The following is a 456,162-nucleotide window of genomic DNA, read 5'->3' as shown; positions in this document are numbered from 1 at the left end:
CGCAACGTCGTTCTCCGTCAGGTGGGCGGGACTGGGGAGAGATACCCACAGCGCTGGCCCCGCGCGCGGATACTCACAGGATGCGACGACCCGCACCGCTGCCCACCGCCCTGGCCGCGGACGGCTTCACCATCGCCTCGGCGCGGGCAGCTGGCGTGGGCGAAGGACGACTCCGGTCGTCGGATCTGGCCAGCCCCTTCTACGGTGTGAGGAGCCTTGGCGAGCCCACCACGGTTGTTGCGCGCTCCCGAGCGCTGCAGTCACGGATGACTCCAGATCAGTTCTTCAGCCATTCGACCGCCGCGATGCTTCTCGGGCTCCGTCTGCCGGAGGGATTCCGGGCATCCACAGTGCACGTAACATCCGTCAGGCCGCACCGCGCTCCGCGGCTGACGGGAGTGTCGGGACACGAGTCAGGAGTGTCCGCGCTCGTCTCGGTGGGTGGGCTGCGGGTCCTCAACCCGATCGACACGTGGCTCCAGCTGGGGGCAACTCTCCCGCTCGATGACCTCGTGGCCATGGGCGACGGGCTCGTCAGCAGAAAACAACCCGTGACAACAATGGAACAGCTCGGCACGCTCGTGCGCGGCTATCGAGGGCGCGGTAGCCGCAAGCTCCATGAGGCACTCTTACTCATGAGGTCAGGAACGGATTCGGCTCGCGAGACGGCGCTACGGCTCGTCGTGATGCGAGCCGGTTTTCCGGAACCTGAGGTCAACGGGGTGATCCATAACATCCACAGTGCTCAGGTGGCTCGCGGCGACCTCGTGTTCAGGGCCTACCGGGTCGTCTTGGAGTACGAAGGTCGGCACCATGGCGAGAGCGAGCGGCAGTTCGCCATCGACATCGCGCGCCTGGACGAACTCATGGATGAGGACTGGCGCGTGATCCGAGTTGACAAGGCCCTGCTCGCCCGCCGGTCGGCGCTGGTGGGCACAATCGACCGCGCGCTTCGAAAAGGCGGCTGGACCCCTTCGACCTGACGAAGACTGTCGGTGCGGGCGCTTCAGAACGACGTTCTCCGTCAGATGGACGTCAGTTCGAGGTGACGACGAGCGGCTCGCCGACCGCCCCCGGGGGCATCTCGGCAGCGAGGCGGTTGGCCTCCTCGATGAGGGTCGCGACGATGTCTGCTTCGGGCACCGTCTTGATGACCTCGCCCTTGACGAAGATCTGGCCCTTGCCGTTACCGCTGGCCACGCCGAGGTCGGCCTCACGCGCCTCGCCGGGGCCGTTCACGACGCATCCCATGACAGCCACTCGCAGTGGGACCGTCATTCCTTCCAGACCAGCAGTCACGTCGTTGGCGAGCGTGTAGACGTCAACCTGGGCGCGGCCACAGCTCGGGCAGGACACGATCTCGAGCTTGCGCTCGCGCAGGTTGAGCGACTGGAGGATCTGCAGCCCGACCTTGACCTCCTGCGCCGGCGGCGCGGAGAGCGAGACTCGAATGGTGTCGCCGATTCCCTCGGAGAGCAGGATGCCGAAGGCCGTCGCCGACTTGATGGTGCCCTGGAACTCGGGGCCCGCCTCCGTCACGCCGAGGTGCAGCGGCCAGTCGCCGCGCTCGGCGAGGAGGCGGTAGGCCTTGACCATGACAACGGGGTCGTTGTGCTTGACCGAGATCTTGAAGTCGTGGAAATCGTGCTCCTCGAAGAGGCTCGCCTCCCAGACCGCGCTCTCGACGAGAGCCTCGGGGGTCGCCTTACCGTACTTCTGGAGTAGGCTCGGCTCGAGCGAACCGGCGTTCACGCCGATACGGATGCTCACGCCGGCATCCTTCGCCGCCTTGGCGATCGCACCGACCTGGTCGTCGAACTTCTTGATGTTGCCGGGATTCACGCGTACGGCACCCACGCCGGCGTCGATCGCCGCGAAGACGTACCGGGGCTGGAAGTGGATGTCCGCAATCACTGGGATCTGGCTCTTCATCGCGATGATCTTGAGCGCATCAGCGTCATCCTGATGCGGCACCGCCACCCGAACGATGTCGCAGCCGGAGGCCGTGAGCTCCGCGATCTGCTGCAACGTGGCGTTGATGTTTGTCGTCTGCGTCGTCGTCATCGACTGCACGCTGACCGGGAAGTCGCTTCCCACACCGACCTTGCCGACATGGATCTGACGGGTCTTGCGACGAGGGGCGAGGGTTTCAGGGACCTTCGGGAGACCGAGATTGACTGCTGGCACGAGACAAGCCTACGACTTACAGGATGGAGATCGGCTTGACGATGTCCGCATAGACGAGCAGGAGTGTCATCGCCGCGAGCAGCGCCGAGACAACGAGAGTGATCGGGATGAATCGCGCGGTATCCACCGGGCCGGGGTCCGGCTTGCCGCGGAGCTTCGCGAACCCTCTTCGCACGGCCTCCCACAGTGCTCCCGCAACATGGCCACCGTCGAGGGGCAGGAGCGGGATGAGGTTGAACACGAAGAGGGCGACGTTGAGCGAGGCGAGGAGCTGGATGAGGCTTGCTGCCCGATCGGCGACCGGAATCGTGTTGAGGCTCGTGATCTCGCCCGCTATACGACCTATCCCGACCACTCCGATCGGTCCGTTGGGGTCCCGCTCCTCCGGACCGAAGGCGGCGACCGCGATATCCACGATGCGTTGGGGCAGGGTCACGATGATCTGGGCGACGCGGGCGATGTTCTCCCCCACGGCAGGAAGCACGGCTGTGACGGGCTGGCGCACCGTCTCCGTCGCGGGGCCGATGCCGAGGAAGCCGACGTCCTCCGTGACCGGCTGGCCCTCTGCATCCTCCTGCACCGAACCTGTCTCCGTCAGCACGTATCGTTCCGACAGGAGTGGGATGGCGGTCAGCGAGACCTCGCTGCCGTCGCGCTCCACCACGAAGTCCAGTTCCTCACCCGGCGACGAGCGGATGAACTCGGTGGCCTGGCTCCACTCGGTGATGGGTTCGCCGTTGATGCTCACGATGCGATCGCCCGGCTGGAATCCCGCGGTGAGCGCAGGGGATGCCGCATCCCCCGGGGCACATTCCTGGCTCGTGCTCGTCGCCGGGATGACGCACTCGTTGACGCTCGCCACAGTCGTGCTCGCTTGGGGAAGACCGAAGCCACAGAGCACGATCGCATAGAAGAGCACACCCAGGAGCAGGTTCATGACGGGCCCGCCCAGCATGATGACGATGCGCTTGGGCACGGGGAGGCGGTAGAACGCCCGCTTCTCCTCCACGTCGACCAGGGTGTCGGCGCTGGCCTGACGAGCGTCCTGCACGAGCGTGTCGAAGACGCTCGTGGTGGCCGTTCGAGCAGCTTCGCCGGGCTTCTTCGGCGGGAACATCCCGGCCATCGAGATATAGCCGCCCAGGGGAAGCGCCTTGATGCCGTACTCGGTCTCACCCCGGCGCCAGGAGATGATCGTCGGCCCGAAACCGATCATGTACTTACTGACCCGCACGCCGAATTTCTTCGCGGGGACCAGGTGGCCGACCTCGTGGAGACCGATGGAGATCGCGAGACCGACGAGAACGATCAGGATGCCCAGGATGTACAGCAGCACGGTTTCCACGGCGTCAGAGTACCCATCTCATGCTGGTAGCAGGCTGTCTGCCGTGGCCCGCGCCCAGGTTTCGGCCTCGAGCACTCCATCCAGTGTGAGTTCGCCGCCACTCGTGTGAGCGTCCACAACCTTCTCGATGGTCGGCACGATGTCGAGATAGCCGATGCGGCCCGCGTGGAAGGCGATCACGGCCTGCTCGTTCGCGGCGTTGAAGACCGCGGGATAGGTTCCGCCGGACGACCCGACCTGTTTGGCGAGGTCGACGGCCGGGAACGCCGCACTATCGAGGGGCTCGAACGTCCATTGGCTCGCCGTGGTCCAATCGAGGGGCACCCCGACACCCGCAACGCGGTGCGGCCAATCGAGCCCCAGGGAGATCGGGAGCCGCATATCCGGCGGCGAGGCCTGGGCGATGGTCGACCCGTCCACGAACTCCACCATGGAGTGGACGATCGACTGTGGATGCACGGTGACCTCGATCTGGTCATAGGGAACACCGAACAGCAGGTGCGCCTCGATGACCTCGAGCCCCTTGTTGACGAGGGTCGACGAATTCGTCGTGACGACGAGGCCCATGTCCCAGGTGGGGTGCGCGAGCGCCTCGCGCGGAGTGACGTTCGCGAGGGACTCCCTGCTGCGCCCACGGAAGGGGCCGCCCGATGCAGTGAGCACGAGCCGTCGCACTTCTCGCGGCTCGCCGGAGCGGAGCGCCTGTGCGATCGCCGAGTGCTCGGAGTCGACGGGCACGATCTGCCCGGGCGCGGCCCTCGAGGTGACGAGTTCGCCACCCACGATGAGGCTCTCCTTGTTCGCGAGGGCGAGGGTCGCTCCCGCCTCGAGTGCTGCCAGCGTCGGCTCGAGACCCACGGAGCCCGTGATTCCGTTGAGCACGACGTCGGCGGGCACGTCGCGAACGAGGGATGCGGCATCCGCAGCCCCGAGTGCGGTGTGCTCGACTCCGAACTCGCGAGCCTGCTCGGCCATCGCCTCGGCATTCGAGCCGGCAGCGAGCCCCACGACCCGGAAGCGATCGCGATTGCTCGCGATCACCTCCAGGGCCTGGGTACCGATCGAACCGGTCGAGCCGAGGACGATGACGGTGCGCATGGGAGGCTAGGCGATTCCCAGGATCTCGACGACGAACACCAGGGTCTGGCCTCCGAGCTCGTGAGCCTCGGGGTCAGTTCCATAGGCGTACTCCGGCGGGATGCCGACGACCAGCTTGGTGCCGACCTTCTGACCCACGAGCGCAGCGCCGAAGCCCTCGATGACACCGGTCGTCGCGAAGGACGCGGGCGCGCTGCCGTAGCTCTGGTCAAAGATCTCGCCGGTGTCCCAGCTCACGCCCTGGTAGTTGACCTCGACGGTCGCGCCGGACTCGACCACATCGCCGTCGCCCTCCTCAAGGATGTCGACCACGACCGAGGTCGGCGGGTCGGCGTCGGGGATCGTGACGACGGGGGTGCCGCTCGAGAGGTCGACCGTCGGGACGTTCTCGGTCCACTCGTCGGGCACGAGAGCCTCGGGCGCCTGCTTCAGCTCAACCAGGTCGACGACGAAGACGAGGGTGTCGTCCGCGGTCACACCGAGCGTCTCCTGGCCGGCGTCGCCGAAAGCATCGACCGCGGGAAGGACGCCGACGAGGCGCGAACCAATCGTGGAGCACGTGAGCGTCTTGACGATGCCCGGGAGGAGCTGGGCCTCGTCGAGGGTGAACTCGGCTGTCGGCTCGCCGTCGTACTGGGACGCGTCGAGCTGGTCGCCCGTCGTGCCGTTGAAGACGGTGTACTCGACGATGACCGTCTCACCGGTCTTGACGGCCTCGCCGTCACCGGCAATCACGACGGAGCGCTGCGTCTCCGCTGCCTCGGTGGGGGTGGGGATGTCGACCTCAGGGGCCTCGCCGAACTCTCCGCTGACCTTGACTGCATCAGAGGCCGAGCCGGAGGGCGTCACTGCACAGTCCGGATCGGTAGCGGTGGTGGCCGGTGAGCACGCCGCAAGCGAGATCACGAGCCCTGCCGTGAGAAGAAGGGGGATAGCAGTGCGCACGAAAGCACCTTTCAGGAACGTGGTGGAGCGGAATGTTCCACCCATCATTCCGTACTCCGGCTGTGGCTGTGATGTGGATTACCGATGGATGACCTGTATCCGAGGTTCATGGGTCAGCGGGAAGTTCACGGAAGCGGCGATGAAACACAGTTCGCTCGCGTCCTTGTGAAGGGATGCAGCGAGCTCTGGATCGCCCTTCGAGATGGTCACATCCGGTCGCAATGTCGCCGAGACGAAGCTGCCACCGCCGTTCGCCGTGGTCCGCAGGACCCCGCTGATCGAGTCCGAATACGACTCCACGACAATGTCGTTCTTTAGCGCCACGTAGAGATAACTCAGCAGGTGGCACTGGCTGAGAGCCGCAAGGAGCAGGAGTTCGGGATTCCAGCGCTCAGCTGAACCGTGGAACGGGACATCCGCCGACGCCAGGATGGCCGGCATCCCCTCGGCGGTGATCTCGGTGTCGCGCGTGTACTCGCGGTAACCCGAGGTTCCCGTGCCGAGGTTGCCCTGCCACTGGACGCGCACGAGGTAGTCGTGGTCGCTGCGCATGGTGGTGCCTCATTCCTCCGGAGGGGCGAATAAACTGGGGTCATTATGACTGACACCCTCAGCGTCTCATCCTCCCCTGTCACCCAGGAACGACGGGTGGTCACGGCCATTCCCGGCCCCAAGTCACAGGCTCTCCACGAGCGACGACTCGCCGTGGTGCCGGTGGGTGTCACCGCAGCACTGCCCGTGTACATCGAGCGCGCGCACGGCGCGATCGTCGTGGATGTCGACGGCAACCAGTTCATCGACCTCGGTGCCGGCATCGGCGTGACCACGATCGGGCACACAGATGACGCGGTGGTCGCTGCCGCGACGGCCCAGCTCGAGAGCCTCACCCACACGCTCTTCACCATTACCCCCTACGAGAGCTACGTTCGGGTCGCGGAGCTGCTCGCCGAGCACACCCCGGGCACCTTCGCGAAGAAGACCGTTCTCGTGAACTCGGGCGCGGAGGCCGTCGAGAACGGTGTCAAGATCGCTCGCAAGTTCACGGGCCGCAACGGCGTCGCCGTGCTCGATCACGCCTATCACGGCCGCACCAACCTGACGATGGCCATGAACTTCAAGGCCGCCCCGTACGCAACTGGCTTCGGCCCGCTCGCGGGGGACGTCTACCGTGCGCCGAACTCCTACCCCTTCCATGACGGCCTGTCGGGCACCGAAGCGGCCAAGCGCACGATCTCGTACCTCGAGAAGACCGTCGGCGCTGCCGACCTCGCCTGCCTCGTCGTCGAGCCCATCCAGGGCGAGGGTGGCTTCGTGGTTCCCGCGGATGGCTTCCTTCCCGCCCTCCAGGAGTGGTGCACCGCGAACGGCGTCGTCATGATCGCGGACGAGATCCAGAGCGGAATGGCTCGCACCGGCGCGTACTTCGCCAGCGAGCACTTCGGCTGGGTGCCCGACATGGTTCTGAGCGCGAAGGGCATCGCTGGCGGACTCCCTCTGGCGGGCGTGACCGGTCGGGCCGACATCATGGACTCCGCGCAGCCCGGCGGACTCGGTGGGACCTTCGGCGGCAACCCCGTCGCCGCAGCCGCAGCCGTCGCCGTCTTCGACCAGATCGAGTCAGAAGGCCTCCTGGCCGAAGCGGGACGCATCGAGCGTGTGCTCAAGCCCGGACTGGTCGCCCTGCAGGAGAAGTACCCGGTGATCGGCGACGTCCGTGGGATCGGCGCGATGATCGCCATCGAGCTCGTCTCGCCGGACACGCACGAGCCGGATGCGGCCGCCGTGACCGCCGTCGCCGCCTACGCGGCACAGAAGGGTGTGCTGCTGCTCACGGCCGGAACCTACGGCAATGTGCTGCGCTTCCTGCCGAGCCTCGTCATCAGCGACGACCTCATCACCGAGGCGCTCGCGATCATCGACGAGGCGTTCGCCTCACTGTGATCCTGGGTGCGGTCGGTGGGTGGATGCGCGACGCGTTCGATAGCTCTGCGGTCGGTCGGCTGATTCACTCAGACGACGTCCTGGGCGAGCTGCGGCCATCGAACGCGGCGGAGCTCGCCGTCGTCGTGCGGTCGGGGTTGCGCGAATCGAGCCACATCGGCGCGGCAGTCGTTCTCGATCCCTCAGGTGCCACCCTCGCGGAGCACGGCGACGCCGATGCTCTCCTCTACCCCCGATCGACGATGAAGTTCTTCCAGGCCATGGCAGTCCGACGGGCTGGCGTGAGCCTCGAGGGCGAGGAGCTGGTGCTCTCGGCAGCGAGCCACATCGGCACTCCCGAGCATGTACGGGTGGTGCGCAGCATCCTGACCCGGGCCGGCCTCGACGAGGACGCCCTGCAGTGCCCAGCCGACTGGCCGATGGATGCGACGTCCCGTCGTGCCGCGACCGAACCTCGACGCATCACCATGGGCTGCTCGGGAAAGCACGCCGCCTTCCTGCTCGCGTGCGTCGAGAACGGCTGGCCGGTCGAGTCCTATCTCGACCCCTCCCACCCGCTGCAGCGCCTGATCCTGAGCACGGTCGAGGACTACGTCGGAGAGACGATCTCGCACAGTGGGATCGATGGCTGCGGAGCTCCCGTGCACGCCATGACCCTTCGCGCCCTCGCGAGGGGCGTCGGTCGCGTGGGGGCGAAGAGTGAGGATGACGGCGGACGACTCGCCGCCGCCATCCGCAGGTTCCCCTGGGCGCTCGACAACGCATCCGTCCGCACTGTCATCACGGAGACCGGCCTGGTCGCCAAGAGCGGCGCGGAGGGTGTCTTCGTGGCCGCGGAGGACGATGGAACCGCGGTCGCAATCCGCGTTCTCGACGGGTCACAGCGCGCGCTGGCACCCGTCGCGCTCTCGCTCCTGATGCAGCACGGGGCGCTGGGACTCGAGGTCGGCGAGCGCGTGACTGCGGCAGTCACCGAGAAGGTGTTCGGCGGCGACGCGATCGTCGGCGAGCTCTACTCCGTCGTCTAGTGGGCCTCCGCCGCTAGTGAGCCTGGCTCTCCGCCTGCATCCCGTCGATGTACTCCCTGATGGTGGGCATCTCCATCAACCGCTCCTGGAAGAACGTGTTGATGAGGTTGACGACCTTGGTCTGCGCGGCCTCGACCGCCGCGGTCGTGGCTTCACCGGTCTCCTGGCCGTCCAGCGTCCTGCGGAGGGCCAGGAGCGCCGACACGATCTCGACCTCCTCATCACCCTCGAGAGTCGTGACGACGTCGAGGACGAGCGAGTCGGCCTGTGCCTGTACCTCCTCGATGGGGATCGAGGAACCCGGGACCGTGGCGTTCTGGAGCGTCGTGATCAGTGACCAGACCTGGTAGAGGATTGTGGCCGGCTCGTCGAAGAGCTCACGCACGAAGGCCGCGTCCATGTGGCGTCCCGAGAGCCGGAACACGTTGTACATGCGCTTGGCGGCCTTGCCGTAGTTGAGATTCTTGGTGAGGTACTTACGCACTTCGCCCTCGAGCTTCTCGACGTAGTCATCGAGCGCGTCATCCGAGACGAAGCTCGCGACCTTGGCGAACACAGGAACGGCATCCGCATCCAGGTACACCTCCTGGAAGTACGCGTCGAGGTACCCGTCCAGGGCGACGATCTCGCCATCCGGCGCCTCCCAGGTCACGTCGATGACGTTGCTCGCGTTCGAGAGCTGGTGACGCTCCGGGTCGGCGACGACCCAGTCGAGCTTGCACCATCCCGGGTCGTGCGCTGCCTCGCGGAAGCTGATGGTGACGGTCGTGCCATCCGGCTTCTCCACCAGCATCTCCCCCACCGCGATCTCCGGCGCTGACCACGAGATGGGGCTGCCCTTGCGCACCGGGGAACCGTTGACGGTGCCATCCGTCTCATGCGTGCCGAGTTTGGCCTCGAGGAACTGGTAGGTCGGCCCCTGGAGGGTCGAGAGCACCTTCTCGCGCAGGACCTCCGCGAGGATGTCACTCGCCTCCGCCCGCGTGGGCGCGATGATGTTGAGGCGCTGGAAGAAGTCCGCGTCGCCGGGGAAGCTCTGGATCTTGGACTGCGCGGCGGAGCCGGAGAGCGCGAGCGCGCCCTCGACTACGCCCTCCGGGCCGGTCACCTCGACGATCGACCCGATCTGCCGGAAGCGGGCGAGATCGTGCGGGCTGAAGTCGAGCATCGACACCTTGTGACCGAAGATGCCGTTCTCCACGTCGATCTGGAGCGGGTCGTCATCCGATTGCGCAGCTGCGATCGCGGTGAGCCACTGCAGCGTGGCTTCCTCATCGAGCTCGACACCGAGGCGCTGGGCGGACTCGACGATGCGCTGGATCTCTTCGCTTGGGGTGCTCTCGGTCGTCATCGTGTCGCTTTCAACTCACGTCGTCGGAAGACCCCGGGTCTGCGATGATCGACCGGAACAGAGTTGCCTGGTCCCGCGCATCACCGAGGGCGTTGTGGGAGAGATGTGTCCCGCCGAGGTACTGCGGGGAGAGGTGCTTCATGCTCGTGCGGCCGAAAGTCGTGCCGAACTTGCCCATATAGTACGACTTGATATCGACGGCCGAGTGACCGAAGGGGTTCCGGCCGAGGTGGCGCTCGAAGTAGTCCGCGACGAACATCCAGTCGAACGGGGTGTTGAATCCGACGAAGACAGGCACGCTGCCGTCCGGTGTGACCTCTGCGACCCACGCCTCGAACTGTTCCATCGCGAGGGCCGGGTGCACGCCGTCCTGGGCGAGCTCCTCCATGGACAGCCCCGACACCTCAAGGGCTCCCGGGGCGGCGGCATCGTGTTCGGGAGCGAGCTCGACATAGAAGCCACGCTCCGGGTGGTCGACGGCGCAGGCACCCACCGACAACAGCGAGTAGATGCTCGGCACCGGACCCGCTGTCTCGACGTCGACGGAGATGTAGAACTCGGGTTGTTCGTCAGGCATGCCCCAACGCTAGCTGCATCGGGCTAGCCGTAGAGACTGACAACCGCCTCACGGAACGTGACCGTGTGACGTTCGACGTCCGCCGCCGTGGTCGCCGGCGACATGAGGGCCATGTTGTGGAACGGAGTCATGAGGATGCCACGGTTGAGGGCGTGCAGGTGCAGGTACTGCTGGAGCTCGAAGTCGTCGGCCTCTGCCGCCTCGTGGCCGTCGCGCGGCGGTGTCGGACGGAAGCTGTACTCGGCCCTCGCCCCCAGTTGCGTCACCTGCCACGGGACATCGAACTCGTCGATCGCCTGTTGCACTCCCGCGGTCCACTCCGTACTGCGTGCAATCATGCCGACGAAGGCTTCGGGGGTGAGTACCTCGGTGAGCGTCGCCCGGATACCGGCGAGTGAGAGGGCGTTGCCCGCGAGCGTTCCGCCCACTCCCCCGACGTCGATGTCCTCGAGGTCGAGCGAATCCCGCACAGCGTTCGCGAACTCGCGTGTCATCCCCCACGCGCCAGCTGGGATGCCGCCACCGATGCTCTTGCCCAGTACGACCGCGTCGGGATGAAGATCAAGCTCGGCGATGAGGCCACCGGGACCAGCGCTGAACGTGTGGGTCTCGTCGATGATCAGAAGGGTGCCGTAGCGGGTGCAGAGTTCGCGCACGGCTTCGAGGTATCCGGGCGCCGGGAGCACGATGCCGATGTTGGTGAGCGCTGGTTCGATGAGCATGGCCGCGATGTCACGTGTGGCGAGCACTCTCTCGAGTCCCTCGACATCGTTGAACTGCACGACCGCCGTCGTCTCTGCCAGAGGAACGGGCGCGCCAATGTTGCCTCGACGGGACACCACCTCGCCTCGGTCGTTGAGGGTCGCGTAGGCCTCATCAACGGTGCCGTGATAGCTGTAGTCGTGCACGACTATCCGGGGGCGACCCGTCGCCTGGCGCGCGTAGCGGATGAGGCTGCGGTTCGCGTCCGTCGCGGAGAGCGAGAACTGCCACACGGGCACGCGGAAGCGCTCGCTCAGGAGTTCGGCCACGACCGAGGCATCCTCGGTGGGCAGCATGAAGGTGGACCCGCGCTGGAGCTGCGCCTGGATCGCCGCGACGGATGCCGCCGGTGCATGACCGCACATGGCGCCCGTGTCGCCCAGGCACAGGTCGACATGATCGATCCCGTCGATACACGTGAAGTGCGCGCCGGACGCCGACTCGACGTACACGGGCCAGGGCCCTGGCCACTTCGACATCCAGAGCATGGGCACGCCGTCGGGCATGTGCTGGATGGCACGTTCCCACTCCTCCTCCGACCTGGGCCGACCGGCGCGGAACACCTCCAACTCCGATTCCCACAACGCTGCGAGACGAGCACGGTCCTGGTACATGGGTGCCTCACTGGGTACTGGGCGCGGTTACTGCTTGGCGAGCCGCTTGCGCCGGGCCGAGCCCGTGACTTGCGCCACGATCACGAGCACCAGCGCGAAGATGAACACCGCGGACGCGATGACGTTGGCCTCGGCAGGTACGCCCCTCGCCGCGGCCGTGTAGATGTAGATCGGGAACGTCGTGACGGCGCCGTTGTTGAACCGCGTGATGATGAAGTCATCGAAGCTCAGCGCGAACGACAGGAGCGCCGCGGCGGTGATGCCAGGAAGCAGCAGGGGGAAGGTGATCCGCCAGAACACCTGGCCGGCCGAGCCGTAGAGATCGCGACCGGCCTCCTCCAGGGCGGGATCCAGGCTCGAGATACGCGCCTTGACCGTGACCACAACGAAGCTCAGGCAGAACAGCGCGTGGGCCGCGATGATCGTGCCGAGGCCCTTCGGGATGCCAGCGGAGAGGAACTGGGCTGCGAGACCGGCGCCGAGCACGATCTCCGGGGTGGCCATCGGCAGGAAGAGCAGCAGGCTCACGGCAGAGCGGGCGCGGAACCGGTAGCGCGACAGGGCGAGCGCCATGAGCGTACCGAGTGCGGTCGCGATCACCGTAGCGACGACGCCGACAAGGATGCTCGTGCCGAACGCGTTGCACACCGAGGGGTCGGCGCAGATATTGAGCCAGTTGTCGAGGGTGAAGCCCACCCAGACGATGTTCGACTTCACCGACGCGTTGAAGGAGAACACGAAGGTGTAGACGATCGGGATGAGCAGGAAGACGAGCGCCAGCACCGCATAGACGGGCAGCAGCCACCTGCCGAGCGAGAACCTGCTCACAGCAACTCCTCCGTCCCCGCGCGCTTCACGTAGATACCGACGATCAACAGAATGACCGCCATGAGGATCACCGAGAGGGCCGCCGCCGCCGGGTAGTTCAGGAGCTCGAGGAAGTTCGTCTCAATGACGTTTCCGATCATCTGTGTGGAGGACGAACCGAGGAAGCTCGAACTCGCGTTGATGAAGTCACCGGATGCCGGGATGAAGGTCAGCAGCGTGCCGGAGACGATCCCGGGGAGCGACAGCGGCAGCGTGATCTTCCAGAACGTGGTCGCCGGGGTCGCGTACAGGTCTGATCCCGCCTCGAGATAGCGGGTGTCGAGGCGCTCCAGGGTCGTGTAGATCGGGAGGGTCATGAACGGGATGAAGTTGTAGGTGAGACCGAAGATGACCGAGAAGGCGGTACCCGTGAGGTGGCCGTCGGGGGGCAGGATCGTGAGGGCCTTGAGCGCGTGGACGAGGGGTGTGTCATCCGACATCAACTGCTTCCATGCGAGCGTGCGCAGCAGGAACGAGATGAAGAACGGCGCGATCACAAGCGTGAGCGCGAGTGCCTGGATGAGGGGCCACTTCCGCGCCGTCACACCGATGAAGTATGCGAGAGGGTAGCTGATGATGAGTGCGAAGAAGGTCGCGGCGATCGCGTAGCCGAATGCCCTGAGGAAGTGCGGCCAGTACTGCGACACCACCATGGCGTAGTTCTCGATCTTGAACGCCGCCTGGTACTGCCCGACATCGCCGAAGTCCACGGGCGCCTGAAGCGACGTGAGGATGAGGGAGATGAAGGGCGTGAGGAAGAACAGCGCGAGGTAAGCGAGTCCGGGGGCGAGCAGCACCCACGCGATCCAGCTGCGCTTGCGCGGCGCCTGTTCTACGGCGGGGCCCTGTGACCCGAACGCGGCGAAGGCCATCCCTACGCCTCCTCGATCTCCGTGAGCAGATCTTTCCTCGTCTGCGCCGCGATCGCAGCCGTGTCGGTGTCCGACGCGAAGCGTGGCGTTGGCTCCGGCTCGTCCACGAGACCGAAGCCATGGTCCACCGTCCACGACACCCAGACCTCGGCGCCCTCCTGGACCACAGGACCGAACACCATGTTCTGGGCGAACACCGTAACGGGACCGATACCCGGGATCGCGATCTGGTACTGCGTGCTCACGCCGCTGAACGAGACATCCACGACCCGGCCGGGGCCGAGGACGTTCGTGCCGGCCTTCGGCGCCGGCGCCTCGGTGGCAAGCATGAGCTTCTCGGGGCGCACCCCGATCGTGACGTTGCCCGTGTGACGCTGCGCGCGCTCCTTGGGTACCTCGACCTTGACACCGGCCACGTCGACGACGATCGAGTTGCCGGAACTCGACGTCACCGCTCCCGTGAAGAGGTTGGACTGCCCGAGGAAGTTCGCCACGAACGCGGTCTTCGGGAGCTCGTACAGCTCCTCGGGGGCGCCCATCTGCTCGATCTCACCCTTGTTCATGACGGCGACGGTGTCGGCCATCGTCATGGCCTCCTCCTGGTCGTGCGTGACGTGAAGGAAGGTGAGACCCACCTCGTCCTGGATGGTCTTGAGTTCGCTCTGCATCTGGCGGCGCAGCTTGAGGTCGAGAGCACCGAGGGGCTCGTCGAGGAGGAGCAGTGCTGGCCGGTTCACGATCGCGCGGGCAAGCGCCACGCGCTGCTGCTGGCCGCCAGAGAGCTGCTGCGGACGACGGGATGCCAGGTGATCCAGCTCCACGAGGCGCAAGGCCTCGTGCGCCTTCCCCAGCGGGTTCTCGATCCTGCGGCGCCGCAGGCCGAACGCGACGTTCTCCAGCACGGTCATGTGCGGGAAGAGCGCATAACTCTGGAACACCGTGTTGACCGGACGCTTGAAGGACTTCACGTTCGTGACATCCTTGCCGCCGATGAGGATGCGACCAGCTGTCGGTTGCTCGAGGCCAGCCACCAGGCGGAGCGTTGTTGTCTTGCCACACCCCGACGGGCCGAGCAGAGCGAAGAACGACCCGGCGGGGATCACGAGATCGAGATCCTCGATGGCCGTGAAGCCGGGGAAACGCTTGTGGATCCCGATCAGCTCGAGGTCAGCGCCGGCCTCTGCGAACGTACCGTCGGCCATCAGGCACCGAGGCTGACTCGCTGGAACTCGTTGTTGAACGCCTGGTCGTCCGCGGCGTTCAACGTCCGGAAGATGTGCGACTGCGCGAGAGTCGCCTCGTCCGGGAAGATGAGCTGGTTCTCGGCGACCTCGGGGAAGAGCTCGGCTGCGGCCTCCGCCGCACCGGCGACCGGCGTGATGTAGTTGACCCAGGCGGCGACCTCGGCGGCGACCTCGGGCTCGTAGTAGTAGTTCATGAGCGCCTCGGCGTTGGCCTTGCGCGTCGAACCCATGGGCACGACGAAGGTGTCGCCCCAGAGCGTGCCGCCCGTGTCCGGCAGGGCGAACTTGAACCGCTCGTAGCCGACCTCGGCGTTCAGCACCGTGATGTCACCGGACCAGCAGATTCCCGCGATGGCATCGCCCGCGATGAAGTCCTGCATGTACTCGTTGCCCTTGATCCCGAAGATCTGGCCGCTCGTGACGTGCTCCTCGAGCACGGCGATAGCCTCGCCGTACTCCTCGGTGCCCCAGTCCGAGGACGAGATGTCGACACCGTTCGCGAGGAGCAGGATGCCCATGGTGTCGCGGAGCTCGCTCAGCACAGTCACCTTGCCCTTGAGCTCTGGCTGCCAGAGGTCCTCGACGGACTCGAGACCCTTCGGGAAGGCCTCGGTGTCCCAGGCGAGTCCGGCGAAGCCGTTCTGCCAGGGAAGCGACAGCTTGCGCCCGGGGTCGAAGTCGGGGTTGAGGAGTGCCGGCGCGAGGTTCGCCTTGTTCGGGATGTTCGCCTCGTCGAGCTCCTGCACGTATCCGAACCGGATGAGACGAGCGATCATCCACTCGGTCAGGCAGAAGGTGTCGTAGCCCGGGTACTGGCCGAGTGCGAGCTGATCCTTGATCGTGCCGTAGAAGGTGTTGTTGTCGTCAACGTCGACCCGGTACTCGACAGCGATACCGGTCTCCTCCTCGAAGCGCATGAGCGTGGGAGATGCGCCGGCGTCGTCCTCGTCGAGATAGGCCGGCCAGTTTCCCCAGACGAGAGTCGGGTCGTTGGCCGAGTTGTCCTCTGCCGGAGTCGGAGCGGTGCTGCCACTCGGTGCACAGGCCGCGAGCGCGAGCGCACCGGCGCCGATGCCCATTCCCTGCAGGACGTTCCTGCGGCTGAACCGCGTCTGTCGAGCCTGACTGACCAACTGCCGGATCATCGGGTCCTGGGGAAGTTCTCTGGGCATTGAGTCGACTCCTTTGGTTCGCGCGTTCATCGAATACTGACATACCGCCGTGCGCGGGAACACCCTCCAAGGAGCAGAAGGCGCACTTTGTAACATGAATTTCACCGAATCAGTGCCCAGCAGCGTGAATTTGTGCGGAATCCATCGTCATCCGCCGTCCGCGCGAGTACGCTGTGCGCATGAGAGTGGCGGTTCCGAAAGAGATCAAGAACAACGAGTTCCGTGTCGCGATCACTCCGGCCGGCGTGCACGATCTGGTTGCGCACGGCCACGAGGTGCTCATCGAGACGGGTGCGGGCATCGGGTCATCCATCCCTGATGCCGCCTACGTCGATGCGGGCGCGGTCATCGCGCAGGATGCCGCGACCACCTGGAACTCGGCGGAGCTCCTGCTCAAGGTCAAGGAGCCGATTCACTCCGAGTACGCGTACTTCCGGGACGACCTGGTGCTGTTCACCTACCTGCACCTCGCCGCGGAGCCGGACCTCACCCGCGCCCTCCTCGACGCGAAGGTCACATCGATCGCCTACGAGACGGTGCAGCTCCCCTCCCGCGCTCTTCCGCTTCTCGCGCCGATGAGCGAGGTGGCCGGTCGCATCGCCCCGATCGTGGGAGCGAACGTGATGATGAAGCCCTCGGGCGGCCCCGGCTTGCTCGTTCCGGGCGTTCCGGGGACGCACGCAGCGCGCGTGGTCGTCCTCGGCGGCGGGGTCGCGGGCACGAACGCGGTCTCGGTGGCTGTCGGGCTCGGTGCCGAGGTGACCGTTCTCGACACCAACATCCAGCGCCTGCGCGAACTCGACGCCCTCTACGCCGGGCGCGTGCACACGATCGCCTCCAACGGTTTCGAGATCGAGAAGGCGCTTCTCACCGCAGACCTCGTGATCGGCTCGGTGCTCGTCCCGGGCGCGAAGGCGCCGAAGCTCGTGAGCAACGAGCTCGTCTCCCGCATGAAGCCGGGAAGTGTGCTCGTCGATATTGCGGTGGACCAGGGCGGATGCTTCGCCGACACCCACCCGACGACCCATGCCGACCCGACCTACCCGGTGCACGGTTCGCTCTTCTACTGCGTCGCCAACATGCCGGGCGCGGTTCCGAATACCTCGACCTACGCCCTCACGAACGCGACACTCCCCTATGTTCGCGCGATCGCCGGTGCGGGTTGGCGGGACGCGCTGCGCCGTGATCCCGCGCTCGGTCTCGGGCTCAACACCCACGCGGGCAGCGTCGTGAACGCCCAGGTCGCGGAGGCCCACGGTCTGGCGTCGATCGAGCTCGCGAGTGCACTCGCCTAGTCCGGTCACAATCGCGCCCTGCCGAGGGTGCCGTCTGCGCGGTAGTGCCACACGATCCTCTGGTCGGGCGGCAACGGGGGTGGGAGCTGCCGTGATCGGGTGAGCACGCGGATATCGGCGAGCGTGCATCCATCGAACACGACGTTGCACGTGTCGCGGAGCGAGCCGAGAAGGCCCCACCTCGCCTGCCACTCGTCGACGTCGCCCATCACCGCGGTGCCGGGCGCGATCGCACCGGGCGACGCCTGGTCGGGAGGCGTGACCGCCCAGCCAGCACTGCGGAGCCGGGGACCGAGAGTCGCCCCACGCGGGGTGACCACGGCGAGTGGCCGCTTCGGGTCGAGGGACGACATCGTCGGAGCAGGTGACTCGGCCGCGGTCGGCGCAAACTCCGCCACCTGCGCCCGATGACCCCTCCACAACGCCGCCCCGGGTGGCACGTCCCCGAGGAAGCCAGCGCCGTCACCGCCAGCGAGCACCCAGTCCTGCCGCGAGCCGTGACGGAGCATCATGCGCGCGGGAAGCAGTGCACCGACCTGCTGCAGCTCACCGTGGAGACGCTGGGCGCTCACGGCGACATGGATGCCACGTGCCGGCCCGTCCCGCAGCACCCTGGAGAGCATCTCGAGCCACTCCACCCTGTGTTCCGCGGTGAAGCGCGGAACGAGCGCGTCGATGTCGTCGATGGTGAGCACTCCGGGCTGGATACCGCCTCCGGGCGAAGCGTCGAGCAGGGAAACGACGCCAGCGAGCGCGTCCCATGCCGCGGGTGGATCGCCGGGCATCCGCCGGCCCGCTATTCCCGCGAGAACCGTCGATCTGCCGCTCCGATGCGCGCCGATGATCATCAGGCCGCCGTCCCCCTCGGGGTCCCAGAGGAAGGTCTCCTGGCGCTGTTGCTCCGGCAGGTCAACCAGGCCGAGAGGAAATCCTCGCCCGACCGGCGCGAGGTCGCGCGGGTCGATGTGGAGCGGGAGTGGATCGCGCCACGGTCTCCTGGGAGGAGGTGACTGCGGCCAGCGGCGCGACACCTGCGCGATGTCCTCGCTCCCGGCCAATGCGACCTGGGCGTGGACGACATCGGAGCCCGCGAGCCGCACCACGGCCCGCCCGCGGACCGACACATCGAGCTCCGCGGCATCCGCAGCGCCGACGACGGCGTCGCTGTCGGCCCGATTGTTGACCCGCAGCGAGATGCGCAGGTCGGCATTGGCGAGCACCGAGTCGCGCACGACTCCAGCGGGCCGCTGGGTGCACAGGATGAGGTGCACACCGAGCGATCTGCCCCGGGCCGCGAGATCGGTGAACAGGGCGTGCAGGTCCGGGAACTCCGCGAGCATGGCCGCGAACTCGTCCACGACGATCACGAGGCGCGGCATCTCGCATCCCTCGATGCTCCTGACCCCGGCCTCGGCGAGCGTCCGCTCGCGAAGACGGAGCTCGGCCCGCAAGCTCGCGAGAGCGCGCGAGGCCTCGTGCTCGTCGAGATCGGTGATCGTGCCGACAGTGTGGCGAAGGCCTGCGAGGGGCGCGAACGCCGAGCCGCCCTTGAAATCCACGAGCAGGAAGTTCACACGTTCGGGCGGATGGGATGCCGCCATCGCAAGGATCCACGACACGAGCAGCTCGCTCTTGCCGCTGCCCGTTGTGCCCCCGACCACGGAGTGCGGCCCGTCCGCGACGAGATCGAGTGTGATCGGCCCGGTGGGCCCAACGAGCGGATGGCAGGCGAGGTCACGGCCCTCCGGGTCCGGGGGGCCCAGGAGCGGAGCCAACGGAGCGACGGCGGGGAGCCCATGGGGATCCGCCGCATCCCGCGCCCGGGGATCGTCGCGCAGGCTGTCCGCCCAGGCGCGCGCCTCCACGCTGGAGACGAACGCAGGTCGCAGCGGTACCCGCGCCGCGGGATCCGGATGCTGTGCAACCCGCATCGCCCCCGCACACGAGACGACGATCCGGCAGGCGGGCGGGATGTCGCCCTCCGCGGGAGCCACAGCAATCGTGACGGACGACTGCTGCTCCCCCGCCTCGCCGAACTCCACCACAAGCGCTGCACTGGTCTCCCTGCCCTGCCTGTCGGCCTCGGTGTGCGGGTGCGGTAGCGCATGAATCCACTCCTCTGCCCCGAGCGATCCTTCGGCACCCTGGGACACTCGCATCCAGAAGCGACCGGGAGGAAGTGCTCGCGCGACCTGCACCAGGATGCTGCGGGCGCACGCCATGGCGAACGATGCGGGCCCCACGATGCCGATGCCGAGCACGGGATCCACGACGAGTGGTGCCTCGAGGGAGCGCGCCCGCTCGGCGAGACGCACAAGTTCAGGGTGCTGCTCCGACGGCGGACCGGCAAGCGGCGAGACCTCGAGCCCGCTGGGAATCGTCGCCGAACCCAGGACGACCCTGATCGACCGCGGATCGCCGTGCCACCGGCCGCGGTCGTGGCGACGCCGCACGAGCGTGGGACCGTCGGGGGTGGCATCCCGCAGCGCCTCACGCTCGGCCGCGTGGAAGCGCTCGAGATCGCGCTCGGCCGAGGCGACCGCGTCGGCGAATCGTGCGGCCTGCCTGCGACCTGCCCTGCGACCGCCCCACCACTGGTCGCCGACGCTCGCGATCGCGGTCACCGGGCCCAGCGCTGCGAAGACGAGGGCGAAGACCGATCCCGTGATGAGCCACAGCGCGACGGACACGACAACCGGTGCGGCCACCGCCAGAACCGGGAATCTCCAGGGCGGTGGAGGCGGAGCTGGCGCGGGGAGGACGAGTCGATGGTCGGTCACCGCTCCAGAGTGCGGCAGCCGTGGACGCGTCACCCGCGACGGTCGACGAACTGGGGATGGGAGCGTGTGCCCCGGGGAATCGCGGAGGGGTCAGCTGACGATGAAGAACTGCTCGCCGATCTCGACGCGGGTTCCCCGTGCGATGCGGTAGCGCTTACCCGGGTCGCAGCGGCGAGCGGGGCGCTCTGGCTCCCGCACGACGGTGCCGTTGCCGGAGTGCCGATCGCTCACCCAGAAGGCACCGCCATCCTGGCCGAACTCGAGGTGGGTCTTCGACACGGACTTGCCGGGATCGGAGATCGTCACGAGCGCGTCGAAGTACTCGCCGGGTTCGGCAAGGGGGTTGCGCCCGAGCAGGCCCGAACCCGTGACACTGACGCTCTCGCCCGTGCTGAACTGCAGGATGAATCGGTCCCCACCTGCACCCGGTGCAACGATGCGCGTCTGCTCGACGTCCTCCTCGAGCCCATCGGACGCGCCAAGCGGCTCGGGGGCTCGGCGCCTCGGTGTGCCCGGGAAGGCGGGGACCGGACCGGAACCGGGCATCGGGGGCAGCGGAGCCACGGGGGGCGGTGGCGCTGCCTCCCGAACTGCCTCGGGAAAGACCTCGGGGGTCGAAGGCGGTGCGGACGGCTCCGCGGGGAGGGCTTCCTGGGGAAGGTCGGGCTCGGCGATGCGTTCGGGAAGCTCGTCGGGCTCGACAACAGGATCCGCAAAGGGCTCCGGATCCGGCTCGGCTTCGCCGCGCGACTCGGCTTCGGTGTGCGACTCGGGTACGGCGGGTGGCATGGCGGCGACCGGAGTGTCGCTCCCCCAGGGGAACGGGTCCAGGATCGCCGTATCGCGCGGTCGGGACGAGGGGGTGCGAACGAACCCGCACTCCCCGCAGAAGATATCGGAGTCGGAGAGCAGAGCGCCGCACTGGGCGCACCAGCTGCCCTGCAGTGACTCCTCCGGCTCAGGATCCGCGGCCTGCGCAGGGGGCGGGGCGGCCGCGGGCGTCTCATGCTGTTCGGCGAGCGCCGAGAACGGGTTGGAGAGGGTCTCCGGCGATGGCAGGGACTCCTCGAATGCCGCGAGATCGTCGTAGTTGCCGACATCCATCATGAACGTGTCGGGGATCGTGTGGGAGCTCGGTGCCGGGATGACCAGTTCTTCCACGGCGGGGCTCAGGATCGCATCGGCGTCGGGATCGACGGGCGAGATGATGAGGTCGTGCGGGTCCTGGACCTGGGCCCCGGCGTCCTGCGAATTCGCGGCATTGTCGGCCGGAGCAGCGAGAGTGGAACGAGCGGCGACGGGCCGACCGCACTCCCCGCAGAACATGGCTCCGGAGGGTAACTGGGTCCCGCAGTGGGAACAGATCACGATGGTCCTTCACTCGGGCACGTAGCCCTCTTGGATGCTGACGCCCTATCGGGTGAACAACTTTGAGACACTATAGCCACCGAGCGAGCGCAGCGAGATGCGCGCCTTCACCCTCTCCCACCGCGTGAGTCCATCGTCGAGTGAGGCACGCAGGTCGTCGACCGCCCGCCACACCGTCTCGGCATCGGTCACAGGCGCTTCGTCCGGCGAAAAGACCGCCCGGTCAGCCACGGCCGCGAGTACCTGGGCCTGAACCGCGCCGGTCACCGCGGCGATCTCGCTGCGTGTCGCTGCGGCGCCGGTTCCCAGGCCGTGGTCGATGACGGCGTCCTCGAACTCCCGCCATCCGCCGGTGATCCGATCCACCGGCGTGCCCGTGCGTCGCCGCAGGCTGCGCCTGCGCACCTTCGCCGCGATCACGAGCAGGAAGGGCGACACGAGGATGCCGAGTGCCAGAAGCACCCAGCCGACAACCCGCAGCACGGCGAGAACGATCTCCAGCACCGGGTCGAGATCGGGCGGCAGTTCCCGTTCGCTGTCGGGCGTCGCGAGCCTGTCGGTCGGCTCCGTCTCGACCACCGGCGGCGGCACGATGGTGGGCGGTCGTGCCACCTGGGCGTTCTCCTCCGGAAGCTCCTCGGGGATGTCGCGGAATGGGGGTGTCGCGTCGATGGCCACCCATCCGTACTGGGCCGTGTTGACCTCGAGCCACGCGACGACGTCTCCGCCCCGCACCACACCGCCGTCGGGGACGAAGCCCATGACGACACGAGACGGGAAGCCGATCTGGCGCGCCATGATCGCGGCGGCCACCGAATACTGCTCGGCGTCCCCGATCATGCGCGGGGCGGTGAAGAGCTCGACGATCCGGTCGGTCGCGTGTCCGGACCTGCTGGGCGGCTCGTCCTCCCCCGTACCGTGGCTGATGTAGCCCTCGGACGCGAGCCCGTCGAGCATGGCCACCAGTTGGGGCCCGGCACCGTCGACCCCCTCGGTGTAGCGCTCCAGCGCCTCCGTGACCTCCTCGGGTGGAGCAGGGGCACCCGGGACCGTCGCGGAGCCCGGGTCGAGGTCACTGAGCTCGGACTCCGCTGGCTGCTGCGGGGCCACGGCGGTGAGGGCGTACCGGTCACCCTGCGTGATGCCCCCGACGACTGCGGCGGCGCCCGAGGTGTCGTTGTAGAAGAATGCGTCACGACGGCTCGCGGCATCCGCCCCGGAGAAGTCGATCGACTCGAACTTGCCGACGGTGGGCACCCACACACCCGAGTAGTCGGCGACCTCAACGTCGATGCTCACCTGGTCACCCGTCACGGTGGACTGGTCGAACGTCGAAGGAACCCGCACGAAGGATCCGGATTCGCTCGTGACCCGGTCACTGCCGACCGAGTAGACCACGCCGTCGTAGGTGTCGAGCGTGGCGAGACGCAGCAGCCGGCCGTCGAGACCGTCGACCCGGAAGAGCACGGAGTCGACGGTGCCCTCCTGCCAATAGCCGCGGAAACCGGCGAGCGGACTCACATAGTCGCGCGGATCGAAGGGCTGCACGATGGTGGTCCTGAGCACGGTGCGCGACTCGCTCGGCGGAACGGCGACTGCGGCAGTCACGCCGGCACCCGCGGCGATCGCGAGGATCACGAGCGCGCCGATGGTGGATCGCACGCCAGCTGAACCGACGTCGCGCGTCGACGCGGTGCCCCCGGAGGTCGTGACGAGGGCGGCGATCGCCTCGCGCCGGCGGTACCAGCGGAACCAGGCGAGCCAGAGGAGGATGACCCCGAACAGGGCCAGCGGGGTCACGATGCTTCGCGTGGGGAGATCCGGACCGAAGGCGAGTGCCACCACGTAGAGCACTGCGGGCGCGAGCACCGCAAGCTCGCGGTGTCGCGCGCGAAGGGCGATCGAGAGTCCGATCGTCACGGTGCCGAGCACAAGAACGAGTGCGGGAACGAGCAGAGCCTCGTAGTCACCCACGGGAAGGGTGATCGTCAGCAACTGCTTCCATCCGAGTGCGACCCCCGACACGAGGTCGATGAGTCCCTCGATGCTCGGGAGCACGACGTTGTTCGCCTTGCTCGGGACGGCGGTCGGCACGCCGACAGCGAGGAACGCGACGGCAGTGACCGCCATGACGAGCCACGCGGGCCAGGCGAACCGAGAGCCGAGAACGGCGATGGCGGTGCCCACGACGGTTGCCACCGCGACGACGATGAGGATGCCACGCCCCTCGTAGATCGGCCAGAGGGCGGTCGCGGCGATCGCCGTCGCTGCCCAGAGGAACACGACGTTAACGAGGACCGCTCCCCCGCTCGCTCGCTTCACCGTGCGCTGCGTCATACCGACACCGTCCGCGAGAGCGCCTTCTGGAGATCCTCGAGGAAGCCGATCGTGAGCACGCTCAGGCCAGCGACCCGGCGGAGGCCAGGCTGCGTCTCGGGATCGCACACGACGGCAACGACCTCGACACCGATCGGGAACTTGGTCGAGGCTGCTCTCAACTCCTGCGCCGTCACGCCGGAGCCACACACCAGGAATGCGACGGAAACACCGGCGGACTGCTCTCCCGTCACCCGCGCGACATCCGTCATGGCGAGGGCCGATTCGGAGGTCTCCACGACGGCGAGATCGTCGAGCAGTCGTGACCGGGAGAGCGTCGAGAGGCTGCGGACAGCATAGAGCTTGCGCTTGGCGAACTGCGGGGTGACCTCGCTCGTGACGACCGTCAGGGTACGGGCATCCCGGATCGCGCGCGTTCCGAGCGAACCGGCGACACTCACCGCGAGCTCGAACTCGTCCTCGCTGCCGTAGTCACTCGAGGCAAGGCTCAGGGCGATCACCAGGTGGCTGCGCCGCGTCTCCTCGAACTGGCGCACCATGAGTGTTCCCGTGCGCGCACTCGACTTCCAGTGGATGTAGCGTCGCTCGTCGCCCGGGACGTACTCGCGCAGGGCGTGGAACGACACATCGTTCGTGGCAAGGTCGCGGGTGGGGTTGCCCTCGAGGTCGCGGATGAGACCGGTACTCATGCTCGGGATGCCGATGGTCCGCGGATGCACGTAGAGCTCCGCGACATCCGCCCAGACCACCTCGCGCCGCACCAGCCCGATGGGGTCGGCCCGCACGGTCCTGACCGGACCAACGGGAACGATGCCCCGGCGAGTGCTGGGGATCTCGAACTCGCGGACCTGCTCGCCACGGGCGGGCAGCCCCGGCAGGGCGAGTTCGGCGAGACCCGCGCCGACGGGCACCTCGACCGTGATGCCGAAGGCCCTGCGACGCGTCGAGTTCGAGACCAGGATCTGGCCGATGGCACGTTCCCCGACGACAACCCTGGAGCGCGGGACGTCGAGTCCCACGCTCATCGACGATCTGCCGACGAGGTAGATCACCGCGACCGCGAGGAGGGCGAGGAGCGCCCATCCGATCACGACGAGCTCGAGGATTCCGAAGCCGTAGCCCGCACCCAAGGTGAGCGGGATCGCGACGATGATGAACCATCCGAGCGGGGTCACGACGGCAGCGACACGTCCGAGCACGCGCGCGAGGATGCTGCGAAGCCCGGCGGTCACGCGGACTGCGGCGATCACGACATCGGCGAGGAAACCCGTGCGGTCGCCCACGATCCTCGTGCGGGCGTTGGTCAGGCCGCGACTCCCGGTCGTGAACTGGCTGTCGAATCGTGACTGCGAATCGTGGGTACGGGTCGACTGGCGCGTCGAGGATGACTGGGTCCTCGACGACGCCGGAGAGCCGCCCGTGCGCGCCATTACTGTGCCGCTTGCCTGTCGCTCGGCGGAGGGGTCTCGATGAGGATCTGGGCCATGACGCTCGAGGAGGTCACGCCGTCGAACTCGGCCTCGGGGTCGATCACGAGACGGTGAGCGAGCACCGGCTCGGCGAGCGCCTTCACGTCGTCCGGGATCACGTAGTGGCGTCCGCTGGCGGCCGCCAGGGTCTTCGACGCGCGCAGGAGGGCAAGCGCTCCGCGGACGCTCGCGCCGAGCCGCACCTCGGTGGTGCTGCGGGTGGCCTCCACGAGGCGACCGACGTAGTCGTTGATCGTGGGGTCGACGTGCACCGTCCTGGCGAGCTGTGCCATCTCGACGACGACCTCGGCGGTGACGATGGGCGGGAGCACGTGCTCGTGCGACCGCACCTGGGAGCCCTCGAGGATGCGCATGGTCGAGGCGTGATCCGGGTACCCGATGGAGGCCTTCATGAGGAAGCGGTCGAGCTGGGCCTCGGGCAGGCGGTAGGTGCCGGCCTGCTCGATCGGGTTCTGCGTGGCGATCACCATGAAGGGGGCGCTGACCGGATGAGTGACACCGTCGACCGTGACGTGCTGCTCCTCCATGACCTCGAGGAGCGCTGACTGGGTCTTGGGGCTCGCGCGGTTGATCTCGTCCGCGAGCACGATGTTCGCGAAGACCGGACCCTGGTGGTACTCGAACTCGCCGCGACCCTGGTCGTAGATGCTCACACCCGTGATGTCGCCGGGCAGCAGGTCGGGAGTGAACTGGATCCGGCTCGAGGTCCCCGCGACCGACTGGGCCATCGCCCGTGCGAACGAGGTCTTGCCCGTTCCGGGGAAGTCCTCGAGCAGCAGGTGTCCCTCGCTCAGCAGGGCGGTGAAGCCGAGGCGTATGACAAACGTCTTGCCCAGGAGCACCTGGTCGACGTTGGCCACGAGGCGTCCGAAGATGTCGGAGAACCAGGTGGCCTGCTCCGGGGTCATGGTCATGGTGTTCCCTTGGTGGTTGATGGCTGCTCAGTCATAGTCGAATCCGTTGTAGCTCACGTCGTACTCCTGGCCGCCGTTGGCGAGGACGCGGATGGTCAGGTACGGGGTGTCGGTCTCCGCGGCATCCACGTGACAGGTCGGACCCGAACTCGAAACACTCGTAAACGTACCGGCGCCGGGCGTGAGGCCACAGGCGACCTGCACGTCTTCGTAGCTTCCGCTCGGCGGAGTGAAGGTGAACGTGCCGGAGACCGCGGGGTCTGTGGGGTCATCCTGCGTGTAGAGGATGCCCGAGGCCCGCGGATCGACGGGAACCCCGAGCTCGAATCCTGCCGACGGTGTGTCCTGGCACAGCTCCTGGCCGGAGTACACGCGACAGGCGATCGCTGTCATCGTGACCACGGTCCCGTACTGGAGAGGCTCGGCCTGGATGAAGGAACCGATCGAGATGGGGCCCTGCTGGGTGCCGCCGTTCAGTCGGTAGTAGATGCGGAACTCGTTCGTGATCGGCGTGCTGCCCATCTCGCCGCCCGTGAACACGAAGTCGTACACCTGGCCGTTGAGTGCCGGCTGGTCCCACGTGATGCTCGTGATGATGCCGGGTTTGGTGAGGGCCGCGACAGACGGGCTGGTCGAGCATCCCTGGCTGTTGAGCGCGAACACCACGAACGAATAGGCCACGTTGGCCGAGAGCCCCGTAAACGACGTCGACGTGCTCGTGCCGTTGGACTGGACGGTCGCCCCATTGGCCTCGACGGTGCCATTCGGGGAGCAGGTCGGCACGGCACCCGTGTAGGCGGCAGCCTGATAGCTCGTGATGGGGCGGCCGTTGTCGGCGAAGACCCCGGACCACGACAGCGAGATCTCGCTGTCACTCACCGTGGACGCCAATGGCGTTCCGGTGACGGCCGGCGCTCCCGCGGGAGTCCCCTGACCCGTCGCCGTGTTCCAGGGCGCGAGGGCACCGTACGCCTCGTTCCTCGCGCTGACGCTCACGTTCACCGCGACGCCGTTGCTGAGGGAACCGTCGTACACGTCCACGGAACACGTCGCCGACGAGCAGGAGGCCGTGGTCGACACCGCTCCAGCGGTGACCAGGTACCCGGTGACGGCGGAGCCGCCTGGCGGGTTGGGGACCCGTGCCCAAGAGATGCGGAGGCCACGGTCGAGCGGTGCAGCATTCAGTCCGTTCGGTGCAGCGGGGATGACATCCGACCAGATCGCGTCGGGGAACGTGACGGGGGTCGAATCGCCGATCGAGTTGATCGCGGACACGCTCACACGCACGGCACTGGCCGGTCCGTTGCCCGGCGTGGGGATCGCGCACGTGGTTCCCGGGCAGGTGATCGTGGCGACGGCCGCCCCGGCCGGTGTCGTCGTGGTCACGCGATAGCCCGTGATGGGCGAGTTGTTGAACTGTCCGGCGTTCCAGCGCATCGTGATCTGGCGATCGCCGAAGCCCGTTGGCGCGAGGTTGCTCACCGGGTCCGGGCGATCCTGCACGGAGACGGTGATCGAGCCCCAGGTGTATCGCGACGGGTCGTTGGTGGCGTCGGCGACCTGGTACTGGAAGCTCACGTCGCCCGGGGATGCCGTGCCCGCCACAGTGACGACGAGGCGGGGGTTGTCGGCGCTGGGCTTCGCCTGCACGCCGGGTGGGAGGCCGGCCCCGTCGAGCCCGCGGATCTGGACGACGCGCAGGGGCACGCCGGGGAACGGGTTGGCGGCCTGGTCGTTGGTGAGCACGTCGATCGTTGTCGACTCGCCGCGACGAACGACCGCGGAGTCGGGAGCCGGGCGCACGAGGGGCCTCGTGGATGCCACGACCCTGAGCTCTATACGCCCCGACTTGCCCTCGGCAGTCGCATCCCGTACCCCGAGCGTGAGCGACGACGTTGAGCCCTTGACCGCGGTCGCATTGGCGCGCACCGTGAGCTGGCTCCCGTTGAGCGCGTAGGAGAAGCCGGTGGGCTGGGGAGGGAGCGCCGTGTAGACGAGCTCGTCGAGGTCGTCCGGATAGGGATAATTGGTGAGCCTCAGCAGGTCGATGACGCGCTCCTGGCCGGGCTCGAACTCGAGTGACGCGCCGCTGAAGACGGGTGGCTGGTTCTCCCGCGGCAGCACGGTGATCGGCAGCACGATGGTCGCCGTGTGCCCATCCGGGTCGTCCGCGGAGACGCCGTCGGTGACCTCGAAGGAGATGGAGGCCGGACCGAAGTACTTCTCGGCCGACGTGAAGACGAGGGTGTCGGCATCCACGACGAGGCTCTCCCCGTTCGCGTGGGTGGCCTCGACCGTGCTCGAGTCCGTGAGCCGAACCTGCTTGCCCCCGACCGCGATGACGTAGTCGTTGATGTCGATCCGGAGCGAGTCCTCGCTGGTGACCCGCAGTGCTGGCGCGCGGCGATCGACCTGCGGGAGGGCATCCTCGAAGCCCGGAACGCGAATGAAGGCGTAGCTGAACACCGAGTCGTCCTCGGGGTGGGTCACGCGGAAGGGAATGATCTGGCTACGCTCGGTCACGGTCACTTCGATGCGCTTGTTCGAGGTCACCGTCGCCGTCTCGGAGAAGCCCCGGTAGATCGAGAGTCCGAGCGATCGCGGGTCGCCGTCGGCGAAGAAGACGTTGGCGAGCACATCGACGACGACCGTGTCCCGGTCGAGCACGTCGGACAGTGTCAGCACCGAGTCCGACGCGATCGGATAGGCCAGGGGCGCATCCTCGCTCACGCGTACCCGGATGAAGTTCTGGCTCGACCCGCCGGACTCGTTCTCGATGCCGTAGATGACGCCGTAGGTTCCCGGCGTTCGTGGCGGGGTGACCTGGACCACATCACCGACCACCTCGGCCGTGGTCTCGTCATCGTTCGGTTGCGCCGACACGATCGTGAGGGGGCTGCCGTCGGGATCGGAGTCGTTCGCGAGCACCTGGACCGACACCGTGAAGCCCGGGCGCACCGTGACCTCGTCGACAACCGCGACGGGGTTGCGTGCCCCGTCGAGCCTCGGGCTGATGCCGACGCGAATGGTGCCCGTCGCGCGCGCGCCGAGGGCGTCGATCACGGTGTAGGTGAACGTGTCCGTGCCTGCCGAGTAGTCGCCGGCCTCGTACGTGATGGTGTCGGAGTCGGTCTCGACGACCGAGCCCTTCTGCGGGCTGCTCGATTGTCCGAGCAACTGCACCGAATCGCCGTCGGGGTCGATCTCCGAGAGAGGCACGCGGATGCGCACTGACTCACCGGCGAGCACTCGGGCAGTGATCGTCGTGGGGACCGGCGGGTTGTTGGTCGCGGCATCCTTCTCGCGCACCGCGATGCGCACGAGCGCGGTCGCTGCCTGGCCATCCGGTCCCGTGACCTCGTAGGACGCCGTGAAGTTGCCGGGGCTCTGCGGCGCCAGGTAGCGGAGGATGTCGCCGGACGCGAACAGGAGGCCCGCGTCATCCGGCACGTCCTGGGCGAGCTTCGGCTGGAGAGTCAGCGCCAGGCCGTCGGGATGCTCGTCGTTGGCCAGCACACGGATGTCGATGGCGTCGCCGACCCGAACGGTGACCGCATCGTCCTCCGCGATGGGCGGCTGGACCCTCGCGGGAGCGGGGATCTCGATCACGGTGATCACGCCCTCCGCCTCCGCGAGACCGTTGCTCACCCGGTAGTTGAAGGAGACAGGACCCGAATCGAGGGGTTTCTCGAGGCTCACCCGCACGAGTCGCTGTTCGAGGACCTCGGCGCGCACCCCCGACCCCTCTGGCACGTTCATGACTCCGGTGACGAGAAGCACTCCACCCGCGGGATCCACGTCGGTACCCGCGACGTCCACCCGCTCGTTGCGGAGGCTCTGCACGAACACGGTCTTGGGGATCGTGATGGGTTTCGTGTTCGCGTCCGGCGGCGCTGACACGTCGATCCGCACGACGCCCGTGGCCGTCTGTGTGCCGTCGGTCACGACGTACTCCACGTAGTGGCTGCGGATCTCGGTGCTCACGAACCGGAAGGTTCCTGCCTCGAAGCTAGGGGTCACTGTGAAGCCGCTGCGCGCCGGCACGCTGTTGAGACGGATCGTGCCCGACCCCCCTCTCACATGCTCGAGCGGGGAGACAGTCTCCTCCTGGCCAGCATAGGCGTGCACCACGAAGGGTTCCGGGAGGAGTGGCACCTCGCCGACTGGCCGCACCGAGACCAGGAGTGCTCCCGAGCTCTGGGCCGTGCCATCGGAGACGACGAGGGTCACGATCTTCTCCGCGCCACCGCCACCGGAGTCCGTGAAGACCACCGCTCCGCCGGGCTTGTACGCCACCGTGTCCGGGGCAGGCACCGTGGCATCGGTCAGGTAGAAGGGGTCGCCGTCGGGATCGACCCAGTCCCCCAGCACGTCGGTGGTCACCCGTCCACTGGTCTGCACTGTCGCCGTCGTGCGGCGCACCTGTTCGGGAGCACCGTTCTGGTCGGGAGTCCGCACGGACACCGTCACCGTTGCGGCCGCGGAGCCGCCACGCCCGTCCGTGATCGTGTAGCCGAAGGTGATCGTGCCGCTCGCCCCGGGCGCGAGGGTGATCTGCACCTGCTGCTGCTCGTTGATGAGGTCGATGCGGCCGATCGACTCCTCGATGGGCGTGAGCTCACTGATAACGAGCACGTCGCCATTCGGGTCGTAGTCGTTGAGGAGCACCGGGAGCACGGATGCTCGTCCCGGTCGCGCACCGAAGGCGTCGTCGATCGCGACCGGCGGCTCCTGCGCCTTCTCGATCTCGGTGGGAACGTCGTCGTCGTTCTGCTGCTCCTCCGGCTCCTCATCGTCCGGCACGATCAGGTCGTCCCAGTTGTTGATGAGCTGGCCTTCGCGCTGCACGGCCCACGTGCTGCCGGAGCGGCCATCGTTGAGAACCGCGCGGGTCCCGTTCGCGACGAAATCGAGGCTTGCCGTCGAGGGCATCGAGGCGAGGGTGGTGAGCGAGCCGTCCCGCTCCGTGCCGCACCGACGCCAGGACTGGCCGGAGGTCCATGCGGCGAACTCGCATCCCTCGAGCACGAGCGGGGCAGCGGAAAGACCGGACGTGCCGCTCGCGAGTTCCACGGCATCCGAGCCGTCCAGCGGCACGCCGACGAGCCCCGCGGAGTGGCTGATGAGAGCGTGGTCGCCGGTGACCGCTGCATCCTGCACGAGGGATCCCGCACCGGAGGGCACGAGCTCGGCGAGCACAACCGTGCCTCCGCGTTCCGTGGTCACTGCCCGCTCGACGGCATCCCAGAGGATCCAGTTACCGCCGACGGAGCTCAGCTGCAGGCCCGTGGTGTCCGTTCCGAGATCCAGGGCAGCCGTCGAGACGACGGCATCGGAGACGGACGTGTTGACGCGGTAGAGCATTCCCGCTGCGGGTGCCCACCCGAACAGGAGCCCGGAGGGATCGACACTCACGAGTGCGTCCGTTCCCAGGTCCAGGGAGGACGGGGCCTGCGAGTCGAAGGCGGGCAGCGCATCGAGCGCCATGATCCACGTGCGACCGGTGCCCCTCTCGAAGATGATCACGCGTCCGCCCGCGAGGTACACCTCGGGACCGTCCGGGGGCAGGGCGACAGTCTCGGTGACCTCCGACGTCGCGGGGTCGACGACCTCCACGCGGGCCTCCGTGAGGTCGACCAGGAGCACGGTGTCGCCGGACTGCAGAACCTCGAGGTCGCTTCCGCTCGTGGGCACAACCGTGTTCAGCTCCAGCACCTCGGTGTTGGCGCGGCCGATGGCCTGCTGCTGGTTGTTGGGCACCCACACCGATCCATCGCCGAGGTCGAGACGCTGCGCCGTGTAGCCGGTCGACACGATCGCGACGCTCGCCACGAGGGCAGCAATGATCGCGCCGCTCGCCACACTGGCAACGAGCGACCGGCGTGTGGCGAGCCACTGTCGGATCATCTGGTCACCATCACTCGGGAACGTCCACGCACTTCTCGGCGCTCGAGGCTCCGCTCTTGCCCTCGCGGTTGACGGCAACCGTGATGCAGACTCGGCCGCCCGGCTCGGAGTTCACGATGAAGCTCGTGTTGCGCTGGAGAATCGGAGCGCCACCGTCGTTCGTTGAGACCTGGTACGTGTCCTCCGCGTCGATACCCGGGTCGCTCCACGTGAATTCGACGGCGGAGTCCTGGGTGGTCGCCTCGATGTTCGCGACGGTCGGGATGTCACTCGAGCCCGAGCGCAGCAGCACGAAGGTGGCGACAGCCCCGAGCACCACCACGAGAGTCGCGGCGGCCACAACCGCCCAGGCGAGAGCGGTCATGGGGCCACCGCTGGAGGATCGGCGAGCGCCCGTGCTCCTCGGCAGCGGCGCGTCATCCTTCACGATCGTGCCCACCGAGTTGTAGGACTGGTCGATTCCCCGGCGACGTCGACGACGCTGGGACACGGAACCGCGCGGAGTGGCACCCCCGCGGATCACCGTGCGATCCTCCAGGTCGGCGACCGTCGACGATGCCCAATCGTCGACGGCGATCTCCACGGCAGTCTGGGGAACGCCGATCTCGGACTCGACCGCCTGGATCTCGTGGACGAGCTCCATGACGCTCGCCTGCCGGTTCTCGGGCTTGCGCGACATCGCACGCTGGAGCGCACGCTCCAGGCTCGCCGGCACGTCGCTGCGATTGATGGGCTGCACCCTGGCACGGTTGATCCGGCCGATGAGATCGGTGGACTTGTTCGATTCCCCGGGCACCTCGAACGGCGACCGTCCGGCCAGGAGCGAGTACACCGTCGCCGCGAAGGCCCACACCTCGCTTGCGATGGTGCCCGATGTCTCATCCATGAGCACCTCGGGCGCCGACCAGGGAATCGACATGCCCACTGCCTCGCGCTCGCTCGCCTCGCTGAGCGTCGCCGCGATGCCGAAATCGCTGAGGACCGGATGGCCGTATGCCGTCAGAAGGATGTTCGATGGCTTGATGTCGCGGTGGAGAACGCCCGCACGATGTGCGGTCTCGATCGCGCTCCCGATCTTGACCGCAATGCGCAGAACCTCGGGAACGGGAATGCGCTCATTCCGGTAGCGCTGACTGAGGGCCGAGGAGCACAGTTCCATGACGAGGTACGGTCGACCGTCTGCTGAGACGCTCGCCTGGTAGACCGTGAGGATCGAGGGATGCGCAGACAGCTGGGCCATCAGGTTGGCCTCGGCCTGGAACATCTGCCGCACCTGATCGTTGACGATCTCGGCCAGCATCACCTTGACCGCGACCTGCCGGCGAGGCATGTTCTGCTCGTACAGGAACACATCGGCGAAGCCGCCAGACCCCAGCACGTGGATGTGTGAGAATCCGGGCAGGATCGGAGGTTGGGACGGAAGCCTTCGCGCCACGAACACCCCCTGGACCTCTACCTCTGGACGTAGTGTCTAGTGTAAGCGGGGCATATCCCGACGGGGCCATGAGTCCCCCATAATGCGGACCTATCGTTACCCCAGTTGTGGGCAGGGCGACAAGGCCGGTCAGAGGGCCCGCGGCGGGCGTGGCGCGGTGTCCTCGATGTCGTAGCCGTCGTCCGAATCATCCGCTTCGCCGCCCGGGGCAGTGGGTGCGGCGATCACGTCGACGATGACCACGGTGACGTTGTCGCGCCCCCCTGCGGCGAGAGCCGCGTCGACGAGTGCACCCGCGGTCTCCTCGCTCGACAGGCCCGCCGCAAGGTGAAGGCGGATGCGCTCGTCATTGATCTCCTTGGTCAGTCCATCGGAGCAGACGAGGATGCGAAGGCCGGCGCGCACGGGAACCATCCAGTAGTCCGCTACCGGGGCGACACCGAATCCGACAGCACGAGTGATGACGTTGCTGTCCGGGTGGAACTCTGCGTCCTCCTTGCTGAGCGCCCCGGACTCGACGAGCTCCTGGACGACGGAGTGATCGATCGTGACCTGTGTGAGTTCGTTGCCCTCGAAGGCGTACACGCGACTGTCTCCGATGTTGAAGACGGCGAAGTAGGGATGCCCGTCGCGCAGTACGAGCACGGCGCCCGTCGCGGTGGTTCCGACACCGAGGGCGCTACCGTCGGCGATGACCGTGATGTCGTCGGTCGCCGACGCGAGCGCACGCTCCAGGTCGACGACAGTCGAGAAGTCACCGGTCAGCGCTTCGGCGAGGCGCTCGACGACGGCCGCACTCGCGAGGTCGCCCGCGGAGTGTCCACCCATCCCGTCGGCGACGACGAAGCCCGGCGAGCGGGCGAGGTAGCTGTCCTCGTTCGCCGCACGTCGGCGTCCGACATCCGTCACCGCGGCCCACGACAGGGTGAGGAGTTCGTCGCTCCCGGGAACCGTGATGCTGTGGACGATCGAACCATTGCCGATCTCGGTCATGACGCGACCCTCTCGCTGGAGGGGGGAACTGTCAGCGCGACGACCTGGAGAACATTGTCGTCCCCGAGGTCGAGCAGGGTGCCAGCGGGAACCACGATGGATTCACCCTGCCGCAGCGTTCTCGGGGAGGACCCCGGTGTGAGCACCGACGTGCCGTTGGTCGAACGGAGGTCTGTGACCACGACGGCGGTCCCCACCTCACGAACTTCGAGATGTGTCGAGGACACCTCCCGCGCAGGAGAGGGCACGCGTACGAGACGGGGCGCCGTCTCACGGGAGATCCGCGGTGGGTGGGGGTTGCGCCCGATGTAGCAGGGAACGTCGAGTGCCACGAGGTGTCCACCAAGTCCTATTCGGAGTGCGAAGTGCGCGGTCGAGGGTTCGGGATCCGGCGCGGATGCACCGTCCGGTTCGGCCACGGAAGGGGCCGGGGTCCTGATCTCCCGAAGGCCACGCTGGGAGATGATGGTGTCCTCGATCGCGTGCCCGCCCGGGCTTTCGTCCCGCCGCGACGGCACGATGATCGTGTCATCGAAATCATCGCCCATGGCCACCAGCATAGGGATGCCGGGTGTCCGGCGAGTTACCCGATGAACGACATCACGTGCTTCACGCGCGTGTAATCCTCGAACCCGTAGGACGAGAGGTCCTTGCCGTAGCCGGAGTGCTTGAAGCCACCGTGCGGCATCTCGGCCACGAGGGGGATGTGTGTGTTGATCCAGACACAGCCGAAGTCGAGGTGCTTGGCGAAGCGCATCGCGCGCGAGTGGTCCTTCGTCCAGACGCTCGACGAGAGACCGTAGCTCACGCCGTTCGCCCATTCGAGGGCCTGCTTCTCATCCGAGAACTTCTGCACCGTGATGACCGGGCCGAAGATCTCGTTCTGGATCGCGTCATCCGTCTGCTGGAGACCGGAGACGACCGTCGCCTCGTAGAAGTAGCCCGTGGAACCCTGGCGGTGACCACCGAGTTCGACGGTCGCGTTACTCGGCAGAGCATCGATGATTCCCGAGACGCGCTCGAGCTGGTTGGCGTTGTTCACCGGGCCGAAGAGGATGCCGTCGTCGCTCGGCGCTCCCGTCCTGGCGTTCTCCTTCGCCCAGGCGACCATCGCAGCCACGAACTCGTCGTGCACGTCCTGGTGGACGAGAACCCGCGTCGCCGCAGTGCAGTCCTGACCTGCGTTGAAGTAGCCTGCGATTCCGATGCCCTCCACGGCGGAGGCGATGTCCGCATCCTCGAACACGATCACGGGGGCCTTGCCGCCGAGCTCGAGGTGAACGCGCTTGAGATCGGATGCCGCGGCCTTGGCCACCTCCATACCGGCACGGACCGATCCCGTGATCGAGACCATCTGCGGTGTGCGGTGCTCGATCATCTTCGCCCCGGTGGTGCGGTCGCCGGTGATGACGTTGAGCACACCTGCCGGCAGGAACTCCGCGGCGACCTCGGCGAGCAGCAGGGTCGATGATGGCGTCGTGTCGCTCGGCTTGAGCACCGTCGTGTTCCCCGCAGCAATCGCGGGGGCGAACTTCCACACCGCCATGTTGAGCGGGTAGTTCCACGGGGTGACCTGGCCGATGACACCGATGGGCTCACGGCGGATGCTCGACGTGTGGTCCTTCATGTACTCACCCGTGGCCATGCCGCTCAGGTGGCGGGCTTCTCCGGCGAAGAAGCGGATCTGGTCGACGGAGAGCATGATCTCGTCCTCGACGAGCGAGGCACGGGGCTTTCCGGTGTCCTTCGACTCGAGGTCGGCGAACTCCTCGGCCCGCGCTTCCATGGCGTCCGCGATCCTGAAGAGTGCGAGCTGCCGTTCCGCCGGCGTGGTCTCGCCCCACTCCTCGAAAGCCGATGCCGCTGCCGCGAACGCGTCGTCGACGTCCGCCTGCCCGGACACGGGGGATGTCGCGTACGTCTCCTCTGTCGCGGGATCGATGACGGCGAAACTGTCGTCGCCCTTCGCACTCACGTAGCTGCCGCCGATGAAGTTCTTGATCTCCGATGCGCTCATGTCAATAACTTAGTCGGCGAGGCCGTGGCGCTCTACCTCTCGAGCTACGGATTTGCCCCGCATTCGAGCGCGTCTTGTGCGGATTCGCTTGTCTGGAGTCCAATCCACTGACAGAATCAAGCCATGAGCAGCGTGTCGCGGCCGACCCCGACCAAGCCAGTACAGCTGGATGGCGTCTCCAAGGCGATCATCGAGCAGCTCCAGAGCGACGGTAGACGCTCCTACGCCGAGATCGGCAAAGCCGTCGGGCTCAGCGAGGCGGCCGTTCGCCAGCGGGTGCAGAAACTGACCGAGGCCGGCGTTATGCAGGTGGTCGCCGTGACCGATCCGATGCAGCTCGGCTTCTACCGCCAGGCCATGGTCGGGATCTGCGTCACGGGAGACACGACCCATGTCGCCGAGGAGCTCGGTCGCCTTCCCGCGGTCGACTACGTGGTACTCACGGCTGGCAGCTTCGACATCCTCGCGGAGGTCGTCTGCGAGAACGACGACGACCTCATCGACCTGTTGAACAAGCAGATCCGCCAGATCGAGGGGGTGCAGTCGACGGAGACCTTCGTCTACCTGCGCCTCCACAAGCAGTTCTACAACTGGGGCACCCGCTAGACGGGCCCCGCCTACAACAGCAGAAGGAACGATAGCCATGGCCGAACTCAACGAGGCCGCACTGCAGCAGAAGGCCAAAGACCACCTCTGGATGCATTTCTCCCGTCAATCCGTCATGGAGGACGGCCACGGCGTGCCGATCATCGTCAAGGGCGAGGGTCACCACATCTGGGACTCGAAGGGCAAGAAGTACATCGACGGCCTGAGTGGCCTGTTCGTCGTTAATGCCGGGCACGGTCGCAAGCGCCTCGCAGAGGTTGCCGCCAAGCAGGCCGAGGAGCTCGCGTTCTTCCCGATCTGGTCGTACGCGCATCCGAACGCCATCGAACTCGCCGACCGGCTCGCCTCGTACGCGCCCGGCGACCTGAACCGGGTGTTCTTCTCCACCGGTGGTGGCGAGGCAGTCGAGACCGCCTTCAAACTCGCCAAGTACTACTGGAAGCTGCAGGGTCGCCCCACCAAGCACAAGGTCATCTCGCGGTCGATCGCGTACCACGGCACACCCCAGGGCGCCCTCGCGATCACGGGCATCCCCGCGATGAAGGAGATGTTCGAACCGGTGACGCCCGGCGGCTTCCGCGTCCCTAACACCAACTACTACCGCGCCGACGAGATGGGCTTCGTGCCCTCAGGAACGGGTGACGACGAGTACGAGTTCGGCCAGTGGGCTGCGAACCGGATCGAGGAGATGATCCACTTCGAGGGCCCGGAGACAGTTGCTGCGGTCTTCCTCGAGCCGGTCCAGAACTCGGGCGGCTGCTTCCCACCCCCGCGCGGCTACTTCGAGCGCGTCCGGGAGATCTGCGACAAGTACGACGTTCTCCTCGTGAGCGACGAGGTCATCTGCGCCTTCGGTCGGATCGGGCACATGTTCGCCTGCGACGCGTACGGCTACGTGCCGGACATGATCACGTGCGCCAAGGGCATGACGAGCGGCTACTCCCCCATCGGCGCGACGATCGTGTCCGACAAGGTGTACGAGCCCTTCAAGCACGGCAACACGTCGTTCTACCACGGCTACACGTTCGGCGGTCACCCCGTGTCATCCGCCGTGGCGCTCGCAAACCTCGACATCTTCGAGGAGGAGAAGCTCAACGACAACGTGCGCGAGAACTCGCCAGCCTTCCGGGCGACGCTCGAGAAGCTGAATGACCTGCCCATCGTCGGCAATGTGCGCGGCGACGGCTACTTCTTCGGCATCGAGCTCGTGAAGGACAAGGAGACGAAGGAGACCTTCAACGAGGATGAATCGGAGCGTCTGCTTCGCGGCTTCCTCTCCAAGGCGCTCTACGAGGCTGGCCTCTACTGCCGCGCGGACGACCGGGGCGACCCCGTCATCCAGCTCGCGCCGCCGCTGACGATCGGACAGCCCGAGTTCGACGAGATCGAGGGCATCCTGCGAGGCGTCCTGACTGAGGCATGGACGAGGCTGTAGCTTTGCGCGCCGCCGCCCCTGCGGCGCGCCGCAGTTGGCTATGAGGATGGATCGTTCGGCGGCGAGCAAGTCGCCGCCTTGTGGAGCGGGTAGCGAGGGACGATGACCGGCTATCGCGGGTTGTCGTACTGGCATGACTCTGTTCAGGACGACCTGACACCGCGCGCGCCGCTTCCCGGCGACAGGGACGCGGATGTTGCGATCGTCGGGGGCGGGCTTACGGGGCTGTGGACCGCGTGGTACCTGCTTCAGCGGGATCCGACGCTTCGTATTGTCGTGCTCGAGAAGGAGATCGCCGGATTCGGGGCCTCCGGCCGGAATGGCGGCTGGTGCAGCGCCCTGTTCCCGCGCTCCACGGCGTCGCTTGCCGCAGCCTACGGGCGGGAGGCCGCCGTGGCGATGCGCCGGGCGATGATCGCGACCGTCGACGAGGTAGGTTCCGTCGCGGCATCCCTCGGCCTCGACATCGACTACGTGAAAGGCGGCACGGTCAGCTTCGCGCGGTCACCGGTGCAGTGGACGGCAGCGCAGGAGGAAGCCGCGGATGCCGCGCGCTACGGCGTCGACACCGTCGAGCTCTGGGGTGCCGACCGCGTCAGGGCCGCTGGTTCCCTCGGCGCCACCTTCGATCCCGCCTGCGCCCGGCTGCACCCCGCGAAACTGGTGCGCGGCCTCGCCCACGCGGTCGAGGACCGTGGCGTTGTGATCCACGAGCTCACTGAGGTGGTGGACGTCGAGCCTGGCGTGGTCAGAACGAATCGGGGCACTGTTCGAGCCGACGCCATCATCGTGGCGCTCGAGGGCTACACGCCGACGCTCAACGGCCATCGACGCGATCTGCTCCCCCTCTACTCGCTCATGATCGCGACCGAGCCACTCCCCGAGTCGACCTGGGAGGAGATCGGGATCGAACACGGGCAGACGTTCACCGACTTCCGCCACCTCCTGATCTACGGCCAGCGAACCGCCGACAACCGATTCGCGTTCGGCGGTCGCGGCGCCCGCTACCACTGGGGAAGCACAGTGCGTGATCGCTTCGACAGGGTCCAGCCCGTGTTCGACCACTTGCGGCGGTCGCTCGGCGAGCTCTTCCCGGTCATCGGGGACGCGAAGGTCACCCATGGCTGGGGCGGACCGCTAGGGGTGCCCCGGGACTGGCACGCCTCCGTCCGATGGGATCGCGCAACGGGCATGGGAACGGCAGGCGGCTACGTCGGTGACGGCCTCAGCACCACGAACCTCGCGGGGCGCACGCTCGCGGATCTGATCACGGACACGGAATCCGAGGTCACGGGCCTACCCTGGGTCGGCCATCGGTCACCGCGGTGGGAACCCGAACCGCTGCGATTCGTCGGCGCCAACGCCGGCCTGGTCGCCATGACCGTTGCCGACACCGAGGAGCGGATGTTCGGCAGACCCTCGGTCGCTGCCAAGCTCATGGCGCCCCTCGTCGGCCACTGAGGGTTCCACCCGACTCACTCCGTGATCGCGGCGGCGAACTGCGACGTGTAGAGCTCGAAGTAGGCGCCGCGCGCCGCGAGCAGCTCCTCGTGGTTGCCCTGCTCCACGATCGCACCAGCCTCCATCACGAGGATCACGTCGGCATCGCGAATGGTGGAGAGCCGGTGGGCGATCACGAAGCTCGTGCGATCCGACCGCAGGGCCTTCATCGCCTCCTGCACCAACACCTCCGTGCGGGTGTCCACGGAACTCGTCGCCTCGTCGAGGATGAGCACGCTCGGTCGGGCGAGGAAGGCCCGTGCGATCGTCACGAGTTGTTTCTCACCTGCGCTGATGTTCGAACCCTCGTCGTCGAGAACGGTGTCGTAGCCATCGGGGAGCGAATGGACGAACCGGTCCACATAGGTTGCGCGGGCCGCATCCAGGATCTCCTCCTCCGTGGCATCCGGGCGCCCGTAGGCGATGTTGTCCCGGATGGTGCCCGCGAAGAGCCAGGTGTCCTGGAGCACCATGCCCATGCGGGAGCGGAGGTCGTCCCTCGTCATGGTCGCGATGTCGACTCCGTCTAGCGTGATGCGCCCGCCGTCAATCTCGTAGAACCGCATCATGAGGTTGACGAGGGTGGTCTTGCCTGCTCCCGTCGGCCCGACGATGGCGATCGTGTGCCCAGGTCGGGCAACCAGGGAGAGATCCTCGATGAGCGGCTTCTCGGCGTCGTAGCTGAACGAGACGTTCTCGAACGCGAGGCGGCCCTCCGGCTCCCGCGGGCTCTCCGGCTCCGATGGGTCGGGCGACTGCTCCTCGGCGTCGAGGAGCTCGAACACACGCTCGGCGGATGCCACGCCGGACTGCAGCAGGTTGGCCATCGAGCCCAACTGGCTGAGCGGCTGGGTGAACTGCCGGGAGTACTGGATGAACGCCTGAACGTCACCGAGGCTGAGTGACCCGTTCGAGACGAAGAGACCCCCGACGACGGCGATGGCGACGTAGACGAGGTTCCCGACGAACATCATCGCCGGCATGATGATGCCACTGACGAACTGGGCACCGAAGCTCGCGGTGTACAGCTCGTCGTTCTTCTCCGCGAACCGCTGCTCCACCTCCCGGTGCCTGCCGAACACCTTCACGAGCGCGTGGCCCGAGTACGCCTCCTCGATCTGCGCGTTGAGCGCGCCCGTGTGGGTCCACTGGGCGACGAAGAGCTTCTGCGACCGCTTGGCGATCTGGGCGGTGATGAAGAAGGTGAGGGGAATGGTCACGAACGCGATGAGCGCAAGGACGGGCGAGATCAGCACCATCATGGCGAGAACGCCGATAACCGTCAGCAACGAGGTCACGAGCTGGCTGAGCGTCTGCTGCATCGACTGACCGATGTTGTCGACGTCGTTCGTCACGCGACTGAGGAGTTCGCCGCGCTGCGTCTTGTCAACGTAGCTCAGCGGCAGGCGGTTGATCTTCGCTTCGACGTCGGCCCGGAGTTGGAAGACCGTTCTCTGGACGACGCCGTTGAGCACGTACCCCTGCAACCACGAGAAGACCGACGAGAGCACGTAGAGCAGGAGGGCGATTCCGAGAACGAGCTGCAGGGCGCTCACGTCGATGCCCTGCCCGGGCACGAGCGTCATCCCGCTCAAGAAGTCGGCGCGCTGGGTATCCCCCGACGCGCGAAGCTGCTCGATGAACTGCTCCTGTGTCACGCCCGCGGGTAGCTGCGCGGAGATCACGCCCTCGAAGATGAGGTTGGTCGCTGCACCCAGCAGACGCGGTCCGATCACGCTCAGGGTCACGCTGATGACCGAGAGGATCACAACCCACGCCACAGCCATGCGGTGCGGTCGGAGGCGACCCAGGAGCCGCTTCGCCGACGGCAGGAACGCCATCGATTTCTCGACGGGCATCCCCGCCTGGCCGAATGGTCCGCCGCCGCGCCCTGGCATACGGACGGCTGGTCGTTGCTGTGCGGATGTCACGCTGCGTCCTCCGCCTTCAGCTGGCTGGCCACGATCTCTGCGTAGGTCTCATTGGTGGCGAGCAACTCATCGTGAGTACCGCGGCCGACGATCTCCCCGTCGTCGATCACGAGGATCTGGTCGGCGTCGACGATGGTCGACACCCGTTGCGCGACGATGATCTTCGTGGTCGCGCGCTCTGCCCGGGTGAGTGCTCGACGGAGCCGGGCATCCGTTGCCGTGTCGAGCGCGGAGAACGAGTCATCGAAGACCAGGATCTCGCTGCGTTTGACGAGGGCCCGCGCGATCGCGAGCCGTTGGCGCTGACCACCCGAGACGTTGGTGCCGCCCTGCGAGATGGGTGAGTCCAGCCCCTCCGGCATCGCCCGCACGAAGTCCTCGGCCTGTGCGATCTCGAGCGCACGCCACAGTTCATCGTCCGTGGCATCCGGCTTGCCGTATCGCAGGTTGCTCGCCACCGTCCCCGAGAAGAGGTAGGCCTTCTGCGGCACGAGGCCGATTCGGCCCCACAGGACGTCCGGGTCGAGGTCCCTGACGTCCACGCCGTCCAGGACCACGGCACCGGCCGTCGCGTCGAAGAGTCTCGGCAGGAGATTGACGAGGGTGGTCTTGCCCGCGCCCGTGCTGCCGATGATCGCCGTGGTCTGTCCGGGCTGCGCCACGAAGCTGATGTCGCGGAGCACTGGCTGCTCGGCTCCGGGGTAGCTGAACTCGACGCCGCGGAGCTCGAGGGAGCCGCTCCTCGGGAGCTCGGACACCCCGTGCGTGGGCAGAACGACCGACGTGCTCGTGGCCAGCACCTCACCGATCCGGTCGGCCGACACCGATGCGCGCGGGATGAGGATCGCCATGAAGGTCGCCATCATCACGGCCATGAGGATCTGCATGAGGTACTGCAGGAAGGCCGTCAAGGCCCCGATCTGCATCGAGCCATCGTCGACGCGGAACGCACCGAACCAGAGAACGGCAACGCTCGAGACGTTCATGATGAGCATGACGACGGGAAACACGAGGGCGAAGAGCCTGCCTGCGCTGATCGCGGTCTGCGTGACATCCTCGTTGGCCTGCTCGAAGCGCCGGCTCTCGAGCCCCTCACGCACGAAGGCGCGGACGACACGGATGCCGGACAGCTGCTCGCGCAACACCCTGTTGACCGTGTCGATGCGCGACTGCATGAGCCGGAACATCGGCACCATCCTGCTGATGATGAGGCCGATGGACACCAGGAGAACGGGGATCGCCACGACCATGATCCAGGAGAGCTCCACGTCCTGTTGGAGTGCCATCACGATGCCTCCGATCGCGAGGATCGGGGCGGACACGAGGAGTGTGAAGGTCGTGAGGACAAGCACCTGGACCTGCTGAACGTCGTTGGTGGTCCTCGTGATGAGTGACGGAGCGCCGAAACGGGAGACCTCCCGCTCCGAGAACTCACCGACCCGCTGGAAGATCGCCGTGCGCAGGTCGCGCCCGACTGCCATCGCCGCCCGTGCACCGAAGTACACCGCGATGATCGCGGCGGCAACCTGCACGAGTGTGATGCCCAGCATGATCAGGCCGATCCAGAGGATGTGGGCCGTATCCCCCGTCGCAATTCCGTTGTCGATGATGTCCGCGTTGAGGCTCGGCAGATAGAGCGAGGCGATCGATTGGACGAGTTGGAACACGACCACGGCGGCAACAACGGGCCAGTGCGGCCGGAGGAATCGCAGCACGAGAGACAGAAGCATGGTCAGACTCCGCTCGTTGGGGGAAGGGTTAGCCCGTGGAGGAGGAATCCCACGATCTCGTCGGTGGAGAACTGTCGGGAGCCGATCGGTATGGTCGACGCGATGGCGATCATGCGGAGGTAGTCACCCAGCTCGTCCGGATCGATCCGGAGCTGAGCTCGATCGCCGTCGAAGACCGCCGAGATCATCGCATTGAACCTGAGGCGTTGCGCCTCGCCCGCGCCCGGTCCGCGGTGCCCTGCGACCGCAGCCATCCGCATCACGTCCCGAACGCGGTGTCGCATGCCCTCGACCAGGAGACGCAGCTTCTTCTCGAGGGGGAGCTGCGGGTCGATGTCCGGTTCCAGGTCGACGCGGTGCCGACCCTCCAGGAATGCGGTGGCGGCAGCCTCGATGAGCGTCTCCTTGTCGCCGAATGCACGGAAGACGGTGCCCTCAGCGACACCCGCGGCCTCGGCGATCTGCCTCGAGGTCACCTCTCGACCGTGCTCGAGGAGCAGTGGGATGACTCGCTCGATGATCATCGCCTGTCGGTCCTCCACCGACAACGCTGGCGCTCGTCCTGCGCTGGGCATGGGAGGATGCTACCTGAGTGAGCACTCACTCAGCAACTCCCAGCGAGCCTCGGGCAGGCCACGATGACGTGTTCGGAAATTTTTGATGACACGTCCACTAAATCGGGAATGAATCAGCCGTCCATGCGCTTGCATGGAGTCATGACCATTTCTACTGACATCCACCCTGACTACATCGCCGGCACGTGGAAGCTCGACCCCACCCACTCCGAGATTTCGTTCACCGTCAAGCACCTCATGATCAGCAAGGTGCGCGGCACGTTCGAGACCTTCGATGTGACGATCGTCACCGCTGAGGACCCGAAGGACTCCACCGTCGTGGCCACCATCGACGTGGCATCCGTCAACACCGGCGTCGAGGCGCGCGACCAGCACCTCCGCACGAGTGACTTCTTCCTGGTGGACGAGCACCCCGAGATGACGTTCACCTCGACCTCCGTCGAGGGCGGCCCCGATGACTTCACGGTCACGGGCGACCTGAGCCTGCGCGGTGTCACCAAGAGCGTCGTCCTCAAGGGCGAGTTCGGTGGAATCATCACTGACGGATACGGCCAGACCAAGGCGGGCGCGACCGCGACCACGAAGATCAACCGCCACGACTTCGGTGTGAGCTGGAACAACGCGCTCGAGGCCGGCGGAGTCACGCTGGGCGACGACGTCACCATCAATCTCGACCTCCAGGTCGTCCTGCAGCCGTAGCTCCCCACCACACCTCCTGCGACGGCGGGTTCCGGGCGACCGGCACCCGCCGTCGTTCGTCTATAGAGTCATCCTGTGACTGAGTTCGACGCCGCCACCCCGCCTGCACCGGAGAACCTCCCCGCCGAACCCGTTCTGGCTGCCTTCGCTCCACCTCCCCGGGCTCGCCTGGGAGTGGGCGGCGCGATACTGATCGCCCTCGCCGTGCTGCTGACAGTGGCGGCGACGGTAGCACTCATCCTCCTCGCGGCCAATCAGCAGCGGGTGCGCGACCAGATCACGATCTGGAACTTCACACCGAGCGCCGCGGTCGAGAGCCACGTGGAGCGCACGACCATGACCGACGAGGGCAGGTTCCTCTACTTCGCCTCCGAACCCGTCGTGATCCCCGAGGAGGAGTTCGACCCGATCTGCAGCCAGGTCGAGGGCGCCGGCATCCTCGGGTGCTACCTCACGGGCTATCAGCAGATCTTCCTGTACCAGGTGACCGATGAGCGTCTCGATGGCGCTGAGGAGGTCACGGCGGCCCACGAGATGCTCCATGCGGCGTGGGATCGGATGTCTCCCTCCGAGCGTTTGGCACTCGAGCCGCTCCTCGAGGCCGAGGTGACAAACCGAGCGGACGACGAGGAACTCGCCGCCACGCTCGAGTTCTACGCCGAGGTCGAACCCGGCGAGCGGGCCAACGAACTGCACTCGATCATCGGCACCCAGTTCGCGGATCTCAGCCCCGAGCTCGAGGCGCACTTCGCCCGGTACTTCGCGGACCGTTCGGCGGTCGTCGCACTGAACGAGAAGGCGCAGGCGGTCATTCGCGACCAGATCGCGCAGGGCGACGCCATCATCGCGAAGATGGAGGAGCTGGATGCCAGCATCACAGCCGACTACGACTACTACAACGCCGGCTACGACCAACTGAACATCGACATCGACAACTTCAATGCCCGAGCCGACTCCGGCGACTTCTCGTCGCAGGCCCAGTTCGACGCCGAACGCAATGCGCTTCTCGCTCGCGGTTCCGACCTCGACGCGCTGTACGTGTCGATCGATGCCCGAGCACAGGAATACGAATCTCTGCGGACCCAGCTCGAGGAGCTCAGCGCCGTCGTCGATGACCTGCAGGCCGCTCTGAACATCGATCCACCGCGCTCGACGAACGAGTAGTCTGCTCCTCCCCAGCGCTCGCGACACGGGAAGAATCCCGATGTCCGAAAAGAGCCAGAGCAGTGTCGCCGCGCCACATTAGGGTCGAAGCATGTTCTCCCGATCGTTGACCGATGTGACCCCCGAATACCTGATTCGCACCGATTCGCCTCTGGGGCGAATCGAGATCACGAGCGATGGCACCAGCATCACCTCGCTCGCAATCGAACGCGAGGGCCACCTCCCCTGGGAGGAACTCCCGGAGAATTCCACAGCTGTGCTCGAGACAGCGGTGGCACAGCTCGAGGAGTACTTCGGCGGCACTCGCCAGGAGTTCGATGTTCCGGTGACCCTGGGCGGCACGGAGTTCCAGCGGGCTGTGTGGGCCGAACTCGACGCGGTTCCCTTCGGGAACGTGGTCTCCTACGGATACCTCGGACAGGCGACGGGTCGGGCAACCGCGGGGAGGGCTGTCGGCGGCGCGGTCGGCGCCAATCCCGTCCCGATCATCGTTCCCTGCCACCGCGTGCTCGCGTCGGATGGCAGGATCACTGGCTACAGCGGTGGCAATGGCATCCCGACCAAAGTCTGGCTCCTCGACCACGAGGGGATCCCCCACCGATGAGCAACGTCATCGTCGGAGAAGACGGCATCGCACGGTGTTCGTGGGCCGGGAGTGATCCTGAGTACCAGAGGTATCACGACGAGGAATGGGGGTTTCCCCTTCACGGGCGTGACCGCCTCTTCGAGAAGATCAGCCTCGAGGGCTTTCAGGCCGGCCTCTCGTGGATCACGATCCTCAAGCGTCGACCGGGGTTCAGGGCCGCCTTCGCGGGATTCGATCCGGTCGTCGTCGCCGCCCTCGGCCCAGACGATGTCGAGCGTCTCATGCTGGACAGCGGCATCATCCGCAACCGCGCAAAGATCGAGGCCACAATCGGCAACGCGCGTGCAGTACTTGAACTGACGGCCGAGAACCCGGCTGCCCTCGATGACCTGGTGTGGTCATTCGCTCCCCCGCCGCGCGCCAGGCGCCCGCACTCGCCCTCAGAGCTCCCTGCGGAGACTCCAGAATCGAAGGCGCTCAGCAGGGAGCTCCGCGCCCGGGGCTTCCGCTTCGTCGGCGCGACGACCATGTACGCCCTCATGCAGTCGGCTGGGCTCGTGGACGACCACGTGGTCGGCTGCTACCGCGCCGAACCGTAGCCCGCCAAGGGGGGCGGATAGCCTGCTGCCGTGATGCGCTCTGGGTGGTAGACGGATTCCTCAGCTCCGAGCATGAATGCCCAAACGAAGGGGAGGAAGATGCCGAGCACCAGGAATCCCGCATCACGGCCGAACGCGATCCCCGTTCGATACATACCGATGTACAGGAACACCGACGTGACGATCGACCCGTAGGGGATCAGACAGAAGAGCACGAAGGCACCCTGCTGCCCACCGATCTCTAGCCACTTCCAGGTCGAATAGAACGGCACCCACGCTATCCACGGCTCAACCCCCACCTTCCGGAAGAAGGTCATCAGGGCGATCGCCATGACCACGTACCCGACGAGGACGAGCACGAGCGTTACCACGACGGAGATGGCCAGGACCAGGAGGACGGCGTTCAGCGCTGTCTCGTTGTAGTCGGTCACGTCAGAACCCTACAAGGAGCTGGCTCGGCCCGCGTTCTAGCCGACCACGAGATCGATCTCGCCCGGCGCACCCTGCTCGAGTCGGAGTCCGGAGCTCTCGGCCCACGCGAAGAGCGAAGCGACGTCCGGATGATCGATACCCGCCACGATGACGGCCCGGGTGAACTCACCCTTCGCCTTCTTGTTGAAGTGACTGAGCGCGACGCGACGACCGGCCGAGTTCTGCGTGACCACACGCAGGTACCACGATCCAGCTGGCGCGGGACCCAGCGTCGCGTACGCCTCCGAACGCAGATCCAGGATCAGTCCATCGTGCGAGCCGAGAACGGAGGAGATCGCAGGACGCCACAGCGTGCGCAGTGACAGCTCCGGGAGCCGCGAATCATGTGACAGGCGATACGCGGGGATCGCGTCATCCGCCGCCAGCATGCCGAAGAGTGCGGAGTGGATCGCGACGTGTTCGTGTGCGAATGCGCGCTGCTCCGGGGTCAGGCTGGTGACATCCAGGCCGTCGTAGAGCACACCCGTGTACCGCTCGAGGGCGGGCAGGAGCGGGGACGTGCCGATGGCGCGGTTGCGGGCGACCTCGAAACTCTGTGTTGGCCCGAGTCCCAACGCGCGCGTCGCGAGCGACGTGGTGCGAGACACCGTGCGAAGTGCTGCGAGGGCCTTGCGGCGCTGCGGCCCCAACTGACTGAACGACAACGCAGCGAGGTCGAGCGAGGTGCCGGCGACACCGCCGTCCCTCTTGGTCTCGGACGGTGGGAGAAGGAGCAGCACCTACGACTGGAGGAACGCGACCGCGCGCTCGACGTTGGTGCCCAGGGGCTCAACCGAGTCGAGCGTGATGCGAGCCACCGCGGCGCTGTCACCCGTCCACTCGGAGTAATCGTCCAGGCTCTGCTCGACCGCGTTCCACGTGAGCTGGATGTGCGGCATGCTTCGACGCCACGATTCGATGCGCTCACGGTGGAGGTCGGGGTCCGAGCACACGACCTCGATGAACTTGATCGGCTCACCCAGTCGTGTCGCAAGGTTGACCCACTGCTCACGCGCGGGTGCGACCGCATTGACGGCGTCCACGAGAACCCCGGTACCTGCCTCGAGAACGCGCTCGGCAAGAGTCTCGGCAACGAGGTAGGCAGCGAGCCCCGTGGGCTGATCGCTCGCGATACCCGCCTGGAGGATCGCCGTCTCGATCGGGTCGACCGGTACGACAGGGATGCCCAACCGACCAGCCACGACCTGTCCGATCGTGGACTTTCCGGTACCGGGCAACCCCGCCATCACGACAAGCATGACTAGGCCGTCGCGACCAGTTCGGCGTTACGAGCGACGACAGTGACGATGTCGTGCTCGACCGAGAGGAATCCGTCGTCCGCGTTGGCGCTGAGGACCGTACCGTCGGGCGTGGTCACACGAACCTCACCCTTGGCGAGGATCGCCAGGATCGGCTCGTGGCCAGGCAGGATTCCGATCTCACCCTCGGTCGTACGCGCGATGATCTGCTTCGCCGTGCCGGACCACACCTCGTGGTCGGCAGAGACGACGCTCACCGTGAGCTCGGCCATGGTTAGCCGTTCTCCTTCTGGATGCGAGCCCAAGCCTCTTCAACGTCGGAGATCGCACCGACGTTGAAGAACGCCTGCTCTGCGACGTGGTCGAAGTCGCCCTTGACGATCGCGTCGAACGACTCGATGGTCTCCTTGAGCGGAACGGTCGAACCCTCAACACCGGTGAACTTCTTGGCCATGTAGGTGTTCTGCGAGAGGAACTGCTGGATGCGGCGCGCACGCGACACCGTGATCTTGTCCTCCTCGGAGAGCTCGTCGACACCGAGGATGGCGATGATCTCCTGGAGTTCCTTGTTCTTCTGCAGGATCGCCTTGACGCTGGTGGCGACGCGGTAGTGGTCCTCGCCCAGGTAACGGGGGTCCATGATGCGGCTCGTCGAGGTCAGCGGGTCGACTGCGGGGTAGAGACCCTTGGACGCGATCTCACGGCTGAGTTCGGTCGTGGCATCCAGGTGGGCGAAGGTGGTCGCGGGAGCCGGGTCGGTGTAGTCGTCAGCGGGCACGTAGATCGCCTGGAGCGAGGTGATCGAGTGACCACGCGTCGAGGTGATGCGCTCCTGGAGGATACCCATCTCGTCGGCGAGGTTCGGCTGGTAACCCACGGCGGAGGGCATGCGGCCCAGAAGCGTGGAGACCTCGGAACCGGCCTGCGTGAAGCGGAAGATGTTGTCGATGAAGAGCAGAACGTCCTGCTTCTGCACGTCACGGAAGTACTCGGCCATCGTGAGTGCGGAGAGGGCGACGCGGAGACGCGTTCCCGGCGGCTCATCCATCTGGCCGAAGACGAGCGCGGTCTTGTCGAAGACGCCCGCCTCCTCCATCTCACCGATGAGGTCGTTGCCCTCACGGGTGCGCTCACCGACACCGGCGAACACCGAGACACCACCGTGGTCCTGGGCGACGCGCTGGATCATCTCCTGGATGAGAACGGTCTTACCAACACCGGCACCACCGAAGAGACCGATCTTTCCACCCTGCACGTAGGGGGTGAGGAGGTCGATGACCTTGATGCCGGTCTCGAAGAGCTCCGTCTTCGACTCGAGCTGGTCGAATGCCGGGGGCTTGCGGTGGATGGGCCAGCGCTCCGTGATCTCGATCTTCTCGCCGGGCTCACCGTTGAGGACCTCGCCGATGACGTTGAAGACCTTGCCCTTGGTGATGTCACCCACGGGAACCGTGATCGGCTCACCCGTGTCGCGAACCTCCTGGCCACGGACGAGACCGTCGGTCGGCTTGAGGGCAATGGCACGAACCAGGTCATCGCCGAGATGCTGTGCAACCTCGAGGGTGATCTCGGTCTGCTCACCGGCGACGGCAACGGTCGTCTTGAGCGCGTTGTAGATGCCCGGGATCGCGTCGTGCGGGAACTCGATGTCAACGACGGGGCCGGTGACGCGCGCGATGCGCCCGACGCCTGTTGCTGCCTTGGCCTCGGGGGCCTTCTTCGTAGCGGTAGCCATTGTGTTCTCTTCCTGTCGTTACTTCGCCGAGGAGAGGGCGTCTGCGCCGCCCACGATCTCGGAAATCTGCTGGGTGATCTCGGACTGGCGCGCGTTGTTGGCCAGCGTCGTATAAGTCTTGATGAGCTTGTCCGCGTTGTCGCTCGCCGCCTTCATCGCCTTCTGCGTGGCAGCGTGCTTGGCAGCGGCTGACTGCAGCATCGCGTTGAAGATGCGGCTCTCGATGTAGACAGGGAGGAGGGCATCCAGAACATCGCCGACCTCTGGCTCGAACTCGTACAGCGGCAGGATGTCGCTCTCCGCAGGTGCCTCGACACCCTCCACGACCTCGAGCGGGAGAAGGCGGACCACCTCGGGCTCCTGGACGAGCATGCTCACGAAGCGGTTGTAGACGATGTGGATCTCATCCACGCCACCCTCGCTTGCGGGCTGCAGGAACTTCGCGACGACCGCGTCGCCGATCTCCTTCGCCGTCGCGAACTCCGGAGAGTCCGTGCCGCCCGTCCAGATCTGCTCGGCGTCGCGCCGGCGGAACTGGAAGTACGCGGCGGCCTTGCGACCGACGAGGTAGTAGACGACGTCCTTGCCCTCAGCCGTCAGACGAGCGGCGAGCTCGCCTGCCTCGCGCAGGACGTTCGAGTTGAACGCACCCGCGAGACCGCGGTCGGACGAGAAGATCACGATCGCGGCGCGCTCGATGACCTCGGGCTCGGTGGTGAGAATGTGGTCGACATTCGAGAAGGTCGCCACGGCCGAGACCGCGCGCGTGACGGCACGGGAGTACGGGCCGGATGCCGCAACTCGCTGCTGCGCCTTCTGAATGCGCGACGCCGAGATGAGCTCCATGGCCCGAGTGATCTTCTTGGTCGTCTGGGCAGCACGAATTTTCTGCCGGTAGACCCGAAGTTGCGCTCCCATGTCTTACTTACTTTCCCTTGAGTGTGGTTGTCGAGTGATGAGCGTCAGCGCTTCTGCTTGACGATCTTCTCCTGCTCGATGTCCTCGGCCTCGATCTCCTCGAAGACCTCGGTACCGACGGAGTTGAGCGGCTTGCCCTCGCCCGTCTGGAACTCGAGCTTGAACTTGTCGACGCCCTCATCGAGAGCCTTCGTGGTGTCGTCGTCGAGGACGTTGGTCTCACGCAGCGTGTCGAGAACCTTGGTGTTGCGAGCCAGGTAGTCGTGCAGCTCGGACTCGAACCGCAGGATGTCCTCGACCGGGACCTCGTCGAGCTTGCCGTTGGTTCCGGCCCAGATCGAGACGACCTGCTTCTCGACCGCCATCGGCGAGTACTGCGGCTGGCGCAGGAGCTCGGTCAGGCGAGCACCGCGGGCGAGCTGGCGACGGGACGTGGCATCCAGGTCCGACGCGAACATCGCGAAGGCCTCGAGCGAACGGTACTGGGCGAGCTCGAGCTTGAGCGTTCCCGACACCTTCTTGATCGACTTGACCTGAGCGTCACCACCAACACGGGAGACCGAGATACCCACGTCGACCGCGGGACGCTGGTTGGCGTTGAAGAGGTCGGACTGGAGGAAGATCTGGCCGTCGGTGATCGAGATCACGTTGGTCGGGATGTACGCCGAGACGTCGTTGGCCTTGGTCTCGATGATCGGCAGGCCGGTCATCGAGCCGGCACCCAGCTCGTCGGAGAGCTTGGCACAACGCTCGAGCAGACGGGAGTGCAGGTAGAACACGTCACCGGGGTATGCCTCACGTCCCGGCGGGCGGCGCAGGAGGAGCGACACGGCACGGTAGGCCTCGGCCTGCTTCGAGAGGTCATCGAAGATGATCAGGACGTGCTTGCCGCCGTACATCCAGTGCTGGCCGATGGCCGAGCCGGTGTAGGGGGCGAGGTACTTGAAGCCTGCGGGGTCGGATGCCGGGGCCGCAACGATAGTCGTGTACTCCATGGCGCCGGCCTCCTCGAGCGCGCCCTTGACCGCGGCGATCGTGGAGCCCTTCTGGCCGATGGCGACGTAGATGCAGCGCACCTGCTTGGTGACGTCGCCGGAGTCCCAGTTAGCCTTCTGGTTGATGATCGTGTCGATCGCGATCGCCGTCTTACCGGTCTGGCGGTCGCCGATGATGAGCTGGCGCTGGCCGCGACCGATCGGGATCATGGCGTCGATCGCCTTGATACCGGTCTGCATGGGCTCGTGGACGCTCTTGCGCTGCATGACGCCGGGAGCCTGGAGCTCAAGGGCGCGACGCTCCTCCGACTTGATCTCGCCGAGACCGTCGATCGGGGCACCCAGCGGGTCGACGACGCGACCGAGGAAGCCGTCACCAACCGGAACGGAGAGCACGTCGCCGGTGCGGGTGACCTCCTGGCCCTCCACGATTCCGGTGAACTCACCGAGCACGATGGCGCCGATCTCGTTCTCGTCGAGGTTCAGCGCGAGGCCGGCGGTACCGTCGGCGAAGCGCAGGAGCTCGTTCGCCATGGCACCGGGGAGACCCTCGATGTGCGCGATGCCGTCACCGGCGTCGACGACGGTGCCCACCTCGGTGGCCGCAGCCTTGCCGGGCTCGTACGCCTTGACGAAGTCCTTGAGCGCATCGCGGATCTCATCCGGGCTGATGCTGAGTTCTGCCATTGTGATTGTGCCTTCCGTGGAAAGTGACGGCCGCTAGGAAGCGAGCCGAATCCTGAGGTCTGTGAGGCGGGTGGAGACGCTGCCGTCGATGACATCGTCACCGATCTGCACGCGAAGTCCGCCGATGATCGAGGGGTCGATGACCTGGTTGAGGAGCAGGTCGCGACCGTGCTGCTTCGCGAGGCCCGCGCGGAGGCGGTCCAGCTGCGCAGCGGTGAGGGGGGATGCGGAGACGACGGTGGCAACGGAGAGGCCTGCCTCGTCGGCAACGATGGCCGCGGCATCCCGGATCAGCTCGCCGATGCGGCGGTCCCGGGGCTGCTGGACCAGGTGGTTCACGATGGTCACCGTCTGCGGGCTCGCCTTGCTGAGAAGGGTACCGACGAGCTTCGACTTGGACTCGGGGGAACCGAGCTTGCTGCCGACGGCGAGCTCGAGCTCGGCGTCGGAAGACACGGCAGTACCGAAGGCGAACAGCTCCTCGTCGACGGAGACACCCTTGCCAGCGGAACGGGCGGCCGCGCGGATGGCGACCTCCTCGATCCCCGCCAGCAGGTCATCCTGCGTCGACCACCGCGATGCGGCGATCTCCGCGAGGAGAGTTCTGGTCGGCGCGTCGAACGAGGCGAAGAGGCTGCCGATCACGGCGCGCTTGTCGTCGGCGGCAGTAGCGGGGTCGGCCAGTGCAGCGCGCAGCTGCGCCGAGTTGCCGATGATGCGACCGGCCTCGAAGAGCTGGACGGCCGTGGCCAGCCCAGCGCTGGAGGGCACGGCGGCGAGCGCGTCGCGCGCCGACACCAGTGCTTCCCTCGTTGCGGAACCCATCTACTTCGCCTTGCTCTTCTCGTCGTTCTCGAGGTCGGCCAGGAACTGGTCGACCAGTGCCGAAGCCTTCTTGTCGTCAGCGAGGCTCTGCCCGATCACGCCGGACGCGAGATCGATGGCGAGCGAGCCCACCTCGGCGCGAAGCGAGGCAACAGCAGCCTGGCGCTCGGCCTCGATCTGGGCCTGAGCGGCAGCCGTCACACGAGCGGCCTCGACCGATGCCTGCTCCTTGAGCTCAGCAATGATCTTGTTGCCGTCGGCGCGAGCCTGCTCCCGGATCGCTGCAGCCTCGGAACGACCCTCTGCGAGCTTGGCGGTGTACTCCTCAAGCGCAGCGGCGGCCTCGGCCTGGGCGATCTCCGCCTTCTTGATGCCACCCTCGATCGCCTCGGCACGCTCATCGAGCGTCTTCTGGATCGCGGGAAGGAACTTCCACACGAAGAACACCGCGATGATCGCGAAGCAGACCGCCGACCAAATGATGTCGTAGGGCGCAGGCAGAAGCGGGTTCGGCGACTCCGCCGTCTCTTCTGCTACGGCAAGGATTGCGCTAAGCATTCCTGCCTCCTTTATCGATGCTGAGGCTTACGGGAAGGGGATGAACGCGACGGCGATCGCGATGAAGGCCAGCGCCTCGGTGAATGCAATACCGAGGAACATGAGGCCGGTGAGGCGACCCTGCAGCTCGGGCTGGCGAGCGACCGACTCAACGGTCTTGCCGACGACGATACCCACGCCGATGGCGGGGCCGATGGTGGCGATGCCGAAGGCGATCGGGGCAATGTGACCTGTCAGTTCAGCGAGGTTCACTGTGTTTCCTTCCGGTTTGTTGACTCCGGCGGGTGCCGGGGTCGGTCTAGTGCTCTTCAGCCAGCGCGAGCTGGATGTAGACGGCTGTGAGGTAGGTGAAGACGTAGGCCTGCAGTACTGCAACGAGCAGCTCGAAGACCGTGAAGACGAGTCCGAACGCGAGCGTTCCCGCTCCGAAGAGAGTGAACGGCAGGTCGGTGCTGAAGAAGAAGAACTGCGTAGCGGAGAAGCACAGGACGAGCAGCATGTGTCCGGCGACCATGTTCATCAGAAGACGAATGGAGAGCGTCACCGGCCGCAGGATGAAGGTCGAGAGGAACTCGATGGGCGTGATGATGAAATACAGCGGCCACGGTACGCCAGACGGGAACAGCGAGTTCTTGAAGAACGCGCCCGGGTGCTTCTTGATGCCCGCGTACAGGAATGCCACATACGAGATGATCGCGAGAACGATCGGCAGACCGAACACGGCACTGCCCGCGAGGTTGATGCCGGGGATGATGCCCGTGATGTTCATGCCAACGATGAAGAAGAACATCGTGACGAGGAGCGGAAGGAACCTCTTGCCGTCCTTCTCTCCGAGAGCACCGAAAACGATGTTGTTGCGAACGAATCCGTACGCAAACTCGAGTACGGACTGCCCTCGGCCAGGGATGAGCTTCATCCGTCGCGTACCCAGCCAGAAGAGCAGCAGGAGAACAGCCACGACGAAGAACCTGATGAGGATCACGCGGTTGATCTCGAAGGGCGTGCCTTCGAAGAAGATGACCGGCGGGAAGAAATCTTCCAGCGAGGGCCCGTGGAACTCTCCGCCGGATCCGTCATCAGTGGCGAACGGGGCGAGGAGAGTGAGAGCGTGGTGTAGCAGCGCTATCTCCGAAAATCGGGGCGTGTCACCACGCGGCGATGAGAAGGGGGGATGTTCGCCTCAAACACTACCAAGAGAAACCGTCCACACCCAATCGGGAGTTCTTCACACTATTACTTGGGGGTTCTGCGCTATCGAGCATCGGGATCGTCGCCAAGCGACACGTCACCGACGTAGGGCACACGAGCTCCGACGAAGGCAATCACATCCACCACGAGACTGCCGATCACAGCAGCCAGAATGGCGAAGAAGAAGACGAGCGGCTCGAGGAAGGGCTGCCCTCGGAGGAGCAGCAGGATAGCGATGAAAAGCACGAACTTCAGGAGCCAGCCACCCAGCACGATCCCGAAGAACAGCACGCTCGACGGCTCATTGCCCGTGACCTTGGCCGCCACCACGATCGTTCCCGCGGTGAGCGCCATGAAAAGTGCCGTAAGCCCTGCACCGAGCAGTCCACTCACGAGGCCGGGAACTCCCGCGACGAGGTAACCCACGATCGAACCGACCACCGCAATGGCCACGGTGAGGATCCCCCCGTAGACGAGGGCTCGCGCCAGGACTGTTGCGGACTTCATGGTGTTGCCTTTCGGGAGGGTGCTGGGGCGTGGGGACGAGCATCCTCGTCATCGGAGTCGTCCTCGAGCTCGGATGCCGCGTCGAGCCCGTCGAAACGGGCGACCTCGGGTGTCTCATCCAATGCCGTCTGCGCAGCGACCTCGAGGGCTTTGCGCTTGCTGAGAGGAGAGAGCGTGATCACCGCGCAGATCGCGAGGCCCACAACGATGAAGAGCGTCGGGAGGTACCACGGCAGGAACATGTAGCCGAGCGACCCGACGGCGACGACGAGCGTCCACCCGTAGAAGAGCAGCACGGCGTGGAGGTGGGAGTGGCCCATGTCGAGGAGGCGGTGGTGCAGGTGCTTGCGGTCGGCACTGAACGGGGACTTGCCGGCGCGCAGCCTCCGGAACACCGCGAGCCCGAAGTCGAGTAGCGGCACGATGAGCACCGCGAACGGCAGCAGGATCGGGATGTATGCCGCGAGGAAGTAGGCGTTGAAGACGTCAGGCTGGGCGATGAGTCCCGGGTCGACCGCTCCGGTGACGGAGATGGCGGACGCGGCCATGAGGAGGCCGACGAGGAGGGCACCGGCATCCCCCATGAAGAGCTTGGCCGGATGGAAGTTGAGCGGCAGGAACCCTATGCACGCACCGATGAGCACGGCGGTCGTCAACGAGGCGAGGTTGAAGTACTCCGTCTGGGCTCGGGCCTGCAGGATGTAGACGTAGACGAAGAACACGCCGTTGGCGATGAGCGCGACCCCAGCGACGAGTCCGTCGAGACCATCGATGAAGTTGATCGCGTTCATCACGAGCACGATGGCGAGCACGGTGATCGTGAGTGAGATGTAGGGCGAGACGATGACCTGGCCGCCGATGGGCAGCGTGGAGAGCTGGAAACCCTGCCACGCGAGGATGCCCGCCGCGATGATCTGGCCCGCGAGCTTGGTCAGCCAGTCGAGATCCCACAGGTCGTCGGCAACGCCGAGAAGCACGATGATGAGCGCGGCGCCGAGCAGGCCGAGCACGGGACCGGGGTCGGAGAAGACCAGGCTCAGTTGCGGAACGAACGACGCTACCGCGAAGGCAGTGAGGATGCCGAGGAACATCGCAATACCGCCGAGGCGGGGGGTCGGATTCGTGTGGACGTCGCGCTCACGGATGCCGGGGTAGAGCTTGTACTTCGTCGACAGCCGCCAGATCAGCCAGGCGAGCCCGAAGGTCACCGCGGCCGAGACACCGGTCACCGCGACATAGAGGACTATTCGCATCGATCCACTCCGACCACCTCGCGGATGTCCTCCGCGGAGATGGCTCCCTCACGGACGATGCGCAGTCGGCCCTGTGGAGTGGTGAGGGATGTGGCATCCACGATGGTCGAGGCGACCGTGCCGCCCGGTCCGCCGTCGAGGTAGATAGCGACGGAGTCGCCCAGCATGGCATCCGCTTCCTGGGCGGTCGTCGCCGCCGGCACGCCCGTGGTGTTGGCGCTCGAGACGGCAAGTGGTCCTGTCTCGGACAGCAGCTCGAGAGCGATCGGGTGCGACGGCATGCGCAGGGCCACCGTGCCCTTGGTCTCACCGAGGTTCCATGTGAGGGTGCTGCGCGCGTGGAGGATGACCGTGAGGCCCCCCGGCCAGAACTTCGCGACGAGCGCGCGCACCTCATCCGGCACGCTCTCCGCGAGGGCATCCAACGTCGGAATTCCCGGGATCAGCACGGGCGGAGGCGAGGCGAGAGTGCGACCCTTCGCGGTCACGAGCTTCTCGACGCCGCTCGGCGAGAAAGCATCGGCTGCGACCCCGTAGACGGTGTCCGTGGGCATGACGACGAGGTCGCCGCGGCCAATGGCGGCGCGCGCGAGTCGCATGCCGGTGAGAAGTTCAGCCTCTACCGAGCAGTCGTAGATGGGAGGCATGGTGCGTTCATCGTACCGGTCGAGGCTGCACCGGCACTGCGAGGCAGCCGTGCGCTGCGGCCGGATGGCAGACTTGACGGTAGTGGACACTTTCTTCTTCTTCGATCTCGACAAGACCCTCTACGCGTACGACTTCCGCAAGCGCCTGCCCGCGCTCGCGGAGTTGACGGGTTCGAGCCAGTACCACCTCGCCCGCGCCTGGTGGGCCGACGGCTATGAATCCCGTGCGGAGATCGGCGAATGGGGTACCGCGGACGAGTACCTCGACGCCTTCGCCGAGGTGACGGGGACCCGGCGCCTGTCACTCGAGGAATGGGCATCCGCCCGTGCACTCGCCATGACCAGGATCGAGGGCAGCGTCGCAGCGCTGCGGCGAGCCGCGTCGCTCGGCGGCGTGTCCCTGCTGTCCAACAACCCAGCGGCGACGGCCGCGGCGCTCCCGATCCTCGTGCCCGACGTCGTGGAGATCCTCGGCGGCAACCTCCTGGTGAGCTCCCAGCTCGGTGCACGCAAGCCGGATGAGGAGCTCTACCACCGCGCGCTCGACCACTACGGCGTGGCCGCGGAGAACGCATTCCTCGCGGACGATTCCGGATCGAACTGCGCGGGAGCTCGCGCGGTGGGCATGACGGCGCACCATTTCGTAGAGGTGGATGGAGTGTTCCAGACGGATGCGCTGCTCGCTGCAGTCGAGGAGTTCGCCGCGCGATGAGCCTGCTCTTCATCTTCGACATGGACGACGTGCTCTACGACTACGACTGGGGCGTGAGGATGGCCGGGCTCACCGAGCTCACCGGACACGACCTCGACGAACTGCGTCGGCGCTGGTGGAACGATACTGGGGAGTGGGCGGCCGAAGCCGGGCACTACCCCACGGCGGACGACTACCTCTCCGCGGTGCGCGAAGCACTCGACTTCGACATCGACGAGGACGAGTGGGTGCGGATCCGCGGAGGGGCGATGACGCCATTCGAGGGATCGCTCGCGGCCGTTCGTCGCGCCACGGAACTCGGCCAGGTCACGCTCCTGACCAACAACGGGCCGCTGGTCTCCAAGCACCTGCGCACCCTCGCACCCGAGCTCGTCGAGATCTTCGGCGATCATCTCTTCACCTCGAGCGACTACGGGGCCCGCAAGCCGAACCCCGAGGTGTTCGAGCGTGTCCTGGAGGCCTACGGCGTGCGGGCATCCGACGCGTTCTTCGCCGACGACCTGAGGATCAACGTCGAAGGTGCACGGAGTGTGGGCATCACGGCGCACCTGTTCCGTGAGCCGGAGGGCCTTCTGGCCGCGATCGAGGAGTTTGCGGCATCCCGTAGCACGGTCTGACGGATGCGACGCTGAGCGAGGTCCTGGGTTAGCGGAGGGCTGTAGTAGCCCTGTCGCGACCCGTGAGGTCGCGGTGGTGCGCGATCGCGCGCCACCCGTCCTGGGCAAGGAGGGCTGCGATCGGCGCGGCCTGCAGTTCGCCGTGCTCGAGTACGAGGGTGCCACCGGGGCGGAGCAGACGTAGCGCGGTTGTGGAGACCTGCCGCACGACATCCAGGCCGTCCTCGCCGCCGTACAGTGCGATCTCGGGGTCGTGGAGGCGAACCTCCGGGTCACGCGGGATTGCACGCAGCGGGATATAGGGCGGGTTCGAGATAACGACATCGACGCCGCCGTCGAGCTCCGGAAGCGCCTCTGCAAGGTCGTGGAAGATCGGGGTCGCGTTGTCGGCACCGACTGACCTGAAGTTCTGCCGCGTCCACACGTAGGCTCTCGGCGACACCTCGACACCGTAGACCCGAGCGTGGGGCACCTCGGTGGCCATCGCCAGCGCGATCGCTCCGCTGCCCGTGCCGAGATCGACACCGACCGGCTCGGCGGATGCCACGGACCGGAGCGCATCGATGGCGTACTGCGCCACGGACTCGGTCTCCGGTCGTGGCACGAACACGCCGGGCCCGACCGCGAGCTCGAGGGACCTGAAGTTGGCGACACCCGTGATGTGCTGCAGCGGCTCACGTGCAGCACGACGCTCGACGAAGTCGGACAGCGCGATCGCCTCGTCCGTGCCGATGTTCGAGTCAGTGGCGACGCGCGCCTGCACTCCCCCACGACTGATGCCGAGGATGTGACCGGCAAGCAACTCGGCATCGATGCGCGCGTTCGGTACGCGCGCCGAGTCGAGGATCGCGCTCGCGCGGTCGAGTGCTGCTGCGAGTTTCATCGGGTTATGGTGGGGTGAGAACTCAGGACTCGTTGCCGAGCTCGGCGAGTCTGGTCTCCTCGTCGGCCGTGATGCACGACTGGATGACGGGCTCGAGCGCCCCGTTCATGACCTGGTCGAGGTTGTACGCCTTGTAGCCGGTCCGGTGGTCCGCGATGCGGTTCTCCGGGAAGTTGTAGGTGCGGATGCGCTCAGAACGATCCATGGTGCGGATCTGGCCCTTGCGGAACTCGCTCGCCTCGGCGTCGGCGATCTCCTGGTGGTAGGCGAGGATGCGGGCTCGCAGCACGCGCATGCCGGCCTCGCGGTTCTGCAGCTGGCTCTTCTCGTTCTGCATCGCCACCACGATTCCCGTCGGAAGGTGGGTGATGCGCACGGCGGAGTCGGTCGTGTTGACGGACTGCCCCCCGGGGCCGCTCGACCGGTAGACGTCGATCTTGAGGTCGTTCTGGTTGATCTCGACCTCTTCAGGCTCGTCGACCTCGGGGAAGACGAGCACGCCGGCTGCGGAGGTGTGGATGCGACCCTGCGACTCCGTTGCGGGAACGCGCTGGACACGGTGCACTCCGCCCTCGTACTTGAGGTGGGCCCAGACGCCCTCCGCAGGATCGCTGGAGTTGCCCTTGAAGGCGACCTGCACATCCTTCACGCCACCGAGGTCGCTCGAGGTCTGCTCGATGATCTCGGTCTTCCACTTCTTGGACTCGGCGTAGTGCAGGTACATGCGAAGCAGGTCTCCCGCGAAGAGCGCGGACTCTGCGCCGCCCTCCCCCATCTTGATCTCCATGATCACGTCACGGGAATCGTTGGGGTCGCGCGGGATCAGCAGACGACGCAGCTTCTCCTGCGCTGCATCCAGCGCCTCGGTGATACCGGGGACCTCGGCCGCAAACGACTCGTCCTCGGCAGCCATCTCGGATGCCGCGGCGAGGTCGTCGGTCAGCTTCTGCCACTCACGGTACGCCGCGACGATGCGCGACAGCTCTGCGTAGCGGCGGTTGACCTTCTTGGCCCTGACCGGGTCTGAGTGGAGGTCGGGGTCAGCAAGCTGGCCCTCTAGCTCATCATGTTCGGCCAGCAGCGGTTGCACTGACTCGAACACGGCTAGTCCTCCTTGTGACCGTTGGTGCTCGGCATCGACTTCTGCACGAGCATCAGGAACTCAACGTTGGACTGTGTCTCCTTGAGCTTGCCCAGGACGATTTCGAGGGCCTGCTGCTGGTCGAGACCCGCGAGGGCGCGACGGAGCTTCCACGTGACCTTGACCTCCTCGGCGCCGAGGAGCATCTCCTCGCGACGGGTACCCGAGGCGTTGACGTCGACAGCCGGGAAGATGCGCTTGTCGGCCAGCTGGCGCGACAGGCGGAGCTCCATGTTGCCGGTGCCCTTGAACTCCTCGAAGATGACCTCGTCCATCTTGGAACCGGTCTCGACGAGCGCGGTCGCGATGATGGTGAGCGAGCCGCCCTCCTCGATGTTGCGTGCAGCACCGAAGAAGCGCTTCGGCGGGTAGAGCGCCGACGAGTCGACCCCACCGGAGAGCACGCGGCCGGAGGCCGGAGCGGAGAGGTTGTAGGCACGGCCGAGGCGCGTGATCGAGTCGAGAAGCACGACGACGTCGTGACCGAGCTCGACGAGACGCTTGGCGCGCTCGATGGCGAGCTCCGCGACGGTCGTGTGGTCCTCGGCCGGGCGGTCGAAGGTCGAAGCGATGACCTCACCCTTGACCGTGCGCTGCATGTCGGTGACCTCTTCGGGGCGCTCGTCGACGAGCACAACCATGAGGTGGACCTCGGGGTTGTTCTTCGAGATCGCGTTGGCGATGGCCTGCAGAACGAGTGTCTTTCCCGCCTTGGGGGGCGAGACGATGAGGCCGCGCTGGCCCTTACCGATCGGCGACACGAGGTCGATGATCCGGGTCGACAGCTTGCTCGGCTCGGTCTCGAGGCGCAGGCGCTCCTGCGGGTAGAGCGGCGTTAGCTTGCCGAACTCGACACGGTTGGCCGCCTCTTCGACCGGCAGGCCGTTGATCGAGTCGATACGCACGATCGCGTTGTACTTCTGGCGACCCTGGCCCTGCTCGCCCTCGCGGGGCTGGCGGATGGCACCGACAACGGCGTCACCCTTGCGCAGGTTGTACTTCTTGACCTGGCCGAGCGAGACGTAGACGTCGTTGTTGCCCGGCAGGTAGCCGGTGGTGCGCACGAAGGCGTAGTTGTCGAGGACATCGAGGATGCCAGCGACCGGGATGAGCACGTCATCCTCACTGATCTCGGGCTCGAAGTCGTCGCCGAGGGCTCCCCCGCGGCCGCGCTTGCGGTCACGGTAGCGGTTACGGCCGCTGCGCTCGCCCTGGTCACCGTCGGTGGTCTCGACGCGCTGCTGCTGGCCGTTCTGGCGGTTGCCGCCCTGGCGCTGCTCGCCCTGCTGACGGTCGGCCTGCTGGCGATCGCCGTTGCGGTCGCCGTTGCGCTCACCACGGTCACCATTGCGGTCGCCGTTGCGCTCGTTGCGGTTGCGGTTGCGGTTGCGGCTGCGGCCCTGGCCGCCCTCGTTCTGCTCGCCGTCGGCGTCGTTGCCGTCCTGCTCGGAGGGAGGGGTGTGGCCCGTGGGGCCCTCGGGGAGTTCGATGCCGAGGTCGGTTGTGGCCAGGTTCGCACTGGATGCACGACGGGGTGCTCGCGTGCGTGCCGGCAACTCCACGATCGGCTGGTCGGTGGGCTCGGGCGCGGTGGCGACCGCATCGGCGTCAACGACGGGTGCTCCTGCGAGCTCGGGGGCCGCAGCAATCGCCGCGGTGTCGGCGCTCGTCACGCGGCGCGAGGTGCGCTTGCGCACCGCTACCGGCTCGGTCTCGGGCGCGCTCGCGGGGGGTGTGGTGGCCTCAGCCGGCGCCTCAGTGGGGGTGGTCTCGACGGAAGGGGCGTCGGTGGCACCAGCGGCACCACCGTTCTCGTTGATGGCGTTCACGAGTTCTCCTTTACGAAGCTTGGATGCGCCGCTGATGCCCAGGGATACTGCGAGAGCCTGGAGCTCCGCGAGCTTGAGAGCGCTCAGGTTCGGCGTGTTGACGTCAGTCACGTGTGTGGGATTCCTTTCCCCGGCGGGAATGAGGTGCATCCCTGCGGAGAGCTGATCGCCTTCTCATCGGGTGCGGATGCACCGAAGTGAGTGGGAAAGCGAGGGTGATGGTGCTGATCGAGGGAGTGTCGGCTAGGCCGGTTCTGCTACCTCGTGCAGAAACACTGTAGCACCTTTGAAGTCGACGGCCAGCATGAGCGCTTCCCACGGGTTGGACGTGTTGCCCTCGACGAGGTCTGCCGCGAGCACCCGCTGGGAGGGGTCGCTGGACAGGACGAGTATCGATGGGCCGGCACCGGAGACGACCGCAGCGTGCCCGCTCGCGCGCAGTACCTGGATGAGTTCGCTCGTCTCGGGCATCGCGCTCGCGCGGTAGTCCTGGTGCAGGCGGTCCTCGGTGGCCTCGAGCAGGAGCTCGGGGCTCTGGATGAGAGCCGCGATGAGCAGGGCCGACCGCGAGAGGTTGAAGACGGCATCCGCGTGGGGCACGGATTCTGGCTGCAGGCTCCGCGCGAGCGCGGTCGACATGGTCGCCGCGGGAACGAGGACCACCGGCGAGACGCCGCGGTGGACGATGAGCTTCTTGGCACGCGGGCCCTCTGGCGTCATCCACGCGATCGTGAGCCCGCCGAAGATCGCGGGTGCAACGTTGTCCGGGTGACCCTCGAGCTCAGTGGCGAGCGTCAGAAGGTCGTCGGAGTCAAGCTCGACGACGCCCTCGAGCAGGCCCTTGGCGGCCATGATGCCGGAGACGATCGCGGCCCCAGAGGAACCGAGGCCGCGTCCGTGCGGGATCGAGTTCTTCGCCACCAGGTGCAGGCCGGGCATCGGGATCGAGTAGTGGTCGAACGCGTGCTTGATGGAACGCACGACGAGGTTGGTCTCGTCGGTCGGGACTTCGCCCTCGCCGACTCCGTGGACATCCACGTGAACGCCCGACTCGGTGGCCGTGACCTCGAGCTCGTCGTAGAGCGCGAGCGCGAGACCCAGCGTGTCGAAGCCGGGGCCGAGGTTGGCCGAGGTCGCGGGGACGCGGACGGTGACCGTGCGTCCGACGAGGTCGGTCATTGTGCGACCAGACCGAGGACCGAGGCAACCTCCGCCGTGTCGACCGGGACGATCGTCGGGGTGACGTCGTCGCCGCTCGCGGTACGAAGTGCCCACTGCGGATCCTTGAGGCCGTGGCCGGTGACCGTCAGCACGACGGTCGCCCCACGCGGGATCTGGCCGGCCTCGGCGCGCTCGAGGAGGCCCGCGACACTGATGGCGGAGGCCGGCTCCACGAAGATGCCGACCTCAGCGGAGAGGATGCGGTGCGCCTCGAGGATCTTCTCGTCGGTGATCGCGCCGAAGTAGCCGTCGCTGTTGTCCCGGGCTGCGAGCGCGAGCTCCCAGCTGGCCGGGTTGCCGATGCGGATGGCCGAGGCGATCGTGTCGGGATTCTTGACGATCTCGCCCGCGACGATGGGTGCGCTACCCGCGGCCTGGAAGCCGAACATCCGCGGCATCCGCGTCGTTGCGCCTACCGCGAGCTCCTCGGTGTACCCGCGGTGGTAGGCGGTGTAGTTGCCCGCGTTGCCGACGGGCACGAAGTGGAAGTCCGGAGCATCCCCGAGAACCTCGACAACCTCGAACGCTGCTGTCTTCTGGCCCTCGATGCGGTCGTTGTTGACCGAGTTGACGAGGTGGACCGGGTAGTGCTCGGCAAGCTCACGAGCGATCTCGAGACAGTCATCGAAGTTGCCCTGCAGCTGGATGAGCTGGCCGTTGTGGGCGATGGCCTGGCTGAGCTTGCCCATTGCGATCTTGCCCTCGGGAACGAGGACGGCCGCGGTGATGCCGGCGTGGGCCGCGTACGCGGCCGCGGAGGCCGACGTGTTGCCCGTCGAGGCGCAGATGATCGCCTTCGCGCCGTGCTCGACGGCCTTGGAGACAGCCATCGTCATGCCGCGGTCCTTGAAGGAGCCCGTGGGGTTCATCCCCTCGAACTTGACCCAGACGTTGGCACCGGTGCGGCGATTCAGGGCAGGAGCCGGGATGAGCGGCGTTCCGCCCTCGCCGAGCGTGATGATCGGGGTCGCATCGGAGATGTCGAGACGGTCGGCATATTCGCGGAGTACTCCGCGCCACTGGTGAGCCACGTTCTGGTTATCCTTCAACTCGCAGGACGGATACGACGCTGGAGACGACAGGACTCGCCGCAAGCGATGCCACGGTAGCGGCGAGCGAAGATTCGAGCGCCTCGTGCGTGACTATGACAAGGGTAGCGGTGGGCTGCTGGCCCTCCTGACCGCCGGCCACCGATTGGGACACCGCTTCGACGGAGACACTGCGCTCACTGAAGGCCTTCGCGATAGTCGCGAGGACGCCCGGTTCGTCCGCGACCTGCAGGGTCACCTGGTAGCGGGTGGTTGCGCTCGAGATCGGCAGGACGGGCAGGTTGGCGTGGGTCGACTCGGCAACACCCGGGCCTCCGGCGACGTGGCGGCGAGCCGCCGACACGACGTCGCCGAGCACCGCTGATGCAGTCTGCACTCCCCCGGCCCCCGCACCGTAGAACATGAGGCTGCCCGCTGCCTCGGCCTCCACGAATACGGCGTTGTTGGCCCCGTGGACGGCAGCGAGCGGGTGACTCAGCGGAACCAGCGCGGGGTGGACACGAGCGGAGACTCCCTCGACCCCGTCAGTGTCGACGCGCTCGCACACCGCGAGGAGCTTCACGACGTACCCGGCTTCGCGAGCCGAGATGACCTGCTCGCGAGTAACGGCCGTGATGCCCTCGCGGTAGACGGCATCGAGGGGAACGGTCGTGTGGAACGCGAGGCTCGAGAGGATGGCTGCCTTCGCGGCCGCGTCGAAACCCTCGATGTCGGCCGTCGGGTCGGCCTCCGCGTATCCGAGCGCGGTCGCCTCGGCGAGAGCCTCCTCGAGGGTGTCCCCCTCGGTGTCCATGCGGTCGAGGATGTAGTTGGTTGTTCCGTTGACGATGCCGAGAATGCGTTTGACCCGGTCACCGGCAAGGCTGTCGCGGAGCGGGCGGATGATCGGAATCGCGCCGCCCACCGCCGCTTCGTAGTACAGCTGAGCGCCGACCTGCTCCGCCGCCTCGAAGAGCTCTGGACCGTAGCTCGCGAGCACCGCCTTGTTGGCGGTGATCACGTCGGCGCCGGAGTTGAGGGCCTTCAGGATGTAGCTGCGTGCCGGCTCGATGCCCCCGATGAGCTCGACAACGATGTCGGCACCGAGGATGAGGGAGTCGGCGTCGGTGGTGATCAGCTCACGCGGGATGTTGGTGTCGCGCGCAGCATCCGGATTGCGGACTGCTACACCGACGAGCTCGAGGCCGGCACCGGCGCGCGCCGCGAGCTCCTCGCCGTGCTCGAGCAGCAGTGCTGCGACCTGGGATCCGACGGATCCACCGCCCAGTACGGCCACTCGGAGGTTGCGGTATTCGATCACAGTTCTTCTCCAGGTCGTAGTGCGACATCGCGCGACAACAGGTCAGCTTCGGTCTCGCCACGCACGATGAGTCGCGCGCGGCCGTCCAGGACGGCCACCACCGGCGGCCTCCCCAGGTAGTTGTAGTTGCTCGCCATCGCCCAGCCATAGGCGCCCGTCGCGGGAATCGCCAGCAGGTCGCCGGGCGAGACATCGCCGGGGAGGTACTCGGCGTGCACGAGGATGTCGCCAGACTCGCAGTGCTTTCCCGCGACTCGCACGAGCACGGGCTCCGCAGCGGAGGCCCGGTTCACGATGCGGGCGGAGTAGTCGGCGCCGTAGAGCGCAGGTCGGATGTTGTCGCTCATTCCGCCGTCGACCGAGACGTACTTGCGCACGGCGCTCGAGGGCTCCGCCTGCTCGGTGTCGCCTGAGAGCGTCACCTCGACGTCCTTGATGGTGCCGACCTCGTACAGCGTCGTCGTCGACGGGCCGATCACGGAACGCCCGGGCTCGATGGCCACGAGCGGAATCGGAACACCGAACTCGCGGGCCCCCTCAGCGACGATGTCGGCGAAGCGGCGAGCGATCTCCTCGACGTCAAGGGGCTCATCCACCGAGGTGTAGGCGATGCCGAAGCCCCCGCCGAGGTTCAGTTCGGGCACGTCACCACCCTCGAGCAGTTGCGAGTGGAGGGTGAAGAGGCGGTGCGCTGCCTCGGCGAAGCCGTCCGACTCGAAGATCTGCGACCCGATGTGGGAGTGGAGGCCGAGGAAGGAGAGTTCGGGGTGGGAGCGGATCTGGGCGACGACGGCCGCGGCATCCGCGAGCGGAATGCCGAACTTCTGGTCCTCGCGAGCGGTGGCGAGGTACTCGTGCGTCGAGGCGTGCACACCACTGTTGATGCGCAGGCGGACCGGCTGAACACGACCGTGGCGGGCTGCGGCGTCGGCAACCCTCTCGATCTCCAGAACGCTGTCGATGACGATGGCCCCGATACCCACCGAGACGGCCCGATCGATCTCGGCGCGGCTCTTGTTGTTGCCGTGGAGGCCCAGTCGCGACGGCTCGACACCGGCCGCGAGTGCGACAGCGAGTTCACCGCCGCTCGCGACGTCGATGTTGAGCCCCTCCTCCGTCACCCAGCGTGCGATCTCGACGGAGAGGAACGCCTTGCCCGCGTAGTAGACCTTGGCCGCTCCCCCGACGCGGGCGAACTCGCGATCGAACGACGAGCGGATGCGTGCGGCGCGGGAACGGGCATCCGCCTCGTCCACGACGTACACGGGTGTGCCGAACTCGGACACGATGGCGGATGCCGCAACCCCCGCGATCACGAGTTCGCCGGAGTCATCACGGCTCGCGTTCTGCGACCAGACTGCAGGCGGCAGCGCGTTGGCGTCGACGGGGGCGCGCAGCCATGACGGCGCAAGCGGGTTGCTGGACACGATGACCTCACGGTGTGGGCGATCTGGTGAGGCGAGCGGACCCGGATTGGTCCCTGAAGCCGACACCAGTGTACCGGGCGGGGAACGAGCGCTTGCGGGTGTTACGGGCAGGTGCCGGTCTCGAGGAGTGCCGGATCGCCGAGGGCGACGCCGTCGCCCGTGACCCGCACCACGAGATCCGAACCGACCACGGAGACCTCGGAGAGGGTGAGGGCTTTCGGCAGCGACTCCGCGACACAGAAGACCTGCGACCGCAGGAGCGACCCGGCGATCCCCGACACGAGCGGGTTCGACCGCAGGTCGTCGACCGAGATCTCCTGCTGCTCGAGGGTGATCGTCTCGGGCCGGAACGCGATCCCTCCCGCATCGGCGGAGGGCGCGAGATCGATGGAGATCGGAACGCTGAACAGCAGGAGGTCCACGGTCGTATCGACGGTGATCAGGCCGTTGCCGAGGGTGATGGAGTCTAGTTCGATGCCGCTCAGGTAGGTCGAGAGCCTCTGCACGCTCGACGCCGGGATCGTGAGCACGATGTCGAGGTTCTCGGTGGGCTGCGACTCGTCGAGGGGAACACCCGATGCGGTCACGGTCGCGGATCCCGAGATCTCGCCGATGGTGAGTTCCGGGATCCCCACGACGATCTCCGTCATGCGTCCGGAGATGGCCTGGAGCAGGACCGGGCCGCCCCCGACCTCGACGTCGAGCGGTGTTGCCGGATCGACGGGGAGCGCCTCGATGACGCGATCCCGGATGTAACCCTCGGCGTACTGGCGAGCGAGGGTCTCCCCCACGATCGCAGCCACCGCGAGCAGCGCGACCACGATGAACAAGCCGATCACCCAGCCCAGCCAGCGCCGCTTGCGTCGGGGTGGTTCCTCGACGAGGAGCACCTGCGTCGTCGCGGAGGCGGATCCTGTGGGCTGGAGGGGCTCTGTCACGTCACATCCGGTCCGGAGCGCTCACGCCGAGCAGGCCTAGCGCATTGTTGAGCACCTGCCCGACCGCATCGTTGAGCCAGAGCCTCGTGCGATGCACGTCGGTGATCGCCTCGTCGCCCTGCGGGGTCACCCGGCAGCTCGAATACCAGCTGTGGTAGGCCCCGGCGAGCTCCTCCGCATAGCGGGCGACGCGATGCGGCTCACGCAGCTCGGCGGCCTGTTTCACGACGCGCGGGAATTCGGCGAGGATGCCGAGCAGCACACTCTCCGACTCGTGGTCGAGGAGCCCCGCGTCGAAAGCGGAGCGGTCGACACCGTACTCCGCGGCGTTGCGGGCCACCGAGTGGGTGCGAGCGTGCGCGTACTGCACGTAGAACACGGGGTTGTCGGGCGTGTGCTTGCCCCACAGCTCGAGGTCGATGTCCACCTGCGAGTCGATCGAGCTGCGCACGAGTGCGTACCGACCCGCATCCACTCCCACTGCCTCGACGAGATCCTCAAGGGTGACGACCGTGCCTGCCCGCTTCGACATGCGCACCGGCTCACCATCACGCACGAGGTTGACGAGCTGGCCGATGAGGATCTCGAGGTTGACGTACGGCTCATCGCCGAACGCCTTCGTCATCGCCATGAGGCGCTGCACGTAGCCGTGGTGGTCGGCGCCGAGCATGATCAGGTTGCGCTCGAAGCCTCGCTCACGCTTGTTGAGGTAGTAGGCGAGGTCACCCGAGATGTACCCGGCCTCGCCGTCGGACTTGATGACGACGCGATCCTTGTCGTCGCCGTAGTCCGTCGACCGGAACCACGTGGCGCCATCGGCCTCGTAGATCGCGCCGAGGTCGCGCAGGCGATCGATCGCGCGCTCTACCGCACCGGATTCGTGCAATTCGTTCTCGTGGAAGTAGACGTCGAAATCGACACCGAACTCGTGGAGGCTCGCCTTGATGTCCCCGAACATGAGCTCGACGCCCACCGCGCGGAAGACCTCCTGCTGCTCATCACGCGGGATGTGGAACAGGTCCCCGGGGTAGTCGGCGATCACACGGGCGGCGATGTCCGAGATGTAGTCGCCGCCGTAACCGTCCTCGGGAGCAGGCTCGCCGAGCCAGCTCGCGAGCAGGCTGCGCGCGAAGCGGTCGATCTGCGCACCGTGGTCGTTGAAGTAGTACTCGCGCGTGACGAGGCCACCCTGGGCCTGGAAGATGCGGGCGAGGCTGTCGCCGACGGCTGCCCAGCGCACTCCCCCGATGTGGATCGGCCCCGTCGGGTTGGCCGAGACGAACTCGAGGTTGATCGTGACACCCTGGTAGAGGTCCCCGCGCCCGTACTCTGCGCCCGCCTCGACGATCGTGCGCGCGAGGGCGCCAGCAGCGGCCGCATCGAGGGTGATGTTGATGAAACCCGGGCCGGCGACATCCACCGCGGCGATCCCGGGGATGGCACGCGCCTGCACGGCGATCTCCTCGGCGAGCTCACGGGGGTTCACACCGAGCGGCTTGGCGAGCTTCATCGCGATGTTGCTCGCCCAGTCGCCGTGGTCGCGGTTGCGCGGGCGTTCGAGGACGACGTCCGCGACGGTCAGCTCGATGGACTGGCCTCGGCCCTCGACGACACCCTGGACGACGGACAACAGGGCGGACGACAGATCGGCGGGATTCACGATCCCCAAGAGTACCCGGGGTGGCATGGGAGTACCGGCACAGTCCGGCGCGGGCAACGGCCCTGCCGGTCTGCGCGGGGTCACAATGTGACCATGCGAACGCACCGCACAACTCTGGCCCTGGCGACGACACTTCTCAGCGTGATCGCGCTGGCCGCATGCGTGCAGGACCCCGGGATGCCCACCCCCACGCCGACCGCAACGCGGAGCTCGACTCCCTCCCCTGCTCCCACCGAGTCCTCTCCGACGCCGACGCCGAATCCGACCCCCGAGATCATCCCGTTCGCCGTGGACTGCTCGAGCCTGATCGACCCGGACACGATGTACGCATTCGATCCGAACTTCTCACCCTTGGGTGCGTTCACGCCGGATGCTGGCTCCCTCGCCGCCGACGCACAGGCCGCTGGCGGCACCGTCTGCAGATGGGTTCACGACACCAACGGCGTCACGATCGACGTGTCGGTGGCGGATCTCCCGTCGGATGTCGCCAGCTCACGCATCGCGACGCTCGACGCCGCGGGTTCCTCGGTCGGCGACTACGGTGCCCGCGGTTACTTCTCCGTCGCTGGCGGCCTCGGGCAGGCGCAGGCGTTCCCCTCGCACTACTGGGTGTCGATCGTGTCGCCGATCTTCGCCGCACCCGGCGACGCCGGTGCGCTCATGGGCGACGTCACTGCTGCACTGCCCTAGGGGCGTCAGCCCAGCTGCACCAGCTGGAGGCCGTCGTCGAACGGAAGGTCGTCGACGACGGCGAGCACCGACATCGACGTGAGCGTGAGATCAGCACCGTGATTGGTCAGGAACGCGATGTCCGCTGCGTCGCGGCCGGTCGAGATGCGCAACATGCTCTGGCGCGGCGCCAGGTGCGTGGCATCCACGAGCCACCACTGGCCGTCGACATGGGCCTCGACGACCGCGTGGAAGTCCATCGGCTCAAGGCCGGGAGCGTAGACGGCCACCATCCGGGCGGGCACGTCGAGCGCTCGAAGGAGGGCGATCACGAGGTGCGCGTAGTCACGGCAGACCCCTCGGCCTGCAGCGAGGGTCTGGACGGCGCCGTCCGTGGGCTCGCTCGATCCCGAGACGTAGCTGAGGCGTGCGCTGACCCAGCGCACCACGGCCGCCAGGAGGTTGTGACCCGTGAGGCCCCAGAACTCGGAACGCGCGACCGCGCTGAGGCTGTCGGACTGGCAGTAACGGCTCGGGCGGAGGTAGGTGATGAGCTCGAGCTCGTCGACGGGGGCGGGGGTCGCGCGACCCTCCACCTCCACGCGGTAGTCGACGGACATGGTGCCGGCGCCGCTCTCGAAACTGTGCAGGCGGCTGCCGTTCGGGTCGACGATCTCGGTAACATCGGGGGTCTGGTCGCCGATCGAGAAGTCGAGCGTCTCGTGGACGACGGATGCGCCACGCGCGACTCCGACATCGAACACGAGGTCGGTTCGGCCGGCCAGTTCGATGTCCAGATGGACGGAGACGCTGCGGATCATGGTTCGATCCTCGCATGCGGTCACTCGATCATTCGCGCTGGTACTGTTGAGGCGTCCCTTTGCCCCCATAGCTCAGGGGATAGAGCGTCTGCCTCCGGAGCAGAAGGCCGCAGGTTCAAATCCTGCTGGGGGCACTGAAATGAAAAGCGCTCCGCCACATGGCGGGGCGCTTTTCATTTCAGCACCCCAGTTCGGACGCGAACCTGCTCGTGGGCGCGCTGGAGCTGGGAGCGAAGGCCATTTCTGGCCTTCGCCGCGACGCCAGCGCCGACGGCCGTCTCGGCCGTCGGTCAAGTGGAGGCCCCCGCCTCCTACCGCTCTTCGTCGGTGAGGTTTCGATACGCCGGGCTTCGCCGCGGCTACTCAACCCACAGAGGGGGCCTTCCCGAACCGCGCACGCAGGAACGGCAGCAGCAGGATGACACCGCTCACGATCGCCGTGATACCGCCGATCTGACGGAACACGGTGAGCTCCAACAGGCTGAAGCCGCGCACGAACGCGTACACCGCCACGAAGATGAGGACAACGGAGATCAGTCTCGCCTGGCCCGGGGTCACCCCGCTCCACAGGTAGACCGCGAGCACCGCTGCGATCGATCCGACGAAGACCGCATCCGCGACGGGCGCACTTGCCGCCCCGAAGACGAGGAACAATCCGACGACGATGGCCGCGATGGACACGATGAGCTTGATGGTCGTGCCCACCGTCGAATCGGGCTTGCGCTCTGCCATCCCTAGGCCTTCGCTGCGGCCGCGAGCGTGCGCCCGACGGTGAACAGGAGCACGAGGTCGAGAATGCCGACCGCGATGAGCGTGATGCCGAAGAACACGGCGTACGCGATCGTGACGCCGTCAGCGAAGAGGATGACGAGCACGCCGGCGAGCGCGATGAGGATGCCGATCACGATCGAGAGGGCGCTGCCGTTGCCGCGCGCGGTGTCGATCAGGGTGGCTACTCCCTCGAAGATCCAGGAGATGCCCACGAGGATCACGATGAACACGGCAGTCTCGAAGGGATTGCGGATGACGATCACGCCCGCGGCGAGAATCACGGCGCCCAGGATGAAGTTGGCGACCTTGCCGCCCCCGTTCAGCTCCTTGTCGGTGAAGCCCTGGACGACGCGCACGATTCCGAGGATCACGAAGTAGATGCCGAGGATCACGGCGAGGATGTTGATCGTGGACTGCGGCCAGACGAGCACCAGCACGCCCAGGATGAGGGCGACGGCCGCACGGATTCCCCAGACGATCCGGGTCTGCCGGAAGAGGCTCGTGAGCTCACTCGTAGTCGATGACATTGCGTCCTGCTTTCCTCGATGACTCGGTCGTGCTGGGCTGCGGAGCCCGCTGCATCGCACAGGCTACTCCGAGAGGTGCCCCGAGAGCGGTTGTGACGCAACAAAGTTTCACTACAACGTTCCGTGGCCGGGCGTCGTCTTCTTCAGTGTGAGCACACTTACGGTTGACTCGTCGAGTTGCCCGACCGAGACCAGGAGCGTCAGCGTGGCCAGTCCCAGCCGGAGCCCAGAGTGGGAGCACGTCCTGACGCAGCTGGTACGGGAGCGGGGGGACGCTCTGACCACCTACGCGTACCTGATCTCGGGGAGCCGGGATGACGCATCCGATCTCGTGCAGGATGCCCTCGTGAAGACGTTCGGACGTCTCCGCAACGGCTTCACCGTCGCGAGTGCGGAGGCGTACGTCCGCCGAGCCATCCTGAACACGTATCTCGACGCCGGACGCCGCAGGACGCGCTGGCGCAAGATCGCGCACCTCCAGGTCACCCCCGAGATCGATGAGGCGCGCGATACCGAGGTGCAGTCGAGGGTGGACCTCCAGGCTCAACTCATGAGGCTCCGTCCCCGTGAGCGCGCGTGTGTTGTGCTGCGGTACTACGAGGACCTCAAGGTCGACGACATCGCGGAGTGGCTGGGGATCAGCGCGGGTGCGGTCAAGCGATACCTGAGCGATGGTCTCGCTCGACTGGCTGTCTCGCTGAGCGACGAGGAGGGCGATCGTGACTGAGAACGACGGCATGCGCGATGAGAACGACCTGCGGAGGCTGCTGGCCGAGACCGACGCCCCGCACACTGTCGACGCCGACGCGGTGATCGCCAGGGCCAGGCGCCGCCGCGTTCCCCAGCAGGTCGCCGCGGGCGCCCTCGGTGTGCTGGCACTGGTGGGTGTCGGCGTCCTGGCCGTGAACGTGTCCTCACTGACACAGTCCACGTCGACGGTCGCGGAGCAGGGCTCGCTGAGCGACGAGGCACCGCTGGAGAGCTCAGACGAAATGGCCCCGATGAAGCGCCTCGGCGCCGAGTCCCTCAACACGTGCGGTGAGGCGGCCGCCAGCCCTGAGCCGAGCGAGTACGGTCTGGAGCTCGCGGTGCAGTTCCCGCCGGCCGCTTCGTCGACGTCCGCCTTGATCGACGGAACCGTCACCATGACCAACACCTCTGACGAGGCCGTATCGGGTCTGACCGTGATCGGCCCGACCGTGACAGTGTCGCGGGGGGACCTCGTGGTCGCGCTCGGAGTACCCACGGAGTACGAGATGACGATGGTGGAGCTGCAACCGGGCGAGACGGTGGCGTACGCGGCATCCTTCGTTCCGGTGCTCTGCTCGACTGGGGAGGATGTCGCGACCGCTGCCGCGCTGCCCGCCGGCGACTACGACGTCTCGGCCGCAGTGGACTTCACCCCCGCAGTCGGGACCGTCGATCCGCCCCTCCCCGATCTCGTCACGGGACCCCGGTCACAGATAACCCTTCAGTAGCGCCCCTTAGGATCTCGGGTACTGCCGACGTCGAAGGAGCTATCGGATGTTCTCACGCTGGAGTGCCGCTGCCGCGCTTGCCGTCGGGGCTTTCGCGGGCATAGCCGGGGCAGTCGTCGCCCCTGTGGCCGCCTTCGCGGAGGATCCGCTCCTGTTGGAGGGCGCCTACGTCGTCGACACCGCAGGAGTGCTCGGCGGCGATGATGAACCCCGCATCACCGCCGCACTCGATTCGTTGTACGACAACACGGGGATGCAGCTCTATGTCGTCTACGTGCGGGGATTCACCGGTGCAGCGGACCCCGTCGTCTGGGCAGACACGACGGCCGTGAGCAACGGGCTCGGGGCCAACGACATCCTGCTGGCCGTCGGCACGGACACGCGCCAGTACGCGATCTCGGTCGACGAGGCGAACCCGCTCACCGACGAACAGCTCGACCAGCTCGAGGTCGACGTCGAGCGCGAGCTGCGCTACGACCGGTGGACGGAGGCCGCGATCGCGGCATCCGAGTCGATCACCCGCTCCATTCGGGGCACCATCCCGGCTCCCGGCTCCGGCACCGACGGCGTGCCGATCCTGCCGATCGTGGGCGGAGTGGCCGTTGTCGGAATCGGCGCCTTCGTGATCTACAGGTTGCGGCGGCGCGGACACGAGGATGCCACCACCACCGCTGCGCCTGAGTCGATGACCCAGAAACAGCTCGACACCCGCGCCGGAAGCCTCCTCGTCCAGCTGGACGATTCGCTCAAGACCAGCGAGCAGGAGCTCGGCTTCGCCGTTGCCCAGTTCGGGGATAAGGCCACGAAGGAGTTCACGGAGGCGTTCGCCACGGCGAGCAACAACGTGAAGGAGGCCTTCACGATCAAGCAGCGGCTGGATGACGCCGAGCCCGAGTCCGACACAGATCGCCGTTCGCTCACCCTCCGCATTATCGAGCTGTGCGAGCAGGCCGATGCGGAGCTCGACAGCCAGGCGGACGCTTTCGACGCCCTGCGCGAACTGGAGAAGAATGCTCCCGCCGCACTCGACGAGGTCGTCGCCTCGGCGTCCGCGACCCGGGAGAGGCTTGCCTCGGCGGGGGCGACGCTCGCGTCCCTCACGTCGACCTACGCCGGCTCCGCGGTCGGTCCTGTGGCCGGCAACGTGACACAGGCGGGCAAGCTCCTCGACTTCGCGGACACGACAGTTGCCTCGGCGCGAGGGTCGATCGCCGCGGGCAGGGCGAGCGATGCCGCCATCGCGCTGCGGTCCGCGCAATCCTCGGTCGGACAGGCATCACAGCTGCTGGAGGCCATCGACGCGCGTCGGGCCGACCTGGATGCCGCGAACTCCTCGCTCGACGCACTGTTGGCCGACACCGCGCAGGACATCGCCGCGGCCCGCGCGCTGCCAGCGGACGCGGCATCCGCCCGGCTCGAGCCCTCGCTGGCTGCGGCAGAGGCCGCGCTCGCCGCGGCCCAAGCGGGTCGGACGGACCCCGTCACCGCCGTTGCGCGACTGAGCGAGGCGAACCTGGCGCTCGAGACGGTGTTCACCGGCGTGCAGCAGGAGCAGGCGAGGATCGTCACGGCGGCAGCCCAGCTCGAGGCGGCTGTGGACGCCGCGCGAGCTCAACTCTCCTCCACAAACGAGTTCATCACCACGCGTCGCGGCGCGATCGGCGAATCCGCACGGACGCGGGCCAACGAGGCCGACCGCCACCTCCAGCAGGCCATAGCGCTGCGGACCTCGGACCCGATCGCAGCCCTCGCCGAGGCACAGCGGGCGAACGACCTCGCGAGTTCGGCGTTCGCGCTCGCCAACAGCGAGGTGAACCGACACTCCTCGGCCGTGAACTACGGCGGATCGTCGTGGGCGGGCGGTTCGGATGGCGCAGACCTGGGCGGCATCCTCGGTGGTCTCGTCGAGGGGATGCTGCGCTCCGGCAGTGTTCCCCGCAGGAGCAGCTCCTACCGCAGCTCGTCGCCGTCCCGCAGCTCACGCTCGACGTCGTTCGGCGGCAGCTCCCGCAGCTCGCGGAGCTCCAGCCGGAGCAGTGGTGGCCGCCGCAGTCGCGGCGGTAGGTTCTAAACAGGCTCTCGACCGACTCGATCACCGAAGTTCGACCCTCAACGAAAGGCACGGCTCATGGCCAAGCAATCCATCCTCGGACGCATCACCCAGCTGCTCAAGGCGAACATCAACTCGCTCATCGACCAGGCCGAGGACCCGCAGCTGCTGCTCGACCAGCTCGTGCGGGACTACACGAACTCGATCGCCGAGGCCGAGAGCGCCGTCGCGCAGACGATCGGCAACCTCCGCCTTATGGAGCAGGACCACGCCGAGGATGTCGCGGCCGCCGCCGATTGGGGCCGCAAGGCACTCGCCGCGAGCGCGAAGGCCGACGAGCTGCGCACCGCTGGGAACGCTGCGGACGCCGACAAGTTCGACAACCTGGCTCGCGTCGCGATCGGCAAGCAGGTGTCCGCGGAGAACGAGGCGAAGTCGGCCGAGCCGACCATCGCGTCCCAGACGACCGTCGTCGAGCAGCTCAAGAAGGGTCTCGACGGCATGCGGGCCAAGCTCTCGGAGCTCACGTCGAAGCGCGACGAGCTCGTTGCACGCGCCAAGACGGCAGCGGCCCAGCAGCAGGTCCACGAGGCCATCGGCTCCATCGATCTGCTCGACCCGACCAGCGAGATCAGTCGTTTCGAGGACAAGATCCGCCGCGAGGAGGCCAAGGTCCTCGGGCAGCAGGAGCTCGCGGCATCCAGCCTCGACGCCCAGTTCGAGGTCCTCGAGGACCTCGATGCGCAGGTCGAGATCGACGCCCGTCTGGCCGCCCTGAAATCGGGTGCCGCCCCCAAGGCGGTCACGGCCGGCGAGTAACGGTGGCGGCATCGTTCCTGGTTGTCCCGCAGTGGCAGGGCTCCGGGTCCTCACGCGCCATGCGGCTCGTCGACGGCGCCGAGGCGATCCGCGGTGACCTGCCGAGTGCGTCAACACACGATGTGGAAATCCCTCTCGAGGCTGGCGACGCCCAGGGCACGGGAGTGCTCAGGCTCTCCTCGATCGCCATCGTCAGGGACCGGGTCACCGAGCAGATCGGCAGGCTCCCCTCCCCCGTCATCACGATCGGGGGCGACTGCGGTGTCGAGATCGGTGCCGTCGGTTCGATAGCGAATCCGGATGTCGCGGTCGTCTGGTTCGACGCGCACCCCGACCTCAACACCCCCGAGTCCAGCCCCTCTGGGGCTTTCGGCGGAATGGTGCTGCGCACCCTCCTCGGCGAGGGTGCGAGCGAGCTTGTCCCGCCGAACCCGCTTGAGCCATCCCAGATCGTTCTGGCCGGGGTGAGGTCGTTCGACGAAGCCGAGGACGAGTACCTCGCAGAGTCGGGCATCCCGGTGCTCGCACCAGCGGATGTCACGGCCGAACGACTCGTCGCCGCCGTCGAAGCCACGGGCGCTGCATCCGTCTACATCCACGTCGATCTCGACGTGCTGGATCCGGCCGACATCGAGGGGCTCGCCGCACCGCAGCCCTTCGGGGTCCGCGCCACGGCGCTCGTCGAGTCGATCCGCGCGCTGACGACTCGTTTCTCGCTCGCTGGGGCCGGGATCGCCGCCTTCGCACCCGCGAGCGTGGATGCCGCCTCGAGCGACATGTCGACCGTGCTGAGGATCATCGCCGCACTCACCGCACGTCCGTCCTAGTGGGACGGGAGCCACGACTCTAGGCTGAAGCCATGGCACACGTGGATGAGTACGACGTCGTGGTGATCGGGGCGGGCGCCGTTGGCGAGAATGTCGCGGACCGTGCGGTGCAGGGCGGACTGACCGCGGTGCTCATCGATAGCGAGCTCGTGGGCGGAGAATGCTCGTATTGGGCGTGTATGCCGTCGAAGGCATTGATTCGCAGCGGGCTCGCATTGCGTGCAGCCCAGCGGCTCGAGGGCGCGCGGGAGGCCGTGACCGGAGAACTCGATGTGCAGGCGGTCCTGGCCCGACGCACGAGGATCACGCACGACTGGGATGACTCGAGCCAGGTGAAGTGGGTGGAGAGCGCTGGTATCGCACTCATCCGAGGTCACGCCCGCATCACCGCCGAGAAGGAGCTGACCGTCACTGCTGCCGACGGCACGAGCCGCACGGTTCGCGCACGCCACGCCGTGGTCGTGAGCACGGGCTCCGACCCTTTGCTGCCGGACATTCCCGGCCTCCTCGACGCGAACCCCTGGACGCCGAGGGATGCCACGAGCGCTCGCACCGCCCCGGACTCGCTCGCGATCATCGGCGGCGGTGTCGTCGCCGTTGAGATGGCGACCGCCTATGCGAGTTTCGGCACGACCGTCACGATCTTCGCGCGCAGCGGGCTGCTCACCAATCAGGAGGACTTCGCTGGCGAGCTCGTGGGCGAAGGGCTCCGCGACCTCGGTGTCGATGTTCGCAGGGCTTCACCAACTCGCGTGGAGCGTACGGATGCCGGCATCGTGATCCACTCCGACGGCGACACGGTGACGGCGACGGAAGTGCTCGTGGCCACCGGGCGGGTTCCGCGAACGACCGACCTCGGGCTGGAGACCGTCGGTCTCACGCCGGGCGATTGGATCACCGTGGATGACACGATGCGGGTGCCCGGTATCGACTGGCTCTACGCCACGGGCGACGTCAACCACCGCGCACTGCTCACGCACCAGGGCAAGTACCAGGCGAGGGCCGCGGGCGATGTCATCGCGGCGCGCGCGAAGGGCGAACCGGTGGATGACGCGCCCTGGGGTCGGCACGTGGCCACGGCCGATCACTCCGCAGTGCCGCAGGTGACGTTCTCCGACCCGGAGGTGGCATCCGTCGGCATCACCTCGGCCGAGGCCGCGAAGCAGGGTCTCGACGTGCGCGTCGTCGACTACGACATCTCGTGGGTCGCCGGCGCGACAATCCAGGCCGACCACTACCGCGGCAAGGCCCGGATGATCGTCGACGAGAAGCGACGTGTCATCCTTGGCGTCACCTTCGTCGGACAGGATGTGAGCGAGCTCCTGCAGTCCGCGACCTTCGCGATCGTGGGCGAAATCCCGATCGAGCGGCTCTGGCACGGCGTACCCGCCTACCCCACCCTGAGCGAGATCTGGCTCAGGCTTCTCGAGACCTACGGCCGGGATTCGTGACGGTACGGGGTGGCCTCGTTCGATTGAGCAGGGTGCGCTGGCTTCGCGCCGTGCTGCTCAGCCCCGTGATCGCACGACCCGGCTACTGGTTCGCCACCGCGAGCGGTTTCGTGTGGGGTGCGATCCTCAGCCGTTTCAGGATCTCGCGGCAGGGCGGCGTCATCGTGGCTCGTGGGATGCCCACCTGGGCCTTCGGTCGGGGTGGCACGACCATCGGCGCGGTCTACCTGACCTCCACGACCGTGTCAGACTCGGTACTCGAGCACGAGGCCGTGCACCGGGCGCAATGGCGCAGGTACGGGCTCGCCTTCGTCCCGCTGTACGTCATGGCCGGGCAGAACCCGCTGGCGAATCGGTTCGAGATCGAAGCGGGATTGAAGAAGGGTGGGTACGTGTGACGCGCATCGCAGTCATCACAGGAGCGAGCTCCGGCATCGGCGCGGTTGCCGCACGGCGGCTCTCCGAGCAGGGACTCGAGGTCGTCGTGGTCGGCCGTAATCCGGAGCGCACTGCCTCCGTCGCCGCCGGGATCGGTGCACGATCCTTCCTCGCGGACTACGACAGTCTCGACTCGGTGCGTGAGCTCGCGGCATCCCTCGCGGCGGAGTACCCCCGCATCGATGTTCTCGCCAACAACGCCGGGGGCCTCATCCACCAGCGGGGACGCTCGGCCGACGGGTACGAGCGGACGATCCAGCACAACCACCTCGCCCCGTTCCTGCTCACGAACCTCCTGCTCCCCCAGCTCGAGGGCGGCCGTGTCATCGGCACGGCGAGCGTCGCCAACCGCTTTGGCAACCTGCGGCTCGACGACCTCCAGTGGGAGCGTCGGCCGTGGCTCGGCGGATGGCGAGCCTACGGCACGAGCAAGATCGCGACCATCGTCTTCGCGCGCGAGCTCGCGGCGCGGACGGGCATCGACTCGTACTCGTTCCATCCAGGTTTCGTGGAGACGAGCTTCGGCGCGGAGTCCCCGCTCATGAAACTCGGCAACAAGGTCACACCGGGCAGGCTGTCGATCAGCCCGGAAGAAGGCGCAGCACCGCTCATCGCGCTGGCAGCGCCCGATGTGGTGCCAGCGATCAACGGAACGTATTTCGACCGCCTCAAGCCGAACGGAATCGTGCACCGCAGCGGGCTCGCGCCCGGCGTTGGCGAGGGCCTCTGGGCCGAGTCTGCACGACTCGTCGGGCTCGGCTGACTCAGTTCGAGCTGAGGAGGCGGGCCTGTCCGTCCGACGCGATCCACGCGTAGACGGTGCTCTCCGTGAAGGCGGAGACCGGGAGCATCTCGCTCAGCCACGCGTCCACCGACCGGCGGAGCTGCTGCCCGCGGTCGCGCACGAGCCACGTGATCGTGAAGCGTCCGGGAGCATCGAGCACCTCGACGTCCGAGGCGGATTGCACCTCGACGAAGACCTGCCCGCGGGCCGAAGCCGGAAGCGTGGCGAGCATGGCGCGCATCTCGGGGATGGCGGTCTCGTCGCCCGCGAGGAGCAGGCGATGAGCAGCGGTCGGCTGCCAGGAGGCGGGAAGGGTGGTGGTCATTGCCGTTCCAGTATAGGCATGCCTTACCTAAACAAACAGGCCTCCCAGCCAACCCGCAGCGTGCACATGAGTCATTCTCGATATGCTGAGGTCATGTCACTACAGCGCCTCGTCCCCGTGACCGTCGTCGTGCTGCTCACGGCATCGCTCGCCGCCTGCACGTCCGATGCCCCAGCGTCCACCCCGATTCCCACTGCGGTAACCTCAGCATCCGCGACGCCATCTCCCACACCGACACCGAGCGCAATCGCGCTCACCTGCGAGTCGCTGCTCGGGCCCGAACTCTGGGCCACAGCGGCCGACACCCTTGCAGGCCGGGACTACCTCGACAAGATCAGGAATGAGGGTTCACCCGTAGCCCTCTTCGAGGAGTACGGCGGAGTGGTGTGCGCCGTTGCGGCAGGAGACGAGATCGGCGCCTTCTATGCCGCATCCCCCATCGACGCCGATGCGCAAGCGGTGCAGGAGGAGCGCCTTCTCTCGGAGAGCTACGTGGCCTCGTCCGTGGATCGGGGGACGCTCTACACCGACGTCTCCGGCCGGCAGCCACCGGGACTGGACTACTTCTTCCGCGACGGCAACTGGTGGATGGCCAGCAGCCCGGACAGCCTGACGGCGATCGTCGCCAACTGGCCCGGGGCCTAGCGGGCAGCTACCACTGCGGTGGATGGCGCCGCTGCCAGCGGAGGCGCCGCTCCAGCTGGACTCCGAGGGACAGCAGAACGTCCTCACCGCCGGGGCGGCCGATGAGCTGGACGCCCATGGGGAGACCTTTCGCCGTCTGGTGAACGGGGAGCACGATCGCGGGCAGGCCCGCGACGTTCACGAAGCTCGTCCATGGCGTGTACTCCACCTGCTGGTCGAAGTTGCGCTCGCCGTCCTCTGAGTACCACCCGACCGGGCGCGGTGTCATCGCGAGCGCCGGCGTGAGCACTGCATCGAACGGTGCGAACTGACGGATGACCCGGCGCTCGTACCCCGCAAGCCAGGCGAGCGCCTCGGCCAACCGCCGTGCTCCCAGCGCGCGACCCTGCTCCACGAGCCATCGCGTGAGGGGCTCCAGCAACTCGAGCCGATCACCCTCGACGGGAATCCCGGCTGCGGATGCCTGCCAGATGACCTTGAAGTGCTCTCCGTAGGGCTCCGGGTCGAGCGCGAAGTCGTCCAGTCCGTGGCCGATGGCCGCGAGCTCCGTGGTCGCGACGGCGAGGGCATCCGTCGCCTCCTGGGAGATCCGGATGTCGTGGCTGGCGTCCCACGGCGAACTCGTCATCACGCCCACCTGGTACCGGCCCTCGCCACGCACGGCGGCGCCGAGCCACGGCCCTTCGTCCCACGTCGGCGGGCCGACGGACCAGGGCGACGGCCCGGCAATCGCGTCGAGCAGCAGTCCGACGTCGCCGACGCTCCGGCCGATTGCTCCGTACGCGACCAGGCCCGCGAGGCTCGTGAACCCCGAGCCGGACGGCACTCGACCGCGTGAGGGTTTGAGTCCCACGAGCCCGGTGGCGGCGGCCGGGATCCGGATCGACCCACCGCCGTCCGAGGCCGGGGCGAACGGGAGCAGACCAGCCGAGACGGCGACGGCCGCTCCCCCGCTGCTGCCGCCAGCGCCCAGCGAGAGGTCCCACGGGGTGCGGGTCGGGGCACTCACGAGCGACTCCGTGTACGACGAGAGCCCGAATTCTGGTGTGGCCGTCTTGCCGAGGCTCACCGAACCGGCATCCTCGAGGGCCGTCACGATCTCGTCGGAGATGTCGGGCACAACGTGTTCGAAGGCGCGCGACCCGTATGTGGTGCGTGTTCCGGCCGTCGCCCAGAGATCCTTGAGACCCAAGGGCATGCCCCAGAGTGCTGCGGCGTGCGGTGAATCCGCCTGCACCCGGTGCGCCCGGTCGAGCGCGGCGTCCGCCGTGACGGTCACGAACGCACCCAGGTCGCCGTCGATGCGGTCGATCCGTTCGAGGTAGTGCTCGGTGAGTTCCACGGGGGTGAGGTCACCGCGACGGAGCAGGTCGAGCTGTTCGACGGCGCTGAGGTGGTGGAGTTCGAGCACCATCCGAGCCTAGGTGTTGACATCCGCGAATAGACCTGCTTAGTTAGTTACTCAAGTAACTAACCCAAGAACCGAGAGGAGGTGCGATGGACGATTCACGTCCGATCTTCACGCAGATCGCGGAACAGATCGAGAACGACATCATCGCCGGCGGCCTCGCCGAGGAGGCCCAGGTGCCCTCCACCAACGAGTTCGCCGCGTTCTACCGCATCAACCCCGCTACAGCCCTCAAAGGAGTCAGCCTGCTCGTGGACAACGGGATTCTCTACAAGAAGCGCGGCATCGGGATGTTCGTTGCCGCGGGAGCCCGCAACAGGCTCATCGGCAAGCGCCGCGACCAGTTCCGTGCTGACTTCGTGCAGCCGCTGGTGACCGAAGCACGCAAGCTCGGCATCGCGCCGGGCGAGCTCACCGACATGATTCGAAAGGAACACAACGCATGACCAGCCCCGTGATCGAGGTGACAGGACTCACTCGCCGGTTCGGCTCACTCGCCGCCGTTGACGACGTCACCTTCACCATCGACGAGAACAAGATCTACGGCCTGCTCGGTCGCAACGGAGCAGGCAAGACGACACTCATGCAGCTGCTCACCGGGCAGGACTTCGCCACGTCCGGCACGATCCGAGTGTTCGGCGAGTCCCCCGTCGAGAACGCCCGGGTGCTCCAGCGCACGTCGTTCATCAAGGAAAGCCAGAAGTACCCGGATGACTTCCGCGTCAAGCACGTCTTCCGCAGCGCACCGTGGTTCTTCGCCAACTGGGACGCCGAGTACGCCGAGCGCCTCATCGAGGACTTCCGCCTGCCGACCCAGCAGCGCATCAAGAAGCTCTCACGCGGTGAGCTGTCGTCGATCGGAGTGATCGTCGGGCTCGCCTCACGCGCACCGCTGACCTTTTTCGACGAGCCCTACCTGGGCCTCGATGCCGTTGCCCGGCAGACCTTCTACGACAGGTTGCTCGAGGACTACGCGGAGCACCCGCGCACGATCATCCTCTCGACACACCTGATCGACGAGGTCGCGAACCTGCTCGAGCACGTCCTCGTGATCGACAACGGTCGCATCATCATCGACCAGAACGCCGACGAGCTCCGTGGCACCGCCACCGCAGTCGTGGGCACCACATCGGCAGTCGACCGGTTCATCGGCTCCCGTGAGGTGCTCCAGCGCGACACCATCGGCGGGCTCGCCTCCGTCACGATCGCCGGGCTGAGTGCGGAGGATCGCGCGGCAGCCCAAGCAGCGGGGCTCGAGCTGTCGCCCGTCTCACTGCAGCAACTCATCGTCAGAAGGACCAACACCTCCGAGAAGGATCTGGAGCACAGCGCATGAACACCCTCAGCATCCCCCAGCCCCTGAGCACCGGCCGCCGCATCCTCAATGTGCTCAAGCTCAACACGGTCAATCCGTGGACGGCCATCGTCATGCCCTGGATGATCCTCGGCTTCATCTTCCTGGTGAACTACCTCATCTGGTGGATCATCTTCAGCGCCGCGGGTGCCCAGAACGCGGCGAGTGTCGCCAAGGGCCTGCAGTACAGTGGCGCCTCCGGGTTCATCTTCATCTACATGATGATCGTGGCCATCCAGACGATCAATCTCACGTTCCCGCTCGCCCTCGGCTACGGGGTCACTCGACGTGATTTCTGGCTCGGCACATCGCTCACCAACGTGCTGCTCGCCGCCATGTTCTCGATTGGGCTGACGATCCTCTCCATCATCGAAACTGCGACGAACGGATGGGGCCTCGGCGGCCGCATGTTCACCGCGGTCTGGTTCGGTGAGACCTGGCCGGAGCGGCTGTTCGTGATCTTCACCCTGCTCCTGTTCTTCCTCTTCTTCGGTTCGGCGATCGCGACCGTCTACGTTCGGTGGAAGGCGAACGGCGTGTCAGCGTTCTTCATCGCGCTGACTCTCCTGCTCGTGGGTCTCGCCGCACTCGTGACGTTCACCGAGAGTTGGCCGGCCGTGGGCAACTTCTTCGTGACGTCCGGAGTGCAGGGGACGGTCGCCTGGTCCTATGTCGTCACGGTCATCGCCGCCGTGACGGGGTTCCTGTTCCTGCAGCGAGCAACCCCCAAGAGCTAGGAACGGTCTGACGGATGCCCGGCGAGGAGTGATTCCGCCGGGCATCCGTCACGTCCCGTCGCCCCGGCGCGAGATGATCGAGGAACGCACAGTAAGGAGACCCCGTGGGATACCTGTTCCTCGCCCTCGCCATCGCCGGTGAAGTCATCGCGACGACGTTCCTGAAGTTCACCTCCGGCGAGAAGGCGGTGTGGTGGGCCTACCCGATCGTGGGAATCGGTTACGTCTTCGCTTTCTTCATGCTGTCGCAGACGCTCTCGCGTGGTGTGCCCCTCGGCATCGCCTACGCGATCTGGGCCGGCGTGGGTGTCGTGCTCGTGGCGATCATCAGCTGGCTCGCGTTCGGAGAGCTACTCACCTGGCAGCAGATCGCCGGCATCGTGCTCGTGGTCGCGGGTGTGGCACTCCTGGAACTGGGCGGCAAGCACTAGCCGCTACTTGAGGGACTTCTGCATGAGCACAGTGCCGAGCCAGCGGTCGAACTTGAAACCGACCTTGCCCATGTGCCCGATCTCCTTGAAGCCGAAGTCCTTGTGGATCGCGATAGATGCCTCGGCACCCTTGTCGGCGATCACGGCGATGATCTCCTTGATGCCCGCCTTCTTCGAGCGGTCGATGAGCTCTCCGAGCAGCACCCGGCCAAGACCCTTCCCCGTCGAGGCCGGCCCGAGGTAGATCGAGTTCTCCACCGTGTAGCGGTAGGCCGCCTTTTCCTTCCACGGGTACACGTAGGCGTATCCGAGGAGCTGGCCGGAGGGGTTCTCCGCGACGATGAAGGGCATCTTCTTCTCGGTGACCTTGGCGAACTTGCGCTTGATCTCTGCGAGCGTCATCGGCGACTCGTCGAAGGTGACGGTGGAGTTCATGACGTAGTGGTTGTAGATCTCACGCACGTACGGGAGATCCTTGGCCGTGGCATCCCGCACGGTGTACTCGAACGGTGCCTCGGGCTTCGCGCCCGGGCGCAGGTGCGGGGGTAGGCGCCGGCGGGAGACGTATTCTTCCTCGAGCACGGACCTCTCCTCACCACCCAACCAGTGCAGTCGAGCCTACGGGGTCATGGGCTCGCTCAGGTCACATCCCGGCGCCACGTCGTGAACGCTCCAGCTACCGCGATCACGACGCCGTAGGCCGCGAGCACGAGGCCACCCTGCCACCATTCGAGAGCCTCCACGGTCGAGCTACCGACGCCGAGCGACGTGTACACGCTCGCGCCCACGAGCGCATCGCTCGCGGCCCCGGGCAGGAAGCGGCCGACCGCCGCCGTCCAGTCGATGAATGCAGTGCCGAAGCGCAGGATCGGCTCGAGGAACTGTGTGAACGCCAGCACGATGACGATCGACGCGATCTGGTTGGGAATGAGGGTTCCCAGCCCCACTCCGACGGCAGCCCAGAGACCCATGGCGAGTACGACGCGCGCCATGAGCAACCAGGTGTCCGAGACATCGAGCGCGGTCGGCACACCCGTGAACCCGAGCACCGGGGCACCCAGGCCGACGGATGCCACGAGCGCTGCAATCCCGTACACCGCTCCGGCGATGGCCAGCACGACCAGCTTGGCCCCGAGCACGACGCCCCGGCGCGGCTGCGCGAGGAACGTCGGCGTGAGCGTCTGGTAGCGGAACTCGCTCGTCACCGCGAGTGCCCCGAGGATGAGCGGGAAGACGTACCCGATCGCCGTGGCGGTGCTGTAGACGATGGGCGGCAGGACTTCTGCGGGCAGCTGGGGAGCGTCCGCCTGGCCGGGCTGCGCGCTGATCGCACCGAAGAGTCCCGCGAGTAGCGCTGCCGTGAACCCGACATACCCGACGAGGATGAGCAGGAGTACCCACCACAGTCGGACCGAGGTGAGCTTGAGGAGTTCCGACCTCAGGGCCGCGATCATGCTGCCGCTCCCGTCTCATCCGTGGATACGAGATCGAGGAAGGCGTCCTCGAGACCGGACTGCTGCGCTGCGAGGAGGGTCAGCGGGATTCCCGCGGCGAGCGCGAGGCGCCCGATCTCCTCGGGGGTCGCGCCGGTGACGATCAGGCCCGAATCGGTCGGGGTCGCCTCGAATCCCGCGACGGCGAGAGCCGCACGCAGCGAGCGCTGGTCTGTCGCGTCGACCCGCACCGCGCTCGTGCCCTCGAGTGAGGCAAGCGTTCCCTCGAAGACGGCTCGACCCTTCGAGATGATGATGACGCGGTCAACGCTCTGCTGCACCTCGGAGAGCACGTGCGACGAGACGAGCACCGTGCGGCCCTCTGCTGCTCGAGAGCGCAGGAATCCACGCATCCAGCGGATGCCCTCGGGGTCGAGCCCGTTCGTGGGCTCGTCGAGAACGAGCACACCCGGGTCACCGAGGAGGGCCGAGGCGAGCCCGAGCCGTTGGCGCATGCCCATGGAGTAGCCGCCGACGCGACGGTCCGCGTAGGGAGTGAGGCCGACGAGCCCGAGCACGAACTCGATCCTCGAAGCCGGAAGGGCTGCTGCGGCGGCGTAGACCTGCAGGTGCTTTCGCGCGCTGCGCCCGGGGTGGAAGCTCGAGGCCTCGAGGGCCGTGCCGACGGTGGCGAGCGGCCTCTCCAGGTCGCGGTAGGCGACCCCGCCGAATGTGGCGGTGCCACTGGTGGGTGTGACGAGACCGAGCAGCATCCGGAGGCTCGTGGTCTTGCCTGCGCCATTGGGGCCGAGGAAGCCGGTGACGACTCCCGGCTCGACCGTGAAGGTCAGGTCGCTGACCGCTGTGACCGCACCGAACGTCTTCGTCAGGCCCGAGAACTCAATAGTTGTTCTATCCGGCATAGAACAACCCTATCGAGGAGCTAGGTCAGGCGCCAGTCCACCGGCGGCGCGCCCTGGGACTCGAGCAGCTCGTTGGCTCGGCTGAACGGGCGCGAGCCGAAGAATCCCCCCGACGCCGAGAGGGGGCTGGGGTGGGCCGACTGGATGATCGGGGTCTGCCCCAGGAGCGGCGTGAGGGTCGCGGCATCCCTCCCCCACAGGATCGCCACAAGCGGGCCACCGCGTGCCACGAGCGCGCGGATCGCCGCCTCGGTGACCTTCTCCCAGCCCTTGCCCCGATGTGACCCCGAGGCGCCTGCACGGACAGTCAGGACGCGGTTGAGGAGCATCACGCCGTGCTGGGACCATGCCGTGAGGTCGCCATGAGCTGGCGTCTCGATTCCGAGGTCGTCGCGGAGCTCGCGGTAGATGTTCTGGAGGCTGCGCGGTACGGGGCGAACGTCGCGATCGACCGCGAACGACAGGCCGATCGGATGCCCCGGCGTCGGGTACGGGTCCTGCCCGACGATCAGCACCCGCACGTCGGCCATCGGCGCCGCAAAGGCGCGCAGGACGTTGCTGCCCGCGGGCAGGTATCCCCTCCCCGCCGCGGTCTCCGCGCGCAGGAAGTCGCCCAGTTCGGCGATCTGCCCGGCGACCGGCGCGAGGGCTTCGGCCCAGTCCGGCGCGACGAGCTCGGTCAGGGGGCGGGGAGTCACCGGCTCTTAGCCCTCGATCGTCACCGGGGGCAGCGCCGACCACGGGAAGACGATCCAGTGCGGAGTCCTGCGCCAGGCGTAGTCGGGCTCGTGGACGGTGCCCGGCTTGGTGTACAGGCACACGGTGCGCACCTCGGCACCGGCCGCCTCGAGGAGCCCTACGACCATCTTGAGGGTGCGCCCGGAGTCGGAGACGTCGTCGACGAGCAGCACCTTCTTGCCCACGATGGAGGCCTCGTCTAGCAGGGGCGGGAGCATGATGGGCTCAGGTAGGCGCGTGCCGATACCCGTGTAGAACTCGGCATTCACGGCGCCGCAGCTCTTGATTCCGAGCGCGTACGCCACTCCTCCGGCGAGCAGCAGGCCGCCTCGAGCAACGGCCACCACGAGCTCGGGCTCATAGCCGCTGCGCAGCACATCCTCCGCCAGTTCGCGGGATGCACTCCCGAAATCGTCCCAGGTCAGAATCTCGCGCACGTCGTCAGCCATGGGACAACGCTACCGGGGCCGGGAGGGGCTAGCATCCGTTCATGTCTCTTGTTCGCGGCAAGGCCGGAGCCATCACACTCGGCCTCGTGGGGTACCTGTTCCTCGTCGAGCTCGTCAGCGGAATCCTGCAGGGGTTCTATGTGCCCCTCATCCCCGACCTGGTGGAGCATCTCGGCATCCGCGATGCCGACTTCAACTGGTTCGAGGCCGCCCAGCTCCTTCTCAGCGCGATCGTCGTTCCGATCCTCGCGAAGCTCGGCGACATGTACGGCCACAAACGGATCCTGCTCATCTCAACCGTGTTGACCGCTGGCGCGACCTGGGCCCTCGCGTTCACGGGGGACTTCACGACGTTCCTCATTGCCTGGGCGCTGCAGGGCTTCTACGTCGTCTGGCTGCCGCTCGAGGTCGCCCTCATCTTCGACCGCGGGCGCACGACGGGCACCGGAGCATCCCAGACCAGGCGCGCCGCCGGATACCTCGTGGTCGCGCTGGAGGCGGGAGCCATCCTCGGGGCGCTCGGTGGTGGACGCATCTTCACCGCTCTGGGCGGGGACGTGCAGACGACACTCATGGTTCCCGCGATCGCCGTCACCCTCGTGTTCTTCGCCATTCTGTTCGGGGTGCCGGAGTCCAAGCCGCTCCCGGGTCGCAACCTCGACCTCGTCGGGTTCATCGTGCTCACCCTCGGACTGCTCCTGATCACGTCGGGGCTCACATTCCTCCGCATCAACGGCCCGGGCACGTGGTGGGTCTACGTCTTCATGGTCGTCGGCGTGCTCGTCTTTATTCCGTGGGGTCGCTACGAGTTGCGCCAGAAGGACCCGGCCATCGACCTCCGCGTGCTTCGCCAGCCGACGATGTGGCCCGTGCAGCTCACGGCGGGTCTCGTGGGCGTGAGCATCCTCGGCGCGCAAGCACCGCTCGCGACCTTTGCGGGCACCGATCCCGTGAACGGCTACGGGCTCGGCCTGGAGGCCGATGTCATCTCCTACCTGATCGGCGCCTACCTGGTCTCGATGATCATTGGCGCGCTGATCTTCCCGCGCCTGTCGAAGTGGACAAGTCCGCGCGTTGCGCTCATCGTCGCGGCGTTCTTCGTGGCCACGGGGTACCTGTTGTTCCTCGTGAACCACACGACCGTCGTCGGGGTCTTCGTCAACATGGCCATCGCGGGCCTCGGCTCCGGTGCGCTCGTGGGAGCCCTGCCCGCGGCCGCAGCGGCTGCCGCGCCACGCGGCCAGACGGGTGTCGCCACCGGCCTCACGAACACCACCAAGACCATCGGCGGCTCGTTCGCGTCGGCGATCTTCGCCATCGTGCTCGCAGCGGGCGCGGCATCCGCCGTCACCCAGACTGCGTCGAGCCTGCTCGGCTACATGACCGTCTTCGCCATCTGCGGTGGCACTGCCCTGATCGCAGCTGTGCTGCTCTTCCTGGTGCCGAAGCTCGCCTTCGCCGACATCGAGGTCGATGCCGAGGAGTTCGCCGGCTTCGTCGAGGAGCCGACCGACCGCTAGCTCTTGGGCTGGAGCGTTCCCCGCATGACCTTGTGGGGCGCAGCCTGCGCGACGGGCTTGATCGTGACGAGATCGAGGTCGACGAACGGCGGGAGTTCCATGGCGTGCACGATCGCCTCGGCGATGTCGTCGGCGTAGAGCGGGTCCGGCACGTTGTCGTAGACGGCGTCGGCCTTGGCCTGGTCGCCCCCGAAACGCACGAGGGAGAACTCCTCGGTCTTGACCATTCCGGGAGCAATCTCGATGACACGGATGGGCTCGCCTGCGAGCTCGAGGCGCAGCACACCCGTGAGGGCGTGCTCGGCGAACTTCGCGGCGTTGTATCCCCCGCCACCCTCGTAGAGGACGTGGCCGGCAATCGACGTGATCATGACGATGCTCGCCGTGCTCCCCGGTTCGATTCCCGCACGCAGCAGCGGCAGGAGAGCGGATGTCACGCGCTTGGTGCCCACGACATTGACGTCGTACATGCGCACCCAGTCCTCCGCGTCGCTCTCCTCGACGGAGGCGAGACCGTAGGCACCACCGGCGTTGTTCACGAGGGCGTGGATCGGGCCGAGGCCGGAGAGGAAGTCACGGAGCGCATCCACGTCGGACTGCTTCGTGACGTCGGCCACGAAGATCTCCGTGCCGGTCTCCTCGGCGAGCGCGATGAGCCTGTCCTCGCGTCGCGCAACGCCGACGACGTCCCAGCCGTTCTTCCTCAGGAGGCGAACCGTGGCCGCTCCGATACCCGAACTTGCTCCCGTGACTACTGCGCGCCGACCAACCATCGACCAAAAGTACCGCGGATAGGCTGGCCACGATGACCGAGAGCACAGCGTCCGCCACGACAGCCACCGTCGCTCCCGCGAAGAAGCGGGTGCCCTTCTGGGACAACGCGAGGTTCGCCGCCGTGACCCTCGTCGTGATCGGGCACGGAATCCAGCGACTCACTCCGACGGATGACGCGGCGATGGTGCTCTACCTGTTCATCTACGCGTTCCACATCCCGGCCTTCGCCATCATCAGCGGCTACTTCTCGGCATCCGGACCGCCGACGGTTCGCGGGATGAAACGGGTGCTCACCGACATCCTCCTGCCGTACATCATCATGGAGACGATCTGGACCGTCGTTCAGTGGCTCGTCGAGGGCAAGCAGGAGTTCAACCCGACGAAGCCGAGCTGGACGCTGTGGTTCCTGCTCGCACTCGGGATCTTCCGTCTCGTGCTGCCCTACCTCGCGCTGCTGCGGTGGCCGCTCCTCTGGTCGGTTGCGCTGTCGATCGGCGTCGCCTACCTGCCCAACATCGACTCCACGTTCTCGCTGTCGCGGACGTTCGGGCTCCTGCCCTTCTTCCTGCTGGGCTGGAAACTGCGGGAGTGGAAGCTCGTCGAGCGCTGGCGGCTCGACGAGCGCGTGAGCTGGTGGCTCCGCGGCGGAGCACTCGCCCTCTTCGCGGTGTGGCTCGCGGTCATCATCGCGTTCATCGAACCGTTCCGAGCCGTGAACCTGCGGTTCTGGTTCTTCTACCTCGACTCCTACAGCGACCTTGGCAACGACCAGTGGTGGGCGGGGCTCGTGCGGCTCGGACTCATCGCGGTCGGGGTGGTGCTGAGTTTCGCGTTCCTGCTGCTCGTGCCGCGATCGTCGTCGTGGATCACCCCGCTCGGGCAGGGCACGATGTACGTCTACCTGCTGCACAGTTTTGTGCTCTACCCGGTGCGGGAGAGCGGCATCCTGAAGGGCGATCTCTGGTCGCCGTGGGTGCTGATCCTTGTCGCGATCGGATGCATCGGCGTCTCGATCGTGCTCGCGATGCCGTTCATCCGCCGAGTGTTCCGACCCCTCATCGAGCCGAAGCCAGCGTGGCTCTTCCGCGAGGGCACCGCCGAAGAACCACTCAGGCCTGACCGGACCTAGTGCATGTCGACGCGCTTGGGGAGCGCGAAGACGAGTCCGAACGCCACGATCGCGAAGACCGCACTCACCGCGAGTGCAGGCACTGCCGCCTGGCCGAACGCCACGGGCAGGTCCGCAGGCCCGGCGATGGGGCCGATGTTCCCGAAGAACACGGCACCGATGACCGCGATGCCGACGGCGGACCCGATGCGCTGCATGGTGCCGATAACACCGCTCGCCGCCCCGGCCTCGGTTCGATCCACGGTCGCGACGATGAAACGCGCATTGGGAGCGATGAACAGCCCCGAGCCGAACCCCGCGATGAACAGCGGCACGAGCAGGTGCCAATTGGTGAGGTCGGCCGGCGACATCACCAGGAGGATGACGAAGAGGGCGATCAGACCGATCGACAGCAGCGCGATACCGATCACGAGAACGGTTCGACCGAGGCGCTGGGCGATCCGGTCGCTCTGGCTCGCTCCGATGATGTTGCCAATGGCGAAGGGAACGGAGACGAGCCCGGATTCGAGCGCCGAGTGCCCGAGACCGGACTGCCAGAAGATCGAGAGCGTGAAGAAGATGCTCGTGAACGCGGCGAAGAACACGAGGGCGAGAATCGTGCCGCCGGTGAAGGACGGGTGGGAGAACAATCGCGGGGGCACGAGCGGTTCCGCACCGCGCGACTCGACCCGGCGCTCCCAGAAGGCGAACGCGACAAGGAGAAGCACACCTCCCGCGAGGGACAGGTAGGTCCACAGGGGCCAGCCCTCGTCCTCGCCCTGAATGAGCGGCACGAGGATCGCGACCAGTGAACCACTGAGGAGCGCAAGGCCCACGACGTCCGTCGACAGCTTCTTGCCCTCCGCGCCCTTCGGCAGCAGCACGACGGCGGCGATGAGCGCAACGATCCCGATCGGCACGTTGACCGCGAAGATCCAGCGCCAGCCGTTCTCCTCACCGATCGCCTCGATGAGCAGTCCGCCCACGATAGGGCCGAGGGCCGACGAGACGCCGATTACGGCACCCATGATCCCGAACGGCTTCCCGCGCTTGCGCGGTTCGAACATGAGCTGGATGAACGCCTGCACGGGCGGGAAGAAGATGCCACCGCCGAGCCCCTGCACGACGCGGGCGATGATGAGGTGCGTGCTGTCCTCGGCGAGTCCGCACCACACACTTGCGGCGGTGAAGATCGCCAGACCGACGATGAAGACCCACTTGTGACCGAAGCGGTCGCCGATGCGACCGGCCGGGATGAGCACGAGGCCGAAGGCGAGCGCATAGCCGGAGATGATCCAGGAGAGCGTGGACTCCGAGGCGTCGAGGCTCGTGCGGATGGTCGGCAGCGCGACGTTGACGATCGTCGTGTCGAGCAGCGCCATGAACATGCCGGCGAGAAGTACGGTCAGCGCCAGCCAGGCACGACGGGGTGACACGGTCGTGGGGCTGATGGGGTCGGTTGTCGTCATGATGCGCGCCCTTTCCTGGAGCGTTCGTCGTCGAGAATCTGGGGTAGAGCGGCGAGCAGTTCCTCGTGCCAGGCGATCTCACCGAGGAGCCGGTGGCGATCGTGGCGGACGACGTGCTGTTCGGTGAGGGTGAGGTACTGGGCGATACGTTCGGATTGAATGTCATCGGCATCGAGTCGGGCCCGCAGCTCGGCGAGGCGTGCCTCGAGTATCTCCTCGAGGGAGTCGAGATTCTCCGTGCCGAGTCTCGCCATCGCGAGGTCGAAGGGGTCCGGGCGGTAGACGATGTCCACGAGGGCGGCAGCACGGATGTCGCGGAGTGCGTCCCGCCCCTCCTCCGTGATCTCGTACACCTGCCGCTCCGGGTAGTTGCCCTCGCGCTCGACGCGCACGGGGGCGATCAGCCCCTCGAGGGCGAGACGCTTGATCGCGCCGTAGATCGCGCCCGGGGTGACATCCGCCCACTCGTCGATGTGCTCCTCGTCGGCGATGAGCCGGAGAGCGTGACCGTGCAGCGGCCCACGCTCGGCGAAGGTGCCGAGGACGAAGAGGCGAATGGATGACACGCGACTACTCTCGCATGACTAGTCAAGTAGCGCAACTTCCTGTTACGCCCCGTGTCGGCACCCGTTGACCGTCCACAGGGCCGAACCTAGGCTCGCAGTCGCCCCGGCTTCCCGGGTCCCACGTTTTCGTTCTCAGATCCGCGAAAGAAAGACAAAGGAGACGCTCATGAGCGACTGGAAGTTTGAAACCAAGCAGGTCCACTCCGGCGCGAAGGCCGACCCCACCACCAACGCCCGCGCCACACCGATCTACAAGACGACCTCGTACGTCTTCAACGACACCGCCCACGCGCAGAACCTGTTCGCGCTCGCCGAGTTCGGCAACATCTACACGCGCCTCATGAACCCGACGACCGATGTCGTGGAGCAGCGGCTCGCCGCGCTCGAGGGTGGCACCGCGGCCCTCGCCGTGGCATCCGGATCGTCCGCGATCACTTACGCGGTGCTCAACATCGCCGGCGCAGGCGACCACATCGTCTCGTCGTCATCGATCTACGGTGGCACCTACAACCTCTTCAAGTACACACTCGCGAAGCTCGGCATCGAGGTCACCTTCGTCGAGAACCAGGACGACGAGGCTGAGTGGGCTGCCGCTGTGCGCCCCAACACGAAGCTCTTCTTCGCGGAGACCATCGGCAACCCGAAGATCAACATCCTCGACATCGAGAAGGTCTCGGCGGTGGCGCACGAGAACAACCTCCCGCTCATCGTCGACAACACGATCGCGACGCCCTACCTGATCCGCCCGTTCGAGTTCGGTGCCGACATCGTCGTGCACTCGGCCACGAAGTTCCTCGGTGGCCACGGCACGGTCATCGCCGGAGTCATCGTTGATGGCGGAAAGTTCCCGTGGGCTGCGAACGCCGACAAGTTCCCCGGCCTCACCGAGCCCGACCCGAGCTACCACGGCGCCAGCTACACGACCGTGCTGGGCGACGCGATCGCCTACGTGATCAAGGCACGTGTCACGCTCCTGCGCGACACGGGTGCCGCCCTCTCCCCCGACAGCGCCTTCGCGCTCATCCAGGGCATCGAGACGCTCAGCCTGCGCATCGAGCGTCACACGCAGAATGCCCAGGAGATCGCCGAGTGGCTTGAGAACCACCCGGATGTCGCGTCGGTCAACTACTCCGGACTCCCCTCGAGCCCGTGGTACGCGGCGGCGAACAAGTACTCCCCCAAGGGTGTCGGTGCAGTCGTCTCGTTCGAACTCAAGGGCGGCGTCGACGCCGGCCGTGCGCTCGTCGAGAACGTCGAGCTGTTCAGCCACCTCGCCAACATCGGCGACGTGCGCAGCCTCATCATCCACCCCGCCTCGACGACCCACTCGCAGCTGACCCCCGAGCAGCAGCTCACGACCGGTGTGACACCGGGCCTCGTGCGCCTCTCGGTCGGCATCGAGAACGTCGAGGACCTCAAGGCCGACCTCGAGGCTGGCTTCGCGGCCGCCCGCGCGGTCGCAGCAGCGGCCAACGCCTCCGCGTAGTTCCTCCACACCAACCCCCGCGAGAAGCCACCTATCCTGGCTTTTCGCGGGGGTTGGCGCGTTGAGTGGCCTCTCGCGGGGGTTGAGTGGCTGCGTAACATGCACCGTCCGCTCCGGCGCATCGGCAATACTTGTCACGACATGGACTGGCAGACCCCCGAGGACACCGTTCCCTCGGCATTCATCACCGAGGCGAACGCCCGATCGCTCAGCGGCAAACCACCGGCGACCGGTGCGTGGCGCGATGGCGATCCCGTCGGCAACCGCCAGTTCGCCTCGGTCGGCGCTCTCACGCTCGAACGCGGTGGAGAGCTCCCTGTCGTTCGTGTGGCATACGAGACGTTCGGAACGCTCAACGCGGATGCCTCCAACGCGGTGCTCGTGGTGCACGCACTCACGGGCGACAGCCACGTCGTGGGCGACCCGGGCCCCGGGCATCCGACCGGCGGTTGGTGGAATGGCATGGTCGGCCCGGGCAAGGCGATCGACACGGACCGCTGGTTCGTGGTGGCTCCGAACATGCTGGGCGGATGCCAGGGAACCACCGGTCCGGCATCGTATGCGCCCGACGGCCGCGAGTGGGGCTCCCGCTTCCCCTTCGTGACGATCCGGGACCAGGTCGCCGTGCAGATCGCACTCACGGACGCGCTCGGGATCGGGCGCTGGGCGGCGGTCATCGGCGGTTCGATGGGCGGCATGCAGGCGCTGGAACTTGCGATCGAGCATCCCGAGCGGCTCGACAGGGTCGCCATCCTCGCGGCCCCGGCGATCTCGAACGCCGACCAGATCGCGCTCAACTCGGTGCAACTCGAGGCGATCCGCATGGACCCGCTCTTCGCCGACGGCGACTACTACGACGAGGACGAAGGCCCGCATCAGGGGCTCGCTCTTGCGCGGCGTATGGCCCTCCTCAACTACCGCTCACCGAGCGAGCTGAACGATCGATTCGCGCGGAGCTGGCAGAGCGGACTGAGCCCGATGGGTGGGGGCGGACGCTACGCGGTGGAGAGCTACCTCGACTACCACGGCAACAAGTTCACACGCCGGTTCGATGCCAATAGCTACCTCACGCTTGTGCAATCCATGAGTTCCCACGATGTCGGCCGCGGCCGTGGCGGAACCGTCGAGGCGCTTCGACGCGTGACCGCACGAGCACTCGTCCTCGGCATCGACAGTGACCGACTCTTCCCGGTCCCCGACCAGCGCCACATCGCGGCCCACCTGCCGGGCAACATCGACGGTACCGAGCCGCACGTCATCAGTTCCCCATTCGGCCACGACGGCTTCCTCATCGAGGAATCACTCGTCGGAGGCCAACTCAGACGACTCCTCGACGACTAGTTCTACCCCCGCGCCCGGATTTGTACCCCGGCGCGCCGTGCGCCACCCCCCGTAGCGGGGACGCCTGTGACACGATGATGCCAATGGACCTCATCGCCAAGGAGCGCGACCGACTGCTCCAGCGCACCGCACGCGTCTACGGTTTGAGTTTCACCGTGGTGTCGCTCGTGTGCTTGAGCATGCCCGGAAGCGTGGACGTGCTCACCTGGGTACTCTGCCTTCCCCTGTATGCCGTGCTGGGTTTCGCACAGGTCCGCCTCGGGCGCAGCCGTTCCCTGCGGTGGGTCGCGCTCGGGATCGCGGCAGGCCTGAGCGCCATCCTCGTCATCACGTTCGCGAGCACCGCAGGCGTCGGACCCTCCGCCATCTCGGCCGTCGCGCAGCTCTCCGCCGGTTCGATCGCGTCGTTCGCCGTGGTCCTGACGACGGAGCGGATGCGACGGATCTTCCTCGCCGTCGCGATCGTCGTCTCGATCACGATCGTGACCGTCTCCCTCGCGCCGTACCAGGCACCGCTGCGGACGATCCCGCTCCAGGTGCTCGGCTGGCTGCTCGCGGCGATCATCGGATTCTGGATCAGCGCGGGCGTCCCGAGAGCCGCGCGACGCATCGCGAGCATCGGCAGGGCCCACCGCGCAGAACGCCAGGCGAGCGAGACGGAGGCGCAGCGACGCCAGGGCGCACGACTCCTCCACGACACGGTGCTCGCCACGCTCACACTCCTCGCGCACTCCGGAGTGGGCGTCGCCCCTGTCGCCCTGCGGGAACAGGCCGCGGACGACGCGCGGCTGCTCCGCCAGTTGCGGCTCGGGGCAACACCAGCGCCCCAGTCGTCGGGCACCTACCAGCTCGAGGTGAGCGAGGAGACCGTTCTCGGCACGACCCTCGAGTCCGTGAAGCAGCGGTTCGGACGCATGGGCCTCGAGGTGAGCTGGCACGGCACGGGGCAGGTGCTCCTGCCGAGCCACGTGCTCGACGCGTTCCTGCTCGCGCTCGCTGAGTGCCTCGAGAACGTCCGCAGGCACTCCGGCGTGACCGAGGCCCACGTCACGATCACCGACGACGAGACGACCGTCCGCGCGATGATCACTGACTCGGGAGTCGGTTTCGCGCTCGACGATGTCGACTCCGCCCGCCTCGGTTTCAAGGAATCCGTTGTCGGCAGGTTGCGCGAAGTGGGCGGCAAAGCTCGCCTCTTCTCCTCCCCCGGCTCCGGCACGACCGTGGTGCTGGAGGTGCCGAAGTGACCAGCCTTCCCGAGGAGAACACCCTCGGCACTGTCATCGGCCGCCCCTTCCGCCGCCGTGAGTCGGATGCCACGAGGCGCGTGATCCGTGCTGCAACGCCGCGCCGCTCGAGTCTCGGCACCGGGTTCATCGGAATCGGCGCCGCAGTCGTAGTCGGTCTTCGTGCCGTCTACGGTTTCGTGTGGTTCGTCGGACTCTGGTCGGTCTACCCGATCCCCTACGCGGCCCTCGCCGCCTGGACCGTGCTGATCGTGACACTCGTGGCCACCTTCGTGACGATCCGCGTGCTGGGCGAGCTTCCCACGTGGGCTTTCGCCCTGTTCCTGCTCGGGCTCGCGGCATCCGTCGGGCTCGACCTGTTCGCGATCTGGGATCTCCACGACATCGGGCACTTCGCGACGGCCGCCCCGACCGCGGTGATGGGCCTGCTCGTGGCCCTCACGAGCCGCCGCACGTCCGACATCGTCGTGGCCGCGTCGGTGTTCGGCGCGGGACTCGCCACCGCCATGATCGTCAACACCGCCTGGAGCGAGAACACCGCGAGCGCCCAGGTGACCACGCTCGCCTTCGCGGTGCTACCCGCCATCATCGGCGCCGTCGTGATCTCGGGCTTCCGCCGTCTCGTGCAGGTCGAACTCGACCGGGTGCTCGTGCAGAGCACGGTCTCCGCTCCCCGCTTCGCCGTCGGGATGCTCGCCTCGGAGGAACTCGCGAGGCTCGACCTCGCCGCCGAGGAACTGCTCGACTCGGTGGCCACGGGCAAGGTGAAGTTGCCGTTGCACCCTAAGACGGCGTCGGTCGCGGCATCCCTCGCCACCGAGCTGCGGCTGCACCTCATCGAGGGTCGGCGCGAGACGTGGCTCTACCACGCGATCACCGAGTCCGACCTGCTCGGCAAGGCCGTGACGCTCACCGACAAGGGCAACCTCGCTGGCCTCCTCGATCCGCAACAGCGAGACGGCCTGCTCTCCACGGCCTGGCTGCTCATCGCGGACAACAGCGTCAAGGCGAGCTCACCGAGAACCGTGCACCTGACCCTCGGCCCCGCGACGTCGGCGATCGATACTCCCTCCGGCAAGATCTGGGTGCCCATCGTCATCACCACGACGGGCGTGCCGCGTAACCGCGTCGACCCGGCCACATGGGAAGCTATCGGTCGAGTGGGCCAGCACAGCGATTCGACCGAGAACCAGAGTCTTCGGGTGGACATCAGTGCCCTGGTGGACAACCCGGCTGACCAGTGAACGCAGTAAGGAAAATGAGGACACCGTGACAACTCCTGACCGCATCAGGCTCGCTCTCGTCGACGACCACAAGATGCTTCTCGGCGCGCTGACGGAGTGGATCCGTAACGCCGCATCCGACATCGAGATGGTCGCAGCAGTGCCGAGCTGGCCCGAGCTGACCGTGCATCCCCAGTTCCCCGTCGACGTCGTGCTCCTCGACCTCGACCTCAAGGACAACATCCCGATCTCGCTGAAGATCAGCACCCTCAAGACGATGGGCGTGAAGGTCGTGCTCATGAGCACGTACTCCGAGCCGAACGTCGTGCGCGAGGCGCTCGCTGCCGGTGCGCTCGGGTACCTCGTCAAGAGCGAGGACGCCGACATGATCGTGGAGGCGATTCGCGCCGCTGCCAAGGGCGAGCCCTTCGTCTCGGCAGAGCTCGACCTTGCGCTGAGCGCAGGCGAGGTGGGCGGTGCCCCCAAGCTGAGCGCGCAGGAGCGCCGCGTCATGGCGCTGTACGGCGGCGGCGAGCCCGTCAAGGCCGTGGCGTACCAGCTGAGCATCTCCGAGGAGACCGCGAAGAGCTACCTCAAGCGCATCCGTGAGAAGTACCGCGTTGCCGGCTTCGACGTCGGCACCAAGGTGGCCCTACGCAAGCGGGCGATCGAGGACGGCATCCTTCTCGAGGGCGACATCCCGCGCCAGTTCTGATAGGGCGGCCTTGCGGCGATCCAGCAGGACGCTGACGATCGCGAGGCTCACTCCCGGCACAACGAGCAGGAGACCGACCCAGGTTGGTGAGAGGTAGCCGAGCCCCGCGGCGATCGTGACACCGCCGAGGTACGCGCCGAGGCTGTTGCCGATGTTGAGCGAGGCGTGGTTGATCGCTGCGGCCAGCGACTGGCCATCGCCCGCGACATCCATCAGGCGAGTCTGGATCGCCGGGGAGAGCGCGGATGCGGCGACCCCGACGAGGAACACGAAGAACACGAGCCCCACGGGGTTCTGAGCGGTGAGTGCAAGACCCGCGAGCGCTACCGCGAAGCCGCCGAAGCAGATGAAGAGCGTGCGGATGACGCTGCGATCCGCCCCGCGACCGCCCAGGAAGTTTCCGATCGTCATGCCGACCCCCACGGCGACCAGGACCCACGGCACGACACTCGCGTCGAGGTTCGCCACGTTGGTCACCACCGGCGCGATGTACGTGTAGACCGCGAAGAAGCCGCCGAAGCCGATGGATCCGATGAGGAGCGCGAGCCACACCTGACCGCGCCGGAACACGGTGAGCTCGCGGCGGATCGTGGCTGCCGGGTCGCCCGGCTGGAAGGGCACCGCGAGTGCGACAGCAACGAAGGTGGCGGCGAACACGAGCGCGACGGCGATGTAGGCGGTGCGCCATCCCGCGACCTGGCCCAGGTAGGTGATGGTGGGCACTCCGATGACGTTGGCGATGGTCAGGCCCGAGAGCACGAGCGCGACGCCCTGGCCTCGCTTGCCCGGCCCCATGAGCGACGCGGCGACGAGTGCCGCGATGCCGAAGTACGCACCGTGGGGAAGGGCGGCCAGGAACCGAGCCGCGAGCACGAGCTCGAAGGTCGGGAGAAGTGCGGACGCGACGGTGCCCAGCGTGAAGAGGGCGACACAGCCGAGGAGCAGCTGCTTGCGCGGCAGGCGGGCTGCCACTGCCGCGATCGTCGGCGCCCCCACCACGACGCCGAGGGCGTAGGCGGAGATCAGCCAGCCGGCGCGCGCGTTGGCCAGCTCGTGTGACTGCTCCCAGAGGTTGGGCAGCAGGTCAGCGGCGAGATTGGGAAGCAGCCCCATCGCAACGAACTCGGTCAGGCCGATGCCGAAACCGCCCAGCGCCAGGGCCAGAAGGGCGAGTCGCGTCCTGCCGGGGGTGAGCGTGGACGTGGCAGTGGGCAAAGACATGGGAGGCCGATCACTAAGCGAAAAGGAGCCGCTCCCCGTCGAGCCCTACGAGTCTACGTCGCGATCTCAGCGTCGCGATCGTGGCATCGCCAGGGTCCGGTCAGTCGAGCTGGGACTCGCGCAGGAGTGCCTGCTCCAGGCGCTCGACCTTGCCCTCGAGTTCACCGGTGTGGCCCGGCCGGATGTCGGCCTTGAGCACGAGGGAGACGCGCGTGCCGTATCGACCCACGGCCTCCGCCGCCCTGCGCACGACATCGAAGACTTCGTCCCACTCACCCTCGATCGTCGTGAACATCGCGTCGGTGTGGTTGGGGAGCCCGGATGCCCGGACCACGGCGACCGCCGCAGCCACCGCGTCGTGCACGGAGTCCGTGCCATCCGCTCCCCCGCTGGGTGCAACTGAGAACGCTACGAGCATGGCTACTCCTTGTCGACGGTGTGCGGTGTGGGACCGGTCGTGCCGGCTGGCACGCCCAGGGGCCATGCTGCACCATCCACCTGATCGACTCCTCCGTGGAACGACCACCTCGGCGCGGTGACGATGGAGGTGATCGCCCAGCCGAGCAGCACGAAGTAGAGCACGTTGCGAGCGGTCAGGACCGAGAGCATGGGAACGTCGAGCGCGAGAAGCCATCCGTAGAAGTACGGGTAGATCAGGTGCGTGAGAGCGCCGATCACGAGCAGGAGCGAGGCCGGGGTGCGGAACGAGCGGCCGAGCCCAGCAGCACTCGTCGCAAGACCGAGCACGACCGGCACGGCGAGCCAGGAGACGAACTGGGGCGAGCCGACCTTGTTGAACGCGATGAGCGCGGTGACGAGCGCGAGTGCGAGCGGCGGCAGTAGGTCGCCCGGCGATGCACCGGCTCGCAGTGCCCGGACGCCGAGCAGCACGATGGCCGCGACCGCCACCGCCATGATCGGCGTCATCACGCTCGCCGCTGTTGACCAGCCAGGACCGACGACCTGGTAGGTCAGGATGTTCTGGTCGTAGTACACGCGGGTTCCCGGCACGCCGGCTCGTGTCATCCACATCCAGAGCATGCTGATCGGCGCCTCGATCTGCAGGCCGCGTCCCGTTTGCTCGGTAATGAAGCTCAGGATGCTCGCCGAGCCGCCGACCGCAAGCGCACCGACCAGCACCACCAGAGTCGTGCCGACGGCCCCCGCAACGACCTTGAGGCGATCGCGGAGCGCGACAACCGCGGCGAGGAGGAGGGCCGCCGGCCAGACCTTGATCCACGTGGCGATCGCGAGGATCACGGAGGCTAGGAGGGGGCGGGTCGCGAGCAGGAGCACGCCGATGATCGCCACGGGCACGGTGATCGAGTCGATGCGGGACAGGGCGATCGGGCCGAGGAGGGCGAGGAAGGCGACCCACCACCAGCCCACGACCGTGCGTTCGGGCCGCCGCCCCCACCCGGTGAGGAAGGCCATCGCCACGGCGTTGAGGATGATGACGATCGAGATCCAGGTCGCCCCGTACTGTTCCATGCCCAGGGCTGCGGCGGCGAGCATGGGCCCGAGCGCGAGAATCGGATAGACCCAGGCGGAATCGATGCCCACCCAGAAGCCGTTGTCGAGCGCCTGCTCCACCCAGAACTTGTAGACGAGGGTGACGTCGCCGAGAGGTAGACCGGGGGCGTAGAGGGCCAGGAAGCCGAGCCACAGCTGCACGATCGCGAACGCGATCCAGAGAGCGAGCTGGCTGTCCACGATGGCTCGGATGACACGGAGCCCGCGTGGGCGAGCGGACTCGACGACCATGCCTCCCAGCGTATCCGGTAACAAAATGACCTGATTCCCTGGGCTCACGCGGGCTGCGGGAAGATGGAAGCACACAGCACCCACCACCAGGAGACCACTATGACTCGATCTGCCTCTGTTCGCGGCTTCGTGGCCCTCGGCGCGGCCGCTCTCGCGCTCGGCCTCGCCGCCTGCGCTCCCGCCGCTCCCGCGAGCGACTACGTCACCGAGGGAAAGCTCACGATCGGTACCGGCGAACCCGCCTACTTCCCCTGGGTCATCGATGACACTCCCGAGTCCGGTGAGGGCTTCGAGTCGGCAGTCGCCTATGCGGTCGCCGACGAGCTCGGCTTCGCCCCTGAGGATGTCGTCTGGGTCCGCACGACCTTCGACGAGGCCATCGCACCCGGCCCCAAGAACTTCGACTTCAACCTCCAGCAGTTCTCCATCACCGAGGAGCGCGCCGCGAATGTCGACTTCTCGTCGCCCTACTACGAGACCACCCAGGCCATCATCACTGTCGAGGGTTCTGCCGCAGCTGGCGCGACGTCGATCGAGGACCTCAAGGGCCTGCTCATCGGCGCCGCAACCGGCACGACGAGCTTCCAGGCGATCGAGAGCCAGATCGCCCCGACCGCGGGAGCGCAGGCCTTCAACACGAACGACGACGCGAAGCTCGCTCTCGAGAGCGGCACGATCGACGCGCTCGTGGTGGACCTGCCGACCGCGTTCTACCTCACGGGAGTCGAACTCGACGGCGGCGTCATCCTCGGCCAGCTTCCCCTCGAGGATGGCACGGGCGACCTGTTCGGCCTCGTGCTCCCCAAGGACAGCCCGCTCACCGCGAAGGTGACCGGCGCCGTCGATGCGTTGCGGGACAGCGGTGCGCTCGCCGACCTCGAGGCCGAATGGCTCTCCGAGTCGGTATCCGTGCCCGTCCTGAAGTAGTTTTCCTAGGTGACCAACGACGAGGCCCGGCAGCCCAGCTCGATCGAGCTTGAGCGCCGGGCCTTTCGTCGTCGCCAGAACGCACGGTCGGTGCTGATCAGCGCAGCGTCGACCGTCGCCCTCGCCGTCGTGCTGTGGATCACGCTCGTGAACACGCCCGGCTGGGCCAGGGTGCAGCAGAGCTTCTTCAACCCTGAGATCTTCGTGGCCTCGGTCCCACGCGTCTGGGACGGGTTCCTCCTCAACCTCCGCGTGCTCTTCTTCGCGGTCATCGGCGTGCTGGTCGTGAGCGTTCTGCTCGCGATACTCCGCACCCTGCGCGGGCCGGTGTTCTTCCCCCTGCGCGCCCTGGCATCGGGCTACACGGACCTGTTCCGCGGGATCCCGCTGATCATCGTGCTCTACCTCGTGGGGTACGGGATTCCGGGCCTCCAGGGCTCCGACGGGGCGCGCATCCCCGCCGCCGTTCTCGGCACGATCGCACTCGTGCTCGTGTACTCGGCGTACGTCTCCGAGGTGTTCCGGGCGGGCATCGAGGCCGTGCATCCGTCGCAGCGCCTTGCCGCCCGGTCGCTCGGGCTCAGCCACAGCAAGACACTGCGTCTCGTCGTGCTGCCGCAAGCGGTGCGCAAGGTCACCCCGGCCCTCATGAACGATTTCATTGCGATGCAGAAGGATGTCGGACTGATCTCGGTGCTGGGTGCGATCGATGCGGTGCGCGCCGCCCAGATCGAGGTCGCGCAGTACTACAACTTCACGCCCTACGTGGTCGCGGGCCTCCTGTTCGTCGCGCTCGCGCTGCCCCTCATCCGGCTCACGGACTGGTACTCGGCCCGCCTCCGCGCCCGCGAACAGGTGGGAGGCATCGTATGAGGGATCCGCAGCGCTCTCCCGTGCTCTCGGTTCGGGGTGTCCACAAGTCGTTCGGCGACCGCGAGGTGCTGCGCGGAATCGATCTCGACGTGTCCGCCCACGAGGTGGTCGCCCTCATCGGGGCGAGTGGCTCTGGCAAATCGACACTTCTGCGCACGATCAATCTCCTCGAGCAGATCGACGACGGGCAGATCTTCCTCCGCGGCGAAGACATCAGCGATCCGAGAGTGGCGGTGGATGCCGTCCGCGCTCGCATCGGCGTCGTCTTCCAGCACTACAACCTGTTCCCGCATCTCAGCGTGCTCGACAACGTCACACTCGCCTCGCGGCACGTCTTCGGCGAGAGTCGCGCTGTAGCGGAGGAACGCGGTCGCGAACTCCTCGCTCGCATCGGACTCGCCGAGCACGCCGGCTCGTTCCCCGATCGGCTCTCGGGAGGCCAGCAGCAGCGTGCCGCCATCGTGCGCGCGATCGCCACGAATCCCGAGCTGCTCCTGCTCGACGAGATCACGAGTGCACTCGACCCTGAGCTCGTGAGCGAGGTGCTCGATCTCGTGCGGGAGCTCGGCGAGGATGGCACGACCATCGTCATGGCGACGCACGAGATGGCCTTCGCGCGCGACGTCGCCCACCGCGTCGTCTTCCTCGATCAGGGAGTCATCGTCGAGCAGGGCCTCGCCGCGGAGTTCTTCGCCGCACCGAGGGAGCCGCGCACCCGCGAGTTCCTGTCCCGCTTCCTCACCTAGCCTCCAGACTCCCCTGAGTTGCCCACTTCGGCCAGTGCGTTCGCTCACAGACTGGCCGAACTGGGCAACTCACGCGGCGATGATGCTCGCGATCGTTGCGGGGAGGGCTGCGCACAGGTCGAGGATCGTGAAGGGTCCGCCGCCGCTCGCCCGCTCCGCTGCGAGACCGTGGAGTAGGGCTGCCGTCGCGGCAAGTCGGGCGAGAGCCGTGTCATCCGCCGCGATCAGGTCGGTGTGGGTCGCCACGAGCGCACCGAGGATGCCGCCGAGCGCGTCGCCGGCCCCCGCCGTCGCCAGCCAGGTGGGCGCGCTCGAGACCCCAATCGAGATGCCCGGGCCGGCGACATGGGTCGTGTGCCCCTTGAGGAGAACCGTGACGTTCAGTTGTTCGGATGCACGCCTCGCCCACTCGAGCGGTGCGGAGGCCACGGCATCCACCTCGACGTCAAGCACGCGCGCGAGCTCCCGGTAGTGGGGGGTCAGGACGACAGGCCCGCTGGCGTGCTCGTGGAGATCGAGGGCTCCCCCATCGAGCACGGTGGGCAGGCCCTCGGCGAGCGCCGTGAGCATGGGCTCCGTATCGCGATCGACGGGGTCCATGCCCGATCCGAGCAACCAGGCCTGCACGCGTCCCGGCGACGTCACGGCCTCGGGGCGGCGCTGGAGCACGAGGCTCGCAGCGCGTTCCGGGCCGAGGTAGCGCAGCATCCCGACGCCCGTGTGCAGCGCGGCCTCGACGCTCAGGACCGCAGCGCCCGGGTACTGGTCGGACCCCGTGAGGACCCCGAGCACTCCCCTGCTGTACTTGTCGTCACCCACCGTGGGCACGGAGATGAGAGCGGATGCCTCGTGCGCTGTCCACGGCGAGAAGTAGGTCATGGGACTCACGATAGTTTGAAGGGGTGAGCCTCAGTATCCCCGGTCGTGTTGTCGTGTTCGATTACGGGGAGGTGATCTCCCGGAGTCCGAGCGCCGCCGACCAGCAGGTACTGCTCGACCTCGCAGGCGTCGAGGCCGAGGTCTTCTGGCCCAGCTACTGGGGTCGGCGGGATCCGCTCGACCAGGGCACCGTGAGCGTCCCTGAGTACTGGGCCCAGGTCGCGGCCGACACCGGCGCATCATGGTCGGCCTCCCGGGTGTACGAGCTCTGGGTCGCCGACTTCCGTGGCTGGTGGAGTGTCGAGCCGGGCACGATCGACCTCATCGCTCGGCTGAAGGCGGGCGGAACCCGACTCGCGATCCTCTCCAATGCGGGCTTCGACTTCGCGAGCGGCTTCCGGTTCGGACCGCTCGTCCAGTACTTCGAGCAGATGTTCGTGAGTGCTGAGATGGCCGCGATCAAGCCCGACCCCGCCATCTACCTCGAGGTCGCCGACGAGTTGGGAATCACCCCGGGCGAGATGGTGTTCATCGACAACAAGGCCGTCAACACTGATGCCGCGGCCGCACTCGGCATCACGGTCCATCACTTCACCGGAGTGCCCGGGCTCGAAGCGTTCCTGGAAGGACTCTCCTCGTGAGCGCACTGTTCACTCCCCTGTCGATTCGCGACACCGAATTCCGCAACCGCCTCTGGGTCGCGCCGCTGTGCCAGTACTCCGTCGACAAGCAGGACGGCGTGCCGACCGACTGGCACATGGTGCACCTCGGCAGCTTCGCCCTCGGCGGTGCAGGACTCGTGATGACCGAGGCGACCGCGGTCTCCCCCGAGGGCCGCATCTCCCCCCAGGACACCGGCATCTGGAACGCCGAACAGGCGGAGGCCTGGGGTCGGATCGTACGCTTCATCCATTCGCAGGGCGCCGTGGCGGGCATCCAGCTCGCCCATGCGGGACGCAAGGGGTCGACCTGGCTCGAGTGGATTCCCGAGCACGGCACAGTCCCGATCGAGCAGGGCGGCTGGGTGGCGGTTGCGCCGTCGGCCATCCCCTACCCCGGCTACGCGACGCCACGAGCGCTGGAGACCGGCGAGCTGCCCGGCATCGTCGACGACTTCGTCGCTGCCGCCCGCCGCGCGCTCGACGCGGGCTTCGACCTGCTCGAGATCCATGCGGCGCACGGTTATCTTCTCCACGAGTTCCTCTCCCCGCTCTCGAACACCCGCGAGGACGCCTACGGCGGCAGTCTCGAGAACCGGGCGAGACTTCTCCTCGAGATCGTTCGGGCGGTTCGCGCGGAGGCGGGGAACGGCGTGCCGATCCTCGTGCGCTTCTCCGCGACGGACTGGGTGGATGACGCGTGGGATGTCGACCAGACTGCAACGGTCGCGGCCTGGACCCTGGACGCCGGAGCCGACCTCTTCGACATCTCGACGGGCGGCATCACCAATGGCGTGCACATCCCGTCGGCGCCCGGATACCAGGTACCGTTCGCCGAACGCGTCCATGAGGTCGCCGACGCACCGGTAAGTGCGGTTGGACTCATTACGACGGCGGCCCAGGCCGAGGAGATCGTGGCATCCGGCAAGGCCGACGCTGTGATGATGGGCCGCGAGATGATGCGCGACCCGCACTTCGCCTGGCGCGCGGCCCACGAACTCGGCGTGGACCTCGACTACTACCCGCCGCAGTACTTGCGCGCCAAGTTCAAGTAGGCGCGCTGGAGCTGAAAGCGAAGGCCATTTCTGGCCTTCGCCGCGACGCCAGCGCCGTGCGCGGTCTCCGCGCACGGTTGCCTACGTCCGACTACCGACGCCGCGTCGCGTCCTGCACCTCGCCGACGAGTTCCTCGATGATGTCCTCGAGGAAGACCACGCCGCGCGTTGCGCCGTTCTCGTCGAACACCCGCGCGACGTGGACGCCGACGCGGCGCATCGTGGCAAGGGCATCCTCGAGGTCCGTGTCGCGGAAGATCGAGATGAGCTGGCGGATGCGCTTGGGCGGCACGGGCTCGTTGTACTCGTCCTCGTCGAGATCGATGACGTCCTTGAGGTGCAGGTAGCCGGACGGCTCGCCCTCCTCGTCCACGAGGATGTAGCGCGAGAACCCGCGCTGGGCAACCGCGCGCTCGAGGTCAGCAGGCGCGGCATCCTCCGGCAGGGTGACGAGGGTGTCCATACCGACAGCGATGTCCTTGACCTTCTTCGACGTGAACTCGAACGCTGCGGTCAGCGTTCCGCCCTCGTCGCGGAGGATGCCCTCACGTTTGGACTGGTCCACGATCGTCGCGACCTCGTCGAGCGTGAAGACGCTCGTGGCCTCGCTCTTCGGCTCGACCCGGAACAGCCGCAGTGCGTTGTTAGCGATCGCATTCAACACGACGATGATCGGATTGAAGATTCGCGCGATGAACACCAGGGGCGGCGCCAGAATCAGCACCGCTCGGTCCGGCAACGAGAAGGACAGGTTCTTCGGCACCATCTCGCCGAACACCACGTGCAGGAACGAAACGAGGAGCAGCGCGACGATGAACGCGATCGTGCTGATGACCTCCTCCGACCACCCGGTGAGCGCCAGCGGGTACTCGAGAAGGTGATGGATCGCCGGCTCGGAGACGTTCAGGATGAGCAGCGAGCAGATCGTGATCCCGAGCTGGCAGGCCGCGAGCATGAGCGTCGCGTGCTCCATCGCCCACACGGCCGTCTTCGCTGCCCGAGAGCCGGCCTCGGCTCGCGGTTCGATCTGCGAGCGCCGCGCCGAGATGACCGCGAACTCGGCGCCGACGAAGAACGCGTTGATGGCCAGGAGCACGAAAAGCCAGGCGATTCCCCACCAGTCCATTACTTCGCACCCCCCTCAGGGGTTTCGATGGGTTGGGGCGTGTAGCGAACGCGGTCGATGCGGCGACCATCCAGTCTCTCGATGCGGAACGTTCCCGTCGGCAGCTCGACGATGTCACCGACGACGGGCAGCCGTCCGAGTTCGCTCATGAGCCAGCCGGCCACGGTCTCGAACGGCCCTTCCTCTGGCACCACAACGCCGGTCCGCTCGCGCAGCTCGTCGGGCCTCAGGATGCCGGGGAACGTGAACCAGTCACGGGAGCGCACCACGTCGGGCTTGCTCCGGTCGTGCTCGTCGGAGACCTCGCCCACGAGTTCCTCGACGAGATCCTCAAGGGTCGCCACCCCCGCGGTGCCGCCGTACTCGTCGACAACGACGGCCATCTGGTAGCCGCGACCGCGCAGCTCGGCGAGCAGCGAGTCGAGCTTCATCGTCTCCGGAACACGCAGGGCGTCCGACTGGAGAGCGGATGCCGGGACCTCGCCGCGCTTCTCGCGCGGAACGGCGACGGCTTGTTTCACATGCACGATGCCGACGACGTCGTCGACCGAGTCATCCGTCACCGGGAAGCGGGAGTGCCCCGTCTTGCGCGCGAGCTCGATGACGGCCTGCGCGGAGTCCTTGCGGTCGACGCTCGCGAGGCGCGGCCTCGGGGTCATGACATCCTGCGCGGTGAGGTCGGCGAAGGCCAGTGTTCGGGCGAGAAGGGTTGCGGTGTCGAGGTCGAGGCTGCCCTCGCTCGCGGAACGGCGCACGAGGGAGGTGAGCTCCTCGGCCGTCCGGGCGCCGGAGAGCTCCTCCTTCGGCTCGATTCCGATGCTGCGCAGGACCCCGTTCGCGGTGTTGTTGAGCAGCGCAACCGCGGGGCGGAACACCGTGGTGAAGACCACCTGGAACGGAATCACGACCTTGGCGGTCGCCCGAGGGACGGCGAGCGCGAGATTCTTCGGCACGAGTTCGCCGATGATCATCGACAGGAGTGTTGCGAGAGTGATCGCGATGATGGTGGCGATGACGCGCGTTCCGGCTTCGCCCAGGCCGAGCGCTGCGAGGGGCACGGCGAACCACGTGCTGAGGGCGGGCTCGAGGGTATAGCCCGTGAGCAGCGTGGTGAGCGTGATGCCGAGCTGGGCACTCGAGAGGTGCGTCGACGTGTGCTTGAGCGCGCCGATGGTCATGCCGAGGCCGCGTTCGCCACGTTCCTGTCGCGCCTCGAGATCAGAACGATCGAGGTTGACGAGCGCGAACTCGCTCGCGACGAAGAAACCGGTACCGACGGTCAGCACGACTCCGATGGCCAGCATGATCCACTCATACATGGGGGAAACCGCCGGCCAGGGGTCTAGAGGGAGGGTCGTCCATAAGTGCGACGAGTCTACAGAACGTCGGCTGGGTAATCGCTACCAGGACACCGGCAGCGCCTTGCCCTCCTCGTAGCCCGCGGCGGACTGAATGCCCACGAGTGCGCGCTCCTGGAACTCCTCCAGAGTCGTCGCCCCTGCGTAGCTCAGGGAGCTGCGCACACCTGAGGTGATCATGTCGAGAAGGTCCTCGAGCGAGGGACGCTGCGGGTCAAGGTAGATCTTCGAGCTCGAGATGCCCTCGGCGAAGAGTGTCTTGCGGGCGAGTTCATACGCGTCGAGACGGTCGAAGCGCTCCTTGACGGCCTTGGTGGATGCCATGCCCCAGCTCTCCTTGTAGGCCCTGCCCGACTCATCCACTGCGAGCGTTCCCGGCGCCTCGATCGTTCCCGCGAGCCAGGATCCGATCATGACGGATGCCGCGCCAGCTGCGAGCGCGAGTGCGACGTCCCGCGGGTAGCGCACACCGCCATCCGCCCAGACGTGTGCGCCAAGCTTGCGCGCCTCCTCCGCCGTCTCCAGTACCGCGGAGAACTGCGGACGCCCGACGGCCGTCATCATGCGCGTCGTGCACATGGCACCCGGGCCGACACCCACCTTGATGATCGATGCCCCGGCCTCCACGAGATCGCGCACAGCCTCGGCGGTGACGACATTGCCAGCAACAATCGGAACCCCGAGTCCGAGAGCAGCGACCTTGCGGATTGCTGCGACCATGCCGTCCTGGTGGCCGTGGGCGGTGTCGATCACAATCACGTCGACGCCGGCATCGACGATCGCGCGCGCCTTGCCCGCGACGTCCCCGTTGATGCCGATCGCGGCGGCGACCTTGAGTCGGCCCTGCGCGTCTAGTGCGGGCTGGTAGAGAGTGGAGCGCAGTGCGCCCTTGCGGCTGATCGTGCCGACGACGCGTCCGTCGTGCAGCACCGGCGCGAACTCGATGTCAGCGGCGACCATGAGATCGAAGGCCGCGCGCGGTCCCGTGAGTTCGTCGACATCGATGGAGGGGCCCTGAGGTCCGATGAGGTCGCGGATCGGGGCATCCGGCATCGCGCTGGCGAGACGCTCGGCCGGCACCGCTCCGAGGTAGGTGCCGCCGGCGTCGTGGACGACGAGTCCGTGGCCGACGAGCGGCGGGATCTGCTCGAGTGCGTCGGCGACGGTGGCCTCCGCGGACAGCTCGACCGCGGCATCCCAGCCCACCGGTTGCGCTTTCACCCAGCGGATCGCCGCGTCGAGATCCTGGTGGTGCATGTCCTGCGGGAGCACCCCTAGGCCACCCCGGCGAGCGAGCGCGGCGGCCAGCCGGGGACCGGTCACCGAGTTCATGTTCGCGGAGACGATCGGGATGCTCGCACCCGTGCCATCCGGCGGTGCGAGGGACACGTCGAGCCGGCTCGAGACCGCCGATCGGGAGGGCACGAGGAAGACATCGGAGTAGGTCAGATCGTGAGTCGGACTCGTCTCATAGAAGCGCATGAATTAACGCTACTCCCGGCCTGTAAGCCCACCTCCCGCTCAGGAAAAACAAGTACGCTGGTCGTCGGTGTGTTCTCACCCGGAACCGCCAGTTGTCAATCATGACGAGAGAACCGGAAGTGGGCGGTCGGCTGTGTCAAGCCAAGTGACCGGAGTCGTTCCGGAGGGTGATTCCTCCGGCGAATTCGGAGCCAATGAGTGGCTCGTGGATGAAATGTACGAGCGTTACCTCGAGGACAAGAATTCGGTGGACCAGAGTTGGTGGCCGATTCTGGAGAACTACCAGCGAACACTCGATCCGACCCCCACCGGGGCGATCGACATCGTGGGTGCAACGCAGGGCGCCGAGGCCGCTGCGGAGACCTCCCTCGAGGCTCCCGCCGCCGATGCCCCGGCCACGAGTGACGCCACCCCTGAGGCGCAGGTCGGTGGCGAGGCGCAGATCCCCGAGCCCGTCGCCGAGAGTGCCCCGGCAGCCGAGCCGGTGCCGCCGACGACTGGTTCCCAGCCCGTGGCGCGAACCACCTCGACCCCGGCCCAGCGCCAGCCGATCCCGGCGGATGCTCCGGCCACAGCGCCCATCAAGACCCAGGCCTCCCCGGCAGAGCCCGAGCCCGAGCCCGAGAACGTGGTCGCCACGCTCAGGGGTGCAGCCAAGAGCCTCGCAGCCAACATGGACGCGAGCCTCACGGTGCCGACGGCCACAAGTGTTCGCACCATCCCCGCGAAGCTCATGATCGACAACCGCATCGTGATCAACAACCACATGAAGCGTGCGCGAGGCGGCAAGGTCTCGTTCACGCACCTCATCGCGTGGGCGATCGTTCGCACGCTCAAGGAGTTCCCGAGCCAGAACGTCTACTACGACGAGGTCGACGGCAAGCCGTCGGTGGTCACCCCCGCGCACATCAACCTCGGGATCGCGATCGACATCCCCAAGCCGGATGGCACGCGCGCGCTCGTCGTTCCCGGCATCAAGCGCGCCGACACGATGGATTTCGGCGAGTTTCTCGTCGCCTACGAGGATGTCGTCGCCCGTGGCCGCACAGGCAAGCTGACCGCGTCCGACTTCCAGGGCAACACGATCTCGCTCACCAACCCGGGCGGCATCGGCACTGAGCACTCCGTTCCCCGTCTCATGCGCGGCGCGGGATGCATCGTCGGCGCTGGTGCCCTCGAGTACCCGGCCGAGTTCCAGGGTGCGAGCCCCAAGACCCTCGCCGAGCTGGCGATCGGAAAGACGATCACCCTCACGAGCACGTACGACCACCGCGTCATCCAGGGTGCGGGCTCCGGCGAGTTCCTCAAGAAGATCCACGAGCTCCTCATCGGCGAGCGTGACTTCTACCAGGAGATCTTCGCGGCACTTCGCATCCCCTACGACCCCATCCACTGGGCTGCCGACATTTCGGTCGATCTCGCCGACAACGTCGACAAGACCGCCCGCGTGCAGGAGCTCATCAACGCCTTCCGTGTGCGTGGTCACCTCATGGCCGACACCGACCCTCTCGAGTACCGCCAGCGCTCGCACCCCGACCTCGACATCTCGAGCCACGGCCTGACCTTCTGGGACCTGGACCGCGAGTTCGTCACGGGCGGCTTCGGCGGCAGGCGCACGATGCTGCTGCGCGACATCCTCGGTGTGCTGCGCGACTCCTACTGCCGCACGATCGGCATCGAGTACATGCACATCCAGGACCCGGTGCAGCGTCGCTGGTTCCAGGAGCACGTCGAGCAGAAGTACACCAAGCCCGGCCACGACGAGCAGCTGCGCATCCTCGGCAAGCTCAACGAGGCCGAAGCATTCGAGACGTTCCTGCAGACGAAGTACGTCGGCCAGAAGCGCTTCAGCCTCGAGGGCGGCGAGTCCCTCGTCGCACTCCTCGACGCGGTGCTGCAGAAGGCGGCGGAGGAGCAGCTGGAGGAGGTCGCGATCGGCATGGCCCACCGCGGTCGCCTCAACGTGCTGACCAACATCGCGGGCAAGACCTACGGGCAGATCTTCCGTGAGTTCGAGGGAACCCAGGACCCGAAGACCGTCCAGGGCTCCGGCGACGTCAAGTACCACCTCGGAACGGAGGGCTCGTTCACCGCTGCTGGCGGCGAGACCATTCCGGTCTACCTCGCGGCCAACCCGTCGCACCTCGAGGCGGTCGACGGCGTGCTTGAGGGCATCGTTCGCGCGAAGCAGGACCGCAGGCCCATCGGCTCGTTCAGCGTGCTGCCCCTCATGGTCCACGGCGATGCCGCCATGGCCGGCCAGGGCATCGTGGTCGAGATCCTGCAGATGTCGCAGCTCCGTGCCTACCGCACGGGTGGCACCATCCACGTCAACATCAACAACCAGGTCGGCTTCACGACCCCGCCGAAGGAGGGTCGCACGTCGACCTACTCGACGGATGTCGCGAAGACCATCCAGGCACCGATCTTCCACGTCAACGGGGATGACCCGGAGGCCGTGGTGCGCGTCGCCGAACTCGCGTTCGCCTACCGCCAGGCGTTCCACCGCGACGTCGTCATCGACCTCATCTGCTACCGCCGACGCGGTCACAACGAGGGCGACGACCCCTCGATGACGCAGCCGCTCATGTACAACCTGATCGAGGCCAAGCGTTCGGTGCGCACCCTCTACACTGAGGCCCTCGTCGGTCGTGGCGACATCACGCAGGAGGAGTTCGAGGCTGCCCACCGCAGCTTCCAGGACAGCCTCGAGCGTGCGTTCGCCGAGACCCATGCCGCGCAGACGGGCACGATCCCGATCATCACGGCGGATGGCGAGGCCGTGGCCGATCTCGAGAAGCCAGAGTCGCAGCGCCACGAGCAGCCCGCGGGCGAGCCGGAATCGACGGCGGTGCCGGAGTCGGTCATTCACCTCATCGGCGACGCACAGGACAACCCGCCTGCCGGGTTCACCGTGCATCCGAAGCTGCAGGCTCTCCTCAAGAAGCGCGTCGACATGAGCCGCAACGGCAACATCGACTGGGGCTTCGGTGAACTTCTCGCTCTCGGCTCGCTCCTCATCGAGGGCACTCCCGTACGCATGGCGGGCCAGGACACCCGGCGCGGCACCTTCGTCCAGCGCCACGCGGTGCTCCACGACCGTGAGAACGGCCAGGAATGGCTGCCGCTGGCGAACCTCACGGAGAACCAGGCTCGGCTCTGGATCTACGACTCGCTCCTGAGCGAGTACGCGGCGATGGGCTTCGAGTACGGCTACTCCGTGGAGCGTGCCGACGCTCTCGTGCTGTGGGAGGCACAGTTCGGCGACTTCGCCAACGGCGCCCAGACAGTCATCGACGAGTTCATCTCGAGCGCCGAGCAGAAGTGGGGTCAGCGCTCGAGTGTCGTGCTGCTGCTGCCGCACGGCTACGAGGGCCAGGGGCCGGACCACTCCTCCGCGAGGATCGAGCGGTACCTGCAGCTGTGCGCGGAGAACAACATGACCGTCGCGCGCCCCTCGACACCAGCGTCGTACTTCCACCTCCTCCGCCGCCAGGCCTACGAGCGTCCGCGCACCCCGCTCATCGTCTTCACCCCGAAGGCGATGCTGCGACTGCGTGGCGCCACGAGCGAGGTATCGGACTTCACGAGCGGAAAGTTCGAGCCCGTGATCGACGACAACCGCCTCGCGGACAAGAGCGCGATCAAGCGCGTTCTGCTCACCTCCGGCAAGATCTACTACGACCTCATCGCCGAACTCGACAAGCGCGAGGTGCAGGACATCGCGGTCGTGCGGATGGAGCAGTTCTATCCGGTTCCCGCCGAGGGCCTCAACCGCGTTCTCGAGCAGTACCCGAACGCCGACCTCGTGTGGACGCAGGATGAGCCCGAGAACCAGGGTGCCTGGCCGTTCATGTGCCTCGAAGTGGTTCGGCACCTGCAGGGTCGCACCATCAAGGTGGCCTCGCGCCCGGCATCCGCGTCTCCCGCGACGGGCTCCTCGAAGCGCAGCGCCATCGAGCAGGCCGACCTCATCAACCGAGCGCTCGCCCTGTAACTACCTGAGGTAAGCGAAACGGCCCTTCCCGCGCAAGCGAGAGGGGCCGTTTGCCTTACCTCAGAATTTAGTTCGTGAGCTGGGGCGCGACGATCGTGCGGCCACCGGTCGGGACGATCTCCTTGCCGAGCGGGGCCAGCGAGATCGGGATCATCTTGAAGTCGGCGATCGCGAGCGGGATGCCGATGATGGTGATCGCCAGGGCGACGCCGGAGACGATGTGTCCGATCGCGAGCCACAGTCCGGCGAAGATGAACCAGATGACGTTACCGATGAACGTGAAGGCTCCAGCCGTCGGCTTCTGCACGACCTGGCGACCGAAGGGCCACAGCACGTAGTTGGCTATCCGGAAGGAGGCGATTCCCCACGGAATCGTGACAATGAGGATGCAGCAGATGATGCCGGCCAGCACGTAGCCGAGGAACAGCCAGAAGCCCGAGAACACCAACCAGATGATGTTCAGGACTGTATTCACTATGCGTTCTCCAATCGGGCGATGATGGCCGCCCGAAGCTCCTCTGGAGCCTTCTCCTGGCACGCCTTCTGCATCTTCAGGGTCAGCGTAATGCCCACGAGGTGCTCGGTCGAGCAGTCCTCGCAGCCCTCGAGATGGTCGGTGATGTCCTGGAAGTCCTCGGGGCTGAGTTCGCGGTGCAGGTACTCCTCGAGCTCCGCCTTGGCTTTGTCACATCCGCAGTCGGTCATTTCGTGCTCCTCGATGAGGTGGGTGCGGCGACGATGCCGCGTTCGCGTGCGTAGTCGGCGAGCAGCTCGCGCAGCATGCGGCGCCCGCGGTGGAGGCGGCTCATCACGGTGCCCACGGGGGTCTTCATGATGTCCGCGATGTCCTGGTATGAGAAGCCCTCGACGTCGGCGAGGTACACCGCCAGGCGGAAGTCCTCGGGAACCGCCTGCAGGGCTTCCTTCACATCGCTATCGGGCAGGTGATCGATGGCCTCGGCCTCCGCCGAGCGGGTCGACCGCGACTGGGTGACCGACTCGGCGCTGCCGACCTGCCACTCCTCGAGGTCGTCGATGCTCCCCTGGAAAGGGTCGCGCTGCTTCTTGCGATACGTGTTGATGAAGGTGTTGGTCTGGATGCGGTACAGCCACGCCTTGAGGTTGGTGCCCTGCGTGTACTGGCCGAAGGCCTGGAACGCCTTGACGAAGGTCTCCTGGACGAGGTCAGCAGCGTCGGCCGGGTTGCGCGTCATGCGCATCGCCGCGGCATAGAGCTGGTCCATGTAGGGGAGGGCCTGCTCTTCGAAGAGAGCGCGGAGGGCCTCCGCGCTAGTGGGGTCAACCCCTTCGCCTGGAGTCTCGGCTGCGGTTTGGTCGTCGCCCTCGAAGGGCGTCTCGGTACTCATCAGCGCCCAGTCTAGGTCGCCGGGTACGCGCGTATCGCGTTCCAGTACCTGTGCCAGCATGCGCTATCTCCTCGCGAGGGTCGAATGGCCCGATACTGTGGTAACCGATGCAGGTCTACAGGTATTCCGGTCCCGAGTTCAGTCCCTATGGCGATGACGAGCTCGTGCCCGTCGACGAGTCCGGTCCGTGGCTCGCGCCCACCGCAACCGGACGGCTGGATGCACGCCTCCAACTCCCCGGTTCCAAGAGTCTCACCAACCGTGAGCTCGTGCTCTCCGCCCTCGCGGACTCCCCCACGCTCCTGCGCAGGCCGCTGCATTCGCGCGACTCCGCGCTCATGATCGAGGCCCTGCGCAACCTCGGCGCGACCATCGAGGAGGTGGAGGGCGACGGCGAGTTCGGACCCGATCTGCTCATCACCCCCGGCGAACTCATCGGTAGTTCGTCCATCGATTGCGGACTCGCCGGCACGGTCATGCGCTTCGTTCCGCCGGTCGCCTCCCTCGCGCTCGGTCCCGTCGTCTTCGACGGGGATGCCAGCGCCCGCCGTCGCCCGATGCGCACGATGATCGACGCTCTCCGTACCCTCGGCGTCGACGTGAACGACGATGGACGCGGCGTGCTCCCCTTCAGCGTGTACGGAACGGGATCGGTGGAGGGCGGCGAGCTCGAGATCGATGCATCCGCGTCCAGCCAGTTCGTGTCGGGCCTTCTGCTCTCGGCACCACGGTTCACGCGCGGCCTCCGGCTGCGCCACACGGGCGAGCACCTGCCGAGCATCCCGCACATCGAGATGACCATCGAGTGCCTCGCCGCCCGCGGAGTCACCGTGGAGAGCCCGGAGCCGGGCCTCTGGACCGTCGAACCGCAGGCGATTGCCGGTGGCGAGATCGACATCGAGCCCGACCTCTCGAATGCCGCGCCGTTCCTCGCGGCCGCCATCGTGGCCGGCGGCACAGTGACGATCGACGGCTGGCCGGATGTCACCACTCAGGTAGGCGCGCACCTCGAGACGATCCTTCCGCTCTTCGGAGCGGGAGTGACGCGGGCCGATGGCTCCCTCACTGTCGATGGAGGCGTTGGCCTTCTGGGCGGCGCGACTCTTCCGGGTGTGGACATCGATCTGTCCGCGGGTGGCGAGCTCGCCCCCGCGATCGTGGGGATCGCTGCGCTGGCGAGCACCCCCAGCCGCATCACCGGCATCGGTCATCTTCGCGGTCACGAGACCGACCGGCTGGCGGCTCTTGCCGCCGAGATCAACGGCCTGGGCGGCAATGTCACGGAGCTCGATGATGGTCTCGCGATCGAACCCGCACCGCTTGGCGCCGGACTGTGGCACACCTACGAGGACCACCGGATGGCCACGACCGGAGCCATCATCGGGCTCGCGGTGCCGGGCGTCGAGGTCGAGGACATCGACACCACCTCGAAGACACTCCCCCAGTTCGCGGCCCTGTGGACCGGTCGCACGCTCGCTGTCGCCGAAGGCACGTCCGCATCCGGCGAACTCGGAACGCTGTAGCGCGTATGAGCTGGTTGACCGACTCCGACGACGAGGACGCCTGGTCCGAGTACGACGAGACGGATGCCCGTGTGCGCCCGAACCCCAAGGGCAACAAGCCGCGCAGCAAACTCCGCCCCGAGCACACGGACGCGATACCCGGCCGCGTCTTCAGCGTCGACCGCGGTCGATACGGTGTCTGGGTCGACGAGGGAGGCGCGGAGGAACGACAGATCGTCGCTACCCGCGCTCGCGAGCTGGGCCGCAAGGCCATCGTGACCGGTGACTACGTGGATCTCGTGGGTGATACGACCGGTTCGGAAGGCTCCCTGGCACGCATCGTGCGCATCCAGCCCCGCACTACACTGCTCCGTCGCAGCGCCGACGATACCGACGCCGTCGAGCGCGTGATCGTCGCCAACGCCGACCAGATGCTCATCGTTGTGGCCGCCGCGAACCCCGAGCCCCGACCCCGGCTGGTGGACCGGTACCTTGTCGCGGCCTACGACGCGGGCATCCACCCGATCCTCGTCATCACGAAGACCGACCTCGCCGACCCTGCCGAGTTCCTCGGGAACTTCGCCGGGCTCGACCTCACGATCGTCACGAGCGGGTCGGATGCCGTGCCCATCGACGAACTGATCGAACTGCTCGACGGGCACACCACGGTGGCTGTCGGTCACTCGGGCGTCGGAAAGTCGACGCTCGTGAACGCCCTCGTACCCGACGCCAACCGCGCGATCGGGCGCGTGAACGACGTCACGGGGCGCGGAAGGCACACGTCGTCCTCCACCATCTCGTACCGACTCGGCAATGGGTGGATCGTCGATACGCCGGGTGTGCGGTCGTTCGGGCTGGGCCACGTGGATCCGGCGAGCATCCTTGCATCCTTCACCGACCTGGCCGGGCTCGCCGAGGACTGCCCTCGCGGATGCACGCACCTACCGGGCACACCGGACTGCGCGATCATCCTGGGCGTCCAGGCCGGCGAGCTCGGTGAGGCCGGGCGGCAGCGCCTCGACTCGTTCCAGCGGCTCATCGCTACGCTGGGATCGTGACGGACTACTCCCCCGCAGACGACCTCTCGCTCGCCCTCTCCCTCGCCGGCAACGCCGACCTGCTGTCGCTCGACCGGTTCCACTCCGTGGATCTCGTCGTCACGACAAAGCCGGACCGCACGCCCGTGACAGACGCCGACCAGGCGGTGGAGCGCAGCATCCGCAGCGGCATCGAGGCGGCTCGGCCCGGCGACTCCATCCTGGGTGAGGAGTACGGAACGCAGGGCACGGGAAGCCGCCAGTGGATCATCGACCCGATCGATGGAACCGCCAACTTCCTGCGGGGAGTGCCGATCTGGGGCACGCTCATCGCCCTTGCCATCGACGGGATCCCGATCGTGGGAGTGGTGAGCGCACCCGCGCTCGGGCGTCGCTGGTACGCGGCGGCGGGCCACGGTGCATGGGGGATGTCACACGGCGAGGAGCCGAAGAGACTCGCGGTCAGCGGGGTGAGCGAGATCGCCGATGCATCCCTCAGCTACAACAGCCTGCAGGGCTGGGATGAGGAGGGGCGCCTCGACGACGTCGTCGCACTCTCGCGAAGCGTGTGGCGCTCACGCGCGATCGGCGACATGTGGTCGTACATGCTGCTCGCGGAGGGCGCACTCGACATCGTCAGCGAGTTCGACCTGAAGCCCTACGACATGGCCGCGCTCATCCCCATCATCGAGGAGGCTGGCGGGCGATTCACCTCGGTGGATGGCGTGCCGGGGCCATGGAACGGATCGGCACTGGCGACGAATGGGTTGCTGCACGATCGCGTTCTTGCCGCACTAAACTCCCAGTAGACCGACGATTCTTCTCAGGTCCCTGACCGCACACAGACTTCCTAAGGGGCACCGGCCATGGCCACGATCTCGACCTCGCTCACGCGCCGATACGGCGTCATCCTGATCGCTACCGCTGCTCTTGCCCTGGCCGGTTGCGCTGGCGCCCCCGAGCCCACGGACGTCAACACGGCTGACGGGGTGGACACGGATGCCTTCGCCATCGTCGTCGGGGACTGTCTCAACGACAGCGGCGTCGGCGAGGTCGACACGGTCCCCACGATCGAGTGCGAGAAGCCGCACGAGAGCGAGGTCTTCGCCTCAGTGCAGATTCCGGACGGGGACTTCCCGGACGAGGAGACCATCACGGCCCAGGCCAACGCCGACTGTACCGCGAACTTCGCAACGTTCACCGGCATCGAAGCGGGTGACTCCAAGTACTCGATCGGCTACTACTTCCCCACCGAGGAGAGCTGGGCAGAAGGGGATCGCGAGATCCTCTGCTACCTCTTCGACGAGACGGGGCCGATCACGGGCTCTGTGGAGGGCTCGGCGGAGTAGCTTCCGTGACCGACCGCGGTAACGACTTCACAACGACCGGGCGACGCCGCGAGGGTCAGTTCACCGGAGGTACGGGGATTTCGACAGGTTCGGCGAATCGTGCTCGGTTCCTCAGGTGGAGATGACGAGCTAACGACGCTAGGTTCGGCTGTGCCTCCCGGCGACGCGTCCGACACGACCGAGGAGTACCCGCCCTGACAACCAGGCCGCGAACGTTACCGACAGTGTGACGTTCGTATGGCTGCTCGTGTCTGCACGTCGGACGACTCGGGATCATCACGATCCCTCGAGACATCGATAGCGACCTGAGCGCCCGGACGTAACCCGAGACCCGCGCTATTCGCGTGGGCACAGGAATCCGTGACTGACAGCATTGCCCTCCACGTTGAACGACTATTCAAGGTCTTCGGCAGAAATCCTCTCGACTCCGTGCAGAAGCTACGGAGCGGCGCTACGCGCGACGACCTTGGCGACGACACCATGGCGGCCGTCATCGACGCCTCCTTCGACGTCCGCGAAGGAGAGATCTTCGTCGTGATGGGCCTATCAGGGTCCGGCAAGTCGACGCTCATCCGCATGCTCAACGGACTCCTGGAGGCAACCTCCGGCTCCGTATCGATCGGCGGCGACACGATCACGGGTGCCTCTCCGCGTCGCATCCGCGCAATTCGACGCGAGCGGATCTCGATGGTCTTCCAGCACTTCGCGCTACTTCCGCATCGGACTGTGCTCGAGAACGTCGCGTACGGGCTCGAGATTCAGGGCGTTGCCCGAGCGGAACGCCTCGAGCGCGCCCGCACCACGACGGAACTCGTGGGGCTTGGCGGGTGGGGCGACCGGCTTCCGTCCGAGCTCTCCGGTGGGATGCAGCAGCGGGTGGGTCTCGCGCGCGCCCTGGCGGCGGATACCGACGTGCTCCTCATGGATGAGGCCTTCAGCGCGCTCGACCCGCTGATTCGTCGGGAGATGCAGGAGGAACTGCTCGAACTCCAATCGAGCCTCGGCAAAACGATCGTCTTCATCACCCACGACCTGAATGAGGCGATGCTGCTCGGAGATCGCATCGCTGTCATGCGCGACGGCCGTATCGTGCAGATCGGCACGCCGGAGGACATCCTCACGGATCCGGCAAACGACTATGTCGCGCAGTTCGTCGGCGATGTCGACCGTGCCCGAGTACTCACCGCCGCGAGCGTCATGGAGCCGGCGCGCCCTCTCGTGCAGTCCACGGCTGGTCCCCGCGCTGCGCTGAAGACGATGCGCGACCTCCAGACCTCCGCCGCGTACGTCGTCGGTCGCGACCGCACTCTTCGCGGGATCGTCCACGACCGGGATGCCCTCAGGCTCGTGCGAGAGGGCAGCACGAGCATCGACGCCATCGTGCGGAAGGTCGACCAGCCGGTGCTCGCGTCGACACCACTGATCGACCTGTTCGTTCCGTCGGTGGAAACCCCACTCCCCGTTGCTGTCGTCGACGATGCCGGGCGCCTCGTGGGAGTCGTACCCCGCGTCACACTCCTGGTCGCTCTCGGCCCCGGCACCAGCACCGAGGAGATAGCGGTACTTCAACCTCCGCTGCCCACCGATGTTGTCGATCAGATACTTGCCACGACGACCGACACATCGAAGGCAGGTGCGCGCTGATGGACTTCCCCCGCATTCACATCGGAGACTGGGCTGAAGGACTCGTCGACTTCATCGTCGACAACTTCGCTGGATTCTTCCTGGTGCTGCGCACCGTGTTCCTCGGCTTCTATGACGCCGTCGAATGGATGCTCAGCAGCCCGCCATTCTGGGTCATCATCATCGCCTTCAGCGTGCTCGGCCTTCTTGCCCGCGGGTGGATCTTTGCTCTGCTCACCGCAGGGAGCCTCCTGCTGATCGTTGCCATGAATCAATGGGGACACTCGATGGAGACGCTCGCTCTGGTGCTCGTCGCGGCATTCATCGCCATTGTGGTGAGCGTCCCGGTGGGCATCGCTGCTGCGAAATCGCAGGTGTTCTCCTCGATCCTGCGACCCGTCCTCGACTTCCTCCAGACGATGCCCGCATTCGTCTATCTCATCCCGGCGCTCCTGCTCTTCCGTGTCGGTGTTGCACCCGGAATCGTGGCGACGATCATCTTCGCCATGGCTCCCGGGGTTCGACTCACGGAGCTGGGCGTGCGCGGCGTGGACAAAGAGGTCGTGGAAGCCGGACATGCGTTCGGCGCATCCCCCGCCCGCATCCTGCGCCAGATTCAACTGCCTCTCGCCCTGCCAACGATCATGGCGGGAGTGAACCAGGTCATCATGCTGGCGCTGTCGATGGTCGTTATCGCCGGCCTCGTGGGTGCAGGCGGTCTCGGAGGCGAGATCGTCGCGAGCCTGGGTCGCCTCGACACAGCGCTCGGAGTCGAGGCAGGGCTCTCTGTGGTGATCCTCGCGATCCTCCTCGATCGCCTGACCAGTGCGTTCGGCTCCGGACGCGGATACTTCGACAGGGTTCTCGCCTTCCTGAAGGCTCCTCGAGATGAACGTGGCGACGAGGCCGCGGCGACCACCGCCTCGCCAGAGAAGGTCAACGCCTAGCTATCAAGACTCGCGGACCCCTCACGGGGCCCGTGCACGATGCGTCACAGAGTGCGCATCGTCGTGAGCGGCGAGGAGAGACTCTCCCCGCCGAGGAAGGAAACACAGTATGAAGAAGAGCACGACAGCGATATTCGCCGTCACTGCCGCCACCGCACTCGCCCTCAGCGGGTGCGCACCGCAGGACACCAACGACGCAGGAGGAGACGGAACGGCTCCCACCGCGATCACCCTCGCCGTTTTCAACGGCTGGGATGAAGGCATCGCCACGTCCGAGCTCTGGAAGGCCGTACTGGAAAGCAAGGGCTACGACGTCTCCCTGGAGTACGCCGACGTCGCGCCACTCTTCGCTGGACTCTCCACCGGCGACTACGACTTCACCACCGACGTGTGGCTGCCCGGCACTCACGCAGCGTACGTTGAGGAGTTCGGCGATGAGATCGTCGACCTCGGCGCCTGGAATGACGAGTCGAAACTGACTGTCGCCGTCAACGCGGATGCACCCATCGATTCGCTCTCCGAGCTTGCCGCCAACGCGGACCTCTTCGGCGACCAGATCGTCGGCATTGAGCCGGGCGCAGGCCTGACCGCTGCCATGGAGAACGAGGTCATCCCCGGCTACGGACTCACCGACATGACCTTCACCACCTCATCGACCGCAGCTATGCTCACCGAGCTCAAGGCCGCGACGGATGCTGGTGAGAACGTCGTTGTGACGCTGTGGGAGCCGCACTGGGCCTACGGCGCGTTCCCGATCAAGAACCTCGAAGACCCCGAGGGCGCGCTCGGCGGAACCGAGAGCCTGCACTCCTTCAGCCGCGTCGGCTTCTCGGACGACTTCCCTGAGGTCGCCGCATGGTTGAGTGACTTCGAGATGGACCTCGAGCAGCTCTACTCCCTCGAGAACGTCCTGTTCGTGGAGAACGACACCGACGACCTCGGCCCCCTCGTGGAGCAGTGGATCGCCGACAACCAGGAGTACGTCGACAGCCTCACAAGCTAGTCACGTACGTGAAACACGCAGCGCCGGCCACCCGTGAGGTGGTCGGCGCTGCGTCGTGTTGTGGTGGAGATGGGTGTTGTGGAGATGGGGGGAATTGACTCCCACCGGCACGGCCGCCACGTTGCTGCGCAACGCGTCGGAACCGGCGCGGCGGGGCCCACCCGAGAAGGGCTTCGCAACCCCCCAGCGCGACAACGCCCCGGTCCACCGCCCTGTGGGCGGCGGACCGTGTCGTGGTGGAGATGGGGGGAATTGAACCCCCGTCCACTGCTGTAATCCTGCGCCTTCTACGGGTGTAGCTTGTGAAAGCGTTCTGCTCGGCTCCGACATTTGCCACAAGCACCTAAGTCGACGAGCCCAGCCCTAGTTAGAGTCCCGTGCAGCCCCAAGGCCTAGCTGCACAGCAATCCCTCTTGATGACGCCAGGATCCGGGTAGAGGGCATTCCCGGACTGACGGTCTCTTTTAGTGGGTAAGGAGACTACGCCGCGAGGGCGAGGTCAGCCTTAGCCGAGACAGTGCGATTGGAATCGGCACTTATTGTTTTGCAGAGATCGTTAACGAGATAACCCTGCATCCTCGACCCGCTTCTCGCAGTTTTGCAGGCAATGTCGAAACCGATCATCCCCATGCATAAGGTCGTTGTCGCGCTGTGGAGTTGTCAACCCGCCGCTCCAAGACAGGAGTAGGCGGCCTTCTAGCTTACGCCGGTTCTCACAGCATCGCTATGCGAGGATGCTTGCACCCGTTCGCCCGTCGCGAGCACCGCTGGGCATCCCACGATCCAGGAGAAGTCATGGCTGACACGATCATCACCGTCCAGGGCGAGCACTCGGCGTGGTACCCCGCAGAACGTGCCACGGCGTTCGCGTCGGTTCACGCGTGGGGTGACAGTCGTGACGAGGTGTTCGGTCGTGCCGTGGCATCCGCCGACGCCGTGCGGTCACTCATTGACACCATCCACGACGCGAAGAACGGTCCCGTCACGTGGTGGTCGTCCGACTCCGTACGGGTGTGGTCGGAGCGCCCGTGGAACAACGAGGGCAAGCAACTCGACCCGGTGTTCCACGCCGCCGTCGACTTCTCCGTGAAGTTCAAGGACTTCGCGGCCCTTGCGGAATGGGTCGAGTCCGTCGCTGCCATCGAGGACACCTCGGTCGGGGGCATCACGTGGGACCTCACCGAGTCCACGAGAACGTCAGTGACGACGGAGGTGCGATCCCGGGCCGTGAAGGATGCCGTGGCCAAGGCATCCGTATTCGCACAGAGCATCGGCCTCGGGTCGGTCACTGCAACCGCCCTCGCAGACCCCGGGATGCTCGGCGACCCGGCAGGTGGCGGAGTTGCCCCGGCCCCGCCGATGTACCGCACGGCGATGAAGGCCTCAGCCGACTTCGGTGGCGCCCCGCAGCTCGCGCTCAAGCCCGAGGAGATCGCCGTCTCGGCGGTCGTGGACGCGCGATTCATCGCGCGGTAGGTCACCTGGCTCGACTGCTAGCGTTGCGGCCATGAGCGAGACGCCACCCGCGCCCCCGTCCACACCCTCGAGTCGTCGACTCCTTCTGGGTGCCCTCCCCGCCCTCGTCATCGGGGCGGTGTCAGCCTTCGCTCTGTGGCTGCTCGAGCACGCGTCATCCGCGGCCGAGGCCTGGATGTGGTCGGTGGTTCCGGCGAGCCTGGGGTTCGACGGCGATTCGTGGTGGTGGATACTTCTGGTCCTCACCATCACGGGGGCACTCGTGGGGCTCGTGGTCTGGCTTGCGCCCGGGCACGGCGGATTCGACTCGGCAACAGTCGAACTCATGGCACCAGTTCTGCCGCTCAAGGCTCTCCCCGGAGTGGCTCTCGTCATCTTCTTCGCCCTCGCCGGTGGTGTGAGCCTCGGCCCGGAGAGCCCGATCATCGCTATCAACACGGCCCTCGCGGTCGCGCTTCTGGCGCGGTTCGTTCCCGGCCTCCCACAGCAGCTGGTCGCGACGATGGCGGCATCGGCAACCATCGGCGCGATGTTCGGAACCCCCGTCGCCGCCGCGCTGCTGCTCACCGGGCTGCTGGCCGCACAAGGACAGGGTTCACTGTGGGACAAACTCTTCCTGCCGGTCGCCGCCGCGGGTGCAGGCGCCGCCACGATGATCTTCCTCGGCGTCGCCCCGCTGAGCCTTCACCTGCCGCAGTACGACAATCCGAGTCCACTCGACCTGGTGACGGGCTCGCTCGTTGCCCTGTTCGCGGCCGGAGTCGCCATCATTGCCGTCCTGATCTTCCCCGCGACACATCGGCTGTTCCATCGCCTGCGGCACCCGCTCATCTACGTAACCCTCGGAGGTCTCACCCTGGGTGTGCTCGGTGCCATCGGCGGCCCGATCACGCTGTTCAAGGGCGTCACCGAGATGGGTGAGCTCGTCGAATCCATCGACTCGCTCACCGTCGTCGCCCTCCTGGTCATCATCGGAATCAAGGTGCTGGCACTCGTCGTGTCGGCGAGCTCCGGGTTCCGGGGTGGAAGGATCTTCCCCGCGGTCTTTCTCGGAGTAGCGATCGGAATCCTCGGACACCTCGTGATCCCGATCCTGCCACTCGCCCTCGCCGTAGCCTGCGGTGTGCTCGGAATGGTGCTCGTTGTCGGCCGGGATGGTTGGCTCGCCCTGTTCATCGCTACGGCAGTGACCGGACAGATCGAGACTCTCCCGATGCTCTGCATCGTCGTGCTGCCCGTCTGGCTCGTCGCGAGGAAAGCGCCCGAGATGATCGTGCACGTGCCAGCGGAGACGGAACCAGCTACTCGTTGAGGTTGTTGCGGCTGCGCATGGCGCGCTCGGCCTCGCGCTTGTCCTGCCGCTCGCGCAGGGTCTGACGCTTGTCGTACTCACGCTTACCCTTGGCCACGGCGAGCTCCACCTTGGCGTTGCCGTCGGAGAAGTAGATCGACAGCGGCACGAGCGTGTAGCCGCCCTGGCTGATCTTGTTCGCGATCTTGAGGATCTGGGCCTTGTGAAGCAGCATCTTGCGCTTACGACGCGGCGGGTGATTGTTCCATGAGCCCTGGTTGAACTCGGGGATGTGCACGGCGTCGAGCCACGCCTCTCCCCCGTCGATGTAGCCGTAGCCGTCGACCAGGCTCGCCCGACCCTGGCGCAACGACTTCACCTCGGTACCGGTCAGCACGAGGCCAGCCTCGTACGTGTCCTCGATGAGGTAGTCGTGTCGTGCCTTGCGGTTGCTGGCGACAACCTTCTGGCCACGTTCCCTGGGCATGAATCTCTCCGTCTGCGATGCGCTCTGTGCGAGCAGCCCATCAGTTTAGCCTGACGGTCGGGTCAGACGTAGTCGACGTCCGCGGTGTCCTTGCTGATGATGAGCGCGACGAGTGTGATGACACCCATCGCGGAGAGGTAGACACCGACCAGAATGGGGCTTCCACCCGCCGCCGCCCACAACGCGACCGCGATGAACGGAGCGACCGCGGCACCGAGGATGCTCGACAGGTTGTAGCTGATGGCGGATCCCGTGTAGCGCACATTCGTCGGGAACAGCTCCGGCAGCACGGCGGCCATCGGACCGAACGTGAGACCCATGAGGGTGAACCCGATGATGAGCATGGCCATGACACCGATCTGCCCGCCGCTGAACAGCGGAACGAACAGCAGGCCGAACACGATGATGGCGATCGTCGTGCCGATAAGGAGCCGACGGCGTCCCCAGCGTTCGGCGAGCGGTCCGGAGACGAGCGTGAAGATTCCGAAGAACACCACCCCGATGATGAGCATGAGGAGGAAGTCGTTGCGGGAGTAGCCGAGACCCGGGTTCGCGGCATCCGTCGCCGTCGTTCCGTAGGTGAGCGTGTACGTGGTCATCAGGTAGAACAACGTGTACGTGGCCAGCATGATGAACGTGCCGAGGATGAGCGGGCGCCAGCTGGTCTTGAAGACGGTGGCCAACGGCAGGGATGCCACCTCCCCGCGCTCCACGACCTTCTGGAATGCGGGTGTCTCGACGAGCTTGAAACGGACGTAGAGGCCGATCACCACAAGAACTGCGCTTGCGAGGAAGGGGATGCGCCATCCCCAGGCCAGGAACTGTGCGGCATCCATCGACGACGCGAGAATGAGGAACACCCCGTTCGCCAGGATGAAGCCGATCGGCGCGCCCAGCTGCGGGAACGTGCCGTAGATGGCGCGCTTTCCCTTGGGCGCGTTCTCGGTCGCGAGCAGCGCGGCACCGCTCCACTCGCCGCCGAGGCCGAGGCCCTGGCTGAACCTGAGGAGCACGAGCAGCGCGGGCGCGATGATCTCCCAGCCGGGCGTGATGCCCGTGGGCAGCGCCCCGATGAGCACCGTCGCGATACCCATCGTGAGAAGGGATGCCACGAGCGTGCCCTTGCGGCCGATCCTGTCGCCGAAGTGACCGAAGAGGATGGAGCCGATCGGTCGGGCGACGAAGGCGACGCCGAAGACCGCGAACGACGCCAGCAGCGCGATCGTCGGGTCCTCGTTGGCGAAGAACAACGTCGGGAAGACCAGCACGGCTGCTGTCGCGTACACGTAGAAGTCGTAGAACTCGATCGACGTGCCGATGAGACTCGCGACGATGATGCGCGAGCGCGGGTTAGCGCTCACAAGCTCGCTGTTTTCGAGCTCTTCCCGCTCTTGTGCGGCCATGGGAATGTTCCTAAACCTTGAGATAGCGACTGATGGCAACGCCTGCAGATGCCGCGGCGAGGGCTGCACCCACCACCACGAGAATCGGCACGACCACCACCGCGTCGCTCAGGCCCACCAGCGTAGTCGTCGCCTGGAGCGTCGACTGCAGGTATCCCTGAACGAAGAACTGCACTATCGCCACGATCGCACCGCCTGCGAGCAGCGAACCGATGAGTGCCGCGAAGACACCCTCGAGGATGAACGGCGTCTGGATGAAACGGTTCGATGCGCCCACAAGGCGCATGATCCCGAGCTCCCGCCGTCGCGAGAACGCACTGAGACGGATGGTCGTCGCGATGAGCAGCACCGCCGCGATGAGCATGAGCGCGGCAACACCGATCGCGGTGTAGCTCGCCGCATTGAGGATCGAGAAGATCTGGTCGAGGTACCCACGTTGGTCCTCGACGTTCTGCACGCCGGCCGCACCGGAGAGACTCTCGATGAGGATGTCGGCGTCGGCGGGATTGATGAGATTGACGCGGAAGCTCTCGTTGAGCGTCTCCGGGGTGACGAACGCCGCGATGGGACTGTCGGCGAACTGGGTCTGGAAGTTCTCGTACGCCTGCTCGTGCGTCTCGAACTCGAAGCGCTCGATGTAGGGCGAGAGGGCGGGAGAGGTGAGCTGGCTCTCGACGGCCGCGATCTGCGCCTCAGTCGCAGCGGTCTGCGTGCAGTTTCCGGTCGTGTCGACGTCGGTGCACATGTAGACGGCGACCTGCGCGCGGTCGTACCAGTAGCCCTTCATCTGTCCGATCTGCATCTGGAGCAGGATGGCCGCGCCGACGAAGGTGAGCGAGATGAAGGTGACGAGCACGACCGAGATGACCATGCTCATGTTGCGGCGGAGGCCGTTGGCGACCTCGCCGAGGATCAGACCGAGCCTCACGGGACGACCTCCGTCGTGGCGCGGCCGAAGCCCTGCACCGGGATCGCCTGGGTCTGGTACCCGCCCTGGCGCTCGTCGCGGATGATCTGGCCGCTCGTGAGCTCGATCACGCGGCGCTTCATCTGGTCGACGATGCCCGCGTCGTGCGTTGCCATGATGACGGTCGTTCCCCCGAGATTGATGCGCTCGAGGAGCGTCATGATGCCTGCGGATGTCGCGGGGTCGAGGTTGCCCGTCGGCTCGTCCGCGAGCAGGATCGCCGGCTTGTTCACGACCGCGCGCGCAATCGCGACACGCTGCTGCTCGCCACCGGACAGTTCGTGCGGCAGCCGATTCGCCTTGCCTGCGAGTCCGACCATTTTGAGGGCATCCGGAACCGCCTCCTGGATGAACCCCCTCGACTTGCCGATCACCTGGAGGGTGAAGGCCACGTTGTCGAACACCGTCTTGTTGGGCAGGAGTCGGAAGTCCTGGAAGACCACACCGAGGTTGCGACGGAAGTACGGAACCTTGCGGCTCGCGAGGGTGTTCAGGTACTGACCCAGCACGTGAATGGCACCCTTGGTGGGCGTCTCCTCCTTGAGGATGAGGCGCAGGAAGCTCGACTTACCGGATCCGGAGGCGCCCACGAGGAAGACGAACTCCCCCTTGAGGATCTCGAGGCTCACGTTGTTGAGCGCGGGCCGCGAGGTGCCGGGGTATGCCTTGGTGACGGAATCAAAGCGAATCATGACGGGGTCAGCCTAAGTTGACGTGTCCAGAAGCCGCGGAACGACACCCCCGCGGCTGTTTTTCTCAGGATCGGGGGTCGGGGCGTGGCTGCCTGCACACGTTCCGCGGGGCGCGCCTGGTTCGGGATGCCGCAGCCGGCGTGTCGCCTCAGATGTGTGCATCCCGTGGCGGGTCTAGAACGAGTCGGTACGCTGCATCCCGCGAGAGGTGATGCGGAAAGATGCGGCGCGAGTTCTTTCCCGTCGGGTCGAAGGGGTCGGTGGGTAGCGCGATCGAAGTCAAGGGGATGACCCGGAGCAGCGCTGCACGGGTGGCCTCCGGGATGATCGACTCCACGCCGTTGTGCAGCTGCACCACGAAACCGCTCCCCCGGCTGGTGCTGAGGTGCAGGTCGATGTTGCCGGGGATCGCGGCATCCGCTGCGGTCTTCGCGGTGTCGATCTCGCTGAACGGGATCTCGTGGCGACCGAACCGGAGACGACCGGAGCTGAAATTCACGGATACCTCGCCCCCCTTCGAGAACGCGAAGCCGATCACCTGCAGCGGAACCAGAAGCAGGTCAAGAAAGCCGTTCGATACCGAGCGGGATAGGCGCGCGATGCGTCGAGTGCCCACCAGGGGAGCCCACTCATCTCGCACCTTGTGCCTCTAGTCCTCGATCGCGCGCTTGCGCCACTTGATGCCCGCGGCGATGAAACCGTCGAGGTCACCGTCGAAGACGTCGTCGGGCTTGGAGACCTCGTACTCCGTGCGGAGGTCCTTCACCATCTGGTACGGCGCGAGGACGTAGGAGCGCATCTGGTCGCCCCAGCTGGCGGTGATGTTGCCCGCGAGCTCCTTCTTCGTCGCCGCTTCCTGCTCCTTCTGCACGATGAGAAGGCGTGACTGCAGCACGCGCATGGCGGCCGCGCGGTTCTGGATCTGGCTCTTCTCGTTCTGCATGGAAACGACGATGCCGGTCGGGATGTGGGTCAGGCGTACGGCGGAGTCCGTCGTGTTGACCGACTGGCCTCCCGGGCCGCTCGACCGGAAGACGTCGACGCGGATGTCGTTCTCCGGGATGTCGATGACCGTCGCCTCTTCGAGCAGCGGGATGACCTCGACCGCAGCGAAGCTCGTCTGGCGCTTGCCCGCCGCGCCGAACGGGCTCATGCGCACGAGGCGGTGAGTTCCGGCCTCGACGCTGAGCGTGCCGAACGCGTAGGGCGCGTCGACCTCGAAGGTGGCCGACTTGATGCCGGCCTCCTCCGCGTAGCTCGTGTCCATGACCGTCACGGGGTACTTGTGCTGTTCTGCCCAGCGGAGGTACATGCGGAAAAGCATGTCGGCGAAGTCCGCGGCATCCACCCCGCCTGCGCCGGCGCGGATGGTGATGACGGCGGGGCGGTCGTCGTACTCGCCGTCGAGGAGGGTCTGCACCTCGAGGTCGCCGAGGTTGGCGGAGATGGCGGCGAGCTCGGCGCGCGCGTCGGCTGCAGCCGCGGCATCCTGCTCCTCGTTGGCCAGCTGCACCATGATCTCGAGGTCGTCGAGGCGACCCTCGATGCTGTTGATGCGGGCGAGCTCCGACTGGCGGTGGCTCAGCGCGCTCGTGACCTTCTGCGCCTTCTCGGTGTCGTCCCACAGATCGGGAGCACCGGCCTGCTCGCTCAGCTTGGCGATCTCCGCCTCGAGCGCTTCGACGCCGACCACGCTGCGGATGTCCGCGAAGGTCGAGCGGAGCGCCGCAATTTCGTCAGTGATATCCAGCTCGTCCATGTCGCACCCAGCCTACCGGGAGGTCACTGGGCCTACCGGGAAGTCGTTGAGCGCCAGCCGGGGGGATGCTGCGTGCCAGCCGCGCGTAGCATCGAACGAGTGTCGGATGCCCAGCCCTCGTTCCGCTGGGGGTCGATAGCCCTCCCGGCGCTGCTCCCCACCCTCCTGTTCTCGCTCGGCGAGGGAGCGATCATCCCGATCATCCCCGTCGTGGCGGGCAACCTCGGGGCGAGCCTCGCGGTCGCAGGCCTGATTGCTGCGGTTCTCACGCTCGGCGAGCTGTTCGGCAACATCCCGAGTGGGTGGGTGATCGCGCGCATCGGCGAGCGCCCAGCCATGATCGGGGCCGCTGCGCTCTCGATCGTGGGCCTGGTGATCTGCGTCATCTCGCCGAACCCCGTCGCGCTCGGATTCGGCATCCTGCTCGTCGGCCTCTCCGCTGCGGTCTTCGCGCTCGCTCGGCACGCGTTCCTCACGAGCTTCGTGCCGCTCCCCTACCGCGCCCGCGCGCTCTCGACGCTCGGCGGCGTGCATCGCCTCGGGTTCTTCATCGGGCCGTTCCTCACCGCTGGCGCGATCGAGCTCACCGGATCGGCCGCGTCAGCGTTCTGGATTCACGTCGTGGCCTCGCTCGCCGCGGTGCTCATCCTCGTGCTCCTTCCCGACCCGGCCACGACGTTCGGCGCGGTGGCGACGGTGCGGCTCGATGGGCGACGGATGCGGGAGGGCGAGGCGCTCGTCGAGGGCGAGTCATCCGGCCTCTTCCGCACCCTGCGAGACAACCGCGCGGTGCTCTCGCGCCTGGGCGTGGGTGCCGCACTCGTCGGTGGACTGCGCGCGAGTCGCAACGTGATCATCCCGCTGTGGGCGGTGAGCATCGGCGTGAGCGACACGAACGCTGCGCTCATCATCGGCATCGCCGGCGCCGTCGACTTCGCCCTGTTCTACACGGGCGGGGCGATCATGGACCGCTGGGGTCGGCTCTGGAGCGCGGTGCCGTCGATGATCGGACTCGGCGCCGGGCACCTGGTGCTCGCGGCCACGCACGACGTGGACGGACGGGTGGTGTGGTTCGTCGCGGCCGCGATGCTCCTGGCTGCCGCGAACGGTGTTGGCAGTGGCATCCTGATGACGCTCGGGGCCGACCTCGCGCCGCCCGGCAACCCGGCGCCGTTCCTCGGAGCGTGGCGATTCACGGGAGGGATCGGTGGGGCTGGTGCCCCGCTGCTGATAGCTGGCATCACTGCTGCGGTCTCGATCTCGGCGGCCGCTGGGGTGGTCGGGGTGCTCGGTCTTGTGGGTGCTGGTGTGCTCGCGCGGTATGTTCCGCGGTACTCACCGCACCGGCGTTAGGCACTGTGCTCGCTCCCGAACACGCTCCTCGCCGTCGATGTCACCTCGATGCGGAGCCCGTCGGGCACGAGCGGCGACACGACGGGCGGATGCCACTGAGCCGAGAGTTCCACGGTCGCGCTGCGCCCGTCCACCGAGGTCGCCTCCTCGATCCTTAGCCCCTCGAACGTGTCGGGCAGGTCGTCGAGGTACTGCTCCACGGCCGTGCTGACGTCCTCGTCGGCCAGCTCGACGCGGACGATGCCGTCGGTGGCCGTGACATCCGAAAGGTCGTAGGCCTCCGCACCTACGAGAGCCGCCGAGTCGGAGAGCGAGAGCAGGCGCTTGCGCTCAAGGTAGAGGGACGTTGCCGCCGCGACGAGTAGCGCGATCGTGAGGGCCAGGGCGGTGAAGCCGGCCACGAGCGGGAGGATCGAACCCGTGTCGTCTCGGAGGGTTGGCGGCGTCATCCGGCGCTCCAGAAGCGGGAGACCTGTTGGGTGGTACTGGCTTCGATGGGCACCGTCAGTTCGCCGCCGAACATCGGCGGCACGAGAGGGAGCGGAACCTCCAGCGCGACGGCCACCGTCACGAATCCGCGAGGGGTGTGGCATTCGGTGGGCGTGGGCGTGCAGGTGATGCGAACGTCGATCGATGAGGCCTTGACGCCGTGATCGGCGAGCGCGAACTCGACGGCGGTCTCGACCGCTGCACGGCCGTCGTCCGCGGTGGGTGCGAGCACGAAGACCCGTGCAGCTTGACGGGCGCCTCCTTCGGCCGCGAGCGCGGCCGCTTGGATCTGGCCGATCGTGAGCACGAGGTACACAAGGGGCACGAGTAACAGCAACCCGGCCACGATGAACTCGAGAGATGCAGTGCCAGCGTCACTCGACGGCCGGCTCGAGCGCAGCATGTCCTGACACCTCCAGAACTCTCGGCGGCCCGAGCAGCCCCGCGATCGGGAGCGCTGCGCTCACGGTGATCTCCACGGCAGGATGCCCGTGGAAATCGACCTCTCGTGCCCCGACCTCAATGGAGTACCCCTCCCCCAGTGCAGCTGTCACGAGCTCGCGTGTGCGCAGCACTCCGTCGACGGGGGTCGAGTCGGCGAGTGACGCGTACCGAGCGCCCTCGGCCGCGGCATCCACGAGCGTGTTCCGAACGTGCAGCGCGAGCGCGAGTTGCACAACTGCGAGCGCGAGCACAGTAAGCAGCGCCCCGACCATGACGAACTCGGCGACGGCGGAGCCCCGGTCATCCCGAAGTCGCACGATCAGAACCCGGTGACGCGTTCGATGGCCTGCTCGAAGACGGCCGTGAGCGCGGGGCCAGCGGCGGCCCAGATCAGCACAACGAGGCCTGCAGTCATGAGGGTGATGAGCACCCAGCCGGGCACGTCACCGCGGTCGCTTTTCGCGAACTCATGGATTGATGTACGAAGGCTTTTCGTCATCCGGATATCTTGCGGAAGCCACAGACAACGCCTTCGGAACTATCCACAGCGGAGGCAGGAGACCTTCACCCGATGGGCTGGCCGTCGCGTTGCTCTCGCAAGACAGGCAGCCACGTGCGCAGCTCGGCTCCGAGAGTCCGCGACATGATTGGGCCGAATACACACAGAGATTCCTCCCACGGGTGTCCGAAGGTTCCTTCGGCCAGGTCCAGGGTCGCGTATATGTAGTAGTCCCCGTCTGGCACGACGGTTGGAAGCAGAGGAAAACCGTCCCCTCCTGTCGGGGCGGGAACCTCATCTCCTGGCCTGAGTCGAAACGCGTCATGTTGCCAGTCGAGGATGAGTAATTCGACGTCTTCACCGAATCCAGCAAGGAATGCGCGCCGTGCAGAGGCGTCGACGGCCCTGATTGCCGCGTCCGAATGGCCTGGGCGCGAGGCGTCCCATACTTGGCTAATGTCGAATGTCACTGACGGCGATGGTTCCCTGATAGCCCGCTCGGGCCTGCCTCCGCTCGGCACAAACTGGAAGCGGCTATAGAACTCGTCCCACACTGCTCGATACTCCTGCTCCTCGAGACGGTTCCATGCTCCGATCATGCGACAAGGCTATGCCTTGGCGTTTCGCCGCAAGCTGCCATACGTATTTGTGGTCGCGGCGTACGTAACGGACACTCAGTCCACCGCCAGGGACGGGGTGCCGACCAACTCCCGCAGCGAAGGGCACCCCTAGGCCCCAGCCCGGCTCGAACGGGCTGCCACCCTCGCCAGGCTGCGGGCCGGACGCGCCTTTACCGGGTAGACGCGCCTTGGGTGGGGTCAAAGGCTAGCGAGCCTAGGACGGAATAGAAGGAGAGCGCAAGCCCGATGTCTTGCTCACCCAATAGCTGCAGGCAACAATCGACCCATGACCAAGTACCTCATCTCGTTCCCGGCCGAAGCACTCGTACTCACGGAGGAGGAGTACCCAATCGTCTCTGCTGACAGCCACGCGATGATCGAGGAGGCGAAGGCCGCGGGCGTCTACGTCTTCGGCGGTGGGATCGACGAGAGCGTGGTTCCCGTGCTGGTGAGCGCTGACGGCGCAGTCGCCTCGGAAACCTACCCGGGGTCAAGAGTCACCGGCGGCTTCCTCGTGCTTGAGCTTCCCACTCGCGAGGACGCCGTGGCATGGGCCGCGAAGGTCGCAACAGCGTGCCACTGTGCGCAGGAACTTCGCGAGTTCGGGTACGACCCCGCGAGCTAAGAGGTACGCCGGTGGCCGACCGTTCCCGTCGGCCACCGGCTGCTTGAGCACCTAGAGGATGTAGAGCATCTCCTGGTAGGTCGGGAGCGGCCAGAGGTCATCGGCCACGATGTCCTCGAGCTTGTCGGCCGCGGTGCGAACCGCGAGCATCGCTGGCAGCAGGTCGGATGCCGCGTGCTGAGCCTCCGCGAGTGCGGTGTCGCCCGCCTCTGCCTCGACTCCCGCGCGCAGGGTGGCCAGCGCGGCCTTCAGGTCAGCGATGGGACCGCTCACCTCGGACAGCGCTGAGGTGTCGGCATCCACCCCCGCCGCCTTGAGGGCTGCGACGTTCTTGGCGAGCTCCGTCTGGTAGCGAACCGCCGCCGGGAGGATGACCGTTGCACCCATCTCGAGGGTGAGGCGTGCCTCCACCTCGATGGTGAGCGCGTACTGCTCCAGTCCGATCTCGTAGCGGCTGTGCATCTCGCGGTGGTTGAACACCCCGTACTTCTCGAAGAGGGCCATGGCCTCGTCCGTGATGAGTTCGGGCAGTGCATCCAGCGTCGTCTTCAGGTTCTTGAGGCCACGCTTCTCCGCCTCGATCGGCCAGGCGTCGGAGTATCCGTCACCGTTGAAGACGACCGCGCCATGCTCGGTGATGATCTCGGTGAGGATCTTCTGCACGGACTCGTCGAAGTCGGCTCCGGCCGCGACATCCGCCTCGAGCTTCGTGGCGATGTAGTCGAGCGAGTCGGCCATGATCGTGTTGATCGTGACCATGGGCGCCGCGACGGTCTGCAGCGAACCCGGCGCACGGAACTCGAAGCGGTTACCCGTGAAGGCGAACGGGCTCGTGCGGTTGCGGTCGCCCGGGTCGGTCGGCAGCTCTGGCAGGGTGTCGACGCCGATCTTCATCGTGCCGCGGCCCTTCGACGAGCTGAGCGAACCCTTCGCGATCTGGTCGAAGATGTCGGCGAGCTGGTCACCGAGGAAGATCGAGATGATCGCCGGCGGGGCCTCGTTCGCGCCGAGGCGGTGATCGTTCGACGCCGATGCCACGGATGCCCGCAGCAGCCCGCCGTACAGGTGCACGGCCCGGATCGTCGCAGCGCAGAACACCAGGAACTGCGCGTTCTCGTGCGGGGTGTCCCCCGGGACGAAGAGGCTGCCGAGCTCGTTGTTGCCGAGCGAGAAGTTGACGTGCTTGCCCGAACCGTTGACGCCCTGGAACGGCTTCTCGTGGAAGAGGCACTCCATGCCGTGCTTCTTGGCGATCGTCTTGAACGTCGTCATGAGCAGCTGCTGGTGGTCGGATGCCACGTTGCCGCGCTCGAACATCGGCGCGATCTCGAACTGGCCCGGCGCGACCTCGTTGTGCCGGGTCTTGGCGGGGATGCCGAGCTTGAACAGTTCGCGCTCGGTGTCCATCATGAAGCCGAGCACGCGCTCGGGGATGGCGCCAAAGTAGTGGTCGTCGAACTCCTGGCCCTTGGGCGGCTTCGAGCCGAACAGCGTGCGGCCGGAGTTGAGCAGGTCGGGGCGCGCGAGGAAGAAGTGGCGGTCGACGAGGAAGTACTCCTGCTCCGGCCCGCAGAACGCGACGACGTTGTTGAGGTTGGTGTGACCGAAGAGCTCAAGGATGCGCGTGGCATGTCGACCCATCGCCTGCTGCGAGCGGAGCAGCGGGGTCTTGTGGTCGAGCGCCTCACCCGTCATCGAGACGAAGACGGTCGGGATGCAGAGGGTGTTGCCGTTCGGGTTCTCGAGCACGTAGGCGGGGCTCGTGACATCCCACCCGGTGTAACCGCGGGCCTCGAACGTGTTGCGCAGACCGCCGTTGGGGAAGCTGGATGCGTCGGGCTCGCCCTGCACGAGGGTCTTGCCCGCGAACTCGGCGAGCGCGGTGCCGTCGCCGACGGGCTCGAAGAAGCTGTCGTGCTTCTCGGCGGTGAGGCCGGTGAGCGGGTAGAAGACGTGCGCGTAGTGGGTGGCGCCCTTCTCGAGCGCCCAGTCCTTCATGGCGGATGCCACGGCATCGGCCACCAGCGGGTCAAGGGTTTCGCCGTTCTCGATCGTGGCGATCACGGACTTGTACACCGATTTCGGCAGACGCTTCTGCATGACCGTCTTGCTGAAGACGTTCTCGCCGAAGATCGCCCCGGGTGCCTCGCTCGGGTCGAAGCTCACGGTGGGTGGCACATAGGCTTCCACGTCGGTGATCGCCTGCCGCCTGACGTTGTTTCCGCTCATATTTCATCCCTCGGGTTGGGACGTTGGCCCACAACACGAGTGGCGTCCTTCGCCTCAGGCTAGGGACGTGATGTACCGAGGATGTTTCGGGGAAATGTCCAGCGAAATCATGTTATCCACGATATTCACTAGAGCATAAATCTAATGAATGGTACTCTGCTCGCATGAAAACTCTTGCATGGTGGTTTCGGATCGTTGGACTGATCTATCTGGCACTGGGGGTGACGTTCATCCCCAGCATCAACTCGGGGCGGGTCGAGACCCTCGTGCCTGGATTCGACGGAGCTAAGGGGGGTCCCGCGTGGGACGGATTTCTCGACTACCTGTTCATGTTCGGCCTCGAGGAGATCGTGCTCGGCGCCTTCCTCATCGCCGTCGCATCGATGCGTCCAGCGCGATACGCGCCACTCGTCTGGCTGCTCGTGGCCTTCTCCATGATTCGCGGCATCGGCCACGACCTCTACATGATTGCCAGCGGGTACTCGATCATCACCAATCTCGTCTTCGTGGCGCTCCACGTTGCCATCATCGTGAGCGGAATGATCATCGTCAGGCGAGCGGCCCGCCTTGCGCCTCAGGCGCCCGAGTCGAGCAACACCCTGATCGACCGCGCAACCCAAGCCCTGTAGTCCTCGAGCGACCACCCACAGTTGCCAACGAAATGCAGGAAAGTATCCGGCCCGGTGATGAGCGCGAGCACATCGGCCGCGCGCCCGGCGCCGGATTCGGGCACGAGCCCTCTCGACACCGCCCACGCCGCACCCAGGCGCATGTCCCGCATCCTGCGCTCCTCGATATCCACGTAGAGCTCGCGAACGGCGGGGTCCGCGTCGGCCGCGGCACGGAACGCGGACCACACCGGCGCCGCCCGCTGATTGGCCTCAGTGAGAAAGTCGACGTACGCGCGCATGGCCACATCGAGATCGGGCTCTTCAAGGATCGCCGCCAGCACGGGACGCTCGGTGAGCGAGTGGCGACCCTCGTCGCCCGCAAACGTGCGCTCGAATGCGGCCAGCATGAGTGCCGACTTCGGTCCGGCGAGATGCACCGACTGAACGGACACCCCCGCTTCGGTCGCGATGGCCTTCATGGGCGTCGCGGCATAGCCGTCACGTGCGAACAACGCGGCTGCGGCATCCACGATGAGTCCGCGGGTACGTGCCGCTTCTGCATCCCGCACGGGCGAGTGGTATCGGCGGGGCGCATCCATATTGATTAGAGTACCAGTTCAGCCAACAAGGAGCCCAGTGTCCACTTTCCTGCTCTGCTCGACTCCCGTGCACGGACACGTCATGCCCGTGCTGGGCATCGGACGCGCCCTTGTTCAACGCGGACACCGGGTTGTGCTCCTCACCGGATCACGCTTCGAGAAGCAGGCTCGAGATGCCGGACTGGAGTTTCGCGCGCTCCAGGGGATCGCCGACTTCGATGATCGGGACGCCGACACGTATCTGCCGGACCGCAACCGCTACCGAGGCATCGCGAGGGCGCAGTACGACATCAAGAGCATCTTCGTCGCAACGATCCCCGACCAGTTCGCGAGCGTGCAGGCTGCACTCATCAACGTCGTTCCGGACGCGATCCTCGTGGACGGCGCGTTTGCCGGGGTCACGCCACTCCTGTTCGGGAGCGCCCCCCGCCCGCCGATCGTCGGCGTCGGCGTGACACCTCTCAGCCAGTCGAGCGCAGACGTCGCACCATTCGGCATGGGACTCGCTCCCCTGCCCGGCGCCGTCGGCCGCCTCCGCAACCGATTCCTGGGCTGGCTCGCGAATCGGGTGTTCTTCCGGGAGACGCACGCGTTGGCCAAGCGCATCCTCGCGGAACTCGGGGTAGTGAGCATCCCTGGATCGATCATGGATGTCTCGCGCTCCTTCGACAGGTTCCTGCAACTGACCCCCGCCGAACTCGAGTACCCCCGACGGGACCTCGGCGCCTCCACGCGCTTCGTGGGACCCGTGCCCTCGACGCCCGGCGCAACAGCCGTGCCCGAGTGGTGGCCGGAACTCGACGGGACCCGCCCCGTCGTTCACGTAACCCAAGGCACGATCGACAACGTGGACCTCTCGCGCCTCATCGGCCCGACTGTAGAGGCTCTCGGTTCTCATCGGGCCGACGCACCCCTGGTCGTCGTGACGCTGGGAGGACGAGGTCGCGAGAGTCTCGCGCCGTTGGGCACCCTGCCGCCCAACGTGCGCGTGGCGGACTACCTCCCGTACGACAAGTTGCTCCCCCTCTGCGACGTCGTCGTCACGAACGGCGGTTTCGGAGGGGTGCTCCAGGCCCTTCGCGCCGGGGTGCCGGTCGTCGTCGCCGGAGACACTGAGGACAAGCCAGAGGTGGCCGCGCGGGTCGCCTGGGCTGGCGTGGGCGTCGACCTGAGGACAGGGCGACCCGACGCTGCCGCGGTGGCGAGCGCGGTGAACCGCGTGCTGACCGAGAAGTCGTTCCGCTCGCGGGCGGCTGAACTCTCCGAAGCGATCGGACGACTGGACACCATCGACCTGATCGAGGGCGAACTGAAAGCGCTCGTCCGGGGGTCCTGAACTGATCAGCCCTGGATTCGCGCCGTGACCTCGATCTCGATCTTCATTGCCGGGTCCATGAGGGGAACCTGCATCATGGTCGCGGCGGGTCGAACGTCGCCGAAGACCTCGCGGAGTGCCGGCCAGCAGGCCTCGAAGTCGTTGCCGTCGGGCAGCAGGTAGTGCACACGAACGACGTCCGCGAAGGTTGCGCCGGCGTCGGCCAGTGCAGCCCCGATGTTGCGGAGGCACTGCGCGGCCTGCTCCGCGACATCCTCGGACATCGTCATGGTGGCGTAGTCGTATCCGGTGGTTCCCGAGACGAAGACCCAGTCGCCGTCAACGACGGCTCGGGAGTATCCGATGGTCTCCTCGAAGGGTGAACCGGAGCTGATCAGGCGACGCGACATGGTGGTCCTCTCGTATGGCGGACTCGTTAGCCTAGCGGCGCTAGTGTGTCGTCGTTGGCACGATGACAGGGGAACGCGCATGACTTCAACGGCAGTGGTGATCGTCTCCGGTGGGGACGCGGTCAGTCCATTCACGACGCCAACACAGGCCTGTGCGACCGGCCTCGCGGCGGGCAACACCGACACCGCCCTGCGCGAGTTCCTTCTCGCCCGCGGTCACGCTGTGTACACGTCCCCCGCCATGAACGCGCGCGGGCCCGTCATCGAGCAGGGCGGTTTCGGAGCCTTCGGCGGGATGCCCGTGACCCTGCCCGACATCATGACCGTCAACTCGACCGGCGACATCGACCTGGCGGGCGAGCATCTCGCGCGGTTCCTCGGCTACCTGCACTCCGAGTACGGCGTTTCGGCCGTTCACCTCGTCGCGCACTCGATGGGCGGCCTGTTCTCGCGCGCCGCGATCCGCGTGCTGAAGTCGACGGACTCCCCCGTGCGGGTGCTGTCACTCACCACCCTCGGCACCCCATGGGCCGGTTCGCTCGTGGGCGACTTCGTGATCGGGGATGCCACGCTCGCCGACTGCGCGGCCGACGCTTTCACCGAGATGGTCGTGACCGAGTTCAAGAAGCGCGCCGAGACCCTCCCTGTCGGTGCGGCCCAGCAGGTGACGACGCGCTACCTCATGGGCGAGGGTGGCTGGAACGAAGCGCAGGCCGGAGTGCTCGACGGCATACCGGTGACGCTCCTCGGCGCGACCTACTTCAGCGCGGACGGAGATTCCAAGTACTGGCCGCACGACGGTTTCGTCTCCGAGTCCAGCGCCCTCGCAACCGGCGTATCGGATGCCGTGCTCCCCCACCGCGCTACGCACAGCTTCAAGCGCACCCACAGCATCTTCACCTCCAACGCGATCGGCGCGGATTGGAACACAGCGCTCACGTGGGACCCGGAGGTGCTGGAGGTTGTGGCGGCGGCAATCGTGGAGGCCACCGCGTAGATGTGCCAACGCTACGCTTCGCGGTCGTCGCCCCAAGGGTTCACCAGTTCAAGATCGAGCCCGACGAAATCCTTGACGTTGCGGGTGGCAAGCGTCGCGTTGCGCGAAATGCAGATCGCGGCGATCATCCCGTCCTCCACGGAGAGCGGGCGACCCATCAGCCGACGGGAGCTGTGTACGTCCCCGAAGACCCGAGCGGCCTCAGCGTCATACGGCAGCACATCGGCGTGCGCGATGGCCGCGTCAATGGCGAGCGCGAGGCGTGCCTTACGGTTTCCGTCCGGCATTCGGGCCACACCACTGAGCACTTCGCCGACCGATATGGCGGTCACTATCGCGACGGGGTTGACCGCCAGCCAGTTCATGACTGCAGGGTTGGGTGCGGCTCGAAGGGGCTCGGAGAGCACATTGGTGTCGAGGACGATCACGACAGATCGAGTTCACGCGAAGGAGTTCGCTCGTCCAGCTCAAGCTCGACGCCGCGAAACTCCGACGACAGCGCCAGCCAGGAATCGACAAAGGACGCCGGCGCCACTGCTGCGCTCAAGATAGCCCGCGCTTCTGCCTCCATCGAGCGGTTGTTCACTGCGGCACGCTGCTTGAGGCGGCGTTGAACGTCGTCATCCAGATTTCTCACGGTGATCGCTGCCACGTTTCCTCCCGCTAGCAATGCTAGCACTACAGTCCAATCTGGAGCACGAAGATCCCCGGGAAGACCGCAAACGCGATCGTCACAGGGAGCACCCCGAACACCAACGGGAAGAGCATCGCGATCTCCTTGCGGCCCGCGGATTCGAGGAGCTGGCGGCGGGCGTCATCCCGTGCGTCCTGCGCCTGGGCTCGGAGGACCTCGCCCAGCGGAGTGCCTCGGTCCAGCGCCGCGATGACCTGCTCGGCACAGCGCGTGAGGGGCGGCAGGTCCAGGTCGTGGGCCAGCCGAGTGAGAGCCTCGGAGAGCGGGATGCCAGTAGCCGCTGTCGCAAGCACACCCGAGAACTCCGCCGCCAACTCGCCGGACCCCGCTCGCGCGACCCTCCGAAGGGCGTCGAGGATGCCCTCGCCTGCCGAGAGGCTGAGCGCGAGGAACTCGAGCACGACGGGAAGCTCCTCCGTGAGCCGTGCGAGTCGGCGCTTCGCCGCGCGCTGGAGGAGGGCATCCCGCGTCAGGACTCCCGCGATTGCGCCGGTGGCGACGAGCACGACCTGCGCAGCGGGACCCGCAGCTCCGGCGACAGCAGCACCGAGAGAACCAGCTGCGAGACCGACGATCACCGCGAGAGCCTGCTGCCCTCGATAAGCCTCGATTGTTGTCCCGGAGCCTGCTTGGCGGAGTCGACGCTCGATGACCTCGACGTTCCCCAGCAGCGCCCCGAGCGCGCGACGAAGTGGATCGAACACGGGGCGCACCAGCAGCGCCAGCGCGGGAGCCGGCCCGGGCGACGGTGGTTGCAGCATGTCGCGGGCTCCCTGCGAGACATCCTGAAGGTAGGGAGCGATACGGCGCGCGAACCGCGGCTGGGCGAGCTTGGGGATGAGGCTCGCGAGGCTCCAGAGCCCGAGGCCCAGTGTGGTGCCCGTGATGATCGCCCACCACGATGAATCCGTCACGCGAACCACCGCCGCTCCTCTGGGAGCCTGCCGACCCGCAACATGAGGCGGTACGCGATGGTCGAGACGAGCATGCCGCCAACGACGAGGGCCACACCTTGTGGGGAGTTGTAGGCCGTGGCCGCCTCGGGGCGCGTAGCCAGCAGCAGCAGGACGACCCACGGCGCGGCGACGCCGAGTCGCGCCGCATTCACGACCCACGATTGGCGGCCCTCGACCTCGGAGCGGATCGCGGCCTCCCGTCGAAGCTGCGTGCCCAGATCGCGCAGGATGCCCGGCAGCTCGGCGCCGCCCACCTCGCGGGCCATCCGCAGGGTCTCGACGAGGCGGTCGGCCACCGGATCGGCGAGGCGATGCCTGAGTTCGTCGGCGGCGAGCGAGAAACTGCCCGTCGATCGGTAGCGGGCAGCGAACTCCACGAAAGCCACACGCGTATCGTCCGGCCCAGACGACGCGAGGGATGCCAGGGCCTCCGGCAGCGCGAGCCCCGACCGCACTGCCGAGACGAGCAGGTCAACGACGTCCGGCCACACCGCCCGGCTCGCACGACGGCGAGCTCTGGCCCGCGAACCGATCACCGCGAGCGGGGCGAGTCCAGCAACGCCTGCCAGGGCGAGCGACAGCGGCACCACTCCAATCAGCGCCTGTGCGGCCGCGCCCGCGACCAGTGCGAGAGTGCCGCACACGGCCGTGACCACGCCTACGCTCACACCGGGAAGGCCGGCTTGATTCAGCCGCTGTCTGAGCAGGTTGGGCTGTCGCGGTGCCGAATGCGAATGTCTCGGCCACAGCCACGGCGACGCAACCAGCAGGAGCCCCGCGGCGAGTGTCAAGCCGAGAACGACGCTCACCGCGGCCTCCCCAGCACGGACGCCGGGTCGAAGCCGGACGCCCCGAACTTCGACAGCCGGGTGGGATGGATGCCGGTCGCCTCCAGCCGATCCCCGTGCGTCGCGAATACGCGCTCCACCTCCGCCACGCCACCACGCACCACACCCGTCGGCGCAGCAATCTCAACCACTCGACGACGACCACCACGCTCGAGCCGGCAATGCACGACCATGTCGATGGTCGACGCGACCGCGGGCACGACAAAGCCAGCGTCGATGTTCCGCCCGGCGAGCAGGGGCAGCGTGCCAAGTTTGGCGAGGGCATCCCGCGCGCTGTTGGCGTGGATGCTCGACATTCCAGGTAGGCCCGAGTTGAGCGCGATAAGCAGGTCGAGGGCTTCGGCCTCGCGCACCTCGCCGACGACGAGGCGGTCGGGCCGCATGCGCAGTGATTCCTTGATGAGCCTGCGCAGCGTTATTTCGCCCGTTCCTTCAAGGCTGGGTTGGCGGCATTGAAGTGCCACCCAGTCACGCCCGGCGACAGAAAGCTCGAACGTCTCCTCCACGGTGATCACGCGCTCGGTCGGTCGTGCCGCGGCAAGCAGCGCGTTCAGCATGGTCGTCTTGCCGCTCTGTGTCGCCCCGGACACGAGGATCGTGAGGCCCGCGAGCACGCACATCCGCAGGAACTCTGCCGCCTGCTGCGTGATCGAGGCAAGCGCGACGAGAGCGCCGAGATCACGCACGCCTCGATTGAACTTGCGGATGTTGACGGCCCAGTCGCGCCTCGTGACATCCGGGATCACGACGTGTAGCCGCGACCCGTCGGGCAGCGACGCGTCGACGAAGGGCGAGCTCAGGTCAACCCTGCGACCGGTGCTGGCGAGCATCCGTTCGACGAGGTCACGCGTGCCGTGCTCGGGCAGGCGGATGCCGGTGAGCTCGGCCACTCCCCCGCGTGCGACGAACACGGCACCCGGCGAGTTGATCCAGATCTCCTCGATGTCGGGATCGTCGATCAGCGGTTGGAGCACGCCGAGACCCGTGAGGCTCGCGACGATCTCGCGCTCGGCGAGCGCCTCGTCGGCGAGGAGGGGTCCCGCTCCGCCGAGCGCACGTTCGGTGTACCTGCGCACCTCCTCGCGCACGTAGTCCGTGGCGAGTTGATGGTCGAGGAGCACCCCGTCGCGGCGCACTCGCTCGCGAACTCGCTCGGCGATCAGGTGGTGCGCAGTGGGCATGCCCACAGTGTGTGACAGCCGCAATCGGATGCCGCGTGCCTGTCCACAGGCGTGGTGCTAGCGGCCACCCTGGCGGATCTCGCTGCTGCCGACACCGTTCAGGCTGGCGCTCGCACCGAAGCCCGCTGCGCCGGACGGGAGCGCGTATCCGACGATCAAACCGATCAGGAGGGCGACGATTCCGACGACCCAGACGAGCCAGCGGCGGTCGAAGTGGTCGGCAACGACTGCGCTCGCTCGCTCGACGGTGCTCATGGCACAGCAGCCTACGCCTTAAGCTGGTTCGGCCAGCGGGAGTGGTGAAATTGGCAGACACGCAGGATTTAGGTTCCTGTGCTCTAGGGCGTGCGGGTTCAAGTCCCGCCTTCCGCACCGAATGACAGCGCGCCCACAGGGCACGGTGGCATTCAGTTCTGACGGCGGGCGCGAACCGTCTCGGGGCCCCCACCCCGCAGTCCGACGCAGCGCGAAGCGCTGTGGCGGCGGCTGGGTGGGGAGGGTTCAAGTCCCGCCTTCCGCACCACCGCGCGACTACGCGCTTCCTCCCGCAAACCCCCGCGACCACTAGCCACAACTGCAGTCTCGCGCCCCGAGCATCCGTCGAGCATCCCAGCCCCAGCCCAGCCGCACCGAGTACCCTCGACGAAATCCATCCGAACCCCTCCCCGGGCCGCCGCGCCCTCGATCTGGAGTCCGAATGCCTTCTGTCGCCTCGTTCGTTCGCCCCACCCTCGACCTCGTTCGCGGCGGCCTGATCGGCGCCGCCGAGATCGTGCCCGGTGTCAGCGGCGGCACGATCGCCCTCATCGTCGGCGTCTACGACACCCTGATCGACGGCGCTGGGCATCTCGCGCGAGGGATCGCCCGACTTATCGGCGACGGTACCCGCGGGAGGGGCGTGTCCCGTGCGGCCGCACACTTCCGATCTGTCCGATGGGGTGTACTGCTCCCGGTTGGTGTGGGGATGCTCGTGGCGATCGTCGTCGGAGCTCGCCTATTGGCCCCTCTCCTCGAGGAGCAGCCGGTGGCCACCCGCGCCGTCTTCGCCGGGCTGATCGCCGCATCCCTCATCGTACCGATTCGCATGGTGGGCGGAGCGTGGCGTCCCCACGAGGCGGCCATTGCTCTGGCCGCCGCGGTCGCCGCGTTCATTCTCACCGGGCTCCCCCCAGCGGCTGATGCCGACCCCTCGCTTCCGATCGTCGCGCTCGCCGCCGCTTTCGCCGTGTGTGCCCTCGTGCTGCCCGGGGTCTCCGGCTCTTACCTGCTCCTCACCGTGGGCATGTACGCCCCGACGCTCGCCGCGGTCAACGACAGGAACTTGGCCTACCTCGGGGCATTCGCGCTGGGGGCGATCATCGGCCTTGGTCTCTTCGTCTCTGCGCTGCAATGGCTTCTGGCGAACCAACGCCGACTCACCCTTGTCGTGATCACGGGGCTCATGCTCGGCTCGCTCCGCGCCCTGTGGCCATGGCAGAGCGCCGACAGCGAACTCCGACCGCCTGGCGACGACGCACTCGCCGCTGTCGGGCTCTTCGCGATCGGTGCCGTCGTTGTCCTCGCCATCATCGGTCTCGAATCTCTGCTTGTGAGACGCCGGCTCATGAACGCCGATGTCGTGAGCGATCCCGTTCCCGATGGTTGGGACGCCGACGAGGAGACCCACACCTAGCGGGATTCGACCCCGCTGACGCGATCCGGGGTGCGGTCTGCGTCCTCCCGTTCGAGCCGAGCGAAGTACCCGGCGATCGGCACATCCGTCGAGGAGTGCGCGACGATCGACAGTGAGATAGCGACCACGATGATGTGGAAGAGATAGTCGGCGTCAGGATTGCCACTCTCGAGCACAAGAAGCCCGTAGAGGACGGAGGCGAACCCCTTCGGGCCGAACCACGCCGCGGTGGCCCGTTCCTCCCACGGTAGCTTGCTGCCGATTAGGGCGACTTCGACTGCCACCGGCCGCGCGATCACGAGAACCAGTACCGCGAAGACGTACCCGAGGATCGGAACATCGCCGAGAAGAGCGGGCGAGATCAGCGCGCCGAACACGAAGATCGCCAGGAGCTTGACGATCTCCGCGATGTACTCGCCGTACTCGATGAAGGCGTCACGCATGTCTGGAGCCGCGCTGGCGAGGGTGATTCCCGCGGAGAACGCCGCCAGGTAGAGGTTGGCTCCCGTGAGAGTGGCGACACCGTAGATGATGATCGCGATGGCCACAGGTCCGAGCGATGCATACAGCGGCGTCGCGGCGAGGAAGCGGATGCGCAGCATCCAGGACACCAGCAGGGGCACTGCGACCCCAAGCACTACGCCTCCGACGAGCTCGAGCGTGAGAACCAGCGGCTCCACCTCCGGACCACCGACCGCCGCAATGAGGACGAGCACAACAGGGAGCGCGAGTCCGTCATTGAGTCCCGACTCGACGTTGAGCAGCCCACGGATGCGCGCCGGAATCTCCGTCCGACCGACGATCGCCGAGGCGAAGACAGGGTCGGTGGGAGCAAGAACTGCGGCAACGAGCAGGGCCTCCAGCCAAGGCAGACCCAGGAGCCAGACCCCCAGCACGGCAGTGATGACGAACGTGAGCGGCATCCCGAGCAGGAGAGCGCGACCGGGCAGCCGCCATGCTCGTGCTAGATCACGGATGCCGAGTCGCTGACCGTCGGTGAAGAGGACCACAAACAGGGCGATCTGCGACAGTTCACTCACTTGGGGGTCGCCGGCCTCGAGACCGATCACGCCGACCATGCCCTGCCCGAGTACAAAGCCTGCCACGAGGAAGAGCACCGCCGTCGACAACACGGTTCGGTGGGCGATCCCCGAGATGAGGATGGCCGCGAGCAGCACGATGCCGAAGGCAAGGATCACGGGCTGTCTCCCCTCGTTGCCGACCGGTCACTCGGTCGATCACCACCCATGATGCACCCAAGCGATTGACGGCGTGAACCGCCCAGGGGTCGCCGTGTCGCGTGTGCCCATTTTGCTGGCGCCCAGCTCTCACCGGGTACTCTGTGAGAACACATCTGCCGCCGATTGACCCACCGGCAACCGACGACTGGAGCCTCGCCCTTGGTACCTACGGCCCTCATTCCTTTCCTCGATCCCGAGGGCATCATTCAGGGCGCCGGGCCGTGGGCATTGCTGGTGGTCTGCCTGATCATCTTTGCCGAGACGGGCCTGCTCGTCGGATTCCTGCTCCCGGGCGACACCCTGCTCATCATCACGGGACTCGTCGCGTTCTACCCGGGCATCGGTTTCGACATCTGGTGGGTGTGCATCTTCATCGGGTTGGCGGCGTTCCTCGGTGGCGAGGTCGGGTATCTGATCGGCCATAAGGCGGGTCCACGAATCTTCGAGCGCAAGGAGACCGGCCTGCTCTCGGTCGAGAATGTCGAGCGCACGAACCGCTTCTTCGAGCGCTTCGGTGGTCTTGCTGTGATCCTGGCGCGGTTCGTCCCGATCGTGCGCACGGTCGCCCCCGTCGCCGCGGGTGTCGGCCACATGAGCTACCGCAAGTACTCCCTCTACAACGCGATCGGCGCCTTCATCTGGGGTGCGGGCCTGACCTACGTTGGCTACCTTCTCGGGTACGTTCCGATCCTCGGCGACTTCGTGCGCAACTACATCGACATCATCCTCATCGGTGCCGTACTGCTCGCGGTCGTTCCGACGGCGTTCCACTACATTCAGGCGAGCCGCAAGGCGCGCCGTCGCGGCTCAAGCACGATCACTGACGAGGAGGCCGAGAAGCTCTCCCTCGAGCCCAAGGACTTCGACCAGAAGCTCGACGACTAGCCCGTTTCGGCAAGATTCCGCCAGAGATTCGGCGAGCGTCCGCCAACTCCGGGCGCCGGGGCGGTTCGAGAGGATGCCGCTGGCTAGGGTCATGCCATGACCGACACCGCCGCCATCCTCGCCCACTTCGAGGCCAAGCTCCGCTTCGAGACCGACCCGTCCGACGTGCGTGCCGCCCAGCTCGCCGGTGACACGTTCGCGTTCATCGACACGCGTGGGGATGCCGCGTGGAACCAGGGTCGCGCCGAGGGTGCAGTGCACCTTCCGACGGCTCAGATCGCCTCGAGGGCGGCTGAGCTCGTTCCCGCTGGCACGCCCGTGGTCGTCTACTGCTGGGGGCCGGCGTGCAACGGGGCGACGAAGGCGGCGATCGAGTTCGCCAAGCTCGGCTACGCGGTGCGCGAGATGATCGGCGGGTTCGAGTACTGGGCTCGCGAGGGTATGCCCGTCCTGACGGATAGCGGCCACCTGCACCGCCCGGTCGACGAACTCACCTCACCGGTGAACGCGATCAGCTGCGACTGCTGAGCGCTGCGAGGCCCTGACCCGCGGCACGGCGCACGTCGACGTCCTTGTCCTTGAGGAGCTGACGGATGCCCGCCTCGTCGCTCACAGAACCCACTGCTCCGAGCGCCCGCGCCGCCGCCGCCCGCACGCGTGCCACATCGTCGGTGAGCAACTCGGCGAGCGGTACCGCGAGCGGCAACCCACGGGCAGCAGCCACCCGGGCAGCCATCTCGCGCACGCGCCAGGCCTGGTTCTGCAGTGCGACGCCGACCGCGTCGGCCGCGGAGTCGTCCCACACATAGAGAAGGGCTCGTGTGCCCCACAGCTCGGGCCAGTAGAGCACGGGTGCACCCTTGAGCACACCCTCGGCGTGGCGTCCACCAACGGCGAGAAGGAACTCGTCGCCAGCGCTGAGGCCACCGATCAGGGCCACAGACCGCTCGATCACCTCACGCTCACCCCAGCGGGCTACGGCTGCGGCAATGCGCTGCTCGGTCGGGGCGTCCAGGTCGGTGGTGTTGCTGGTGTCGTCGGTACTCATCGGGATGCCACTCTACGGGCTGAACGAGAACCCGAGGTAAGCCGATCGGCCCCTGCCGCCGGCCGTTTCAGGGCCAATCGGCTTACCTCAGCGGGGTTATGGCAGAGGTGAGACCCAGATCGACGCGACCGCGTCGGGAGACAGCTGAAGTTCTGCGCCGGTGAAGGTCACCGTCAGGGCGTCGGGAGTGACGGCGACCACCTCGAGGACGGTGTCGAGCACGACACCCTCAGCGTCGAGGTGGCGGAGCACCGCGGGGTCCCGGTCGCTGATGCGCACGACGGTGCCGCGCGACCCGGGCGCAAGATCACCGAGGCCCGTGGCATCCGGACGCTGGATCACGCCGTCGCGGGACGGGATCGGGTCGCCGTGCGGGTCGCGCACGGGGTTGCCGAGCTTGTCATCAAGGGCGTCGAGGAGCCGGTCGCTGATCGCGTGCTCAAGCACCTCCGCCTCGTCGTGCACCTCGTCCCACCGGTAGCCGAGCTGCTCGACCAGCCAGGTCTCGATGAGCCGGTGCCTGCGCAGCATCCGCAGTGCCAGCTCCTCCCCCGCGGGCGTGAGCTCGATCGCGCCGTACGGCTCGTGGAGGGCAAGGCCGCGGGCCACGAGCTTCTTCACCATCTCGGTGACCGAGGATGCCGCGAGCCCCAGCCGCGCCGCGAGCACCGACGACGTGATCGGCGTCGACTGCCACTCGGTGTGGGCGTAGATCACTTTGACGTAGTCCTCGATGGCGCTCGGGCTGGTCGCCATGTCAGGCCCCGGTCACGACGAGCACGATGAGCAGCACGTTGAGCACGCTGATGAGCGCGGCGGACACCCAGCCCGCAATGCGAAGCCACGGCGGATTGACGAACTCCCCCATCTCCCTGCGTGAGCTCGCGATCCACACGAGCGGAACGAGCGCGAAGGGGATTCCGAAACTCAGCACGACCTGGCTCAGTACGAGCGCCTGGGTCGGGTCGAAGCCGATCAGCAGGATCACGAGCGCGGGCACGAGGGTGACCACGCGCCGCAACAGCAATGGAACCCGCACCTTCAGCAGGCCGCCCATGATCGCCGAGCCCGCGTAGGTGCCGACGCTCGTGGAGGCCAGCCCCGAGGCGAGCAGCCCGATCGCGAAGATGACGCCCACCACCGGCCCGAGCGTGGCCACGACGGCAGCGTGAGCGCCCTCGATCGTGTCGGTTCCGTCGATGCCCCGCAGGGCGGATGCCGCGAGCAGCAGCATCGAGATGTTGACAGCTCCCGCGATCAGAAGCGCCGCACCGACGTCCCACCGGGTGGCGCGCAGGAGGCCTCGAATGGCGCCCGGCTCGTGGTCCACCCCGTGCCGGTCGCGGGCGAGGGCGGAATGCAGGTAGATGACGTGGGGCATCACGGTTGCGCCGAGCATGCTCGTGGCGAGCAGCACGGAATCGGCGCCCTGGAACCGCGGGATGATGCCCTGTGCGGCCTCCGCCGGGTCGATGCCGGAGAACAGCAGGCCACTCACGAACCCCACGACAATCACGCCCAGCAGCGTGACAACGATGATCTCGAACGACCGCTGCCCGTGTCGCGACTGAACGGAGAGAAGAACCATCGAGGCGATGCCGACGATGAGACCGCCGAGCGGCAGTGGCAGCCCGAACAGCAGGTACAGCGCGATAGCCCCACCGAGTACCTCGGCGATATCGGTGGCCGCGGCCACGAGCTCGGCCTGCACCCAGTAGAGGCGGCGAGGGGCGGTCGGCAGTCGCTCGCCGAGGATCTCCGGGAGGCTACGACCGGTGACGATCCCCACCTTGGCCGACTGGTACTGCACGAGCACTGCTATCGCGTTCGCGAGGATGAGCACCCAGAGCAGCAGGTAACCGTACCGGGCGCCTGCGGTGAGGTTGGCCGCGACGTTACCCGGATCGACGTAGGCGATGGCGGCGACGAAGGCCGGGCCGAGGAGGAGGAGCGTTGCACGCGCGCGGGGGCGGGGCGTGGCATCCGTCGACACAAGTTTCGGCACACCGAAACTTTACCGCGCGTCAGCCCTCGATCAGGCGAGTGCGCACGTGCGGCATGAGAAGGGCGAAGGCCTGGGCGCGATGGCTGATCGCATTCTTCTCGTCGGGGCGGAGCTCGGCTGCGCTCACCGAGAGTCCCTCGGGCTTGAAGATCGGGTCGTAACCGAACCCGCCGCCGCCGACCGGCTCGATGAGGACCGTGCCTGGCCAGAGCGCGAGCTCCACCCACTCCTCGTCGCCGACCACGAAGGCCGCGGCGCACGCGAACTGCGCCGCGCGATCGGTCGAGTCACCCAACTGCGCGAGCAGGTGCGCCACGTTGTCGGTGTCGACGCGGGTGCCGGCGTAGCGAGCCGAGTGGATGCCAGGGGCTCCGCCCAGCGCGTCGACGCAGATGCCCGAGTCATCCGCGATCGCGGGGAGACCCGTGTGCGCAGCGGCGGCGCGCGCCTTGATGAGCGCGTTCTCCTGGAAGGTCGCGCCATCCTCGACAGGCTCTGGCCCGTCGTACGCCACGAGTTCGAGTCCGTCGAGCGCAGGCCCGAGGATGCGCGTCAGCTCGACGACCTTGTGCGCGTTGTGCGTCGCCAGCACGATCTGCGTCGGGCTCATCAGCTGCCCGCCAGCGCCTGAACCTGCAGTGCCGTGAGGTCGACCGCGCCACCGACGGCGAGGTCGAGCAGGGCATCGAGCTCGCGGCGGTTGAACGGGGCACCCTCCGCGGTGCCCTGCACCTCGACGAACAGTCCGCGCCCTGTAACAACGACGTTCATGTCCGTCTCCGCGCGCACGTCCTCGACGTACGCGAGGTCGAGGAGGGGCTCGCCGTCGATGATGCCGACGCTCACCGCCGCAACCGAGTCGATGAGCGGCTTCGCGTTCTTGCCGATGAAGCCCTTCGTGCGTCCCCACTCGATCGCGTCCGCGAGCGCCACATAGGCACCCGTGATCGCGGCGGTGCGGGTTCCGCCATCTGCCTGCAGCACGTCACAGTCGATCACGAGTGTGTTCTCGCCGAGCGCCTTGGTGTCGACGACCGCGCGCAGCGAGCGTCCGATCAGACGGGAGATCTCGTGGGTGCGCCCGCCGATCTTGCCCTTGACCGATTCGCGATCCATGCGGTCGTTGGTGGACCGCGGCAGCATCGCGTACTCCGCCGTCACCCAGCCCTTGCCCTTGCCCGCCAACCAGCGCGGAACGCCGTTGGTGAAGCTTGCGGTGCACAGCACCTTGGTGCGGCCGAACGAGATGAGCGCGCTGCCCTCCGCCTGGTCGCTCCAGCCGCGCTCGATCGTCACTGGTCGCAGCTCGTTCGCCGCGCGTCCGTCAGCCCTGGTCATAGGGAACTCCTCGTGATGTTCATGGTCGTCTGTCCTGGCCCGGCAGCGAGATCGCCCCGGTATCGAAGGTGTCCACACGCACGACCTCGGGGCCGAGGAATCGGGATGCCAGCTTCTTGAAGGCGTCCTTGTCCGGTCCCGTCGCCTCGAAATCGTAGCGGGGTGCTGCGGGTGCCTGCCGTTCGATGCCGTGCTGCACGAGCGTTCGGTAGACGTCGAACGCCGTCTCCTCGGCACTCGAGACGAGCGTGACGTCGTCCCCCATCACGTACTGGATGGCGGCGGACATGAGCGGATAGTGCGTGCAGCCGAGTACGAGCGTGTCGACGCCAGCGCTCTTGAGCGGGGCGAGGTACTCCTCGGCCACCGAGAACAGCTCCGGGCCGCTCGTGATGCCCGCCTCGACGAACTCGACGAAACGCGGGCAGGCCTGCGTGACGAGCTCGAGGTCGGATGCCGCGGCGAACGCATCCTCGTAGGCCTTCGACTTGATCGTTCCGGTGGTTCCGATCACGCCCACCCGCCGATTGCGGGTCTGCCGAACCGCGGCGCGCACGGCTGGCTGGATCACCTCGACCACGGGGATGCCGTAACCATCGGTGAAGCGCTCCCGGGCATCCCGAAGCATCGCGGCCGACGCCGTGTTGCAGGCGATCACGAGCACCTTCACGCCCTGCGCGACCAGGTCGTCCATCACGGCGAGCGCGTACTCGCGTACCGTCGCGATCGGCTTCGGGCCGTAGGGAGAGTGGATCGTGTCGCCGACGTACAGGATCGACTCGTGGGGCAACTGGTCGATGATGGCCCGCGCGACCGTGAGTCCACCGACGCCGCTGTCGAAGACTCCGATCGGTGCGTCACTCATTCCACCAAGCCTATCCTCGGGGGCCCGAGGGCATGCGGCCTATCCTTGTCGGCATGAGCACCGCGCTTCTCACCGACCGTTACGAGCTGACCATGATCGATGCGGCGATCGGCAGCGCGATGCACGAACGCGAGTGCGCGTTCGAGGTGTTCGCCCGACGGCTCCCCGAGGGGCGCCGCTACGGGGTGGTCGCGGGCACGGGTCGGCTGCTCGATGCCGTCGAGAGCTTCCGCTTCGGCGACCCGGAGCTGGAGTGGCTGCGCGCCCAGTCCGTGGTGCGGCCGGACACCCTCGACTGGCTCGCCGACTTCCGGTTCTCCGGCTCGATCCATGGCTACCGCGAGGGCGAGGCGTACTTCCCCGGCTCGCCGATTCTCGTCGTGGAGGGCACGTTCGCCGAGGCCGTGATCCTCGAGACCCTCGCTCTCAGCGTGCTCAACTACGACAGCGCTGTCGCCTCCGCCGCCGCCAGGATGGTCTCTGCCGCCGAGGGTCGCCCGCTCGCCGAGATGGGTTCGCGTCGAACGGGCGAGCGGTCCGCCGTCGCCGCGGCGCGCGCAGCATTCATCGCGGGATTCGGTGCCACCAGCAACCTCGAGGCTGGCAGGAACTGGGGCATCCCGACCATGGGAACCGCCGCACATTCGTTCACACTTCTGCACGACTCCGAGGAGGAGGCGTTCCAGGCCCAGGTCGACGCACTGGGTGCCGGCACCACCCTGCTCGTGGACACGTTCGACATCGAGCACGGGGTTGAACTTGCCGTCAAGGTGGCCGGTCCGGGCCTCGGCGCTGTGCGCATCGACTCCGGCGACCTGCCCGTGCAGGTCGCCGCGGTGCGCGCGCAGCTGGATGCCCTCGGTGCCACCAACACGCGCATCACCGTCACGAACGATCTCGACGAGTTCACGATCGCGGCCCTGCGGGCGGCACCGGTCGACTCCTATGGCGTAGGAACCTCGGTCGTGACGGGCTCAGGGCACCCGGCATCCGGATTCGTCTACAAGCTCGTCGCGCATCGGGATGACGCTGGCCAGTGGATCCCCGTCGCCAAGAAGTCCGCGGCCAAGGCAACCGTCGGCGGCCGCAAGTCCCCCGTGCGCACGCTCGTCGATGGCACCGCAGTGGCAGAGACCATCAGGATCGGCGACGATGCGGAGCCCACGACCGGTCGCGAGTTGCTCGTGCCGCTGCTCCGGGAGGGCGTGATCGACGAGCAGTATCGGGGCGCGGACGGCACCCTCAGGGCTCGCGAACACTGTGCCGAATCACTCGCGGAACTGCCGGCGGATGCCCTTCGTCTGGGACGCGGTGAACCGGCGATCCCGACGGTCTACGTCGGCTGACGCCCCAGGTTGCGGCTACTCGAGCGTCTCGTAGATCTCTTTGCAGGTCGGGCAGATGGGGAATTTCTGCGGGTCGCGACCCGGCGTCCACAGCTTGCCGCAGAGGGCGCGCACGGGCTTGCCGGTGAGGGCGGACTCCATGATCGCGTTCTTAGGGGCGTAGTGCGAGAACCGCTCGTGGTCGCCTTCCTCGACGACCTCGCGCGTGAGCAGCTCCTGCAGTTCGCGGTCGAGCGTGTCGGTGCCGCCGCCGGTGTGGTCCGTGTCAGCCATGCGACCAGTTTACGGCGCTGGGATGCGACATCCCCTGCTAGTTCTGGAGCGTGAACTCGAGGAGTTCGGGGGAATGCTTGTCGAGGATTCGGCCGCCCCACAGCACGCCGAAGACGACGGCGACGAACCCGATCGTGAGCCCTGCGGCGAGAGCCGTTCCGTACTGGTGGGGATCTGCGGCCCCAAGCACGATGAGCCAGATGACCGGGGCGCTGAGCGCGATCGGGATCAGCAGGGAGAACGCCTGCACGGCGGCACCCGCCCCGCTGGCGGCCTGCGGCTGCGCGAAGGGGCTCGCCCCCGGCAGGATCGTCGGGTAGGGCAGGGCGGCCGAGGTGACGCTCGCCACCCCGAGCGCCGTCAGCAGCACGCACACGGAGAGGCCGATCAGTGCGGGCAGCACGGTCCAGTTTCCGACGATCCACGACGTACCGACGGTGCCGATGGCGATGAGGGGAATGCCGATGAGCAGGGGCGGGATGATGCGACCCAAGCGGTCCGCACTGCCTGCCGTGCTCGTCGAGAGGTGCAACCAGAACGCCGTGGAATCCTGGGCGACATCGTTGTGAACCGACCAGCCGAGGAACAGGCACATGATCGGAACCGGTAGCCACAGGATGACGTCCGTCGGGATGCCCGCAATCGCGAGCGTGCCGATCATGATGAGGGGAACCACGGGCACTACAGCGATGGCCACGAGGTACCGGGAGTCACGGCTCCAGTAGCTCAGGCTTCGGGCCGCCACGGCACCGAACGGGGTCGCCGGGAGCGCGCCGAACCATCCGAGACCGCGGTAGGGCCTCCGGCTCTCACGCAGTCGCGGTGTGACGAGCATCCTGCCGACGAGCACCCGCCAGGCAACCGCGAGCACCACGACGAAGGCGACGGCGATGGCGAGTTTGGCCAGCGCATCGGGCATGCGGCCGATCGCGGCATCCCCCGGCACACTCCAGACAGCACCGAACGGGGTCCATGTGGCGACGGTGGCAATGCGACGGATGATGGGAAGGCCCTGGCTGCCCCAATCGACGGTCGCCAGGACTGCCGAGACCGGCGCGAGAAGCACCACGAGGGCAAAGACCGCCAGTCCGGCGGCCTCCCGGCGGCGGCGGGTGGAGAGGTAGCGGGCGGCTATCGCTGAGCCGACCCGACCCAGCAGCACGCACGTCGCGACGATGATCGGTACGACGAGGAGCGCAAGCCCCACCGGTCCCCCGTCGCGGCTCCACGCCACGACCTGCGCGACCGCGAGCACGGCAACCGACACGATCGGGATGCTCACGAGCGCCGCGAGGGAGAGGAGCAGAGTGAGCTTGGTGACGGGGATACCGAGCAGCGCGAACCGTCTCGGCTCGAGCGCGTCATCCGCCCCAAAGGCGAGCGGGGCGACCGCGAACGCCAGTAGCACTGCCGAGCCGATGGCGATGATCACGGCACGCGCGATGTCCGCGGAGCCGTCGCGCAGCGAGGCGATCACACCGGCGAGGAAGAAAACGAGAGCGACGGCTGCGAGGAATCCGACGATCAGACCGAAGGCCTGAAGCGGCGGGCGGCGCAGGATGTTGCCGAGCGTCGAGATCCTCAGTCGGAGAAACTGTGCAACCACTCGATGCCCTCCTGCGGAGTCACGGTACCTGCCAGCTCGACGAAGCGCTCCTCGAGCGATCGATCGCCACTCACGGCCTCGACGGTGCCGTCCGCGAGGATCGCACCGCCGACCACGACGGCAACGTAGTCGCATGTGCGCTCCACCAGCCCCATGCTGTGGCTCGAAAGAACAACGGTTCCCCCGGCCGCCGCATAGCTGCGAAGTACGTCCGTGACCATGGCCGCTGATACGGGATCGACGGACTCGAACGGCTCATCGAGCACGAGAAGGCGCGGCGAGTGGATCATCGCCGCGGCGAGCGCGATCTTCTTGACCATGCCAGCGGAGTAATCGCCGACGAGCCGCGAGAGCGCCTCCTCGAGCCCGAAGGCCTTGGCGAGATCGTCGGATCGCTTGCGCGTGACCGGGCCGGTCAGACCGCGCAGCACACCGGAGTAGTACAGGAGCTGCGAGCCCGTGAGGCGGTCGAAGAGCCTGAGGCGATCGGGCAGCACACCCATCTGCCGCTTGGCCTCGACAGGGTCCTTCCACACGTCAGCCTCGTGCACCGTCACGGTGCCAGAGTCCGGGCGGAGCAGGCCGGTGATCATCGAGAGGGTGGTGGTCTTGCCCGCGCCGTTGGGGCCGACGATGCCGTAGATCACTCCGGCCGGGACATCCAGGTCGATCGAGTCGACGGCGAGCGTTGAGCCATAGCGCTTGGTGAGCCCTCGCACGGAGAGCACCGCGTCGGCGATCTCCGGCCTCGGGGCAACGACGGCTGGCTCGACCTTCTCAACGACGGCCTTCTTGGGCTGAATCTTCGACGAGGCTGCCTTCGTCGGGCGACCCCGGGCTGCCTTGGGCTTCGCGGGCGCGACGGGCTTGGCATCGGCATCGGGCTCGGGCTCGGGCTCGGGCTCGGGCTCGGGCTCGGGCTCGGGCGATTCTGCCTTCGCGTCCGCGTTGTCCGCAGCATCGAGTTCCGTGTCGGACTCGGCTTCGGCTGCTGCGTCACTCTCGAGTTCGGAGATCTCCGACTCGACGATCTCGACTTCAGCCTCGTCGGTCTCCGCCTTTTCAGGCTCAGTCTGCTCGGTCTCGGTCTGCTCGGTCTCGGTCTGCTCGGTCTCAGTCTGCTCGGTCTCAGTGGTTTCGGTTTCCGTGGCCTCGGAGACGGATGCCTCGGCCGCGGGCGTCTCTGCCGGGGCGGTCTCGCCCTTCAGCCGGGCGGACACAGCACGGGAGGCGCGAGCAAGGCCGGGCAACGCGAGCTTCGGGACAGTGAGCTTGGGCACCGTGAACGCACCACGGGCGGGCTTCTCGTCCGCTGGAGGCTCAGCAACGCCAGCCTTCTCGGCGGCGTCCTCCTCTACGACCGGCTCCTCCACGGAGGGTTCGTCGGAGACGGGCTCGTCGCCTGGAATGTCGTCGGCGGAAGGCTCCTCCTCGTGCAAGCCCTCCTCGGGCACATCCTCAGCGGATGCGACCTCGGCCGGTGCTTCCTCGGCGACAGTGTCATCGGCGTCCGCATCCACCGCCTCGGTGGTCGCGACCTCGACCTCTACGGCCTCGGCAACCTCCACCTCGGGTGTCTCAAGACCGTCAGCTGTCTCGATGACCTCGGCCTGCTCGGCCGTGGTCTGCTCGGCCGTGGTCTGCGAAGCGGAGGCCTTGGCAGCCGTGGATGGGCGCTTCGCAGGAGTCGCGGGCTTGCGGGCGGCTGGTTTGCGCGGGGCTGCAGGCTTGCGAGGTGTTGCTGGCTTGCGTGCGGCGGCAGCAGCAGGCTTGGCGCGAGGAGTGGTCTTCTTGGCGGCAGGAGTGGGCGTCGTCTCGGATGACGCGCCGGAAGCGGGCTTGGCAGTGGATGCCGCGGCACCCTTGGCCGCAGCGCTCTGAGTCGGTTTACGGGGAACAGCGGGCTTGCGCGCTGCGGCTGCCGGTCGCGCGGGAGTCTTCTTCGGCGGTTTCTTCCCGGACCCGGACTCAGCAGCGTTTTCCACCGGTTAAACCTACCAATGCCCTTGTCGTGCGAAAGCCAGCATCACGAATCCGCAACAACCCCTCAATATTCCAGCGTCCTCACGGGGCCGTTGAGTAGCCTGTTGGGAAGCACAACGGTGTGTCCACAGCCCTACTCCACGGTGAACTGCAAGCGAACAGCTTTTCTCGACCTGGAGACGACGTACGTAGACACAGAGGAGACCACCGTGACACAGATTGTCATTCTTGCAGCTGGCATGGGCAGCCGTCTCGGCCGCTCACTCCCGAAGCCCCTCACGGAGCTCGCCGATGGACGCACGATCATGCAGCAGCAGTTCGACAACATCCGCTTCGCCTTCGGGTCGAACGCGCAGGTCACGATCGTCGTCGGATACAAGCTCGAGCACATCATCGAGTCGTTCCCCGAGGCATCCTTCGTCTACAACGAGCAGTACGACCAGACCAATACGTCGAAGAGCCTCATGCGCGCACTCCAGGCATCGGCGCCCGGTGGCGTGCTCTGGATGAACGGCGACGTGGTCTTCGACCCGATGGCCCTCGAACGTGCCGCCGCACTCGTCGCGCGCGAGCAGTCCTTCGTCTCGGTCAACACCGCGAAGGTCTCCGACGAGGAGGTCAAGTACACGACCACCGCAGAGGGCTACATCAAGGAGCTCTCCAAGACGGTCGTGGGTGGCCACGGTGAGGCCGTCGGCATCAACTATGTGTCGCGCGACGACAAGGCTGCGCTCCTGCGCCAGCTCAAGCGCGTCGGCGACCAGGACTACTTCGAGCGCGGTATCGAGATCGCGATCGAGGAGGACCGCCTGCTGTTCGAGCCCGTCGACATCTCCGACCTCTATGCGGTCGAGGTCGACTTCGCCGAGGACCTCGAGCGCGCGAACCTCTTCGTCTGAGTTTCTCGCGGCTGGGTCGCGATGCGACCGCATAGCCCGGGCGCGCTTACGATTAGGGCGTGTCAACGACTGCCCTTCCAGCGCGCGACTGGTCTCCCTTCGAGCGCTACCGGCGGTCGCTCTGGCTCCTGACGGTCCGTGACCTGCGGGTTCGGTACTCCACCTCCGTGCTCGGCTACCTGTGGTCGATCCTCGATCCGCTGGTCATGGCGGGCATCTACTGGTTCGTCTTCACGCAGGTCTTCGAACGACCCGTCGGCGTCGATCCGTACATCGTCTTCCTTCTGAGCGCACTGCTGCCCTGGATGTGGTTCAACGGCGCCGTCTCGGACTCGACCCGTGCGTTTCTCCGCGAGGCGAAGCTCATCCGCTCGACGAAGATCCCCCGAACGATCTGGGTCGGCAGGCTCGTGCTCGCCAAGGGGATCGAGTTCGTGGCGAGCATCCCTGTTCTCGCGATCTTCGCGATCGCCACCGGTGCGGTCGTGCACTGGGAGGCGTTCTACTTCCTCATTGCGATACCCCTGCAGGCGATCCTGACGCTGGGAGTCGGCCTCATCGTCGCACCGCTCGTCGTCTTCTTCCGTGACCTGGAGCGCGCAACGAAGCTCGCTCTGCGGTTCGCGTTCTACGCGAGCCCGATCATCTACGGCCTCTCCGACCTGCCGGCCGCCCTGCAGGGCATCGCCGTGATCAACCCCCTCTTCGGAATCTTCTCGCTCTACCGCTCGGCCTTCTTCCCCGAGCAGCTCGACTGGTACGCGGTGGCGGTCGCCGCCCTGGTGAGCGTCATCATCCTCGTCATCGGACTCCTCGTGTTCTCTCGAACCGAACGTGCCGTCTTGAAGGAGATCTAGTGGATGCCCCGGTCGTGATCTCGGTCGAGGGCGCTGGCATCCGGTTCCGCAGGAACAGGCGCTCGCGCCGCAGCTTCAAGGACCTGCTCTCGGGTCGTCAGCGTCGCACACGTCCCGGCGAGTTCTGGGCGCTGAGGGATGTGACGTTCTCGGTGCACGCGGGAGAGTCGATCGGCGTGGTGGGGCGAAACGGACAGGGCAAGTCGACGCTCCTGAAGCTCGTGGCCGAGGTCATCCTTCCCGACGAGGGTCGGGTGGGGGTGCATGGTGGTGTCGCGCCGCTCATCGAGATCACCGGCGGCTTCGTCGACGACCTGACGGTACGCGACAACGTTTATCTGACGGCCGGCCTCCATGGGATGTCACGGGCGGAGATCGACGAACGCTTCGACGAGATCATCGACTTCGCCGAGATCGCCGACTTCGTCGACACCCCCTACAAGCACCTCTCGAGCGGCATGAAGGTGCGCATCGCGTTCGCCGTCATCTCCAGGCTCGAGGAACCCATCATCCTCGTCGACGAGGTCCTCGCGGTGGGCGACAAGGCCTTCCGGGAGAAGTGCTACCGGCGAATCGAGGAGCTGCTCGCGGGCGGACGCACGCTGTTCTTCGTGTCACACAACGAGCGCGATCTGCGGCGTTTCTGCCAGCGCGGTCTCTACCTCGACAAGGGCACACTCGTGCTGGATGCCCCGATCAACGAGGTGCTCGATCGCTACACCGCCGACTACGGTTCGTAAACCCCTGCACCCTCCCAGCCCGCTCCATTAACGTTGGGCCATGGCTACCCCGACCGACGTGACGGTGTCCAACCCGATGATGGTTCGCGGCATCGATCGGGTACTCACGGTCCAGCGGCCGGTGGTGCTCGCACACATCCGAAGCATCCGTCGCGGTCGACCGGATGCCACGCCTGCCGAGATCATCCGGATCCTGGAGAGGCGGTACCTCCTGGCGGTCACGGGTGGAGGTGCCGCGGTGGGCGCGAGCGCTGTCATCCCCGCGGTGGGAGTCGGAACCTCGCTCGTGCTGTCAGGTGTCGAGACCGCGGGATTCCTGGAGGCGAGCGCGCTGTTCGCGCAGTCCGTCACCGAGATCCACGGGATCGTGGTCGATGACCCCGACAGGGCGCGGGCGCTCGTCATGACGATGGTGCTCGGAACGGCGGGCACCGACCTCATCCGCCAACTCGCGGGCCAGGCAACAGGCGGGCCAGGCAAAACGGCTTTCTGGGGCGAGATGGTGACGAAGTCCCTCCCCCGCACCGTCATGGGTCCCATCGCGGACCAGGTGAAGAAGACGTTCCTGAAGAAGTTCTCGGTGGCCCAGGGCACGAACGTCGTCGGACGCATGATCCCGTTCGGCATCGGAGCGGTGATCGGCGGTGGAGGCAACCACCTCCTGGGGAGGCAGATCATCCGGGCGTCGCGCGAGGGATTCGCGGCCCCGCCCGCCGAGTTCCCCGAGTGGCTCGCCGTGCAGCCGAAGGCACCCAAGCCGCCGAAGGAGCCCAAGAAGCCCAAGAAGCCGAAGAAGCCCAGGGAGCCGAAGGGCGTCACAGCGGAGAAGTCCCGTCGGAGCCTGCCCAGGCTGCCACGACGCACGCCGAAGCAGCCGCCAGAGCAGTCACCGGAGTAGTTGTCCTCCCCTGAGATCGGGTGGCTCGTGGCATCCACAGGGGTCGCCCGTGCGCTTTACCGTGAGGGCATGCGCCACGAGCACGCCTATCGCGTTCCCCTCACCGTCGACCGCGGCCCTGGACACGTGTATCGCTTCACGAACGTCAGCGGCGAACCCCTGCACGGGGTCACCCTGACCCTCCACGGATCCGGAGTCATGGGGGCCAATCCTCCCACCCGGCTCGACCCTGGCCAGTCACTCGAGGTCGACATCGTCGGGCGAGCTCTCGCACGAGATTCGATTCTCGTGGTGCGATGGTTCCGTCCGGACGGTGTCGAGTACCTCTGGAGGGTCAGCTTCTAGGGTCGGCTACCGGTGGGGTGCGGTTCGCCTCTTGGTGCGCTCGCGCACGAAATCCCGGGCAGTGAAGGTCTCGGCGGTGCGTGGGAGTGTGCTCTCATCGAGACCCGTGAGAAGACTGCCGGGGTCCACCCCCAGGACCGCAGCGATACGCACGACGGTGTGGAAGGTGGGATTACTGAGACCTCGCTCGATCTTGCCGTAGTTGGAGACGTTCATGCCCGCGAGGTTGGCCACGTCGTCCTGGCTGATGGCAAACGTGAGTCGCTGCTCCCGGATGCGCTCTCCGAGAATGCGCGCTGCTTCGGAGAGGTGGTGGGGCATGACTCATTGCTACTTGCCGCGCTGAAAGATAGCCAGAGCGTCAACACACCGTGCATATATGCCTCACTCGGTGGGAAGAGCCTCGTCGTCTTCCTCGTCGTCGAACGGGTCGCTCTCGCTGGGTTCGCGGTCCCCCACGTGGATGGCGTGATGCCGGTCCCACTCCCCCATCAGGTGGCCGATCGCCTCCCGGAATCGCGCGGTTGCCGCACCGGGCGACGTGTCGCCGAAGTGGCGCTCGGCCCAGAATGCGAGCCTGGCACGGGCATCCTCGTCGGTGAGCACCCTGTCGCTGATCGCCACGATGTCGCCAGCCTCGCCGGCATCGAGCCAGTCGCACGAGCCGAGGAATCCGCCCTCATCGATATCGGCGCTCGGGGAGACCGGACGGGTCACGATGATCGGCTTTCCCGTGGCGAGGCGGTCGTAGACCATCGCCGAGATATCGGTGATGGCCACGTCGGCGGCGACGAGCTGCCAGCCGAGCTCTGGACCGTTGTCGAACACGTGCTGAGCTGACGGGTCGGCGGCATTGGCGGCCGCGATCGACGCGATGATCGCGGCATTGGCCGAGGCGTACTCGGCATCGAGAACCCCGCTGCGTGGGTGCGGGCGGTAAATCACCCTGTGTCGCCCCGTTGCGAGAAGTGCCGAGACGAGTTCGACGCCGTGCGAGGCGATGGAGCCGTAGGCGGCGGCAGCGCGGTCACCCTCCCAGGTGGGCGCGTAGAGCACGACGGTGCGCTCGTCGGGCGTGTAAGGCAGTTCCCCCGCGAAGTGGTCGGCCTGAGGCCGCCCGATCGGGATGGCGCGCTTGGCCAGGTCGAAGTCCCAGAGTCGGTGGGAGAGGCGATCGACCGCGGCATCCCCCGCCACGAGGCTGTAGTCATAGGCCTTGAACTGGTTCGTGGTCATGTACATCTTGTCGGACTCGCCGTGGTTGATGAACACGTGCCACATGCGGCCGTACCGGAACATCTGGAAGTTGCGGGCGTTCTGGTTGACGTAGAAGACGATGTGGATGTCCTGGCTGTGCACGAAGTGCTCGAGGTCGGCCACCTGTCGCAGGTACACCACAGGAACGGGCGACTCCTTCCACAGCTGGAGCACCGAGCCCGGGCTGCGGGAGATGATCGCGACGGGCCAATCAGGGTTGATCTCGGCGAGGGGCGCGTACCACTGCCGCACCTGGTACAGGTTCACGGGTGCGTCCGCGAAGTAGAGGGCGATCTTGATCGTGCCGGGGGCGGGATGCGGCCGACGGGCAACCTCCTGGGCGACCTGTCGGCGGGTCCGACGGGACCGGAGAATATTGCGAAGAACCTTCCTCGCCGTCCTGAAATCACGCAGCAGCGGCACGCGCACCTCCTTCTTCGATTAGATCAGGCATCAGACCAGCGGTGGGCGGCCGGCGAGCGTCATTCGCCAGACCGTTACCCATCTGATGCCACGCCGCCCACCGGGCGCCGTGCGCCACCCCTCGAGCCATCCACCGAACCACGCCCGTAACGCCGCGGGTCGCCTCGCCCAGCGCAGTATCTGGATCCCGGTCCAGCTCCCGACATAAAGCGGCACAAGGATCCAGGGCAGATTGCGTTTTGCCAGCCATACCCGGTTCCGGGCGTTGAGACGGTAGTAGTACTCGTGGCGGGTGGGCTCGATGGCGGGATGGTGTGCCACGAGGTCACCGGCGTACCAGGTGCGCTTGCCGGCATCCCACACCCTCCAGGCCAACTCAATGCCCTCGTGCGCGTAGAAAAACGGCTCAGCCCAACCACCCGTGGAGTCGAACACCGTGCGGGGAAGCAGTGTCGCGCCCTCCCACACGGAGAACACCGGACTCGACCTCGCCGGGTCGCCCTTGCGGATGCGCGGAACCCAGCGCCGCGGACTCTCTTTGCCGCTGGGGTCGACCACCCGGGGCTGCAAAAGTCCGATCGTCGGATCCTTCTCGAGCTGCGCGATCGCGTCGGCGAGGAAGGTGGGCGACGGGATGCTCGCATCGTCGTCGAGGAAGAAGATGTAGTCGCCACCCACGAGGTCTGCTCCGCGGTTACGGCCCGCGGGGATGCCGAGATTCTCCGCCAGCGCCAGTGAGCGCACGCCGGTCGGCAGCCCTGTCGGCTCCCAGCCGTTCCCGACCACGATCACGTCCAACTCGACGTCAACCTGGGCAGCGAGACTCGCGAGCCCACGCGCGAGGTCGGCCGGTCGGGTGCCCTGCGACAGGGACACCACGCCCACCCGGGGAACACCCGTCACGCGCGAACCCTCTTGGACGCGACGATCGCGACGAAGTGACCAAGGAGTGCGAGCGCCGCAAGGGGCAGGAGCACCAGGAGCAGAACCCTGTCCGCGGCAAGCGGGTCAGGAAGGAAGAGTCCGACGATCGCCGCGACGAAGACGAGGATCGTAAGCTCGACAGAGTGGTAGAGCCGGTGGAACGGGACGAACCGGGCCGCCCGCCTCAGCTTGGCCACGAGGGCCTGGCTGGGTTCGGCCTCACCCTTGCGATCGCTGAGTTTCTCGAGTCCGGCGTTGGCACGCGCGACGTGAACCATGTCGTTGAGCGCCTTGTTGAGCACGATGATGAGCGCGAGTGCGAAGCCCGCAGTCGTCCAGGCGAAGTCGCCGGGGAACTCGAGCGGCCATCCGGCGGCCCGGATTCCGAGCACGACGGCGATGAGTGCCTCGGTCGTGTAGTGACCCACCTTGTCGAGGAACACCCCAGCAGGCGACCGGGTGTTGCGCCATCGCGCGACCTCCCCGTCGCTGCAGTCCACGAGCATCTGGAGCTGCCCGAGCACGAGAGCCAGCGAGGCCCCAGCGATCCCCGGGATCAGGAGCGAGAGGGCCGTCGCCCAACCGACCAGGATCATGAGCCCCGTAACCCCGTTGGCGCTGATGCTCGTGCGCAGCAGGAGCCACGTGAGGTAGGGAGAGATATCCCGGAGATAGAGCGACGCCGTCCAGTGCTCGGCGTTGGCCCTGAGCCGAACCTCGGGGGGCTGGGTCACCTCTCGCAGTTGCGCGATCGACGTGGGGCGGGACTCGGCCACGCGGTCACCTTCCCGTGTACTGCTTGATGTTCTTCGTGATGCCCAGGAACCCGAGGAGGAATCCCGTGCCCCACCCGAAGTGGATGCAGGGCAACACTACGAGATACCAGAGCGCGGTGCGCAACCCCTCACGTGCGGCAACGGCGGAAGCCCCCACCACGAAGAGGGCATACGTCGCCGGGATCACCGCGAAGAGGACGAGCCACGGGATCCCCGTGGCGAGGCCGACGATCGCGAGAATGAGCCCCACAGTGATGGCGAGAACGGCCAGAGGCGGGACGAAGTACCGGAGCGAATTGGCCGACCCGAACCTGCGCGCGAGTTCGCCTCGCCAAATGCCGGTCGCCACGAACTGGCGGATGAGACGTCGCAACGATGACCGCGGCCGATAGACCACTTCGAGCTCCGGTGTGAACCACACCGTGCCACCGGCCGCGCGGAGCCTGCGGTTGAGTTCCCAATCCTGGCCACGTTTGATGCCCTCGTCGAACAGGCCGACCGCGATGAGGCGGTCACGGCGGAAGACGCCGAGGTAGGCAGTCTCCGCGGGGCCCGCCTTGCCTCCGACGTGGTGCTGGGTCCCACCCAGTCCCTCCGGGGAACCGTACGCGTGCGCGACGGCCTTCTCGAACGGTGTGCGGCCGACGGCCTTCATGATCCCGCCGACGTTGTCAGCGCCGGTCTCGAGGAGCGTGCGCACGGCGACTCTGGCGTAGTCCTTCGGAAGCACGGAGTGTGCGTCCACACGGATCACGATCGGATGAGTGGAGGCGTGGATCGCGACGTTCAGGCCGGACGGTGTCGACCCCGCCTCATTGCGAACGGCACGGATGCGATGGTCAGCCTGCGAGAGCCTCGCGATGACCTCATCCGTACCGTCGACACTCGGCCCGAGAGCCAGCACTATCTCTGAAGGACCGGCGTAGTCCTGGTCCGTCAGACTTCGCACTGCGGCTTCGATGTGGTCGACCTCATTGAGTACCGGCATCACGTATGACACACCGGGAAGTGCATCAGACTGCGCAGTCATGGGGTCCGTTACGTCGAGCGGTGGGGTCGACCCAGCCTATCGCGCGAGCTGTGCCGACCCCCATCTGCTCGACGGGGCTACTCCAGCGCGCCGAGTGTGACGTCGGCCGTGGCGGACTTGCCGTTCCTGACGTAGCTGAGCGTCGCGTCCGCCCCTGCGGGCAGCGCCCGCACCTGGGCGGTCAGGTCGGTGCGGTTCGTGACGGGGAGTCCGTTGATGGCCGTGATGATGTCCCCTGCCTTCAGTCCGGCGGCGGCGGCCGCACCACCGGGCACCACATCGATGATGCTCGCGCCCGTAACCGTGGCATCCACCTGGGCCTCGTCGTCGGCAACATCGGAGACGTTCGCACCGAGGAGACCGTGGGATGCCACACCCTCCGAGATCAGCTCCTGGGACACGCGCTCCGCAACCGACGACGGGATGGCGAAGCCGACACCGATGCTGCCGGAGCCATCCGAACTCGACCCCGCCGTGGCGATGGCGACGTTGATACCGATCACCTCGCCGTCGGAGTTGAGGAGCGCACCACCCGAGTTGCCGGGGTTGATCGCGGCATCCGTCTGGATGACGGAGAGGGAGATCGAGGATGACGCCTGCTGCTGCTGGGGAAGCTGCTGCTGGCCCTGTCCCTGTCCCATGTCGAAGTTCCAGAAGTCGAACGGGCTCTGCTCCGGGTCCTGCTGGTCGGGGAGCTGGTCCTCCGGGGTCTGCTGCTCCGGCACTGCGGACGAGGCGACCGTGATGCTGCGGTTGAGCGCACTGACGATGCCATTGGTCACCGTACCGGCGAGGCCGAGGGGTGCGCCGATCGCGATGGCGGTGTCGCCGACGTTGAGGTCGGACGAGTCGGCGAACGTCGCGGGCTGCAGATCGGTGACGTCATCGACTTTGATCACGGCGAGGTCGTAGATCGCATCGACACCCACGACAGAGGCGTCGAGAAGTCGTCCGTCATTGGTCTGAACGCTGATGGTCGCATTCGCGGCAGCGCCGTCCAGGGTGACGACGTGCGCGTTGGTGAGGATGTAGCCGTCTTCGCTGAGAATGACACCCGAGCCAGTGCCTCCCGCGGTGTCGGATGACACGGAGATTGTGACGACGGACGGCGATGCCTTGGCCGCGACCGCGGTGATGAGGGTCGCGTCATCCGCGTCGTTGACGGTGATGGTGGCGGGACCGGCGGCCGGGGTCTGGCTCGTCTCATTGAGTGACGTGGCCCAGAATGCGACGCCGGCACCCGAGACGCCGCCAATGAGGGCTGCGGCCGCTACCGCGGCGACGACGCCGACGGTGAAGTTGGAGCGGGTCTTCTGCTTGGCCAGCGCGGGGTGCGCGGCGGGGTCGATGGGTCGACCGTCGGCGGGCGGCGCCGGCGGCGGGTACGACGGTCCTGCGTTCACCGTGGGAGCGGTAGCGATGGCAGGGGGCGGGTACGCGGCGACCTGCCCGGCAGGAGCCACGGGCGGCGCCGCAACGGGGGCAGGCACGATGGGCTCGACAGGGGCGGACGCTGCTGGGGTGTGCGCTACGGGCTCGACAGCGGCGGACGCGGCAGCATCGGGCGCTTCGGTGCTCTCGGGCACGGAGTTCTGGGGGGCGGTGTGGGCAGCCTCGGACGACGTCGCAGTCGTCTCGTCGGGCGTTTCGGGTGTGGTCTCGGGGGTCTCAGCCATGGGGTGCTCCTTTCAGCGTTGCAAGACTCCACCGCGAACCTGTGCGTTGTATATGGACCGGCTGCAAGGCAACTTTCGATTGCCAGTAGGCTCGCAGCCGATGACTGTATCCGGTTCCTGGGAGCGTGCCGCACGCGGCGCGATGCTCCTCGGCGACGGCGGCGAACTCAGCCCCACAATCTTCGCCGAGATGTCCGCACTCGCCACCGCAACCGGGGCCATCAACCTCGGTCAGGGCTTCCCGGACGACGACGGTCCGCCCGAAGTTCTCGCTGCAGCACGCCAGGCGATCAGCGACGGTATCAACCAATACCCGCCTGGGCTCGGGATGCCAGACCTCCGCCTGGCGATCTCGGAGCACCAGCAGCGCTTCTACGGACTGGCTGTCGACCCAGACACAGAGGTACTCGTCACCGCGGGTGCGACCGAGGCCCTCGCCGCCACCATCCTCGCCCTCACCGAGGAGGGCGACCAGGTCGTGGTGTTCGAGCCCTTCTACGACGCCTATGGCGCCACTGCCGCCCTCGCCCGCACAGAACTCGTCACCGTGCCACTCCCCGCGCCGGATTTCCGTCCGGACCTCGATGCGCTCCGCGATGCGGTCACCGACCGCACGCGGCTCATCATCGTCAACTCGCCTCATAACCCCACGGGCACGATCTTCGACCGCGGCACCCTCGAGCTCATCGTTGAGCTCGCCCACCGGCACGACGCGATCATCGTCACCGACGAGGTCTACGAACACCTGACGTTCGGCGTACCGCACGTGCCCATCGCGACCCTCCCGGGCGCACGCGAACGCACTGTCTCCATCTCGAGTGGGGGCAAGACCTTCAGCACGACCGGATGGAAGATCGGCTGGATCACGGCCCCGCACCGGCTTCTCGCACCCATCATCGCCGTCAAGCAGTACCTCACCTACGTGAATGGGGGCCCGTTCCAACCGGCAATCGCCGTGGGGCTCCGACTTCCGGACTCGTACTTCGAAGGGGCCGCGACATCCCTCGCGCATCGCTGTGCGCTCCTCTCGGGCGGCCTGCGCAGCGCGGGCTTCGAGGTGCTCTCGCCGCAGGCCGGGTACTTCGTGATCGCGGATGCCGCACCCCTCGGCATCACGGATGGCGCCGAGTTCTGCCGACAGCTACCCGCCCGCGCCGGGGTGGTTGGCGTCCCGGTGACCGCGTTCGTACGGGAGGAGCACCGGGACGGCTACCGCAGTCTCATCCGATTCGCCTTCTGCAAGCGCGAAGACGTGCTGGAGCGCGCGGCGAGCCAGCTCGCGACACTGAGGTAGTTAGAGCCGTCGGAGCTGCAGGGCCGGATTGACCTGGCGGACTGCCGCGATGCGCTCCGTTGTGACGTGCGCGACGGCGACCCCGGTCTCCTCACCGACCGTGACGAGCTCGACGCCCATCGGATCGACCACCATGCTGTTGCCCACACCGATCGGAGGGGCCTGGTCGGCAGCAACCACGTAGATGGTGTTCTCGAGCGCGCGAGCGGTCACGAGCGTGCGCCAGTGGTGCTCCTTCAGCGGCCCGCGTACCCACTCCGACGGCACGGCGACGAGATCCGCACCGGCGTCAACGAGCCTGCGCGTGCTCTCCGGGAACCGCAGGTCGTAGCAGGTCTGCAAACCCACCACGAAGCCGTCCCACTCGAACGTCTCGGGCGGCAGGATCGGGCCAGCTGCGACCCAGTCGGACTCCCGGTGGCCGAAAGCGTCGTAGAGGTGGATCTTGCGGTAGGTGGCCACGAGGTCGCCGGACGGCGCGACAGCCACGACGGTGTTCGACACCTTGTCGGCCGTCGAATGCTCGAGCATCCCCGCGACGATGTGCACGCCGAGCTCAGCGGCGAGGGATGCCAGGCGCTCCACGAACGGGCCGTCGAGGTGCTCAGCTGCCTCCACCCACCGGGGCCCGGCCTCTGGCGAGAACCACGACGAGTATTCCGGGAACACCACGAGCGTCGCCCCGCGAGAGGCCGCTTCGGTGGCCAGCGCCGAGATGTCGTCGAGGTTCGATCGCCGGTCGTCGCCGGGAGCGAACTGCGCCACCGCGACAGCACTCACGCACGCCACCAGTCGTCGAACATGCTCACGGGCTCCGCGCGCTTGTGGCGCGTTGCGAGGTAGCGCTGTTCGATCGCCTCGGCGACGGACTCGTCGATGTCCTCGCCGCGCAGGAACGCGTCGATATCGCTGTAGGTGAGACCGAGGTTGGCCTCGTCGGTCTGGCCTGGGGTGTCGTCGAGGAGGTCGGCGGTCGGGGCCTTGAGGTACAGACGCTCGGGGGCACCGAGATGCTCGAGCAACTGGCGGCCCTGGCTCTTCGTCAGGCCCGTGAGGGGCAGCAGGTCCGCCCCTCCGTCACCGAACTTGGTGAAGAACCCGGTCACCGCTTCGGCGGCGTGATCGGTGCCCACGACGAGGAAGCCCGCCTGGCCCGCGAGGGCATACTGCGCAATCATCCGCGCGCGGGCCTTGACGTTGCCCTTGGTGAAATCGATCATCTCCTCGCCCGTGGCATCGAGGTACTCGGCCTCGAACCCGTCGACGGCGCGGTGGATGTTGAACGTCACGGAACGGTCTGGCTGGATGAATCCGAGCGCCAACTGCGCGTCATCCTCGTCCTTCTGCACCTGGTACGGCAGGCGGACCGCGACGAACGTTGCGTCGATGCCCTCGGCGCGCAGGCCCTCAACGGCGAGCTGGCACAGCCGACCCGCGAGGGATGAGTCCTGGCCACCGCTGATGCCCAGCACGAAACCCTTGGCATGGGATGCCACGAGGTACTCGCGCAGGAAAGCGACACGCTTCGCGATCTCGCCGGCAGGCTCCACCTGCGGACGGACGTTCAGCGCCTGGATGATCTGTGCCTGAAGCTCTCGCATGACACGAATCTACCCCTCGCCCCCGGCGCGAGCCGAGCCCTACGCGGCCCTGGCGACCTCACCGAGCACGTCGTCCTGGACGACGGAGTCCCGCGGGATGCGAACACCATCGGCGACGCGAACGCCATCACCGATGCGGCTGCCGCTTCCGATACGGGCCGAGCGCCCGACCGAGGCCGACCGACCGATGTGGACGTTGCTGCCGATGAAGGCACCCGCCGCCACGAAGGCGTCACGGTCGATCCAGCTCCCGGCGCCGATGTAGACGCCTGCCGCGATCTCCGCGCCAGGCTCGACGTACGCCGTCTCCACGATCTCGGAGGTGGCATGAGCCGTCGCCTTCAACGCGACGTAGCCCTTCCCGTTTCCGTGCTTGCGGTAGCGGGTCACCTCGCCCGCATCCGACTCGACATCCTCATAAACCTTCTGCATGTCATGTGTAACGCAGAAGGGCCCCCGAATAATCCCGCGAACGGGGTTATCATCACCGCCCGGTGATGCTGGCGCCGAGCGGGGTGTTCTCGTCGAATCCGGGGAGGATGAGGAAGCTCGCACTGGCCGTCGGGGTGGCGAAGTCCATGAGCGCGTCGCGCTCGTCGAGACGCTGTTGGGTGGCGACGAAGGTACGCAGGTCGCGTTGGAAGCAGATGAACATGAGGCCGGCATCCACTCCCCCGTTGTCGAAGGCGTAGCCGCGCCGCAGCATGAGCGCGCTGCCGGTGAACGAGGGATGCGCCGCGCGGGCGTGGGCGCGAGCCGGCACAAGGTACTCTCCATCCGGCGACTTCGCGGTGAGGTTGACCTGTGCGTCCGGGTCGCCCCCGGAGAGCGGGGATCCGTCGATCTTGTAGCGCCCGATCGTCTTCTCCTGGTCTTCCACAGCCAGGGCTCCGAAGGCGGCGCGGTCGAGCACGAGTCGGCGGATGACGCAGACGGTGCCGCCCTTCGCCGCGCCATCCTCGATCCACACGTTCTCGTCGAGCTCCTCCGTGCCGTGGGGAACGATCACGCCGTCGAGGAATCCGAGCGGGTTGCGCGCGACCGTGCCCTTACCGGGAGCCCGGAACCCGTGCTGGGACCAGCGAGGGGTATGCCCAGGAACGGTCGCGAGGAGGAGTTCGAGTGCGGCGCCCAGCACCGTCGGATCGCTCGCGTACAGCGCGAGGAGCAGGTCGCCGCCGACCGCGGCGGGATCCATCGCTGCGTCCTTGGCGAACTGCGGGAGTGCCTCCGCTCCGGGGAGCGCGGCGTCGAGATCCGAGAGGATACGCGGACCTAGCCCGACCGTGACCGTGAGGTCGCCAGAACCATCGGGAATCTCCACTGACGTCTCTCGTGGGATGGACGTGACCTCGAGAATGCCTGTGCCCAGCGGCTCCAGCCAGGTGAGGTCTGTCGGATCGGCGAGGTCCACGGAGGCGATGAGCCCGAAAGTTTGCGGGGTGGTGGGGCGGGTGATGCCCGCCTGGTGCGGGCCACGGGGGTCCACGGGTGCGCCGGGGGTCGTTGCATCCGTCGGACCCGTCGGCTGCGCGGAGACGGCGGCCTGCACGGCAACAGTCGCGCCAACGCCCGCCGCTGCAGCGCCCACACCGGTCGCGACGAGCGACCCGAGGAGCTGCCGTCGGGAGAGTTCGGTCACCGTGAGTTCCGCGCGAGGAAGTCCGCACCCGGCAGCGGATAGTCGTCGAGATCGACCTCGCCCACACTGTCAGGCAGGCGAGCGGGTGCGGCATCCGAGACGGCGAGGCTCGGCTGGGGCGGCGGCGCGGCGATCGACAGGAACGAGACGCCCGGCGGCACGTCGAGGTCTGGCATCGCGCCCGGGTCTGCTCCCACGAGCTCAAGCCCCGACTGGCACGGGCTCGCCGCGAGTGCCTCGGGCAGGATGCTCGCCACCACACCGCCACGGATGCACGTGCCGATCCCCGGAGCACGGGTGGCGGAGGTGTCCGCGACATCCACACCGTTGGAGCCGAACTCGTTGTCGATGAGCTGGTTCTCCGAGGCAGGAATGTCCTCGGCGTTCGCGATCGCCACGCCCGCGTAGGCATTGCCCTCGATCCGGTTCCGTTGCAGAAGGTTGTCCTGGCCACCCGCGATGCCAATGCCGATGCCGAAAGCACCGTCGGCCTGGCTCGGCGACTCCGACGAGACGTTCTCCGACACGAGGTTGCCGACGACGAGATTGTCCCGCTGCGGGACGAAGGCCTCCTGATAGTTGGAGATGAGGGTCATCCCGACCCGGTTGCCCGACCAGCGGTTGCCGACGATCGAGAGGGAGTCGCTCGCGTTGGCGTTCTCGAAACCGATCGCGTTGTTCTCGGCCGTATTGCCGCTCACGACGATGTCGCACTCCTGACACTGGCCCACGTAGAAACCCGAATCCGCAGAACCCGAAGCGTAGGAGTCGGTGATCGTGCCGTGCTGGGCGTCGAAGGCGTAGATGCCGTAGAGCCCGTTGTTGTACGCGGTGACGTGGCTGATCGCGAAACGCTGGAGCGGCGGGTACTTCTCGGTGTCGAGCCCCTCGTACCCGTCAACGCCGTGAGCCTGCGCGTTGGTGCCGTCGTGGAGCCCGGTGACGAGCACGCCATTGAACGTGTGGCTCGTGACGGTGAGATTCTCCACGGTCACCCCGTCGGCGATCACCAGCACGCCCTGGCTGCGACGACCCTCCCCGTCGATGATCACGGTGTTGCGGTCCTCGCCGCGGAGGGTCACGTCGTCCGTGGCGATGGTCACAGACTCCGTGTAGGTGCCGGGGGCGACGAGCACGACGCCGCCGGGAGCCACGCGCTCCATCGCCTCCGAGATCGTCGGCGCATCGGCGGGAACCCGCACGAGCTCCTGGTCTGCGGACGGCGCGAGCGGGGCGCATCCGGCGAGAATCAGGATGCCCAGACCGAGACCGGCAAACGTCAGGCGAGGGCTCCACATCACGGATTCAGACTACCTGCGGCGGGGTACATGGCGGGCATCACGCGGTGGCCAGGCCGGAGGAACCAGGACCCGTCCTCACGGAGCAACGGGACGAAGCACGAAACTCACCAGGTCCCGTATGGAGGCGGAGTCCTCCGATGCACCGCTGAGCGAAGTGACGATGATGGCGCCGAGGATGGCGTTGCCGAGTTGGTCGACCGGGGCCTCGGGCGGAAGCTGGCCGTCGCGCACCGCCCCTGCGAGCCGCGTGCTGAGGTAGCGGTTGACGCCAAGGGCCGCGCCGAGGTGATCACCAACGACGGGATCGTCGGCTGCAGCCGCCACGAGGGAGCGCAAGAGCGCGGCGCCGCCGGGCGCGCTCACGACCGACAGGATGTGATCGAGCCACGTATTCACGTCAGCGTGCACATCGCCGGTGTTCGGCACCTCAAACTCGAGGGGAAGGAGTCTGCCGTCGGTGAGGCACTCGGCGATGAGAGCGCCCCGCGACGACCACCAGCGATAGATGGTCTGCTTACCCACACCAGCTTCCCTGGCGATCCCTTCGATCGTGAGGTGCTCGTAGCCCACGGAGTGGAACAGGCGGGCGGTCGCCTCCAGTATGGCTTCGCGTGCGGCGGCGCTGCGGACCGGGCCAGCTCGGTGCTCGTTCATCTGCACAGGATATCTACATGCTCTAGACGAGACGTATCGTATGATTAGCGCATGGCCGCTCTGCTCTTCCGTGTTGGATCGTTCGCTGCTCGCCGCGCCTGGACGGTTATCGTCTCGTGGATCGTCATCCTCGGGCTCGCGGTAGCCGCGTTCCTCGGTTTCGGTGGGACGCTCAGCAATAGCTTCGACATCCCCGGTACCGCCTCCGGCGCGGTGATCGATGAACTTGCCGACAAGCTCCCCGACACGTCGGGTGGGACGGGCACTGTGGTCTACCAGACGGCCGATGGTTCTCCCTTCACCGATGCACAGATTGGTGCGATCTCAGACCTCGCCGCGAGCGCGAAGGAACTGGACGAGGTCGCCGACGTCATCGACCCCTTCGCTGCTTCCGAGCAGCAGGCAGACCAAGCGCAGCAACTTGCCGACGCCCGGCAGCAGCTTGCCGATGCCCGAACCCAGATCGACGATGGCCAGGCACAGCTTGACGCTGGTCGAGCCCAGTTGGACGCTGGCCAACAGCAACTCGACGCCGCACGCACTCAGGCGGAGGCTTCAGGCGCGCCGGAAGCCCAGTTCGCGGCGCTCGACGCACAGCAACAGCAGATCGACGCCCAACTGGCTGCGCTCGAGCAACAGCAGTCACAGCTTGACGCCAGCCGGGAGCAGCTCGACGAGGGTGAAGCAGAAGCGCAGCTCGGTCAGCAGCTGCTCGACTTTGCCGACGGCATCAGCGTCGTCTCGGCTGATGGTTCGACAGCGATCGTGAACGTGATGTACAGCGAGCCGCGTTTGAACCTGCCAGAGGAGGTGAAGCAGGCCACCATCGCACACTTCCGCGACTCGCCCGTGGAGGGCACGACGGTCGACTTCGGCACGGACATCGCTCAGGGCGTCCCGGAGATCTTTGGGGTTGGCGAGGCCGTAGGGCTCGTGTTCGCCGCAATCGTCCTCATCGTGATGCTCGGCTCGATCATCGGCGCGGCGCTCCCCATCGTGACCGCCCTCGTCGGTGTGGGCGTGGGTGTGACGGCATCCCTGGCATTCTCCGGTGTCGTCGATATGGCTTCAGTCACGCCCGTTCTTGGGGTGATGCTCGGCCTCGCCGTCGGCATCGACTACTCACTCTTCATCGTCAACCGTCACCGCAAGCAGGTGCTCTCAGGCGTCCCGGTTCGCGAGTCGATTGGTCTTGCGACGGGCACCTCGGGCACAGCCGTGGTGTTCGCCGGCTCGACGGTCATCGTCGCCCTGCTCGCTCTCAACGTCACGGGCGTGCCGTTCCTCGGGCTCATGGGCACCGTCGGCGCGGTATGCGTCACGATCGCCGTACTCGTGGCGATCACACTTGCGCCCGCCATTCTTGGCCTGGTCGGCACGCGACTCTTGACCAGTCGAAAGCGCAGAGCCATCGGACACCATCGCCACAATGCGAGCACAGTCAAGCCGATGTCAACCGTCCGCGCCGTGGTCACGACGCTGATCGCCGTCGCGACTCTCCTCGTCATCGCGATACCTGCGATGTCCATGCGGCTGGGACTCCCCGATGGCTCGAGCGAGCCCGCCGACTCCACGAGCTTCCGCGCCTACGAGATCATCGACCAGGAGTTCGGTGCAGGGGCCAACGGTCCGCTCCTGGTCGTCGCCAGCGTTCCGGAAGGACTTGACGACGACGATCTCCTCCAGACGCAAGTAGATATCGCTCAGACGCTTGACGATCAGGAATCTGTACAGGCCCTCGCGCCCGTCGCGACGTCCGACGACAACACCCTTATTGCGTTCCAGGTGATACCGACCGAAGGCCCGAACAGCGCCTCCACCGAGAAGCTCGTGCAGGACATCCGGTCCCTCCCTCCCGTTGACGGCGACATCACCCTCGGCGTAGCGGGCCAAGCTGCCATCAACATCGATATCTCCGAGGCACTCGCTGACGTACTACCGATCTACCTCGTTGTCGTTGTGGGCCTATCGCTCCTCATCATGATCGTGGTGTTCCGGTCTCTCCTCGTGCCCCTCATCGCGACAGGCGGGTTCGTGCTGTCGCTGTTCGCCACGTATGGACTCATCGTGGCCGTGTTCCAGTTCGGGTGGGGTGCCTCGCTCATCGGCCTTCACAACACCGGCCCCATCCTCAGCTTCCTCCCCGTCATTCTGGTCGGCATCCTGTTCGGACTGGCCATGGACTACCAGCTCTTCCTCGCTTCGGGCATGCGAGAGGCGTATGTCCACGGAGCACCCGCCCGGCTAGCGGTCATGCAGGGATTCAAGGCAGGACGCTCGGTCGTCATCGCGGCCGCACTCATCATGGTGAGTGTGTTCGGAGGGTTCATCTTCTCGGAATCCACGATCATCCGATCGATAGGGTTCGGACTCGCGTTCGGTGTACTGCTCGATGCATTCGTCGTGCGGATACTTCTCATGCCCGCGCTCATGCACCTCCTCGGAGGTGCCGCCTGGTGGCTTCCGCGCTGGCTCGAGCGGGTCCTTCCCAACGTCGACATCGAAGGCTCGGCGCTCGAGCGTGAACGACCGGTGGAGGGCTCGCCTTCGCCGTGAGCCCCCGTGCACAGTGCGCACTGCGCGAACCGCATCAGCGGCGAACGAGCTGGAACCGCTAAGGAATCCGCAGCTGGTTCACGAGGGGGCACTCGAAGGGATCGGCGTGGCCGAGCCCCACCTCCTGCAAGTAGCTGAGCACGATCCGGTACGAGTCGAGGAGTGTCGTCTCCGAATAGGAGATACCCTCCTGCTCGCAGTACGGCTTAACGATGGCCCGGGCCCTGCCGAGGTTGGCGCTCGGCATCGTCGGGAACAGGTGATGCTCGATCTGGTAGTTCAGTCCGCCCATTCCCATGGCGACCGGGATGCCTCCGCTGATGTTGCGGGACATCAGCGTCTGGCGGCGCAGGAAGTCGATCGAGAGATCCGAAGGCACGATCGGCATGCCCTTGTGGTTGGGCGCGAAGCTGCTCCCCATGTAGACACCGAAGACGGCGACCTGGACGACAAGGAATGCCAGAGCCCACAACGGCCCGATGGCGAGGGTGACGAGCACGGGGAATCCAATGAGACGGATGCCCAGCAGCACGACCTCGACAGTTCGGTGTTTCACTACCTCAGCTCCCGCGACCGCCCTGAGTGCGTTGATGTGCAGGTCGAGCCCCGCCAGGGTGAGTAGCGGGAAGAAGAACCAGTGTTGGCGAGCGATGAACCAGCCGCCCAGCCCCGAGCGACGCCGAGCATCCGCCGGCACGAACACGAGGACTCCCGGCGCAATGTCGCCGTCTTTGCCGATCTTGTTCGGGTTGGCGTGGTGCCTGCCGTGCTTGTTCATCCACCAGCCGTAGCTGAGGCCGACGACCACTGTGCTGAGGATGCGCGCTGCCCACTCGTTGTTCTTGCCCGACTCGAAGATCTGGCGGTGTGCAGCGTCGTGCCCGAGGAAGGCGGCCTGCGTGAAGAGTATCCCGAACGCGACTGCAACAAGAAGCTGGATCGGCCCTGTACCGAGCCAGAACAGACCAGCGAAGCAGGCGGCGAAGAGGGCGGTCAGGACGAGCGAACGGCCGAAGTACCAGCCGTACCGGCGATTCATGAGGCCAGAGCCCGTGACCTCCGCAAGAAGGTGGGCGTAGGCCTCGACGTATCTGGCCTGGACCTCGGATCGGGCAATGGGAGCGCGGAGCGTATTCTCCGTCGGAGACTCAGACACGGCAATTCCTTGGGTCGAACGGTGCCGGCGTGGGTCTGGACCAGATGTCTCACGATACGCGTCGAGTGCGTCGCTGAGGAGTGGTTGACATTCCGCTGTCGTTGGCTACTCATCGCAGGGCGGGGGGCCGTCTTTCGCCTTCGTTCAGTTGCGGGGCGTCCCACCGGCTCCCCCAGACGCCGCTGCGCGGCGCCCGGGGCCCCTCGCGCGGCGGGGACAGGATTTGACTCCCCAGCGAACCGCCGCCACGTCGCTCCGCGACGCAGCGGACTGTGCGCTGTGGGCCCACGAGCATCTTCGCGTCCGAGTCCAGAAACGAAATGACAAAAGGCCCGGTCCGAAGACCGGGCCTTTTGTCATTTGGTTGCGGGGACAGGATTTGAACCTGCGACCTCTGGGTTATGAGCCCAGCGAGCTACCGAACTGCTCCACCCCGCGGCGTGAGATCAACTCTACCACGGGCTGGGTGACGCACTATTCGCTGGCCGCGATCGCGCGCTCGATGGCGTCCTGCATGCGGGCGTCGGCCTCGGCCGCTGCCACCAGATCGTTGGCCGCGTAGGCGGCCTGACGATCAGCGAGAGCATCCTGGTAGTCAGAAAGCGCCTGCTGGAGCGCGGCGTTGCCCGTGCTCGGGGTGGTCGGCGTGGTCGGTTCGTCCGGGACATCCGGATCCACGGGCTCGGTCGGAGTCTCCTCGATGGGCACGTCACCGTCACCGGCGGATGCACCGGAGTCGCCGCCGAACAGGGTGTCGAGCGCGCCATCCAGGGTGTCCTCGAACGCGATCTGGTCACCGAACGAGACGAGCACCTTGCGCAGGAGCGGGTAGATCGTTCCGCTCGTCGACTGCACGTACACGGGCTGCACGTACAGGAGACCGCCACCGACCGGGAGGGTCAGCAGGTTACCGCGTCGCACCTCGGTCTGGCCGCGCTCGAGGAGCGCGAGCTGGTTGGCCACGGCAGTGTCTGAGTTGAAGTTGTTCTGCACCTGGCCGGGACCGGGCACCGTCGACTGCTTGGGCAGGGTCAGGAGTGTGAGCTTGCCGTAGTCCTCCCCCGCATCCGCGTTGACCGCGAGATACCCGGTCAGCACGTTGCGCGTGGAATCACCTGCACCCCGCGGGATGAAGGTCGAGTACAGCGTGAACGCGGGGTCATCGGATCCGGGAACCTGCATGGTCAGGTAGTAGGGCGGCTGCAACGCGGCCGTGGCGCCTCCCACCGGGTCATCCGGGGTGATCCACTGGTCGTCGCTCGAGAAGAACGAGCCCGCGTCGGTCACGTGGTACGACCCGAGGATCGCGCGCTGCATCTTGAACAGGTCGCTCGGGTACCGCACGTGCTCGAGCAGCTGGTCGCTCATGTCACTCATGGGCTTGACCGTCGAGGGGAAGATCTTCGACCAGGTCTTGAGCACCGGGTCCTCGTCGTCCCACGCGTAGAGCGTCACGCTGCCGTCATACGCGTCGACGGTCGCCTTGACCGAGTTGCGGATGTAGTTGATGTCATCCACCGCGAAGCCTGGCTCCGGAGTGTACGTGTCGGCGATCGACTCCGAGAGGGACTCGATCTGCGAGTACGGGTAGTTCGTGCCCGTCGTGTAGCCGTCGACGATCCACACGATCTTGCCGTCCACGATTGCCGGGTACACGTCACTGTCGAGCGTCAGGTACGGAGCCACCTTGGCGACGCGCTCCTTCGGGCTGCGGTCGTAGAGGATCTGGGATTCCTCGTTGACGGCATCGGAGAGCACGATCTCCTCGGACTGGAACTTGATCGCGTAGATGAGCTTCTTGAAGAGGTTGTCGAGCGCGGGGCCACCCTCGCCGTCGAAGGTGGTGGTCGCCGCGAGATCGCTGTCCTCGCCACCGGAGGGGTAGTCGAGCTCGATCTCGTTCGCCCCCTCGGGCGCACCGACGATCGAGTACTCGGGCGAACCCTCGCCGAAGTAGACGCGGGGCTCGAAGTCGCCCAGCGCACCGGAGCTCGGGATGCCCGACTCGAGGAACACGGGTTGGCCATCCGCCGCACGCTGGTTGCCGTAGGCCGCGACGACCCCGTAACCGTGCGTGTAGACGACCGTGTTGTTGTACCAGTTCTGCGAGTCACCGAGACCGGCCTGGTTCAGCTCGCGCACGGCGATCACGGTGTCCTGCGTCTTGCCGTCGATCTCGTACCGGTCGACATCGAGGTGGCGACCGAACTGGTAGTACTGCTTGAACTGCTCGAGCTGCGCGAAGGCCAGGGGCGCGATCGCGGGGTCGAGGATGCGGATGTTGGCCGTCGTCTCGGCGTCCTCACGAAGTGCGCCTGGCTCGGCATCCGTCTGTGCACTGTAGGGCACCTCTTCGACGTCCTGCACACCGTAGGCCGTGCGTGTGGCCTCGATGGATCGGTTGATGTACTCCGATTCGAGAACGCGCGCATTGGGCTCGACCGAGAAGCGCTGCACGATCCAGGGATACACACTGCCGACGACGAGACCGCTCACGAGAAGCAGTGCGGTGCCGATGATGGGCAGGCGCCAGCGGCCGATGATCGCAGTGACGATGAAGAGCACCGCGACGAGAACGGCGATACCGGCAAGGATGGCGCGGCCCGGGATCGTGGCGTTCGCCTCGGTGTAGCCCGCACCGGTCTGGAGGAAGCCCTGGCTCTGGCTCGCCAGGGTTGTGTACTGGTCAAGCCAGAGGCTGACGCCCTGAAGGAGAAGGTAGATCGCCGCGGTGATCGCGAGCTGGATTCGAGCCGTGCGGGAGATCCGCACCTCGCGACCGCTGAACCGGATCGCACCGTAGAGGTAGCTCGTAGCGAGGGCCGCGATCGCCGAGATGAGCACGACGGCCGAGGCGAAGCCGACGACTCCGTGCCACAGGGGAAGGTCGTAGAAGTAGAAGGAGAGGTCGAGGCCGAACTGCGGGTCGGTCTCACCGAAGGAGGTCTTGTTGAGCCACTGGAGCACTATGGGCCAGCGTGTGGCCGTGGAGACACCCGCGAACAGGCCGATGACACCCGGGATCGCGAACATCGCTACCCTGCGGAGCGGCTCAATGACCTGCTGGTAGCGGTCGAGCTGGGAGTTGAGCTTCGCGTAGACGGGCCGAGCACGGAATGCGATCTCGATGCTCGCCCACACCGGGATCGCCATCGCGAAGAACCCGATGAGGAACATCACGCCGGCGGCGATCCACTGCGTGGTGAGTACGGGTAGATACCCGAGCTGGTCGTACCAGAGCACGTCCGTGTAGAGGCCCGAGATCGTGAAGAACGCGACCACGAGAACCGCGATCACCACGGCCGTGATGGTGAGGGTGACCCTCGTGCGGCTGGTGGACCTGTCTGCGGATCCGGAAGGGGTGCTTGACACTCGGTGGCTCCTGCTGTTGGGGGCGCGACGACCGGTCAGGAAGTCCCCACCATCTTAAGGGTGGGTTTCTGCGAGATTGCCGGGCGCTAGCCGACAGTGCAGGTCGGAAGACTCTCCAGGTCCTGACCCGTGCTGATCGCGTCGAGGGCAGCGAGCGCGTCGTCGAGGGTCTCGACCGAGTACACGGTGAGTCCGGATGGCTCGTGCCCGGCCACCTCGGAGCAATTGTCCGCCGGCGCAAGGAACCAGTCCGCGCCTGCGTTCCGCGCACCCCACATCTTCTGCACGATGCCGCCGATCGGACCGACCTCGCCCGTGGAGGCGATCGTGCCCGTTCCGGCGACGTTCTCGCCGCCGTTGAGCGGCCCCTCGGTGAGCTTGTCGATGATCCCGAGGGCGAACATCATGCCGGCACTCGGGCCGCCGACGTTCTCGAGCTGGATGGTGACGGTGAACGGGAAGGTGTAGTCGCTGCCGACGATGATGCCGAGGACCGGGACGGGCTCCTCCTCGTCGCTGAGCTTCGGGGTGATGCTGAGGGTCTGCTGCGCGCCATCCCTCTCGACGACGACCTCCGCGGGCTTGTCGACGCCGTTCTCGGCGATGATCTCGCGGAGGCCCGTGACATCCGCAGGAACTTCGCCGTTGACCGAGACGATGATGTCGTCGGCGAGCAGGATCCCCTGGGCAGCACCTGTGCTGGACGTGTCGACGACGGACAGCGTGCTCGTGATCTCGTACCCGAGGTGGGTGAGGGCGGCCGCGATGGCCTCCTTCTGCGAGTTCTCCATGTCGATGCGGCCCTGCTCGCTCGAGTCCTCGAGGTTGGTTCCGGGAGGGTAGACGGCGTCGATCGGCACGATCGCGCGGCTCGGATCGATGTAGGCCGCCGCGATGTCGAACCAGCTGGGTGGGTTGTTGGGCGTACCGCTGATGTTGACCGTGAGCATGTCGAGCGTGCCCTCGGTGGGGAACGTCTCCTCCATGGGGATCTGGATCATCGGCACCTGCTCGCCGTCGATCGTGACGTCCCCGAGAGTGTTGAAGACGGGGCCGGGGCGCTCGATCACATAGGGAGCAGGCAACAGCGCGATGATCGTCGCAACGACGAGCGCGAAGCCGAGAAGGAGCCAGCCGAACCACCCGCCGCCACGGCGGGGCGGCGCCGGATCGGGCGTGATATCGGTGAAGAGGGCCACCAGGGTCCTTCGGAGATCGAGCGGAAAGAACGGAAAAGTCGCGGTGTTCGCCACGGGCGCACAGCGCGCGGGCCAAGCCTAGGCGAAATACGGGTGTGCTCGACTGCGCAGCGACTACCGTAGATTTCATGCCTGAGAATTCGCGGGACGATGACAGTTCGGACCGCCCTGAGGACGAGTTCCGTGACATGCTGCGCGAGTTCCTCGCCGGCAACGGGGAGATCGATCCAGCCCAACTCGCGGGAGCCGCTGGGCTCCCGGATGATCCCGCGGTCGTTGCCCAGCTGATCGCGCAGCTCCAGAACGCACTCCAGTCCTCCGGGGACGGCGTCAACTGGGGCCTCGCGCTCGAGCAGGCCAAGGCGATTGCCGCCCGCACCAGCGTTCCCTCACTGCCGGCCGAGCGCTCGCAGCTCGAGCAGTCCCTGCACGTGGCATCCCTGTGGCTCGATGAGGTCACCGAGATCGGTGGGCTCACGACCGAGCCGCGGCTGATGAGCCGCCAGGAGTGGGTCGAGGCAACGATGCCCGTATGGACCCAGCTCGCCGAACCGGTCGCGACATCCATCGCCAACTCCCTCACGAACGTGCTGCAGGAGAGCGCGCCCGAGGAGATGGACGACATGATCGCTGGAGCGAGCCAGGTGATGCGCAACGTGGGCGGCACCCTCTTCGCTATGCAGCTCGGGCAGGTGGTCGGCCAGCTCTCGAGCGAGGCCGTCTCGGGTGGCGACATCGGGATCCCTCTCCTGGAGGGAGCGGAGGCTGCCGTGGTGCCGCAGAACATGCTGGCGTTCGGCGCAGGTCTCGACATCCCCGTCGACCAGGTGCAGCTCTACCTTTCTGTGCGGGAACTCGCCCACGCGCGACTGTTCCGCCACGCCCGCTGGCTGCGCCTGCAGCTGCTCACCTCGATCACCGAGTTCGCACGCGGCATCCACATCGACACGGAACGACTCGAGCGACTGGCCTCCGACTTCGACCCTGCGAACCCCGAGGAACTCCGCAACGCGATGTCGAGCGGCGTACTGATCCCGCCGAAGACCGATGAGCAGCTGGCCGCACTCGAGCGCCTCGAGACAACCCTCGCCCTCATCGAGGGATGGGTCGACCTGGTGACGGCTGAGGCGACGACTCGACTCCCCTCAAGTGGCGCGATCGCCGAGACCGTGCGTCGGCGCCGCGCCTCGGGCGGCCCTGCCGAATCCGCATTCGCAACGCTTGTCGGTCTTGAGCTCCGTCCCCGACGACTACGCGAGGCGACCGCCATGTGGCAGGCCGTGACGGATGCCGTGGGCATGGACGCCAGGGACGCCCTGTGGTCGCACCCCGACCTGGTGCCCGTCGCCAGCGACATCGATGATCCGACCGCGCTCATCGCACGGATCACGGCCGGCCCCCCTGAGCCGGACGAGTTCGATCGTGCCCTCGAGGATCTCCTCGACGACGAGAGCGGCGACCGCCCGACCGAATAGGTAGCCCGCGATCAGCCCTGTGGATGGCGCGGGGCCGGGTCGCACGATGGCTTCCACACTGTCGGGATGACGATCCGGATCGACCCCCGTTGGCCCTTGGTGTGGCGGGATCCTCACACCCTGCAGGTCGGAATCGACCCACCGCGCGTGGTGCTCCGGCGGGTGAGTGTTCTCGAGGAGCGCCTGGTCTCGGCCATGAGTCTCGGCATCATGCTCGACGGGCTCGACGTGCTGGCCGGCGGCAACCACGCCGTCGTCGTCGACCTTCTCGACAGGCTCGCTCCGGTGCTCCAGGCGCCCGTTCCACGATCCAGAGGGACGACCGTTGCAGTCTCCGGGGCGGGGAGGTTCGTCGATCTCGGCGCACGGTTGCTCGGGGAGGCGGGCATCCGCGTGCTCGTCTCGGAGGATCCCGCGTCGCTCGTGGCGGCAGCGCCGACGCTCGCCATCGTGGTGGGCCATGGCGTGCTCGCTCCGCGACTGCATTCGGTGTGGCTGCGGAGAGACGTGCCCCACCTGCCCGTGCTCTTCACGGAATCGGCAGTGCACCTCGGCCCCTGCGTCGAGCCGGGGATCGGGCCGTGCCTCGCCTGCATCGAGTTGCACCGCCGCGATGCGGACCCGGCGTGGCCGACGATCGCGACGCAACTTCTCGCGCGGCCACGCAGGACCGAGCCGCCGGCACTCGCGACGGAGGCCGCGGCCGCGCTGTGCCGGATGGTGATGGAGCGACTGGAGAACGGCCCAGTCGACGCGACCGCGCTGCGCATCTCGGTGAGCGGAGAGCGCTCGCGCCACCCCTGGACTGTTCATCCTGAGTGTTCTTGCGGCGGGCTCGAGTCCGCGTTCAGCCGAGAATTGACAGGAACCGACTCGGCTTCCGGGCAGCTCGCGATCCCCCAGAGCCGCCCGCCCACGACAGTGCAAGGCTCCGCCGGGCGCGCGTGATACCCACATAGAGAAGGCGGCGCTCCTCCTCGATCGCCGCGTCGTCCTTGGCGTGGCTCAGCGGCAGGAGCCCTTCCGCGAGTCCCACGAGGTAGACGGACTCCCACTCGAGACCCTTCGCTGAGTGGATCGTGGTGAGGGTGACGGCGGAGAGCGTCGGTTCGTGTTGCGCGGCCTGGCGTTCGGCGAGATCCTCCACGAAGGAGCGGAGGGACGTGCCCTCGGGAGCCTCCCGCGCGAGTCGCATGAGGGCATCCAACGATTCCCACCTCGAGCGCACCGCGCCGGCCGTCTCGGGGGGCTCGGCCGACCACCCGATCGAACTCAGCACGTCTCCCACCGATCGCTCGAGCGGGCCAGTGACCGCGCCGACCGTCGCGCCGCGGAGCAGCATGATCGCCTCGACGACCTCCCGCTGCTCGAAGAACCTCGTCGCGCCGCGGACCTGGTAGGGCACCCCGGCATCCTGAAGTGCCGATTCCAGGAGCTGCGACTGCGCATTGATGCGGAACAGGACGGCGATATCGGATGCCTCGACCCCGGCCGCGAGCTGGGCTGCGATGCTCGCGGCCACCCCCTTCGCCTCGGCCTGGTCGCTCTCGTATGCCGTCGTCGTGGGCTCGGGACCGGCCGCGGACGTGGCCGTGAGTTCGAGGGCCCCCGGTCGTCCCCGCATGAGACGGTTCGCGGTGCTCACGATGGCAGGTGTCGAACGGTAGTTGTGCTCCAGCCGGAGCACCGTCGCCTCACTGAACTCCGAGCCGAAGCCGAGGAGGTAGTCGGGGCTCGCGCCCGCGAACGTGTAGATGGTCTGGCTCACGTCACCGACGACGCACACGTCGCTGTGCGAGCCGAGCCAGAGCCGGAGCAGGTCGTGCTGGAGGGGCGAGACGTCCTGGTACTCGTCGACCACGAAGAACCGGTACTGCTCCCGCACCTGCTGGGCGACTCGTGGCTCGGCCTCGATCATTCCGGCCGCCGCGAGCAGCACATCCTCGAAGTCGAGCTGGCGGCGCTCGTCCTTGAGGCGCTCGTAGGCCTCCTGCAGGTCGACGACGCGATCGGCACTGAGAGAAGGAGGCGCCGGGCGATTGCGCGCCGCGTACTCGGCGAGAGTCAGCCGCGAGGTCTTGCGCCACTCGATCTCGGCGGCCACGTCGCGGAGCGTCGCCGTGTCCAGCCGCAGTCGCAGCCCGTCGGCGGCGTGGGCCAGGAGCCGCGCCTTGCTGTCGAGCAGGCGGGGCATCGTCCCGCCGATCACCTGCGGCCAGAAGAAGTTCAGCTGGGAGAGTGCAGACGCGTGGAAGGTGCGCGCGGTCACACCCTCCGTCCCGAGGGCGCGCAACCTGCTGCGCAGTTCCCCTGCGGCACGAGCCGTGAATGTCAGCGCCATCACCCGGCCGGGCGGGTAGACGCCGCTCGCGACACCGTAGGCGATGCGGTGTGTCACTGCTCTGGTCTTTCCCGTGCCCGCTCCCGCGAGGAGGCAGACCGGGCCAAGGAGGGTCTCCGCGGCGACCCGCTGCTGGTCGTCGAGGTTCTCGAGGAGGCGTGCTGCGTCGCTCACGCCTGGCCGTCGTCGATCGGGCCGCCGAACCAGTCCTCGATGATCGCGCGCGCGATCGAGGTCGGCCCGGGAAGGAGGATCTCGCCGAGGGATGCCGCGAGCTCGTCGCGCGTGAACCAGCGGAGGTCGAGGATCTCCGTGCCATCCGGCGTGGCGGCGCCGGTGAAGCCGTCCTCCACTCGAGCCCGGAATCCGACCATGAGCGACGCGGGGAACGGCCAGGGCTGGCTGCCGAGGTACACCGGGTCGGTGATGCGCAGACCCGACTCCTCGTGGATCTCGCGTAGCACGGCCGCCTCGAGGGACTCCCCCGGCTCGACGAAGCCCGCGAGGAGGCTGTAGCGATTGGGTTCCCAGAGCGCGTTCGATCCGAGTAGCAGGCGGTCCGTGGCATCCGTCACGCCCACGATGATCGCCGGGTCGGTACGAGGGAATACCTCGAGCCCGCTGATGGGGTCCCGCCGCACCCAACCACCCTTCTCGGGGACGGTCACCTCGCCCGTGCGGGGCGAGAAACGGTGCGAGTCGTGCCAGTTGAGGATCGCGAGCGCCTCGGTGAGGAGCCCTGCGTCGCGGTCACTCAGAACGGCACCGAGCTTGCGGAGGTTCGCCCAGTCGGATTCGGCGAGATGCCGGGCGTCGGCGAGCTCGACAGCGACGACCGGGGTGCCAGCGGGCTCGGGGCTCGTCGTGGAGGTCGAGCGGCCGAGGTACACGCGCGTCTCCCCCTCGGGCACAGCGGCGACCGGCAGCAGCGCGAGTTGTCCCGGCCCCGCAAGCAGCGCGGTTCCCTGGAAGATGGGCAGGATGCGCGTCGCGGGGTCAGCCCAGAGCTCCTCCCACAGGTGCTCCCGCTCCCGGCCCTGGTGATCACGGTCGACCTCGAACCGCGAGAGCGGCAGGTTCCGGAGGAAGTGCTGCGACATGGACGACCCGTCGGAAGTGCGTGGCGTACGGCGAAAGCGGGTGACCCGCAACCTACCCTGTTGGGTATGGCGAGATCCCATCTCACTCTAGCCGCGCTGGCGGCCTCGGCAGTGCCCGGCCTCGATGCCGTGGCAGCTGCTCCCTTCGGCGCGGGCGATGGCGACTTCGACTCCGCCGTGATCACCGCACGCGACGGCTCCCACTGGCTGATTCGCGTCCCTCGCAACCCCCGCGCCGAGGCCGAGCAGTCCGCCGACCTCGTGGCACTCCGGGCTCTCAGCCAGGGAGTGCGGGCACGTCTGCCGTTCGGAGTTGCGAACTTCGCGGGGCAGGTTCCCGTCGACGGCACCCGCGCGATCGTGAGCACGTTTGTGTACGGCGCGAAGGTGCCCGTCTCCGCGTGGGACAGCACGCTCGCGGCATCCGTCGGCTCGGCCATCGGCGCTCTGCATGCTCTCCCCTCCAGCGTCGTCGCGGATGCCGGCCTGCCGACACTCACCGCTGGCGAATGCCAGCGGTCGTGCATGACCGTCGCCGACCGCGCCGCCGCGACCGGGCTCGTGCCCGCGTCCCTCGTCGGACGCTGGGAACGCGCACTGGAGGACGCCAAGCTGTGGCAGTTCCAGCCCGCCGTGATTCACGGGGCCCTGACATCCGACGTCGTGCTCTCCTCGGACGGCACCGTCACGGGCATTCTCAGCTGGCACGACCTTCGCGTCGGCGACCCCGCGCGCGACCTGCAGTTTGTGCTCGGGAGCCGGGACCAGGGAATCGTCGATTCGGCCCTCGCCGCCTACCAGCGCTCGCGCGGCGCTCACGACCGCCAGCTCATGGAACGTGCACGCCTGTACTCCGAGCTCGAACTCGCGCAGTGGCTGCTCCACGGCACGGAGACGCGCAACAGCGAGATCACGGATGACGCGGTCGAGCTGCTCACGGGCCTTGCCGACAGCCTGCGCGACGACGTCATGGACCAGATCGGTGCCAAGACGATGCCGACCATGGCCGTCGACGAGGTCGAGGCGATGCTCGATCGCACGCGTCGCGCCGTCTGAGTTCGCCTCTGCGCGGGGTCGAGAACACCCTGTCGTGATGGTAATTTCTCCTCATGTCCGAGAACATTCCCCAGTACGGTGAGTACGCGCCCACTCCTCCCGTGAACGCACCCCAGCCCGCCCCTGCCCAACCGGTGGCACCCCAATACAACGCCACACTGCCGCCCTACGCCGGTGCCGGTTACTACCAGCCCGCGCAGGCCGCCCCGAAGAAGCCGGGGCTGGGCATTGCCGCCCTCATCATCGCGATTGCCGTGTTCGTGATCTCGATGATCTGGGCCATCGCCAACGGTTTCAGCGCCGCGAGCATCCCCGGGCTCGTGGAGGGCTCATTCGAGGATGGATTCCAGGCGGGTGCAGAAGCCGCCGAGTCACCCCAGGGTGCGGCGTTCGGGCTCAGCGTGTTGGGTCACGTCGTTGTGGGTACGCTCGCCGGCGTCACAGCACTCGTGCTCGGCATCATCGCCATCGTGCAGAAGCGCGGTCGAGCTCAGGGCATCGTCGCGACGGTGATCGCGGTCATCGCGCCGATCGTGTCCTACTTCGCCTACTCGATCGTTGTTGCCGCGGCATACGTCTGACCTGCTGCTGCGGGCCTAGCCGTACACCGCGCGCCAGCGCTCGCGTAGCGCCTGTTCGTCGTCGATGTGCTCTGGCCGGATGACGAGGTCATCGGCGACGTAGTAGAACGCCGCGTCGATCCGACTGACCTCGATCCCCCTCCACTGCGCGTACGCCAGCCTGTAGAGCGCGAGCTGCAACTGCTTCTCGTCGAGGTCCTTGTCGTCGTGCGGGGCCTTGCCGGTCTTCCAGTCGACGACCTCGAAGCGGCCGCCCTCGACCTCGTACACGGCATCGATCTTGCAGATCACGATGCGACCCTCGAACGGCAGGTGGATCTCGCGCTCCACCTCGATGGGGCGGCGGGAGGCCCACGGGCTCGCCTCGAACGTCGCACGCAGCCGCTGGAGGGCAGCCTCGGTGTCCTCGATGAGGTCGTCGGTGCCGAAGTCGAGCTCGGTGCTCGCGGCATCCAGCTCCTCAGAGTCACCCCCGACGCCGTAGCGGTTCTCCACCCACGAGTGGAACAGCGTGCCGAGACGGGTCGCCCTGAAGGGTCGCTCGGGCATGGGGCGGCGGAGAGCGGATGCCACGCGCGCAGGATCATCGACGAAGTCCTTGAACCGAGATGCCGGCACTCGCGTCGGCAACTCGAGGCGTTGCTCCCCCGCAAGGCGTTCCCGGCGCTCGGCGAGCAGCAGCTCGATGTCGCGCGCCCAGGGACCGATGACCTCGGGCTCCGACGCGCGAACGAGCGCCGCGGCGGCTTCGACGGGCGCGCGGCGGTTGCCGAGTGGATCCCGGGGCCACAGCATCCGTTCGAGGTCGTCGCCGAGCGGGTTCTCCTCGAGCGCCGTCGCCTCGGGAACCGCGGGGATGACGCCGGCCTCCGCGAGCTCGCGCAGGTACACGCTCGGCACTCTCGGCTTGGACTGTGTCGCCCAGAACGAGCCGGTGAGCATGAGACCGTGCCGTGCGCGGGTGACGGCAACGTAGGCCAGCCGGCGCTCCTCCTGGAGGAGGTGCTCGCGAACCCTCGCCTTGAAGTCCTTCTCGGCGTCGCGAACGGCGACCCGAGTCTCCGCCGCCTCCCACTCGAAGACCGGCAGCTCGGCGGCGTCCCCACGGAAGGGCCAGGGCAGCTGCCCGAACGAGAGCCAGCCCTGGTAGCCGCCCTCCGCGGGCCGACCCGGGAGCTCCTCGTCAACGAGGCGGGGCACGGCGACGACGTCCCACTCGAGGCCCTTGGAGCCGTGGATGGTGAGCAATTGAACCGTGCCGGGCTCCGGGTCCTCGGGGCGCGGTGAGAGATCCTCGCGCAGTTCGGCCTCGTGCAGCCACGAGAGGAAACCGCCCAGCGTCGCGACATCATCGAGCGCCAAGTAGTTGCTCACGGCGTCGAAGAACGCGTCGAAAGTGGCCGCTCCCAGCGGGCGGAAGTCGTTGGCGGCCACCTCGATGTCGAGCTGCAGCTCCTGCATCACAACGGCGACGAACTCTGGCAGGTCGAGTCGTGCACGGGAGCGAAGGCGGGTGAGGAGCCTCGCGGCATCCCGCAGTCGTTCCAGCCCCACGTCACTGAAGTTCTCGAGAGCAAGGTGCCCGGGCGTCGCCGTGCCGATGAAGTCGAGCGCGTCCACGATCGAGCCGCCCTCCCCCGGCGCGACGGACGTGCGGAGGGCATCCGCGAGCTCGTCGTCGTACTTCTGCTGTGCGTAGTCGCGATCGCGCAGCCACGAGGCGAGCCGGTTGAGGGCGAAGAGGTCCTGCACGCCGATGCGCCAGCGCGACCCCGCGAGCAGCCGCAGGAGCTCGAGCCCCGCCGACGGGTCATGAACCACCGTGAGGGCCGCGACCAGGTCCGCGATCTCGGGCTCGGCCAAGAGCCCGCCGATGCCGAGGACATGGAAGGGGATGTCGCGGTCCCGCAGCGCCTCGATGAAGAAGGCCTGCGACTTGCGCGTGCGGAAGAGGATCGCCGCGGAGGGCGGGGTGGCAGACTTCATCCGCGGGGCGAGCCAGTCGGCGACCGCCGCCGCCTCAAGTGCGACCGACTCGGGGAAGGCGACCTCGATCTCGAGGCTGCTCGCTGTCGGACTCGGATCGAGTTTCTCGACCCGAACGCGTCCCCCGGCGAACGGTTCGACAATGGTGTTCGCCGCCTCGAGGATGCGCGTGCCATTGCGCCAGCTGGTCGAGAGGTCGTACCGGCGCTCCGCCCCGAAGGCCCTCGTGAACTCGTCGAGGTTGGAGGCGCTCGCACCGCGCCACCCGTAGATGGACTGGTTCGGGTCACCGACCGCCATGACGGGATGCCCGCCGAAGAGCTCCGCGAGGAGGCGGGTCTGCACGACCGAGGTGTCCTGGTACTCGTCCAGCAGCACCACCCGGAACCGGTCGCGCTCCACCTCGGCAACCTTGGGCTGCAGGGCAACGATCCGGAGGGCGAGCGCGACCTGGTCGGAGTACTCCACGAGACCGCGCGCCGTCTTGGCCGCCTCGAACTCGGCAGCGAGGTCGATGAGCACGTCGAGAGCTCCCACGTTCTCGGCGATGCGAATGGCCTCCGCGTACTCTCCGCGACCGCCACTGGGGAGATCGCGAACGCGCGCCACCCGTGCCGCGTACTCACGAACCTCCTCCGGGTCGGCCACGTTCTCCGCGAGGCCTCGCGCTACCGTCAGGACCGCCCGCGTCATGGGGTCGAGGTTCTTGCCGAGCCCTGCGAGCCTCGTGTCGGTGCTGCGCAGGACGGTGTTGCGGGCCAGCTGCCACGCCGCAGCCTCGCCGAGCACCGCACCATCCGCCTCGCGACCGAGCACGACCGCGTTGTCCCGGTACAGCGAGTTCGCGTAGGAGTTGTAGGTGGCGACCGTGGGGGCCTCGAACGGGTCGTACTCGTCGCCGAGCATCCCTGCCGCGGCGAGGTCCGCGATGCGGTCGCGGATGCGCTCGGCGAGTTCGCCCGCGGCCTTGCGGGTGAAGGTCAGGCCCATGATCTCGCTCGGCCGCACGAGACGGTTGGCCAGCAGCCACAGCACGCGACCCGCCATCGTCTCGGTCTTGCCGGAGCCAGCCCCCGCGGCGACGAGAGCGGGCGCGAGCGGCGACTCGATCACGGCGCGCTGCTGCTCGGTGGGGCGGGGCCTGCCGAGGGCGTCGCTGATCTCGTTGGCGCTGATTGTTCGCACGTCAGTCACTGGAGACCGCCCTCACCCGATGGAGGCGCAAGCGCGAGACATCGCCCTTACCGAAGACGGGCAGCTCGAGCGGTCCCGCGAACTCCGCAGCAGCAATGAGGGCGGCTGCAGCCTCGACGCGAGAACGGAACTCCGCCAGAGCCTCCTCATCGAACGCCGCCTGCACGCCCTCCCGGTACAGCTTGTCGCGCAGCCCCTGTTTGACGAACAGCAGTTTGGCGCCACCCGGCGCGTGTTCGCCGTGGGGTGCGAGGGCCTCGTCGAGCAGCCCCTCCGCGTACGCAAGCTGGTAAGCGCCGAGCTGCGGATGCTCAGCGATGGCCGCCGCGCGGGTCTCCGGTGTTCCGGTCTTGAGGTCGACGATCACGACCTTGCCGTCCGGTGTGCGCTCAACCCTGTCGATGGATCCACTCAGCACCGCAGGGCCAACCTCGACCGTGAACCGACTCTCGGCCCCGACCAGCGTCTTGCCCTCGCGCCCGAAGTCGGCGAGGTACTGTGCGAGCGCCTCGGTGAAGCCACGCGCGATCGTGCGCTGGCGCTCGGCCAGCCACGGCGCCTCGAAGAGCAGCTCCCCCCAGCGCTTCTCGACCGCGGCCCACAGCGAGTCGACAGTGATGTCGTCCGCGGTCTCCATGGCCCAGTGGATGATCGTGCCCACGCCCGCGATGACGCCCGACTCGGAGCCCGCGATCTTCTCGAGGAACCAGTCGAGCGGGCTCTCGAGAAGTGACTGGATGGCCGACGGCGAGAGCGGCACCGCCTCCCCCTCGAACAGCGGCCCGGTTGTGCTCGGCTCGAGGATCCCGTGCCACGAGTCGGGCTCCGCTCCAGGAACACCCTCCACCGCGAGCGCCGCGAGGGTGGATGCCGCGGCTCGCGCATCCGCGCCCCCGCGGGTCACCCGTCGCCGCAGCCGCCCCACTTGCGCCCGCAGCGTGAGGGGCGGAGCCGTCGCATCCAGCACGGGCGACTCGTGCGCTCGCCCGAGCAGCACGCTCGGCGCCTCGTCGTCGTTGGCGACCGCCGCGATAACCACCCTGTGCCTGGCTCGCGAGACGGCGAGCGCGAACATCCTGAGTTCGTCGCCGAGCACCTGCTTGCGCTCGTCCACCGCCGAACCGTCGACGCCCGTGAGCACGTTCACGAGTTCCTGCGGCGCGAGCAGCGACCCACGGAGGCGCAGGTTGGGCCACACGCCATCCTGCAGCCCGCCCACGATGACGGTGTCGAATTCGAGTCCAACGGTGGCCGAGGCGGTCGCGACGAGCACTGATTCCTCGATCGACTGGGGCGAGAGGGTGTCCTCGGGCACCTCAGCACCGAGCACATCGTCGAGATAGGTGGCCGGCGTGGCATCCGGTCGCAGTTCCACGAAGCGCTTCGCGGAGGTGAAGAGGGCAACGATCCCGTCGAGGTTGCGGTTCGCTTCGGCGGCGGCGATACCCGCGGAGAGCGCCCGGTCGTACCAGGTCTTGGCCATGCCGCTGCGCTCCCAGGCGAGCCAGAGCAGCTCCTCGATCGAGCCGTCGCTCGCGGCGACCTTCGCGAGCGTCTCGGCGAGGCGTTCGGCCGCGCGCGCGACGCGGTGGTCGATCGTCACGAGCCGGGAGGGATGCTCAAGCGCATCGACGACCAGCTCGTCTGCCGAGCGCCGCCCGCCGCCCGCGACCTCCTCCGCCCGCAGCGCGAGACGCAGCCGCCGCAGGGCCAGCCGGTCGAGACCGCCGAAGGGGCCGAGCAGCATGTCCGAGGCGAGTTCCGGCGTGAGCGGTGTGTGCCCCGTGCCGACCTGCACGATGAGCAGGAGGGAGCGCGCCGCGTGGTCATCACGGAGAGGGGTGCCGCCGACCGTCGTGCGCGTGGGCACCTCGGCGAGCGCGAGGGCGCGCGTGATCGCCGGGATCTGGGCACCGCTGCGCACGACGACCGCCATCCGGCTGTACGGGATGCCACGGTTCAGGTGTTCCTCGCGCAGCACACGAGCGGCGGCAGCCCACTCCCGTGCGGCGCTCGGTGCCTCAATGCGGGACACGGGGACGGGCGCATCCACACCCGCCGCGCTGGCCGCGCGCTGGCGGCCCGCCGCCGCCGCACCGATGCGCGCCGTGACCGAGCGGGTGAGTGCGGCGAGCGCGGGGCCCTGCCGGTAGCTGGTCGAGAGCACGAGCGTCTCCGCCGGGACGGAGATCATGGAGGCCAGACGGCCGAGGGCGTCGGGCTCGCCACCGCGGAAGGCGTTGGCCGCGACATCCGGATCACCGAAGGCGACGACGGCGACACCGCTCATCGCGAGCGCGCGAAGCAGCGCGAGGGTGGACTCGGTCGCCTCCTGCAGGTCATCGACGGCAACGAGCCGCAGGGATGCCACGCGCTCCCCCACGTCGCCGCGCTCGAGCGCTGCGACCGCGAAGCTGACGAGCTCGGCCTGGTCGAACCGGGTCTCCGAACGGTAGGAGAGCACCTCGCTGTACTCCCTGATGAGCTCGGCGGCGGCCGTCCACTCGGGGTGGCCGTGCAGGGCTCCGAGCCGGGCAAGCTCCTCGGGCGAGACGTCGTACTCCGTTGCCCGCGTCATGAGTTCACGCAGCTCGGTGCGGAACCGGCGGAGCCGTCGCACCTCGGGGCCGAGCGTCTCGGGCCACTCCGGGCCGCCGCCCTCCTCGATATGCCCTTCCAGAAGCGCGGCGAGTTCCACGTCCTGCTCGGTGCCGCTGATGAGACGCGGTGGCGCGGCGCCGGCGGCCCGCGCAGCGTCGCGCACGATCTCGAACGCCAGAGAATTGACGCTCCTGGCCATCGCGCCCGTCGTCGGCACCCCAAGGCGCACCGCGATCGAGTCGCGCAACCGTGTGGCCGACGCTCGCGAGGGAGTGAGTGCGAGCACCGCGTCAGCGCCCCAGCCGCGATCGAGAACGCGGTCGGCCACGAGTTCGATGAGGGTGGTGGTCTTGCCCGTGCCCGGCGCACCGAGAACGGCGGCGGATGCGGCATCCCCCAGCGCCAGCACCGCGCGCTGCGATGCGTCCAGCTCATGCCATGTGACTGCCGGAGTGGGCGCCGAAGCTGGCGAGAAACCGGAGACCGTCACCCCATCACGCTAGTAGCGTGCGCTGACAGAGAACGCCGCCGAACGAGAGAGAGACTCGCTAGAACGCACGATCTGGGATCTCTTCCGCAGCCACTTGACCGGCAATCTCAGCCTTCGGCCAGTGACGCCCAGGGCCGACGATCGACCGCCAGCAACCTCGAAGGACATGTCTGGGAATTACGTCACGTCGTTTACGTAATGTTGAACGTACTGCGCGTTGGTGAGTCGAGTTTGCCGCAGGATCGTGAACACGATCTCGTTGTTCGTCTTTATCGCAAAGTCGACCGCTTCCCAATCAACCAATTCGACATCGTTCTTTCGCGCGAATTCTTCTAGGTAGGCAATTAGAAGTTCAGTCCAACGGCGGTCGTACACAGGAAATGCGCGGGGGAAACTTACTAAGTGCAAGTCTTCCCTGAATTGCCGTGGACGAGTTTGGCTGAACATTCGCAGTCCCAACCAGTCGCGCAGTTGGTTCACGTCCCACAACACGTCGTCCGGCTCTATCTCTCGAGGGGCGACGGGACTTTGTCGCTGAACCTCGTAGGTCTCGCGCAATTGTTGTTTGTACTCTTCATAGGAGATTGCGGGAGAGGGGCGACCTCCAGCTCGATCCGTAGGAGCCTTGTCGACCATCCACTTTTCTCGGTTCCCGCCGAAGTACACTCGGCAGGCCTCAATAGCAGGAAGATCCGTCTCGACTTTCCGCGACATGACCGGAATCGGCCCGAGTCGAGGAGAATCCACTATGTCGTAGACCGCGATGAGTTGCTCCCCTGGCCCGAAGTCGCCGTAGACCCACTGCTCAATCGGTCCAGGGTCGTGCACGATTCGGAAGTTGTCCGACACGATTCGCGCACTCTTTCGGTAGAGGCCCCGCAGCACTCGAGCTGAAATCCTCTGCCCGGAACTCATAGACACCACCCGTTTCCAGGTGGGCATTTCCCGCTGTGGGAAATGCGGTACTGGTCTACCAAGGGCTCGGTATCGGGCAGCGCACTAGCCCACTTCCAACTTCCGGATGCCGCATCCCCCAGCCCGAGCACCGCGCGCCGCGATGCGTCCAGCTCATGCCGTGTGACCGCCGGAGTGGGCGCCGAAGCTGGCGAGAAACCGGAGACCGTCACCCCATCACGCTAGTAGCGTGCGCTGACAGAGAACGCCGCCGCTCCCGACGCATCAGGTGCGGGGAACATGTCGGGACGGTGCTGCACTGGGATTACCGAGCGGCCCGCGGTTCTGCCTCTGTTCCAAATACCTTCGCGCCTAGAGCGTCACTCAGTCTTGATTGCGGGACAAACTTCACACCGCTCTCGCGTGCAGCAGCTCGCAGACTCGACATATCGTCATAGACGAGAAAATCTGTCTTCTGGAACATTGTGGTCCTAGGGACGAGCACAACTGCGGGATGGTCCTCAAAACTAACGAGCCAGATCGAGGACTTTCCCTGTCGCGTCGAGATAGCAAGCAACGGTCGAGCCTGGTCGATCTGAGACAGGGCGGGCGGATCGTTCACTGCCCGCGACGCCGCTAGCTCGATCATCTCTCGGGTCGACTTTGCCGTTTCTCCTTTGTCCAATCGGAAGAAGGAGGAGGCGAGGCTGACAACCACAACTAGAGCAAATGCACTTAGTCCTGCACTGAGGTCAGCGTCGTTGAATAGAAGGACGACCACGCAACTCACCCATGTGATGACTAGGGTCCCCAAACGCTGACGCGCCCATTCCCCCAAGTTCATGCCATCTCCGTGTTCAGGACCATCGACATGAGGTCTTCTGCGGAGGCTTCGTCCAGCAAACGACGCTCTTCTGGAGTGGCACGAACTCTTCGCCACCGCGTCTCTCGATAGGTCCTCGATAGGCTCAAACGCGCTGCTGCGCTGAAACTGTCTGGATCTGGCTCATTTCCTCGTTCGACTGTCACCTCGAGCCCGGCCACACTGAAAACCGCTGGGCGAAACGAGTGATCAAAGGCAGCGTGAACCTCGTCCCAGTAGCTGTCCTCGTAGAGGCCGGGCAGATCCTCGGCGGATCCCACCACGAGGCTGCACCAGTCCACCTCGAATATCACGATGGGCCATCGAATAGCGCGATCAATCGAGAACTTCACCAGCACCCCCGGGCCATCTCACTATGTGACTGTAGGAGAACGCAAACCGAAGACTCGATAGCCATTCCTAAGAGAGTAGGGTCCGCCCGTCTCCATATGAAGACCTAACGCCAATGCCGCGGATCTGCCGCTATGAATCGCTAGAAGGGCGCCCAGAGATCTGCGGGACGCTACGACACTGAAGCGTTCCTTAGCCAGGCGTTCAACTCAGCGACTTGGTCCCTTATCGACTTGGAACCAGACAAACTCGATGGCACGGAAAACGTACGACCGCCGTCCCGGCTCACAGAGATCATCCCACTCCACCAGCCCCGCGACGCGAACAGCATGCCCGAGTAGGGAACCGAGCTGAAATGCCGGATGCTCGAACGAGCGAGTCGCACCGTTGAGAACCATCCGACGAACTTGGCTTGGTCATCAGAAACCCAAACCCCGATGAAGAAGGAACGCACAAGAAAGTACAAGCTCGCCAAACAAGTCACGGCCAAGACGACCACGGTCAGTGATCGCGCCGTGTACCAGGTTTCTATGCCCCCCGCGATGAGGAAGAGAACGATCAGGGAGAGCGGTATTGCCAGTGCTCGCCCGACGTTTCCCGACTTCCTCACGCGGCGGAAGCTCCTCAACACCATCCGCAGAACTCCGCCCTCCCTACACCAGTAGCGCAGCGCACGCCGCCACCCGTCGAATCTTGGGAGCGACCGTCACCCCATCACGCTAGTAGCGCGGGCTGACAGAGAACGCCGCCGATCATAGAGGCGGCTCGGCCGCAGGCCCGCTTGGACTGTAGCTGCCGGAGTACACCCGCTTTCGCCCATCATTCTCGGGTACCGGCCGGCGCCAGCGCTGCGCATGAGTCCGCTCAATCTGACTCTGGGTGAGACCTCGCCACAGCGCGTCCTCCGGAACAGGCGGATCGAGTTCGATCGGCGGGCTCTGCACCGTGAAGGCGGTAGAAGGCTCCTCCACCTCCGCGTACATGAGTGAAGCGAGATGTTCGATCGAGGTCGGGGGCTCGTATTGAGTGGTTACGCCTTCGATATCGAGGAGCGCAACCCAGACGCGCTCGCTGGCTCGCAACTTGTAGACAACCGCGACCGTGCCAGGCTCCGGAAAAGCGACCTTCCTCACAGTGACATCGCCCCAGTCGATCACCATCAAGGCCGCACGGAGCTCGTCGTGCCAATTGCCGTCTAGTGCCTCAACGAATCTTGAACCCAGTCCGGATATGACCAGTCACCTCCGTTGTCCCGATACGCCGCAAGAGCGCCGGGAATCGTGTTGGATTGGCCATCGCCTGACCGTGTGAGTTGACAACGATTCTCCACGAACCAAGCCTCTCTGTCATTCGCCTAGCGCCCGCCACACCGCAAGCGTGCGCTCACAGAGAACGACGCCGCAGTGCGTCGCGGATGTGTCGTAACCTGTGTCCGTGGACATTCGTATCGGTATCGCCAACAGCCCCCGTGAGATCAGCTTCGAGTCATCGCAGACGTCGAGTGAGGTGGAGAAGGTCGTTGCAGACGCACTTGACGGCAACGCGACGTTCCTGAAGCTCAACGACGACAAGGGCAAGCTGTACATCGTCCCCGTCGCATCCCTCTCCTACGTCGAGGTGGGCTCCGAGGAGTCCCGCCGGATCGGATTCGTGGCCTGATATGGAACTGCTGTACGTCACCGTCATCGGCGCCTCGCTGGGCCTCATCCTGCGCTACGTGCTTCCCAAGCGTGAGACCTACGGCGCGGCACTGCTGCCCGCCATCGGTGCAGCCGTGACATCCATCGTCTGGGTCGGCCTCGTCTGGGCCGGATGGACGTTCGACGGTGGATGGATCTGGGTCGCGAGCCTCGGCGCTGCCGTCGTCGTCGTCGTCCTGACCGCGCTGCTCATCCCCGGGCGTCGCGCCGAGGCGGATGTCGCGCTCTTCGACAGCCTCGCTGGCGTCAAGGCCTAGTCGAACCCCAGTAGACGTTCGGGCCTTTCGAGGCTCGAGTACGTCAGGCGGTGAGACCGAGCGCGTCCATGCGACGCGTGTGAGCCGCGATGAGTTCGGTGAAGACGGGCTCGACCCGTGCCTCATCGGACTTCTTGTTCGCGCTGAGTGTGAGGGCCGACCGTGCTGCGAGCATCGTGTCGCCCACGAGTCGGCGACCCCACACGGCCATGCGTGCGGCAAGGCGCGGATTGTCCGCGAGTTCCTGGTTGAGCTGGTCGCGGAGGACAGCTTCCCCCTCGCGGTCCGCGTAGATCGCCTCAATGCGATCGCGTTCGGTGGCCGGAAGCCCCGACGCGAGGCGAGCGTAGAAGTCGTCGAGGAAGCCCGCAGTGAGATACGCGGCAACCAACGTCTCGTACCAGTCCGCCCCGCGAGTGCGGCGATCGAATTCGTCGATGGCCGCTGTGTACGGCTCCATCGCCCCGGCGACGGAACCGCCCGACCGGGTGATCTCCTCGGCGAGCGCACGGTGCTTGGCGATCGATACTTCCGCTGCCCTACTGATTGCGGCCTTGCCTGCCGTGGTGGGCGCGTTGGCCACCCCGCGTGACAGGTTCTCGAAGATCATGAGCTGTGCGTACGCGGCTCGACCCAAGAACTCGGCGAGCGGCGGAGTGAACTCGTGGAGGTCGAGCTTGGTGGTCGCCAGATCCTCCGACCGGGGACGGATCCTCGGTGCATCCGTGCGCCGGGACCTGCGTCTGAACCAGTTAGCCACGTCGTCAAGCTTAGGCCTCGTGGTCCTGGTCGTTCGCTCTGCGGCCCGCCTGCGGGGTCGATAGCCGGGTATCAAGCTAAACTTGGCTCATGCCCCCCGTTTCTGGAGGGGGCCATACGCCTTTCGACGACATTGGGCGTATCTCGCTACTTCGACAGGTGAACACACTTTGACATTTGCAGATCTCGGCATTGAGCAGGACATGGTCGACGCTCTCGCCACCAAGGGCATCATCGAGCCCTTCCCCATCCAGGTCCAGACGATCCCCATGGGACTCGGCGGCCAGGACATCATCGGACAGGCCAAGACGGGCACTGGTAAGACGCTCGGCTTCGGTCTTCCGCTGCTCCAGGCGCTCGGCACCGACCCGGAGCCCGGCGTCAAGGCGCTCGTGGTCGTACCCACGCGCGAACTGTGCGTGCAGGTTGCCGAGGACCTCGTGCTCGCGGCATCCAACCGCAACACCAAGGTCGCGGCGATCTACGGCGGCAAGGCCTACGAGGGTCAGGTCGAGGAGCTCAAGGCCGGCGCGCAGGTTGTCGTCGGCACGCCGGGACGTCTACTCGATCTCGCCAACCAGCGTCTCCTGAGCTTCAAGGATGTCAAGGTCATGGTGCTCGACGAGGCAGACAAGATGCTCGACCTCGGGTTCCTCTCCGACATCGAGAAGCTCTTCGCGCAGACTCCCCCGAGCCGCCACACGATGCTGTTCTCGGCAACGATGCCCGGCCCGATCGTCGCCCTCGCGCGACGCTTCATGAACCGGCCGATCCACATCCGCGCAACCGACCCCAACGAGGGGCTCACGCAGGCGAACATCAAGCACGTCGTGTACCGCGCGCACAACCTGGACAAGGACGAGGTCATCGCCCGCATCCTGCAGTCCGAGGGTCGCGGCAAGACCGTCGTGTTCACGCGCACCAAGCGCGCGGCCGCCCGCCTCGTCGAAGAGCTGAACGACCGCGGATTCAACGCCGCTGCCGTGCACGGAGACCTCGGCCAGGAGCAGCGCGAGCGCGCCATGGCCGCCTTCAAGGCCGGCAAGAAGGACATCCTCATCGCCACGGATGTCGCGGCCCGAGGCATCGACGTCAACGACGTCACCCACGTCATCAACCACACGGTGCCCGACGACCACGACACCTACCTCCACCGCGCTGGACGTACCGGCCGCGCCGGTAAGACCGGCATCGCGGTCACTTTCGTCGACTGGGACGACCTGCACAAGTGGTCGCTCATCAACCGCGCACTCGAGATGGGCATCCCGGAGCCCATCGAGACCTACTCGTCGAGCCCGCACCTCTACACGGATCTCGACATCCCCGAGGGCACGAAGGGTCGCCTGCCGGGCGCCCATGCTCCCGCAGTGCGCGACCCGCAGTCGCGCCCTCCGCGTGAACGCCAGGGCGGCCAGCGCAGCGGATCGGGTGGCCAGCGCAGTGGGTCGGGCGACCGTCCACAGCGCACCCGCACCGACGGGCCTCGCCAGGACAGCGCTGAGGGTGGTGGAACGCACGACGGTGAGGCACCCCGTCGTCGCCGCAACCGCACGCGCACACGACGCCCGAGCACTCCCCCGGTCTCCTAGACACGGTCGGGCAACTTCCTCACCTCCTCTAGCAATTGCACCCCGAACGGGGCACAGTGGTAGGAGGTTCAGGGGAGGTGCCCTATGAGAACGATCGGTGTGGCGAGCGGGCTCGCGATGTTCCTGCTCCTCACGGCATGTGCGGCGGAGCCATCGGGGTCGGATCCGGAATCGGAGGCGCCCGATCCCGGGGCGGTGGATCCGGCACCGCCGCCCACCGCCGAAGACTGCCTCGTCGGTGACCCGTGGAGCCTCAATCTTGTGGACTACGCGGACCAGGCACAGAGCTACCTGATGGGACTCGGAGTGCCCGTCGAGGGGCTCGAGATGAACGGCTCACAGACTGTGCAGTTCAGTTCTGAAGGCCAGATGTCGGTCCTCACCGACATCACGTCGACGGGAACGATCGTCACACCGGAGGGTCCGATACCGTTCTCGGTGTACTCCGGCGAGGGCGGTAGCGGCGATTGGGACTTCATCGGTGACACGCTCATGATCACGAGTTGGTCAATTCAGTCTCCAGAGCAACCGACAGCAGAGGACCCGCTCGGTCTCGAGATACCCGTGCCCGATTACTCGACGATCCCGGAGATCGGGGTGACCTGCCAACCAGGCCTCCTGACCCTCGTGGCCCCGGAGTCCCCCTTCGTGCCCCTTTTCAGCAGGTGACGCCAGTGTGTCGTCCCGACACGCGCGCTTCTGAAGGACTTTCGCTGCCATAATGTCTGCGATGTGACGGACGAAGAGGGCCCGTCTCGTGCGGCATCCCTTCGCCGTCATCCTCACCGTCCTACCGTCCAGCCCGGCCGGCCGGCGCACAATTCGATCGATAGGAAGACCATCCAGATGTCTGACGCAACTGTTCCGCTCTCCCAACCGCTGTACGGTGCCAGCTTCGGCCAGGCCGTGAGTCGTTTCTTCAAGAAGTACGCCACCGTCAGTGGCCGCGCGAGCCGCAGCGAGTACTGGTGGGTCGTGCTTTTCGGCATTCTCGTGAACGCTGTCCTGGCCATCCTCTTTGCCGTCGTGCTCATCGCCACGGGAGAGCAGACGAGCACGGGTGTTCGGGGCACCGGACCGGAGATTGCGGTCATCGTAATCTGGGTCATCGTCTTCCTCGCCCTGATCATCCCCCACATCACCGTGACGGTGCGCCGCCTGCACGACGGGAACTTCTCGGGCTGGCTCTACCTGCTGACCCTGATCCCCTCGGTCGGCGGACTCATCGTCTTCATCCTTGCGCTGCTCCCCTCGAACCCCGAGGGTGCCAAGTACGACAACGCAGCCGGAATCTAGCGGTCGCTGCCCCTCGGCCCGCTGCTCGGTGTCTCGCCGAGCGCGGGTCGGGTCCCCGATGCCCGATCAATGAGCTTCTCGAGCACCTCGGGCGCTGTGGTGTTCTCACCGAGTCGGTTGGGTTTGCCGTCGCCGTGGTAGTCGCTCGCCCCCGTGATCTCGAGGCCGTAGCGCGCGGCAACCCGGCGCAACTCGCGCTTGCCCTCCTCGGTGTTGTCCCGGTGGTCGAGTTCGAGTCCGAACAGGCCCTCATCGGCGAGTTCGCGGATGACGTCGTCGGTCATCGGCCGGTAGCGACCGTGAGTGGCCGGATGCGCAAGCACCGGCACGCCGCCGGCCGCGACGATCATCCGCACGCCCTCGAGCGGTGAGGGCGCGTAGTACTTCTCGTAGTAGCCGCTGCGCCAGTGCAGGATCGACTCGAATGCGGCACTGCGGTCGGTGACGTACCCCTTGCGCACGAGGGCGTCGGCGATGTGCGGGCGACCCAGGGTCGAATCATCCGTCGCTTCGGCGAGCACGTCGTCCCACGTGAGCGGGTAGTCGACGGCGATGCGCTCGACGATACGCTCCGCGCGATGCAGGCGTCCCTCGCGAATGCGGGCCGTCTCAGTGATGATGGCGCCATTGAGCGGGTCGAAGAGGTAGGCGAGCATGTGAACGCTCGCTGGGCCGTAGTTGGTGCTCAACTCCATGCCCGGGATGATCGTGAGCCCGGTGCCGCGAGCGGCGCCGATGGCCTCGGCCCAGCCGGCTGTGGAGTCGTGGTCGGTGATCGCGAGTGTGCCGATGCCTGCCTCGAGAGCGGATGCGACGAGCTCAGCGGGAGACTCGGTGCCATCGGACACGGCACTGTGGGCGTGCAGGTCGATGGGGGTTCCGGGCATCCTGCCACTCTATAAGCACGGTCGCGCGCCATCCGGCCCGGGACCAGGCCCCGTTCAGGGATCGTCGTCTAGGCTCATGCGGTCAGTCCAGACCCCTGAGGTGCTCTCCCCATGTCCCGTTTCATCGCTGCCCTCCTGATCGTGGTCAGCGGCGTCGCCGCGCTCGTGTTCGCGTGGCCGCAGTTGTTCGGTCTCGCGTGGACGCCCGTCGTTGCCCAGGTTGTGGCCATGCGCGGACTCGGCGCCGCCGTCGCGCTGGTACTTGCGCTCGTGCTCACGGTGATCGCGCTGCTCGCACTCGGGATCCGCCGGTTCGTGGCATCCCTGGCAGTCATCGCCCTCGCGTTCGCGGCGCTCAACGTGATCGTGCTCGCCACGCGCGGGTTCGGGAACGTGTCATTCCAGACTGAGGGTGACGGCGACATCACGGTGCTCTCGTGGAACACGCTCGGGGACGAACCGGGGGCATCGACGATCGCAGAATTCGCGCTCGAGAACGACGTCGACGTTCTCACTCTCCCCGAGACCACCAACGAACTCGGACTCGAGATCGCGGCGCTCATGAAGGACGCCGGCAGGCCCATGTGGGTGTACACGCTGGCATACGACCAGGTCTCGAAGGCCCGCTCAACCACGCTGCTGATCAGCGCCGAGCTCGGCGAGTACAGCGTCGATACCGAGAGCCGCACGACCGCGGTGCTGCCCAGTGTCATCGCCAAGCCCGTTGACGGCAGCGGACCGACGTTCGTCGCGGTTCACACCGTCGCACCATTGCCGCCCATGGAGCCCTTCTGGCAGAAGGACCTCCGCTGGGCCGCCGACCTGTGTGCGGAAGGCGACGACATCATCATGGCGGGCGACTTCAACGCGACGCTCGACCATTTCGCGGGGATGCCGCGGTCCGACGGAGGAGACCTCGGTGCGTGCGCAGACGCGGCGCTCGCCACCGACAACGCGGCCGTCGGCACGTGGCCGACACGATTGCCCGCGCTGCTCGGGTCCCCGATCGACCATGTGCTCGCGTCATCCCAGTGGACCGTCACGGGGATGCGCGTGGTGGAGTCCCTCGACGACGCTGGCAGCGACCACCGGCCCATCCTCGTGCAGCTGTCCCCGTCGGAGTAGCGGCCGGTCCGTTCGACCGGCAGGGGCACAATGGATGTATGGCCGAGTCTGCTGCTGATGCGCCGCGCGCGACATCCAACCGTTCCACCACGCCCCGCTCCGACACGTTCGCGCACTACATCTCGTCGCAGTGGGCGGACCGTGTCGAGGAACTCCCCGCCGCGCGCGCCCAGGCCACGTACGCAGCGGACCGGCGAGCACGCATCTCGGCCCTCCACCCTGGCGCTCGCCTGATCATCCCGGCGGGGGCTGCCAAGCAGCGCTCGAACGACACCGACTACCCCTATCGCGCCCACTCCGCCTTCGCCCACCTCACCGGCTGGGGTTCCGACGCGGTCGCCGGCGCCGTGCTCGTGATGGAACCGACGGCCGACGGCCACGACGCCACGCTCTACTTCCGCGAGGCCGCGGGCCGGGACACCGACGAGTTCTACGCGAATCCGGAGATCGGCGAGTTCTGGACGGGGCCGCGCCCCTCCCTCGCCCACGTCGCGGCCGATCTCGGACTCGCCACGCGCGGGATCGCCGACCTCGGTGCCGTGCTCGACACGGTGGATGCCACAACCCTCGTCGTACGGGAGGCGGACCGTGACCTCACCGACCAGATCGACGGGCGTCGGCTCCTCGCCTCCTCGGGCGCGGACGAGAGCATCGAGATCGACGCCGATGAGGCACTCGCTCGCGACCTCAGCGAACTGCGTCTCACGAAGGACGACTTCGAGATCGCCGAGATGCGGGCGGCCGTTGCCGCTACCAAACAGGGCTTCGACGACGTGATCGCCGACCTGCCCCAGATCATCGCCCACCCCCGCGGTGAGCGCCTCGTCGAGGGCACCTTCAACCGGCGCGCGCGAGCCGACGGTAACACCGTCGGGTACGACACCATCGCGGCATCCGGACCGCACGCGTGCATCCTGCACTGGACGCGCAACGACGGACCGGTCGTCCCCGGCGACCTCATCCTCCTCGACGCTGGCATCGAACTCGACAGCTACTACACCGCCGATATCACCCGCACCCTTCCCATCTCGGGACGGTTCACAGGGGTGCAGCGACAGGTGTACGAGGCGGTGCTGGATGCCGCGGACGCTGCCTTCGCGATCGTGCGGCCGGGCATCCGCTTCCGTGACATCCACGCCGAGGCCATGCGGGTCATCGCCGAGCGCACGGCCGAGTGGGGGCTGCTGCCCGTCACGGCGGAGGAGTCACTCGAGCCGGACCACCAGTACCACCGCCGCTACATGGTGCACGGGACATCCCACCACCTCGGCATCGACGTGCACGACTGTGCGCAGGCCAGGCGCGAGCTCTACATCGACGGCGTTCTCGAGGAGGGCATGGTGTTCACGATCGAGCCCGGGCTCTATTTCCAGCCGGACGACCTGAGTGTGCCAGCCGCGTACCGCGGTATCGGCGTACGTATTGAGGACAACATCCTGGTCACCGCCGATGGCGCCGAGAACCTCTCGGTGGGCATTCCCCGCACCGCGGACGACGTCGAGGCCTGGCTCGCGCGCTGAAGTTTGGTCAGTTTCGCTACACTTCGACTCATGAGGATCATTGGAGCGGTTGTTCCGGTCGCCGTCGTGCTTCTGCTCAGTGGCTGCGTGACCTCACCCACGAGCACACCATCCCCCACCGCCACGGCCATCGCCGAGAGCCCGTCCGCCGCCCCGTCACCGACGGCAATCGCGCCGGCATTCGAAGCCGTCGATCCCAGCCTGTTCTTCGTGAATGACCTCGACGGGTCGGCGTACTGGGGCGCGTGGACCACGGAGGATGTGCAGTTCTCCTCGCCCGACCGAAACATCGGATGCGGCATCCTCGGCGCCGATGCCCCCTATCCACTCCTGTGGGGCTGTGCGATCGGCACCAAGGAGTGGGCGTTCCCCACCGACGATCCCGGCGACTACTGCTACAACGCTGTTGTTCCGTGCGGCGGTGGGATCGAGGCAACCGGCACTGAGCTGCCGCATCCTCGATATCGCGGTGACCCCGGCTTCCCGGGTGCCCTGGTCACAGGCATGCCCGAGGTGCCCATCCGGGTGCTCGAGTACGGGCAGTCGGTGACCTTCAACGACGTGACGTGCTACTCCGAGGAGACAGGCATCACGTGCGAGCACGCCGGCAGCGACCACGGCTTCGTCATCTCGGAAAGCCGCAACGACATCCACTAGCCCGTTGGGTTTTCACTCTTCTCCGGAGGTTTTGCCCCCACATCACGCTGGTTACCGGTTGCAGCGCTGTTGCGGGCGAACCCTCCGGAAAAGAGTAAAAAAGCACGTGGTGGAGCGGGGCGGGGCGACGGATGCCGCGGCTAGTCCTGCGCGGGGTGGTGCTGCAGCACGTCCTGGGCCTTGGCCGTGAGCTCCGGCGCGATGATGATCTGGTAGTTCGACGCGATCACCTGGTGCGTGGACGTGAAGTCGCGACGCCTGCGACCGACCGCGTAGCTCACGATGCCAAAGATCATGCCGAAGCCAGCACCGATGAACAGCGCGGCACCGATGACGCTGAAGGACTGCGGGGAGGCCGGCGAGAAGATGGTGAGCACGAGCCCGAAGAAGAGGCCCAGCCACGCGCCGGAGGCAGCACCCGCGAGCGCCGCGCGACCGTAGGTGAGCTTGCCCGTCACGCGCTCCACGGTCTTCAGATCGTTGCCGACGATGCTCAATTGCTTGACGTCGAACTCGGCCTTCGACAGACGATCGACGACCGACTGCGCCTCGGCGTACGTGTCGTAGGTACCCAGCACGTCGCCCTTGGGAAGGGTGGGTTGCAGGGCGCCTCTGCGGCCCAGGCCGTTCGGTGTGCTCACGGGGCCATTCTCCCACGCGGGGGTAGGGTTTACGCGTGAGTATGACGAGAGCATTCGCCGCCCGACTGGTGGGCTGCTCCGTCTTCGACCCCAACGGCGACCGGGTCGGCAAGGTGCGTGACATCCTCGTCGTGTACCGCGCCAAGGCCTCCCCTCGAGTCGTCGGGATGATCGTGGAGGTGCCCGGCAAGCGCCGCGTCTTTCTGTCGATCGGCCGCGTCACGAGTATCGGTTCCGGCCAGATCATCACGACCGGCCTCATCAACCTTCGCCGCTTCGAACAGCGCGGAGGCGAGGTGCGTGTCATCGCCGAGCTGCTCGGCCGTCGCGTCAAGCTCGCCGACGGATCGGGGCCCGCCCACATCGAGGATGTCGCGATCGAGGAGGTCGCCCTCGGCGACTGGGAGATCGGCCAGCTCTTCCTCCGCCGCCCCCGCGCGGGAGGCTCGCCCTTCAGCAAGGGCGCCACCGTCTTCGCCTCCTGGTCGGAGATCACCGAGGACACCGTCTCGGGCGAGGCCCAGTCCGCGACCCAGCTCGTCGCGAGCTACGCCGACCTGCTGCCAGCGGACCTCGCCAATGTCATGCTCGACCTTCCGGAGACCCGCATGATCGAGGTCGCCGAGGAGCTCTCCGACGACCGTCTCGCCGACGTGCTCGAGGAGATGCCCGAAGCGGAGCAGGTCGACATCCTCGGTCACCTCGATGACGAACGAGCCGCTGACGTGCTCGACCAGATGCAGCCGGATGACGCGGCCGACCTCATCGCGCAGCTCTCGAGTGAGCGCGGGGAGGCCCTCCTCGACCTCATGGAGCCCGAGGAGGCAGAGGATGTGCGCTTCCTCCTCACCTACGCCCCGGACACCGCGGGCGGCCTCATGACCAACGAGCCGATCATCGTGTCATCGGATGCCACGGTCGCCGAGGGTCTCGCTCTGATCCGCCGCCACGAGCTCGCGCCGGCCCTCGGAGCCGCCGTGTGTGTGACGCTCCCGCCGTACGAGGCGCCTACCGGTCGTTTCCTCGGCATCGTGCACTTCCAGCGCATGCTTCGCTACCCGCCGGGTGAGCGTCTCGGCACACTCATCGACACGAGCCTCGAGCCCGTGCGAGCGGATACGAGCGCGGCTGAGGTGTCCCGCATCCTCGCGAGCTACAACCTGGTGTCGGTGCCCGTCATCGACGAGAACCACCGCCTCGTCGGGGTGGTGACCATTGACGATGTCCTCGACTACCTGCTGCCGGACGACTGGCGAAGTACGAGCGACGAGACCCCGCGTCTCGACGACACTTCGACCGCAGCAATTCCTGTGAAGGGAAGGAGGACTCCCAGTGGCACGCGCTAACCGCAACAGCGACAACAACCGTCTCGATTCGCCCAAGGGCCTGCGTTCCCCCCTCCCGCGCTTCCAGAATCGCGACCGCACTGGCCGCTTCTCCGAGGCATTCGCCCGTGCCATGGGAACGCCGTGGTTCCTCATCGGCCTCACGGCCTTCGTCGCCGTGTGGCTGGTCTACAACTCGATCGCTCCCGAGGAGGTGCAGTTCGACCCGCGCCTCACAAACTTCACTCTCCTCACGCTCATCCTGTCGCTGCAGGCCTCGTATGCCGCGCCGCTCATCCTGCTCGCGCAGAACCGGCAGGATGACCGGGACCGCGTACAGATCGAGCAGGACCGGCAGCGCGCCGAGCGCAACCTCAACGACACCGAGTACCTCGCCCGTGAGGTTGTTGCGCTCCGCCTCGCCGTGCGCGATCTCGCGAGCAAGGACTTCATCCGCGCCGAGCTGAGGGCACTCCTCGAGGAGCTCGACCGTGAGAAGGACAAGGACCCCGCAGAGTGACTGACGCGCGGATCGAGTCCGAGCTCCGCACCGCCCTCTCCCGCGTCATCGATCCGGAGATCCGCAAGCCGATCACCGAGCTCGACATGATCGGCGCGATCAGTGTGGAGTCGGGTGCGGCGACGATCGACCTGCGGCTGACGATCGTGGGATGCCCCGCCGCCGACACCATCGAGCGCGACGTTCGCGCGGCCGCTGCCACCGTTGCCGACGTGACCGCGCTCGACCTGCGGGTCGGCGTCATGTCGAGGGAGCAGCGTGACGCTCTCACGGCTCGACTGAAGGGCACGCGCACCTCGCAGTTCGGAACCGACTCGCTCACACGCATCCTGTGCGTCACGAGCGGCAAGGGCGGAGTGGGCAAGTCGTCTCTCACCGCCAATCTTGCCGTGGCTCTCGCCCGACGGGGGCTCTCCGTCGGGCTCATGGACGCCGATGTCCACGGCTTCTCGATCCCCGGCCTCCTCGGCATACCGGGCGAGAAGCCGACGCGCGTGGGGGAACTGATCCTGCCGCCCGTGGCCCACGACGTGAAGGTCATCTCGATCGGCATGTTCACCGAGCCCGGCACGGCCGTGTCCTGGCGCGGGCCGATGCTCCACCGCACGATCCAGCAGTTCCTCACCGACGTGTTCTTCGGCGATCTCGACGTGCTGCTCATCGACCTGCCCCCGGGCACGGGCGACGTCGCCATCTCGCTCGGGCAGTTGCTGCCCCAGGCCGAGGTGCTCGTCGTCACGACTCCGCAGGCCGCAGCCGCTGACGTCGCGGAGCGCAGCGCGCTCGTCGCACGTCAGACCGGGCAGACGGTCGTGGGCGTTGTCGAGAACATGGCCGGGCTCGTGCAGCCGGATGGCACGGTGCTCCACCTGTTCGGAGAAGGCGGCGGCGAGGCCGTCGCCGGTCGCCTCGGGGTTCCCCTGCTCGCGAGCGTGCCCCTGAGCATGGCCCTGCGCGAGGGCGGCGACAACGGGATGCCCGTGGTGCTCGCCGACCCTGAGGATCCTGCCGCGGTCGCGCTGGACGCGCTCGCTGCGACCCTCGGCACCCGCGAGCGCGGGCTCGCGGGGCGGCGGCTGGGGTTGAGCGTTACCTGAGTTGCGCGGTGGTGGGGTTTCGATGACGGCCGCTTCACGGCCCTACTCAACCCACGAGGTCCTGTTGGTTGAGTAGCGCGCTGGAGCTTGGAGCGAAGGCCATTTCTGGCCTTCGCCGCGACGCCAGCGCCGATGCCCGTCTCGGGCATCGGGCGAAGCCCGGCGTCATCGAAACCCGGTGGGTTGAGTAGCCGCGGCGAAGCCCGGCGTCATCGAAACCTCGCCCCGTCCTACCGGGTGTACTTGGTCGGAACGGGACGGTATCCGTCGCGCGCGACGGAACGAGTGGTACCTGCGATGGCGGCCAATCCGAGGCCGGCGAGAAGAACGATGCTGAAAGTCATACTCATAGTGAACGCTCGTTTACTGTTAAGAACAAGCTCATACTCCTTAAGTATGGCTGTAGCCTACCTACATGGACATCCGCCGCCTGGAGCTCCTCCGCGAGCTAGCCGACCGCGGCTCCGTCACCGCTGTCGCACAGGCCACACACCGCACGGCCTCGGCGGTCTCGCAGCAGCTGAAGATCCTCGAGCGCGAGGCCGGAGTGCCCCTCACAGAACGCTCCGGGCGTGGCATCCAACTCACACCGGCGGGCCGCGAGCTGGCTCGCACCGCGACGGATGTCGCTACCGCCATCGAGCGGGCGGAGGCGCTGTGGGAGGACTTCAGGTCTCAACCGAGAGGCGAGGTGACACTCGCCACCTTCCCCTCTGGCGGACAGATGCTTCTGCCCGGGCTGCTCACCTCGGTTGCCGCGATGCCGGGACTCGCGCTCGCCTGCAGCGACCTGGACCAGCTCATCGGCGAACCCATGGACCTCACCGCCGATTTCGACGTCGTCGTGATCGATTCCCCCGAGGTTCGACCGGAATGGGCGCATCGTCGCCTGTCGGTCACCGAGCTGATGTGGGAGCCCCTCGACGTCGCACTCCCCGAGGACCACCGTCTCGGTGCACGTCGGTTCCTCAGGCCGTCCGACCTCATCGACGAGACCTGGATCGGCGTTCCGAAGGGTCTACCGTTCGACCGCATCCTGCGCGACATCGAGGCGACCAACGGTTCCCCGGCCCGCATCGCTCAGCGCATCGGCGACAACGGCATCGTGGAGGCGCTCGTCGCCGCGGGTCACGGCATCGCGATCCTCCCCCGCTACACGACGCGCGATCGCGAGAACGGACTCATCACCCGCCCGCTTGAGGGCGTTCGCTCCCTGCGCCTGATCTCCGCACTCACACGTCCCGATCGGGCCGAGCGCCCGTCGGTCAAAGCCGTCGTCGGCGCCCTGCGTGCCGAGGCCATCCGTTTCGAGCACGATCACACGCGAGTGGCCTAGCGAGGCTCGACAAGGCGCGCGAGAAGCTCGGTCAGCAGACGCTCGACGAGCGGTGCGGGAAGCGCGGAGACGAGCGCCAGCAGCGGTGCGAGTGACTCCGGGAGTTCGTCGCTGCCCCCGAGTCCCACCTGCTGCAGGAACGCCCACGCCGTCTCGGAATCGAGAGGGCCAGCCTCGGCGAGGCCCGCGAGCAGTTCGGGGGGAAAGCTCGCGAGAACCTGCTCCGGGGAGACGGGAGGGATGCCACGCACCTCCGCCGCGGCCGCGACGAGCGCCTCGGAGAGCGGCTCGAGCACGCTCTCCGTCACGGGCGTGATCGTGAGGTGCGTTGTCGTCGGCAGCACACTCCCATCGGACTGCACGAGGGAGGGCTGCAACTGCAGCTGCCAGCCGTGGGCTCTGACCCGATCGGCCCAGTGGTGGGGGTCGATTCGCTCGCGGGCGGGAGCCGTGGCATCCCCGGTCACCGCGAAGAGTGGGCCGACGGGGTCACCCACCACGGTGAGACCCGGGATCGAGTTCACGAGATCGACGAGATGCCGCGTGGACCGCTGGCACGAGGCGGCGAGTTCGGCGAAACCGTCCATGCCGAGAGCCTGAACGATCGCCCACGACGCCGCGAGCGGGCCAGCCGACTTCGATCCGAGCATCGTCGGGTTGATGACGGGATAGCCCGGCCACCGCGTGGTCGAGAAGTACTGGGCGCGCTGGCGGTCACGACCCCGCTGGAGAAGCACCGAGGCTCCCTTCGGGGCGTAACCGTACTTGTGCACGTCCGCGCTGATCGAGGTCACCCCCTCGACGCGGAAGTCCCAGTCCGGCAGGCCCTCCCAGAAGGGCAGCACCCATCCGCCGATACAGGCATCCACGTGGCAGGGGATTCCGAGCTCGGCGGCCGCGCGCGCGACGGCCGCAACGGGATCGAGCGCGGCGTGGGGGTAGCTCGGGGCCGAGACCACAACCAGCGCGACATCCGGTCCGAATCTCGCGATGAGATCCTCGGCATGGGCTCGGCCGTCGGTGCCGACGTCCACGAGGTCGAGGTCCAGCCCGAAGTAGTGCGCGGCCTTCTGGAACGCTGCGTGAACGGTGACGGGAGCGACGAGGCGCGGCCGCCCCTCCCCCGACCACAGGTCGCGCGCTGTCTTGACGGCGAGCAGGCAGCTCTCGGTGCCTCCGGTGGTGACCGTTCCCACAACACTGTCGTCGCCGTGCAGCATCTCGCGGGCGAATCCGAGCACCTCGCGCTCCATGACCGCGACCGAGGTGAAGGTGGTCGGGTCCAGGCCATTGACGGGCTGCATCACGCGGATGGCACGGGCGGCGAGCTCGTCGAGCTCCGCGAGGCCGGAGTCGTAGACATAGGACAGCACGTGACCGCCGTGGGTCGGGGCATCCGCCGCGCGCAGCCTGTCGAGACGCGCGAGGATCTCGGCGGGGTCCTTCTGGAAGCTCACAGGGCCTTCCCTCTCGTTGAGGACGGTTCGACATCGACCTTGCGCAACGGATAGCGCAGGAAGGTCGCGAGCGAGGCGAAGATGATCACGGCGGGTACGACGCTGAAGCTCAGGATGATTCCCGCGATCGCCGAACCGGGTTGCGTGACCTCCTGCCCGGCAACCGACTCGATGTAGCCGGATGCCGCGAGCACGATGGTCAACACGGTGGCTCCGAGTGCCATGCCCGTCGTCTCCCCCGCGGTCCACACCCCACCGAAGGTGCCCGCGTTGCCGTCCCCGTGGGTTCGCGCGTCGTGGGAGATCACATCGGGCAGCATCGACATCGGCAACGACTGCATCCCCGCGTACGCGGCACCGGCGAGCGCGACGGGCGCGTAGAGCCAGGCCCCGGGGATCCAGAGCTGCAGGGTGATGGAGAGGGCCGCCACGCCGAAGAGCACCGAGGCGATCGTGAAGGCGCGCTCCTTGCCGATGCGCCGGGCGATCACAGCCCACACGGGCGCGAAGACGAGCGCCGGAGCGATGAGCGAGAGGAAGAGGATGGTCACGCCATCGCCGAGCACCCACCGGGCCACGTACTGGGCACCCGCGAGCATGAGCCCCGTCGCGAGGCCCTGCAGGAGGAAGGTCGCAATCAGGGACCGGAACGGCTGGCTGCGCCGGAGCGCCTCGATGCCCGCGCGGTAGTTCTGCGCGATCGAGAGGCGGACGGCACCGGTGGGCGCCCCTCTCGGTGCGACGAAGGAGGAGACGAGCATCCCGAGCCCAATGACGATGCCCGCGACCACCGCCATGACGAGGTAGCCGACGTGCTCGTCGGAGAATGCGTCCCGGATCTCCGGCCCTCCCGCGCCGAAGAGCAGGATCGCGACGGTGAGTACGACAACACGCACGGCGAGGAGCCTCGTACGTTCGTCATACCCCTCGGTCAGCTCGGCGGGCAGCGCGATGTACGGCACCTGGAACAGGCTGAAGGCAGTGGCGGTGGCGAGGAAGGCCAGGAAGACCCACACGCCAGACACGATGGGCGGAAGACCCGCAGGAACCGCGAACGTCGCGATGAAGAACACCGGGAGCAGGAGAGCCCCGAGCATCATGAAGGGGCGCCGCGACCCCCGCACCGCGAGGCTGCGGTCGCTCCTCGCGCCGATCACCGGATCGATGATCACGTCCCACACCTTGGCGGCCGTGACGAGCACGCCGGCCGCGAGGGCGGCGATGCCGAGAGTGTCCGTCAGGTAGTAGACGAGCACGAGGCCGGGCAGGGTGGCGAAGCCTCCCGTGCCGAGCGATCCGATCGCGTAGGTGGCGATGGTCCTGCGGCTCAGCGGCGGCACCGGTGCTGTCATCTTCCCGAGTATAGGTACGCTCACGCCCACGGATGTATCGGATTCACCCGCCCATTCGCAGGGATGCGAGCGTACTGTGGGACACATGACCCACACTTCGCCCACGGGAGTCCTCGGAGTCGACGACCTGCTGTCGGACATCAGCGCGTCGGGCGGCGAGACGGCGACCGTCATCGCCCCCTTCACCGGCCAGCCGCTCATCGACCTCCCCCAGTCGACGGCCCAGGACGTGGCGGATGCCGCGGCAGCAGCGCGCGTTGCCCAAGTCGTGTGGTTCGCCGCTGGCCCAGCACACCGGCGCAGAGTTCTGCTCCGCGGTCACGACCTCCTCCTCGAGCGCCGCACGCAACTGCTCGACTTCAACCAGCTGGAGACGGGCAAGTCCCGGTCCCAGGCCTTCGAGGAGGTCGTGCAGGCGGCCAACTCGGCCCGCTATGCCGCGCTCGTCGCGCCCAGGGTTCTCCGGAGCCGACGTCGCGGCGGAGTCCTGCCCGTCGTCACGCGTTCCCGGGTGGACTTCGTGCCGAAGGGGATCGTCGGCGTTGTCACCCCGTGGAACTTCCCGGTCTCCCTCGCCGCCATGGACGTTCTGCCGGCGCTGGCCGCCGGCAACGGCGTCGTACAGAAGGCGGACAACCAGGCGAGCCTGAGCGTGCTCGCGCTCCGCAGGGCGTTCATCGACGCTGGAGTGCCCGCCGCCCTCTGGGCCGTGGTCGCGGGTCCGGGTGACGTGGTCGGCAACGCCATCGTGGATGCGTCGGACTACGTGTGCTTCACGGGATCGACGGCCACGGGCATCCGCGTCGCCGAGCGAGCCGCGTCCGGCCTGCACGGAGTCTCCCTCGAGCTCGGCGGCAAGAACCCGATGATCGTGCTGGACGACGCGGATGTCGCGAAAGCCGCTGCGGGTGCCGCCTACGGGTCCTTCTCGGCGCTCGGGCAGCTGTGCGTGTCGATGGAGCGCATCTACGTGGAACGCGGGATCGCGGACGAGTTCACCACCGAGTTCGTGGCTGCCGTGAAGGGGCTCAGCCAGGGACCGGACCTCGACTTCGACATCGACCTCGGCTCCCTCACCTCGGCCGCGCAGCTCGAGCGCGTCGAAGCCCACGTCGCCGACGCCGTGGCGAAGGGTGCGACGGTGCTCGCCGGAGGCAGGGCGCGCCCCGATCTCGGGCCGTTCTTCTACGAGCCCACCGTGCTGACGGGGGTCACGAGCGAGATGGCCTGCTTCGCCGATGAGACCTTCGGGCCGCTCGTCTCGATCCACGTCGTGGACAACGAGAAGTCGGCCATCGACCAGGCCAACGCCTCGGAGTACGGCCTGAACGCCTCGGTATTCAGCCGCTCGCTCAGTCGAGCGCGCCGGGTGGCACGAAAGCTGCAGGCTGGCACCGTGAACCTCAACGAGCCGTATCGTGCAGCGTTTGGAAGCGTCGACTCGCCGATGGGCGGGATGAAGAAGTCTGGCCTCGGCAGGCGGAATGGTCGCGAGGGGATTGTCCGCTTCACGGACACCCGGACGATCGGCGAGGCCACCGTTCTCTTCCAGATGCCGCGCACAGGCAGCGAGTTCCGCAAGCTCGTGCCGGTCGTGCTCGCGCTTCTGCGCATCCTTCGGGTGTTCCGCCTGCGCTAGGCGAACCGCTAGGTCGCCTCCGCGTCGAACGGAGCCTGCTCGGCCTCCCGGAGCTTGCGCTTGCGCTGGTTGTAGGCCGACTCGATCGGCGCCTTCACTGTGGGTGTCGGCGGCGCATCGTCCTCGAGAAGGGCGTCGCGGATGATACGGCGGGGGTCGTACTGGCGCGGGTCGAGCTTCTTCCAGTCGATGTCATCGAAGTCGGGACCCATCTCGTCCCGCATGCGCTCCTTGGCTCCGTTGGCCATGTTCCGGAGGTTTCGTACGAGCCTCGCGAGCTGCGACGCGTAGTACGGGAGTCGCTCCGGGCCCAGCAGGAAGACAGCGATGATCGCGATGATCAGCAACTTGTCGAAGGTCAGGCCGAAGGACACTCGTTCAGGATAGCCGCCGACCCTGCATCCTCCCTCTACAGTGGGGGGCGAGGAGACCTATCACCGTGTCAGACAAGCAGTTGAGCTGGAAGTTCGCCGAAGAGTTCGTCACCGAACCCGACGCGATCGCCGAAGCTCGAGTCCATTCGCTCGAACTCGGCGTCGACGCCGTCACCCCCGCGATGGGAGCCCAACTCGCCGTGCTTGCCGCAGCGACCGGAGCATCCACGATCATCGAGGTGGGAACGGGTGTGGGTGTCAGTGGCCTGTGGCTGCTCTCGGGTGCCCCGGATGCCGTGCTGACGACGATCGATCTCGAGACCGATCACCAGCAGTCCGCCAAGCGCGCGTTCACCGACGCTGGGATCGCGGCCAAGCAGGTGCGATTGATCGCTGGCCGGGCATCCGACGTCCTCCCGCGTATGAACGAGGCGACGTACGACATCGCCTTCATCGATGCTGACCCCGGATCGGTCATCGAGTACGTGGAGCACGGTCTGCGGATGGTTCGCCAGGGCGGCACCGTGATCGTCGCCCACGCGCTCTGGCGCGGGCGTGTGGCCGACCCTGCTCAGCGCGACGAGATCGTTGCCAACTTCCGATCGCTCCTGAGGGAGACGTCGGCATCGGACGCAGTGCTGAGTGCGCTGTCGCCGGTAGGCGACGGCTTGTTGCTGCTCACGAAGATGAGCGCGTAACCCGACTAGGCGGGCGAGACGACTCCAGCGAGTGCGTCGTGCAGTTCCTTGGCTTCGGCGTCGTTGACCGACACCACAAGGCGACCGCCACCCTCGAGCGGCACGCGCACGATGATGAGGCGACCCTCCTTGACAGCCTCCATCGGTCCGTCCCCGGTCCTCGGCTTCATGGCTGCCATGAGTTGTCCCCTTTCAATGGATACCTCTCCATTATCCCGCACTTTGCTCGCAACACTGAAATCGTGTGAACGGTCACGCGACCAGCAGGGTCACAGTGGGACCAAGATCACGGCGGTGTCCAGTCCCGCCCGTCGACCCACCAGGCGATGTCGATCCATGCGAACTGGCCCAGGATGCACAGGATCACAAGTACCACCCTGTACACCGGTGAGCGGGGCTGAGCGAGGGCTCCCAGTGCCGGAAACAACGGCATGAGAAGTCGGAACGTGCTCGACTGGGGGAAGAATACGGCCAGTAAGTAAAGGCTGTAGCTCACCAGCCAGAAGCGGATGTCGACGCCGAGCCGTCGCGCCGGTGGGCTGAACAGCAGCACACCCCAGAGGGCGATGACCAGGACCAGCGCGACGATGAGCAGTACCGGTGGCAGGCCCCACCAGTTCGCCCACCACTCGGCCGCCCGGAACCAGGGAGTGAAGGGCACCAGCTCGTCGTAGCCGACGTACACGGAGCGCCAGGCGAGTTCGGTGTCGACGTAGGCGGAGAGACGGCCCGTGACGAGGCCAGCAATGAGCAGCCAGGCCAGGCCCAGGGCGGCCGCAGACAGGCCCGAGACAATGGCGGCGATGCGCTCCCGCGCCGGGAACGGCTCCCGGCCGGTGCGATCGAGCCACCACCGGTGGATCACGTGAAGGAGCAGCACCAGCGCGAAGGCGAGCGCGCCGGGGCGGGTGACGGCCATCGCGGCGACCACCGGGATGAGCACCCAATAGCGGCGCAGGACCAGCAGGTAGAGCGCTACGACAAGCAGGAACAGGAACATCGACTCGGCATACGCGACCTGCAGGATCGGAGACAGGGGCGCGAAGCAGAAGAGCACCACCGAGAACAGAGCAGCCTCGCCCGGAAGGAACCGCGCCATGAGCCGGTAGAACACGAGGGCCGCGCCCAGAGCGAAGGTCGTCGAGACGATCACGGCGGCCACACCGAAATCGAGGCCCAGCACGAGCAGCAGGCGAACCAGCGCAGGGTAGCCGGGCATGAACGCCCAGGCGTTCTCCCCCACGTGTCCATCGTCCGTGATCGGCACGGCGCTGGGGTACCCGACGACCGCGATGATGTTGTACCAGTTGCCGTCCCAGATCCGTGCGAAGTCGGTGTAGCCGGGCTGTGCCCCCGTCCAGGGATTCGCTCCCTGCCGAGCAGCGAACGAGAGCATGAGGGTCGTGGTGACGACGCGGGATGCCGCGAAGACCACGAGCACCTTGGCCCACCACGGCGTCAGCCGGTAGCGGACGGTGAGGCGCGTCCTCAGCGAGTGCCCAGCCACGCGCGCAGCCCCTGCTCGCAGGCGATGATCTCCGTGATGTCGACTCGCTCGTCGTCGGCATGGGCACGCAGCGGGTCACCTGGGCCGTAGTTGACCGCGGGCACTCCGAGGGCGGAGAAGCGGGCGACATCCGTCCAGCCGTACTTGGGATGCGCCGTGCCCCCGACCGCCGCCAGGAACTGCTGCGCGAGGGGGTCGTCCAGGCCCGGGCGCGCACCCTCGGCGAGGTCGGTCACGACGAGGTCGTAGCCGGGGAAGGTCTCCCGAAGGTGAGCGATGGCATCCTCGCCCGACCGGCTCGGGGCGAACCGGTAGTTGACGGTGATCACCGCCTCGTCAGGGATGACGTTGCCGGCGACCCCGCCTACGATCGCCACGGCGTTGAGGCCCTCCCGGTAGACGAGACCATCGACCTCGATCTCGGCGGGCACGTAGTTCTTGAGGATCGTGAGCACGTCCGCCGCGTCGTGGATGGCGTTGTGGCCGACCCAGGAACGCGCGGAGTGGGCGCGGATGCCGGTGAGTCGCAGTTCAACGCGCGCCGTGCCGTTGCATCCCCCCTCGACAGTTGCGCTCGTCGGTTCGCCGAGGATCGCGAAGTCGCCAGCGAGGAGGTCCGGGCGCTCCCGGGCGAGACGGCCGAGCCCGTTGAGATCGCTCGCGACCTCCTCGTTGTCGTAGAAGATCCAGGTGAGGTCCACGGGCGGCTCGTCGAGGTCGGCGGCGAGCACGAGGGCGACGGCGACGCCGGCCTTCATGTCAACGGTCCCACGGCCGATCAGCTCATCACCGTCGCGTCGGACGGGGAGGTTCGCGTTGACCGGGACGGTGTCGATGTGACCTGCGATCACTACGCGCGAGGGCCTGCCGAGGGTGGTGCGGGCGACGACCGCGTCGCCCTCGCGGATGACCTCGAGGTGCGTGTAGGCGCGAAGGCTCGCCTCGATGGCATCGGCAATGGCTCGCTCGTTGCCGGACACCGACTCGATGTCGCACAGCTGGACGGTGAGGTCGACCGCGGACTGCGAGAGGTCGAGCACGGGCAGGCTGGGATCGGTGACGGGCACCCTGACAGTTTAAGTAGTCTGAAGGGCATGAGCTCGCGCGATGCATGGGGATACGGTCTGGCCACGGTCTCGAAGGGCGGGATCGTTCTCGACACGTGGTTCCCCTCCCCACGGCTGGGCTCGCTCCCCGCAGGGACGGAGCCCTACATCGCACCCGCAGAGCTCGAGGAGCTCGTCGGCAGCGATGAGCGCCGCAACGTCGAACTCGAGTTCCACACGGTCACGATCGACCTGGATGCCCCGCCAGCCTCGACTCCGGACGCCTACTTGCGCCTTCACCTGCTGAGCCACCTGCTCGTCGCGCCGAACACCATCAACCTCGACGGCATCTTCGCGCACCTGCCGATCGTCGTGTGGACAAACGCGGGCCCCGTGCATCCCGACGACTTCGACCGTCTCCGCCCCTCACTGCAGCGCGCGGGCATCGCTGCCACGGGCATCGACAAGTTCCCGAGGCTCATCGACTACGTGACGCCCCCGCGGGTGCGGATCGCGGATGCCTCGCGCGTTCGTCTCGGCGCGCACCTGGCCCCCGGCACCACCGTGATGCACGAGGGTTTCGTGAACTTCAATGCCGGCACCCTCGGCACCTCGATGGTCGAGGGCCGGATCTCGCAGGGAGTCGTGGTCGGCGACGGTGCGGACATCGGCGGCGGTGCGTCCATCATGGGCACCCTCTCCGGGGGTGGAACGGAGCGCGTCGCGATCGGCGCCAGGGCGCTCCTCGGCGCGAATGCCGGTGTCGGTATCTCGATCGGCGAGGACAGCGTGGTCGAGGCCGGGCTCTACGTCACGGCGGGCACCAAGGTCACGATCATCGACGGGCCGGGCGAGACCCGCACGGCGAAGGCTGCCCACCTGAGCGGTGTGCCGAACCTGCTGTTGCGCCGCAACTCGCTCACAGGTGCCGTGGAGGTCCTGCCGCGGTCGGGTGCCGGTATTACGCTCAACAGCGCGCTGCACGCGTAGGGCGTGTAGCTCAGCGGTCCTCCGGCGGAGTCACCTGCAGCATGAGCAGGTCCTCCTTGACGTTCCTGATGCGGTCGGCCCGCAGCTCGCGATATTCGTCGGTGTCCTGCATCCGCTCGGAGAGCGAGACGGCGTCGGCCGAGGCCGCGAGGTCCTCAAGCGCCTCCGCTCGGGATGCCACGACGAGATCGCGGGCCCACGCGTCATCCCCCGCGAGCTCCCGAAGGCGCTGTGCTAGCCGACGCAGGAGGTGCTCCCGCCGTTCGAGGTGATCGGTGTCGGCCTGGCGGTAGTCGGCGTGATGCGTCGCCTTGCCCTGCTTGCGGGACGCGGCATCCGAGAGCGCCGCGATGCGCAGGGCGTCGCCATCCTTCTCGTCCGCGAGGTTGGAGAGCTCCTCGCGCACCGCGCTGACGTAGCGCTCCTCGTCGTAGTTCAGGCCGTCGCGAACCGACCTCAGCACCATGAGGTTCTTGACCGCGAGACGAACGGCGGCTGCGGCGATGAGAACGCCCTCGTCGATGAGGTCGTCGATGGGAGGCTCTGGCCTCGGCTTCGGGGCAACGTACTTGCCCAGATTCAGTTTCTTGCGGCGTCTGGGAAACCGCATGCCGCCTCCTGGAACGCGCCTAACGGTCCGCGGGCCAGTCACGCGCTGGCGAGCCGGTGAACAGCTGCTGCGGGCGACCGATCTTGGTGCGCGGGTCCTCGTTCATCTCACGCCAGTTGGCGATCCAGCCGGGAAGCCGGCCGATCGCGAACAACACGGTGAACATGCGGGTGGGGAATCCCATCGCCTTGTAGATCACGCCGGTGTAGAAATCGACGTTCGGGTAGAGCTTGCGCTCGATGAAGTAGTCGTCCGCGAGCGCGACGCCCTCCAGCTCCTTGGCGATGTCGAGCAGGTCGTCCTGCACGCCGAGCGCCTCGAGCACCTCGTCCGCACTCTCCTTGACGAGGGTGGCACGGGGGTCGAAGCTCTTGTAGACGCGGTGACCGAAGCCCATGAGACGGATGCCGTCCTCTTTGTTCTTCACCCGCTCCACGAACTTCTGCACGCCCTCACCGGACTCCTTGATCTCGCGGAGCATGGTGAGCACGGCCTCGTTGGCTCCGCCGTGGAGCGGTCCGTAGAGCGCGTTGATACCCGCGGAGATCGAGGCGAAGATGTTGGCCTCGGTCGACCCTACGAGCCGAACCGTCGACGTGGAGGCGTTCTGCTCGTGGTCCTCGTGGAGGATGAGCAGCCGGTCGAGAGCCTTGGACAGCACGGGGTTGACCTCGTAGGGCTCCGCCATCGTGCCGAAGTTCAGCTTGAGGAAGTTGTCGACGAAACTCAGCGAGTTGTCGGGGTAGAGGAACGCCTGCCCGAGGCTCTTCTTGTGCGCGTAGGCGGCGATCACCGGAAGCTTGGCGAGGAGGCGGATCGTGGAGATCTCGACCTGCTCGGGGTCGTGGACGTCGAGGGAGTCCTGGTAGTAGGTCGACAGCGCCGAGACGGCACTCGACAGCACTGACATGGGGTGCGCGTTGTGCGGCAGCGCGTCGAAGAAACGGCGCAGGTCCTCATGGAGGAGCGTGTGGCGGCGGATCCGCTCGTCGAACTCGGCGAGCTCGGACGGAGAGGGGAGCTCACCGTGGATGAGCAACCAGGCAACCTCGAGGTAGGTGGAGTTCTGGGCGACGTCCTCGATCGAGTACCCGCGGTAGCGCAGGATGCCACGATCCCCGTCGATGTAGGTGATGGCGCTGCGCGTCGACGCGGTGTTCACGAAGCCCTGGTCGAGGGTGGTGAAACCGGTCTGCTTGGTGAACGTGGAGATGTCGATCGAGTCGTGGCCCGCCGTGCCACGCACCACCGGGAACTCGGCGGTGCCTCCCGGAAACTGCAGGATGGCCTTCTCGGGTTCGGAGGTCGCGTCAGTCACCGTTACAGCTTAGAGTGCGCCCCAGACCACTGTCACATGCCGCAAAGAGCGACCGAATCGGTTGGTGGGATTCGACAGGTCAGGAGAGCAACTCGAGGCGCGCGACGGCGTCGGCGATCGCGGCATCCGAGGCCGTCAGGGCCACCCGAACGTGCTTCGCGGGCTCCTCGCCGTAGAACGATCCGGGCACGACCAGGATGCCGGCATCCGCGAGTTCCGCAACGGTCGTCCAGGAGTCCTCCCCCTTCGTCGCCCACAGGTAGAGGCCGGCCTCGCTGTCGTCGACGCGGTACCCGGCCGCACGCAGCGCGGGCAGCAGACGCGAACGTCGCGCGCGGTACAGCTCGCGCTGGGCCTGGACGTGGGCATCGTCGCCAAGTGCCGCGATCATGGCCTCCTGCACGGGTGCCGGGGGGATGAGACCGATGTGCTTGCGAACGGCGAGCAGCTCGCCGATGAGCTCGCTGCATCCCGCGACGAAGCCCGCGCGGTACCCGGCGAGGTTCGACTGCTTGCTGAGCGAGTACACGGCGAGAACGCCCGAGCGCACGCCCTCGATGACGCGGTGGTCGAGGATGGAGGGTGCCGGCTCCGGCTGGTCCCAGGTGAGTTCCGCGTAGCACTCGTCGTTCACGATGATCGCGCCGAGCTCGCGCGCCCTGGCGACTGCGGCCCGCAGCTGCTCGACGCCGAGCACCGAACCGCTCGGGTTTCCCGGGCTGTTGAGCCACACGAGCTTGGTCTCGACCGGCCACTCGGCAGGATCGTCGGATGCCACGGCGCGAGCCCCCACGAGGGCCGCACCGATCGCGTACGTGGGGTAGGCGATCGCGGGGTGCACCACGACGTCGCCCGGGCCGAGCCCGAACAGGGCCGGCAGGAGCGCGACGAGTTCCTTGGACCCGATGGTGGGGAGCACGTTGGCAGGCGAGAGGTCGTCTGCACCCCGCCTGCGGGCGTACCAGTCGACGATCGCCTCACGAAGCGCGGGGCTCCCCGCGGTCTGGGGGTAGGAATGGGCGTCCGTCGCGGCGGCGAGTGCGCTGGCGATGACGGCGGGCGTGGGATCGACGGGCGAGCCGACCGAGAGGTCGACGAAACCGTCGGGATGCGAACGCGCACGCTCGGCGAAGGGAACGAGTGAGTCCCAGGGGAAGTCGGGCAGCGCCAGGGGCGTGCGCGGCACGCTACTCGCCGCCGCCGACCGGAAGGGCGGTGATGAGGGCGTGATCCTTGTGGATGAGCCCGACCTTCGCTGCGCCACCCGGGGACCCCAGGTCGTCGAAGAACTCGACGTTGGCCTTGTAGTAGTCCGCCCACTTGTCGGGGAGGTCATCCTCGTAGTAGATGGCCTCGACGGGGCACACCGGCTCGCAGGCACCGCAATCGACGCACTCGTCGGGCTGGATGTAGAGCATCCGCTCGCCCTCGTAGATGCAGTCGACGGGGCACTCGTCGATACACGCACGGTCTTTCAAGTCCACACAGGGCTGTGCGATGACGTAAGTCACGGGCGATCTAACCTTTCGCGGCGGGAGCTTCAATCCTACCCGTGCGGAGCGTGGAGAATCGCGGCCACGCCAGCACGAGAGCAGCGATCAGCACAGAACCGATGGTCCAGACGACTCCGGCGAGGTTGTTGGCGACGAGCACCGTGCCCGAGGGTGTGCCGAGCGACAGCACCCCCTCCGCGAGGAGGAGCCCGGCGGCGGCGAACCCCGCGACCACTCGGGTCTCGTAGACGATGCGCAGACCCGTGAGCAGCGCGGCAGCCACGACGAGGGCGGCGATGAGACCCCAGGGCACGACTGTCGATCCGACAACCACCGTGGACTGGTGCACGACGGTGAGAACGGCCCCGACCGCGATCCCGATCACGAGGGCGAAGATGCACGCGATGATCCGGGCACCCCTGCCGTACCCGCCGAATCCGCGGTTGGGCGGCCGGAGGCGACCGAACCGCTCGGGTGCGTCGAGGGGGATGGGCGCTCCCGACGCCCGTTGGAAGACGTCGTCGCCGACCACGAACTGGCTCGGGTAGCTCCCGAGTGCCTCCCTCTTCGCTTCGAGCGACTCGGGGTCGTCGACGGAGACGGCGCCACGCCCGTGCGACTGCCCGAGGACGTAGAAGGGCACGCGCAGCACCTCCGTCGCCCAGCGCGTGGCATCGTGCACGCGTCGGCTGTCGGGGTGCCCGTCGATGCCGTCGGGCCCGTAGCTCACTACGACGTCGGGCTGGACCTGCAGGATGGCGGCAGCGATGTCGGATGCCACCTCCCCCTCATCCGCGGAGACGAGGGCATCGGGCACCTCGAGCGCCGGCTGCGGGCCGGCCGCACCCCAGGTCATCCCGGAATCGCGGTACCGCCGCGGCTCGAGTCCCTCCCAGCGTGCGCCCGTCTCGCCGAGGAAGCGGTAGTCGGAGACACCCAGTACTGACATCGCCCGGGAGAGCTCGGATGCCCGGAGTTCCGCGATCTCCTCGGGTGCACCGGCGCCGGGGCTCTCGGTGACAAGGTCGTTCTGCTCTCCCCTGGTGCAGGTGAGAACTGTCACGTGGGCGCCCTGACGCACCAGCCGGGAGATGGTCGCGCCGGTGGTCACGGTTTCGTCTCCGGGATGCGCGTGTACGAAGAGGATACGTTCCACCATCGGTCATCCTCCTGCGTCGCCCTGGGCCCGGGATCGAGTCCGGCTAGACAGGATACGCCCCGGGCAGTAGTGTTCTTCGAGTTAGGTAAGGCTTACCAAAGAAGAAACCACGTGCTCGCAAACTTTCTCATCGGCCTGCGCGAGGGTCTCGAAGCCGCGCTCGTCATCGGCATTCTCCTAGCGTACCTGCGGCGTTCCGGCCAGGATCAGCGCAGGCGCGAGATCTGGATCGGCGTTGCGCTCGCGATCGGACTCTCCCTCACCGTCGGCGCAGTCCTCACCTTCGGGGCATACGGACTCTCGTTCGAAGCACAGGAGATCCTCGGCGGTTCGCTCTCGATCGTCGCCGTCGGATTCATCACCTGGATGATCTTCTGGATGGCACGCGCCGGTCGCGGCCTGAAGAGCGAGCTCGAGGCCGGCGTCGACAGGGCTGTCACCGCTGGCGGGCTCGGACTGGCTCTGCTCGCCTTCCTCGCGGTTGCGCGTGAGGGTGTCGAGACGGCCCTCTTCATCTGGGCTGCAGCCCGATCGTCGGGCGAGGCACCCCTCGCCATCGTGGGCGCGCTGCTGGGCATCCTCGCGGCCATCGCCCTCGGCTGGCTCATCTACCGGGGGATGATCCGCCTCAATCTCTCGCGATTCTTCACCTGGACGGGTGCCGCCCTCATCATCCTCGCCGCCGGTGTGCTCGCGTACGGGGTGCACGACCTCCAGGAAGCACGAGTGCTGCCCGGTCCGTTCCAGCCGATGCCCGACGGCACGCCGGCAGCGTTCGCGTGGATGTGGAGCTGGGCGTTCGACGCGACCGGCGTCATCCCCCCGGACAGCGCCATCGCCGCCATCCTCAAGGGCACTGTCGGTTTCTCGCCAGCGATGACCTGGCTCGAGATCGTCGTCTGGGCGCTGTACGTGGTGACGGTGCTGACCCTCTTCCTGCGGGCGGTTCGTCGCCCGCGCACGCCCGCCCGCAGCACTCCCCCGGTTCCTGCCACAGCCCACGCTGGCGCCTGACCACCACCTCCCCCAGCACCACGCCCGATCCGAGAACGTCCCTGGAGAAGAATGACCATCAAGACCCTTGCCACCGGAGTTGCCGCGTTCGCAACCCTCGCCCTCCTCGCCGGCTGTGTGCCGAACGCCACAGGCGGGAGCGTCGTCGTGGCCGTCGAGAGCACGGCCGACAGCTGCACGGTCGACAACGACACCGTGGCGAGCGGCACGGTGACCTTCCGCGTCACGAACGCGGGCGACCGCGTCACCGAGTTCTACCTGCTCGGGGAGGATGAGCTCAGCATCGTCTCCGAGGTCGAGAACATCGCCCCGGGCTCCTCCCGTGACCTGACCGTCGTGGCCCAGCCCGGTTCCTACTTCACCGTGTGCAAGCCGGGCATGATCGGAGACGGCATCGGACAGTCGCCCTTCACGGTGACCGGTGATGCGATCGCGATCGACGCGGACAGCGAGGCGGCCCGGGCCGATGCCGTGGCCCGGTACACCGCCTACGTGAAGACGCAGGCCGCCGAGCTCGTGCCCGCCGTGCAGGAGTTCGTCGACGCCTACATCGCGGGTGAGGACGACACTGCTCGGGGCCTGTTCCCGCTCGTGCGCGTGAGCTACGAGCGCATCGAGCCGACAGCATCCCAGTTCGGTGACCTCGACCCCGCGATCGACTACCGCAAGCCGGGTGCTGAAGCGGAAGGGCTGGAGTTCACCGGCTTCCACCGCATCGAGATGGACCTCTGGCTCGACGCCGCGCGGGCGAACTACCCCGACGAGACGATCGACGCGCTCGACACCGCCGGCCGTGAGGCTGTCGGAGCGAAGCTTGTCGAGGATGTCACGGCGCTCTACGACGAGGTGCACTCCGACGACTTCGCCCTGAGCGTGAGCGACATCACCAACGGAGCGATCGGACTCCTCGACGAGGTGGCCGCACCCGATGGCAAGCTCCCCGGCGAGGAGAACGAGTTCGCTCACACCGATCTCTACGACTTCTACGCGAACGTGGAGGGCGCGGAGGTCGCGTACCTCGCCGTTCGGGACATCGCGCTCGCCTCCGGGGCAGACGGCGAGGCGCTCGTCGCTGAACTCGACGAGGAGTTCGCCGCGATGAAGGCGCTCCTGCTCACGTACGGCAACTACGACGATGGCTTCGTGTTCTACGACACGGTCACCCAGGAGGAGCGCAACGAACTGGGTGCACAATTGAACGCACTCAGTGAGCCCCTCGCCAAGCTCACCTACGCGGTGCTGGGAGTGGAGCAGTCGGAGTGACCGAGAGCACAACGCCGGAGGGCGCGGGGAACGAGACATCCGACCCCGCGCCCTCCGGCGTCTCACGACGGGGCCTGTTCGGACTCGTCGCCGCTGGCGTCGGCGCAGGAGCCGTCGCCGGAGTGGCGGGTGCCACGGCTCTTCGTCCTCCGCGATCACCCGAGGACTCGGCTGGCGCCTACCCCTTCTACGGCGAACACCAGGCCGGCATCGTGACCCCGGCACAGGATCGCCTCCACTTCGCATCGTTCGATATGGTCTCCAGCGCAACGCGGGAGGATCTCATCCAGTTGCTCCAGGAGTGGACCGCAGCCGCGGCTCGCCTGACCCAGGGGCTCGACGTGAGCGAGGCAGGCGCTGTCGACGGCCCCCCGCTGCTTCCGCCGGACGATACTGGTGAGGCCCAGGGCCTGCCGCCGAGTGGCCTGACGATCACGATCGGGTTCGGGGCATCCCTCTTCCGCACCGCCGACGGTGTCGACCGCTTCGGACTCGCCGATCGCAAACCGGACGCCCTCGTCGACCTGCCGCTGTTCCCCTTCGATCTCCTGGAGGATGCGGTGAGCGGCGGAGACCTGTGCATCCAGGCGTGCGCGAACGATCCTCAGGTCGCGGTCCACGCGATCAGGAACCTCAGCCGGATCGCGTTCGGGACCGCGCGCCTGCGCTGGAGCCAGCTCGGCTTCGGCCGCACATCGTCCACCTCGACGGAGCAGACGACGCCCCGCAACCTCTTCGGCTACAAGGACGGCACGAGCAATATCAAGGCCGAGGAGCCCGCCGCGCTCGACGAGTTCGTCTGGGTGGGCACCGAGGAGCCGGCGGCGTGGATGCACGGCGGGAGCTACCTCGTTGCCAGGCGGATCCTCATGACCATCGAGAACTGGGACCGCGTCACACTCGGGGAGCAGGACGCGATCATCGGTCGCACCAAGGGCGAGGGGGCGCCGCTGTCCGGGGGCGCCGAGTTCACGGAGCCCGACTTCGAACTCAAGCGCACGGACGGGTCGACGGTGATCCCGGAGGACTCGCACGTGCGATTGGCGCACCAGGCGGCATCCGGCACACGGATGCTACGGCGGGGCTACAACTTCGTGGATGGCAGCAACGACCTCGGCCAACTGCGCGCTGGTCTCTTCTTCATCAGCTACCAGCGGTCACCCGAGCAGTTCGTGGCAGTGCAGTCGACGCTTGCCACGGATGCGATGAACGAGTACATCCGCCACGTCGGCTCCGCACTGTTCGCCGTGCCACCCGGCGCGAGCGAGGGCAGCTACGTGGGGGCCGGGCTCTTCGCCTGACGCGATCAGCCGCTCGTCGCTGCGGTGACGGTGTAGTTCGCGACCCACCCGTCGGAGCCGTTCTCCGAGACCACGACGAGCACACCCCACGCATCGCTCGAGGCGATGTAGGTCCCGCCGTTTGTCGCCTCGCCGAGGTCGGCCTGCGAGACGAAGCCTGCGGCCTCCAACTCGTCCTTGATCTGCTGGAGCGCCGCCCCGTCCGAGACCCGCACCGTCACGTTGAAGACCTTCTCGGCCCCGCTGCCGATCGATCCGCCGTAGATGATGTCACCGTCGATCACGGGCACCTGGTCGCTCGGGAAATCGGCCGGCATGGAGGATCCGCCGAGGTCGACCTCTCCCCCGGTCGCACCCTCGATGATCGACTCCACGGGGTTGCCGAAGCAGCCCGAGAGAGCTGGCGTCATAGCGAGCGCGATGACGAACGCGATCGGTGCCGTGTAGCGAATACGGAGGGCCATGGCGTGCTCCCGAGGTCGGTGCCGGATGTCGCGCCCAGTGTATCGCCGCAAAGAGTGAGGGATTATTTGCATCCTGAAATAATTGCGTAACGAAACGGAAATGCCCCCCACACGGGTCACCTCTAGCGTGGGCGCATCACCTGCACACAGACCGTGGATTCAGCAGGCCAGCGCACCGTTGCGTTCCCTTCGCCGGTGCACCATGCGGCGGTGGGCACCCGCGCGGTGCGACTGTCCCGCGAATGCGGCTCTACCGCGACACAGAGGACACCAATGATCAACTCCGCCCCTGCCCGCCCACGACACCGCCGCGCGGCGCTGATGGCAGGTGCCTTTGCCATCGGGCTCTCGCTCGTCGGCGTGAGCCCGGCCCACGCAGCACCCGCGCTGGAATCGGTGACGCTTACGCTCTCCCCCACGACCGTCGGCATCGGCGACAGCGTGGTCGCAAGCGCAACGCTCGTTGCCACGACCGACGTCTTCGCCTACGAGGTCACCTTCAGCTTCAACGACGACATCTTCGCCTACGTCGAGGACAGCGCCACGGGCCCTGATGGCGGCTTCGACGCCGTGACCGAGGGACCGGGCACCGTGACGCTCACGCACACTCGCCTCGGCACCTCCCCGGCGCTCTCCGGTGACATCGCCCTGAGCGCCGAATTTGTAGCAGTGGGTGACGGCGAGACGAGCATCGACATCCCCCTCGTGACCCTCGTCGACACCGAGAACGCATCGACACCCGTCACCGAGGCGGCCTCCGCCGACGTCCTCGTGGAAGCCGACGAGGTTGCACCGTCTCCCTCACCCTCCCCGTCCACCTCGCCGTCGGCACTGCCTGAGGATGGCGGCCCGCTCGCCTTCACGGGAAGCACCATGGGCGGCAGCATCGCGATCATCGTGCTCGCAGCGCTCGCAGCCCTCGCGCTCGGTGTCGTGCTCGTGCGTCGCCGGATTGCGAGCACCCGATGACCAGCACCCAGAACCAGGCCACAGCACACACTTCTACAGCACAGAGGAATCCAGTGACCACACGACGCATCCGCACGGCGGTAGCGGCGACCACGGGCATCGTCTCGCTGGTTGCCGTCGGCGCCCTGGCAGCGACCCCCGCCGTCGCCGCGACCGACCCTGCACCGCTTCTCATGCCGTTCTACACGGAGCTGGATGTCACGGGCGACAGCCAGGTGACCACCGCCGATCTCGATCTCATTGCGGCCAACCTCGGTGCGACACCGGAATCGGCCAGCTGGTCCTCCGTTCAGGTCGCGGACGTGGACGAGAACCTCGTCATCACTGTGACGGACCTGGCCGCGGTGTCGCAGCGCATGGTCTACGACGACGGTGACTTCGAGATCGTCGAGGCGAGCGTCATCGACATGCAGGCCGCCATGAACGCGGGGGTCACGACATCCGTCGAGCTCACGCAGGCCTACTTCGACCGGATCGCGGCATACGACAAGAACGTCATCGACCAGGGAGCGGGCGGCAGACAGCTCAACTCGATCATGACGACGAGCTCGGTCGCACTCGCCGCTGCTGCAGCGGCCGACGCAGAGCGCGCCGAGTCCGGCATGACGAGCACCCTGCTCGGCATCCCCGTTGCGCTGAAGGACAACTACAACACGCTCGACATGCCGACGACTGCCGGATGTGACTGCTGGGTCGACAACCAAACCGACACCGATGCGTACATGGTGGAGGGACTGCGTGAAGCAGGAGCCGTCATCCTCGCGAAGGCGACGCTCGACGAGTGGGCATACGGGTTCTCCTCGGCCTACTCCGTGGGCAATGTGGCCGGCATTCCGGTCGCGAACCCGTACAACACGACCAAGACTGCGGGCGGCTCGAGCGGTGGAACCGGCGCGGCGATCGCCGCGAACCTCGCGGGTGTTGGCTTCGGCACCGACACCGGTGGGTCTATTCGTGTTCCGTCGTCGTACAACCAGCTGGTGGGCATCCGCCCGTCGGTCGGTCTCGCGAGCCGCGACGGCATCGTTCCCCTGGCTCTCAGCCAGGACACCGGTGGTCCCATCACGAGGTCGGTGACGGATGCCGCGATCGCGCTGGACGCCGTCACGGGCATCGACGAGAACGACCCCGTCACGGCCGCCCAGGCCGGTCTCGTGCCCGACTCGTACACCGAGTTCCTCGACGCGGACTCGCTCTACGGAGCCCGCATCGGTTACGTGCAGTCGATGATCGGCTCCAATGCGACGACCGTGCGTCTGTGGAACGAGGCGAAGGCACGCATGGAGGCGATGGGTGCGACCGTGGTTCCGATCACGGCACCGAGCGGCTTCCCGAACGTTCTCAACGAGGGCAGCGGAAGCAAGAACGAGTTCAAGCATGATCTGAACATCTACATCGCCGAGCATCTCGCCCCTGAGGTGACCTTGCGAAGCCTTACCTCGATCATCGAGTCGGGCAGGCTGATCACGGGCCGGATCGGCACGTACGTGGAGCGGGATGGCATCACCGAGCAGACCTACCAGAACTGGGCCGGCCCCACGGGTACCCACACCACCCAGCTCGCGGCCGGTCGGGTGCTCGTCACGGGGATGCTCAACGACCCGGACGGCAACCCCGCCACGGACGATGCTCTCGACGCGATCGTGTACCCGTCGGGTAACCCGTACAGCACCCAGAGCACCAACCTGCGCCTCAGCCCGAACACCGGCCTTCCGTCGGTCACGGTGCCGATGGGCCAGGCGACTGCCGAGGATGGCTCCACCATGAACGTCGGCGGCGGCGTGAACCTGGAGTTCCTGGGTCGCATGTTCGACGAGGGAACGCTCCTCGGCCTCACGTACGCGTTCGAGCAGGAGACACAGGCTCGTACGAGCCCCACCCTGTACGGACCGCTGCCTGAGTAGCATCCGCTGAAACGGCGAAGGCCGCGATCCCTTTCGGGTCGCGGCCTTCGTTCGTTGCTGGGAGCGCTACGCGTTCTGCTTCTTACGCTGCGCGCTGGAGCTTGGAGAAACGCGTCAGCGTTTCCGCGACGCCAGCGCCGAGCGAGCCTGCGAGCGAGGTACCTTCGGTACCCGGTTCCTTAAGCGTTCTGCTTCTTGCGCTGTGAAGCGGACCGTGCACGAGCATTGGCGTCGAGCTCGACCTTGCGGATGCGGATGACCTCGGGGGTGACCTCGACGCACTCGTCCTCGCGCGCGAACTCGAGGCACTCCTCGAGCGTCAGCTTGCGCGGCGGAACCAACTTCTCGAAGTTGTCCGACGTGGACTGGCGCATGTTGGTGAGCTGCTTCTCCTTGGTGATGTTGACGTCCATGTCGTCAGCGCGCGAGTTCTCGCCCACCACCATGCCCTCGTAAACCTCCTGCGTAGGCTCGACGAAGAAGCTCATGCGCTCCTGCAGGGCGATCATCGCGAAGGGCGTGACCGAGCCGGAGCGGTCGGCCACGATGGATCCGTTGGTACGGGTCTCGATGGCACCGGCCCAGGGCTCGTACCCGTGCGAGATCGCGTTGGCGATACCGGTGCCGCGCGTGATGGTCAGGAACTCGGTGCGGAAACCGATGAGCCCACGCGACGGGACGACGAACTCCATGCGCACCCAGCCGGTGCCGTGGTTGGTCATGCCGTCCATGCGACCCTTACGGGCGGCGAGGAGCTGCGTGATGGCGCCGAGGTACTCCTCCGGAGCATCGATGGTGAGGTGCTCGTACGGCTCGTTGAGCTTGCCGTCGATGGTCTTCGTGACCACCTGGGGCTTGCCCACCGTGAGCTCGAAGCCCTCACGACGCATGTTCTCGACGAGGATCGCGAGGGCGAGCTCGCCGCGGCCCTGGATCTCCCAGGCAACCGGCCGGCCGATGTCGACGAGCTTGATCGAGACGTTACCGATGAGCTCGCGGTCGAGACGGTCCTTGACCATGCGCGCCGTGAGCTTGTGTCCCTTGACCTTGCCGATGAGGGGGCTCGTGTTGGTGCCGATGGTCATCGAGATGGCGGGGTCGTCGACGGTGATGGTCGGCAGCGCGCGGGGGTCGTTCGGGTCGGCGAGGGTTTCACCGATGGTGATGTCCTCGAATCCGGCGACGGCGACGATGTCACCGGGGCCACCGGACTCTGCCGGGAAACGGTCGAGTGCCTTGGTCATGAGCAGCTCAGTGACGCGGACGTTGGCAACGGTGCCGTCGTGCTTCATCCACGCGACGGTCTGGCCCTTCTTGATGTTGCCCTGGAAGATGCGCAGGAGAGCGAGACGGCCGAGGAACGGGCTGGAGTCGAGGTTGGTGACCCAGGCCTGGAGGGGGTGCTCGTCATCGTAGGTCGGCGCGGGAATGTGCTTGAGGATCGCGTCGAACAGCGGCTCGAGGTCGTCGTTGTCGGGGAGCTCGCCGTCTGCCGGCTTGTTCCAGCTCGCGGCACCGTTGCGGCCGGAAGCGTAGACGACGGGGACGTCGAGGATCGCGTCGAGGTCGAGGTCGGGCATGTCATCCGCCATGTCACTCGCCAGGCCGAGGAGCAGGTCCTGGCTCTCCGAGACGACCTCGTCGATGCGGGCATCCGGGCGGTCCGTCTTGTTGACGAGCAGCACCACGGGGTGCTTGGCCTCGAGGGCCTTGCGCAGCACGAAGCGGGTCTGGGGCAGCGGGCCCTCGCTCGCGTCCACGAGCAGGACGACGCCGTCGACCATGGACAGGCCGCGCTCGACCTCGCCACCGAAGTCGGCGTGGCCGGGGGTGTCGATCACGTTGATGGTGACCGGTCCGTCTGTGGCGTGCTTGCCGCTGTACGAGATCGCGGTGTTCTTCGCGAGGATCGTGATGCCCTTCTCGCGCTCGAGGTCATTCGAGTCCATCGCGCGATCCTCGAGGTGCGCGTGCGCATCGAAGGAATTGGTCTGGCGAAGCATCGCGTCGACCAGGGTGGTCTTTCCGTGGTCGACGTGCGCGACGATGGCCACGTTGCGCAGGTCGGAGCGTGTGGCGATAGCCATGACGTGTCCTTTGGGTTTGGGGCTGGGCTGGGCTGCATCAGCACGGCGGAGCCTGATGCGGTGCGTATGACGCGAGCGACCGCCGGAAGGCATCCGGTTGCTGTGAGTTCTGGGGATGCGCAGGATCGCCTCTCGCGAAACCTGCGGGTGTAGTCTACCGTGCCAACCGTCGCCGACCCTGTGCGTGCTCGCTCACAGCGTTGCGCGCGTCTCCGGCATCACTGACGTCAGTTCGCGGACGAGGTGGCCGGAGCCCACTCCCAGACGTTCCAGAAGAGTCCTGGCGGCAGCATCGACGGCGAGATGCCGGTGACCTTGCTCTGCTCGAAGGCCGTCACGGTCGGGTTCTGGTACAGCGGCGCACCGTAGAAGCTCCCCCACACAAGGGCATCGATCTCGGTGAGGATCTCGGTCTGCCGAGCAGGGTCGAACTCGACGACGAGCTCGTCGATGAGCGCATCCACGTCGGGGTCACTGAAGAAGTTGCGGTTGGTCGATCCGTCCGTCGCGAACGTGTTCGGCGCGCCCTTGATGAGGCCGAGGCTCGTCACCTCCCAGCCGTAGATCGCGGCGTCGTAGGCTCCGGCGGTGCCGAGCAGACCGCGCCAGTCGGTGCTCGAGCAGTCGGTGACGTTGAAGCCGGCCTGGGCCGCCGACTGCTGGATGAGGATGAACTCGTTCGACCTGCGAGGGTTCGTGGGGCTGTAGAGGATGCACACCTCGGGGTTCGTTGCTCCAGCCTCAGCCAGCAACTTCTTGGCACCCTCGACGTCGACCTCGAGGAACTCGTCGGAGCCGTTGGATTCCACCGACTCGTCGTAACCCGCTTGCCCAGGCAGGAAGACCTGGGAGTTTCGCAGCTCCGCCGAGCCCTTCAGGGGAACGATGAGCTTGTCGAGGATCTCCTGGCGCGGAATCACCTTGAGGAAGGCCTCACGGATGAGCGGATTGTTGAAGTTGCCACTCTTCGACTGGTCGAACTGAAGGTCGATGTGCTCGAAGGATGCCTCGCTCCCCCCGACAACGGTGCCCTCGAGTCCGTTGAGCGCCGTCCAGACATCCGCGGTCGCCTGTGGCGCGATGACCTGGACCTCCCCGTTCTGGAACGCCTGGACCGCAGCGAGCGGATCGCTGATGTAGCGAATCTTGATCTCCTCCGCCTGTGGACGGTGGGCACCCTTGTACTCGGGGTTCACCGAGAGCGTCACGTACTGGTCAGCGATGAAGTCCGTGATGACGTAGGGGCCGCTCGAGAGCAGGAGATCCGTGTCATCCGGCATCTCGGTGAAGTTGAAGCCGGTGTTCCAGAACTGCGAGAGCGCGGCGAGCGCCTCGGTGTCGTCGTTCTGGATCGCGTCGAGGACAGCGTCCTTGGCCTCCTGGTTGTCGGAGATGCCCAGTGCGTTCTTGGCGACAACGTGGGCGGGCAGGGGCGGGACGATCTGGAGGTTCCAGTCGATGAACGGCTCGTCGTAGGCGAGCGTGATGGACTTCTTGTCCTCGCTGACGGTGGGCGTCTCGGTCACGAGACCGAGTCCGTACTCCGGGTCGGCACCGGAATCGAAGTACACGACGTCATCCGGGAACGCGTCGGTGAACTGCCCGCTCTCCGGGTCGACGAACTCCTTCGCGTCGAAGTCCTCCTCGTTGAACGCGCCCGAGAGCGCGGCCCACTCGAGGAGGAGGTCCGAGGCGTCGATGGCGGTGCCATCCGACCACGTCACGCCGTCGGCAATCGTGAAGCGCACGACCAGGGGATCCTCCGAGAGCAGCTCGTAGCTCCCGAACGAGGGGTCGGTGACGAGCTGGGGTACGTCGTCGACGTAGTTGAAGCCGGACAGCGTCGTCGAGGTGATGGCCGTGTTGCCCGGCTTGTTGCCGTAGCTCGTCCTCGCGTTGTACGAGGTGAAGGACTGGCTCCACCCCACCGAGACCACGGACCCGTCGACCACCTGGGACTGCGGCGCGACACATCCGGCCAGGGTCAGCGCGGCGATCGTCAGGGTGGCGGCGGCCACGGCGAATCGTCTGGTTCTCACTGTTCCTCCACGTCGCAGACCACAAGACGCTCAAGCGACGTGGCGGGCGGTAGTCGTGCACCCCCGGGGTCGGGCACATTCCTTGCACGACTCTAGGCGCAAACCGGATTCGGCGGTAATGGCACAGGAACGCCCCGGCCGTACGCACGGGTGCGCGCGGCCGGGGCATTCACAGGATGGGTCGAGCCTCAGGCACCCAGACGAACGTTGCGCCCGGGGATCGCCTCCAGCAGGTCGCGCGTGTAGTCGTCCTGGGGGTTGGAGAAGACCTCATCCACGGTCGCGCGCTCGACGATCCTGCCCTGCCTCATGACGCAGACGTGATCGGCGATCACCCGCACCACCGCCAGGTCGTGCGTGATGAAGAGATAGGTCAGCCCCAGCTCGGCCTGCAGGTCGGCGAGGAGGTTGAGCACCTGCGCCTGCACGAGTACGTCCAGGGCGGAGACCGCCTCGTCCAGCACGACGATGTCGGGCTTGAGCGCGAGCGCCCGAGCGATGGCGACGCGCTGTCGCTGCCCGCCCGAGAGCTCGTTGGGGTAGCGGCCAACGACCGTGGACGGCATCGCCACCTGGTCGAGCACCTCGAGCACTCGAGCCCGGCGACTCGCCGCGGTGCCGATGCCGTGCACGGCGAGCGGCTCCGCGATCGTGTTGCCGATGTTGCGGAGCGGGTCGAGCGATGCGTACGGGTCCTGGAACACCGGCTGCATCTTGCGCCGCAGATCGAAGACCTGCTTCCTGCTGAGACCGTCGGTGTCGATTCCGTCGACGAGGATCGAGCCCGCCGTCTTCTGTTCGAGCTGCAGCAGGAGCTTCGCCGCCGTCGACTTTCCGGAGCCCGACTCCCCCACCAGGGCGAGCGTCGTGCCGCGCGCGACACTGAACGAGACGTCGTCCACGGCAGCGAACTCCGTCGTACCGAAGCCGCTCGGCTTGCGGAGATGGAACACCTTGGTGACGTTCTTGAACTCGATCGCTGGCGTGCCGGCCAGGTCCGTGGCGTGCTGGGCGTGCTCGGCCGCGTGGGTGAGATCGACGACCTCCGAGACACCGCTCGTCGTGATCGTGGCGAGGGGTTCCGCACGCTTGACCGCCGATTGGATGCGCGTCGAGACGAGGCTCGGCGCAGCCGACACCAGGCGCTGGGTGTACGGATGCCTCGGATCCTGCAGCAGATCGAGTGCGGGTCCCGCCTCCACGATGCGCCCACGGTTCATGACGATCATGTTCTCCGCGCGCTCCGCCGCGAGGCCGAGGTCGTGCGTGATGAGGATCATCGCTGTGCCGTGCTGGCTGGTGAGCGTCTCGAGGTGGTCGAGGATGCGCCGCTGCACGGTCACGTCGAGCGCCGAGGTCGGTTCATCCGCGATGACGAGCTTCGGGTTGCCCGACAGGGCGATGCCGATGAGCACGCGCTGGCGCATTCCGCCCGAGAACTGGTGAGGATACTGCTTCAGCCTGCTGCCGGCGTCCTGGAGGCCCGCCTCCTGGAGCACCTGGATGGCGCGCTTGCGGATCTCGCGCTTGCCCTTGGCCCCACCGTTCGCGCGGATGGTCTCCTCGACCTGGAAGCCGATGTTCCACACCGGGTTGAGGCTCTGCATCGGGTCCTGAGGAACGAGTCCGATGCTCCGACCCCGGAGATTCTCCATCTCGCGCTTGGACACCTTGGTGAGGTCAACTCCGTCGAAGAGGATCTCGCCCCCGGTGACGCGACCGTTGCCCGCGAGCAGGTTGATGATCGCATGAGCGGTCGTCGACTTGCCGGAGCCCGACTCCCCCACGATCGCGAGAGTCTCGCCCGGGTAGACATCGAAGTCGACGCCGCGCACCGCGGGAACCTGGCCCTCGGGTGTGGTGAAGGAGACCTCGAGTCCCCGGACCTCGAGAAGTGGCTTCAGCTCGGTCATCGTGATGCCCTCGCCTTCGGATCGAGGGCATCGCGCACGGTCTCGCCCATCATGATGAACGCGAGCACCGTCAGCGACAGCGCGATCGAGGGATAGATGAGCGTCGTCGGGTTGGTACGCAGGTCGACCTGCGCCGCCGAGATGTCATTGCCCCACGACATGTAGATGTTGTTCGGCAGGCCGACACCCAGGAACGACAGGGTCGCCTCCGCGGTGATCGCGGCCGCGAGACCGACCGTTGTCACGACGATCACCGGAGCGATCGAGTTCGGCAGCACGTGCACGAGCATGGTGCGTGCGCGGGACAGGCCCAGAGCGGTCGAGGCCGTGACGAACTCCGATTGTTTCACCCGCAGCACCTCGGATCGGAGTATTCGCGCGGTCGCTGGCCACGCGAAGAATCCGATGGCGAGGGAGATGATCAGGATGTTGCGGTCCTTGAGGAACAGCGACATGATCACCACCGCCGCGAGGATGTAGGGGATCGCGAAGAACATGTCGCCGATGCGCATGAGCAGCGAGTCCAGCCATCCACCGAAGAACCCGGCGAACGCGCCGACGGCCACTCCGATGACCGTCACCAGGAGGGTCACGATGAGGCCGACGGAGAGCGACGTGCCCGTTCCGTGGATGATTCGCGAGAAGACGTCGCATCCCTGCTTCGTGAAGCCGAGTGGATGCCCGGGCTCTGGCCCTCCGTTGCTGTTCGCGAGGTAGCACTCATCGTTCGGGGGCACGCTCGTGAACAGGTTGGGGAAGAGCGCGACGACGATGACGAGCAGGATGATCGCGGCCGATGCCCAGAACATCCAACGCCCGCGCACATCGCGCCACGCGTCGAGCCAGAGGTTGCTCTTGCGTTCGCTCACGCGCACGGCGTCGATGGCGCCGAGGTTGGCATCCTCGACCTCGGCGACGTACCGCGGCATCTCTCGGATGGGTTGCTTACTTGACATAGCGGATCCTTGGGTCGAGCACGCCGTAGAGAAGATCGATGAACAGGTTCACGAGCACGTAGATGATCACGAGGATCGTCACGATCGAGACGATCTCGGGGCTGTCATGCCGGTTGATCGCCTTGAAGAGCTCGTTGCCCACGCCGGGCACGTTGAAGATGCCCTCAGTGACCGTGGCACCCACGATGAGGATGCCGAAGTCGGCGGCCAGGTTGGTCGTCACGGGGATGAGCGAGTTGCGGAGGATGTGCACCGGCACCACGCGGCCACGCGAGAGGCCCTTGCCGTAGGCCATGCGCACGAAGTCCTGCTGGCTCGTGTCGATGGTCGACGAACGCGTGAGCCTCACCACGTAGGCGAAGTTCAACGCGGCCAGCACAAGGGCCGGGAGTATCAGATCCCCCCAGGGCGCACCGGGTCCCACCGTCGCGCGGAAGATTCCGAGTTGGATGCCGAGGAAGAACTGTGCGACGAAGGCCAGCACGAACACCGGGAGGGAGATCAGTACAAGGCTGATCAGCAGCGAACCGTGGTCGAACAGGCTTCCCTTGCGCAGTCCTGCGATCAGTCCGACGATCACTCCGAAGACGAGCTCGATGGCGATGGCGAGCAGGGCGAGCCGCAGCGTGTTCGGGAATGTACGCAGGAGGATCTCATTGACCGATTGGCCGGAGAACGTCGTACCGAGATTGCCCTGGAACAGCTGGCCCAGATAGTCGAGATAGCGGATGAGGAACGGCTGGTCGAGGTTGTACCGGGCCTGCAGTGCCGCGAGCTGCTCCGGAGTCGGCGTCTTGTCGCCGAACATCGCGAGGATGGGGTCGCCGGGGAGGGCGAAGACCATCGAGAAGATGAGCAGGGTGGAACCGAAGAACACCGGGATGGCCTGCAGCAGCCGCCGGATTATGTATGCGGTCATAGCGCGTTAAGTGCGAGCCGGCCACGGCGAGAGTGTGGGGCAGCATCGCGCTGCCCCACACTCTCGCCGTCAAGCCGAACGGGCTACTCGGACTTGGTGACCTTGTAGAGGATCGGCCAGCTGTCCCAGCCGAACTCGACGTTGTCCACGAGGGTCGAGTAACCGGCGTTGACCGAGCCGTACCACAGCGGGATCGCCGGGAGGTCCTGGAAGAGGATCTCCTGCGCCTGCGAGAACGACTCGTTCGCCGCCTCGATCGAGTCGGCGCTTGCGCCTTCCTTGATCAGGGCGTCGTAGTCGGGGTTCGAGTAACGAGCGTCGTTCGAGCCGGAACCGGTCAGGTAGAGCGCCGACAGGATGTTGTACTGGCCCGGGTAGTCGAACTGCCATCCCGAGCGGAACGCGGTCGTGATCGTGTCGTTGTTGACCTCGGTACGAAGACCGGCGAAGTCGGGGTACGGAACGCCGATGGCGTCGATACCGAGCACGTTCTTGATCGAGTTGGCTGTTGCGTCCACCCACGCCTGGTGTCCACCGTCGGCGTTGTACGCGATACCGAACTGGCCGGACCACGGGGAGATAGCGTCGGCCTCGGCCCACAGCTGAGCCGCGAGATCGGGGTCGTAGGCCAGAACATCACTGCCATCGAGCGAGTCGGACCAGCCGTCGATGACGGGGGAAGTCCAGTCGACCGCGGGGGTCGCGCTGCCCTCGAAGATCTTGTCCGTGATCTCTGCGCGGTTGATGGCGTGCGAGATCGCGGCGCGGCGGAGCTTGCCCTCCTCGTCCATGCCGAAGTGGTCGAGGCTCACCTGGATGGTGAACGACTGGAAGACCGCTGCGGGCTGGGACACGGCGCGGTCGCCGAGGTCAGCCTCGTAGGTTGCGAGGGATCCCGGCGGGACCTGGTCCATGACGTCGAGGTTGTCGGCGAGCAGGTCGGCGTACGCCGCCTCCTGGGTCGCGTAGATGACGAGGTCGATGCCGCCGTTGGCGGGCTGGCGCGGACCGGTGTAGTCGGGGTTGACCACGAGCGAGATGCGCTCATCGTGCACCCAACCGGTGTCGGAGAGCATGTACGGGCCGTTTCCGATCGGTGCCTCACCGAACGCCTCGGGGTCATCGAAAAACGCCTCGGGAAGCGGGAAGTACACCGTGTAGCCGAGGCTCAGCGGGAAGTCCGACTGGGGCGCAGCGAGCTGCACGGTGAAGGTGGTGTCATCCACGACCTCGAGGGCGAGCGTGTCCTCTCCACCCTCGGCGGAGTAGCCCTCGATGTTGGCGAACCACCACTGGTTCAGGAGCTCGGGGTTCGAGGCTCCCCACTGCCACGCCTTCACGAACGACTCCGCCGTGACCGGCGTTCCGTCGGTGAAGGTCTGGTCACCCTTGATCTTGATGGTCCAGAGCTGGTTGTCGTCGGATTCGATCGACTCCGCGGCATCCATGGCCATCGAGCCGTCTGCTTCGTAGTAGACGAGGCCAGCGAAGAGGTTGTTCAGCGCGAGCGCGCCGCTGACCTCGTTGGTGTCTGCGGGGATGAGGCCGTGTTCCGGCTCCGTGATGTTGGACGTGACAACGGCCGACGAGCTACTGCCGCCGCCTCCGTCGGTGCTGGGGGCACAGCCTGCCAGCGCAAGGACAGAGGCGACCGAGAGGGCCCCCGTGATGGCGAGAAGTCGTGGAATACGCAAGTTTCCTCCTGAACAAGAAAGCAGGTCCCGGTAAAACCCAGCACCGGGACCTGCGGGATAGATGACACCCTAAGAGGGGGTTGCATTTATCCAAAATGATCCGGGCTGAACGTTACCTAGCGGAAATCAAGTGTCAAATAACTTGCATGCGGCGCGGAAATGTAAGCGTTTACACTCCTCTGCGCGCAGCAAAATTGTGCCTCGCGACGGTATTCGCCGAGAGGTGAGGAGTCCCCAACTTGCCTCTTGTGGACACCGTCCATAGATCGGCGAATAACATGGGAAGCGTTTGCACCAACCACACAAGATCTCCCGACGATTGGGGCACGTTGTGCTGAAACCCGGCCCCTATCCGGCAGCGTTCGCGGTCGAATCCAGGCGCAGGACATGGGCCGAGATCCTGCTCGTCCTCGGGCTCTCGCTGGGTGCATCCGCAGCCTATTCCGTGGTCTCGATCATCAACAGGACCACCCGCGACGAGGCACTCGCCGACCAGTCGACGACCATCAACCAGTCGCTGAGCGATCGACCGTGGTTCGACCTGATCTACCAGCTCATGGGCATCTTCTTCGACCTCGTGCCCGTCGCACTCGTGGCGTTCCTGCTCTGGCAGGCGGCCCGACCCCACCTTTCCCGGCTCGGCATCGACGGAGCCCGACCGGGCCGCGACACCCTCCAGGGGCTCGGACTCGCGCTGGCCATCGGCATCCCGGGCATCGGCGTCTACCTCGCGGGCCGCGCACTGGGCATCACCGTCAACGTGAACCCGGCCGGGTTGGATGCCTATTGGTGGACGATTCCCGTGCTGCTGCTCTCGGCGCTGCGGGCGGGCGTGACCGAGGAAGTCATCGTGATCGGCTACCTCTTCGCGCGCCTGCGCGACCTGGGGTGGGGCCCGTGGTCGATCATCCTCGCGAGCGCCACCCTTCGGGGCACCTACCACCTGTACCAGGGCTTCGGAGCCTTCATCGGCAACTTCGCGATGGGAGTGCTGTTCGGCTGGCTGTACACGCGCACAGGGCGCGTGCTACCCCTAGTGATCGCGCACGTCGTGATCGATTCCGCGATCTTCGTGGGCTACCCGTGGGCCGCAGCGACCTTCCCGGCGCTCTTCACCACCCCGAGCTAATCAGCTCAGTCACACATCCCAAATGCAGGATTCGACGGCCCGAAGCACACGAATCCCGCACGTCACCGTGCGACGAAGCCAGACTTCCTGCATTTGGGATGTGACAAGTGGGGCTAGTCCGCGAACGCCTCAATGGGCGGGCACGCGCACACGAGGTTGCGGTCGCCCCAGGCGTTGTCGACGCGGCGCACGGGCGGCCAGTACTTGGTGCGAATGAGACTGCGCAGCGGGTAGACGGCGAGCTCGCGGGAGTAGGCGTGGTCCCACTCGCCCTCGATGACCGACTGGGCGGTGTGGGGCGCGTGCACGAGGGGGTTGTCGTCAGCCGGCCAGACACCAGCGGCCACGGCATCCGCCTCCTCCTTGATCGCGATCATCGCGTCGATGAAGCGGTCGATCTCGGTCAGGTCCTCACTCTCCGTCGGCTCGACCATGAGCGTGCCGGCCACGGGGAACGACATGGTGGGCGCGTGGAATCCGTAGTCGATGAGGCGCTTCGCGACATCGTTGTTGTCGATGCCCGTCGCCTCCTTGAGCGGCCGCAGGTCGAGGATGCACTCGTGGGCGACGAGGCCGTTGTCCCCCGCGTAGAGCACCGGGTAGTGCTCACGCAGTCGAACGGCGACGTAATTGGCCGCAAGGACCGCGGCACCCGTTGCCTGTTGCAGTCCCTCGGCACCCATCATCCGCACGTACGCCCACGAAATGGGCAGGATGCCAGCACTCCCGTACGGGGCGGCACTGACGGGGTTCGCGGTGCCTTGCGGCAGGAACTCCGCCAGGTGTGCCTTGGCGGCCACGGGCCCCACGCCGGGGCCACCGCCGCCATGTGGGATGCAGAAGGTCTTGTGCAGGTTGAGGTGCGAGACATCCCCACCGAAGTCGCCGAATCGGGCGTAGCCGAGCACGGCGTTGAGGTTCGCACCATCCACGTAGACCTGCCCGCCGGCCTCGTGCACCGCGGTCGTGATGTCGACAACGTCGTGCTCGTACACACCGTGCGTCGACGGGTAGGTGATCATGAGTGCGGCGAGTTCGTCGGCGTGCAGCGCGACCTTCGCCCGCAGGTCGTCGAGGTCGACGTTGCCGAGGTCGTCGCAGGCCACCACGACCACACGCATGCCCGCGAGCACGGCGCTGGCCGCGTTTGTGCCGTGGGCACTCGACGGGATGAGGCACACCGTGCGCTGGTCGTCCCCGCGGGAGCGGTGGTATCCGCGAATCGCGAGGAGCCCGGCCAATTCGCCCTGGCTGCCGGCGTTCGGTTGCAGGGACACGGCGTCGTACCCGGTGACCTCGGCGAGCCAGGTCTCGAGCTGCTCGATGAGGGTGCGGTAGCCCACGGTGTCACTCTCGGGGGCGAAGGGGTGGATGCCCGCGAACTCCGGCCACGTGACTGCGGCCATCTCGGTCGCGGCGTTGAGCTTCATCGTGCACGAACCGAGCGGGATCATGCCGCGGTCGAGCGCGTAGTCCTTGTCGGCGAGGTACTTGAGGTACCGCATCATCGAGGTCTCGCTGCGGTGCGTGGAGAACACGGGATGCGTGAGGTACGGGCTCGTGCGAGCGAGCGATGGAAGGTACTCGTGCTGGCGCTCTGGGTCGAGCGCGAACCAGCGCACGCCCTTGGTGAATACTCCCTGTTCGGCCGCGGGCTCACGCTCACCGGCCTCGAAGATGTCGTAGAGCAGCGGGAGGACGGCCTCGAGGTCCTCGGCGCTCGTCTCGTCGAACGACAGCGACACGGTGTGCTCGTCGACCTCGTGGAGGAGGATGTCGTGCCTGAGGGCACGGGCGGCGGTGGCAGGCGCATCCTTCACCGTCACGGTGAACGTGTCGAAGAAGCTGTCGGCGTGCACGTCGACGCCGCGCGCCCTCAGCTCCTTGGCGGCGAGCACGGTTGCCGCGTGCACGTGCTGGGCGATGCGCTTAAGCCCGTCCGGTCCGTGGTAGACCGCGTACATCGAGGCCATCACGGCCAGCAGCACCTGCGCTGTGCAGATGTTCGACGTGGCCTTCTCACGGCGGATGTGCTGTTCACGCGCCTGCAGGGAGAGGCGGTAGGCGGGATGCCCCGACGCATCCTGCGACACACCGACAAGTCGTCCGGGCAGCTGCCGCTCGAGCCCGGAGCGCACGGCCATGTAGCCAGCGTGGGGACCACCGAAGCCCATGGGCACTCCGAAGCGCTGCGAGGTTCCGACCGCGACATCCGCGCCCAGATCGCCCGGGGAGGAGAGCAGGGTGAGGGCGAGAAGGTCTGCGCCGACGATGGCCACTCCGCCATGCTCCTTGACGGCAGCGATGGTGGCGGCAGGATCCCAGACCCGACCGGACGCGCCGGGGTACTGGATGAAGGCACCGAAGGCCTCCGGCAGGTCCGATCCTTCGAGAGCCTCAGGGAGCGGGAAGGCCGTCTCGCGCAACTCGATGCCCACGGCCTCGGCCCGGTGGGCGAGAAGCCGCTTCGTCTGGGGCAGGGCGTCGGCATCCACCAGGAATACGTGGGAACCCGAGCCGGACACGCGGCGCGCCAGGAGCATCCCCTCGACAACGGCGGTGCCCTCGTCGAGCATGGACGCGTTCGCGGTGGCGAGGCCCGTGAGGTCGGAGATCATCGTCTGGAAGTTGATGAGCGCCTCAAGCCGTCCCTGGGATATCTCCGGCTGGTAGGGCGTGTACGCCGTGTACCAGCTGGGGTTCTCGAGTACGTTGCGCTGGATCACCGCTGGGGTGATCGTGTCGTAGTAGCCGAGCCCGATCATGGAGCGGCGCACGCGGTTCTTCGACGCGAGGACGCGCAGCTCGGCGATCGCCTCACGCTCGGTCGCGGCATCCGGGATGCTCGACTCGGCCAGGGGCGCGGACTGGATGGCCGGGGGAACCGCCGCGCGCACGAGGGCCTCGACAGATTCGTAGCCGAGGGCCGCCAGCATCGTGGCCTGGGCCCCGGAGTCGGTGCCGATGTGACGGCTGGAGAAAGCCTCAGTCATTCGTGAGTGCCGCGTACTCGTCGTGGGAGAGGAGCGCCGGGAGCGACTCGAACTCGACGCGCAGAAGCCATCCACCGTCGAAGGGCTCCGAGTTGACGAGCTCCGGGTTGGCGGTGACGGCGTCGTTGACCTCGATGACCGTGCCGCCTACCGGCGCGAACAGCTCGCCCACCGACTTCGTCGACTCGATCTCGCCCACGATCGACCCCTCGGCGAGGGTCGACCCCACGGCGGGTAGGTCCACGTACACGATGTCGCCGAGCTTGTCAGCGGCATACGCGGTGATGCCGACGGTCGCGACGGAGCCATCGACGAGCACCCATTCGTGCTCTGCCGTGTACTGGAGGGCGGTGAGGTCTGTCATTTGTCTTCCTTCGAGTAGAACGGCAGGGAAACCACGGTGGCGGGGATGCGGGATCCACGCACGTCGATGTCGAGCGGGGTGCCGACCTCGCTCACGGCGGGGTCGACGAGGGCCATCGCGATCGGATAGCCGAGGGTCGGCGAGAGCGCACCGCTGGTGATGATGCCCACCTCGGTGTCGCCCTGGAACACGGCGTAGTCGGCGCGACCCGCGCGCTTGCCCTCGGACTGAAGACCGACGAGCACCCGTGCTCCCGGCTTCGGGCCAGCGACGACGGCGTCGCGCCCGACAAAATCGACGGACTTGGTGTTCAGCGGGATGACGCGCCCCAGACCCACCTGCACGGGCTGCACGTCGAGCGACAGCTCGTGCCCGTACAGCGGCATGCCCGCCTCGAGGCGCAGGGTGTCCCTCGCCGCGAGTCCGCAGGGCACCAGCCCGAACGGTTGCCCGGCCTCCACCAGAGCGGCCCAGAGGGATGCGGCATCCGCCTCGCTCACGAAGAGTTCGAAGCCGTCCTCACCCGTGTAGCCCGTGCGGGCCACGAGGACGGGACGCTCGTGGAAGCGCATCCCGGTGCAGGCGTAGTACGGCAGTGTGGCGAGCGTGTGGCCCATGGCGGACTCCGGAGCCGCCGTGAGTCCGTGCGTGTGCTCGAGGATCGAGCGCGATGCTGGCCCCTGCACGGCGATGAGTGCGATCGCCTCGGTGCCGTCGGTGAGTGCGGCATCGAAGCCATGGATGCGCGTTCCGAGCGCCGAGACGACGGGAACGCGATTGCCAGCATTCGCCACGACGAGGTACTCGCCCGGCGCGTTCTGGTAGACGATCAGGTCGTCGATGATCCCGCCGTGCTCGTCGAGGATCATCGTGTACTTGGCCTTCGAGAGCGGCAGCGCGGAGACGTTGGCCGCCAGCGCGAAGTCGAGGAACTCGGCGGCCTGCGGGCCCGTCACGCTGAGCTCGGCCATGTGGGAGATGTCGAACAGTCCAGCGGCGGCGCGAACAGCGTGGTGTTCGGCGAGGTCAGAGCTGTATCGGACCGGCATCTGCCAGCCTCCGAAGTCGGTGAAGCTGGCACCGGCGTCGGAGTGCTGTTGATGAAGGGGACTGAGCTTGGGGGGACTTGTCGTCACGGAGTTCTCCTGGCAGGTGGCTGCGGTAGAACTCCCCCTCTGTCATCGGTACCTGAGAGTTTCGCGCGTCAGCGCTTTCACCATCGGCGGCGCGGGAGTAACTCCAGCGCTCTTTCCAGAGTGGCCTTCTCGATGCGGTACTGGACCTGAGAGATTGGCGGGGAGGCTTGCTCCTTCGGTGCTCACCCTGGGGCGAGCTCTCCCGCATCGTGTTTGCGGCCTTCGATCTTTGGTTGTGGGCTCAGTCTAGCCACCCGGATGTTTCGTCCGAGTGAATTGCGCCCTGCGGGTCAGGCGGTGCGGCGCGAGCGTCGACCGACCAGCACGACTCCCGCCGCAGCGAGCAGGAGCCCACCAAGCGCGAGCGGGGCAGCGTCGAAGCCCGTGGCAGCGAGCGCAGGCTCGGGTGCAGGGGCGGGCGCCGGCGCAGGCGCGTAGATGAGGGCGACCCACCACATGATCGGGTCATCACCCTCGGCGCTCACGATGTTGCCCGACAGCTGGGGGTCGACGCCGAACGTGGCGAGCGGCGTGCTCCACAGCGCGGAGTAGGACTCGTCACCGGGATTCTCGACAACCCAGGCCGTTCCCGCGTGGTCAATCGAGATTCCGTAGGAGTAGTGATTGCCCTCGGAGATGGGCCAGGTGCCGACGAGCGTGGCCGTGACTGCCACAGGGTCAACGAGGAAGAGGCCACCGGACTGCGTGAGGAGGTAGAGCTTGCCTGTGGTCGGGTCAACGCTGAACCCGTACGCCGAATCCTCCACGGCGTCGAGAGTGCCCAAGAGGGTCGCCTTCGCCGTCAGAAGGTCAAGGGAGTACAGCTGGTCGTAGTCGTTGAAGTACGCCTTGCCGTCGAGGCCAATTACCATCGAGTAGACCTCGACCGGCTCGTCGGCTTCGTCCACGACGGTGCCGACCTCGGTCAGACCGCCCGTGGTGGTGTCGAACACCACGAGATGCGAGTCGTTCCCGCCGTCCCAGATGGTGGCGAAGAACGTCTGGGTGGTGGCATCCCACGCGCCCTGGTATGCGCACTCATAGCCCTCGTTGCCGGCTCCTACCGCAGTGACGGCACCGGTCTGCGCGTCGACAGTGTGGAACGTCACATCCGCGTCGTTGCACGAGGCCGTGACGAGGTGGTCGCCAGCGGGCAGTGCCGGAGGCGCAGCGTGGGCGGGAATTGCCAAGGACGAGAGTCCGAGGCTCAGAGCGGCAACTGCGAGGACGGCCTGGGTTGACTTCACGTCGAGCCTTTCGGGCAAAGGGTGCGGATGTGTCGAACTTTACAGCACTTTCTCAGGTTCGGCACCGCTAGTGAGACTTTTGAGAAATCCCGTGACCAGTGACGAGCCCCCAGTAGCCTGAGGACTCCCATGGACCACAAACTCCTGAAGCAGTTCGTCGCTGCCGCACACCACCTTCACTTCGCTCACGCCGCGAAATCGCTCGGGGTTCCGCGGTCGACGGTGGTGGCATCCGTTCGCTCCCTCGAAGCGGCGGTGGGCTACGAGCTCTTCGACAAGTCGGCCACCTCGACCGTCCTCACGCCAGAAGGCGAAGCCTTCCTGGTGGAGGCCGAGCGTCAACTCGCCGCTTCAACGAAGGCTGCTGCAGCCGACACGCGGGCGGCTGGCGGCAAGGCCAAGGCGTCCAAGGGCAAGGGGCGCGCTCCGGTCGTCAAGGGAGAGCGCAGGCCCGGGCGTCCGCGGCAGGGACGCTGACGCCCACCTTCGGTAAGGCTTCGTGGATGCCGCACCTCGACGAGCGCTTCAACCGGCCGAGCGACCACGAATCTCTCGGACGGACGACAGTGCCGAGGTTACGAAGCGCTGAATCTCTCCGGGCGCAGAGGACTTCCACCGCTGGCCCACGGAGCTCATGGGACAGATGACGATCGAATTCGGCTCGCCAACAACACCGAGCTCTGTGCCGAAGTCGTCCGTCACCACCTGCCACCGGAGGTCGAGTTCTCTCGCGAGAAGCTCCCCGACCTTTGCGCCCACAACATTGATGACGGTATTCGGGTCCAGACCAGAGGGGCTCGAGGAACGCTGCTCGGAATCGAAGAAGCTCGACACTTCACTGATCGAATCGAGACGCAGCACGTCTGCGATCTCGAGGAGCTTGGCGAGCCACTCGACCTCGCTGTCGTTGGGGTCACTCAGTGTCTGTTCCATCGTCTGCTCCGCGCGCAAGACTAGGGAACGCAGGTGAACAGTCGATGGACGGAAGACAGCCCCCGTCTAGCGAGCCTTGGTAGCAATGCCGTAGCTCACGTAGCGCCAGCGTGACGGTGTCAGACGGTTGAACACCGCGTCGTCGACCGCGGCGAGCGCCGCACGCTGACCTTCGGTGACTCCGAACAGGGAGAGCGAGCCGGTCGTGTACAACTCGTGCGATTCAAAACCGGCGAGCAGGGAGTGCATCTCCCTGACCGACATGAACCGCCAGGATGACCGACGCAGCCGGTACGCGATCGCGCGCGCTGCGCGGTGGAGCCAGGTGCTCCGCAGGTTCTCGGCGTAGAGCAGGCGGCCTCCGGGTTTGAGGGCTCGCAGCATCCCCTCGACCGCGCGTTGCTGCGCCTCGAACTGCGAGCCGACACCTCCGAGCACCGACTTGAAGATGATGAGATCGAACTGGTTCTCGAAGGGGATGCGCGTGGCGTCGACGTCCTGGTAGGTGATGCCGGTCACGCCGTAGCGGTCGTGGAGCGGGCGGGCCTGCCCTTCGGTGTTCTGGAAGTTCGTGCACAGGACCGTGTGGCCCTGCAGGGCCAGCCAGAGGGAGGGACCGCCAGGCCCTGCGCCGACTTCCATTGCGTGAAGCGGCGCTTCGTTCGGGTCGAGTTTCGTCGCCCAGAAGTCGACGGCCTTGGACCAAGTGCGGACGTCCCACCCGACGATGTCACGCATCAGCGTCGCGTCGATGCTCTGGCCCACTCCCTCAGGCTACTCGGTGGGCTCAGTGGGCGGTGTCGCTCACGAGTTTGAGCCCCACGATGCATCCGACCAGCCCGACAAGCAGGAGAACCTTCACGAGCGAGAGCGGCTCGGTGCCCGTGATCATCGCGTAGGCGACGGTGATGGCTGCGCCGATGCCGACCCAGATCGCGTATCCGGTTCCGGTGGGGATGTCCCGGAGGGCGAACGCCAGCCCGCCCATGCTCGCCACGAGGGCGACGCCGAACACGATCGTTGGAACGACCTTGGTGAAACCCTCGCTCTTGCCGAGCGCTGTCGCCCAGACAGCTTCGAGGATGCCGGACACGATGAGGATCAACCACGACATGACTTCGTTCCCTTGGCCAGTCTTGTCGCGTTCCGGGTACTGATCCGTCGTCCGGGAGGTGTCATTGCCTCTGTTCCCACGGTAACAAGGCAACCTGTGCAGTTCTGGAGCAGAGAGGGCAGGGCACGTAACCTGCAGATCGCCCGAGCCGATGACTGCCAGAATCGAGTCGTGACTCTCGAATCGCTCCCCATCCTCGACCTCTCCGAACTCGACGCGGGCACTGACGCCGCAGAGGCGTTCCGCACGAAACTCCGGGAGGTGACCCACGACGTCGGCTTCTTCTATCTCGTCGGACACGGCATCCCTCAGCCGCTCATCGATGAGGTACTCGATGTGTCGAGACGATTCTTCGCACTGCCGGAGGACCAGAAGCTTGCGATCGAGAACGTCAAGAGCGCCCAGTTCCGGGGCTACACGCGCACAGGCAAGGAGCTCACCAACGGTGAGATCGACTGGCGCGAGCAGATCGACATCGGCGAGGAGCGTGACGCGGTGAGCGACAAGGACGCCGACTACTGGCGTCTCGAGGGGCCCAACCTGTGGCCGGCGGAACTTCCCGAACTCGAGAGGGCCTTCACTGAATGGCGCTCCCAGCTGAGTTCCCTGGCTTTGCGACTCATGCGAACCTGGGCCGTGGCGCTCGGGGCCTCGGAGGATGTCTTCGACGAGGCCTTCGCGGACCGCGCCTTCTCACTCATCAAGATCGTGCGCTACCCGGGTACGAGTGAGGAGGGTGTCGCCCAGCAGGGCGTCGGCGCTCATCGGGATGGCGGCGTCCTGACGCTCCTTCTTGTCGAGCCGGGCAAGGGCGGATTGCAGGTCGAGCACGACAGTGAGTGGATCGATGCGCCTTCGCTGCCTGGCGCCTTCGTCGTCAACATCGGTGAGATGCTGGAACTGGCCACCGATGGGTACCTCAAGGCAACGCTGCACCGCGTGGAGTCACCACTGGTAGGCACGGACCGGATCTCGATCCCGTTCTTCTTCAACCCCGCCCTCGATGCCCGGATGCCACACCTCGAGCTGGATCCGGCGCTACGGTCAGAGGCTCGTGGCCTGTCACTCGATCCGACCAACGCCCCCATCCTCGAGACGTACGGCGAGAATGCGCTGCGGTACCGACTTCGCGCGCACCCCAACGTGGCGGCGATCCACCACCCCGACCTGATCGAGTAGCGCCTACCGGTTGGGCCGCACAGCGGCGAGGGCGCCGGTACCCCAGAGAGCCCACGCCACGAGAACGGGCTGGAAGAACAGGCGAACGAACCGGGCGCGGTCGGAGTTGAGCCTGAAAGCGCTCGTGCGGGTGACGTACTGGGAGATGTTGCCAGGGAAGATCGCTACGAAGAATGCGGCCACCGCGAGGCCGACGGCCACGCGGCGTCTGGGCAGCGCGACGAGAGCAGTGCCGAGAGTGATCTCGGCGATTCCGGATCCGACGACCACGAGATCCTCGTCGACGGGAACCCATTCCGGCACCTGGGCGCGGAACTCCTTTCGCGCGACCGTCAGGTGCGTCATCCCGGCGAAGGCCAGCATCGCCCCGAGAGCGATCCGCCCGATAGTGCGCGGTACGGATGTCGCCGGCCGGGGTTCAAGGATCCGCTGCAGTGTCATCCCCGCACGGTACCACCGCGGACCGGGCGGGGTGCCCCACGGCCCCGAACTGACGCAGACCGCTGCTTTCAGACCTACATAGCGACGATGTGCGTCAGGTCGCGCACCCCCGAACGACTAGGGCGGCGGCGCGCACGAGTTCTGCGCTTGAAATAGGTTCTGCCAGTGGTCACACTGTGGACATGTCACTGTCCCGGGGTTGGACTCCGCTCGCTCTCGTGTACCTGGGCCTCTCGATCGGCGGCATCGCGATCACGTGGGCCTTCAACGGACTCGCAATCGCCCAAGGCAGCGCATGGTTCGGCGAGTGGTTCAGCAACGGCGCAGCCACCCAATCCCTGCAGTGGGACCTCGTCGTGCTCGCCACCGCCGCGAGCGTCTTCGTGATCGTCGAGAGCCGTCGGATCGGGATGCGACGTGCCTGGGTGCTCGTGCCCCTGTCGCTCCTCACCGCAGTGGCCTTCACGGTCCCGCTGTTCCTCGCGCTGCGGGAGCGGCACCTTGCGCTCCGGCGCTCAGGGGTCGGCGAGGCCTCGGGGACCACCGCCCCTTGATCAGCCCGCCATCACGGCGAATCGACCGCATGACGAGGTGCTTCCCGGCGGGCGGGGCCCAATCGCCGAATCTGCACAACGGTGGTCACGATACAGACAACCGCCAACAACCACAGCGCCCAGGGCGCACCACCTATCCACTCCGCGGTATGCACGATGGTGTCCCCCCCGAAGGTGGCTCCCACTCGATAGGCGGCCCTGACTGAGTCGACCGGAGTACGGGAACCATCCAGGCGCACATCGTCGAGGCGGACCTCCCCGTCATCGCTCACCCACGACCCGATGTTGTTGCATCCGCGGGCTGTCGGGATGCAGGACTCCCCCGAGAACGTTCCCCAGATCACTGGACGCGAGGAATCGACGAGCGCAACCACACCGAGCACGACGCTTCCAAGCGAGAAGATTGCGAACACGACGATGCCGCTGATCCGCACCCCGCGGAGTAGCCAGCTGGGGGGCTTCATCGGTACGGCGCGAGGGCGGTCTTCCGGCCCCACGATTTCCAGCCGGGCGCAGGGATGACGAGGGCTCGAAGCGCTGTAGTCCGGGATGAGTCCAGGGTCGTGCCATCCGACAATCGAAGCGAAAGCGCACGGCGGTAAGGCCCCGCCGTGGCAGTGCCCGATCCGGCGATCACAGCACGAAGCATGAGCATCGTCTGGGCCCTGCTCTCGAAGCTCCACGGGAGATCCCAATAGAGACCGGGGTCATCGACCTGGATGTTGATCGTGTGTCCGCAGACGATCCACATGCCCGCGGCACCGGAGCGCGTCGGCTCAATGGATGCGACGGGAACCCCGAAATCGCTGTGCGTCGTCACACTCGCTGACTCCCGCGTCAGCGCGCGTGCGAGCTCAGCGATCTCCTCCACAAACTCTTCGCGGACGCGCAACTCCTCACCCGAGGGCGGCGGCTGTTCCTGATCGTCGTCTTCGTCACTATCGACAGCTACCCCGGTCCACGAACGGAGCTCCGTGAGAACGTCACGGCGGCGCTGTCGGGTTGCGCTCGAAGACCAGTCGATGCCAGTGACAGAGATTGGGGTGAGGAACGTCGTGAGGACGAGCCCGGACGCCGTCGACCATCTGACGTAGGGGAACTCAGGGTTGATCGAGACGGAGCGGATTCGATCTCGGGCGATCGTGCGATTCCAGAAATAGCCGATGACCCTCAGCTGCTCTCCTCCGAATTCGATACGTACGCGCCACAACCGGGTTGTCCACCACAGGCCCATAATTCCAATGGGACCGGTAATCGCGAGCACCCAGAGGGGTATCTCGGGCGAAATCACGAAAGGTGCCACAGCGAAACCTGCAAAAACCAATCCGCCGAAGGCATTGGCGCCGAGTTCGACCGGGGTCGGCCGCCACGTAGTCAGCTCGGCCCCCATGTCTTCGACCATAGCGAATAGCCGGGGCCAGTCGCCCACTGCTACACGCGATCTGTCAGGCGCGACGCAACTGCACGATCGAGACACCCGTGATGGCGATGCCCGCAATGAGCATGACCCATCCGAGGATCGGCTCGTTGCTCCCGACGATCCCCCAGATGCCGACTCCAACAAGCAGAAGTGACGTCACCAGACCGAGGATCATGTAGATGCGGTATCGCGTAGGACCCATCTGCGACTCAGTTTCCATGGCGGCACTCTATCGGCGAGGCACAGCCTGGTCGAGCGGCTGTCAGAGTGTTGCAGCTTGCAACTCGGCCAACCGTTCGGCCACCAGTTCGGCGAACGCCGCTGTCTGCTGCTCGAGAATGCGGCCATCCGTCAGCACTCGCACCTGGACAACAAGGTTTCCGCGCTGCAGGTCCCACACATACGATCGCCAGCGCGGACCCGGTTCACCCTCGCGAACCCACCCCACCGCGGCAACGTCGCTCGGCACGGATATGGCAGCCTGAGCAGTGATCTGCACCAGGCTCGTGTCGAGGCCGCCCGCCGTTGGCACGGCGAGATCTTGCCAAGGGCACGCCGACACACGCTCGTGAAGGTCGCGCACGAACGCGGCCGCATCCTCGCTCGTCGGGAAGACACGCGCCGCGATATCCGCAACCTCGTCGCCGGTCTCCCAGGTCTGAATCCACATGATCCCGTCCTCTGAGCTGCTGTCGGGTCCGGCAGCGATGAACGGCGCATTGGCGGGGACGAACGCGCATTCTTCGTCGCCGCCCGCTGCGAGCCATCCCTCTCCCGTGTTCGGCGCGACAGCGGCCACCGTGCTCGGCTCGAATGCGCCTACGGAATAGCGCTCATCCTCTATCGACAGCGAGGAAACGTCCTCGGCGGACACGGCCAAGAGCGTCGCGGCGTCAAGCTCGAAGCACCGTTCGGGACATACCAGGGGTGATGCCGCATCCGGCTGCTGTGCAGGACCCTCAACGAACGGCTGGTCCGGGCTGGTCTCGCTCACGCTATGGCTGACATAGGCGAAAAAGCCGAGGATCGGGAGGGAGAGAACAACAAGCGCCGCGAATGCAATCAGCGCCCACCCCCACCGCTTCAGTCCCCGCCTGGTGGGCGGTTGGGGCTCCGTGGCGGTATCGCTCATGCGACTATCTTGGCGGCGACGACGGGACCGCTGTCGGCTTAGTTATCGAATCGGAACGACCCGCAGCTGCACCTCACAAACCGACTCAGCATCCAACGTGTGACCGCGTCAGCGCACCCAGCCCTGCAGGATCGCTGCCGCGGCCTTGTGGTCGAGTTCGCCTGTTGCGACTGCGATGACGAGTTCGTATGCCGCGTCATCCGGAGCGTCGAGGTCGTGGCCGTTTATCGCGAGGAAGACATACATCGAAAGCCAGCCGAGCCGCTTGTTCCCGTCGACGAGGGCATGGTTTCGGGTGATCGACTCGAGGAGAACCGCGCCCTTCTCGAAGATGCTGGGGTACGCCTCATTACCGAACAGGGTCGTTGCCGGCCTTCTCGCGGCCGCTTCGAGCAACCCGAGGTCGCGTACCGGTAGATCACCGAGGTCGCGGCACAGCGCGAGCAGGTCCTCAAGCTCGAGGTAGATCATTCAGCGAGTCGAGCGAGTAGGTCGGCGTACTTTTCGCGACCTTGAGCGGATGCCGCGCCGACACGATCCTGGTGAAGCCGGCGCTCCGCGGACTCAGCGATCGCACGCACGACTGCTTCGTGCTTGCTGACGCCGGTCGCCTCCGCGAGCTTCGCCAGCTCGCGGTCCATCTCATCGCTCAGCCGCAGTGTCATCGCCATACACGGATGGTATCACTCTGGTATCACAGGAAGCTCTCGATCCGTGGGCACCCAGATCTCTCCAACACGGTCATGAGGCAGCAGGATCGTGTAACCGTCGAACTTGGAGGAGTTGAGCTCTCGGGCCTCGACGAGCATCGGTTCCAAGGTCGAGTCGACGAGTTTGCAGTGAGTGACCCGAGCCCCTGGCTGAGTGCTTTCGTCCACTTCGATCGCTGTCCCGCGTGGTACGACGGTACGGAACCCCGACGTAAGAGGCGCTCGCCAGTGAACCAGACCTTCGAGGGTGGTGTCGGACGCGGCCCGAAGAACCGTGCCTTTCGCTAGATATAGGGGCCCAGGGTTGCCCGGCAAGTGCCGCGATTCAGCAGTCATCTCCGCGCTTCCATGTCGGCACTCTACCCAAGGGCTACGCGTCTCGCGCCACGATCGGTCGCGACTACATCCAACGCCCACTGGCTCGCCGAACCAGGAGGACAAACAGGCACACGAGAGTCACAGCGAGGCCCACAATTGCGACGAACAGGGGCCATTTCTCATCTGTCACCAGCGAGAGCACCGCGCCAACGAGGCCGATGAGCGCTGAGGCGATAGCGACAACAGAAAAAGCGACTGGAGGACGAGATGTGGGCTGCTCCATGAGTCCACGTTACTCGGCAGCGTATGGCGCAGAACCGCCTCTGCCGAACTCGGATCCGTCACCGTAGCGCCAACGTTTCTATGGGCTGACCTGTGAGCTGGGCGATCAGTTCGAAGCCCTTGTCAATGGCGAGCACCGTCAGCCCGGCCTTCTCAGCAGTTGCAGCGACGAGGAGATCGGGAATAGAGGGCGCGCGATGCTGTCCGCGATCGGCGAGCAGCATCTGGATCTCAAACGCACGATCCTCCATCGCAGGGCTCAGGTGTTCGATGGGCATGAGCGACAGCGGCGGTAGGGCGAACGCTTCACGACCGGCCCCACCCGAACGCGCAGAGAATCCGAGTTCCAGCCTCGTCACGGTCGACAACCGGACCAGGCCGCGCTCGATTCGCGCGTTCCACTCGGCAATATTTGCCGCTTGCCCCGCCTGCATCCGAACGTAGGCGGACTTGTCGATGAGCCAGCGTGTCACTGCCAAGCGGCATCCATGGTCTCTGGGTCAGCGAGGTCAGCGAAGATCTCAGCAGATCGAGTCCAGTCCTCAGCGGTGACCGTGGCAGCAACCGACACAGAGGCTTCCCTCTCGAGTCGACGACGCAGGAACTCATTTCGCGACAGCCCCAGCGCCGCCGCTTCTGCGTCGATTCGCTCGACAGCGGCGTCACTCAGGCCGCGAATCAACACGTTGGTCACGACCACCCCTTCCGGTGCTATCACGATATCACTGGCGTGCTGCACCTGGACGCGGCTGAAGCCAGTCGGGCTTCGAGTAGCCGGGTTCACCCGGAAAGGCGCCATCAATATCCCACGTCAGTTGAAGCGCGGGAACGGATGCTTCGTCGGGGCGCTGGAAGTAGCGGTTTGCCGCAAAGAGCAGCTCGGCTGGGCGCGGTAGCGCGTCGATCCGCACACGAGTGTCGGTGCCCTCCCAGGCGATGACTTCACCGGGTGAGAAGTCCCTGTTCTCCTTGACTTTCGAGCCCATGTAGTTCAGAAGAGCGAGCGACGACGAGTAGTCGAGCCCGAAGACGATGAGCTCCGGATGATTGAGCCCGAAGAGGCCGACGGTGTAGGCGAACGGAGGTGCGGTGCCCTCTCCGCTGACATATTGCACGGCCCAGCCATGACGCCGAACGATCTGTGTAGTCATCCGATCTTGTTCGTCCAGCCACGCCAAGGTCTCAGCGTCCCATTCCGTATTCATGGGAAGACGGTATTCGTGCTGTCACACCGCCGATGAGAGGGTGACGAGTCTGGGGAACGAACGCATCCTCTCCTGCGCATGGAGGAGAGGATGGTCCCAGCTTCACCGCTCAGATAATGGGCGTCTCCGCTACGCAGGTGAGACTCTCCGCTGTCCGTGCTGTACTCACCTCATGACTACTCCGCGCCGCCTCAGTGACGAGTTCTGGGACCTTCGCGACGACGCGTACGACGCTCCAGCGCGTTGGTCCGGAGTCACGGCAGAGCAGGTTTTCCAGCGTCTTGCTGAGAGTGTCGAAGCCGCTGAAGGCGCTGGCGAGATCGACGCGACCCGTGACCTGTCGGCCGTTCTCAAGCGGTGGAGAACTCAGGTCACTGGCATCGAACCGCCGAGATACAGCTGAAAACAGACGAAAAACTCGAACTCCACAGGGTTCCGTCACTCAGAGACCGAGCCAGCTGCGGTGTCAGACGCAGCCCGAAGGACCGTCCCTTCACGATCGATGGCACCTTACATCCAACGCCCACTGGCTCGCCGAACCATGAGGACAAACAGGGACACGAGAACCACGGCGAGGCCCAGGATCGCGATGAACAGGGGCCATTTCTCGTCTGTCACGAGCGAGAGCACTGCCCCAACGAGGCCGATGAGCGCCGAGGCGATGGCGACAACGAAAAAGGCGACTGGAGGACGAGATGTGGGCTGCTCCATCACACAACGCTAGTTGTTGAACCCGAACTCGACCACGAGGCCGTCCTGTCGCATTTCGCGTTGGAGCTGAGGTGAAGCGGCCATGTCCAGCCCCGGGCGACGCTTCCTTGCCGCTGACTCGACCTCAGCCCCATACCTAGTTGTTGAACCTGAACTCGACCACGTCGCCGTCCTGCATGACGTAGTCCTTGCCCTCGATGCGGGCTTTGCCCTTGGCGCGGGCCTCGGCAATGGAGCCTGTCTCCACGAGGTCGTCGAAGCCGATGACCTCGGCCTTGATGAAGCCCTTCTCGAAGTCCGTGTGGATGACACCGGCCGCTTGTGGCGCCTTCCAGCCCTTGCCGATCGTCCACGCGCGGGCCTCCTTCGGCCCAGCGGTCAGGTACGTCTGCAGTCCGAGCGTGTCGAACCCGATGCGTGCGAGCTGGTCGAGGCCGGACTCGGTCTGGCCTGTGGAGGAGAGGAGCTCCGCTGCATCCTCGGGCTCCAGGTCGATGAGCTCGGACTCGAGCTTGGCGTCGAGGAAGACGGCCTTGGCCGGCGCGACGAGGGCGGCGAGCTTCGCCTTTGCCGCGTCATCCCCCAGCACGTCGTCGTCCACGTTGAAGACGTAGATAAAAGGCTTCGACGTGAGCAGCCCGAGTTCGCGGATGGGCTCGACATCGACCTTCGAGGCGGACAAGGGCGTGCCGTCGTTGAGGACTTTCTGGGCCGCGAGCGCGGTCTCGAGAACGATCGGCTCGAGCTTCTTCGCCTTGACCTCCTTCTCGTACCGGCCGATGGCCTTCTCGAGAGTCTGCAGGTCGGCGAGGATCAGCTCAGTGTTGATGGTCTCCATGTCGGATGCCGCATCCACGCGTCCATCGACGTGCACAACGTCGGGGTCGCTGAAGCCGCGGATGACCTGCGCGATCGCATCGGCCTCACGGATGTTGGCGAGGAACTTATTGCCGAGCCCCTCCCCCTCGCTCGCACCCTTGACGATGCCGGCGATGTCGACGAAAGACACGGGTGCTGGGAGGATGCGTTCGCTCCCGAAGAGGTCGGCGAGCACCTGCAGCCGCGGGTCGGGAAGGTTGACGACTCCCACGTTGGGCTCGATCGTGGCGAACGGGTAGTTCGCCGCGAGCACGGTGTTGCGGGTGAGCGCGTTGAACAGGGTGGACTTGCCGACATTGGGCAGTCCGACGATCGCAATAGTAAGAGCCACGGTCCCCCAGCGTACCGGGAGCGAATCAGGCTGGGCGGCGACGTGAGACGAGCACCGCACCGAGAGTGAGCAGGAGCACTCCGGCAACGACGAGGCCGGCGGCCGGATGCAGGCCCGTGGCGGCGAGCGCAGGAGCGGGCGCACTGGGTTCGATCCCTCCCGGCGGCAGAGCCGGCACGATGAGGAGCGCCTGACTGAACGGTTCCCCGGACCCGGCGACCGACACCACGCCAACCGCCGTCGAGGGCTGCGTAGCCCCGAACGAGGCGGTCCACAACTCCGTGCGAAGGATCGGGTCATCGTCGACATTGGCCGTGAAGACCCACAGGCCGCCCGCCGAGTCGATCTGTAGCGAGTAGGCCCCGGGGAGCTCGAGACTCTGTCCGAATGTGTACCCACCCGTCGCGACGTCGATCTCAAGGAGGCTGCTGCTGGCGGCGAGCGCCCAGAACTTGCCCGTCGTGGGGTCGACCGCGAATCCATAACTCACCGGAATCTCGCCACCGATGGCTTTAAGCGCCCCCGTCGTGAGATCAACCGAGTAGAGCTGCGTGTACGCAAGCGCATACGCGGCCCCGTCGAGACCGATTGCCAAGGATGCCACCTGGACCGGCTCGCCCTCGTAGTACATGTCGGCGACCGGCGTGCTCTCCCCCGTCGCGAGGTCGATCTCCATGAGAACGCTCGGCTCATCGTGCTCGTCGGTGAGCGCGAACGCGTACGCCTTGCGGGTCACGGGGTTCCACGCAGGCTGACCGGCGCAGGTGCCTTCGACGTCACCCGAGCCGTCACCGACCGACGTTCCTGCCGCAGTCGTCGCGTCAATGGCCCACAGCTGCATCGCGTTGACGACGAACGGGTTGTTCTCCTGGGGGCACGAAAGGCCGTACATTGTGTCCTCGGCCGGGAGGTTCGCAGCGGCGACCGACCCCACCCCGACAGTGGCGACCAGGACCGCGGCGGTGGAGGCGAAAAGGAGGGAACGGGCGACGCGTTTCACGGGGGACCTCTCGGGCAGGGGCCATCAGATTCTCGGAGTATATCGAGCGATCAGCCGGCCGAGAAGATGCGACGTCAGGACGTGGAGCCCACGCGACGAAGTCGGGGAGGCACCGGTGACGGCGCCCGCGTCTCGATACCGTTTCGCTTGCCCCACCAATAGCTGATCGCTGCCGCCGCGAGACACATCGCCATCGGGAACAGCATGAACGGGCCGCCCGTGCCCTCGCTCCGGTCGAGCCCCTCCTCCAGCTGGCCGTAGAGCACAGCGGGAATAAAGAGGAGCACGTTGTTCGTGGCGTGCACGAGAACGGGAGCTTCGAGCCCGCCCGTGAAGCGAGCAGCGAGAGCCGCGGATGCCCCGAACACGAAGTAGTACGCGATGAGCCAGCCGTCCGCAGCGAGGTGTGCGAGCGAGAAGATGCTGCTCGAGATGACCACGGCGATGATGAACGCGAGCGTGGGGTTGCGGAACCACGACGCGGCGGAGCGGAGAATGAGCCCGCGCGCTCCGAACTCCTCCCCCGCCGACTGCAGCGGAGTGGTGACGATCACGATGGCGAGCATGATGAACACGCCGGCATCCCACTGGATCTCCCCCGCGGGTTCGACCAGCACCGAGAGCCCGACGTAGGCGACCCACACCGGCACGATGATGAGCGCGAGCCGTGCCATCCATCTCCAGCGGAAGCGGCCGGTGACCGAGGCGAGCGAGCCTGCCCGAACTCCGAAGAGCCTCCGCTGGAGCACGATCGCAAGCGGTATGCACAGCGCCAGCGAGATGTTGTTGATCAACATGACGACCGGTGTGAAGGGGATGATTCCGCTCTCGAGTTGCTCGAAGCTGATCTCACCCCTCGCGAGCTCGATGGCGAACATGCCCGCGCCGAGTACTGCAGAGATGACGAGGTACCCGACGATGAAGATCACCATCGCGAGCGCACCGCGCCACCACGCTCCGCGGATAGGGCTGAGAGCGTGCGCATAGTCCAGCGGCGGGTCGCTGACCCTCGCCCGGAAGCAGTGGGTCACGTACGGCAGCTCGAACTCAGCTCGACCGGCCAGATCGGGATGGGTGTCCACGAGCGAGTCGATGGCCGCGAGTACTCTGGCCCGCTCCTCTGCGCCGGCAGCGATGAACGAGCTACGGGATGCCGCGAGCGTCTTCAGTGACTCCCGCGTGACAAGCATGCTCCACCGGAACTCGGCACGCTCAAGGTCACTGAATGGTGCCGCGGTACGCGCGGCCTGCTCGAAGCCCGCCTCGGCGGCGCTCTCGCCGATGATCGCCGTGAGCGCCGCAACCCAATCGACGGACGAATCACGGATGTTCCAGACCAGGCCGAGGGTGCCCCCCGGGCGCACCACGCGAGCGGCCTCCGCGAGTCCCGCCTCGGGGTCGACCCAGTGCCACGCCTGGGCCGCGACGAGAGCATCGACGCTCGCGTCGGGCAGCGGGATCTGCTCCGCGGAGCCGGGCCGGGCATCGATGCCCGGGAGCAGTTCGTGGAGACGCCCGAGCATGACCGGATCGGGCTCGATCGCGACCGTGAGAAACCCGGAGTCCACGAGAAGCCGCGTGAACTTGCCCGTGCCAGCGCCCACCTCGACCACGGTCTTGGCCGAGGGCGGAAGAAGCCAGTCGAGCGCCTCGCGGGGGTATTCGGGCCGAGCCGCCGAGTACGCGTCCACCGCCTCACCGAACGAAAGAGCCTGGCTGGGGTCGCCGGAAGGTGCCATGAATCCAGACTATGTGGGCGGCAGCCTAAGCCGCTGGGTCCACGTCCGGCACGTCACCGAGGTCATCGATCTCGGCGTCCGCGAAATCGATGACCACCCAGTCCTCGCTCGCAGGGTCACTACGTGCCTCGAAGCGAAGCAGCATGCCGTTCTCGTCGACCCAGAATCGAGTCAGTTCAGCGCCTCTGGTCGGCGCGGCCGTGGCGACCTCGTCGGCGCTCGGACCGGCGAAGACCGTGACAGGAACACCTGCCACCTCGTCGGTGCGGAGCCACCGAGCATCCGTCTGCTGAAGGAGCTGCGGGTTGTCCGGTCGATCCGATCCGAGGGAGAGCACGACGGCGAGCGCGGTGTTGATGATCGACGTCGTGTCGAGCGGCCCCGTCACCCACGCATCGGTGGGCGGGGGCAGCAGTGAGGACGGAACCTCACCCTCCCGCACGCCCACCGTCTGAAGGTTCCAGCGCACGAGACCGAGTGGCGCGCCGTCGTTCACGTCGGAGGCCGAGCCGTAACCGACGTGGTCGGTGAAGTCGACCCATCCGTCGAGTCGAATACCGTCGGAACCCGGCACCTGAAGCTCGATCTCCCGGACGCCCGCGTCGAAGTTGTTGAACCTCGCGATGGCGAGGATCTCGGCCTCCTCCGTCGTGAGGGCCCTGGGGTCGGGTTCGCCGGCGGCGCACCCGGATGCCAGCGCCCCGACGACCGCGATGGCTGCGAGCAGTCTGACGGCTCTCATGGCGTGCTCCAATCTACGCGGGCGCCCCGGAGGGGCTACGCCATAGTATTCGCCGGACACAGGGAAGGCCCCGGGCTCCCGACGGGCCCGGGGCCTTCCTCACCTGCTAGTGCTTCGGCGAACGCCTCCGGCGTGCGATCAACAGCACCGCGCCACCCAGCAGCAGGAGCGTGCCCACCGCGATCGCGGAGGTCATCACGCCGTTGCCCGTGAAGGCGAGCGGCGAATCCGGCGAGATCACCGGCGCCGGGGTCTTCGCGTGGAACGGGTCGTTGTCGGTCACGGTGACGGGGTTGCCCTCGTCATCGAGCGCCACGATCGGGTTGCCCTCCTCGTCGAGCGATGGCTCATCGGTCGGAAGGCCCGTCTCCGGGTTCTCCTCGGGCACGACGATCGTTCCCACGACTGTCACGGTGTCGGCGTGCGTGTCACTGGCCGGCAGGGTGAGCGTGCCCTCAGCGAAGAAGGATGCACCCGGCGGGAAGAGACCCGGCCACGGCCCGTCATCCACGAAGGAGTAGTCCGCGGGGCCGCCGAACGGAGACAGGTCGGCCGTCCAGTCATCCCCGATGTCCGGACCGTCACCGGTCACGTCCTCGAGGGTGATGTTGGTCAGCCACGTTTCACCGGTGTTCGTGACGACCCAGCGCACCGTCTGCGGCTCGTCAATCGGGTACGGCACGGCCAGCTCCGGCGTGTTGGCATCCTGCGATGCATCCGGAAGCGGCTTTGTCGGGATGACCCACTCGTCGCCGATCATGACGACCGGGTCAGCCTTCTCACCGTCGTACTTGATGATCTGGATGTCACCGCTGAAGGCGTTGTACGGGTTGTCGTCGGTCACCTCGGTGCCCGAGTAGAGTCCGCGCGCATCCACGGTTGCCCAGTTCTGGTGCGGGAAGTCCGAACCGTCGACCGTCAGCGTTGCGGATCCGTAGATCATGTCGCCCACGGCCCACGACGTGGTTCCCGGGTCGAATGTCGCATCCCACGTGGCCGTCCATGTTCCGCTGTTCCAGACCGCGTTCGCGGTGGAGCCGTCGGGGAACGTCCACACGAGTGACTGGATCGCGTCACCGGCGGTCGTGTCATCCGTGAGGGTGACCTCCCGCAGCGGTTCCGGCCCGGTGTTCTCGACCTGGATCACGATCGTGCGAGTCTCGCCCGGCAGGTAGACCTCGCCATCCGGGACGTCCTCCGCCTCGTGCTCGATCGTCGTGCCTTCGCCGTCACCCTTCGTGATTTCAACGCTCGGAGTCACCGTGGTGGGGTTCTGCACTGTGATGGCGATGGTGGTGTCGGCACCGATCGTGATGGTCGCACCGTTGGCTGCCGGCTGCCCGTCGATGACGAGCGTCGGGGTGCCCCACGTCGCGCCGTCCGGCAGGCCGCCGGTCGGCGTCACCTCGGTGATCGTCACGACCGTGCCCGTCGGAATCGCCGGGCTCGAGGCCGTCTGGCCGTTCGTCACCGTCAGCACACCGGGAGTCGGGGTCTGCCCGTCGTAGGTGTAGTTGACCGTGAACTCCGTGCCGGCCGTCAGCAGGTTCTCGCCGGGGCCCGTGACATCCTTCGTGATGCTGAACTGGCCGTTCTGCTCCTCGGTCGGGTTCTCCAGAAGGACGTTGATCTCGGTGTCGTCGCCGATGGTGAACGTCGCGGGCGAACCGGGCGTCACACCAGTCCCCGAGAAGACCGGGGTGCCCCACTCGATGTCGGCGGGGCCGACCGGTGCAACCTCACGGATCTGCACGACCGTTCCCGTGGGGATGTCCGCAGGACCGTTGACGGTCTCGCCGTTCTCCAGGGTGAGATCGGTCCAGGTCTGGCCTCCATCGAGGCTGTACTGAACGGTGAACTCCTTGCCTGCAGGGAGACGGTCCTCACCTTCACCGGTCACGTCCTTCGTCACGTCGAACGTGCCCGTGAGTTCCGTGGTGGGGTTGGTGAGGGTGAGCTCAGTGGTGGTGTCATCACCGATCTCGATGACGGCTGTGCCATCCTGCTGGTCACCCTGCGACCAGGTCGGCGTGCCGAAGTCGACGCTCGCGGGTGCACCCGTGATGGATGTCTCCTCGATCGTCACCTCGACGCCGAACGGGATGTCCTCTGATGTCTCGAAGAAGCCGTTGCCCTGGTTGAGGGTGAGGCTTCCGCTTCCGCCGCCGGCCTCGGTGTAGCTGTACGAGACCGTGATCTGCATTGCGCTGAGTTCCTCGAGGGTGAAGTCACCAGTCACATCCTTCGCGACCGAGAACCGACCCGGTTCGCAGAGCACATTCGTCACGACGAGCGCGAGCGTTGCCGTGGTGTCAGCGACCAGGAAGTAACCACCGTTGTCGGCAGTGACCCCGCCGCTGTAGGTGACGCTCGACACGGTTTCGTCCGCGGTCTCCTCGAGTTTGACCTTCGTCCCGACGGGGACCGTGATCGGCAAACTCGTCTCATCAGCCTCGATAGTCACGGAATTGGGGCTGATTGTGTACGCGTCGCCACGGAAGTCGAGACCCGCGATGGTGATCGTGAACTCCTGCCCGGGTGCGGGAACGCCTCCGGCATCATCGATCAGCTTCTGGATCGTGAACTGGCTGTTGGCGATGAGGCCTGCGTCGATCGTGTGATCGTTCTGGCCCGGACCGCCCAACGAGACGGGCGCGAGGCCATCCTGATCGGCATTGGAGTCTGTCGTGCCCGGCCCCTCGTACTGCGACGTGAAGTCGAGGGCAGTCCACGCGACGGTTCCGAAGACGGGGTCGTCCTCGATCCAGTTGCCCGTGGTCGGCAGCGTGAAGTGCACCTGGTAGTCGGTGTTCGGTACGAGGTTGCTGAAGTAGTACTCGCCGTCCGAGTCCGTCTGCACGGGGCCGACGGGGTTGCCGTTCGCGTCGAGCACGGGGTTGCCGTTGCTGTCGGTGAGCGTGACCGTGACGCCCTCAACAGACGGCTCGTCGGCATCCTGGGTCCCGTCCTGGTCCGCGTCGAACCACACGCGGTTGCCGAGCTCGACGGGTGCGAAGTCCAGCAGGATCGCGATACCACCGAGTCCACCGGCCTTACCCATGCCAGGAGTCACTTCGGGGATGTCGCTGCTGCCCTCGTTGTTCACGATGCGCTGAGCCAGCGTGCGTTCTGTGCCAGCGTGCGGCATCCATCCGGCGTCGCTCACCCACGCACCGGTGAGGTCGTACCCGGTGCTGAGGAAGTTGGAGAAGCCGGGGAGGGATGCCACAGCACCCAGCGACGTGTGGTTATGACTCGGAAGCCCAGACACAGAGTCGGGGTCGACCGATGACTCGATGTTGAAGTACTGGCCACCGCCCGGTCCCTTGCCGTTGCCGACACCCCAACCGGGCTGGCCACCGAGGTAGCCATTGCTTTCGAGGGTCCACGCGCCCGGGCCGTTGGGTGAAGCGCCGTAGACGTCTCCCGAGACGAAGCCCGCGTAGAGAGTCGTGCTTGGCGGAGTCGGGCTGTAGTTCAGCATTCCGGACTGGAAGCTGAAGCGGTCAGCGAAGCCGAGGATCATGTTGCCGTTCTGATCGAACGTGATATCGGAGAGGATCGGCTGCGGGTTGGACAGCGCCTCCTGACCGTAGAAGTTCGTTGCTTCCGCGTCACTCCAGTCGTCGCTCCACGCGTTCCAATGGGACGCTACGTCGCCGCTGAGGTTCGGGCCGGGGCCCGTGGAGGTGTATCCGCGGTCGAAGTCCAGCGCGAAGGCGGGAAGCGCAGACGACCATGTTGCCAGGTCACCTTCGGGGCTGGAGATCACGCTCGCCGAGAGGCCGCTGCGCAGCCCTGTGGACTCGGCAGAGTTGACGAGGCCGATGAAGACCGCGCCACGGTGCACCGTGATGCCCCACGGGATGACGTCCGCGCCGAGATCGAGATCGATCTCTTCGATGCCCGTCGCCGTGCCGGCACCGTCCGTGGAGATGACGAGGAGCGACTTGGTGTACAGGTTGATCGCAAAGAGCGTCGACCCGTCCGTGCTGGCGGCGAGGCCGCCGAGCCCGTAGTGACCGACAGACTCATAAACGACGCTGTCGTAACTTGGGATCGCCGGGTCATTGGTGAGACCGCGGCGCTCGTTGAAAGTGCCGACGCCGGGCACGAGCGCGTACAACGCGGATGCGCCGGTGTCGATCCCGAACGTCGCCATCGCGGCGTCATCGAGGAACGGGTGAGCGATCCCTGTGACCGTGTCGACACGGTAGATACCGCCGATTCCAGCCTCACCGATTCCGATGTGACGCCGAAGCACGGATGCCGCATAGACGTCTGTCGTACCGCGGAAGGCCGCCAATCCGAACAGCGAGCCAGTCTGCTCGCCCGTGCTGGCCTGACCATTGACGGTGCTCTCCACCTCAATCGCCGGGTCGTTGGTGGCCGTGCCGTTCTTCTCCCACGGGAGACTCACCGTGCTCGAGATCGCCGTATTCGTGGCGGGTCCGCTACCGGGGAAACCAGCCGAGAGAGGGTCCGCAGCGCGATGCACGGCGAGGTATGCCTCGGGGTTGTCCTGGACGTAGTCCTCGGGCACGTTAGCCCCGAAGTCCACGTCGCTGTCCCCGATGGTGGCGAACTGCACCGACGTGCCGTTGTCCGGGCCGTGCGTTGACGACTCGTATCCCTCAGCGGCCTGCGCAGCTGAGAAGGTGAACTCGACGCGCACGGAGCTGGTGGACGCGTTGGTCACGGGCAGCGCGTAGGTTCCGTTAGCCGCCGATTGCGTTGAGCCCACGGCGGTGCCCGTTGCGTCGTAGGCCGTGACGACCACTCCTGAGAGGGGCGCGTCGTTGGGAAGCCCCGACCCGGGCGCGTTGCCCGTGTCGTAGGTACCATCCGCTCCGAAGTCGCGGAAGACGAACCCGGACACATTCCCGTCCGCCGCTTGGGCGGGAATGGCCGGGACGGCAACGAGAGCCATCCCCGTGAGAAGCGCTGTTATCGCTTGAGCTACGCGCCGTCTCGACGCTCTGGGAGGAGTGGGGAATTGTTTCGTTGCACGTTGCATTGTCGCTACCGTTCTCGTTGCGGTTATCGGGTACTCGCGTGCAGGTGCTTCCCAGAGAGTGCAGCGACAACACTCAGACACCTGACGGGGGAAAAGTTATCAGCACTCATCTCCGCGGGACAAGACCCCCATTCCAAGGGGCAGTGAGCGTGCGGTGCGCGGGATCGCGGCCTCCGGCGAGTCCCCGCCTCGACGTCAGTGGGGCGTGTGACTATCGGAGGGTGCCACTGGATTTCACTGCGATCGACTTCGAGACAGCCAACAACTCGGCGGCGAGCGCGTGCTCGGTGGGCATGATCAAGGTGCGCGACGGTGAGGTCGTCGACGCCGCCTATTGGCTGATCAAACCGCCCCTCGGCCATGATGCATTCCTCGAATGGAATGTCCGAATTCACGGCATCATGGCCGCTGACGTTGTCGATGCCCTCCTCTGGAGCGAACAGCTGCCCGACCTCACCTCGTTCGCCGAGAACGATGTCCTCGTCGCGCACAACGCTCGGTTCGACATGGGCGTCATCGATGCCGCGAGTCGCGCGAGCTACGTTCCCACGCCGTCCTACGCCTACCTCTGCAGCCTTCAGGTCGCACGCAAGACCTATCACCTCGATTCGTACCGTCTCCCCAGCGCAGCGATGGCCGCGGGGTTCGAGGACTTCGAGCACCACAACGCACTGGCGGATGCCCAGGCCTGCGCCGCGATCATGGTGCATGCGGCACGCCGCCACGGGGCATCCTCGATGCTCGAGCTCGCGGAACTGACGGGCTCCTCGATGAAGCGCATCGGTGCTCCCGTCGACGAGCTCAACAGCGCGACGCTCTAGCTCTGCGCTCGCTGTCTTCTACCGCGCTGAGCGACGTAGAACTACCCGTTCTGCGGGAAGCCCAGGTTGATACCGCCGTGCGAGGGGTCCAGCCACCGGCTCGTCACTGCCTTCTCGCGCGTGAAGAAGTTCACCGAGTGCGGACCGTACGCCTTCGCGTCGCCGAACAGGGAGTCCTTCCATCCACCGAACGAGAAGTAGCCGACAGGCACCGGAATCGGCACGTTGATGCCGACCATGCCCACCGTCACCTCGCGCTGGAAGCGGCGGGCCGCTCCCCCGTCGTTGGTGAAGATCGCCGTGCCGTTGCCGTACTGGCTGCCGTTGATGAGGGCCAGGCCTTCCTCATAGGTCTTCACCCGCACGACGGAGAGCACCGGGCCGAAGATCTCGTGGGTGTAGACATCCGAGGACGTCGGCACCTTGTCGATGAGCGTCGGGCCGAGCCAGAAACCGCCGGAGCCACCATCCGCCTTCACACCACGGCCGTCCACGACGACCTCCGCGCCGTCAGCGATGGCGACATCGATGTAGCCCGCGACCTTGTCACGGTGCTCCTTGGTGATGAGCGGGCCCATGTCGCAGCCCTTCGTGCCATCGCCGACCGTGAGGCCGGACATGCGGGAGGTGATCTTCTCGATGAGCTCGTCGGCGACGGGCTCGACCGCAACGACGACTGAGATCGCCATGCAGCGCTCGCCAGCCGAGCCGAAGCCAGCGTTGACGGCGGAGTCCGCGACCAGATCGAGGTCGGCATCCGGCAGCACGAGCATGTGGTTTTTCGCGCCACCGAGGGCCTGAACACGCTTACCGGACTTGGCGGCCGTCTCGTAGATGTACTTGGCGATGGGCGTCGAACCCACGAACGAGATGGACTGCACTTCGGGATGCTCGAGCAGGGCATCCACGGACTCCTTGTCGCCGTGCACCACATTGAAGACGCCGTCGGGCAGCCCGGCCTCCTTGAGGAGCTCCGCCATCCAGATCGCGGCTGACGGGTCCTTCTCCGACGGCTTGAGCACGACGGTGTTGCCCGCCGCAATCGCGACCGGGAAAAACCACAGGGGCACCATTGCGGGGAAGTTGAAGGGGCTGATGATGCCCACGACGCCGAGCGGCTGCTTGACGGAGTACACGTCGACGCCGGTCGAGACGTTCTGCGCGATCTCACCCTTCATGAGGTGCGGGATGGCCGTGGCGAACTCGACGACCTCAAGCCCGCGGGCGACCTCGCCGAGCGCATCCGAGGTGACCTTGCCGTGCTCGTTGGTGAGGATCGCGGCGACCTCCTCCTTGCGAGCATTGAGCAGCTCGCGGAAGGCGAAGAGCACTGACTGGCGCTTGGCGAGCGAGGCATCCGCCCAGTCCGGGAAGGCGGCCTTCGCGGCCTGCACTGCCGTGTCGACGTCGGCGACGGTCGCCATGCGCACCTCGCGCGACACGGTGCCCTCTGCGGGGTTGTAGACAGGGGAGGTACGGGCGGACGCTCCGGAGAAGGCGGCGCCGTTGACCCAATGCTCGAGGATGTCAGTCATGGTGCAAGTCTGTGCCGACACCGATCTGCAATCAAGGGCTAGTCGTGCACAGTGGATGTGCGTTCCTGCAGACGAACCATCCGCAGTACTCGCTGTCAACAGTGGGGGTCGAACGAACGACGATCGATGACACGATGTCACTGTCGCTCACGGAGAAGTTGAGGTAGGCGCCGGAGCCGTCGGTGGCCGAGAATATCCGGCTGTACGTGCCCTGGCTCTCCACGACGTCCGGATAGGCCGCGGTGACCTCCGCGAGCGTCGAGCCCACCGCGATGCCGTTGCCGGTTCTGAGTTGAGTTTGCGACGGGTCAGGCACGCTGCCATTCCCGAGCACGATCTGGTCGATAACGTCGTCATCACCCTGGGCGGTCATAACCCACAGCGTGACCTCGGGATCGCTCAGGATGACGAAAGACGGACACGCGTCCTGTCGCTCCAGGCCGAGGGAACCGAACGAGGGCTCGGCCGCGGCCAACGAACCTCCGACGACAAGCGGACCGACCCTGCCGTAGTCGATGATCCAGGTCGCCGGGTCGGAGAAGGTCGGGGTCGGACTCGGCGTAGCCGCGGGAGTAGCAGCGGTCGGCGCAGGCGAGGATGCCACCGGCTCAAGCGACGCGCAGCCTGCGAGGAGAAGGAGGGCCACGGAGAACAACGGGGCCTGCTTGATCATGAGGATCCCCTTGAGTGACGAGAGCTTGACTTTACTCGCTCAGCGCCCCGATGCGGGCACGAGTTCACTCCCCCGACGTTGGACCTCCGCCACGAGGGCTTCGCGAACCACGCGAACGGCATCGACAGTGAGGCTGTCCTTGCGCACCGACAGCGAGAACTGCACCCGGAAATCGACTTCGGCTGGCAAGACCGGCACGAGGTCGGGATCGCGATCCGCCATGAAGGCGTGCAGCAGGCCGATGCCAGCGCCCCGACGGGTGGCCTCGAGTTGGGCGAAGGCGTTCGTCGAACCGAAGCGCACGTGCATCCCGCCAAGCACCGGAGCGAGATCGAGTTCGCGCACCGTGAGCAGGGCATCGACGTAGAACACGAGAGGGTGCCGCTCGAGGTCGGCGAGGGTTGCGATGGGATCGTGGGCGGCGAGGTACTCGCGTGAGGCGTAGAGCCGCACCGAGTATGGCGCGAGCGTCTCGCTCGCGAGGCGGGAACTCGTGGCCGAGCCCACTGTGACCGCGAGGTCGTAGCCCGAGCCGCGCAGACTCAATGGCCGGGTGGATGTCACGAGCTCGACGCTGATGCCGGGATGTTCAGCCTGCACGCGCGCCAGTGCCGGCACGACGAACAGTGTGCCGAACGCCTCCGGCGCCACGAGTCGCACCGTGCCGCGCACGGCGTCATCGCCTCCGGATGCAGCGCCGAGTACGTCCTCGACGAGGTGCTCCAGGGGTGCGGCCCTGGCCGCGACATCCCTCCCGAGAGAGGTCAGTTCCCACCCGTCGGCACCACGATCGAGGAGGCGCACACCCAGGGCCGCCTCGAGACGGTCGAGTCGCCTGCGCACCGTGGTGTGGTCGACGCCCAGCAGTGCTGCTGCGGAGACGAGTTTGCCGGTCCTCGCGACCGCGAGGAGGTATCGCAGATCGTCCGTCGACACGTCGCGGGGGTCACGGGGCGGGCTGGCCATGCCATCACCCTAGGACGGGTGCGCCTGCTCGGCGGTGCACCCTGGCAATGTCCCCGGTCACTGCGACACTGTCGTCATGGATCCCATCCTTGCCCTGCTCCTCGGCCTCGTCGTCGGCATCGTCCTCGGCGTCGTCGGTGGATACCTCGTTGCCAAGTCACGCGCAGCCAACATCGATCCGGCCGCGCTCGAAGCGAACAGCGCCCTCCTCGAGGCGAATCACGCCGCTCTCGTAGCGGAGATTCGCGCGCAGGAGGCATCGGCTCGTGCAGACCTGCAGGCAAAGCTTGCTGCGGCGACCGCCAGCCTGGACGGTTTCCGCGAGCAGCTCGCTGACGCGCAGGAGCAGTATCGCCTCCTGGTCGATCGCCAGCGCACGGACGCCCAGGCGCAGGCTGAGCGTGAGCAGCGCGAGTCCAAGGTGCTTCAGGCCCTCACCCCCGTGCAGGAGACGCTCCGCACGATGCAGAACAAAGTCACCGAGCTCGAGGCGCAGCGCGCACTCCAGCACGGCGAGCTCGCCCAGCAACTCAAGTCGGCGACCGAGTCGGAGGAGCGCCTGCGCTCGACAGCCGAGAGCCTCGCGTCGGCGCTCCGCAGCAACTCCACGCGTGGAGTGTGGGGCGAGACCCAGCTGCGCAACGTCGTGCAGGCCGCCGGCCTGATCGAGCGCGTCGATTTCGACGTGCAGTCCAGCATCAGTTCGGACGCCGGCGCCGGCCGCCCCGACATGGTCATCCACCTGCCCGGCGGCAAGAACATCGCCGTCGACGCGAAAGTCCCGTTCACCGCCTACCTCGAGGCGAACCAGATCCCCGCCACCGCGACGGGCGAGGAGGCCGCGCGCCGCGAGGCGCTCATGAAGCAGCACGTCAAGGTCATCCGCGGGCACATCGACGCGCTTGCCAGCAAGGCGTACTGGGCTGGGCTCGAGGCATCCCCGGAGCTGGTCATCGCGTTCATCCCGAGCGAGTCGCTCGTGTCCTCGGCGATGGAGGCCGATCCGGGCATCATGGACTACGCCTTCGCGAAGCGGGTCGCCCTGGCATCCCCCGTGACCCTGTGGTCGGTTCTCAAGACCGTCGCATTCTCCTGGCAGCAGGACGTGCTGACGGATCAGGCCAAGACGCTGTTCGACCTCAGCAAGGAGCTGTACGGCCGCCTAGCCACCCTCGCCGAGCACGCCGACAAGCTGCGTCGTTCGATCGACTCGACAGTCAACAGCTACAACCAGTTCGCTAACTCTCTCGAAACCCGCGTGCTTGTCACGGCGCGCAAGCTCAACGCGTTGGACGAGTCCAAGGTCATCGGCACCGCGAAGACTGTCGAGCAGTCGGCCAAGCAACTCACCGCTGTGGAGCTAGAACTGAACGCACTCGATGAGCTCGACGGCGTACACCGGCCAGAGCTCGAGCTGCCCGACATCGCTCGCGTCGAGGGCGAGTCGAAGACGGCCTAGTCGCACATGGGTTTCTCGCTTCCGGGCCTGCCCGTTGCTCTGGCGATCCTCGCACCGAGCTTTCTCCTTCTGCCGTTCCCGCCGATCGATGCTCCCTCCCCCGCGCCCCGCACCAGCAGGATCGCGGGCGTGCTCGAACGAGTCGGACAAGTCGGATGCCTCGTGCTCGCCGTCGTCGTCACGCCGGTGCTGGGGCATCCGGGCTGGCTCATCGCGCTCATCGCTCTCGTCGCCCTCTATTACGCGCTCTGGTTGCGCTACCTCCTGGGGGGACGGCACTTCAGACTTCTCTACGCGCCACTGGGACCGATCCCTGTTCCTCTAGCGCTCACTCCCGTCCTCGCCTTCCTCTCTGCGAGCTTCTGGCTGCAGAACTGGTTTCTCACCGGGATGGCCGTTGTTCTCGGCGTGGGCCACATCACCGTGTCGCTCCAGACTGCACGCGCTGCCCGCACCTGAGATACAGGAAACGGGCGGGGCGCGGGTTCAATAGACTCGGACGCGGTCGAGTCTTTACGACCGGAACTTTTGAGGAGACTTTCGCGATGCCCGTAGCCACCCCAGACCAGTACGCCGAGATGCTCGATAAGGCGAAGAAGAACGGTTTCGCCTACCCCGCGATCAACGTGTCGACCTCGTCGACCATCAACGCTGTGCTTCAGGGGCTCACCGAGGCCGGTTCCGACGGCATCATCCAGGTGACCACCGGTGGTGCGGACTATTTCGCCGGCCAGAGCGTGAAGGCACGTGCGTCCGGCGCACTCGCCTTCGCCGCCTTCGCGACCGAGGTCGCCAAGAACTACCCGATCACGGTCGCCCTCCACACCGACCACTGCCCGAAGGATGCGCTCGACGGGTTCGTGTTCCCGCTGATCGAGGCATCCGAGGCCGAGGTCAAGGCCGGGCGCAACCCGATCTTCCAGTCCCACATGTGGGATGGCTCGGCTGTGCCGCTCACGGAGAACCTCGAGATCGCACAGCAGATCCTTCCTCGCATGAAGGCGATCGACGCGATCCTCGAAGTCGAGATCGGCGTCGTCGGTGGCGAGGAGGACGGCGTGAGCCACGACATCAACGAGCACCTCTACACGACCCTCGAGGACGCGATCGCGACGGTCGAGGCACTTGGGCTCGGCGAGCAGGGCCGCTACATGGCGGCACTCACGTTCGGCAACGTTCACGGTGTCTACAAGCCGGGCAACGTGCAGCTCAAGCCCGAGCTGCTCAAGGAGATCCAGGACGGTCTCGCCGCGAAGTACGGCACCGGCCCCAAGCCGCTCGACCTGGTCTTCCACGGTGGCTCGGGTTCGACCGATGCCGAGATCGCAACGGCCGTGGCCAACGGTGTCGTCAAGATGAACATCGACACCGACACGCAGTACGCGTTCAGCCGTTCGGTTGCCGACACGGTGCTGCGCAACTACGACGGCTTCCTCAAGGTCGACGGCGAGGTTGGCAACAAGAAGGTCTACGACCCGCGCTCCTGGGGCAAGCTCGCCGAGTCGGCCATGGCCGCCCGCGTCGTGGAGGCCACCCGCCAGCTCGGTTCAGCAGGCCACTCCGGCAAGTAGAACCGGGAGCTCGAGCTCAGCGCCTCCCGCTGGTCGACACCATGCGGAAGGTCAGCTGGTGCCGATCGAACGTGAGATCGTCGACGGCGGTCTTCAGCGTCAGGTAATAGGGCGCGAGGTGCATGATCCGGCGACCCTCGGGGAGAGCCATGTCCATGCTCATGGCGACCGCCGTGGACCCGTCGGGGGCCTTGCGCAGCTCGATGAGCATCGATCGGTTGTCGGTCTCCGGCAAGTCGAGGGTTGCCCGCAGGAGCGCCAATAGCGCGGTGCGCTGGGCTGCCGTCATCTCGCGGGCAAGTCGATCCGGGTCGACGACGACGAGCCGGGATCCCTTGGCCTCGAGCTCGAGCCAGCTCTCGTTGGCCTGCGTGACGAGATCATCCCGGAGGCGCCGCGCCAGCTGGCCGGCGAGGGCGCGGTCGGTGGGCGTCACAGTGCCGGCCTCGGCGATCCCCATCAGGAAGGGCGCAGCGCGCGCGGTGAGGCGAGCGAGGGTCACGTGCTCCATCTCCGCGATGACCTCCTCGCGGACGACGGGCCCGACCACCTTGATGCGCGACGGGCTCTCGAGCATGGGGAGCACAGTACTCACCACGGAGTAGGAGAACAGCGCGGCACCCGCCGTCGCCATCGCTGGCGGATAGGCGAAGCTGATGATCGCGACGACCTCGCCGATGGCCTCCGCAGCAGTTGTGATGAACGCGGAGGAGACGATCACCACTCCCACCGTCGTCGCTATCCCCAACACGAGAATGCGCCGCGTCGAGAGATAGGGCGCGAGCCCGGGAATCAGCAACGCCGGGCCGGATGGACCCCACCACAGTCCGAGGTTGATGTCGACGGTGCCATAGTCGATGGCCGACAGTGCGGTCCCCAGCGTTGCCGTTGAGAGGGCGAGCGCCGCGGTTCCCCACCCGAGTGGTCCCTGGAGCGGCCGCGTCCTTGCGTAGATGAGCAGCCCCGCGAGCACGCACAGCCAGAGACCGGCCAATTGCAGCCAGGGGCTTTCACTGCTCGACCAGGTGATGATCGTCATGGTCGTGCCGAAGACGAAGATCCCGCCCGCGAAGACCAGCGGGAGGTACGGGCCGGTGAACCAGCTCAGCGGGTCCACCTGCTGTGCTGAGGTGCGGAAGTACCGCTTAGGCGCGCCCACGGATCGCCTCCTCATCAGTGGCCACGTACTCCTCGATGGGCACTTCCATCACGATCGAGGTGCCCTCTCCCGGCGTCGACCAGATCCTCGCGGAGCCTCCGATGGAGCGAATCCGCTCTATAACGGATGTCCGGAGCCCGAGCCGATCGTCCGCAATCAAGCTCGGGTCGAAGCCGGTGCCGTTGTCCGTGACCACGATGGAGATGACATTCTCCGTGGCCCCCAGATCGAGCTCGGCGATGTTCGTTCCAGAGTGCCGCAGCACGTTCTCGAGGCAGGCCCGCACGACATCGACAATCACGTCGGGCACATGATCGGGAAGCCGGACGATGCGCGATCCGCTGCCCGTGATGTGCACCGTCAGGCCCCGCCACTGCAGCTCGCTGATCATCTGCATGATCTTGTTGCGCAGCACCGAATCCTGGTCATCGACGATGACCTCGGCCGATTCGCTCAGCCACTCCGCGCTCGTCAGGGTGCGCACGTCGTGACGCAGGCGCTGCTTCATCCGATCGTCAAGGGTTTCCGGCGCGTTCATGACGAGGGAGAGATCGTTGAGGAGGGTGTCGTGGACGGCAGCGGTGACCCTCGCGCGCAGGTTCTCGGCGAGTGCCATCCGTCTGGTCTGCTCCTCGAACTCGTCGAAGTCCGGAACCCTGCTGCGCAACCGGGCCTGGATGCCCGCAAGAGCGCCGTAGGACAACGAGGTGGCGATGAGACTGAAGAGCGCCCCGAAACCGGGTACGAACGGCAGGCCGACGACGAGACAGGCGGCGAGCGTCGCGACGTAGGACAGCACGAAGCCCACAAGCGACCATGCGAACCCCTGCCGGACAGTGGATGCCGTGACCCCAACCAGCACGAGGGCGACGGCGGGGCGGTTCAGAATGTACAGGCCCTCCACCTGCATCGTCGGATCCGCCATCAGGAGGACGATCTGGAATACCGCCGCGCCGATCGTGCCCAGGACGAGGAAGAGTGTGAGCCAGAGGCGATTGGGTCGCGCGGCGGCGCCCACAGCGAGCGAGATGAGTATGGCGAGGATCGCGAGTGGCACGGGCAGTACATCGGCGTGCCCACGATCGGTCATGAAGGCGATGAGCATCGGCACCGTGAGCACGAGGCTCGTGACGTTCACGGCAGCGAATGCCCGAGCCAGCGAGCTGGTGATGACGCGCGATGCGACCTCACGGGGAAGCACCGCCACCCGCATGTGCTGCCCCTAACCCCGAGACTGTCCGACGTACTGCATGAATGCTGGGTCGTTCAGGATCACGTAGCTGACCAGAACGAGCAGAACGATCGCCGCGAGCACGCCACCGACCAGCGGCACCCAGAAAGCCCGGCGCCCCCGCGAGATGAGAACGAGCGAGACGATGATCGTCACCACGAGTATGGCGGCGCGGGCGATGTTGAGCCACATTCCCACGCTGTTGGCGAGCGCGATGGAGGTGAACTCCCCCACACCCTGTTGCTCGAACGCGGGCCCCAATTGGGTACCGAGCGCCGAGAAGGTGGACCACATCGAGGCGACGTCGAAGACGCCCAGGAGGAGCAGCGCGGTGGTGATGAGAATGTCGCGCGTGTTCCGAGGGGGTTCGGGCTTGTCGGAGCTGGGCGGCGGGCCCGCAGGGGACGGTACGGTCGGCGGCGGGTAGTCGACCGCGGGAGGTGTCTCGGCGTATTCGCCCCAGCGGGGCTTCGGCCGGTCATCCGTCACTGTGGTCCGGCCTGCCAGTCGAGCCTGCGCACCCTGCCACCGAGTCCGCGTTCGTCAGGGTTGCCCTCGGCGTCGGTGCGGAGCTCCTTGGGCAGGGAGAACATGAGGTCCTCCTCCGCGGTGACGACGGTCGAGACATCCGCGAAACCGGCGTCGGCGAGGTCGCTCAGCACCTCCTGGACGAGAACCTCGGGAACGGATGCGCCGCTCGTCACGCCGACCGTCGAGACACCGTCGAGCCACTCCTGCTTGATCTCGCTCGCGTAGTCGACGCGGTAGGCGGCACGTGCGCCGTTCTCGAGCGCGACATCGACAAGGCGCACGGTGTTGGAACTGTTGGCGCTGCCGACCACGATCACGAGCTCGGCCTCCTCCGCCACCTTCTTGATCGCCACCTGGCGATTCTGGGTCGCGTAGCAGATGTCGTCGCTCGGGGGGTCCTGCAGGGAGGGGAAGCGCTCCCGAAGAAGGCGAACGGTCTCCATGGTCTCGTCGACGCTCAGCGTGGTCTGCGAGAGCCACACGAGCCGCTCGGTGTTCTCCACCTCGATGAAGGGGGCATCGGCCGGGCTGTTGACGAGGATCGTGCGCTCGGGAGCGTGGCCCATGGTCCCCTCGACCTCCTCGTGGCCGAGGTGGCCGATGAGGAGGATCTGGTAGTCGTCGCGGGCGAAGCGGGTCGCCTCACGGTGCACCTTGGTGACGAGCGGACAGGTGGCGTCGATGGCCTGCAGGTTGCGGTCGGCCGCGCCCTGCACGACCGCGGGGGAGACACCGTGCGCGCTGAAGACGACGTGCGCACCCTCGGGCACTTCATCGACGTCGTCGACGAAGATCGCGCCCTGCCGCTCGAGAGTCGAGACGACGTGGATGTTGTGGACGATCTGCTTGCGCACATACACCGGCGCGCCGAAGTTGCGCAGCGCCTTCTCGACCGCGATCACCGCACGATCCACACCCGCGCAGTATCCACGGGGTGCTGCCAGCACCACCTTCTTGGGTCGGGGTGCCGGGGTATCCTTGAGCCGCTCGCGCCGAGCGGGTACGGGCGGCAGGTCGAGTGTCGCTTTCGCGCCATTGGATATTGTGCCCACCCCACGATTCTAGGGCGGCGGGCGCCCGGTTCCCCTGAGAGAGGCTGGCGACAGGCACATGGCCATAGAAGAGGCACCCTCCTCCCCGGATGCCCCGTGGCCGGTCTCCACTCTCGCCAGCAAGCTCAAGGGCTGGATCGAGAGACTGGGCACAGCGTGGGTCGAGGGCGAGATCACCCAGTGGGGTGCTTCCGGCGGCAACGTCTACGGCAAGCTCAAGGACCTCGAGGATGACGCGACAGTCTCCTTCACCGTGTGGTCCTCCGTTCGCGCCCGCATCCCGGCTGACCTCAAGCAGGGCGACCACGTGATCGCCGCCGTGCGGCCCAACTACTGGCTCAAGGGCGGAACGCTCACGATGCAGGTGTCGGACATGCGGCACGTGGGGCTCGGCGACCTCCTCGAGCGGCTCGAACGGTTGCGCCAGAAGCTCAAGGCCGAGGGCCTCTTCGAGCACAAGAAGCCCCTCCCCTTCCTCCCGCACTGCATCGGTCTCATCACGGGCAAGGACAGCGACGCCGAGAAGGACGTGCTGCGCAACGCCCAGCTGCGCTGGCCCGCGGTCAACTTCCGGGTCGTGCACGCCGCGGTCCAGGGCGAACGGGCCGCCGCCGAGGTGACGGCCGCGATCCGCACCCTCGATGCGGACCCCGACGTCGATGTGATCATCGTCGCTCGCGGGGGCGGCGACTTCCAGAACCTGCTCGTCTTCAGCGACGAGCAGCTCGTGCGCACGGCGGCCTCGGCGAGCACGCCGATCGTCAGCGCCATTGGACATGAGGCCGACCGACCCCTGCTCGACGATGTCGCCGACCTGCGGGCATCCACCCCCACCGATGCCGCGAAGAGGGTCGTGCCGGATGTCACGGAGGAGCTTGCACGAGTGAGGCAGGCTCGCGCGAGCATCCGATCCCGCGTGACCCACCGCATCTCGATCGAGGTGGACCGGCTCGAGGCACTGCGGTCGCGCCCCGTGCTCGCCACGACCAGCTGGATCATCGATACGCGAGCCGACGAACTGTCCCGATACGTCTCGCGCGGACGCGACCTGCTGGAGCGGACCGTCGAACGCTCCGCCGCGCGCGTGGGCGAACTCGCCGGGCATCTCCGGGCACTCTCGCCCCAGCGCACGCTCGACCGTGGGTACGCCATCGCCCAGCTTCCCGACGGCCGCGTCGTGCGTGCCGCGACGGAGGCGAAGTCCGGCGAGAGACTCACCCTGACCCTTGCTGAGGGTTCGCTCGCAACCACGGTCGATTCCGACCAGGACGGTAGGATCTAACCCGTGTCAACGCCCTCGAATGCCGACGTGAACGAGCTCGGATATGAAGAGGCTCGCGATGAACTCGTCCGGGTGGTGAACGAGCTCGAGCAGGGGTCGTCCACCCTCGAGGAATCCCTGGCCCTCTGGGAGCGGGGCGAGTTGCTCGCCGCCCGCTGCGAGGAGTGGCTCAAGGGCGCGCGCGAGCGCCTCGACGCCGCCAGAACTGCAGCGGCCGAGTAATGGCATCCAACGAGCCCCGGATCGTCGCGGAACTGGGCAGGCCGGAGACCCCGCAGGAGACGGCGGACCGTCGCGCGGCGGCCGCGGCCAAGCGACGCAGCAACCAGACGGTCTTCAACCTGGTGATCGCCACGGTCGCCTCGCTCGGCGTCGTTCTCCTGCTGGTGCTCGTTGTGGTCCGGCCGGACCCCGGCCCAGCGGAACCGATTGATGTTGCCGGGATCGCCGCCGACGCTGAGCCTGGAGCCGGTGTCTCGCTCGTGGTTCCCGTGCTGCCGGAGGGCTGGACCGCCAACGCAGCACGCTTCGGGATCGTGTCCGAGGTACCGACCTGGTACGTCGGCTACGTGACACCGGACACCCAGTTCATCGCGGTCAACCAGGGCATCGACGCCAACGCGACCTGGCTCGCGGAGACGCTCGACGACGTGTCGTCAACAGGCACCGCTGACGTGGATGGCACCCGGTGGATGCTCTACGAGAACCGTGGCGGCCGCGACTCCGGCAACCACGCCTATGCCATGTCCACCGTGATCGGCGGCTCGACGATCGTGCTCCACGGCACGGCGTCGGACGCCGAATTCCAGGCCATGGCCCTCGCCGTCATGGCCGAGTTGGGAGAACAGTGAGCGAACAGACCCCCGCAGAAGCCTGGGCCGAGATGGAGCACGGCAACGAGCGCTTCGTCACGGGAACGCCGAAGCATCCGCGCCAGGACGTCGATCGCCGCACGGAGGTGGCACCCGCGCAGTTCCCCCACGCCGCCCTCTTCGGATGCAGCGACTCCCGCCTCGCCGCCGAGATCATCTTCGACATGGGGCTCGGCGACCTCTTCGTCGTGCGCAACGCAGGACAGGTCATCTCCGAATCCGTGGTCGGGTCGCTCGAGTACGCCGTCGGTGTGCTCCGCGTGCCGCTGATCGTCGTGCTCGGTCATGACGAGTGCGGAGCCGTTCGCGCCGCCATCGACTCTCAGGGGCCTGCCGCTCCGCAGCTCTCGCCCCACATCACAAACCTCATTGCGCCCATCCTCCCGGCCGTGCGCCGCGTCGCCCAGTACCGCAGAGTCGATCCCGAAGCGATCGATGCGCAGGCCGTCGGACGTGAGCACCTGCGCGACACGATCTCCGAGCTGCTGGAATCCTCGGAGATGATCCGCGAGGCGGTGGCCGCCGGTACGCTGGCCATCGTGGGAGCCAACTACCAGTTGCTCGAGGGTCGTGCTGTGCCCGACGTCGCCGTCGGACTCGAGAACGCCCCCGTCGGCTAGACCGACTTTTCCCCGACGATTCACCGACCGAACCGAAAGATGCGCACGAAGTGACCGACACGCAGTTCCGAATCGAGCACGACACGATGGGCGAGGTTCGAGTCCCCGCCAACGCGCTGTACGGCGCACAGACCCAGCGCGCGGTGGAGAACTTCCCCATCTCGGGTGACGGCCTCGAGCCGGCACAGATCATCGCCCTCGCCCGCATCAAGCGCGCAGCCGCGATCGTCAACGGCGAGCTCGGCATCATTGATCCCAGCATCGCGAAGTCGATCGTGGCAGCGGCCGACGAGATCATCGCGGGCAAGCACCTGGGTGACTTCCCGATCGACGTCTACCAGACGGGTTCCGGCACATCGTCGAACATGAACATGAACGAGGTGCTCGCGCGGCTCGCCAGCGACGCACTCGGCTCGCCGGTGCATCCGAACGACCACGTCAACGCGTCGCAGTCGTCGAATGACGTCTTCCCCACGTCCGTGCACCTCGCCGTGACGAGCGCGCTGCTGAACGACCTGATCCCGTCGCTCGAGCACCTCGCGGCATCCCTCGAGGTCAAGGCCGAACTGTGGAAGTCCGTCGTGAAGTCGGGCCGCACCCACCTGATGGATGCCACGCCCGTGACCCTCGGGCAGGAGTTCGCCGGGTACGCCCGCCAGATTCGCCTCGGCATCGAGCGCGTCAAGGCGACGATCGCGCGCGTTGCAGAGGTGCCGCTCGGTGGCACCGCGACGGGCACGGGCATCAACACCCCGGCCGGCTTCCCGCAGCGTGTGATCTCGGTGCTCGCCGAGGACTCGCAGCTGCCGATCACCGAGGCCCTCGACCACTTCGAGGCCCAGGGTGCACGTGATGGCCTCGTGGAGGCCTCCGGCGCCCTGCGTGTGATCGCCGTCTCGCTCACGAAGATCTGCAATGACCTGCGCTGGATGGGATCCGGCCCGAACACCGGGCTGGCGGAGCTTCACATCCCGGACCTGCAGCCCGGGTCATCGATCATGCCCGGCAAGGTGAACCCCGTCGTTCCCGAGGCCGTACTCATGGTGTGTGCGCGCGTGATCGGAAACGACGCCACCATTGCCTGGTCGGGTGCCTCCGGCAATTTCGAACTGAATGTTGCCATCCCCGTCATGGGCACCGCACTTCTCGAGTCGATCAGGCTCCTGGCCACCTCCACGGTCGTACTCGCGGACAAGACCATCGACGGGCTCGAGGCGAACGTCAGCCGTGCGAAGGCGCTTGCCGAGTCGTCCCCGTCGATCGTGACGCCGCTCAACAAGATCATCGGTTACGAGGCCGCAGCGAAGATCGCCAAGCACTCCGTCGCCCAGGGTATGACCGTGCGCGAGGCCGTGATCGATCTCGGCTTCGTCGAGCGCGGCGAGGTGACGCTCGAACAGCTCGACACGGCGCTCGACGTCATGTCGATGACCCACCCGGGCTAGGCGAAGAGAAGCAGCGCAATCCAGTACCCCGCGAGCAGGTGGGGGCCGAACGGGATGCCCGCACCTGACCGCTGGCAGACCGAGACGATCGCGCTCACCCCTCCGAGCAGGAACGCCGCGCCCACGGTTGCCACGGCTGGTGCCACACCAAGCAGCCCCGCGGACAGGCCGAGGAGACCCGCGAGCTTCGCATCCCCCATCCCCATGCCTCCCCCGACGACCAGGGCGACGAAGGCCACCAGGTAGCTCACACCGGCCACGAACGCGGTGATGGGGAGTTCCCCGTCACGGAGTCCACTCGCGAGGAGAGCAGTGAGCACCACGGGGTAGCCCGGTAGCACCAGCGGGTTGGGGAGACGCCGCTGCGTGACATCCGCGAACACGAGCGGTGGGGTCACCGCGGCGAGGTAGAGCGCAGGGATCGCCTTCGCGTCGAGACCGACCGTCGCCAGCGTGGCCACCCCGAGCACGGCCGATGCCGTCAGCGACCAGCCGTCGAGGGTAGCCGCGCGTGGATCGCGGGTGTCGAGACTGGGCATGCGGCGACTGTAGGGACGCCCGGACGCGCGTTGCGGCGAGCATCCACAGGCCTGACGCCCGATCAGTCGATGATGCCGACCTCATCGATCGGTTCGCCCGCGAGGTTCAGGATCGGCCGGTCATCGAGTGGTGCGCTCAGCTGCAGGGGGATGAGAACGGATCCCGTCACAGCGGCGTTCGTCGGGCATCCCGCCACGCTGTCGCCCTCGGCGCCTTCCGGCCCCTGGGGCAGGCCGTAGAACACCCCGACGCGGATGTCCGCCTCGGACTCGACCATGACGACCTCGCGCGGGATGCACAGCAGTGGCCCACGGACGTTGATGACGATGTCCGCGAAGTCGAGCGCTCCATTGCCGACCGGCGGGAGGTCGCCGACGTAGCCGGGGGGCGAGTCGCGACCGAGAAGGCGGAAGTCGTCGAGGCGTGCCACGTAGGTCGGCGTGCCGTCGGCGAAGCTCTGGAAACCCAGGACAGGCATCTCGACGAAGCTGCCGGAGGGGGCGCCGAGGGGCGTGATGATGCGGTCGACGACATACGGTCGGACACCGCCCCACATGAGTTCGATGGGACCCTCCGACGGTGACTTTGCCGCGGTGGTCTGCAGGGTCGGCGCGATGGCGATGCCGGAGACCGTCAGGATGCCGAGCAGCCCGAGGCCCGCACCGAGACGTCGCAGGGCATAGGCGGTGCCGCTGGGCTCATCCCGATGGATGTCGCCGACGCTCCAGCCGACGAGGGCCCGCCACTGGCCCCGCGGGGCGATGAGGGTCCACAGGAGGAACACTGCCAGCGCTACCGCCAGCACACCGAAGACCCATGCCACGCATCGACTTTACGGGGTCGTGAGCCGAAGCGCCCACACCAGGGGGTGCGATCCGACCAATTGTCAGGATCGGTGGGGCCCCGGCGACCCGAGACCTCACCGATCCTGACGCTCAGCTAGGCGAGTTCGTTGCTCTCGAGCATCTCGGTTACGAGCGCCGCGATCGCGGAGCGCTCCGAGCGGGTGAGCGTGATGTGCCCGAAGAGTGAGTGACCCTTGAGCGTCTCGATCACCGAGGCGACACCGTCGTGACGGCCGACCCGGAGATTGTCGCGCTGGGCGACGTCGTGCGTGAGGACGACCCGCGAATTCTGGCCGATCCTGCTGAGGACGGTCAGCAGCACGTTCCGCTCGAGGGACTGCGCCTCATCGACGATCACGAAGGCGTCGTGGAGGGAGCGGCCACGGATGTGGGTCAAAGGCAGCACCTCGAGCATCCCCCGCTCCAGCACCTCGTCGAGGACGTTCTGCGAGACCACCGAGCCGAGGGTGTCGAACACGGCCTGCGCCCACGGGTTCATCTTCTCCGCGGCATCCCCCGGGAGGAATCCGAGTTCCTGGCCTCCGACCGCGTACAGCGGACGGAACACCATGATCTTGCGGTGCTGCTGCTTCTCGAGGACGGCCTCAAGCCCGGCGCAGAGCGCGAGAGCCGACTTTCCGGTTCCCGCCCGTCCGCCGAGCGACACGATGCCGACCTCGGGGTCGAGGAGCATGTCGATGGCGAGGCGCTGCTCAGCGGAACGCCCGTGAAGGCCGAAGATGTCGCGGTCTCCCCGGACGAGCCGGAACTCGCCACGGCCCGTGACACGACCGAGGGCCGACCCGCGGTCGGAGTGCACGATGAGACCGGTGTTGACGGGCAGGTCCTGCACGGCGCGCGTGTGGAGCACCTCCTCGTCGTACAGCTTGGCCATCTGGTCGGAGCCGAGGTCGATCTCGACCTGGCCGGTCCAGCCGGAATCGACGGCGAGCTCGGCGCGGTACTCCTCGGCAGCGAGACCGATGGATGCCGCCTTCACACGCAGCGGCAGATCCTTCGAGACGACCGTGACCTCGAGCCCGTCGGCGGCGAGGTTCATTGCCACGGCAAGGATGCGAGAGTCGTTGTCGCCGAGCTGGAGGCCCGAGGGCAGGACGGACATGTTGGAGTGGTTGAGCTCCACCCGGAGCGAGCCCCCGTCGCCCACGGCGATGGGGAAGTCGAGGCGCTCGTGCTGCACGCGGAGCTCATCGAGATTGCGAAGGGCCTGGCGTGCGAAATACCCGATCTCGGGATCGTTGCGCTTGGCTTCGAGTTCCGTGATCACGACCACCGGGAGCACGACATGGTGCTCCGCGAATCGGAAAACGGCCTTCGGGTCGGACAGTAGCACCGAGGTATCGAGCACGTAGGTGCGCTCGCGTGTATCCGAGCCCCCCGCCTGTGCCTTGGTGTTGTCCTGCTTTGGCTGGGCTAGCTCGGCCACGTGCGCTCCATCCCCGAGGAGAATCCCCGGATCCGTATCCGCAAGACGGCCGCTGTGGGTGAGCACAGATCGCGAGACGAACTTACGTGGCCGTCTCGATCAGGCGCCATACCTGATGACTTGAAACTAGGCCGGTTTCGTTACGGGGAAGGGACGACACGCCCTTCTGATGTGACAGTCAGGTTAACGGCTCCGTGCCGTCACGCGACGGTCAGACCGCGACGGTGCCATACGAGATGAGCGCTGCCCGCAACATCGCGAAAGTCTCCTCGTCGGTCGTCGCATGTGGCGAGAGCCGAACGCGAGTACCGCGCGCTGTGACAGTGACGCCGTGGTTGTGCAAGGACGCCGCGAGGTACGTGAGGTGGTGCTCGGGTGGCTCGATCACGACGATTCCAGCGCGCTCGGCCTCATCCCTCGGCGAGACGACGGGGAGACCGAACTCGTCGGCGAGGTCGATGATGCGCGTGACGTTCTCGGTGATGCGCGCACCGATCGTGCCCACTCCCACAGCGGCGAGCTCCTCCAGCGACGCCGAGAACCGTGCAGCCGCCACCGGATCGGGGCGCGTGAGTTGGAAAGCCTGCGCACCCCGCGGTGGCTCCGGGGTCTCCAGGGGGTCGACCGACGAACCCTGCAATGCCGCGAACCCGCTGAGGACCGGGCGGATGCGCTCAGCCCCCCGTTCGCTCAGTGCAAGGAATCCTGTGCCGACCCCTGCTCGTGTCCACTTCTGGCCACCGGAGGCGATCACGTCGGCGAGATGCCATGGCACGTCGAGGATGCCGAAACCCTGCACGGCGTCGAGCACGAGCAGTCGGTCACCGATGACCTCCCGCACCTCCTCGAGATCGATGCGGTACCCGGTGCGGAAGTCGACGAGACTCACCACGACGGCGGCGGTGTCCGGTGTGAGGGTGTCGCGGAGAACATCCGGGGTGACGTGCCCGTGCTCGGGCGTGAACCACACAGGCACGAGGGATCCGAGAGCCTCTGCGGCACGGTCCGCGGCGACCGTCACACTCGGGTACTCGTTCGTGGAGATGAGGATCTCACCCTCGATACCGAAGAGCGCCTGGGTGATGGCCTGGCTCGTGCTGGGCTGGAACACGACCTGCTCGGGGCCGAAGCCGAGGAGGGTCGCAACGGCGGCCCGGGAGCGGGCATCCTGCTCCTCGAACGAGGCGAGAGTGCCGAAGCGGGCACGTCCGAGGAGGCTCGACTGGGCCGACTCCTCGTCACGGGCCGGCCTGCCGATCGGCCCGATGCGTGCGAAGTCCAGATACCCCGGCTCATCGGTGAACTGTTCGTCGAGTTCGACGATCGCTAGTTCCGTCATTGCCCGAATCTCCTGTGTCTCGTGCCGTACGCGCGCATGGCGCGGAGGAAGTCCACCTCACGCAGGTCGGGTCCGAGTGCCTCCACGAAGTAGAGCTCGCTGTGCGCGCTCTGCCAGAGCATGAAGTCGCTGATGCGCTGCTCGCCCGACGTGCGGATGATGAGGTCGGGGTCCGGCTGGCCTCCTGTGTACAGGTGCTCGCTGATGAGCTCTGGGGTCAGCAATTCGGCGAGCGCGTCGAGCGTGCCGCCCGAGTTCTCGTGCTTCTGGACGATGCTGCGCATCGCGTCGGCGATCTCGCGCCGCCCCCCGTAGCCGATCGCGAGGTTCACGTGGAGACCGGTGTTGGATGCCGTGCGCTTCTCCGCCTCGGCAAGGCGCTGGCGCAGCGACTCGGGCAGACCCTCCGGCGACCCGACGTGCTGGATACGCCAGTCCCGGAAATGCGAGAGGTCGTCGGCCAGGTCACCGATGATCTCGAAGAGCCCGTCGAGTTCCTCGGGCGTCCGACCGGTCAGGTTGTCCGTCGAGAGAAGGTAGAGAGTCGCCACCGAGATGCCGAGGTCGTCGCACCACTCCAGGAACTCGCGGTACTTCGCGGCACCGGCGCGATGTCCGTGGGCCGCCGTCTCGAGCTCGCGCAACCTCGCCCACCGACGGTTGCCGTCGATGATCATCGCAACATGGTGCGGGAGTTCCCCGGCGGACAACTGACGGCGCAGCCTGCGCTGGTAGAGCCCGTACAGTAGCCCGCGCCCAAATACCGCCTGGCGCTCACTCACACGCCTACGCTAGTCCACCCGGGCGTTCAGCCGCCCGCCAGTCGGGGGCCATACACTGGCGCCATGGCGCTCAGCGATACCGATTCCCAGCACGACGAAGACCCGGCAGCTGAGCTCCCCAACCTCCCGCTCCTCGAGGACGCGATCGAGTACCAGGCCATCGACGCCAAGCCGACCTGGCGCGGATGGATTCATGCCGGCACCTTCCCGCTCGCCATCGCGCTCGGCGTCATCCTCGTGGTTCTCGCCGACGGCGTCGCAGCCAAGGTCAGCTCCGCGATCTTCTTCGCCAGCTCCCTGCTGCTGTTCGGCATCTCGGCCCTGTACCACCGCATCAACTGGAGCCCCAAGGTCAAGGCGACGTTCAAGCGCTTCGACCACGCCAATATCTTCCTGCTGATCGCGGGGTCCTACACGCCGCTCTCTGTGCTGTGCCTGCCAGCCGACAAGGCCACCATCCTGCTTGTCCTGGTGTGGAGCGGTGCGCTGCTCGGTATCGGCTTCCGGATCTTCTGGATCGGGGCTCCGCGGTGGCTCTACGTTCCCCTGTACGTGATCCTCGGATGGGCCGCGATGATGTTCATCGTCGACTTCTTCCAGGCGGCACCCGTCACGATGTCACTGATCATCGCCGGTGGCCTGCTCTACACGGTGGGCGCGGTGTTCTACGGCCTGAAACGCCCCAACCCCTGGCCGGGCAAGTTCGGTTTCCACGAGCTGTTCCACCTCTGCACCCTGCTGGCGTTCCTGTGCCACTGGGTCGCGATCCTGCTCGTCGCGATCAACCCGCCGGTACTCGCCTAGCGCGTGTCGCCATCGTTCGCGGAAAGCTCCTGCTCGGCGACGAGCTGCTCGCGGATCTCCTCGCGGTAACGAACCCGGCGGATGCGACGGGTCATGTCGATCACGAGGAGCACGGTCGCCACGGCGATGAGGAACGTGACGGCGAAGCCCACAACTCCCGGCGTGACGATGTTGGGGTCACCCTCGAACGCCGGAATCGGCGTCGGGGTCGGGTCGATCGTCCACAGCGTCTTCATGGTGTTGCCTGGCTCCATCCGCGTTAACCTTGGGTAAGCCTAACGAAAGCCACCTGTGACATCCCCTGCGCCCACCGAGCACGACAGCCCGCTTGCCGCCCGCTACGGGCGCACGACGTCACAGGCCCGCAGGACCCGGATCATCGCCATCGTTGCGGGCATCGCGTTCGCCGTCGTGTTCGGGGCGTGGCTCTGGTGGGCGGGGATCCTGACACCCAACGCGCAGTTCGAAGCCAAGGACACCGCGCACAGCATCGAGAGTGACTCCCTGGTGAGTGTCACGTGGCAGTTCACGGTGGACCCGGGGCTGCCGGCATCCTGCGCGGTCCAGGCGCTGAACAGCACCTACGCGATCGTGGGATGGCGCGTGGTGGACATCCCGCCGTCGGATGACACGATCCGCACCTTCACCGAGCAGGTCCGCACCTCGGAGCGGGCCGTCACCGGGTTGATCTACCGCTGTTGGCTCACCTAGGCTCTACAGCTACATCCATTTGCTCGCTACACCCCAGGAACCGGCCCACCGTGGCCGGTTTCGTTCATGTAAGGAGACGCTGTGACCGACAGTAACGTCACGTGGCTGACCCAGGAAGCCTTTGACCGCCTGAACGCGGAGCTCGAGTCGCTCTCCGGCGAGGGCCGGCTCGAGATCGCGAAGAAGATCGAGGCGGCCCGCGAGGAGGGTGACCTCAAGGAGAACGGCGGCTATCACGCCGCCAAGGAGGAGCAGGGCAAGATCGAGGCGCGCATCCGTGTTCTCACCGAGCTTCTGCGCAACTCCGTGGTCGGTGAAGCGCCCGAGTCCACAGGCGTGGTTGCGCCCGGCACCCTCGTCACAGCGACGATCCTCGGCGACGAGTCGACGTTCCTCATCGGCAGCAGGGAGATCGTGGGCGACAGTGACCTCGACGTGTACAGCGAGGGCAGCCCGCTCGGCACGGCGATCATCGGCATGAGCGCCGGCGACGAGACCAGCTACACGGCCCCCAACGGGCGCTCGATCACCGTGAAGGTGCTCAAGGTGGAGACGTACATCCCGTAGCCGGCGCCTAGGTGCGGTGTGCCCACGCATCCCTGCTGAGATCGCTCTTTTCCGGAGGTTTGGACGGAATCACCCTGTGCTTGGGTAACTGGTGTGAGTTCAGGCCGAAAGCTCCGGAGAAAAGCAAAAGGAGTGGTGGTTGGTGTGGCGCTAGGCGCGACCGGCGCTAGAAGTCGACGCGGGGCTCGAAGTCCTCGGCGCGCAGCGCCGCCAGCACCTGGTCGGCGTGCTCGGGGCCGCGGGTCTCGATGTGCAGCTCGAGTTCCACCTGGCTGATCTGCAGGCCGCCGTTGTGGCGCGTGTGCAGCACCTCCACGACGTTCGCGTTGCACTCGGCCACGATCGCGGAGACACGCGCCAGCTGGCCGGGGCGATCGGGCAGCGGAATGCGCAGCTTCAGGTAGCGCTCGGATGCCGCGAGCCCGTGGCTGATCACGCGTTCCATGACCAACGGGTCGATGTTGCCGCCCGAGAGCACCACGACGGTGGTTCCCGTCGGCGTGATCTTGCCCGCGAGTATCGCGGCAACCCCCACGGCACCGGCGGGCTCCACGATGAGCTTGGCCCGCTCGATCAGTACGAGCAGCGCCTGAGCCATCTCGTCCTCGGTCACCGTGACGACCTCGTCCACGACCTTGCTGATGATGTCGAAGTTGAGCGACCCGGGGCGCGACACTGCGATGCCGTCCGCGATGGTCGGGAAGACCGTGATCTCGGTCGGCTCACCCTCCGCGAGGGAGATGGGGTACGCGGCGGCATTCGCCGCCTGGATACCGATGACCCGCACCGTGCGACCGTCGAGTGCCGCGCGCTGCTTGATCGCACTGGCAAGGCCAGAGATGAGCCCTCCCCCGCCGATCGGCACGACGACAGTATCGACGTTCGGCTGCTGGTCCAGGATGTCGAGAGCCATCGTGCCCTGGCCCGTGATGACGTCCACGTGGTCGAAGGGGTGGATGAACACCGCGCCGGTCTCGCGGGCGAATTCGGCGGCGGCCAGGAGCGGTTCGGCTACCGTGTGGCCTCGGAGCACAACATCCGCCCCGTAGTCCCTCGTGGCCTGCAGCTTGGGCAGCGGGACGCCGAGGGGCATGAAGATCGTGGCCTTGATGCCGAGCTCGCGTGCGGCGAGGGCGACACCCTGGGCGTGGTTGCCTGCCGACGCGGCGACGACGCCGCGCGCCTTCTCCTCGTCGCTGAGCAGCGAGAGGCGGTTGTACGCGCCGCGGATCTTGTACGAGCCCGTGCGCTGGAGGTTCTCGCACTTGAGGTAGACCGGCGCGCCCAGCACGTCGCCGAGGTAGCGCGAACTCTCCATCGGCGTGACGTTGACGACCGTGGCGATCCGGTCGCGCGCGGCCTCGAAGTCGACGAGTCGTGGACCGACGAGAGCGGTATCAGGCATGGGGAAGGATGTCCTTTGCGGTGGGATGGGGAACAACGCGCCACGTGCCGCCCGCGATGTACTTGACCATGACGTTGGCGACGGCGACGATCGGGACGGCGAACAGCGCTCCGGGGATGCCCGCGGTGAACCCTCCCGCGGCGACCGCGAACACCACCGCGAGGGGGTGAACCTTCACCGCCGTGCCGAGGATGAGCGGCTGGAGCACGTGTCCCTCGATCTGCTGCACGAGCAGCACGATGCCGAGCATGAGAACCGCGGGAAAGGGGCCGAGGTAAACGAGCGCGACGAACACAGCGAGTGTGCCCGTGACGAGCGCACCCACCACGGGGACGAAGGAACCGAGGAACACGGCGACCGCGATGGGAATCACGAGCGGGAAGCCGCCGTAGAACAGCCCGAGGATCCACGCACCCAGGCCGATGCCGACCGCGTCAACGAAGGCGACGAAGATCTGGACCTTGACGAAGGTCGTGAGCGTGATCCATCCAGCCTCACCGGAGCCGGTGACAGCTGGCCGCGCCCGCTTCGGGAAGAGCCTGACGATCCAGTTCCAGATGCCCCGACCGTCGATGAGGATGAAGAGTGTCGCGAAGAGCGCCAGAAGGATGCCAGCTCCGACGTGACCCGCGGTCGACCCGACCGAGAGGATCCCGTTGACGAGCACCCCGCTGTCGCGCTGGATCGCCTCCCAGAGCCCGCCGACCCACTCGTTGATGTCGGCATCCGTCAGGTGAAGCGGGGAGTCGAGCAACCAGACCTTGAGGTTCTCGTAGGCGACGATCGTTTTGGCCTGCAGGTCGGGGTATCCCGACCGCACCTGGGTGACCACGAGGATGACGAGCCCAGCGACGATACCGAGTGTGCCGAGCATGGCGACCGCGATCGCTATGCCCTTGGGCCAGCGGTGCCGACGGAGGAAGTTGACGAACGGCACGAGCAGCGCGCCGAGGAGGATCGCCACGAAGAATGGGACGACGATGTACCGGAACTCGATGACCAGGAACACCAGCACGGCAACGAGGCCGAGCACCACGAGGATGCGCCACGCGTAGGCCGCCGCGATCGACAGGCCGGGCGCGACGAGGTCGTTCTCGCCCGTGGGCTGCGACGCGCTCGTGCGCTTTCCGAAGATCACTGAGCAAGTCTAGGCTCGTCCGTCACCGGACGCGCCGGATGCCGCCCGCTCGCCCCTTAGCGGGGTACGGCGCTCACGGGCGCACCCTTGAGCCGCAGGTGCACGGAGTCCCCCGGCTCATGGCGCACGTCCACCTCGTGCTGGATCGAGAGCAGCGTGTCATCCTCCAGGCGTACCTGGGTGCGCCTGAGCGACCCCAGGAAGCTGGATGCCACGACGGTGGCCCGAATCCCCTCGGTGGCGAAGGCGATGTCCTCGGGGCGGATGTAGACGGTGACCTCCCCGTCCCGCACGGGCGCGCCGAGGATAGCGAGCTCGACGCCCTGCACGGTTGCCGTGCCCGCCGAAGCGACGCCAGCCACACGATTCGAGAGACCGACGAAGTCCGCAACGAAGGGGCTGGCGGGGGTCGAGTAGAGCTCCTCCGGCGTTCCGACCTGCTCGATCACGCCATCGCGCATGACCGCAACCCGGTCGGCGACGGCGAGCGCCTCCTCCTGGTCGTGGGTGACGAAGACGGTAGTGATGCCGAGCTCCGTCTGGATGCGGCGGATCTCGTCGCGAAGCTGTACCCGCACCTTGGCATCGAGCGCGCTCAGCGGCTCGTCGAGGAGCAGCACCCGGGGACGGGTGACGAGAGCGCGGGCAAGCGCGACGCGCTGCTGCTGGCCGCCCGAGAGCTGGTGGGCGTAGCGCGACCCGAACTGGGCGAGACCGACCATGTCGAGCGCTTCCACCGCGCGGCCCTTGCGCTCCGCGGCGGGGACACGGCGCATCCGCAGCCCGAACTGCACGTTCTCGAGCACCGTCATGTGCGGGAAGAGCGAGTACGACTGGAACACCATGCCCATGTCGCGTCGGTTGGTGGGAACGGATGCGACATCCTCACCGTCGATCAATATCTCACCGCCATCGATGCCCTCGAGCCCCGACAGGGCCCGGAGGGCGGTCGTCTTGCCGCAGCCGGACGGACCGAGCAGCGCGATGAACTCACCGGGTTCGATCGCGAGGTTGATCGAGTTGAGCGCACGGTGCGGCCCGTAGTACTTGACGACGCCGGCGAGCTCCACACGCGCACCCGACACGGGCTCGAGGTCGATCGCGGGGGCCACGGGAATGGTGTTGGTCATGAGTTGTCCTTACGACGAGCCGACCCGAGCCGACCGATGATGACGAGGAGCAGGAAAGCGAAGACGAGCGCGAGGAGTGCGAAGATCACCGCGATATAGGGATCGGCCTTGTTCACCACGAGAAGTGCGGTCTGCAGGTTGATGCGGTTGAGGAGCGAGGCGATCGTGAACTCACCGAGCACAACCGCGACCGAGATGAACGATGCAGCGAGAAGACCGCGGCGCAGGTTCGGCACGATGACTCGGAAGAGCACGGTTCCCCATCCCGCCCCGAGCGACCGCGCGGCTTCACTGAGCGTCTTCACGTCGATCGAGTCCAGGTTGGCCTGGATCGCCCGGTACGCATAGGGCAGCACAAGGATGCCGTAGGCGAAGGCGAGGGTCCACACGCCGCTGCCGAAGATCGACGACACGACGCGATACACGGGAGCAAGGCCCACGACGAGCACGATCGCGGGGATCGTGATCGGCAGCAGGCAGATGAACTCCATGACGGGGCGCAACCGTGGAAAGGAGAGCTTGATGAGGATCATCGTCGGCACGAGCAGCACGAGCATGATGACGACCGTCACCGCCGCAAGCACGAGCGAGTTGCCGATCGCGATCCACAACTGGTTGAACTCGGGGCCGAGCTGCCCCGTGAAGACGGTGACCCAGCGATCGATCGTGTAGCCGCCCTCGAGTCCGCCGCGGAGCGTGAACTCGACCATGCTCACGAGCGGCAGGGCGAAGAAGATCGTGATGACAACGAGGATGATCGTGCGCGTTGCCGCGGTCGGGCCCGGGTGGTGGGCGCGCTGCAGCCTGCGGTTCACCGCTGCCATCGTGAAGCCCTTCTCTCGAAGACGGAGTAGATGACCATCACGACGACCATGACCACGATCATCCCGAGCGCGAGGGCTCCGGCGAGGTTCTCCCGGCCGAGCACCGTCTCGCTCGTGAGGGCGGCACGGATCTGCAGGGGCACGATGCCCTGCCCCTGGCTCGTGAGGGCCGCGGCCGTCGCGTAGGACGAGAACGAGTTGGCGAAGAGGAGGAGCAACGAGCCGATGAAGCTCGGCGCGAGCACGGGCATCCCGATGCGCCACCAGTATGTGGCACGGGTGCCACCGAGGGTTGCCGATGCCTCCGCCCACTGCGGCTTGAGAGCCTCCAGCGCCGGCAGGAAGACGATGATCATCAGCGGCACCTGGAAGTAGATGTAGGGCAGCACGAGGCCGGGCACCTCATAGAGCCAGACGCCGCTCGCGAAGATGTCGATGCCGAAATTGTTCTGCAGGATCACACGGAGCAGGCCCTGCGTGCCGATGAGGGTCACGAACGCGAAGGCGAGCATGACGCCGCCGAACTGGGCGAGCACACCGGAGATCGAGTCGACGACGGTGCGGAGGGGGCCGTCGGGCTTCGCATCGAGCAGTGCGTAGCAGGCCGCGGCACCGACGACGGCTCCGATGACGGCGGTGAGTGCCGAGAGCCAGATCGAGTTCCAGAAGGTGCGGACAATGACCGGGTCGACGAGCGCTTCGAGGTTCGTCGTGGTGAAGGCACCGTCCCCGTCGAACAAGCCGGTGCTCAGCGCGAGCATCGTCGGCAGGCCGAGGAACAGCACGACATACGCCGCGAAGGGCGCAAGACCGAGGATGGACAGGCGGGATGCCCCGCGACGCGAACGCCGCGGGGCATCACCGGTCACAGTGTTACTGGACAGCAGCTGCCCACTTCTCACCGAGGAGCACGCCAGCGGCCTCGCTCTGCTCGGCGGTCGGAACGACCGTGTCACCCTCAACGACGGGAAGCGCTGCGAAGAGCTCCTCATCGATGGTGCCGGCCTCCGCCATGGCGTCAGCACGGACCGGGCGAGCGCCACCCTTCAGCCAGAGGTTCTGCACCTCGTCGCTGTAGAGGAACTCCTGCCACAGGCGTGCCGCGGCGGGGTGCGGTGCATCCACGTTCACGGCCTGGTTGTAGTAACCGGCGTAGGCGGTGCCGGGGAACACCACGACCTCCCAGTTGCGCTGGCCCTCGAGGGATGCCGCGTAGCCCGCGTTCAGGTAGTCCCAGTCGAACACGACGGGGGTCTCACCCGAGGCGATGGTCGCGTCGGTCGGGTCGATCTTGAGGAAGTTGGCCGCCTTGTTCAGCTCGGAGAAGAAGTCGATGCCCGCCGTGAAGTCATCCAGCGTTCCGTCGTTCTGCACGGTGGCCATGCCGACCGCCGCGAACGCGGCGCCAGCCTGGGTCGGGTCGCCGTTGATGGCGACCTTGCCGAGGTAGTCGGCGCCGAGCAGGTCCTGGAGCGACTCGGGTGCCGGCACGGTGTCGGGGTCGTAGCCGACCGACATGTAACCGCCGTAGTCACCGACGAAGAGACCCGACTCCTCCTTGAGGGCGTCCGGGATCTCATCCCAGGTCGCGACCTTGTAGGGCGCGAACTGGTCCGTGCTGCTGAGGGCGACCGCAAGGCCCACGTCGAAGACGTCGGGAGCGGTGTCCTGGCCGGCGAGGTTCTCCGCGGCCTGGATCTCCTCGGCGCTCGATGCGTCGGGGGATGCCTCAGTGATCGTGATCTCCGGGTAGCGCTCGGCGAACAGGTCGAGGATCTCGCCGTAGTTCGCCCAGTCGCGCGGCAGCGCGATGACGTTGAGCGCGCCCTCGGCCTTGGCTGCGGCCTCGAGGCCGGCCAGGTCGCCGAAAGCGGACAGGTCGGTGGCGGTCGCAGCGTCGACGTCGCTGGAGGGTGCGTCGCCGGCGGGTGCGCAGGCGGCGAGCGTGATCGCGGTGACGGCAGCGAGTGCCACACCGGCGAGAATGCGCTTGGTGGTCAAGGGTTCCTCTCCTCGTGCATCCGGTCGCTCAGGCTGTGGAAGAGCGATAGGAGCCGGATGCCCGCGTGTGACGGTACGGAGGTTCGGGTAATGGTTGGTCGAGCGTGCCTTAACGCGCGGCGAACAGCCGGTGTCATCCGTCGCCGCTAGCGTCGAGACCGTGGTGGAGTCCGTCAGCGCAGCGCAGGCCCGTCGAATTGCGCTCGCGGCGCAGGGCTTCGGCAAGCCGCCGGCCGCAGCCTCCACCCGACAGCTCAACGCGACGATCCAGCGGCTCGGTCTCCTGCAACTCGACTCGATCAACGTCTACGAACGCAGCCACTACCTGCCGCTCTTCGCTCGCCTGGGCGCCTACGACAAGACCGTGCTCGATCGGCTGACCTTCGGGCGCCGGTCGAAGTACATCGAGTACTGGGCCCATGAGGCCGCGATCATCCCAGCCGAGGACTGGCCGCTCTGGCGCTGGAAGATGGAGCAGCTGCGCGAGCGTGACCTCGGTCGCGAGCCGTGGGTGCAGCAGAACTCCGCGATGCTCCAGTGGTTGCGCGACGAACTCGCAGCGCGCGGTCCCGTCGCGGCCAGCCAGATCGAGCACGACTCCAACAAGCGGGCTGGGCCCTGGTGGGGCTGGTCGGACGTCAAGCGCGGACTCGAGTACCTGTTCCGCTGGGGTGATGCCGTGAGTGGGGGTCGCACGCGGTTCGAGCGGAGCTACGCCCTGCCGGGGCAGATCCTCGGTGGCGAGGTGCTGTCTCGCGTCGTCTCCCGGCAGGATGCCCACCGCCAACTGGTCGAACGCAGTGCCGCCGCGCTGGGGATCGCCACGGCGAGCGATCTCGCGGACTACTACCGGCTGAAGAGCACGGACGTGCGTCCCGCCATCGCCGAGCTCGCGGATGCTGGCGTTCTCCTGCCGGTGGCCGTGCGCGGGTGGTCGCAGGGTGCGTGGCTGCATCGGGATGCCCGCATCCCCCGTCGCATCGAGACCGAGGCGCTGCTCTCCCCCTTCGACCCCGTCGTGTGGGACCGCGCGAGGGCTCTCCGCATGTTCGGGTTCCACTACCGCATCGAGGTCTACACGCCCGCGCCGAAGCGCGTCTACGGGTACTACACGCTGCCGCTGCTCATCGACGATGCGCTCGTCGGCCGGATCGACCTCAAGAGCGACCGGCAGGCTGGGGTGCTGCGGGTGCAGTCCGCGTGGCGTGAGGACGGGGCATCCGTCGACCTGGACCGGGTCGTCGGGCTGCTGGATCGCATCGCCGCGTGGCAGGGGCTCGGCGGGGTCGAGTTCGCGGACCGCGGAGACCTCATCGCTGAGTTGGCGCGACACTACCACTCTGTGGGTTGAGTAGCCGCGGCGCCAGCCCGGCGTTATCGAAACCTCACCACTGTGGTTGGTGTTGTTCGTTGGTGAGGTTTCGATAACGGCCGCTTCGCGGGCCTACTCAACCCACAGGGGTCGCACCGCTTCGCGGGCCTACTCAACCAGCAGAAGCGCGGAGGGGAACGCTCTCCTAGAAACTGCCGCCGATCTTGCCGAGACGCTGGATGCGCTCGGCAAGCGGCGGGTGAGTCGCGAAGAGGCGGTCCATGAGGCCCGGCTTCGTCGGATCCGAGATCCACATGTGCGCCATCGTCGAGTTCTGCTTGATCATGGGGCGACCGTAGTCGGCGAGCTTCTGCAGGGCCGAGGCGAGGGCGTCGGGATGCCGCGTCGTGAGCGCGCCCGTGGCATCCGCCAGGTACTCCCGCTGCCGCGACACCGCAGCCTGCACGACCGCGGCCACGAGCGGCGCAACGAGGAACGCCACAAGCCCGAATACGAGCACGATCGGGTTGTTGTTGTTCGAGTTGCGGCCACCGAAGAAGGCCATCCGCAGAAGCATGTCGGCGATGAAGCCCACCGCGACGACAAGGCCGAAGACGATCATCGAGACGCGGATGTCGTAGTTCTGCACGTGACCGATCTCGTGCGCCATGACGCCCTCGAGCTCCGAGTCCGTCATGATCTCCAGCAAGCCCGTGGTCGCGGCGACCGACGCGTGCTCGGGGTCGCGACCCGTCGCGAACGCGTTCGGTGCCGGATCGTTGATGATGTAGACCTTCGGCATCGGGGTGCCCGTGGTGATCGACAGGTTCTCCACGATGCGGTAGAGCCTCGGGTTATCGGCCTTCTCGATCTGGTGCGCGCCACTCAGCGCCAACGCCTGACTGCTCGCCGCGAAGTACTGGATGAGCGCGTAGGCGATCGAGATCACGAGCGTGATGATGACGATCGTGACGTCCTGGTAGATCACCGCCGCGAGGGCAGCGAGACCCCCGATGATGAGGATGAACAGCAGGATGATGAAAACGGTGTTGCGTTTGTTCTTCGCTATGGCGCGATACATCTTGGGGGCTCCCAGTAATTACGTAGGTGCACGGGTTTCGAGACGCGGCTGCGCCGCTCCTCAACCTTGAACTTTCGGTCGAGCCTTCCTTCGGAAGCCTCGACCTTCAGTTCAAAATTGAACCCGCGGGGGCTCGGCGATGGCTGCCGAGTCGGTGACCTCGAAGAACTCGCGCTCGGTGAAGCCGAGACCGCGCACGAAGAGCGTGTTCGGGAACTGCTTGATCTTGGTGTTGAGCTCACGCACACCACCGTTGTAGAAACGCCGGCTCGCCTGGATCTTGTCCTCGGTGTCGACGATCTCCGCCTGCAGCTGGAGGAAGTTCTGGCTCGCCTGCAGCTGCGGGTACGCCTCAGCGACGGCGAAAATGCTCTTGAGCGCCTGCTGCATGTGGTTTTCGGCCGCTGCAGCGTCAGCGGGTCCCTGGGCGGAGAGCGTCTCGGCGCGGGCCTTCGTGACGTTCTCGAAGACGCCCTTCTCGTGCGCCGCGTATCCCTTGACCGCCTCGATGAGGTTGGGGAGCAGGTCGGCACGACGCTTGAGCTGCACCGTGATGTCGCTCCAGGCCTCGTCCACGCGAACGTTGAGTGTGACGAGCGAGTTGTAGGTCGACCAGAGGTAGATGCCGACGATGACCACCAGCAGGACGATGACGCCAACGACGATAAGGATTTCCATGGCTGCCATGGTACGGCAGTCGCGCTGTGAAATGCCCAGAAAGTCGGGCGGAATCAGCGCTTTCGTGAGCTTTGCACGCGTTGTAACCAGCGGAAGGAACTCTTCGGCGTGCGAACGAGCGAATCGAAGTCCACGTGCACCAGGCCGAAGCGCTGGGTGAGGCCGGCGGCCCACTCCCAGTTGTCGAGAAGGGTCCACACGAAGTACCCGCGCAGGTCCACCTCGTCGGACGCGTCGAGGGCAGCCGCGATGTGATCGGCGAGGTAGGACACGCGGGATGCGTCATCCACTCGTCCCTCGGAATCCACGACATCCGCGAAGCTCGCGCCGCCCTCTGTGATGTACACCGGAGGAAGGGAACCGCCATAGCGCGCCGCGTAGTCGCGCAGCGACGCCGTGAGGTATTCGGGCGAGATCGGCCAGCCGAAGCCGGTCTTCGGGTACTCGGGCCACTCCGCGAGGTGGAACGGGAGGTCGCGCATGGCCTCGGCGTCGCCATCCGGCGTCGAAGCCTCCGTGGGAGCCCCCACGGCGATACGCGTCGGCATGTAGTAGTTCAGACCGTAGAAGTCGAGCGGTTGGTGGATGATCGCCATGTCGGCCGGGTCGGTCTCGCGGAGTGCGCGGAACTCCTTGCGGGCGAGCAGGGGGAACCTCGGGTAGCGACCGAGGAGCACCGGATCGGCGTAGATCCGGTTGTGCACGAGGTCGAAGACCTTCGCGAATTGCGCGTTCATGAAGCCGCGCTGTGCGGCCACGACAGGCGAGTGCACGTTGGTCACGCCGACCTGGCCCTTCACGCCGCGTGCCCTGAGGGCCTGCACAGAGAGTCCGTGGCCGAGCAGCTGGTTGTGGACCGTCGTGAGGGCGTCGAACAGGAGGGACTCCCCCGGCGCGTGGATGCCGAGCGCGTAGCCGTTGAGGGTCACCGTCGTCGGCTCGTTGAGGGTGATCCACTTGTCGATGCGGTCGCCGAAGGCATCTGCGGCGAGTGCGGCGAAGTCTGCGAGACGCGATGCCGTGTCCCGTGTCATCCATCCGCCTGCGCGTTGCAGCGGCTCGGGCACGTCCCAGTGGAACAGGGTCGCGACGGGGCTGATGCCCGCCTCGAGCAGCTCATCGAGCAGCCTGTCGTAGAAGGCGATGCCGGCGGAGTTGGCGGCGCCCCTGCCCTCGGGCTGGATGCGCGGCCACGCGATCGAGAAGCGATAGGCGTCCACCCCCAGCTCCCGCATCAGTGCGACATCCTCGCGGTACCGGTGGAAGTGGTCGTCGGTGATCTCGGGCGTCGTGCCGTCGATGATGCGGCCGGGCTGCGCGGCGAAGGTGTCCCACGTGGACCGCCCACGCCCGCCCTCGGTGACGGCACCCTCGATCTGCGTGGCTGCCATGGCCACGCCGATCGTGAAGTCCCGGGGCAGCCGTGCCGCGAGCGCGTCGGGCTCGATCACGCGCCCAGCACGCGCGACAGGTAGGGGTTCGCGAACAGGCGGTCCGGGTCGAGCCGGTCCCGCACGGCGAGGAAGTCGTCGAACCGCGGATAGGCCGGTCGGAGGTCCTCGGCGGTGCGACCGTGCATCTTGCCCCAGTGCGGCCGGCCCTCGTGATCGCGCATGATGGCCTCGATCTCGCGGAAGTACTCGGTCGGGTCGTCCTTCCAGAAACGGTGGGCTGCGATGTAGCCCGTGGCGCGACCGTGACCCGTCGAGAGCCAGAGATCGTCGGCGGCAGACGCCCGCACCTCGATGGGGAACGAGATGCGCCATCCCTTCGCGGCGATGAGATCGTGGATCGCCGTGAGCGCCGCGGGCACGTGCTCGACCGGCAGCGCGTACTCCATCTCGCGGAAGCGCGTGGTGCGCACGGTCGAGAAGACGTCCCACGAGTAGTCCGAGAACTCCCGGTTGGCCTCGAGCTTCACCGACAACCGGTTCATGGGCGGGATCATGGCCGGCATGAGCCGCAGCATCTCGAGGGATGCGCCAAACACCGTGTTGGCCATGACGCGATTGTCGAACCACTCCTGCACGGGGCCGAGCGGCTTGCGGGGCGTATCGGCAGGCATCCTCGTATTGGTCTTGGTGCTGACGAGCTCCGCGTGGGGCCACGAGTAGAACTCGAAGTGGTCGTGCTCGGCGATGCGCTGCTCCCACTCGGCGAGGACCGTCGCCGCGCTCTCCGGCCGTTCCACCGCGCGCAGCACGAACGCGGGCACGCACTCGATCGTCATCGCGACGAGCACTCCCAGGGCGCCAAGACCGAGCACCGCCGCAGGCAGCAGTTCCGCGTTCTGCGTGCGGCTGACGTGAAGCAGCTCCCCCGCAGCGGTGACGAGGGTGACCTCGCGGATCTGCGTGGCGAGGCCACCGAACGCCGACCCGGTGCCGTGTGTGCCGGTCGAGGTGGCACCGGCGAGCGTCTGCACGTTGATGTCGCCCATGTTCTGCAGGGCGAGGCCATACGGTGCAAGCAGTTCGGGAAGCTGGTGGAGGTGCGTGCCGGCGCCGAGCGTGACCATGGTGCCGTCGACGGCGATCAGGCCATCGATCGCCGAGACGTCGAGCTGTACACCGTCGGTGGCCGCGATCGCCGTGAAGCTGTGGCTCGCCCCGACCGGCCTGATCGTGAGACCTCGCTCACGGGCGAAACGCACGGTCTCGATGACCTCGTCAACGGATGTCGGGCGCGAGACGAACGCGGGAGTCGACGACTCCGAACGCCCCCAGTTCCTCCACGGCCGACCGGTCTCGATGCTCACAGGAAGGCCTTCCCCTCGCCGCGGTAGGTGGGAACGGTGTCCACGATAGTGTCGCCATTGACCACGGCGAACTCGTTCAGGTGCTCGCTCGCCTCACCCGCCTTCGTGTGGCGGAGCCAGACGCGATCGCCCACCGCGAGACGTGCCGCCGCGGCGCCCCTCACGGGCGACTGCACCTCGCCGGCGCCCTCGCGGGCGAGGAACTCGAGGCGCTCCGGCCACGCGAGTTGCGGCATCCGGTCGGGTGCTGGCGGACCGGAGGCGATCCAGCCGCCGCCGAGCAGCGTGGCGAGCTCCGGGGTGGGCTTGCGCACGACGGAGAGGGCGAATGCCGCGGCCGGTGCCGGCGTGAAGTGGCTGTACCCGTCGAAGAGGCGCGGACCGAAGAGCCCGCTGCCCGCGGCGATCTCGGTGACGGCCGGGTCGGACGAGGTGCGCTCGAGCGAGCCAGTGCCTCCGCCGTTGACGAACTCGAGATCGGCGATCTCGCGGACGGCGGTGACGACCTCGCCGCGGCGCGTGGTGAGCTCCTCGAAGGAGGAGCGCTGCATCCAGTCGACCAGCCGCGCCCGCACGGGCTTGCCCGGCGGACGGTTGGTGACGCCCGCGATCTGCGCCTCGTACGACATGATGCCGACGAGATCGAACCCACGACGACTCACGATGTGACGTGCGAGATAGACGGCCTGGTCAACGGAATGCACCGGCGAACGATAGACCCCTGTGTGGCCGATGAGTCGGGACTTCCAGGATGCATCGAGCTCGAGGCAGACGCGGATGTTCTCCCGCGTACCCGGAGGCAGCACCGCGTCGACCGCATCCAGCTGCGCGACCGAGTCCACCATGATGGTGACCCGACGGGCGAGGGAAGCCGAGCTCCCGAGGGTCCGGATCGCCGTGGCATCCACGCTCGGGTAGCCGACAACCACGTCGTCGATCGTCTCGGCGAGCCAGAGGGCCTCGGGCAGGGTGTACGCGAGCACGCCGGCATAGCCGGGCACCGTGAGCACCCGCTCGATGACGCCGCGCACGCGGAGGGACTTGCTCGCCACGCGGATGGTCGTGCCGTTCGCCCGGTCCAGCATGTCGTGGGTGTTGTGGGCGAGCGCGGTGAGGTTGAGCGCGCCGACGGGGGTGTCGAGGGATGCGGTGGCCGCCGTCATCCCTCCCCAGTAGCTCGCGGGCTGCAGCCACGGCTGCGTGGTCGGACGATCGAGGTTCATGGTCTAGCGCACACTCCGGATGGGGAGAACCGCGAGTGCGCCCAGGATGGCGGCGACCGCGGAGAGGATGAAGAGGCCCTGGAAGCCGACGAGCATCGCGACGACGATCGCACCCAGGAGCGGGGCGAGGGCCTGGGGCACTGCGGTCGCGATGTTCATGATGCCGAGATCCTTGCCGCGGGTGTGCGGGTCGGGGAGCACCTGGGTCGCGAGCGCCTGGTCCACCGAGAGGAAGCATCCGTAGCCGAGGCCGAGGAGGCCTGCCGCGACCATCGCGACCGTGACATCCGGAACGAACGCGAGCATGAGGGCCGCGATGCCCTGGAGGCTCGCTGCGACGAAAACGAAGGGCTTGCGGCGACCGAGCCTGTCGGAGAGCTTGCCGAGCACGAGCGAGGCGAGGATCACGAACACCATGTAGATGAGGGTCAGGACAATGAGCGTGCCCTCGGCGTCGTCGACCTCGAGCCCGTACTGGAGGAACTGCAGCAGCAGTGCTGTGCCGAAGGCGTTGCCGAAGTTGACGAGGATGCGACTGAGGAGGGTCCAGCCGAAGTCCGGGTACTCCCGCGGGCTGATCCAGAACCCGGCGAGGAGTTTGCGGACCGTCAGCGTATCGGCGGACGTGAGGCGGGCATCCGGAACCCGGAGGAGGAACGGCAGCACGAGGAGAACGAGGAGGGCGGCCATCGCGGCGTAACCGAGGAACTGGCCGACGAAGAGCTCCGTCACGAGGACGAGACCGAGGATCGTGCCCACGGCCTGCGGGGCGGAGATCCACCCGGAGACGAAGCCCCGCTGGTTCACGGGAACCTGGTCGGAGATCACCGCGGTGAGGGCCGCCGTGAGAACGCAGAAGCCCGTGAGCGCCAGGGCCCAGAAGATGCCGACCCCGACGATCGACTCCTGCAGGCCGAGAAGAAGGAGGCTCACCGCGAAGAGCACCGCGCCGCCCGCGATCCAGGGGCGACGCCTTCCGAAACGGCTCATCGTGCGATCGGAGAGTGCGCCAGTGAGGGGGTAGGCGACGAGGGCACACAATCCCGCGATGCCCGAGATCACTCCGAAGGCCACGACGTTGTCCACCCAGTTCGTGGCACCGAGCTGGGCCTCGACCTGAAGCGGGAGCAGCAGCTGGACCGGCGTGAGCTGTGCCATCCACACACCGAGCCAGGCAGTGGCGAAGAGTGCGATCCATCCTCCTGTCACCGCCCTCGTGGGCTCGGCGAAGGGCGCGGGCGCCGGGAGATCGGTGGTTGTGCTCACGCGGTGACCTGGCTCTCTCTCGTGGGGCTGTCTTCTCGCGGCGGGAGGGGCCTCGCGAGCGTGGCGAAGGTGTCTGCGGCGAAGTCGAGCACGCGACGGGCCGCTGCCTCATCGCGATTGGCGAGCCATGCGAGCGTCACCCCGTCGGTCACGGTGACGACGAGCCGCGCGATCTCGGCCACGGGCATCGACCACACGACGTGGGCTGCGGCGGCACCGGCAACGAGCAGCTCGGTGACCGCCCGGTGGTAGCTCTCGTACTGCTCGGCCGCGCGATGCTCGAGGCCGGGCGTGCGCAGGGCGTACTGCATGATGTCCTGCATCACCTGTTCGTGACCAGGGTCGGCGATGACGTAGTCGAGGAACGCATGAAGCCCGGAGCGCAGGGACTGATGGATGTCCGCTCCCGGGTGAAGCGCGGCGAACACCGCCGTGGACTCACCTTCGACGACGAGAGCGACCAAGTCCGCCATCATCTCGTCGTGCGACCGGAACGCGTAGTGGAAGCTCGCGAGCGACATCCCGGCCTCGGCGACGATGGCCCGAGTGGTTGCGCCCGCGATGCCCTTGCGAGCGGAGACGCGCAGGGCGGCCTGGAGCAGCAACTCGCGGCGTTCCTCGGCGGGAATCCTGGCCACGACTGTCTCCTCTCGGCTCCGTTGGACGCGTAGTGGGACAACTGTCCCAGACGGGTGTCCCGGATGCAACCGACCGGCGATCTTGTAACCACCGCGTAACGCGGGCACACGAAAACCCCCTGCCCCGCGAGAGCTGCGGGACAGGGGGCAGTCGGTTGGCTGGTTACGCGTCGCGGCGGCGGACCGCCAGGACCACGGCCGTTCCCGCGAGGAGCAGGATCAGCGCGGCGACACCGGTGACCGGTGCAACGTCCATACCCGTGGCCGCGAGGGCCGGGCCGGTGGTCGTGCCACCCGCAGCAGGCGTGACGACTGACGTGTCATCCCACCCGAGGAGCTGGCCATCAGTGGAGAGCACTGCGGCCTTCGCGGCACCGAGAGCGAAGTCGGCGGGGACTGTCACGGAGAGCGTGCCATCCTCGGAGACGACTCCGGTACCGAGCGAGACGGCAGTCTCGTTCGAGGCGGAGAAGAGGTGCACCTCGAGGGTCTCGCCTGCACGGTCAGCCCCGACCTGGATGGGGAGCATCGCACCCTGGGCGACGGATGCCGCGGCATCCACTCCACCGCGAGTCTCGTCGGTCAGCTGGGCCCAGGTGACCTCATCGAAGCAACGGAAGTCGGCGTAGCCGGCCGCCATCTGGATGCCACCGAGCATGTGCTGCAGCAGAAGGGGCTCTGACCAGAACGAACCGGAGTGGCCCATTGCGGTGTAGACCGAACGGCCGCCATCGTACGGGTGGCACCAGGCGATGGGGTGGTCGCCCATACCGGTCGAGCCGGTGTAGCCGGACGGGTCGTAGGTCGACTCGTCGAGCGAGAGCAGCACGTGCGTGATGTCACGCGGGTTCGAGCGGAAGTTGTACCACTCGTCGGTGCGCACCCACGGGTTCGGCAGGAAGTCGGTCGCAGCGGTGTGCTCGTCCTCCACGTTCACGGTCGCCTCCTGGAACTGCGGGGCGAACGGGTGGTCGAGGAAGTAGGCGCCGACGAGGCCGCCGTACCAGGGCCAGTCGTACTCGGTGTCGGAGGCCGAGTGGATGCCGAAGTATCCGCCACCGCCCTGGATGTAGCGCTCGAACGCGCCCTGCTGAGTTTCATCGAGCACGTTGCCCGTTGTGCACAGGAACACGACGGCGTCGTACTGCGCGAGGTTCGCGTCGTTGAACACCGTGGCATCCTCGGTCGCGTCGACGCGGAAGTCGTTCTCCGAGCCGAGATTCGCGATCGCCTCGGTGCCGGTGGCAATGCACTCGGTGTGGCGGAAGGCCGCCGTCGCCGAGAAGACGAGGATCGCGGGATCCTCTGGAGCTGCCGCGACTGCGGGCGCAGCGGTCACGCCCCCGAGAAGCACGAGTGCAGCGCTCGCGAGCACTGCGGGATAGAAGGTCTTCATTGATCATCTCCGTCAGAAGGGTGTACAGGAGGTACTACCATTTGTCGTTCCATCTGACGAAATTAATCGGAGATTGTCAAGTTAATCCCAGACAACCCATATATCGAGTGGCTTTCGGTTTGTTGCGGGAGACGCATAATTACGCAGGGTGAGAATTTCCGCAACCCCTTGCGACCCGCGCCAGCCAGGTGATACAGCCGCGAGTGTTCCGATATGGCTGCTATTCGGCCGAAAATGACAGCCATATCGGAACACTCGCGGGTGGGAGGAGGGGCAGCGTGAGTGCCCCGGCAGGGACTCGAACCCTGACTGTGCCGATTTTAAGTCGGCTGCCTCTGCCAATTGGGCTACCGGGGCGGGGCGGATGCACGGGCATCCGGCGACTCAGCCTATCGAGGCAGCACGGGGCAGGCCTCGACACCGCTGGCCGCCGCGCGTAGCCTGTGCGCCATGGCTGACACGACATCGAAACAGGACAGGATCACCGAGAAGCTCGCGGCGGGCGTGCCCGACCGGAGCGTGAAACTCGCCTACGGCGAGAAGCAGACCGTCGACGGCGCCGAGATCGTCCCCGTGGCCTTCGTCACGTACGGGTTCGGCGGAGGCGAGGGGCTGGAGCTCGGCAACGGTGAGGGCAGCGGCGGAGGGGGCGGCGGTGTCGCCATCCCCCTCGGCGCCTACGTGCGTGGGCCCCAGGGCCTGCAGTTCCAGCCCAACGTGATCGCACTCATGTCCGTCGCGATCCCGCTCGTGAGCACGATCGCGTGGGGCATCGCGCTCATCGTGAAGGCAGCGCGGCGCTAGCTACGCCTTCGGGCGGGAGGCGAACTCCTCGAACGCCGCACGCGGGTGTACCCGAGCGGACAGCTCGACCATGTCGCGGCGCAGCAGGAAGTTCAGCACCCAGTTACCGAAGACGCGCAGCTTGCGCTCCCACATCGGGATGGCGAGGCCGTGGTAGCCGCGGTGCATGACCCACGCGGGGAAGCCCTTGATCGCGAGCTTGCGGTACTGGAAAACACCGTTGTAGAGACCGAGACCCGCCACGGCGCCGAGGCTCTCGTGGTAGTAGTCCTTCGGGTCTTCGCCGCGCAGGCTCGCCACGATGTTCTTCGCGAGCAGCTTGGCCTGGCGCACAGCGTGCTGGGCGTTCGGCACGCAGAAGCCGCCGACACCCTTGCCCGTGAGGTCGGGAACGGCCGCGACGTCACCAGCGGTCCAGGCATCCGCCACGGGGCCTTCGTCGTTGATGATCTGCAGCGCGGCGTTAGCGCGAAGGCGACCGCGCTCCTCGATGGGGAGGTCGGTGTTGCGGATCATGGGGTTGGCCATGACGCCGGCGGTCCAGACGATCGTGTCGGACTCGAACGACTCCCCCGTCGAGAGCTCGATGACGCCGCCGGTGGCCGAACTGAGCTGGGTGTCGAGGTGGATCTGCGCACCGCGCTCGGCGAGCGACTTGATGACCCACTTGCTCGTCTCTAGCGACACCTCCGGCATGATGCGACCCATCGCCTCGATGAGGTGGAAGTGGGTCTCCTCGAAGGAGATCGTCGGGAACTGGCGAACGAGGGATGACGCGAGCGAACGCATCTCGGCGAACGCCTCGATACCGGCGAAGCCGCCACCCACGACGACGAACGTCAGGAGACGCTTCTTCTCGGCGCTGCCCTCCGGCAGGTTCGATGCCTTCTGGAAGTTGCGGATGATGCGGTCACGAACCGCCACCGCCTCCTCGATGTTCTTCATGCCGATGGCCTCATCGGCGACACCCGGGATGGGGAACGTGCGCGACACGGCGCCGGCGGTCATCACCACGATGTCGTAGGTCTCGTCCCACGGCTCGCCCACCTCGGGGGTGATCGTCGCGGTCTTGGTCTCGTGGTTGACGTAGGTCACCTTCGCGTTCACGACACGAGTGCGCTTGAGGTGACGACGGTGCGAGACGACCGCGTGACGGGGCTCGACGGATCCCGCTGCTACCTCGGGCAGGAAGGGCTGGTACGTGAGGTACGGAAGCGGGTCCACCATGGTGACCTGGGCTTCGTTACGGCCCAACCATTTCTCAAGCTTCTTAGCAGTGTAAAAACCGGCGTAACCGCCGCCGACAATCAGGATCTTGGGCACGTGTAGGGCTCTCCTTGGTGGAAGTTCGCCCTAACCCTACTCCGTCTTGCGCAGTGACCTGAAATGCCGGACAGCCAGGCCACCGGCCACCACGACAAGGGTCGCGAACACCACGAAGACCAGCAAAGGAACGCCAGCCACCCTCAGTTGGTGCACGGTCGGCATGAGCACTCCGAGCGAACTGTCGGGCGCGAGCGGTACGTCCTCCGGGATCGCATACGGCACGCTCGACGGGATGGGCGTGGGCGTCGAGTCCGCACGACGATAGACCCGGATCCAATCGCTCAGCTCCCCCATCGGGTTCGCCGTGACGGTGGGAACGGATGCCGTGACAGCTGCTTGCGCGTCGACGAGCCCGAACCCGTAGATGGGGTCGGCACCCGCGGCGCCAGCATCGCGCGCCGTCGCCACGACACGATTGATGATATTCGCGGCATCCAGCTGGGGGTGGGCGGCCATGACGAGCGCGACAATGCCGGACACGATGGGCGCTGCGCCACTCGTGCCGTTCCACCGGACGTGACCACCGCCGGGGGTCACACCGACGAGATTCTCGCTGGGTGCCGCCACCGCGATCGTGATGCCCTGGGATGACGCGTCGAAGCTCGCCTGGCCCTGCGCGTCGACGCCGGCGACGGTCAGAACGCCGGGCATGGTCGCGGGAGCGCCCACCTGCGTGGTGCCGCTGCCGCGGTTGCCCGCAGCGGCCACCACGACGACATCGTTCTCGAAGGCGTAGAGGAAGGCGTCATCCCAGCTCTCCGGCCAGTCGGTGGTGTTGCGCGTGAGCGACATGTTGATGATGTCCGCGCCGTTGTCGACGGACCAGCGCACCGCGTCGGCGATCTGCTCGTCGGAACTCTTGGCGCCTTCGCCGAAGCCGATGGAGGCGGAGAGCAGGGATGCCGCGGGGGCCGAGCCGATCACACCGGAATCCGGGCCGGTGCCCCGCCCGGCCGCGAGTGAGCCCACCATCGTGCCGTGGTCGGAGCCCGTGGACCCGACGGGCTTCTGGCCGTTGTACGAGCCAAGGCCCGAGAAGTCGGCACCGCCGACGACCGCACCGCTGAGCTCGGCGACCGTTCCGTCCACACCGGTATCGATGATCGCGATCGTGATGCCCTCGCCCTGGGTGGTCGCCCACGCCTGGCGGATGCCGTACACGTCGAGCCAGTACTCGCCGTCGCGCACACCGTCGGCCGAGGCCGGGGACGCGACGAGAAGGAGGGATGCCGCGATGGTGGTGACCATGAGGGCGGCTGCGGACCGGAGGCGGAGGCGTCCTCTGGCCGAAACCCTCGCGGGCATAGCCCGCTCGGCGCTGGCGTCGCGGCGACGCGATGCGTCGCTTATAGCTCCAGCGCGCATTGACATACCTCCGGACTCCAACTCGCCTCGGCGAGAGCGCGATCCCCGATGGGATTGACGCCGGGACCCGCTGCGAGCGCGTGTCCCACGAGGGCGTGCAGGCACTTTACCCGATCAGGCATACCGCCAGCTGAGATTCCGTCAATCTCTGGGACGTCGCCGTAGGAGCCCCGATCGGCGAGGTACTGCTGGTGTGCGGCGAGGTATGCCGCGGCGACCTCGCCCTCCAGTAGGGCGGCGAGTTCTGGCATCCGCCCCTCCGCCTCGAGGGTGGAGACGGCGGCCGTCGCGGCCGGGTGGGTGAGGTAGTAGAAGGTCGGGAAGGGCGTGCCGTCGGTGAGGCGCGGCTTCGTGGAGACGACCGTCGGCGCCCCGCACACGCAACGCGCAGCGATACCGACGACGTCGCGGGCAGGGCGGCCGAGCTGCCGGGACACGGTGGCGATATCCGCCTCGGACGGCGGATCGAAAGGAGGTCGCATCAGGGGCCGGTGAGTTCGTCAGGGGGCGCGGTCGTGAGACCCGCCGTGTACAGGGAGGAGAGGAGGCCGCTCATCCAGTCGACGTGCGTCGATTGGATCTGGTCGCTGATCGGGAGGCCATCGACCGCGGGTTCGTCGGTGGCCGTCTCTCCGATCACGAGATAGCTCACGTCGCCGGGGAACACGTAGTACAGCCGCTCACGGGCCTGAGCCTCGATGTAGGCCGGGTCGTCCCAGCGAGCCACCTCGTCCGTCAGGGTGGAGACGTCATTCTGCGCGTCCTGCACGGACTTCTCGAGTTGCGCGATCTGTGCGCGCTGCTCGATCAGGATGCGCAGGCTCGGGGCCAGCACGATGACCGCCACGACGATGAGCGCAAGCATGAAGACCGTGAAACCTGAGAGCCTCAGGTTGCGCAACCAGCCTTCGATCGCGGACTCCTCACGCGGAGGAGCGACGGATGCTCGTGCGCTTCCGTCGCTCCTCGTGCGTGTGGTTGGCGCCATACCCCAAGGGTATGCGTTGCCCAGTCAGAACTTGCTGAGCGCTACGCTTTAAAGCGCGGGAACGCCGAGCGGCCCGCGTACACCGCGGCGTCGCCGAGCTCCTCCTCGATGCGCAGCAGCTGGTTGTACTTCGCGACGCGGTCGGAGCGAGCCGGTGCTCCGGTCTTGATCTGGCCTGAGTTGGTCGCGACGGCGAGGTCGGCGATCGTCGTGTCCTCGGTCTCGCCCGAACGGTGCGAGATGACCGCGGTGTAACCGCCGCGCTGCGCGAGGCTCACGGCATCCAGCGTCTCGGTGAGGGTACCGATCTGGTTGACCTTGACGAGGATCGAGTTGGCCGCGCCGAGCTCGAGACCCTTCTGCAGACGCGTGGGGTTGGTGACGAACAGGTCGTCACCGACGAGCTGCACAAGACCACCGAGCTTCGTCGTGAGACCGACGTAGCCGTCCCAGTCGTCCTCGTCGAGCGGGTCCTCGATCGTGGCGATCGGGTACTCGTTCACGAGACCGACCCAGAAGTCAGCCATCTGGTCGGCGGAGAGCTGCTCCTTCTCGAAGGAGTAGACGCCGTCCTTGTGGAACTCGGTCGCCGCGACATCCAGTCCGAGGGCGAAGTCCTTGCCGGGCGCGAAGCCGGCGGTCTCGATCGCCTTGACGATGAAGTCGAGGGCGGCACGGGCGCCGGGCAGGTCGGGGGCGAAGCCACCCTCGTCGCCGAGGCCGGTGTTCTGGCCGGCCTTCTTGAGCTCGCCCTTGAGAGCGTGGTAGACCTCTGCACCCCAGCGGAGTGCTTCGGCGAAGGAGTCGGCGCCGACGGGCAGGACCATGAACTCCTGGATGTCGAGGCCGGTGTCGGCGTGTGCGCCACCGTTGATGATGTTCATCATCGGCACGGGCAGCACGTGTGCATTCGGTCCGCCGAGGTAGCGGAAGAGCGGGAGGTCAGCGGAGTCCGCTGCGGCCTTGGCCACGGCGAGCGAGACACCAAGGATGGCGTTCGCGCCGAGCTTCTTCTTGTTGTCGGTGCCGTCGAGCTCGATGAGCTCGTTGTCGATGAGGCGCTGGTCGGCGGCGTCGAAGCCCTCGATCGCGGGGCCGAGCACGTCGAGCACGGAGTCAACCGCCTTCAGAACGCCCTTGCCCAGGTAGCGGCCCTTGTCGCCGTCGCGAAGCTCGTAGGCCTCGAAGGCTCCGGTGGATGCACCGGAGGGGACTGCCGCACGGGAGACCACGCCGTCGTCGAGGAGGACCTCGACCTCGACGGTCGGGTTGCCCCGGGAATCCAGAATCTCGCGAGCGCCAACTGCCTCGATCAATGCCACGGAAAGCTCCTTAGGAAAAACATGTGTGGTGGGAATCGTCTAAGAGTCTAGGGCTCCGCGGGTATCGCGGCTCAGGCGAGCTCCCGGAAGGCGAGCGTCTCCGGGGTCGAGTCGGCCTTCACGGTGGCGACCCGGGAGAATCCGGATGCCGCGAGCTGCGCCAGCAGCGGTGCAACGTTGCGCGGCTTGCGCTCGAGGCGCACCCGCAGGCCCTGTGCAACGAGCGCCGCCTGGAGCGAGGCGAGGAGTGCGAGGGGGGCATCCGCGTCGTGCAGGAGCGCGACGGCCTCCGCCCCGGACGACTCCGGCAGGTCGACGAGGTCCACGAAGCGCTCGAAGCCCAACGAGAAGCCGACGGCCGGGACATCCGTGCCGAGGAATCGACCGATCATGCCGTCGTAGCGGCCTCCCCCGGCGATCGAATAGCCGAGCTCGGGTCGGACGACCTCGAAGATGGTTCCCGTGTAGTACCCCATGCCGCGCACGAGCCACGGGTCGAAGACAACGACTCCCGCGCCCACCGTCGCCTCGACGGCCGCGCCGATGGTCACGAGGCTGTCGATCGCCTCGGGCGACGTACCCTCGGGCACTACGCCCAGCATGGCCGAGCGATCGAGCGGCACATCGACCGAGGAGCTCTCCACGCCGTCGCTGTCGATGAGCTGCGACCGCAGCAGCGCCTCGATCGCGGGAACAGCCTCACCGTGGCCGTTGTCGTGCAGCTCAGTGACGACGCCGGAGATACCGATCTTGTCGAGCTTGTCGAGCGTGATGAGCACGCTGTCCGTGGCATCCGCCGCCACCCCGAGGAGTGCGAGCGCGCTCGTGAGGATGCGGCGGTCGTTGATGCGGATCGTGAAGTCGGTGATGCCGAGCGACCGGAGCGTTGCCGCCGTCGCGGTGATGAGCTCCACCTCGGCGATGGGTCCGGCCTCGCCGATGATGTCGATGTCGCACTGCACGAACTGGCGGTAGCGCCCCTTCTGCGGGCGCTCCGCACGCCAGACCGGGGCGATCTGGATGGCACGGAAGACATTCGGCAACTCGCCGCGGTGGCTCGCGTAGAAGCGCGCCAGCGGCACCGTGAGATCGAAACGCAGGCCGAGGTCGGCGAGCGCGAGCGGATCCTGCGCGTTGCGCAGATCGTCCGTGGTGAGCGCGCGCTTCATGACGGCGAAGGCGAGCTTCTCGTTGTCGCCCCCGAGGCCGGAGTGCAGGCGAGCGCTGTCCTCGACGACGGGGGTCTCGATCTCATCGAACCCGTGCGAGCGGTAGCTGTTGCGAATGATGGACAGCACGTGCTCGCGGCGAGCCTTGTCCGCTGGCAGGAAGTCGCGCATGCCGCGAGGAGGGTTCACCGGAGAGGCCATGGGTCGATTCTTCCAGAATCGGAGTGCGCGGCTCTGCCTCGCTCTAGCGCCGCCCCACGAAGTGCTCGATCCGCGACCGGTGCTGCTCGAGCGCCCGCTCGAACGCGCGGGTGGCGGCGATCACGTCGTCGTTGAGCACGAGGTCGTACTGGAGGCCGTGGAACGAGTTCACGACGACGCGGGCTTCGGCCTCGGCATCCTCGGGCGTCATGCCGAACCGGATCATGGCGTCGCGGCCGATGTCGACCCAGTGGCGGTAGAGGTCGCGCATGAATCCGTGATCGCCGGGATGCAGCGACTCGAGCATCCCCGCCTCGAACTCCAGTCGCTGCAGCTGGCGATTGCGCGGCTGGATGGACCACTCCCACGAGAGTTCGAGGCCCTCCACGAAGGTCTCGAGAGTCGCCTCGGCGTCACGGTTGAGACCCTCGACGATGCCGGAGCGCACCGATATGGCCTGGATGACCTCGCGGATCAGGTCGGCGCGAGTGCCGAAGTGGTAGACGAGCGTGAAGGTGCTGACTCCGAGCCCCGTGGCGAGGCTGCGAAAGGTGACACTCGAGAGCGGCTTGTCCAGGAGGTATTCGAGGATCTGCTCGACGAGCTCCGGCTTGCGCGAGAGATCCGGAGTGCGGGCCATGCCATAAACATAACGGTTGTTTGCATAATGCCGTGGCCCAACTTAGACTGGTGAATGCCGCTTGTCGAGAATTCCGAGCGCGCCCGGAGAGGCCGAAGCTGAACCTCTCCTCCAGCTCGTGGCCGGTGGTTCGGGTAAACCCATCGGCCCGAGGGCCCGCGTTGCCTCCAGTAGGCAGCGCCAGTCCTGGTGCCCTTCCCTTCGGGTGGGAAGGGCACCGAATCCCTTCAGCGGGTCGTCGCCTCGTGCTCGCGGATCTCCACCTGCAGTTCTCGAAGCGCGCCCCGCAGGGCCCGCTCGGAGTCCAGGCCGTTCGCCTTGGCTGATGCCACGATCGCCAGCAGCAGGGGGCCGAGCTCGTCCTCGCTCTGCACGTTGATGGCGCCCGGGGCCGTGGCATCCAGTAGCCCGACCTTGTGGGCGCGGCCGAGGAGTTTGTCGGCGAGCGCGAGGGCGGGCATCCCCTGCGGGATGCCGTCGATCACGCTCGTGCGGCCGGGCTTCTCGACGCTCTTCAGGGTGTCCCAGTTGGCCATGACCTCGTCGGGGGTGTCGGCAACCACGTCACCGAAGACGTGCGGATGCCGCCCCACCATCTTCTGGGCCATGTGCTCGGCCACGTCCTCGAGCGTGAAGCGGCCCTCCTCCTCGGCGATGTCGGAGTGGAACAGCACCTGGTAGAGCACGTCGCCGAGCTCCTCGACCATCTCATCGCGATCGCCGGTCTCGATGGCGTCGACGAGCTCGTAGGTCTCCTCGATGAGGTACTGCACGAGCGACTCGTGGGTCTGCTCACGGTCCCACGCGCAGCCACCCGGCGCACGCAGCCGGTGCATGACGGCGATGAGGTTCTCGAGCTGCGGGTGCTGGTCGGTCATGCGCCCAGTCTTCCATTGCTTGGTGCGGCACCGGCTCGCACACGACTGCCACACTGGAGCCGTGACGAACCGACTGGCCAGACTGCTCGTGACGCTGCTCGTGGTGACCGTGGCGGGAATCGGGATTCTCGCGTGGAACCAGGTGAACGGCAACGACGTGCTCGGGAGTGTGCTGAACGCGCAGCAGGACGACCCCGCGCCAGCCGATGACACGTCGGAGGTTGGTGCAGCGACGGAGGAGGCTCCGGCCGTGGCATCCGTCGTTCCCGAGGGCGCCCAGCCCGCCACCGTCGAGTACGTGCACGACGGGGACACGCTCTTCCTGACCGACGGACGCAAGGTGAGGTTGCTCGGCATCAATACGCCGGAGGTCGGCGACAACCTGGAGTGCTACGGGGACGAGGCCACCGCAGCGCTGCGATCCCTGCTGCCCGAGGGAACGGATGTCTGGGTGCTCTCCGATGTCGAAGCCCTCGACCAGTACGGCCGGTCGCTCCTCTTCGTTTACCTGCCGGACGGCACCAACGTGAACATCGCCATGGTGCGCTCCGGAGCGGCCGAGGTCGTGCAGTACGACCCGAACTGGTTGCTGCAGGGCGAACTGCGCGCAGCGGAGGATGCCGCGTACTCCGAAGGCGCCGGAATCTGGGGCAACTGCTAGCCAGACGCGGGCGGGAGTGCGGGCGACCGCTCGGCGGCCGCCCGCACTCGCTCCGCTAGGCGCAGGGTGTGAGGTTCGCGACCGCTTCGGACAACGTCGGCGTTCCACCGAGCAGCACGAGGTTGTCGGGCTTCAGCTCGGAGATGTCCGCGAGCACTGCGGGTGGGATGCAGTTGGTCTCCACCGTGTACAGCGGCGAGTCCTCCTTGGCAGCCCACGCGGAACCCGCGAGCGCATCGGGGAAGTTGCTGCCCGTGGAGAGGAACACGTAGCTCGGCGATGCGTTCGTGTCGAGGAAGGCTTCCTTGTTCACGAGGCGAGCCGTGTCGTAGCGGTTGATGCCGGCGAATCGCTCCACCTTCGAGGCGCCGAGCAGTGCCTTGAGGTCGGACTCGATGCCACCGCTGACGGACGTCGGTCCGCCGAGCACCTTCACCTCGGTGACTCCCAGGTCGCCGAGGAGGTCGGCCGTGGCCTGGTCGAGATCGGTTGCACCACCCTGAACCAGGATGACCGGGGCATCCTTCGATCCGGCTGCACCACCAGCGGCGAGCGCGTCGGGGAAGTTCACGCCGGTCGCGATGTAGGCGACCGTCGCCTCGGGGAACGCGGCCGCGGTGACCTTGCGGGAGGTGTCGTAGCGGTTGGCACCGGCGATGCGGGTGACCTCGATCGTCGGATCGATCGCCGTCAGCTGGTTGAACGCTGCAGCACTGACCGACGGCTCGCCGCCGATGACGACGATCCTGTCGGGGCTGAGCCGCTCGATCTCGTCGATCACGGACGTCGGAACATCCGTCGGGCGAACGAGCAGCAGGGGTCCGCCCTCGTATGCGGCCGCGGGGCCGGCCGACAGCGCGTCGGGGAAGAGCGTGCCCGTGGTGACGTAGACGACGCCCTTGTTCGCGGGGAACGGGTCCGGGTAGGCGGCCATGGAGGATGCCACAGCCGTGTCATAACGGTTGGCGCCGGAGATCCGCTCGGGCTCGGGGATCCCCACGGTGACAGAGCCCACCGCCGACACGAGGCCTGCGTTGTCAATCGCTCGGTACTCGATCTTGCTGACGTTCTCGGGCGGGGCGATGGGGCTCACATACGTTTCCCACGCACTCTCGCCGAGATACCGGAACTCGATCCTGTCAACGCCGCTGGTATCGTCCGAACCTGCCAGGGTGACCTCGCCGTCCGCGAAGGTGTGGGAGACGGTCGGACTCGTCTTGTCGAGCTTGATCGTGCGAGACACCTCGGACGACTCATTGCCCCACTGGTCGCGAGCCTGAACTGTCACGACGGTTGTGCCATCCTCCGTCACCTGTCGCACAGCAGTGTCGGCGTACGCATCCCCGCCCACCTTGCTGGCCACGGTCACGGTCGCACCCGAGGCGGATGCCACCCCCGCGCCGGTCACGGTCGCGTCCACCGTGTACCAGCCGTTGTCGCCGTTCGCGGAAGCTGGGCTCGCTGTCACCGTGGCCGTGACAGTGCCTTGGGGCACGTCACGGGAACCGAGGGTGCTCACGTTGCCCGCGGCATCCGTTGCCCGGAACTCCACCATGGCTGCCGCGCCGCCGACGGCAACTGGGGACGTGTACGTGGTCCAGGTGCCACTGCCGATCTTGTATTCGAGCAGTGCAACACCGCTCGTCTCATCTGCGCCGGTCACCGTGAGGACGTTCGAATCCGAGAGATCCGATTCGACAGTCGGCGCTGTCTTGTCGAGCTTGATCGTGCTCGTGACCTCCGGCGAGACGTTCCCGACCTCGTCGGTGCCCTTGAACGTGACGACGGTGGTCCCGTCCGAGGACACGGTGCGCGAGGCCTCGGGACCGTATGCACCGCTTCCGACCTTGCTCGTGATCGTCACCGGTCCACCGAGTTCTGCGGTACCCGAGCCCGTCACGGTGACGTCCTCGTTGTACCAGCCTGCGGCATTGGGCGCCGCGGGCGATGCCGAGGGGACCACGGTGACGGTGCCGGTCTGCGCGGGCACGCCGCGCGAGCCGATGGAACCAACGTTTCCGGCGACATCCTTCGCCCTGTACTGGAACGTCACCCCGTACTTGCCCACATTCACCGGGGCCGTGTAGGCAGTCCAGGCGCCCGAAGAACCGAGCCTGTACTCCGTGGAGTCCACCCCGCTACCCCCTGAGTCAGAAGGGGTGACGGTAACCGTGCGACCCTCAAGCGAACTGCTGGTGGTGGGCCGCACAGTATCGCGTTTGACGGTGAAGGTACCCTCGGCCGACGTCTGAAGGCCCTGTTCCACCGCACGGTAGGTGATGTTGGTCGTGCCGTCCGTGTCCACGACGATCGGGGACACGTAGGCGGTCCACGCGTCGTCGCCGATCTTGTACTCGAGCGTGTCGGGCACCTCGGTGCCGCCACCGGATGTGAGCGTCACGGTGACATTGCCCAACTTGTACCAGCCGTTGCTTCCGTTCGGGGATGCCGGGGATGCCGTCGCCGACGCGGTCACGACGGGCCACGGGTCCCTGGTCATCTGGGCGCTGATGTTCTTGAAGTCGCCACCGTTCGTGGCATCCAGAATCTCCGCAGTCTCGCGCGTCGGCTTGTTGTTGTAGTACTGCGTGACGTACTTCGTGCCGGTCGTGGCGGTGTCCTCGAAGCCGACGATGTACCTACCGGGAGGCATCTGGCCGGCCGAGTAGGCGATGTCATCTCCCGAACCTCCGTGAGGCGGCGGTGCGACCCACGTGCCGGGCGTGCGCTCGTAGAGGATCGTCAGTCGAACGCTCGGCACGGGAGCGTTGTTCGTGTCGGTGATCCTGCCGGAGATCCACGTGCCGGGAACGATGTTGGTGGTACCAGCGTCGGTGGGAGCACCTACCGGGACGGTCACGGTGGTCGCTTCCTCCGGGTAGTAGGCCGGTCCACGGTAGGTCAGGGCCCACTTCCCCGTGGCTTCTCCGGCGGTCTGAATCGTGTACGTACCAGCGGCGAGGCCCGTGAGGGAATAGACGCCAGAGGAATCGGTGCGGACGGATTCGATCACCTCGTGAACACCACCAGCGACCCTGATGACCGAGACGTAACCCTCATCGCTGGGCACGGCCGAACCCCCGGTGGGCGTCTGTGTGACAACACCGGTGATGCCGCCACCAGCACTGAGTTGGGTGTTGACGCCGGTGACATTGGTGCCCGGCCCCACCGTGTACTTCGTCGCGGCCGTGCGGTCGACGACGTTGCCGGCGTATCGCTGGCCGTAGGTGCCACCGAAGTCGGAGAAGCGCACGACGTAGTCGGCGAGCGGGAGCCCTTCGATGAGGTAGTTGCCCGAGGCATCCGTGACGCCCGTGCGGGCAGTCGACCAGTACCCGCTCGCCTCCTGCTTCAGGACAGTGACGTCGATGCCCGCGAGGTTGCCATTCGACGCGTCCTTGACGTTGCCCGCGATCGTGCCGCCCGTGGAGAGCTCGAAGTCGCGGGTGACATTCTCGCCGAGCGCGAGGGTGAATCGAGTCGCCGTCTCTGCGGTCGTTTTGTTCTCCCAGTATTCGGGGAGAAGCACGGACGCGGGAGTGCTCGAAGGCGGGCCTGCACGCAGGTAGTACTCGCCGGCCGGGAGTCCGCCGATGGAGTACGTGCCGTCGGAGGCGATCGTCGCACCACCTCGGGTGCCGTTGGGGTCAGAGGTGAGCCACGCGTACACGTACCCGCCGGACACCGGAGCGCCGCCGGGACCGGTCACGACACCGGAGACGCCGGCGCCGATCTCGAGGGTGGGGTTGATCGTCGTGGTCGCGCCGTCAGCCACCGTGATGATCGTGGCGTTGGCTTCGCTGTCCTTCGCGTCCCAGTACTCGCGGATGTACTGCGAGTTGTTGTTCTGAGGGTTGATGACAGCCTTGTACTGGCCCGGTTCGCGGTTGGGGATGCTGAATGTCCCGTCGCTGGCCGTGTAGGCGATGTCCTCCGCCTCGTAGAGGAGAGTCCAGCAGTCGCGCTGCTGGACAGGGTTGTAGTCGGGGTCGCAGTAGAACAGCTGCACCAGCACATTGCTGAGGGGCGCGCCCCCTTCACCGGTCACCGTTCCCGCGATCACGCCGGTACCTGCTGCCATGGCAGGAGCCGTGCCGACTCCCGCGAGCCCCACCCCCATCACCAACGCAGTCGCCGCAGCGAGAACGCGGCGACGGAGCTTCGAGATCGAGCGGACAGGAACGGTGTGCGTCACGGTGGTACCCCCGGGTGTGGAATCGAAGTCTTCCTCAGCGCAGCCTATTGCCCCCCGAATAGGGGTAACAAACGCGAAACCGACTCAATCGCCCGGAGTAGCGGCAACCTCCACCGCCGCTGGAGTCCTCGGCATCGCGAACGCCACCAGAAGGATTACCACGGTGACAGCGAGAACACAGAGGAACACGGCGGCCGAGCCCGCGGTGATGTCCTCGGGCAGAGGGCTCTCGGCATCCCCGAAATAGGAGTTCGCGATGGCACCGAAGATGGCGACACCCACCGCAGACCCGACGGATCGCGAGAACATCTGCATGCCCGTGACGACGCCTCGCTCGTTCCATTCGACGCTCGACTGGGCTGAGATGAGCGAGGATGTCGCGACCAACCCCAGGCCGAGCCCGATGATGAACCCCGCGATCGCGACCGTCACGACCGACGGATACCACGCGAAGCCGGCCAGGATCGCGGCACCCACCACCGTGATGGCACCGCCGATCCTCGCAGTGGTCCTGAATCCGAGCGGCATGTAGAGGCGACCGGAGAACGAGGCGGCGAGGGGCCAGCCGAGGGTGAGCGTGGCGAGGCCGATCGCGGCGATGAGCGGGGCGACACCCAGCGCGCCCTGCAGGTAGATGGGTACGAACGAGGTGATTCCGGTGATCAGGGCACCCACCCCGAGCCCGATGATCGTCGTGGTGAGCAGCAGACGCCGGGTGAACGCCCACAGAGGCACGATGGGTTCGACCGCACGCCGCTCGACGAGCACGAAGGCGACGAGCAGAACTCCCCCGACCCCGAAACCGACGAACGACTGCCACGAATTCCATGCCCAGGCCTGGCCACCCTCAAGCACGGAGAGGATCAGCAGCGACAGCGACGCGGTGAGCAGGATTGCACCCGGGTAGTCGATGGTGTGGTTGCGGCGCTCCACGTTCTCGTGGAGGTGGCGCACGAGCATCCATCCCGCCAGGAGGCAGAGCGGCACGTTCACGAAGAACACCCAGCGCCAGATGTCGAGCTGGGCGAACAGACCGCCCAGCGCAGGACCGGCAACGGATGCCACGGCCCACACACTCGCGATGTACCCCTGCACCTTCGCCCGCTCCGCAACCGTGTAGATGTCGCCAGCGATGGTGATGGCCATCGGCTGGACCGCACCGGCCCCGAGGCCCTGGATGGCACGGAAGAGAATGAGGGCGGGCATGCTCCAGGCGAGGCCGCAGAGGATCGATCCCAGCAGGAAGAGACCGATGCCGATGAGGATGATCGGCTTGCGCCCGAAGATGTCGGAGAGCTTGGCGTAGATCGGCACGGTGACGGCCTGCGTGAGCAGGTAGATCGAGAACAGCCAGGGGAACTGCGAGAGCCCACCCAACTCACTCACGATCGTGGGCACCGCCGTGGCGAGGATCGTGGCGTCGATAGCCACGAGTCCCGTCGTGACCATGAGTGAGAGGAGGACTGGGCCGCGTTCGGAGCGGAGGCCAACGGCGGAAGTCATAGCGGGGTCAAGTCTTGCAGAGTGCGCAATATTCCGTCGGCACGTGAGGGCTGCGCTTGCACCTCTTCTCCTCCACAGCTCTGATCAGCATTTTCTTATCCTCACCTCGAACACATGTTCTAATATTCGCCTATCATGGAGACATGCCCGTTGTCGAACTCCCCGCGCTCCGCGCGTTCTCTCGTGAGGATGCAGCGCGCCTCGGCGACGACGATCTCCTCGCGGAGCAGGCCGCTTTCGCCGCTGCACGTCGACTCGTGGATGCGGGCGCAGCAGCGGTTGCGGCGGAGATCGCCGAACGGTCTCGGCGGGAACTCGGGGCCGCAGGTCTCGCACAGTCCCGCGGCGAGCGCACGCCTGAATCACTTGTTGCTCGCATGACCGGGCTCAGCAAGCGGGATGCCGGCACCCTCGTCAGAATCGGCGCACTCGTGTCAGAGCCGGCGCCGTGGCTGAAGACCGTCGCCGTGGCTGTGGGAGACGGGAGGCTGTCCCTCGAAGGTGCGGACGTCGTTCGAGCGGGGCTCGGTGCGCCGGGTGCCGTCGCCGAGGGGGACCTGGCGCGGGCCGCGACCGTCCTTGTGGAGTCCGCGCCGGGGTTGACCCTCGACGAACTCGCCATGCGCGCCCGCCGCGTGCGCTCCGAGCTCGATGTTGCTGGCGTCCCCGCGCGCGAGGAGGAGCTCAGAGAACGACGGTTCCTCTCGCTCACTCCCCAGCCCGACGGGATGACACGCATCAGTGGCCTGCTCGACCCGGAATCTGCCGCGGTGGTGAGCGGAGCGATCGACGCTGCGACATCACCTCGGCGGGGCGGGCCCCGATTCGTCGATCCGTCGGCGGCACCGGCGGGATCAGACACGGAGGACAGCCGCACCATTCCGCAGCTGCTCGCAGACGCCCTCGTGGACATCGTCGCACTCGCCACACGCGCCGACCGCGGCGCGGTGTTCGGGGCGCGTCGGGTGGGCGTGCGGGTACATGTCGCCGGCAAGGACCTGCGGGCGGGCGTCGGCTTCGCCCAGCTCGAGGGACAGACTCAGCTCGTCTCGGTGGAGACTGCAGCCCGGGTTGCGTGTGACGCGGGCATTGTTCCCGTCGAATTCGACTCGGATGGTCGGGTGCTGAATGTGGGACGAACCCAGCGCCACCACACGCCGAGGATGCGGGTGGCGCTCGCTGCCCGCGACGGCGGGTGCCTGTTCCCCGGCTGTGGGCGACCGCCCGAGTGGTGTGAGGCACATCACACCAAGGAGTGGTTCCGGGATGACGGGGAAACCTCCGTTGACGATGGAGTGCTCCTCTGTCGACACCACCATCGGGTGGTCCACAACCGGCACTGGCGGATCGTTCGAGAAGGCACGGTCTACTGGCTCGACAGAGGGGATGGCGACCGGACGGTGCTGGAGCACAACAATCCGATTCTGCCGAGGCTCTGATGCTGCGCGGGCGCTGCGCCCTGAGTCGGGGTGCGGACGAGGGCCGGTTCCCGTGCCGGTGCTCGGGGAGGTCCGTGGGTAGTTGCCCGGGGGGCGGGCGCTGGTGGGGGCGGAGTGCGGCGGTGGGCGCGCGGGGGCGGGGCGGGCCCGGAGTTCGAGCGAGGGTCTGGTGCGGGCGGGGGTTCGGACGACGGCCTGGGACGGGGGTTCGGGCGAGGACCTGGGTGCGGAGCGGGGTAAAGGGACCGGCATTTGCGGCGGTGTTCAGGGAGTGAGTGCGACGATGGTGGGATGCTTCCCGTCGACTGGCCGTTCACCCCGGCGGTGCTCTGGGTGGCCTTCGCGGCGCTACTCGCGCTGCTGGTGCTTCGTGCGATCCGGCGGGACCGCCGGGAGTACCAGCGCTTCAAGCGCTACCGCACGACGCTGCGGCGGCAGGCGATGCTGCACAAATGGCTCCGCAACTCGGTGCTCTCGATCGGGTTGCTCTCCGTGGTGCTGCTCGCGTTGTCCTGGCAGTTCGTCACTCCACTTCGATACCAGTTGCAGAGCTGGATCCCAATCCTGCCGTGGGTGGGGTGGGCGCTCGTCATCGGGATCGTGCTCGTCTTCGCGGGCCTCACGGTGGCCGGGCTCGTCGCCGCTCGACGAAGTCCCGAGGAGCCGATCATGATCGGCGACATCGGGGCGATGCTCCCCCGCAACAAGCAGGAACTCCGGATCGGCTGGGCGCTGTCGATCAACGCGGGAATCTCGGAAGAGCTCATGTTCCGGCTCGCCGTGCCCGCGGTGCTCTACGGCGCATCGGGAAGTGCGATCCTCGCGCTCGTGGTCTCGGTGCTGCTGTTTGGAGCGCTGCACTCGTACCAGGGGGTGACGGGAGTGGTCGGTACATCCGTCGTCGGCCTCGCCATGATGTTCGCCTACGTCGCGACCGGAACCATCCTCGTGCCGATCATCGTGCACATCCTCGTGGACCTGCGCTCGCTCGTGCTGCTCCCGGCCGTGCTGTTCGATGCGCACAAGATCGATGGGCGCGAGCAGCGGATCATCTCGCGCACACCCATGCGCGCGGCATCCACTGCTGCGGTGGCGGAAAAGCCCGCAGCGGATGCCCCGCCGGCTGGCTAGAACTGTTGCCGAGTCTGCTGCCTAGATCTGCGACTCGAACATCGTGTAGAACGCGCCGCGCTTCTCGATGAGCTCCTTCGCCGTGCCCCGCTCGGCGACGCGACCGTCCACCAGCATGTAGATCACGTCGGCACGCTCGATCGTCGTCAACCGGTGGCTGATGATGATGAGAGTCTGGTCGTTGCTCGCGAACAGGTGATTGAAGATGCGCGACTCGGCGAGCGCATCGATCGCCGAGGTCGGCTCGTCGAGGATGATCACGGGCGCCTGGCGATAGAAGTTGCGGGCGAGCGCCATGCGCTGCCATTGGCCGCCCGAGAGATCGACACCGTTGGTGCCATCGGGATGCGCCATCCACGGTGACACGTAGCTGTCCTCGCCCTTCGGCAGCTTGGCGATGAACTCCCCCGCCTCGGCCTTGGCGAGCGCCTCCTCGAAGGCCTCGCGGTTGAACGGCTTCGACACCTTGCCGTAGAAGACGTTGTCACGGGCGGTGGCGAAACTGTAGCTGAGGAAGTCCTGCTGCAGCACCGCGAGCTGCTTGTGCCAGGAGTCGAGGGCGAAGTCACCGATCGGGGTCCCATCGAGTGTGACCTGGCCGGATGTCGGAGCGTAGAGTCCGCTCAGAAGCTTGATGAGCGTGGACTTGCCTGCACCGTTCTCGCCGACGATCGCCACGCGCTGTCCGCGATCGATGGTGAGCGAGACATCCTTCAACACGTCGTGCTCCGACGACGGATACCGGAACGACACGTGCTCCACCCGGATCTGCTTCGGTGGCCCCCCGAGCTCACGATCGCCACCCTGGCGCACGTCGAGAGCCATGAACTCCTGGTAGTCGAAGAGGTTCGCGAGCTGCTCGTCGAGCGAACTGACCTCCGTGACGAAACTGTTCATCGCGGTGAGCGCCCGCTGCACGATCTGCTGCACGTAGAGGAACTGTCCGATGGGCTGGAGGTGGGCGATGATCTGGAACGTCACCCAGAGCAGCGATCCGACCTGCGCAGCGAGCTCGAGCGCGTCGGCCGCGAGGCGCTTGAGGATGAACTTCCTCTCGAACACGATGCGCTCGCGTTCGTCGGCATCCCGAAGGTCCTGGCGCAGGTTCAGCAGGTAGCGGACCATGCCGTAGAGCCGCAGCTCGGCGATGTGCTCGGGCTGGAACAGCTGCCGCTCGATCGTGCCCTTGGCGCGCCGCACGTCGACGGTGGAGTTCCAGTGCCGCACCTGGGCGCGCGACAGCGAGAACTGTAGGTAGACGCCCGGGATGATCGCCACCACGAGGATGACGGCGAGCCACCAGCCCACCAGGAGGAGGGCGATGACACTCGCCACGAGCGTGATCACCTGGGAGAGCATCCGGGACAGGGTCGTGAAAGCCTGCGCGTAGAAGAGCGAGAACCGCTGCGCGCGGTCGTACATGTCGATCGTGTCCTTGTCGTCATAGCGCCAGAACTCGAGGGACAGGAACCGCTCGTACATGATGTCGCTCACCTTCGCCTCAAGGGCGTAGCGCATGAGGCGCTGCACGTACTGCTCGAGGCTGCGCCATCCCGTCAGGGCGAGGCCGAGCACACCCGTGATGATCACGTAGGTGATGGCGCGACCACCGGCCTCGGGGTCGCCAGCGAAGGCGTCGCCGAGAGCGGTCGTCGTGAGGGCAGCGAAGTAGGTCGTGACGATCGGCAGGATGGCGGTGATGAGGGCGCCGGCGATCTGGATGATGATCGTGCCTGGAGTGGTCTCCCACGTCAGCTTGGCGATGTCCCGCGCGGCGACGAAGTACTGTTTGGGCCCGAAGTTGGACTGCTGGATTCGTCGATTGCGACGCGGGGCTGCCATGAGACCGTTCTACACGGTGTCGGAGACAACACTCCCGGGAGGAGTCGACCCACCGGTCGAGAGCTGTTCGCTGGCTTCCTTTGCCACGTCCGAGAGCAACGAAGGGGGGACGGGGAAATCGACACCCTGCGCCACGGCGACGAGAGCATCGGCCCTGGCCACCAGTTGCTCGATCAGGAACGGCTTGACGATACTCGCCGATGCCCACTCCGGCTCGGCGATAGCCTCCTCGTCGATACCGACTCTCCAGTGGAACGCGGCATCCTGAATCTGCTCAAGCTCGAAGAGTGCCCGCTGGACGCGCCAGATATCGGCGACAGGGGTTTCGTCGTTCGCCCACCCGACAACCTCCGGTCGTAGCTCGAGAAGGCTGTCGTGCATGATGTGCGGTGCGACATACGGCGTCGCGAAGGGCAAATATGCGATCAACGCCGCGAAGAGCGCGCCAACAACGCAGGCGATGGCCAGCCCTATTGGCAGGATGTCCGAAAACGGGGAACCCAGTGTTTCGGCCGGAACTATGAGCGAGGCAATGCCGAAGAGTGTCGCGATGGCCGCAATCCACGGCAGGACGTGTCGAGCCACCCGTCTTGCCCTCGACGGATTGGTCTTGTCATAGAGGGAGTGCCACTCGCGCTCAAGCTCTTCGACGGATTTCTCGGCGTTGGGCGAGATGACGTGCCAAGCCAACCTCTTGTCGGCCCGGGCCCGGAACAGACCGGGTCGCGGGTTGGTGAGGGGCATTCCGAGATTCTAGCTATGCCCACCCGCAGCTAGGCGTTGTCGTCGCCCGTCGCATCGAAGCGGGCACCGACTCCCCCCTCCCACGACCACTCTGCGACTTCGGGGATGTCCTCGCCGTGATCGCGGGTGTACGCGCGGGCGCGGTGCCTGGCATCCTGCATCTCCTGGCGCAGCTGACCCTCGCGCTCGGCGAGGCCGGGCACACGATCGAGCACGTCGATGACGAGCTTGTAGCGGTCCAGATCGTTGAGCATCACCATGTCGAACGGTGTGGTCGTGGTGCCCTCCTCCTTGTACCCGCGGACGTGGAGGTTGTCGTGGCCGTGGCGCTTGTAGGTGAGGCGATGGATGAGCCACGGGTACCCGTGGTACGCGAACACGACGGGCTTGTCGGTCGTGAAGATCGCGTCGTACTCGCGGTCGGAGAGACCGTGCGGATGCTCGTGCTCGCTCTGGAGACGCATGAGGTCCACCACGTTCACCACGCGCAGCCGCAGCTCCGGCACGCGTTCGCGCAGGATCGAGACGGCTGCGAGCATCTCGAGGGTCGGGACATCCCCCGCCGACGCCAGCACAACATCCGGCTCCTCCCCCGCAACCTCCGTGCCCGCCCAGGTGAAGATGCCGAGCCCGCGCGTGCAGTGCTCGATGGCCTGCTCCATCGTGAGCCAGTTGGGCGCGGGCTGCTTGCCCGCGACAACCACGTTGACGTAGTCGACCGACCGCAGGCAGTGGTCGTAGGTGGAGAGCAGCGTGTTGGCGTCGAAGGGCAGGTAGACGCGGACGACCGAGGCCTTCTTGTTGACGACGTGATCGATGAAGCCCGGGTCCTGGTGCGAGAGGCCGTTGTGGTCCTGCCGCCAGACGTGCGAGCTCAGCAGGTAGTTGAGGGATGAGATCGGCCGACGCCACGGGATGTGGGCGCTCGTCTTCAGCCACTTCGCGTGCTGGTTGAACATCGAGTCGACGATGTGGATGAACGCCTCATACGAGTTGAGCAGCCCGTGCCGACCGGTCAGCAGGTAACCCTCCAACCAACCCTGGCACTGGTGCTCGCTCAGCATCTCGATCACGCGGCCCGCACGCGCGAGGTGGTTGTCGTCGTCGATCGGCCACCGCTCGGCGTCCCACTGCTTGTCGGTGACCTCGAAGACGGCCGACAGGCGGTTGGACGCTGTCTCGTCCGGTCCGAAGATGCGGAAGTTGTCCGGATTCTGAGTGATGACATCCCGCAGCCACTGGCCGAGGACGCTCGTGGCCTCGCTCACGGAACCGCCTGGGCTCGGGACATCCACCGCGTACTCGCGGAAGTCTGGCAGCCGCAGGTCTTTGCGCAGTAGGCCGCCGTTCGCGTGCGGGTTGGCGCTCATGCGCAGGTCGCCCTCCGGCGCGAGTGCGGTCGCGAGGGCCACAGCAGCGCCCGACTCGTCGAACAGCTCCTCCGGGCCATAGGACCGCAGCCACGACTCGAGCAGGCGCGTGTGCTCCTCCGTGTCGCGGGCATTCGCGAGCGGCACCTGGTGCGAGCGCCAGTTGTTCTCGGCGGGGTGCCCATCGATGAAGGCGGGGCAAGTCCACCCCTTCGGGGACCTGAGGATGATCATGGGCCACGCCGGTCGACCGTCGAGAGTGCCGTCGGATGCCTCGGCCTTGATCTGCGCGATCTGGTTGAGCGCGGCATCCAGGGTCTCGGCGAAACGCTTGTGGACCTCGATCGGGTCCTCGCCATCGAAGCCGCCGGAGACGAGGTATGGCGTGTGGCCGTAGCCCCGCATGAGTTCGAGAAGCTCGGCCTCGGGGATGCGCGCAAGCACAGTCGGGTTGGCGATCTTGTAGCCGTTGAGGTGCAGGATCGGCAGCACAACGCCATCGCGCAGCGGGTCGACGAACTTGTTGGAGTGCCAGCTCGTCGCCAGCGGGCCGGTCTCGGCCTCACCGTCGCCCACCACGGCTGCCACCAGCAAGTCAGGGTTGTCGAAGGCGGCACCGTAGGCGTGCGACAGGGAGTAGCCGAGTTCACCCCCCTCGTGGATGGAACCGGGCGTCTCGGGCGCAGCATGGCTCGGGATGCCACCCGGGAACGAGAACTGGCGGAACAGTCTCCGCAGCCCCTCCTCGGTGTGGTCGATCGTGTTGTAGAGCTCCGTGTAGGTGCCATCCAGGTAGGCGTTGGCCACCATTCCGGGCCCGCCGTGGCCAGGGCCCGCGATGTAGATCGTGCTGAGCGAACGCTCGCGGATCACCCGGTTGAGGTGCGCGTAGATCAGGTTGAGGCCCGGTGTCGTGCCCCAGTGACCGAGCAACCGCGGTTTGATGTGATCGCGTGTGAGGGGCTCGCGCAGCAGCGGGTTGGCGAGCAGGTAGATCTGCCCCACCGACAGGTAGTTGGCGGTGCGCCACCACGTGTCCAGTTGGGCGAGGATCTCCTCGCTCGGCCCGGTGATCTCACGAAGGGGCCAGGTGACACTCGGTGCGGTCATGGGGCCATGCTCGCACTGACTTCACCGCGGCACTAGGCCATTGGGCCTACGAGCCGGAGGGCGTACCCTGTGCGACCTCCGCCGCGAAGATCGCCACGAGAAGTTCGGACACCCACGCGATGAGAGCGGTGTCGTCGACCTTCTCGGGCAGCGGGATGATCGCCGCCGACGCGGCGGCGTGGTACTTGGCCCCCGGGTACATCCGCTGCAGTCGGATCTGGATCGAGTCGGCGAGGTTCGCCGGGGCGACGCGAAGCTTGTCGCCCATGACCACGACCTCGCCGAGGCCGGCTTTCTGCGCCATGCGACGCAGGCGCGAGACGGCGATGAGGTTGACGACCTGCACGGGAGGCTCACCATAGCGATCGGCGAGCTCCTCGAGCACGCGGTCGATGGAGTCGTCGGAGGCCGTGAGCGCCGACGCGGTGGAGAGCTTCTGGTATGCCTCGAGGCGGAGTCGCTCCGACTCGATGTACTCCTCGGGGATCGAGGCATCCACCGGCAGCTCGAGACGCAGCTCGGTCTGGCCCTCGGCGACGTCACCGCGGAAGGTGGAGACGGCTTCGCCGATCATGCGCAGGTAGAGGTCGAACCCGACGCCCGCGATGTGGCCCGACTGCTCGCCGCCCAGGAGGTTGCCCGCGCCGCGAATCTCGAGATCCTTGAGGGCGATCTGCATGCCGGCACCCAACTCGTTGTTGGCCGCGATCGTGTTGAGCCGTTCGTGTGCCGTCTCGCCGAGCGGCTTATCGGGGTCGTAGAGGAAGTAGGCGTACGCCCGCTCGCGGCCACGGCCGACGCGACCACGCAGCTGGTGCAATTGCGACAGCCCGTACTTGTCGGCTCGGTCGATGATGAGGGTGTTCGCGTTGGCGATGTCGAGCCCCGTCTCGATGATCGTCGTCGAGACGAGCACGTCGAACTTGCGCTCCCAGAAATCGACCATGACCTGCTCGAGGGCCGTCTCCGACATCTGGCCGTGCGCGACCGCGATGCGGGCCTCCGGCACGAGCTCCGCGAGCTGGGCTGCGACCCGGTTGATCGAGCTCACACGGTTGTGCACGAAGAAGACCTGGCCCTCGCGCAGCAGTTCACGACGGATGGCGGCCGCGACCTGCTTCTCGGAATACGGGCCGACGAACGAGAGGATCGGATGCCGGTCCTCCGGTGGCGTCGCGAGCGTCGACATCTCACGGATGCCCGTCACCGCCATCTCGAGCGTGCGAGGAATCGGGGTTGCCGTCATCGCGAGGATATCGACGTTGGTCTTGAGCTTCTTGAGGGCGTCCTTGTGCTCGACACCGAAACGCTGTTCCTCGTCGATGATGACGAGACCCAGATCTTTGAAGACGATGCCCTGGCTGAGGAGACGGTGGGTTCCGATGACGACGTCGACCGTGCCATCCGCGAGCCCTGCGATGGTCTCCTTCGCCTCCTTATCGGTCTGAAAGCGGCTGAGCGCACGGAGATGCACCGGGAATCCGGCGAAGCGCTCAGCGAAGGTCTCGAGATGCTGGCGTACGAGCAACGTCGTCGGCACGATCATGGCCACCTGCTTGCCGTCCTGCACGGCCTTGAACGCGGCGCGAACGGCGACCTCGGTCTTGCCGTAGCCGACGTCGCCGCTCAGGAGGCGATCCATCGGGATCGGCCGCTCCATGTCGGCCTTGACCTCGTCGATCGTCTGCAGCTGGTCGGGGGTCTCCGCGAAAGGGAAGGCCTCCTCCAGCTCACGCTGCCACGGGGTGTCCTGGGGGAAGGCGTGGCCCTTGCTCGCCATGCGGGCGCTGTAGAGCTTGACGAGTTCGACGGCGATGTCGCGAACCGCCTTGCGCGCCTTGCCCTTCGCTGCGGCCCAGTCGCTGCCGCCCATCTTGCTGAGGCTCGGCGCCTCACCACCCACGTAGCGCGTGAGCAGGTCGAGCTGGTCGGTGGGTACGAAGAGCTTGTCACCCGGATAGCCGCGTTTGTTGGGCGCGTACTCGATCACGAGGAACTCGCGCTGCGTCTTGATCGCGTTGCGGCCGCCGGTACTGACCTCGCGCTGGACGAGCTCGACGAACTTGCCGATGCCGTGGGTGTTGTGCACGACGAAGTCGCCGGCCTTGAGCTGCAGCGGGTCCACCACGTTACGGCGGCGGCTCGCGAGCTTCTTGACCTGGCGTGAGTCGTAGCCCGCCGTGCGGCCGAAGAACTCGGACTCGCTGAGGACCGCGAGCTTGGCATCCGCGAGCTCGAAACCCTGGTCGAGGGATGCCATCGTGAGGTAGGCAACACCCGGCTCGGCATCCACGGGGTAGGCCTCGACCTCGCGAGCGGACACCTCGCGCTCCGCGAGCACAGACGCCGCTCGCTCGACGAGGCCGTGACCCTGGGCAACCACGGCGACGTTCCAGCCATCCCTGAGCAACGACTCGACGTGGTCGACGGCGCCCTCGTGCTGGCCAGCGAAGTTGGGCACCGCGGTCGCGGCGATGCGCACGTAGTCGTCGATCTCGGCGACCGCCTGGGTATCGTCGAGATGGGCAGCACCCGAGTCGAAGGGTGAGAGCGTCCACCAACGGCGCTCCCCCGCCGTCTCGCGCAGGGAGTTCAGTGTGATGAACTCGCCGGCGTGCAGGTCGATGGGTGCCTCGGCACCGGCGGTCGCAGCGTTCCACGCGGCCTCGAGGAACTCGCGGTTCGTCTCGACGAGGCTCGCCGCGCGGCCGGACACCTTCTCGGGCGAGAGCACGGCGATCGCGGCATCCGTCGGCAGGTAGTGCGTGAGCGGGACGAGGCGGTCGACGAGCGCAGGCGCAAGGGACTCCATGCCGTCCACCGGGATGCCCTCCGAGATCTTCGCGAGCATCGTGGACAGGCTCGGGAACTCGTGCTGCATCTCGCGGGCGCGCTGGCGTACGGCGTCGTTGAGCAGTAGCTCGCGGCTCGGGGCGAGCTCTGCGGTCTCGATCTCGTCGGTGAGCGAGCGCTGGTCGGCAACCGAGAACGGGCGGATCTGCTCGAGCTCATCGCCGAAGAACTCGAGACGCAGAGGGTGCTCGTCGGTGGGAGCAAAGACGTCGAGGATGCCGCCGCGCACCGCGAACTCACCTCGGCGGGTGACCATGTCGACGCGCGAGTAGGCGAGCCCGACGAGTCGCGCCGACAGGTCTACGAGGTCATACCCGCGGCCGCGGGCCGTGAGCGCGATGGGCTCGACGGTGGCCAGGTTGTCGGCGAGCGGCTGCAGGGCTGCGCGAACGGATGCGACGAGCACGAAGTGCCCGGCCCGGTTCCTGTCCCACGCCGCCAGCTCCCGCAGTGCACGGATTCGCTTGCCGACCGTCTCGGCGCTGGGGCTCAGTCGCTCGTGTGGGAGTGTCTCCCAGGCGGGGAACTCGACGATCGTGGCATCCGGCAGGTAGCTGGCGAGCGATCGGCGCAGGGCCTCGGACTCGCGGCCGGTCGCCGTGATCGCGAGCAGGGCGCGAGGGGTATCGGATGACCCGAGCAGGGCCGCGAGCAGGGGTGCCCGCATCCCGTCGACGAGTGAGAAATCGGCGCTGCGGTCACGGTTCGCGAGGGCGCGCTCGAGCGTGGAGGCGCGCGAAAGCCCGGCAATAATTCCCTCGAGAGTCACCGCACGAGTCTAGTTCGGCCCGCCGACGCCATTCGTGGCCGGACGTCGCTGAGCGCGCGCTGAGGACCGGTCGTAGCGCATTGCCTTCCGACCTCACAATGAGCGCGCTGCTTGGCAAACTTTCTGCAAATGTGCGCGCGCATCGTCAAGGGGCGCGCGCATTTGAACACCAGCGCTAGCGCCACACCTCAGCGCACGAAGCGTCGCTGAGCGACGTCCGACTCAACCGGCCGTGTGGAACTTGAGCTGGGCAGCTGGGAGGCCCTCGGTGGCGATGAGCTCGACGGCATCCGCTGCATCGACGAGGAGGTTGGGGAGGGTCTGGCGCTCGTCGGCGGAGAAGTCGCGGAGCACGAAGTCCGCCGCGGGCTGGCGGCCCGGGGGGCGGCCGATGCCGATGCGCACACGAGTGAAGTCGCCGGAGCCGAGGTGGGCGATCGTGTCACGGATTCCGTTGTGGCCACCGTGACCGCCACCGAACTTCAGCCGAACGGTGTCGAAGGGGATGTCGAGCTCGTCGTGCAGAACGATGAGACGCGAGGGTTCGAGCTTGTAGAACTTGAGCAGCGCGGAGATCGGGCCACCGGACAGGTTCATGTAGGTGTTCGGCTTCGCCAGCACGAAGCGCGGCCCACCGGGCGTGGTGCGACCCTCCGCCACAGCGGCATTCGCCTTGTGGTTCTTGAAGGTCGCCGACACGCGGTCGGCGAGCTCGGCCAGCACCATCTGGCCGACGTTGTGGCGATTTCCGGCGTAGCCGGGCCCGGGGTTACCGAGCCCGGCCACAAGCCAGATGTCGTCCACGAGGGAGTACCGAGAGGAGTGTGTTACTCCGCGGCCTCGTCGGCGTCGACGCCAGCAGTGGCGCCGGCCTCGGCCGAAGCGGCATCCGCTGCCTCGTCGTCTGCCGACGCAGCCTTCGGAAGGGTGATGCCGACAACGAGCAGCTCGGGGTCGGAGAGGAGCGAGGCGCCCTTGGGCAGCTCGACGTCCTTGGCGAGCACGTGTGCGCCCTCCTCGAGTCCCTCGATCGAGACGGAAACGCTCTCGGGGATGTGGGTTGCCTCAACCTCGAGCGAGAGGGTGTTGGCATCCTGCATCGCGAGCGTGCCGGGGTAGGACTCACCGACGAGGTGCACGGGCACGTCAACGGTGACCTTCTCGCCCTTGCGGACGACGATGAGGTCGATGTGCTCGATGATCTGGCGCACCGGGTCCTTCTGCACGTCCTTCACGAGCGCGAGCTGGATGGCACCGGCGATGTCGAGCTCCAGAACCTGGTTCGACTTGCGCAGGATGAGCGCGACCTCGTGGCCCGGGAGGGTCACGTGCTGGGGCTCGGTGCCGTGGCCGTAGATGACCGCGGGGATCTTGCCCGTGGCACGGATGCGGCGAGCCGCGCCCTTGCCGAACTCGGTGCGGCTCTCGGTGATGAGGTGGTTGCTGACTTCTTCAGCCATGTCTGTGTCTCCTTGCGGGCGTCTGCCCAGTCTGTTGTTTCAACTCGAACGCATGCCAGCGTGAGGAAAAGCCTTGGGCTCGCCCACCGCGTCGATTACGGAATCACCGGGGATTCCCTCGCCGAAGTTCAGTCCATGAGTTTACACGGATGCCACCCCGGCGCGCACCGGCGTCCGCTTCGGGAGCGCGGAGCGGCACAGCTCCCACACCGGTGGCGGAAGCTACGCTCATAGGGTGCTGGGCAGTCTTCACGAGCGTGTGTTGAACGGGGTGGGGCGACTCATCGTCTCCGGCGACCTCGCCCCCGGCGACACCATGCACGCCGAGCACGCCGAGAAGCAGTTCGGGGTCTCCCGCTCGGTGGTTCGGGAGGCGGTGCGGGTACTCCAGAACCTCGGTCTCGTCGAGACGGTCAAGCGAGTCGGCATCCGGGTGCTCCCGATGTCGCACTGGAACCTCTACGACCCCCTGGTGATCCGTTGGCGCCTGGCGCAGGACCCGAACGGCGCCCAGCTGCGATCACTGACCGAACTGCGGAGCGCCGTGGAACCCCGCGCCGCCGAGCTCGCCGCGCGCTTCGCCAACGACAGCATCACCGCGGAGCTTCTCGGCCTTGCCGCGCGCATGAGGTCCGTCGGCCGCGAGGGCAACCTCGAGCTCTTCCTCCAGCTCGATATCCAGTTCCACAGCCTCGTCCTGGCCGCGAGCGGCAACGAGATGTTCGCGAAACTCGACAGTGTCATCGCCGAGGTACTCACGGGGCGCACCGAGCTCGGGCTCATGCCGCAGCATCCCCACGAGGAGGCACTGCAGTGGCACGTCGACGTCGCCGACGCGATCCAGGGTGGCCGACCGGCAGATGCCGCGGCGGCGATGGAGCGCATCATGACGCGCACGGCTCGCGAGGTCGAGAAGATCTGGGCCGAGGAGCCCCGCGTGTACCTGGAGCGCTAGTCGCCGAAGCGCAGGAGCACCTTGCCGCTCAGCGACGAGTCACGCGCGGTCGCGAACGCCTCGAGTGCGTCGGATGCCGCGAACTCGTGGGTCACGATGGGCTCCACCCGTAGGCTCCCGTCGGCCAGCGCACCGATGACCTCGTCGATCTCATCGTTGAACCGGAAGGATCCCACGAGCTCCAGTTCCCGCGTGATCGCGAGCGAGATGAGCGCGGGCTGTTCGCCGGAGGGCAAGAGGCCGACCATGACGACCCGGCCTCCGCGCACGGCGCCGCGAACGGCGGACGCCAACCCGCGAGGGCTACCTGACGACTCGAACACGATGTCTGCCTCCGCGGCGGAGATCGCATCGACATCGGTGGCGACGATGGTGCTCGTCGCGCCCACCGCGGTCGCGATCTCCAGCGGCTTCTCGTGCATGTCCACGGCCACGATCTCGGCGGCACCGGCTCTGCTGGCAACCGCGATGATGAGCGCACCGATGGGCCCCGAGCCGATCACGAGCACCTTCCTGCCACGGACGTCGCCCGCGCGTTCCACCGCGTGCCACGCGACGCTCGCGGGCTCGACGATGGCCGCCTCGCGCAGCGCCAGGGAGTCGGGCAGGGTACGCAGCATCCGACTGGGGAGCACGGCGAACTCGGCGAAGGCCCCCTCGGTGTGCGGCACACGGGCCGCGCTGCCGAGGTAGGTGACGCCGGGCGAGAGGTTCGGCCGGTCCGCGGGGTACCGCGCGCCAGTGCCGCCGGGGGTCGCGGGATGCACGGCAACCCGGATTCCCACGGCAGGGCCGCTACCGTCGGCTGCCGCCCGTACAACCGTGCCGACGACCTCATGGCCGAGGATCATGGGTGCCTTGAGGATCGACTCCCCCGCCGCGCCGTGCTGCCAGTAGTGCAGGTCGGAGCCGCACACGCCGCCGTACGCGATCTGCACGATCGCCTCGTCCGGTTGCGGGCCGCGTACAGCGATCGAGTCGACCCGGAGGTCGTCCTTCGCGTGCGCGACAACCGCGAGCGTGCGTGCGGGAATGGCCATGGTTGTCACTCGACTCTCTGTAGGTGTTGCGGACTTAGACGACGACCGTCATGCCGCCATCGATGAAGATGACCTGGCCGGTGACGAAGTCGGATGCATCGGACGCGAGCCACACGGCGGGCCCGCCGAGGTCACGTGGTGTGCCCCAGCGGTGCGCTGGTGTGCGCCCGATGATCCACGAGTTGAACTGCTCATCGTCGACGAGCGCTTGCGTCATCTCCGTGTGGATGTAGCCGGGCGCGATCGCGTTGATCTGCAGGCCACCGCCCGCCCACTCCGCCGTCATCGCCCTGGTGAGGTTGCGGATGCCGCCCTTCGACGCCGTGTAGGGCGCGATCGTCGGCCGGGCGAGATCGGTCTGCACCGACGCGATGTTGATGATCTTGCCCTCGCCTCGCGCAAGCATGGCCCGCGCGACCTCGCGGCCAACGAGGAAGGCGCTCGTGAGGTTGGTCGTCATGACCCGGTTCCAGTCGTCCACCGAGAGGTCGAGCAACGGCTCCCGGTGCTGGATGCCCGCGTTGTTGACAAGGATGCGGAGGGGGCCGACGGAACGCTCGAGCTCCTCCACCGCCTCGGCCACCGCCGGGGCATCCGTCACGTCGAAGGCGCGCGCGTGCACCCGGTCGTCGCCATAGGTCGCGGCGAACTCGGCGCGGGTGGCTTCGAGCCGTGCCTCATCGAGACCGTTGAGCACGACCGTGGCGCCGGCGTCGGCGAGGGCCGTGGCGATGACACGACCGATGCCCCGACTCGAGCCGGTGATGAGCGCGATACGCCCGGTGAGGTCGAACAGCGTCGAGGTCACGGTGCCGCCGGGAACAGGCCTGCGATGAGGAAGATCGCGAGGGCCAGCACGAATCCGATGACGGCGATGAGCGCCTGGCCAACCGTCCAGGTGCGCAGCGTGGTCTGGGTGTCCATGCCGAAGAACCGGCTGACGAGCCAGAAGCCGGAGTCGTTGACGTGCCCGGCGAAGACCGATCCGGCCGCGAGCGCGAGCACGATGGCGGCGAGCTCGACGGGGTTGAGGCTCGTGTCCGCCTGCACGACCGGCTGCACGAGGGCAGCAGCCGTCGTCAGCGCGACGGTCGCCGAACCCTGCGCCACGCGCACGATGGCCGCAATCACGAAGCCCGCAACGATCAGGGGAAGGCCGATCGCGTCGAGCGTCTCGGCGAGGCTCTCGCCGATACCGCTGGCGCGAAGCACGCCACCGAACATTCCACCAGCACCCGTGATCAGGATGATGGAACACACCGGGCCGAGCGCGCTGTCCACGATCGTCTCGACGAGCGAGGGGCGCTTGCGCGGCTTCCAGCCGAGCAGCCACATCGCGAAGAACACGGTGATGAGAAGCGCGATCGGAGTCTCACCGAGGAGACGCAGCACCTGGACGAAACCGTTCTCGAGCGAGACGACGCCTGCTGTCGCGAGGGCGTTGAGCCCCGTGTTGAGGAAGATGAGGCCGAGCGGCAGCACGAGCAGGAAGACAATCGTGCGCAGCCTCGGCGTCGACTTGAACTCGGAGACGTTGGGGTCGTCGGCCTTGCCGAACAGGATGTCGGGAATCGCGATGTCGAAACGCTTGCCGGTCCAGGTGCCGAACTTGTAGCCGACGATGTACCAGGTCGGGATGGCGATGAGGAGACCGAAGATCAGGACGAGGCCGACGTCGGCCCCGAGCAGGCCCGTCGCGGCGACCGGACCGGGGTGCGGCGGAACGAAGATGTGCATGACCGAGAACGCCACAGCGGAGGGGAACGCGTAGAAGAGGAGCGAGCCGCCGAGCTTGCGCGCCACCGAGAAGATGATCGGCAGCATCACGACGAGTCCCGCGTCGAAGAAGATCGGGAACCCCATCATGAGCGAGGCCACCGCGAGGGCGAGCGGTGCACGTTTCTCGCCGAATCGCTTGATCAGCGCATCCGTGAGCACTTGGGCCCCACCGCTCGTCTCGAGCATGCGCCCGAGCATCGCGCCAAGGCCAACGAGGAGCGCGACCGTGGCGAGGGTGCCACCGAAGCCCGTCGTCAGCGTGGGCACGATCTGTCCGGCCGGAATGCCCGTGGCGATCGCCGTGGCGAAGCTCACCACGATGAGCGCGAGGAATGCGTGGATCCTCGCGCCGATGATCAGCACGAGAAGGAGTGCGATCGCGCCTGCCGCGATCGTGAGGAGAGCCCAGGTGGGCAGCTCCCAGTTGAGTACGAGGTCGTTCATCGCTGTCCTAACGTCGGTGTTACGAACCCTTGACGAACTTCTCGTCGAGGGTTTCGGTGATGAACCGGATCATCTGTTCCGGAGTCTGGGCGAGGTCGACGACGATTCCGCGCTCGTCATCGGCCAGAGGTTCGAGGGTCGCGAACTGCGAGTCGAGAAGGCTGTTGGGCATGTACTCGTGGTGGCGGTGCGCCTGGCGTTCCGCGATCACCTCGCGCGACCCGGCGAGGTGCACGAAGACGGTGCTCGGTGCGTGCGCGATGAGGAGCGACCGGTACGAGCGCTTGAGCGCGGAGCAGGCGACGATGATCGATACGCCGTCGGCGAGTTCAGCACCGACGCGGTCGGCGATGATCTCGAGCCACGGCGCGCGATCCTCGTCGTTGAGCGGGTGGCCAGCGGCCATCTTCTCCTTGTTCGCGCGGGGATGCAGGTCGTCTCCGTCGATGAAGGGCATTCCGAGTTCGACGCCGAGCGCTTGCCCGATCGTTGATTTTCCGGATCCGGAGACGCCCATGACGATGAGGGGTGGGTATGTCGGTTTCACGGTGTCCATTCAGTCGACGCTTCTTTACGTCTGATCTCAACTGCCAGAATAACCCAATAAGTCAGACTTAAACGCAAGTTTACCAGCGCGCCGAAGTGGCCTCCAGCACTTGCGAAATGCCGGAGCGTGTGGAAGTGGGCCCGTCAGTCGCGGGGAATGACGACGTGCAGCGGTGGGAGTCCCTGCGCCAGGCGCTCGACCTGCGCCCGCAGGAGCACGTCGACATGGTGGTCCATGGCACCGGTGTCGCCACCCACATGGGGTGTGATGAGCACGCCCGGGAGCGACCACAGGGGATGATCCGACGGCAGCGGTTCCGGGTCTGTCACATCAAGGGCAGCGAGGATGCCACGGTCGGAGACGGCCCGCACGAGTGCCCCGGTATCGATGACCGCCCCCCGCGAGACGTTGACCACGAGGGCCCCCGGCCTGAGGTGCTGGAGCAGATCGTCGCCGACCAGTCCCCTGGTGTCGTCCGTCAACGGCACCGCGATGATGACGATGTCCGCCTCGGGGAGAAGTGCCGGGAGTTCATCCATCCCGTGCACGCGTCCGAGCTCGGACTCGCGAGCGGTGCGTGCGACGAGTGCGACGGACACGTCGAAGGGCGCGAGGCGCCGTGCCGTGGCGGCGCCCACTCCCCCCACGCCGATGAGCACGACGTTCGAGCGCTGCAGGCCCGGCTGCCTGGTGTGTTCCCAGGCGCCCTTCACCTGCGCATCGCGGAACGCCGGGAAGCCACGTCGCGCGGCGAGTGTCAGGGCGACGGCAAGCTCCGCCGTGGATGCCTCGTGCACACCCACCGCGTTGCAGAACGTGATTCCGGCCGGAAGGTGGTCGGCGACCTCGTCGTACCCGAGCGACTGGGACTGGACCACCGAGACTGCTTCGGGGGACAGCCCGGCGAGCGCCTGCGCAGGGAGGAAGTAGCGCGCCAGTAGCAGGTCGATGTGACGGTCGAACGGTGCATCCCCGATGTCCCACACGACGACCTCGGCACCTGGGAGCGTTCCCACCCTCTCGCGGATTGCTTCTGAGGGCACGGCGACGACCACGGAAGGTAACGACATCCGTCCAACGTACTAGCCTGTATGCGGGTTTCCCTTGGCGTTCCGCGCCTTTTCCTGCAGTCGCACAGGTGCGACGAATGAACCCAGCAGCAGTCACATCAGACCCCTAGGAGATTTACGTGGCACAGGCAAACATCGGCGTCGTCGGCCTCGCGGTGATGGGCAGCAACCTCGCCCGCAACCTCGCGAGCCGTGAGGGCAACACGGTCGCCGTGTACAACCGCACGTACGCTCGCACCGAGACCCTCCTCGAGGAGCACCCCGAGGCGAACTTCGTGGCCTCCAAGACCATCCAGGAGTTCGCGGACTCGCTCGCCAAGCCGCGCACGGCCCTCATCATGGTCCAGGCAGGCCGCGGCACGGACGCCGTGATCGACGAGCTCGTCTCCGTCTTCGAGCCGGGCGACATCATCGTCGACGGTGGAAACGCACTCTTCACCGACACGATCCGTCGCGAGAAGGCCGTTCGCGAGACCGGCATCAACTTCGTCGGTGCCGGCATCTCCGGTGGCGAGGAGGGTGCCCTGCTCGGCCCGTCGATCATGCCCGGTGGGTCGGATGAGGCGTGGCAGACGCTCGGACCGATCCTCAAGTCGATCGCTGCCGTTGCCGAGGGCGAGCCCTGTGTCACCCACGTCGGCCACGACGGTGCTGGACACTTCGTCAAGATGATCCACAACGGCATCGAGTACGCCGACATGCAGCTCATCGCCGAGGCCTACGACCTCATCCGTCGCGGCACCGGCAAGACGCCTGCCGAGATCGCCGAGATCTTCGCCGAGTGGAACAAGGGCGAGCTCGAGAGCTACCTCATCGAGATCACCGCCGAGGTGCTCAAGCAGGTCGACGCCGAGACCGGCAAGCCCCTCGTGGACATCATCCTCGACCAGGCCGGCAGCAAGGGCACGGGCGTCTGGACGGTGCAGACCGCCCTCGACCTCGGCATCCCCGTCTCGGGTATCGCCGAGGCCGTGTTCGCCCGCTCGCTCTCGTCGAAGCCCGCGCAGCGCGCCGCGTCATCCGCTCTCCCCGGCCCGGACGAGAACGCCTGGAAGCCCGCCGACGCTGACGCCTTCATCGAGGGTGTGCGTCTCGCGCTCTACGCCTCGAAGGTCATCGCCTACTCGCAGGGCTTCGACGCGATCGTCGCCGGCGCCGAGCAGTACGGCTGGGACATCAAGAAGGGCGAGATCGCGAAGATCTGGCGCGGTGGCTGCATCATCCGTGCCCGCTTCCTCAACCGCATCACCGAGGCGTACGAGGAGAACCCTGGCCTGGTCGCCCTCGTGACCGCCCCATTCTTCGTGGACGTCATGGCCCAGGCCCAGACCGCGTGGCGCAACGTCGTCGCGGATGCAGCGCACGCCGGCATCCCGACCCCCGCGTTCTCGAGCTCGCTCGCCTACTACGACGGTCTCCGCGCCGACCGCCTGCCCGCTGCCCTCGTGCAGGGCCAGCGCGACTTCTTCGGTGCGCACACCTACAAGCGCGTCGACAAGGACGGCACCTTCCACACCCTGTGGAGCGGCGACCGCAGCGAAATCGAGTCGGAGGGCTCCTCGCACTGACCCAGATGCAACGAAAGGGGGAGGCGCTTCGGTGTCTCCCCCTTTTTTGCTGGCGTGGACTTGTGCCAGTGGCACATTAATCCGCTAGTGTGAGGTTCACCACCGCCGCGGTGGCATCCCTCCTGCATGAAAGCGAGAATCGCCTTGGCCAGCCTCCCGACTCTTCCGTCAGCCGCCGACTGCGTGGCGCTGGCGAACACGGGCTCTGAGCCCCTCCTCCCGCTCATCGCCGTGGGCGTTGTCGCGCTCGTCATCGGTGCTGTGGTCTTCGCGTTCTCGCGCGGCGGTCTGCGTCGTGGTGGCGCTGCGCTCGGTCTCGTCGTTCTTCTCGCCGCGGGAGGTGGACTTGCGGCCGCTGGCCCCGTTGCACCGGCCTCTGCGGCAACTGCATGCATCGACTACAGCCTCTCGGCCGAGCTCGTCTCGCCGGACTCGATCGACTCCGGCGACGCCGTCGTCACCGAGTTCACGATCACCAACGTGGGCGCCCTTGCTGGCACGCCTCCTGTGGTGGTGAGCATCCCGAAGCTCGAGGGTTTTGGTGGTCCGACCTACTTCACCGGCACCGACTGGACGGTCGACGATTCCGATGCCGCGTTCTACTACTTCACCTTCTCCGGGGCGCTTCCGAAGGGTGCGACGTCGACCGTCGCGTCCTTCAGCTTCACACTCACGACAGCCGACACCGAAGGACCGGAATCCTTCAGCTACCCCGTCTCCATCGTCACCGGCTCCGGCGGCGACTCGAACACGGCGAACAACACCGTAACCCTCGACGTCATCGCCAACGGCGCGTTCGACTACGGGATCGAGGGAGTCATCTCTCCCGAGACTGCCGAGATCCCCCTCCAGAGCGGCGGCACCGCCCAGGTCACGTTCTCGGTGGAGAACCTCTCGACCCGCGCGGGCACTGGCCCCATCCGGGTCATCGTTCCCATCAAGTCGGGCATGTCGAACCCGGCGCTCGCCGCGGGCAACACGGGGTGGACTCTCGAGGTCGAGGGCGGCTACTACTGGATCTTCACCTACGACACGGCGCTGGATGCCGGTATGCACACGGGCGACGGAGTTTTCACGTTCACCGGAAGCAACGGCAACTCGTCGCCCGTCGTGATCGATGTCATGCCATACGTGGAGCCGGGGGGAACCGATTCAAGCAATGACTCCATCACCCTTCCGCTGAAGGTGGACGGAATCGTCGCCTAGCGCAGAGCACGCTCCAGGGCATCAGCCTGGCGCCGGTTACCCAGGGTCTCAAACCCGACCACGGGCACTGCCGGCGCCAGGGTGAGCACCACGAGGCAGACTCCGATCGACGCGCCGAACGCTGCGAGCGCAGTAGCCAGAGCGAGCACGACGAGGGTTCCGACGAACAGCATGACGTGGAACGGGTCGTTCTCACGGAACAGGTACGCGTAGATCAGAAGTGCCCCGACCGTGAACAATGCCACGGGTATCGCAACGGAGAGCACAACACCGAGCACGCCGATCTCCGACTCACCCTCGATCACGTAGGCGGCGACGTGCAGTCCGGCCCCCATAGCCGTGATCGCGGCGAAGATCACGATGTGGGCGTACCCCCAGACGAACGACCGCTCGCGATGGCGCGCGAGGAGTGCGCCGGCTGGCAGCATGAAGTACACCCACCAGATGCCCAGGGCCAGGCCCACGCCTGCCACCACCACGAGAATCGCCTCGGTGCTCCACTCCTGGCGCTCCACGAGCGCGGAGACCGATGTCACCGTGCCGAGGATGACCTCACCCAGCGCGATGATCGCGAGGAGGCCGTACCGCTCGGCGATGTGGTGCGGATGCCACGGGGTGCCGCCATCCTTGCGCTCGGCCAACACCGGCCCTGTGAACTCCACGACGAAGAGCAGCACGGAGAAGACAAGCGTCAGACCGGTGGGGAGATCCAGGATGGCCACGACGATCCACCCCACCTGGGCGAGACTCACCCACAGCGCGTAGGTCAGGGCGACACGTCGCCGCGCGGGATCCTGCTTGGCGGCACGCAGCCACTGCGCCACGAGGGCGACGCGCATGACTACGTAGCCCGCAACGACCACCCGGTTGTCGACGTGCGCACCCTCCTCGAGGGAGTGGAAAAGCGGAGCGAGCCCCAGCGCGAGCACGATGACACCCACCATCTGGACCATCGTGGTCACCCGATAGAACCAGTCGTCGGTGTCGAACGCCGAGGCGAACCAGGTGAAGTTGATCCACGCCCAGCACACCGCGAACATCGCGAAGGTGAATCCGAGCACACCCTCTCCGACGTGACCCACGGCGATGAGGTGCGCCAACTGGTCGGAGGCAAACCCGAAGGCGACGACGAACGTCAGATCGAAGAGCAGCTCGAGGGGCGTCGCAGCCCGGTGCGGCTCGTGAGGATCGCGACCGACCATGCGTCGCAGCCGAAAGGAACGAGGTGCGGTGGGCGTGGGGGTGCCGTTCATGCGCCCATACTGCCACCGGACGGCATCGGCTCCGGGCATCCTCCCCGGTGGCGGTGAGACAATGTCCCCGTGGAAGACGACGAGCCGGAGCTGGCCGGTTACGAACCCCACGAGCGTCCTCTCCGCGGACCGCGGCTTCGGCTGATCATGCGCGTGACGGTGGTGCTCGGGCTGGTGGCGCTCGTGCTGCCGGGCATCCTCATCACCCTCGGTACCGCCAACCGCACGGCGATCCGGGCGTGCGCCATCTACGCCGCCTACTACGCCCCCGAGGCGATCGCCTCGGACGCCAGGTTCGAGGTCAGGATGGACCCCGGGATCGGGTGGAACTGCTACGCGCGCAACTTCGACGGCACCGAGGTGGTGCTCGCGCACCTCGGTCTCATCCCGGGTGCGGTGACGCTGCCGTCGGGGCCGATCGAATCGACCTGAGCGCGACCGGCGCTACTGCGTGGCGGCCGTGAGCGAGTCGCGGACCTTCTTGCGCAGCACCTTGCCGATGAGTGACTTGGGAAGCTCGTCCACGGCGATCACACGACGCGGCACCTTGTAGGGCGTCAGGTGCTCGCGGGCCAGTTCGCGGATGCCAGCCTCATCGAGTTCGGCGCCGGGCGCGAGCACGACGGCCGCAACCACGTCCTCGCCGGAGTGCTCACTGGGAAGACCCACGACCGCGACATCGGCCACGCTCGGGTGGCGACGCAGGACCTCCTCGACCTCGCTCGGGGCCACGTTGAACCCGCCCGTGATGATGAGCTCCTTGATGCGGTCGACGATCGAGACGAAGCCGTCGGGGTCGATCGTCACGATGTCGCCCGTGCGGAACCAGGGTGCACCACCGTGGGGGTCCGCGACGAACACCGCCGCGGTCTCCTCGGGCTTCTTCCAGTAGCCGCTGAACACCTGAGGACCACGGACGACGAGCTCGCCCTCTTCACCGGGAGCGCGGTCCACGGTCGGGTTCTCGGGATCGACGACGCGCAACTCGGTGCTCGGAAGAGGCAGTCCGACGGTCCCCGCACGGCGGGTCGGTCCGACCGGGTTCGCCATGAGGACCGGGCTCGTCTCCGAGAGGCCGTATCCCTCGACGAGATAGCCGCCCGTGCGGGCCTCCCAGGGGTCGACGACCGCGGCGGAGAGCGGCATAGCTCCCGAGATCGCAATCGTGATGCCCTTGAGGGAGACGCCCTTCTCGTCCGCGGCCTTCGTGAGGCGCTCGTAGATCGGCGGCACCGCGGGAAGGAATGTCGGCGGATGCTTCTTGATGACGGGCAGCACGAGGTCCGGGTCGAACCGCGGGAAGAGCACGAGGCGCGAGCCCATGCTCATCGCGAAGGTGAGGCAGAGGGTGAGGCCGTACGCGTGGAACATCGGCAGCACGGCATAGACGACGGCCTTGCCGCGCGTGACGCCGGGAACCCACGAGCGCGCCTGGGCGGCGTTCACGAGCAGGTTCGCGTGGGTGAGCGTGGCACCCTTCGGAACGCCGGTCGTGCCCGACGTGTACTGGATGAGCGCGACATCCTCGGAGACCGGGCGGATGATACGGCTCTCGATCGGCGGGGACTTCAGCATCTCCTCCCACGGGATCGTGCCGCGAACGCTCGTCGTGAGGGCGGCGCGGGACTCGCGGGCCTTCGCGATCGGCAGCCGAAGCAGTGCACGGGTGGTGAAGGGCATGGCACGTGTGAGGTCTACCGAGATGATCGTCTCGACCGCGACATCCGCCGGGAACTCCTGGATCGTCTCGACGACCTTGTCCCAGGAGATGACGACGCGGGCACCGTGGTCCTCGAACTGGTGGCGCAGTTCGCGCGGGGTGTAGAGCGGGTTGTGCTCGACGACGATCGCGCCGAGGCGCAGGATCGCGTAGAAGGCGACGATGTGCTGCGGACAGTTCGGCAGCACCAGGGCGACGGGGTCACCCTTCTGGACGCCGAGCAGCCGCAGCCCCTCGGCCGCACGGTCGATCTGCTCGAGCATCTCGGTGTACGTCGCGGTGCGCCCGAAGAACTCGAGCGCGACGTTGGTCGGGAACTCGCTGGCGGATGCCGCGACCAGGTCGTACAACGACCCGTCCGGCGTCTCGATCTCCGCCGGCACCCCCTCGGCGTAGGACGTGATCCAGGGACGCGGGGGCGAGTAGTCCGTCATGCGGCTCCATCGAACATGGAGGTCACCGATCCGTCATCGAAGACCTCGTGGATGGCCCGGGCGATCAGCGGCGCGATCGGCAGGATGGTGAGGCGATCCCAGCGCTTCTCCTCCGGAATGGGGAGGGTGTCGGTGACGACAACCGAGTCGATCGCCTCGCTCTGCAGGATCTCGACCGCGGGCGGGGAGAACACCGCGTGGGTCGCCGCGACGACCACGTTGGTGGCGCCAGCCGCCTTGAGCGCCTCGGCTGCCTTGACGATGGTGCGGCCCGTGTCGATGAGGTCATCGACGAGGAGGCAAACGCGCCCCTCGACTTCACCGACGATCTCGTGCACGGTGACCTGGTTGGGCACCAGCGGGTCGCGGCGCTTGTGGATGATCGCGAGCGGGGCGCCGAGCTTGTCGCTCCAGATGTCGGCGACGCGCACGCGGCCCATGTCGGGGCTCACGACCGTGAGGGTCGAGGGGTCGAGCTGCTTCTGGAAGTGCTCAAGCAGGACGGGCATCGCGAACAGGTGGTCGACGGGGCCGTCGAAGAAGCCCTGGATCTGCGCGGCGTGCAGGTCGACACTCATGATGCGATCGGCACCGGCGGCCCTGTACAGGTCGGCGACGAGACGGGCGCTGATGGGCTCGCGACCGCGGCCCTTCTTGTCCTGTCGCGCGTAGGGGTAGAACGGGCTCACGACCGTGATGCGCTTGGCGGATGCCCGCTTGAGCGCGTCCACCATGATGAGCTGCTCCATGAGCCACTCGTTGATGGGGCTCGTGTGCGACTGGATGACGAACGCGTCGCAGCCACGGACGCTCTCGTCGTAGCGGGCGTAGATCTCGCCGTTGGCGAAGGTACGGGCATCCGTGTGGACGAGGTCGGAACCGAGCTCCTCCGCGATGTCGATGGCCAGCTGGGGGTGAGCCCGCCCGGTGACGATCACCAGTCGTTTTTCACCGGAGATCTTGATCTCGGACACTATGCCTGCTTCCTGCCCACGACGGCGTCTATCGGGGGTAATTCTACGGTGCTGGCGTCATGCGTTTCCGTCGAGAATCTCGACGAGGTCATCGACGAGTTCGAAGTCCTTCACGTTACGGGTGAGGAGGGGGACGCCGAGGGTGAGAGCTTGGGCTGCGAGCAGGATGTCGGTACTCCTGGCATGGGCGGGGCGGGTACGTGCCACTCTCTCAGCCACGATGCCGAAGCTCGCGGCATCCGACTCCTCGAACGGGATCCACTCGAACCGGGACCGGTAGACCGTAAGCCGCCGGGTGCGCTCCGCACGGATGGCGGCTGACCGTGCCATCTGGATGCCGAACTCCAGCTCGGCGAGACACAACGAACTGGAGCCGAGGACTGCGCCCGGCCAGCGCTCGGGCGGGTCGATCAGCACGCTCGTGTCGAGAAGGATCACGACTCGCGTTCCCACGGGTCGACGAGCGGATCATTGTCGCGGATGGCGCGTGCCTCCGCCGCCCACCCTGTCGTGTCGACAGGAATCTCTGCGAGCGCACTCGCGAGTTCCTCCGCGGGGACCCAGCGCCGCCTGGGCATCTCGTAGGGAACCAAGCGAGCAGCAGGGCGTCCCTGAACCGTGATCGTGATGGTCTCTCCGCGCTCCGCGCGAGCAACCACCTCGCTCGGGTTCTGCTTGAGTTCACGCAGTCCGACGCTGTTCATGGGACGAGCCTACGGCAGATGTAGCACAAGAGCTACAGTTCTACTCGCCCGCTTCCTCCGCCGCTTTCGCGGCCGCCGTGCCGGGGCGGTTGGCCGCAACCCAGCCGGGCATGTTGCGCTGGGATGCCGCGGTGATGGCGAGCGCGCCAGCCGGGACATCCTTGCGCACGACCGTGCCGGCGCCCGTGTAGGCACCGTCGCCGATGGTGACGGGGGCGACGAATACGTTGTGCGAACCGCTGCGCACGTGCGAGCCCACCACGGTGGACGACTTGTTGACCCCGTCGTAGTTGGCGGTGATCGTTCCGGCCCCGATGTTGGACTGCTCCCCCACCGTCGTGTCGCCGATGTAGCTCAGGTGCGGAACCTTGCTGCCCGCGCCGATCCTCGAGTTCTTCGTCTCGACAAACGTGCCGATCTTGCCGTCCGCACCGAGGTACGTTCCGGGACGGAGGTAGGCGAAGGGGCCGACACTCGCGTTCTCGCCGATCACGGCGAGCGTGGCATCCGTACGCTTCACGGTGGCGCCTGGCCCGACCTCGGTGTCCACAAGGGTCGTGTCGGGTCCGATCGTGGCGCCCGTCTGCACGAGGGTCGCGCCCTTGAGCTGCGTGCCGGGGAGGATCTCGACGTCGGGGGCGAGCGTGACATCCGCGTCGATCCAGGTCGTCGTCGGATCCTGAATGGTCACGCCCTCGCGCTGCCAGCGCTGCACGATGAGCTGGTTCATGCGTCGGCCGGCTTCGGCCAGCTGTACGCGGTCGTTGACACCGGAGACCATCCAGCCCTCGGCCACCGGCATGGCCGAGACCTCGGCACCGGATGCCCGGAGCAGCCCGATCACGTCGGTGAGGTACTTCTCGCCCTGGGCGTTCGAGGCCCCCACGAGCGCGAGCTGCTGGCGGAGGGGCGAGACGCGGAAGACGTAGGTGCCCGAGTTGATCTCGGTGATCGCGAGTTCCTCGGGGGTCGCGTCGGACTGCTCCACGATGCGGTCGAGCTCGCCGGACGCGCCACGCACGAGACGGCCGTAGCCCGTGGCATCCTCCATGATCGCGCTCAGGAGCGTCGCTGCCGCCGCGGCGGTGCGGTGCTGGGCGAGGAGCGCGCCGAGCGTCTCCGCATCGAGCAGGGGAACGTCCCCCGAGACGACGACGACGTCGCCGTCGAAGTCCTCGGGCAGCGCAGCGATCGCCACCTCGACGGCGCGGCCGGTGCCGGGGATCTCGTCCTGGTCGACGATGATGGCGCTCGGCATGAGTTCGGCGATCGTCGCCACGACGGTGTCGCGCTCGTGCCGCACGACCGCGATGACGTGGCTCGGGGCGAGCTGGCCGGCAGTCGCGAGCACGTGTCCGATAAGGCTCCTGCCGGCGAGCGAGTGCAGCACCTTCGGCCTGCTCGACTTCATACGCGTGCCCTGGCCCGCGGCGAGAACGACGACGGCGAGATTCTGGTCGGTCATGTGGCTATTCTTCCTTCTTCGGTGCGCGCACGCTCCGCACTCCGGCCCGCGCAGCAATCTGCTGGGGGGCGCTCAGGAGGGCCCGCTTCCACGGCGCCACCCCCTCGATCTCGATCTGCAGCGAGAAGCTCAGGATCGTGCGGATGAGCACGATGATGCCGAGGATCACGGCATCCGTGAGGCTCGGGGTGGATGTCACGGTGCGGACGAGATCGGCGGCGACGAGGATCTCGAGCCCGAGCAGGATCGACAGCCCGATCGAGTCGCGCAGGGTGGTGAAGGCGGCGTGGCCATCGTGTGATCGCGACCAGGTGCGGATGCCGAGCACGAAGGCCACCACGAAACCCACGACCATCGCCACGACACCAGCGATCTCGAAGACGTGCGTGACGGTTTCGAAGAACGTCTCCATCGTGTGCCCTTCCCCCGCGAAAACCCTCACCCTGTGGTGGCTGGAGCTCGCTCCGCCTCCAGGATTCGAACCTAGACCTAACAGCTCCAAAGGCTGTCGTGCTGCCATTACACCAAGGCGGACCGCGCGATTGCGCCCCCTAAGTCTGCCAGAGCCGCGATACTGGACGGATGCCCACCAGCGACGAAGTAGATCGGATCGTCGAGGCGTGGTCGCGTGAGCGCAGCGATCTGGACTTCTCGCCCCTGCAGGTGCTCAGCCGCGTCAGACGCCTCGCGCGTCATCTCGAGCGCGCCCGCCGAGCAGCCTTCGGCGCATCCGACCTCGAGACGTGGGAGTTCGACGTGCTCTCCGCCCTCAGACGGGCTGGTAGCCCCTACCAGTTGAGCCCCAAGGCGCTCCTCCAACAGACGCTCGTCTCGAGTGGAACCATGACCAACCGCATCGACCGGCTCGTGAGCCGCGGGCTCGTGGAGCGCCGCACCGACCCGAACGACGGCCGCGGCATCCTCGTCATGATGACCGCCGAGGGCCGCGAACGGGTGGATGCCGCGATCAGCACGCTGCTCACAGCGGAGGCCGAACTGCTCGAGCGCCTGAGCGCGACCGACCAGGAACGCCTGAGTGCGCTGCTGCGCAAGCTCAGCATCGACTTCGACGCTGCAGCGGACGACTAGGGCGACCGCTAGTAGCGGCGACTCATGCGGCCCGTGATGAAGTTCACGGGGAAGAGCGCGAACCAGAACCACATGGCGATGCCGCCGTCCCACAGGAGCGCGATGGGTATCGAGGCCCAGAACACGAGCGGGACGGTCAGCTGGTTGAGACGCACCCAGCGGAACAGCCCCTCGTCGACGGCCTTGTCGACCATCCCCTTCGAGTACGCGTACTGCCAGGTCGCCCACTGCAGGGCGCTCAGGAGGCCGACCACGAACGCGTAGAGCGCGACCGCAGGAGCCTGGCCGCTGTAGGAGCTGAGGAGGCTCGTCGGGAACGGCAGCAGCGCGACGAAAAACAGCAGCACGAGGTTGAGCAGCAACAGCACGGGATCGTGGGTCTTGATGACCCGGTAGCGGCGGTAGTGGGCCACCCAGTTGATGGCGATGATCGTGAACGACAACGCGTACGCGAGGAAGTTCGGCCAGAGACCGAGGAGAACCTCTCCTGCGGTACCGTCCCGGTCCTCCGGCACAGCAAGGTCGATCACGAGGAGCGTCATGGCGATGGCGAAGACGGCATCGCTGAAGAACACCATGCGCTCGGTGTCTGAGCCGTCATCGAAGATGCGGCGATATCGTGAGCGGACGTCGGACATGTAGCTAGATTAGCCACGTGCCCGTAGCCGAGGACCTGACAGCACCCACCCGCGAGCGAACGCTCAATCCGCTCCTCGACGGCCTCGGCCGCAGTGCGAGGGCTCACGAGCACCGGCTGCTCAGCGCAGCTCGCCCCGCGCTCCCGTACCTCAACTGGCTCGGGATGCTCGCCCGCCCGATTATGAAGGTGCCAGGTCTCGGCTGGATAACCTCCGACCCGCTCACCGCCCGCGCGGTACTCAACGACCCCGACCACTTCACCCTCCTGAGCGAGGGCGGCGTAGGCCATCTCTGGGCCCAGATCCTCGGCGACTGGGTCTACGACCTCTTCGACGGCCCAGGCCACTACGACCTCCGCACCCGCAGTCGCGAGCTGTTCACCGAGCGCACGAGCGCGACCTTCGTCGAGCACGCCTGGGGTGGTCGACTCGACTCCGCGAGAACGGCCTTCGAAGCGGGCGAGCCCATCGACCTCGCCGACCTCAGCCGCATCCTCGTGGGCCAGATGGTCGTCACCCTGCTCGGGTTGCCGGTGGAGGCCAGTCGAGGGGATGCCGCGTACCGGGAGATCTTCGAGACCGGCGAGGAGCTGGCATCCATCGCCCTCGGCACGACCGCCGACACGGTGCTGCCGCCCGAGAAGATCGCGACGGCCCGGGCGATCGTGGAGCGACTGACCGGACACATCGACGCCGTCTTCGCGACCGCCTCGGGCGACACCATCATCGGGCGCTGCCGTGACCTCGGGCTCTCGATCACCGAGACGAAGGGCCTGTCGACGCTGCTCATGGTGGCGGGCACGGAGACGGCGGCCTCCGCGATGGCGAGGATGGCTGCGCTCCTGTACGACTCCGGCGAGCAGCACCGGCTCATCGAGAACCCCAAGCTGCGGGAGAACGCCGTGCGCGAGGCGCTGCGCGTGACATCCCCCGCCCCACTCATCGGGCGCTCGGTGCTCGCCGACCTGGAGATCGGCGGGCGCACGCTGCGGGCGGGCGAGCGCATCATGGTGCTCACGTGGACTGCCAACAACCTCGCGGGTGAGTACCGGGTCGACCGGCCGTACATCCCGCAGAACCGGCAGCTGTGGTTCGGGGCCGGGCGGCACCTGTGCCTCGGTGGGCCTCTCGCGCGGGCCGAGCTCGACGCGGTCCTCGGGATGCTCGTCGGCGATGGCCGACCGTTCCGCATCGTGTCGCGCCGCTACGGTCGCAAAGTGCTCATCCCGGCGTACGCGTCGCTCGTCGTGCAGAAGGCCTGAGGCGCCCCAACCCCCGCGAGAAAGCACTTACTGAGGGTGTTGCGTCGGAAGAGCCCCGACAAGTGGCTTTTCGCGGGGGTTAGTCGTGGGTGGGATGCTCGTGCTCGGCGTGCGCGGCGAGCTCCAGTTGGAACGTGGAGTGCTCGATCTGCACGTCGAAGTGCTTCGCGACGCATCCCTGCAGCTGGTCGAGCATGCGGGGGGCATGTCCGTCGTAGAAGCACGTGTCGTCGACGACGACGTGCGCGGTGAGCACGGGTAGTCCCGTCGCGATCTGGCTCACGTGCAGGTCGTGCACCGACTGCACGTGCGGAACCTCGAGCAGGTGGGTGCGCACGGCGTCGAGGTCGAGCCCCCTCGGGGTGGACTCGAGCAGCACGTTCGTGGTGTCCCGCAGGAGGATGACCGCGCGCGGGATGATGAGCAGTCCGATCAGGACGGCCGCGATCGCGTCCGCGAGCTGGAAACCCGTGACCGCGATAACAATGGCCGCGACGATGACGGCGACCGAGCCGAGCGCGTCGTTCAGCACCTCGAGGAACGCCGCGCGCATGTTCATGTTGGCGGTGCGCCCCGAGGCGAGCACGATGATCGCGGCGACATTGCCGAGCAGGCCGATCACACCGAAGATGACGAGCTCGCCACCGACGATCTCGGGCGGCTCGAAGAAACGTCGCACCGCCTCGATGAGCACAAAGACACCGACCGCCAGCAGGATGGCAGCCTGGGCCGTTGCGCCGAGCACCTCGGCGCGGTCCCATCCCCACGTGCGTCGTGCGGTGGCGGGGCGGGAGGCGAGGGATGCAGCGGCAAGCGCGATCGCGAGGCCACCGGCATCCGTCAGCATGTGGGCAGCATCGACGAGGAGCGCGAGGCTACCCGTGATCGCGGCACCGATGAGCTCGGCGATGAGCACGACCGCGGTGATGCCGAACGCGATCGCGAGGCGACCACGCCCGGAGGACGCGGCGCCGTGATCGTGGTCGTGACTCATCAGCAGCACTCCGGGTCGTGGGTGGCGGCCGCGTCATCCACCTGGAGCACGACCTGCAGCAGGTCGCTGAGCGCGTGCGCGATGAGCGGATCGGAGATCTCGTAGCGGGACTGCCGACCCTCCGGCTCGACCACGACGATGCCGCAGTCGCGGAGGCAGGCGAGGTGATTGGAGACGTTCTGGCGGGTCAGATCCAGTTCGGCGGCAAGCGCGGCCGGGTAGCTCGGTGCCTCGAGGAGACGCAACAGGATGCGTGACCGCGTCGGGTCCGCCATGGCACGACCGAGCCGGTGCATGACCTCAAGCTTCGAAGCAACCGTCAACATACCTCGACAGTACAGCGTTCGCTGTACTGTCGCTAGTTCTTGTTCACCAGTTCTCGGCACCGTCCAACGTCGTCGGACCTGGCACGTAGCCGAGACGCTCTCGAGCGGCAGTGAGATCGAGGGTGCGCTCGAGACCGAGCTGGCTCACGGCGTAGCGCGTGAGGCGAGGGCGGATTCCGCGCAGTCGCGCTACTCGCTCGAGGGCGGCGGCAGCTGCGAAGGCAGCGCCGTAGGGGATGCTCGTGATCGTGACATCCGCCCGGCCCCGACGCGCGAGGAACTCCCCCAGCACCGCTGACAGCAGCACCTCGGTGTCGTCACCGATGTTGTAGGTTCCAGCCGGGCCGACGAGGGAGACCTCGACGGCGTGCACGAGGTTGTCGATGTGGGTGAGCGTGTGCCTCACCCGCGCACCGTTCGGGAGCACGAGCCGCGACCCGCGGATGCCCGCGAGGATGCGCGGCAGGAGCGTCGTGTCGCCGGGGCCGTACACGGCATGGGGGCGGAGGATCACAGCATCCGCGGGCAGCTCGGCCTCGGCAGAGGCCTTCGATTCGGAGTATGCGCTGAGGAACCGGGTGGGCAGCGGCGCATCCTCCCGCACTCGAACATTCGGGGCGAACGCGTCGTAGACGCTCGACGTGGAGATGTGGACGATTCGGGCACCGGCAAAGCTCGCGACGACCGTGCGGGTGCCGAGCCGATTCGCGAGCATGGCATGGCCGAGGTCGGCCCAGTCGTCGGCGAGGGCCGCGCTGTGCACAACGGCGTCGAAACTCCCGGCGCGAGGACCGTCGGCGAGGTCCCACTGCTCGTAGTGCCCGTCGGCCCACCCGCCCGGCCTGCGACCGAAGCCCGTGACGTCGTGCCCGCGGGATGCCAGGGCCGACGCGACCGCGCCGCCCACGAACCCACTGGCTCCCGTGACCGCCACCCTCATCGCAGCACCTCCGCGAGAGCGGCACGGTCGAGCTTCGAACTGCGCCCCTTCGTGGGGAGGGCGTCGAGCACAACAATGCGGTCGGGCAGGACGGCAGCGTCGATGAGACCGGGGAGGGCAGCGCGCACGACATCGACGGAGCCCGCGGCATCCAGCACCAGGGCGAGCACGAGTTCGTCGTCGCCGATGTCGTTCGGGATGCCGGCGAGCGCCGCAGCACGGACGCCCGGGAGGCCCGCGATCACCGGCTCATAGAGGCCCGGGTACACGTTGGTGGTGCCGCGGATGAACATGTCCTTGGCTCGACCCGCGAGCACGAGCCTGTCGCCGTCGAGTGTGGCCAGGTCACCCGTGCGGAGCTCGGCGAGGGGCGTGCCGAGATAGTCGGCGAGGCCGGGGCCCGCGACCACAAGCTCGCCGTCGACGATGGCCGCGCGAATCGAGGGCATGACCCGACCGACGTAGTCGCCCGTGCCGTCGAACGCGAGCTTCTCGTCGCCATCGGCGATCGCGACCGGCAGGATCTCCGTCATGCCGTAGATCGCGCGAATCGTGGTGTTCGGCAGCAGCCGGCGCGCTCGCTCGAGGAGTGGTCGCAGCACGGGAGCCCCGCCGATGAGGAGTGCGCGCAGCCGAGGTGTGAGGTCGGGGCGGGTCTCGAGCATCCCGAGTAGAGCATCGAGTGCAGCGGGCACCGTGAACAGCACGTCGGCCCTCGGCAGCAGTGCGAGGTACCGCTCCGGCCTCGCCCCGGGGTCGAGGCCTGGCGGGGGAAGCTCCCAGTGCGCACCCGAGATGAGCGCGGGGATGCCCACCATGAGCTGGTCAGTGAGCACACGCTCCCCCGCGACGAATCCGACCGCCGTCGCGAAGTCGTCGAGACCCGTGCCGAGTGACTCGCGCGAGTGCACGACCGCCTTGGGGTCGTCGGTGGTGCCCGACGTGAAGATGATCAGCGCTTCCGCCGGGGCGCTGGAGCTGGGAGCGAAGGCCATGTCCGGCCCTCGCCACGATGCCGACGCCCGTCCCGGGCGTCGGTTCACGCCGAACCACCGGAGGCTCAACGCGCCGTGAGGCACCCCAGGCAGCCACGGTCCGCTGTACACGTGCCGGGCATCCGGAACCACCGCCCCGTAGTCGGGCAGTTCGATGCCCCGGCGTCGCGCGATGCCGCGAAGCGGGCCGGATGACGCGGCGTACAACACCGACTCGGCCGCCACCCACCTCGGCGCGACGAGCCTCGCACGTGCGCGGAACAACTCGTCGCCAGCCCCCGGATCGGCGAACACGACAGTTCCACCGGCCGCGATAAGCGCGAGCGCGAGCACGATCGCGTCGATGCCCGGGCGTACGGAGAACAGCACGCGGTCCCCGGGGCGCAACCCTCGCAACGTCAGGGAGGACGCCACGCCCTGGATCCGGTCGCGGAGGTCGCTGTAGCGGAGTGTCGTCCTCCGGAACGTCAGGGCGGGAGCGTCCGGGGTGCGGTCGCACGAGTCGAGCAGCGCGCGGAGGATGTCGGTCATGCTGACACCACGAGGCTCGCGTACGAGGGGATGAGCACCCCGCGGGCCGCGCGCCGCGACACGACGCGCAGCGGGCCTGCCTCGAGCAGCGCACCGAGCGTCGCCCGCGTCTGCGCCATCGCGAGCGGGGCCCCCAGGCAGAAATGACTGCCAGCCCCGAACCAGAGCTGTTTGAGGGATGCCGCGGGGTTGCTGGCAGGGTCGAACCCGCCGAGCGCTCCGTTGGCGAGGAACGTCGCGAGGATGACCCGCTCCCCCGCCCGCACGTCGACGGAACCGATCCGCGCGCCCGACACGACGCTCCGCAGCATCACGGGCGAGGGCGTGGTCACGCGGAGGCCCTCGGCAATGGCGGGTTCGACTAGTGTCGCGTCGGCGGCGAGCCGTGGCATCCACTCGCTGTCGATGAGCAGCGCGATGAGGCGCGGGATATACGAGACCAGAGTCTCCGTCCCGGTGAGCACGAACGCCCCGACGGCGCCCATCGCCTCCTCCTCCCCGAGACCGAGCGCGCGCATGCGACCGGGCACCGTGCTCTCATCACCGTCGCGCCAGGCGGTGCGAGCGTGCGCGGTGAGGTCGGCGAGGATGGCGCGCGCGACAGCCGCCTGGGCATCGGTCAGACGCGGACGCGAGAGCCGCACGAATCGCGTGATCGATGACACCCTCTCGAAGAGGGCGTCATCCACCTGCTCGGCCGACAGTCCGACGAGCTGGCTGATCATGATGCTCGCATTGCGCTTCGCCTCCGTCACGAGGTCGACTCGCTCACCGGCCCGCAATCGCGCGGTCAGCCGGGCGCTCGGCAGGGATGCCGCGACAAGCGGGTCCACGTAGGCGGGCGAGAACAACGGCCCGAGCCTGCGCCTCAAGGCCAGATGATCCGCGCCCTCCATGTTGAGGAGCACGGAGGGCCCTAGAACGGGCGTCCAGAGGTCGCTCGGTGCACCGGGACCCGTCTTGGAGAAATGCTCGGTGTCCATGAGAACGGAGCGGAGGATCGTGGCATCCCGCACCAGAACCCCCAGGCGCGGCACTCGCTGCACCGGACGGCGGGAGGCACTCAACGCGGGCACCGCGACGGGGTGCGCTGCGCGGAGCACCCGACGCTCCCAGGCGGCTGCGCGCGTCACCGGATGTCCACGTGCTCTGGCTTGTAGGCGTGGTCCTTGTACCAGAGCAGGGTGTTCCTCAGGCCCCAGGCGTTCACCCGCCGGGAGGACCCGTAGACGACGACATCCGAGCGACGTGCGTAGCGGCTCGTGATGCGGCGCACGGCGTTGACGAGGGCGCGGTCCTCGTGGAGATCCTCGATGGCGGTGCGCGGGAAGCCGCCGGCCGCCTCGTAGAGCTCCGCGGTGATGCCCACGTTGCATCCGGCCGCCATCATGTACGGGCCGCGGTAGGCGGGGTCGCGGTTGCCCTTGCGCACCCGCCCGAAGGCCTCGGCGAGATGCACAGCGCCACGCAGGAGGGCACGGGTCGTCCAGGGCAGACCCTCGTCGCGTCGTGGCACGAGCTCGCCCCCGACGAGGCGCAGGCCGCCCGTAGTGAGCGAGCGGCGGATGGCCGCGGTCCAGTCCTCCCGGGGGATGCAGTCGGCGTCGGTGCGCGCCAGGATGGTCGCACCGAAGGCGATGGCAGCGCGCATCCCCGTGTCGGCCGCGGCACCCGTGCCCTTCTGGGGCTCGAGTACGACGCGCCACGGGAGGCCGTGCTCGGCCGCGAAATCCGTGATGACGGTGGCCGAGTCATCCGTGGAGTTGTTGTCGACGAAGACAACGTCGAAGTCGCTGTCACGCTGTCGAGCGAGCGCCTCGAGGGTGGGGCGGATGCCCGCAGCCTCGTTGAACACCGGAACCACCACGGTCAGCTTTCCGGAGGTGTCCATACTCGCCGAAAATAGCAGACGCGGCACCCCGCCCGAAGGCGAGAGTGCCGCGTCTGCTGGAGCTGGTGGTTGTTAGACCGTCGCGCGACGGCGAACCAGGAGCAGGCCGAGACCTGCTGCCAGGAGCACGCCAGCGCCGCCGAAGAGCGGAGCGGCGTCGAAGCCGGTCGCCGCGAGCTGCGGCTCGGGTGCGGGGGCAGGAGCCGGGGCGACGACCGTCTGGCCGATCGTGATGGCCTTGCTCTCAATCTCGGGCTCGCCCAGTGGGGTTGCCTCCGTGCCTACCTCGGTCGGTCCGTTGGTGCGCGCGACGCCGCTGCCCTCGCCGCTGTAGACGAACCAGAGCACACCCTCGGCGTCGAAATCGCCCTCGCGGAGGTAGCCGGGGCCCACGCTCGACTGGATGCCCGTGAGTGCCTCGTAGGCACCGACGGTTCCCGCGGAGAGGTCAACCGGCGAGTACGCCGGCATGCCATCGTCGTAGTCGGCGAGGGCGTACGTGACACCCGTGACGGGGTTGGTGGCGAGTCCCTCGAAGATCCTGCGGTCCTCGAGATCGGAGTCGACGTTGGTGAGGTCAACCAGCGGGGTGATGACACCGGACACGGGGTCGACGGACACGATCCAGAGCTGGGAGTTCAGTTCGCTGCCGGCACGGAAGTAGGTGAGCAGGGTTCCGTCGGTGGTGGTGTCGAGGGCGAAGACCTCGAAGCTTCCGGGCTCGAACCCGGCCGCGGTCAGCGTCGCCGACGTGAGGATGGCGCCCGAGGCGATGTCCCACGTGTAGACCGACCAGACACCCTCGGACTGCCCGACGGCGTAGCCGACGCCGTTGACGACCTCAACGGAACGGATCTCGCGACCCGCGAGCGGGCCGCTGAGGTTGGTAGCGGCAGCCGTCGACTTGTCGAGCTGGACGAAGTTGCTACCGCCGTCGTCGGAGGTAGCGGAGTAGAGGCCATCGGGCTCGCCCACTGCGGACGAGCTGGCGGCAGCACCGCCGAGCGCGAGCGCCGCGATCATGACGGTGGCGAGTGAGAAACGTGCTGTGGTTCGGCGTGCGGACATCGCGTCGGACCTTTCGTAGGTGGCGGGATTCACAACAAACTAGCAGGTTCGGCTACATGCGAACGATCATGAGTCCCAGACTGATGCCCCCCGCCAGCCCGACGAGCAGCATAAGACTACCCGGTTTCACCATTTGTGCGTCACGCGCCCTCATTATCTGGAGCGGAATCGTGACCGAGGCGAGATTTCCGTGGTCCTCCACCGTGATGACCGACTTGTCGCTCGCGACGCCCAGACGCTCGAAGATCGGGGGCAGATAGGGCAGCGCCACCTGGTGGATCGCCACAAGATCGATGTCCTCCCACGTCAGATCGTTGCGTGCGAGGAGGTCGAGGACGGGCTGTGCACCGAGCTCGAGGAACGCACGCTGGAGGCCCGCGCCATCCATGTCGAAGTACGACCCGTCGCCACCACGGGGGTTCATCGACCCGCCGGTGGGGAGTGTGCCGACGTCCCAGTGCGCGGACGCCGCGATGAAGGACGAATCGAGGATGCCAGTGCTCGCGTCATCCGTCGCCTCCAGGATCACGGCGGCACCCGCATCACTCATCGTGTACCCGGGGAAGGACCGGATGAACTGGTCGTGGTCGGTCAGCTCCCAGCGCACCGCGTGCGAGGGCTGTTCACCGCTCGCGATGAGCACGCGGCGGTACTGGCCAGCCGCGATGAGTGCCTCGGCCACCTGCATGGCGTTGAGCACCGAGTTGCAGGCGTTCTTGATGTCCATGACAGGACACGTGAGCCCGAGTTTCGCGGCGACGATGTGACTCGTGGCCGGCTCGATGAGGTCCTGGCTGGCGCTCGCGAAGAGGAGCAGGTCGATCTCGCCGGGCGACTCCGCGAGGGCGTCGCGGGCCGCGGCGACGGCGAGGTCGGAGGTCTGCCAGCCATCGGGTCGCAGGTGGACGCTGCGCACACCGGTCATGCGCCCGATGAGGCCGGTCGCGAGCTTCAGGTCGGGGTTTGCCGCACGGAGGTCGCGCTCGGTCTGCTCGGTCGCCCGAGTGCTCTCCGGCAGGTACACGCCGAGACCGGCGATTCGAGCGGAGGCTGACTGCACGTGTGCGAGCCTAGTGCGGCCGCTAGCCGAGCAGCTCCTCGAGCTCCAGCCAGCGCGTCTCCACCGTCTCGAGCTGCGCCTGCAGTTCGCGCAGCTCGTCAGCGAGCGCGCCGATGCCCGTGTAGTCCGACTGGTCGTGGGTGGCCATCCGTTCGTGGAGCTCCGCGATCTGGCCGTTCAGTTTGTCGATCTTGCGACCGGCCGCCGCGTGCTCCTTCTGGGTGTTCCGAAGCTCAGCACCACTGAGCTTCGAGGTGGCGGGAGCAGCGGTCGCCGTGGGTGCCGATGAACCACCACCCTTCATCTGGGCCGTGCGCAGTTCGAGGTACTGGTCGACGCCGCGCGGAAGGTGGCGGAACCCGCCATCCATCACCGCGTACTGCTGGTCAGTGACGCGCTCGATCAGGTACCGGTCGTGGCTCACAACCAGGAGCGTGCCGGGGAAGCTGTCGAGGAGGTCCTCGATCGCCGCCAGCATGTCAGTGTCGAGGTCGTTGGTCGGCTCGTCGAGGATGAGCACGTTGGGCTCGCTGAGCAGGATCAGCAGCAGCTGGAGCCGACGCTTCTGGCCACCCGAGAGATCCTTGACCGGGGTCGCGAGCTGGGCGCTGGAGAAGCCGACGCGCTCGAGCAGCTGGCCGGGCGTCATCTCCTTGCCACCCGCAACGTAGGTACTGCGCTGGCGACCGATGACGTCGCTGACGCGATCGTTCCAGATGTCCTCGAGCTCGAAGAGCTGCTGGGTGAGGGTGGCGACCTTGATCGTCTTGCCCCGCTTGACCCGGCCGCTCGTGGGCTGGAGAGTTCCGGAGACGAGGCTGAGCAACGTGCTCTTGCCTGCGCCATTGACACCGAGGATGCCGGTGCGCTCCCCCGGAGCGATGCGCCAGGTGATGTCGCGCAGCACATCCTTGCCCTCGAAGGACACGCTGACGTCCTCGAGATCGACGACGTCCTTGCCGAGGCGCTGCATGGCCATGGATGCCAGGCTCACGGTGTCGCGCACGGGCGGTTCGTTCTCGATGAGCTCGTTGGCGGCGTCGATGCGGAACTTCGGCTTCGCCGTGCGCGCCGGCGCACCGCGCCGCAGCCACGCGAGTTCCTTCTTCATGAGGTTCTGGCGTTTGGCCTCGGTGACGGATGCCATCCGGTCGCGCTCGACGCGCTGCAGGATGTAGGCGGCGTAACCGCCCTCGAAGGGCTCGATGAGGCGGTCGTGGACCTCCCACGTCGCGGTGCAGATCTCGTCGAGGAACCACCGATCGTGGGTCACGACCACGAGTCCACCCGCGTTGGCCGACCAGCGCTTCTTGAGGTGCCCGGCGAGCCACGCGATGCCCTCGACGTCGAGGTGGTTCGTGGGCTCGTCGAGGAAGATCACGTCGTAGTCGCCGATGAGCACGGCGGCGAGCGCGACGCGTCGACGCTGCCCGCCGGACAGGTCGTCGACGAGCGCCTCCCACGGGATGCCCGGCAGGAGACCCGCGATGACGTCCCGGACCTTCGGATCCCCAGCCCAGACGTGCTCGTCGATATCGCCGATGACCGTCTGGTGCACCGTGAGACCGCTCGCGAGCTCGTCGGCCTGGTCGAGCATCCCGAGCGTCACCCCACCGCGGCGGGTGACACGACCGGAGTCCGGTTCGAGTCGGCCGGCGAGCATCCTGAGAAGCGTCGTCTTGCCGTCGCCGTTGCGACCGACGATGCCGACGCGGTCGCCCTCGTCGAGGCCGACGGTGGCGCTGTCGAAGATGACGCGAGTGGGGTATTCGAGGTGAAGCGCCTCAGCGCCGAGAAGGTGTGCCATGTCCCATCGAGCCTAAGGGCAGGAGTTGTGCGCTCCCCCCGGGTTAGCGTTGACCAGTGCCCGCGCTGCCCTTCGCCCTCGACGTGGAGATCGTCACGCTGCTTGCCTCACCCCTGCACCGCTACGAGGGCAGGCCAGCCGATGGGCCGCGGGATGCCACAACCCGCGAGGAACACGAGGCGATCGAGATCCGGGCTGGACTCGGCATCGTCGGTGATCGCTACTTCGGGCATGCTGCCCACCGCACTGCATCGGTAACCGTCATGGCCGTCGAATCGATCGAGCACGTCAGCAGGGTTCTCGGCGTCGGGCCGGTGGACCCGGCCCTCACGCGGCGCAACATCATCCTGCGTGGCGCTCCCATCGACGAACTCCGCGGGGAGGACTTCTCCCTCGACACCGGGCGCGGCGCCGTGCGGTTCAGGGCGCACCGTCCGGCGAACCCGTGCGCGTGGATGGATGTCGCGTTCGGGGACGGTGCACACAAGGCGCTACTGAAGCGGGGTGGCATCCGCTGCGAGCCGCTCACGAACGGCACGCTCATGGTGGGACCTGCCGTGCTGCGCACCGAGCGAGCGCTCGCGCAGCCGACGCTGATCTAGCCGACGCTCACGCGGATCAGGTGCCACCCCTCGGCGCCGTCGGGCACGACGGGCAGTCGCTTCTCCGACTGGGTCTTGCCGTAGGTGTCGGTGGCGCGCACCTCCAGCTCGTGGAGTCCGGCCTCGGCTCCCTCCCACTCCCAGACCCACTGCACCCAGGTGTCGGAGTTGATCGCGTCGGCAAGCCTCGCGTCGTGCCACTCGCCCTGGTCGACTCGCACCTGCACGCTGTCGATGCCGGTGTGCTGGGCCCAGGCCATCCCGGCGACCGTTACCGTCCCGGCTTCGACGAAGGCGCCGGCCTGCGGCACATCGATGCGCGACGACGTCTTGATCGGGCCCTTCTCGGACCATCCGCGATCGGTCCAGTACGCGGTCTCCTTGTCGAAGCGCGTGACCTTCAGCTCGGTGACCCACTTCGTGGCGGAGACGTAGCCGTAGAGGCCTGCCACGACCATGCGCACCGGGAAGCCGTGCTCGAGGGGTAGCGTCTCGCCGTTCATGCCGACCGCGAGCATCGCCACTCGGCTGTCGTCGGTGAGCGCCTCGAGGGGCGTGCTCGCGGTGAATCCGTCGATGCTGCGCGAGAGCACCATGTCGGCGTCCGCTGTCGGCTTCGCTCGCTCCAGAAGGTGACGGATGGGGTAGCCGAGCCACATGGCGTTGCCGATGAGGTCACCGCCCACCTCGTTGGAGACGCAGGCGAGCGTGACCGCGGACTCCTCGAGCGGCAGGGCCAGCAACTCGTCCCAGCCGATCTCGACCTCGTTCTCGACCATCCCGACGATCCGAAGCCTCCACTCCGAGGTGTCGATGTTGGGCACACCCAGCGCGGTATCGATGCGATAGAAGGAGGGATTCGGGGTGACGACCGTGGCGAGACCCTGGATGTCGAGTTCGGCACCCGCGGGAATGGGTGGCGCTGGTTGGGCTGGCTTCGGGAGGCGGATCGCCTCGCGTACGGTGTTGGCCACCTGCGTCGCGCGGGACATGACGCCGGATGCCGCGCCCGCGACCGCCGCGACGCCCGCCGCCACGATCACGGCCGTGAGGAACTTGCGCCTGCTCAGGCCGACCGCGGGGTCCGGGATGCCGGGCTTGGCAGCAACCGCGGCAGAGTGCTGCGTACCCTGCCAGGTGCGCAGCCGGTCGCTCGCGATGCGGAGCACGACCGCGCCGCCGACGACGCCGACAGCGGTCGGAATCGACCAGTTGATGGTGGCGCCCGACCGGGTGAGGGCAGCGATCGTGGCGATCACGCCGACGACGACCAGCACGACGATGCCCCACGGCGGCCTGCGGAACTCGAGGATGCCCGCCGCAGCCGCGAGGATCGCCACGAGCAGTCCGAGCCCGACGAGCAGGGCCACCTTGTCGCCCGTGCCGAAGAGGGCGATCGCGGTGTCCTTGACCCACGGGGGAACGATGTCGATCACCCAGGCACCGACCGCGAGCAGCGGGCTCGCTCCGGGAGCGACGAGCAGGGCCACGAAGTGCCCGACCGCGAGTGTGACGGCGGCGGCCAGCATCCCGACAACGGCGGCCACCCACGTCTCACGCTTCACGGTCGCATGCTACCCCCGCGCCCTGTGTTGTTCCCCCTCACCAACCCCCGCGAAAAGCCACCTGTTGCCCGCATCACGCCGAAAAGCCCCGAAAAGTGGCTTCTCGCGGGGGTTGGGACGCGCTACTGGAGCCAGTCGGGGCGCGGCGGCAGGTCGCGGAAGGCGCGGAAGACGGCGTCGGAGTGGGGGGCGAGCACGGCCCACGCCGTGTGGAACACGAGCCGGGCATCCGTCACCAGGGACTTGTGCTCGAGGTACCACATCTCGAGCTCGCCCTTGTAGGGTGCGATCTCCTGGGCGTAGAACTCACGGGGGTCGCGACCCGGCACGGAGAGCAGGCGCTCCTCGTCGCGGAAGACGACCGAGCCGATGCCGGTGATGCCGGGGCGCACGCTGTAGATCGTGTCGCGCACGTGTGGCGGGTAGGCGTCGTAGTCGACCTGCATCTGAGGACGGGGCCCAACGAAGCTCATCTGTCCCGTGACGACGTTGAGCAGCTGCGGCAGCTCGTTGATCTTGGTCGAGCGCAGGTACTTGCCGACGGGCGTCACGCGCGGGTCCCCGCGGACGGTGAGCGACCCGGTACCCATGTTGGGGCTGTTCTTGAGCATGGTCGCGAACTTCCAGATGCCGAACATCGCGTTGCGGTACCCGACGCGCTGCTGGCGGTAGAAGACAGCGCCCTCGCCCGTGAGGCGCAGGGCGAGCATGATCGGCAGCAGGATCGGGGTGAGCACGAGCAGGATGAGCACGGAGGCGACGAGGTCCAGGCCCCGTTTGACGGCGGCGTACACGATCACATCTTCTGGTCGAGGCCGGTGCCGGTCTCGACGTGCTGGAAGGTGGGCACGAGCCGGGTGAGTTCCGCGACGATCACGTCCTTCTCGACCCCAGGGCGGGCGAAGAGTTCGCGCAGCTCGTCACGGACGAGGCGGATGCCCGCCACGTCGTAGTTCGCGACTCCGTGCACAACGCCCAGCGCCTCGAAGCGCTCCAGGTCGACGTCCTCGTCGGTCGTGTAGAACTCCTCGAACGGCTTCTCGCCCGAGGTGTCGGACGCGAAGTAGTACACGGGCCACTCGGTGTCCCCGGGCTTGCGTGCGGCCGCGCGCTCGCGCGCCTCGTTCTCGCTGGCCGCGCGAACCGGGGTGTATCCGAGCTCGGTGAGCAGGGCATCCGCTATCGCGGAGAAGGTCAGCATCGTGGGTGATTCGAGCTGGGGGAACAGGATGTCACCGGGCTTCCCCAGTACGCACGCGATGAGGCACAGCTGGCCCGACTCGGCGGGCGAAACGAAGTACCGCCGCACGTCGGAGGGTGCGGACAGAGGCTGCCCCTTGGCGATGCGCTCGAGGAAACCGGCGGGGAGGCTGCCGTTCGAGAAGGCGACGTTCGCGAAGCGCGCGGTTGTCGCGGGCAGCTCAGCCGAGTAGGCGAGCACGGCCTCCTCCATGAGCTTCTTCGAGGCACCCATGACGTTGGCGGGATTCGCGGCCTTGTCGGTGGAGACGCAGAAGAAGTGCTTCGGCGGGGTCGGCAGCAGGAGCTCGAGCAGGCGTGCGGTGGAGAGCACGTTGTTCTCGACCATGGCCTCGATCGAGAAGCGATCCTTCTCGCTGCGCACATGCTTGTGGGCCGCGAAGTGGGCAACGATATCGAAGGGACCGTGGGTGGCGAGCATCCGCTCGAATACGGCATCCCCGAAGCTGATCGGGTAGGTCAGGTACTCGGCTGGCACGTACTGCCCGTCGGTCGAGCGCAGGTCCCGCGTGAGTTCGGTGAGTCCGTTCTCGCTGAGGTCGACCACAACGAGCTTGGCGGGCTCGTACGGCAACAGGGCGCGGATGAAGGACGACCCGATCGTGCCTGCGCCGCCGATCACGAGAACGGATGCCCCGGCGACCGCCGCGCGAAGTTCGGCGTCGTGCGCCGCAAGGTCGGCCGCGAACATGCTCTCGTCGCGGCCCGTGACATGCCTCGCGATGAACGCGTCGAGGTCGAAGTCGATCATGCCGTCGCCGCCGAGCTGGCCGTCGCCGCCACGGCCTCGCGCACGCCCGCGATCACCTCGGCGACCTGCTCCTCGGTGAGCGTGTTGTAGAGCGGAAGCGTGATCTCGTTCTCGTAGAGCTCGAAGGTCTTCGGGTAGTCCGCGATGTCGTAGCCGCGAGTGCGGAAGAGGGTGAGCATCGCCATCGGGATGTAGTGCACGTTCACCCCGATGCCCGCAGCCGACAGGTGCGCGATGATGCGGTCGCGGCGGTCCTCGTCGGCGCCGGCGATGCGGAGCATGTAGAGGTGGCAGCTCGAGTCGTGGATCTCGTCGCGCACGGGCGGCAGGATGGCCCAGTCGTCCTGGGCGAATGCCTGTTGGTAGAGGGCGAACTTGGCCTTGCGGTCGGGCAGCAGCAGCGACTCGTACTTGCGGATCTGCGCGAGGCCCACGGCAGCGTTGAGATCGGGCATGTTGACCTTGAGGCCCTGGTCGACGATGTCGTAGCGCCAGCCGCCGGTCTGGTTCTTCTCGAACGCCGACTTGTTCTGGCCGTTGAGCGAGAACGCTCGAAGGAAGACGAGCTCCGCCTCGAGGTCGAAGGAGTCCGGGAGGTTGATGGCGATGGCGCCACCCTCCCCCGTGGTGACGTTCTTGACCGAGTGGAGCGAGAAGACCGTGGCATCCGCCCACTGTCCGTTCGGCTGGCCGCGGTAGACGGCACCGAGCGAGTGGGCCGCGTCGGAGACGACGAGGGGCCTGCCGAGAAGCTCCTGCCGAGGCGTCGACGGCACGAAGGACGCGCGGGCCGACTCGACGATCGCGCGGATCGCGTCGTAGTCCGCCGGCCATCCGGCGATGTCGACCGGAATGACGGCCTTGGTGTGCGGCGTGATGGCGGCGCGCAGCTTCTCCGGGTCCATGGTGAAGTCGTCGAGGACATCGACCATGACGACCGTGGCACCGATGTTCATGGCGCAGAGCGCGGTCGCGCTGTAGGTGTAGGCGGGGATGATGACCTCGTCGCCGGGGCCGATGCCGAACCAGCGGAGCATGAGCATCGCACCCGAGGTCCACGAGTTGACGCACAGAACCGGGGTGCCGGTGATCTTCGAGATCTCGGCCTCGAGCTGCCTGACCTTGGGGCCCGTGGTGAGCCAGCCGGTGTTGGTCAGCGCGTCGTTCACCTCCGCGATGACGTCGTCATCGATGAGCGGGAGGGAGAACGGAATCGGCACGGGAGACCAATCTACCGCTGCTGGCGCCTCCCCTCCCGTGAGTTGCCCAGTTCGGCCAGTGCGCGCGCGAAAACACTGGCCGAACTGGGCAACTCACGGGATGTGGGGGGGGGTGCTAGTCGGAGACGATGCGGGCGCCGTGGACCGGGCCGGTAGCCCGCACCACGTTCTGCCGCGCGGCGCTGAGCGCGACCTGGAGTTCGAGGGCCGAATCGACGTCGGCGGTGAGGAAGGCGACCGTCGGGCCAGAGCCGGAGACGATCCCGGCGAGAGCGCCGTTGCGCTCCCCCAGCTCGAGCACGCCGGCGAGCGACGGCTCGAGGTGGATGGCGGGAGCCTGCAGGTCGTTGTGGAGGCACTCGGCGAGCATGTGCGCGTCACCCGCGCGCAATGCCTGCAGCACGTTCGCGTCGACGGATGGCGCGATCTGCGCCGGGAAGATGTCCTGCGAGTGACGCTGGCGGTGGAGGTCGAGCTCACGGTACACGGCAGGGGTGGAGAGGCCGAAGTCGGCGGCCGCCAGCACCCACTGGAACTGGCCCTGCGCGAGCGCCGGGCTCAGCTGGTCGCCGCGACCGGTTCCGATGGCCGTGCCGCCCGTGAACGCGAACGGCACGTCGGCCCCGAGTTCCGCGGCGAGCGAGAGCATCTCGTCGCGCGGCATTCCGGTACCCCAGAGGGCGTCACACGCAAGAAGGGTGGCCGCGGCATCCGCCGACCCGCCGCCCATGCCGCCCGTGACGGGAACGTGCTTGTCGATCTCGAGGCGCACTCCCCCGCGGTAGCCCGTTCTGGCCGCGAGCAGGCGGGCCGCGCGGATCGCGATGTTCGAGCCATCCGTCGGCACTCGCGAGAGCTCGACGGTGCCCGTGACACTCACGGAGAAGTCACTCGCGGGGTACGCGCGGATGTCCTCGTAGAGCGAGACCGCCTGGTACGCGATGGCCACATCGTGGTAGCCATCGTCGAGGAGGGCACCCACTTTGAGGAAGACATTGATCTTGCCCGGCGCCCTCGTGTGGATCATCGCCGGGGCGGCCTTGCCGGTCATGCATCAAACCTAGTGGAGCGTGCGGGGCGCTCGAACCCGTGCGAGCGATGCAATCGCTTTCACGCTCGCGCGATGGCCAGAAAGTCGGCGACGGTCAGTTCCTCACCCCGGGATGTCGGTGCGAGGCCCGCCGCTTCGAGGCGGGCGGATGCGGCGGCGGAGTCGCCCAACACGGGTGCGAGTGCCTGGCGCAGCATCTTGCGGCGCTGCTGGAACGCGGCATCCACGAGTGCGAATGTCGCGCGGCGCTCGTCCTCCGTTCCCGGCGGATCGCGACGCTCGAAGCGCACGAGGATCGAGTCGACGTTCGGCACCGGCCAGAACACCTGCCTGCTGACCTTGCCCGCCGTCGAGAACTCGCCGTACCACGCGGCCTTCACCGAGGGAGCCCCGTAGACCTTGCTCCCCGGCCCAGCCGCGACGCGCTCCCCGACCTCCGCCTGCACCATCACGAGCCCGCGATCGATGCTCGGGAAGTGCTCGAGGAAGTGCAGCAGCACCGGAACGGACACGTTGTACGGGAGGTTCGCGACGAACACGCTCGGTTCTCCGGGCAGCTCCGTCACCGCGAGGGCGTCGCGCGTGATCACGGTGAGCTCGGCACCCGGCAGTCGCTCATTCACGGTGATCGGCAGCTGCGCTGCGAGACGATTGTCGATCTCGACCGCCACGACGGATGCCCCGGCCTCAAGTATCGCGAGGGTCAGCGAGCCGAGTCCCGGCCCCACCTCGACCACAGTCTCCCCCGCCTGCACCCCGGCCGACGCGACGATGCGGCGAACCGTGTTGGGGTCGATCACGAAGTTCTGGCCCAGCTTCTTTGTGGGCTGGAGGTCGAGCAGCTCTGCGAGGTCACGGATCTCGGCTGGCCCGAGCGCGACGGAACTCACGGGCGGTCGTACGATTCCGGTCGACCCGGCAGCTCGTTGTGCTCGTACGATTCCGGCCGGTCGTACGACTCCGGGCGATCGTACGACTCGACGATGTCGGGCAGGTCCTCGTCCCAGAGGCCGTAGACCTGCTCGGTCGTGGAGGCGATCTGGGCGGCCAGCATCGGCACGTCGGTCTCGAGGTGGGCAGCCATCGCGCGCAGGATCGTGGGGATGAGGTACGGCGAGTTGGGGCGCCCGCGGTAGGGGTGCGGCGTGAGGAACGGCGCATCCGTCTCGACGAGGATACGGTCGCGCGGGATCACCTCGAGTGCCTCGCGCAGCTTCACCGCGTTCTTGAACGTGACCGTTCCGGCGAACGACAGGAACCAGCCCTGGTCGGCACACAGTCGCGCCATCTCGGCATCGCCCGAGAAGCAGTGGAAAACGGTGTGCTCGGGGGCTCCGACGCGCAGGAGGGTGTTGATGACGTCGTCGTGCGCGTCGCGATCGTGGATCTGCAGGGCAAGGCCGTGCTTCTTGGCGATCTCGATGTGGGCCTCGAACGACTCGAACTGCGCACCACGCCCGTCTTCCCCGGTGCGGAAGAAGTCGAGCCCGGTCTCGCCGATGGCACGCACGCGGGGCATCGAGGCGAGTTCGTCGATCACGGCGAGCGCTGCGTCGAGTTCACCGGATGCCGCGAGCGCTGGCACCTCGTTGGGGTGCAGCGCCACGGCCGCCAGCACACGGGGCTCCCGCTCCGCGACCTCGGCCGACCAACGCGACGTCTCGACGTCGCCACCAACTTGCACGACCCCGCGGATGCCGACGCTCGAGGCCCTGTCGAGGTGCACGCGGTAGTCGAGCTGGTTGTCAGGACCGCCGTCGGCGATCTCGAGGTGGGTGTGGTTGTCGTAGACCCCCACAGTGAGCGCCTCGGGCAGCGGCGGATACTCGAGATCCTTGCGTCCCTCGACTGACCGCTGCCGCACGAAAGCGTCTACCACTCAGTCCTCCTCGATCCGCGGGAAGAGTGACGTCTCCAGCGGGGTCACATGGGTTGCCCCGGACCAGTCATATGCACGGTCGATGGGGCGGGCATCCACCGGGCCCTCCCCGCCGATGGCCGGCCACAGTCGCGCGGTCGCCTTCGGGAGGACGGGCGCCAGCAGGATCGCCAGCGTTCCGAGGCCGTGGACCGTGGTCGCGAGCACCTGCTGGAGCTGCTCGTGCTTGTCGGGGTCCTTGGCGAGAGCCCAGGGCTCCTGCTCGGTGATGTATCCGTTGAGCGCGTCCACGAGCTTCCACGTCTCGGAGATCGCGTCGTTGATCGAGAAGGTGTCGATGGCTGCGTTGGCGGCGGCCGTGACATCCTTCTCGAGCTTCGCGATCGCGGGGTCGAGTGGCGCGTGCGGGATCTCGCCGTCGAAGTACTTGGTGACCATGGCGATCACGCGGGATGCCAGGTTGCCGAATCCGTTGGCGAGCTCTGCGTGGTAGCGCGCGCTCAGGTCCTCCCAGCTGAATGACCCGTCCTGGCCGAACGTGATCGCGGAGAGGAAGTAGAAACGGAAGGCGTCCGACCCGAAGGTGTCGGTGATCTGCGCTGGCGCGATACCGGTGAGCTTGGACTTGGACATCTTCTCCCCGCCGACGAGCAGCCAGCCGTGACCGAAGACGGCACGCGGCACCTCGAGGCCTGCAGCCATGAGCATGGCGGGCCAGATGACGGCGTGGAAGCGCGCGATGTCCTTGCCGACGAGGTGCACGGCGGGCCAGCGGCGCTCGAGCTCCGCGTCATCCACCCCATAGCCGACGGCGGAGATGTAGTTGAGGAGCGCGTCGAACCAGACGTAGACGACGTGGGTGTCGTCCCACGGCACCTTGACACCCCAGTCGAAGCTCGAGCGCGAGATGGAGAGGTCGTCGAGACCCTGCTTGACGAACTGGACGATCTCGTTGCGTACGCTCGCGGGCTGCACGAAGTCGGGGCGGGACTCGTAGAGGTCCAGCAACGGCTTCTCGAACGCGCTCATGCGGAAGAAGTAGTTCTTCTCCTTGAGGATCTCAACCGGGCGACCGTGGATCTTGCAGACCAGCTGGCCGGCGTAGTCGCCGTCCGGGGTCTCCATGAGGTCGTCGATCTGCTTGTACTCCTCGCAGCCGACACAGTAGTAGCCCTCGTACTCACCGGAGTAGATGTGGCCATCGTCGTAGAGCTTCTGCAGGAACTTCGCGACGGCGATCTCGTGACGCGGCTCCGTCGTGCGGATGAAGTCGTCGTTGCGGATGTCGATGGTCTCCAGGAGCGGCTTCCAGGCGTTCTCGACGAGGGAGTCGGCCCAGGCCTGCGGGGTCGTGTCGTTGGCGACGGCGGTGCGGAGGATCTTCTGCCCGTGCTCGTCGGTTCCCGTGAGCAGCCAGGTGTCGTCGCCGCGCTGGCGGTGCCACCGGGCGAGCACGTCGGCGGCCACCTCGGTGTACGCGTGACCGATGTGGGGCACGTCGTTGACGTAGAAGATCGGGGTCGTGATGTAGAAGGAAGAGCCGGAGGCCATACCCCCAAGTCTACGGATGCCCACGACGCTATGACGCGGGGCCGTTCTGGGGGACATCCCAACGCGGTCAGGCGGGTCTAGGGTGAGCGCGTGAACAGTGCACTGCTCGAGGCTCTCGGCCAGGTGCTGCCGCTGGCCGTGGGCATCTCGCTCAGCCCGTTGCCCATCATCGCGGTCGTACTCACGGTGATGTCACCGAGGGCCCGGGTATCCGGGCCGGCGTTCGTGGCCGGCAGGATGCTGGGGCTCGCGCTCGTCGCTGGCGTCGTGATCGCGGCATCCGATCTCGTGTACTCGCTCACGTCCGCGGCGGGACTCCCCGCGATCGTCAGGCTCGTGCTGGGTCTCGCACTGGTGGTTCTCGGACTCTCGAAGTGGCGGCCGAAGCCGAAGGGTGTCGAGCCGGAGCTCCCGGCGTGGATGTCGGCCTTCAGCTCAGCGTCGCCCGGCCGCGCCTTCTCGCTGAGCCTGCTTCTGAGTGTGGCCAATCCGAAGGAGCTCGCCCTGCTGGTCGCAGTGGGTGTCACCGTCGGCGGTGCGCCGCTCTCGGTGGGGGACGAGATTCTCGTGGGGGTCGGCGTGGTGATCATCGCGAGCCTGCCCGTCGCCATCCCGACCATCGCCGTCCTTGCGGCACCGACGCGCGTGCGGCCAGCGCTCGAAGGGCTTCGCGCCTGGCTGACGGCCAACAGTTCGGTCGTCATGGGGCTGCTGCTCGTCGTGATCGGGGCCGTCGTGACCGGCGGCGCCATCGGGGAACTGTGATCCCGGCTCGCGCCTAGCGCGCTTTGAGTGCCGCCTCGTAGAGGTCGCGCTTGGGCAGGCCCGTGGCCTCCGCAACCTCGGTCGCGGCATCCTTGAGGCGCGTTCCCGACGCGACGAGCGCCTGCACCTCGGCGAGCGCGGTGGGCAGGTCGGATGCCACGGCGGCGGCCCCCTCGACGACGATGCAGATCTCGCCCCGCGCGCCGTCGGCGAACCGCTCCGCGAGTTCGGCCGCCGTTCCGCGCACGACCTCCTCGTGCAGCTTGGTGAGCTCGCGGCAGACGACGACACGACGGTCACCGCCGAAGGCCGCGGCAAGATCGGCGAGCGCGGAACCGAGCCGGTTAGGCGACTCGAAGAACACGAGCGTGCGGGACTCGGCAGCGAGGGTGCGCAGGTGACCGAGGCGTCCCTTGCGCGGGAGGAACCCCTCGAAGGCGAAACGATCCGTGGGAAGGCCGCTCACGGCGAGGGCGGCGAGCACGGCGCTCGGGCCCGGCAGCACCGTCACCTGCACCCCGGCGGCCGCGGCAGCTGCAACCAGCGGGAATCCGGGGTCGCTGATGGCGGGCATCCCGGCGTCGCTGAGCACGAGTACGTCGGTCTCCCTCGCGAGCTCGACGAGCTCCGCCACCCGCTCGCTCTCGTTGTGCTCGTGCAGCGCGATGAGGCGGGGGCGGTTGTCGATGCCCAGCGCACGCATGAGGTGGACCGTCGTGCGGGTGTCCTCGCTTGCGATCACCTCCGCCGTGGTGAGGGCGGAGACGAGGCGTGGCGTGGCGTCCCCCAGGTTGCCGATGGGGGTCGCGCCGAGGATGATCACGCTCCATTGTCCCCTGCGGCGCCAAGTACCATGGGGTCGTGACCGAGCGGGCCGATTTCGACGAACTGCTCGACACCGAACCCGCACCCTCCCCCGCGGAGCGCAGGCCGGTCGGCTCGCGTCTCGATGACTGGTGGGCGCGCCTCTCGCCGAGCTGGCAGCGCGCCCTGCGATGGGGAGCACCCGCTCTCGTGGTCGTGCTGGCTGCGGTGACGCGGCTGTGGAACCTCGGGCATCCCCCCGAGCTGGTCTTCGACGAGACCTTCTACGTGAAGGATGCCTGGACGCTGGCCAACCTCGGATACGAGGCGCAGTGGCCGGCCGATGCCGACGCGGCCTTCAACAGCGGCACCACGAGCGGGTACCTCACCGATCCGGCGTTCGTGGTGCATCCACCCCTCGGCAAGTGGATCATCAGCGTCGGGATGCTCGTGCTCGGGCCCGACAACCCCGTCGGGTGGCGCATCTCGACGGCGCTGATCGGCATCCTCGCGGTCGTACTGCTGATGGTCGTCGCCCACCTGCTCTTCCGTTCCATGGTGCTCACGACCATCGCCGGGTTCCTGATGGCGATCGAGGGCAACGCGATCGTCATGAGCAGAGTCGGGCTGCTCGACAACTCTGTGATGTTCTTCGCTCTCCTGGGGTTCCTCTTCGTGCTCCTGGACAGGGGATGGAGCGAGCTCCGCCTCGCGGCGTGGATCGGAAGGCGCGAGGCCGCTGGCCGCACGACCGACTGGGGGCCTGCGCTCTGGTGGCGACCCTGGCTCATCGCAGCGGGTGTGGCCTTCGGGGCCACGGCTGCCGTCAAGTGGAGCGGGCTGTACTTCCTGGCCGGTTTCGCGATCTACACACTCGTCGTCGACGCTCTCGCGAGGCGCCGGGCGGGCATCCAGCTGTGGGGATCGGGCACCGTGTTCCGGCAGGGCCCCGTCACGTTCCTGCTTATGGTGCCCGTCGCGCTTGCGGTCTACCTGTCGACGTGGATCGGGTGGTTCGCCTCCGACTCCGGGTACGACCGCACCTGGGCGTCCGGCGACGGGAACGCCTGGACTGGAGCTCTCGCGTGGGTGCCGCAGAGCATCCAGAGTCTGTGGCATTTCGAGACGTCGGTGTACAACTACCACGTCGGGGAGAACCGGGGGCACGGGTATGAGGCCAACCCGCTGACCTGGCTGTTCCTCGTGCGCCCCACGAGCATGTGGTACCAGGCGGCGTCCCAGGGCGAGAACGGCTGCACCTTCGACACCTGCGGCTCCTCGATCACGGGCATCGCCAACCCGCTCATCTGGTGGGCGGCAACCGCGGCCCTCGTGTACCTCGTGTACCGTCTCGTGCGGTTCCGCGAGTGGCGCGTTGGCTTCATCCTCATGGGCATCGCCGCCGGGTACCTGCCGTGGTTGCTCTACCTGAACCGCACGGTCTTCCAGTTCTACACAATCGCCTTCGAGCCCTACCTCCTCCTCGGACTCACGTTCGTGATTGGACTGATTCTCGGCTCCCGAACGGATGACAGGGACCGGAGAACGAGCGGCATCGGGGTGGTCGCGGCCTTCCTCGCCCTGGCGCTGGCCGTGAGCGTCTTCTTCTGGCCGCTGTGGACGGGCATGCAACTCGACTACGACTACCTGCGCCTGCACTGGTGGCTCGTTACCTGGCGGTAACCCGCGCTGAGGTTCGGTCACGGTATATTGACTCAACCCGAAACCCTTTTCCACCTCGCCGCAACGGGGCCTTTTCCATGGCACGATCTCGCATCGCCGCAAGCTGTGCAGCGCTGGCGCTCATTGGCGCGACGATTTTCGCTGGCGCCCTTCCGGCGGCGGCATACGTGCCTGCCGCGCCGACGATAGCCGGGCCGTACATCAACGACGCTCTCGTCTCGGTGACAACGGATGCCACGGCCCCCACGCTCGGCGGAACGATGCAGCACGCGGACGGCGCGACCGAGGTCACGACCGTCTACGTTTCCTCCGACTACGAGGTGAGCTGGCAGCCCTACTGCTCGGTGTGGATGGACTACTTCGAGGCTGCGAATCCCGAGCTCCCGTGGGCGTGCGCGGCCGAGGTATCGATGGCGCCCGGCACGTACAGCTTCCGCGCCCGCACGGTCGACTCGAATGATGAGACATCGCAGGCGCTCGCCGGGTTCAGTCCGACGGTGTCGTACGTGGTGGGCAGTTCATCCGCTCCCACGATCGTCTCCCCCGAGCCCGGCGCCTCCACCCAGGACGCGACGCCCACCTTCAGCGGTTACGGACCGGTCCCGGGAACGGTCACGGTGACAGCAGACGGCTCCCGGACCCTGTGCACCGCAGAGACCGTGGCACCGGATGGCCTCTGGGAGTGCACGTCCACCGACCCACTCGAGTCCTACCGCGATGAGCCGCTGGCCTACGGCATCACGTACTCGGTGGCGGCGAGCGCCGTCGACGCCGACGGCGCCCCCACGGAGCCGTCCGCGGCCCAGGATCTCACCCTCGAGATGCCGGATGCCGCGACCCTGTACCAGAGCGCCTCGCCCTGGTACACCACCAACCCACAGCTGCCGATCACGGGCGCGCTTACTCCCGACACCAACCAGTTCTACGTGTGGCGCTACGTCCCCGATGAGTTCGGCGGGGCGGTGGCGACGCCGTACTGCATGATGTCGACGGATCTCGCCGGCGGCGAGTACACGTGCGATCCCGCCGCCGACAACTACTCGGACTTCCTTGTCCCGGGTGTGAACCAACTGCGGGGCAGCTCGTTCAGTGAGGCCGGTACCCAGAGCTTCCTCGGGGAACCGATCTTCGTCACCCTCGTCGCCGAGCCGATCGTCGAGACGCCCGGGCCTGATCCTGTCGTGACCACGCGGGAGCCCAGGCCCACCTTCGCCGGCACTGCGGACCCGATGGCCACCTCGGTGAGCATCGAGGCTGACGAACTCGAGGGGTCGCTGTGCACCGCCGCCGTCACTGGGGATTCGTGGACGTGCGCGCCGTCGGAGGATCTTGCCGACGGAAGCTATAGCTACGTTGCGCGCACCTACCTTCCGGGAGAGGGTGGCGAGTCGGTCACGTCGGTGCAGCACGTCCTCGTCGTCGACACGGTGGCCCTCGCCCCCACAGTGACCACGACGGGCCCGGTGCAGGGTCCTTCCCCCATCATCAGCGGAACGGGCGAGCCCGGAGCCACGCTCACGGTGTTCCTGAACAACTCCGAGCGCACGTGCACCGTCCCGACGGTGGTCGACGAGAACGGCGACTGGACCTGCCAGCCCCTCGGCGAACTCTCCCCCGGCGACTACACGATCACGGCCACCCAGACCGATCTGGCGGGCAACACGTCCTCCCTGCCCGACAAACCGCTCTCCGAGATCACGGTCGAGGTCCCGCCCGCGCCCCCGGCTCCCAAGATCGTCACGCCCGAGCCGGGAACGGTGTACACCAGCCAGATCTGGGTCTCCGGCACGATCGACGCCACAGGCGGCTACCCGATCCGCATCGGAGTGACGGGGGCCTCCCTCGGCGGGACTGAGACATGCGGGGCCGTCATCGGTCCTGACGACTTCTCCGAGACGGGTACCGAGTGGGGCTGCTACCTGATCGTGCAACCCGGCACGTACTCGATCTCGGCCGTGGCATCCATCGACGGCATCGAGGGCACCACGAGCAACACCAGCAACGTCGTCTCCCTCACCTATGTCGCCGAGGTACCCAAGCCCGATGTCGACTACACCCTGGCACCCGCGTCCGTCGCCTTCAGCGCGACGGCGGCGCTCGAGGGCAACCTCAACATCGGCTGGTATCGCGTGGTCGAGGGTGAGGGCGAGGGCGGCATCGGCTTCGACTTCCTCGACTCGTGTGGCACCGGCGAGGGCGGAGGCGAGGGCGGCGAGGGCTTCTTCGCGTCCCTGGACTCGGATGCCACGTTCGCCGCGTCCTCCGCGCAGTGCGGGCCCTACGGCGACCTCGCGCCCGGCCTCTACAACGCCTACGTGACCCAGTACGGGAGCGGCGAGACCGTCTCCTCCATCGACGACTACATCATGATCCCGAGCGCGCCGACGCTGCTGAGCCCCCTGGTCTCGGGAACAACCCTGACCTTCCGGGGGAGCGCGGGCGACGCCTTCGAGCCCGGCTATGTCGTGAGCGTTCAGCGGGCGTCCGGTTCCGAGGTGTGTTCCTCCCCCGTGGACGAAGCGGGCAACTGGACGTGTTCTGCGACGGTGCCGGTCGGATCCGAGTCCTACCGCGCTGTTCAGCAGGCGGTCGACTTCGACCCCGACTTGCCCGCCGAATGGACGTACGACTCGCTCATCCCGGGTTTCTCGGCCTACAGCGAGCCGCGCATCGCGACCGTCCAGGCCCCCGTCGTGCCGCCAGCGCCAGTCACCCCGCCGGCACCAGCACCCACCGTGGAGCCCACGCCAACACCCACTCCGACCGAGACGCCCACCCCCACGCCAACGCCAGCACCGACCCCGACGACGTTCTCGTTCACGATCGGCGCCACATCATTCCTCCCCGGCGAGACGACAACGGTCAGTGGTGAGGGTGTTCCCGGCCTCTCGCAGATCGACGCCGAACTGCACTCGACGCCCGTGTTGCTCGGGTCCACCACGGCATCGGATGCGGGAAGCTTCGACCTCACGGTCACCATCCCCGAGGATGTCGAACCCGGAGCCCATGAGATCGTCGTGATCGTCACCCCACCGGGCGGCGAGCCGATGCAGCAGACCAAGGCCGTGACGGTGCTGTCACCCCAGCGCGCCCAGGCCACCGTGCCGGCGGGAGTCATCGCGGCCACGTCGGTCGACCGCGACCCCGCCACAGTTGACCGCTCGGACCCCGGTGCACCGAGCTCGCTCACGACCTCCCTCAAGACCGTCGACTCGATCTTCGATCACCCCGTTCTTCTCGGAGGCGCCACGCTCGCGGGACTCGCACTCCTGCTGCTCGTCGCTCTTCCAGCCGAGCTGCTCAACAGCACGATCTCCGAGAACTACGGTCGCATCACGCGCAGCCTGCCCAAGCCCCGGCTCAGCGCGTGGGGGCGGTTCAAGGCCTGGCTGAAGATCACACCCGTGTTCGGTGGCATCCTGATCACCTTCGTCACGGCCTTCGTCTTCGGGTTTGCCGACCCTCGGTTCGGCTTCGACGTGACGTCGCTGCGCACCTTCCTCGCGCTCGGACTCGCCCTCCTGGTGGTCGGCTACCTCGCGAGTGGCATCGCCGGTGCGATCATCCGGCGCCTGTGGCGGCTCGACACCGTCGTGGAGCTGAAGCCCATGGGCATCCTGCTCGCGGTCATCGGCGTGATCGTCTCGCGGCTCATCGACTTCTCGCCGGGCTTCCTCCTCGGTCTCGTGCTGGGGCTCTCTGTGGTTGGATCAACGACGGCCGCCCAGCGGGCGAAGGCGACCCTCGTGCAGGCTGGCACGGTCTTCGTGCTCGCAATGCTCGCGTGGGGCGCGTACAGCCTCCTGATGGCGACAACCGACCCGAACAGCTTCGGCACGGCGCTCGCGTTCGACACGACGGTCGCCATCACCTCCGAGGGTCTCACCGCGCTGTTCATCGGGATGCTCCCCTTCAAGCTCCTCAATGGCTCGAGCGTCTTCGAGTACTCGAAGCTCCTGTGGGTCGTGAGCTACGTCGTGGCCGCCGCGGCCTTCGTGCTCGTCGTCGTACCCAGCTCGTGGGGGTCGATCGACGGGCCGCTGTGGAACTGGCTCCTCGTGCTCGGCATCTTCGCCGCGGCAGCCATCGCCATCTACCTGTTCTTCCGGCTCACCGACAAGGAGGACGACGGGGATGACGCCTCCGTTGTCGAGAACGAGGACGCCGAGGCGCTCGAGCTGTAACGGTTCATTACGAGCCACGCCGTAACACTTCGACACTCCCGGTAGCCTGATCCAATGGCAGATCGCGAGTACGGATTCCGCACCAGAGCAATCCACGCAGGCAACATTCCCGACGAAGTGACGGGCGCTCGTGCGCTCCCGATCTACCAATCGAGCGCTTTCGTCTTCGACGACACCTCGGACGCTGCAGCGCGATTCGCCCTGCAGAAGTACGGCAACATCTACTCGCGGCTGTCGAACCCCACCGTCGCGAGCTTCGAGGAGCGCGTGGCATCCCTCGAGGGCGGCCTCGGCGCCGTCGCGACCGCGAGTGGCCTCGGAGCGCAGTTCATCACGTTCGCCTCGCTCGCCGGCACCGGTGACCACGTCGTCTCGTCGGCGAACCTCTACGGCGGTTCGATCACGCAGCTCGACATCACCCTGCGCCGTTTCGGGGTCGAGACCACGTTCGTACGCTCAGCCGACCCCGCGGACTACGCCGAGGCGATCACCGACAAGACGAAGTTCATCTTCGCGGAGACCATTGCCAACCCCTCCGGTGAGATCGCCGACATCGAGGGGCTCGCCGAGGTGGCCCACGCGCACGACCTCCCGCTCATCATCGACTCCACCGTCGCGACGCCCTACCTCAACCGCCCGATCGAGTGGGGTGCGGACGTCGTCGTGCACTCCGCGACCAAGTTCCTCGGGGGCGCCGGAACCACCCTCGGTGGCGTCGTCGTCGAGTCCGGCCGGTTCCACTGGGCGAACGAGCGCTTCCCGCTCTTCGACCAGCCCGTCCCGTCCTACGGCGGCCTCAACTGGCACGGGAACTTCGGTGAGTACGCCTTCCTCACGCGCCTGCGCGCCGAGCAGCTCCGCGACATCGGCCCCGTGCTCGCCCCGCACTCCGCGTTCCTCCTCGCCACGGGCGTGGAGACCCTGCCCTTCCGGATGCAGGCACATGTCGACAACGCGCGAATCGTCGCAGAGTGGCTCGACGCCGACCCACGTGTCGAGTTCGTCAACTGGGCCGGACTCCCAGCGCACCCGCACCACGAGCGTGCCGCCAAGTACCTCCCCAAGGGCCCTGGCTCGGTCTTCAGCTTCGGCGTCAAGGGCGGCCGCGAAGCCGGCCAGAAGTTCATCGAGAACGTCAACCTCGCGAGTCACCTCGCCAACATTGGTGATGCCAAGACCCTGGTCATCCACCCGGCATCCACGACCCACGCGCAGCTCACCGAGCAGCAGCTCGTCGATGCGGGTGTCCTCCCCGGCGTCGTGCGCATCAGCGTGGGAATAGAAGACCCCGAGGACATCGTTGATGACCTTGACCAGGCACTGAGCGCGGCAACGAAGGGCTGACCGATGAGCATTGCGACCGAGGCACCGGCCTCCGAGACTGTCACGACGCAGTTGGCCAATGGCCTGACCTGCGACATCCCCGCCAGTTCGCCGCTGGCCAAGCTCCTCAAGTCGCAGCGCACCTGGGTGGGCCCGACCGCGAAGGAGCGCCTCGGCATCCTGCGCAAGGCCAAGACGATCGCGATCGTCGGCGCCTCCCCCAACCCAGCGCGTTCGAGCTACTTCGTGGGCACCTACCTGCTGCAGTCGAGCGACTACGACGTGTACTTCGTCAACCCGAACGCCGACGAGATCCTCGGCCAGAAGGCGTACCCCGACCTCCAGTCGCTCCCGGTCGTGCCCGACATCGTCGACGTGTTCCGCAAGGCGAGCGACATCCCCTCTGTCATGGACGACGCCATCGCGGTGGGTGCCAAGACCGTCTGGGTGCAGCTGGGCATCTGGAACCAGGACGCCGCGCTCTACGGCGAGAGCAAAGGCCTGACCGTCGTCATGGATCGCTGCCTCAAGGTCGAGCACGCGCGCTTCCACGGCGGCCTGCACCTGCTCGGCTTCGACACCGGAGTGATCACCGCGCGCAAGACCGTTCGCTGACTCGCGCCCGGTTACGCCGTGTGACCGGCGTGCTCGAAACGGATGCACGGCACGCCTAGCGTGTAGTGCATGTCCGGTCCCCTCATCGAATTCCCCGTCGTCTCGACGCAGTGGCTCGCCGATCACCTCGGTGCGGAGAAGCTCGCCGTGGTCGATGCCACCGTCCTGGGGTTCGTGCAGCCGAACGGACGCCCTGGGTACCTGAGCGGCCATGAGAGCTACCTGCTGAACGGACACCTGCCGGGCGCGGTGTTCGCGGATCTCATCGAGGAGCTCTCGGATCCCGAGGGGCGCTACCCGTTCACCCGTCCGGACGCCGGACGTTTCGCCGAGGCCGTGGGCGCGCTGGGCATCGACAACGAGACATCCGTCGTCGTCTATGACGCGGTCGTCGGCCAGTGGGCCGCTCGGCTCTGGTGGCTGTTCAGGGCATTCGGATACGACAGCGTCGCGGTACTCGACGGAGGGCTCACCAAGTGGGTCGCCGAGGAGCGCGAGACCGACCTCGGTCACGTGCAGCCCACGGCAGCATCGTTCGTCGCCGTCCCGCGTGAGGAACTCTGGGCGTCGAAGGCCGAGGTGGAGGCGATCGTCGCGGGCGACAGCGCTGGTGCCCTGGTCTGCGGCATCCCGCCGAAGGAGTTCAGTGGCGAGGTGGGCACCCGCGAGCGCCGCGGTCACATCCCCGGGAGCGTGAGTGTTCCCGCCAGCCGGCTCGTGGATCGGGAGTCGAATGCGCTCCTGCCGGAGGCGGCGCTGCGGGGCCTCCTCGAGCCTGCGCTGAAGCAGGATCGTGTCGTCACGTACTGCAACGGCGGCATCGCCGCGGCATCCGACGCCCTTGCCCTCACGCTCGTCGGCCACAGCAATGTCGCGATCTACGACGAGTCGCTCAACGAGTGGGCGACGGATGCCTACGCGCCGCTGATCACGTCGGCGTCGACGAGTCACTAGAACGCGCAGTCTGTCCTCCCCCGTACTGGGGGGACAGAAAGGTCGGTTTTCCCAGTGACTTCCGGGGGTTGCTTCCCTAGACTGCGAAAGCGATATACCCGATGGCAGCAACCCGAGTCTGCCAATATCGCGCCACCCTCAAGGACCCGACATGCCCATCAAGCCGGGCGCTTCAGCGCGCCGTCGGCAGTGGGGCGCTGAGACCCGAACGCGCCCCCTGCCCACTGTTCACCCCGTACCCTCGAGCCGCAAGATCACCCTCGGTGGCGTCGCCATCGTGGCCACGGTGGTCGCCTGGCTCGCCTATGTCGTGACGACGATCATCCGTCAGTTCTTCGACAACGGCATGATCAGCTTCCAGTTCACGATGGAGACGATGTTCTACCTCGTGGTTGTGAGCTTCCTCACGTTCTCCGCGCTCATGTACCTCGTCGCCAGGCAGGGTGCCCTGCTGCGATTCGCCTCCCACCAGCGCGTGGCTCGCGCCCAGCTCGACTACCACTTCACCTTCAACCAGCGGCCGATGACGGTGCTCGTGCCCTCCTACGCGGAGGAGCCCGACGTGGTGCGCACTACTCTCTGGTCTGCGGCACTCCAGGAGTACCCGTCGCTTCGTGTCGTCCTGCTCGTGGATGACCCGCCCCACCCCACCGACCCGGCGATCGCCGCGCGGCTCGACGCCACCCGCGCGCTCGCAGCGGAGATCCAGGCGGAACTCGCCGAGCCCGCAGCGCGCTTCAGCGAGGCCCTCATCGACGCCGAAATCGAGTCGCACCGCCACGGGCTCGATGCTTCAGCGACGCGCGAACTGTCGGAGCACTACGCCTGGGCTGCCGCTTGGCTGACCGACAAGGCCGAGCGTCACGACCGCACCGACCACGTCGACGAGTTCTTCGCCACGGAGGTGCTGCTCGGACTCGCCGCCGAACTCGAGTTGACGTCCGTCGCCCTGGAGGCGGCCGACAATGCTGGCGAGACCATCGGCGACTCCCGCCTCCTCGAGCTGCACCGCCGCCTCGCCTGGATCTTCTCGGTGGAGCTGGAGACGTTCGAGCGCAAGACGTTCGCCTCGCTCAGCCACGAGGCGAACAAGGCGATGAACCTGAACTCTTACATCGGCCTCATGGGCTCCCGGTACCGCACTGAGGACACCCCGCGCGGCCCCGTGCTCGTGGCCGACCCCGACGGCGAGCTGCACATCCCGGATTCCGACTACATCCTCACGCTCGACGCGGACTCCGTGCTGCTGCGCGACTACTGCCTGCGCCTCGTCTACTTCCTGGAGCAGCCCGAGAACGAGCGCGTCGCGGTCACCCAGACCCCGTACTCCGCGTTCCGCGGTGCACCGACCCGCATCGAGCGACTGGCCGGTGCGACGACCGACCTGCAGCACATCCTCCACCAGGGCTTCACGCACTTCAACGCGACGTTCTGGGTGGGCGCCAACGCGGTCATCCGCAAGCGCGCCCTCAGCGACATCGTCGAGATCGAGTACGTCGATGGCTTCCCGATCTCCCGCTTCGTGCAGGACCGTACGGTCATCGAGGACACCGAGTCGAGTGTCGACCTCGCCGGGCACGGGTGGACGCTCGTCAACTACCCCGAGCGCCTGAGCTACAGCGCAACCCCGCCGGACTTCGGCTCGCTCATCGTCCAGCGTCGCCGTTGGGCCAACGGTGGTCTCCTCATCCTGCCCAAGCTGTGGTCGTACGTGCGCACGCAGCGGGCACGGGGCAAGCGCGTGAGCTTCACGGAGATCGCGCTGCGGACCAACTACATGGCCTCCATCGCCTGGGCGAGCTTCGGCCTGCTCTTCCTGCTCGCGTACCCCTACGACAGCAGGCTCCTGAGCCCGATCATCCTTCTCGCGGCGCTCCCCTACTTCCTCGCGATGGCCAGCGACCTCCGCTACTGCGGTTACCGCTACACCGACGTCTTCTGGATCTACGGCTTCAACCTGATCCTCCTGCCCGTCAACCTGGCCGGTGTCCTGAAGTCGATGCAGCAGGCGATCACGAACCAGAAGATCCCGTTCGCCCGTACGCCGAAGGTCAAGAACCGCACGGCCGCACAGTTCCTCTTCGTGCTCGTGCCGTACCTGATCGTGGCGTTCTCCGTGCTCACCTTCCTGCGTGACGTGGCAGTCGCCAACTGGGGCAACGCGGCGTTCGCCGGCATCAACGCGATTCTCGCCACCGCCGCGATCCTCGCCTACATCGGCATCGGCAACTCGCTGGTCGATCTCTGGTTCGGCGCGACCAAGTGGCTCTACGTCGCCGACAAGCGCTCGACGCCTGCCCCTGGCGCGCGCGAGCTGGACTGGCGTGCGGTGCTCCACTACGGCGCCGACCCGGTGGGCGGTGTCGCTCCAACGCGCTCTGCCCTCGCCCTCACGCCGAGCACGCAGCGCGAGCCCGCGGAGGTCAACCGATGAGCTCGCGCGTCCACGAGGGAATGCGTCTCTCCCCCCTGCGGGTCACCATCGCCGTAGCCGTGCTCGCGGGTCTCGTCGGTGGCGGGCTCGTCGGCTACCAGTCCTGGGCGTCGGCGCAGGCCGAGCCCTCGCAGGACCCGTGGTTCGCGGGATACGCGGATGTCACGGCCACCCCCACCTTCGCGTTCGAGTCCGCCGACACCGGCTCGACCACCGCGTCGACGGACACCGCCAAGACCGACCAGGTCGTGCTCTCGTTCATCGTCACCGGTCCCGACGACGTGTGCTCCCCCTCGTGGGGCGGGTACTACACGCCGGAGGAGGCCAACCAGGAGCTCGAGCTCGACCGGCGCATCGCCCTGCTGCGCGAGCGCGGCGGAGACATCGCCATCTCCTTCGGCGGTCAGCGCGGGCATGAGCTCGCCACCACCTGTGAGTACGTCGACCAGCTCGTGACCGCCTACCGTTCGGTCATCGACCGGTACTCCGTGTCGACGATCGATCTCGACCTCGAGGGCGCCGGCCTCGCCGATGCCGCAGCGAACGAGCGCCGGGCCGCGGCGATCGCCCAGCTGCAGGCCGAGGACGAGGACGGGCTCGCGGTGTGGGTGACCCTCCCCGTGTCCCCGACCGGCCTCACCGAGGACGGCACGAACGCGGTCGCCGCGCTGCTGAACGCTGGCGTGGATCTCGCGGGGGTCAACGTGATGACGATGGACTTCGGCGACAGCCGGGACGCCACCCAGACGATGGCCGAGACATCCGTGCAGGCTCTCGAGGCCACGCACAAGCAGCTCAAGACGCTGTACCAGCTTGCCGACATCCCCCTCTCGGATGCCACGGTCTGGACGAAGCTCGGTGCGACGCCCATGATCGGGCAGAACGACGTGAAGGACGAGGTCTTCGGGCTGCAGGATGCCGCAGACCTCAACGCGTTCGCGCTCGAGAAGGGCCTCGGCCGCATGTCGATGTGGTCGCTCAACCGCGACCGCACGTGCGGCAGCAACTACACGACGCTCTCGGTGGTCTCGAACTCGTGCAGCGGGATCGACCAGGGCGACAGCCGCTTCTCGACGACACTCGCTGCAGGCTTCTCTGGCTCCATCATCGGTTCGGCGTCGCGGGTGACCACCTCGGAGCCCGTCGACCCCGCCGACCTCGTTGACGACCCGGCGAAGAGCCCGTACCCGATCTGGTCGAAGACGTCGACCTACCTCGAGGGCACCAAGATCGTCTGGCACCACAACGTGTACCAGGCGAAGTGGTGGACGGTCGGCGACCTCCCGGACAACCCCGTGCTCAACGCGTGGGAGACCCCGTGGGAGCTTCTTGGCCCCGTCCTTCCCGGCGAGAAGCCGATCGACACTCGCGTGCTCACGCCGGGGATGTTCCCCGAGTGGGCCGGCACGGCGATCTACGAGAAGGGCACCATCGTGACCTTCGAGGACGTGCCGTACCGCGCCAAGTGGTGGACGCAGGGTGACAGCCCGGAGGCACAGTCATCCAACCCGGACGATTCGCCCTGGGTGCCGCTCACCCAGGCCGACGTCGACGAGCTGATCGCCGCTCAGGGCGACGGGTCGGGCACGACGACCGGCAACTGACAGACGAAGGCCTCGCACTCGTAGGTCGTCGTGAACCCGTCACGGGTCGTGCGTCCCTCGAACAGTTCGAACCCCGCACTCGCGAACGCCTCGGCCTGCGATCCGGTCACCACTGCGGTGGTGGCCGGGTCTCGCCGGGCTGTGGCCGCGGCATCCGGGCTCTCGGTCACGACGATGACCTGCCTGAGGGGCCCCGCGAGCCTCGCCATGACGTCGAGCGCCGCCCCCGCCGAGATCGGCGTGCTTGTGGCGAAGCGTGCGACCGGGCCGAGGGCCGCGATACTGCGTTCGCGGTAGTCCGGCCGCGCCGTGAGTGAGTAGAGCACTTCGCTGGCGGATGCCACGGCGCTCCACCCGGACGGCAGCGCCCCGTCCGCGGGGTCGACCTCGACGCGGATGCCCTGCGCCTCGAGCACGGGATCCCTCCCCTCGGGAATACCGAACGGTTCGCCTGCGGCAGCCGAGGCGTCGAGCAGGCCACGGGCCTCGACGGCGTAGCGGACCTCGCCGGTCGCCAGCGCGAGGCCCAGGAGGCCCTGCGCGAGGAGTCCGTAGTCCTCGAGCGTCGCAACCGCCGGGGAGAGTGTTGAGCCGATCGAGGCATGGACGAGTCGGCCCTCGACTCGGTGGTGCTCGAGCAGGAAGTCGGCACCTCGACGAGCCGCGGCTATCCAGTCCGGGCGATCGAGAAGCCGACCCGCGAGCGCGAGGGCATCGATGGCGAGACCGTTCCACCCCGTGAGGATCTTGCCGTCGAGCGGTGGGGCCTCGAGGCGCGCACGGCTCGCGGCATCCAGCGTGTAGTAGAACCCCTCCACGCGCTGGCCGTCGACCGTCGACTCGCTGTCCTGGGCGCTCGCGAAGCCGCCGTTCGGCTGCTGGAGGGTGGTGAGCAGGAAGCTCGCGATGCCCTCGGCGATGCTCGCCCGACCAGCGAGCGCGTAGCACGCGAGGAGTTGCGCGTTGTCGTAGAGCATCCGCTCGTAGTGCGGCTCGCTCCAGTCTGCGCGGGTCGCGTAGCGGAAGAATCCGCCATCGACCGGGTCCCGCAGTGGGGATGCCGCCATGGCGTCGAGTGTGCGAATACCGAGCTCATCGCCCTGGTCGACGAGGAACCGCAGGACCGGTGAGACCGGGAACTTGGGTGCCCCGCCGAAACCACCGTGGGTGGTGTCCTCGAGAGCGGCGAGGGATGCCAGCACCGGTGTGACGTCGGTGACGAGGTCGCCGGGCTCCACGGCACCCCGGCTCAGGGCATCCGCTATCGCCGCCCCATTGGCCTCGACCTCCTCGCGGCGATCCCGCCACGCGGCGAAGACGGCGTCGAGGACCTGGCGGAACGACGGGTGCCCCTGCACGGGACTCGGCGGATAGTAGGTACCCGCGAAGAAGGCGCGACCCTCGGGCGTGACGAAGACGGTGAGTGGCCAGCCCAGGTTCTGGGTGAACGCTCCGGCCGCAGCGAGGTAGCTCGAATCGACCTCGACGTTCTCCTCCCTGTCGACTTTGATCGAGACGGCGTTGGCGTTCAGGTATGCGGCGATCTCCGGGTCGCTGAAGCTCTCCCGAGCCATCACGTGGCACCAATGGCAGGTCGAGTAGCCAATCGAGACCATGACGGGGACGTCGCGACGTCTCGCCTCCTCGAAGGGCTCGGGGCCCCAGGGCCACCAGTCGACGGGGTTACCCGCGTGGGACCGGAGGTACGGGCTCGCTGCGTCGGCGATTCGTGAGGCCATCACCCCAGCGTATGCGGGTGGCCCCGCCTCATCGCTGGGCTGCGGTGTCCTCGGTCGGGGATGCCTCGACTCCCGCCTCACGCAGGGCCGACTCCACCGCTGCCGCGACCAGCGCGGCCTCCCGCTCAGCACGCGCGACCTTCCGGCGACGCCGCTGGCGGAGGGTCACGATCACTGCGAGGGCAATGATGAGCAGCAGCGCGAGCGTCGACCACGGGATTCCCCACGTGCCGCCCTGGGCGGTCACCTCGGGAGCCGCAGGAGGCTCCGGAGCCCCGTCGAGCGCGGGCACGACGGGCGTGAGCCTGACCTCTGCCCCGACCCAGAACGTTGCAGGTACCCCGTCGATGGGCACCTCGACGTCCCAGGATTCACCCGGAAGCAGTTCGGGAACCGGGGCGACGTCGATTGCCGAGACGCTGAACAGGCCGAAGGGTCCCGAGGTGGCAGCGGCCGTCTGGCTCGCGAGGCGCACGTTGCCGGTGTTGCGAACGGTGTACGAGAGGGTCGCCGAGCCCGGGGCGAAGGGGATGAACGATCCGTCGTAGCGCACCGACATGTTCTCGACGGTCAGGTCGGGATGCACGACTCCGCCCACGCGGAAGTAGATGCGCACGCCCAGGCGCCTGTCAACATCGATGCCCTGGGCCGCGTCCTCACGGGTGAGGGAGGTGACGATGCCCGCCGCATAGTCGCCCGGGGTCGCGTTCTCGGGGATGGTGACCGTGAAGGGCACCTCGACCACCTCACCGCCGGTGAGCTTCACGTGGTCCCGGTCCATCGACACCCAGAGTCCGGCATCCTGCGACGACTCGTCGCGGGTGAGAACGGTCAGCTCGCCGCTCGGGCTCGTGAATGCGTCCGCCGCATAGACGTCGAGATCGAGGTCGACCGCGTCGTGGTTCGTGATGACGAGGGCGTCGGTCAGCGTCTGGCCGGGCTCGATCGCATACGTGAAGTTGCTGCGAGCCGTCCCGTACTCGTTAGACGCGGTGCGGACGCCCCACGTGACGTCGTCCGCTCGAAGGCCGCTCTGGGCGGAGGCGAGCATCGGGCCGGTGAGCACCAGTCCGCTGGCGACAGCGACGGCGAGGAGGGCGGTACGAAGGGAGCGGGTGCGGGAGGTCACAAGAGGGTCCTTAGGAGAAACGGGTGTGTGGGGGTGGGCGCACGAGGCGCCCACCCCCACGGGTACTGCTGTTAGCCGAGTGCGGTGATGGTGAGCGTCGAACGGTAGGTGCCGTCCGTGACATCCACCGGGATCTTCAGCTCGAGGTCAGCGCCGAGCTTCGCCGATCCACGCGAGTGGCCGACGTCAGCGCTACCGAGGGTCGACGGCACCGAGAGACCGTCACCGCTCGTGAAGCCCGATCCGACCGCAGCACCTGCGACCGCGCCGGCGCCCTGCTCGACGACCTTCGGCGTCCATCCGAGGTACTTGCCCGAGAAGGACTTGTCACCCGAGGTGAAGTCGCCTGCCTGTGCCGACACGGCCCACGCGGGTGCCGCGCGACGCGTGTCCGTGACACGGATCGGGTTGATCGCACCGGTGGCGAGGAAGTGATCGCCGTTCGCGGTCGCCGTACCGAGGTCGACGATTCCGTTCGATCCGTCGACGGCCCAGACGAACTCGCCGGGAGCGCCTTCGGGGACGGTGACCTGGAGACGCTGGCTGTTCGGGTCGATCGCACGCTGGATCGTCACCTGGTCGACGATCGAGTTGACCGGCTTGTCCGAGCCGAACGCCTGCGAGCGCAGTGTCTTGACCGTGAGTGCATCGTCGGTGACCTCGACGGCCGTGTAGTTGCGCACGTTCTCCTGGTTCTTCACCGAAGCCCAGGCGAACGCCTGCGACTGGAGGCCGTAGTACTTCGAGCCGGACGCCGAGTTCGCCGTCAGGTAGAGCACGCCACCGGGGCCCGGCGTCACCGTGTCGGCACCGGCCTGCTCGTTCGCGTCAGCCTTCTCGCCGTTGCGGAGGAGGTAGGTGCGAGCGTAGCTGTGGTCGTGGCCCTGGAGAACGAGGTCGATACCCAGCTCCGAGAACAGGGTCGGCCACGTGCTGCGACGGTCGACGACATCCGAGTCCGTCGCGTGCGGGCCGGCCGAGTAGATCGAGTGGTGGTAGGCCACCATCTTCCACTTGGCCTCGCTGCCGTGGTCCGCGATCACCTGGCGGATGAACGCCTCGTGCGACGCGTAGTTGCGGCTGTTCGAGTTGAGGTTGATGTACAGCACGTCCTTGTAGATGAACCAGTAGTCGCCACCCGATCCCGAGCCGGAGCCGGGTCCGGCCGTACGGTCGGTGTTCGGCGTTGCGAAGTGCTGCTCGTAGGCCTTGGAGCCGACGTCGTGGTTTCCGTTGGTCGCGACGAACGGAACCTGGCGGAGCGCCTCGGGGCTGAGGAACGATGTGTACTGGGCCTCGTTCGAGGCGGTCTCGACCTGGTCGCCGGAGGAGAACAGCATCTCGGCATCCGGGTAGGCGGCGAGCGAGACGTTCAGGGTGTCGACCCAGCCGGCCGTGTCGTTCGCGAGGTTGCCGGAGGCACCGAGCTGCGGGTCACCGAAGAACAGGAAGCTGTAGTCGCCATCGAAGCTGCGAGTGCGGAAGGAGCTGACGGGCGACCAGTTGCCCTCGGAGCCGACCCGGTAGACGTATGCCGTGTTCTCGGCGAGTCCAGCGAGGGTCGCGACGCGGTTGAACTCGCCGCTCGTGGTTGCCGCGCCCGTGGCCTGGACGGTCACCGCAGACGAGGGGAACGCTCCGTTCACCACTGCGGTGGAGGGCGCGAACTGGGCCACCTGGGCCGTGTCGGCCGAGGAGTACCAGGTCACCAGACGCTCCTGCTCGGTGGCACCCACTCCGAGAACCACGTCGGAGATCGTCGCGCTACCACCAGTCGTGGCAACCGGTGTGAGCTCCTTGAGGTCGAGGTAGATGTCGCTGCTGCTCGAGCGATCCTGGTACAGCGCGATCGCGATCGTGTTGGTTCCGGAGACGAGGGCAGCGGACGGGACGGTGAACGTCGAGGTGACGGGGTCACCTCCGGACTCGCCTGCATAGGTGAGATTGCGCTCGTTCTCGGCAGCGGCCTCGACGCGCGAGTCAACGAAACCCGCCACCTTGGTGCCGTTGACGAAGATCTGGACGGCGTCGTCGTAGACGATCCGACCGCTCAGCGACGACAACGCGGAGAGCTCATCGGAGCTCACCGTGAAGGTGGAGCGGAAGTGATAGGTCGGGATGGTGACCTTGGTCGCTGCGCTCGGGTCGATGTAGTGGTTGAGCACCTTGGACACGGGGAAGTTGGATCCCAGGTTGGGGGTTGCCGAGCCGTTCTTGGCGCCGAACGGGCCGACGCCGGTCTTCCACGCCGTGTCGTCGAACGCCGCTCCGGTCCACACGAGGCGGTTGGCGTTGCCCGCGGCCGGGTCCGTGTTGTTGTCGGAGTACCGCCACGAGCTCGAGGTCGTGAGGTAGTTCGCCGGGAGCGTCGTCGCTGCGTTCGCGCTGAGAGCAGCGAACGCGACGGAGCCGCCGACGAGGGAGGTCAGTACGACCCCCACGAGAGTGGAACGGAGGACGCGTGAAGAGCGCCTTCCGGCCGATGGAGTCATCGCCATGATGGTGAAATCATCGCCTTTCGGGGAGAGAGGGTGGGAAGTGCTCTAGTACGGTCGCGGCCCGGCATGAATCGCAGATGAACGGTCGGGTACGACCTCGTGACCGCCCGCACAAGGTGCGTCAACCAAGGCCGAGAACGCGCTCGACGAACCAGATCAGACCGAAGACCGTCACCACGACGGCAACCGCGACGCCCACCCAGAGGCCGACCCTGGGCGCCCGGCGGCGCAGCAGCAGGAGGAGGGGGAACACGATGATGATGATCGCGAGCTGGGTGAACTCGATCCCGAGGTTGAAGACGACGAGGGACCAGAGGAGGGTCATCGACCAGGGCTCGTCAATGCCGAGCGCGCTGGCGAACCCGAGCCCGTGGACGAGCCCGAAGGCGAACACCACGGCAAGTCGGAGCCAGTCCGCCCTGTTCAGGCCCCACAGTCCGCGGGGAACGGGTACCGGATCGAACTCGTGACCGCGCCGGCGCCACACCGTCCACAGGTACCACGCACCGACGATCGCGATGGACATTGCGATGACGGGCTCGACGATCGATGCAGGGATCGTGACGAGTCCGAGGGCTGCGAGGAGGAACGTGATGGAGTGGGCGACGGTGAACGCCGTTGCCGCAAGCACCACGTCGCGGAGTCGACGCGAACCGACGATCAGGGCGAGGAGGAACAGGATGTGGTCGATGCCGCTGAGGAGGTGCTCGGCGCCGAGCAGGAAGAACTCCAGCAGGCGCTCCCCCAGTGGCTGGGCGGTCGAGAACGTCGAGTCGGAGCCCAGCGCTGCGCTTCCCGATTCGCCACCGAGATCGAACTCGAGCACGGTCGTCGTGCCCGTGACGTAGCCCTCGGCATCGGGGAAGAGTCTGCTGCGGATCTCGTAGTCCGGATCCTCGCGATCGGTCTCGCAGGCGTAGTCGAGGGTGAACAGCGCGTAGGGCACATCGTCGCGGATGTGCGACTCGTACCCACTCGGCGGGGATGGCACGCACGCGAGGCCGTCCGCCGCCACCGTGAAGCGCTCGGTGACGTAGTCCTGCACCGTGGTGGAGTACTCCTCGAGCGCTGTCGCCTCCTCCCCGGTCTCGAAGAGGGCCATGCCGTCCTCGAAGAAGTCCGGGTCGCTCTCGTTCTCGGCTGCGGAGACGACGAGGAGGTCGTACTCGAGGTCGAGTTCGACGCTCACTGCGCCCGGGGCCGTCTCCGTGGCATCCGCGTAGACCGTCGAGGAGAAACCGTGCGCGGATGCCGCGGCCGCCACCGACAGCGCCGCCGAGGCCAGCACGACAACAGCCGCACCCCGAACGAGATCTCGACGGGTGGGACTCGGGGTCTTGAACATGTCACTCCTGAAGGTGCGGAAGCAGCGAGGATGCCGGACCGGAATGAACGGCCCGTAGCCGCGCGACGACAATCGCTCCCCTCGTCGTAACCAGCCGGACACCTTCGCGTCCACGGGGCGTCGTTCCCTCCCCTGAGACTCGACGCATGCGTCTTCGGCTCCCCCTGACCGTGTCCGCGATAATCCTCTCCGCCGCACTGCTCGTGTCATGCGTGCCCGCGGCCGAGGTCTCGACAACGACCTCGGGCACCGACGTGGCACTCGGGCCAGAGTTCCTCGGCAGCAACCCGTCGCCATCGCCGGAGGCCACGATCTCCCCTGAGGCGGGCTCGTGGGAGGGCGTCGAGCCACCGCACGGCTACCGGGTGGGGTTGATCACCGCCACGAGCGACCCGACCGCTGACGCTCTGGCCCGGGGAGTCATGGAGTGGGCCGCAGCCCGGGACATTCACGTCGAGATCTGGGCGGCGGACAACGACGACGAGATCGAGGCGGCGATCACCGAGGCGAGCGAGGAGCGCGACATCGACCTCGTGATCGGTGCCGGGCGGGGAATCGTGGACATCTTCGCGCTCATCACCTCGCAGCACCTCGCGCAGGAGTTCCTCGTGGTGGGCGCACAGTTGCCCGAGCCGACACACAACGTGACCGCCGTGGTGTGGCCGGGTGCGAGCTTCCGCGGCAGCGGGATCAGCGAGGCCACCGACGCCGAGGATTCTGCAGCGACCGACGAGCAGGCGCTCACCGCCACGGGGGCTGGCGTCGCGAGCGTGCTGCACGGATACACCGGGATCGTGCTCGCCCTCGACGACTGAGCGGCGCCCCCACGGCGCGATATCGGGTGCTCGCCGCACACCGGATTGATGCAGGAATCACGACTAGCCTGACTCTATGTCGACGACGACTCTCACCTGGATCGGCGGCCCCACGGCCGTGCTGGAGTATGCGGGACTGCGCATCGTGACGGACCCCACGTTCGACCCGCCCGGCAGCTATGGCGAGCCGGATGACTCTCCGCTCGTGAAGACGACAGGCCCCGGCATCCCGCGCTCCGAGCTCGGCCACGTGGACCTCGTTCTGCTGTCGCACCACGAGCACGAGGACAACCTCGACTACGAGGGACTCGAACTGCTCGCCACAGGGGTGCCGACGCTCAGCACCACCAAGGCGGGCACCGACCTGTTCGGTGGCGGCGTGGTCGGACTCGACAACTGGGAGACCCACGAGATCGGCGGTGTCACCATCACGGCGGTTCCGGCGCTTCACGGACCTCCCGGCTCGGAGGCGCGGCTCGGTCCCGTGATCGGCTTCGTGCTCGAGGCGCCCGGTGAGCCCACCATCTACGTGTCCGGCGACAACGCCTCGCTGCCCCTGGTGGAGCAGATCGCGGGGGCGTTCGACCACATCGACATTGCCGTGCTCTTCGCCGGGGCCGTGCGGGTGCCCGACATCGACGCCTACCTCACGCTCACCTCGGCGGACGCAGTCACAGCCGCCACGATGCTCGGCGTCAGCAAGGTCGTCGGCATCCACACCGACGACTGGGAGCACTTCACCGAGAATCGCGAGCAGCTGGAGGCCGCGTTCGAGGGAACAGGGCTGCTCGTGCCGACACCGCGTGCTGTGACGGTGGAGCTGTCTTAGTTGGTTGAGTAGCGCGCTGGAGCTTGGAGCGAAGGCCATTTCTGGCCTTCGCCGCGACGCCAGCGCCGATGCCCGTCTCGGGCATCGGCAAATAAACACGGCTGGTTGAGTAGGCCCGCGCAGCGGCCGTTATCGAAACCTCACCACCGAGGTACTTCGGATGTGAGGTTTCGATAACGCCGGGCTGGCGCCGCGGCTACTCAACCCACCGTGGGGCGGGCACCCCGCTAGAACGTCGCCGTGTCCGGGTTGGAACCCACGCGCAGGCCCTGGTCGAGGCCGTCGATCGCGGCCATTTCGGCGTCCGTCAGCTCGAAGCCGAACACGTCGAAGTTCTCGGCCATGCGCTCGCGCGAGTTCGTCTTCGGGAACACGATGATGCCGTGCTGCAGATGCCAGCGGATGACGGCCTGAGCCGGTGTCACCCCGTGCGCTGCCGCGGCATCGGCAACCGGTGACATCCCGAACAGGTCGTACTTGCCCTGGCCGAGCGGCCCCCAGGCCTCCGTCGCGATGCCCTTGCCCGCGAGGTACTCGCGCAGCGGACCCTGGGCGAAGCCGGGGTGCAGTTCGATCTGGTCGACGGCGGGCACGACGCTGCTGGCCGCGATGAGGCGGTCGAGGTGGTTCTCGTGGAAGTTCGAGACGCCGATGGATGTCGCGAGCCCCCGCTCCTGCAGCTGCTCGAACACGTGCCAGGTCTCGATGTACCGATCGAGATCGGGGCGGGGCCAGTGGATGAGATACAGGTCGACGTGGTCGAGCCCGAGCTTCGCGAGGCTCAGGTCCATGGCGTCGAAGGCGGACTGCGTGCCCTGGTCACTGTTCCAGAGCTTGGTCGTGATGAACAGCTCCTCGCGCGGGATTCCCGAGGCGGCAATCGCGCGCCCGACACCCACCTCGTTGCCGTAGATCGCTGCCGTATCGATGTGGCGGTAGCCGACCTCGAGGGCATCACTCACGATGCGCTCTGTCTCGTCAGGGTCGACCTGGAAAACGCCGAAGCCGAGTTGGGGGATGGTCTTGCCGTCGTTGAGCGTGATGTCCATGGGTTAAGACTAGGACGGCTCGGCGGTGCATCCGGGGGGTTGCCTTTTTACGGAACTTCGCGCTGGTCAACGCCGCTGTAGGCGCTGAGCGGGCGGATGAGCGCGTTCGACGCGAGCTGCTCCATCACGTGGGCGGTCCACCCCGTGATGCGGGCGGCGACGAATAGAGGCGTGAAGATCGTCGTGTCGAAGCCCATGAGGTTGTACGCGGGGCCCGACGGGTAGTCGAGGTTGGGCTTGATGCCCTTCGCGTCGTACATCGCCGTCTCGAGGGTGTCGTACAGGTCGAGCACCTCGGGGCGGTCGTACTCCGCGACGAGGAGCTCGAGCGATGCCTTCATCGTCGGAACGCGCGAGTCGCCGTTCTTGTAGACCCGGTGGCCGAAGCCCATGATCTTGCGCTTCGCGGCGAGGGCCTCGTCGAGCCAGGCGGCCGCGGCATCCGCTCGCTGGATCTCCTGGAAGGCGTGCATGACCGCCTCGTTGGCGCCGCCGTGCAGCGGACCCTTGAGTGCGCCGATGGCACCGGTGACCGAGGAGTAGACGTCGCTCAGCGTCGAGGCGATCACGCGAGCGGTGAAGGTGGACGCGTTGAAGGAGTGCTCCGCGTACAGGATCATCGACACGTCGAAGGCCTTCACGACGGTCTCGCTCGGCACCTCGCCGAAGGTCATGAAGAGGAAGTTGGCGGAGTAGCCAAGATCATCGCGCGGGTCGATCGGGTCCTTGCCCCAGAGGCGGCGCTGGGTGTACGCGACGATCGCGGGCAGCTGGGCGAACATCGCGATCGAGCGCTGCTGGGTGAGATCGGCATCGACCCAGGTCTTGTCGCCCTCTAGCGTCGAGTCGAGGGTCCCCAGCACGCTGATCGCGGTACGCACGACGTCCATGGGGTGCGCGATGAGAGGCAGGTCGTCCATCGCGCGGCGCACGGTCGGGTTGAGCGAGCGCTGCGAGCGCTCGGTCTGCTGGAAGCCCGCGAGCTCCTCTGCGCTGGGCAGCTCGCCCATCCACAGCAGCCAGGCGACCTGCTCGAAGGAGCACTTCTCGGCCAGTTCCTGCACGGGGTAGCCGCGGTAGAGCAGCGAGTTCGTCTCGGGGTTGACCTTCGAGATCGCGGTCGTGTCGGCAACGACGCCGACGAGTCCCTTACGGATGTCGTCCATGTTCACACCTTGAAGTTGTAGATGGATGTATCGAACGTGTTGTAGGCCTCGTAGTCGAGCAACTCGTACAGCCTCGCACGGGTCTGCATCTCGGGCACGGTCGAGGCGAGCGTGCCGTCCGACGTCAGGGTGTCGAGTCCCCTCTCCGCGGCGCCCATCGCGAGCCGGAGAAGGCTCACCGGGTAGATGACGATTCGGATGCCGGCATCCGCCAGTTGCTGGTTGGTGAAAAGCTCGCTCTTGCCGAACTCGGTCATGTTCGCGAGCACGGGGACATCGAGTGCGCTCGTCATGGCCTCGAACTCGGAGAGGTCCTTCATAGCCTCGGGGAAGATCGCGTCGGCGCCAGCATCCACGAGTGCCTTCGCGCGGTCGATTGACGCCTGCAACCCCTCGATCGCACGGATGTCGGTCCGAGCCATGATCAGCAGGTTCGGGTCACGACGGGCATCCGCCGCAGCCCTGATGCGCTTGATGGCGCTGTCGTCGTCGACGACGGCCTTGCCATCGAGGTGGCCACAGCGCTTGGGGTTGACCTGGTCCTCGATGTGGAGACCGGCGACCCCGGCATCCTCGAGGCTCTGCACGGTGCGGGCGACATTCATGGGCTCGCCGAAGCCCGTGTCGGCGTCGACGAGCGTGGGCAGGTCGGTCATGCGGGAGATCTGCGCGGCACGACCGGCGACCTCGGTGAGGGTCGTGAGGCCGATGTCGGGCAAGCCGAGGTCTGCCGCGATCACGGCGCCCGAGATGTAGACACCCTCGAACGACTTGTCCTGGATGAGCTTGGCGCTCAGCGGGTTGAACGCCCCCGGGAAGCGCAAGAGCTCGCCACTGTCCAGGACCGCGCGGAGGTTGGCGTGCTTCTCTGCAGGGGTCTTCTGTGTGTACAACATCAGCGGAGCTCCTCTCGCGAGTGTTCCGATATGGCTGTCATTCCGGCGGTTTTAGCAGCCATAACGGAACACTCGGTGGTCGTGGGCATCAGAAGATGCCCTTCGGGGTGACGGCCGGGAACGTGCCGTTGATGGTGAGGCCCTTCAGCTCCACGGCGGTGAGTTCCGGCAGGCGCTGGGCCGTGTCGAGGAAGCGCTCGATCTCGCCGGGGGCGAGCACACCGTCGCTCAACTCGCGGAACTTACTTATGTACTGCGCGCGGGCAAACGGACGTGCTCCGAGAGGATGGGCATCCGCGACCGCAATCTCGTCGACGATGCGCGTGCCGTCGGCGAGCTCGATCTCAACGCGACCACCGAACGCCTTCTCGGTGATGTCGAGCGAGTGGTAGCGCCGCGTCCACTCCGGGTCCTCGACTGTTGTGACCTTGTTCCAGAGGGCGACCGTGTCCGGGCGACCGGCGCGCTCCGGTGCATAGGAGCGCTCGTGGTGCCACTCGCCGTCCTGGAGGGCGACCGTGAAGATGTACGGGATGCTGTGATCCAGCGTCTCGCGGCTGGCCGTCGGGTCGTACTTCTGGGGGTCGTTTGCGCCCGAGCCAATGACGTAGTGCGTGTGGTGGCTCGTGTGGAGCACAGCGCGCACGATGTTCGCCGGGTCTCGCAACTCGGGATGCTCGGCACCAAGCTTGCGGGCGAGGTCGATCCACGCCTGCGCCTGGTACTCCGCCGAGTGCTCCTTCGTGTACGTGTCGAGGATCGCCGCGCGCGCCTCACCGCGCTCGGGCAGCGGAACCTCGTAGCGACCCTCCGGCCCGTCGAGGAGCCAGGCGATCACGCCATCCTCACCCTCGTAGATCGGGGTCGGGCTCGTCTGCCCGCGCATGGCCCTGTCGACCGCCTCAACCGCCATCTTGCCGGCGAACGCGGGCGCGTGGGCCTTCCAGGTGGAGATCTCACCCTTGCGCGACTGGCGGGTGGCGGTCGTCGTGTGGAGCGCCTGACCGATGGCCTGGAAGATCGTCTCGGTCGGCAGGCCTAGGAGGGTACCGATGCCCGCTGCGGCGCTCGGCCCGAGGTGGGCGACGTGGTCGATCTTGTGCTTGTGGAGGCTGATGCCCTTGACCAGGTCAACCTGGATCTCGTAGCCCGTGACGATGCCGCGCAGCAGCTCCTCGCCGCTCCGACTGAGGTGCTGCGCGACGGCCGTGATCGCGGGGATGTTGTCACCCGGGTGCGAGTACTCGGCGGAGAGGAACGTGTCGTGGAAGTCGAGCTCACGCACGGCAACGCCGTTGGCCCACGCCGCCCACTCTGGGCTCGTGAGGTGCGGGCTGCCGAAGACCGTTGAGCCCTCACCGTTGCGGGAGACCAGGTTGGCCTCGGCCTGCGCTCGGGCCGACACGACCGGGGCGCGGGTGAGGGATGCTGCGGCGACGGCCGCGTTGTCGATCACCCGGTTGATCACCATGTCTGTGACATCCGCCGTCGGGGCGATGTTCTCGCTCGCGACCTCCGCGATCTTCCAGGCGAGCTGTTCCTCGCGAGGAAGGTGCTCGGAGCTCGGATAGGTGCGTACGGGGTGAAGCTTCATGCGCGTGGGGTCCCTTCGGCTGACCTTTCGAGGCTACCGCCCGCCGCGTTCGCGACCGTCCGATCTCGGAGGTGAGGTTTCGATAGGGCGGGCTTCGCCGCGCCTACTCAACCCGCAGGGATACGGCGGGATTCGCGCCGCCTACTCAACCCGCAGGGGATACGGCGAGCTTCGCCGCGGCTACTCAACCCACTGGGGGCCCAACCAGTTGGTTGAGTAGCCGCGGCGAAGCCCGGCGTTATCGAAACCTCACCCCCGCAGAACTCCGGGCACCTCAGCCCAGCTCCCGGAGCCACGCCCTCAGGATCGGCTCGAGCGCTGCGCGATCGGCCGGGTCGAGCATCCCGACGAGGCGGTGCTCGTTGGCGATGTGCGCCTCGAACGCGCGGTCGATGGTCTCGCGGCCTTCCTCCGTGAGCGCCACGACTCGGCCGCGTCCATCGTCCGCCGAGGGGCGGCGCGTCACGAGACCGGCTGCCTCGAGCCGGTCGACGCGCTTGGTCATGGCCCCGGTCGTCACCATGGTGTGGTTCGCGAGATCCCCCGGCGCCCGCTCGAAGGGCTCCCCCGCTCGCCTCAGTGCCGCGAGCACGTCGAACTCGCCCTCACCCAGGCCGTGTTCACGATAGATCTCCGTGAGTTCGTCGGTGAGCGCCGCCGCCAGCCGGTGGAGACGCCCGATGATGCCGATCGGGCTCACGTCCAGGTCGGGCCGCTCACGCTCCCACTCCTCGATGATTCCGTCGACGTGATCCATGGGTTCATAATATCTTCCTCGGAAGCTAGTATGTCTTCCATGGAAAATACTTGGCGATGGATGCTCGTCACGGCCATCGCACCGATTGCGTGGGGATCGACCTACGTCGTCACCCACGCGCTACTGCCCGCCGAGCATCCGCTCTGGGGTGCGCTCATCCGCGCGCTGCCCGCCGGCCTCATTCTTCTCGCGCTCGCCCGCCGCCTGCCGACCGGCTCGTGGTGGTGGAAGTCGCTCGTGCTCGGCGTGCTCAACATCGGCGCCTTCTTTGTACTCGTGTACCTCGCGGCCCAGCTGCTGCCCTCAAGCATCGCGTCCACCGTGATGGCCACGTCGGCTGGTGTCATCCTCGTGCTCGCCTGGCCGCTGCTCTCGCAACGCCCGCAACTGGTCTCGGTGATCGGCGCTGCCATCGGGTTCGCTGGCGTCGCGGTCATGCTCTCGCCGGGCGGCGAGGAGATCAACGGCTGGGGTGTTGTGGTGTCACTCACCGCGATGACGAGCTCCTCGGTCGGCTTCCTCCTTGCCCGGCGATGGGGCGGGGATGTCCCGCTCCTGGCGAGCACAGCCTGGCAGCTCATCGCGGGCTCGATCCTGCTGGCGCCCGTCGCTCTCGTGGTGGAGGGAGCCCCGCCAGCGCTCGACGCGGGATCGTTCTGGGGTTTCGTCGACATCACCGTGATCGGCACGGCGGTCGCCTTCGTCGCCTGGTTCGCGGGCCTGCGGCACCTGCCTGCCGGAGTTGTGGGAGTGATCGGGCTGCTCAATCCGGTGACAGGCGTCCTGCTCGGCACCCTCCTCGTGGGTGAGGTGCTCGGGGTCAACCAGATCATCGGGATCGTGCTCGTACTGCTGGGCGTACTCGTGGGTCAGTTCGCCGCTCGCCCTAGCCGATCGCCTGCGCCACAACCCGAGCCAGCCGCTTCCCGATGAGGTGGTCGCTCGCGGAGACGCGATGAACCTCCACCCCGCGCATCCTGGACACGATCCGCATCGAGCCCTCCGACGCGAACTGGTCGAAGGAGCCGTAGACGATCTCGACCGGCGCCTGAACGTTGGCGATATCGCTGACGGTGGTCTGTGACTCGATCGAGTTCTCCAGGGACTTCACGAATGGCGTCCACGTGCGGGCGTTGATGTCCATCGCCTTGGGGATCGCGAGGAAGCGCTCCACGATGGCCGCGTTCTGGAGCGTGAAGTCCCTGTTTTCCCGAAATAACTTGTACGCCTTGAGGTAGAAATCCATCCGCCCGCGTTCGAGGTCATCGGAGAGTTCGCCCGGCGCGAGGTAGATGGGCGGGCTCACGAGCACGAGCTTGTTCACGGAACCCGGCCAGCGAGCGCCGTAGCGCGCAGCGATGAGCGACCCCATCGAGTGACCGACGAGGGTGAAGGGATGCTTCAACCGCAAGTGCTGGATGGTGCGGCGAATCGCGTTCGCGTGGTCGGCGAGCGTGTAGTCGCAGTCCTCGACAATCGGAGAGGTACCGAAGCCGAGCAGGTCGATCGTGATGCAGCGGTGCGTGTCGCGGATGAGTGGCAGCACGTTCTGGAACGTGACCGACGAGGAGGCGATGCCGTGGATGAGTATGACCACCGGACCCTCACCCATGTCTTCCACCACGTTGAGGAGTGGGAGACGCCTGGGGAACCAGCTCATGGTTGAGGGTATCGGGGAGACGGTCACGGTGGTGAGGTTTCGATGACGGCGGGCTTCGCCGCGCCTACTCAACCCGCGGGTGCGTCTCGAAGCCTTAAGCTGTAAGGCTCATGTCTGAGACTCCCCTTGCCATCGTGTACCCGCCCGAGCTGCCCGTCAGCCAGCGGCGGGACGACATCATGCGTGCCATCCGGGAGAACCAGGTCGTGATCGTCGCGGGCGCCACGGGCTCCGGCAAGACGACCCAGCTGCCGAAGATGCTGCTCGAGCTCGGCTACAACGTCATCGGGCACACACAGCCGCGGCGCATCGCCGCTCGCACGATCGCCGAACGAGTTGCCGAGGAGCTCGGGCAGGAGGTGGGTGGCCTCGTCGGGTATCAGGTGAGGTTCACCGACCGGATCGGCCCGAGCACGCGCATCCGCCTCATGACCGACGGCGTGCTGCTCGCCCAGATCCACCGCGATCGGGATCTGAAGAAGTACGACGCGATCATCATCGACGAGGCCCACGAACGCAGCCTCACCATCGACTTCCTCCTCGGCTACCTCACGCAGCTGATCCAGCGCCGGCCCGACCTCAAGGTCATCATCACGAGTGCGACGATCGACCCCGAGAGCTTCGCGCGGCACTTCGCGGCGGCGGATGGCACCCCAGCGCCCATCATCGAGGTGTCGGGCCGCACCTACCCCGTCGAGATCCGCTACCGCCCGCTCGTCGGTGAACTCAGTGAGGACGAGGAGGGCGAGCCCTCTGAGGACCGCAATTACCTCGAGGGCATCACCGATGCGCTCGACGAGCTGGAGCGCGAGAGCGACGGAGACGTGCTCGTGTTCCTGTCGGGCGAGGCCGAGATTCGGGATGCCGAGGATGCAGTGCGCGGGCACTTGTCCGGCCGCGGGGCCTCCACAACCGAGGTGCTACCCCTGTACGGCAGGTTGAGTGCAGCGGACCAGCACCGCGTGTTCGACAAGCGGACTCCGGGCATCCGTCGGCGCATCGTGCTGTCGACGAACGTCGCCGAGACGAGTCTCACGGTGCCGGGCATCCGCTACGTCATCGACACCGGCACTGCGCGCATCAGCCGGTACAGCGTGCGCTCGAAAATCCAGCGGTTGCCGATCGAGGCGATCAGCCAGGCGAGCGCCAACCAGCGGTCGGGGCGAAGTGGGCGCACGAGCGACGGCATCGCCATCAGGCTCTACTCGGAGGAGGACTTCGCCAGGAGGCCCGAGTTCACCGACCCCGAGATCCTGCGCACCAACCTGAGCGCGGTCATCCTGCAGATGGTGTCGCTCGGGCTCGGGAACATCGAAGACTTCCCGTTCCTCCAGAAGCCGGATTCCCGGGGCATCAAGGATGGTGTCGATCTCCTGACGGAACTCGGGGCGTTGGACGTATCTCGTGGGGGTTTCGAGACGTCCGCTTCGCGGACTCCTCAACCACCGGCAACCACAATGAAGATCTCGAAGGTCGGACGACAGCTCTCGCAGCTGCCCGTCGACCCGCGGCTCGGGCGCATGCTCGTGGAGTCAGGGCGCTACGGCGTGACACGGGAGGTCATCGCGATCGTCGCAGCCCTCAGCATCCAGGATCCGCGCGAGCGACCGCTCGAGAAGCGCGCGCAGGCCGACCAGCAGCACGCGCGCTTCACCGACCCGACGAGCGATTTCATCACGCTCCTCAACCTCTGGAACTACCTCGAGGACACCCAACGCGAGGTCAGCGGCAACCAGTTCCGGCGGCGGGTGCGGGCCGAGTTCCTCAACTACCTGCGCGTGCGCGAGTGGCAGGACCTCTACCGCCAGCTCTCGCGCGCGGCCAGGCAGCTGGGTCTCACGGTGGGCGACCGGTCGACGGATGCCACGGGCATCCACCGTTCCCTGCTCTCGGGTCTCCTCAGCCACATCGGCGTGCGCGACCTCGCGAAGAAGGACTACGCGGGGGCCCGGGGAACGCGGTTCTCGATCTTTCCGGGGTCGGCGCTCGCGAAGAAGCAGCCCTCCGCGGTGATGAGCGCCGAGCTCGTCGAGACGAGTCGCCTGTTCGCTCGGGTGAATGCCGCCATCGATCTGGCGTGGGCCGAGCCCATCGCCGGCGACCTCGCCAAGCGCACCTACTCCGAGCCGCACTGGGAGAAGAAGCAGGGCGCGGCGGTCGCGTACGAGCGCGTCACCCTGTACGGCGTGCCGATCATCACAAAGCGCCGGGTGCAGTTCGCGCGCATCGATCCGTCGTTCGCTCGCGACCTCTTCATTCGGCACGCACTCGTCGAGGGCGACTGGGACCTTCACCGGACCGACAAGCGTATTAGCGCGTTCGACCGCAACAACAGGGCACTGCGAGCGCGGCTGGCAGAGCTCGAGGAGCGCACCCGGCGCCGTGACATCCTGCTCGACGACGAGGCGGTTGTCGCCTTCTACGACCGGCGCATCCCGCGGGATGTCGCAACCCAGCGCGACTTCGAGAAGTGGTGGAAGACGGCTCGCACCGAGGATCCCGACCTGCTGACGATGCGCGAGGCCGACCTCCTCGAGGAGGAGCCCGACGCCGACCTCGGTGAGGGTTTCCCGGCGGAGTGGAAGCAAGGGGACCAGACTCTCGCCGTCTCGTACAAGTTCCTCCCGGGCGCAGACGACGACGGCGTGACGATCTCGGTGCCGCTCCCGCTTCTCGCGGGGCTGCGGCGCGACGGCTTCGACTGGCAGGTTCCCGGCCTGCGCGAGGAACTCGTGACCGCGCTGATCAAGGCACTGCCCAAGCACATCCGCAAGAACGTCGTGCCCGCCGCCGATTGGGCTCGCCGTCTACTCGAACCGCTCGCGGGCGAGTCGCGTCCCGGTTCGATCACCGAGTACCTTGCCGTGGAGATCGGTCGCCAGGCTTACACGATCGTGAGCCCGAGCGACTTCGACTGGTCACGCGTGCCCGAGCACCTCGTGCCGAGCTTCGCCGTAGTGGATGACCGCGGCAAGGTCGTCGAGCGGGGTCGCTCGCTCACCACCCTCCAGGCCGCCCTCGCTCCGGCCGCGCGGGAGTCGATCGCCACCGTTGTCGACGGCCCGAAGCGCCCGGCCCAGGCCGCCGCCGCTCCCCCGGCCCCGCGAGTCGAGCGCTCCGGCATCGCCACGTGGGATCTCGGCGACCTCGACCGCATCCGCGACACCGACCACGGCGGCAACCGCGTCCGCGCCTATCCCGCCCTCGTCGACGAGGGCGCCACGGTCGCGATCAGGCTCATGGCGACGCCCGAGGACCAAGCCGCGGCCCATCGCCTCGGCGTGCTGCGTCTGCTGCTCCTCGCCGTTCCCGCACCGACCGCGTACGTGCAGGAGCACCTCACCACGCAGGAGAAGCTCATCCTGGCGACCTCCCCCTACCGCAGCACCGCGGCACTCTTCGAGGATGCGCTGGCCGCCCTCGTCGAGTCGATCGTCGATCCCGGTTCGATCTTCACCGAGGCCGAGTTCCTCGCCGCCCGCGATGCCGTCTCCGCTGCCGTGGTCGATGGTCTCTTCACGACCGTGGCCCTGGTGTCGCGCATCCTCACGGCCGCGCGCGACGCCGACAAGGCGATCCGGGATGCCACGAGCCTGGCCCTCATCGCGCCGCTCGGCGATGCACGGTCCCAGCTCGACGCGCTCGTGCATCCCGGATTCCTCTCGCGAGCCGGTCTCGACCGACTGCGCAGGTATCCCGTTTACCTCGCGGGAATCGTGCACCGCGTCTCGAAGCTCGCCGAGAACGTGGGGCGTGACCGCACGTGGATGCACGAGGTGCAGCAGGCCACGGCCCTCTATGTCGCGGCGGGCGGCGCCCTGCCCCTCGCGGCGGATGCCCCGCCGTCCCTGGTGAAGGTGCGCTGGATGCTCGAGGAGCTGCGGTTGAGCCTGTTCGCGCAGCACCTCGGCACCGACGGACCGGTGAGCATCCAGAGGATCACGAAGGCCCTCGCCACCTGACGCGCCGTTAAGTCACGCTGTACACTCCGCGAGAAACGGCTACTCTGGGAGCGCCCCTACACGAAGTGGATTCTCCCGTGCACCAACCAGCTCCTCGCGACGTGTCAGCCGAAATCGCCCGCTCGTGGCTCCTGGTGGCTGCGACCAGGCCAGAGGACTTCGATGCGGCAGAGGCTTCTCGCGCCGACCAGATCATCCTCGATGTCGAAGACGCGGTCGACCCCCGACGCAAGCCTGAGGCCCGGGACGGCATCGTGTCCTGGCTGTCGAACGGTGGCACGGGGTGGGTGCGCATCAACGACCGCACGAGTGACTTTTGGTCTGACGACGTGGATGCACTCGCCGGTCTCCCCGGACTGCGCGGCGTGATGCTCGCCAAGGCGGAGGCCGCCGAGCACGTCTCCGAGACCTTCGACCGCCTGCGCGGAGCGACACCCGTCATCGCCCTCGTGGAATCCGCGCTCGGCATCGAAGAGGCGGCGAACATCGCGCGAGCTCGAGGCGCGTACCGCCTGGCGTTCGGCAGCGGTGACTACCGTCGCGACACCGGCACGAGCGCCGACGACCTCGCCATGGCGTACCCACGCTCACGCCTGGTGGTTGCCAGCCGTGTCGGCAAGCTGCCCGGACCCATCGACGGACCCACCGTCGGCACCAACCACCCCGTCCTTCGCGAGCAGTCGTCCGTCGCTGTCGCTCTCGGAATGACGGGCAAGCTGTGCCTCGACATCGAACAGCTGCCGATCATCAACGAGGTCATCAGTCCGACCAGGTCGGATGTGGCCTGGGCACGCGAGTTCCTTCGCGACTTCGAGGCCAGGGGGCGTGTCATCCGGGATGGCAGCGACCTGCCGCGCCTCGGTCGCGCCGAGAAGATCGACAAGCTCGCGCGCGCGTTCGGGGTCGAGCCCGCGTAGAGCCGACGTCGCCGGCGGTCAGTGATCGTCTCCGACACACCCAGGGAATCCAGCCAGACACCCCAGCGGGAGTGACCTCGATTCACTACAGTTCTTCTCGGTGGCCCATCACGCGGGCCGAAAAGGAGCTGGGGACCTTCATGAATCTGCGTCTAGGACGTCGCGCAACGGCCGTATTGATCGCCTCGACTCTCACCCTCGCGTCCGTGGCCGCCCCCGCGCTGGCCGACGACGTCGACCCCGGAGACGGTGACGTCACGTTCGCGGGGCAGGTGACGTACCGCGTCTCGCCGGACGGGCTTCCCAGCGACAAGGGCATCCCGGGGCTGGATGTCACCGTGTATGTCGACGACGGCGACTCCCAGCGCCCGATCGGGATGCTGGAGACCGACAAGGACGGACGCTTCCAGCTCGACGTGCCCGTCGCCGACGGCGAGGAGTACACCTTCAGCGCCCACAGCACGACGGATGACGACGACTACTTCTGGTCGCGTGACCCCCTCGCCGTGGTCACCGACCTGGATAACGCGGACTGGGTCACGCCGCCCGCCGATGCGCCCTACATCCTCGGGATCTGGACGGGATCCGGGCCGACTCCCACCCCGACTCCCACGCCCACCCCGACCCCGACTCCCACCCCGAAGCCGACTCCCAAGCCCACGCCGACTCCGACGCCTACCCCAACGCCTACCCCGACTCCCGTCGCGACCGTGAGCGTCAGCGGGACCGTCTACGTCGCAGGAACCACGACTCCGATCGCGGGTGCGACCGTCACCGTCTCCGTGGGCGGCAACGGCTACGGGCCCGTCAACACCGACACGACAGGCAAGTACACGATCACATCCGTGCCGGTCGGCAAGGCGGTCATCCACGCCATCGCGCCGGACTTCTCCACCGATGAGCGCCCCGTGCAGCTCACCGCGGGCAACAACGTCGCGAGTCAGAACCTCTTCCTCGTCGCGAAGAAGCCCGCGAAATCCACGAACTCCATCGCGGGCACTGTCGTGCTCACGGGCGACGGCGAGGACGGCGAGCTGTTCGCGGGTGAGCTCACGCTCATGAAGGATGGCGAGACCCTCCAGACGACGACGGCGAAGGACGGCTCCTTCGTCTTCGAGGAGGTCAAGGCCACTGGCGACCTCATGATCACCGTCGAGAATCCCCCCGCGGGCTACAAGCAGAAGCCGGAGGACGGCGAGGTGCGCAACTACGCCGGAACCAGCATCGACTACCTGACGATCAGGCTCGTGCCGATCGCGGACTCCGCGGGGGTCGTCGTGCCCACCTCAGCCGACCTGACGTGGCTCATCATCGTGATCGTGCTGGTCGTTCTCGCGGCAGCCGCTGTCATCATCGTGGTCGTGGTTCGCCGCAGGCGCGCCACAACTCCGCCGAGTGACCCCGACCCGGTGGGTTGAGTAGGCGCGGCGAAGCCCGCCGTTATCGAAACCCGGTGGGTGAGCGCGCTGAAGCTGGGAGCGAAGGCCATTTCTGGCCTTCGCCGCGACGCCAGCGCTGACGGCCGTCCCGGCCGTCAGGTTGCGCGGCGAAGCCCGCCGTTATCGAAACCCGGTGGGTTGAGTAGGCGCGGCGAAGCCCGCCGTTATCGAAACCTCACCTCCGTGTCACATCGGTGAGGTTTCGAGACGCGTCGCTTCGCGACGCTCCTCAACCCACGAAGAGGCTCTAGGCCTCAGGGGTCATTCGGGCGCAGGGCGACCTGACCGCCCGGGTGGCCCGTGCGCACGAGTTCGAGCGCCTCGATGGCGCCCTCGAGCGGGAACGTACGCCCCATCACGATGTGGAGCTTGCCAGCCTGCGCGAGCGCCACGAGTTCGGGGCGTGCGGCGGTGCGGATGTCACGGCCGGGGTCCGCGCCCGGGCCACCGCCGAGCATCTTGATGCCGAGCTCCGCACCCTTCTCGAAGCCGGCGATGGTGGCGATGCGATCGCGGTCCGCGACCAGCTCGGCCGAGACATCCAGGGCCTCGTCGGTGCCTACAGTGTCGAGCGCGACGGTCACACCCTCGGGCAGCTCGGCGCGCACCCGGTCGGCGAGGCCGTCGCCGTAGACAACGGCCTTGACGCCGGCGTCGGTGAGCAGCTTCTGGTTGCTCGCACTCGCGGTGCCGACAACGACCGCGCCGCGCAGCAGCGCGAGCTGGGCCGCCGTGTAGCCGACACCACCGGACGCACCGTGGATGAGCACGCGGTCGCCCTCCCCCACACCCGTCGCCTCGAGCAGGTGCCACGCGGTGACGCCCGTCGCGAGGAGGTTCGCCGCCTCAGGCCAATCGAGCGGCTCGGGCTTCGGGAGCACGGATGACGCTTTGACCGTGATCGCGTCCGCATAGCCACCCGACACCGGATAGCCGATCACGGCGTCGCCCACGGAGATCGCGCCCATCGGGCCGACGGCGTCCGGGCCCACCGCGGCGACCGTGCCGGACACCTCGCTGCCGTGATGCATGGGAAGCTTCGGCGAGCCGAACGCGCCCGCGAGCCGCTTGATGTCCGCAGGATTCACACCAGCGGCGTGCACCTGGATCGTCACCTCACCCGGGCCGGGCTCCGGCACGTGCACCTCGACGAGTTCGAGCACCTCGGGTGCCCCGAACGAGTTGGCAATGATCGCGCGGCCGTTGGTCATGGTGTCCCCTTCGAGGTCAGTCGAGCACCTTGCGGAAGCACAGGGTGTCCTCGATCACACCGTACTTGCCGTACGGCTCGATGCGCACGTAGCCGAGGCTCTCGTACAGGCGGATCGCGGGAACCTGCAGCGGCCCCGTCTGCAGCACGAGGGATGCCACCCCACGCACCCGCGCGATGCCCTCCAGCTCGAGCATGATCCGCCGCGACAGCCCCTGCCCACGGAACGGAACCGCGACGAACACCTTCTTCACCTCAAGCTCATCGCCGAACGGACGCAGCGAGGCCGTCCCCGCCGCCACCCCGTCCTCGAGCGCGAGAAGCGTGTCGGTGATCTCGGCAGGATCCACGGACAGCGCGTCGTCGATGGCGGCGCGCTGCTCCGGGGTCCGGCCGTTGGTGAACACCGCGTACATGGCGCCGGTCTCGGCATCCATCGCCTGACGGAGCGCGACGGCCCGCGGGTCGAACCAGTCGACCCTCTCGATCGTCTCCGTGGCTAGCTCTTCGACGAGGTCGTCGCCGAGGCGTTCGACTCGTACGAGGTGTTCGTGGACTCGAAGAAGTTCACGAGCTGGAGGGTGTCGTTGGCTGCCGCCATCCACTTCGCCGGGTTGCTGACGTTGTAGTGGGGCTCGAACCCGAGTTCCTCGAGGCGACGGTCGGCGAGGTACTTGACGTACTGGTTGATGTACGTCGCGTTGAGGCCGAGGATGCCGTTCGGGAGCAGGTCGTGGTTGTAGGCCTCCTCCATCTCGACGGCGTCGAGGATCATCTGCTTGATCTCGGTGGCGAACTCCTCCGTCTGCAGGTCGGGGTTCTCCTCGAGCACCGTGAGGATGAGGTTGATGCCGAACTTGAGGTGCAAGCTCTCGTCGCGCACGACCCAGTCCATGAGCGAACCGAAGTTGCGCAGCAGGTTGCGCTGGCGGAAGCTCAGCGCGACCATGAAGCCCGAGTAGAACCACACGCCCTCGAGAATCACGTTGTACGCGACGAGGTTGCGGATGAAGTCCTTCTTGCCCTCGGTGGTCGTGATGTCGAGCGTCTGCTCCGTCATGCGACGGATGTACTTGACCTCGAACTCCTCCTTGCGCGCCATCGACGGAATGTCGACGTGGGCGTTGTAGGCCTCGTCACGATCGATCGGGAACGTCTCGAGCACGTACTCGAAGCTCATGCAGTGGTTGGCCTCCTCCCACATCTGCTTCGCGAGGTACAGGGTCGCCTCTGCGGCGTTCACGTAGGGGTAAACGCCGAACGCGAGCGCCTTGTTGACGAGGAGCTCGTTCGGGTTGAAGTAGCTCATGAGGAAGGTCACCGCGTGGCGCTCCTCCTCCGTCATCTTCTTGAAGTCGGCGATGTCCTCACCGAGCTGGATCTCGTTGGGGAACCACGTGTTGGCCACGGCCTGGTCGTACAGGTCCATCGCCCACTGGTAGCGGATCGGCTTGAGCAGGAGCCCCTCTTGGAGGCCCGTTCCTAGAATTCCCATGATTGTCTACTGGCAGCTTTCGCACTGGAGGTCGTCCATCGGGTCGACCGGAACTGAATATTCGAGGGTGTTGTCGAAGGCGCGGTCCATGATCAGGCACCAGCCTTCGGGGCGAGGCCACCGAAGCCGCGACGCGCGGGTGCCGCGGGTGCGGCAGCGCCGGTGGATGCCTCGGCCGGGGCCGACTTCGACGCGACGAGCTCCTCGGTCTTGTTGACCTTGACCGTGGACTGCTCGGCGGTGTGGCGGGGCTTCATGTGCAGGTAGTACGTCGTCTTGACGCCGCGCTCCCACGCCGCGAAGTAGATGTCCATCATGTCGCCGAGGTCACGCGTCTCGAGGTACATGTTGCGGCTGATCGCCTGGTCGATCCACTTCTGCGCACGAGCGGCAACCTCGAGGAAGGCGTAGGGCGAGAGCTGGAAGCTCGTCTTGTACACGGCCTTGAGGTCATCCGGAATCGAGGCGATGTTCTGGATGTCACCCTGGCTGCGCAGGATCGACTCACGCGTCGACTCCCAGATGCCGCGCTTCTGCAGGTCGGCGACCAGGTTGCGGTTGACCTCGAGGAACTTGCCGTTCGAGGTCGCGCGGCTGAAGATCTGCGAGAACTGCGGGTCGAGACCGGGCGTGGTGCCCGCGACGAGACCGATGGATGCGGTCGGCGCGATCGCCATGAGCGTCGCGTTGCGCATGCCGCCCTTGACCTTCTCGCGCAGCGCGTCCCAGTCGAGGCGTGTCGTGCGGTTGACCTTGATCGCCACGCCACGGTCGGCCTCGGTGAGGGCGATCGAGTCGAGCGGCACGAGGCCCTGCGACCAGCGGCTGCCCTCGAAGTTGGCGTACGCGCCGCGCTCCTTGGCGAGCTCGGTGGATGCATCGATCGCAGCGTAGGAGACGTGCTCCATGATCTCGTCGATGAGGTCGTAGGCCTCTTCGCTCTCGTAGCTGTGGCCGAGCTTCTCGATGATGTCGGTGAAGCCCATGACTCCGAGGCCCACCGCGCGGTTCTCCTTGTTGGAGAAGTCCGCCTCCTTCACCGAGGAGCGCGTGATGTCGATCAGGTTGTCGAGCTGGCGAACCGCAAGGCGAGCCGACTCCTCGATCTTCGCGTAGTCCACGCGCACCGCGCCCGTCGCCGGGTCGGTGATGAGGTGCTGCGAGAGGTTGATCGACGCGAGGTTGCAGACGGAGACGTTGTCCTCATCCTGCGGAAGCGTGATCTCGGTGCAGAGGTTCGACAGGTGGATAGTGCCCGTGTTGTTGTTGAGCGCACGGTTGTTGATCGTGTCCTTCCAGGTCAGCCACGGGTGGCTGGTGGTCTGGAGGGAGATGAGGATCGACTTGAACTGCTCGCGAGCGGAGATCTTCTTGAACATCCGCATCTCGCCGGCCTCGGCCTTGGCGACGTACTCGGTGTAACGCGCCGAGAACTCCTTGCCGTACAGCTCGTTGAGGTCGCTGACCTCGAGCGGGTCGAAGAGGTACCAGTCGTCGTCGTTCTGCACGCGCTTCATGAACTCGTCGGAGATCCAGACCGCCGTGTTGGCGGTGCGGGTGCGACGGTACGGGTCACCCGAGTTGTTGCGCAGCTCGAGGAACTCGGGGAAGTCGAGGTGCCAGTTCTCCATGTAGAAGCAGAGGGCACCGAACTTCTTGCCGCCGCGGCTGACCGCGCGCAGGATCGAGTCGATCGTGTGCATGAACGGGATCGGGCCCGTCGAGGTGGTGTTGTTGGAGCGGATGGGCGAGCCCTGCGCGCGGAGCTTGGTCACCGAGAGGCCGATGCCGCCGGTGCCCTTCGTGAGCCACATGACATCGCGCGTCGTCTTGGCGATGTGCTCCATGTCGTCCTGCATCTCCATGACGAAGCAGTTCGCGAGCTGGGGGTAGATCGTGCCGGCGTTGACGAGGGTGGAGCCTGCCGCGAGGTACTCGAGGCTCGACATCTTCTCGTAGAACTTGAGGGCCGCCTCGGTGGGGTTGGCCTCGTTGAGCGACAGGCCCATGGCGATGCGCATCCAGAAGTACTGGGGAACCTCGAGCGCGTCGCCGTTACGACCCTTGATGCCGTAACGGTTGTTGAGCGTGACGACGCCGATGTACTTGAGGAGCTCGTCGTGGGCGGGCTCCAGCTTGCTGGCGAGGAAGTCGAGGTCGAACATCTCGGTGAGGCGCGGGTCGAGCAGCCCCTCTTCGACGCCGCGCGTGACGTTGGGTGCGAAGTGCGCGCGGTGGAGTTCCTTGAGCTCCTCGGCGGACTCGTAGTCGCCGAGCACGCGCTTGTAGATCGTCTTGAGGAGGAGACGCGCAGCGACGACATCGAACGCCGGGTCATCCTTCACGTTCTGGAGGGCGACCTGGATGACCGCCTCGTCGAGCTGCTGGGTCGTGATGCCATCGAAGAGCGTGAGCTCGAGCTCGGACGCGATCTGGGTGACCCAGGTGATGTTCTCGTCGAGGCCGACCGTTGCCGCCTCGATCGCGAGGTTGATCTTGTTGGCGTCGTATGGCTCTCGCTCACCACTGCGCTTGACGACTGTAATTCCCACGAAAAACTCCCTCTCGGGTCGCCAAAAACGACCCGTCCTATCCCCGAAACATGCCCCGCGGCCCTAACCCCGGCCAAGCGGTTCCATCACTATATAGCGGGGTACCGACACGACGGTAACCCTAGATGTAGTGGGCGTGTCGTCCACAGACTGTGCATAAGTTCGCGCAGTTATGCACAGATTCCACACCCTAGCGACGGCTACCGACGCGCCAGGAGCGGCGTCGGAACGCGGCGATAGGCTGGTGATCTTGTGAAGAGTTACCTTGACCTGTTGAGAACCCCCGGAGTTGCGCGCATCATCGCCGCGCAGCTCACCGCGCGGTTCCCCGGAGGCATGCTCTCGCTGGCCTACCTGCTGCACGTCGAGCGCGTCCACAACTCCTACGGGGCGGCCGGCCTCGTCCTCGCCGCGACGAGCATCGGGCAGGCGATCGCCGGCCCCCTCACGAGCCGCTGGATGGGTGTGTGGGGCATGCGCAAGGTGCTCATCCTCACGCTCATCGTCTGCACGGGCGCCATCCTCTCGATCGCGATCTTCCCGATGAGCGTTCCGATGTACATGATCGTGGGCTTCATCGGCGGACTGAGCACTCCCCCGATCCAGCCAGCCGTGCGCACGATTTACCCGAAGATGGTCAACTCGCGGCAGCTCACCCCGCTGTTCTCGCTGGATGCCTCGGCCCAGGAGATCATCTGGGTTGCGGGCCCCGTCATCACGACCCTCATCGCCACCCAGATCTCGACGCAGACGGCGATCTTCGTAGCTGCGGCCTTCCTCATCGGGGGCGGCATCTGGTTCATCTCCTCGCCCGACGTCGGCAGGGTGCGCATCCCGAGGAGCAAGCGCTCGTTCGGCACGGTACTCACGCGCAGGCCCGTGCTCCTTGCCACGATCACGGGCTTCCTGCTCGTCGGGGCGTGCGCCGCGATCGAGGCCGGCGTCGTGGCCGTGTTCGGGCATGGCGGGCCTGAGGCCGGCATCGTTCTGGGCATCTGGGCGATCGGGTCCCTCGCGGGAGGTCTCTCGCTCGGTCACGTGCCGATCGGCCCGTGGGCCCTCGCACGCCGCATGTTCCTCGTCTTCGCGGGTATGGCCCTCGCCTCGATCTGGCTCGACTTCTGGTGGCTCGCCGGTGCCCTGCTCATCGCCGGCATCGGCATAGCGCCGGCGCTGGCCGTGATCTTCGCGATCGTGTCATCGAGCGTGAAGTTCAGCGACACGGCGGAGGCCTACGGATGGGTCGGTACGGGCCAGCTCATCGGTGCGGCCATCGGGTCGGCTATCGCCGGGTTCCTCATCGACGCGAACGGCGCCATCGGTGCCTTCTGGGCAGCGATCGCCTTCGCGTTCCTCGGCACGCTCGTGCCGACCCTGCTGCGCCGGTGGCATCCCGACCTGCGCGGGCGGGATGCCAGCCCCATCCCCGACACCGCGCCGGTGCCCGTCCAGCCGAGCTAGGCCGCGAGAGCCCGCAGTGGGCTCAGCGCCTCGTGCAGGTCGTGCATCTGGTTCAGGGCCGTGTGGAGGATCGAGTCGTGCTTGTCCTCCGGGTGGAACTGCCCGTCACGCACGTGCTGCGCCACGAAGTTGATCTCCACATTGGCTCCGGTCTTGACGAGTCCGAGCGTGGTGAGCACCTGCTCGAGCGCGGCCGCGCCTCGCGTTCCCGCCGAGACGCCGCCGTAGCTCACGATCGAGACGGGCTTGTGCTTCCACTCCTGGGCGAGGTAGTCGAGCGCGTTCTTGAGCACGGGCGAGTAGGAGTGGTTGTACTCGGGGCTCACGAGAATGAAGCCGTCTGCGGCATCCACCCGCTCGCTCCACGCGATCGTGTGGGGCTTGGTGTACGCGCGGCGTGCCGGGTGCGCTGGCTCGTCCATGAACGGGAGCGCGAGTTCGGCCAGGTCGACGAAATCCACACTGAACCGATCGGATGACGCGGCGCGCTGGTGCACCCACTGTGCGATGGGGAGGCCAACCCGACCCGGACGAACACTACCGACGATCACCATGAGCTTCATGTGACAAGTCAACCATTCGCGGGGGCCGGAACATTCCGAGCTCAGCGCCGTCGCACCCTCGCGAGGATGCTGCGGCCGGCCACCACGATGGCCGTCACGTCGCTCGCCCGGAAGCCGTAGAACGCGCTGAGTCGGAACCCGAAGTACCGACGCAGCCAGACGATGTTGACGAACCCGGCGAGCACGCTGCCGAGCAGGGCCGCAAGAGCCGCACCGATCGCACCGAGGGTGGGCGCGAGCAGCACCACGACGGCGAGGTTCACCACGAACCCGACGGCGAGTGCGAACGCCCGGAGCCCTGGACGCCCGCGAGCGCTGAGCCCGACGCCCGCAATCGATCCGGGATTGCCGAGCACGACTCCCACGAGCAGGATCGCGGTCGGCAGAACGGCACCGTCGAAGTCCGCACCGAAGAGGAAGGGGATGCCCCAGACACTCAGTATCCCGACGGCGAGCGCGATGACAGCTGTGACGATGGTGGACGTGCGTGACGCGAGCGCGAGGCGGTCATCCTGGCTCGACTCCGACTCGGCCGAGAACATGACGTCGCGCATCGCGCTGTTGAAGACGAGCGGCAGTTCGCTGATGCTCACGGCGACGACGTAGAGGCCGAGGGCCACCGCGGAGGACAGCGGCAGCAGGATCGCCTGGTCGAAGCGGGCGAGCAGGATGCCGATGAACGAGCCGATCCAGATCCTCCCGCCGAACGACAGCATGCCGAACGGTGCTGCCTCCACCGCTGCGCGCGCTCTCCGGCGTATACCTGCGGGAAGCGCGACGTAGGCGATCGCCCCGACGAACGAGGTGAGCCCGATGACGACGGTCGCCGTGAACTCGGTCAGCGTCCCCGTCACCGCGAGCACGACGATCGCCGCGAGGCGGAACACCGCGGCCACGATGCGTTCCGTCGTGATGAGGCCCCACAGGTGGAGGCCCGCGGCGAGCCCACGGAGACCGCTGAGGAGCAGGCTCGGCACGAGGGCTATCGCGGCGATGCGGATGAGTGCACCGACATCCGCGCTCCCGGCGGACAGCACGGGTGCGAGGAGCACGATGCCCGCGGTTCCCGCCACTCCCCCGAGGGTGAGCCAGGCGAGCCCGCGCAGAACCACGGTGCGCATCGGGCCAGAGCCGCGGCCGACGAAGTGAGTGATCGCCTCCGGCATGCCGAACGTGACGATGCCGAGCGCGAGCAGGAGCGGCGCGGTCGCGGCTCCCAGTTCGCCGCGCCCGGCCACCCCGAGAGCCTGCGCGAGGATCGGCGCGGTGACGAACGCGCTCAGCGGCGGGAAGACGTTGCCGAAGAGCGAGACGAGCACCCGCTGGCTGGTGCTCCCGGACTGCGAGGCGTCCGTCACGGCGTCCGCCCCCTCATGAGCGCGCGGTAGATCGGTGCGAACAGCGGGCCGGCACAGCGGATCCACAGGGCCTTGAGCGCCGTGCGTCGGTCGAGCGGGAGGATGCCACGAGCCTCGCCCACACGCACCCTCACGTCGAGGCCATCCACCATGGCCGTCGCGCGCTCGTGTCGCAGTGCCCACTGGGTGTGCGTCGGCACAATAGCGAACCAGTAACGGAACAGTGTGACGAGGGGGGCAGGCGCGTCCCCTGCCGTCTCGATCACCGCCAGGGCAGAACGCGCGAGATCCCCGAGATCGACGCCCCCGCCCGCGCGGGTGATCGACCCGGCCCGCTGCACATAGGTGTATGGGGTGCCCGGGATGCGTCGCACGACCGCCGCCGCCGACACTGCTGCGGCGACGAACGGCAGGTCGGAGAGGGAACGCTGGATCGGGAACGGCGTTGCGAGACCGCGGCGGACGAGCTTGTTCCACAGGTAGCCCGTGAGTTCGCCGCGGAGGACCGCCTCGAGCGCCTCGAGCCCCGTGAGGTCGTGACGGGTCGGCACGTCGTCGATGGTGCGCACCGGGCAACCCGCTTCGTCGACCACCCGCGCCCCGCACACGACGATATCGGCCCCGGGGTCGACGGCCGCGACGAGTTGGCCCAGCATGCCGGCATCCCATCGGTCGTCGGGGTCCGCGAACCAGAGGTACTGCCCCGTGGCCTCCGCGACCGCGCGGTTGCGGGATGCCGCGACTCCACGGTTCTCGGGATTGTGGAGCACCCGCACGGCGGGTCGCTCGGCGGCGAACGCGTCGAGGAGGCCGGGGGTGGCATCCGTCGACCCGTCGTCGACGAGCAGGAACTCCGCGTTCGGGTAGTCGATGGCCGCGAGTTGTCGGAGCGCGGTCTCGACACGGGCGGCGTCGTCGTGGAACGCCACGACGACGCTGACCATCGGTGCGGCGGGACTAGACAGCGGGGTCATCCGATCCGGCGGAAGGCTCGGTCGTCGACAGGATTCTCCTGCGGATTCGGCGCTCGCTCGAGCCCCGACTCGCGTAGACGTAGGTGAGGGTCAGTACGACGAGCGCGATGATCACCGCGAGGTAGCGCGAGGTGCCGTAGTAGAAGAGCCGGTCGACCTCGAGGATGCCGATACCGAGGCTGCAGTACGCGAGGATCGCCATGAGACGCCCGCGGGATGCCACGATCGCCACGATGCTGATCGCTGCGGCGATGAACACCCAGAACACCAGGCCCCCGAGCCCACCGAAGGCGGTGTTCGGCACGAGGAGGCCGGAGACGTTGTTGAACTCGGGGTTGGAGAGGGACTGCAGGCTGTTCGCGAAACGGTTGGCCTCGACGGCGGCGGGCCCCAGGAGGGACGTGTAGAGATCACCCTGGAAGAGGTAGGCGATGTTCAGGTCGGACTCCGCCACCTGAGACTGGAGCGCCGCGTTGTTGATCGCGGTCGCGTAGTACCCGAGCAGGCGTTGCCACGCGAAGTCGGCGATGCCGCCATCGAAGCGCGACGCGTAGTAGTGCAGCCACGACCGGGTGTACTCGAAGACGCCGAAGAACACGACGAGACTCAGCCATAACGACACGTAGGTCAGCACGACGGCGAACGCGTTCTTGAAGAAGAACGGTGCTTCGCGTCGGAGGATGAGCCAGGCGATGCCCACACTCACGAGCACCTCGAGCACAGCGAGCCTCTCGCTGAACAGGAGTGCGCGCGCCGCCGACGCCACGAGGAGAGCGAGCACGAGCGGCCACGCGCTCCGTCCCGTGAGCTTGCTGCGGAGCACGGCCAGCGGGCCGACCAGGATCCCCAGCTGCGCCCAGGTGGTCACGCCGCTGACCGGTTCGAGGTAGAAGGCCTTCAACCGGTAGGGCGCCGAGGACTCGCCCTGCAGGAGATCCCCGATCAGCGCGAAGTCCATGCCCCGCGCGATGCCGAATGCGAGCCACGCGGCGTAGGCCGCGAAGGTGATCCAGGCGAGCACGACGGTCGAGATCTCTACCCAGCGCACCTGGGCATTCGTGACACGCAGCTCGCTCGAGCGCGTGACGAGCGGGTGCAGGGCGACGAACGTGCCGAGGATGACCGCGGAGTAGAGGATGGCGAGCAGCTTGATGTCGCCGGTCACGAACATGGGCTGACCCCAGAGCATCATGTACGAGTCATCCGGAACCGTGAGCGCTGCCACGAGCGCGGGAAGCGGCAGCAGCAGGAGCAGACCGAGGGGCGACCATGCCCAGTGCATGAGCACGGGGATGACGGTCACGGCCTGGCGTTCACCACCCCTCGCGGTCGCGTCCGTGGACGGCAGTGGGGTGGTCGGTCTCGTCTTCGTAGCGACGCTCATCGGTCCACCGCGGTCATCGTGGTTGAAGTACCGAGGGTGCGGTTCATGATGCCCTCCGCCCTTCCGAGTCCCACGTGCCATCCATCGCCCAGAGTGAACCTACGGGGCTGGCGAATGCCGAGCGCGAAGCCGCCGAGCACCGCTGCCCAGCGCCGACGGGCGCCGTAGTTCCACTCCCTGAGGATATGGCCATAGCCGCGCCCGTACGCGCGCAGCTTGCGCTGCCGCTGCGCGCGGTCGAGCCCCTCGCTCTCGGGGACACCCTCCACCACAAGGTCGGGATCGAACTGGATGCGCCCCCCAGCCCTGCCGAGACGCAGGAGCAGCTCCGTTCCCTCGCCGCTCTGCCACGGTGTCGACGCGCCAGAACCGAGGGTCTCGTCGAAACCGCCGCTCGCCGTGAAGGCGTCGGACCGCACAAAAAGTGCCGGTTCCATGGCCGCCCAGACGTTGTTCTTCGCCAGTGGCAACAAACCCGCCTCAACGTGAGTCCGCGCGCCGTGCGCGTCTCGGTACTGGCCGGCGAACGCCTCGACTCCGTCCCTCGGGCGGAAGCGCTCGAGGGCATCGGGTCCGAGCCGGGAGGTGTCGTTCGGGAAGAACAGGTAGTCGGCTTCGCCCCGCACCGCGGCCGCGGCCGCATTGCGTCCCCGCGAAAGTCCGCGAGGTGACGTGACCACACGGATATCGAGCCTGTCGCGGTGCGCATCACACACGTCCGAGACTCCGCTCTCTGGGTCGTTGCTCTGGTCGCAGACCGCCACCACGAGCGGGGGCCGGGTCTGCGCGGCGAGGTCGCCGAGGAGTGCAGCGAGGGCATCGACACGACCGAGCGTGGAGATGACCACCGCGACTGTGGCGCGGGTTGGCGGGACAGTCACGGGGATGTCGGCACCGCCGGGCCCCGCATCATCCAACCGGGAGTCCCGCCCGCGCGGGACCGGTGACGGCGTCGAGCAGCTGGTCGGCCGAGCGCTCCCACGAGAACCTCGAGGAGACCTCGCGGAGCCCCTGGTGCTCGCCACGCGGCTCGGTGTCCATCACGAGGCGCAGCACACCGGCGATGCTCGCGGTGCTCAGCGGGTCGAAGTACGTTGCGGTGCCGCCGCACAGCCAGCGGAAGACCTCGATGTTCGACAGCAGGAGAGGCGACCCGCACGCCGCCGCCTCGACCACCGGCAGACCGAAGCCCTCGGCGAGGCTGCCGAAAACGGTGGCCCGGGCGTTCGAGTAGAGGTCGACCAGTTCGTCGTCGCGCACGTACCCCGCACGGATGACGCCACTCGGCCATTCGACGTCCGATCCACTGAAAATACTGCTGCCCGAGCCCACAACAACCAACGGAAGGGCGCGCTTCTGCTCGTCCGACATGGCGTCGTACGCCTCGACGATGCGCGGGAGGTTCTTGCGGGGATCCATGCTCCCGACGACGAGCAGGTAACCGGCAGGCACGAGCTTCAGGCGCTCGAGAAGGCCGGACTGGGTCTCCTTGCGGCTCAGGAAGATCTCACTCGGGGCATTCGGCACGAGCACGATCTCCATGCCGGGGCGCGCGCGCCGACGCACCTCCTCGGCCATGGGTTCGCTCACGACCGCGATCTTGCGTGCGAATCTCAGGTGCGCTCGCAGAAGAGTCGCCTGAACCGCGGCGAAGAGCGGGGAGAACCACTCTGGGTTGGTGAGTGGGAACAGGTCGTGGACCACCACGACGTGGCGAGGGTGCACGAGGGGTGCCCGCGCGGTGAGGCTCACGAGGGTGCCGCGTCGGGTCGTGAACGGGAGGATGAGCTGGACCCAGAGCCACCGCAGCGCGCGGCTGCGGATCCACGAGGGGACGAAGACGGGGATGACGGTCGACTGCGCGCTGATGCGGCGCGAGATCTCGGTGGCGAATCGTTGCTGGCCGGTGACCCGCTGGCCGACGAAGGCCATGTTCAGGTAGATGGGTCGTTCGCTCATCGCACGGCCCCCACCGCACGCTGGGCTCGCGAAGCACGACGGCTTCGGGCAAGGAAATATCCCACGATTCAGGTCTCCTTTGACATGGCACGCCCTGGGGGGTTGGGCGCCTCAGCCGATGGGGGTCGAGAGCAGGACTGTCAAACGGCTGTGTTTCTCCAGTTGATCGCTATCGTAAGCGAGCGAGCGGGCTTCTGCCAGACCACGGAGCACATTTGTCCTGCAAAACGACAATCGCTCGCTGATCACCACGAAGCACCCCCATCGGTCGACACCCGGAAGTCGCCGTCCACCCACGCCCACACCGTGTTGCCGTTGCGCAGGAGAGACACATCCGTGGGAGCGGTCTCAGTCAAGTAGCATCCGGTACGCACGGGTTGCTCGAGGCCGAGGGGCACGGGCACCACCTGGATCGAGACGCCGTCGCATCCGGCCGATCCCCAGACCGCGAGGGTGTGGTTGCCTGCAGTGGGAGCCGCGCTGAGAAGGCCGGGCACCTCGAGCGTTGCCCAGGTGCCTGTCGAGCCGCTCCACTCGGCGACCATGTCGTCGCACACGACGGTCGTCGCCCCCTCCCGCGAGACGGCCTGGCGGGGTTCCGGGCAGGGGGCCGTCACCGGCTGGCCCTGGAGGTGCACGACGTCGGCGGCATCCCGGTCCAGGTAGCGGAGGAGGGTGACCGCCTCCGGCCGGGGTTCCCAGAACTCGCCGCCCGTGAAGGAGGCGAACCCACTGACGGCACACGTGTCACCGGCGCGCGCGACCACCCAGATCGTGTCGGCGTCCACGACCTCGAGTGCGAGCACCTGACGGGCACGCATCTCGGTTGTCACGAGAGTCGACCAGGCAACCCCACCGTTGGTACTGAACTCGATCACGGCATCGCTGCCCTCGCACGAACCCAGGGTCGAGCGCCAGATCGTCACGCCATCGACGGTCGCGATGTAGCGGTTCTGGGCGGCAAGCGCCGCGGGAGGAGCGGTCTGCTCCGGCTCGGGAGTCGGCACGTCGGGGATGCCGAAGCTCGGGATCGGACCTCCCGCGGTCGCCTCGGCCTCGGCGATGCGCGCGACCGCGAGGGCGATGAGAACGGCGTCGACGACGAGGAACAGTGCGACGAGGACAAGCACGAGAACCCTGCGAGCCGATGATGATCCCTGCCCGGAGAGCCCTCGCGCCCTACTCGGCACGCGCGCCGTCCGCTGCGGCCACCACGGACACGAGCGTGGTCACCGCAGCGTCGATCTCGGCACCGACGCGGTCGTAGACCGATTCCTCACGACGGAACGGGTCGTCGAGATCGTCATCGGCCGGGTTCACGAGGGGTGGCACGACTCCACGCCTGGCCGCGACGGCTCGCACCAGTTCCGGCCCGCGCTCGGAGCCATCCGGCAGCTCGTCGAGCGTGGTGGAATCGACGGTGGTCGCCAGCCGTGCGAACTCACGAAGGGTGAACGTGCGGCGGGATGCGATGGGCTGGAGTCTCGCGACATCCGCCCTATGCTCGCGCGTTGCCGTGAGAACGAGGTCGGCGTTCGCGATGAGGTCGGCGGTGAGAACCTGCGATCGGTGGGCGCGGCCGTCCACTCCCAGCCGCGCCGCAACGGCGAGAGCCTCGTCGGTCATCGGCTCCCCTGGCGTCGCGATGGTGCCTGCACTGATGACATCGACGCGGTCACCGAGGCGATCGGCGAGCAGGAGGGCCATGAGCGGGGAGCGTGCGATGTTGCCGCTGCACACGGTGAGCACGGTGAATGCCGACTGCATGGTCACGCCGCTCCAGCCTTCGCCACGACGCTCGAGTACACACGACCACCGTGTCGGGCACCGGTGCCGTGGATGCTGCGGACCGGCGGCACGCTAAGGAGCGGGTATCTCCTCGGCGGCAGCTGTGCCGGAACCGTACCCATAGTAGCCATAGCGCCCATAGCCGTAGGCGTCGGGTCCCTTCGAGGGGAGCATCGTGATGACGATGCCCGAGGCATCCGCCCCGGCGTTGCGCAGGGACGTGAGAACGCCCCGCACCTGGTTCTTGTGCGTGCGGCCCGCAGCGACCACGAGGATGACGCCACCGACCTTCTTGGCGAGGATCGCGGCATCCGTCACGGGAAGCAGCGGGGGTGCGTCGAAGATCACGGCATCGAACTTCTCGAGCACGTAGTTGACGAGCTTCTGCATCGCCGCCGAGCTGAGGAGTTCGCTCGGGTTGGGCGGCACCGTGCCAGCGGGGAGCACCGAGAGCGAACCGGAGCCCCACGGCTGGATGACGTCGGTGAGCTTCGCCTTGCCGATGAGCACATCGGTGAGGCCGACGGCCCCCTCGAGCCCCATGTAGTCGGCGACCTTGGGGCGGCGGAGGTCCGCATCGATGAGCAGCACACGCTTGCCCGCGTCCGCCATGGAGATCGCGAGGTTCGCCGACGTCGTGCTCTTGCCCTCCTGCTCGACTGCTGACGTCGTCACGAAGGCCTGCGACGGGCGCTCGATGTCGAGGAACTGGAGGTTCGTGCGCAGCGATCGGAACGACTCGGCCCGCGGGCTGCGCGGATCCTCGTGCACGATGAGGGGTCGCTCGACGGCCCGAGGGTCGAAGGCGATACCACCGATGATCGGGATGTCGGTGAGGGCCTCGATGTCCCGCTCGTTGCGGATGCGCGTATCCAGCACTTCGCGCAGCACGGCCGCGAGGATGCCGATCACGAGACCGATGAAGATGCCGAGCGCGATGTTGAGCGGGATGTTGGGGCTCACGGCATCCGTCGGCACCGTGGCCTTCTGCACCCGGGTGAGCTTCACGGGCGACAGGCTCTCGCCGGTGGACTCGATCTCGCGCACGACAGCCGACAGGCTCTGCGATGCCGCGTTGGCGATGTTCGCGGCACGGCGCGGGTCGGTGTCGGTCACCGTGATGGTGATGAGTGTCGTATCGAGCGGCGACGACGCGCTGATCTGGAGGGCGAGTTCCGCAGCCGAGATGTCGAGACCGACGTTGTCGATCACCGAGTCGAGCACGATGGGGGTCGTCACGAGTGACGCGTAGGTCTTGACCCTGGCCTGCGTGAAGTTGTTGCCCTGCACGAGATCCTGTGGGGTCTCACCGGCCTGGGTGGAGACGAAGACCTTCGACGATGCGCTGAACTGCGGCGTCTGCACAAGGGAGATCGTCGCAGCGATACCGACGGCCACGAGGAAGCTCAGGGCAATGAGAATCCAGCTGCGCCGGAGCACACGGAAGTAATCGCGAAGCTCCACGATGAACCCTTTCCGCTGCACGCCAGTCATGACATGGTGTCATAGATCGCGGGGCGCTCCCGTCACATTGCGCTCGCCGCCGGGGCATCCCGTAGCGTGGTGGGATGCTCGCCACCTACCACTGGGGCAGTTCCGGCCCGCGCATTCTCCTCGTTCACGGGCTCAGTTCGTCCGCGGAGTCGTGGTGGCGGGTCGTCGAGGAACTCGCGCCTCACGCGCGACTGACCGCGGTCGATCTTCGCGGCCACGGCTCCTCCCCCGCGGGCGAGCGGTACACGGTGGCGGACTACGCCGCCGACCTTCCCCGCGAGGACTGGGACGCGGTCGTCGGGCACTCGCTCGGCGGCGCCGCCGCCGTGGTGGCCGCCTCCCAGCCAGGCTTCGCGCGATCCCTCGTGCTGCTCGATCCCGTGCTCGAGGTGCCGGAGGCCGAGTTCGAGGCGGTTGCGGCCGACCAGATCGCCGAGCTGGCCCTGGATGAGGCATCCATCGCCGAGGCCAAGCCGCACTGGCACGAGCGCGACCGGGCAGCGAAGCTCGCGGGCGTGCGCGCGGTGGTCCCGGATGCCGTCGGCCGCACCTTCACCGATGCCGGCGAGTGGAACGTGGTCGCCGAGGCCCGCGCGCTCGCGGTGCCGACCCTCATCCTCTCCGGCGACCCCGCCGTGTACACGATGCTCGACCCCGAGCTCGCGCGATCACTCGCCGAGTCGAATCCATCGATCGAATACCGCGTGATCACCGGCGCGGGCCACTCGCCACAGCGGGACGTGCCCGAGGTGACCCTCGACGCACTCCGCGAGCGACTGCTGGGTCACCAGCGCGAGTGAATCGCCTCACGGAAGTAGCGGTCGTAGAGGTCGCGCACCTGCGCGGTGAACTCCGGCGTGAGACGAGCAACCGAGCCTGCTGACGCGTTCGACTGCGCTTGGCGCACCGTGCGCGCGCCGGGGATCACCGTCGTCACGCCCGACAACTGGGCAAGCCACGCGAGTGCGGCAACCGGCGGCGTGAGCCCCTGCGAATCGGCGAACTCCGCGAACTCACGGGCGGCGGCGACCCCGGACTCGAAGTCGACACCCGAGAACGTCTCGCCCACGTCGAAGGCCTCGCCCTGACGGTTGAAGGTGCGGTGGTCATTCTCGGCGAAGACCGTGTCCTTGGTGTACTTGCCGCTGAGCAGGCCCGAGGCGAGGGGCACACGGGCGATGACCGCCACGCCCGCCTCGAGGGCGGCGGGCAGCACCGCGTCGAGCGGCTTCAGACGGAAGGCATTGAGGATGATCTGCACGCTCGTGACGTTCGGTCGCGCGATGGCCAGGAGCGCCTGCTCAACGGTCTCGACGCTGACGCCGTAGCGTGCGATCGCGCCCTCCTCGACGAGGGTGTCGAGCGCGTCGTAGGTGCGGTCCTCCACGTACACGGCCGTGGGCGGGCAGTGGAGCTGCACGAGATCGAGCGTGTCGCGCTGGAGGTTGCGGCGCGAGCGGTCCGTCCACTCGCGGAAGTTCGCCATCGAGTAGTTCTCCGGGACCTGGTCGAGACGGCGGCCCATCTTCGTGGCCACGAAGATGTCGAGGTCGGAACGGTCGGCGAGGTAGCCTCCGATGATCTCCTCGCTCCGGCCGTCCCCGTAGACGTCTGCCGTGTCGAAGATCGTCACGCCGGACTCGACGGACGCGTCGAGGATGGCACGGGCATCCGCCTCACTGACGTCCCCCCAGTCGGCGCCGAGCTGCCAGGTTCCGAGTCCGATGACGGAGATGTCGCGGCCGAGCCGCGAGGTGGTGCGAGTGTCCATGGGTTTACGGTAACCGATCACGGGCGGTCGATCGGCGCGTGGTCAGCCGATGACGGAGACGAGCTTCCTGGCCAGGCGCGACCTCACAAGATGATCGTTGGCATCGACCTTGTGCATGGTCACGTGGCGCATCTGCGCGATGATGCGCAGGGTGCCCGGGGCGATGAACTGGTCGAGCGTGCCGTAGACGACATCGATGGGCACCGACACCCGCGAGATGTCAGAGACGGTGGTCTGCGATTCGATGCAGTTCTTGAGACTCAGGATGAACGCATTCCAGTTGCGGTCGGTGACCTCGAGCACCGAACCCAGGCGCATAAGCCGGGAGAGCGCGGAGGCCGTCGCCATCGTGAAGTCGCGGTTGGCCCGGAGGAACTCGTAGGCACGCAGGTAGAGGCCGACCTGCGCCCGGGCGACGGGGTCGCTCAACTCCGAGGGCGAGAGGTAGACGGGAGGGCTGGCGAGCACCAGCCGGGAAACATGGCCGGGGTTCTGTGCCGTGTAGCGCGCGGCGAGAAGGGCACCCAGCGAATGCCCGACGAGGATGAACGGCGCTCGGAGCCTCAGCGAATCGATGGTGGCCCTGATGGATGCCACGTGCTCCTCGATCGTGTACGTGGCATCCGGCGGCGCCGGAGACTCACCGAACCCCAGCAGATCGAGGCTGATGCAGCGGTACCGGTCATCCAACTGAGGGAGGACGCGGCGGAAGGTCGCGGCGGACGATGCGATGCCGTGGAGCAGGATGATGACCGGCCCCTCCCCCACGTCTGCGGCGATATGGAGAAGGGGCGGTCGCGTGCGGCGGAACGTCGAGAGGAAACGACGTAGCCAGCCCATGCACCGAGAGTATCGCTGCGTCAGTCGCGCAGCTCCTCCTTGTACTCGTTCTTGGCCTCGGTTGCGTCGCGGTCGGCCTCTGCCTTGCGCAGCTCCGCCTCCTTGCGCTTGACCTCGGCATCGGCCTGAATCTCGTCGACCTTGTCTGCGACACGCTCCTTGGTGTCGTCCACCCACTCGCCGACCTTCTTGCCGGTTGCCTCGGCTGCGTCCTTCGCGTTGTCCAGCAGACCCATGGTGTCCTCCTTGTGGTTGGTCACGGTGTCGATGCCGACCCGGTGGTCGGTTCTTTGACCCTATTACGGGGGACATTCCCGTGGAGCGGATACACATGTTCCTGTCAGGGATCGCGGAGAACGCTCACAGGACGGCTACCCGGTATGACGCCCGAATCGTTGTAAACGTTGGGTAGCGCGTGCCACCCGCACGACTTAGCGTGATGACCATGAGGCGCATTCTGATTCTTCCCACGGCCCTGGTGCTCGCCACCCTCGCGCTGTCGGGATGCACCGCGGGAAGCTCGTCCGATATGGGCGTTCGCGACGCGGGCTCCGGCGCGAACCCCGAGAAGATGTCGGAGGAGGGAGCCGCTCTCGATACGGCGGCGAACCCCGAGGCATCCGCCGACCGCGAGGTGATCGTGACCGGGTGGCTGACGGTGACGGTGGAGGACCCGCTTGAGGCATCGTCCGAAGCCATCAAGATCGCCGAGTCGGTAGGCGGCCGCGTGGACGGTCGTGACGAGACCGCACCCACCGAGGGTGACCGGGGCAGGGCAACCCTCACCCTGCGGCTGCCGGCGGACGACCTCACCGAGACACTCGACAAACTCAAGGCCCTCGGCGAGGTGCAGGAGCTGTCGCTCACATCGAACGACGTGACGATGGCAACGCAGGATCTCGACGCGCGCATCAGCGCCCTGAGCGCCTCGATCGACCGACTCGAGGCCCTCCTCACGACGGCAACCGATACCGACAACCTCATCGCACTCGAGACCGCCATCTCCGACCGCCAGGCGCAGCTCGAGAGCATGGAGGCCGAGCGGCGTTACTACGCCGACCAGGTGTCGCTGTCGACCGTCACGCTCAACCTCGTCTCCGTCGCCGACGCACCCGTGCAGGAGCCGATCACGTTCCTCGACGGCCTCGCGGCCGGCTGGAACGCGTTCGTCGGCTTCTTTGCCGGCCTCGTCGTCGTCTTCGGCGTGCTGCTGCCGTGGATCGTGTTCGCAGCACTCATCACGGGCGTTGTGCTGTTCATCGTGCGGTGGCGGAAGCGTGCGAAGGCTCGCACCGCGGATGCCGCGGCCGGGGCATCCACTCCCGTGGAATCGTGAGTTGCCCACTTCGGCCGGTCTGATTCGATCTGCACTGGCCGAAGTGGGCAAGTCACGGAGGAAGAACTAGGCGAGCTTGGGGTTCTCGCGGTCGTCGGCCATCGCGAGGTAACCGCTCAGGCGGGCGATGAAGTCGTCGTCGGGACGGTAGGCGGGGTCGGCGAGCGCCTTCTCGTACTGGCCCTCGGCCTCCTGGATCGCGTCATCGATCTCGAGCACCGCGAGTGCGTTGCGCTGCTGGGCATCCAGGGCGACCAGGAAGGCGATCGCGCGGTCGATGTCTGCGGGGCCGGCGTAGATGTACTCGGACATGAAGTTCCTCTCGAGAGCGTGCATCCCCACATTAGGCCAACGGGCCTGTGCGGATGCACGCCGCCGGGCTACTCCGCGAGCATCTCCTTGACCATCGGCACGACCTTCGAGCCATACAGTTCGATCGAGTGCATCATCGTCTCGTGCGGAAGGGACCCCGCCGAGTACTTGAGGTCGAAGCGCTGCACGCCGAGGGCCTTGATCTTCGTCGCCATCTTGCGCGCGACCGTCTCCGGCGAACCGAGGTAGAGCGCTCCGTGCTCGATCTCGTGGCGGAACTCGGCGATGTCCATGGGAGGCCAGCCGCGCTCACGGCCGATGCGGTCGCGCATTCCGCGGTACGGCTCCCAGAACTGCTCTGCCGCCTCCTCGTCGGTGTCGGCAACGTGACCGGGAGAGTGGACCGCCACCGGCAGGTCGGGCTTCTCCATCTGGGCAAGGGCGCGGTGGAAGAGCTCCACGTAGGGCGCGAACCGCTCCGGGTCGCCGCCGATGATGGCCAGCACGAGCGGCAGGTCGTACCGTGCTGCTCGCACGACGGACTCGGGACTGCCACCGACTCCGACCCAGGTGCGGATGTGTCCGCCCTCCGTCCGCGGGTACACATTCTGGTCCTGGAGCGGGGTGCGGAAGCTGCCGCTCCAGGTGACCGGCTCCTCCGTGATGAGCTTGCTGAAGAGGTCGAGCTTCTGCTCGAAGAGTTCCTCGTACTGGGCGAGATTGAAGCCGAAGAGCGGGAACGACTCGGTGAAGGAGCCGCGACCGAGGATGACCTCCGCGCGGCCGTGGGACAGGGCATCCACCGTGGCGAAGCGCTGGTAGACGCGGATCGGGTCGTCGGATGAGAGCACGGTGACGGCGGAGCCGAGGTGGATGTTCTTGGTCTGGGTGGCGATGCCCGCGAGCACCGTCTCCGGTGCCGAGATGGCGAAGTCCTCGCGGTGATGCTCACCAACGCCGAAGAAGTCGAGGCCGAGCTCGTCGGCGAGCACGCCCTCTGCGACCACGTTGCGGATCACCTGCGCCTGGCTGATGGCCGAGCCATCCGGCGCCAGCGTCACGTCTCCGAAGGTGTCGAGTCCGAACTGGACCTGCTCTGCCATGATCTTCCCTTGCTTCGTTTCTATGCGTACGCATGATTCAACCGACGCAACCGCGGAGTATTCCCGCGCCGGGATGCACACATTCTCGCGGACGCGCCGCGTGACGTCACCCCTGAGCGGCGTGTCCCGGGGTTCGTGTGCAGATCGCTACGCGGGCCACCCGTGCTGCGTCGCGACGAGCGGAAGCTGCTCGTGGAGCTTGGCGCTGGCCTCCGCCGCGAGCGGGTTCGTCGAGACCCCGTCCTCCGACACGAGCTTGCCGCCCACGTAGACCTGCTTGAGGTTGCGCAGCCCACACGCGAGCACGTAGTTGGCGACGGGATGCCACAGCGGTCCGATATCGGGGCGACGCGGGTCGACCACCAGGAAGTCGGCGAACTTGCCGACCTCGAGACTGCCCACCCGATCGTCGATACCGAGGACCTTCGCGGAGCCGATCGTGTGCAGGCGCAGCATGAGCTCCGGGCTCATCGTGTTCGGGTCGCCCGTGGCGGCCCGCTGCTGGAAGATGCCGATCCGCATGTTGCCCCACGGGTCGGCGACGTCGGTGCAGGCCTGGTCGTCGAGCCCGACACCGACCGTCATGCCTGCCTTCAGGATGTGCGGCAGGTCGGCGTTGCCGCTCGCGAGCCGACCGTTGGATGCCGGTTGCCACGACATGCCAGAACCCGCCTCCGCGGCGCGGTCGATGATCTCGGGCGTCGTCTGGATGAAGTGGCCGAAGATCAGGTCCGGCCCGAGCACGCCGGCCTCGGCGTACCACTCGAACTTGCTGCGTTGCACGTCCACCGCTTCACGCGTCTCGAGGAAGTGCGCCTCGTTGATGAGTCCGAACCGACGCATGGCCTCGAGCTCGAGCTCGGCCGCGTCTCGCCGTGGTGACCACTGCACCGCGCCGAACACCGCCGACTTCAGTCGCAGGCTCTGATCGGCGGCGGCGTCGTGGGCCACGACGGCCGCCAGGCGCTCGAAGATCTCGTCGTCGGTGCCGACCGTGACATCCATGCCGACAGCGTTGATGTAGCGAATGCCCGCGTCGGCCTTCGCGTCGGCCTGCCGAGTGAGGTACTCGAGCGGGCGCAGTTCGCCGCCGCCCGTGCGGGCGCCCGCGATCATGGGCTCCCACGGCAGGCGGGGGTCGGTGAAGTCGAACGCGGTCGTGACGCCGTTGCCGAGGAAGTCGAGGGAGCCGTGCAGCGTGTTCCAGTACATGAGGTCGGGGCCCACGTTGGCGAAGAAGCCGAGCATCGAGTCGCACCAGCCGTACAGGGTCTGGTCGACGCCGAGACCGCGAGTCGCGCTCGTGAAGAGGTGACTGTGCGCCGAGACGAAACCCGGGGCGACGAACTTGCCCTCGACATCCAGCACCTCGGTGCCGGCGGGAACGGATGGCGGGGTGCCCGTGCCGCGGCTGGCGATGCGTCCGTCGTCTCCGACGAGCAACCACGAGTCGGGAACAACATCGGGCCCGTCGTCGACGGGAATGAGCAGGGCGTTGGTCACGAGCAGCATGCGTTCATTCTGGCGTGCCCACGTTGCGGCCTCGTAAACCCCCACGAGAAGCCACTTCCGGGCAAAATTCCCCTCCCGACGGGCTGTAAGTGGCTTGTCGCGGGGGTTGGTTGTGCGACGCTCGACTCATGAGAACCCTCTCGCCGCCGCAGTTCGCCGGTGCCACCTCACTTTCCGCTCTCGCCGGATACGTGGATGCCATCGCCTTCATCTACCTCGGGGGCTTCTTCGTCTCCTTCATGAGCGGCAACACGACCGTGGGCAGCGTCGAACTCGTGCAGGGCGGCGACTGGGGCACCGCGTTCGCGATCGTGGGCGCCTTCGTCGTGGGAGTCATGGCCGGCACGGTGGTGTCGCGCGCCCGGAGCGGCTCCGCAGCGTGGGTGCTGTCCCTCGTGGCGGTGTTGCTGCTCGCGGGCACGCTGCTCTCCGGGACGGGCATCCCTATCGTTTTCCCGGCTCTCCTCATTTCGGCGGGCATGGGCGCCGTGAACACGGTCTTCGCGCGCGACGGCCAGCCAGCCTTGGGCCTCACCTACATGACCGGGGCGCTCGTCAAGATGGCGCAGGAGCTGGTCAGCGCGTTCACCGGCGGTAGCCGAACGGCATGGTTGAGGCAGTTCGCCCTGTGGCTCGCGATCGCGATCGGTGCGATCGCGGGTGCCGCTGCCTACGGGTGGCTGGGCATCACCGCGATGTGGCTGGCCGTCGCGGTGGCAGTCATTGCGGTGGTCGTGACCGCAGCTTCCCGGCGCCGCACCCGTTAGAGTCGTCCGCATCTCCCGCCGGCGCCTGATGTTCGTGCAGCTGAAAACGGGCTACGACACCGATCGCGGGCCATCGTGGATCTGCTGGGTGGACTTTAACAGGACCTGGAACACGGCGCGTTTCCACGGCAAGGAGCTCCGCCGGTTCCGCACGGCGGACGCCAACTTCTACGACGTCGAGACCGAGGAAACGTATTGGCTCTCGGGACCGAAGAAGGATCGCACCGATCTCAGGTATGGGCCGGGTGCGCCGGTGATCGACGAGGACGCTCGGGCCGCCTACGAGGAACTGCTCGCCGGCGGCTGACGGTCACGAATTAGCGGTCGCGGCAAGTGCGTCAACGACCAAGCGGAGGGCCGGGCGCACCGCGTTGCCGGTGCGGAGGGCGATGACGATGGCGCGGTCGGCGAGGGATGCCACGGGGCGGGCAACCACGGGCATCCGACGGTCCACGGCGAGCTCGGGCAGCACCGCTACCGAACCGGCCTCGGCGACGTGGGCGAGCATCACGCCGTAGCTCGAGAAGCGGCCCGCCACCCGTGGTTCGAAGCCGGCGAGCCGGCACTCCCGCGGGACGAGGTCACCGAGGTAGGTGCCCTCGTGGTCGAGGGCCCAGCGCTCCCCCGCGAGGTCGGCGAGCGCGACGCGCTCGTGGGCAGCGAGCGGATGCTCGGCCGGTAGTACCGCCATGAGCGGGTCCGACGACAGCGGGATCACGGTGAGGGAGGGCGACATGAGGGTGCCGTCCGCTTCGTCGACGGTGACGACGAGATCGAGGCGACCCTGGTGCACCGCGGTCACCGATTCGCGCGGTTCGATCTCGAGGAGATCCACGGTGAGGCGTGGGTGCTCCGCTGCGAGACGCTGCACCGCGGGAATCAGGAGCGAGGAGAGGGAACTCGCGAACCCACCCAGGCGCACATGGCCGACCGGTTCGGTCGCGACATCCGTCAGCTCAGACTCGATCGCGTCCATATGGTCGAGCAACTCGCGCGAACGCTCGACCAGGAGCAGGCCCGCCGGCGTGAGGCTCAGCGCACGACCGCTGCGCTCGAAGAGGGGCACGCCCGTCTCCGACTCGAGCACGGCGAGCTGCTGCGAGACCGTCGAGGGGCTCAGCACGAGCTCGTCGGCCGCCGCGCGGACGGTTCCCGCGCGGGCGAAGACGTCGAGAATCCTGAGCCGCCACGCGTTGAGCGCCACCGTGCCTCCTGTTCGGTATCTCCGCACAGACTAGCTATGAAACCCTCATGGACGCGCACAGGTGCGGCTCGCTACCGTCGTCCCATGACCGACAACTTCTGGCGTGACGCCGGCGCCCACGTTCTGCGCTACGGTGCGACCTTCGTGCCCGAGATCATCACGCGAGCCGAGGGCAGCTTCGTCTACACAGAGGGTGGCCGTCGCATCCTGGACTTCACGTCCGGCCAGATGAGCTCGATCCTCGGTCACTCGCACCCCGACATCGTCGCGACCGTGCAGCGCGAGGTCGCGACCCTCGACCACCTCTACAGCGGAATGCTCTCGCGGCAGGTCGTCAACCTCTCCCGCCGGCTCGCCGAGTCGCTGCCCGATCCCCTGAACAAGGTGCTGCTGCTCACGACCGGTGCCGAATCGAACGAGGCCGCGATCCGCATGGCCAAGCTCGTCACGGGCAAGCACGAGATCGTCTCGTTCGCTCGCTCCTGGCACGGGATGACGGCTGCCGCAGCAGGAGCCACCTACAGCGCTGGCCGTAAGGGCTACGGGCCGACGGCGCCCGGCAACATCGCGATCCCGGTCCCTGATCGCTTCCGCCCCGACTTCGTCGACGAGAACGGCGAGCTCGACTGGCGCAAGCAGCTCGACGTCGCTTTCGCGCTCGTGGACGCCCAGTCCACCGGCAGCCTCGCCGCGTGCATCATCGAGCCGATCCTGTCGTCCGGCGGCATCATCGAGCTCCCCCCGGGCTACCTCGCGGCGCTCAAGCAGAAGTGCGAGGAGCGCGGCATGCTCCTCATCCTCGACGAGGCGCAGACGGGGCTGTGCCGCACGGGCGACTGGTACGCGTTCCAGCGCGACGGGGTGGTGCCCGACATTCTGACGCTCTCGAAGACTCTGGGCGCTGGGCTTCCGCTCGCCGCCGTCGTCACCTCCGACGAGATCGAGCAGGCCGCGTACGAGCGCGGTTTCCTGTTCTTCACGACGCATGTCTCCGACCCGCTCGTGGCAGCGGTCGGCAACACCGTGCTCGACGTGCTCGAACGGGACGGTCTGGATGCCAGGGCTCGCGATCTCGGCGCCTACCTGCGCAACGGTCTCCTGGCCATCCAGGAGCGTCACCCCATCGTCGGGGATGTCCGCGGCCGAGGCCTCCTGCAGGGCATCGAACTCGTGGTGGACCGGGATGACCCGGCCAGCTCTGATGCGCTCGGCGCTGCCGTCACCCGCCGCTGCCTCGAGCTCGGGCTCCACATGAACATCGTGCAGCTGCCGGGCATCGGCGGAACGTTCCGCATAGCACCATCGCTCACGAGCACGGAGGACGAGCTCGACCTCGGCCTGGGGATCCTGGACCAGGCGATCGGCGAGGCGGTCGCGGCATCCGTTTAGCGTGGCGCTCTGCACACGATCGGGGCGCCGCGCCGGGGCCGCGGCACCGTGAACAGCGTGTCACAGCGAGCGTGTGCATCCGCCCACACGACGCCCCGACGAGACCCACCCGAAAGCTCGCTTAGTCTTTAGCCATGCCCCTCACCGTGCTCATCCCGTGGCGCCCGCAGCCGTCGCGGGTGAACGCGTTCGACGCCGTCGTGGCGTGGTACCGCGAGAATCTTGGCGACGTCGATATCCGAACTGTCGATTCCGACGACGAGGTGTTCAACCTCGCGCGCTGCCGCAACCTCGGAGTGGCCAGCATCCTCGACCCGAACAGCGTCGTGATCATCAACGATGCCGACACCATTCCCGAGCTGGATGCCCTCCTCGAAGCCATCGACCACGCGGCCACCTCCGGCCGCGTACACCTGCCGTACACGCAGTACAACTGGCTTGGCGCGAAGGGTACGGAGCAGCTCCTTGCAGGCAAAGCTCCCCATCGTGCCGACCACGAGGTCGTTCACGGCGCGTGCTCCGGCGTCTACGTCACGACCCCCTCCACGTGGTGGAGCCACGGCGGCCAGGACGAGCGCTTCCGCGGGTGGGGATTCGAGGATGCCGCGTGGTACCTCGCCCACGAGACCCTCCTCGGTGAGCCTCCGCGCCGCCACCAGGGTCGCGTCTTCGCCCTCCACCACGTGCCCGAGCTGCGCGAGGGTCCGAACTACGACGCCAACGCCGAGCTCATGGAGCGCTACCGCGAGGCCTCGGCGAGCGCCGAGGCGATGTCTCAGCTCGTGACGGCGGACCGTGCCCGGTTCGCGCCTGGCGCGTAGCGCAGGGACTCGGACAGCGCGTCGAGGGCGGCTCGCGGCATCCGCAACGCCTGCTCGACGGCCCCGGCGAGTTCGGTGACGGTAGCGGTGTTGGGCGCGAGCGCGACCCCGTAGCCGTTCTCCTCGATGGCGGCGGCGCCCGCGAACTGGTCGGTCGAGAACGGCAGCACCACAAGCGGCACCCCGAACGTGAGCGCCTCGGTGACCGAGTTGTTGCCCCCGTGAGTGACGGTCGCCGCGGCCGACCGGAGCAGGGTCACCTGCGGGAGGAAGCCCCGCACGAGCCAGTTCGGCGACACCGCACCGAGGTCGTCGGGCGACGCCGACCCGGTCGCGATCGCCGCGCGCACGCCGAGCTGCCTCAGGGCGTCCGCCACCCGCCCGAGCACGTCGCCGCGCACGGAAAGGAAACTCCCGAAGCTCACGTAGACGAACGGCTCGTCGGACGAGTCGAGCCAGGCCTGCACCTCGTCGTCGACGGGCTCCTCACGCACGGCGGACCCGAGGAAGACGTGCGGCGGCAACGGTCGCGTGGCCGGTGACAGCTCGCCCGGGTAGTTGTAGAGCACGAGGTCACCGTGCTCCTCGAAGGCGCTGGGCGACGGCGGCAGGTGAGGTGCCAACTCGGCGAGCGCCCCGTTCCACTCGGCGGTGAACGACGCGCTGACCTCGTCACACAGGGCGCGCAACGACGCGAGCTCCGCAGCGCTCGGCGTGAACGCGGCGGGCCACGCTGGCGGGAACCCGTACACCTCGTCGCCGACGGGAAGAGCCGAGGGATGCCCGAGCACGACGTCCGCGTAGGCGACGCCCCCCGCGACCATCGCCAACCGGGCGCTGAACGCGAGGTGATCCACGATGATCGCATCGGGCTGCACCTCGTCGATCACCGCGAGTACTGCCCTGGCCGTCTCGACCGGCTGCCACATGAGGTCGGTGAGCCGGGCGCGGGCCTGGAACTCGAGGGTCTCGATCATGCCGTGGTGCGTCGCGTCGAAGAAGCCCCGGAGCGCGTCATCCTCGCCCTTCGGCTGGTCCTCCGGCTTGATCGTGCCGGGGTTCGATCCACGACCGAGCCGCAGCTCGACGCGCTCGAATCCGAAGGAGTCGACGATGGCTGCGGTGGCGGTCCCCGTCGCCACGACAACTCGCTCACCGGCATCCCGCCAGGCGGTCGCAAGGGTTGCGAGCGGGAAGAGGTGGGAGGCGTAGTCGGGGCTGATGACCAGGAGCGTCACCGGACAGGCACCTCGAGGGTCTCGCGCTGGTGGTCACGCTCGGCCTCGGCGACCTGGTCGTAGACCGAGGAGAGAGCGACGGCCATCGCCTGGATGGTGAAGCTCGCCTCGACGGTCGCGCGTGAGCGGGCCGCTCGCTCGGGGCCATTCTCTGCGGCGGCAGCGTCGAGCGCGGTCGACATCGAGTCACCGAGTTGAACAACATCCCAGGTCTGGGTGAGGAACCCCGTCACGTCGCGCTCGACATAGGTTGCCGGCCCGCCGCCATCGGGTGCGACCACGAGGAGCCCGGTCGCCATCGCCTCGAGGAGCGCGATGCCGAACTCCTCCTTGAGGCTGCCGCACACGTAGACTCCGCGCGGCGCGGCAAGTCCGGGCACACCGAAGCGTGCGGCCGCGACCCAGCGCGCCACCGTGTCGTTGGGTTTGTGCCCCGGGAGCAGGAGCCCGGCGTTGGCACGGGACTCGCGGGGGACGATCGCGTCGATGAGGTCGAGCTGCTCAAGCTCGTCGGCAGACGGCGACTCGAGGTCACCGCCCACGATGAGCAGGTTGGCACGGTCCTGAAGCACGTCGGCCCACGCCTCCACGATCGTGGCCATGCCCTTCACGCGGTGCAGCCGACCGACGCTCACGATGATCGGCAGGGACCGCCGCTCCTCCGGAAGGGTCTCGAGCAGTGCGGTGAGCTCCGCGAGGGCAGGAGTGGGAGCGCCGCCCGCGGCGAAGGTGGATGCCTCGGCGACCGACGCGTCGACAACACCCAGGTCGATGCCCTCCGGCACGATGCTGTGGCGCTCGGGATGCTGCGTGATGTCGATGCCCACCAGCTCAAGCATGTCGCGCTGGAGGTCGGGTCGCGGGAACAGCACCGTGTGCGCTGCATTGGCCGCGAGCCGCTGCACGAGCCTGCTGCGGAACCAGAAGTGCTCCTGCTCGTCGACATCACCGAAGTTGTCGCGCGTGAGGCGACCCGAGTTGCCGAGCGAGTTGATCACCGCGTGCGGGTCGGGCGCGACGGTGAAGACCACGGGGATGCCCAGCTCGCGCGCGACGTCCACCGCAGCGAGGCTGCCGACGTCGGCCATGCGCAGGTGCATCACGTCGACCCCACCGGTCGCCTTGAGTATGCGACGGATGCCACGGCGAGCGGTCACGCGCAGGGGCCACGCCGCGGCTGCCGACACGGGCTCGCTCAACAGGGGTATGCGGCCGAAGCCGTGGCCACGCGTGAGGGGAGGTAGCTCGATCGCGCTCGCGAGGGCATCCTCGACGGTGCCGCGCGACAGGGTGACGACCTTGGAGACGTTGCCGGGGCCGGCCACGAGCGCGTCACCGAGTCGGACGAGGAGCGTCGCGATCCCGCCGTTGTCGCCTTTGCCCGCCTGCTCCAGGCGGGCATCGATGTCGGCGTTGAGGAAGAGCTGTGCGACCGTGAGCCCGTCACGATCGCCCGCGGGTCGCCAGGTGGAGGCGAGATCGAGGAGGGCGAGCTGGGCGATGGGCGCGAGCTCGTCGTCACGCTTGACGATCGTTTCGAGGGCGTCGCTCACCCCGGCATGGCCGGGCCGCTGCCCGAGCGCGGAGATCGCCGAGGTGCGAACGCGGGCGTCCTCGCCCCGGTCCAGTGCAATCGTGATCAGCACGCGACGCGCGAGGCCCCTGCGCACGAGGCTGAGGGTCTCGACGAGCCTGGCGCGCTGCACAGGCTCGTGCACACCGAGCAGGGCACCCTCGAGGCCGACCCCGATGAGGTTGGATGCCGTGGCCGACCACTGCTCGAGGGTGCGCTGGGCGAGCATCCCCGTGAATCCGCCCTCCGCCACCATCGCGATGAGCCTGCCGACCGCGTCGAAGCGCGGAAGGCGGAAGCCGATCACCCAGGCCGCGTGCTCTCGAATGAAGGCACGCTCGCTCGACAGCAGGCGCCCCAGAAGGCTCACGGCCTCGTCGTCGAAGATCTGCCCGAGCGCATGGACCGCAGCGATCGCCGCGAGCTGGTCGTCGCCGTTCAACGTCTGCGTGAGTACGCGGAGGGTTCGCACTCCCCCGTTGCGGCTCGCCTCGAAGGCCAGGTCGTCCGCGAGCCGGAGTGCGTCGATGAGTCGATCGGACTCCTGGATCGAATCGAGAGCAGTCTGGATCCCCACGACGTACGTCCTTTGCTCAGAAACCCCGTGATGCTGGGGTAGCCCACTCATTATGGTTCACTCGACTCCATGGGCACAGGGTCTGGACATACGGTGTCCATTGGCGATATTGGCGTTGTCGACGGCATGATGCACATCGGCGACGAGGCGATGTTCGAGCAGTTCCTCGACCAGGCGAGGGCCAGGGGTGTGAACGACGTCGTGGCGATCTCGTCGAACCCTGCCGAGACGACGGAGCGCTACGGCATCCGCTCGATCGCCCGGTTCGGCCTCACGGGGTCGCGCGACGAGATGCTCGCGCGCGCGAACCTCGTTCTGGCGGGAGACCTGCCGGCGGATGACCCGGCCCACGAGACCCTCGACGCCATCGCCGCCGCACGCAGGGTCGTCGTCACGGGTGCGGGGAATCTCGCCTCGACCTGGCCCGTCCACATCATCGAGCACTGGCTGATCGCGATGCTGGCCGACCGCGCCGGCGTGCCGTTCGTGATCACGGGCCAGACGCTCGGCCCCGAGCTGACCGCGTCGGATGCAGCGCTCCTGAGCGAGATGCTTGACACCGCAGCACTCGTGGGGGTTCGGGAGGGGGCATCCTTCCGCCTTGCCGACACGCTCGGGGTTCCCGAGGAGCTGCTCTCGCAGCAGGTGGATGACGCGAGCTTCCTCGCGATCGACCGCCCGACCCCCGACCCCGGGTCCTCGCCGTACTGCCTCGTCTCGCTCTCGACACATGTCGGTGCCGCCGACAAGGACGCCTTCCAGGGCGCCGTCGCCGCGCTCCTCGACGACATCGCGGCGCGCGGACTCGACATCGTCTTTCTCGCCCACTTCGGTCCGATCGACGGCGACCCGCTGCGCGGTGACGTCGTCATGCACGAGGCGGTGCGCACCCGGATGACGGCACCCTCCCTCGTCGAACCCACTGGCACCTCGACCGAGGCCGCCTGGCTCGCCCGCCGCGCCTCGCTCGTGGTGAGCAGCCGCTACCACCCCGCCGTCTTTGCGGCGGCAGCTGGAGTACCAACCCTCGGAATCGCGGTCGACGAGTACACGACCGTGAAGCTCACCGGTGCGCTCGGAGCGTTCGGCCAGTCCGGGGTGATCAGCTCGGCAGAGCTCCTTGCGGGAGAAGCGCCGGCGGCGGTCGCCCGCGTGCGGGCCGAAGGCGGCACCCGCGGAAACCCCGAGAAATCAAGGATGTGGTGGGATCGTGTCGTGGGTGATTAGACGCCGCGACTCACCAAGTCAAGGGGTGTTGGGCAGGTTTTTCGCGAATTAAGATTGATACCGTGAATTCGACTGTGGGCCCCGACGAAAGCACGGGTTCGCACCCGCTCAACACGGAGGATCTGCCCGGTTCGCTCGTTGTCGGAACCGACGAGGTGGCAGCCATCACGGCCTACCACGATGGCCCTGTGGAGACCTATGGGTCGCTCACCGTGGAGGGCACGCTCACCGGCCCCCTCACCGTCGAGAGCCTCGGGCGTGTGATCGTCAGCGGAGACATCGAGGGCCCGATCGACGTGCGCGTGGCGGGGAGCGTTGTCATCCTGCCGAGCGGACGAGTGGCCGGCACCATCGTCAACCACGGCTCGGTCGTCAACCACGGTTGGCGATCCGGACGTGTCGAGGGACGTCCCCCGGAGGATTCCGAAGGTTCCATCGTGGCCGAACCGCTTCCCGGTATCGACCGTTATCCGACTCTCCCCACCCGCTGAACCTTCGCCGCGGACTGGACCTCTGAGAACTTCGGCACTACGAATAACAGTGAGTCGACGCCCTCCGCATTGACCCTAGAGAAAGGCCGCCGTGCGCGACCAACCCTTTGCCGCCGAAGAGCGGCTCCGCCTCGAGCACTGCTCGCGCGAACCCATCCGCACTCCGGGCCGGATCCAGTCGCACGGCATGCTGTTCGTGGTCGACTCGACGACGCACCAGATCGTCGTTGCGAGCGAGAACGCGAGTAACTACCTCGGCACGCAGCTGGAGCATCCCCAGCTCCTCGAGGCACTCCATGCGGGAACCGTCGTCGACCCGATCCGGGTCACCTTCGACGGCGTGCAGTACGACGCGATCGTGCACGCCCATGCGAATCGCTCGGTGGTCGAGTTCGAGGAGGCGATCGTCGGCGTCGAGTACGCACGTACATCGGTGGTGAACGCGATCCAGCAGATCTCAATGCTCACCAACTCCGAGGAGCTCCGCGCGACCGCAGCAGAGCAGCTGCGCACGATCACCGGGTTCGACCGGGTGATGGTCTACCACTTCCATGAGGACGGGCACGGCGAGATCGTCGCGGAGTCGCGCGCCGACGACATGGAGCCGTATCTGGGACTGCACTTCCCCGGCTCCGACATCCCCTCGCAGGCCCGCGAACTCTACGTCAGCAAGGTGTCCCGCGCGATCGTTCACACCGACGACCCGGGTGTGCCGCTCCTCTCGATCGACGAGGATCCGGTGTCGATCGATCTCGGTGAGACCGAGCTCCGCTACGCCTCGCCGTACCACCTGCAGTACATGCGCAATATGGGCCAGGCATCCACCGTCTCCTTCTCCATGGTGCGCGACGGCGTTCTCGTGGGCATGATCACGTGCGCGCACCGCGAGGTTCGCCGCCTGCCCGTGCTTCTGCGCAGGGCGCTCGAGGTGCTCACGACCCAGGTGACCCTCCAGCTGGAGTCGATGGCGCAGATCGAGATGCTCCGCCATGAAGTCGAGGTGCGCGAGCGCCGGGCGGCCCTGCTGTCCCCACTCTTCGCCTCCGATGACGTGATGAGCGCACTCCTGCGCGGTTCGGATACCGTTCTCGACCTCGTGCCGGCCGATGGCGTGGCGGTGCGACACGGCGACAAGATCTACACGCTCGGCGTGGTTCCCCCGATCGCCGGCATCCGTGGCGTCATAGACAGGGCAGGCGACGAGGAGATGGCCACGACCATCCTCGCCCAGAAGCGTCCGGACCTCGCCGCGTTCATCCCGGGCTTCCCCGGTCTTCTCGTGGTGCCGTTGGGTTCGGGCAATTGTGTGCTGTTCTTCCGTCGCGAGCTCGCGCGCGTCGTCGAGTGGCTGGGCAACCCCGGTCCAGACAATCGGGCGGATCCGCTCTCGCCGAGGCTCTCCTTCTCGGCGTGGCGCGAGAGCGTGGCCGACACCGCAGCACCCTGGGGCTCCGCCATCCAGGAGGCCAAGGATCTCGGCGTGGCACTGCAGGGCGCGATGGCGCGACGCGCCGAGGCACGCCTCGCCGAACTCGCCATGCGCGATGCGCTCACCGGACTGCGCAATCGCCGCTTCCTCACCGAGAACCTCGAGCGAGCGCTTCAGGAGCGCCAGCGACCGGACGGGGTCTCCCTGTTGTTCGTGGACCTCGACGGTTTCAAGACGATCAACGACACGTACGGACATGACGCCGGCGATGCCGTCATCGTCGAGGTCGCTCGCCGCCTGGTGAGCAACTCGCGATCCGCGGATGCCGTAGCGCGTCTCGGAGGCGACGAGTTCGTGATCGTGTGCGAGCACACGACACCCGACGAGGCGCGATCGATCGCGGAACGGATCGTCGGCGCCGTCGGTCGGCCCATCGACGCTCGCGGCATCACGGTGAGCGTCACGGCCTCCTGCGGCATCGTGACCGCTGACGACGCCGTGACCGGCGCCCTGCTCATCGAAGCTGCCGACGCGGCGATGTATCGGGCGAAGGCCGACGGCAAGAACCGCGTAGCGGTCTGACCGGTGAACGCGCTACGAGGGCTCTGGAAGAATCCGGAGGCCAGATGGCGCGTTGGCGGTGTCGATCAGGATGTCGAGCCACTCGCGGTTGATGGTCTGCGACGCGTCGCCGAACACGAACTGGACGGTGCTCGACGGGTTGAGCCAGATAGCCGAACGGCCGCCGTCGTCGGTCGTGAACGAGCACGCGAAACTCTCGTTGCGGCGGAGTTTCGCCAGCACCACAACCTCCACGTGGGCAAGTGTTCGATCGTCGAGATCGAACGCCACGGGAGGCGAACCATAGAGAAGCTGACCCACGAACGTCCTCGCCTTCGACAGTTCTATCGTAGCGTTGAGTCAGCACCCCAGAATGAAGGCACAAGGAGCTACCGTGACGATCGTGCACCGGCTGTCCATTGACGGCAAGGACTACTTCCTCCCCGACCCCGTGACGGAGCTCCGCGGCCAGATCCTCGAGGCGATCAAGTCGGGTGGTGGTTACGTCAACATCCCGCCACTGCGCGGGGGCCCTGGCATCGACATCCTCTTCTCCCCCGGCATGCCCGTCGTGTGGACCCAGATCGAGGTCGGCGAGCCGGCGGACACCGAGCAGACCGAGAGCGAGGCGGATGCCGCGGCATCCCTCGACATCTAGGCGAGAGCCCTAGCAGCCAGCGCGCCGCAGCGCCGCCAGGTCAGCGGAAGCGCGCTTCGAACTCCTCGGGGCCCATCGGCGCACCGATGATGTAACCCTGTGCACGGTGGCAGCCCAGCTCGATCGCGTGGTTCATCTGGTCGTGGGTTTCGACGCCCTCCGCGACGATGCGGATACCGCGATCGGCCGCCTCGGCGAGCACCGCGTCGAGCGCCTCGTGCGCGGCATCCCGACTGCCCCGGATCAGCGACTGGTCGATCTTGAGTTCGGTGGTCGGCAGGTCGCGGAGCTGGCTCACCGACGAGTAGCCCGTGCCGAAGTCATCGACGGACACACCAATGCCGTGATCCCGCAGTTCGTGCAGGCAGCGAACGGCGACCGGAAGATCGAGAATGGGCTCCGACTCGGTGATCTCCATGGTGATGAGGTGAGGATCGACGCCCTCGGATTCGAGGATGGGGAGCAGTTCGCCCGCGAGGCCCGGGACGAGCTCGGACGGCGAGATGTTCACCGAGAGCTCGAGGTTCAACGACGTCGCGGTCCACTGCGCGATCTGGCGAACGGCGTGCGTGAAAACGCTCCTGTCGACCTGTCGGATGGTGCCAACAGACTCGGCGACGGGGATGAACTCGTTCGGGGGGATGACGCCGAACTCGGGGTGGATCCATCGCGCAAGGGCCTCGACCGACACGACCCTGCCCGAGGCGATATCCACCTGCGGTTGGTAGTACGCCACGAGCTGTCGACGATCGACTGCCTCACTCAGGCCTGCCGCTAGGGCACTCGTAGTGGGGAACACCAGACAATCGTGCTCCCCCGAACCTTTTGGAGCAAACGGTAGCGCGGCGAGCTTTCGGCGAATATACTGCCGAGCCGTCGCGTAAACTACCCGACGTGGGCCTGTTCAAGTACGACAAGATCACCGCATCGTTCGACGATCGGGTGCTTGCGCATCTCCAGCCAGTGATCTGGGCAAAGCTTCGCCGTGGCGAGTCATTCTCCTTCACGTGGAATGACGGTCTCAACGAGGGTTCGGGGCGCAGGTCGGTGTGGATGACGCAGGGCGTGCCCATCGTCTTCGAGTACTTCGGCAGCCGCTCCCCGGTGCTCAACCCGCACTGGGTCCAGGCCCTCACCAAGAGCGCCAACTCGCCGAGCGGCCTGCAACTGGTCCCGGAACCGACGTCGGGGCAACCGGAGTAGACCCTCCGCTCGACCTCAGCGCGACAGGGCTGCGTCGATGAGAACCTCGGCTGCCGCACGGGCCTGGGTCGCGGCATCCGGCTGCTTGAGTATCGCCGCAGTGGTCTGCGCACCCTCGGCGAGCAGCACGAGTTGCGGGGCGAGACTCGGCGGTGCTCCAGCGTCACGCACGAGCGCCCCGACGTACTGCTGGAACGACGACTTGTGCGAGCGGGCGGCCTCGGCCACTCCGGGGGCGCTCGCGCCGAGCTCTCCGAACGAGTTGATGAAGGCGCATCCACGGAAGTCATCCTCGGCGAACCACCCCGACAGGAAGTCGTAGATCGCGAGGAGCTTGCCACGGGGTGTCGGCTGCTGGTCGGCGAGTTCGAGGATGCCCCGCGTCCACGCGTTGTTGCGGCGGCGCAACACCTGCTCGACGATCGCCTCCTTGGACGCGAAGAGTTGGTAGAGCCTCTTCAGCGAGACGCCCGCCTCGCTCCGCAATTCATCCATGCCGACCGCCTGGATGCCACGCGCGTAGTAGAGCCGGTCTGCTGCGTCGAGCACGAGTTCGCGGGCGGTGTCGTCGTTCATCGGGTGTTTTCCATTCCGGGACTTGCGCTGAGAACGCGCGTTCTCTAGTGTAGGACACATCACCGGAGAACGCCCGTTCTCCACAACTGTAGAAGCACCGCCCAGAGAAGGAAGACGTCATGTCGTACATCACCGTTGGCCAGGAGAACTCCACCGATATCGAGCTGTACTACGAGGACCACGGCACCGGCCAGCCGGTTCTGCTCATCCACGGCTACCCGCTCAGCGGCGCATCGTGGGAGCGCCAGACCGCCGCACTTCTCGACGCCGGCTACCGGGTCATCACGTACGACCGCCGCGGGTTCGGAAACTCCAGCAAGGTCACCGTGGGCTACGACTACGACACCTTCGCGGCCGACCTCAACGCTGTGCTCACTGAGCTGGACCTCACGGATGTCACGCTCGTCGGTTTCTCGATGGGCACGGGTGAACTCGCCCGCTACGTGGCCAACTACGGCTCGGACCGCGTGGCCAAGCTCGCGTTCCTCGCCCCGCTCGAGCCCTTCCTCGTGAAGACCGACGACAACCCCACTGGAGTGCCCATGGACGTCTTCGACGGCATCGAGGCCGCAGCGCGCGCCGACCGCTACGCATGGTTCACGGGCTTCTACGAGAACTTCTACAACCTTGACGAGAACCTCGGCAGCCGCATCAGCCAGGAGGCCGTGACCAACAGCTGGAACGTTGCCACGGCGAGCGCCCCTGTCGCCGCCTACGCGGTCGTACCGACCTGGATCGAGGACTTCCGCGGGGACGTCGAGAAGGTGCGCGAAGCGGGCCTGCCGACGCTCATCCTCCAGGGCACCGCCGACCGCATCCTGCCGATCGACTCGACGGGCCGCGTGTTCTCGAAGTCGGTCCCCGACGCCGAGTACGTCGAGATCGAGGGAGCACCGCACGGCCTCCTCGAGACGCACCACGCCGAGGTCACCGCGAAGCTCGTGGAGTTCGTCGGCAAGTAGCGCTCCTCGAGAGTGCAGTTGCGCCCAGTGCGAGCGAATCCACTAGTCGCAACTGCGCTCTCGGCGGGGAGGACGCCCCGCACGAGCCCCCGCAACGAGAAGAACCCCCGCCCAACTGGACGGGGGTTCTTCTCTGCACTGGTGGACCCTAGGAGATTTGAACTCCTGACCTCCTCGATGCGAACGAGGCGCGCTACCAACTGCGCCAAGGGCCCTTAATGCGTTAGCTAGGTTATCAGGTTGTTCGAGCAACACGACAACCGGGGCCCGGTGCCGAGACTAACCAGCGGCTCGGCGGCGGGCGAGTACGGCGTCGATGTCGGGCGCGGCGGTGGGCGTGACATCCACGATGCCCATCGCGGCGAAACCGGTCGCTGCGGGCTTCGCCGCGGGTTCCTGCGCGGCGGGTTGGATGCTCGGCACCTGCTCCGCCTCGCGAAGGCTCTCCGCTGCCTCACGCGCGGCACGGCGCAGCGATTCGGCAAGGTCGGCGGACGAGGATGCCGCGGCCGCTGGTGCAGCGCCGCGAGACATGTACAGCGGCTTCGGAACGGCCACGGGGGTCCACTCCTCCGCCGGGGACTGCACGGCCTTCTCCTCGGACGCGACGCTGTGGTCGACGAGGCGCTGGGCACGACGCACGGTGCGGGGGGCGCGACGGGCGCGCGCGACATCCGCGAGTCGACCGAGGAGCGCCACGGACGTGACGGCGGCGAGCATCGAACCGCCGAGGAACAGCCACGCTGCGGGCGACGCGACTCCGGACGCCATCATGACGATCTGGGCGATACCGAAGCCGAGCGAGCCGAGGAGCACGACCGTCGCGAGTGCGCGGGTGCGACGCAGGCGCTGGGCGGCGAGGACGTGGGGCGCGGGTGGCGCTGCCGGAGCGACGGGCCGACCGACGGCAACGGGGCCAGCAGGTGCGCGGCGCAGGGCCTGGGTGGGCGCTTCGGTTGTTTCTGCGAGCACGCGGATCGTTTGCTGGAGACGCACTGCGTTGCGCTCGGTGGCCATGTACTCGCGGCGCTTCACCCAGGTGGGCACGAGGTAGACCAACCACAGGCCCGCAGCTACCGCGAGCATGATGCCGCCGCCGAGACCAGTGAATTCCATGTGCCTACGGTACGAGCGAGGTGGAGCGCTCCGCGGGTGCCGCGCCGAGCATCCCTCGCAACGGGTGCAGGAATGGCCCTACAGGGGCCGTGCGGCCTTCGCCCGGTCCGCTGCGGGAACGGTCGCGGCATCCGCCGGTGCCCTGCCGGAGAGCCAGCGGCCCAGCACACCGGCAGGCACCTCCTCGACGGTCAACCCGAAGCAGAAGTGGTCTCGCCAGTCACCGTTGATGTGGATGTAACGCCGCCGCAGCCCCTCGTAGCGGAAGCCGAGCTTCTCGACAACGCGCAATGACGGGCCGTTCTCTGGGCGAATGCAGATCTCCATGCGGTGCAGACCAACGCCGAAGAAGCAGTGGTCCGTGGCGAGCGCGACGGCCGTCGGCGTCACGCCCTTACCGGCGAACCGCTCGGACACCCAGTAGCCGATCGTCGCCGACGACAGGGAGCCGTAGGCGATGGATGACACGTTGAGCTGCCCGGCGAGCTCCCCGTCGTACTCGATCACGAACGGGATGCCGAGGCCGGCGCGCGCGTTCTGCTGAAGGCTGCGGATGCTGGCCCGCACGTCGAAGTTCATCGGACCGTGCGGGTTCGTCGCCTCCCACTTGCGCAGCCAGCCCCGGTTCTCGGCGAGCTCGCGTTCGAGGGTCCTCGCATCCCGAAGGCGAATCGGGCGAATCGTCGTGCGCCCTTCTCGCAGGGTCGGGATGCCGGACACCCGCTAGTCCAGCGTCTTGGCGAAGGACTGCAGCCAGGGGCGGAGCTCCGGGCCGAGGTCCTCACGCTCGACGGCCAGCTGAACGATGGCCTTGATGTAGTCGACGCGGTCGCCCGTGTCGTAGCGGCGTCCGCGGAACACGACGCCGTACACACCACCCGCGATGTCGTGGTTCGCGAGCTTGAGCAGGGCGTCGGTGAGCTGGATCTCGTTGCCCTTGCCGGGAGGAGTGCGCTCGAGCACCTCGAAGATCTCCGGCTGGAGCACGTAGCGTCCGATGATCGCGAGGTTGGACTTCGCGGTGCCCTGGACGGGCTTCTCCTCCAGTCCGGTGATGCGCACGACGTCCTTCGCGTCAGTGGCCTCGACCGTCGCGATTCCGTACATGTGCGAGGAGGCCGGGTCCACCTCCATGAGAGCGATGACGGTGGCGTTCTTCTCGGCCTGCACCTCGAGCATCCTGGACAGCAGGACGTCGCGGGAGTCGATGAGGTCGTCACCGAGGAGCACGGCGAACGGCTCGTTGCCCACGTGCATCCGTGACCTGAGCACCGCGTGACCGAGACCGCGCGGGTCGCCCTGGCGCACGTAGTGCATGTCGGCGAGGTGGTTCGAGTACTCGACCTTCTTGAGGCGCTGGAAGTCGCCCTTCTGCTCGAGGGTCGCCTCCAGTTCCGTCATTCGGTCGAAGTGGTTCTCGAGGGCGTTCTTGTTGCGCCCCGTGATCATGAGCACATCGTTGAGGCCGGCTGCGACCGCCTCCTCCACGACGTACTGGATCGCCGGCTTGTCGACGACCGGCAACATCTCCTTCGGCATGGCCTTCGTGGCGGGCAAGAAGCGGGTGCCCAGACCGGCTGCCGGAATGACTGCTTTAGTGATGCGATTCCCCATGAGGACAGGCTATCTACAATGGGGAGCATGACGGACGCGCCAGAGTCCCAAAAGCGAGCATTGCGCGCCGAATTACGTGAACGCCGACGCGTTCGCACCGCCACAGAGCGGGAGCGTGAGGCGGCCTCGATCACCCAGCACCTCATCGACCTCACGAGTGACCTGCGCGCGCGCTCGATCGCCGCGTACCTGTCGCTGCCCGAGGAGCCGGGGACACGTGACTTCGTGAAGTGGGCGGCCGAGAACGACATCCGCGTGCTCCTGCCGGTGTCTCGCGTCGACGGCCTGCTCGACTGGGCACCCTACGACGGCAACGACGAGGACGAGGACCTGCTGGGCATGCCCACCCCGACCTCGGAGCTTCTCGGCCCCATCGCGATCAACGATGTCGACCTGATCGTCGTGCCCGCGGCATCCGTCGACCGCACCGGGATGCGACTCGGCTGGGGCCGCGGCTACTTCGACAAGACCCTGGGATCGATGGAGAACTGCCCGCCCGTCTATGCTGTGATCTTCGACGACGAACTCGTTGAGTCCGTGCCCTCGGAGCGGCACGACCAGCGCGTCGACGGGGTGGTCACCCCGTCCGGGATCGTCGCCCTCTAGCCACGGCGGCCATTAGACAACCACGGAGCGTTCATGCCCACCTATTCCTACCGCTGCACTGAATGCGGTACCGCTTTCGATATTCACCAGTCGTTCACGGATGACTCGCTCACCGTGTGTCCCACGTGCGGCGGCGTACTCCGCAAGGTGTTCTCCCCCGTCGGCGTGACCTTCAGCGGTTCCGGCTTCTACCGCACGGACTCGCGCGCGGCCGATGCCAAGAGCGGGTCAGGGCAGGGCGGCTCCGGCAAGAGCGGTTCGTCGGACTCCGGCTCCAGCTCGACGCCCACGGCCGCGGCATCCCCGGCACCCTCGTCGACCCCGTCCCCCTCCAAGCCCTCCACGTCGAAGGAGTAACCATGCTCAAGGGTTTCAAGGAGTTCATCCTCCGCGGCAACGTCATCGATCTCGCTGTCGCCGTCGTCATCGGCGCGGCCTTCACGGGTATTGTCAACGCGATCGTCGGCAGCGTGCTCAACCCTGCGATTGGTGCACTCTTCGATGCCGAGAGCCTGGCGACCGCGCTCCCCGTGGTCATTCCCACGACCTCC

The 456,162-nt window shown here is 67.0% G+C and carries 427 protein-coding genes, 6 tRNA genes, 1 other RNA gene and 3 riboswitches (1 of these 437 running past the window's edge); of the genes, 150 read left to right on the top strand and 284 right to left on the bottom strand.

Going from position 1 to position 456,162, the window contains the following annotated elements:
- Positions 1 to 80: 80 nt before the first annotated feature.
- On the top strand, positions 81 to 983 hold the full coding sequence (locus HDC94_RS07760; protein WP_179496413.1) for a hypothetical protein: 903 nt from the start codon (positions 81 to 83) through the stop codon (positions 981 to 983).
- A gap of 52 nt (positions 984 to 1,035) precedes the next feature.
- On the opposite strand, the gene ispG is transcribed toward HDC94_RS07760, so the two are convergent.
- From ispG to HDC94_RS07735, 5 genes are all read right to left on the bottom strand, one after another.
- Positions 1,036 to 2,187, bottom strand: coding sequence for a flavodoxin-dependent (E)-4-hydroxy-3-methylbut-2-enyl-diphosphate synthase (gene ispG, locus HDC94_RS07755; RefSeq protein WP_179496411.1), 1,152 nt, complete (start codon positions 2,185 to 2,187; stop codon positions 1,036 to 1,038).
- Positions 2,188 to 2,203: 16 nt separating this feature from the next.
- On the bottom strand, positions 2,204 to 3,532 hold the full coding sequence (locus HDC94_RS07750) for a M50 family metallopeptidase (RefSeq protein WP_308495663.1): 1,329 nt from the start codon (positions 3,530 to 3,532) through the stop codon (positions 2,204 to 2,206).
- A gap of 18 nt (positions 3,533 to 3,550) precedes the next feature.
- A complete protein-coding gene (gene dxr / locus HDC94_RS07745) occupies positions 3,551 to 4,630 on the bottom strand; it encodes a 1-deoxy-D-xylulose-5-phosphate reductoisomerase (protein WP_179496409.1) in 1,080 nt (359 codons plus the stop codon).
- Between the two features lie 6 nt (positions 4,631 to 4,636).
- Positions 4,637 to 5,575, bottom strand: coding sequence for an FKBP-type peptidyl-prolyl cis-trans isomerase (locus HDC94_RS07740; protein ID WP_179496407.1), 939 nt, complete (start codon positions 5,573 to 5,575; stop codon positions 4,637 to 4,639).
- 78 nt (positions 5,576 to 5,653) lie between these two features.
- Positions 5,654 to 6,127: an OsmC family protein gene (locus tag HDC94_RS07735; protein ID WP_179496405.1), complete on the bottom strand. Its 474-nt coding sequence runs from the start codon at positions 6,125 to 6,127 to the stop codon at positions 5,654 to 5,656.
- A gap of 45 nt (positions 6,128 to 6,172) precedes the next feature.
- Between HDC94_RS07735 and gabT the strand changes: the two genes are divergently transcribed.
- Together gabT and HDC94_RS07725 are read left to right on the top strand one after the other, a co-directional pair.
- Entirely contained in the window at positions 6,173 to 7,516 is a 1,344-nt protein-coding gene (gabT, locus tag HDC94_RS07730; RefSeq protein WP_179496403.1) for a 4-aminobutyrate--2-oxoglutarate transaminase, read from the top strand.
- The gene (locus HDC94_RS07725; RefSeq protein WP_308495662.1) at positions 7,513 to 8,544 is read left to right on the top strand and encodes an asparaginase; all 1,032 of its coding nucleotides are present in this window, start codon (positions 7,513 to 7,515) and stop codon (positions 8,542 to 8,544) included. The genes gabT and HDC94_RS07725 overlap by 4 nt, the downstream gene beginning before the upstream one ends.
- 13 nt (positions 8,545 to 8,557) lie before the next feature.
- Here the strand turns inward: HDC94_RS07725 and HDC94_RS07720 are convergent, their stop codons facing one another.
- Genes HDC94_RS07720 through HDC94_RS07690 form a run of 7 tightly spaced genes read right to left on the bottom strand, consistent with a single transcriptional unit; the run spans position 8,558 to position 16,003 of the window.
- Entirely contained in the window at positions 8,558 to 9,895 is a 1,338-nt protein-coding gene (locus tag HDC94_RS07720; RefSeq protein ID WP_179496401.1) for a hypothetical protein, read from the bottom strand.
- Positions 9,896 to 9,905: 10 nt separating this feature from the next.
- Positions 9,906 to 10,472 (bottom strand): 3'-5' exonuclease, encoded by a 567-nt coding sequence (locus HDC94_RS07715; RefSeq protein WP_179496399.1) that lies wholly within the window; start codon positions 10,470 to 10,472, stop codon positions 9,906 to 9,908.
- Between the two features lie 23 nt (positions 10,473 to 10,495).
- Complete coding sequence (locus HDC94_RS07710) at positions 10,496 to 11,848, bottom strand: transaminase (protein WP_179496397.1); 1,353 nt, start codon at positions 11,846 to 11,848, stop codon at positions 10,496 to 10,498.
- 27 nt (positions 11,849 to 11,875) lie between these two features.
- Positions 11,876 to 12,676: an ABC transporter permease gene (locus tag HDC94_RS07705; RefSeq protein WP_179496395.1), complete on the bottom strand. Its 801-nt coding sequence runs from the start codon at positions 12,674 to 12,676 to the stop codon at positions 11,876 to 11,878.
- The gene (locus HDC94_RS07700) at positions 12,673 to 13,587 is read right to left on the bottom strand and encodes an ABC transporter permease (protein WP_179496393.1); all 915 of its coding nucleotides are present in this window, start codon (positions 13,585 to 13,587) and stop codon (positions 12,673 to 12,675) included. Before HDC94_RS07700 ends, HDC94_RS07705 begins: the two co-directional genes overlap by 4 nt.
- 2 nt (positions 13,588 to 13,589) lie before the next feature.
- A complete protein-coding gene (locus tag HDC94_RS07695; protein WP_179496391.1) occupies positions 13,590 to 14,789 on the bottom strand; it encodes an ABC transporter ATP-binding protein in 1,200 nt (399 codons plus the stop codon).
- Positions 14,789 to 16,003, bottom strand: coding sequence for a PotD/PotF family extracellular solute-binding protein (locus HDC94_RS07690; protein WP_179496389.1), 1,215 nt, complete (start codon positions 16,001 to 16,003; stop codon positions 14,789 to 14,791). Before HDC94_RS07690 ends, HDC94_RS07695 begins: the two co-directional genes overlap by 1 nt.
- A gap of 179 nt (positions 16,004 to 16,182) precedes the next feature.
- Here HDC94_RS07690 and ald point away from each other — a divergent pair, with 179 nt between their 5' ends.
- Entirely contained in the window at positions 16,183 to 17,298 is a 1,116-nt protein-coding gene (gene ald, locus HDC94_RS07685) for an alanine dehydrogenase (protein WP_179496387.1), read from the top strand.
- Positions 17,299 to 17,303: 5 nt separating this feature from the next.
- Here the strand turns inward: ald and HDC94_RS07680 are convergent, their stop codons facing one another.
- The 10 genes from HDC94_RS07680 to HDC94_RS07635 form a co-directional block, all read right to left on the bottom strand.
- Positions 17,304 to 20,078 (bottom strand): FtsK/SpoIIIE domain-containing protein, encoded by a 2,775-nt coding sequence (locus tag HDC94_RS07680; RefSeq protein ID WP_179496386.1) that lies wholly within the window; start codon positions 20,076 to 20,078, stop codon positions 17,304 to 17,306.
- A gap of 90 nt (positions 20,079 to 20,168) precedes the next feature.
- A complete protein-coding gene (locus HDC94_RS14885) occupies positions 20,169 to 21,446 on the bottom strand; it encodes a zinc-ribbon domain-containing protein (protein WP_179496384.1) in 1,278 nt (425 codons plus the stop codon).
- 45 nt (positions 21,447 to 21,491) lie between these two features.
- Positions 21,492 to 23,783 (bottom strand): transglutaminase domain-containing protein, encoded by a 2,292-nt coding sequence (locus HDC94_RS07670; protein ID WP_179496382.1) that lies wholly within the window; start codon positions 23,781 to 23,783, stop codon positions 21,492 to 21,494.
- The gene (locus tag HDC94_RS07665) at positions 23,780 to 25,213 is read right to left on the bottom strand and encodes a DUF58 domain-containing protein (protein WP_179496380.1); all 1,434 of its coding nucleotides are present in this window, start codon (positions 25,211 to 25,213) and stop codon (positions 23,780 to 23,782) included. Before HDC94_RS07665 ends, HDC94_RS07670 begins: the two co-directional genes overlap by 4 nt.
- Positions 25,213 to 26,187 (bottom strand): MoxR family ATPase, encoded by a 975-nt coding sequence (locus tag HDC94_RS07660; RefSeq protein WP_179496378.1) that lies wholly within the window; start codon positions 26,185 to 26,187, stop codon positions 25,213 to 25,215. The genes HDC94_RS07665 and HDC94_RS07660 overlap by 1 nt, the downstream gene beginning before the upstream one ends.
- 27 nt (positions 26,188 to 26,214) lie before the next feature.
- Positions 26,215 to 32,094, bottom strand: a complete 5,880-nt coding sequence (locus HDC94_RS07655) for an Ig-like domain-containing protein (RefSeq protein ID WP_179496376.1) — start codon at positions 32,092 to 32,094, stop codon at positions 26,215 to 26,217.
- A 10-nt stretch (positions 32,095 to 32,104) separates the two neighbouring features.
- Complete coding sequence (locus tag HDC94_RS07650; protein WP_179496374.1) at positions 32,105 to 33,529, bottom strand: serine/threonine-protein kinase; 1,425 nt, start codon at positions 33,527 to 33,529, stop codon at positions 32,105 to 32,107.
- A 129-nt stretch (positions 33,530 to 33,658) separates the two neighbouring features.
- Positions 33,659 to 34,522 (bottom strand): PP2C family serine/threonine-protein phosphatase, encoded by an 864-nt coding sequence (locus tag HDC94_RS07645; RefSeq protein ID WP_179496372.1) that lies wholly within the window; start codon positions 34,520 to 34,522, stop codon positions 33,659 to 33,661.
- On the bottom strand, positions 34,519 to 35,070 hold the full coding sequence (locus HDC94_RS07640) for an FHA domain-containing protein (RefSeq protein ID WP_179496370.1): 552 nt from the start codon (positions 35,068 to 35,070) through the stop codon (positions 34,519 to 34,521). Before HDC94_RS07640 ends, HDC94_RS07645 begins: the two co-directional genes overlap by 4 nt.
- A 35-nt stretch (positions 35,071 to 35,105) precedes the next feature.
- A complete protein-coding gene (locus HDC94_RS07635) occupies positions 35,106 to 36,539 on the bottom strand; it encodes a gamma-aminobutyraldehyde dehydrogenase (protein ID WP_179496368.1) in 1,434 nt (477 codons plus the stop codon).
- Positions 36,540 to 36,662: 123 nt separating this feature from the next.
- Between HDC94_RS07635 and HDC94_RS07630 the strand changes: the two genes are divergently transcribed.
- From HDC94_RS07630 to HDC94_RS07620, 3 genes are all read left to right on the top strand, one after another.
- Positions 36,663 to 37,145 carry an Lrp/AsnC family transcriptional regulator gene (locus HDC94_RS07630; RefSeq protein WP_179496366.1) on the top strand — a complete coding sequence of 161 codons (483 nt, stop codon included), beginning with the start codon at positions 36,663 to 36,665 and terminating at the stop codon, positions 37,143 to 37,145.
- Between the two features lie 37 nt (positions 37,146 to 37,182).
- A complete protein-coding gene (locus tag HDC94_RS07625) occupies positions 37,183 to 38,580 on the top strand; it encodes an aspartate aminotransferase family protein (RefSeq protein ID WP_179496364.1) in 1,398 nt (465 codons plus the stop codon).
- Between the two features lie 102 nt (positions 38,581 to 38,682).
- Entirely contained in the window at positions 38,683 to 40,041 is a 1,359-nt protein-coding gene (locus HDC94_RS07620; protein WP_179496362.1) for an FAD-binding oxidoreductase, read from the top strand.
- 14 nt (positions 40,042 to 40,055) lie between these two features.
- On the opposite strand, the gene HDC94_RS07615 is transcribed toward HDC94_RS07620, so the two are convergent.
- The 3 genes from HDC94_RS07615 to HDC94_RS07605 are packed head-to-tail and all read right to left on the bottom strand — an operon-like array spanning position 40,056 to position 44,316.
- Positions 40,056 to 41,978, bottom strand: coding sequence for an ABC transporter ATP-binding protein (locus HDC94_RS07615; RefSeq protein WP_179498917.1), 1,923 nt, complete (start codon positions 41,976 to 41,978; stop codon positions 40,056 to 40,058).
- Between the two features lie 29 nt (positions 41,979 to 42,007).
- Complete coding sequence (locus HDC94_RS07610; RefSeq protein WP_179496360.1) at positions 42,008 to 43,741, bottom strand: ABC transporter ATP-binding protein; 1,734 nt, start codon at positions 43,739 to 43,741, stop codon at positions 42,008 to 42,010.
- Positions 43,742 to 43,743: 2 nt separating this feature from the next.
- The gene (locus HDC94_RS07605; protein WP_179496358.1) at positions 43,744 to 44,316 is read right to left on the bottom strand and encodes a TetR/AcrR family transcriptional regulator; all 573 of its coding nucleotides are present in this window, start codon (positions 44,314 to 44,316) and stop codon (positions 43,744 to 43,746) included.
- Positions 44,317 to 44,457: 141 nt separating this feature from the next.
- On the opposite strand from HDC94_RS07605, the gene HDC94_RS07600 reads away from it, so the two are divergent.
- The 4 genes from HDC94_RS07600 (at position 44,458) to HDC94_RS07585 (ending at position 47,364) form a co-directional block, all read left to right on the top strand.
- The gene (locus tag HDC94_RS07600; protein WP_179496356.1) at positions 44,458 to 45,015 is read left to right on the top strand and encodes a YceI family protein; all 558 of its coding nucleotides are present in this window, start codon (positions 44,458 to 44,460) and stop codon (positions 45,013 to 45,015) included.
- 75 nt (positions 45,016 to 45,090) lie between these two features.
- Positions 45,091 to 46,179: a hypothetical protein gene (locus HDC94_RS07595; RefSeq protein WP_308495661.1), complete on the top strand. Its 1,089-nt coding sequence runs from the start codon at positions 45,091 to 45,093 to the stop codon at positions 46,177 to 46,179.
- A 91-nt stretch (positions 46,180 to 46,270) separates the two neighbouring features.
- On the top strand, positions 46,271 to 46,783 hold the full coding sequence (locus HDC94_RS07590) for a methylated-DNA--[protein]-cysteine S-methyltransferase (RefSeq protein WP_179496354.1): 513 nt from the start codon (positions 46,271 to 46,273) through the stop codon (positions 46,781 to 46,783).
- Complete coding sequence (locus HDC94_RS07585; protein ID WP_179496352.1) at positions 46,780 to 47,364, top strand: DNA-3-methyladenine glycosylase I; 585 nt, start codon at positions 46,780 to 46,782, stop codon at positions 47,362 to 47,364. Before HDC94_RS07590 ends, HDC94_RS07585 begins: the two co-directional genes overlap by 4 nt.
- Here HDC94_RS07585 and HDC94_RS07580 read toward each other — a convergent pair.
- The 14 genes from HDC94_RS07580 to HDC94_RS07515 all read right to left on the bottom strand — a co-directional run bounded on the left by HDC94_RS07580 (position 47,346) and on the right by HDC94_RS07515 (position 58,407).
- Positions 47,346 to 47,795 carry a DUF5684 domain-containing protein gene (locus HDC94_RS07580; protein ID WP_179496350.1) on the bottom strand — a complete coding sequence of 150 codons (450 nt, stop codon included), beginning with the start codon at positions 47,793 to 47,795 and terminating at the stop codon, positions 47,346 to 47,348. The genes HDC94_RS07585 and HDC94_RS07580 overlap by 19 nt on opposite strands.
- A gap of 36 nt (positions 47,796 to 47,831) precedes the next feature.
- Entirely contained in the window at positions 47,832 to 48,575 is a 744-nt protein-coding gene (locus HDC94_RS07575) for a YaaA family protein (RefSeq protein ID WP_179496348.1), read from the bottom strand.
- Positions 48,576 to 49,094 carry an ATP-binding protein gene (locus tag HDC94_RS07570; RefSeq protein ID WP_179496346.1) on the bottom strand — a complete coding sequence of 173 codons (519 nt, stop codon included), beginning with the start codon at positions 49,092 to 49,094 and terminating at the stop codon, positions 48,576 to 48,578.
- Between the two features lie 2 nt (positions 49,095 to 49,096).
- Positions 49,097 to 49,366 (bottom strand): F0F1 ATP synthase subunit epsilon, encoded by a 270-nt coding sequence (locus HDC94_RS07565; protein WP_179496344.1) that lies wholly within the window; start codon positions 49,364 to 49,366, stop codon positions 49,097 to 49,099.
- Positions 49,367 to 49,368: 2 nt separating this feature from the next.
- Positions 49,369 to 50,829 (bottom strand): F0F1 ATP synthase subunit beta, encoded by a 1,461-nt coding sequence (gene atpD / locus HDC94_RS07560; protein ID WP_179496342.1) that lies wholly within the window; start codon positions 50,827 to 50,829, stop codon positions 49,369 to 49,371.
- An 18-nt stretch (positions 50,830 to 50,847) separates the two neighbouring features.
- Positions 50,848 to 51,747 carry a F0F1 ATP synthase subunit gamma gene (locus HDC94_RS07555; RefSeq protein ID WP_179496341.1) on the bottom strand — a complete coding sequence of 300 codons (900 nt, stop codon included), beginning with the start codon at positions 51,745 to 51,747 and terminating at the stop codon, positions 50,848 to 50,850.
- Between the two features lie 44 nt (positions 51,748 to 51,791).
- Complete coding sequence (gene atpA / locus HDC94_RS07550) at positions 51,792 to 53,429, bottom strand: F0F1 ATP synthase subunit alpha (RefSeq protein WP_179496340.1); 1,638 nt, start codon at positions 53,427 to 53,429, stop codon at positions 51,792 to 51,794.
- A gap of 33 nt (positions 53,430 to 53,462) precedes the next feature.
- Positions 53,463 to 54,254, bottom strand: a complete 792-nt coding sequence (locus HDC94_RS07545) for a F0F1 ATP synthase subunit delta (protein WP_179496339.1) — start codon at positions 54,252 to 54,254, stop codon at positions 53,463 to 53,465.
- Entirely contained in the window at positions 54,255 to 54,812 is a 558-nt protein-coding gene (locus tag HDC94_RS07540; RefSeq protein ID WP_179496338.1) for a F0F1 ATP synthase subunit B, read from the bottom strand. It lies immediately after the preceding gene.
- A 27-nt stretch (positions 54,813 to 54,839) separates the two neighbouring features.
- Positions 54,840 to 55,064, bottom strand: a complete 225-nt coding sequence (gene atpE, locus HDC94_RS07535; protein ID WP_179496337.1) for an ATP synthase F0 subunit C — start codon at positions 55,062 to 55,064, stop codon at positions 54,840 to 54,842.
- 46 nt (positions 55,065 to 55,110) lie between these two features.
- Complete coding sequence (atpB, locus tag HDC94_RS07530) at positions 55,111 to 55,938, bottom strand: F0F1 ATP synthase subunit A (RefSeq protein ID WP_179498913.1); 828 nt, start codon at positions 55,936 to 55,938, stop codon at positions 55,111 to 55,113.
- A gap of 125 nt (positions 55,939 to 56,063) precedes the next feature.
- Positions 56,064 to 56,507 (bottom strand): hypothetical protein, encoded by a 444-nt coding sequence (locus HDC94_RS07525; RefSeq protein ID WP_179496336.1) that lies wholly within the window; start codon positions 56,505 to 56,507, stop codon positions 56,064 to 56,066.
- Positions 56,504 to 57,754, bottom strand: a complete 1,251-nt coding sequence (locus HDC94_RS07520; protein WP_308495746.1) for an MraY family glycosyltransferase — start codon at positions 57,752 to 57,754, stop codon at positions 56,504 to 56,506. The genes HDC94_RS07525 and HDC94_RS07520 overlap by 4 nt, the downstream gene beginning before the upstream one ends.
- Positions 57,751 to 58,407 carry an L-threonylcarbamoyladenylate synthase gene (locus HDC94_RS07515; RefSeq protein ID WP_179496334.1) on the bottom strand — a complete coding sequence of 219 codons (657 nt, stop codon included), beginning with the start codon at positions 58,405 to 58,407 and terminating at the stop codon, positions 57,751 to 57,753. Before HDC94_RS07515 ends, HDC94_RS07520 begins: the two co-directional genes overlap by 4 nt.
- Before the next feature lie 82 nt (positions 58,408 to 58,489).
- On the opposite strand from HDC94_RS07515, the gene HDC94_RS07510 reads away from it, so the two are divergent.
- Both HDC94_RS07510 and HDC94_RS07505 read left to right on the top strand, forming a co-directional pair.
- The gene (locus HDC94_RS07510) at positions 58,490 to 59,119 is read left to right on the top strand and encodes an HAD-IA family hydrolase (protein WP_179496332.1); all 630 of its coding nucleotides are present in this window, start codon (positions 58,490 to 58,492) and stop codon (positions 59,117 to 59,119) included.
- The gene (locus HDC94_RS07505) at positions 59,116 to 59,736 is read left to right on the top strand and encodes an HAD family phosphatase (protein WP_179496331.1); all 621 of its coding nucleotides are present in this window, start codon (positions 59,116 to 59,118) and stop codon (positions 59,734 to 59,736) included. The genes HDC94_RS07510 and HDC94_RS07505 overlap by 4 nt, the downstream gene beginning before the upstream one ends.
- Before the next feature lie 28 nt (positions 59,737 to 59,764).
- Here HDC94_RS07505 and prmC read toward each other — a convergent pair whose 3' ends face one another.
- The 9 genes from prmC to argS form a co-directional block, all read right to left on the bottom strand.
- Positions 59,765 to 60,619, bottom strand: coding sequence for a peptide chain release factor N(5)-glutamine methyltransferase (gene prmC, locus HDC94_RS07500; protein WP_179496330.1), 855 nt, complete (start codon positions 60,617 to 60,619; stop codon positions 59,765 to 59,767).
- Between the two features lie 22 nt (positions 60,620 to 60,641).
- A complete protein-coding gene (gene prfA / locus HDC94_RS07495) occupies positions 60,642 to 61,721 on the bottom strand; it encodes a peptide chain release factor 1 (RefSeq protein WP_179496329.1) in 1,080 nt (359 codons plus the stop codon).
- A 2-nt stretch (positions 61,722 to 61,723) separates the two neighbouring features.
- Positions 61,724 to 63,739, bottom strand: a complete 2,016-nt coding sequence (rho, locus tag HDC94_RS07490) for a transcription termination factor Rho (protein WP_179496328.1) — start codon at positions 63,737 to 63,739, stop codon at positions 61,724 to 61,726.
- 93 nt (positions 63,740 to 63,832) lie between these two features.
- A complete protein-coding gene (gene thrB, locus HDC94_RS07485) occupies positions 63,833 to 64,768 on the bottom strand; it encodes a homoserine kinase (protein WP_179496327.1) in 936 nt (311 codons plus the stop codon).
- Complete coding sequence (gene thrC, locus HDC94_RS07480; RefSeq protein ID WP_179496326.1) at positions 64,765 to 65,841, bottom strand: threonine synthase; 1,077 nt, start codon at positions 65,839 to 65,841, stop codon at positions 64,765 to 64,767. Before thrC ends, thrB begins: the two co-directional genes overlap by 4 nt.
- 7 nt (positions 65,842 to 65,848) lie before the next feature.
- Entirely contained in the window at positions 65,849 to 67,159 is a 1,311-nt protein-coding gene (locus tag HDC94_RS07475; RefSeq protein WP_179496325.1) for a homoserine dehydrogenase, read from the bottom strand.
- Positions 67,156 to 68,586 carry a diaminopimelate decarboxylase gene (gene lysA / locus HDC94_RS07470; RefSeq protein WP_179496324.1) on the bottom strand — a complete coding sequence of 477 codons (1,431 nt, stop codon included), beginning with the start codon at positions 68,584 to 68,586 and terminating at the stop codon, positions 67,156 to 67,158. The genes HDC94_RS07475 and lysA overlap by 4 nt, the downstream gene beginning before the upstream one ends.
- 101 nt (positions 68,587 to 68,687) lie before the next feature.
- Positions 68,688 to 69,524 carry an LmeA family phospholipid-binding protein gene (locus HDC94_RS07465; RefSeq protein WP_179496323.1) on the bottom strand — a complete coding sequence of 279 codons (837 nt, stop codon included), beginning with the start codon at positions 69,522 to 69,524 and terminating at the stop codon, positions 68,688 to 68,690.
- Between the two features lies 1 nt (position 69,525).
- A complete protein-coding gene (gene argS / locus HDC94_RS07460) occupies positions 69,526 to 71,184 on the bottom strand; it encodes an arginine--tRNA ligase (protein WP_179496321.1) in 1,659 nt (552 codons plus the stop codon).
- Positions 71,185 to 71,277: 93 nt separating this feature from the next.
- Here argS and HDC94_RS07455 point away from each other — a divergent pair, with 93 nt between their 5' ends.
- Positions 71,278 to 71,874, top strand: a complete 597-nt coding sequence (locus tag HDC94_RS07455) for an arginyl-tRNA synthetase (protein ID WP_179496319.1) — start codon at positions 71,278 to 71,280, stop codon at positions 71,872 to 71,874.
- Between the two features lie 5 nt (positions 71,875 to 71,879).
- Here the strand turns inward: HDC94_RS07455 and HDC94_RS07450 are convergent, their stop codons facing one another.
- Entirely contained in the window at positions 71,880 to 72,674 is a 795-nt protein-coding gene (locus HDC94_RS07450) for a transglutaminase family protein (protein ID WP_179496317.1), read from the bottom strand.
- Between the two features lie 61 nt (positions 72,675 to 72,735).
- On the opposite strand from HDC94_RS07450, the gene HDC94_RS07445 reads away from it, so the two are divergent.
- Positions 72,736 to 72,808: transfer RNA gene (locus HDC94_RS07445), tRNA-Arg, on the top strand.
- A gap of 229 nt (positions 72,809 to 73,037) precedes the next feature.
- Here HDC94_RS07445 and HDC94_RS07440 read toward each other — a convergent pair.
- Positions 73,038 to 73,406, bottom strand: coding sequence for a hypothetical protein (locus HDC94_RS07440; RefSeq protein WP_179496315.1), 369 nt, complete (start codon positions 73,404 to 73,406; stop codon positions 73,038 to 73,040).
- Between the two features lie 2 nt (positions 73,407 to 73,408).
- Positions 73,409 to 73,972, bottom strand: a complete 564-nt coding sequence (locus HDC94_RS07435) for an HdeD family acid-resistance protein (protein WP_179496313.1) — start codon at positions 73,970 to 73,972, stop codon at positions 73,409 to 73,411.
- 205 nt (positions 73,973 to 74,177) lie between these two features.
- Between HDC94_RS07435 and HDC94_RS07430 the strand changes: the two genes are divergently transcribed.
- The 8 genes from HDC94_RS07430 to HDC94_RS07395 are packed head-to-tail and all read left to right on the top strand — an operon-like array spanning position 74,178 to position 81,798.
- Complete coding sequence (locus tag HDC94_RS07430; RefSeq protein WP_179496311.1) at positions 74,178 to 74,699, top strand: sigma-70 family RNA polymerase sigma factor; 522 nt, start codon at positions 74,178 to 74,180, stop codon at positions 74,697 to 74,699.
- A complete protein-coding gene (locus tag HDC94_RS07425; RefSeq protein ID WP_179496309.1) occupies positions 74,692 to 75,450 on the top strand; it encodes a hypothetical protein in 759 nt (252 codons plus the stop codon). The genes HDC94_RS07430 and HDC94_RS07425 overlap by 8 nt, the downstream gene beginning before the upstream one ends.
- A 46-nt stretch (positions 75,451 to 75,496) precedes the next feature.
- Positions 75,497 to 77,521, top strand: a complete 2,025-nt coding sequence (locus tag HDC94_RS07420) for a TPM domain-containing protein (protein ID WP_179496307.1) — start codon at positions 75,497 to 75,499, stop codon at positions 77,519 to 77,521.
- Positions 77,522 to 77,578: 57 nt separating this feature from the next.
- Positions 77,579 to 78,319, top strand: coding sequence for a PspA/IM30 family protein (locus HDC94_RS07415; RefSeq protein WP_179496305.1), 741 nt, complete (start codon positions 77,579 to 77,581; stop codon positions 78,317 to 78,319).
- A gap of 59 nt (positions 78,320 to 78,378) precedes the next feature.
- Entirely contained in the window at positions 78,379 to 79,146 is a 768-nt protein-coding gene (locus HDC94_RS07410) for an arginase family protein (protein WP_179496303.1), read from the top strand.
- A gap of 32 nt (positions 79,147 to 79,178) precedes the next feature.
- Positions 79,179 to 80,597, top strand: a complete 1,419-nt coding sequence (locus HDC94_RS07405) for an NAD(P)/FAD-dependent oxidoreductase (protein ID WP_179496301.1) — start codon at positions 79,179 to 79,181, stop codon at positions 80,595 to 80,597.
- A 32-nt stretch (positions 80,598 to 80,629) separates the two neighbouring features.
- A complete protein-coding gene (locus HDC94_RS07400) occupies positions 80,630 to 80,995 on the top strand; it encodes a hypothetical protein (protein ID WP_179496299.1) in 366 nt (121 codons plus the stop codon).
- Positions 80,992 to 81,798, top strand: a complete 807-nt coding sequence (locus HDC94_RS07395) for an SDR family NAD(P)-dependent oxidoreductase (protein WP_179496297.1) — start codon at positions 80,992 to 80,994, stop codon at positions 81,796 to 81,798. Before HDC94_RS07400 ends, HDC94_RS07395 begins: the two co-directional genes overlap by 4 nt.
- 1 nt (position 81,799) lies before the next feature.
- On the opposite strand, the gene HDC94_RS07390 is transcribed toward HDC94_RS07395, so the two are convergent.
- A complete protein-coding gene (locus tag HDC94_RS07390; RefSeq protein ID WP_179496295.1) occupies positions 81,800 to 82,144 on the bottom strand; it encodes a siderophore-interacting protein in 345 nt (114 codons plus the stop codon).
- 93 nt (positions 82,145 to 82,237) lie between these two features.
- On the opposite strand from HDC94_RS07390, the gene HDC94_RS07385 reads away from it, so the two are divergent.
- A complete protein-coding gene (locus tag HDC94_RS07385; protein WP_179496293.1) occupies positions 82,238 to 82,789 on the top strand; it encodes a hypothetical protein in 552 nt (183 codons plus the stop codon).
- Positions 82,790 to 82,796: 7 nt separating this feature from the next.
- On the opposite strand, the gene HDC94_RS07380 is transcribed toward HDC94_RS07385, so the two are convergent.
- The gene (locus tag HDC94_RS07380) at positions 82,797 to 84,200 is read right to left on the bottom strand and encodes an amidase (protein WP_179498911.1); all 1,404 of its coding nucleotides are present in this window, start codon (positions 84,198 to 84,200) and stop codon (positions 82,797 to 82,799) included.
- 86 nt (positions 84,201 to 84,286) lie between these two features.
- Between HDC94_RS07380 and HDC94_RS07375 the strand changes: the two genes are divergently transcribed.
- The 4 genes from HDC94_RS07375 to HDC94_RS07360 all read left to right on the top strand — a co-directional run bounded on the left by HDC94_RS07375 (position 84,287) and on the right by HDC94_RS07360 (position 86,719).
- Positions 84,287 to 84,643, top strand: a complete 357-nt coding sequence (locus HDC94_RS07375; RefSeq protein WP_179496291.1) for a GntR family transcriptional regulator — start codon at positions 84,287 to 84,289, stop codon at positions 84,641 to 84,643.
- Complete coding sequence (locus HDC94_RS07370) at positions 84,640 to 85,533, top strand: ABC transporter ATP-binding protein (RefSeq protein ID WP_179496289.1); 894 nt, start codon at positions 84,640 to 84,642, stop codon at positions 85,531 to 85,533. The genes HDC94_RS07375 and HDC94_RS07370 overlap by 4 nt, the downstream gene beginning before the upstream one ends.
- Entirely contained in the window at positions 85,530 to 86,288 is a 759-nt protein-coding gene (locus HDC94_RS07365; RefSeq protein WP_179496288.1) for an ABC transporter permease, read from the top strand. Before HDC94_RS07370 ends, HDC94_RS07365 begins: the two co-directional genes overlap by 4 nt.
- 104 nt (positions 86,289 to 86,392) lie before the next feature.
- Positions 86,393 to 86,719 carry a multidrug efflux SMR transporter gene (locus HDC94_RS07360; RefSeq protein ID WP_179496286.1) on the top strand — a complete coding sequence of 109 codons (327 nt, stop codon included), beginning with the start codon at positions 86,393 to 86,395 and terminating at the stop codon, positions 86,717 to 86,719.
- Positions 86,720 to 86,722: 3 nt separating this feature from the next.
- Here HDC94_RS07360 and HDC94_RS07355 read toward each other — a convergent pair whose 3' ends face one another.
- The 5 genes from HDC94_RS07355 to HDC94_RS07335 are packed head-to-tail and all read right to left on the bottom strand — an operon-like array spanning position 86,723 to position 90,262.
- On the bottom strand, positions 86,723 to 87,301 hold the full coding sequence (locus tag HDC94_RS07355; protein ID WP_179496284.1) for a GNAT family N-acetyltransferase: 579 nt from the start codon (positions 87,299 to 87,301) through the stop codon (positions 86,723 to 86,725).
- A 56-nt stretch (positions 87,302 to 87,357) separates the two neighbouring features.
- The gene (locus HDC94_RS07350) at positions 87,358 to 88,173 is read right to left on the bottom strand and encodes an ABC transporter permease (RefSeq protein ID WP_179496282.1); all 816 of its coding nucleotides are present in this window, start codon (positions 88,171 to 88,173) and stop codon (positions 87,358 to 87,360) included.
- Positions 88,170 to 89,075 carry an ATP-binding cassette domain-containing protein gene (locus HDC94_RS07345; RefSeq protein WP_179496280.1) on the bottom strand — a complete coding sequence of 302 codons (906 nt, stop codon included), beginning with the start codon at positions 89,073 to 89,075 and terminating at the stop codon, positions 88,170 to 88,172. The genes HDC94_RS07350 and HDC94_RS07345 overlap by 4 nt, the downstream gene beginning before the upstream one ends.
- 20 nt (positions 89,076 to 89,095) lie before the next feature.
- Positions 89,096 to 89,773 (bottom strand): uracil-DNA glycosylase, encoded by a 678-nt coding sequence (locus HDC94_RS07340; RefSeq protein WP_179496278.1) that lies wholly within the window; start codon positions 89,771 to 89,773, stop codon positions 89,096 to 89,098.
- A gap of 6 nt (positions 89,774 to 89,779) precedes the next feature.
- Positions 89,780 to 90,262: a phosphoribosyltransferase gene (locus tag HDC94_RS07335; RefSeq protein ID WP_179496276.1), complete on the bottom strand. Its 483-nt coding sequence runs from the start codon at positions 90,260 to 90,262 to the stop codon at positions 89,780 to 89,782.
- Between the two features lie 41 nt (positions 90,263 to 90,303).
- Here HDC94_RS07335 and HDC94_RS07330 point away from each other — a divergent pair, with 41 nt between their 5' ends.
- Complete coding sequence (locus tag HDC94_RS07330; protein WP_179496274.1) at positions 90,304 to 91,782, top strand: MFS transporter; 1,479 nt, start codon at positions 90,304 to 90,306, stop codon at positions 91,780 to 91,782.
- Here HDC94_RS07330 and HDC94_RS07325 read toward each other — a convergent pair.
- Positions 91,779 to 92,555 carry an SDR family oxidoreductase gene (locus HDC94_RS07325; RefSeq protein ID WP_179496272.1) on the bottom strand — a complete coding sequence of 259 codons (777 nt, stop codon included), beginning with the start codon at positions 92,553 to 92,555 and terminating at the stop codon, positions 91,779 to 91,781. The genes HDC94_RS07330 and HDC94_RS07325 overlap by 4 nt on opposite strands.
- 32 nt (positions 92,556 to 92,587) lie before the next feature.
- Between HDC94_RS07325 and HDC94_RS07320 the strand changes: the two genes are divergently transcribed.
- The gene (locus HDC94_RS07320) at positions 92,588 to 93,685 is read left to right on the top strand and encodes an acyltransferase family protein (protein WP_179496270.1); all 1,098 of its coding nucleotides are present in this window, start codon (positions 92,588 to 92,590) and stop codon (positions 93,683 to 93,685) included.
- On the opposite strand, the gene HDC94_RS07315 is transcribed toward HDC94_RS07320, so the two are convergent.
- Together HDC94_RS07315 and HDC94_RS07310 are read right to left on the bottom strand one after the other, a co-directional pair.
- Entirely contained in the window at positions 93,682 to 95,133 is a 1,452-nt protein-coding gene (locus tag HDC94_RS07315) for an MFS transporter (protein ID WP_179496268.1), read from the bottom strand. The two genes, HDC94_RS07320 and HDC94_RS07315, sit on opposite strands and share 4 nt — an antisense overlap.
- The gene (locus tag HDC94_RS07310; RefSeq protein WP_179496266.1) at positions 95,130 to 95,699 is read right to left on the bottom strand and encodes a PadR family transcriptional regulator; all 570 of its coding nucleotides are present in this window, start codon (positions 95,697 to 95,699) and stop codon (positions 95,130 to 95,132) included. The genes HDC94_RS07315 and HDC94_RS07310 overlap by 4 nt, the downstream gene beginning before the upstream one ends.
- A 136-nt stretch (positions 95,700 to 95,835) precedes the next feature.
- On the opposite strand from HDC94_RS07310, the gene HDC94_RS07305 reads away from it, so the two are divergent.
- The 5 genes from HDC94_RS07305 (at position 95,836) to HDC94_RS07285 (ending at position 101,711) form a co-directional block, all read left to right on the top strand.
- The gene (locus HDC94_RS07305; RefSeq protein WP_308495745.1) at positions 95,836 to 97,185 is read left to right on the top strand and encodes a bifunctional o-acetylhomoserine/o-acetylserine sulfhydrylase; all 1,350 of its coding nucleotides are present in this window, start codon (positions 95,836 to 95,838) and stop codon (positions 97,183 to 97,185) included.
- Between the two features lie 141 nt (positions 97,186 to 97,326).
- The gene (locus HDC94_RS07300; protein ID WP_179496262.1) at positions 97,327 to 98,526 is read left to right on the top strand and encodes a homoserine O-acetyltransferase; all 1,200 of its coding nucleotides are present in this window, start codon (positions 97,327 to 97,329) and stop codon (positions 98,524 to 98,526) included.
- Positions 98,527 to 98,609: 83 nt separating this feature from the next.
- Positions 98,610 to 99,773, top strand: a complete 1,164-nt coding sequence (locus tag HDC94_RS07295; RefSeq protein WP_179496260.1) for a sensor histidine kinase — start codon at positions 98,610 to 98,612, stop codon at positions 99,771 to 99,773.
- A complete protein-coding gene (locus HDC94_RS07290; RefSeq protein ID WP_179496258.1) occupies positions 99,770 to 101,017 on the top strand; it encodes a hypothetical protein in 1,248 nt (415 codons plus the stop codon). The genes HDC94_RS07295 and HDC94_RS07290 overlap by 4 nt, the downstream gene beginning before the upstream one ends.
- Positions 101,018 to 101,042: 25 nt before the next feature.
- Positions 101,043 to 101,711, top strand: coding sequence for a response regulator transcription factor (locus HDC94_RS07285; protein ID WP_179496256.1), 669 nt, complete (start codon positions 101,043 to 101,045; stop codon positions 101,709 to 101,711).
- Here the strand turns inward: HDC94_RS07285 and HDC94_RS07280 are convergent.
- The 3 genes from HDC94_RS07280 to HDC94_RS07270 all read right to left on the bottom strand — a co-directional run bounded on the left by HDC94_RS07280 (position 101,649) and on the right by HDC94_RS07270 (position 104,696).
- Positions 101,649 to 102,932, bottom strand: a complete 1,284-nt coding sequence (locus tag HDC94_RS07280) for an MFS transporter (RefSeq protein ID WP_179496254.1) — start codon at positions 102,930 to 102,932, stop codon at positions 101,649 to 101,651. The two genes, HDC94_RS07285 and HDC94_RS07280, sit on opposite strands and share 63 nt — an antisense overlap.
- 100 nt (positions 102,933 to 103,032) lie before the next feature.
- A complete protein-coding gene (locus tag HDC94_RS07275) occupies positions 103,033 to 103,350 on the bottom strand; it encodes a thiamine-binding protein (RefSeq protein WP_179496252.1) in 318 nt (105 codons plus the stop codon).
- A gap of 2 nt (positions 103,351 to 103,352) precedes the next feature.
- On the bottom strand, positions 103,353 to 104,696 hold the full coding sequence (locus HDC94_RS07270; protein ID WP_179496250.1) for a glycosyltransferase 87 family protein: 1,344 nt from the start codon (positions 104,694 to 104,696) through the stop codon (positions 103,353 to 103,355).
- Positions 104,697 to 104,795: 99 nt separating this feature from the next.
- On the opposite strand from HDC94_RS07270, the gene HDC94_RS07265 reads away from it, so the two are divergent.
- Genes HDC94_RS07265 through HDC94_RS07255 form a run of 3 tightly spaced genes read left to right on the top strand, consistent with a single transcriptional unit; the run spans position 104,796 to position 107,242 of the window.
- On the top strand, positions 104,796 to 105,623 hold the full coding sequence (locus HDC94_RS07265) for a transporter substrate-binding domain-containing protein (protein WP_179496248.1): 828 nt from the start codon (positions 104,796 to 104,798) through the stop codon (positions 105,621 to 105,623).
- A gap of 9 nt (positions 105,624 to 105,632) precedes the next feature.
- Positions 105,633 to 106,496 carry an amino acid ABC transporter permease gene (locus HDC94_RS07260; RefSeq protein WP_179496246.1) on the top strand — a complete coding sequence of 288 codons (864 nt, stop codon included), beginning with the start codon at positions 105,633 to 105,635 and terminating at the stop codon, positions 106,494 to 106,496.
- Positions 106,493 to 107,242, top strand: coding sequence for an amino acid ABC transporter ATP-binding protein (locus HDC94_RS07255; RefSeq protein WP_218870500.1), 750 nt, complete (start codon positions 106,493 to 106,495; stop codon positions 107,240 to 107,242). Before HDC94_RS07260 ends, HDC94_RS07255 begins: the two co-directional genes overlap by 4 nt.
- Before the next feature lie 69 nt (positions 107,243 to 107,311).
- On the opposite strand, the gene HDC94_RS07250 is transcribed toward HDC94_RS07255, so the two are convergent.
- Positions 107,312 to 108,121 carry an ADP/ATP-dependent (S)-NAD(P)H-hydrate dehydratase gene (locus tag HDC94_RS07250; RefSeq protein ID WP_179496244.1) on the bottom strand — a complete coding sequence of 270 codons (810 nt, stop codon included), beginning with the start codon at positions 108,119 to 108,121 and terminating at the stop codon, positions 107,312 to 107,314.
- 23 nt (positions 108,122 to 108,144) lie between these two features.
- On the opposite strand from HDC94_RS07250, the gene HDC94_RS07245 reads away from it, so the two are divergent.
- Entirely contained in the window at positions 108,145 to 108,762 is a 618-nt protein-coding gene (locus HDC94_RS07245) for an HAD family phosphatase (RefSeq protein ID WP_179496242.1), read from the top strand.
- Complete coding sequence (locus HDC94_RS07240; RefSeq protein ID WP_179496240.1) at positions 108,759 to 109,835, top strand: NADH:flavin oxidoreductase/NADH oxidase; 1,077 nt, start codon at positions 108,759 to 108,761, stop codon at positions 109,833 to 109,835. Before HDC94_RS07245 ends, HDC94_RS07240 begins: the two co-directional genes overlap by 4 nt.
- A gap of 91 nt (positions 109,836 to 109,926) precedes the next feature.
- Here the strand turns inward: HDC94_RS07240 and HDC94_RS07235 are convergent, their stop codons facing one another.
- The 3 genes from HDC94_RS07235 to HDC94_RS07225 all read right to left on the bottom strand — a co-directional run bounded on the left by HDC94_RS07235 (position 109,927) and on the right by HDC94_RS07225 (position 113,801).
- Positions 109,927 to 110,961 carry a hemolysin family protein gene (locus tag HDC94_RS07235; RefSeq protein ID WP_179496238.1) on the bottom strand — a complete coding sequence of 345 codons (1,035 nt, stop codon included), beginning with the start codon at positions 110,959 to 110,961 and terminating at the stop codon, positions 109,927 to 109,929.
- Positions 110,961 to 112,280 (bottom strand): hemolysin family protein, encoded by a 1,320-nt coding sequence (locus HDC94_RS07230; protein WP_179496236.1) that lies wholly within the window; start codon positions 112,278 to 112,280, stop codon positions 110,961 to 110,963. Before HDC94_RS07230 ends, HDC94_RS07235 begins: the two co-directional genes overlap by 1 nt.
- An 81-nt stretch (positions 112,281 to 112,361) precedes the next feature.
- A complete protein-coding gene (locus HDC94_RS07225; RefSeq protein WP_179496234.1) occupies positions 112,362 to 113,801 on the bottom strand; it encodes a GuaB1 family IMP dehydrogenase-related protein in 1,440 nt (479 codons plus the stop codon).
- 133 nt (positions 113,802 to 113,934) lie between these two features.
- On the opposite strand from HDC94_RS07225, the gene HDC94_RS07220 reads away from it, so the two are divergent.
- Positions 113,935 to 117,798: a multifunctional oxoglutarate decarboxylase/oxoglutarate dehydrogenase thiamine pyrophosphate-binding subunit/dihydrolipoyllysine-residue succinyltransferase subunit gene (locus HDC94_RS07220; RefSeq protein ID WP_179496232.1), complete on the top strand. Its 3,864-nt coding sequence runs from the start codon at positions 113,935 to 113,937 to the stop codon at positions 117,796 to 117,798.
- 67 nt (positions 117,799 to 117,865) lie between these two features.
- Here HDC94_RS07220 and HDC94_RS07215 read toward each other — a convergent pair whose 3' ends face one another.
- From HDC94_RS07215 to HDC94_RS07205, 3 genes are read right to left on the bottom strand one after another with little or no spacing between them, the layout of a single operon-like run.
- Complete coding sequence (locus HDC94_RS07215; RefSeq protein ID WP_179496230.1) at positions 117,866 to 118,273, bottom strand: YccF domain-containing protein; 408 nt, start codon at positions 118,271 to 118,273, stop codon at positions 117,866 to 117,868.
- Positions 118,273 to 118,503: a zf-HC2 domain-containing protein gene (locus HDC94_RS07210; RefSeq protein WP_179496228.1), complete on the bottom strand. Its 231-nt coding sequence runs from the start codon at positions 118,501 to 118,503 to the stop codon at positions 118,273 to 118,275. Before HDC94_RS07210 ends, HDC94_RS07215 begins: the two co-directional genes overlap by 1 nt.
- The gene (locus HDC94_RS07205) at positions 118,500 to 119,225 is read right to left on the bottom strand and encodes a sigma-70 family RNA polymerase sigma factor (RefSeq protein WP_374757266.1); all 726 of its coding nucleotides are present in this window, start codon (positions 119,223 to 119,225) and stop codon (positions 118,500 to 118,502) included. The genes HDC94_RS07210 and HDC94_RS07205 overlap by 4 nt, the downstream gene beginning before the upstream one ends.
- A gap of 47 nt (positions 119,226 to 119,272) precedes the next feature.
- On the opposite strand from HDC94_RS07205, the gene aroA reads away from it, so the two are divergent.
- The 7 genes from aroA (at position 119,273) to HDC94_RS07170 (ending at position 126,626) form a co-directional block, all read left to right on the top strand.
- Positions 119,273 to 120,688 carry a 3-phosphoshikimate 1-carboxyvinyltransferase gene (aroA, locus tag HDC94_RS07200; RefSeq protein ID WP_179496224.1) on the top strand — a complete coding sequence of 472 codons (1,416 nt, stop codon included), beginning with the start codon at positions 119,273 to 119,275 and terminating at the stop codon, positions 120,686 to 120,688.
- 5 nt (positions 120,689 to 120,693) lie between these two features.
- Positions 120,694 to 121,725, top strand: a complete 1,032-nt coding sequence (gene rsgA, locus HDC94_RS07195) for a ribosome small subunit-dependent GTPase A (protein ID WP_179496222.1) — start codon at positions 120,694 to 120,696, stop codon at positions 121,723 to 121,725.
- Positions 121,722 to 122,513, top strand: a complete 792-nt coding sequence (locus HDC94_RS07190; RefSeq protein ID WP_179496221.1) for an inositol monophosphatase family protein — start codon at positions 121,722 to 121,724, stop codon at positions 122,511 to 122,513. The genes rsgA and HDC94_RS07190 overlap by 4 nt, the downstream gene beginning before the upstream one ends.
- Before the next feature lie 57 nt (positions 122,514 to 122,570).
- Complete coding sequence (locus HDC94_RS07185; RefSeq protein ID WP_179496219.1) at positions 122,571 to 123,053, top strand: septum formation family protein; 483 nt, start codon at positions 122,571 to 122,573, stop codon at positions 123,051 to 123,053.
- A 360-nt stretch (positions 123,054 to 123,413) separates the two neighbouring features.
- The gene (locus HDC94_RS07180) at positions 123,414 to 124,697 is read left to right on the top strand and encodes a glycine betaine/L-proline ABC transporter ATP-binding protein (RefSeq protein ID WP_308495659.1); all 1,284 of its coding nucleotides are present in this window, start codon (positions 123,414 to 123,416) and stop codon (positions 124,695 to 124,697) included.
- Positions 124,697 to 125,623 carry an ABC transporter permease subunit gene (locus tag HDC94_RS07175; protein ID WP_179496217.1) on the top strand — a complete coding sequence of 309 codons (927 nt, stop codon included), beginning with the start codon at positions 124,697 to 124,699 and terminating at the stop codon, positions 125,621 to 125,623. The genes HDC94_RS07180 and HDC94_RS07175 overlap by 1 nt, the downstream gene beginning before the upstream one ends.
- 109 nt (positions 125,624 to 125,732) lie before the next feature.
- Positions 125,733 to 126,626, top strand: a complete 894-nt coding sequence (locus tag HDC94_RS07170; RefSeq protein WP_179496215.1) for a glycine betaine ABC transporter substrate-binding protein — start codon at positions 125,733 to 125,735, stop codon at positions 126,624 to 126,626.
- A 234-nt stretch (positions 126,627 to 126,860) separates the two neighbouring features.
- Here the strand turns inward: HDC94_RS07170 and ssrA are convergent.
- Positions 126,861 to 127,254: a transfer-messenger RNA gene (gene ssrA, locus HDC94_RS07165) on the bottom strand.
- 167 nt (positions 127,255 to 127,421) lie between these two features.
- Between ssrA and HDC94_RS07160 the strand changes: the two genes are divergently transcribed.
- Entirely contained in the window at positions 127,422 to 128,102 is a 681-nt protein-coding gene (locus tag HDC94_RS07160) for an SIMPL domain-containing protein (protein ID WP_179496213.1), read from the top strand.
- Between the two features lie 31 nt (positions 128,103 to 128,133).
- Positions 128,134 to 129,414 carry an ion channel protein gene (locus tag HDC94_RS07155; protein ID WP_179496211.1) on the top strand — a complete coding sequence of 427 codons (1,281 nt, stop codon included), beginning with the start codon at positions 128,134 to 128,136 and terminating at the stop codon, positions 129,412 to 129,414.
- On the opposite strand, the gene smpB is transcribed toward HDC94_RS07155, so the two are convergent.
- From smpB to prfB, 6 genes are all read right to left on the bottom strand, one after another.
- A complete protein-coding gene (gene smpB / locus HDC94_RS07150; protein ID WP_179496209.1) occupies positions 129,404 to 129,880 on the bottom strand; it encodes an SsrA-binding protein SmpB in 477 nt (158 codons plus the stop codon). The two genes, HDC94_RS07155 and smpB, sit on opposite strands and share 11 nt — an antisense overlap.
- Before the next feature lie 62 nt (positions 129,881 to 129,942).
- Entirely contained in the window at positions 129,943 to 131,283 is a 1,341-nt protein-coding gene (locus tag HDC94_RS07145; protein WP_179496207.1) for an MFS transporter, read from the bottom strand.
- Between the two features lie 10 nt (positions 131,284 to 131,293).
- A complete protein-coding gene (ftsX, locus tag HDC94_RS07140; RefSeq protein ID WP_179496205.1) occupies positions 131,294 to 132,211 on the bottom strand; it encodes a permease-like cell division protein FtsX in 918 nt (305 codons plus the stop codon).
- Positions 132,208 to 132,942 (bottom strand): cell division ATP-binding protein FtsE, encoded by a 735-nt coding sequence (ftsE, locus tag HDC94_RS07135; RefSeq protein ID WP_179496203.1) that lies wholly within the window; start codon positions 132,940 to 132,942, stop codon positions 132,208 to 132,210. Before ftsE ends, ftsX begins: the two co-directional genes overlap by 4 nt.
- 148 nt (positions 132,943 to 133,090) lie before the next feature.
- Positions 133,091 to 133,582 (bottom strand): hypothetical protein, encoded by a 492-nt coding sequence (locus HDC94_RS07130; protein WP_179496201.1) that lies wholly within the window; start codon positions 133,580 to 133,582, stop codon positions 133,091 to 133,093.
- Between the two features lie 9 nt (positions 133,583 to 133,591).
- Positions 133,592 to 134,701, bottom strand: coding sequence for a peptide chain release factor 2 (gene prfB, locus HDC94_RS07125; RefSeq protein WP_179496199.1), 1,110 nt, complete (start codon positions 134,699 to 134,701; stop codon positions 133,592 to 133,594).
- A gap of 99 nt (positions 134,702 to 134,800) precedes the next feature.
- On the opposite strand from prfB, the gene HDC94_RS07120 reads away from it, so the two are divergent.
- Entirely contained in the window at positions 134,801 to 136,054 is a 1,254-nt protein-coding gene (locus HDC94_RS07120) for an MFS transporter (RefSeq protein ID WP_179498906.1), read from the top strand.
- Here HDC94_RS07120 and HDC94_RS07115 read toward each other — a convergent pair.
- From HDC94_RS07115 to HDC94_RS14950, 5 genes are all read right to left on the bottom strand, one after another.
- Entirely contained in the window at positions 136,051 to 136,503 is a 453-nt protein-coding gene (locus tag HDC94_RS07115) for a pilus assembly protein TadG-related protein (protein WP_179496197.1), read from the bottom strand. The genes HDC94_RS07120 and HDC94_RS07115 overlap by 4 nt on opposite strands.
- Positions 136,500 to 136,946: a hypothetical protein gene (locus HDC94_RS07110; RefSeq protein ID WP_179496195.1), complete on the bottom strand. Its 447-nt coding sequence runs from the start codon at positions 136,944 to 136,946 to the stop codon at positions 136,500 to 136,502. The genes HDC94_RS07115 and HDC94_RS07110 overlap by 4 nt, the downstream gene beginning before the upstream one ends.
- The gene (locus HDC94_RS07105) at positions 136,918 to 137,304 is read right to left on the bottom strand and encodes a pilus assembly protein (RefSeq protein ID WP_308495657.1); all 387 of its coding nucleotides are present in this window, start codon (positions 137,302 to 137,304) and stop codon (positions 136,918 to 136,920) included. Before HDC94_RS07105 ends, HDC94_RS07110 begins: the two co-directional genes overlap by 29 nt.
- 2 nt (positions 137,305 to 137,306) lie before the next feature.
- On the bottom strand, positions 137,307 to 137,486 hold the full coding sequence (locus HDC94_RS07100; RefSeq protein WP_179496193.1) for a hypothetical protein: 180 nt from the start codon (positions 137,484 to 137,486) through the stop codon (positions 137,307 to 137,309).
- Positions 137,487 to 137,551: 65 nt separating this feature from the next.
- Positions 137,552 to 138,085: a DUF2716 domain-containing protein gene (locus tag HDC94_RS14950; RefSeq protein WP_179496191.1), complete on the bottom strand. Its 534-nt coding sequence runs from the start codon at positions 138,083 to 138,085 to the stop codon at positions 137,552 to 137,554.
- Between the two features lie 307 nt (positions 138,086 to 138,392).
- Between HDC94_RS14950 and HDC94_RS07090 the strand changes: the two genes are divergently transcribed.
- Positions 138,393 to 138,731: a YciI family protein gene (locus HDC94_RS07090; RefSeq protein WP_179496189.1), complete on the top strand. Its 339-nt coding sequence runs from the start codon at positions 138,393 to 138,395 to the stop codon at positions 138,729 to 138,731.
- Positions 138,732 to 138,782: 51 nt separating this feature from the next.
- On the opposite strand, the gene HDC94_RS07085 is transcribed toward HDC94_RS07090, so the two are convergent.
- Complete coding sequence (locus HDC94_RS07085) at positions 138,783 to 140,960, bottom strand: glutamine synthetase III (RefSeq protein WP_179496187.1); 2,178 nt, start codon at positions 140,958 to 140,960, stop codon at positions 138,783 to 138,785.
- A gap of 164 nt (positions 140,961 to 141,124) precedes the next feature.
- Here HDC94_RS07085 and HDC94_RS07080 point away from each other — a divergent pair, with 164 nt between their 5' ends.
- The gene (locus HDC94_RS07080; RefSeq protein ID WP_179496185.1) at positions 141,125 to 141,589 is read left to right on the top strand and encodes a BphX family protein; all 465 of its coding nucleotides are present in this window, start codon (positions 141,125 to 141,127) and stop codon (positions 141,587 to 141,589) included.
- Here HDC94_RS07080 and HDC94_RS07075 read toward each other — a convergent pair.
- Positions 141,535 to 142,170, bottom strand: coding sequence for a TetR/AcrR family transcriptional regulator (locus tag HDC94_RS07075; RefSeq protein ID WP_179496184.1), 636 nt, complete (start codon positions 142,168 to 142,170; stop codon positions 141,535 to 141,537). The two genes, HDC94_RS07080 and HDC94_RS07075, sit on opposite strands and share 55 nt — an antisense overlap.
- A gap of 37 nt (positions 142,171 to 142,207) precedes the next feature.
- Here HDC94_RS07075 and HDC94_RS07070 point away from each other — a divergent pair, with 37 nt between their 5' ends.
- A complete protein-coding gene (locus tag HDC94_RS07070; protein ID WP_179496182.1) occupies positions 142,208 to 143,506 on the top strand; it encodes a nucleotide disphospho-sugar-binding domain-containing protein in 1,299 nt (432 codons plus the stop codon).
- Between the two features lie 5 nt (positions 143,507 to 143,511).
- Here HDC94_RS07070 and HDC94_RS07065 read toward each other — a convergent pair whose 3' ends face one another.
- Positions 143,512 to 143,895 (bottom strand): RidA family protein, encoded by a 384-nt coding sequence (locus tag HDC94_RS07065; RefSeq protein ID WP_179496180.1) that lies wholly within the window; start codon positions 143,893 to 143,895, stop codon positions 143,512 to 143,514.
- Between the two features lie 79 nt (positions 143,896 to 143,974).
- On the opposite strand from HDC94_RS07065, the gene HDC94_RS07060 reads away from it, so the two are divergent.
- Positions 143,975 to 144,892, top strand: coding sequence for an alpha/beta hydrolase (locus HDC94_RS07060; protein WP_218870498.1), 918 nt, complete (start codon positions 143,975 to 143,977; stop codon positions 144,890 to 144,892).
- Between the two features lie 11 nt (positions 144,893 to 144,903).
- On the opposite strand, the gene HDC94_RS07055 is transcribed toward HDC94_RS07060, so the two are convergent.
- From HDC94_RS07055 to HDC94_RS07030, 6 genes are all read right to left on the bottom strand, one after another.
- The gene (locus HDC94_RS07055; protein ID WP_179496176.1) at positions 144,904 to 145,320 is read right to left on the bottom strand and encodes a type II toxin-antitoxin system VapC family toxin; all 417 of its coding nucleotides are present in this window, start codon (positions 145,318 to 145,320) and stop codon (positions 144,904 to 144,906) included.
- Positions 145,317 to 145,544: a plasmid stabilization protein gene (locus HDC94_RS07050; protein WP_179496174.1), complete on the bottom strand. Its 228-nt coding sequence runs from the start codon at positions 145,542 to 145,544 to the stop codon at positions 145,317 to 145,319. The genes HDC94_RS07055 and HDC94_RS07050 overlap by 4 nt, the downstream gene beginning before the upstream one ends.
- A 26-nt stretch (positions 145,545 to 145,570) precedes the next feature.
- Positions 145,571 to 146,500, bottom strand: coding sequence for a type II secretion system F family protein (locus tag HDC94_RS07045; RefSeq protein ID WP_179496172.1), 930 nt, complete (start codon positions 146,498 to 146,500; stop codon positions 145,571 to 145,573).
- Positions 146,497 to 147,210 (bottom strand): type II secretion system F family protein, encoded by a 714-nt coding sequence (locus HDC94_RS07040; RefSeq protein ID WP_308495656.1) that lies wholly within the window; start codon positions 147,208 to 147,210, stop codon positions 146,497 to 146,499. Before HDC94_RS07040 ends, HDC94_RS07045 begins: the two co-directional genes overlap by 4 nt.
- A gap of 137 nt (positions 147,211 to 147,347) precedes the next feature.
- Positions 147,348 to 148,571: a CpaF family protein gene (locus tag HDC94_RS07035; protein ID WP_179496168.1), complete on the bottom strand. Its 1,224-nt coding sequence runs from the start codon at positions 148,569 to 148,571 to the stop codon at positions 147,348 to 147,350.
- Positions 148,572 to 148,628: 57 nt separating this feature from the next.
- The gene (locus HDC94_RS07030) at positions 148,629 to 148,826 is read right to left on the bottom strand and encodes a hypothetical protein (protein ID WP_179496166.1); all 198 of its coding nucleotides are present in this window, start codon (positions 148,824 to 148,826) and stop codon (positions 148,629 to 148,631) included.
- A 35-nt stretch (positions 148,827 to 148,861) separates the two neighbouring features.
- Between HDC94_RS07030 and HDC94_RS07025 the strand changes: the two genes are divergently transcribed.
- A tRNA-Leu gene (locus tag HDC94_RS07025) sits at positions 148,862 to 148,943 on the top strand.
- Between the two features lie 325 nt (positions 148,944 to 149,268).
- Positions 149,269 to 150,243: a DUF368 domain-containing protein gene (locus HDC94_RS07020; RefSeq protein ID WP_179496164.1), complete on the top strand. Its 975-nt coding sequence runs from the start codon at positions 149,269 to 149,271 to the stop codon at positions 150,241 to 150,243.
- Here HDC94_RS07020 and HDC94_RS07015 read toward each other — a convergent pair.
- Positions 150,240 to 151,442, bottom strand: a complete 1,203-nt coding sequence (locus HDC94_RS07015; protein WP_308495655.1) for a cation:proton antiporter — start codon at positions 151,440 to 151,442, stop codon at positions 150,240 to 150,242. The genes HDC94_RS07020 and HDC94_RS07015 overlap by 4 nt on opposite strands.
- A gap of 201 nt (positions 151,443 to 151,643) precedes the next feature.
- On the opposite strand from HDC94_RS07015, the gene HDC94_RS07010 reads away from it, so the two are divergent.
- Both HDC94_RS07010 and HDC94_RS07005 read left to right on the top strand, forming a co-directional pair.
- The gene (locus HDC94_RS07010) at positions 151,644 to 152,369 is read left to right on the top strand and encodes a DedA family protein (protein WP_179496162.1); all 726 of its coding nucleotides are present in this window, start codon (positions 151,644 to 151,646) and stop codon (positions 152,367 to 152,369) included.
- Between the two features lie 96 nt (positions 152,370 to 152,465).
- On the top strand, positions 152,466 to 152,897 hold the full coding sequence (locus HDC94_RS07005; RefSeq protein WP_179496160.1) for a rhodanese-like domain-containing protein: 432 nt from the start codon (positions 152,466 to 152,468) through the stop codon (positions 152,895 to 152,897).
- On the opposite strand, the gene HDC94_RS07000 is transcribed toward HDC94_RS07005, so the two are convergent.
- The 6 genes from HDC94_RS07000 to murI form a co-directional block, all read right to left on the bottom strand.
- Complete coding sequence (locus HDC94_RS07000; RefSeq protein ID WP_179496158.1) at positions 152,881 to 153,417, bottom strand: HEAT repeat domain-containing protein; 537 nt, start codon at positions 153,415 to 153,417, stop codon at positions 152,881 to 152,883. The genes HDC94_RS07005 and HDC94_RS07000 overlap by 17 nt on opposite strands.
- Before the next feature lie 96 nt (positions 153,418 to 153,513).
- Positions 153,514 to 154,173 carry a metal-dependent transcriptional regulator gene (locus HDC94_RS06995; protein WP_179496156.1) on the bottom strand — a complete coding sequence of 220 codons (660 nt, stop codon included), beginning with the start codon at positions 154,171 to 154,173 and terminating at the stop codon, positions 153,514 to 153,516.
- A 1-nt stretch (position 154,174) separates the two neighbouring features.
- A complete protein-coding gene (locus HDC94_RS06990) occupies positions 154,175 to 155,422 on the bottom strand; it encodes an Nramp family divalent metal transporter (RefSeq protein ID WP_179496154.1) in 1,248 nt (415 codons plus the stop codon).
- Positions 155,423 to 155,441: 19 nt separating this feature from the next.
- Entirely contained in the window at positions 155,442 to 156,032 is a 591-nt protein-coding gene (gene rdgB, locus HDC94_RS06985) for an RdgB/HAM1 family non-canonical purine NTP pyrophosphatase (protein ID WP_179496152.1), read from the bottom strand.
- Positions 156,032 to 156,760, bottom strand: coding sequence for a ribonuclease PH (rph, locus tag HDC94_RS06980; RefSeq protein WP_179496150.1), 729 nt, complete (start codon positions 156,758 to 156,760; stop codon positions 156,032 to 156,034). The genes rdgB and rph overlap by 1 nt, the downstream gene beginning before the upstream one ends.
- Before the next feature lie 19 nt (positions 156,761 to 156,779).
- Positions 156,780 to 157,625 carry a glutamate racemase gene (gene murI / locus HDC94_RS06975; protein WP_179496148.1) on the bottom strand — a complete coding sequence of 282 codons (846 nt, stop codon included), beginning with the start codon at positions 157,623 to 157,625 and terminating at the stop codon, positions 156,780 to 156,782.
- A 53-nt stretch (positions 157,626 to 157,678) separates the two neighbouring features.
- Between murI and HDC94_RS06970 the strand changes: the two genes are divergently transcribed.
- Positions 157,679 to 158,971, top strand: a complete 1,293-nt coding sequence (locus tag HDC94_RS06970; protein WP_179496146.1) for a nicotinate phosphoribosyltransferase — start codon at positions 157,679 to 157,681, stop codon at positions 158,969 to 158,971.
- 15 nt (positions 158,972 to 158,986) lie between these two features.
- On the opposite strand, the gene HDC94_RS06965 is transcribed toward HDC94_RS06970, so the two are convergent.
- Genes HDC94_RS06965 through HDC94_RS14880 form a run of 3 tightly spaced genes read right to left on the bottom strand, consistent with a single transcriptional unit; the run spans position 158,987 to position 162,835 of the window.
- Entirely contained in the window at positions 158,987 to 159,244 is a 258-nt protein-coding gene (locus HDC94_RS06965) for a DUF3039 domain-containing protein (RefSeq protein ID WP_179496144.1), read from the bottom strand.
- 37 nt (positions 159,245 to 159,281) lie between these two features.
- Complete coding sequence (locus HDC94_RS06960) at positions 159,282 to 160,850, bottom strand: hypothetical protein (protein ID WP_179496142.1); 1,569 nt, start codon at positions 160,848 to 160,850, stop codon at positions 159,282 to 159,284.
- The gene (locus HDC94_RS14880) at positions 160,826 to 162,835 is read right to left on the bottom strand and encodes an ATP-binding cassette domain-containing protein (protein WP_308495654.1); all 2,010 of its coding nucleotides are present in this window, start codon (positions 162,833 to 162,835) and stop codon (positions 160,826 to 160,828) included. The genes HDC94_RS06960 and HDC94_RS14880 overlap by 25 nt, the downstream gene beginning before the upstream one ends.
- A gap of 207 nt (positions 162,836 to 163,042) precedes the next feature.
- Here HDC94_RS14880 and HDC94_RS06950 point away from each other — a divergent pair, with 207 nt between their 5' ends.
- From HDC94_RS06950 to HDC94_RS06930, 5 genes are all read left to right on the top strand, one after another.
- Positions 163,043 to 163,732: an NTP transferase domain-containing protein gene (locus HDC94_RS06950; RefSeq protein ID WP_179496140.1), complete on the top strand. Its 690-nt coding sequence runs from the start codon at positions 163,043 to 163,045 to the stop codon at positions 163,730 to 163,732.
- A gap of 59 nt (positions 163,733 to 163,791) precedes the next feature.
- Positions 163,792 to 164,589: an ABC transporter permease gene (locus HDC94_RS06945; RefSeq protein WP_179496138.1), complete on the top strand. Its 798-nt coding sequence runs from the start codon at positions 163,792 to 163,794 to the stop codon at positions 164,587 to 164,589.
- A complete protein-coding gene (locus tag HDC94_RS06940) occupies positions 164,589 to 165,329 on the top strand; it encodes an ABC transporter ATP-binding protein (RefSeq protein WP_179496136.1) in 741 nt (246 codons plus the stop codon). Before HDC94_RS06945 ends, HDC94_RS06940 begins: the two co-directional genes overlap by 1 nt.
- Before the next feature lie 40 nt (positions 165,330 to 165,369).
- Positions 165,370 to 166,227, top strand: a complete 858-nt coding sequence (locus tag HDC94_RS06935) for a hypothetical protein (protein ID WP_257021638.1) — start codon at positions 165,370 to 165,372, stop codon at positions 166,225 to 166,227.
- 69 nt (positions 166,228 to 166,296) lie between these two features.
- The gene (locus HDC94_RS06930) at positions 166,297 to 166,572 is read left to right on the top strand and encodes a hypothetical protein (protein WP_179496134.1); all 276 of its coding nucleotides are present in this window, start codon (positions 166,297 to 166,299) and stop codon (positions 166,570 to 166,572) included.
- A gap of 6 nt (positions 166,573 to 166,578) precedes the next feature.
- Here HDC94_RS06930 and HDC94_RS06925 read toward each other — a convergent pair whose 3' ends face one another.
- From HDC94_RS06925 to HDC94_RS06900, 6 genes are all read right to left on the bottom strand, one after another.
- On the bottom strand, positions 166,579 to 166,893 hold the full coding sequence (locus HDC94_RS06925; protein WP_179496132.1) for a helix-turn-helix domain-containing protein: 315 nt from the start codon (positions 166,891 to 166,893) through the stop codon (positions 166,579 to 166,581).
- A gap of 63 nt (positions 166,894 to 166,956) precedes the next feature.
- Positions 166,957 to 168,252, bottom strand: coding sequence for a CDP-glycerol glycerophosphotransferase family protein (locus HDC94_RS06920; RefSeq protein ID WP_179496130.1), 1,296 nt, complete (start codon positions 168,250 to 168,252; stop codon positions 166,957 to 166,959).
- 30 nt (positions 168,253 to 168,282) lie between these two features.
- Positions 168,283 to 169,155 carry a glycosyltransferase family 2 protein gene (locus tag HDC94_RS06915; RefSeq protein WP_179496128.1) on the bottom strand — a complete coding sequence of 291 codons (873 nt, stop codon included), beginning with the start codon at positions 169,153 to 169,155 and terminating at the stop codon, positions 168,283 to 168,285.
- The gene (locus HDC94_RS06910) at positions 169,152 to 169,952 is read right to left on the bottom strand and encodes a CDP-alcohol phosphatidyltransferase family protein (protein WP_179496126.1); all 801 of its coding nucleotides are present in this window, start codon (positions 169,950 to 169,952) and stop codon (positions 169,152 to 169,154) included. The genes HDC94_RS06915 and HDC94_RS06910 overlap by 4 nt, the downstream gene beginning before the upstream one ends.
- Positions 169,953 to 169,956: 4 nt before the next feature.
- The gene (locus tag HDC94_RS06905) at positions 169,957 to 170,982 is read right to left on the bottom strand and encodes a glycosyltransferase family 2 protein (RefSeq protein ID WP_179496124.1); all 1,026 of its coding nucleotides are present in this window, start codon (positions 170,980 to 170,982) and stop codon (positions 169,957 to 169,959) included.
- A 77-nt stretch (positions 170,983 to 171,059) separates the two neighbouring features.
- Positions 171,060 to 172,658, bottom strand: a complete 1,599-nt coding sequence (locus HDC94_RS06900; RefSeq protein ID WP_179496122.1) for a S1C family serine protease — start codon at positions 172,656 to 172,658, stop codon at positions 171,060 to 171,062.
- Positions 172,659 to 172,758: 100 nt separating this feature from the next.
- Here HDC94_RS06900 and HDC94_RS06895 point away from each other — a divergent pair, with 100 nt between their 5' ends.
- Positions 172,759 to 173,952: an aminotransferase class I/II-fold pyridoxal phosphate-dependent enzyme gene (locus HDC94_RS06895; RefSeq protein ID WP_179496120.1), complete on the top strand. Its 1,194-nt coding sequence runs from the start codon at positions 172,759 to 172,761 to the stop codon at positions 173,950 to 173,952.
- Here the strand turns inward: HDC94_RS06895 and HDC94_RS06890 are convergent, their stop codons facing one another.
- The 6 genes from HDC94_RS06890 to HDC94_RS06865 form a co-directional block, all read right to left on the bottom strand.
- Positions 173,953 to 174,741 carry a carbon-nitrogen hydrolase family protein gene (locus tag HDC94_RS06890; protein ID WP_308495653.1) on the bottom strand — a complete coding sequence of 263 codons (789 nt, stop codon included), beginning with the start codon at positions 174,739 to 174,741 and terminating at the stop codon, positions 173,953 to 173,955.
- Complete coding sequence (gene nadE / locus HDC94_RS06885; RefSeq protein ID WP_179496116.1) at positions 174,729 to 175,553, bottom strand: ammonia-dependent NAD(+) synthetase; 825 nt, start codon at positions 175,551 to 175,553, stop codon at positions 174,729 to 174,731. Before nadE ends, HDC94_RS06890 begins: the two co-directional genes overlap by 13 nt.
- A 39-nt stretch (positions 175,554 to 175,592) precedes the next feature.
- The gene (locus HDC94_RS06880; RefSeq protein ID WP_179496107.1) at positions 175,593 to 175,985 is read right to left on the bottom strand and encodes a transferase; all 393 of its coding nucleotides are present in this window, start codon (positions 175,983 to 175,985) and stop codon (positions 175,593 to 175,595) included.
- A gap of 52 nt (positions 175,986 to 176,037) precedes the next feature.
- Positions 176,038 to 177,195: a Dyp-type peroxidase gene (locus HDC94_RS06875; protein WP_218870496.1), complete on the bottom strand. Its 1,158-nt coding sequence runs from the start codon at positions 177,193 to 177,195 to the stop codon at positions 176,038 to 176,040.
- Positions 177,192 to 178,493: a nitrous oxide reductase family maturation protein NosD gene (locus tag HDC94_RS06870; RefSeq protein WP_257021796.1), complete on the bottom strand. Its 1,302-nt coding sequence runs from the start codon at positions 178,491 to 178,493 to the stop codon at positions 177,192 to 177,194. The genes HDC94_RS06875 and HDC94_RS06870 overlap by 4 nt, the downstream gene beginning before the upstream one ends.
- Positions 178,494 to 178,571: 78 nt before the next feature.
- Positions 178,572 to 179,150, bottom strand: a complete 579-nt coding sequence (locus tag HDC94_RS06865; RefSeq protein ID WP_218870494.1) for a TetR/AcrR family transcriptional regulator — start codon at positions 179,148 to 179,150, stop codon at positions 178,572 to 178,574.
- 51 nt (positions 179,151 to 179,201) lie between these two features.
- Here HDC94_RS06865 and HDC94_RS06860 point away from each other — a divergent pair, with 51 nt between their 5' ends.
- Positions 179,202 to 181,706 (top strand): MMPL family transporter, encoded by a 2,505-nt coding sequence (locus HDC94_RS06860; RefSeq protein ID WP_179496101.1) that lies wholly within the window; start codon positions 179,202 to 179,204, stop codon positions 181,704 to 181,706.
- A gap of 58 nt (positions 181,707 to 181,764) precedes the next feature.
- Here HDC94_RS06860 and HDC94_RS06855 read toward each other — a convergent pair whose 3' ends face one another.
- The 4 genes from HDC94_RS06855 to HDC94_RS06840 form a co-directional block, all read right to left on the bottom strand.
- Positions 181,765 to 182,862 carry an acyl-CoA desaturase gene (locus HDC94_RS06855; protein ID WP_308495652.1) on the bottom strand — a complete coding sequence of 366 codons (1,098 nt, stop codon included), beginning with the start codon at positions 182,860 to 182,862 and terminating at the stop codon, positions 181,765 to 181,767.
- Between the two features lie 361 nt (positions 182,863 to 183,223).
- Positions 183,224 to 183,300 (bottom strand) — tRNA-Met (locus tag HDC94_RS06850).
- Positions 183,301 to 183,336: 36 nt separating this feature from the next.
- On the bottom strand, positions 183,337 to 186,234 hold the full coding sequence (locus tag HDC94_RS06845; protein ID WP_308495651.1) for a UPF0182 family protein: 2,898 nt from the start codon (positions 186,232 to 186,234) through the stop codon (positions 183,337 to 183,339).
- An 86-nt stretch (positions 186,235 to 186,320) separates the two neighbouring features.
- A complete protein-coding gene (locus HDC94_RS06840) occupies positions 186,321 to 187,433 on the bottom strand; it encodes a S16 family serine protease (RefSeq protein WP_179496099.1) in 1,113 nt (370 codons plus the stop codon).
- A gap of 128 nt (positions 187,434 to 187,561) precedes the next feature.
- On the opposite strand from HDC94_RS06840, the gene HDC94_RS06835 reads away from it, so the two are divergent.
- On the top strand, positions 187,562 to 188,908 hold the full coding sequence (locus HDC94_RS06835; RefSeq protein WP_257021637.1) for a zinc-dependent metalloprotease: 1,347 nt from the start codon (positions 187,562 to 187,564) through the stop codon (positions 188,906 to 188,908).
- A 66-nt stretch (positions 188,909 to 188,974) separates the two neighbouring features.
- A complete protein-coding gene (locus HDC94_RS06830; RefSeq protein WP_179496097.1) occupies positions 188,975 to 189,856 on the top strand; it encodes a hypothetical protein in 882 nt (293 codons plus the stop codon).
- On the opposite strand, the gene HDC94_RS06825 is transcribed toward HDC94_RS06830, so the two are convergent.
- Both HDC94_RS06825 and nudC read right to left on the bottom strand, forming a co-directional pair.
- Positions 189,756 to 191,423 carry an ATP-dependent helicase gene (locus HDC94_RS06825; protein WP_179496095.1) on the bottom strand — a complete coding sequence of 556 codons (1,668 nt, stop codon included), beginning with the start codon at positions 191,421 to 191,423 and terminating at the stop codon, positions 189,756 to 189,758. The genes HDC94_RS06830 and HDC94_RS06825 overlap by 101 nt on opposite strands.
- Positions 191,420 to 192,349, bottom strand: a complete 930-nt coding sequence (nudC, locus tag HDC94_RS06820; RefSeq protein ID WP_179496093.1) for an NAD(+) diphosphatase — start codon at positions 192,347 to 192,349, stop codon at positions 191,420 to 191,422. Before nudC ends, HDC94_RS06825 begins: the two co-directional genes overlap by 4 nt.
- 66 nt (positions 192,350 to 192,415) lie before the next feature.
- Between nudC and HDC94_RS06815 the strand changes: the two genes are divergently transcribed.
- Together HDC94_RS06815 and HDC94_RS06810 are read left to right on the top strand one after the other, a co-directional pair.
- Positions 192,416 to 193,405 (top strand): phosphotransferase, encoded by a 990-nt coding sequence (locus tag HDC94_RS06815; RefSeq protein WP_179496091.1) that lies wholly within the window; start codon positions 192,416 to 192,418, stop codon positions 193,403 to 193,405.
- Between the two features lie 53 nt (positions 193,406 to 193,458).
- The gene (locus tag HDC94_RS06810) at positions 193,459 to 193,986 is read left to right on the top strand and encodes a hypothetical protein (protein ID WP_179496089.1); all 528 of its coding nucleotides are present in this window, start codon (positions 193,459 to 193,461) and stop codon (positions 193,984 to 193,986) included.
- 15 nt (positions 193,987 to 194,001) lie between these two features.
- Here the strand turns inward: HDC94_RS06810 and HDC94_RS06805 are convergent, their stop codons facing one another.
- From HDC94_RS06805 to HDC94_RS06785, 5 genes are all read right to left on the bottom strand, one after another.
- Entirely contained in the window at positions 194,002 to 197,157 is a 3,156-nt protein-coding gene (locus tag HDC94_RS06805; RefSeq protein ID WP_218870492.1) for an ATP-dependent DNA helicase, read from the bottom strand.
- A gap of 1 nt (position 197,158) precedes the next feature.
- A complete protein-coding gene (locus tag HDC94_RS06800) occupies positions 197,159 to 200,257 on the bottom strand; it encodes an ATP-dependent DNA helicase (RefSeq protein ID WP_179496087.1) in 3,099 nt (1,032 codons plus the stop codon).
- A 177-nt stretch (positions 200,258 to 200,434) separates the two neighbouring features.
- Positions 200,435 to 201,106, bottom strand: coding sequence for a hypothetical protein (locus tag HDC94_RS06795; protein ID WP_179496085.1), 672 nt, complete (start codon positions 201,104 to 201,106; stop codon positions 200,435 to 200,437).
- Between the two features lie 885 nt (positions 201,107 to 201,991).
- Positions 201,992 to 202,372: a hypothetical protein gene (locus HDC94_RS06790; RefSeq protein WP_179496083.1), complete on the bottom strand. Its 381-nt coding sequence runs from the start codon at positions 202,370 to 202,372 to the stop codon at positions 201,992 to 201,994.
- A 744-nt stretch (positions 202,373 to 203,116) separates the two neighbouring features.
- Positions 203,117 to 203,527, bottom strand: coding sequence for a hypothetical protein (locus tag HDC94_RS06785; RefSeq protein WP_179496081.1), 411 nt, complete (start codon positions 203,525 to 203,527; stop codon positions 203,117 to 203,119).
- Between the two features lie 271 nt (positions 203,528 to 203,798).
- On the opposite strand from HDC94_RS06785, the gene HDC94_RS06780 reads away from it, so the two are divergent.
- Positions 203,799 to 204,023, top strand: coding sequence for a DUF3107 domain-containing protein (locus HDC94_RS06780; RefSeq protein WP_179496079.1), 225 nt, complete (start codon positions 203,799 to 203,801; stop codon positions 204,021 to 204,023).
- A gap of 1 nt (position 204,024) precedes the next feature.
- Positions 204,025 to 204,321: a hypothetical protein gene (locus HDC94_RS06775; RefSeq protein WP_179496077.1), complete on the top strand. Its 297-nt coding sequence runs from the start codon at positions 204,025 to 204,027 to the stop codon at positions 204,319 to 204,321.
- 43 nt (positions 204,322 to 204,364) lie between these two features.
- Here the strand turns inward: HDC94_RS06775 and HDC94_RS06770 are convergent, their stop codons facing one another.
- Entirely contained in the window at positions 204,365 to 205,081 is a 717-nt protein-coding gene (locus HDC94_RS06770) for a ferritin-like fold-containing protein (protein ID WP_179496075.1), read from the bottom strand.
- 169 nt (positions 205,082 to 205,250) lie between these two features.
- Here HDC94_RS06770 and HDC94_RS06765 point away from each other — a divergent pair, with 169 nt between their 5' ends.
- From HDC94_RS06765 to HDC94_RS06755, 3 genes are all read left to right on the top strand, one after another.
- Positions 205,251 to 206,669 carry a DEAD/DEAH box helicase gene (locus HDC94_RS06765; RefSeq protein WP_179496073.1) on the top strand — a complete coding sequence of 473 codons (1,419 nt, stop codon included), beginning with the start codon at positions 205,251 to 205,253 and terminating at the stop codon, positions 206,667 to 206,669.
- Between the two features lie 84 nt (positions 206,670 to 206,753).
- Positions 206,754 to 207,338, top strand: coding sequence for a hypothetical protein (locus tag HDC94_RS06760; protein ID WP_179496071.1), 585 nt, complete (start codon positions 206,754 to 206,756; stop codon positions 207,336 to 207,338).
- Positions 207,339 to 207,515: 177 nt separating this feature from the next.
- Positions 207,516 to 207,965 carry a DUF805 domain-containing protein gene (locus HDC94_RS06755; RefSeq protein WP_179496069.1) on the top strand — a complete coding sequence of 150 codons (450 nt, stop codon included), beginning with the start codon at positions 207,516 to 207,518 and terminating at the stop codon, positions 207,963 to 207,965.
- Here HDC94_RS06755 and HDC94_RS06750 read toward each other — a convergent pair.
- A complete protein-coding gene (locus HDC94_RS06750; RefSeq protein WP_179496067.1) occupies positions 207,962 to 208,852 on the bottom strand; it encodes a PHP domain-containing protein in 891 nt (296 codons plus the stop codon). The genes HDC94_RS06755 and HDC94_RS06750 overlap by 4 nt on opposite strands.
- A 111-nt stretch (positions 208,853 to 208,963) precedes the next feature.
- On the opposite strand from HDC94_RS06750, the gene HDC94_RS06745 reads away from it, so the two are divergent.
- From HDC94_RS06745 to HDC94_RS06735, 3 genes are read left to right on the top strand one after another with little or no spacing between them, the layout of a single operon-like run.
- A complete protein-coding gene (locus tag HDC94_RS06745) occupies positions 208,964 to 209,977 on the top strand; it encodes an endonuclease/exonuclease/phosphatase family protein (RefSeq protein ID WP_179496065.1) in 1,014 nt (337 codons plus the stop codon).
- A gap of 38 nt (positions 209,978 to 210,015) precedes the next feature.
- A complete protein-coding gene (locus tag HDC94_RS06740) occupies positions 210,016 to 211,497 on the top strand; it encodes an aminopeptidase P family protein (protein WP_179496063.1) in 1,482 nt (493 codons plus the stop codon).
- A 30-nt stretch (positions 211,498 to 211,527) separates the two neighbouring features.
- A complete protein-coding gene (locus HDC94_RS06735) occupies positions 211,528 to 212,154 on the top strand; it encodes a hypothetical protein (protein WP_179496061.1) in 627 nt (208 codons plus the stop codon).
- 140 nt (positions 212,155 to 212,294) lie between these two features.
- Here HDC94_RS06735 and HDC94_RS06730 read toward each other — a convergent pair whose 3' ends face one another.
- Positions 212,295 to 212,795: a general stress protein gene (locus tag HDC94_RS06730; protein WP_308495650.1), complete on the bottom strand. Its 501-nt coding sequence runs from the start codon at positions 212,793 to 212,795 to the stop codon at positions 212,295 to 212,297.
- Between the two features lie 35 nt (positions 212,796 to 212,830).
- Here HDC94_RS06730 and HDC94_RS06725 point away from each other — a divergent pair, with 35 nt between their 5' ends.
- From HDC94_RS06725 to HDC94_RS06710, 4 genes are all read left to right on the top strand, one after another.
- Entirely contained in the window at positions 212,831 to 214,141 is a 1,311-nt protein-coding gene (locus HDC94_RS06725) for a magnesium transporter MgtE N-terminal domain-containing protein (RefSeq protein WP_179496059.1), read from the top strand.
- Entirely contained in the window at positions 214,128 to 214,640 is a 513-nt protein-coding gene (locus tag HDC94_RS06720) for a DUF1003 domain-containing protein (protein WP_179496050.1), read from the top strand. Before HDC94_RS06725 ends, HDC94_RS06720 begins: the two co-directional genes overlap by 14 nt.
- On the top strand, positions 214,637 to 215,737 hold the full coding sequence (locus HDC94_RS06715) for an Mrp/NBP35 family ATP-binding protein (RefSeq protein ID WP_308495649.1): 1,101 nt from the start codon (positions 214,637 to 214,639) through the stop codon (positions 215,735 to 215,737). The genes HDC94_RS06720 and HDC94_RS06715 overlap by 4 nt, the downstream gene beginning before the upstream one ends.
- A gap of 415 nt (positions 215,738 to 216,152) precedes the next feature.
- Positions 216,153 to 217,073 carry a LysR family transcriptional regulator gene (locus tag HDC94_RS06710; protein WP_179496048.1) on the top strand — a complete coding sequence of 307 codons (921 nt, stop codon included), beginning with the start codon at positions 216,153 to 216,155 and terminating at the stop codon, positions 217,071 to 217,073.
- On the opposite strand, the gene HDC94_RS06705 is transcribed toward HDC94_RS06710, so the two are convergent.
- Together HDC94_RS06705 and HDC94_RS06700 are read right to left on the bottom strand one after the other, a co-directional pair.
- Positions 217,070 to 218,530, bottom strand: a complete 1,461-nt coding sequence (locus HDC94_RS06705) for an aminotransferase class V-fold PLP-dependent enzyme (RefSeq protein ID WP_179496046.1) — start codon at positions 218,528 to 218,530, stop codon at positions 217,070 to 217,072. The two genes, HDC94_RS06710 and HDC94_RS06705, sit on opposite strands and share 4 nt — an antisense overlap.
- Positions 218,527 to 219,882 carry an MFS transporter gene (locus HDC94_RS06700; protein ID WP_179496044.1) on the bottom strand — a complete coding sequence of 452 codons (1,356 nt, stop codon included), beginning with the start codon at positions 219,880 to 219,882 and terminating at the stop codon, positions 218,527 to 218,529. The genes HDC94_RS06705 and HDC94_RS06700 overlap by 4 nt, the downstream gene beginning before the upstream one ends.
- A gap of 85 nt (positions 219,883 to 219,967) precedes the next feature.
- Here HDC94_RS06700 and HDC94_RS06695 point away from each other — a divergent pair, with 85 nt between their 5' ends.
- Positions 219,968 to 221,521 carry a succinic semialdehyde dehydrogenase gene (locus HDC94_RS06695; RefSeq protein ID WP_179496042.1) on the top strand — a complete coding sequence of 518 codons (1,554 nt, stop codon included), beginning with the start codon at positions 219,968 to 219,970 and terminating at the stop codon, positions 221,519 to 221,521.
- Between the two features lie 8 nt (positions 221,522 to 221,529).
- Here HDC94_RS06695 and HDC94_RS06690 read toward each other — a convergent pair whose 3' ends face one another.
- Positions 221,530 to 221,895 (bottom strand): sec-independent translocase, encoded by a 366-nt coding sequence (locus HDC94_RS06690; protein WP_179496040.1) that lies wholly within the window; start codon positions 221,893 to 221,895, stop codon positions 221,530 to 221,532.
- A 65-nt stretch (positions 221,896 to 221,960) separates the two neighbouring features.
- Between HDC94_RS06690 and HDC94_RS06685 the strand changes: the two genes are divergently transcribed.
- Positions 221,961 to 222,593, top strand: a complete 633-nt coding sequence (locus HDC94_RS06685) for an O-methyltransferase (RefSeq protein ID WP_179496038.1) — start codon at positions 221,961 to 221,963, stop codon at positions 222,591 to 222,593.
- 5 nt (positions 222,594 to 222,598) lie between these two features.
- Here the strand turns inward: HDC94_RS06685 and HDC94_RS06680 are convergent, their stop codons facing one another.
- The 3 genes from HDC94_RS06680 to dapE all read right to left on the bottom strand — a co-directional run bounded on the left by HDC94_RS06680 (position 222,599) and on the right by dapE (position 225,167).
- The gene (locus HDC94_RS06680; RefSeq protein WP_084361480.1) at positions 222,599 to 222,772 is read right to left on the bottom strand and encodes a DUF3117 domain-containing protein; all 174 of its coding nucleotides are present in this window, start codon (positions 222,770 to 222,772) and stop codon (positions 222,599 to 222,601) included.
- 107 nt (positions 222,773 to 222,879) lie between these two features.
- Positions 222,880 to 224,100: a mannosyltransferase family protein gene (locus HDC94_RS06675; RefSeq protein WP_308495648.1), complete on the bottom strand. Its 1,221-nt coding sequence runs from the start codon at positions 224,098 to 224,100 to the stop codon at positions 222,880 to 222,882.
- Positions 224,082 to 225,167, bottom strand: coding sequence for a succinyl-diaminopimelate desuccinylase (gene dapE / locus HDC94_RS06670; RefSeq protein ID WP_308495647.1), 1,086 nt, complete (start codon positions 225,165 to 225,167; stop codon positions 224,082 to 224,084). Before dapE ends, HDC94_RS06675 begins: the two co-directional genes overlap by 19 nt.
- A gap of 27 nt (positions 225,168 to 225,194) precedes the next feature.
- Between dapE and dapD the strand changes: the two genes are divergently transcribed.
- Positions 225,195 to 226,136 carry a 2,3,4,5-tetrahydropyridine-2,6-dicarboxylate N-succinyltransferase gene (gene dapD, locus HDC94_RS06665; RefSeq protein WP_179496036.1) on the top strand — a complete coding sequence of 314 codons (942 nt, stop codon included), beginning with the start codon at positions 225,195 to 225,197 and terminating at the stop codon, positions 226,134 to 226,136.
- 10 nt (positions 226,137 to 226,146) lie between these two features.
- Here dapD and HDC94_RS06660 read toward each other — a convergent pair whose 3' ends face one another.
- From HDC94_RS06660 to HDC94_RS06640, 5 genes are all read right to left on the bottom strand, one after another.
- Complete coding sequence (locus tag HDC94_RS06660; protein WP_179496034.1) at positions 226,147 to 226,746, bottom strand: hypothetical protein; 600 nt, start codon at positions 226,744 to 226,746, stop codon at positions 226,147 to 226,149.
- A 19-nt stretch (positions 226,747 to 226,765) separates the two neighbouring features.
- On the bottom strand, positions 226,766 to 228,064 hold the full coding sequence (locus tag HDC94_RS06655) for a citrate synthase (RefSeq protein ID WP_179496032.1): 1,299 nt from the start codon (positions 228,062 to 228,064) through the stop codon (positions 226,766 to 226,768).
- A 79-nt stretch (positions 228,065 to 228,143) separates the two neighbouring features.
- The gene (gene dapC, locus HDC94_RS06650; RefSeq protein ID WP_179496024.1) at positions 228,144 to 229,250 is read right to left on the bottom strand and encodes a succinyldiaminopimelate transaminase; all 1,107 of its coding nucleotides are present in this window, start codon (positions 229,248 to 229,250) and stop codon (positions 228,144 to 228,146) included.
- 1 nt (position 229,251) lies between these two features.
- Entirely contained in the window at positions 229,252 to 229,575 is a 324-nt protein-coding gene (fdxA, locus tag HDC94_RS06645) for a ferredoxin (RefSeq protein WP_179496022.1), read from the bottom strand.
- A 7-nt stretch (positions 229,576 to 229,582) separates the two neighbouring features.
- On the bottom strand, positions 229,583 to 230,716 hold the full coding sequence (locus HDC94_RS06640) for a PIG-L deacetylase family protein (protein ID WP_179496020.1): 1,134 nt from the start codon (positions 230,714 to 230,716) through the stop codon (positions 229,583 to 229,585).
- A gap of 111 nt (positions 230,717 to 230,827) precedes the next feature.
- Between HDC94_RS06640 and efeU the strand changes: the two genes are divergently transcribed.
- From efeU to efeB, 3 genes are read left to right on the top strand one after another with little or no spacing between them, the layout of a single operon-like run.
- Complete coding sequence (efeU, locus tag HDC94_RS06635) at positions 230,828 to 231,730, top strand: iron uptake transporter permease EfeU (protein WP_179496018.1); 903 nt, start codon at positions 230,828 to 230,830, stop codon at positions 231,728 to 231,730.
- Positions 231,731 to 231,781: 51 nt separating this feature from the next.
- The gene (gene efeO / locus HDC94_RS06630) at positions 231,782 to 232,993 is read left to right on the top strand and encodes an iron uptake system protein EfeO (RefSeq protein ID WP_179496016.1); all 1,212 of its coding nucleotides are present in this window, start codon (positions 231,782 to 231,784) and stop codon (positions 232,991 to 232,993) included.
- Positions 232,990 to 234,294, top strand: coding sequence for an iron uptake transporter deferrochelatase/peroxidase subunit (gene efeB / locus HDC94_RS06625; RefSeq protein WP_179496014.1), 1,305 nt, complete (start codon positions 232,990 to 232,992; stop codon positions 234,292 to 234,294). Before efeO ends, efeB begins: the two co-directional genes overlap by 4 nt.
- A 5-nt stretch (positions 234,295 to 234,299) precedes the next feature.
- On the opposite strand, the gene HDC94_RS06620 is transcribed toward efeB, so the two are convergent.
- Positions 234,300 to 234,758, bottom strand: a complete 459-nt coding sequence (locus HDC94_RS06620; protein ID WP_179496012.1) for a hypothetical protein — start codon at positions 234,756 to 234,758, stop codon at positions 234,300 to 234,302.
- Positions 234,759 to 235,031: 273 nt separating this feature from the next.
- On the opposite strand from HDC94_RS06620, the gene HDC94_RS06615 reads away from it, so the two are divergent.
- On the top strand, positions 235,032 to 235,727 hold the full coding sequence (locus tag HDC94_RS06615; protein ID WP_179496010.1) for a cohesin domain-containing protein: 696 nt from the start codon (positions 235,032 to 235,034) through the stop codon (positions 235,725 to 235,727).
- A gap of 53 nt (positions 235,728 to 235,780) precedes the next feature.
- Positions 235,781 to 237,631, top strand: a complete 1,851-nt coding sequence (locus tag HDC94_RS06610; RefSeq protein ID WP_308495646.1) for an amidase family protein — start codon at positions 235,781 to 235,783, stop codon at positions 237,629 to 237,631.
- A 179-nt stretch (positions 237,632 to 237,810) separates the two neighbouring features.
- Here HDC94_RS06610 and typA read toward each other — a convergent pair whose 3' ends face one another.
- The 6 genes from typA to HDC94_RS06580 form a co-directional block, all read right to left on the bottom strand.
- The gene (gene typA / locus HDC94_RS06605) at positions 237,811 to 239,718 is read right to left on the bottom strand and encodes a translational GTPase TypA (protein ID WP_179496006.1); all 1,908 of its coding nucleotides are present in this window, start codon (positions 239,716 to 239,718) and stop codon (positions 237,811 to 237,813) included.
- Between the two features lie 227 nt (positions 239,719 to 239,945).
- Positions 239,946 to 241,757 carry an ABC transporter family substrate-binding protein gene (locus tag HDC94_RS06600; RefSeq protein WP_179496004.1) on the bottom strand — a complete coding sequence of 604 codons (1,812 nt, stop codon included), beginning with the start codon at positions 241,755 to 241,757 and terminating at the stop codon, positions 239,946 to 239,948.
- A gap of 188 nt (positions 241,758 to 241,945) precedes the next feature.
- A complete protein-coding gene (locus tag HDC94_RS06595) occupies positions 241,946 to 243,670 on the bottom strand; it encodes an ABC transporter ATP-binding protein (RefSeq protein WP_179496002.1) in 1,725 nt (574 codons plus the stop codon).
- Complete coding sequence (locus HDC94_RS06590) at positions 243,667 to 244,626, bottom strand: ABC transporter permease (protein WP_257021636.1); 960 nt, start codon at positions 244,624 to 244,626, stop codon at positions 243,667 to 243,669. Before HDC94_RS06590 ends, HDC94_RS06595 begins: the two co-directional genes overlap by 4 nt.
- Positions 244,616 to 245,545: an ABC transporter permease gene (locus HDC94_RS06585; protein ID WP_179496000.1), complete on the bottom strand. Its 930-nt coding sequence runs from the start codon at positions 245,543 to 245,545 to the stop codon at positions 244,616 to 244,618. Before HDC94_RS06585 ends, HDC94_RS06590 begins: the two co-directional genes overlap by 11 nt.
- A gap of 83 nt (positions 245,546 to 245,628) precedes the next feature.
- Positions 245,629 to 247,239, bottom strand: coding sequence for an ABC transporter substrate-binding protein (locus HDC94_RS06580; protein ID WP_179495998.1), 1,611 nt, complete (start codon positions 247,237 to 247,239; stop codon positions 245,629 to 245,631).
- 334 nt (positions 247,240 to 247,573) lie between these two features.
- Here HDC94_RS06580 and HDC94_RS06575 point away from each other — a divergent pair, with 334 nt between their 5' ends.
- On the top strand, positions 247,574 to 248,368 hold the full coding sequence (locus HDC94_RS06575) for a CPBP family intramembrane glutamic endopeptidase (RefSeq protein ID WP_218870778.1): 795 nt from the start codon (positions 247,574 to 247,576) through the stop codon (positions 248,366 to 248,368).
- A gap of 113 nt (positions 248,369 to 248,481) precedes the next feature.
- Here HDC94_RS06575 and gcvP read toward each other — a convergent pair whose 3' ends face one another.
- The 4 genes from gcvP to HDC94_RS06555 all read right to left on the bottom strand — a co-directional run bounded on the left by gcvP (position 248,482) and on the right by HDC94_RS06555 (position 254,108).
- Positions 248,482 to 251,361 carry an aminomethyl-transferring glycine dehydrogenase gene (gene gcvP, locus HDC94_RS06570; RefSeq protein ID WP_179495996.1) on the bottom strand — a complete coding sequence of 960 codons (2,880 nt, stop codon included), beginning with the start codon at positions 251,359 to 251,361 and terminating at the stop codon, positions 248,482 to 248,484.
- The gene (gene gcvH / locus HDC94_RS06565) at positions 251,354 to 251,725 is read right to left on the bottom strand and encodes a glycine cleavage system protein GcvH (protein ID WP_179495995.1); all 372 of its coding nucleotides are present in this window, start codon (positions 251,723 to 251,725) and stop codon (positions 251,354 to 251,356) included. The genes gcvP and gcvH overlap by 8 nt, the downstream gene beginning before the upstream one ends.
- Entirely contained in the window at positions 251,722 to 252,861 is a 1,140-nt protein-coding gene (gcvT, locus tag HDC94_RS06560) for a glycine cleavage system aminomethyltransferase GcvT (RefSeq protein WP_179495994.1), read from the bottom strand. The genes gcvH and gcvT overlap by 4 nt, the downstream gene beginning before the upstream one ends.
- Before the next feature lie 29 nt (positions 252,862 to 252,890).
- Positions 252,891 to 252,986: riboswitch (glycine riboswitch) on the bottom strand.
- A riboswitch (glycine riboswitch) is annotated at positions 252,987 to 253,076 on the bottom strand.
- 75 nt (positions 253,077 to 253,151) lie between these two features.
- Complete coding sequence (locus tag HDC94_RS06555; RefSeq protein ID WP_179495993.1) at positions 253,152 to 254,108, bottom strand: hypothetical protein; 957 nt, start codon at positions 254,106 to 254,108, stop codon at positions 253,152 to 253,154.
- A 129-nt stretch (positions 254,109 to 254,237) separates the two neighbouring features.
- On the opposite strand from HDC94_RS06555, the gene HDC94_RS06550 reads away from it, so the two are divergent.
- Positions 254,238 to 254,585 (top strand): LysR family transcriptional regulator, encoded by a 348-nt coding sequence (locus HDC94_RS06550; RefSeq protein ID WP_179495992.1) that lies wholly within the window; start codon positions 254,238 to 254,240, stop codon positions 254,583 to 254,585.
- 48 nt (positions 254,586 to 254,633) lie between these two features.
- On the opposite strand, the gene HDC94_RS06545 is transcribed toward HDC94_RS06550, so the two are convergent.
- The 3 genes from HDC94_RS06545 to HDC94_RS06535 all read right to left on the bottom strand — a co-directional run bounded on the left by HDC94_RS06545 (position 254,634) and on the right by HDC94_RS06535 (position 256,155).
- Positions 254,634 to 255,041 (bottom strand): DUF3806 domain-containing protein, encoded by a 408-nt coding sequence (locus tag HDC94_RS06545; RefSeq protein ID WP_179495990.1) that lies wholly within the window; start codon positions 255,039 to 255,041, stop codon positions 254,634 to 254,636.
- 66 nt (positions 255,042 to 255,107) lie between these two features.
- Complete coding sequence (locus HDC94_RS06540) at positions 255,108 to 255,806, bottom strand: class I SAM-dependent methyltransferase (protein ID WP_179495988.1); 699 nt, start codon at positions 255,804 to 255,806, stop codon at positions 255,108 to 255,110.
- A gap of 22 nt (positions 255,807 to 255,828) precedes the next feature.
- Complete coding sequence (locus HDC94_RS06535; RefSeq protein ID WP_179495986.1) at positions 255,829 to 256,155, bottom strand: multidrug efflux SMR transporter; 327 nt, start codon at positions 256,153 to 256,155, stop codon at positions 255,829 to 255,831.
- Between the two features lie 11 nt (positions 256,156 to 256,166).
- Positions 256,167 to 256,229, bottom strand: a riboswitch (guanidine-III (ykkC-III) riboswitch).
- Between the two features lie 97 nt (positions 256,230 to 256,326).
- On the opposite strand from HDC94_RS06535, the gene HDC94_RS06530 reads away from it, so the two are divergent.
- Positions 256,327 to 257,334, top strand: a complete 1,008-nt coding sequence (locus tag HDC94_RS06530; RefSeq protein ID WP_179495984.1) for an isopenicillin N synthase family oxygenase — start codon at positions 256,327 to 256,329, stop codon at positions 257,332 to 257,334.
- A gap of 3 nt (positions 257,335 to 257,337) precedes the next feature.
- On the opposite strand, the gene HDC94_RS06525 is transcribed toward HDC94_RS06530, so the two are convergent.
- A complete protein-coding gene (locus tag HDC94_RS06525) occupies positions 257,338 to 257,775 on the bottom strand; it encodes a hypothetical protein (protein WP_179495982.1) in 438 nt (145 codons plus the stop codon).
- 182 nt (positions 257,776 to 257,957) lie between these two features.
- Between HDC94_RS06525 and HDC94_RS06520 the strand changes: the two genes are divergently transcribed.
- The gene (locus HDC94_RS06520; RefSeq protein WP_179495980.1) at positions 257,958 to 258,329 is read left to right on the top strand and encodes a DUF2834 domain-containing protein; all 372 of its coding nucleotides are present in this window, start codon (positions 257,958 to 257,960) and stop codon (positions 258,327 to 258,329) included.
- An 11-nt stretch (positions 258,330 to 258,340) separates the two neighbouring features.
- Here HDC94_RS06520 and HDC94_RS06515 read toward each other — a convergent pair whose 3' ends face one another.
- The 9 genes from HDC94_RS06515 to HDC94_RS06475 form a co-directional block, all read right to left on the bottom strand.
- The gene (locus tag HDC94_RS06515; RefSeq protein ID WP_179495978.1) at positions 258,341 to 258,793 is read right to left on the bottom strand and encodes a hypothetical protein; all 453 of its coding nucleotides are present in this window, start codon (positions 258,791 to 258,793) and stop codon (positions 258,341 to 258,343) included.
- Complete coding sequence (locus HDC94_RS06510; RefSeq protein ID WP_179495976.1) at positions 258,790 to 259,632, bottom strand: hypothetical protein; 843 nt, start codon at positions 259,630 to 259,632, stop codon at positions 258,790 to 258,792. The genes HDC94_RS06515 and HDC94_RS06510 overlap by 4 nt, the downstream gene beginning before the upstream one ends.
- Positions 259,633 to 259,774: 142 nt before the next feature.
- Positions 259,775 to 259,969, bottom strand: a complete 195-nt coding sequence (locus tag HDC94_RS06505) for a hypothetical protein (RefSeq protein WP_179495974.1) — start codon at positions 259,967 to 259,969, stop codon at positions 259,775 to 259,777.
- 42 nt (positions 259,970 to 260,011) lie between these two features.
- Positions 260,012 to 260,881: a sensor domain-containing protein gene (locus HDC94_RS06500; RefSeq protein ID WP_179495972.1), complete on the bottom strand. Its 870-nt coding sequence runs from the start codon at positions 260,879 to 260,881 to the stop codon at positions 260,012 to 260,014.
- 108 nt (positions 260,882 to 260,989) lie between these two features.
- Positions 260,990 to 261,352, bottom strand: a complete 363-nt coding sequence (locus HDC94_RS06495; RefSeq protein WP_179495970.1) for a type II toxin-antitoxin system death-on-curing family toxin — start codon at positions 261,350 to 261,352, stop codon at positions 260,990 to 260,992.
- Positions 261,349 to 261,552, bottom strand: coding sequence for a ribbon-helix-helix protein, CopG family (locus HDC94_RS06490; RefSeq protein ID WP_179495968.1), 204 nt, complete (start codon positions 261,550 to 261,552; stop codon positions 261,349 to 261,351). The genes HDC94_RS06495 and HDC94_RS06490 overlap by 4 nt, the downstream gene beginning before the upstream one ends.
- A 698-nt stretch (positions 261,553 to 262,250) precedes the next feature.
- Complete coding sequence (locus tag HDC94_RS06485; protein WP_308495645.1) at positions 262,251 to 262,664, bottom strand: PIN domain nuclease; 414 nt, start codon at positions 262,662 to 262,664, stop codon at positions 262,251 to 262,253.
- On the bottom strand, positions 262,661 to 262,885 hold the full coding sequence (locus HDC94_RS06480) for a ribbon-helix-helix protein, CopG family (RefSeq protein WP_179495964.1): 225 nt from the start codon (positions 262,883 to 262,885) through the stop codon (positions 262,661 to 262,663). The genes HDC94_RS06485 and HDC94_RS06480 overlap by 4 nt, the downstream gene beginning before the upstream one ends.
- Positions 262,886 to 262,913: 28 nt before the next feature.
- The gene (locus tag HDC94_RS06475) at positions 262,914 to 263,342 is read right to left on the bottom strand and encodes a DUF4262 domain-containing protein (RefSeq protein ID WP_218870486.1); all 429 of its coding nucleotides are present in this window, start codon (positions 263,340 to 263,342) and stop codon (positions 262,914 to 262,916) included.
- Positions 263,343 to 263,568: 226 nt separating this feature from the next.
- Between HDC94_RS06475 and HDC94_RS06470 the strand changes: the two genes are divergently transcribed.
- Complete coding sequence (locus tag HDC94_RS06470; protein WP_179495960.1) at positions 263,569 to 263,799, top strand: hypothetical protein; 231 nt, start codon at positions 263,569 to 263,571, stop codon at positions 263,797 to 263,799.
- A gap of 107 nt (positions 263,800 to 263,906) precedes the next feature.
- Here HDC94_RS06470 and HDC94_RS06465 read toward each other — a convergent pair whose 3' ends face one another.
- From HDC94_RS06465 to HDC94_RS06440, 6 genes are all read right to left on the bottom strand, one after another.
- Complete coding sequence (locus HDC94_RS06465) at positions 263,907 to 264,107, bottom strand: hypothetical protein (RefSeq protein ID WP_179495958.1); 201 nt, start codon at positions 264,105 to 264,107, stop codon at positions 263,907 to 263,909.
- A gap of 136 nt (positions 264,108 to 264,243) precedes the next feature.
- Complete coding sequence (gene ychF / locus HDC94_RS06460; RefSeq protein ID WP_179495956.1) at positions 264,244 to 265,317, bottom strand: redox-regulated ATPase YchF; 1,074 nt, start codon at positions 265,315 to 265,317, stop codon at positions 264,244 to 264,246.
- A 25-nt stretch (positions 265,318 to 265,342) separates the two neighbouring features.
- Complete coding sequence (locus HDC94_RS06455; RefSeq protein WP_179495954.1) at positions 265,343 to 266,317, bottom strand: hypothetical protein; 975 nt, start codon at positions 266,315 to 266,317, stop codon at positions 265,343 to 265,345.
- A 74-nt stretch (positions 266,318 to 266,391) separates the two neighbouring features.
- Positions 266,392 to 268,056, bottom strand: coding sequence for a methyltransferase domain-containing protein (locus HDC94_RS06450; RefSeq protein WP_179495952.1), 1,665 nt, complete (start codon positions 268,054 to 268,056; stop codon positions 266,392 to 266,394).
- A 25-nt stretch (positions 268,057 to 268,081) separates the two neighbouring features.
- Positions 268,082 to 268,798 carry a hypothetical protein gene (locus HDC94_RS06445; protein WP_179495950.1) on the bottom strand — a complete coding sequence of 239 codons (717 nt, stop codon included), beginning with the start codon at positions 268,796 to 268,798 and terminating at the stop codon, positions 268,082 to 268,084.
- A gap of 106 nt (positions 268,799 to 268,904) precedes the next feature.
- Positions 268,905 to 273,728 (bottom strand): DUF5979 domain-containing protein, encoded by a 4,824-nt coding sequence (locus HDC94_RS06440; RefSeq protein WP_179495948.1) that lies wholly within the window; start codon positions 273,726 to 273,728, stop codon positions 268,905 to 268,907.
- Between the two features lie 308 nt (positions 273,729 to 274,036).
- On the opposite strand from HDC94_RS06440, the gene HDC94_RS06435 reads away from it, so the two are divergent.
- Complete coding sequence (locus tag HDC94_RS06435) at positions 274,037 to 274,636, top strand: exonuclease domain-containing protein (protein ID WP_179495946.1); 600 nt, start codon at positions 274,037 to 274,039, stop codon at positions 274,634 to 274,636.
- Positions 274,637 to 274,677: 41 nt separating this feature from the next.
- Here the strand turns inward: HDC94_RS06435 and HDC94_RS06430 are convergent, their stop codons facing one another.
- The 3 genes from HDC94_RS06430 to HDC94_RS06420 are packed head-to-tail and all read right to left on the bottom strand — an operon-like array spanning position 274,678 to position 277,810.
- Positions 274,678 to 276,171, bottom strand: coding sequence for a CoA-acylating methylmalonate-semialdehyde dehydrogenase (locus tag HDC94_RS06430; RefSeq protein WP_179495944.1), 1,494 nt, complete (start codon positions 276,169 to 276,171; stop codon positions 274,678 to 274,680).
- A 31-nt stretch (positions 276,172 to 276,202) separates the two neighbouring features.
- Positions 276,203 to 276,844, bottom strand: a complete 642-nt coding sequence (locus HDC94_RS06425) for a hypothetical protein (protein ID WP_179495942.1) — start codon at positions 276,842 to 276,844, stop codon at positions 276,203 to 276,205.
- 39 nt (positions 276,845 to 276,883) lie between these two features.
- Positions 276,884 to 277,810, bottom strand: a complete 927-nt coding sequence (locus HDC94_RS06420) for a LysR family transcriptional regulator (RefSeq protein WP_179495940.1) — start codon at positions 277,808 to 277,810, stop codon at positions 276,884 to 276,886.
- Positions 277,811 to 277,886: 76 nt separating this feature from the next.
- Between HDC94_RS06420 and rmuC the strand changes: the two genes are divergently transcribed.
- The 3 genes from rmuC to fbaA all read left to right on the top strand — a co-directional run bounded on the left by rmuC (position 277,887) and on the right by fbaA (position 280,840).
- Complete coding sequence (rmuC, locus tag HDC94_RS06415; RefSeq protein ID WP_179495938.1) at positions 277,887 to 279,269, top strand: DNA recombination protein RmuC; 1,383 nt, start codon at positions 277,887 to 277,889, stop codon at positions 279,267 to 279,269.
- Between the two features lie 6 nt (positions 279,270 to 279,275).
- Entirely contained in the window at positions 279,276 to 279,728 is a 453-nt protein-coding gene (locus tag HDC94_RS06410) for a hypothetical protein (protein ID WP_179495936.1), read from the top strand.
- 86 nt (positions 279,729 to 279,814) lie between these two features.
- A complete protein-coding gene (gene fbaA / locus HDC94_RS06405; RefSeq protein ID WP_179495934.1) occupies positions 279,815 to 280,840 on the top strand; it encodes a class II fructose-bisphosphate aldolase in 1,026 nt (341 codons plus the stop codon).
- Positions 280,841 to 280,856: 16 nt separating this feature from the next.
- On the opposite strand, the gene HDC94_RS06400 is transcribed toward fbaA, so the two are convergent.
- From HDC94_RS06400 to HDC94_RS06385, 4 genes are read right to left on the bottom strand one after another with little or no spacing between them, the layout of a single operon-like run.
- On the bottom strand, positions 280,857 to 281,999 hold the full coding sequence (locus HDC94_RS06400) for a hypothetical protein (protein ID WP_179495931.1): 1,143 nt from the start codon (positions 281,997 to 281,999) through the stop codon (positions 280,857 to 280,859).
- Positions 281,986 to 283,212: a sensor histidine kinase gene (locus tag HDC94_RS06395; protein ID WP_179495929.1), complete on the bottom strand. Its 1,227-nt coding sequence runs from the start codon at positions 283,210 to 283,212 to the stop codon at positions 281,986 to 281,988. Before HDC94_RS06395 ends, HDC94_RS06400 begins: the two co-directional genes overlap by 14 nt.
- A gap of 9 nt (positions 283,213 to 283,221) precedes the next feature.
- Positions 283,222 to 283,719 (bottom strand): DUF6264 family protein, encoded by a 498-nt coding sequence (locus HDC94_RS06390; protein WP_179495927.1) that lies wholly within the window; start codon positions 283,717 to 283,719, stop codon positions 283,222 to 283,224.
- Positions 283,716 to 284,813, bottom strand: coding sequence for a 4-hydroxy-3-methylbut-2-enyl diphosphate reductase (locus HDC94_RS06385; RefSeq protein WP_374757265.1), 1,098 nt, complete (start codon positions 284,811 to 284,813; stop codon positions 283,716 to 283,718). The genes HDC94_RS06390 and HDC94_RS06385 overlap by 4 nt, the downstream gene beginning before the upstream one ends.
- 34 nt (positions 284,814 to 284,847) lie before the next feature.
- On the opposite strand from HDC94_RS06385, the gene xseA reads away from it, so the two are divergent.
- From xseA to HDC94_RS06360, 5 genes are read left to right on the top strand one after another with little or no spacing between them, the layout of a single operon-like run.
- A complete protein-coding gene (gene xseA, locus HDC94_RS06380) occupies positions 284,848 to 286,095 on the top strand; it encodes an exodeoxyribonuclease VII large subunit (protein ID WP_374757281.1) in 1,248 nt (415 codons plus the stop codon).
- 3 nt (positions 286,096 to 286,098) lie between these two features.
- Positions 286,099 to 286,317, top strand: coding sequence for an exodeoxyribonuclease VII small subunit (locus tag HDC94_RS06375; protein ID WP_179495923.1), 219 nt, complete (start codon positions 286,099 to 286,101; stop codon positions 286,315 to 286,317).
- The gene (locus tag HDC94_RS06370; RefSeq protein ID WP_179495921.1) at positions 286,317 to 286,946 is read left to right on the top strand and encodes a DUF4245 domain-containing protein; all 630 of its coding nucleotides are present in this window, start codon (positions 286,317 to 286,319) and stop codon (positions 286,944 to 286,946) included. The genes HDC94_RS06375 and HDC94_RS06370 overlap by 1 nt, the downstream gene beginning before the upstream one ends.
- A gap of 32 nt (positions 286,947 to 286,978) precedes the next feature.
- Positions 286,979 to 287,587, top strand: coding sequence for a carbonic anhydrase (locus tag HDC94_RS06365; RefSeq protein WP_179498879.1), 609 nt, complete (start codon positions 286,979 to 286,981; stop codon positions 287,585 to 287,587).
- A 50-nt stretch (positions 287,588 to 287,637) separates the two neighbouring features.
- Positions 287,638 to 289,032, top strand: coding sequence for an aspartate ammonia-lyase (locus HDC94_RS06360; RefSeq protein WP_179495919.1), 1,395 nt, complete (start codon positions 287,638 to 287,640; stop codon positions 289,030 to 289,032).
- On the opposite strand, the gene HDC94_RS06355 is transcribed toward HDC94_RS06360, so the two are convergent.
- The 5 genes from HDC94_RS06355 to HDC94_RS06335 form a co-directional block, all read right to left on the bottom strand.
- On the bottom strand, positions 289,029 to 289,571 hold the full coding sequence (locus tag HDC94_RS06355) for a prepilin peptidase (protein WP_179495917.1): 543 nt from the start codon (positions 289,569 to 289,571) through the stop codon (positions 289,029 to 289,031). The two genes, HDC94_RS06360 and HDC94_RS06355, sit on opposite strands and share 4 nt — an antisense overlap.
- A 62-nt stretch (positions 289,572 to 289,633) precedes the next feature.
- Positions 289,634 to 290,395: a hypothetical protein gene (locus tag HDC94_RS06350; protein WP_179495915.1), complete on the bottom strand. Its 762-nt coding sequence runs from the start codon at positions 290,393 to 290,395 to the stop codon at positions 289,634 to 289,636.
- A gap of 116 nt (positions 290,396 to 290,511) precedes the next feature.
- Positions 290,512 to 291,864, bottom strand: coding sequence for a PhoH family protein (locus tag HDC94_RS06345; RefSeq protein WP_179495913.1), 1,353 nt, complete (start codon positions 291,862 to 291,864; stop codon positions 290,512 to 290,514).
- Positions 291,865 to 292,075: 211 nt separating this feature from the next.
- Positions 292,076 to 293,203 (bottom strand): aminotransferase class V-fold PLP-dependent enzyme, encoded by a 1,128-nt coding sequence (locus HDC94_RS06340; RefSeq protein ID WP_179495911.1) that lies wholly within the window; start codon positions 293,201 to 293,203, stop codon positions 292,076 to 292,078.
- Positions 293,200 to 293,985, bottom strand: a complete 786-nt coding sequence (locus tag HDC94_RS06335; protein ID WP_179495909.1) for an isoprenyl transferase — start codon at positions 293,983 to 293,985, stop codon at positions 293,200 to 293,202. The genes HDC94_RS06340 and HDC94_RS06335 overlap by 4 nt, the downstream gene beginning before the upstream one ends.
- Positions 293,986 to 294,048: 63 nt before the next feature.
- Between HDC94_RS06335 and HDC94_RS06330 the strand changes: the two genes are divergently transcribed.
- Positions 294,049 to 294,789 (top strand): hemolysin III family protein, encoded by a 741-nt coding sequence (locus tag HDC94_RS06330; RefSeq protein ID WP_179495907.1) that lies wholly within the window; start codon positions 294,049 to 294,051, stop codon positions 294,787 to 294,789.
- On the opposite strand, the gene HDC94_RS06325 is transcribed toward HDC94_RS06330, so the two are convergent.
- Positions 294,786 to 295,043: a hypothetical protein gene (locus tag HDC94_RS06325; RefSeq protein WP_257021635.1), complete on the bottom strand. Its 258-nt coding sequence runs from the start codon at positions 295,041 to 295,043 to the stop codon at positions 294,786 to 294,788. The two genes, HDC94_RS06330 and HDC94_RS06325, sit on opposite strands and share 4 nt — an antisense overlap.
- A 37-nt stretch (positions 295,044 to 295,080) precedes the next feature.
- On the opposite strand from HDC94_RS06325, the gene HDC94_RS06320 reads away from it, so the two are divergent.
- Both HDC94_RS06320 and greA read left to right on the top strand, forming a co-directional pair.
- Positions 295,081 to 295,500, top strand: a complete 420-nt coding sequence (locus tag HDC94_RS06320) for a DUF4307 domain-containing protein (protein WP_179495905.1) — start codon at positions 295,081 to 295,083, stop codon at positions 295,498 to 295,500.
- 81 nt (positions 295,501 to 295,581) lie between these two features.
- A complete protein-coding gene (greA, locus tag HDC94_RS06315) occupies positions 295,582 to 296,067 on the top strand; it encodes a transcription elongation factor GreA (RefSeq protein ID WP_179495903.1) in 486 nt (161 codons plus the stop codon).
- 166 nt (positions 296,068 to 296,233) lie between these two features.
- Here the strand turns inward: greA and ilvA are convergent, their stop codons facing one another.
- Genes ilvA through HDC94_RS06285 form a run of 6 tightly spaced genes read right to left on the bottom strand, consistent with a single transcriptional unit; the run spans position 296,234 to position 302,565 of the window.
- Complete coding sequence (gene ilvA / locus HDC94_RS06310; RefSeq protein ID WP_179495902.1) at positions 296,234 to 297,472, bottom strand: threonine ammonia-lyase; 1,239 nt, start codon at positions 297,470 to 297,472, stop codon at positions 296,234 to 296,236.
- Complete coding sequence (locus HDC94_RS06305) at positions 297,465 to 298,610, bottom strand: AI-2E family transporter (protein ID WP_179495901.1); 1,146 nt, start codon at positions 298,608 to 298,610, stop codon at positions 297,465 to 297,467. The genes ilvA and HDC94_RS06305 overlap by 8 nt, the downstream gene beginning before the upstream one ends.
- Before the next feature lie 56 nt (positions 298,611 to 298,666).
- Entirely contained in the window at positions 298,667 to 299,740 is a 1,074-nt protein-coding gene (locus HDC94_RS06300) for an ABC transporter ATP-binding protein (RefSeq protein ID WP_179495900.1), read from the bottom strand.
- Complete coding sequence (locus HDC94_RS06295; RefSeq protein WP_179495899.1) at positions 299,737 to 300,564, bottom strand: ABC transporter permease; 828 nt, start codon at positions 300,562 to 300,564, stop codon at positions 299,737 to 299,739. The genes HDC94_RS06300 and HDC94_RS06295 overlap by 4 nt, the downstream gene beginning before the upstream one ends.
- Entirely contained in the window at positions 300,552 to 301,433 is an 882-nt protein-coding gene (locus tag HDC94_RS06290) for an ABC transporter permease subunit (protein WP_308495644.1), read from the bottom strand. Before HDC94_RS06290 ends, HDC94_RS06295 begins: the two co-directional genes overlap by 13 nt.
- Before the next feature lie 4 nt (positions 301,434 to 301,437).
- Positions 301,438 to 302,565, bottom strand: coding sequence for an ABC transporter substrate-binding protein (locus HDC94_RS06285; protein ID WP_179495897.1), 1,128 nt, complete (start codon positions 302,563 to 302,565; stop codon positions 301,438 to 301,440).
- A 160-nt stretch (positions 302,566 to 302,725) separates the two neighbouring features.
- On the opposite strand from HDC94_RS06285, the gene HDC94_RS06280 reads away from it, so the two are divergent.
- A complete protein-coding gene (locus HDC94_RS06280) occupies positions 302,726 to 303,916 on the top strand; it encodes a winged helix-turn-helix domain-containing protein (RefSeq protein WP_179495896.1) in 1,191 nt (396 codons plus the stop codon).
- Positions 303,917 to 304,082: 166 nt separating this feature from the next.
- Here the strand turns inward: HDC94_RS06280 and HDC94_RS06275 are convergent, their stop codons facing one another.
- The 9 genes from HDC94_RS06275 to HDC94_RS06235 all read right to left on the bottom strand — a co-directional run bounded on the left by HDC94_RS06275 (position 304,083) and on the right by HDC94_RS06235 (position 313,274).
- Positions 304,083 to 304,958: a M48 family metallopeptidase gene (locus tag HDC94_RS06275; protein WP_179495895.1), complete on the bottom strand. Its 876-nt coding sequence runs from the start codon at positions 304,956 to 304,958 to the stop codon at positions 304,083 to 304,085.
- Between the two features lie 111 nt (positions 304,959 to 305,069).
- Positions 305,070 to 305,636 (bottom strand): LemA family protein, encoded by a 567-nt coding sequence (locus HDC94_RS06270; RefSeq protein ID WP_179495893.1) that lies wholly within the window; start codon positions 305,634 to 305,636, stop codon positions 305,070 to 305,072.
- 53 nt (positions 305,637 to 305,689) lie between these two features.
- Positions 305,690 to 307,087: a GH1 family beta-glucosidase gene (locus HDC94_RS06265; RefSeq protein ID WP_308495643.1), complete on the bottom strand. Its 1,398-nt coding sequence runs from the start codon at positions 307,085 to 307,087 to the stop codon at positions 305,690 to 305,692.
- The gene (locus HDC94_RS06260) at positions 307,084 to 308,394 is read right to left on the bottom strand and encodes a D-arabinono-1,4-lactone oxidase (RefSeq protein ID WP_308495642.1); all 1,311 of its coding nucleotides are present in this window, start codon (positions 308,392 to 308,394) and stop codon (positions 307,084 to 307,086) included. Before HDC94_RS06260 ends, HDC94_RS06265 begins: the two co-directional genes overlap by 4 nt.
- Positions 308,391 to 309,617, bottom strand: a complete 1,227-nt coding sequence (locus tag HDC94_RS06255; RefSeq protein WP_179495891.1) for an amino acid deaminase/aldolase — start codon at positions 309,615 to 309,617, stop codon at positions 308,391 to 308,393. The genes HDC94_RS06260 and HDC94_RS06255 overlap by 4 nt, the downstream gene beginning before the upstream one ends.
- Positions 309,618 to 309,620: 3 nt before the next feature.
- A complete protein-coding gene (locus HDC94_RS06250; RefSeq protein WP_308495641.1) occupies positions 309,621 to 310,883 on the bottom strand; it encodes an MFS transporter in 1,263 nt (420 codons plus the stop codon).
- Entirely contained in the window at positions 310,880 to 311,521 is a 642-nt protein-coding gene (locus HDC94_RS06245) for a TetR/AcrR family transcriptional regulator (RefSeq protein WP_179495890.1), read from the bottom strand. Before HDC94_RS06245 ends, HDC94_RS06250 begins: the two co-directional genes overlap by 4 nt.
- Positions 311,522 to 311,684: 163 nt before the next feature.
- A complete protein-coding gene (locus tag HDC94_RS06240) occupies positions 311,685 to 312,917 on the bottom strand; it encodes a ThuA domain-containing protein (RefSeq protein WP_179495888.1) in 1,233 nt (410 codons plus the stop codon).
- A 283-nt stretch (positions 312,918 to 313,200) separates the two neighbouring features.
- A tRNA-Leu gene (locus HDC94_RS06235) sits at positions 313,201 to 313,274 on the bottom strand.
- Between the two features lie 93 nt (positions 313,275 to 313,367).
- Between HDC94_RS06235 and HDC94_RS06230 the strand changes: the two genes are divergently transcribed.
- Positions 313,368 to 313,721 carry a hypothetical protein gene (locus HDC94_RS06230; RefSeq protein WP_218870482.1) on the top strand — a complete coding sequence of 118 codons (354 nt, stop codon included), beginning with the start codon at positions 313,368 to 313,370 and terminating at the stop codon, positions 313,719 to 313,721.
- On the opposite strand, the gene HDC94_RS06225 is transcribed toward HDC94_RS06230, so the two are convergent.
- The 8 genes from HDC94_RS06225 to HDC94_RS06190 form a co-directional block, all read right to left on the bottom strand.
- On the bottom strand, positions 313,722 to 315,044 hold the full coding sequence (locus HDC94_RS06225; RefSeq protein WP_179495886.1) for an NAD(P)/FAD-dependent oxidoreductase: 1,323 nt from the start codon (positions 315,042 to 315,044) through the stop codon (positions 313,722 to 313,724).
- Between the two features lie 36 nt (positions 315,045 to 315,080).
- The gene (locus HDC94_RS06220) at positions 315,081 to 316,295 is read right to left on the bottom strand and encodes a S8 family serine peptidase (protein ID WP_257021634.1); all 1,215 of its coding nucleotides are present in this window, start codon (positions 316,293 to 316,295) and stop codon (positions 315,081 to 315,083) included.
- A 98-nt stretch (positions 316,296 to 316,393) separates the two neighbouring features.
- The gene (locus tag HDC94_RS06215; RefSeq protein ID WP_179498867.1) at positions 316,394 to 316,897 is read right to left on the bottom strand and encodes a DUF501 domain-containing protein; all 504 of its coding nucleotides are present in this window, start codon (positions 316,895 to 316,897) and stop codon (positions 316,394 to 316,396) included.
- Positions 316,894 to 317,400 carry a septum formation initiator family protein gene (locus HDC94_RS06210; RefSeq protein ID WP_179495882.1) on the bottom strand — a complete coding sequence of 169 codons (507 nt, stop codon included), beginning with the start codon at positions 317,398 to 317,400 and terminating at the stop codon, positions 316,894 to 316,896. Before HDC94_RS06210 ends, HDC94_RS06215 begins: the two co-directional genes overlap by 4 nt.
- A gap of 41 nt (positions 317,401 to 317,441) precedes the next feature.
- Positions 317,442 to 318,722, bottom strand: a complete 1,281-nt coding sequence (eno, locus tag HDC94_RS06205; RefSeq protein WP_179495880.1) for a phosphopyruvate hydratase — start codon at positions 318,720 to 318,722, stop codon at positions 317,442 to 317,444.
- A gap of 71 nt (positions 318,723 to 318,793) precedes the next feature.
- Positions 318,794 to 320,092: a histidine--tRNA ligase gene (hisS, locus tag HDC94_RS06200; RefSeq protein WP_179495878.1), complete on the bottom strand. Its 1,299-nt coding sequence runs from the start codon at positions 320,090 to 320,092 to the stop codon at positions 318,794 to 318,796.
- 43 nt (positions 320,093 to 320,135) lie between these two features.
- On the bottom strand, positions 320,136 to 320,732 hold the full coding sequence (locus HDC94_RS06195) for a TetR/AcrR family transcriptional regulator (RefSeq protein WP_179495876.1): 597 nt from the start codon (positions 320,730 to 320,732) through the stop codon (positions 320,136 to 320,138).
- A gap of 227 nt (positions 320,733 to 320,959) precedes the next feature.
- Complete coding sequence (locus tag HDC94_RS06190; protein WP_179495874.1) at positions 320,960 to 321,610, bottom strand: MazG family protein; 651 nt, start codon at positions 321,608 to 321,610, stop codon at positions 320,960 to 320,962.
- A 61-nt stretch (positions 321,611 to 321,671) separates the two neighbouring features.
- Between HDC94_RS06190 and HDC94_RS06185 the strand changes: the two genes are divergently transcribed.
- Entirely contained in the window at positions 321,672 to 322,271 is a 600-nt protein-coding gene (locus tag HDC94_RS06185; RefSeq protein ID WP_308495640.1) for a thermonuclease family protein, read from the top strand.
- A gap of 55 nt (positions 322,272 to 322,326) precedes the next feature.
- On the opposite strand, the gene HDC94_RS06180 is transcribed toward HDC94_RS06185, so the two are convergent.
- A complete protein-coding gene (locus HDC94_RS06180) occupies positions 322,327 to 326,466 on the bottom strand; it encodes an OmpL47-type beta-barrel domain-containing protein (RefSeq protein ID WP_179495870.1) in 4,140 nt (1,379 codons plus the stop codon).
- Between the two features lie 84 nt (positions 326,467 to 326,550).
- A complete protein-coding gene (locus HDC94_RS06175) occupies positions 326,551 to 327,969 on the bottom strand; it encodes an MFS transporter (RefSeq protein ID WP_179495868.1) in 1,419 nt (472 codons plus the stop codon).
- 143 nt (positions 327,970 to 328,112) lie between these two features.
- Between HDC94_RS06175 and HDC94_RS06170 the strand changes: the two genes are divergently transcribed.
- Both HDC94_RS06170 and HDC94_RS06165 read left to right on the top strand, forming a co-directional pair.
- Complete coding sequence (locus HDC94_RS06170; protein WP_179495866.1) at positions 328,113 to 329,408, top strand: HNH endonuclease signature motif containing protein; 1,296 nt, start codon at positions 328,113 to 328,115, stop codon at positions 329,406 to 329,408.
- A gap of 291 nt (positions 329,409 to 329,699) precedes the next feature.
- A complete protein-coding gene (locus HDC94_RS06165; RefSeq protein WP_179495864.1) occupies positions 329,700 to 330,539 on the top strand; it encodes a CPBP family intramembrane glutamic endopeptidase in 840 nt (279 codons plus the stop codon).
- A gap of 21 nt (positions 330,540 to 330,560) precedes the next feature.
- Here the strand turns inward: HDC94_RS06165 and HDC94_RS06160 are convergent, their stop codons facing one another.
- From HDC94_RS06160 to HDC94_RS06135, 6 genes are all read right to left on the bottom strand, one after another.
- The gene (locus tag HDC94_RS06160) at positions 330,561 to 332,381 is read right to left on the bottom strand and encodes an ABC transporter ATP-binding protein (protein WP_218870480.1); all 1,821 of its coding nucleotides are present in this window, start codon (positions 332,379 to 332,381) and stop codon (positions 330,561 to 330,563) included.
- Positions 332,382 to 332,390: 9 nt separating this feature from the next.
- A complete protein-coding gene (locus HDC94_RS06155; protein WP_179495862.1) occupies positions 332,391 to 333,125 on the bottom strand; it encodes a hypothetical protein in 735 nt (244 codons plus the stop codon).
- A gap of 29 nt (positions 333,126 to 333,154) precedes the next feature.
- Positions 333,155 to 335,605 (bottom strand): phosphoketolase, encoded by a 2,451-nt coding sequence (locus tag HDC94_RS06150; protein WP_179495860.1) that lies wholly within the window; start codon positions 335,603 to 335,605, stop codon positions 333,155 to 333,157.
- A gap of 46 nt (positions 335,606 to 335,651) precedes the next feature.
- Positions 335,652 to 339,227: a transcription-repair coupling factor gene (gene mfd, locus HDC94_RS06145; protein ID WP_179495858.1), complete on the bottom strand. Its 3,576-nt coding sequence runs from the start codon at positions 339,225 to 339,227 to the stop codon at positions 335,652 to 335,654.
- Between the two features lie 222 nt (positions 339,228 to 339,449).
- Positions 339,450 to 340,031, bottom strand: a complete 582-nt coding sequence (gene pth, locus HDC94_RS06140; protein WP_179495856.1) for an aminoacyl-tRNA hydrolase — start codon at positions 340,029 to 340,031, stop codon at positions 339,450 to 339,452.
- A gap of 23 nt (positions 340,032 to 340,054) precedes the next feature.
- On the bottom strand, positions 340,055 to 340,687 hold the full coding sequence (locus HDC94_RS06135; protein WP_179495854.1) for a 50S ribosomal protein L25/general stress protein Ctc: 633 nt from the start codon (positions 340,685 to 340,687) through the stop codon (positions 340,055 to 340,057).
- A 235-nt stretch (positions 340,688 to 340,922) separates the two neighbouring features.
- Between HDC94_RS06135 and HDC94_RS06130 the strand changes: the two genes are divergently transcribed.
- Positions 340,923 to 341,642, top strand: a complete 720-nt coding sequence (locus HDC94_RS06130; protein ID WP_179495852.1) for a FadR/GntR family transcriptional regulator — start codon at positions 340,923 to 340,925, stop codon at positions 341,640 to 341,642.
- On the opposite strand, the gene HDC94_RS06125 is transcribed toward HDC94_RS06130, so the two are convergent.
- The 5 genes from HDC94_RS06125 to HDC94_RS06105 all read right to left on the bottom strand — a co-directional run bounded on the left by HDC94_RS06125 (position 341,639) and on the right by HDC94_RS06105 (position 346,522).
- Positions 341,639 to 342,682, bottom strand: coding sequence for an L-idonate 5-dehydrogenase (locus HDC94_RS06125; protein ID WP_179495850.1), 1,044 nt, complete (start codon positions 342,680 to 342,682; stop codon positions 341,639 to 341,641). The two genes, HDC94_RS06130 and HDC94_RS06125, sit on opposite strands and share 4 nt — an antisense overlap.
- A 34-nt stretch (positions 342,683 to 342,716) precedes the next feature.
- On the bottom strand, positions 342,717 to 343,490 hold the full coding sequence (locus HDC94_RS06120; protein ID WP_179495849.1) for a glucose 1-dehydrogenase: 774 nt from the start codon (positions 343,488 to 343,490) through the stop codon (positions 342,717 to 342,719).
- Positions 343,487 to 344,905 carry a GntP family permease gene (locus HDC94_RS06115; RefSeq protein WP_179495848.1) on the bottom strand — a complete coding sequence of 473 codons (1,419 nt, stop codon included), beginning with the start codon at positions 344,903 to 344,905 and terminating at the stop codon, positions 343,487 to 343,489. Before HDC94_RS06115 ends, HDC94_RS06120 begins: the two co-directional genes overlap by 4 nt.
- Before the next feature lie 19 nt (positions 344,906 to 344,924).
- Complete coding sequence (locus HDC94_RS06110) at positions 344,925 to 345,461, bottom strand: gluconokinase (protein WP_218870478.1); 537 nt, start codon at positions 345,459 to 345,461, stop codon at positions 344,925 to 344,927.
- A 134-nt stretch (positions 345,462 to 345,595) separates the two neighbouring features.
- Positions 345,596 to 346,522 (bottom strand): NAD(P)-dependent oxidoreductase, encoded by a 927-nt coding sequence (locus HDC94_RS06105; RefSeq protein WP_179495847.1) that lies wholly within the window; start codon positions 346,520 to 346,522, stop codon positions 345,596 to 345,598.
- Positions 346,523 to 346,641: 119 nt separating this feature from the next.
- On the opposite strand from HDC94_RS06105, the gene gndA reads away from it, so the two are divergent.
- Together gndA and HDC94_RS06095 are read left to right on the top strand one after the other, a co-directional pair.
- Entirely contained in the window at positions 346,642 to 348,090 is a 1,449-nt protein-coding gene (gene gndA / locus HDC94_RS06100; RefSeq protein WP_374757264.1) for an NADP-dependent phosphogluconate dehydrogenase, read from the top strand.
- A gap of 144 nt (positions 348,091 to 348,234) precedes the next feature.
- Positions 348,235 to 349,296: a hypothetical protein gene (locus HDC94_RS06095; protein ID WP_179495846.1), complete on the top strand. Its 1,062-nt coding sequence runs from the start codon at positions 348,235 to 348,237 to the stop codon at positions 349,294 to 349,296.
- Here HDC94_RS06095 and HDC94_RS06090 read toward each other — a convergent pair.
- Entirely contained in the window at positions 349,293 to 350,549 is a 1,257-nt protein-coding gene (locus HDC94_RS06090; protein WP_218870476.1) for a low temperature requirement protein A, read from the bottom strand. The two genes, HDC94_RS06095 and HDC94_RS06090, sit on opposite strands and share 4 nt — an antisense overlap.
- A 69-nt stretch (positions 350,550 to 350,618) precedes the next feature.
- On the opposite strand from HDC94_RS06090, the gene HDC94_RS06085 reads away from it, so the two are divergent.
- Positions 350,619 to 350,981: a hypothetical protein gene (locus HDC94_RS06085; protein ID WP_179495845.1), complete on the top strand. Its 363-nt coding sequence runs from the start codon at positions 350,619 to 350,621 to the stop codon at positions 350,979 to 350,981.
- A 12-nt stretch (positions 350,982 to 350,993) separates the two neighbouring features.
- Here the strand turns inward: HDC94_RS06085 and HDC94_RS06080 are convergent, their stop codons facing one another.
- The 7 genes from HDC94_RS06080 to HDC94_RS06050 all read right to left on the bottom strand — a co-directional run bounded on the left by HDC94_RS06080 (position 350,994) and on the right by HDC94_RS06050 (position 356,380).
- Positions 350,994 to 352,703, bottom strand: a complete 1,710-nt coding sequence (locus HDC94_RS06080) for a long-chain-fatty-acid--CoA ligase (protein WP_179495844.1) — start codon at positions 352,701 to 352,703, stop codon at positions 350,994 to 350,996.
- Positions 352,700 to 353,677: a ribose-phosphate diphosphokinase gene (locus HDC94_RS06075; RefSeq protein ID WP_179495843.1), complete on the bottom strand. Its 978-nt coding sequence runs from the start codon at positions 353,675 to 353,677 to the stop codon at positions 352,700 to 352,702. The genes HDC94_RS06080 and HDC94_RS06075 overlap by 4 nt, the downstream gene beginning before the upstream one ends.
- 57 nt (positions 353,678 to 353,734) lie before the next feature.
- Positions 353,735 to 354,115: a PIN domain-containing protein gene (locus tag HDC94_RS06070; protein ID WP_179495842.1), complete on the bottom strand. Its 381-nt coding sequence runs from the start codon at positions 354,113 to 354,115 to the stop codon at positions 353,735 to 353,737.
- Positions 354,112 to 354,381: a type II toxin-antitoxin system Phd/YefM family antitoxin gene (locus HDC94_RS06065; RefSeq protein WP_179495841.1), complete on the bottom strand. Its 270-nt coding sequence runs from the start codon at positions 354,379 to 354,381 to the stop codon at positions 354,112 to 354,114. The genes HDC94_RS06070 and HDC94_RS06065 overlap by 4 nt, the downstream gene beginning before the upstream one ends.
- 40 nt (positions 354,382 to 354,421) lie before the next feature.
- Positions 354,422 to 355,846 (bottom strand): bifunctional UDP-N-acetylglucosamine diphosphorylase/glucosamine-1-phosphate N-acetyltransferase GlmU, encoded by a 1,425-nt coding sequence (gene glmU, locus HDC94_RS06060; RefSeq protein ID WP_179495839.1) that lies wholly within the window; start codon positions 355,844 to 355,846, stop codon positions 354,422 to 354,424.
- 4 nt (positions 355,847 to 355,850) lie between these two features.
- On the bottom strand, positions 355,851 to 356,258 hold the full coding sequence (locus HDC94_RS06055; protein WP_179495837.1) for a DUF1622 domain-containing protein: 408 nt from the start codon (positions 356,256 to 356,258) through the stop codon (positions 355,851 to 355,853).
- Positions 356,259 to 356,308: 50 nt separating this feature from the next.
- Positions 356,309 to 356,380: transfer RNA gene (locus HDC94_RS06050), tRNA-Gln, on the bottom strand.
- A 48-nt stretch (positions 356,381 to 356,428) separates the two neighbouring features.
- On the opposite strand from HDC94_RS06050, the gene HDC94_RS06045 reads away from it, so the two are divergent.
- Entirely contained in the window at positions 356,429 to 356,935 is a 507-nt protein-coding gene (locus HDC94_RS06045) for a MarR family winged helix-turn-helix transcriptional regulator (protein WP_179495835.1), read from the top strand.
- Positions 356,936 to 356,943: 8 nt separating this feature from the next.
- Here the strand turns inward: HDC94_RS06045 and HDC94_RS06040 are convergent, their stop codons facing one another.
- Complete coding sequence (locus tag HDC94_RS06040; protein WP_179495833.1) at positions 356,944 to 357,573, bottom strand: TMEM175 family protein; 630 nt, start codon at positions 357,571 to 357,573, stop codon at positions 356,944 to 356,946.
- 17 nt (positions 357,574 to 357,590) lie between these two features.
- Here HDC94_RS06040 and HDC94_RS14780 point away from each other — a divergent pair, with 17 nt between their 5' ends.
- Positions 357,591 to 358,835 carry a cytochrome P450 gene (locus HDC94_RS14780; RefSeq protein ID WP_218870474.1) on the top strand — a complete coding sequence of 415 codons (1,245 nt, stop codon included), beginning with the start codon at positions 357,591 to 357,593 and terminating at the stop codon, positions 358,833 to 358,835.
- A 79-nt stretch (positions 358,836 to 358,914) separates the two neighbouring features.
- Here the strand turns inward: HDC94_RS14780 and HDC94_RS06030 are convergent, their stop codons facing one another.
- The 9 genes from HDC94_RS06030 to HDC94_RS05990 all read right to left on the bottom strand — a co-directional run bounded on the left by HDC94_RS06030 (position 358,915) and on the right by HDC94_RS05990 (position 368,447).
- Positions 358,915 to 359,829 (bottom strand): cation diffusion facilitator family transporter, encoded by a 915-nt coding sequence (locus tag HDC94_RS06030; RefSeq protein ID WP_179495831.1) that lies wholly within the window; start codon positions 359,827 to 359,829, stop codon positions 358,915 to 358,917.
- On the bottom strand, positions 359,829 to 360,155 hold the full coding sequence (locus HDC94_RS06025; RefSeq protein ID WP_179495829.1) for a helix-turn-helix transcriptional regulator: 327 nt from the start codon (positions 360,153 to 360,155) through the stop codon (positions 359,829 to 359,831). Before HDC94_RS06025 ends, HDC94_RS06030 begins: the two co-directional genes overlap by 1 nt.
- Before the next feature lie 43 nt (positions 360,156 to 360,198).
- Positions 360,199 to 361,095, bottom strand: coding sequence for an NAD(P)-dependent oxidoreductase (locus tag HDC94_RS06020; protein WP_179495826.1), 897 nt, complete (start codon positions 361,093 to 361,095; stop codon positions 360,199 to 360,201).
- Entirely contained in the window at positions 361,092 to 362,621 is a 1,530-nt protein-coding gene (locus tag HDC94_RS06015; protein ID WP_179495824.1) for a class I adenylate-forming enzyme family protein, read from the bottom strand. Before HDC94_RS06015 ends, HDC94_RS06020 begins: the two co-directional genes overlap by 4 nt.
- A complete protein-coding gene (locus HDC94_RS06010; RefSeq protein ID WP_179495822.1) occupies positions 362,618 to 363,754 on the bottom strand; it encodes a cytochrome P450 in 1,137 nt (378 codons plus the stop codon). Before HDC94_RS06010 ends, HDC94_RS06015 begins: the two co-directional genes overlap by 4 nt.
- On the bottom strand, positions 363,751 to 364,512 hold the full coding sequence (locus tag HDC94_RS06005; protein WP_179495820.1) for a glycosyltransferase family 2 protein: 762 nt from the start codon (positions 364,510 to 364,512) through the stop codon (positions 363,751 to 363,753). Before HDC94_RS06005 ends, HDC94_RS06010 begins: the two co-directional genes overlap by 4 nt.
- A 72-nt stretch (positions 364,513 to 364,584) precedes the next feature.
- Positions 364,585 to 365,580 carry a hypothetical protein gene (locus HDC94_RS06000; RefSeq protein WP_179495818.1) on the bottom strand — a complete coding sequence of 332 codons (996 nt, stop codon included), beginning with the start codon at positions 365,578 to 365,580 and terminating at the stop codon, positions 364,585 to 364,587.
- Between the two features lie 52 nt (positions 365,581 to 365,632).
- Positions 365,633 to 366,640 (bottom strand): 3-oxoacyl-[acyl-carrier-protein] synthase III C-terminal domain-containing protein, encoded by a 1,008-nt coding sequence (locus tag HDC94_RS05995; RefSeq protein ID WP_179495816.1) that lies wholly within the window; start codon positions 366,638 to 366,640, stop codon positions 365,633 to 365,635.
- A gap of 22 nt (positions 366,641 to 366,662) precedes the next feature.
- Entirely contained in the window at positions 366,663 to 368,447 is a 1,785-nt protein-coding gene (locus HDC94_RS05990) for an ABC-F family ATP-binding cassette domain-containing protein (protein WP_179495814.1), read from the bottom strand.
- A 56-nt stretch (positions 368,448 to 368,503) separates the two neighbouring features.
- Here HDC94_RS05990 and HDC94_RS05985 point away from each other — a divergent pair, with 56 nt between their 5' ends.
- On the top strand, positions 368,504 to 369,049 hold the full coding sequence (locus HDC94_RS05985; RefSeq protein ID WP_308495639.1) for an MOSC domain-containing protein: 546 nt from the start codon (positions 368,504 to 368,506) through the stop codon (positions 369,047 to 369,049).
- Here the strand turns inward: HDC94_RS05985 and HDC94_RS05980 are convergent.
- The 8 genes from HDC94_RS05980 to metG form a co-directional block, all read right to left on the bottom strand.
- Complete coding sequence (locus HDC94_RS05980) at positions 369,046 to 370,578, bottom strand: molybdopterin-dependent oxidoreductase (RefSeq protein ID WP_179498853.1); 1,533 nt, start codon at positions 370,576 to 370,578, stop codon at positions 369,046 to 369,048. The two genes, HDC94_RS05985 and HDC94_RS05980, sit on opposite strands and share 4 nt — an antisense overlap.
- A gap of 158 nt (positions 370,579 to 370,736) precedes the next feature.
- Positions 370,737 to 371,408, bottom strand: coding sequence for a sugar transferase (locus HDC94_RS05975; RefSeq protein ID WP_179495812.1), 672 nt, complete (start codon positions 371,406 to 371,408; stop codon positions 370,737 to 370,739).
- A gap of 2 nt (positions 371,409 to 371,410) precedes the next feature.
- The gene (locus HDC94_RS05970; protein WP_179495810.1) at positions 371,411 to 372,625 is read right to left on the bottom strand and encodes a polysaccharide biosynthesis protein; all 1,215 of its coding nucleotides are present in this window, start codon (positions 372,623 to 372,625) and stop codon (positions 371,411 to 371,413) included.
- Positions 372,622 to 373,845, bottom strand: coding sequence for a DegT/DnrJ/EryC1/StrS aminotransferase family protein (locus tag HDC94_RS05965; protein ID WP_179495808.1), 1,224 nt, complete (start codon positions 373,843 to 373,845; stop codon positions 372,622 to 372,624). Before HDC94_RS05965 ends, HDC94_RS05970 begins: the two co-directional genes overlap by 4 nt.
- Positions 373,846 to 373,960: 115 nt before the next feature.
- On the bottom strand, positions 373,961 to 374,896 hold the full coding sequence (locus HDC94_RS05960) for a 4-(cytidine 5'-diphospho)-2-C-methyl-D-erythritol kinase (RefSeq protein WP_179495806.1): 936 nt from the start codon (positions 374,894 to 374,896) through the stop codon (positions 373,961 to 373,963).
- A gap of 59 nt (positions 374,897 to 374,955) precedes the next feature.
- Positions 374,956 to 375,786 (bottom strand): 16S rRNA (adenine(1518)-N(6)/adenine(1519)-N(6))-dimethyltransferase RsmA, encoded by an 831-nt coding sequence (gene rsmA, locus HDC94_RS05955; RefSeq protein WP_179495804.1) that lies wholly within the window; start codon positions 375,784 to 375,786, stop codon positions 374,956 to 374,958.
- Positions 375,783 to 376,775 carry a TatD family hydrolase gene (locus tag HDC94_RS05950; protein WP_179495802.1) on the bottom strand — a complete coding sequence of 331 codons (993 nt, stop codon included), beginning with the start codon at positions 376,773 to 376,775 and terminating at the stop codon, positions 375,783 to 375,785. The genes rsmA and HDC94_RS05950 overlap by 4 nt, the downstream gene beginning before the upstream one ends.
- A complete protein-coding gene (metG, locus tag HDC94_RS05945) occupies positions 376,776 to 378,326 on the bottom strand; it encodes a methionine--tRNA ligase (protein WP_179495800.1) in 1,551 nt (516 codons plus the stop codon).
- Positions 378,327 to 378,416: 90 nt separating this feature from the next.
- Between metG and HDC94_RS05940 the strand changes: the two genes are divergently transcribed.
- Positions 378,417 to 379,091: a GAP family protein gene (locus HDC94_RS05940; RefSeq protein ID WP_179495798.1), complete on the top strand. Its 675-nt coding sequence runs from the start codon at positions 378,417 to 378,419 to the stop codon at positions 379,089 to 379,091.
- Positions 379,092 to 379,104: 13 nt separating this feature from the next.
- Here HDC94_RS05940 and rsmI read toward each other — a convergent pair whose 3' ends face one another.
- Positions 379,105 to 379,914 (bottom strand): 16S rRNA (cytidine(1402)-2'-O)-methyltransferase, encoded by an 810-nt coding sequence (gene rsmI, locus HDC94_RS05935; protein ID WP_179495796.1) that lies wholly within the window; start codon positions 379,912 to 379,914, stop codon positions 379,105 to 379,107.
- A 38-nt stretch (positions 379,915 to 379,952) separates the two neighbouring features.
- Between rsmI and HDC94_RS05930 the strand changes: the two genes are divergently transcribed.
- From HDC94_RS05930 to HDC94_RS05900, 7 genes are all read left to right on the top strand, one after another.
- The gene (locus HDC94_RS05930) at positions 379,953 to 381,578 is read left to right on the top strand and encodes a dolichyl-phosphate-mannose--protein mannosyltransferase (RefSeq protein ID WP_179495794.1); all 1,626 of its coding nucleotides are present in this window, start codon (positions 379,953 to 379,955) and stop codon (positions 381,576 to 381,578) included.
- Between the two features lie 77 nt (positions 381,579 to 381,655).
- Positions 381,656 to 385,762, top strand: a complete 4,107-nt coding sequence (locus HDC94_RS05925; protein ID WP_179495785.1) for an Ig-like domain-containing protein — start codon at positions 381,656 to 381,658, stop codon at positions 385,760 to 385,762.
- A 54-nt stretch (positions 385,763 to 385,816) separates the two neighbouring features.
- Positions 385,817 to 387,106 carry an O-acetylhomoserine aminocarboxypropyltransferase/cysteine synthase family protein gene (locus HDC94_RS05920; RefSeq protein WP_179495782.1) on the top strand — a complete coding sequence of 430 codons (1,290 nt, stop codon included), beginning with the start codon at positions 385,817 to 385,819 and terminating at the stop codon, positions 387,104 to 387,106.
- A 3-nt stretch (positions 387,107 to 387,109) separates the two neighbouring features.
- Positions 387,110 to 387,700, top strand: coding sequence for a CoA-binding protein (locus tag HDC94_RS05915; protein ID WP_179495780.1), 591 nt, complete (start codon positions 387,110 to 387,112; stop codon positions 387,698 to 387,700).
- A gap of 69 nt (positions 387,701 to 387,769) precedes the next feature.
- Positions 387,770 to 388,654 (top strand): sulfurtransferase, encoded by an 885-nt coding sequence (locus HDC94_RS05910; RefSeq protein ID WP_179495778.1) that lies wholly within the window; start codon positions 387,770 to 387,772, stop codon positions 388,652 to 388,654.
- A gap of 151 nt (positions 388,655 to 388,805) precedes the next feature.
- Positions 388,806 to 391,088, top strand: coding sequence for a glycosyltransferase family 2 protein (locus tag HDC94_RS05905; protein WP_179495776.1), 2,283 nt, complete (start codon positions 388,806 to 388,808; stop codon positions 391,086 to 391,088).
- A complete protein-coding gene (locus tag HDC94_RS05900; RefSeq protein ID WP_179495774.1) occupies positions 391,085 to 392,692 on the top strand; it encodes a carbohydrate-binding protein in 1,608 nt (535 codons plus the stop codon). The genes HDC94_RS05905 and HDC94_RS05900 overlap by 4 nt, the downstream gene beginning before the upstream one ends.
- Here the strand turns inward: HDC94_RS05900 and HDC94_RS05895 are convergent.
- The 4 genes from HDC94_RS05895 to HDC94_RS05880 all read right to left on the bottom strand — a co-directional run bounded on the left by HDC94_RS05895 (position 392,656) and on the right by HDC94_RS05880 (position 399,403).
- Entirely contained in the window at positions 392,656 to 394,431 is a 1,776-nt protein-coding gene (locus tag HDC94_RS05895; protein WP_179495772.1) for a thioredoxin domain-containing protein, read from the bottom strand. The genes HDC94_RS05900 and HDC94_RS05895 overlap by 37 nt on opposite strands.
- Positions 394,432 to 394,459: 28 nt before the next feature.
- Positions 394,460 to 395,560: a WxL protein peptidoglycan domain-containing protein gene (locus HDC94_RS05890; protein WP_179495770.1), complete on the bottom strand. Its 1,101-nt coding sequence runs from the start codon at positions 395,558 to 395,560 to the stop codon at positions 394,460 to 394,462.
- A 71-nt stretch (positions 395,561 to 395,631) separates the two neighbouring features.
- Positions 395,632 to 398,052, bottom strand: coding sequence for a metallophosphoesterase family protein (locus tag HDC94_RS05885; protein ID WP_179495768.1), 2,421 nt, complete (start codon positions 398,050 to 398,052; stop codon positions 395,632 to 395,634).
- Positions 398,053 to 398,179: 127 nt separating this feature from the next.
- Entirely contained in the window at positions 398,180 to 399,403 is a 1,224-nt protein-coding gene (locus HDC94_RS05880) for a HupE/UreJ family protein (protein WP_179495766.1), read from the bottom strand.
- A 146-nt stretch (positions 399,404 to 399,549) separates the two neighbouring features.
- On the opposite strand from HDC94_RS05880, the gene HDC94_RS05875 reads away from it, so the two are divergent.
- Positions 399,550 to 400,218, top strand: coding sequence for a BMP family ABC transporter substrate-binding protein (locus tag HDC94_RS05875; protein WP_179495764.1), 669 nt, complete (start codon positions 399,550 to 399,552; stop codon positions 400,216 to 400,218).
- A 76-nt stretch (positions 400,219 to 400,294) separates the two neighbouring features.
- A complete protein-coding gene (locus HDC94_RS05870; protein WP_179495763.1) occupies positions 400,295 to 401,047 on the top strand; it encodes an MBL fold metallo-hydrolase in 753 nt (250 codons plus the stop codon).
- Between the two features lie 227 nt (positions 401,048 to 401,274).
- Here HDC94_RS05870 and HDC94_RS05865 read toward each other — a convergent pair whose 3' ends face one another.
- From HDC94_RS05865 to HDC94_RS05845, 5 genes are all read right to left on the bottom strand, one after another.
- A complete protein-coding gene (locus HDC94_RS05865; protein ID WP_179495761.1) occupies positions 401,275 to 402,096 on the bottom strand; it encodes an aldo/keto reductase in 822 nt (273 codons plus the stop codon).
- A gap of 47 nt (positions 402,097 to 402,143) precedes the next feature.
- Complete coding sequence (locus tag HDC94_RS05860) at positions 402,144 to 403,262, bottom strand: bifunctional 2-methylcitrate synthase/citrate synthase (RefSeq protein ID WP_218870472.1); 1,119 nt, start codon at positions 403,260 to 403,262, stop codon at positions 402,144 to 402,146.
- A gap of 2 nt (positions 403,263 to 403,264) precedes the next feature.
- Positions 403,265 to 404,158 (bottom strand): methylisocitrate lyase, encoded by an 894-nt coding sequence (gene prpB / locus HDC94_RS05855; protein WP_179495756.1) that lies wholly within the window; start codon positions 404,156 to 404,158, stop codon positions 403,265 to 403,267.
- A gap of 88 nt (positions 404,159 to 404,246) precedes the next feature.
- A complete protein-coding gene (locus HDC94_RS05850) occupies positions 404,247 to 405,752 on the bottom strand; it encodes an MmgE/PrpD family protein (protein WP_179495755.1) in 1,506 nt (501 codons plus the stop codon).
- Between the two features lie 274 nt (positions 405,753 to 406,026).
- On the bottom strand, positions 406,027 to 406,509 hold the full coding sequence (locus tag HDC94_RS05845; RefSeq protein ID WP_179495753.1) for a MarR family winged helix-turn-helix transcriptional regulator: 483 nt from the start codon (positions 406,507 to 406,509) through the stop codon (positions 406,027 to 406,029).
- A 39-nt stretch (positions 406,510 to 406,548) separates the two neighbouring features.
- On the opposite strand from HDC94_RS05845, the gene HDC94_RS05840 reads away from it, so the two are divergent.
- Positions 406,549 to 407,442, top strand: coding sequence for a DMT family transporter (locus HDC94_RS05840; RefSeq protein WP_257021633.1), 894 nt, complete (start codon positions 406,549 to 406,551; stop codon positions 407,440 to 407,442).
- On the opposite strand, the gene HDC94_RS05835 is transcribed toward HDC94_RS05840, so the two are convergent.
- A complete protein-coding gene (locus tag HDC94_RS05835; protein ID WP_179495749.1) occupies positions 407,396 to 408,169 on the bottom strand; it encodes an alpha/beta fold hydrolase in 774 nt (257 codons plus the stop codon). The two genes, HDC94_RS05840 and HDC94_RS05835, sit on opposite strands and share 47 nt — an antisense overlap.
- Positions 408,170 to 408,279: 110 nt before the next feature.
- Between HDC94_RS05835 and hrpA the strand changes: the two genes are divergently transcribed.
- The 3 genes from hrpA to HDC94_RS05820 all read left to right on the top strand — a co-directional run bounded on the left by hrpA (position 408,280) and on the right by HDC94_RS05820 (position 414,466).
- A complete protein-coding gene (gene hrpA / locus HDC94_RS05830; RefSeq protein ID WP_179495747.1) occupies positions 408,280 to 412,131 on the top strand; it encodes an ATP-dependent RNA helicase HrpA in 3,852 nt (1,283 codons plus the stop codon).
- A gap of 65 nt (positions 412,132 to 412,196) precedes the next feature.
- Positions 412,197 to 413,048 carry a CoA ester lyase gene (locus tag HDC94_RS05825; protein ID WP_308495637.1) on the top strand — a complete coding sequence of 284 codons (852 nt, stop codon included), beginning with the start codon at positions 412,197 to 412,199 and terminating at the stop codon, positions 413,046 to 413,048.
- Between the two features lie 140 nt (positions 413,049 to 413,188).
- A complete protein-coding gene (locus HDC94_RS05820) occupies positions 413,189 to 414,466 on the top strand; it encodes a carboxypeptidase regulatory-like domain-containing protein (protein ID WP_179495743.1) in 1,278 nt (425 codons plus the stop codon).
- 275 nt (positions 414,467 to 414,741) lie between these two features.
- Here the strand turns inward: HDC94_RS05820 and HDC94_RS05815 are convergent, their stop codons facing one another.
- The 4 genes from HDC94_RS05815 to HDC94_RS05800 form a co-directional block, all read right to left on the bottom strand.
- A complete protein-coding gene (locus HDC94_RS05815) occupies positions 414,742 to 415,698 on the bottom strand; it encodes an NADP-dependent oxidoreductase (protein ID WP_179495741.1) in 957 nt (318 codons plus the stop codon).
- A gap of 16 nt (positions 415,699 to 415,714) precedes the next feature.
- Positions 415,715 to 416,134: a GNAT family N-acetyltransferase gene (locus HDC94_RS05810; protein WP_179495739.1), complete on the bottom strand. Its 420-nt coding sequence runs from the start codon at positions 416,132 to 416,134 to the stop codon at positions 415,715 to 415,717.
- Between the two features lie 62 nt (positions 416,135 to 416,196).
- A complete protein-coding gene (locus HDC94_RS05805; protein ID WP_179495737.1) occupies positions 416,197 to 417,192 on the bottom strand; it encodes a ribonucleotide-diphosphate reductase subunit beta in 996 nt (331 codons plus the stop codon).
- 92 nt (positions 417,193 to 417,284) lie between these two features.
- Positions 417,285 to 419,744 carry a ribonucleoside-diphosphate reductase subunit alpha gene (locus tag HDC94_RS05800; protein WP_179495735.1) on the bottom strand — a complete coding sequence of 820 codons (2,460 nt, stop codon included), beginning with the start codon at positions 419,742 to 419,744 and terminating at the stop codon, positions 417,285 to 417,287.
- Between the two features lie 252 nt (positions 419,745 to 419,996).
- Between HDC94_RS05800 and HDC94_RS05795 the strand changes: the two genes are divergently transcribed.
- A complete protein-coding gene (locus HDC94_RS05795) occupies positions 419,997 to 421,205 on the top strand; it encodes an MFS transporter (RefSeq protein ID WP_179495733.1) in 1,209 nt (402 codons plus the stop codon).
- On the opposite strand, the gene HDC94_RS05790 is transcribed toward HDC94_RS05795, so the two are convergent.
- The 9 genes from HDC94_RS05790 to HDC94_RS05750 all read right to left on the bottom strand — a co-directional run bounded on the left by HDC94_RS05790 (position 421,202) and on the right by HDC94_RS05750 (position 430,695).
- Positions 421,202 to 421,768 (bottom strand): NADPH-dependent FMN reductase, encoded by a 567-nt coding sequence (locus HDC94_RS05790; RefSeq protein ID WP_179495731.1) that lies wholly within the window; start codon positions 421,766 to 421,768, stop codon positions 421,202 to 421,204. The genes HDC94_RS05795 and HDC94_RS05790 overlap by 4 nt on opposite strands.
- 41 nt (positions 421,769 to 421,809) lie before the next feature.
- Complete coding sequence (locus HDC94_RS05785) at positions 421,810 to 423,126, bottom strand: oligosaccharide flippase family protein (protein WP_179495729.1); 1,317 nt, start codon at positions 423,124 to 423,126, stop codon at positions 421,810 to 421,812.
- Complete coding sequence (locus HDC94_RS05780; protein ID WP_179495727.1) at positions 423,123 to 424,100, bottom strand: glycosyltransferase family 2 protein; 978 nt, start codon at positions 424,098 to 424,100, stop codon at positions 423,123 to 423,125. Before HDC94_RS05780 ends, HDC94_RS05785 begins: the two co-directional genes overlap by 4 nt.
- Positions 424,084 to 425,484 (bottom strand): hypothetical protein, encoded by a 1,401-nt coding sequence (locus HDC94_RS05775; RefSeq protein WP_179495726.1) that lies wholly within the window; start codon positions 425,482 to 425,484, stop codon positions 424,084 to 424,086. Before HDC94_RS05775 ends, HDC94_RS05780 begins: the two co-directional genes overlap by 17 nt.
- A complete protein-coding gene (locus tag HDC94_RS05770; RefSeq protein WP_179495724.1) occupies positions 425,481 to 426,365 on the bottom strand; it encodes a glycosyltransferase family 2 protein in 885 nt (294 codons plus the stop codon). Before HDC94_RS05770 ends, HDC94_RS05775 begins: the two co-directional genes overlap by 4 nt.
- 28 nt (positions 426,366 to 426,393) lie before the next feature.
- Complete coding sequence (locus HDC94_RS05765; RefSeq protein ID WP_179495722.1) at positions 426,394 to 427,443, bottom strand: glycosyltransferase family 1 protein; 1,050 nt, start codon at positions 427,441 to 427,443, stop codon at positions 426,394 to 426,396.
- A gap of 245 nt (positions 427,444 to 427,688) precedes the next feature.
- Positions 427,689 to 428,573, bottom strand: coding sequence for a hypothetical protein (locus HDC94_RS05760; protein WP_179495720.1), 885 nt, complete (start codon positions 428,571 to 428,573; stop codon positions 427,689 to 427,691).
- A 49-nt stretch (positions 428,574 to 428,622) separates the two neighbouring features.
- A complete protein-coding gene (locus HDC94_RS05755; RefSeq protein ID WP_257021772.1) occupies positions 428,623 to 429,210 on the bottom strand; it encodes a low molecular weight phosphatase family protein in 588 nt (195 codons plus the stop codon).
- Between the two features lie 93 nt (positions 429,211 to 429,303).
- Positions 429,304 to 430,695 (bottom strand): polysaccharide biosynthesis tyrosine autokinase, encoded by a 1,392-nt coding sequence (locus HDC94_RS05750; RefSeq protein ID WP_179495716.1) that lies wholly within the window; start codon positions 430,693 to 430,695, stop codon positions 429,304 to 429,306.
- 104 nt (positions 430,696 to 430,799) lie between these two features.
- Between HDC94_RS05750 and HDC94_RS05745 the strand changes: the two genes are divergently transcribed.
- Positions 430,800 to 431,525, top strand: a complete 726-nt coding sequence (locus HDC94_RS05745) for an alpha/beta fold hydrolase (RefSeq protein WP_179495714.1) — start codon at positions 430,800 to 430,802, stop codon at positions 431,523 to 431,525.
- On the opposite strand, the gene HDC94_RS05740 is transcribed toward HDC94_RS05745, so the two are convergent.
- The 3 genes from HDC94_RS05740 to HDC94_RS05730 are packed head-to-tail and all read right to left on the bottom strand — an operon-like array spanning position 431,510 to position 433,572.
- Positions 431,510 to 432,496 (bottom strand): aldo/keto reductase, encoded by a 987-nt coding sequence (locus HDC94_RS05740; protein ID WP_179495712.1) that lies wholly within the window; start codon positions 432,494 to 432,496, stop codon positions 431,510 to 431,512. The genes HDC94_RS05745 and HDC94_RS05740 overlap by 16 nt on opposite strands.
- A 42-nt stretch (positions 432,497 to 432,538) precedes the next feature.
- On the bottom strand, positions 432,539 to 433,336 hold the full coding sequence (locus HDC94_RS05735; protein ID WP_179495711.1) for an alpha/beta fold hydrolase: 798 nt from the start codon (positions 433,334 to 433,336) through the stop codon (positions 432,539 to 432,541).
- A gap of 20 nt (positions 433,337 to 433,356) precedes the next feature.
- Positions 433,357 to 433,572 (bottom strand): hypothetical protein, encoded by a 216-nt coding sequence (locus HDC94_RS05730; RefSeq protein ID WP_179495709.1) that lies wholly within the window; start codon positions 433,570 to 433,572, stop codon positions 433,357 to 433,359.
- Between the two features lie 209 nt (positions 433,573 to 433,781).
- On the opposite strand from HDC94_RS05730, the gene HDC94_RS05725 reads away from it, so the two are divergent.
- Positions 433,782 to 434,672 (top strand): DUF4349 domain-containing protein, encoded by an 891-nt coding sequence (locus tag HDC94_RS05725; protein WP_257021631.1) that lies wholly within the window; start codon positions 433,782 to 433,784, stop codon positions 434,670 to 434,672.
- Between the two features lie 66 nt (positions 434,673 to 434,738).
- Here HDC94_RS05725 and HDC94_RS05720 read toward each other — a convergent pair whose 3' ends face one another.
- The 3 genes from HDC94_RS05720 to HDC94_RS05710 form a co-directional block, all read right to left on the bottom strand.
- Complete coding sequence (locus tag HDC94_RS05720; RefSeq protein WP_179495707.1) at positions 434,739 to 434,984, bottom strand: hypothetical protein; 246 nt, start codon at positions 434,982 to 434,984, stop codon at positions 434,739 to 434,741.
- A gap of 68 nt (positions 434,985 to 435,052) precedes the next feature.
- Positions 435,053 to 436,087, bottom strand: coding sequence for an LLM class flavin-dependent oxidoreductase (locus HDC94_RS05715; RefSeq protein ID WP_179495705.1), 1,035 nt, complete (start codon positions 436,085 to 436,087; stop codon positions 435,053 to 435,055).
- A gap of 147 nt (positions 436,088 to 436,234) precedes the next feature.
- A complete protein-coding gene (locus tag HDC94_RS05710) occupies positions 436,235 to 437,599 on the bottom strand; it encodes an amidohydrolase family protein (RefSeq protein ID WP_179495703.1) in 1,365 nt (454 codons plus the stop codon).
- A 128-nt stretch (positions 437,600 to 437,727) separates the two neighbouring features.
- Between HDC94_RS05710 and HDC94_RS05705 the strand changes: the two genes are divergently transcribed.
- Together HDC94_RS05705 and HDC94_RS05700 are read left to right on the top strand one after the other, a co-directional pair.
- A complete protein-coding gene (locus tag HDC94_RS05705) occupies positions 437,728 to 438,366 on the top strand; it encodes a YoaK family protein (protein WP_179495701.1) in 639 nt (212 codons plus the stop codon).
- Between the two features lie 28 nt (positions 438,367 to 438,394).
- The gene (locus tag HDC94_RS05700; protein WP_179495700.1) at positions 438,395 to 438,673 is read left to right on the top strand and encodes a hypothetical protein; all 279 of its coding nucleotides are present in this window, start codon (positions 438,395 to 438,397) and stop codon (positions 438,671 to 438,673) included.
- 3 nt (positions 438,674 to 438,676) lie between these two features.
- Here HDC94_RS05700 and HDC94_RS05695 read toward each other — a convergent pair whose 3' ends face one another.
- Positions 438,677 to 439,570, bottom strand: a complete 894-nt coding sequence (locus HDC94_RS05695) for a LysR family transcriptional regulator (RefSeq protein WP_179495698.1) — start codon at positions 439,568 to 439,570, stop codon at positions 438,677 to 438,679.
- A gap of 84 nt (positions 439,571 to 439,654) precedes the next feature.
- Here HDC94_RS05695 and HDC94_RS05690 point away from each other — a divergent pair, with 84 nt between their 5' ends.
- On the top strand, positions 439,655 to 440,959 hold the full coding sequence (locus HDC94_RS05690; protein ID WP_179495696.1) for an aspartate aminotransferase family protein: 1,305 nt from the start codon (positions 439,655 to 439,657) through the stop codon (positions 440,957 to 440,959).
- Between the two features lie 134 nt (positions 440,960 to 441,093).
- Positions 441,094 to 441,780 carry a hypothetical protein gene (locus HDC94_RS05685; protein ID WP_179495694.1) on the top strand — a complete coding sequence of 229 codons (687 nt, stop codon included), beginning with the start codon at positions 441,094 to 441,096 and terminating at the stop codon, positions 441,778 to 441,780.
- Here the strand turns inward: HDC94_RS05685 and HDC94_RS05680 are convergent.
- Positions 441,735 to 443,018, bottom strand: a complete 1,284-nt coding sequence (locus tag HDC94_RS05680) for a glycosyltransferase (RefSeq protein ID WP_179495692.1) — start codon at positions 443,016 to 443,018, stop codon at positions 441,735 to 441,737. The genes HDC94_RS05685 and HDC94_RS05680 overlap by 46 nt on opposite strands.
- The gene (locus HDC94_RS05675) at positions 443,015 to 445,168 is read right to left on the bottom strand and encodes a glycosyltransferase (protein ID WP_179495690.1); all 2,154 of its coding nucleotides are present in this window, start codon (positions 445,166 to 445,168) and stop codon (positions 443,015 to 443,017) included. Before HDC94_RS05675 ends, HDC94_RS05680 begins: the two co-directional genes overlap by 4 nt.
- Positions 445,169 to 445,237: 69 nt before the next feature.
- Here HDC94_RS05675 and HDC94_RS05670 point away from each other — a divergent pair, with 69 nt between their 5' ends.
- The 3 genes from HDC94_RS05670 (at position 445,238) to HDC94_RS05660 (ending at position 448,897) form a co-directional block, all read left to right on the top strand.
- Positions 445,238 to 446,395 (top strand): polysaccharide pyruvyl transferase family protein, encoded by a 1,158-nt coding sequence (locus tag HDC94_RS05670; protein ID WP_179495689.1) that lies wholly within the window; start codon positions 445,238 to 445,240, stop codon positions 446,393 to 446,395.
- Between the two features lie 62 nt (positions 446,396 to 446,457).
- Positions 446,458 to 446,886 carry a polymer-forming cytoskeletal protein gene (locus tag HDC94_RS05665; RefSeq protein ID WP_179495687.1) on the top strand — a complete coding sequence of 143 codons (429 nt, stop codon included), beginning with the start codon at positions 446,458 to 446,460 and terminating at the stop codon, positions 446,884 to 446,886.
- 91 nt (positions 446,887 to 446,977) lie between these two features.
- Positions 446,978 to 448,897 (top strand): diguanylate cyclase domain-containing protein, encoded by a 1,920-nt coding sequence (locus tag HDC94_RS05660; protein WP_308495636.1) that lies wholly within the window; start codon positions 446,978 to 446,980, stop codon positions 448,895 to 448,897.
- Between the two features lie 12 nt (positions 448,898 to 448,909).
- On the opposite strand, the gene HDC94_RS05655 is transcribed toward HDC94_RS05660, so the two are convergent.
- Complete coding sequence (locus HDC94_RS05655) at positions 448,910 to 449,197, bottom strand: hypothetical protein (RefSeq protein ID WP_179495685.1); 288 nt, start codon at positions 449,195 to 449,197, stop codon at positions 448,910 to 448,912.
- Positions 449,198 to 449,270: 73 nt separating this feature from the next.
- On the opposite strand from HDC94_RS05655, the gene HDC94_RS05650 reads away from it, so the two are divergent.
- Positions 449,271 to 449,534: a hypothetical protein gene (locus tag HDC94_RS05650; protein WP_179495683.1), complete on the top strand. Its 264-nt coding sequence runs from the start codon at positions 449,271 to 449,273 to the stop codon at positions 449,532 to 449,534.
- A gap of 40 nt (positions 449,535 to 449,574) precedes the next feature.
- Here HDC94_RS05650 and HDC94_RS05645 read toward each other — a convergent pair whose 3' ends face one another.
- On the bottom strand, positions 449,575 to 450,333 hold the full coding sequence (locus tag HDC94_RS05645) for an EAL domain-containing protein (RefSeq protein WP_179495681.1): 759 nt from the start codon (positions 450,331 to 450,333) through the stop codon (positions 449,575 to 449,577).
- A gap of 95 nt (positions 450,334 to 450,428) precedes the next feature.
- On the opposite strand from HDC94_RS05645, the gene HDC94_RS05640 reads away from it, so the two are divergent.
- Complete coding sequence (locus HDC94_RS05640) at positions 450,429 to 450,737, top strand: ATP-dependent DNA ligase (RefSeq protein ID WP_179495679.1); 309 nt, start codon at positions 450,429 to 450,431, stop codon at positions 450,735 to 450,737.
- A 15-nt stretch (positions 450,738 to 450,752) separates the two neighbouring features.
- On the opposite strand, the gene HDC94_RS05635 is transcribed toward HDC94_RS05640, so the two are convergent.
- Positions 450,753 to 451,313 (bottom strand): TetR/AcrR family transcriptional regulator, encoded by a 561-nt coding sequence (locus HDC94_RS05635; protein WP_179495677.1) that lies wholly within the window; start codon positions 451,311 to 451,313, stop codon positions 450,753 to 450,755.
- Between the two features lie 119 nt (positions 451,314 to 451,432).
- Here HDC94_RS05635 and HDC94_RS05630 point away from each other — a divergent pair, with 119 nt between their 5' ends.
- Positions 451,433 to 452,275 (top strand): alpha/beta fold hydrolase, encoded by an 843-nt coding sequence (locus tag HDC94_RS05630; RefSeq protein WP_179495676.1) that lies wholly within the window; start codon positions 451,433 to 451,435, stop codon positions 452,273 to 452,275.
- Positions 452,276 to 452,414: 139 nt separating this feature from the next.
- Here the strand turns inward: HDC94_RS05630 and HDC94_RS05625 are convergent.
- The 4 genes from HDC94_RS05625 to galU form a co-directional block, all read right to left on the bottom strand.
- A tRNA-Ala gene (locus HDC94_RS05625) sits at positions 452,415 to 452,490 on the bottom strand.
- A 64-nt stretch (positions 452,491 to 452,554) separates the two neighbouring features.
- Complete coding sequence (locus HDC94_RS05620; RefSeq protein ID WP_179495674.1) at positions 452,555 to 453,391, bottom strand: hypothetical protein; 837 nt, start codon at positions 453,389 to 453,391, stop codon at positions 452,555 to 452,557.
- A gap of 78 nt (positions 453,392 to 453,469) precedes the next feature.
- Positions 453,470 to 454,111 (bottom strand): GNAT family N-acetyltransferase, encoded by a 642-nt coding sequence (locus tag HDC94_RS05615; protein ID WP_179495672.1) that lies wholly within the window; start codon positions 454,109 to 454,111, stop codon positions 453,470 to 453,472.
- A 3-nt stretch (positions 454,112 to 454,114) separates the two neighbouring features.
- The gene (gene galU / locus HDC94_RS05610; protein WP_179495670.1) at positions 454,115 to 455,005 is read right to left on the bottom strand and encodes a UTP--glucose-1-phosphate uridylyltransferase GalU; all 891 of its coding nucleotides are present in this window, start codon (positions 455,003 to 455,005) and stop codon (positions 454,115 to 454,117) included.
- A 27-nt stretch (positions 455,006 to 455,032) separates the two neighbouring features.
- Between galU and HDC94_RS05605 the strand changes: the two genes are divergently transcribed.
- The 3 genes in view from HDC94_RS05605 to mscL are tightly spaced (at most 33 nt apart) and all read left to right on the top strand, a layout consistent with a single transcriptional unit that may run on beyond the window.
- Positions 455,033 to 455,611, top strand: coding sequence for a 5-formyltetrahydrofolate cyclo-ligase (locus HDC94_RS05605; RefSeq protein ID WP_179495668.1), 579 nt, complete (start codon positions 455,033 to 455,035; stop codon positions 455,609 to 455,611).
- A 33-nt stretch (positions 455,612 to 455,644) separates the two neighbouring features.
- Entirely contained in the window at positions 455,645 to 455,968 is a 324-nt protein-coding gene (locus HDC94_RS05600) for an FmdB family zinc ribbon protein (RefSeq protein WP_179495666.1), read from the top strand.
- A gap of 2 nt (positions 455,969 to 455,970) precedes the next feature.
- Positions 455,971 to 456,162, top strand: the start of a protein-coding gene (gene mscL / locus HDC94_RS05595) for a large conductance mechanosensitive channel protein MscL (RefSeq protein WP_179495664.1). 240 nt of this gene lie beyond the right edge of the window; only the first 192 of its 432 coding nucleotides appear in the window; it begins with the start codon at positions 455,971 to 455,973; its stop codon lies beyond the right edge, outside the window.

The sequence above is a fragment of the Leifsonia sp. AK011 genome, assembly GCF_013410945.1.
In the GTDB taxonomy this organism is placed as follows: Bacteria; Actinomycetota; Actinomycetes; order Actinomycetales; family Microbacteriaceae; genus Rhodoglobus.
The sequence above is the reverse complement of the archived record's forward strand: the minus strand, read 5'-3'. Positions and strand labels throughout refer to the sequence as shown.

What these genes read in the sequence shown, in the direction of transcription:
- HDC94_RS07760 (WP_179496413.1), top strand. Translation starts at nt 81, where the DNA reads ATGCGACGACCCGCACCGCTGCCCACCGCCCTGGCCGCGGACGGCTTC.
- dxr (WP_179496409.1), bottom strand. Translation starts at nt 4,630, where the DNA reads ATGCGCACCGTCATCGTCCTCGGCTCGACCGGTTCGATCGGTACCCAG.
- HDC94_RS07735 (WP_179496405.1), bottom strand. Translation starts at nt 6,127, where the DNA reads ATGCGCAGCGACCACGACTACCTCGTGCGCGTCCAGTGGCAGGGCAAC.
- gabT (WP_179496403.1), top strand. Translation starts at nt 6,173, where the DNA reads ATGACTGACACCCTCAGCGTCTCATCCTCCCCTGTCACCCAGGAACGA.
- HDC94_RS07720 (WP_179496401.1), bottom strand. Translation starts at nt 9,895, where the DNA reads ATGACGACCGAGAGCACCCCAAGCGAAGAGATCCAGCGCATCGTCGAG.
- HDC94_RS07715 (WP_179496399.1), bottom strand. Translation starts at nt 10,472, where the DNA reads ATGCCTGACGAACAACCCGAGTTCTACATCTCCGTCGACGTCGAGACA.
- HDC94_RS07710 (WP_179496397.1), bottom strand. Translation starts at nt 11,848, where the DNA reads ATGTACCAGGACCGTGCTCGTCTCGCAGCGTTGTGGGAATCGGAGTTG.
- HDC94_RS07700 (WP_179496393.1), bottom strand. Translation starts at nt 13,587, where the DNA reads ATGGCCTTCGCCGCGTTCGGGTCACAGGGCCCCGCCGTAGAACAGGCG.
- HDC94_RS07695 (WP_179496391.1), bottom strand. Translation starts at nt 14,789, where the DNA reads ATGGCCGACGGTACGTTCGCAGAGGCCGGCGCTGACCTCGAGCTGATC.
- HDC94_RS07690 (WP_179496389.1), bottom strand. Translation starts at nt 16,003, where the DNA reads ATGCCCAGAGAACTTCCCCAGGACCCGATGATCCGGCAGTTGGTCAGT.
- ald (WP_179496387.1), top strand. Translation starts at nt 16,183, where the DNA reads ATGAGAGTGGCGGTTCCGAAAGAGATCAAGAACAACGAGTTCCGTGTC.
- HDC94_RS07670 (WP_179496382.1), bottom strand. Translation starts at nt 23,783, where the DNA reads ATGACGCAGCGCACGGTGAAGCGAGCGAGCGGGGGAGCGGTCCTCGTT.
- HDC94_RS07665 (WP_179496380.1), bottom strand. Translation starts at nt 25,213, where the DNA reads ATGGCGCGCACGGGCGGCTCTCCGGCGTCGTCGAGGACCCAGTCATCC.
- HDC94_RS07660 (WP_179496378.1), bottom strand. Translation starts at nt 26,187, where the DNA reads ATGACCATGACCCCGGAGCAGGCCACCTGGTTCTCCGACATCTTCGGA.
- HDC94_RS07655 (WP_179496376.1), bottom strand. Translation starts at nt 32,094, where the DNA reads ATGATCCGACAGTGGCTCGCCACACGCCGGTCGCTCGTTGCCAGTGTG.
- HDC94_RS07645 (WP_179496372.1), bottom strand. Translation starts at nt 34,522, where the DNA reads ATGACCGAGATCGGCAATGGTTCGATCGTCCACAGCATCACGGTTCCC.
- HDC94_RS07640 (WP_179496370.1), bottom strand. Translation starts at nt 35,070, where the DNA reads ATGGGCGATGATTTCGATGACACGATCATCGTGCCGTCGCGGCGGGAC.
- HDC94_RS07635 (WP_179496368.1), bottom strand. Translation starts at nt 36,539, where the DNA reads ATGAGCGCATCGGAGATCAAGAACTTCATCGGCGGCAGCTACGTGAGT.
- HDC94_RS07630 (WP_179496366.1), top strand. Translation starts at nt 36,663, where the DNA reads ATGAGCAGCGTGTCGCGGCCGACCCCGACCAAGCCAGTACAGCTGGAT.
- HDC94_RS07625 (WP_179496364.1), top strand. Translation starts at nt 37,183, where the DNA reads ATGGCCGAACTCAACGAGGCCGCACTGCAGCAGAAGGCCAAAGACCAC.
- HDC94_RS07620 (WP_179496362.1), top strand. Translation starts at nt 38,683, where the DNA reads ATGACCGGCTATCGCGGGTTGTCGTACTGGCATGACTCTGTTCAGGAC.
- HDC94_RS07615 (WP_179498917.1), bottom strand. Translation starts at nt 41,978, where the DNA reads ATGCCAGGGCGCGGCGGCGGACCATTCGGCCAGGCGGGGATGCCCGTC.
- HDC94_RS07610 (WP_179496360.1), bottom strand. Translation starts at nt 43,741, where the DNA reads ATGCTTCTGTCTCTCGTGCTGCGATTCCTCCGGCCGCACTGGCCCGTT.
- HDC94_RS07605 (WP_179496358.1), bottom strand. Translation starts at nt 44,316, where the DNA reads ATGCCCAGCGCAGGACGAGCGCCAGCGTTGTCGGTGGAGGACCGACAG.
- HDC94_RS07600 (WP_179496356.1), top strand. Translation starts at nt 44,458, where the DNA reads ATGACCATTTCTACTGACATCCACCCTGACTACATCGCCGGCACGTGG.
- HDC94_RS07590 (WP_179496354.1), top strand. Translation starts at nt 46,271, where the DNA reads ATGTTCTCCCGATCGTTGACCGATGTGACCCCCGAATACCTGATTCGC.
- HDC94_RS07585 (WP_179496352.1), top strand. Translation starts at nt 46,780, where the DNA reads ATGAGCAACGTCATCGTCGGAGAAGACGGCATCGCACGGTGTTCGTGG.
- HDC94_RS07570 (WP_179496346.1), bottom strand. Translation starts at nt 49,094, where the DNA reads ATGCTTGTCGTGATGGCGGGGTTGCCCGGTACCGGAAAGTCCACGATC.
- HDC94_RS07565 (WP_179496344.1), bottom strand. Translation starts at nt 49,366, where the DNA reads ATGGCCGAGCTCACGGTGAGCGTCGTCTCTGCCGACCACGAGGTGTGG.
- atpD (WP_179496342.1), bottom strand. Translation starts at nt 50,829, where the DNA reads ATGGCTACCGCTACGAAGAAGGCCCCCGAGGCCAAGGCAGCAACAGGC.
- HDC94_RS07555 (WP_179496341.1), bottom strand. Translation starts at nt 51,747, where the DNA reads ATGGGAGCGCAACTTCGGGTCTACCGGCAGAAAATTCGTGCTGCCCAG.
- atpA (WP_179496340.1), bottom strand. Translation starts at nt 53,429, where the DNA reads ATGGCAGAACTCAGCATCAGCCCGGATGAGATCCGCGATGCGCTCAAG.
- HDC94_RS07545 (WP_179496339.1), bottom strand. Translation starts at nt 54,254, where the DNA reads ATGGGTTCCGCAACGAGGGAAGCACTGGTGTCGGCGCGCGACGCGCTC.
- HDC94_RS07540 (WP_179496338.1), bottom strand. Translation starts at nt 54,812, where the DNA reads ATGCTTAGCGCAATCCTTGCCGTAGCAGAAGAGACGGCGGAGTCGCCG.
- HDC94_RS07525 (WP_179496336.1), bottom strand. Translation starts at nt 56,507, where the DNA reads ATGAAGTCCGCAACAGTCCTGGCGCGAGCCCTCGTCTACGGGGGGATC.
- HDC94_RS07515 (WP_179496334.1), bottom strand. Translation starts at nt 58,407, where the DNA reads ATGCCTCCCATCTACGACTGCTCGGTAGAGGCTGAACTTCTCACCGGC.
- HDC94_RS07505 (WP_179496331.1), top strand. Translation starts at nt 59,116, where the DNA reads ATGAGCCTGCTCTTCATCTTCGACATGGACGACGTGCTCTACGACTAC.
- prmC (WP_179496330.1), bottom strand. Translation starts at nt 60,619, where the DNA reads ATGAAACTCGCAGCAGCACTCGACCGCGCGAGCGCGATCCTCGACTCG.
- rho (WP_179496328.1), bottom strand. Translation starts at nt 63,739, where the DNA reads ATGCACCTCATTCCCGCCGGGGAAAGGAATCCCACACACGTGACTGAC.
- thrB (WP_179496327.1), bottom strand. Translation starts at nt 64,768, where the DNA reads ATGACCGACCTCGTCGGACGCACGGTCACCGTCCGCGTCCCCGCGACC.
- HDC94_RS07455 (WP_179496319.1), top strand. Translation starts at nt 71,278, where the DNA reads ATGCGAACGCACCGCACAACTCTGGCCCTGGCGACGACACTTCTCAGC.
- HDC94_RS07450 (WP_179496317.1), bottom strand. Translation starts at nt 72,674, where the DNA reads ATGATCCGCAGCGTCTCCGTCCATCTGGACATCGAACTGGCCGGCCGA.
- HDC94_RS07440 (WP_179496315.1), bottom strand. Translation starts at nt 73,406, where the DNA reads ATGGCAGAGCGCAAGCCCGATTCGACGGTGGGCACGACCATCAAGCTC.
- HDC94_RS07435 (WP_179496313.1), bottom strand. Translation starts at nt 73,972, where the DNA reads ATGTCATCGACTACGAGTGAGCTCACGAGCCTCTTCCGGCAGACCCGG.
- HDC94_RS07420 (WP_179496307.1), top strand. Translation starts at nt 75,497, where the DNA reads ATGTTCTCACGCTGGAGTGCCGCTGCCGCGCTTGCCGTCGGGGCTTTC.
- HDC94_RS07415 (WP_179496305.1), top strand. Translation starts at nt 77,579, where the DNA reads ATGGCCAAGCAATCCATCCTCGGACGCATCACCCAGCTGCTCAAGGCG.
- HDC94_RS07410 (WP_179496303.1), top strand. Translation starts at nt 78,379, where the DNA reads ATGCGGCTCGTCGACGGCGCCGAGGCGATCCGCGGTGACCTGCCGAGT.
- HDC94_RS07405 (WP_179496301.1), top strand. Translation starts at nt 79,179, where the DNA reads ATGGCACACGTGGATGAGTACGACGTCGTGGTGATCGGGGCGGGCGCC.
- HDC94_RS07390 (WP_179496295.1), bottom strand. Translation starts at nt 82,144, where the DNA reads ATGACCACCACCCTTCCCGCCTCCTGGCAGCCGACCGCTGCTCATCGC.
- HDC94_RS07385 (WP_179496293.1), top strand. Translation starts at nt 82,238, where the DNA reads ATGTCACTACAGCGCCTCGTCCCCGTGACCGTCGTCGTGCTGCTCACG.
- HDC94_RS07375 (WP_179496291.1), top strand. Translation starts at nt 84,287, where the DNA reads ATGGACGATTCACGTCCGATCTTCACGCAGATCGCGGAACAGATCGAG.
- HDC94_RS07370 (WP_179496289.1), top strand. Translation starts at nt 84,640, where the DNA reads ATGACCAGCCCCGTGATCGAGGTGACAGGACTCACTCGCCGGTTCGGC.
- HDC94_RS07365 (WP_179496288.1), top strand. Translation starts at nt 85,530, where the DNA reads ATGAACACCCTCAGCATCCCCCAGCCCCTGAGCACCGGCCGCCGCATC.
- HDC94_RS07350 (WP_179496282.1), bottom strand. Translation starts at nt 88,173, where the DNA reads ATGATCGCGGCCCTGAGGTCGGAACTCCTCAAGCTCACCTCGGTCCGA.
- HDC94_RS07345 (WP_179496280.1), bottom strand. Translation starts at nt 89,075, where the DNA reads ATGCCGGATAGAACAACTATTGAGTTCTCGGGCCTGACGAAGACGTTC.
- HDC94_RS07335 (WP_179496276.1), bottom strand. Translation starts at nt 90,262, where the DNA reads ATGGCTGACGACGTGCGCGAGATTCTGACCTGGGACGATTTCGGGAGT.
- HDC94_RS07330 (WP_179496274.1), top strand. Translation starts at nt 90,304, where the DNA reads ATGTCTCTTGTTCGCGGCAAGGCCGGAGCCATCACACTCGGCCTCGTG.
- HDC94_RS07325 (WP_179496272.1), bottom strand. Translation starts at nt 92,555, where the DNA reads ATGGTTGGTCGGCGCGCAGTAGTCACGGGAGCAAGTTCGGGTATCGGA.
- HDC94_RS07320 (WP_179496270.1), top strand. Translation starts at nt 92,588, where the DNA reads ATGACCGAGAGCACAGCGTCCGCCACGACAGCCACCGTCGCTCCCGCG.
- HDC94_RS07315 (WP_179496268.1), bottom strand. Translation starts at nt 95,133, where the DNA reads ATGACGACAACCGACCCCATCAGCCCCACGACCGTGTCACCCCGTCGT.
- HDC94_RS07300 (WP_179496262.1), top strand. Translation starts at nt 97,327, where the DNA reads ATGGACTGGCAGACCCCCGAGGACACCGTTCCCTCGGCATTCATCACC.
- HDC94_RS07295 (WP_179496260.1), top strand. Translation starts at nt 98,610, where the DNA reads ATGGACCTCATCGCCAAGGAGCGCGACCGACTGCTCCAGCGCACCGCA.
- HDC94_RS07280 (WP_179496254.1), bottom strand. Translation starts at nt 102,932, where the DNA reads ATGTCTTTGCCCACTGCCACGTCCACGCTCACCCCCGGCAGGACGCGA.
- HDC94_RS07275 (WP_179496252.1), bottom strand. Translation starts at nt 103,350, where the DNA reads ATGCTCGTAGCGTTCTCAGTTGCACCCAGCGGGGGAGCGGATGGCACG.
- HDC94_RS07270 (WP_179496250.1), bottom strand. Translation starts at nt 104,696, where the DNA reads ATGGTCGTCGAGTCCGCTCGCCCACGCGGGCTCCGTGTCATCCGAGCC.
- HDC94_RS07265 (WP_179496248.1), top strand. Translation starts at nt 104,796, where the DNA reads ATGACTCGATCTGCCTCTGTTCGCGGCTTCGTGGCCCTCGGCGCGGCC.
- HDC94_RS07255 (WP_218870500.1), top strand. Translation starts at nt 106,493, where the DNA reads ATGAGGGATCCGCAGCGCTCTCCCGTGCTCTCGGTTCGGGGTGTCCAC.
- HDC94_RS07250 (WP_179496244.1), bottom strand. Translation starts at nt 108,121, where the DNA reads ATGACCTACTTCTCGCCGTGGACAGCGCACGAGGCATCCGCTCTCATC.
- HDC94_RS07235 (WP_179496238.1), bottom strand. Translation starts at nt 110,961, where the DNA reads ATGGACTGGTGGGGAATCGCCTGGCTTTTCGTGCTCCTGGCCATCAAC.
- HDC94_RS07230 (WP_179496236.1), bottom strand. Translation starts at nt 112,280, where the DNA reads ATGTATGAGTGGATCATGCTGGCCATCGGAGTCGTGCTGACCGTCGGT.
- HDC94_RS07225 (WP_179496234.1), bottom strand. Translation starts at nt 113,801, where the DNA reads ATGCGCTTCTATGAGACGAGTCCGACTCACGATCTGACCTACTCCGAT.
- HDC94_RS07210 (WP_179496228.1), bottom strand. Translation starts at nt 118,503, where the DNA reads ATGACCGACTGCGGATGTGACAAAGCCAAGGCGGAGCTCGAGGAGTAC.
- HDC94_RS07205 (WP_374757266.1), bottom strand. Translation starts at nt 119,225, where the DNA reads ATGCTGGCACAGGTACTGGAACGCGATACGCGCGTACCCGGCGACCTA.
- aroA (WP_179496224.1), top strand. Translation starts at nt 119,273, where the DNA reads ATGCAGGTCTACAGGTATTCCGGTCCCGAGTTCAGTCCCTATGGCGAT.
- rsgA (WP_179496222.1), top strand. Translation starts at nt 120,694, where the DNA reads ATGAGCTGGTTGACCGACTCCGACGACGAGGACGCCTGGTCCGAGTAC.
- HDC94_RS07185 (WP_179496219.1), top strand. Translation starts at nt 122,571, where the DNA reads ATGGCCACGATCTCGACCTCGCTCACGCGCCGATACGGCGTCATCCTG.
- HDC94_RS07175 (WP_179496217.1), top strand. Translation starts at nt 124,697, where the DNA reads ATGGACTTCCCCCGCATTCACATCGGAGACTGGGCTGAAGGACTCGTC.
- HDC94_RS07170 (WP_179496215.1), top strand. Translation starts at nt 125,733, where the DNA reads ATGAAGAAGAGCACGACAGCGATATTCGCCGTCACTGCCGCCACCGCA.
- HDC94_RS07160 (WP_179496213.1), top strand. Translation starts at nt 127,422, where the DNA reads ATGGCTGACACGATCATCACCGTCCAGGGCGAGCACTCGGCGTGGTAC.
- HDC94_RS07155 (WP_179496211.1), top strand. Translation starts at nt 128,134, where the DNA reads ATGAGCGAGACGCCACCCGCGCCCCCGTCCACACCCTCGAGTCGTCGA.
- smpB (WP_179496209.1), bottom strand. Translation starts at nt 129,880, where the DNA reads ATGCCCAGGGAACGTGGCCAGAAGGTTGTCGCCAGCAACCGCAAGGCA.
- HDC94_RS07145 (WP_179496207.1), bottom strand. Translation starts at nt 131,283, where the DNA reads ATGGCCGCACAAGAGCGGGAAGAGCTCGAAAACAGCGAGCTTGTGAGC.
- ftsE (WP_179496203.1), bottom strand. Translation starts at nt 132,942, where the DNA reads ATGATTCGCTTTGATTCCGTCACCAAGGCATACCCCGGCACCTCGCGG.
- prfB (WP_179496199.1), bottom strand. Translation starts at nt 134,701, where the DNA reads ATGGACGAGCTGGATATCACTGACGAAATTGCGGCGCTCCGCTCGACC.
- HDC94_RS07115 (WP_179496197.1), bottom strand. Translation starts at nt 136,503, where the DNA reads ATGACGCCGCCAACCCTCCGAGACGACACGGGTTCGATCCTCCCGCTC.
- HDC94_RS07110 (WP_179496195.1), bottom strand. Translation starts at nt 136,946, where the DNA reads ATGCTGCGCTCGAGCCGGCCGTCGAGTGACGCTGGCACTGCATCTCTC.
- HDC94_RS07100 (WP_179496193.1), bottom strand. Translation starts at nt 137,486, where the DNA reads ATGACGAAAAGCCTTCGTACATCAATCCATGAGTTCGCGAAAAGCGAC.
- HDC94_RS14950 (WP_179496191.1), bottom strand. Translation starts at nt 138,085, where the DNA reads ATGATCGGAGCATGGAACCGTCTCGAGGAGCAGGAGTATCGAGCAGTG.
- HDC94_RS07090 (WP_179496189.1), top strand. Translation starts at nt 138,393, where the DNA reads ATGACCAAGTACCTCATCTCGTTCCCGGCCGAAGCACTCGTACTCACG.
- HDC94_RS07085 (WP_179496187.1), bottom strand. Translation starts at nt 140,960, where the DNA reads ATGAGCGGAAACAACGTCAGGCGGCAGGCGATCACCGACGTGGAAGCC.
- HDC94_RS07080 (WP_179496185.1), top strand. Translation starts at nt 141,125, where the DNA reads ATGAAAACTCTTGCATGGTGGTTTCGGATCGTTGGACTGATCTATCTG.
- HDC94_RS07075 (WP_179496184.1), bottom strand. Translation starts at nt 142,170, where the DNA reads ATGGATGCGCCCCGCCGATACCACTCGCCCGTGCGGGATGCAGAAGCG.
- HDC94_RS07065 (WP_179496180.1), bottom strand. Translation starts at nt 143,895, where the DNA reads ATGTCGCGTCGCCTGATCAGCTCCGGTTCACCCTTCGAGGAGACCATC.
- HDC94_RS07060 (WP_218870498.1), top strand. Translation starts at nt 143,975, where the DNA reads ATGACTTCAACGGCAGTGGTGATCGTCTCCGGTGGGGACGCGGTCAGT.
- HDC94_RS07035 (WP_179496168.1), bottom strand. Translation starts at nt 148,571, where the DNA reads ATGCCCACTGCGCACCACCTGATCGCCGAGCGAGTTCGCGAGCGAGTG.
- HDC94_RS07030 (WP_179496166.1), bottom strand. Translation starts at nt 148,826, where the DNA reads ATGAGCACCGTCGAGCGAGCGAGCGCAGTCGTTGCCGACCACTTCGAC.
- HDC94_RS07020 (WP_179496164.1), top strand. Translation starts at nt 149,269, where the DNA reads ATGCCTTCTGTCGCCTCGTTCGTTCGCCCCACCCTCGACCTCGTTCGC.
- HDC94_RS07005 (WP_179496160.1), top strand. Translation starts at nt 152,466, where the DNA reads ATGACCGACACCGCCGCCATCCTCGCCCACTTCGAGGCCAAGCTCCGC.
- HDC94_RS07000 (WP_179496158.1), bottom strand. Translation starts at nt 153,417, where the DNA reads ATGAGTACCGACGACACCAGCAACACCACCGACCTGGACGCCCCGACC.
- HDC94_RS06995 (WP_179496156.1), bottom strand. Translation starts at nt 154,173, where the DNA reads ATGGCGACCAGCCCGAGCGCCATCGAGGACTACGTCAAAGTGATCTAC.
- rdgB (WP_179496152.1), bottom strand. Translation starts at nt 156,032, where the DNA reads ATGAGCCCGACGCAGATCGTGCTGGCGACGCACAACGCGCACAAGGTC.
- rph (WP_179496150.1), bottom strand. Translation starts at nt 156,760, where the DNA reads ATGACCAGGGCTGACGGACGCGCGGCGAACGAGCTGCGACCAGTGACG.
- murI (WP_179496148.1), bottom strand. Translation starts at nt 157,625, where the DNA reads ATGAGTGACGCACCGATCGGAGTCTTCGACAGCGGCGTCGGTGGACTC.
- HDC94_RS06970 (WP_179496146.1), top strand. Translation starts at nt 157,679, where the DNA reads ATGAGCACCGCGCTTCTCACCGACCGTTACGAGCTGACCATGATCGAT.
- HDC94_RS06965 (WP_179496144.1), bottom strand. Translation starts at nt 159,244, where the DNA reads ATGGCTGACACGGACCACACCGGCGGCGGCACCGACACGCTCGACCGC.
- HDC94_RS06935 (WP_257021638.1), top strand. Translation starts at nt 165,370, where the DNA reads ATGGCTACCCCGACCGACGTGACGGTGTCCAACCCGATGATGGTTCGC.
- HDC94_RS06930 (WP_179496134.1), top strand. Translation starts at nt 166,297, where the DNA reads ATGCGCCACGAGCACGCCTATCGCGTTCCCCTCACCGTCGACCGCGGC.
- HDC94_RS06925 (WP_179496132.1), bottom strand. Translation starts at nt 166,893, where the DNA reads ATGCCCCACCACCTCTCCGAAGCAGCGCGCATTCTCGGAGAGCGCATC.
- HDC94_RS06905 (WP_179496124.1), bottom strand. Translation starts at nt 170,982, where the DNA reads ATGACTGCGCAGTCTGATGCACTTCCCGGTGTGTCATACGTGATGCCG.
- HDC94_RS06900 (WP_179496122.1), bottom strand. Translation starts at nt 172,658, where the DNA reads ATGGCTGAGACCCCCGAGACCACACCCGAAACGCCCGACGAGACGACT.
- HDC94_RS06895 (WP_179496120.1), top strand. Translation starts at nt 172,759, where the DNA reads ATGACTGTATCCGGTTCCTGGGAGCGTGCCGCACGCGGCGCGATGCTC.
- nadE (WP_179496116.1), bottom strand. Translation starts at nt 175,553, where the DNA reads ATGCGAGAGCTTCAGGCACAGATCATCCAGGCGCTGAACGTCCGTCCG.
- HDC94_RS06880 (WP_179496107.1), bottom strand. Translation starts at nt 175,985, where the DNA reads ATGCAGAAGGTTTATGAGGATGTCGAGTCGGATGCGGGCGAGGTGACC.
- HDC94_RS06870 (WP_257021796.1), bottom strand. Translation starts at nt 178,493, where the DNA reads ATGTGGAGCCCTCGCCTGACGTTTGCCGGTCTCGGTCTGGGCATCCTG.
- HDC94_RS06865 (WP_218870494.1), bottom strand. Translation starts at nt 179,150, where the DNA reads ATGAACGAGCACCGAGCTGGCCCGGTCCGCAGCGCCGCCGCACGCGAA.
- HDC94_RS06860 (WP_179496101.1), top strand. Translation starts at nt 179,202, where the DNA reads ATGGCCGCTCTGCTCTTCCGTGTTGGATCGTTCGCTGCTCGCCGCGCC.
- HDC94_RS06835 (WP_257021637.1), top strand. Translation starts at nt 187,562, where the DNA reads ATGCCTGAGAATTCGCGGGACGATGACAGTTCGGACCGCCCTGAGGAC.
- HDC94_RS06830 (WP_179496097.1), top strand. Translation starts at nt 188,975, where the DNA reads ATGACGATCCGGATCGACCCCCGTTGGCCCTTGGTGTGGCGGGATCCT.
- nudC (WP_179496093.1), bottom strand. Translation starts at nt 192,349, where the DNA reads ATGTCGCAGCACTTCCTCCGGAACCTGCCGCTCTCGCGGTTCGAGGTC.
- HDC94_RS06815 (WP_179496091.1), top strand. Translation starts at nt 192,416, where the DNA reads ATGGCGAGATCCCATCTCACTCTAGCCGCGCTGGCGGCCTCGGCAGTG.
- HDC94_RS06810 (WP_179496089.1), top strand. Translation starts at nt 193,459, where the DNA reads ATGTCCGAGAACATTCCCCAGTACGGTGAGTACGCGCCCACTCCTCCC.
- HDC94_RS06775 (WP_179496077.1), top strand. Translation starts at nt 204,025, where the DNA reads ATGGAACTGCTGTACGTCACCGTCATCGGCGCCTCGCTGGGCCTCATC.
- HDC94_RS06760 (WP_179496071.1), top strand. Translation starts at nt 206,754, where the DNA reads ATGAGAACGATCGGTGTGGCGAGCGGGCTCGCGATGTTCCTGCTCCTC.
- HDC94_RS06755 (WP_179496069.1), top strand. Translation starts at nt 207,516, where the DNA reads ATGTCTGACGCAACTGTTCCGCTCTCCCAACCGCTGTACGGTGCCAGC.
- HDC94_RS06750 (WP_179496067.1), bottom strand. Translation starts at nt 208,852, where the DNA reads ATGCCCGGAACCCCCATCGACCTGCACGCCCACAGTGCCGTGTCCGAT.
- HDC94_RS06745 (WP_179496065.1), top strand. Translation starts at nt 208,964, where the DNA reads ATGTCCCGTTTCATCGCTGCCCTCCTGATCGTGGTCAGCGGCGTCGCC.
- HDC94_RS06740 (WP_179496063.1), top strand. Translation starts at nt 210,016, where the DNA reads ATGGCCGAGTCTGCTGCTGATGCGCCGCGCGCGACATCCAACCGTTCC.
- HDC94_RS06735 (WP_179496061.1), top strand. Translation starts at nt 211,528, where the DNA reads ATGAGGATCATTGGAGCGGTTGTTCCGGTCGCCGTCGTGCTTCTGCTC.
- HDC94_RS06710 (WP_179496048.1), top strand. Translation starts at nt 216,153, where the DNA reads ATGGACATCCGCCGCCTGGAGCTCCTCCGCGAGCTAGCCGACCGCGGC.
- HDC94_RS06700 (WP_179496044.1), bottom strand. Translation starts at nt 219,882, where the DNA reads ATGACAGCACCGGTGCCGCCGCTGAGCCGCAGGACCATCGCCACCTAC.
- HDC94_RS06695 (WP_179496042.1), top strand. Translation starts at nt 219,968, where the DNA reads ATGACCCACACTTCGCCCACGGGAGTCCTCGGAGTCGACGACCTGCTG.
- HDC94_RS06680 (WP_084361480.1), bottom strand. Translation starts at nt 222,772, where the DNA reads ATGGCAGCCATGAAGCCGAGGACCGGGGACGGACCGATGGAGGCTGTC.
- dapD (WP_179496036.1), top strand. Translation starts at nt 225,195, where the DNA reads ATGAGCTCGCGCGATGCATGGGGATACGGTCTGGCCACGGTCTCGAAG.
- HDC94_RS06660 (WP_179496034.1), bottom strand. Translation starts at nt 226,746, where the DNA reads ATGCGGTTTCCCAGACGCCGCAAGAAACTGAATCTGGGCAAGTACGTT.
- HDC94_RS06640 (WP_179496020.1), bottom strand. Translation starts at nt 230,716, where the DNA reads ATGGTGGAACGTATCCTCTTCGTACACGCGCATCCCGGAGACGAAACC.
- efeO (WP_179496016.1), top strand. Translation starts at nt 231,782, where the DNA reads ATGACCATCAAGACCCTTGCCACCGGAGTTGCCGCGTTCGCAACCCTC.
- HDC94_RS06620 (WP_179496012.1), bottom strand. Translation starts at nt 234,758, where the DNA reads ATGGCCCTCCGTATTCGCTACACGGCACCGATCGCGTTCGTCATCGCG.
- HDC94_RS06615 (WP_179496010.1), top strand. Translation starts at nt 235,032, where the DNA reads ATGATCAACTCCGCCCCTGCCCGCCCACGACACCGCCGCGCGGCGCTG.
- typA (WP_179496006.1), bottom strand. Translation starts at nt 239,718, where the DNA reads ATGGCTATCGCCACACGCTCCGACCTGCGCAACGTGGCCATCGTCGCG.
- HDC94_RS06595 (WP_179496002.1), bottom strand. Translation starts at nt 243,670, where the DNA reads ATGACCGAGCTGAAGCCACTTCTCGAGGTCCGGGGACTCGAGGTCTCC.
- HDC94_RS06590 (WP_257021636.1), bottom strand. Translation starts at nt 244,626, where the DNA reads ATGTCAAGTAAGCAACCCATCCGAGAGATGCCGCGGTACGTCGCCGAG.
- HDC94_RS06585 (WP_179496000.1), bottom strand. Translation starts at nt 245,545, where the DNA reads ATGACCGCATACATAATCCGGCGGCTGCTGCAGGCCATCCCGGTGTTC.
- gcvP (WP_179495996.1), bottom strand. Translation starts at nt 251,361, where the DNA reads ATGACTGAGGCTTTCTCCAGCCGTCACATCGGCACCGACTCCGGGGCC.
- gcvH (WP_179495995.1), bottom strand. Translation starts at nt 251,725, where the DNA reads ATGACAGACCTCACCGCCCTCCAGTACACGGCAGAGCACGAATGGGTG.
- HDC94_RS06550 (WP_179495992.1), top strand. Translation starts at nt 254,238, where the DNA reads ATGGACCACAAACTCCTGAAGCAGTTCGTCGCTGCCGCACACCACCTT.
- HDC94_RS06545 (WP_179495990.1), bottom strand. Translation starts at nt 255,041, where the DNA reads ATGGAACAGACACTGAGTGACCCCAACGACAGCGAGGTCGAGTGGCTC.
- HDC94_RS06535 (WP_179495986.1), bottom strand. Translation starts at nt 256,155, where the DNA reads ATGTCGTGGTTGATCCTCATCGTGTCCGGCATCCTCGAAGCTGTCTGG.
- HDC94_RS06525 (WP_179495982.1), bottom strand. Translation starts at nt 257,775, where the DNA reads ATGACACTGCAGCGGATCCTTGAACCCCGGCCGGCGACATCCGTACCG.
- HDC94_RS06520 (WP_179495980.1), top strand. Translation starts at nt 257,958, where the DNA reads ATGTCACTGTCCCGGGGTTGGACTCCGCTCGCTCTCGTGTACCTGGGC.
- HDC94_RS06515 (WP_179495978.1), bottom strand. Translation starts at nt 258,793, where the DNA reads ATGAAGCCCCCCAGCTGGCTACTCCGCGGGGTGCGGATCAGCGGCATC.
- HDC94_RS06505 (WP_179495974.1), bottom strand. Translation starts at nt 259,969, where the DNA reads ATGGAAACTGAGTCGCAGATGGGTCCTACGCGATACCGCATCTACATG.
- HDC94_RS06500 (WP_179495972.1), bottom strand. Translation starts at nt 260,881, where the DNA reads ATGAGCGATACCGCCACGGAGCCCCAACCGCCCACCAGGCGGGGACTG.
- HDC94_RS06495 (WP_179495970.1), bottom strand. Translation starts at nt 261,352, where the DNA reads ATGATCTACCTCGAGCTTGAGGACCTGCTCGCGCTGTGCCGCGACCTC.
- HDC94_RS06490 (WP_179495968.1), bottom strand. Translation starts at nt 261,552, where the DNA reads ATGGCGATGACACTGCGGCTGAGCGATGAGATGGACCGCGAGCTGGCG.
- HDC94_RS06475 (WP_218870486.1), bottom strand. Translation starts at nt 263,342, where the DNA reads ATGACTACACAGATCGTTCGGCGTCATGGCTGGGCCGTGCAATATGTC.
- HDC94_RS06470 (WP_179495960.1), top strand. Translation starts at nt 263,569, where the DNA reads ATGACTACTCCGCGCCGCCTCAGTGACGAGTTCTGGGACCTTCGCGAC.
- HDC94_RS06465 (WP_179495958.1), bottom strand. Translation starts at nt 264,107, where the DNA reads ATGGAGCAGCCCACATCTCGTCCTCCAGTCGCCTTTTTCGTTGTCGCC.
- HDC94_RS06450 (WP_179495952.1), bottom strand. Translation starts at nt 268,056, where the DNA reads ATGGCACCTTCCGGCGACCCCAGCCAGGCTCTTTCGTTCGGTGAGGCG.
- HDC94_RS06445 (WP_179495950.1), bottom strand. Translation starts at nt 268,798, where the DNA reads ATGAGAGCCGTCAGACTGCTCGCAGCCATCGCGGTCGTCGGGGCGCTG.
- HDC94_RS06440 (WP_179495948.1), bottom strand. Translation starts at nt 273,728, where the DNA reads ATGGCTCTCGTTGCCGTCCCGGCCATTCCCGCCCAAGCGGCGGACGGG.
- HDC94_RS06430 (WP_179495944.1), bottom strand. Translation starts at nt 276,171, where the DNA reads ATGACTGACATCCTCGAGCATTGGGTCAACGGCGCCGCCTTCTCCGGA.
- HDC94_RS06425 (WP_179495942.1), bottom strand. Translation starts at nt 276,844, where the DNA reads ATGATCAAGCAGGCCCCGTTGTTCTCCGTGGCCCTCCTTCTCCTCGCA.
- HDC94_RS06420 (WP_179495940.1), bottom strand. Translation starts at nt 277,810, where the DNA reads ATGGCCAGCCCGCCCCGTGACCCCCGCGACGTGTCGACGGACGATCTG.
- rmuC (WP_179495938.1), top strand. Translation starts at nt 277,887, where the DNA reads ATGGATCCCATCCTTGCCCTGCTCCTCGGCCTCGTCGTCGGCATCGTC.
- HDC94_RS06410 (WP_179495936.1), top strand. Translation starts at nt 279,276, where the DNA reads ATGGGTTTCTCGCTTCCGGGCCTGCCCGTTGCTCTGGCGATCCTCGCA.
- fbaA (WP_179495934.1), top strand. Translation starts at nt 279,815, where the DNA reads ATGCCCGTAGCCACCCCAGACCAGTACGCCGAGATGCTCGATAAGGCG.
- HDC94_RS06395 (WP_179495929.1), bottom strand. Translation starts at nt 283,212, where the DNA reads ATGCGGGTGGCGGTGCTTCCCCGTGAGGTCGCATCGCGCGTCATCACC.
- HDC94_RS06370 (WP_179495921.1), top strand. Translation starts at nt 286,317, where the DNA reads ATGGCATCCAACGAGCCCCGGATCGTCGCGGAACTGGGCAGGCCGGAG.
- HDC94_RS06365 (WP_179498879.1), top strand. Translation starts at nt 286,979, where the DNA reads ATGGAGCACGGCAACGAGCGCTTCGTCACGGGAACGCCGAAGCATCCG.
- HDC94_RS06355 (WP_179495917.1), bottom strand. Translation starts at nt 289,571, where the DNA reads ATGCCCAGTCTCGACACCCGCGATCCACGCGCGGCTACCCTCGACGGC.
- HDC94_RS06340 (WP_179495911.1), bottom strand. Translation starts at nt 293,203, where the DNA reads ATGACGGAACTAGCGATCGTCGAACTCGACGAACAGTTCACCGATGAG.
- HDC94_RS06330 (WP_179495907.1), top strand. Translation starts at nt 294,049, where the DNA reads ATGGCGCTCAGCGATACCGATTCCCAGCACGACGAAGACCCGGCAGCT.
- HDC94_RS06325 (WP_257021635.1), bottom strand. Translation starts at nt 295,043, where the DNA reads ATGGAGCCAGGCAACACCATGAAGACGCTGTGGACGATCGACCCGACC.
- ilvA (WP_179495902.1), bottom strand. Translation starts at nt 297,472, where the DNA reads ATGCCTGATACCGCTCTCGTCGGTCCACGACTCGTCGACTTCGAGGCC.
- HDC94_RS06300 (WP_179495900.1), bottom strand. Translation starts at nt 299,740, where the DNA reads ATGACCAACACCATTCCCGTGGCCCCCGCGATCGACCTCGAGCCCGTG.
- HDC94_RS06295 (WP_179495899.1), bottom strand. Translation starts at nt 300,564, where the DNA reads ATGGCAGCGGTGAACCGCAGGCTGCAGCGCGCCCACCACCCGGGCCCG.
- HDC94_RS06275 (WP_179495895.1), bottom strand. Translation starts at nt 304,958, where the DNA reads ATGTATCGCGCCATAGCGAAGAACAAACGCAACACCGTTTTCATCATC.
- HDC94_RS06270 (WP_179495893.1), bottom strand. Translation starts at nt 305,636, where the DNA reads ATGGAAATCCTTATCGTCGTTGGCGTCATCGTCCTGCTGGTGGTCATC.
- HDC94_RS06255 (WP_179495891.1), bottom strand. Translation starts at nt 309,617, where the DNA reads ATGAACCTCGATCGTCCGACCACGCAGCCGTGGCTGCAGCCCGCGAGC.
- HDC94_RS06240 (WP_179495888.1), bottom strand. Translation starts at nt 312,917, where the DNA reads ATGAAGACCTTCTATCCCGCAGTGCTCGCGAGCGCTGCACTCGTGCTT.
- HDC94_RS06230 (WP_218870482.1), top strand. Translation starts at nt 313,368, where the DNA reads ATGGCTGACACGACATCGAAACAGGACAGGATCACCGAGAAGCTCGCG.
- HDC94_RS06220 (WP_257021634.1), bottom strand. Translation starts at nt 316,295, where the DNA reads ATGGTCACCACCATCGCGGCATCCCTCCTTCTCGTCGCGTCCCCGGCC.
- HDC94_RS06210 (WP_179495882.1), bottom strand. Translation starts at nt 317,400, where the DNA reads ATGGCGCCAACCACACGCACGAGGAGCGACGGAAGCGCACGAGCATCC.
- hisS (WP_179495878.1), bottom strand. Translation starts at nt 320,092, where the DNA reads ATGGCCTCTCCGGTGAACCCTCCTCGCGGCATGCGCGACTTCCTGCCA.
- HDC94_RS06195 (WP_179495876.1), bottom strand. Translation starts at nt 320,732, where the DNA reads ATGGCCCGCACTCCGGATCTCTCGCGCAAGCCGGAGCTCGTCGAGCAG.
- HDC94_RS06190 (WP_179495874.1), bottom strand. Translation starts at nt 321,610, where the DNA reads ATGACCGACCAGCACCCGCAGCTCGAGAACCTCATCGCCGTCATGCAC.
- HDC94_RS06175 (WP_179495868.1), bottom strand. Translation starts at nt 327,969, where the DNA reads ATGACTTCCGCCGTTGGCCTCCGCTCCGAACGCGGCCCAGTCCTCCTC.
- HDC94_RS06170 (WP_179495866.1), top strand. Translation starts at nt 328,113, where the DNA reads ATGCCCGTTGTCGAACTCCCCGCGCTCCGCGCGTTCTCTCGTGAGGAT.
- HDC94_RS06165 (WP_179495864.1), top strand. Translation starts at nt 329,700, where the DNA reads ATGCTTCCCGTCGACTGGCCGTTCACCCCGGCGGTGCTCTGGGTGGCC.
- HDC94_RS06160 (WP_218870480.1), bottom strand. Translation starts at nt 332,381, where the DNA reads ATGGCAGCCCCGCGTCGCAATCGACGAATCCAGCAGTCCAACTTCGGG.
- HDC94_RS06155 (WP_179495862.1), bottom strand. Translation starts at nt 333,125, where the DNA reads ATGCCCCTCACCAACCCGCGACCCGGTCTGTTCCGGGCCCGGGCCGAC.
- HDC94_RS06150 (WP_179495860.1), bottom strand. Translation starts at nt 335,605, where the DNA reads ATGACCGCACCGAGTGTCACCTGGCCCCTTCGTGAGATCACCGGGCCG.
- HDC94_RS06135 (WP_179495854.1), bottom strand. Translation starts at nt 340,687, where the DNA reads ATGGCTGAAGAAGTCAGCAACCACCTCATCACCGAGAGCCGCACCGAG.
- HDC94_RS06125 (WP_179495850.1), bottom strand. Translation starts at nt 342,682, where the DNA reads ATGGCCATTCCCGCACGCACGCTCGCGGTTGTCGCGCACGCGAAGGAC.
- HDC94_RS06115 (WP_179495848.1), bottom strand. Translation starts at nt 344,905, where the DNA reads ATGAACGACCTCGTACTCAACTGGGAGCTGCCCACCTGGGCTCTCCTC.
- HDC94_RS06110 (WP_218870478.1), bottom strand. Translation starts at nt 345,461, where the DNA reads ATGGACACCGTGAAACCGACATACCCACCCCTCATCGTCATGGGCGTC.
- HDC94_RS06105 (WP_179495847.1), bottom strand. Translation starts at nt 346,522, where the DNA reads ATGTCGTTACCTTCCGTGGTCGTCGCCGTGCCCTCAGAAGCAATCCGC.
- HDC94_RS06090 (WP_218870476.1), bottom strand. Translation starts at nt 350,549, where the DNA reads ATGAACGGCACCCCCACGCCCACCGCACCTCGTTCCTTTCGGCTGCGA.
- HDC94_RS06080 (WP_179495844.1), bottom strand. Translation starts at nt 352,703, where the DNA reads ATGACGGACTACTCGCCCCCGCGTCCCTGGATCACGTCCTACGCCGAG.
- HDC94_RS06065 (WP_179495841.1), bottom strand. Translation starts at nt 354,381, where the DNA reads ATGAACAGCGTCGGACTGCGTGAACTCAAGCAGAACCCGAGCGAGGTG.
- glmU (WP_179495839.1), bottom strand. Translation starts at nt 355,846, where the DNA reads ATGACCGACCAGAATCTCGCCGTCGTCGTTCTCGCCGCGGGCCAGGGC.
- HDC94_RS06055 (WP_179495837.1), bottom strand. Translation starts at nt 356,258, where the DNA reads ATGGAGACGTTCTTCGAAACCGTCACGCACGTCTTCGAGATCGCTGGT.
- HDC94_RS06045 (WP_179495835.1), top strand. Translation starts at nt 356,429, where the DNA reads ATGCCCACCAGCGACGAAGTAGATCGGATCGTCGAGGCGTGGTCGCGT.
- HDC94_RS06040 (WP_179495833.1), bottom strand. Translation starts at nt 357,573, where the DNA reads ATGTCCGACGTCCGCTCACGATATCGCCGCATCTTCGATGACGGCTCA.
- HDC94_RS06030 (WP_179495831.1), bottom strand. Translation starts at nt 359,829, where the DNA reads ATGAGTCACGACCACGATCACGGCGCCGCGTCCTCCGGGCGTGGTCGC.
- HDC94_RS06025 (WP_179495829.1), bottom strand. Translation starts at nt 360,155, where the DNA reads ATGTTGACGGTTGCTTCGAAGCTTGAGGTCATGCACCGGCTCGGTCGT.
- HDC94_RS06020 (WP_179495826.1), bottom strand. Translation starts at nt 361,095, where the DNA reads ATGAGGGTGGCGGTCACGGGAGCCAGTGGGTTCGTGGGCGGCGCGGTC.
- HDC94_RS06015 (WP_179495824.1), bottom strand. Translation starts at nt 362,621, where the DNA reads ATGACCGACATCCTCCGCGCGCTGCTCGACTCGTGCGACCGCACCCCG.
- HDC94_RS06005 (WP_179495820.1), bottom strand. Translation starts at nt 364,512, where the DNA reads ATGGACACCTCCGGAAAGCTGACCGTGGTGGTTCCGGTGTTCAACGAG.
- HDC94_RS06000 (WP_179495818.1), bottom strand. Translation starts at nt 365,580, where the DNA reads ATGTCCGCACGCCGAACCACAGCACGTTTCTCACTCGCCACCGTCATG.
- HDC94_RS05990 (WP_179495814.1), bottom strand. Translation starts at nt 368,447, where the DNA reads ATGGCACACCTTCTCGGCGCTGAGGCGCTTCACCTCGAATACCCCACT.
- HDC94_RS05980 (WP_179498853.1), bottom strand. Translation starts at nt 370,578, where the DNA reads ATGCTGGCCGCCGCCGTCACACTCGCGGTCGGGCACTTCGTGGCCCTG.
- HDC94_RS05970 (WP_179495810.1), bottom strand. Translation starts at nt 372,625, where the DNA reads ATGATCGACTTCGACCTCGACGCGTTCATCGCGAGGCATGTCACGGGC.
- HDC94_RS05960 (WP_179495806.1), bottom strand. Translation starts at nt 374,896, where the DNA reads ATGACCGGCAAGGCCGCCCCGGCGATGATCCACACGAGGGCGCCGGGC.
- metG (WP_179495800.1), bottom strand. Translation starts at nt 378,326, where the DNA reads ATGGCCTCCGGCTCTTCCTTCTACATCACGACCCCGATCTTCTACGTC.
- HDC94_RS05925 (WP_179495785.1), top strand. Translation starts at nt 381,656, where the DNA reads ATGGCACGATCTCGCATCGCCGCAAGCTGTGCAGCGCTGGCGCTCATT.
- HDC94_RS05920 (WP_179495782.1), top strand. Translation starts at nt 385,817, where the DNA reads ATGGCAGATCGCGAGTACGGATTCCGCACCAGAGCAATCCACGCAGGC.
- HDC94_RS05915 (WP_179495780.1), top strand. Translation starts at nt 387,110, where the DNA reads ATGAGCATTGCGACCGAGGCACCGGCCTCCGAGACTGTCACGACGCAG.
- HDC94_RS05910 (WP_179495778.1), top strand. Translation starts at nt 387,770, where the DNA reads ATGTCCGGTCCCCTCATCGAATTCCCCGTCGTCTCGACGCAGTGGCTC.
- HDC94_RS05905 (WP_179495776.1), top strand. Translation starts at nt 388,806, where the DNA reads ATGCCCATCAAGCCGGGCGCTTCAGCGCGCCGTCGGCAGTGGGGCGCT.
- HDC94_RS05900 (WP_179495774.1), top strand. Translation starts at nt 391,085, where the DNA reads ATGAGCTCGCGCGTCCACGAGGGAATGCGTCTCTCCCCCCTGCGGGTC.
- HDC94_RS05895 (WP_179495772.1), bottom strand. Translation starts at nt 394,431, where the DNA reads ATGGCCTCACGAATCGCCGACGCAGCGAGCCCGTACCTCCGGTCCCAC.
- HDC94_RS05885 (WP_179495768.1), bottom strand. Translation starts at nt 398,052, where the DNA reads ATGACTCCATCGGCCGGAAGGCGCTCTTCACGCGTCCTCCGTTCCACT.
- HDC94_RS05880 (WP_179495766.1), bottom strand. Translation starts at nt 399,403, where the DNA reads ATGTTCAAGACCCCGAGTCCCACCCGTCGAGATCTCGTTCGGGGTGCG.
- HDC94_RS05875 (WP_179495764.1), top strand. Translation starts at nt 399,550, where the DNA reads ATGCGTCTTCGGCTCCCCCTGACCGTGTCCGCGATAATCCTCTCCGCC.
- HDC94_RS05870 (WP_179495763.1), top strand. Translation starts at nt 400,295, where the DNA reads ATGTCGACGACGACTCTCACCTGGATCGGCGGCCCCACGGCCGTGCTG.
- HDC94_RS05865 (WP_179495761.1), bottom strand. Translation starts at nt 402,096, where the DNA reads ATGGACATCACGCTCAACGACGGCAAGACCATCCCCCAACTCGGCTTC.
- HDC94_RS05860 (WP_218870472.1), bottom strand. Translation starts at nt 403,262, where the DNA reads ATGGACGACATCCGTAAGGGACTCGTCGGCGTCGTTGCCGACACGACC.
- prpB (WP_179495756.1), bottom strand. Translation starts at nt 404,158, where the DNA reads ATGTTGTACACACAGAAGACCCCTGCAGAGAAGCACGCCAACCTCCGC.
- HDC94_RS05850 (WP_179495755.1), bottom strand. Translation starts at nt 405,752, where the DNA reads ATGAAGCTTCACCCCGTACGCACCTATCCGAGCTCCGAGCACCTTCCT.
- HDC94_RS05845 (WP_179495753.1), bottom strand. Translation starts at nt 406,509, where the DNA reads ATGGATCACGTCGACGGAATCATCGAGGAGTGGGAGCGTGAGCGGCCC.
- HDC94_RS05840 (WP_257021633.1), top strand. Translation starts at nt 406,549, where the DNA reads ATGGAAAATACTTGGCGATGGATGCTCGTCACGGCCATCGCACCGATT.
- HDC94_RS05835 (WP_179495749.1), bottom strand. Translation starts at nt 408,169, where the DNA reads ATGAGCTGGTTCCCCAGGCGTCTCCCACTCCTCAACGTGGTGGAAGAC.
- hrpA (WP_179495747.1), top strand. Translation starts at nt 408,280, where the DNA reads ATGTCTGAGACTCCCCTTGCCATCGTGTACCCGCCCGAGCTGCCCGTC.
- HDC94_RS05820 (WP_179495743.1), top strand. Translation starts at nt 413,189, where the DNA reads ATGAATCTGCGTCTAGGACGTCGCGCAACGGCCGTATTGATCGCCTCG.
- HDC94_RS05815 (WP_179495741.1), bottom strand. Translation starts at nt 415,698, where the DNA reads ATGACCAACGGCCGCGCGATCATTGCCAACTCGTTCGGGGCACCCGAG.
- HDC94_RS05810 (WP_179495739.1), bottom strand. Translation starts at nt 416,134, where the DNA reads ATGGATGCCGAGACCGGCGCCATGTACGCGGTGTTCACCAACGGCCGG.
- HDC94_RS05805 (WP_179495737.1), bottom strand. Translation starts at nt 417,192, where the DNA reads ATGGGAATTCTAGGAACGGGCCTCCAAGAGGGGCTCCTGCTCAAGCCG.
- HDC94_RS05790 (WP_179495731.1), bottom strand. Translation starts at nt 421,768, where the DNA reads ATGAAGCTCATGGTGATCGTCGGTAGTGTTCGTCCGGGTCGGGTTGGC.
- HDC94_RS05780 (WP_179495727.1), bottom strand. Translation starts at nt 424,100, where the DNA reads ATGACCCCGCTGTCTAGTCCCGCCGCACCGATGGTCAGCGTCGTCGTG.
- HDC94_RS05775 (WP_179495726.1), bottom strand. Translation starts at nt 425,484, where the DNA reads ATGAGCGTCGCTACGAAGACGAGACCGACCACCCCACTGCCGTCCACG.
- HDC94_RS05765 (WP_179495722.1), bottom strand. Translation starts at nt 427,443, where the DNA reads ATGAGCGAACGACCCATCTACCTGAACATGGCCTTCGTCGGCCAGCGG.
- HDC94_RS05755 (WP_257021772.1), bottom strand. Translation starts at nt 429,210, where the DNA reads ATGCAGTCGGCATTCACCGTGCTCACCGTGTGCAGCGGCAACATCGCA.
- HDC94_RS05745 (WP_179495714.1), top strand. Translation starts at nt 430,800, where the DNA reads ATGCTCGCCACCTACCACTGGGGCAGTTCCGGCCCGCGCATTCTCCTC.
- HDC94_RS05740 (WP_179495712.1), bottom strand. Translation starts at nt 432,496, where the DNA reads ATGGACACTCGCACCACCTCGCGGCTCGGCCGCGACATCTCCGTCATC.
- HDC94_RS05735 (WP_179495711.1), bottom strand. Translation starts at nt 433,336, where the DNA reads ATGGGCTGGCTACGTCGTTTCCTCTCGACGTTCCGCCGCACGCGACCG.
- HDC94_RS05730 (WP_179495709.1), bottom strand. Translation starts at nt 433,572, where the DNA reads ATGGGTCTGCTGGACAACGCGAAGGACGCAGCCGAGGCAACCGGCAAG.
- HDC94_RS05725 (WP_257021631.1), top strand. Translation starts at nt 433,782, where the DNA reads ATGAGGCGCATTCTGATTCTTCCCACGGCCCTGGTGCTCGCCACCCTC.
- HDC94_RS05720 (WP_179495707.1), bottom strand. Translation starts at nt 434,984, where the DNA reads ATGTCCGAGTACATCTACGCCGGCCCCGCAGACATCGACCGCGCGATC.
- HDC94_RS05715 (WP_179495705.1), bottom strand. Translation starts at nt 436,087, where the DNA reads ATGGCAGAGCAGGTCCAGTTCGGACTCGACACCTTCGGAGACGTGACG.
- HDC94_RS05710 (WP_179495703.1), bottom strand. Translation starts at nt 437,599, where the DNA reads ATGCTGCTCGTGACCAACGCCCTGCTCATTCCCGTCGACGACGGGCCC.
- HDC94_RS05705 (WP_179495701.1), top strand. Translation starts at nt 437,728, where the DNA reads ATGAGAACCCTCTCGCCGCCGCAGTTCGCCGGTGCCACCTCACTTTCC.
- HDC94_RS05700 (WP_179495700.1), top strand. Translation starts at nt 438,395, where the DNA reads ATGTTCGTGCAGCTGAAAACGGGCTACGACACCGATCGCGGGCCATCG.
- HDC94_RS05690 (WP_179495696.1), top strand. Translation starts at nt 439,655, where the DNA reads ATGACCGACAACTTCTGGCGTGACGCCGGCGCCCACGTTCTGCGCTAC.
- HDC94_RS05685 (WP_179495694.1), top strand. Translation starts at nt 441,094, where the DNA reads ATGCCCCTCACCGTGCTCATCCCGTGGCGCCCGCAGCCGTCGCGGGTG.
- HDC94_RS05670 (WP_179495689.1), top strand. Translation starts at nt 445,238, where the DNA reads ATGGGCACAGGGTCTGGACATACGGTGTCCATTGGCGATATTGGCGTT.
- HDC94_RS05635 (WP_179495677.1), bottom strand. Translation starts at nt 451,313, where the DNA reads ATGAACGACGACACCGCCCGCGAACTCGTGCTCGACGCAGCAGACCGG.
- HDC94_RS05630 (WP_179495676.1), top strand. Translation starts at nt 451,433, where the DNA reads ATGTCGTACATCACCGTTGGCCAGGAGAACTCCACCGATATCGAGCTG.
- HDC94_RS05620 (WP_179495674.1), bottom strand. Translation starts at nt 453,391, where the DNA reads ATGGAATTCACTGGTCTCGGCGGCGGCATCATGCTCGCGGTAGCTGCG.
- galU (WP_179495670.1), bottom strand. Translation starts at nt 455,005, where the DNA reads ATGGGGAATCGCATCACTAAAGCAGTCATTCCGGCAGCCGGTCTGGGC.
- HDC94_RS05605 (WP_179495668.1), top strand. Translation starts at nt 455,033, where the DNA reads ATGACGGACGCGCCAGAGTCCCAAAAGCGAGCATTGCGCGCCGAATTA.
- HDC94_RS05600 (WP_179495666.1), top strand. Translation starts at nt 455,645, where the DNA reads ATGCCCACCTATTCCTACCGCTGCACTGAATGCGGTACCGCTTTCGAT.